At 37.7% G+C, this 461,373-nt stretch carries 442 protein-coding genes, 1 tRNA gene, 2 pseudogenes, 2 riboswitches and 1 other annotated feature (1 of these 448 cut by a window edge); of the genes and pseudogenes, 73 read left to right on the forward strand and 372 right to left on the reverse strand.

Annotated features, from left to right (window positions below; genetic code table 11):
• Positions 1-215: 215 nt before the first annotated feature.
• Entirely contained in the window at positions 216-410 is a 195-nt protein-coding gene (locus AC4BHP_RS07090) for a hypothetical protein (RefSeq protein ID WP_490551787.1), read from the reverse strand.
• A gap of 327 nt (positions 411-737) precedes the next feature.
• On the opposite strand from AC4BHP_RS07090, the gene AC4BHP_RS07095 reads away from it, so the two are divergent.
• Positions 738-1,040 (forward strand): hypothetical protein, encoded by a 303-nt coding sequence (locus tag AC4BHP_RS07095; RefSeq protein ID WP_066100171.1) that lies wholly within the window; start codon positions 738-740, stop codon positions 1,038-1,040.
• A 62-nt stretch (positions 1,041-1,102) separates the two neighbouring features.
• On the opposite strand, the gene AC4BHP_RS07100 is transcribed toward AC4BHP_RS07095, so the two are convergent.
• Positions 1,103-1,624, reverse strand: coding sequence for a type 1 glutamine amidotransferase domain-containing protein (locus tag AC4BHP_RS07100; RefSeq protein WP_139891198.1), 522 nt, complete (start codon positions 1,622-1,624; stop codon positions 1,103-1,105).
• Between the two features lie 213 nt (positions 1,625-1,837).
• Here AC4BHP_RS07100 and AC4BHP_RS07105 point away from each other — a divergent pair, with 213 nt between their 5' ends.
• Both AC4BHP_RS07105 and AC4BHP_RS07110 read left to right on the forward strand, forming a co-directional pair.
• Positions 1,838-2,428, forward strand: coding sequence for a hypothetical protein (locus AC4BHP_RS07105; RefSeq protein WP_490551788.1), 591 nt, complete (start codon positions 1,838-1,840; stop codon positions 2,426-2,428).
• Between the two features lie 225 nt (positions 2,429-2,653).
• The gene (locus AC4BHP_RS07110; RefSeq protein ID WP_066100178.1) at positions 2,654-3,010 is read left to right on the forward strand and encodes a helix-turn-helix domain-containing protein; all 357 of its coding nucleotides are present in this window, start codon (positions 2,654-2,656) and stop codon (positions 3,008-3,010) included.
• A 39-nt stretch (positions 3,011-3,049) separates the two neighbouring features.
• On the opposite strand, the gene AC4BHP_RS07115 is transcribed toward AC4BHP_RS07110, so the two are convergent.
• From AC4BHP_RS07115 to ppc, 9 genes are all read right to left on the reverse strand, one after another.
• Positions 3,050-3,460, reverse strand: coding sequence for a MaoC/PaaZ C-terminal domain-containing protein (locus AC4BHP_RS07115; RefSeq protein WP_066100179.1), 411 nt, complete (start codon positions 3,458-3,460; stop codon positions 3,050-3,052).
• Entirely contained in the window at positions 3,457-3,906 is a 450-nt protein-coding gene (locus tag AC4BHP_RS07120; protein WP_066100182.1) for a MaoC family dehydratase N-terminal domain-containing protein, read from the reverse strand. The genes AC4BHP_RS07115 and AC4BHP_RS07120 overlap by 4 nt, the downstream gene beginning before the upstream one ends.
• Positions 3,907-3,920: 14 nt before the next feature.
• On the reverse strand, positions 3,921-4,685 hold the full coding sequence (locus AC4BHP_RS07125) for a beta-ketoacyl-ACP reductase (RefSeq protein WP_066100185.1): 765 nt from the start codon (positions 4,683-4,685) through the stop codon (positions 3,921-3,923).
• Positions 4,686-4,767: 82 nt separating this feature from the next.
• Positions 4,768-5,946, reverse strand: coding sequence for an acyl-CoA dehydrogenase family protein (locus AC4BHP_RS07130; RefSeq protein WP_066100188.1), 1,179 nt, complete (start codon positions 5,944-5,946; stop codon positions 4,768-4,770).
• A gap of 109 nt (positions 5,947-6,055) precedes the next feature.
• The gene (locus AC4BHP_RS07135) at positions 6,056-6,946 is read right to left on the reverse strand and encodes a R2-like ligand-binding oxidase (protein ID WP_490551789.1); all 891 of its coding nucleotides are present in this window, start codon (positions 6,944-6,946) and stop codon (positions 6,056-6,058) included.
• 24 nt (positions 6,947-6,970) lie between these two features.
• Positions 6,971-8,509 carry a class I adenylate-forming enzyme family protein gene (locus AC4BHP_RS07140; RefSeq protein WP_490551790.1) on the reverse strand — a complete coding sequence of 513 codons (1,539 nt, stop codon included), beginning with the start codon at positions 8,507-8,509 and terminating at the stop codon, positions 6,971-6,973.
• A 739-nt stretch (positions 8,510-9,248) separates the two neighbouring features.
• Positions 9,249-9,470, reverse strand: coding sequence for a DUF2187 family protein (locus tag AC4BHP_RS07145; protein WP_066102241.1), 222 nt, complete (start codon positions 9,468-9,470; stop codon positions 9,249-9,251).
• A gap of 378 nt (positions 9,471-9,848) precedes the next feature.
• Positions 9,849-10,310 carry a competence protein ComK gene (locus AC4BHP_RS07150; protein ID WP_175354212.1) on the reverse strand — a complete coding sequence of 154 codons (462 nt, stop codon included), beginning with the start codon at positions 10,308-10,310 and terminating at the stop codon, positions 9,849-9,851.
• A 518-nt stretch (positions 10,311-10,828) separates the two neighbouring features.
• Positions 10,829-13,579: a phosphoenolpyruvate carboxylase gene (gene ppc, locus AC4BHP_RS07155; protein WP_139891202.1), complete on the reverse strand. Its 2,751-nt coding sequence runs from the start codon at positions 13,577-13,579 to the stop codon at positions 10,829-10,831.
• A 472-nt stretch (positions 13,580-14,051) separates the two neighbouring features.
• On the opposite strand from ppc, the gene AC4BHP_RS07160 reads away from it, so the two are divergent.
• Complete coding sequence (locus tag AC4BHP_RS07160; RefSeq protein ID WP_066100201.1) at positions 14,052-14,762, forward strand: DsbA family oxidoreductase; 711 nt, start codon at positions 14,052-14,054, stop codon at positions 14,760-14,762.
• A 130-nt stretch (positions 14,763-14,892) separates the two neighbouring features.
• Here AC4BHP_RS07160 and AC4BHP_RS07165 read toward each other — a convergent pair whose 3' ends face one another.
• The 5 genes and pseudogenes from AC4BHP_RS07165 to AC4BHP_RS07185 all read right to left on the reverse strand — a co-directional run bounded on the left by AC4BHP_RS07165 (position 14,893) and on the right by AC4BHP_RS07185 (position 18,315).
• On the reverse strand, positions 14,893-15,540 hold the full coding sequence (locus tag AC4BHP_RS07165; RefSeq protein ID WP_490551791.1) for an EAL domain-containing protein: 648 nt from the start codon (positions 15,538-15,540) through the stop codon (positions 14,893-14,895).
• A 125-nt stretch (positions 15,541-15,665) separates the two neighbouring features.
• Entirely contained in the window at positions 15,666-16,319 is a 654-nt protein-coding gene (locus tag AC4BHP_RS07170) for a response regulator (RefSeq protein ID WP_066100207.1), read from the reverse strand.
• 234 nt (positions 16,320-16,553) lie between these two features.
• The gene (locus tag AC4BHP_RS07175) at positions 16,554-16,937 is read right to left on the reverse strand and encodes a hypothetical protein (protein WP_139891203.1); all 384 of its coding nucleotides are present in this window, start codon (positions 16,935-16,937) and stop codon (positions 16,554-16,556) included.
• A gap of 304 nt (positions 16,938-17,241) precedes the next feature.
• Positions 17,242-17,559 carry a hypothetical protein gene (locus tag AC4BHP_RS07180; RefSeq protein WP_066100214.1) on the reverse strand — a complete coding sequence of 106 codons (318 nt, stop codon included), beginning with the start codon at positions 17,557-17,559 and terminating at the stop codon, positions 17,242-17,244.
• A 178-nt stretch (positions 17,560-17,737) separates the two neighbouring features.
• Positions 17,738-18,315, reverse strand: a pseudogene (locus AC4BHP_RS07185) (TspO-related membrane protein).
• 485 nt (positions 18,316-18,800) lie between these two features.
• Between AC4BHP_RS07185 and AC4BHP_RS07190 the strand changes: the two are divergent.
• Both AC4BHP_RS07190 and AC4BHP_RS07195 read left to right on the forward strand, forming a co-directional pair.
• Entirely contained in the window at positions 18,801-19,316 is a 516-nt protein-coding gene (locus AC4BHP_RS07190; RefSeq protein ID WP_180349931.1) for a LemA family protein, read from the forward strand.
• The gene (locus tag AC4BHP_RS07195) at positions 19,316-20,077 is read left to right on the forward strand and encodes a TPM domain-containing protein (RefSeq protein WP_490551792.1); all 762 of its coding nucleotides are present in this window, start codon (positions 19,316-19,318) and stop codon (positions 20,075-20,077) included. Before AC4BHP_RS07190 ends, AC4BHP_RS07195 begins: the two co-directional genes overlap by 1 nt.
• 163 nt (positions 20,078-20,240) lie before the next feature.
• On the opposite strand, the gene AC4BHP_RS07200 is transcribed toward AC4BHP_RS07195, so the two are convergent.
• The 3 genes from AC4BHP_RS07200 to AC4BHP_RS07210 are packed head-to-tail and all read right to left on the reverse strand — an operon-like array spanning position 20,241 to position 25,038.
• Positions 20,241-22,049, reverse strand: coding sequence for an ABC transporter substrate-binding protein (locus AC4BHP_RS07200; protein WP_375138403.1), 1,809 nt, complete (start codon positions 22,047-22,049; stop codon positions 20,241-20,243).
• A 47-nt stretch (positions 22,050-22,096) separates the two neighbouring features.
• Positions 22,097-23,572, reverse strand: a complete 1,476-nt coding sequence (locus tag AC4BHP_RS07205) for an ABC transporter permease (protein ID WP_139063783.1) — start codon at positions 23,570-23,572, stop codon at positions 22,097-22,099.
• Between the two features lie 14 nt (positions 23,573-23,586).
• Positions 23,587-25,038, reverse strand: a complete 1,452-nt coding sequence (locus AC4BHP_RS07210) for an ABC transporter permease (RefSeq protein WP_373925463.1) — start codon at positions 25,036-25,038, stop codon at positions 23,587-23,589.
• Positions 25,039-25,240: 202 nt separating this feature from the next.
• On the opposite strand from AC4BHP_RS07210, the gene AC4BHP_RS07215 reads away from it, so the two are divergent.
• The gene (locus AC4BHP_RS07215) at positions 25,241-26,965 is read left to right on the forward strand and encodes an ABC transporter ATP-binding protein (RefSeq protein WP_066100223.1); all 1,725 of its coding nucleotides are present in this window, start codon (positions 25,241-25,243) and stop codon (positions 26,963-26,965) included.
• A gap of 230 nt (positions 26,966-27,195) precedes the next feature.
• Here the strand turns inward: AC4BHP_RS07215 and AC4BHP_RS07220 are convergent, their stop codons facing one another.
• The 5 genes from AC4BHP_RS07220 to lepB (AC4BHP_RS07240) all read right to left on the reverse strand — a co-directional run bounded on the left by AC4BHP_RS07220 (position 27,196) and on the right by lepB (AC4BHP_RS07240) (position 32,552).
• The gene (locus AC4BHP_RS07220; RefSeq protein WP_066100226.1) at positions 27,196-28,185 is read right to left on the reverse strand and encodes a Gfo/Idh/MocA family protein; all 990 of its coding nucleotides are present in this window, start codon (positions 28,183-28,185) and stop codon (positions 27,196-27,198) included.
• Between the two features lie 73 nt (positions 28,186-28,258).
• Positions 28,259-29,470 carry a phospholipase D-like domain-containing protein gene (locus AC4BHP_RS07225; RefSeq protein WP_066102251.1) on the reverse strand — a complete coding sequence of 404 codons (1,212 nt, stop codon included), beginning with the start codon at positions 29,468-29,470 and terminating at the stop codon, positions 28,259-28,261.
• 139 nt (positions 29,471-29,609) lie between these two features.
• Positions 29,610-30,041, reverse strand: a complete 432-nt coding sequence (locus AC4BHP_RS07230) for a YlbF/YmcA family competence regulator (protein ID WP_066100229.1) — start codon at positions 30,039-30,041, stop codon at positions 29,610-29,612.
• Positions 30,042-30,043: 2 nt separating this feature from the next.
• The gene (miaB, locus tag AC4BHP_RS07235) at positions 30,044-31,582 is read right to left on the reverse strand and encodes a tRNA (N6-isopentenyl adenosine(37)-C2)-methylthiotransferase MiaB (RefSeq protein WP_066100232.1); all 1,539 of its coding nucleotides are present in this window, start codon (positions 31,580-31,582) and stop codon (positions 30,044-30,046) included.
• Positions 31,583-31,997: 415 nt separating this feature from the next.
• Entirely contained in the window at positions 31,998-32,552 is a 555-nt protein-coding gene (lepB, locus tag AC4BHP_RS07240; RefSeq protein ID WP_066100235.1) for a signal peptidase I, read from the reverse strand.
• A gap of 538 nt (positions 32,553-33,090) precedes the next feature.
• On the opposite strand from lepB (AC4BHP_RS07240), the gene AC4BHP_RS07245 reads away from it, so the two are divergent.
• Positions 33,091-33,651 carry a GNAT family N-acetyltransferase gene (locus tag AC4BHP_RS07245; protein ID WP_066100238.1) on the forward strand — a complete coding sequence of 187 codons (561 nt, stop codon included), beginning with the start codon at positions 33,091-33,093 and terminating at the stop codon, positions 33,649-33,651.
• Positions 33,652-33,792: 141 nt separating this feature from the next.
• On the opposite strand, the gene AC4BHP_RS07250 is transcribed toward AC4BHP_RS07245, so the two are convergent.
• The 129 genes from AC4BHP_RS07250 to AC4BHP_RS07890 all read right to left on the reverse strand — a co-directional run bounded on the left by AC4BHP_RS07250 (position 33,793) and on the right by AC4BHP_RS07890 (position 164,591).
• The gene (locus AC4BHP_RS07250; protein ID WP_066100241.1) at positions 33,793-34,971 is read right to left on the reverse strand and encodes a glycine C-acetyltransferase; all 1,179 of its coding nucleotides are present in this window, start codon (positions 34,969-34,971) and stop codon (positions 33,793-33,795) included.
• A gap of 112 nt (positions 34,972-35,083) precedes the next feature.
• The gene (tdh, locus tag AC4BHP_RS07255) at positions 35,084-36,124 is read right to left on the reverse strand and encodes an L-threonine 3-dehydrogenase (RefSeq protein ID WP_148629585.1); all 1,041 of its coding nucleotides are present in this window, start codon (positions 36,122-36,124) and stop codon (positions 35,084-35,086) included.
• A gap of 345 nt (positions 36,125-36,469) precedes the next feature.
• Positions 36,470-37,336, reverse strand: coding sequence for a 2-oxoacid:ferredoxin oxidoreductase subunit beta (locus AC4BHP_RS07260; protein ID WP_066100243.1), 867 nt, complete (start codon positions 37,334-37,336; stop codon positions 36,470-36,472).
• The gene (locus tag AC4BHP_RS07265) at positions 37,337-39,073 is read right to left on the reverse strand and encodes a 2-oxoacid:acceptor oxidoreductase subunit alpha (RefSeq protein ID WP_490551793.1); all 1,737 of its coding nucleotides are present in this window, start codon (positions 39,071-39,073) and stop codon (positions 37,337-37,339) included. It lies immediately after the preceding gene.
• Between the two features lie 171 nt (positions 39,074-39,244).
• Positions 39,245-40,165 carry a dipeptidase gene (locus AC4BHP_RS07270; protein ID WP_066100249.1) on the reverse strand — a complete coding sequence of 307 codons (921 nt, stop codon included), beginning with the start codon at positions 40,163-40,165 and terminating at the stop codon, positions 39,245-39,247.
• 119 nt (positions 40,166-40,284) lie between these two features.
• Positions 40,285-40,545: a stage V sporulation protein SpoVS gene (gene spoVS, locus AC4BHP_RS07275; RefSeq protein WP_066100252.1), complete on the reverse strand. Its 261-nt coding sequence runs from the start codon at positions 40,543-40,545 to the stop codon at positions 40,285-40,287.
• A 135-nt stretch (positions 40,546-40,680) separates the two neighbouring features.
• Positions 40,681-41,478 (reverse strand): TIGR00282 family metallophosphoesterase, encoded by a 798-nt coding sequence (locus tag AC4BHP_RS07280; protein ID WP_066100255.1) that lies wholly within the window; start codon positions 41,476-41,478, stop codon positions 40,681-40,683.
• Between the two features lie 111 nt (positions 41,479-41,589).
• Positions 41,590-43,149 (reverse strand): ribonuclease Y, encoded by a 1,560-nt coding sequence (rny, locus tag AC4BHP_RS07285; protein ID WP_066100258.1) that lies wholly within the window; start codon positions 43,147-43,149, stop codon positions 41,590-41,592.
• Between the two features lie 535 nt (positions 43,150-43,684).
• Positions 43,685-44,728: a recombinase RecA gene (gene recA / locus AC4BHP_RS07290; protein ID WP_066100261.1), complete on the reverse strand. Its 1,044-nt coding sequence runs from the start codon at positions 44,726-44,728 to the stop codon at positions 43,685-43,687.
• A 258-nt stretch (positions 44,729-44,986) separates the two neighbouring features.
• Complete coding sequence (locus tag AC4BHP_RS07295; RefSeq protein ID WP_490551794.1) at positions 44,987-46,234, reverse strand: competence/damage-inducible protein A; 1,248 nt, start codon at positions 46,232-46,234, stop codon at positions 44,987-44,989.
• 43 nt (positions 46,235-46,277) lie between these two features.
• Positions 46,278-46,856, reverse strand: coding sequence for a CDP-diacylglycerol--glycerol-3-phosphate 3-phosphatidyltransferase (pgsA, locus tag AC4BHP_RS07300; RefSeq protein ID WP_066100270.1), 579 nt, complete (start codon positions 46,854-46,856; stop codon positions 46,278-46,280).
• An 81-nt stretch (positions 46,857-46,937) separates the two neighbouring features.
• Positions 46,938-47,825: a helix-turn-helix domain-containing protein gene (locus AC4BHP_RS07305; protein ID WP_066100274.1), complete on the reverse strand. Its 888-nt coding sequence runs from the start codon at positions 47,823-47,825 to the stop codon at positions 46,938-46,940.
• An 18-nt stretch (positions 47,826-47,843) separates the two neighbouring features.
• Entirely contained in the window at positions 47,844-48,638 is a 795-nt protein-coding gene (locus AC4BHP_RS07310) for a DUF3388 domain-containing protein (RefSeq protein ID WP_066100277.1), read from the reverse strand.
• A gap of 114 nt (positions 48,639-48,752) precedes the next feature.
• Positions 48,753-49,478, reverse strand: a complete 726-nt coding sequence (gene ymfI, locus AC4BHP_RS07315) for an elongation factor P 5-aminopentanone reductase (RefSeq protein WP_066100280.1) — start codon at positions 49,476-49,478, stop codon at positions 48,753-48,755.
• A 244-nt stretch (positions 49,479-49,722) separates the two neighbouring features.
• Positions 49,723-51,009: an EF-P 5-aminopentanol modification-associated protein YfmH gene (yfmH, locus tag AC4BHP_RS07320; RefSeq protein WP_066100283.1), complete on the reverse strand. Its 1,287-nt coding sequence runs from the start codon at positions 51,007-51,009 to the stop codon at positions 49,723-49,725.
• Positions 51,009-52,286 (reverse strand): EF-P 5-aminopentanol modification-associated protein YfmF, encoded by a 1,278-nt coding sequence (gene yfmF / locus AC4BHP_RS07325; protein WP_066100285.1) that lies wholly within the window; start codon positions 52,284-52,286, stop codon positions 51,009-51,011. The genes yfmH and yfmF overlap by 1 nt, the downstream gene beginning before the upstream one ends.
• 262 nt (positions 52,287-52,548) lie before the next feature.
• The gene (locus tag AC4BHP_RS07330; protein WP_066100288.1) at positions 52,549-53,508 is read right to left on the reverse strand and encodes an ABC transporter permease; all 960 of its coding nucleotides are present in this window, start codon (positions 53,506-53,508) and stop codon (positions 52,549-52,551) included.
• The gene (locus AC4BHP_RS07335) at positions 53,509-54,561 is read right to left on the reverse strand and encodes an ABC transporter permease (protein WP_066100291.1); all 1,053 of its coding nucleotides are present in this window, start codon (positions 54,559-54,561) and stop codon (positions 53,509-53,511) included. It lies immediately after the preceding gene.
• Positions 54,561-56,087 (reverse strand): ABC transporter ATP-binding protein, encoded by a 1,527-nt coding sequence (locus AC4BHP_RS07340; RefSeq protein WP_066100293.1) that lies wholly within the window; start codon positions 56,085-56,087, stop codon positions 54,561-54,563. Before AC4BHP_RS07340 ends, AC4BHP_RS07335 begins: the two co-directional genes overlap by 1 nt.
• A gap of 180 nt (positions 56,088-56,267) precedes the next feature.
• A complete protein-coding gene (locus AC4BHP_RS07345) occupies positions 56,268-57,353 on the reverse strand; it encodes a BMP family lipoprotein (RefSeq protein WP_066100296.1) in 1,086 nt (361 codons plus the stop codon).
• A 53-nt stretch (positions 57,354-57,406) separates the two neighbouring features.
• Positions 57,407-58,132 (reverse strand): GntR family transcriptional regulator, encoded by a 726-nt coding sequence (locus AC4BHP_RS07350; protein WP_066100299.1) that lies wholly within the window; start codon positions 58,130-58,132, stop codon positions 57,407-57,409.
• Between the two features lie 477 nt (positions 58,133-58,609).
• Positions 58,610-59,695 carry a BMP family lipoprotein gene (locus tag AC4BHP_RS07355; RefSeq protein ID WP_066102259.1) on the reverse strand — a complete coding sequence of 362 codons (1,086 nt, stop codon included), beginning with the start codon at positions 59,693-59,695 and terminating at the stop codon, positions 58,610-58,612.
• 443 nt (positions 59,696-60,138) lie between these two features.
• A complete protein-coding gene (locus tag AC4BHP_RS07360) occupies positions 60,139-62,472 on the reverse strand; it encodes a DNA translocase FtsK (protein WP_490551795.1) in 2,334 nt (777 codons plus the stop codon).
• A 110-nt stretch (positions 62,473-62,582) separates the two neighbouring features.
• Entirely contained in the window at positions 62,583-62,792 is a 210-nt protein-coding gene (locus AC4BHP_RS07365) for a YlzJ-like family protein (RefSeq protein ID WP_490551796.1), read from the reverse strand.
• A 2-nt stretch (positions 62,793-62,794) separates the two neighbouring features.
• On the reverse strand, positions 62,795-63,532 hold the full coding sequence (locus tag AC4BHP_RS07370) for a ClpP family protease (RefSeq protein ID WP_490551797.1): 738 nt from the start codon (positions 63,530-63,532) through the stop codon (positions 62,795-62,797).
• A 723-nt stretch (positions 63,533-64,255) separates the two neighbouring features.
• Entirely contained in the window at positions 64,256-64,414 is a 159-nt protein-coding gene (locus tag AC4BHP_RS07375; RefSeq protein ID WP_490551798.1) for a hypothetical protein, read from the reverse strand.
• 23 nt (positions 64,415-64,437) lie between these two features.
• On the reverse strand, positions 64,438-64,890 hold the full coding sequence (locus AC4BHP_RS07380; protein WP_490551799.1) for a GNAT family N-acetyltransferase: 453 nt from the start codon (positions 64,888-64,890) through the stop codon (positions 64,438-64,440).
• 156 nt (positions 64,891-65,046) lie between these two features.
• Complete coding sequence (locus AC4BHP_RS07385; RefSeq protein WP_066100314.1) at positions 65,047-66,714, reverse strand: ribonuclease J; 1,668 nt, start codon at positions 66,712-66,714, stop codon at positions 65,047-65,049.
• Between the two features lie 335 nt (positions 66,715-67,049).
• Positions 67,050-67,925 carry a 4-hydroxy-tetrahydrodipicolinate synthase gene (gene dapA / locus AC4BHP_RS07390; RefSeq protein WP_066100317.1) on the reverse strand — a complete coding sequence of 292 codons (876 nt, stop codon included), beginning with the start codon at positions 67,923-67,925 and terminating at the stop codon, positions 67,050-67,052.
• A gap of 26 nt (positions 67,926-67,951) precedes the next feature.
• Positions 67,952-69,205 (reverse strand): aspartate kinase, encoded by a 1,254-nt coding sequence (gene dapG, locus AC4BHP_RS07395; protein WP_139891220.1) that lies wholly within the window; start codon positions 69,203-69,205, stop codon positions 67,952-67,954.
• A gap of 73 nt (positions 69,206-69,278) precedes the next feature.
• A complete protein-coding gene (gene asd, locus AC4BHP_RS07400; RefSeq protein ID WP_066100321.1) occupies positions 69,279-70,322 on the reverse strand; it encodes an aspartate-semialdehyde dehydrogenase in 1,044 nt (347 codons plus the stop codon).
• 181 nt (positions 70,323-70,503) lie between these two features.
• A complete protein-coding gene (locus AC4BHP_RS07405; protein ID WP_139891556.1) occupies positions 70,504-71,097 on the reverse strand; it encodes a dipicolinate synthase subunit B in 594 nt (197 codons plus the stop codon).
• A complete protein-coding gene (gene dpaA, locus AC4BHP_RS07410; protein WP_490551800.1) occupies positions 71,097-71,996 on the reverse strand; it encodes a dipicolinic acid synthetase subunit A in 900 nt (299 codons plus the stop codon). Before dpaA ends, AC4BHP_RS07405 begins: the two co-directional genes overlap by 1 nt.
• Positions 71,997-72,115: 119 nt before the next feature.
• Entirely contained in the window at positions 72,116-72,373 is a 258-nt protein-coding gene (locus AC4BHP_RS07415) for a YlmC/YmxH family sporulation protein (RefSeq protein ID WP_139891221.1), read from the reverse strand.
• A 148-nt stretch (positions 72,374-72,521) separates the two neighbouring features.
• On the reverse strand, positions 72,522-73,754 hold the full coding sequence (locus AC4BHP_RS07420; RefSeq protein ID WP_490551801.1) for a M16 family metallopeptidase: 1,233 nt from the start codon (positions 73,752-73,754) through the stop codon (positions 72,522-72,524).
• Positions 73,755-73,861: 107 nt separating this feature from the next.
• Complete coding sequence (locus tag AC4BHP_RS07425; protein ID WP_139891223.1) at positions 73,862-74,821, reverse strand: polysaccharide deacetylase family protein; 960 nt, start codon at positions 74,819-74,821, stop codon at positions 73,862-73,864.
• Positions 74,822-74,947: 126 nt separating this feature from the next.
• Positions 74,948-77,062 (reverse strand): polyribonucleotide nucleotidyltransferase, encoded by a 2,115-nt coding sequence (gene pnp, locus AC4BHP_RS07430; protein ID WP_066100333.1) that lies wholly within the window; start codon positions 77,060-77,062, stop codon positions 74,948-74,950.
• 207 nt (positions 77,063-77,269) lie between these two features.
• Positions 77,270-77,539: a 30S ribosomal protein S15 gene (gene rpsO / locus AC4BHP_RS07435; protein ID WP_066100335.1), complete on the reverse strand. Its 270-nt coding sequence runs from the start codon at positions 77,537-77,539 to the stop codon at positions 77,270-77,272.
• Between the two features lie 128 nt (positions 77,540-77,667).
• Complete coding sequence (gene ribF / locus AC4BHP_RS07440) at positions 77,668-78,612, reverse strand: bifunctional riboflavin kinase/FAD synthetase (protein ID WP_490551802.1); 945 nt, start codon at positions 78,610-78,612, stop codon at positions 77,668-77,670.
• A gap of 39 nt (positions 78,613-78,651) precedes the next feature.
• Positions 78,652-79,578 (reverse strand): tRNA pseudouridine(55) synthase TruB, encoded by a 927-nt coding sequence (gene truB, locus AC4BHP_RS07445; RefSeq protein ID WP_066102266.1) that lies wholly within the window; start codon positions 79,576-79,578, stop codon positions 78,652-78,654.
• A gap of 66 nt (positions 79,579-79,644) precedes the next feature.
• Positions 79,645-80,004, reverse strand: coding sequence for a 30S ribosome-binding factor RbfA (rbfA, locus tag AC4BHP_RS07450; RefSeq protein ID WP_066102267.1), 360 nt, complete (start codon positions 80,002-80,004; stop codon positions 79,645-79,647).
• A 14-nt stretch (positions 80,005-80,018) separates the two neighbouring features.
• Positions 80,019-80,297, reverse strand: coding sequence for a DUF503 domain-containing protein (locus tag AC4BHP_RS07455; protein ID WP_066100337.1), 279 nt, complete (start codon positions 80,295-80,297; stop codon positions 80,019-80,021).
• Positions 80,294-82,597 carry a translation initiation factor IF-2 gene (gene infB, locus AC4BHP_RS07460; protein WP_490551803.1) on the reverse strand — a complete coding sequence of 768 codons (2,304 nt, stop codon included), beginning with the start codon at positions 82,595-82,597 and terminating at the stop codon, positions 80,294-80,296. The genes AC4BHP_RS07455 and infB overlap by 4 nt, the downstream gene beginning before the upstream one ends.
• Before the next feature lie 19 nt (positions 82,598-82,616).
• Entirely contained in the window at positions 82,617-82,919 is a 303-nt protein-coding gene (locus AC4BHP_RS07465; RefSeq protein WP_139891224.1) for a YlxQ family RNA-binding protein, read from the reverse strand.
• A complete protein-coding gene (gene rnpM / locus AC4BHP_RS07470; RefSeq protein WP_066102270.1) occupies positions 82,916-83,203 on the reverse strand; it encodes an RNase P modulator RnpM in 288 nt (95 codons plus the stop codon). The genes AC4BHP_RS07465 and rnpM overlap by 4 nt, the downstream gene beginning before the upstream one ends.
• Before the next feature lie 19 nt (positions 83,204-83,222).
• Entirely contained in the window at positions 83,223-84,359 is a 1,137-nt protein-coding gene (gene nusA, locus AC4BHP_RS07475; RefSeq protein WP_490551804.1) for a transcription termination factor NusA, read from the reverse strand.
• A 32-nt stretch (positions 84,360-84,391) separates the two neighbouring features.
• The gene (rimP, locus tag AC4BHP_RS07480) at positions 84,392-84,865 is read right to left on the reverse strand and encodes a ribosome maturation factor RimP (RefSeq protein WP_066100348.1); all 474 of its coding nucleotides are present in this window, start codon (positions 84,863-84,865) and stop codon (positions 84,392-84,394) included.
• Positions 84,866-85,019: 154 nt separating this feature from the next.
• Positions 85,020-89,339 (reverse strand): PolC-type DNA polymerase III, encoded by a 4,320-nt coding sequence (locus tag AC4BHP_RS07485; protein ID WP_490552001.1) that lies wholly within the window; start codon positions 89,337-89,339, stop codon positions 85,020-85,022.
• 250 nt (positions 89,340-89,589) lie between these two features.
• Positions 89,590-91,290 carry a proline--tRNA ligase gene (locus AC4BHP_RS07490; RefSeq protein WP_490551805.1) on the reverse strand — a complete coding sequence of 567 codons (1,701 nt, stop codon included), beginning with the start codon at positions 91,288-91,290 and terminating at the stop codon, positions 89,590-89,592.
• Positions 91,291-91,373: 83 nt separating this feature from the next.
• Positions 91,374-92,633 carry an RIP metalloprotease RseP gene (gene rseP / locus AC4BHP_RS07495; RefSeq protein ID WP_066100352.1) on the reverse strand — a complete coding sequence of 420 codons (1,260 nt, stop codon included), beginning with the start codon at positions 92,631-92,633 and terminating at the stop codon, positions 91,374-91,376.
• Between the two features lie 17 nt (positions 92,634-92,650).
• Positions 92,651-93,793: a 1-deoxy-D-xylulose-5-phosphate reductoisomerase gene (gene dxr, locus AC4BHP_RS07500; protein ID WP_066100355.1), complete on the reverse strand. Its 1,143-nt coding sequence runs from the start codon at positions 93,791-93,793 to the stop codon at positions 92,651-92,653.
• Positions 93,794-93,829: 36 nt separating this feature from the next.
• Complete coding sequence (locus AC4BHP_RS07505) at positions 93,830-94,621, reverse strand: phosphatidate cytidylyltransferase (protein ID WP_066100358.1); 792 nt, start codon at positions 94,619-94,621, stop codon at positions 93,830-93,832.
• A 22-nt stretch (positions 94,622-94,643) separates the two neighbouring features.
• Entirely contained in the window at positions 94,644-95,417 is a 774-nt protein-coding gene (uppS, locus tag AC4BHP_RS07510) for an undecaprenyl pyrophosphate synthase (protein ID WP_490551806.1), read from the reverse strand.
• A 269-nt stretch (positions 95,418-95,686) separates the two neighbouring features.
• Complete coding sequence (gene frr / locus AC4BHP_RS07515) at positions 95,687-96,244, reverse strand: ribosome recycling factor (RefSeq protein WP_490551807.1); 558 nt, start codon at positions 96,242-96,244, stop codon at positions 95,687-95,689.
• Positions 96,244-96,969 (reverse strand): UMP kinase, encoded by a 726-nt coding sequence (gene pyrH, locus AC4BHP_RS07520; protein WP_066100364.1) that lies wholly within the window; start codon positions 96,967-96,969, stop codon positions 96,244-96,246. The genes frr and pyrH overlap by 1 nt, the downstream gene beginning before the upstream one ends.
• A 152-nt stretch (positions 96,970-97,121) precedes the next feature.
• Positions 97,122-98,006 (reverse strand): translation elongation factor Ts, encoded by an 885-nt coding sequence (tsf, locus tag AC4BHP_RS07525; RefSeq protein WP_490551808.1) that lies wholly within the window; start codon positions 98,004-98,006, stop codon positions 97,122-97,124.
• Positions 98,007-98,137: 131 nt separating this feature from the next.
• The gene (gene rpsB / locus AC4BHP_RS07530) at positions 98,138-98,902 is read right to left on the reverse strand and encodes a 30S ribosomal protein S2 (RefSeq protein ID WP_066100370.1); all 765 of its coding nucleotides are present in this window, start codon (positions 98,900-98,902) and stop codon (positions 98,138-98,140) included.
• Positions 98,903-99,057: 155 nt separating this feature from the next.
• Entirely contained in the window at positions 99,058-99,588 is a 531-nt protein-coding gene (locus AC4BHP_RS07535) for a hypothetical protein (protein ID WP_490551809.1), read from the reverse strand.
• A gap of 9 nt (positions 99,589-99,597) precedes the next feature.
• On the reverse strand, positions 99,598-99,840 hold the full coding sequence (locus AC4BHP_RS07540; RefSeq protein ID WP_490551810.1) for a hypothetical protein: 243 nt from the start codon (positions 99,838-99,840) through the stop codon (positions 99,598-99,600).
• 88 nt (positions 99,841-99,928) lie between these two features.
• Positions 99,929-100,165, reverse strand: a complete 237-nt coding sequence (locus AC4BHP_RS07545; RefSeq protein WP_490551811.1) for a hypothetical protein — start codon at positions 100,163-100,165, stop codon at positions 99,929-99,931.
• A complete protein-coding gene (locus AC4BHP_RS07550) occupies positions 100,129-101,262 on the reverse strand; it encodes a flagellar assembly protein A (RefSeq protein ID WP_490551812.1) in 1,134 nt (377 codons plus the stop codon). The genes AC4BHP_RS07545 and AC4BHP_RS07550 overlap by 37 nt, the downstream gene beginning before the upstream one ends.
• A gap of 24 nt (positions 101,263-101,286) precedes the next feature.
• Positions 101,287-102,060: a FliA/WhiG family RNA polymerase sigma factor gene (locus AC4BHP_RS07555; RefSeq protein ID WP_139891233.1), complete on the reverse strand. Its 774-nt coding sequence runs from the start codon at positions 102,058-102,060 to the stop codon at positions 101,287-101,289.
• Positions 102,061-102,168: 108 nt separating this feature from the next.
• On the reverse strand, positions 102,169-102,672 hold the full coding sequence (locus AC4BHP_RS07560; protein ID WP_490551813.1) for a chemotaxis protein CheD: 504 nt from the start codon (positions 102,670-102,672) through the stop codon (positions 102,169-102,171).
• Complete coding sequence (locus AC4BHP_RS07565) at positions 102,669-103,307, reverse strand: chemotaxis protein CheC (protein WP_066100392.1); 639 nt, start codon at positions 103,305-103,307, stop codon at positions 102,669-102,671. The genes AC4BHP_RS07560 and AC4BHP_RS07565 overlap by 4 nt, the downstream gene beginning before the upstream one ends.
• Positions 103,308-103,325: 18 nt before the next feature.
• Positions 103,326-103,787, reverse strand: coding sequence for a chemotaxis protein CheW (locus AC4BHP_RS07570; RefSeq protein ID WP_066100398.1), 462 nt, complete (start codon positions 103,785-103,787; stop codon positions 103,326-103,328).
• 29 nt (positions 103,788-103,816) lie between these two features.
• Positions 103,817-105,856 carry a chemotaxis protein CheW gene (locus tag AC4BHP_RS07575; RefSeq protein WP_490552003.1) on the reverse strand — a complete coding sequence of 680 codons (2,040 nt, stop codon included), beginning with the start codon at positions 105,854-105,856 and terminating at the stop codon, positions 103,817-103,819.
• A 12-nt stretch (positions 105,857-105,868) separates the two neighbouring features.
• Positions 105,869-106,963, reverse strand: a complete 1,095-nt coding sequence (locus AC4BHP_RS07580) for a protein-glutamate methylesterase/protein-glutamine glutaminase (RefSeq protein WP_066100401.1) — start codon at positions 106,961-106,963, stop codon at positions 105,869-105,871.
• A gap of 3 nt (positions 106,964-106,966) precedes the next feature.
• Positions 106,967-107,830, reverse strand: a complete 864-nt coding sequence (locus AC4BHP_RS07585) for a MinD/ParA family protein (protein ID WP_490551814.1) — start codon at positions 107,828-107,830, stop codon at positions 106,967-106,969.
• Positions 107,823-108,995, reverse strand: a complete 1,173-nt coding sequence (flhF, locus tag AC4BHP_RS07590) for a flagellar biosynthesis GTPase FlhF (protein ID WP_139891237.1) — start codon at positions 108,993-108,995, stop codon at positions 107,823-107,825. Before flhF ends, AC4BHP_RS07585 begins: the two co-directional genes overlap by 8 nt.
• Positions 108,992-111,028: a flagellar biosynthesis protein FlhA gene (gene flhA, locus AC4BHP_RS07595; RefSeq protein WP_066100412.1), complete on the reverse strand. Its 2,037-nt coding sequence runs from the start codon at positions 111,026-111,028 to the stop codon at positions 108,992-108,994. Before flhA ends, flhF begins: the two co-directional genes overlap by 4 nt.
• Positions 111,029-111,139: 111 nt before the next feature.
• Positions 111,140-112,222 (reverse strand): flagellar biosynthesis protein FlhB, encoded by a 1,083-nt coding sequence (gene flhB, locus AC4BHP_RS07600; protein ID WP_490551815.1) that lies wholly within the window; start codon positions 112,220-112,222, stop codon positions 111,140-111,142.
• Position 112,223: 1 nt separating this feature from the next.
• Positions 112,224-113,000, reverse strand: coding sequence for a flagellar biosynthetic protein FliR (gene fliR / locus AC4BHP_RS07605; RefSeq protein ID WP_139891239.1), 777 nt, complete (start codon positions 112,998-113,000; stop codon positions 112,224-112,226).
• A gap of 3 nt (positions 113,001-113,003) precedes the next feature.
• Positions 113,004-113,273 carry a flagellar biosynthesis protein FliQ gene (fliQ, locus tag AC4BHP_RS07610; RefSeq protein WP_066100423.1) on the reverse strand — a complete coding sequence of 90 codons (270 nt, stop codon included), beginning with the start codon at positions 113,271-113,273 and terminating at the stop codon, positions 113,004-113,006.
• Between the two features lie 15 nt (positions 113,274-113,288).
• Entirely contained in the window at positions 113,289-113,954 is a 666-nt protein-coding gene (gene fliP / locus AC4BHP_RS07615; protein ID WP_066100426.1) for a flagellar type III secretion system pore protein FliP, read from the reverse strand.
• Complete coding sequence (locus tag AC4BHP_RS07620) at positions 113,947-114,633, reverse strand: flagellar biosynthetic protein FliO (RefSeq protein WP_490552005.1); 687 nt, start codon at positions 114,631-114,633, stop codon at positions 113,947-113,949. The genes fliP and AC4BHP_RS07620 overlap by 8 nt, the downstream gene beginning before the upstream one ends.
• A gap of 24 nt (positions 114,634-114,657) precedes the next feature.
• Positions 114,658-115,020: a response regulator gene (locus tag AC4BHP_RS07625; RefSeq protein ID WP_139891240.1), complete on the reverse strand. Its 363-nt coding sequence runs from the start codon at positions 115,018-115,020 to the stop codon at positions 114,658-114,660.
• A 16-nt stretch (positions 115,021-115,036) separates the two neighbouring features.
• On the reverse strand, positions 115,037-116,263 hold the full coding sequence (gene fliY, locus AC4BHP_RS07630; protein ID WP_139891241.1) for a flagellar motor switch phosphatase FliY: 1,227 nt from the start codon (positions 116,261-116,263) through the stop codon (positions 115,037-115,039).
• On the reverse strand, positions 116,260-117,252 hold the full coding sequence (gene fliM, locus AC4BHP_RS07635; RefSeq protein WP_140461273.1) for a flagellar motor switch protein FliM: 993 nt from the start codon (positions 117,250-117,252) through the stop codon (positions 116,260-116,262). The genes fliY and fliM overlap by 4 nt, the downstream gene beginning before the upstream one ends.
• A gap of 45 nt (positions 117,253-117,297) precedes the next feature.
• Positions 117,298-117,714, reverse strand: a complete 417-nt coding sequence (gene fliL, locus AC4BHP_RS07640; protein WP_139891243.1) for a flagellar basal body-associated protein FliL — start codon at positions 117,712-117,714, stop codon at positions 117,298-117,300.
• A complete protein-coding gene (locus AC4BHP_RS07645; protein WP_139891244.1) occupies positions 117,704-117,925 on the reverse strand; it encodes a flagellar FlbD family protein in 222 nt (73 codons plus the stop codon). Before AC4BHP_RS07645 ends, fliL begins: the two co-directional genes overlap by 11 nt.
• Before the next feature lie 46 nt (positions 117,926-117,971).
• Positions 117,972-118,763, reverse strand: a complete 792-nt coding sequence (gene flgG, locus AC4BHP_RS07650; protein WP_140461272.1) for a flagellar basal body rod protein FlgG — start codon at positions 118,761-118,763, stop codon at positions 117,972-117,974.
• Between the two features lie 83 nt (positions 118,764-118,846).
• On the reverse strand, positions 118,847-119,236 hold the full coding sequence (locus AC4BHP_RS07655) for a TIGR02530 family flagellar biosynthesis protein (RefSeq protein ID WP_139891246.1): 390 nt from the start codon (positions 119,234-119,236) through the stop codon (positions 118,847-118,849).
• Positions 119,237-119,254: 18 nt separating this feature from the next.
• Positions 119,255-119,890, reverse strand: coding sequence for a flagellar hook assembly protein FlgD (gene flgD / locus AC4BHP_RS07660; RefSeq protein WP_490551816.1), 636 nt, complete (start codon positions 119,888-119,890; stop codon positions 119,255-119,257).
• A gap of 11 nt (positions 119,891-119,901) precedes the next feature.
• Positions 119,902-121,227, reverse strand: coding sequence for a flagellar hook-length control protein FliK (locus tag AC4BHP_RS07665; RefSeq protein WP_490551817.1), 1,326 nt, complete (start codon positions 121,225-121,227; stop codon positions 119,902-119,904).
• A gap of 34 nt (positions 121,228-121,261) precedes the next feature.
• Positions 121,262-121,879, reverse strand: a complete 618-nt coding sequence (locus AC4BHP_RS07670; protein ID WP_140461270.1) for a MotE family protein — start codon at positions 121,877-121,879, stop codon at positions 121,262-121,264.
• A 14-nt stretch (positions 121,880-121,893) separates the two neighbouring features.
• The gene (fliJ, locus tag AC4BHP_RS07675) at positions 121,894-122,334 is read right to left on the reverse strand and encodes a flagellar export protein FliJ (protein WP_490551818.1); all 441 of its coding nucleotides are present in this window, start codon (positions 122,332-122,334) and stop codon (positions 121,894-121,896) included.
• Positions 122,335-122,338: 4 nt separating this feature from the next.
• Complete coding sequence (fliI, locus tag AC4BHP_RS07680) at positions 122,339-123,649, reverse strand: flagellar protein export ATPase FliI (protein ID WP_490551819.1); 1,311 nt, start codon at positions 123,647-123,649, stop codon at positions 122,339-122,341.
• Positions 123,649-124,410, reverse strand: coding sequence for a flagellar assembly protein FliH (gene fliH / locus AC4BHP_RS07685; RefSeq protein ID WP_187393410.1), 762 nt, complete (start codon positions 124,408-124,410; stop codon positions 123,649-123,651). Before fliH ends, fliI begins: the two co-directional genes overlap by 1 nt.
• A complete protein-coding gene (fliG, locus tag AC4BHP_RS07690) occupies positions 124,403-125,422 on the reverse strand; it encodes a flagellar motor switch protein FliG (protein WP_066100433.1) in 1,020 nt (339 codons plus the stop codon). The genes fliH and fliG overlap by 8 nt, the downstream gene beginning before the upstream one ends.
• A gap of 13 nt (positions 125,423-125,435) precedes the next feature.
• A complete protein-coding gene (gene fliF, locus AC4BHP_RS07695) occupies positions 125,436-127,028 on the reverse strand; it encodes a flagellar basal-body MS-ring/collar protein FliF (RefSeq protein WP_490551820.1) in 1,593 nt (530 codons plus the stop codon).
• A 107-nt stretch (positions 127,029-127,135) separates the two neighbouring features.
• Positions 127,136-127,444, reverse strand: coding sequence for a flagellar hook-basal body complex protein FliE (gene fliE, locus AC4BHP_RS07700; RefSeq protein ID WP_066100437.1), 309 nt, complete (start codon positions 127,442-127,444; stop codon positions 127,136-127,138).
• Positions 127,445-127,463: 19 nt separating this feature from the next.
• On the reverse strand, positions 127,464-127,982 hold the full coding sequence (locus tag AC4BHP_RS07705; RefSeq protein WP_140461267.1) for a flagellar basal body rod protein FlgC: 519 nt from the start codon (positions 127,980-127,982) through the stop codon (positions 127,464-127,466).
• Positions 127,983-127,984: 2 nt separating this feature from the next.
• Complete coding sequence (flgB, locus tag AC4BHP_RS07710; protein ID WP_066100443.1) at positions 127,985-128,377, reverse strand: flagellar basal body rod protein FlgB; 393 nt, start codon at positions 128,375-128,377, stop codon at positions 127,985-127,987.
• 552 nt (positions 128,378-128,929) lie between these two features.
• Positions 128,930-129,706: a GTP-sensing pleiotropic transcriptional regulator CodY gene (codY, locus tag AC4BHP_RS07715; protein WP_066100446.1), complete on the reverse strand. Its 777-nt coding sequence runs from the start codon at positions 129,704-129,706 to the stop codon at positions 128,930-128,932.
• 132 nt (positions 129,707-129,838) lie between these two features.
• On the reverse strand, positions 129,839-131,254 hold the full coding sequence (gene hslU / locus AC4BHP_RS07720) for an ATP-dependent protease ATPase subunit HslU (protein WP_140461266.1): 1,416 nt from the start codon (positions 131,252-131,254) through the stop codon (positions 129,839-129,841).
• A 16-nt stretch (positions 131,255-131,270) separates the two neighbouring features.
• Entirely contained in the window at positions 131,271-131,813 is a 543-nt protein-coding gene (gene hslV, locus AC4BHP_RS07725; protein ID WP_140461265.1) for an ATP-dependent protease subunit HslV, read from the reverse strand.
• 38 nt (positions 131,814-131,851) lie between these two features.
• A complete protein-coding gene (gene xerC, locus AC4BHP_RS07730) occupies positions 131,852-132,751 on the reverse strand; it encodes a tyrosine recombinase XerC (protein ID WP_140461264.1) in 900 nt (299 codons plus the stop codon).
• A gap of 63 nt (positions 132,752-132,814) precedes the next feature.
• Complete coding sequence (gene trmFO / locus AC4BHP_RS07735; RefSeq protein WP_139891257.1) at positions 132,815-134,119, reverse strand: FADH(2)-oxidizing methylenetetrahydrofolate--tRNA-(uracil(54)-C(5))-methyltransferase TrmFO; 1,305 nt, start codon at positions 134,117-134,119, stop codon at positions 132,815-132,817.
• A gap of 165 nt (positions 134,120-134,284) precedes the next feature.
• Positions 134,285-136,360: a type I DNA topoisomerase gene (gene topA, locus AC4BHP_RS07740; protein ID WP_148629563.1), complete on the reverse strand. Its 2,076-nt coding sequence runs from the start codon at positions 136,358-136,360 to the stop codon at positions 134,285-134,287.
• A 269-nt stretch (positions 136,361-136,629) separates the two neighbouring features.
• Positions 136,630-137,499 carry a DNA-processing protein DprA gene (gene dprA / locus AC4BHP_RS07745; protein WP_148629562.1) on the reverse strand — a complete coding sequence of 290 codons (870 nt, stop codon included), beginning with the start codon at positions 137,497-137,499 and terminating at the stop codon, positions 136,630-136,632.
• A 76-nt stretch (positions 137,500-137,575) separates the two neighbouring features.
• Complete coding sequence (gene sucD / locus AC4BHP_RS07750) at positions 137,576-138,478, reverse strand: succinate--CoA ligase subunit alpha (protein ID WP_066100471.1); 903 nt, start codon at positions 138,476-138,478, stop codon at positions 137,576-137,578.
• An 18-nt stretch (positions 138,479-138,496) separates the two neighbouring features.
• Positions 138,497-139,657: an ADP-forming succinate--CoA ligase subunit beta gene (gene sucC / locus AC4BHP_RS07755; protein ID WP_148629561.1), complete on the reverse strand. Its 1,161-nt coding sequence runs from the start codon at positions 139,655-139,657 to the stop codon at positions 138,497-138,499.
• A 340-nt stretch (positions 139,658-139,997) separates the two neighbouring features.
• Positions 139,998-140,264 carry a 3-isopropylmalate dehydrogenase gene (locus AC4BHP_RS07760; RefSeq protein ID WP_148629560.1) on the reverse strand — a complete coding sequence of 89 codons (267 nt, stop codon included), beginning with the start codon at positions 140,262-140,264 and terminating at the stop codon, positions 139,998-140,000.
• A gap of 130 nt (positions 140,265-140,394) precedes the next feature.
• The gene (locus tag AC4BHP_RS07765; RefSeq protein WP_139891260.1) at positions 140,395-140,664 is read right to left on the reverse strand and encodes an EscU/YscU/HrcU family type III secretion system export apparatus switch protein; all 270 of its coding nucleotides are present in this window, start codon (positions 140,662-140,664) and stop codon (positions 140,395-140,397) included.
• Positions 140,661-142,139, reverse strand: a complete 1,479-nt coding sequence (locus AC4BHP_RS07770; protein ID WP_490551821.1) for a hypothetical protein — start codon at positions 142,137-142,139, stop codon at positions 140,661-140,663. The genes AC4BHP_RS07765 and AC4BHP_RS07770 overlap by 4 nt, the downstream gene beginning before the upstream one ends.
• Before the next feature lie 18 nt (positions 142,140-142,157).
• On the reverse strand, positions 142,158-142,928 hold the full coding sequence (gene rnhB, locus AC4BHP_RS07775; protein ID WP_066100499.1) for a ribonuclease HII: 771 nt from the start codon (positions 142,926-142,928) through the stop codon (positions 142,158-142,160).
• An 81-nt stretch (positions 142,929-143,009) separates the two neighbouring features.
• A complete protein-coding gene (gene ylqF / locus AC4BHP_RS07780; RefSeq protein WP_066100502.1) occupies positions 143,010-143,873 on the reverse strand; it encodes a ribosome biogenesis GTPase YlqF in 864 nt (287 codons plus the stop codon).
• A gap of 19 nt (positions 143,874-143,892) precedes the next feature.
• Entirely contained in the window at positions 143,893-144,450 is a 558-nt protein-coding gene (gene lepB, locus AC4BHP_RS07785; protein ID WP_066100505.1) for a signal peptidase I, read from the reverse strand.
• A 140-nt stretch (positions 144,451-144,590) separates the two neighbouring features.
• Positions 144,591-144,935, reverse strand: coding sequence for a 50S ribosomal protein L19 (rplS, locus tag AC4BHP_RS07790; protein WP_066100509.1), 345 nt, complete (start codon positions 144,933-144,935; stop codon positions 144,591-144,593).
• Positions 144,936-145,070: 135 nt separating this feature from the next.
• Complete coding sequence (gene trmD, locus AC4BHP_RS07795; protein WP_066100512.1) at positions 145,071-145,811, reverse strand: tRNA (guanosine(37)-N1)-methyltransferase TrmD; 741 nt, start codon at positions 145,809-145,811, stop codon at positions 145,071-145,073.
• Positions 145,811-146,329: a ribosome maturation factor RimM gene (gene rimM, locus AC4BHP_RS07800; protein ID WP_139891559.1), complete on the reverse strand. Its 519-nt coding sequence runs from the start codon at positions 146,327-146,329 to the stop codon at positions 145,811-145,813. The genes trmD and rimM overlap by 1 nt, the downstream gene beginning before the upstream one ends.
• Before the next feature lie 16 nt (positions 146,330-146,345).
• The gene (locus AC4BHP_RS07805; RefSeq protein ID WP_066102285.1) at positions 146,346-146,732 is read right to left on the reverse strand and encodes a YlqD family protein; all 387 of its coding nucleotides are present in this window, start codon (positions 146,730-146,732) and stop codon (positions 146,346-146,348) included.
• Between the two features lie 726 nt (positions 146,733-147,458).
• A complete protein-coding gene (locus AC4BHP_RS07810; RefSeq protein ID WP_066100515.1) occupies positions 147,459-147,689 on the reverse strand; it encodes a KH domain-containing protein in 231 nt (76 codons plus the stop codon).
• Between the two features lie 14 nt (positions 147,690-147,703).
• A complete protein-coding gene (gene rpsP / locus AC4BHP_RS07815) occupies positions 147,704-147,976 on the reverse strand; it encodes a 30S ribosomal protein S16 (RefSeq protein WP_066100518.1) in 273 nt (90 codons plus the stop codon).
• Positions 147,977-148,071: 95 nt separating this feature from the next.
• Positions 148,072-149,418 (reverse strand): signal recognition particle protein, encoded by a 1,347-nt coding sequence (gene ffh, locus AC4BHP_RS07820; protein WP_066100520.1) that lies wholly within the window; start codon positions 149,416-149,418, stop codon positions 148,072-148,074.
• Between the two features lie 11 nt (positions 149,419-149,429).
• On the reverse strand, positions 149,430-149,768 hold the full coding sequence (locus AC4BHP_RS07825; RefSeq protein ID WP_066100523.1) for a putative DNA-binding protein: 339 nt from the start codon (positions 149,766-149,768) through the stop codon (positions 149,430-149,432).
• Between the two features lie 353 nt (positions 149,769-150,121).
• Positions 150,122-151,111: a signal recognition particle-docking protein FtsY gene (ftsY, locus tag AC4BHP_RS07830; RefSeq protein ID WP_066100527.1), complete on the reverse strand. Its 990-nt coding sequence runs from the start codon at positions 151,109-151,111 to the stop codon at positions 150,122-150,124.
• A gap of 13 nt (positions 151,112-151,124) precedes the next feature.
• Positions 151,125-154,694, reverse strand: coding sequence for a chromosome segregation protein SMC (smc, locus tag AC4BHP_RS07835; RefSeq protein WP_148630228.1), 3,570 nt, complete (start codon positions 154,692-154,694; stop codon positions 151,125-151,127).
• Between the two features lie 42 nt (positions 154,695-154,736).
• Positions 154,737-155,462, reverse strand: a complete 726-nt coding sequence (gene rnc / locus AC4BHP_RS07840; protein WP_066100529.1) for a ribonuclease III — start codon at positions 155,460-155,462, stop codon at positions 154,737-154,739.
• A 169-nt stretch (positions 155,463-155,631) separates the two neighbouring features.
• A complete protein-coding gene (locus tag AC4BHP_RS07845; RefSeq protein WP_066100531.1) occupies positions 155,632-155,865 on the reverse strand; it encodes an acyl carrier protein in 234 nt (77 codons plus the stop codon).
• A gap of 73 nt (positions 155,866-155,938) precedes the next feature.
• A complete protein-coding gene (gene fabG, locus AC4BHP_RS07850; protein ID WP_066100536.1) occupies positions 155,939-156,685 on the reverse strand; it encodes a 3-oxoacyl-[acyl-carrier-protein] reductase in 747 nt (248 codons plus the stop codon).
• The gene (gene fabD, locus AC4BHP_RS07855; protein WP_490551822.1) at positions 156,678-157,637 is read right to left on the reverse strand and encodes an ACP S-malonyltransferase; all 960 of its coding nucleotides are present in this window, start codon (positions 157,635-157,637) and stop codon (positions 156,678-156,680) included. The genes fabG and fabD overlap by 8 nt, the downstream gene beginning before the upstream one ends.
• A gap of 49 nt (positions 157,638-157,686) precedes the next feature.
• Positions 157,687-158,664, reverse strand: a complete 978-nt coding sequence (plsX, locus tag AC4BHP_RS07860) for a phosphate acyltransferase PlsX (RefSeq protein WP_139891265.1) — start codon at positions 158,662-158,664, stop codon at positions 157,687-157,689.
• Positions 158,661-159,245 (reverse strand): transcription factor FapR, encoded by a 585-nt coding sequence (gene fapR, locus AC4BHP_RS07865; protein WP_066100552.1) that lies wholly within the window; start codon positions 159,243-159,245, stop codon positions 158,661-158,663. The genes plsX and fapR overlap by 4 nt, the downstream gene beginning before the upstream one ends.
• A 102-nt stretch (positions 159,246-159,347) precedes the next feature.
• On the reverse strand, positions 159,348-161,396 hold the full coding sequence (recG, locus tag AC4BHP_RS07870) for an ATP-dependent DNA helicase RecG (protein ID WP_139891266.1): 2,049 nt from the start codon (positions 161,394-161,396) through the stop codon (positions 159,348-159,350).
• A 1-nt stretch (position 161,397) separates the two neighbouring features.
• Positions 161,398-161,742 carry a hypothetical protein gene (locus tag AC4BHP_RS07875; protein WP_066100558.1) on the reverse strand — a complete coding sequence of 115 codons (345 nt, stop codon included), beginning with the start codon at positions 161,740-161,742 and terminating at the stop codon, positions 161,398-161,400.
• 32 nt (positions 161,743-161,774) lie between these two features.
• On the reverse strand, positions 161,775-162,437 hold the full coding sequence (gene sdaAB, locus AC4BHP_RS07880; RefSeq protein ID WP_066100561.1) for an L-serine ammonia-lyase, iron-sulfur-dependent subunit beta: 663 nt from the start codon (positions 162,435-162,437) through the stop codon (positions 161,775-161,777).
• 96 nt (positions 162,438-162,533) lie between these two features.
• Positions 162,534-164,210 carry a DAK2 domain-containing protein gene (locus AC4BHP_RS07885; RefSeq protein ID WP_066100564.1) on the reverse strand — a complete coding sequence of 559 codons (1,677 nt, stop codon included), beginning with the start codon at positions 164,208-164,210 and terminating at the stop codon, positions 162,534-162,536.
• An 18-nt stretch (positions 164,211-164,228) separates the two neighbouring features.
• Positions 164,229-164,591: an Asp23/Gls24 family envelope stress response protein gene (locus tag AC4BHP_RS07890; RefSeq protein WP_490551823.1), complete on the reverse strand. Its 363-nt coding sequence runs from the start codon at positions 164,589-164,591 to the stop codon at positions 164,229-164,231.
• Between the two features lie 244 nt (positions 164,592-164,835).
• Between AC4BHP_RS07890 and rpmB the strand changes: the two genes are divergently transcribed.
• Complete coding sequence (gene rpmB, locus AC4BHP_RS07895; RefSeq protein WP_066100570.1) at positions 164,836-165,024, forward strand: 50S ribosomal protein L28; 189 nt, start codon at positions 164,836-164,838, stop codon at positions 165,022-165,024.
• 212 nt (positions 165,025-165,236) lie between these two features.
• Here rpmB and spoVM read toward each other — a convergent pair whose 3' ends face one another.
• The 17 genes from spoVM to AC4BHP_RS07980 all read right to left on the reverse strand — a co-directional run bounded on the left by spoVM (position 165,237) and on the right by AC4BHP_RS07980 (position 183,131).
• Positions 165,237-165,317: a stage V sporulation protein SpoVM gene (spoVM, locus tag AC4BHP_RS07900; protein WP_049671465.1), complete on the reverse strand. Its 81-nt coding sequence runs from the start codon at positions 165,315-165,317 to the stop codon at positions 165,237-165,239.
• Positions 165,318-165,390: 73 nt separating this feature from the next.
• Complete coding sequence (locus AC4BHP_RS07905) at positions 165,391-166,035, reverse strand: thiamine diphosphokinase (RefSeq protein WP_139891268.1); 645 nt, start codon at positions 166,033-166,035, stop codon at positions 165,391-165,393.
• A 248-nt stretch (positions 166,036-166,283) separates the two neighbouring features.
• Complete coding sequence (gene rpe, locus AC4BHP_RS07910) at positions 166,284-166,931, reverse strand: ribulose-phosphate 3-epimerase (RefSeq protein WP_139891269.1); 648 nt, start codon at positions 166,929-166,931, stop codon at positions 166,284-166,286.
• Positions 166,932-166,933: 2 nt separating this feature from the next.
• The gene (gene rsgA, locus AC4BHP_RS07915; RefSeq protein ID WP_139891270.1) at positions 166,934-167,815 is read right to left on the reverse strand and encodes a ribosome small subunit-dependent GTPase A; all 882 of its coding nucleotides are present in this window, start codon (positions 167,813-167,815) and stop codon (positions 166,934-166,936) included.
• 18 nt (positions 167,816-167,833) lie between these two features.
• Positions 167,834-169,870: a Stk1 family PASTA domain-containing Ser/Thr kinase gene (gene pknB, locus AC4BHP_RS07920; protein WP_490551824.1), complete on the reverse strand. Its 2,037-nt coding sequence runs from the start codon at positions 169,868-169,870 to the stop codon at positions 167,834-167,836.
• A 5-nt stretch (positions 169,871-169,875) separates the two neighbouring features.
• Positions 169,876-170,628: a Stp1/IreP family PP2C-type Ser/Thr phosphatase gene (locus AC4BHP_RS07925; protein WP_490551825.1), complete on the reverse strand. Its 753-nt coding sequence runs from the start codon at positions 170,626-170,628 to the stop codon at positions 169,876-169,878.
• Between the two features lie 4 nt (positions 170,629-170,632).
• Complete coding sequence (gene rlmN / locus AC4BHP_RS07930; protein ID WP_490551826.1) at positions 170,633-171,718, reverse strand: dual-specificity RNA methyltransferase RlmN; 1,086 nt, start codon at positions 171,716-171,718, stop codon at positions 170,633-170,635.
• Between the two features lie 3 nt (positions 171,719-171,721).
• On the reverse strand, positions 171,722-173,068 hold the full coding sequence (gene rsmB / locus AC4BHP_RS07935) for a 16S rRNA (cytosine(967)-C(5))-methyltransferase RsmB (RefSeq protein WP_148629556.1): 1,347 nt from the start codon (positions 173,066-173,068) through the stop codon (positions 171,722-171,724).
• Between the two features lie 3 nt (positions 173,069-173,071).
• On the reverse strand, positions 173,072-174,013 hold the full coding sequence (fmt, locus tag AC4BHP_RS07940; protein ID WP_490551827.1) for a methionyl-tRNA formyltransferase: 942 nt from the start codon (positions 174,011-174,013) through the stop codon (positions 173,072-173,074).
• Positions 174,010-174,495 carry a peptide deformylase gene (gene def / locus AC4BHP_RS07945; protein ID WP_066100599.1) on the reverse strand — a complete coding sequence of 162 codons (486 nt, stop codon included), beginning with the start codon at positions 174,493-174,495 and terminating at the stop codon, positions 174,010-174,012. The genes fmt and def (AC4BHP_RS07945) overlap by 4 nt, the downstream gene beginning before the upstream one ends.
• Positions 174,496-174,517: 22 nt before the next feature.
• Complete coding sequence (priA, locus tag AC4BHP_RS07950; RefSeq protein WP_490551828.1) at positions 174,518-176,932, reverse strand: primosomal protein N'; 2,415 nt, start codon at positions 176,930-176,932, stop codon at positions 174,518-174,520.
• Positions 176,929-178,143 (reverse strand): bifunctional phosphopantothenoylcysteine decarboxylase/phosphopantothenate--cysteine ligase CoaBC, encoded by a 1,215-nt coding sequence (gene coaBC, locus AC4BHP_RS07955; protein WP_490551829.1) that lies wholly within the window; start codon positions 178,141-178,143, stop codon positions 176,929-176,931. Before coaBC ends, priA begins: the two co-directional genes overlap by 4 nt.
• Before the next feature lie 178 nt (positions 178,144-178,321).
• On the reverse strand, positions 178,322-178,540 hold the full coding sequence (rpoZ, locus tag AC4BHP_RS07960) for a DNA-directed RNA polymerase subunit omega (protein WP_066100606.1): 219 nt from the start codon (positions 178,538-178,540) through the stop codon (positions 178,322-178,324).
• Between the two features lies 1 nt (position 178,541).
• On the reverse strand, positions 178,542-179,159 hold the full coding sequence (gene gmk, locus AC4BHP_RS07965) for a guanylate kinase (RefSeq protein ID WP_066102291.1): 618 nt from the start codon (positions 179,157-179,159) through the stop codon (positions 178,542-178,544).
• A 9-nt stretch (positions 179,160-179,168) separates the two neighbouring features.
• Positions 179,169-179,432 (reverse strand): extracellular matrix/biofilm regulator RemA, encoded by a 264-nt coding sequence (remA, locus tag AC4BHP_RS07970; protein ID WP_066100607.1) that lies wholly within the window; start codon positions 179,430-179,432, stop codon positions 179,169-179,171.
• 59 nt (positions 179,433-179,491) lie between these two features.
• Positions 179,492-180,367 (reverse strand): YicC/YloC family endoribonuclease, encoded by an 876-nt coding sequence (locus AC4BHP_RS07975; RefSeq protein ID WP_066100608.1) that lies wholly within the window; start codon positions 180,365-180,367, stop codon positions 179,492-179,494.
• Between the two features lie 94 nt (positions 180,368-180,461).
• Positions 180,462-183,131 (reverse strand): calcium-translocating P-type ATPase, SERCA-type, encoded by a 2,670-nt coding sequence (locus tag AC4BHP_RS07980; protein WP_066100611.1) that lies wholly within the window; start codon positions 183,129-183,131, stop codon positions 180,462-180,464.
• A 136-nt stretch (positions 183,132-183,267) separates the two neighbouring features.
• Between AC4BHP_RS07980 and AC4BHP_RS07985 the strand changes: the two genes are divergently transcribed.
• A complete protein-coding gene (locus AC4BHP_RS07985; RefSeq protein WP_490551830.1) occupies positions 183,268-184,971 on the forward strand; it encodes an Rqc2 family fibronectin-binding protein in 1,704 nt (567 codons plus the stop codon).
• Between the two features lie 347 nt (positions 184,972-185,318).
• Here the strand turns inward: AC4BHP_RS07985 and AC4BHP_RS07990 are convergent, their stop codons facing one another.
• From AC4BHP_RS07990 to AC4BHP_RS08190, 41 genes are all read right to left on the reverse strand, one after another.
• A complete protein-coding gene (locus AC4BHP_RS07990) occupies positions 185,319-186,065 on the reverse strand; it encodes an SDR family NAD(P)-dependent oxidoreductase (protein WP_140461250.1) in 747 nt (248 codons plus the stop codon).
• Between the two features lie 138 nt (positions 186,066-186,203).
• Positions 186,204-187,040 carry an Fpg/Nei family DNA glycosylase gene (locus AC4BHP_RS07995; RefSeq protein WP_490551831.1) on the reverse strand — a complete coding sequence of 279 codons (837 nt, stop codon included), beginning with the start codon at positions 187,038-187,040 and terminating at the stop codon, positions 186,204-186,206.
• A gap of 259 nt (positions 187,041-187,299) precedes the next feature.
• Positions 187,300-187,929 carry an orotate phosphoribosyltransferase gene (gene pyrE / locus AC4BHP_RS08000; RefSeq protein ID WP_490551832.1) on the reverse strand — a complete coding sequence of 210 codons (630 nt, stop codon included), beginning with the start codon at positions 187,927-187,929 and terminating at the stop codon, positions 187,300-187,302.
• On the reverse strand, positions 187,926-188,639 hold the full coding sequence (pyrF, locus tag AC4BHP_RS08005) for an orotidine-5'-phosphate decarboxylase (RefSeq protein ID WP_490551833.1): 714 nt from the start codon (positions 188,637-188,639) through the stop codon (positions 187,926-187,928). Before pyrF ends, pyrE begins: the two co-directional genes overlap by 4 nt.
• On the reverse strand, positions 188,611-189,555 hold the full coding sequence (locus AC4BHP_RS08010) for a dihydroorotate dehydrogenase (protein WP_148629551.1): 945 nt from the start codon (positions 189,553-189,555) through the stop codon (positions 188,611-188,613). Before AC4BHP_RS08010 ends, pyrF begins: the two co-directional genes overlap by 29 nt.
• Positions 189,552-190,313, reverse strand: a complete 762-nt coding sequence (locus AC4BHP_RS08015; RefSeq protein WP_148629550.1) for a dihydroorotate dehydrogenase electron transfer subunit — start codon at positions 190,311-190,313, stop codon at positions 189,552-189,554. Before AC4BHP_RS08015 ends, AC4BHP_RS08010 begins: the two co-directional genes overlap by 4 nt.
• A complete protein-coding gene (carB, locus tag AC4BHP_RS08020) occupies positions 190,310-193,522 on the reverse strand; it encodes a carbamoyl-phosphate synthase large subunit (RefSeq protein WP_490551834.1) in 3,213 nt (1,070 codons plus the stop codon). The genes AC4BHP_RS08015 and carB overlap by 4 nt, the downstream gene beginning before the upstream one ends.
• On the reverse strand, positions 193,519-194,607 hold the full coding sequence (locus AC4BHP_RS08025) for a carbamoyl phosphate synthase small subunit (RefSeq protein ID WP_490551835.1): 1,089 nt from the start codon (positions 194,605-194,607) through the stop codon (positions 193,519-193,521). The genes carB and AC4BHP_RS08025 overlap by 4 nt, the downstream gene beginning before the upstream one ends.
• Positions 194,604-195,890 carry a dihydroorotase gene (gene pyrC, locus AC4BHP_RS08030; RefSeq protein ID WP_490551836.1) on the reverse strand — a complete coding sequence of 429 codons (1,287 nt, stop codon included), beginning with the start codon at positions 195,888-195,890 and terminating at the stop codon, positions 194,604-194,606. The genes AC4BHP_RS08025 and pyrC overlap by 4 nt, the downstream gene beginning before the upstream one ends.
• Positions 195,853-196,791: an aspartate carbamoyltransferase catalytic subunit gene (locus AC4BHP_RS08035; protein WP_066100647.1), complete on the reverse strand. Its 939-nt coding sequence runs from the start codon at positions 196,789-196,791 to the stop codon at positions 195,853-195,855. The genes pyrC and AC4BHP_RS08035 overlap by 38 nt, the downstream gene beginning before the upstream one ends.
• Positions 196,792-196,940: 149 nt before the next feature.
• Entirely contained in the window at positions 196,941-198,245 is a 1,305-nt protein-coding gene (gene uraA, locus AC4BHP_RS08040; RefSeq protein ID WP_490551837.1) for a uracil permease, read from the reverse strand.
• 112 nt (positions 198,246-198,357) lie between these two features.
• On the reverse strand, positions 198,358-198,897 hold the full coding sequence (pyrR, locus tag AC4BHP_RS08045; protein ID WP_140461240.1) for a bifunctional pyr operon transcriptional regulator/uracil phosphoribosyltransferase PyrR: 540 nt from the start codon (positions 198,895-198,897) through the stop codon (positions 198,358-198,360).
• A gap of 182 nt (positions 198,898-199,079) precedes the next feature.
• Positions 199,080-199,994, reverse strand: a complete 915-nt coding sequence (locus AC4BHP_RS08050) for an RluA family pseudouridine synthase (protein ID WP_490551838.1) — start codon at positions 199,992-199,994, stop codon at positions 199,080-199,082.
• Positions 199,987-200,460 carry a signal peptidase II gene (gene lspA, locus AC4BHP_RS08055; protein ID WP_490551839.1) on the reverse strand — a complete coding sequence of 158 codons (474 nt, stop codon included), beginning with the start codon at positions 200,458-200,460 and terminating at the stop codon, positions 199,987-199,989. Before lspA ends, AC4BHP_RS08050 begins: the two co-directional genes overlap by 8 nt.
• Positions 200,461-200,734: 274 nt before the next feature.
• On the reverse strand, positions 200,735-203,509 hold the full coding sequence (gene ileS, locus AC4BHP_RS08060; protein ID WP_490551840.1) for an isoleucine--tRNA ligase: 2,775 nt from the start codon (positions 203,507-203,509) through the stop codon (positions 200,735-200,737).
• 69 nt (positions 203,510-203,578) lie between these two features.
• Positions 203,579-203,813, reverse strand: a binding site (T-box leader).
• A gap of 59 nt (positions 203,814-203,872) precedes the next feature.
• Positions 203,873-204,385, reverse strand: a complete 513-nt coding sequence (locus tag AC4BHP_RS08065) for a DivIVA domain-containing protein (RefSeq protein ID WP_066100664.1) — start codon at positions 204,383-204,385, stop codon at positions 203,873-203,875.
• Positions 204,386-204,471: 86 nt separating this feature from the next.
• Complete coding sequence (locus AC4BHP_RS08070; RefSeq protein ID WP_490551841.1) at positions 204,472-205,245, reverse strand: YlmH family RNA-binding protein; 774 nt, start codon at positions 205,243-205,245, stop codon at positions 204,472-204,474.
• 59 nt (positions 205,246-205,304) lie between these two features.
• A complete protein-coding gene (locus AC4BHP_RS08075; RefSeq protein ID WP_066100670.1) occupies positions 205,305-205,565 on the reverse strand; it encodes a YggT family protein in 261 nt (86 codons plus the stop codon).
• Positions 205,566-205,572: 7 nt separating this feature from the next.
• On the reverse strand, positions 205,573-206,016 hold the full coding sequence (locus AC4BHP_RS08080) for a cell division protein SepF (RefSeq protein WP_066100673.1): 444 nt from the start codon (positions 206,014-206,016) through the stop codon (positions 205,573-205,575).
• A gap of 16 nt (positions 206,017-206,032) precedes the next feature.
• On the reverse strand, positions 206,033-206,707 hold the full coding sequence (locus AC4BHP_RS08085) for a YggS family pyridoxal phosphate-dependent enzyme (protein WP_066100674.1): 675 nt from the start codon (positions 206,705-206,707) through the stop codon (positions 206,033-206,035).
• A 4-nt stretch (positions 206,708-206,711) separates the two neighbouring features.
• The gene (gene pgeF / locus AC4BHP_RS08090) at positions 206,712-207,578 is read right to left on the reverse strand and encodes a peptidoglycan editing factor PgeF (RefSeq protein WP_490551842.1); all 867 of its coding nucleotides are present in this window, start codon (positions 207,576-207,578) and stop codon (positions 206,712-206,714) included.
• A gap of 12 nt (positions 207,579-207,590) precedes the next feature.
• Positions 207,591-207,842, reverse strand: a complete 252-nt coding sequence (locus tag AC4BHP_RS08095; RefSeq protein ID WP_066100677.1) for a YlmC/YmxH family sporulation protein — start codon at positions 207,840-207,842, stop codon at positions 207,591-207,593.
• A gap of 331 nt (positions 207,843-208,173) precedes the next feature.
• A complete protein-coding gene (gene sigG, locus AC4BHP_RS08100) occupies positions 208,174-208,950 on the reverse strand; it encodes an RNA polymerase sporulation sigma factor SigG (protein WP_066100680.1) in 777 nt (258 codons plus the stop codon).
• A gap of 152 nt (positions 208,951-209,102) precedes the next feature.
• Entirely contained in the window at positions 209,103-209,822 is a 720-nt protein-coding gene (sigE, locus tag AC4BHP_RS08105) for an RNA polymerase sporulation sigma factor SigE (RefSeq protein WP_066100683.1), read from the reverse strand.
• Between the two features lie 67 nt (positions 209,823-209,889).
• Positions 209,890-210,819 (reverse strand): sigma-E processing peptidase SpoIIGA, encoded by a 930-nt coding sequence (gene spoIIGA / locus AC4BHP_RS08110; RefSeq protein ID WP_490551843.1) that lies wholly within the window; start codon positions 210,817-210,819, stop codon positions 209,890-209,892.
• A 381-nt stretch (positions 210,820-211,200) separates the two neighbouring features.
• Positions 211,201-212,352: a cell division protein FtsZ gene (gene ftsZ, locus AC4BHP_RS08115; RefSeq protein ID WP_066100689.1), complete on the reverse strand. Its 1,152-nt coding sequence runs from the start codon at positions 212,350-212,352 to the stop codon at positions 211,201-211,203.
• 37 nt (positions 212,353-212,389) lie between these two features.
• Positions 212,390-213,679 (reverse strand): cell division protein FtsA, encoded by a 1,290-nt coding sequence (gene ftsA, locus AC4BHP_RS08120; protein ID WP_490551844.1) that lies wholly within the window; start codon positions 213,677-213,679, stop codon positions 212,390-212,392.
• Between the two features lie 445 nt (positions 213,680-214,124).
• A complete protein-coding gene (locus AC4BHP_RS08125) occupies positions 214,125-214,871 on the reverse strand; it encodes a cell division protein FtsQ/DivIB (protein WP_257468950.1) in 747 nt (248 codons plus the stop codon).
• 472 nt (positions 214,872-215,343) lie between these two features.
• The gene (gene murG, locus AC4BHP_RS08130; RefSeq protein ID WP_490551845.1) at positions 215,344-216,432 is read right to left on the reverse strand and encodes an undecaprenyldiphospho-muramoylpentapeptide beta-N-acetylglucosaminyltransferase; all 1,089 of its coding nucleotides are present in this window, start codon (positions 216,430-216,432) and stop codon (positions 215,344-215,346) included.
• A 183-nt stretch (positions 216,433-216,615) separates the two neighbouring features.
• Positions 216,616-217,716 (reverse strand): stage V sporulation protein E, encoded by a 1,101-nt coding sequence (gene spoVE / locus AC4BHP_RS08135; protein WP_490551846.1) that lies wholly within the window; start codon positions 217,714-217,716, stop codon positions 216,616-216,618.
• A 140-nt stretch (positions 217,717-217,856) separates the two neighbouring features.
• Entirely contained in the window at positions 217,857-219,209 is a 1,353-nt protein-coding gene (gene murD, locus AC4BHP_RS08140; RefSeq protein WP_490551847.1) for a UDP-N-acetylmuramoyl-L-alanine--D-glutamate ligase, read from the reverse strand.
• 1 nt (position 219,210) lies between these two features.
• Positions 219,211-220,185, reverse strand: coding sequence for a phospho-N-acetylmuramoyl-pentapeptide-transferase (gene mraY, locus AC4BHP_RS08145; RefSeq protein WP_140461236.1), 975 nt, complete (start codon positions 220,183-220,185; stop codon positions 219,211-219,213).
• Between the two features lie 4 nt (positions 220,186-220,189).
• Entirely contained in the window at positions 220,190-221,680 is a 1,491-nt protein-coding gene (locus AC4BHP_RS08150; protein ID WP_139891300.1) for a UDP-N-acetylmuramoyl-L-alanyl-D-glutamate--2,6-diaminopimelate ligase, read from the reverse strand.
• A gap of 216 nt (positions 221,681-221,896) precedes the next feature.
• On the reverse strand, positions 221,897-223,825 hold the full coding sequence (locus tag AC4BHP_RS08155; RefSeq protein ID WP_066100713.1) for a stage V sporulation protein D: 1,929 nt from the start codon (positions 223,823-223,825) through the stop codon (positions 221,897-221,899).
• A 124-nt stretch (positions 223,826-223,949) separates the two neighbouring features.
• Entirely contained in the window at positions 223,950-226,154 is a 2,205-nt protein-coding gene (locus AC4BHP_RS08160) for a penicillin-binding protein (protein WP_139891301.1), read from the reverse strand.
• The gene (gene ftsL / locus AC4BHP_RS08165) at positions 226,154-226,504 is read right to left on the reverse strand and encodes a cell division protein FtsL (protein WP_066100720.1); all 351 of its coding nucleotides are present in this window, start codon (positions 226,502-226,504) and stop codon (positions 226,154-226,156) included. Before ftsL ends, AC4BHP_RS08160 begins: the two co-directional genes overlap by 1 nt.
• Positions 226,505-226,542: 38 nt before the next feature.
• Positions 226,543-227,475: a 16S rRNA (cytosine(1402)-N(4))-methyltransferase RsmH gene (gene rsmH, locus AC4BHP_RS08170; protein WP_066102300.1), complete on the reverse strand. Its 933-nt coding sequence runs from the start codon at positions 227,473-227,475 to the stop codon at positions 226,543-226,545.
• Between the two features lie 31 nt (positions 227,476-227,506).
• On the reverse strand, positions 227,507-227,938 hold the full coding sequence (mraZ, locus tag AC4BHP_RS08175; protein ID WP_066102303.1) for a division/cell wall cluster transcriptional repressor MraZ: 432 nt from the start codon (positions 227,936-227,938) through the stop codon (positions 227,507-227,509).
• Between the two features lie 275 nt (positions 227,939-228,213).
• On the reverse strand, positions 228,214-229,839 hold the full coding sequence (gene bshC, locus AC4BHP_RS08180) for a bacillithiol biosynthesis cysteine-adding enzyme BshC (protein WP_490551848.1): 1,626 nt from the start codon (positions 229,837-229,839) through the stop codon (positions 228,214-228,216).
• Between the two features lie 80 nt (positions 229,840-229,919).
• Positions 229,920-230,309 (reverse strand): DUF3397 domain-containing protein, encoded by a 390-nt coding sequence (locus tag AC4BHP_RS08185; RefSeq protein ID WP_077247941.1) that lies wholly within the window; start codon positions 230,307-230,309, stop codon positions 229,920-229,922.
• Positions 230,310-231,209: a 2-dehydropantoate 2-reductase gene (locus AC4BHP_RS08190; protein ID WP_148629540.1), complete on the reverse strand. Its 900-nt coding sequence runs from the start codon at positions 231,207-231,209 to the stop codon at positions 230,310-230,312.
• Between the two features lie 400 nt (positions 231,210-231,609).
• On the opposite strand from AC4BHP_RS08190, the gene AC4BHP_RS08195 reads away from it, so the two are divergent.
• The gene (locus AC4BHP_RS08195) at positions 231,610-232,071 is read left to right on the forward strand and encodes an N-acetyltransferase (protein WP_139891303.1); all 462 of its coding nucleotides are present in this window, start codon (positions 231,610-231,612) and stop codon (positions 232,069-232,071) included.
• A 94-nt stretch (positions 232,072-232,165) separates the two neighbouring features.
• Here AC4BHP_RS08195 and AC4BHP_RS08200 read toward each other — a convergent pair whose 3' ends face one another.
• The 4 genes from AC4BHP_RS08200 to AC4BHP_RS08215 all read right to left on the reverse strand — a co-directional run bounded on the left by AC4BHP_RS08200 (position 232,166) and on the right by AC4BHP_RS08215 (position 234,396).
• Positions 232,166-232,720, reverse strand: coding sequence for an RsfA family transcriptional regulator (locus tag AC4BHP_RS08200; RefSeq protein ID WP_490551849.1), 555 nt, complete (start codon positions 232,718-232,720; stop codon positions 232,166-232,168).
• Between the two features lie 98 nt (positions 232,721-232,818).
• A complete protein-coding gene (locus tag AC4BHP_RS08205; RefSeq protein WP_140461233.1) occupies positions 232,819-233,577 on the reverse strand; it encodes an enoyl-CoA hydratase/isomerase family protein in 759 nt (252 codons plus the stop codon).
• Between the two features lie 59 nt (positions 233,578-233,636).
• Positions 233,637-233,810 (reverse strand): 50S ribosomal protein L32, encoded by a 174-nt coding sequence (gene rpmF / locus AC4BHP_RS08210; RefSeq protein WP_066100735.1) that lies wholly within the window; start codon positions 233,808-233,810, stop codon positions 233,637-233,639.
• A 52-nt stretch (positions 233,811-233,862) separates the two neighbouring features.
• Positions 233,863-234,396, reverse strand: coding sequence for a YceD family protein (locus AC4BHP_RS08215; protein WP_066100738.1), 534 nt, complete (start codon positions 234,394-234,396; stop codon positions 233,863-233,865).
• A gap of 242 nt (positions 234,397-234,638) precedes the next feature.
• Here AC4BHP_RS08215 and AC4BHP_RS08220 point away from each other — a divergent pair, with 242 nt between their 5' ends.
• Entirely contained in the window at positions 234,639-235,850 is a 1,212-nt protein-coding gene (locus tag AC4BHP_RS08220) for a nucleotidyltransferase (RefSeq protein WP_148629537.1), read from the forward strand.
• 60 nt (positions 235,851-235,910) lie between these two features.
• On the opposite strand, the gene AC4BHP_RS08225 is transcribed toward AC4BHP_RS08220, so the two are convergent.
• Together AC4BHP_RS08225 and AC4BHP_RS08230 are read right to left on the reverse strand one after the other, a co-directional pair.
• Complete coding sequence (locus tag AC4BHP_RS08225) at positions 235,911-236,930, reverse strand: SepM family pheromone-processing serine protease (protein WP_066100745.1); 1,020 nt, start codon at positions 236,928-236,930, stop codon at positions 235,911-235,913.
• Positions 236,920-237,711: a patatin-like phospholipase family protein gene (locus AC4BHP_RS08230; protein WP_148629536.1), complete on the reverse strand. Its 792-nt coding sequence runs from the start codon at positions 237,709-237,711 to the stop codon at positions 236,920-236,922. The genes AC4BHP_RS08225 and AC4BHP_RS08230 overlap by 11 nt, the downstream gene beginning before the upstream one ends.
• A gap of 200 nt (positions 237,712-237,911) precedes the next feature.
• Between AC4BHP_RS08230 and ylbJ the strand changes: the two genes are divergently transcribed.
• Positions 237,912-239,141 carry a sporulation integral membrane protein YlbJ gene (gene ylbJ / locus AC4BHP_RS08235; protein ID WP_066100751.1) on the forward strand — a complete coding sequence of 410 codons (1,230 nt, stop codon included), beginning with the start codon at positions 237,912-237,914 and terminating at the stop codon, positions 239,139-239,141.
• A 63-nt stretch (positions 239,142-239,204) separates the two neighbouring features.
• On the opposite strand, the gene coaD is transcribed toward ylbJ, so the two are convergent.
• Both coaD and rsmD read right to left on the reverse strand, forming a co-directional pair.
• Entirely contained in the window at positions 239,205-239,687 is a 483-nt protein-coding gene (gene coaD / locus AC4BHP_RS08240; protein ID WP_066100752.1) for a pantetheine-phosphate adenylyltransferase, read from the reverse strand.
• 26 nt (positions 239,688-239,713) lie between these two features.
• The gene (gene rsmD, locus AC4BHP_RS08245) at positions 239,714-240,265 is read right to left on the reverse strand and encodes a 16S rRNA (guanine(966)-N(2))-methyltransferase RsmD (RefSeq protein WP_490551850.1); all 552 of its coding nucleotides are present in this window, start codon (positions 240,263-240,265) and stop codon (positions 239,714-239,716) included.
• Between the two features lie 477 nt (positions 240,266-240,742).
• Between rsmD and AC4BHP_RS08250 the strand changes: the two genes are divergently transcribed.
• Positions 240,743-241,132 (forward strand): DUF7147 family protein, encoded by a 390-nt coding sequence (locus tag AC4BHP_RS08250; protein WP_066100755.1) that lies wholly within the window; start codon positions 240,743-240,745, stop codon positions 241,130-241,132.
• Positions 241,133-241,165: 33 nt separating this feature from the next.
• On the opposite strand, the gene AC4BHP_RS08255 is transcribed toward AC4BHP_RS08250, so the two are convergent.
• The 5 genes from AC4BHP_RS08255 to AC4BHP_RS08275 form a co-directional block, all read right to left on the reverse strand.
• Positions 241,166-241,438 (reverse strand): YlbG family protein, encoded by a 273-nt coding sequence (locus tag AC4BHP_RS08255; RefSeq protein ID WP_066100758.1) that lies wholly within the window; start codon positions 241,436-241,438, stop codon positions 241,166-241,168.
• A gap of 348 nt (positions 241,439-241,786) precedes the next feature.
• A complete protein-coding gene (locus tag AC4BHP_RS08260) occupies positions 241,787-242,224 on the reverse strand; it encodes a YlbF/YmcA family competence regulator (RefSeq protein WP_066100761.1) in 438 nt (145 codons plus the stop codon).
• Positions 242,225-242,419: 195 nt separating this feature from the next.
• On the reverse strand, positions 242,420-242,659 hold the full coding sequence (locus AC4BHP_RS08265; protein ID WP_490551851.1) for a YlbE-like family protein: 240 nt from the start codon (positions 242,657-242,659) through the stop codon (positions 242,420-242,422).
• An 18-nt stretch (positions 242,660-242,677) separates the two neighbouring features.
• The gene (gene ylbD / locus AC4BHP_RS08270; RefSeq protein ID WP_490551852.1) at positions 242,678-243,079 is read right to left on the reverse strand and encodes a spore coat protein YlbD; all 402 of its coding nucleotides are present in this window, start codon (positions 243,077-243,079) and stop codon (positions 242,678-242,680) included.
• A gap of 177 nt (positions 243,080-243,256) precedes the next feature.
• Positions 243,257-244,321 (reverse strand): CAP domain-containing protein, encoded by a 1,065-nt coding sequence (locus AC4BHP_RS08275; protein ID WP_139063788.1) that lies wholly within the window; start codon positions 244,319-244,321, stop codon positions 243,257-243,259.
• Positions 244,322-244,593: 272 nt separating this feature from the next.
• On the opposite strand from AC4BHP_RS08275, the gene AC4BHP_RS08280 reads away from it, so the two are divergent.
• Positions 244,594-244,959: a YugN family protein gene (locus AC4BHP_RS08280; RefSeq protein WP_066100769.1), complete on the forward strand. Its 366-nt coding sequence runs from the start codon at positions 244,594-244,596 to the stop codon at positions 244,957-244,959.
• A gap of 43 nt (positions 244,960-245,002) precedes the next feature.
• On the opposite strand, the gene AC4BHP_RS08285 is transcribed toward AC4BHP_RS08280, so the two are convergent.
• The 8 genes from AC4BHP_RS08285 to cyoE all read right to left on the reverse strand — a co-directional run bounded on the left by AC4BHP_RS08285 (position 245,003) and on the right by cyoE (position 252,246).
• A complete protein-coding gene (locus AC4BHP_RS08285) occupies positions 245,003-245,500 on the reverse strand; it encodes a hypothetical protein (protein ID WP_490551853.1) in 498 nt (165 codons plus the stop codon).
• Between the two features lie 160 nt (positions 245,501-245,660).
• Complete coding sequence (locus AC4BHP_RS08290; protein ID WP_066100775.1) at positions 245,661-246,128, reverse strand: DUF420 domain-containing protein; 468 nt, start codon at positions 246,126-246,128, stop codon at positions 245,661-245,663.
• 108 nt (positions 246,129-246,236) lie between these two features.
• A complete protein-coding gene (gene ctaG, locus AC4BHP_RS08295) occupies positions 246,237-247,118 on the reverse strand; it encodes a cytochrome c oxidase assembly factor CtaG (RefSeq protein ID WP_490551854.1) in 882 nt (293 codons plus the stop codon).
• A 122-nt stretch (positions 247,119-247,240) separates the two neighbouring features.
• On the reverse strand, positions 247,241-247,573 hold the full coding sequence (gene ctaF, locus AC4BHP_RS08300) for a cytochrome c oxidase subunit IVB (protein WP_066100781.1): 333 nt from the start codon (positions 247,571-247,573) through the stop codon (positions 247,241-247,243).
• Positions 247,574-247,579: 6 nt separating this feature from the next.
• A complete protein-coding gene (locus AC4BHP_RS08305; protein ID WP_066100784.1) occupies positions 247,580-248,212 on the reverse strand; it encodes a cytochrome (ubi)quinol oxidase subunit III in 633 nt (210 codons plus the stop codon).
• Positions 248,212-250,092, reverse strand: coding sequence for a cytochrome c oxidase subunit I (gene ctaD / locus AC4BHP_RS08310; protein WP_066100787.1), 1,881 nt, complete (start codon positions 250,090-250,092; stop codon positions 248,212-248,214). The genes AC4BHP_RS08305 and ctaD overlap by 1 nt, the downstream gene beginning before the upstream one ends.
• Positions 250,093-250,125: 33 nt before the next feature.
• Entirely contained in the window at positions 250,126-251,193 is a 1,068-nt protein-coding gene (coxB, locus tag AC4BHP_RS08315) for a cytochrome c oxidase subunit II (protein ID WP_490551855.1), read from the reverse strand.
• Between the two features lie 90 nt (positions 251,194-251,283).
• Positions 251,284-252,246, reverse strand: coding sequence for a heme o synthase (gene cyoE, locus AC4BHP_RS08320; protein ID WP_175354215.1), 963 nt, complete (start codon positions 252,244-252,246; stop codon positions 251,284-251,286).
• Positions 252,247-252,756: 510 nt separating this feature from the next.
• Between cyoE and AC4BHP_RS08325 the strand changes: the two genes are divergently transcribed.
• Positions 252,757-253,701, forward strand: a complete 945-nt coding sequence (locus AC4BHP_RS08325) for a COX15/CtaA family protein (RefSeq protein ID WP_066100791.1) — start codon at positions 252,757-252,759, stop codon at positions 253,699-253,701.
• Positions 253,702-253,816: 115 nt separating this feature from the next.
• Here the strand turns inward: AC4BHP_RS08325 and pyc are convergent, their stop codons facing one another.
• The 3 genes from pyc to AC4BHP_RS08340 all read right to left on the reverse strand — a co-directional run bounded on the left by pyc (position 253,817) and on the right by AC4BHP_RS08340 (position 258,951).
• Positions 253,817-257,254: a pyruvate carboxylase gene (gene pyc / locus AC4BHP_RS08330; RefSeq protein ID WP_490551856.1), complete on the reverse strand. Its 3,438-nt coding sequence runs from the start codon at positions 257,252-257,254 to the stop codon at positions 253,817-253,819.
• Positions 257,255-257,354: 100 nt separating this feature from the next.
• Positions 257,355-258,542, reverse strand: coding sequence for an FtsW/RodA/SpoVE family cell cycle protein (locus tag AC4BHP_RS08335; RefSeq protein ID WP_148629533.1), 1,188 nt, complete (start codon positions 258,540-258,542; stop codon positions 257,355-257,357).
• 112 nt (positions 258,543-258,654) lie between these two features.
• Positions 258,655-258,951, reverse strand: coding sequence for an Fpa/YlaN family protein (locus AC4BHP_RS08340; RefSeq protein ID WP_373925453.1), 297 nt, complete (start codon positions 258,949-258,951; stop codon positions 258,655-258,657).
• 175 nt (positions 258,952-259,126) lie between these two features.
• Between AC4BHP_RS08340 and AC4BHP_RS08345 the strand changes: the two genes are divergently transcribed.
• Positions 259,127-259,630 (forward strand): peptidyl-prolyl cis-trans isomerase, encoded by a 504-nt coding sequence (locus tag AC4BHP_RS08345; protein WP_148629532.1) that lies wholly within the window; start codon positions 259,127-259,129, stop codon positions 259,628-259,630.
• Between the two features lie 133 nt (positions 259,631-259,763).
• Here the strand turns inward: AC4BHP_RS08345 and AC4BHP_RS08350 are convergent, their stop codons facing one another.
• The gene (locus tag AC4BHP_RS08350) at positions 259,764-261,095 is read right to left on the reverse strand and encodes a PhoH family protein (RefSeq protein ID WP_175354235.1); all 1,332 of its coding nucleotides are present in this window, start codon (positions 261,093-261,095) and stop codon (positions 259,764-259,766) included.
• Between the two features lie 355 nt (positions 261,096-261,450).
• Between AC4BHP_RS08350 and AC4BHP_RS08355 the strand changes: the two genes are divergently transcribed.
• Positions 261,451-261,651 (forward strand): YlaI family protein, encoded by a 201-nt coding sequence (locus AC4BHP_RS08355; protein ID WP_066100812.1) that lies wholly within the window; start codon positions 261,451-261,453, stop codon positions 261,649-261,651.
• Between the two features lie 98 nt (positions 261,652-261,749).
• Here the strand turns inward: AC4BHP_RS08355 and AC4BHP_RS08360 are convergent, their stop codons facing one another.
• Genes AC4BHP_RS08360 through typA form a run of 3 tightly spaced genes read right to left on the reverse strand, consistent with a single transcriptional unit; the run spans position 261,750 to position 264,240 of the window.
• Entirely contained in the window at positions 261,750-262,037 is a 288-nt protein-coding gene (locus tag AC4BHP_RS08360; protein ID WP_066100815.1) for a hypothetical protein, read from the reverse strand.
• 11 nt (positions 262,038-262,048) lie between these two features.
• Complete coding sequence (locus tag AC4BHP_RS08365; RefSeq protein ID WP_066100818.1) at positions 262,049-262,369, reverse strand: YlaH-like family protein; 321 nt, start codon at positions 262,367-262,369, stop codon at positions 262,049-262,051.
• Positions 262,370-262,401: 32 nt separating this feature from the next.
• Entirely contained in the window at positions 262,402-264,240 is a 1,839-nt protein-coding gene (gene typA, locus AC4BHP_RS08370) for a translational GTPase TypA (RefSeq protein ID WP_066100821.1), read from the reverse strand.
• 119 nt (positions 264,241-264,359) lie between these two features.
• Here typA and AC4BHP_RS08375 point away from each other — a divergent pair, with 119 nt between their 5' ends.
• Positions 264,360-264,536, forward strand: a complete 177-nt coding sequence (locus AC4BHP_RS08375; RefSeq protein ID WP_175354216.1) for a DUF5325 family protein — start codon at positions 264,360-264,362, stop codon at positions 264,534-264,536.
• 91 nt (positions 264,537-264,627) lie between these two features.
• Here AC4BHP_RS08375 and AC4BHP_RS08380 read toward each other — a convergent pair whose 3' ends face one another.
• Entirely contained in the window at positions 264,628-265,419 is a 792-nt protein-coding gene (locus tag AC4BHP_RS08380; RefSeq protein ID WP_066100824.1) for an inositol monophosphatase family protein, read from the reverse strand.
• Between the two features lie 152 nt (positions 265,420-265,571).
• Positions 265,572-265,769 carry a YkzI domain-containing protein gene (locus AC4BHP_RS08385; RefSeq protein WP_066100827.1) on the reverse strand — a complete coding sequence of 66 codons (198 nt, stop codon included), beginning with the start codon at positions 265,767-265,769 and terminating at the stop codon, positions 265,572-265,574.
• Between the two features lie 180 nt (positions 265,770-265,949).
• Here AC4BHP_RS08385 and AC4BHP_RS08390 point away from each other — a divergent pair, with 180 nt between their 5' ends.
• The gene (locus AC4BHP_RS08390; RefSeq protein ID WP_139891312.1) at positions 265,950-266,567 is read left to right on the forward strand and encodes a DUF1054 domain-containing protein; all 618 of its coding nucleotides are present in this window, start codon (positions 265,950-265,952) and stop codon (positions 266,565-266,567) included.
• A 57-nt stretch (positions 266,568-266,624) separates the two neighbouring features.
• Here the strand turns inward: AC4BHP_RS08390 and AC4BHP_RS08395 are convergent, their stop codons facing one another.
• The 3 genes from AC4BHP_RS08395 to AC4BHP_RS08405 form a co-directional block, all read right to left on the reverse strand.
• Entirely contained in the window at positions 266,625-266,900 is a 276-nt protein-coding gene (locus tag AC4BHP_RS08395; RefSeq protein WP_066100834.1) for a UPF0223 family protein, read from the reverse strand.
• 12 nt (positions 266,901-266,912) lie between these two features.
• Positions 266,913-267,878, reverse strand: coding sequence for an NAD(P)H-dependent flavin oxidoreductase (locus AC4BHP_RS08400; protein ID WP_066100837.1), 966 nt, complete (start codon positions 267,876-267,878; stop codon positions 266,913-266,915).
• Between the two features lie 262 nt (positions 267,879-268,140).
• On the reverse strand, positions 268,141-268,254 hold the full coding sequence (locus tag AC4BHP_RS08405) for a GapA-binding peptide SR1P (RefSeq protein ID WP_077247942.1): 114 nt from the start codon (positions 268,252-268,254) through the stop codon (positions 268,141-268,143).
• 372 nt (positions 268,255-268,626) lie between these two features.
• Here AC4BHP_RS08405 and AC4BHP_RS08410 point away from each other — a divergent pair, with 372 nt between their 5' ends.
• A complete protein-coding gene (locus tag AC4BHP_RS08410) occupies positions 268,627-269,058 on the forward strand; it encodes a DUF1885 family protein (protein WP_066100840.1) in 432 nt (143 codons plus the stop codon).
• Between the two features lie 313 nt (positions 269,059-269,371).
• Here AC4BHP_RS08410 and AC4BHP_RS08415 read toward each other — a convergent pair whose 3' ends face one another.
• The 6 genes from AC4BHP_RS08415 to AC4BHP_RS08440 all read right to left on the reverse strand — a co-directional run bounded on the left by AC4BHP_RS08415 (position 269,372) and on the right by AC4BHP_RS08440 (position 276,420).
• The gene (locus tag AC4BHP_RS08415) at positions 269,372-270,199 is read right to left on the reverse strand and encodes a polysaccharide deacetylase family protein (protein ID WP_066100842.1); all 828 of its coding nucleotides are present in this window, start codon (positions 270,197-270,199) and stop codon (positions 269,372-269,374) included.
• Positions 270,200-270,299: 100 nt separating this feature from the next.
• Entirely contained in the window at positions 270,300-271,709 is a 1,410-nt protein-coding gene (lpdA, locus tag AC4BHP_RS08420; RefSeq protein WP_066100846.1) for a dihydrolipoyl dehydrogenase, read from the reverse strand.
• A 3-nt stretch (positions 271,710-271,712) separates the two neighbouring features.
• Complete coding sequence (locus AC4BHP_RS08425; protein WP_066100849.1) at positions 271,713-273,038, reverse strand: dihydrolipoamide acetyltransferase family protein; 1,326 nt, start codon at positions 273,036-273,038, stop codon at positions 271,713-271,715.
• Between the two features lie 85 nt (positions 273,039-273,123).
• Entirely contained in the window at positions 273,124-274,101 is a 978-nt protein-coding gene (locus AC4BHP_RS08430; RefSeq protein ID WP_066100851.1) for an alpha-ketoacid dehydrogenase subunit beta, read from the reverse strand.
• Positions 274,102-274,104: 3 nt separating this feature from the next.
• Positions 274,105-275,220, reverse strand: a complete 1,116-nt coding sequence (gene pdhA / locus AC4BHP_RS08435) for a pyruvate dehydrogenase (acetyl-transferring) E1 component subunit alpha (RefSeq protein WP_148629531.1) — start codon at positions 275,218-275,220, stop codon at positions 274,105-274,107.
• 534 nt (positions 275,221-275,754) lie between these two features.
• Entirely contained in the window at positions 275,755-276,420 is a 666-nt protein-coding gene (locus AC4BHP_RS08440) for a YkyA family protein (protein WP_066100857.1), read from the reverse strand.
• Positions 276,421-276,720: 300 nt separating this feature from the next.
• Here AC4BHP_RS08440 and def (AC4BHP_RS08445) point away from each other — a divergent pair, with 300 nt between their 5' ends.
• Entirely contained in the window at positions 276,721-277,275 is a 555-nt protein-coding gene (def, locus tag AC4BHP_RS08445) for a peptide deformylase (protein WP_066100859.1), read from the forward strand.
• A gap of 151 nt (positions 277,276-277,426) precedes the next feature.
• Here the strand turns inward: def (AC4BHP_RS08445) and AC4BHP_RS08450 are convergent, their stop codons facing one another.
• Entirely contained in the window at positions 277,427-278,197 is a 771-nt protein-coding gene (locus tag AC4BHP_RS08450; RefSeq protein WP_066100860.1) for a Cof-type HAD-IIB family hydrolase, read from the reverse strand.
• A 668-nt stretch (positions 278,198-278,865) separates the two neighbouring features.
• On the opposite strand from AC4BHP_RS08450, the gene AC4BHP_RS08455 reads away from it, so the two are divergent.
• Both AC4BHP_RS08455 and rnjA read left to right on the forward strand, forming a co-directional pair.
• Positions 278,866-279,078 (forward strand): DNA-dependent RNA polymerase subunit epsilon, encoded by a 213-nt coding sequence (locus AC4BHP_RS08455; protein WP_066100864.1) that lies wholly within the window; start codon positions 278,866-278,868, stop codon positions 279,076-279,078.
• Positions 279,079-279,081: 3 nt separating this feature from the next.
• Entirely contained in the window at positions 279,082-280,749 is a 1,668-nt protein-coding gene (gene rnjA, locus AC4BHP_RS08460) for a ribonuclease J1 (protein WP_066100868.1), read from the forward strand.
• A gap of 40 nt (positions 280,750-280,789) precedes the next feature.
• On the opposite strand, the gene AC4BHP_RS08465 is transcribed toward rnjA, so the two are convergent.
• Positions 280,790-281,779: a cytochrome d ubiquinol oxidase subunit II gene (locus tag AC4BHP_RS08465; protein WP_066100870.1), complete on the reverse strand. Its 990-nt coding sequence runs from the start codon at positions 281,777-281,779 to the stop codon at positions 280,790-280,792.
• 613 nt (positions 281,780-282,392) lie between these two features.
• Between AC4BHP_RS08465 and AC4BHP_RS08470 the strand changes: the two genes are divergently transcribed.
• Positions 282,393-283,211, forward strand: coding sequence for a mechanosensitive ion channel family protein (locus tag AC4BHP_RS08470; RefSeq protein ID WP_066100873.1), 819 nt, complete (start codon positions 282,393-282,395; stop codon positions 283,209-283,211).
• A 42-nt stretch (positions 283,212-283,253) separates the two neighbouring features.
• Here the strand turns inward: AC4BHP_RS08470 and AC4BHP_RS08475 are convergent, their stop codons facing one another.
• The 6 genes from AC4BHP_RS08475 to AC4BHP_RS08500 all read right to left on the reverse strand — a co-directional run bounded on the left by AC4BHP_RS08475 (position 283,254) and on the right by AC4BHP_RS08500 (position 288,874).
• On the reverse strand, positions 283,254-284,372 hold the full coding sequence (locus AC4BHP_RS08475; protein WP_066100876.1) for an N-acetyldiaminopimelate deacetylase: 1,119 nt from the start codon (positions 284,370-284,372) through the stop codon (positions 283,254-283,256).
• A gap of 72 nt (positions 284,373-284,444) precedes the next feature.
• Entirely contained in the window at positions 284,445-285,155 is a 711-nt protein-coding gene (gene dapD / locus AC4BHP_RS08480; RefSeq protein WP_066100880.1) for a 2,3,4,5-tetrahydropyridine-2,6-dicarboxylate N-acetyltransferase, read from the reverse strand.
• Between the two features lie 79 nt (positions 285,156-285,234).
• Entirely contained in the window at positions 285,235-286,107 is an 873-nt protein-coding gene (gene ccpC, locus AC4BHP_RS08485; RefSeq protein WP_066100883.1) for a transcriptional regulator CcpC, read from the reverse strand.
• Between the two features lie 107 nt (positions 286,108-286,214).
• Positions 286,215-287,720 (reverse strand): MDR family MFS transporter, encoded by a 1,506-nt coding sequence (locus AC4BHP_RS08490; RefSeq protein WP_490551857.1) that lies wholly within the window; start codon positions 287,718-287,720, stop codon positions 286,215-286,217.
• A gap of 259 nt (positions 287,721-287,979) precedes the next feature.
• Positions 287,980-288,426 (reverse strand): cyclic-di-AMP-binding protein CbpB, encoded by a 447-nt coding sequence (gene cbpB, locus AC4BHP_RS08495; RefSeq protein WP_066100889.1) that lies wholly within the window; start codon positions 288,424-288,426, stop codon positions 287,980-287,982.
• 208 nt (positions 288,427-288,634) lie between these two features.
• Positions 288,635-288,874, reverse strand: coding sequence for a YkuJ family protein (locus AC4BHP_RS08500; protein ID WP_066100892.1), 240 nt, complete (start codon positions 288,872-288,874; stop codon positions 288,635-288,637).
• 414 nt (positions 288,875-289,288) lie between these two features.
• Between AC4BHP_RS08500 and AC4BHP_RS08505 the strand changes: the two genes are divergently transcribed.
• Complete coding sequence (locus AC4BHP_RS08505; protein WP_066100896.1) at positions 289,289-289,528, forward strand: glutaredoxin family protein; 240 nt, start codon at positions 289,289-289,291, stop codon at positions 289,526-289,528.
• Positions 289,529-289,587: 59 nt separating this feature from the next.
• Here AC4BHP_RS08505 and AC4BHP_RS08510 read toward each other — a convergent pair whose 3' ends face one another.
• From AC4BHP_RS08510 to AC4BHP_RS08520, 3 genes are all read right to left on the reverse strand, one after another.
• Positions 289,588-290,226: a DUF3993 domain-containing protein gene (locus AC4BHP_RS08510; RefSeq protein ID WP_180349914.1), complete on the reverse strand. Its 639-nt coding sequence runs from the start codon at positions 290,224-290,226 to the stop codon at positions 289,588-289,590.
• A 228-nt stretch (positions 290,227-290,454) separates the two neighbouring features.
• Positions 290,455-291,219 (reverse strand): 2,4-dienoyl-CoA reductase, encoded by a 765-nt coding sequence (fadH, locus tag AC4BHP_RS08515; RefSeq protein ID WP_066100902.1) that lies wholly within the window; start codon positions 291,217-291,219, stop codon positions 290,455-290,457.
• A 195-nt stretch (positions 291,220-291,414) separates the two neighbouring features.
• The gene (locus tag AC4BHP_RS08520) at positions 291,415-291,624 is read right to left on the reverse strand and encodes a hypothetical protein (protein WP_066100906.1); all 210 of its coding nucleotides are present in this window, start codon (positions 291,622-291,624) and stop codon (positions 291,415-291,417) included.
• Between the two features lie 326 nt (positions 291,625-291,950).
• On the opposite strand from AC4BHP_RS08520, the gene AC4BHP_RS08525 reads away from it, so the two are divergent.
• Positions 291,951-292,739: a metallophosphoesterase gene (locus tag AC4BHP_RS08525; RefSeq protein WP_306821535.1), complete on the forward strand. Its 789-nt coding sequence runs from the start codon at positions 291,951-291,953 to the stop codon at positions 292,737-292,739.
• A gap of 64 nt (positions 292,740-292,803) precedes the next feature.
• On the opposite strand, the gene AC4BHP_RS08530 is transcribed toward AC4BHP_RS08525, so the two are convergent.
• The 3 genes from AC4BHP_RS08530 to AC4BHP_RS08540 all read right to left on the reverse strand — a co-directional run bounded on the left by AC4BHP_RS08530 (position 292,804) and on the right by AC4BHP_RS08540 (position 293,792).
• Positions 292,804-292,959 carry a hypothetical protein gene (locus AC4BHP_RS08530; protein WP_175354217.1) on the reverse strand — a complete coding sequence of 52 codons (156 nt, stop codon included), beginning with the start codon at positions 292,957-292,959 and terminating at the stop codon, positions 292,804-292,806.
• 93 nt (positions 292,960-293,052) lie between these two features.
• The gene (locus AC4BHP_RS08535; protein WP_077247944.1) at positions 293,053-293,415 is read right to left on the reverse strand and encodes a fluoride efflux transporter FluC; all 363 of its coding nucleotides are present in this window, start codon (positions 293,413-293,415) and stop codon (positions 293,053-293,055) included.
• The gene (locus tag AC4BHP_RS08540; protein ID WP_140461227.1) at positions 293,412-293,792 is read right to left on the reverse strand and encodes a fluoride efflux transporter FluC; all 381 of its coding nucleotides are present in this window, start codon (positions 293,790-293,792) and stop codon (positions 293,412-293,414) included. The genes AC4BHP_RS08535 and AC4BHP_RS08540 overlap by 4 nt, the downstream gene beginning before the upstream one ends.
• Positions 293,793-293,972: 180 nt before the next feature.
• Here AC4BHP_RS08540 and AC4BHP_RS08545 point away from each other — a divergent pair, with 180 nt between their 5' ends.
• Entirely contained in the window at positions 293,973-294,467 is a 495-nt protein-coding gene (locus AC4BHP_RS08545; protein ID WP_066100915.1) for a YkyB family protein, read from the forward strand.
• Between the two features lie 27 nt (positions 294,468-294,494).
• Here the strand turns inward: AC4BHP_RS08545 and AC4BHP_RS08550 are convergent, their stop codons facing one another.
• A complete protein-coding gene (locus AC4BHP_RS08550; RefSeq protein WP_066100918.1) occupies positions 294,495-295,400 on the reverse strand; it encodes a chemotaxis protein in 906 nt (301 codons plus the stop codon).
• Positions 295,401-295,629: 229 nt separating this feature from the next.
• On the opposite strand from AC4BHP_RS08550, the gene AC4BHP_RS08555 reads away from it, so the two are divergent.
• Positions 295,630-295,800, forward strand: coding sequence for a hypothetical protein (locus tag AC4BHP_RS08555; RefSeq protein WP_175354218.1), 171 nt, complete (start codon positions 295,630-295,632; stop codon positions 295,798-295,800).
• Positions 295,801-295,876: 76 nt separating this feature from the next.
• On the opposite strand, the gene corA is transcribed toward AC4BHP_RS08555, so the two are convergent.
• Positions 295,877-296,833 (reverse strand): magnesium/cobalt transporter CorA, encoded by a 957-nt coding sequence (corA, locus tag AC4BHP_RS08560; protein WP_077247945.1) that lies wholly within the window; start codon positions 296,831-296,833, stop codon positions 295,877-295,879.
• 167 nt (positions 296,834-297,000) lie between these two features.
• Here corA and AC4BHP_RS08565 point away from each other — a divergent pair, with 167 nt between their 5' ends.
• Positions 297,001-298,155, forward strand: coding sequence for an aminotransferase A (locus tag AC4BHP_RS08565; protein WP_066100921.1), 1,155 nt, complete (start codon positions 297,001-297,003; stop codon positions 298,153-298,155).
• A 64-nt stretch (positions 298,156-298,219) separates the two neighbouring features.
• Here the strand turns inward: AC4BHP_RS08565 and AC4BHP_RS08570 are convergent, their stop codons facing one another.
• The 4 genes from AC4BHP_RS08570 to AC4BHP_RS08585 form a co-directional block, all read right to left on the reverse strand.
• Entirely contained in the window at positions 298,220-299,101 is an 882-nt protein-coding gene (locus tag AC4BHP_RS08570) for an NAD(P)-dependent oxidoreductase (RefSeq protein WP_066100924.1), read from the reverse strand.
• A gap of 159 nt (positions 299,102-299,260) precedes the next feature.
• Positions 299,261-300,982, reverse strand: coding sequence for a phosphoenolpyruvate--protein phosphotransferase (gene ptsP / locus AC4BHP_RS08575; RefSeq protein ID WP_066100929.1), 1,722 nt, complete (start codon positions 300,980-300,982; stop codon positions 299,261-299,263).
• Positions 300,982-301,248: a phosphocarrier protein HPr gene (locus AC4BHP_RS08580; RefSeq protein ID WP_066100932.1), complete on the reverse strand. Its 267-nt coding sequence runs from the start codon at positions 301,246-301,248 to the stop codon at positions 300,982-300,984. The genes ptsP and AC4BHP_RS08580 overlap by 1 nt, the downstream gene beginning before the upstream one ends.
• Before the next feature lie 475 nt (positions 301,249-301,723).
• A complete protein-coding gene (locus AC4BHP_RS08585; protein ID WP_066100935.1) occupies positions 301,724-302,467 on the reverse strand; it encodes an SDR family oxidoreductase in 744 nt (247 codons plus the stop codon).
• 216 nt (positions 302,468-302,683) lie between these two features.
• Here AC4BHP_RS08585 and AC4BHP_RS08590 point away from each other — a divergent pair, with 216 nt between their 5' ends.
• Positions 302,684-303,187 carry a sigma-70 family RNA polymerase sigma factor gene (locus AC4BHP_RS08590; protein ID WP_066100938.1) on the forward strand — a complete coding sequence of 168 codons (504 nt, stop codon included), beginning with the start codon at positions 302,684-302,686 and terminating at the stop codon, positions 303,185-303,187.
• A 64-nt stretch (positions 303,188-303,251) separates the two neighbouring features.
• On the opposite strand, the gene ykzS is transcribed toward AC4BHP_RS08590, so the two are convergent.
• Positions 303,252-303,446, reverse strand: a complete 195-nt coding sequence (ykzS, locus tag AC4BHP_RS08595; protein ID WP_066100941.1) for a protein YkzS — start codon at positions 303,444-303,446, stop codon at positions 303,252-303,254.
• A 271-nt stretch (positions 303,447-303,717) separates the two neighbouring features.
• On the opposite strand from ykzS, the gene AC4BHP_RS08600 reads away from it, so the two are divergent.
• Both AC4BHP_RS08600 and map read left to right on the forward strand, forming a co-directional pair.
• Entirely contained in the window at positions 303,718-303,897 is a 180-nt protein-coding gene (locus tag AC4BHP_RS08600) for a YkvS family protein (RefSeq protein WP_066100944.1), read from the forward strand.
• A gap of 166 nt (positions 303,898-304,063) precedes the next feature.
• Positions 304,064-304,807, forward strand: a complete 744-nt coding sequence (map, locus tag AC4BHP_RS08605; RefSeq protein ID WP_066100948.1) for a type I methionyl aminopeptidase — start codon at positions 304,064-304,066, stop codon at positions 304,805-304,807.
• A 104-nt stretch (positions 304,808-304,911) separates the two neighbouring features.
• On the opposite strand, the gene AC4BHP_RS08610 is transcribed toward map, so the two are convergent.
• From AC4BHP_RS08610 to AC4BHP_RS08635, 6 genes are all read right to left on the reverse strand, one after another.
• On the reverse strand, positions 304,912-305,937 hold the full coding sequence (locus AC4BHP_RS08610; protein WP_066100949.1) for a YkvI family membrane protein: 1,026 nt from the start codon (positions 305,935-305,937) through the stop codon (positions 304,912-304,914).
• Between the two features lie 230 nt (positions 305,938-306,167).
• A complete protein-coding gene (locus tag AC4BHP_RS08615) occupies positions 306,168-306,605 on the reverse strand; it encodes a MarR family winged helix-turn-helix transcriptional regulator (RefSeq protein ID WP_066100952.1) in 438 nt (145 codons plus the stop codon).
• Between the two features lie 780 nt (positions 306,606-307,385).
• Positions 307,386-307,559 (reverse strand): aspartyl-phosphate phosphatase Spo0E family protein, encoded by a 174-nt coding sequence (locus AC4BHP_RS08620; RefSeq protein WP_077247946.1) that lies wholly within the window; start codon positions 307,557-307,559, stop codon positions 307,386-307,388.
• Between the two features lie 218 nt (positions 307,560-307,777).
• Positions 307,778-309,922, reverse strand: a complete 2,145-nt coding sequence (locus AC4BHP_RS08625) for a PAS domain S-box protein (RefSeq protein ID WP_225983712.1) — start codon at positions 309,920-309,922, stop codon at positions 307,778-307,780.
• Positions 309,923-310,101: 179 nt separating this feature from the next.
• Entirely contained in the window at positions 310,102-312,402 is a 2,301-nt protein-coding gene (locus AC4BHP_RS08630) for a thiamine pyrophosphate-dependent enzyme (RefSeq protein ID WP_490551858.1), read from the reverse strand.
• A complete protein-coding gene (locus AC4BHP_RS08635; protein WP_066100961.1) occupies positions 312,402-313,415 on the reverse strand; it encodes a 2-oxoacid:acceptor oxidoreductase family protein in 1,014 nt (337 codons plus the stop codon). Before AC4BHP_RS08635 ends, AC4BHP_RS08630 begins: the two co-directional genes overlap by 1 nt.
• A 317-nt stretch (positions 313,416-313,732) precedes the next feature.
• Here AC4BHP_RS08635 and AC4BHP_RS08640 point away from each other — a divergent pair, with 317 nt between their 5' ends.
• Positions 313,733-314,803 (forward strand): acyltransferase family protein, encoded by a 1,071-nt coding sequence (locus tag AC4BHP_RS08640; RefSeq protein WP_490551859.1) that lies wholly within the window; start codon positions 313,733-313,735, stop codon positions 314,801-314,803.
• 215 nt (positions 314,804-315,018) lie between these two features.
• Positions 315,019-316,773: a B12-binding domain-containing radical SAM protein gene (locus AC4BHP_RS08645; RefSeq protein WP_066100969.1), complete on the forward strand. Its 1,755-nt coding sequence runs from the start codon at positions 315,019-315,021 to the stop codon at positions 316,771-316,773.
• A gap of 36 nt (positions 316,774-316,809) precedes the next feature.
• On the opposite strand, the gene AC4BHP_RS08650 is transcribed toward AC4BHP_RS08645, so the two are convergent.
• Positions 316,810-316,965 (reverse strand): hypothetical protein, encoded by a 156-nt coding sequence (locus tag AC4BHP_RS08650; RefSeq protein ID WP_490551860.1) that lies wholly within the window; start codon positions 316,963-316,965, stop codon positions 316,810-316,812.
• Between the two features lie 186 nt (positions 316,966-317,151).
• On the opposite strand from AC4BHP_RS08650, the gene AC4BHP_RS08655 reads away from it, so the two are divergent.
• On the forward strand, positions 317,152-317,346 hold the full coding sequence (locus AC4BHP_RS08655; RefSeq protein WP_066100972.1) for an alpha/beta-type small acid-soluble spore protein: 195 nt from the start codon (positions 317,152-317,154) through the stop codon (positions 317,344-317,346).
• Positions 317,347-317,416: 70 nt separating this feature from the next.
• Here AC4BHP_RS08655 and AC4BHP_RS08660 read toward each other — a convergent pair whose 3' ends face one another.
• The 6 genes from AC4BHP_RS08660 to AC4BHP_RS08685 all read right to left on the reverse strand — a co-directional run bounded on the left by AC4BHP_RS08660 (position 317,417) and on the right by AC4BHP_RS08685 (position 325,063).
• Positions 317,417-318,667, reverse strand: coding sequence for an anti-sigma factor domain-containing protein (locus AC4BHP_RS08660; RefSeq protein WP_490551861.1), 1,251 nt, complete (start codon positions 318,665-318,667; stop codon positions 317,417-317,419).
• On the reverse strand, positions 318,664-319,419 hold the full coding sequence (sigI, locus tag AC4BHP_RS08665; RefSeq protein ID WP_490551862.1) for an RNA polymerase sigma factor SigI: 756 nt from the start codon (positions 319,417-319,419) through the stop codon (positions 318,664-318,666). The genes AC4BHP_RS08660 and sigI overlap by 4 nt, the downstream gene beginning before the upstream one ends.
• 248 nt (positions 319,420-319,667) lie before the next feature.
• Complete coding sequence (locus AC4BHP_RS08670) at positions 319,668-320,444, reverse strand: TerC family protein (protein ID WP_066100981.1); 777 nt, start codon at positions 320,442-320,444, stop codon at positions 319,668-319,670.
• 81 nt (positions 320,445-320,525) lie between these two features.
• Positions 320,526-320,621, reverse strand: a riboswitch (yybP-ykoY riboswitch).
• Positions 320,622-320,690: 69 nt separating this feature from the next.
• A complete protein-coding gene (locus AC4BHP_RS08675; protein ID WP_490551863.1) occupies positions 320,691-322,235 on the reverse strand; it encodes an aldehyde dehydrogenase family protein in 1,545 nt (514 codons plus the stop codon).
• 17 nt (positions 322,236-322,252) lie between these two features.
• Positions 322,253-323,350, reverse strand: coding sequence for an SDR family oxidoreductase (locus tag AC4BHP_RS08680; RefSeq protein WP_490551864.1), 1,098 nt, complete (start codon positions 323,348-323,350; stop codon positions 322,253-322,255).
• 129 nt (positions 323,351-323,479) lie between these two features.
• Complete coding sequence (locus AC4BHP_RS08685) at positions 323,480-325,063, reverse strand: peptide chain release factor 3 (protein WP_066100986.1); 1,584 nt, start codon at positions 325,061-325,063, stop codon at positions 323,480-323,482.
• A gap of 602 nt (positions 325,064-325,665) precedes the next feature.
• Between AC4BHP_RS08685 and AC4BHP_RS08690 the strand changes: the two genes are divergently transcribed.
• Entirely contained in the window at positions 325,666-326,502 is an 837-nt protein-coding gene (locus AC4BHP_RS08690) for a formate/nitrite transporter family protein (protein WP_066100989.1), read from the forward strand.
• Between the two features lie 60 nt (positions 326,503-326,562).
• Here AC4BHP_RS08690 and AC4BHP_RS08695 read toward each other — a convergent pair whose 3' ends face one another.
• A complete protein-coding gene (locus AC4BHP_RS08695; RefSeq protein WP_490551865.1) occupies positions 326,563-330,093 on the reverse strand; it encodes an AAA family ATPase in 3,531 nt (1,176 codons plus the stop codon).
• A gap of 3 nt (positions 330,094-330,096) precedes the next feature.
• Positions 330,097-331,362, reverse strand: coding sequence for a metallophosphoesterase family protein (locus AC4BHP_RS08700; RefSeq protein ID WP_490551866.1), 1,266 nt, complete (start codon positions 331,360-331,362; stop codon positions 330,097-330,099).
• A 260-nt stretch (positions 331,363-331,622) separates the two neighbouring features.
• Here AC4BHP_RS08700 and AC4BHP_RS08705 point away from each other — a divergent pair, with 260 nt between their 5' ends.
• The 4 genes from AC4BHP_RS08705 (at position 331,623) to AC4BHP_RS08720 (ending at position 335,093) form a co-directional block, all read left to right on the forward strand.
• Positions 331,623-332,264 (forward strand): Bax inhibitor-1/YccA family protein, encoded by a 642-nt coding sequence (locus AC4BHP_RS08705; RefSeq protein ID WP_066100995.1) that lies wholly within the window; start codon positions 331,623-331,625, stop codon positions 332,262-332,264.
• Positions 332,265-332,417: 153 nt separating this feature from the next.
• Positions 332,418-333,638 (forward strand): MFS transporter, encoded by a 1,221-nt coding sequence (locus AC4BHP_RS08710; RefSeq protein ID WP_066100997.1) that lies wholly within the window; start codon positions 332,418-332,420, stop codon positions 333,636-333,638.
• Positions 333,639-333,790: 152 nt separating this feature from the next.
• Entirely contained in the window at positions 333,791-333,865 is a 75-nt protein-coding gene (locus tag AC4BHP_RS08715) for a zinc ribbon domain-containing protein (RefSeq protein ID WP_490552010.1), read from the forward strand.
• 277 nt (positions 333,866-334,142) lie between these two features.
• On the forward strand, positions 334,143-335,093 hold the full coding sequence (locus AC4BHP_RS08720; RefSeq protein ID WP_490551867.1) for an NADP-dependent oxidoreductase: 951 nt from the start codon (positions 334,143-334,145) through the stop codon (positions 335,091-335,093).
• 178 nt (positions 335,094-335,271) lie between these two features.
• Here AC4BHP_RS08720 and AC4BHP_RS08725 read toward each other — a convergent pair whose 3' ends face one another.
• From AC4BHP_RS08725 to AC4BHP_RS08760, 8 genes are all read right to left on the reverse strand, one after another.
• Positions 335,272-336,810, reverse strand: a complete 1,539-nt coding sequence (locus tag AC4BHP_RS08725; RefSeq protein ID WP_139891326.1) for a solute symporter family protein — start codon at positions 336,808-336,810, stop codon at positions 335,272-335,274.
• Positions 336,811-337,146: a DUF485 domain-containing protein gene (locus AC4BHP_RS08730; protein ID WP_066101009.1), complete on the reverse strand. Its 336-nt coding sequence runs from the start codon at positions 337,144-337,146 to the stop codon at positions 336,811-336,813. It abuts the gene before it with no gap.
• 289 nt (positions 337,147-337,435) lie between these two features.
• Entirely contained in the window at positions 337,436-337,891 is a 456-nt protein-coding gene (locus AC4BHP_RS08735) for a hypothetical protein (RefSeq protein ID WP_066101010.1), read from the reverse strand.
• A gap of 177 nt (positions 337,892-338,068) precedes the next feature.
• A complete protein-coding gene (locus AC4BHP_RS08740; protein ID WP_490551868.1) occupies positions 338,069-339,445 on the reverse strand; it encodes a murein hydrolase activator EnvC family protein in 1,377 nt (458 codons plus the stop codon).
• A 426-nt stretch (positions 339,446-339,871) separates the two neighbouring features.
• Positions 339,872-340,699 (reverse strand): non-homologous end joining protein Ku, encoded by an 828-nt coding sequence (gene ku / locus AC4BHP_RS08745; RefSeq protein ID WP_066101014.1) that lies wholly within the window; start codon positions 340,697-340,699, stop codon positions 339,872-339,874.
• A 70-nt stretch (positions 340,700-340,769) separates the two neighbouring features.
• Positions 340,770-341,978 carry a non-homologous end-joining DNA ligase gene (gene ligD / locus AC4BHP_RS08750; RefSeq protein WP_139891329.1) on the reverse strand — a complete coding sequence of 403 codons (1,209 nt, stop codon included), beginning with the start codon at positions 341,976-341,978 and terminating at the stop codon, positions 340,770-340,772.
• Positions 341,975-342,916, reverse strand: coding sequence for an ATP-dependent DNA ligase (locus AC4BHP_RS08755; RefSeq protein WP_066101018.1), 942 nt, complete (start codon positions 342,914-342,916; stop codon positions 341,975-341,977). The genes ligD and AC4BHP_RS08755 overlap by 4 nt, the downstream gene beginning before the upstream one ends.
• A 391-nt stretch (positions 342,917-343,307) precedes the next feature.
• Positions 343,308-344,096: an SDR family oxidoreductase gene (locus AC4BHP_RS08760; protein WP_066101027.1), complete on the reverse strand. Its 789-nt coding sequence runs from the start codon at positions 344,094-344,096 to the stop codon at positions 343,308-343,310.
• Between the two features lie 224 nt (positions 344,097-344,320).
• Between AC4BHP_RS08760 and AC4BHP_RS08765 the strand changes: the two genes are divergently transcribed.
• The gene (locus tag AC4BHP_RS08765) at positions 344,321-345,361 is read left to right on the forward strand and encodes an AI-2E family transporter (protein ID WP_490551869.1); all 1,041 of its coding nucleotides are present in this window, start codon (positions 344,321-344,323) and stop codon (positions 345,359-345,361) included.
• Between the two features lie 109 nt (positions 345,362-345,470).
• Here the strand turns inward: AC4BHP_RS08765 and AC4BHP_RS08770 are convergent, their stop codons facing one another.
• The 5 genes from AC4BHP_RS08770 to AC4BHP_RS08790 form a co-directional block, all read right to left on the reverse strand.
• Positions 345,471-346,175, reverse strand: coding sequence for an ABC transporter ATP-binding protein (locus AC4BHP_RS08770; RefSeq protein ID WP_066101037.1), 705 nt, complete (start codon positions 346,173-346,175; stop codon positions 345,471-345,473).
• Positions 346,172-346,984: an ABC transporter permease gene (locus AC4BHP_RS08775; protein ID WP_066101040.1), complete on the reverse strand. Its 813-nt coding sequence runs from the start codon at positions 346,982-346,984 to the stop codon at positions 346,172-346,174. Before AC4BHP_RS08775 ends, AC4BHP_RS08770 begins: the two co-directional genes overlap by 4 nt.
• 69 nt (positions 346,985-347,053) lie before the next feature.
• Positions 347,054-347,551, reverse strand: coding sequence for a nitrous oxide reductase accessory protein NosL (locus tag AC4BHP_RS08780; RefSeq protein WP_490551870.1), 498 nt, complete (start codon positions 347,549-347,551; stop codon positions 347,054-347,056).
• On the reverse strand, positions 347,548-348,822 hold the full coding sequence (locus AC4BHP_RS08785) for a right-handed parallel beta-helix repeat-containing protein (protein ID WP_066101047.1): 1,275 nt from the start codon (positions 348,820-348,822) through the stop codon (positions 347,548-347,550). Before AC4BHP_RS08785 ends, AC4BHP_RS08780 begins: the two co-directional genes overlap by 4 nt.
• A gap of 522 nt (positions 348,823-349,344) precedes the next feature.
• Positions 349,345-350,550: a helix-turn-helix domain-containing protein gene (locus AC4BHP_RS08790; RefSeq protein WP_066101050.1), complete on the reverse strand. Its 1,206-nt coding sequence runs from the start codon at positions 350,548-350,550 to the stop codon at positions 349,345-349,347.
• A 152-nt stretch (positions 350,551-350,702) separates the two neighbouring features.
• On the opposite strand from AC4BHP_RS08790, the gene AC4BHP_RS08795 reads away from it, so the two are divergent.
• The gene (locus AC4BHP_RS08795; protein WP_066101053.1) at positions 350,703-351,971 is read left to right on the forward strand and encodes an MFS transporter; all 1,269 of its coding nucleotides are present in this window, start codon (positions 350,703-350,705) and stop codon (positions 351,969-351,971) included.
• Between the two features lie 378 nt (positions 351,972-352,349).
• On the opposite strand, the gene cdr is transcribed toward AC4BHP_RS08795, so the two are convergent.
• The 3 genes from cdr to gntK all read right to left on the reverse strand — a co-directional run bounded on the left by cdr (position 352,350) and on the right by gntK (position 357,610).
• Positions 352,350-353,999, reverse strand: a complete 1,650-nt coding sequence (cdr, locus tag AC4BHP_RS08800) for a CoA-disulfide reductase (RefSeq protein WP_490551871.1) — start codon at positions 353,997-353,999, stop codon at positions 352,350-352,352.
• Between the two features lie 192 nt (positions 354,000-354,191).
• Positions 354,192-355,631: an amino acid permease gene (locus tag AC4BHP_RS08805; RefSeq protein ID WP_140461218.1), complete on the reverse strand. Its 1,440-nt coding sequence runs from the start codon at positions 355,629-355,631 to the stop codon at positions 354,192-354,194.
• Between the two features lie 132 nt (positions 355,632-355,763).
• Positions 355,764-355,964, reverse strand: a riboswitch (Lysine riboswitch).
• Positions 355,965-356,071: 107 nt separating this feature from the next.
• Positions 356,072-357,610: a gluconokinase gene (gntK, locus tag AC4BHP_RS08810; RefSeq protein ID WP_490551872.1), complete on the reverse strand. Its 1,539-nt coding sequence runs from the start codon at positions 357,608-357,610 to the stop codon at positions 356,072-356,074.
• A gap of 160 nt (positions 357,611-357,770) precedes the next feature.
• Between gntK and AC4BHP_RS08815 the strand changes: the two genes are divergently transcribed.
• Entirely contained in the window at positions 357,771-358,319 is a 549-nt protein-coding gene (locus AC4BHP_RS08815; RefSeq protein WP_490551873.1) for a TlpA disulfide reductase family protein, read from the forward strand.
• 86 nt (positions 358,320-358,405) lie between these two features.
• Positions 358,406-358,627: a hypothetical protein gene (locus tag AC4BHP_RS08820; protein WP_175354220.1), complete on the forward strand. Its 222-nt coding sequence runs from the start codon at positions 358,406-358,408 to the stop codon at positions 358,625-358,627.
• 41 nt (positions 358,628-358,668) lie between these two features.
• Here AC4BHP_RS08820 and AC4BHP_RS08825 read toward each other — a convergent pair whose 3' ends face one another.
• From AC4BHP_RS08825 to AC4BHP_RS08875, 11 genes are all read right to left on the reverse strand, one after another.
• Positions 358,669-359,733 (reverse strand): lactonase family protein, encoded by a 1,065-nt coding sequence (locus tag AC4BHP_RS08825; RefSeq protein WP_181161982.1) that lies wholly within the window; start codon positions 359,731-359,733, stop codon positions 358,669-358,671.
• A gap of 137 nt (positions 359,734-359,870) precedes the next feature.
• A complete protein-coding gene (locus AC4BHP_RS08830) occupies positions 359,871-361,541 on the reverse strand; it encodes a glycerol-3-phosphate dehydrogenase/oxidase (protein ID WP_490551874.1) in 1,671 nt (556 codons plus the stop codon).
• Between the two features lie 171 nt (positions 361,542-361,712).
• Positions 361,713-363,203 carry a glycerol kinase GlpK gene (glpK, locus tag AC4BHP_RS08835; RefSeq protein WP_139891340.1) on the reverse strand — a complete coding sequence of 497 codons (1,491 nt, stop codon included), beginning with the start codon at positions 363,201-363,203 and terminating at the stop codon, positions 361,713-361,715.
• Positions 363,204-363,263: 60 nt separating this feature from the next.
• Positions 363,264-364,103 (reverse strand): MIP/aquaporin family protein, encoded by an 840-nt coding sequence (locus AC4BHP_RS08840; RefSeq protein WP_066101072.1) that lies wholly within the window; start codon positions 364,101-364,103, stop codon positions 363,264-363,266.
• Between the two features lie 185 nt (positions 364,104-364,288).
• Positions 364,289-364,840 carry a glycerol-3-phosphate responsive antiterminator gene (locus AC4BHP_RS08845; RefSeq protein ID WP_066102330.1) on the reverse strand — a complete coding sequence of 184 codons (552 nt, stop codon included), beginning with the start codon at positions 364,838-364,840 and terminating at the stop codon, positions 364,289-364,291.
• A gap of 108 nt (positions 364,841-364,948) precedes the next feature.
• Positions 364,949-367,777, reverse strand: coding sequence for a YhgE/Pip family protein (locus tag AC4BHP_RS08850; protein WP_490551875.1), 2,829 nt, complete (start codon positions 367,775-367,777; stop codon positions 364,949-364,951).
• Between the two features lie 283 nt (positions 367,778-368,060).
• Complete coding sequence (locus tag AC4BHP_RS08855; protein ID WP_490551876.1) at positions 368,061-368,675, reverse strand: flavin reductase family protein; 615 nt, start codon at positions 368,673-368,675, stop codon at positions 368,061-368,063.
• A gap of 15 nt (positions 368,676-368,690) precedes the next feature.
• Entirely contained in the window at positions 368,691-369,299 is a 609-nt protein-coding gene (locus AC4BHP_RS08860) for an alpha/beta hydrolase (protein WP_139891342.1), read from the reverse strand.
• 460 nt (positions 369,300-369,759) lie between these two features.
• Positions 369,760-370,677, reverse strand: a complete 918-nt coding sequence (locus tag AC4BHP_RS08865) for a C40 family peptidase (protein WP_306821537.1) — start codon at positions 370,675-370,677, stop codon at positions 369,760-369,762.
• A gap of 15 nt (positions 370,678-370,692) precedes the next feature.
• The gene (locus tag AC4BHP_RS08870; protein WP_490551877.1) at positions 370,693-371,775 is read right to left on the reverse strand and encodes a dipeptide epimerase; all 1,083 of its coding nucleotides are present in this window, start codon (positions 371,773-371,775) and stop codon (positions 370,693-370,695) included.
• Positions 371,765-372,703: a S66 peptidase family protein gene (locus tag AC4BHP_RS08875; protein ID WP_139891343.1), complete on the reverse strand. Its 939-nt coding sequence runs from the start codon at positions 372,701-372,703 to the stop codon at positions 371,765-371,767. The genes AC4BHP_RS08870 and AC4BHP_RS08875 overlap by 11 nt, the downstream gene beginning before the upstream one ends.
• Positions 372,704-373,303: 600 nt before the next feature.
• On the opposite strand from AC4BHP_RS08875, the gene AC4BHP_RS08880 reads away from it, so the two are divergent.
• From AC4BHP_RS08880 to AC4BHP_RS08895, 4 genes are read left to right on the forward strand one after another with little or no spacing between them, the layout of a single operon-like run.
• A complete protein-coding gene (locus AC4BHP_RS08880) occupies positions 373,304-374,434 on the forward strand; it encodes a helix-turn-helix domain-containing protein (protein WP_490551878.1) in 1,131 nt (376 codons plus the stop codon).
• Complete coding sequence (locus AC4BHP_RS08885) at positions 374,427-374,630, forward strand: PLDc N-terminal domain-containing protein (protein WP_148629518.1); 204 nt, start codon at positions 374,427-374,429, stop codon at positions 374,628-374,630. The genes AC4BHP_RS08880 and AC4BHP_RS08885 overlap by 8 nt, the downstream gene beginning before the upstream one ends.
• Positions 374,630-375,532 (forward strand): ABC transporter ATP-binding protein, encoded by a 903-nt coding sequence (locus AC4BHP_RS08890; RefSeq protein WP_148629517.1) that lies wholly within the window; start codon positions 374,630-374,632, stop codon positions 375,530-375,532. The genes AC4BHP_RS08885 and AC4BHP_RS08890 overlap by 1 nt, the downstream gene beginning before the upstream one ends.
• Positions 375,529-376,299: an ABC transporter permease gene (locus AC4BHP_RS08895; protein ID WP_490551879.1), complete on the forward strand. Its 771-nt coding sequence runs from the start codon at positions 375,529-375,531 to the stop codon at positions 376,297-376,299. The genes AC4BHP_RS08890 and AC4BHP_RS08895 overlap by 4 nt, the downstream gene beginning before the upstream one ends.
• An 88-nt stretch (positions 376,300-376,387) precedes the next feature.
• Here the strand turns inward: AC4BHP_RS08895 and AC4BHP_RS08900 are convergent, their stop codons facing one another.
• The 5 genes from AC4BHP_RS08900 to AC4BHP_RS08920 all read right to left on the reverse strand — a co-directional run bounded on the left by AC4BHP_RS08900 (position 376,388) and on the right by AC4BHP_RS08920 (position 382,315).
• Complete coding sequence (locus AC4BHP_RS08900) at positions 376,388-376,984, reverse strand: DedA family protein (RefSeq protein ID WP_490551880.1); 597 nt, start codon at positions 376,982-376,984, stop codon at positions 376,388-376,390.
• A gap of 44 nt (positions 376,985-377,028) precedes the next feature.
• Positions 377,029-378,027, reverse strand: coding sequence for a glycosyltransferase family 2 protein (locus AC4BHP_RS08905; protein WP_490551881.1), 999 nt, complete (start codon positions 378,025-378,027; stop codon positions 377,029-377,031).
• A gap of 14 nt (positions 378,028-378,041) precedes the next feature.
• Positions 378,042-379,730 carry a DUF6044 family protein gene (locus AC4BHP_RS08910; protein ID WP_490551882.1) on the reverse strand — a complete coding sequence of 563 codons (1,689 nt, stop codon included), beginning with the start codon at positions 379,728-379,730 and terminating at the stop codon, positions 378,042-378,044.
• Positions 379,731-380,052: 322 nt separating this feature from the next.
• Positions 380,053-380,835 (reverse strand): HAD family hydrolase, encoded by a 783-nt coding sequence (locus tag AC4BHP_RS08915; RefSeq protein ID WP_490551883.1) that lies wholly within the window; start codon positions 380,833-380,835, stop codon positions 380,053-380,055.
• A gap of 118 nt (positions 380,836-380,953) precedes the next feature.
• Complete coding sequence (locus AC4BHP_RS08920; protein WP_490551884.1) at positions 380,954-382,315, reverse strand: aspartate kinase; 1,362 nt, start codon at positions 382,313-382,315, stop codon at positions 380,954-380,956.
• Between the two features lie 345 nt (positions 382,316-382,660).
• Between AC4BHP_RS08920 and AC4BHP_RS08925 the strand changes: the two genes are divergently transcribed.
• Positions 382,661-382,837: a hypothetical protein gene (locus AC4BHP_RS08925; RefSeq protein WP_175354221.1), complete on the forward strand. Its 177-nt coding sequence runs from the start codon at positions 382,661-382,663 to the stop codon at positions 382,835-382,837.
• Positions 382,838-382,934: 97 nt separating this feature from the next.
• Here the strand turns inward: AC4BHP_RS08925 and pnuC are convergent, their stop codons facing one another.
• The 4 genes from pnuC to AC4BHP_RS08945 form a co-directional block, all read right to left on the reverse strand.
• Positions 382,935-383,621 carry a nicotinamide riboside transporter PnuC gene (gene pnuC / locus AC4BHP_RS08930; RefSeq protein ID WP_139891347.1) on the reverse strand — a complete coding sequence of 229 codons (687 nt, stop codon included), beginning with the start codon at positions 383,619-383,621 and terminating at the stop codon, positions 382,935-382,937.
• Positions 383,608-384,729, reverse strand: coding sequence for an AAA family ATPase (locus tag AC4BHP_RS08935; protein ID WP_139891348.1), 1,122 nt, complete (start codon positions 384,727-384,729; stop codon positions 383,608-383,610). The genes pnuC and AC4BHP_RS08935 overlap by 14 nt, the downstream gene beginning before the upstream one ends.
• A gap of 318 nt (positions 384,730-385,047) precedes the next feature.
• A complete protein-coding gene (locus tag AC4BHP_RS08940) occupies positions 385,048-385,578 on the reverse strand; it encodes a tetratricopeptide repeat protein (protein WP_490551885.1) in 531 nt (176 codons plus the stop codon).
• Between the two features lie 231 nt (positions 385,579-385,809).
• A complete protein-coding gene (locus tag AC4BHP_RS08945) occupies positions 385,810-386,346 on the reverse strand; it encodes an RNA 2'-phosphotransferase (RefSeq protein ID WP_490551886.1) in 537 nt (178 codons plus the stop codon).
• Between the two features lie 209 nt (positions 386,347-386,555).
• On the opposite strand from AC4BHP_RS08945, the gene AC4BHP_RS08950 reads away from it, so the two are divergent.
• The gene (locus AC4BHP_RS08950) at positions 386,556-387,284 is read left to right on the forward strand and encodes an NAD-dependent protein deacylase (protein ID WP_066101123.1); all 729 of its coding nucleotides are present in this window, start codon (positions 386,556-386,558) and stop codon (positions 387,282-387,284) included.
• A gap of 191 nt (positions 387,285-387,475) precedes the next feature.
• Positions 387,476-387,811, forward strand: a complete 336-nt coding sequence (locus AC4BHP_RS08955; protein WP_140461203.1) for a L,D-transpeptidase — start codon at positions 387,476-387,478, stop codon at positions 387,809-387,811.
• Positions 387,812-388,011: 200 nt separating this feature from the next.
• Here the strand turns inward: AC4BHP_RS08955 and AC4BHP_RS08960 are convergent, their stop codons facing one another.
• The 4 genes from AC4BHP_RS08960 to AC4BHP_RS08975 all read right to left on the reverse strand — a co-directional run bounded on the left by AC4BHP_RS08960 (position 388,012) and on the right by AC4BHP_RS08975 (position 390,975).
• Positions 388,012-388,575, reverse strand: coding sequence for an NAD(P)/FAD-dependent oxidoreductase (locus tag AC4BHP_RS08960; protein WP_148629509.1), 564 nt, complete (start codon positions 388,573-388,575; stop codon positions 388,012-388,014).
• 293 nt (positions 388,576-388,868) lie between these two features.
• Positions 388,869-389,222, reverse strand: coding sequence for a VOC family protein (locus AC4BHP_RS08965; protein ID WP_490551887.1), 354 nt, complete (start codon positions 389,220-389,222; stop codon positions 388,869-388,871).
• A complete protein-coding gene (locus AC4BHP_RS08970) occupies positions 389,219-390,253 on the reverse strand; it encodes an S-adenosylmethionine:tRNA ribosyltransferase-isomerase (protein ID WP_139891354.1) in 1,035 nt (344 codons plus the stop codon). The genes AC4BHP_RS08965 and AC4BHP_RS08970 overlap by 4 nt, the downstream gene beginning before the upstream one ends.
• Positions 390,253-390,975 carry an SDR family NAD(P)-dependent oxidoreductase gene (locus AC4BHP_RS08975; RefSeq protein WP_139891355.1) on the reverse strand — a complete coding sequence of 241 codons (723 nt, stop codon included), beginning with the start codon at positions 390,973-390,975 and terminating at the stop codon, positions 390,253-390,255. Before AC4BHP_RS08975 ends, AC4BHP_RS08970 begins: the two co-directional genes overlap by 1 nt.
• A gap of 154 nt (positions 390,976-391,129) precedes the next feature.
• Between AC4BHP_RS08975 and AC4BHP_RS08980 the strand changes: the two genes are divergently transcribed.
• Positions 391,130-392,248, forward strand: coding sequence for a GAF domain-containing sensor histidine kinase (locus AC4BHP_RS08980; protein ID WP_490551888.1), 1,119 nt, complete (start codon positions 391,130-391,132; stop codon positions 392,246-392,248).
• A 12-nt stretch (positions 392,249-392,260) separates the two neighbouring features.
• Positions 392,261-392,893: a response regulator gene (locus tag AC4BHP_RS08985; protein ID WP_490551889.1), complete on the forward strand. Its 633-nt coding sequence runs from the start codon at positions 392,261-392,263 to the stop codon at positions 392,891-392,893.
• A 142-nt stretch (positions 392,894-393,035) separates the two neighbouring features.
• Here the strand turns inward: AC4BHP_RS08985 and AC4BHP_RS08990 are convergent, their stop codons facing one another.
• Positions 393,036-394,229, reverse strand: a complete 1,194-nt coding sequence (locus AC4BHP_RS08990; RefSeq protein ID WP_066101151.1) for an MFS transporter — start codon at positions 394,227-394,229, stop codon at positions 393,036-393,038.
• A gap of 374 nt (positions 394,230-394,603) precedes the next feature.
• Here AC4BHP_RS08990 and AC4BHP_RS08995 point away from each other — a divergent pair, with 374 nt between their 5' ends.
• On the forward strand, positions 394,604-394,906 hold the full coding sequence (locus AC4BHP_RS08995; protein ID WP_066101154.1) for a DUF3139 domain-containing protein: 303 nt from the start codon (positions 394,604-394,606) through the stop codon (positions 394,904-394,906).
• Between the two features lie 204 nt (positions 394,907-395,110).
• Here the strand turns inward: AC4BHP_RS08995 and AC4BHP_RS09000 are convergent, their stop codons facing one another.
• The 5 genes from AC4BHP_RS09000 to AC4BHP_RS09020 form a co-directional block, all read right to left on the reverse strand.
• Positions 395,111-395,743 (reverse strand): response regulator transcription factor, encoded by a 633-nt coding sequence (locus AC4BHP_RS09000; protein WP_140461195.1) that lies wholly within the window; start codon positions 395,741-395,743, stop codon positions 395,111-395,113.
• Entirely contained in the window at positions 395,740-396,777 is a 1,038-nt protein-coding gene (locus tag AC4BHP_RS09005) for a sensor histidine kinase (RefSeq protein WP_490551890.1), read from the reverse strand. Before AC4BHP_RS09005 ends, AC4BHP_RS09000 begins: the two co-directional genes overlap by 4 nt.
• On the reverse strand, positions 396,774-397,505 hold the full coding sequence (liaF, locus tag AC4BHP_RS09010) for a cell wall-active antibiotics response protein LiaF (RefSeq protein ID WP_139891360.1): 732 nt from the start codon (positions 397,503-397,505) through the stop codon (positions 396,774-396,776). The genes AC4BHP_RS09005 and liaF overlap by 4 nt, the downstream gene beginning before the upstream one ends.
• Before the next feature lie 104 nt (positions 397,506-397,609).
• Positions 397,610-398,257: a PspA/IM30 family protein gene (locus AC4BHP_RS09015; RefSeq protein WP_490551891.1), complete on the reverse strand. Its 648-nt coding sequence runs from the start codon at positions 398,255-398,257 to the stop codon at positions 397,610-397,612.
• 16 nt (positions 398,258-398,273) lie between these two features.
• Entirely contained in the window at positions 398,274-398,621 is a 348-nt protein-coding gene (locus AC4BHP_RS09020; RefSeq protein ID WP_139891362.1) for a lmo0954 family membrane protein, read from the reverse strand.
• An 872-nt stretch (positions 398,622-399,493) separates the two neighbouring features.
• Between AC4BHP_RS09020 and AC4BHP_RS09025 the strand changes: the two genes are divergently transcribed.
• Positions 399,494-403,963, forward strand: a complete 4,470-nt coding sequence (locus AC4BHP_RS09025; protein WP_490551892.1) for an Ig-like domain-containing protein — start codon at positions 399,494-399,496, stop codon at positions 403,961-403,963.
• Positions 403,964-404,247: 284 nt separating this feature from the next.
• Here AC4BHP_RS09025 and AC4BHP_RS09030 read toward each other — a convergent pair whose 3' ends face one another.
• Complete coding sequence (locus tag AC4BHP_RS09030) at positions 404,248-405,282, reverse strand: DUF3626 domain-containing protein (protein WP_490552012.1); 1,035 nt, start codon at positions 405,280-405,282, stop codon at positions 404,248-404,250.
• A gap of 225 nt (positions 405,283-405,507) precedes the next feature.
• Here AC4BHP_RS09030 and AC4BHP_RS09035 point away from each other — a divergent pair, with 225 nt between their 5' ends.
• Both AC4BHP_RS09035 and AC4BHP_RS09040 read left to right on the forward strand, forming a co-directional pair.
• Positions 405,508-406,731 (forward strand): NupC/NupG family nucleoside CNT transporter, encoded by a 1,224-nt coding sequence (locus tag AC4BHP_RS09035; protein ID WP_139891366.1) that lies wholly within the window; start codon positions 405,508-405,510, stop codon positions 406,729-406,731.
• Between the two features lie 358 nt (positions 406,732-407,089).
• Positions 407,090-408,058, forward strand: a complete 969-nt coding sequence (locus tag AC4BHP_RS09040) for an SMP-30/gluconolactonase/LRE family protein (RefSeq protein WP_257468962.1) — start codon at positions 407,090-407,092, stop codon at positions 408,056-408,058.
• Positions 408,059-408,166: 108 nt separating this feature from the next.
• Here AC4BHP_RS09040 and AC4BHP_RS09045 read toward each other — a convergent pair whose 3' ends face one another.
• The 6 genes from AC4BHP_RS09045 to AC4BHP_RS09070 form a co-directional block, all read right to left on the reverse strand.
• Positions 408,167-409,477 (reverse strand): C40 family peptidase, encoded by a 1,311-nt coding sequence (locus AC4BHP_RS09045; protein WP_490551893.1) that lies wholly within the window; start codon positions 409,475-409,477, stop codon positions 408,167-408,169.
• Positions 409,478-409,860: 383 nt separating this feature from the next.
• A complete protein-coding gene (locus AC4BHP_RS09050) occupies positions 409,861-410,370 on the reverse strand; it encodes a response regulator transcription factor (RefSeq protein ID WP_490551894.1) in 510 nt (169 codons plus the stop codon).
• Positions 410,371-410,846: 476 nt separating this feature from the next.
• Positions 410,847-411,353: a DUF1643 domain-containing protein gene (locus tag AC4BHP_RS09055; protein ID WP_066101187.1), complete on the reverse strand. Its 507-nt coding sequence runs from the start codon at positions 411,351-411,353 to the stop codon at positions 410,847-410,849.
• A 98-nt stretch (positions 411,354-411,451) separates the two neighbouring features.
• The gene (locus AC4BHP_RS09060) at positions 411,452-412,726 is read right to left on the reverse strand and encodes a DUF4179 domain-containing protein (RefSeq protein WP_066101189.1); all 1,275 of its coding nucleotides are present in this window, start codon (positions 412,724-412,726) and stop codon (positions 411,452-411,454) included.
• A complete protein-coding gene (locus tag AC4BHP_RS09065; protein WP_490551895.1) occupies positions 412,719-413,237 on the reverse strand; it encodes a sigma-70 family RNA polymerase sigma factor in 519 nt (172 codons plus the stop codon). The genes AC4BHP_RS09060 and AC4BHP_RS09065 overlap by 8 nt, the downstream gene beginning before the upstream one ends.
• 517 nt (positions 413,238-413,754) lie before the next feature.
• Positions 413,755-414,657: an AEC family transporter gene (locus AC4BHP_RS09070; RefSeq protein ID WP_140461186.1), complete on the reverse strand. Its 903-nt coding sequence runs from the start codon at positions 414,655-414,657 to the stop codon at positions 413,755-413,757.
• Between the two features lie 169 nt (positions 414,658-414,826).
• Here AC4BHP_RS09070 and AC4BHP_RS09075 point away from each other — a divergent pair, with 169 nt between their 5' ends.
• A complete protein-coding gene (locus tag AC4BHP_RS09075) occupies positions 414,827-416,083 on the forward strand; it encodes an MDR family MFS transporter (protein ID WP_490551896.1) in 1,257 nt (418 codons plus the stop codon).
• A gap of 241 nt (positions 416,084-416,324) precedes the next feature.
• On the opposite strand, the gene AC4BHP_RS09080 is transcribed toward AC4BHP_RS09075, so the two are convergent.
• Together AC4BHP_RS09080 and AC4BHP_RS09085 are read right to left on the reverse strand one after the other, a co-directional pair.
• Positions 416,325-416,660 (reverse strand): hypothetical protein, encoded by a 336-nt coding sequence (locus AC4BHP_RS09080; RefSeq protein WP_066101207.1) that lies wholly within the window; start codon positions 416,658-416,660, stop codon positions 416,325-416,327.
• A 105-nt stretch (positions 416,661-416,765) separates the two neighbouring features.
• Positions 416,766-417,041, reverse strand: a complete 276-nt coding sequence (locus AC4BHP_RS09085; protein WP_066101210.1) for a DUF2187 family protein — start codon at positions 417,039-417,041, stop codon at positions 416,766-416,768.
• 190 nt (positions 417,042-417,231) lie between these two features.
• Between AC4BHP_RS09085 and AC4BHP_RS09090 the strand changes: the two genes are divergently transcribed.
• The gene (locus AC4BHP_RS09090; RefSeq protein WP_066101215.1) at positions 417,232-418,002 is read left to right on the forward strand and encodes a DUF4931 domain-containing protein; all 771 of its coding nucleotides are present in this window, start codon (positions 417,232-417,234) and stop codon (positions 418,000-418,002) included.
• Between the two features lie 369 nt (positions 418,003-418,371).
• On the opposite strand, the gene AC4BHP_RS09095 is transcribed toward AC4BHP_RS09090, so the two are convergent.
• From AC4BHP_RS09095 to AC4BHP_RS09105, 3 genes and pseudogenes are all read right to left on the reverse strand, one after another.
• A complete protein-coding gene (locus AC4BHP_RS09095) occupies positions 418,372-418,710 on the reverse strand; it encodes a helix-turn-helix domain-containing protein (RefSeq protein WP_066101217.1) in 339 nt (112 codons plus the stop codon).
• A 163-nt stretch (positions 418,711-418,873) separates the two neighbouring features.
• Positions 418,874-419,344, reverse strand: coding sequence for a lasso peptide biosynthesis B2 protein (locus AC4BHP_RS09100; RefSeq protein ID WP_066101218.1), 471 nt, complete (start codon positions 419,342-419,344; stop codon positions 418,874-418,876).
• A gap of 31 nt (positions 419,345-419,375) precedes the next feature.
• Positions 419,376-419,613, reverse strand: a pseudogene (locus AC4BHP_RS09105) (lasso peptide biosynthesis PqqD family chaperone).
• Between the two features lie 758 nt (positions 419,614-420,371).
• Here AC4BHP_RS09105 and AC4BHP_RS09110 point away from each other — a divergent pair.
• A tRNA-Val gene (locus AC4BHP_RS09110) sits at positions 420,372-420,444 on the forward strand.
• 310 nt (positions 420,445-420,754) lie between these two features.
• Here AC4BHP_RS09110 and AC4BHP_RS09115 read toward each other — a convergent pair.
• A complete protein-coding gene (locus AC4BHP_RS09115; protein WP_254654680.1) occupies positions 420,755-421,042 on the reverse strand; it encodes a hypothetical protein in 288 nt (95 codons plus the stop codon).
• Positions 421,043-421,338: 296 nt separating this feature from the next.
• Here AC4BHP_RS09115 and AC4BHP_RS09120 point away from each other — a divergent pair, with 296 nt between their 5' ends.
• On the forward strand, positions 421,339-421,944 hold the full coding sequence (locus tag AC4BHP_RS09120) for a hypothetical protein (RefSeq protein ID WP_066101221.1): 606 nt from the start codon (positions 421,339-421,341) through the stop codon (positions 421,942-421,944).
• Positions 421,945-422,048: 104 nt separating this feature from the next.
• Here AC4BHP_RS09120 and ulaA read toward each other — a convergent pair whose 3' ends face one another.
• The 4 genes from ulaA to AC4BHP_RS09140 all read right to left on the reverse strand — a co-directional run bounded on the left by ulaA (position 422,049) and on the right by AC4BHP_RS09140 (position 424,775).
• The gene (ulaA, locus tag AC4BHP_RS09125) at positions 422,049-423,305 is read right to left on the reverse strand and encodes a PTS ascorbate transporter subunit IIC (RefSeq protein ID WP_066101224.1); all 1,257 of its coding nucleotides are present in this window, start codon (positions 423,303-423,305) and stop codon (positions 422,049-422,051) included.
• A 1-nt stretch (position 423,306) separates the two neighbouring features.
• A complete protein-coding gene (locus AC4BHP_RS09130) occupies positions 423,307-423,579 on the reverse strand; it encodes a PTS sugar transporter subunit IIB (protein ID WP_066101225.1) in 273 nt (90 codons plus the stop codon).
• An 11-nt stretch (positions 423,580-423,590) separates the two neighbouring features.
• Positions 423,591-424,040: a PTS sugar transporter subunit IIA gene (locus tag AC4BHP_RS09135; RefSeq protein ID WP_181161978.1), complete on the reverse strand. Its 450-nt coding sequence runs from the start codon at positions 424,038-424,040 to the stop codon at positions 423,591-423,593.
• Positions 424,041-424,340: 300 nt separating this feature from the next.
• Positions 424,341-424,775 (reverse strand): nucleoside 2-deoxyribosyltransferase, encoded by a 435-nt coding sequence (locus AC4BHP_RS09140; protein WP_066101231.1) that lies wholly within the window; start codon positions 424,773-424,775, stop codon positions 424,341-424,343.
• 804 nt (positions 424,776-425,579) lie between these two features.
• On the opposite strand from AC4BHP_RS09140, the gene AC4BHP_RS09145 reads away from it, so the two are divergent.
• On the forward strand, positions 425,580-427,208 hold the full coding sequence (locus AC4BHP_RS09145) for an FAD-binding protein (protein ID WP_175354222.1): 1,629 nt from the start codon (positions 425,580-425,582) through the stop codon (positions 427,206-427,208).
• Positions 427,209-427,295: 87 nt separating this feature from the next.
• Positions 427,296-427,751, forward strand: a complete 456-nt coding sequence (locus AC4BHP_RS09150; protein WP_066101234.1) for an SRPBCC family protein — start codon at positions 427,296-427,298, stop codon at positions 427,749-427,751.
• 189 nt (positions 427,752-427,940) lie between these two features.
• Here the strand turns inward: AC4BHP_RS09150 and AC4BHP_RS09155 are convergent, their stop codons facing one another.
• Complete coding sequence (locus AC4BHP_RS09155; RefSeq protein WP_066101237.1) at positions 427,941-428,567, reverse strand: TetR/AcrR family transcriptional regulator; 627 nt, start codon at positions 428,565-428,567, stop codon at positions 427,941-427,943.
• Positions 428,568-428,779: 212 nt separating this feature from the next.
• Between AC4BHP_RS09155 and AC4BHP_RS09160 the strand changes: the two genes are divergently transcribed.
• A complete protein-coding gene (locus AC4BHP_RS09160) occupies positions 428,780-429,358 on the forward strand; it encodes a hypothetical protein (protein ID WP_139891394.1) in 579 nt (192 codons plus the stop codon).
• A gap of 379 nt (positions 429,359-429,737) precedes the next feature.
• Here the strand turns inward: AC4BHP_RS09160 and AC4BHP_RS09165 are convergent, their stop codons facing one another.
• The 5 genes from AC4BHP_RS09165 to AC4BHP_RS09185 are packed head-to-tail and all read right to left on the reverse strand — an operon-like array spanning position 429,738 to position 434,305.
• The gene (locus AC4BHP_RS09165; RefSeq protein ID WP_225983666.1) at positions 429,738-430,508 is read right to left on the reverse strand and encodes an ATP-binding cassette domain-containing protein; all 771 of its coding nucleotides are present in this window, start codon (positions 430,506-430,508) and stop codon (positions 429,738-429,740) included.
• A gap of 17 nt (positions 430,509-430,525) precedes the next feature.
• Positions 430,526-431,293 carry an ABC transporter permease subunit gene (locus tag AC4BHP_RS09170; protein ID WP_490551897.1) on the reverse strand — a complete coding sequence of 256 codons (768 nt, stop codon included), beginning with the start codon at positions 431,291-431,293 and terminating at the stop codon, positions 430,526-430,528.
• Between the two features lie 15 nt (positions 431,294-431,308).
• Entirely contained in the window at positions 431,309-432,283 is a 975-nt protein-coding gene (locus AC4BHP_RS09175) for an aliphatic sulfonate ABC transporter substrate-binding protein (RefSeq protein ID WP_148629481.1), read from the reverse strand.
• A gap of 22 nt (positions 432,284-432,305) precedes the next feature.
• Positions 432,306-433,115 (reverse strand): VOC family protein, encoded by an 810-nt coding sequence (locus AC4BHP_RS09180; protein ID WP_490551898.1) that lies wholly within the window; start codon positions 433,113-433,115, stop codon positions 432,306-432,308.
• Between the two features lie 11 nt (positions 433,116-433,126).
• Entirely contained in the window at positions 433,127-434,305 is a 1,179-nt protein-coding gene (locus AC4BHP_RS09185) for a M20 metallopeptidase family protein (RefSeq protein ID WP_066101254.1), read from the reverse strand.
• A 240-nt stretch (positions 434,306-434,545) separates the two neighbouring features.
• On the opposite strand from AC4BHP_RS09185, the gene AC4BHP_RS09190 reads away from it, so the two are divergent.
• Positions 434,546-435,805, forward strand: coding sequence for a hypothetical protein (locus AC4BHP_RS09190; protein WP_490551899.1), 1,260 nt, complete (start codon positions 434,546-434,548; stop codon positions 435,803-435,805).
• A 507-nt stretch (positions 435,806-436,312) separates the two neighbouring features.
• Here the strand turns inward: AC4BHP_RS09190 and AC4BHP_RS09195 are convergent.
• The 3 genes from AC4BHP_RS09195 to AC4BHP_RS09205 form a co-directional block, all read right to left on the reverse strand.
• Positions 436,313-437,962 carry a catalase gene (locus AC4BHP_RS09195; protein WP_490551900.1) on the reverse strand — a complete coding sequence of 550 codons (1,650 nt, stop codon included), beginning with the start codon at positions 437,960-437,962 and terminating at the stop codon, positions 436,313-436,315.
• A 558-nt stretch (positions 437,963-438,520) separates the two neighbouring features.
• Positions 438,521-439,060 (reverse strand): PadR family transcriptional regulator, encoded by a 540-nt coding sequence (locus AC4BHP_RS09200; RefSeq protein ID WP_066101271.1) that lies wholly within the window; start codon positions 439,058-439,060, stop codon positions 438,521-438,523.
• A 41-nt stretch (positions 439,061-439,101) separates the two neighbouring features.
• Positions 439,102-439,293 (reverse strand): hypothetical protein, encoded by a 192-nt coding sequence (locus tag AC4BHP_RS09205; RefSeq protein WP_066101273.1) that lies wholly within the window; start codon positions 439,291-439,293, stop codon positions 439,102-439,104.
• Positions 439,294-439,385: 92 nt separating this feature from the next.
• On the opposite strand from AC4BHP_RS09205, the gene AC4BHP_RS09210 reads away from it, so the two are divergent.
• On the forward strand, positions 439,386-440,927 hold the full coding sequence (locus tag AC4BHP_RS09210; protein ID WP_490551901.1) for a multicopper oxidase family protein: 1,542 nt from the start codon (positions 439,386-439,388) through the stop codon (positions 440,925-440,927).
• 93 nt (positions 440,928-441,020) lie between these two features.
• On the opposite strand, the gene sdaAA is transcribed toward AC4BHP_RS09210, so the two are convergent.
• The 6 genes from sdaAA to AC4BHP_RS09240 form a co-directional block, all read right to left on the reverse strand.
• Positions 441,021-441,926, reverse strand: a complete 906-nt coding sequence (gene sdaAA, locus AC4BHP_RS09215; RefSeq protein ID WP_066101277.1) for an L-serine ammonia-lyase, iron-sulfur-dependent, subunit alpha — start codon at positions 441,924-441,926, stop codon at positions 441,021-441,023.
• A 33-nt stretch (positions 441,927-441,959) separates the two neighbouring features.
• Positions 441,960-442,619, reverse strand: a complete 660-nt coding sequence (sdaAB, locus tag AC4BHP_RS09220; RefSeq protein WP_066101280.1) for an L-serine ammonia-lyase, iron-sulfur-dependent subunit beta — start codon at positions 442,617-442,619, stop codon at positions 441,960-441,962.
• A 143-nt stretch (positions 442,620-442,762) separates the two neighbouring features.
• Positions 442,763-443,434 (reverse strand): helix-turn-helix transcriptional regulator, encoded by a 672-nt coding sequence (locus AC4BHP_RS09225; RefSeq protein ID WP_066101283.1) that lies wholly within the window; start codon positions 443,432-443,434, stop codon positions 442,763-442,765.
• Between the two features lie 307 nt (positions 443,435-443,741).
• Positions 443,742-444,725, reverse strand: coding sequence for a ring-cleaving dioxygenase (locus AC4BHP_RS09230; protein ID WP_139891571.1), 984 nt, complete (start codon positions 444,723-444,725; stop codon positions 443,742-443,744).
• A gap of 135 nt (positions 444,726-444,860) precedes the next feature.
• Positions 444,861-445,388: a YceI family protein gene (locus AC4BHP_RS09235; protein WP_490551902.1), complete on the reverse strand. Its 528-nt coding sequence runs from the start codon at positions 445,386-445,388 to the stop codon at positions 444,861-444,863.
• Between the two features lie 268 nt (positions 445,389-445,656).
• Positions 445,657-445,890, reverse strand: a complete 234-nt coding sequence (locus AC4BHP_RS09240; protein ID WP_139891402.1) for a DUF3953 domain-containing protein — start codon at positions 445,888-445,890, stop codon at positions 445,657-445,659.
• A 1,151-nt stretch (positions 445,891-447,041) separates the two neighbouring features.
• On the opposite strand from AC4BHP_RS09240, the gene AC4BHP_RS09245 reads away from it, so the two are divergent.
• Positions 447,042-448,433, forward strand: coding sequence for a DHA2 family efflux MFS transporter permease subunit (locus tag AC4BHP_RS09245; RefSeq protein ID WP_490551903.1), 1,392 nt, complete (start codon positions 447,042-447,044; stop codon positions 448,431-448,433).
• Between the two features lie 101 nt (positions 448,434-448,534).
• On the opposite strand, the gene AC4BHP_RS09250 is transcribed toward AC4BHP_RS09245, so the two are convergent.
• On the reverse strand, positions 448,535-448,990 hold the full coding sequence (locus AC4BHP_RS09250) for a GNAT family N-acetyltransferase (protein ID WP_140461172.1): 456 nt from the start codon (positions 448,988-448,990) through the stop codon (positions 448,535-448,537).
• A gap of 191 nt (positions 448,991-449,181) precedes the next feature.
• The gene (locus AC4BHP_RS09255; RefSeq protein ID WP_257468965.1) at positions 449,182-449,571 is read right to left on the reverse strand and encodes a PepSY domain-containing protein; all 390 of its coding nucleotides are present in this window, start codon (positions 449,569-449,571) and stop codon (positions 449,182-449,184) included.
• A gap of 319 nt (positions 449,572-449,890) precedes the next feature.
• On the opposite strand from AC4BHP_RS09255, the gene AC4BHP_RS09260 reads away from it, so the two are divergent.
• The 3 genes from AC4BHP_RS09260 (at position 449,891) to AC4BHP_RS09270 (ending at position 452,595) form a co-directional block, all read left to right on the forward strand.
• Entirely contained in the window at positions 449,891-450,565 is a 675-nt protein-coding gene (locus tag AC4BHP_RS09260; RefSeq protein ID WP_066101294.1) for a response regulator transcription factor, read from the forward strand.
• On the forward strand, positions 450,562-451,923 hold the full coding sequence (locus AC4BHP_RS09265; RefSeq protein WP_066101297.1) for a HAMP domain-containing histidine kinase: 1,362 nt from the start codon (positions 450,562-450,564) through the stop codon (positions 451,921-451,923). The genes AC4BHP_RS09260 and AC4BHP_RS09265 overlap by 4 nt, the downstream gene beginning before the upstream one ends.
• 318 nt (positions 451,924-452,241) lie before the next feature.
• On the forward strand, positions 452,242-452,595 hold the full coding sequence (locus AC4BHP_RS09270) for a hypothetical protein (RefSeq protein WP_490551904.1): 354 nt from the start codon (positions 452,242-452,244) through the stop codon (positions 452,593-452,595).
• Positions 452,596-452,637: 42 nt separating this feature from the next.
• Here the strand turns inward: AC4BHP_RS09270 and AC4BHP_RS09275 are convergent, their stop codons facing one another.
• The 6 genes from AC4BHP_RS09275 to AC4BHP_RS09300 form a co-directional block, all read right to left on the reverse strand.
• A complete protein-coding gene (locus AC4BHP_RS09275; RefSeq protein ID WP_490551905.1) occupies positions 452,638-453,030 on the reverse strand; it encodes a hypothetical protein in 393 nt (130 codons plus the stop codon).
• A gap of 193 nt (positions 453,031-453,223) precedes the next feature.
• Positions 453,224-454,351 carry a carboxynorspermidine decarboxylase gene (gene nspC, locus AC4BHP_RS09280; protein ID WP_490551906.1) on the reverse strand — a complete coding sequence of 376 codons (1,128 nt, stop codon included), beginning with the start codon at positions 454,349-454,351 and terminating at the stop codon, positions 453,224-453,226.
• Position 454,352: 1 nt separating this feature from the next.
• Positions 454,353-455,552: a saccharopine dehydrogenase family protein gene (locus AC4BHP_RS09285; protein ID WP_490551907.1), complete on the reverse strand. Its 1,200-nt coding sequence runs from the start codon at positions 455,550-455,552 to the stop codon at positions 454,353-454,355.
• A 73-nt stretch (positions 455,553-455,625) separates the two neighbouring features.
• Entirely contained in the window at positions 455,626-456,486 is an 861-nt protein-coding gene (gene speE / locus AC4BHP_RS09290; RefSeq protein ID WP_139891409.1) for a polyamine aminopropyltransferase, read from the reverse strand.
• Positions 456,487-456,490: 4 nt separating this feature from the next.
• Entirely contained in the window at positions 456,491-457,963 is a 1,473-nt protein-coding gene (locus AC4BHP_RS09295) for an aminotransferase class I/II-fold pyridoxal phosphate-dependent enzyme (RefSeq protein WP_490551908.1), read from the reverse strand.
• Between the two features lie 762 nt (positions 457,964-458,725).
• The gene (locus AC4BHP_RS09300) at positions 458,726-459,202 is read right to left on the reverse strand and encodes a hypothetical protein (RefSeq protein WP_490551909.1); all 477 of its coding nucleotides are present in this window, start codon (positions 459,200-459,202) and stop codon (positions 458,726-458,728) included.
• Between the two features lie 323 nt (positions 459,203-459,525).
• Between AC4BHP_RS09300 and AC4BHP_RS09305 the strand changes: the two genes are divergently transcribed.
• Together AC4BHP_RS09305 and AC4BHP_RS09310 are read left to right on the forward strand one after the other, a co-directional pair.
• Positions 459,526-460,725: a dicarboxylate/amino acid:cation symporter gene (locus AC4BHP_RS09305; RefSeq protein WP_490551910.1), complete on the forward strand. Its 1,200-nt coding sequence runs from the start codon at positions 459,526-459,528 to the stop codon at positions 460,723-460,725.
• A gap of 443 nt (positions 460,726-461,168) precedes the next feature.
• A protein-coding gene (locus AC4BHP_RS09310) for an SH3 domain-containing protein (RefSeq protein WP_490551911.1) crosses the window boundary here: on the forward strand, positions 461,169-461,373 show its 5' end (the start). The gene runs 1,418 nt beyond the window's last position; the window shows 205 of its 1,623 coding nt (coding positions 1-205); the start codon lies at positions 461,169-461,171; the stop codon falls past the right edge of the window.

Raw genomic sequence — 461,373 nt, forward strand, 5'->3', positions numbered from 1 at the left:
ACAAAAATAAGCTATTACAATTACAAATGAAGAACTGATGAACTTAAAAACTTTCATAAAAACTCCTTTTATCCTTTTTACCTAAAATCTTCCCTTAGCATGTTACCATACTTTAAACCGCTAGATGAATAAAGAACATAAACAAAACAAGGATTGCTCAATAAACTGCTTCTGTTCAGCTTATTAGACAATCGCTTCATTTACCTTTGAACATTTTAAATAAAAGAATTTCTTAATTTTCTATGTTGGAAATTTTTAAACACGATTCCATGGGTAGGTGAGAACAAAAACACGATTCCAAAAATCAAGCCAGACACTGCAACCATACAACCGGCAATAGAGACATCTAAAACAACGGCTGTGTAATAACCGAAAACGGAGCTTAGAGCTACAACAAGAATAGCGCCCACACTCTCCCCCTTTAAAAACACTTATAAACCTTTAAAATATCAATATTTTTTATCACTAAAAAAATTTTTATAAGTGTATATATTCCATCCCATTCGCTCTCCAGGAACCCTTTTTATTTATAATAATTATAAATAAAAAATATTACAGTTTTGGTCATTTAAAAGAAACTTTCTCCATATTAAATTTTAGTTAACAATATCGAAAATCTAGCTATGGTGAAAATTCAGATAAAATTATATAATTAAATCTTATAGGACACCATACACACATGTTTCTTATAAAAAACTCATGTTAAGAGTAGAATAATAAATTAGGAGGGAACTTGTATGAAGGTCATTGTGTATAAAAAAGATATCGATCAATTCCTGGCTGATTTTAAATCTATCTCTTCTTATGATGAAGTTGGTAAGAAGTATTACTTTATCTTTGAAGACCATATTAGAGGTGGCCACTGGACCTTAATGTTTTATGATAAAGAAGGAAAATGGACAGCGCATGGTAAGGGAGAGTTTTATAGCGACATAGATGAATTACAGCTTTCAGGTGATCAATTAAAACTTTTCATTTACAAAAACAGAAAATATATTAATAATGTGATTCGACAATTAAGAGTAGCTATTCCATCTTAAGTCTTAGGATCCACAGACAATATAAAGAAGCCAGTGTTTAAATGTAAACACTGGCTTCTTTATTAGTTCTCTAGTACTTTGATAAATTCACGCATGTAATCCGGTAAATCAGGCGGGCGTCGACTTGAAACAATATGTCCGTCTACGATAACCGCTTCATCATACCAGGAAGCTCCTGCATTGACCATATCATCTCGTATTCCAGGTGTACTTGTCACCTTTACTCCCTTTAAAATATCAGCTGATATCAATACCCAGCCTGCATGGCAAATTTGTCCGATTGGTTTTTGCTGTTCATCCATTTTTTGGATAAACTCTAATACTTCTGGAAATCTGCGAAGTTTATCAGGAGCCCAGCCTCCAGGAACTAAAACTGCGTCATAATCATTTGGATTTACTTCTGCAAAGCTATACTCACTTTCTGCGGGTACGCCATACTTGCCAATATACTTGACTTTTGCCTGTTCACCCGCCAAATGAACTATTGCTCCTTCTTCACGCAGTCGATGAATTGGATACCACAATTCGAGGTCCTCAAATTCATGATGTACAAAACTTAGAATCTTCTTATCCTTTAATCTCATAATGTCACTCCCTATCAATCATTTCTTATGTACCTATTCCCTATTCTTATAAAACTATTCTTCGTAATCATATCAACCACTTATGCATTTATTAAATCAATTTTATCAACACACTTTAGCAACTCAAGATAAAACGGAATATTCGCATTTTAGACTACACATCTAGCCTATTTATTTATAAAATTATATTAAAATAACAAGAGGGAGATTCATATGAGAAAATTAAACACAAGAAAAATAGTACTATTATTTGTTTTAGCAGGTTTGTTTAGCCTCGGATTAATCATTCAATATTACTATCAGCATTCTAAAGCTTCCGCTGAGCTGGAACAATTAAATAAAGAAATTAATCTTGCTAAAGAAAACAATAAACATTTGGAAAGGGAAATCATAAATTTACACAAAGAAATCGAAAAATACGCCGAAGAGGAATCACCTATTACCGATGATGTTGATTCAAATATAAACTCCACAGAAGATAAAATAAACACTGCTGATACAACGAATACGGTTGAAGATGAAACAACCAAACTCTCGTCTGATGAAGAAAACGAAAAACAACAGGGCACTTCTGATCTCGAATCCGCTCAGGATCAGGCTATTAATCTCGTAAAGGATCATATTAATTATACCAATGAATCAAACGTTCATTTCGAAGTCCAAGGGAAGATATCAGGCACTGAGGATTTATCTATACATGTATATGAAGTAGTAGTTGATGAGGGAGAAAGCCAGCATACCGCAACCTGGGGATGGTATGGAGTTAACGTTACAACAGGAAAAGTTTACGAAATTAATGGTTGAGCCATACTGATTGGCAATACTTAAATATGGATTACGGCATTGTTTAGACAACAAGAAGGATAAAAGAGATCATAGGCACAATTTGGGTGATTTCTAATTATGCACGATAAAAAGACATATAAAATGTACTATAAAGAGACATTTTACACCTTATTACTCGCTCATTTGTAACTTTTGTCCTATAATATATATATACAATACGTTTCGTAAAAGGTGGGAGCAACCATGAAATCCTCTTTTGGAAGCAGGTTAAAAGAGTTGCGTAAAGAGAAGCGTTTGTCACAGGAAGAACTAGGAGCTATTATAGGGGTCGCACAATCAACCATGGGATCTTACGAACGGGAAACACGCGAACCAAGTATTGACGGAATATTGGAACTTGCCCATTATTTTGATGTATCTGTCGATTATTTACTGGGTAACTCTAATGAACGAAAAATACCTGAATTAACACAGTTACAAGGATCCTATGACTTGCATAAATTCATGCATGAGAATGAGATTGTGCTATATGGCAGAACCTTAACAGAGGATGAAAAACAGCGTCTGTTAGATATCTCATTAGGCCTCTTCTATCGTTAATCATTTACCGGATACAGGCAGCTTAAAAGCTGCCTGTATTTAACTAGTTTCGTATAAATAATACACTACGGTACCTTTCAGTACCTCCTGCTCTTTTTGATTAATAGCAGAAACGATAAAATGTAACTCATTTTCTAATTTTGTTTCAAGCTTTGCTTTTAATCTTATTGAATCGTTCAAAAAGACCATGTCACGAAAACGAATTGTAAAATCTTTTATAAATCCATCCTCATAATAAGGGGTAAACAGTTTTGACAGATTCCCCATTGTCCACATTCCATGTGCTATAATACCCGGAAGTCCTAATCTTTTTGCTTGCTCCTCATCCTTATGGATAGGATTATGATCCCCAGAAGCATTAGCGTACTCAACCAATGCTTCTTTAGAAACAGGTTCCAATTTTACTTCTTCCAATTCATCACCAGTCTGTATATCAAGCAAACATGTCATGCTTTCAACTCCTTTTGCACAACTTCATTTATAATAATGACAATGGTAGAAGTAAATATCGAGTTTCCTTCTTTATCTTCACCATTGTTTTCAATCCGCAAAATGCCCATTTTTCCGTTACTTCCAGTTCTCTCTTTATAATCTTTTACTTTTGCAAAACAATATACTTCTTCATCTATTAATAAAGGTCTCTCATAATGATAGATTTGCTCTCCATGGATTAGTCCTTTAGATGGCAGCTCCAGACCTTCTAACTCTCCATAATTGAATACTCTTGGATATGTTGGTGGAGCGATATTCTCACCGTATCTTGATTTCTTGCCATATTCCCGATCAACATATATAGGATGCTCATCTCCAATTGCTTTGGCAAATTGTTTAACACGTTCTCTGTCAACTCTATTTAACACTCGATTTGATCTCTTGCCTACTGCTTGAGCAAACATTCATCTCACCTCAATTAATTTTTAGGTCCACCTGCCACATATAAAACCTGTCCGTTTACAAACGAAGACTTTTCATCAGCAAAAAATAAAACAGCGTTAGCAATATCTTCAGGTTTACCACTGCGTCCAACAGGAATGATTGAAACATTTGCTTCAATTAACTGTTCAAATGGTATACCGACTCGAGCAGCTGTCTCCTTTGTCATATCTGTTTCAATAAATCCAGGTGCCACTGAATTAGCCGTAATACCAAACCCACCCAGTTCAATAGCCAAGGTTTTAGTAAACCCCTGCAAACCGGCCTTTGCTGCAGAATAATTCACTTGCCCTCTGTTCCCAAGCGCTGAGGTGGAGGAGATATTAATAATGCGCCCATACTTTTGCTGGACCATATATTTTTGCGCTGCTCTAGTCATATTAAAGGAGCCCTTCAAGTGAACATCCATTACCAATTGCCAATCTGTATCTGTCATTTTAAAAATCAGGTTATCTCGGATGACTCCTGCATTATTAACCAGAATATCAATAGCGCCATAGTGTTCATATACTTCCTTTACAGCTTTCTCCACTTCCTCTGATGAAGTAACATCTGCAACACGAGTCATACAATCAAATTCTTTCTGTTTAAATTGTTCCGCAGTCGCTTGCAGTGCTTCTTCATTTACATCAAAAAGCGCTACCTTAGCACCTTGTACGGCCAAATTTTCTGCAATTGCTTTACCTATCCCTCTACTTCCTCCGGTAATAATGGCCACTCTATTTTCAAATCTCCCAGTCATGCTACGTTCACATCCCTTTCAAATAAGATAAACGTTAATTATTTCTACAAAAACCACAAAATTCCTTTTATTAGGAGTTGATTCAGCTAAATTCTCCTATTTTAACATGACCTTTTATAAGGTTACGGGCGATGATCATTCGCTGGATTTCGTCAGTTCCATCATAAATTCTCCAAAGTCTTGCTTCACGGTACCAACGCTCAATCGGTAATTCTCTCGTATAACCCATACCACCATGAATTTGTAAAACCCGATCGACCACCCGATTTCCCATATTGGCCCCATACAATTTTGCAATCGACGCTACATGCCGGTTATCTTCCCCATGATCAAGAGTAAATGCAGCATTTAAGGTAAGCCACCTCGCTGCTTCAATCTCAACCGCAGAATCAGCTATCTGCCATTGAATGGCTTGTCGCTCGGCAATTGGTTTACCGAATGTGATACGCTCCTTTGCATAATCAATTGCCATTTGCAATAATCGCTCAGCCGCACCAACAGCGCGCGCTCCTACAATCCATCTTGCAAAGCCAATCCATTCAAGCCCTAAATTATATCCTTTATGCAATTCACCTAAGATATTTTCCTCAGGAACTCGAACATTATCAAACACTAATCCGGCTGGACCTCCTTCCCCCATCGTTTGGATAAACTCAGAACGCCATCCCATATCACGGTCTACGATAAAACAGGTTACTCCTTCACGACCTCTTGATTCGATGTGCTGTTGTTTATCGGTAATTGCCATGGCCATAACAAAGTCAGCATCATTTCCTCCCGTAATAAAGGTCTTCTCTCCATTAAGGACCCATTCTGAGCCATTCTTTACAGCTGTCATTTTTATATTTTGCGTATCCGAGCCTGCACCTGGTTCTGTCATGGCGAAACAGGATTTCTTGTCACCGTTTATTGTAGGGATCAAGTATTTTTTCTTTTGTTCATCATTTGCATAGTACAGAATATTGTCCGCTGAACCGCCAAAGGTGAAAGGGACAAACGTTTTGGCTACCTCAATAGCTACAATAGCCATCATCATCTGACCTAAGTCAGCGCCGCCATATTCTTCAGGTGTGTTAATGCCCCAAAATCCAGCTTCCTTCGCTTTTAATTGTAATTCCTTAAGCTTACCCGGAGAGAGGCTTGGTTTCCCTTCTCGTTCATTTCGTAACACTTCATTTTCTAATGGCATTAATTCCTTTTCCACAAATCTACGAATTGTTTTTTGAACCATTTTTTGTTCATCAGTTAAACGTAAATACATACTAATCCCCCTATCATTTAAATACTAACCAGTCGGTATGTTTTATTTACAGATGCTCTATAGAGCACCTGAATAGATTTACTAGATTTATAGAGTCGAGTGTTCTTACTTAAATCATGCCAACTTCGCTTTCAGAAGTTCTATAGATCTCTTCAATTTTCTTTCCTCTCGCCCTTGATAGAATATCCATTCTAATTTGAAGCTGCTTCATGGAAAAGTTAACAACCTCTTCAGGGCTTGTCCCAAATGCCTCTATATCCGCATCTGTTAATCCCTCTTCCACAATTGTTAGAGCCAGCGGCGTTAACTCCGCCATCCGTTTCATGACAACATCATCATATATATGAGGATGCTCACAAATCAAACGCTGAAGCAAGTAAGTACCATAGCCGATATGGCGAGATTCATCCCTCTTCAAATTGCCAATTCCCTCAAGCAATCCTGGCATTAAATTTGATTTTTCCAGCGATTGATAAAATGAAAAATATCCCGTTTCAGCAAGTACCCCTTCTACAAACATGTTATATACAGTGGAGGCATCCGCAATCGCCTCAGGTGATTGATCTGTAAGCAGGCGATCCATTGCATTTGGTAAAATGACTTGAAATATTTGCTTATACGTATCTGTTAATAAAGGATTTAACTCACCCTTTTCTCCAATTGCGTCCAAGACGGCTCTAAAAAATTCAGTATGCTTTGCTTCTTCAAACAGGAAGGTAGTCAGGAACATTTCCTCTTCAATCCGTCCCTCCTTGGCAATTGCCATCATAAGCGGTAATAAATCAAGTGTGACAGCTTCTTCTCCTGCCTGAAATTGTGAAAGAAGACGAAGAATGCTATGCCTTTGTCCCGGTGTTGCCTGCTTCCAATCCGTAGCATCCTTTGTAAAATCGATATCAGCTGGATTCCATGTCCCCACCCTTTTTGCTTTTTGATACAAACGATATGGAAATGAATCTACCAAGAGGCCTCTTGACGTAGCTGTAATGGTTTCTCTCATATTTATAAACTCCCTTCATTAAAATTATTTATAGTCCCGCTCTATTATTCTCTCGGATGCGGCAGTTCGGAGATGAGTCTTCAGAATTTTCCCTACACCATTCCGCGGTAGTGCATCAAAAAATAATATTTTTCTTGGCGTTTTATTTTTTGCAAGATGTTCCTGACAATATGCAATTAGTTCCTCTTCCTGGATATCTTTTTTTGATTCCCTGACAATGCATGCTACCAACTCTTCACCCATACTGGCATCTGGTATTCCAATGACAGCCACTTCAGATACCGCATGATGCTGACTTAATATCTCCTCTACATCACGTGGATAAATATTGAACCCTCCACGGATAACTAAATCTTTTTTTCGGTCGACAATATATAAATAACCATCTTCGTCGATACGTCCTAAATCTCCCGTATGCAACCAACCGTCTATTAATACGTTGTTTGTTTCGCTTTCATTGTGAAAATAACCGGGTGTCACATTTTCTCCCTTCACCACCACTTCTCCAATCTCACCGGTTGGCAGCTCCAAAGCCAATCCATCCAAAATTTTAATTTGTACCCCCGGTATAGGAAATCCAACAGATCCGGGTCTAACCGGCTGACCCTTTTTATGAGCTGTAACAATAGGTGAGGCCTCAGATAATCCATAACCTTCATAAACCTTTGCCCCAAACCTTTCTTCAAATGCTGCCAGCAAGGCAGTGGGTAATGGCGCAGAACCTGAACTTATAGATTCCAAGCTTTGAAGATCGTATTGATTATAATCAGGATACGAGACCAAGGCATGAATCATGGCAGGAACACTGGCAAACGATTTAATTCTGTGCTTTTCTATTGCTGCTAATGTTCTTGCAGGGTCAAACCTGGAGAAGATAACAATTGAACTTCCCACTATGTAACATGTATTTGATATGGTTAACCCATACACATGAGCTAGCGGAAGAATTCCGAGTGTCGTTCCTCTCTCTGTATTAGCATGTTTGGCAGAGTTAACCGCATTTGAATAGAGGTTTGAATGAGTCAGCATAACTCCCTTTGGGTTACCTGTAGTACCTGAGGTATAGAGAATAACAGCAGTATCTTTTGAATCGATATCTATAGAAAATCGCTTGTCCAAATTCTCATTGGAATCCATATATTCATATATATTAATCGCAGTACTGGAAGTATCATCATCTGTAATAATTACGGTTGGTTTTATGTTTAATAAATCAATCGCTTGTTGGATATGATCGAGTATGATTTTAGAGGTGATAATTAGTTTGGTTCCGCAATTTGCGGCAATATAGGCAATTTCTTTTGGATGGAGTGAAAACATAACAGGTACAATGATAGCACCGGCTCTTGTTATCCCTTGATACGCAATTAATACTTCAGGCATATTTGGCATAATGACAAGGATTCTGTCTCCTGGCTGAATCCCTCTATTTCTAAATCCATTGGCCAATCGATTGGCATATCTCCTTGTCTCTACATTTGTAAATTGCTTGTTTCCATAGAATAAAAAAGAGTACTCATCGAATTTTTCGATATTCGAATCAAGCAATTGTGATAGCTTCACTTTTTCTCCTCCAATTCGCGGAATTTTTCACAAAAAAAATAAATTCTCATGTCTCCAGCTTGAAGCTTCCTATAAGGACCTACCAATTAAAACTACCAATTATATCAAACTGAACACTGCTAATCTTGAAGTGTTATTCCTATTTAAAACGCTACGATACCTCAGAGGATTCATAAATTTACCAAAGGATTTTCAATGTAGCAGTTAACCATTCTCTTGCATATTAGAAACAAAGAAAGATTACGGTACTACTTTACCTTTTTATCTAAAGACTCCAGGACGTAAATAAAAGAATAAACAAAGCCTATTAAACACCCCCTTTGCATGTAAGCGTTTTCAAATAAAATTTTAAAAAACTGTCGATACAAACAAAGCTATCTTTTTTCAGATGATTAATTCCACTATGCTTCTTACAATATGTTCTTTACACGACCTTTAAATTCCTACCTATAATTTTAAATATTCAGAAAAATTATTATGATAATTTGTTGGGGGAATAAATTTTTTTTGTTGTGGGAATAACCAGCTTTTTATACAGATTGATAGACCAAGTCCCTGGTTACAAGAAGAATGAACAGATAAAGGCACTCAGCATAAAAATCTGAACTAAGAAAGTTAGATAAGCAGCTAACTTTTATGTACAGTTCATAAACCGAGTGCTTTTATCTATATATGAATATTTCAGATTATTAAATCTATTTCATTCAGTTTAAGTGCTAGTTTTATAGACAGATACAGGTTACATGGATGATGATCTAACTACTTTGTAATTATTATGGCGCACGACCGTTCTCGGTGTTTCATAACAAAAATGCTCTGCTACTTCTTCATCTATTTCAACAATACATGATAACTCCCTAACAATTGATACTTTTCCTAAAATAGAAAGACCACGTCGCTCAAATTCAACGATATCTCCCACTTTACCTTTATCCTCTATAGCAAGTTCATTTAGTAGCATATTATCCACTTCTTTTCCTCCTCATCAGACTAATATATAAATTTTTATGCATAATTTAGTAATTAATTCAACAAATCAGTGTAATTTGTGACCATTTACATAGAATTTAACACAAATAGTATTAAGAATCAATTGAGTTTTCAAAAAAAAGAGTCTATTTTCTCATTTTGTTTTCTAAAATAACTACTATTCTGATTATTTACTATTTATATCTTAAATAGATAGAAGTAGCAGTACGTCTGTCGCTTTGCACTTAAAACCTAACAAAAAAGAATCCAGTCTAGTGCTGAATTCTTTTAATCTAAACTTTTAGAATATCATTTTTCAAAATTACGAAACTTTCTATTAAACAGCCTTCATGATTTCAAAGAAAGATCATTAAGTGAGACTGAACTTTTCTATTTTATCTTTTAGCTTTAATGCGTTATTATATCGTTTCATTAGTATGGATGCTTTACAATTAATGTTTATAGTTGTTTGATTGGAAAGGTATACGTAACACTCACTACTATCAATCGGGTCGCATCCTCGATAGTGATCTAGTGCTATCCAAGCACATTCTACATCACGACAAGAATGAGTCGGAAACATATAAATACTATGTTGGCCGCTAATCTGCAGAGGCAAAATATAACTTCCTCCCAGATATGATTTTGAACTGTTTTTTGCCCCTTGATAATCAGCACCATAGCCAATGATACTGTCTTTTAAAATAGCAAGCGGAGATTTCTCCACCATATAAAAAGTATCCTGAAAATATAACTGAGTATACAAATAACCTTCCACAAAAACGGGTAATAAAACCTTTGTATCTATCCTAATATATGGTCTGTTTTCCACTATCATATACTCCACCCTTTTTGAATTATATTTGCTTTCTATTCAATAATGGGTATACTACTATTATGTTGGTGTACCCAGCAACAGACTATTGGGCCCGGTCCCCCAGACTGCAGGCCCAATTTCTGATATCCTCTTAATCTCCTTTCCTGGAAATAGATAGGATTTTTATCCTATCCTTAAATAATTATATGACAACCGACATTCTTCTCCAAATCTTTCCTATATCATTTTTTATAAGCGTCTTTACCTTAAAATCTATCGTTTATTTACATCCTTAGGTTTTTATATTATAATAATATATTTTGAAATTGGTATTATAGCAAAATCATAATAAATAAGCAGTTTTTACCGTATAATTTTCATGTTTCCCGTAGGAAAACCTTTAAATTCGGAGAAAATTTACCTGTAAAATTTAATTTTTAATTTTTCACAATAAATTCAAATAAATGCTTTTACGCATCTCAAGAAAATAAAAAGAAGGATGACTCTACTGTCATCCTCCCTACCTTAATCAATCATCCTGTATTACGAAGACCTGCGGCTATACCATTAATCGTATGTAATACCTGAACAACTAATTGGGTATCCACTTCCTTTAAACTTCTTAGTTCTTTAATTAAGTGAACTTGAATGAAATTCAATGGGTCCACATAAGGATTTCGAAGACGAACTGAATCCTTAATATTCGGTGTTTGATCAAGTAATTCTTCATCTCCAGTTATCTCAAGCAGAACTGATTTGGTTTTGTTGTACTCTTCCACTATATCCTCAAATATCCGATCTCCAATTAAAGGATCTTCAACCAAATCAGCATATTCTTTCGCTGTTTTAAGATCTGCTTTCATTAATGCCATTTGCAAATTATCAATTGTGGATCTAAAGAATGGCCAATCCTGATACATCTCTTTCAATGTCTCTATATTGCCTTTTTCTTTATATGCGTATGTTGCTAGACCAGTACCGGAAGCATACCAAGCAGGAAATAACTGTCTGCTTTGTGTCCAGGCAAACACCCAGGGAATAGCTCGTAAATTTTCAAACTTATCACTGTTTTTACGAGCCATCGGTCTGGAACCAATATTCAGTTCACCAATTTCTTTTAGAGGTGTAGCTTGGTTAAAGTAAGTTAAAAAACCTTCATCCTTAAATACAAGTGACTGATATTTTTCATAAGAGATATCAGAGATACTTTCCATGGCGCGTACCCAGCTATCATCCCTTAAATGGCCTTGTTCAGAAGATTTCGAAACATTAGCAGCCGTTTCCAGAAGCGTTGACGTTGCTTGCTCTAAGGAACGATATGCGATGTCTTCTATTAAATAACGAGACGATAATACCTCTCCTTGCTCTGTTATTTTCACCCCGTCTCCCAGTGTTTCGAGCGGCTGAGAGAGAAGACTTCTGCTCAAAGGCCCGCCACCACGGCCAAGAGAACCACCACGGCCGTGAAAGAATTTTGTTGAAATATCATATTCCTTTGCCAATTCATGCAGTTCTATCTGTGCTTTATAAAGCTTCCAATTGGCGGTCAGAGTCCCCCCATCCTTACTGCCATCCGAATACCCCAGCATAATTTCCTGCTGGTTTTTCAGCTTTCTTAGATGCTCACGATAAACTGGCAGGTCAAACAATGCTTTTAAAATAGCAGGTCCGTTTGACAAATCTTCTATTGTTTCTAGTAATGGAGCTACATTCAAATCACTTTCAACTGTACCATCTGCATGAAGCTTATATAATCCCGCTTCTTTGGCCAATAATAAAACTTCCAGCAAATCACTTGCCGAACGTGTCATACTGACGATATAGACCCTAATGGATGCTTTTCCAAATTCTTTATGGGCCTTTTTGATTAATTTAAATACCGTAATAATTTCCTGCGTTTCCTTGGTATATTCTTCATTGTCTAGCAATAGCGGCCTTGGATCCATCAACAATTTTTCCAGCAGCTTTTCTTTTTCAGGCTCAGTCAAATTTGCATAACTGTCTGTAATCTTAATTTTCCTTAGGATTTCATCAATGGCACCTGCATGCTCATCACTATGATTTCGAATATCCAATGTTCCAAGGTGGAAGCCAAACAACTGAACCTGTCTAATTAATTTATGTAAAAGCTTTAACTGATGCCCTTTTGGATGATGCGTATCTATACTTTCTTTAATCATCAGTAGATCCTCAAGCAGTTCTTCCGATGTTTGATACCCTCGTTCATCATTAGCCACCATGCGGACACGTTCAACCATAATAGCCAATTTACGACGGTACGCTTCATTTTTGACAGGCCATTTTTTATCGTCGTTTATATATTTTGATTCTCCCAATTCTATCGATCTCATTATCTCATCACCAACTCTAATTTGGACTGTTGAGTGAGATAAACGTTTCATTAATTCAATTAAAGCCTTTTCATATTTTTTGAGAACTAATGCTCTGTGTCTATTTAGAGTTTCCCATGTAACAGCTGGGGTTACATACGGATTTCCATCCCGATCCCCTCCAATCCATGAACCGAATCGAAGAAAATTTGGCACATTCCAGATTTCACCGCTGTAATGTTCAGTCAATTTGTCTTCTACTTCCTGATGTATTTCGGGTATGACATCAAAGAAAATCTTATCAAAATAATACAATCCATTTCTGACTTCATCAATGACTGTTGGTTTCCTGTCCCTTAATTCATCAGAATGCCATAAAGTAGTAATCTCATTATAGAGGTCTTCTTTAATTTCCTTATATTCATTTTCGGTTAACATAGGATTATTAAGCGTTTTAAGGAGAAGTAATAATCTCTTTTGGATTTCTAATATAGAGCGTTTAGCCGCCTCTGTAGGATGGGCAGTAATAATCAATTCCAGTGATATTCGTTCAAGAACATGCTGTATAATTTCACCACTAATATTTTTATCCTTCATAGATTGGATGGCTTTTTCAATTGAACCAGGCTGCTCATCGGAATTGTTCAGTTGATATTCACGCTTTCGTCGAATACGATGATTTTGTTCAGCTGCATTTATTAAGTGAAAATAAACGGAAAAAGCCTTAATAACTTGCATTCTTGTCTCTGGGCTAAGCATTTCTATTTCCTTTTTTAATGTATGATACGTCTCATCTTCCACGTGTAAACGAAGAGATTTACACATTGTACGAATCTTTTCAACGGTATTAAAAAGCTCTTGTCCACCCTGATAGATGAGAACCTCTCCTAGTATATTGCCTAGCAATTTTACTTCCTTGCGCAACGGCTGATTCGTATCCTGTTTTGTGACCACTCAAAAATCCCTCCCACTCTCTAACCAATAAATACTTCAAATATTTCGAGTATTTCTATTAATTATATATAACTATCTAAATAAATGACATTATTTAACTCAATTTCATTGTTTTATTGATAACCATGTATAAAGTGACATATCTCTTTCGCTTTTTAAAAAGGATTATTCCATTGTTGTAAAAGTCATTATAATCAAATAAAATAACTGTATTTATCAGGATTCCTTTGTAAATCCAATGCAGTATTCCTTTGTTCAAAAGCGGAAAATTTAATTAGTCCAGATACTCTGGTTGCAGCATTCATATATATATCAACATGTATAATATGTATCTAAGGCAAACTACATAGAGCAATTAAACTCCGAACTGTTACCCGATAAGACACACACCTGCAAGCATGTATATTGTCATGCCCTATTTGAAAATGTATACTTTGAACATACAACCAGATAGACCAGGGAGGCTTGAAAAATGAGAGTTGATATATGGTTCGATTATGCTTGTCCTTTCTGTTATATAGGGAAACGGCGATTAGAAGCCGCCATAGCTGAATTCATATACAAAGATCAGATAGAAGTACATTTTCACAGCTATCAACTGCAGCCTGATGCTCCAAAGAAATCAAATTCAAATATTCATGAGCTTATTGCTGCTAAATATGGCACTACAGTTGACCATGCCAGAAAAATGAATGAACATATATCTGAACAGGCCCGCGAAGAAGGGATTATATTTCGCTTTGATTCAATGATTCCTACAAATACAACAGATGCTCACCGTCTTACCCACTATGCTAAGGAGTATGGGAAAAGCGAGGAGATGACTGAACGAATACTTAAAGCTTATTTTTCTGAATCACTGCATATAGGAGACCGCGCAACCCTTCTGAAACTTACAAATGAAATAGGACTTCCCGGACATGAAGTACTAGATGTACTTAACACGGAGCAATATAAACAACAAGTAAATGAGGATATACAAATAGCCGAACAAATAGGAGTTAAGGGAGTCCCTTTATTCGTATTCAATAATAAATATGCCATCTCCGGAGCCCAAAGCACTGAAACACTTAAAGAAGTGCTTCAGGATGTATGGGAAGAAGAATATGATATGGCATTAATGACCGCTTCAAACAAACAACATGTAAATGAATTTTGCACAGATGATGGATGCTTCGATTAAAATTGAATAAAACGCGAGAAGGCAATAGATCCTAATAGCCTTGCTCGCGTTTTTTATTTTTGGACAGATACTTTCCCTCAACTAAAAAGCATCTTGTTCTATGCATAAGAACAAGGACCTAATTTACTAGTTAATTAGCGATTCTCCTAAGCTTTGTTTTTAGTTCATGTGCAGGCACAGGTTCTGAATATAAATAACCTTGGACTTCGTCACAGCGGATACTTTTTAGAAATGCCATCTGCTTATCCGTCTCCACACCTTCAGCGATTACTTTCAAATTTAGAGAATGTGACATCGAAATAATAGCAGAAATGATTTTACTATTACTTTCGAAATCATCAACAAAGCTTTTATCAATCTTTAAAGTGTCAACAGCCAATTGATTTAAATAACTAAATGAACTATATCCGGTTCCAAAATCGTCAATACTGACTTGTATCCCCATTTGACGGAGCTGTTGTAATAAATGATTATTTTCCTGTTTATCATGCATCATGATAGTTTCGATCACTTCAATACCAATTTCTTTCCCGGTTAACCCATATTCTTTTAATGCTTCTGCAAAAAATTCAACAAAGTCCTCCTGTGAAAAATGAATAACAGATATATTTATTGAAATAAGTTGAATATATATCCCTTCCCTTTTCCATACCTTAATTTGCTGGAATACTTGGCGGATAATTAACCTTTCAAGCGGTACAATAAGTTTGGCCTCTTCAGCTATCTTGATGAATACAGCCGACGACATGAATCCATAGGTATAATAATGACTAAACAAAGATAGCTCACCTCTTTTCATTTCTAGCAGCCTAATCAATAATTTAGTGAGTATTAAAAAGAATCCCACTCTATTTATCGACCATTCTTGGGTGAAGTTCAATCGACTATTTCATTCCTATTTATTTAATTCACTAAAGAATATATATAAGCCATCAATTCTGAACGGTTATTTACTTTAAACTTTCTGTATAGCTGACTTACATAATTCTTAACTGTACCATTAGATAAGAATAAATAGTGGGCTATTTGTTCATTTGTATGCCCTTCTGACAATAGTTTAATAATGTCATGTTCCCGATCGTTCAGGTTAATTCCCTGTTTCTCCAGTTTAATTGGTATTGGCGATGATGGTTCATTTTGTAAATACATAATTAAATTCTTTTGAATAATAGAGGGCAGTACGATATGCCCATTCACGCATTGCCTAATTGAATAAAGAAGATGCTTCGTTTCCACATTTTTTAAAATATACCCGGTTGTTCCCTTTTTGATACTATCGATGATTTCATCTTCATTTGTATCCGCTGCAAGCATGATTACTTGACTGGAAGGATAGGCATTTTTAATGATTGCTAAGGCTTCATTCCCTCCATTTGGAGGAAGATTGCTATCAAGGAGTATTACATCTGGTTTTTGCTCAGACATCATTTTTATAAGACTATCAGTATCTCCAGCACAACCTGTCATTTCAAAGTCATGTTCATCCTTCAAAATCATAAATAATCCATCACGAATAATGGCCTGACTCTCTCCTATAAGAATATTTATTTTACTCATACATTCCACATCACTTCTTACCCTTCGTTACTAGATTATTGAAAAGTTTTATACACTTTACCTATTTGTAATTTTTGGTAAAACAAGTCTATAGTCCTAGTATAATAACAAGTTTTGTCGAAGTATATACTTTTTTCCTAAGTATTCCTAGTATTGTAAAATAAACTAAGAGCCTCATTCCCTAAAAAGGAAATGAGGCTCTTATAAAGATCAGAAAAATAATATGATTAGTTATTAATAGATGGATTTACGCTGTGGTATGTATCTATGAAGTATATGGATTCCTCCAAAGTTTCTTTTTTTAGATGATCTCATATACTCAGCATATAAAGTTTGGGCACGTTCTGAATAATATTCCCGATAATCTTCATGCAATTCCGCATTAATATAATTCATAATTTTTATGTACTGTCTCTTTATCCTTTTTGCATCTTTAGATAATTGAATCATCTTCTCAAATTCCATCAGATAACCTTGAACCAAAAGTACATTCCCGGCTACATTTAATAAAACATCAAGTTTTTGATCCGGATTATCCATATAGGGTACCTGTGTACTTATCCTGCTTCTATTTTTATGTAAACTCTTTTCGTGTGAATGAATCAACAAATCTTTCATCCTCCCTGCTTTAGAGTTTTTCCAATTCCATAATACCAAATATTCTGACTAATTTATATTTTTAGTATAAGTCGTTACCTACGGATATGAAAAGATGCCCAAAGTCATTTTAATATTTAAGGAAGATAAGCCCTTTTACTTATTTATCTAACTAATAATCATGAAATTTTTATCCTTCTAGAAGAAAATCTGTGGGCAGCTGTATTATTACATTGCTATAAATTTAATTCATTATTGCACGTGCTATAATATATTTTTGTTATTTATTATCCAGTCGGTGCTTATCATATCTATTTATATCCAATTATTCAGCTGATTTATCCAATTGTTTCTTAATTTGCTTAAGCATCTCTTTAAATACCTTTACATCGTTTTTCGGAATATCCTCTTCCCCATAACGAGATCTTTCATATATTTCGCTTAATTGACGATTCAGCTCATCATTATTTAAATGAATCCGGTTCAGCCAATCACGGAATAATTCTCCAAACTTTCTTTTATGTATACCCTTCATATCCCTTTCAAATTTATAAACTAGCATTCTGATCGGTATATTTGAAGGAGGATTATGCTGAGCTCTATTGTCTTTATTTCGTTTTATTTGTCCCAGCCTCTTTAACATTAACTATTTATCTACCTTACGTTGTGATTATATGTTTGTTTTTGTTTGTTTACCGGGATACATGATGCAATAAAGATGATAACAGCCAACCCATATGCCATATGTAGGCAATGCCCTCTGAAGTCTCCTGATTACGAATTCCAATCGCATTGTATGCCCAAACAAAGACAAAGGGATATCAATAATTCGATTCCTTAAATTTAAAGATAATCGCCAGTCCTGTACCAACCACAAGCATAATAGCTGTCCATATCTCACCGGATAAACCAAAGCCGTCCCACCCATATTCTTTCAATACATAAGCTACATTAACAATTGTCGCAACACTAATCCATCCAAGATTGATTGAAAATGGTGCGATATCTAATAAGCCAGGATTGCTATTTTTCATTCGCCTATACAAGATGATCAAACTGATTAAATAGGTAAACATAACAACAAGACTAGCTATGAAATATTCATAATGCCAGGTCAGGATCCACGTACAGTTCAATAGCCCGCTTAACATAAATATAATGCTAGTATTTGTATAAACAGGCAATCCTCGACGCTCCCTTGGATACTGTCGAATAATCCATATACCTATTAAAATATTAAAGACCAGATAGAAAATGCGTAACCTGCACGTGTGATTAATACATCAATTCGATTTGATATTTCTCCTGTCGTCTGACCGTTGATTGGCAGCAAGTTAGCCAAAGCATTAATAACCACAATTAAGATAAAGACAAGAGTATTTAACTCCCGTCTAATCATAAACAACCCCTTCCAAGAATAAGATAGTCAATATATTCCTCAATTCACAACCCTTTAACCATTTAATACAATAGCCAGGTTATCACCTAGAACTTGGAGAATAGTTCAACAAAACTCTTCCTATACTGTTTAGATAATAAATGGCCGACAGTACTCTGTCGCATTTTATTCAATTGGCTTCAACTTGCTTGCAAATTATTATCTGATTTAGACTGACCTCTCTTTAACATTTCTCTTTACTATACTAACCTGACAATTTGGCAAGAATATTAATTAAAACATTCTTTTTATTAGGTAAACCCAATTATAATTAGGAAATGAAGCCTTTCAACTAAGATTGCTTTTTTATATTTAGGGGTATGATGATTAATGAAACTTTTTCACCCATCAAACGTTATATAGTGTAAGAAAGGAGTGCAAAAATATTGAAAAGAGGATCAATCATATTACTTGCTGGGGTTGTGGTTATTGGCATTATAATCGCTATGTTTGCTTCGAGTTATAATGGCTTTGTGAACGCAGAAGAGAATGTCGATAAAGCTTATTCCCAGATCGACAACCAATTACAAAGAAGGATGGACTTAATTCCTAATTTAGTTAATACCGTTAAAGGGTATGCCGAGCATGAAGAAGCCGTTATAAATGATGTCTCAACTGCTCGTGCAAATCTTGCCGGTGCTAATACACCGCAGGAACAAGCAACGGCCAATGATGAACTTACAGGTGCATTAAATCGACTATTAGTTGTTGTTGAAAACTATCCTGATCTGAAGGCCAATCAAAGTTTCCAGCAATTAATGGATGAACTGGCCGGTACTGAAAATCGGATTGCTGTAGCAAGACAGGATTATAATACGGAAGTATCCACTTATAATAAAAAAGTGAAGCAATTTCCCGGTGCCTTGATTGCCGGATTATTTAATTTTGATAGCAAGGAATATTTTAAAGCTGCTGATGGCGCAGAGCAGGCACCGACAGTAGATTTTAATGGAACTGAATGATGTTTAAAAGAATTCTCCACTCAATGGCGACTTTCTTATTCTTATTGGTCAGCTTGATTGGAAGTCCAGTGTCCGCAGCTGTTCCCAAACCACAAGGGGATATTTACGTTCAGGATTTCGCCAATCTATTAGATGACAGTGAGGAACAACAGTTGATTCAGTTAGGTCGTACATTGGAAGATCAAACAAAAGCCCAAATTGCTGTGTTAACCGTAAATACTTTAGATAATCAAACACCTGAAGAATACGCACTGGATGCCTTCCGTACATATGAGCTAGGTGATAAGGAACTTAATAATGGTGTCCTTTTATTAATAGCGAATAAGGATAGAAAAGCCCGTATTGAAGTTGGATACGGTCTTGAAGGGGCATTGCCTGATGGAAAGGTTGGCAGAATATTGGACACGTATACTATTCCATATATGCAATCTAACCAACCTAACGAGGCTGTCATCAATACGTATAAGGAATTATTTAATGTCGTCTCTCAGGAATATCAACTAAATGAATCAACCGATTCGAAAGCTTATGTCTCCGAAGTAAATAATGAAGGCGGTATGGCGACCTGGAAAAAACTATTAATAGGAGCTGCACTTGTTACATTTATCATTATTGATATGACTTTCTTTGGTGGTACATTTACTTATATGCTTCTTCACATTCTGTCTGCATTTTCAAGGAACGGCGGAGGTCGTGGAGGTGGAAATCGCGGCGGCGGTGGCGGTTCATCTGGCGGCGGCGGGGCTTCGAGAGGCTGGTAAATTATAAATACCTATAACTAATCAATACCATAATTGAACCCGGCGATAGAAAATCAGTTTGTTTTCCTTTCCCAGTTTCGTATTTTGTATATACAGAATATATTCTTAATCAGTCATACTGAACAAAAAAGAATCCTTTTCGGGATTCTTTTTTTGTTTCTATTTACTTTTCAGAGCGATAGGCTTCTAAAGCTTTTTTGACTTTTTCAGCATCAGGGGATAATTCGTTACCTGTATCAACAAGCGGGCTGACGGTTGAAATAGCCTTTGCTTTATCGCCTTTATAGAATTGAATGAACTCATCCTGATTAATGGAATAAAGAACTGCCTTTCTTAAGTTCTCACTTTGTGCAACATCACGATTTTTCGTGTTAAATAACAAGTAAGAAACGGCATTACTCTGGATGCTTTGTAGTTTCATCTTGCTGTCTTCCTTAAGAATATCAAACTTTGTTTCTGGTACACCGGATAGCATGTCGATTTCACTGCTTCGTAGTGCACTAAATGCGCTATCAGGGTCTTTGATAAATCGTACGGAAACTCTATTAATATATGGTTCGTATTCTCCCCCTTCCATATAAGCAGGGTTCTTTTGGAATACAGCTTCATAGTCATTTTTGTACAGCATTATATAAGGTCCGCTTGTATATAACGTGTTATTATATTGGCTGCCCTCGGTTACCGTACTTTGATCTCCATAAGGGATATCTTTCTTGACATCGAAAGAAGCTACATCATAAGTATTGATGCTTTCAACTTGTTTTTTCGAAACAATTCCTGCAGATTGGTGGGCCAGATAATTCAACACCTGTGGGAATGGCTCAGTTGTTGTCATTTTTACGACTTGATACTTCCCATTTTTTTGATCGGCATCCTCTTTTGCTTTGACTAGTCCCGTTATTTCACTTTCCAGATCTTTATTAAGAGCGTCCTTTACGGTGCCTTTCTCATTGGAAAGCTTCACTGATTCAAGGCTCGCCACGTCCTCAACGATTTCTACTTTCTTGATATGCTCATGCAAGCTGTATGTTCTGTGGTCCGGTACGGAATCTTTGTCTTTCGCACGATTCAAGGAAAATATGACATCTTCTGCTCCGACTCTTTCACCTGAGTCAACTGCCTTTTTATTTTCTACTTTAGCAAACCGAATGTCATTTCTGAGTACAAAATAATATTCCGTATTTCCTTCAGCAATGGCATGATTCAACGATAAGGATGCATCCGAGGTGATTTTATCATCGTCAGTCAAATTCACCAAACGTATATACATATTCGTATTCAATTGGTTGATGGAACCATCATTCCCTTTGATTGGATCAAGAGAAGTTAGCGTAGACATCGACTGTGTCAATTTCAAAGGTTCCTTATCACGCTTTGTAGTATCGGCAAAATCAATTGAATCCCACGCCAAGGCCCGCGACTTCGACAAACGTACGGATTTTTCCTTTAATATATCTGTATTAACCGCTTGATTTTTGTTGGATATATACAAAGGAGCAATATAAGCCTTTTCAAATACAAGGTGGTCTTCTAACTCTTTGTAGGTTCCTTTATATTCTTCTGGAGTTTGAGTAGATGCTTTATTAATCAATTTATCCAATTTAGGATCTGATATAATGCTATAATCCCCTCCTGTTATAAACAACGATCGCACCGCATAATCCGGATTACCCGTAACTGTGGTCCAACTCGACATAGACACATCGAAATTGCCTGCATCTTCCTGTGCTTTAAAGCTTCCGAAATCCGGTTGAAGATTCAATTTGACTTCAAATCCATTTTTCGTAAGTTGATCACGAAGAATATTTACATCTGACTCGTTGGCACTCGTACTCAATATTTCAATCTCAATAGCTTCCTTTTTTTCACCATCATTAACTTTATTACTTACATCATCTTTTGTTTGGACTGTGCATGCGCTAAGAACCAATAAGAATACAAGCAATAACGGCATAAATCCTTTTATCTTCAAAATAACTCCCCCAAATGATTCATATTTGATAAAGCTTCTTTTCATAATCAGGATGATCGATCAAGCTTAGGATCAAGCGCATCCCTCAGACCATCCCCAAGAAAATTGAATGACAACACAAGCAAAACGATTGCTACTCCAGGAAAAATAGCAAGATAAGGATTAGATTCCAAGTAGGCGCTTCCAATTCGCAAAATATTTCCCCATTCTGGTATATGTGGTTCAACCCCAAGTCCAAGATAACTTAAGCTGCTTGTCGATATGACAGCTGCACCTATTGTTAAAGTGGATTTCACGATCATAGGAGCCATGGAGTTAGGGATGATATGTTTGAAAATGATGGCACGATCCTTTACTCCAAGAGCCCTCGAAGCCTCTACAAATTCATAATTAGAAACCTGGAGCACATTAGCGCGCATCGTCCTGGCATATGTAGGAATAGCCCCTACGCTTAAGGCGATAATCAAATTAACAGTATTAGCTCCAAAGGCAGCAATGATTGTAATCGCCAGCAAAATACCTGGGATAGCATATAAAATATCTAAAAGCCGCATGATGATATTATCAGTATGTCTGCCATAATAGCCTGAGATGGCACCTAGGAATCCTCCGATCAATACAGGAATAAGGGTAGCCAGGAAACCAACAATGAGTGATATTCTAGCACCGAATACAAGCCTGGAAAAAACGTCCCTGCCGAAATTATCCGTACCGAATGGATAAACGAGACTCGGAGATTGCAAGATTGCTCCGTAATTATTTTCGATTGCAAGACTCATTTCAAAAGTAAACATACTGCACACTGAAATCATGAACAGAAAGATGATAAAAAACAAACTCAGCATCGCTGCAAAATGCTTTGATAACCTTTCCCATATTGATTCCCACTCTGTCTTAACACCATACTGCAGATTTCTAGCCCTTAGTAGGATCGTTATTCCAAACACTAGAGAAAACAGATTTCCGGTAAGGGTGCTCAACAGAAAGAAAATAGCGACAACGATGGATGCCTTCTTATGCAGTCTCCCTTTCAGGAGCAACAAAACACCTAACAGATGGAACAATGTTATCGCAATCAAGGTAGCCATTCCTGTCATAAAACTGTTTGACACATACGGTTTAAACAAATTAAGGGCAGAAACACCTATTACAAAGCAATCAACCAATAGCATATAAATTCCAAGAGAGTAATAGAGATTTTTCTTCTTTTTAATCAAGATCAACGCAGCTGCTGTCAAAAAGACATTCCCGCTGAATAGACTTGCCAGTTGAATAATCCCCAACCTCCTGGTAATAATCGAAATATCTCCTTTTTCCAGTAAGTCTATTTTCATTCTCCTCAGCAAAATGCCCTGTATGGCAGTAAAGCAGGTATAAATCCCAAACATCCATAAGAAAAATCCTCTACTTTCCATACTTTTGAAATCATAGACATTTAGCAGAAAAATGATTGTAAGTATCAAAGAAATACCTAAAGCGAACTTCGCCTGTCTATATTCCTGTGAAGCTTTTAAACTATTCATTTCATACACCTGCTTTAGTATTGTTTCATCTTATGCCGAATCCGCGGATCAAAGAATGCATACAAGATATCGATGAACATATTAACAATAGAAATGATAATGGCTGTATAGATGACAGCGCCCATTACTGCCGGCACATCCGGTATAAATTGTTTATCGACAATATAACTGCCCAGACCGCTGATATTAAACACTTTTTCTGTGACTGCTGCCCCTCCGAGCATTCCTCCAAATTGTAGTCCTATCACCGTAATAATTGGGATAAGAGCATTTGGTACTGCATGTCTCATGACAACTCTTTTTCCACTTAAACCTTTTGCCCTTGCCGTCAACATATAATCTTCATGTATGACTTCAAGTGTCGATGACCTGGTCATTCTGGCAACTGCAGCTGTCAGTCCTGTTCCAAGTACCACGACAGGCATGATTAGCGAAAGCCAATTGTTAGCACGATACGTTGCAGGTAGCCATTCTAAATGAACCGAGAAGCCCAATATGAAGATCAGCCCTTGCCAGAAACTCGGAATTGATAGTCCAAGCAAGGCAATTAACATAAAAGAATGATCAAAGATTGTATTCCTTCTGATAGCCGAAATGATTCCGGTTGGTAATGCGACCAGTACTGCGAGCAATAAAGAAAAGACGGCGATCGTCAATGTAATTGGAAACTTACGCATAATGGAAGATATCACGTCTTCATTTCCAGCAAAAGAACTACCTAGATCAAAAGTGAAGATTCCGATTATGGTGTCTCGTAATTGAATAAAGTAGGGCTGATCCAATCCATGCAAAGTATTGAATGCGGCAATCTGCTCCTTCGTTGCCGTTTCTCCCAATATGTTAGCAGCAGGATTGAACGGTGAAATATACAAAATCGTAAAGACAAGTATACTTACACCCAAAACAACGAAAATAGTCATGATTAAACGTTCCATCACGTATTTTACATAAGGGTAACTAAAGATAAACATCAATATGTACATAAAAAAACCAGCAATGAAGGAAATGAAGAAGAACCACCTTTCGCGGAGCAATACAGAAAATACATCCTCGAATTGCATCTTCCCTTTCCACGGTTCACTATCATCGCGAGTCGAAGAGACCATTAACTCTGATATATAGACATTTAATCGATGCTCGGCAAGTTGGGTTGCTTTTTGCTCAATCTCCTTATCGTCTACTTTCTTGTCAAAGAAATCCCGCTTTTTTCTAAGCTGATCCTGATAGTCCTTCTTAAAAGCAGTGAAATGGCCAGAATCGATAAGGGATTGCTTTAGCTCTGCTTCTGCAGCTGTATAACTACCTTTGTTTCTTTTGAAAAGATAATAAAACATAACAATTAAAAAGAGCGGAGCCCCCAAAATCAGGAGGAAACTTTTATATGCAGAGTTAGCCATCATTTTCCTAAAAATTTGATCTATCCTCTGTACAAAAGAATGGTTCCCCTTCCACTCCTGCTCATTAATCAATAATATCCCCTCCTTTTTTCCTTCAGCGTTTAGCCGAATACATATAATCATTCGTATAAACAAAAGATTTAAGAATAATTGCACTTTTCCGAGTGGTATAGTATATTTTATTTTAGCAATTGGTAAAAGTCAACAGTACGAGGAAATATATCCATTAGTCTTTTTTGGACCAATATGATGATTTGGCAGGTGTCTTTTGATGAATTCATTATTGCAAGTGCAACACTTATCGGTATCTTTTGAACAAGAAGAACAGGAATTTCAAGCTGTACAAAATATCAGCTTTTCACTTAATAAAGGAGAAACCTTAGGAATTGTCGGTGAATCAGGCAGTGGTAAAAGCGTCACTGCACGTTCAATCATGCAGCTGTTACCAGTGAGCGCCAGACGAAAGAACGGAACGGTTCTCTTTAACGGAAAAGATATTGGGAAATACTCAGAAAAAGAAATGGAGGTCATTCGTGGACGCGATATCGGAATGATATTCCAAGATCCAATGACATCTTTGAATCCGACCATGAAAATCGGAGATCAGATTGCAGAAGGATTAATAAAACACGAAAATCTATCCGATAAACAAGCCAAAAACCAAGCGCTCGATATGTTGGAATTGGTCGGTATTAAGGACAGCGAAATTCGCTATGAACAGTATCCTCATGAATTTTCTGGGGGAATGAGACAGCGGGTAATGATTGCAATAGCATTGGCATGCCGACCGTCTTTGCTAATAGCAGATGAACCTACAACTGCTCTTGACGTCACCATTCAGGCGCAAATCCTTAATCTAATGAAGAAGATGCAAGAAAAGTTCGGAACTTCAATCATTTTAATCACGCATGACTTTGGTGTAGTAGCTGGAATGTGCGACCGAGTAGCCGTCATGCAAAACGGGGAAATTGTAGAGACTGGTTCGACAGAGAAAATCTTTACCTCACCCACTCACCCTTATACAAAGAAGTTACTTCATGCACTTCCGAAACTAAATGAAAAGAAGAAATTGAAACCGGTACCTAATATAATCAGAAATACTGAAGATGTCCCGTTGCTGGAAGTGCGCAATCTTAAGCAATACTTCGATATTGGCAAAGGCAATACAATAAAAGCAGTAGATGATATTTCTTTCAGTATTAAAGCTGGGGAAACATTAGGAATCGTCGGCGAATCAGGAAGCGGTAAATCCACTACCGGACGCTCAATCCTTCAATTACATACCCCTACCGGAGGGGATATTCTTTTTAAAGGTATGGCGCTAAACGACTTTTCTCCTAATGAAATGCTCATCATGCGGCGTCATATGCAAATGATCTTTCAAGATCCTTATGCTTCTCTCAATCCAAGGATGCGGGTATTGGATATCATAGGTGAAGCACTGGATGTCCATCATCTCGCCACCAATAAATCAAATCGAAAGAAACGGGTTGAGACTTTGCTTGATATGGTTGGTTTGGATCCTGCATTCGCGATGAGATATCCGCATGAATTCTCTGGAGGGCAAAGACAACGAATCGGTATCGCCAGGGCTTTAGCAGTCGACCCTGCCTTCATCGTGTGTGACGAGCCATTATCAGCCCTCGATGTCTCCATCCAAGCACAGATCGTTGAATTGATGGAAGATTTGCAACAACGGCTCGGTCTCACCTACCTGTTCATCGCTCATGATCTTTCCATGGTTAAACACATTAGCGATAGGGTAGCCGTCATGTATAAAGGAAAAATAGTAGAGTTGGCCGAAAGTGAAGAATTATATTCTAACCCTCAGCATGATTACACAAAATCGTTATTGGCCTCGATCCCTATCCCGGATCCAAAGATTGAAACACAAAAAAGAAAAAATGATGGATCAATTAAAACAGAGAAAAAAGAGTATAATGTTGAAAACACAAAACTAGTGGAAGTGTCTGCCGGACACTGGGTTGCCATTTAGCCTTAATCATTGGTTTGAAAACTTAAAGAGGCATCCAAGATCCTGAATGCCTCTTTCCACTTCTTTGTTTTTTACATAACCAGCTCTTCCACAACTGGATACACAAACTGGAAATTTTGCTCGTCTGGCAGTATATAGTAAGTATAATCAATGTTGATCTGTCTAAACTCTTCTTTCATATACTCACAGAAAAAACTTATGTTTCGGACTTAACAGACCTCAATTAAAAGTTACAACTTAACAATACTTTGATCTTTGATTGATTTATAACAAGCTTCAATTATTTTCATATTTTGCACGGTATCCAATGGCGTATATGCTGGGGTTTGATCGTTAAGTATACATTCTGCAAAATGATCCACTTGCATCATATATTGATCACACATAATCACTTCTTTTCGGGTCTCCCCTCCGCTTTTAACCAATAATTCCCCTTGATGTCCAACAAGATCTGGACGATAAGCATTTCTGCATATAATCTCTCCTAGAGTGCCAACCACGCGGTATTCATTTCGATTAGTCATTTCAAAACTGCAATCAAACATCGCTCGCACACCATTATCCATCGTCATATGCGCTGTGGTAGTTAAGTCTACATCATAAGGATTATTCAGATCTGCAAAGCCCATTATTTCTATTGGTTCAGCTCCTAAAATATGCCTGATAGCATGGATATTATAACAGCCAACGTCATATAGGGCCCCTCCCCCTTTTTCCGAAGATAAACGAATATTATCCTCATCATCACTTAATAAAAACGAATGACTGGCATACATATACTTTACCTCGCCTATTTCTCCCGTTTTAATAATATCTTTTACACGTTTATGTTGGGCATGAAATTGGTACATGAACGCTTCCATCATTTTCACACCATAACGCTCACACGCATTCATCATTTCAATTGTTTCTGCCTCTGTCAAAGCAGCTGGCTTCTCAACCAACACATGTTTACCAGCTTTTGCTGCTTCCATTGTCCATTTTGCATGCAAATGATTTGGTAATGGAATATAAACAGCTTGTATTTCAGGATCCGCTAATAATTCTTCGTATGAATCATATGTCCTCGGAATCTCCAAGCTTGCAGCCACATCTTTAGCCTTTTGACTTTGGCTGGCAATCGCTGTTGCCTCTCCATGGACAGAACGTTTAATGGCGGGAATCACTTGAGTTTGCCCAATATCTGCCGTACTTAAAATACCCCATTTTATTTTTGGCATTCTTATTTCTCCTTTCCAAAGTCCTAAAAAAAACGGATCATTACAATGATCCGTTTCTTAGAAGTTACTTCTATTATAGATAATAATGTACACATTTGGCAATTTTCATCAGTATTTTATCTTTCATTTTAAGGTTATCAAAATAATCTAATTTAATTTCCTTTGAATCCCCGAGATCTACATCTAATTGTTTTTGAACCGTTTGACTAAATGGTGATGATTTCATAAATAAAGTCATTTCATCATTCAACCTAAATGAACGTGAATCGATGTTGACTGTTCCAGTCATTAATCTTTCATAATCTACTAGGACAACCTTCCCATGGAAAATTCCTTTATCATATTGGTATACCTTCATTCCGTTTTCGAGTGCTTCTCTGACAAAAGGATACGCAGCCTGGGTTAACATTAATCCATCTGAATGTTTGGGCCACATGATGATAACCTCCACATCACGTTTTCTTGCCCGTTTTAAAGCATCCATAAAATCACGATTATCTGGAATAAAATAGGGGGTCGCAATGATAATTTGTTTTTTTGCCGCATCGAATTCTTGAATAAAATCCTCAACCAAGCCAAATCCACTTGAATATACCTTCAAATAATGATTGGTTTCTCCTTTTTCCAAGTCAACCTTATGTATAGGTGGAGAGTTACCTGTATTTACCTTCCAATCCTCGCAAAATTGTTGTTCAAAGTCCTGAACACCCTCACCTGTCATACGGATCTGATAATCATGCCATGTATTCTTTGTATATTTTTGTGCTACATTAAGTCCGCCTGTGTATCCGATTTTCCCATCTATCACAGCTATTCGACGATGATTTCTATGCTGGATGGAGTACCAAATATGAGGAAAATGAGGATCATTGCTATAGGTTATATGCACCCCTGCTTTTCTCAGTTCATCAAACCAATCATTCTTACCCTTTAAAGAGCCTGCTCGGTCTACCGAATAATAAACTTCGACTCCTTGATTCGCCTTTTTCTTCAATAAATCGAAAAATTTTTCGCTTGCTTCACCGCTACCAATTGAAAAATAATGAATATACACATATTCCTTAGCCTCTAAAATATCTTTTGAAAACTGAGGATAAAAAGTTTTCCAATCCGTGTACAATCCAAAATTACTGTTACGAATTGGATAGGTATGAGGTTGGCTACCTGCTTCCGCCGCTTCTCTTCCCGCTTTAATATCATAATTCACCCATACTAAAAGCAAGCCTATAAAGGTACTAAACAGTAAAAGACCGTTAATGAAATATATAATTATTTTTTTCAGCATCCTGACTGTCCTTTGAATGGAAGACAAATTACATCTTCCTTTTTGCTTAGTATGTGTAAATGAATCCATATTATTAAATAAGTAAAAAAGCCACACATCACACCTTTTTAATAAAGGAGTAATGTATGGCTTTCTAAAATTAGCAGCTATGGCTGTGAGAATTATTTTTTACTTTTGAGCCAGTTTCCCCACGTAACAAATCACCATTAGTTGCTTTAATGATTTCATCTGTCACTGTATTTGAGATGACATTAGCTACCATCTGCAGAAGATCATTAACTTCCATCTGCGATTGTTTGAATTCCTGGACAATCGGAATTTCATCCAATTCACGTTCTACCTTCGCTAATTTTTCCTCTGTCTTTTTAAAGGCTTCTGTCTTTCCATAATGTTGGAAGTTGACCGATTGCTTTTGTAACCCCTTGATTACTGACATTAACTCAGCTACATTTTTATTTTCATTGATTTGTGCTTCCGCTCGTTTAAAGAAATCAACTTCATTAGTCGTTGAGATCATTTTAGCCAAGTCTTTTGCTTTGTCAATAATTTGTTCTTTCGTGTAGTTCCCCATTTTTAAACTCCCACCTCTACCTCATTTGTTTCTTCCACATACTCACCATCAAGTGACCATGTTTTAGCATTTGTAATTTTTACTTTTACAATTTTACCGATAACAGATTTTGGAGCTCTAAAGTTAACTAATTTATTTTTAGTTGTGTATCCTGCCAGTACATCCGGATTGTTTTTGCTTTCCCCTTCAACTAAAACATCGAGAATCTGGCCTTTATATAATTGATTTTTTTTGTTGGCTGTTTCGTTTACCAGTGCATTCAAGCGTTGAAGACGCTCTTTTTTGACTTCCATCGGAACATTATCCTTCATTTTTGCGGCTGGTGTACCTTCACGCGGAGAATAAATAAATGTATAAGCCAAGTCATATCCAACTTCTTTATAAAGAGACATCGTTTCTTCAAACTGTTCGTCCGTTTCATTCGGATAGCCAACTATAATATCAGTTGTCAGTGTGACGTTAGGGATTGCTTCCTTGATTTTACGAACCAATTCCAAGTATTGTTCACGAGTGTATTTACGAGCCATGATTTTTAAGACATCATTATTACCGGATTGAACAGGCAAATGGATATGATCCATCATGTTTCCGCCCTTAGCCAGAACTTCAATCAAATGATCATCAAAATCACGAGGGTGACTTGTCGTGAAGCGCACACGCGGGATATCGATTTTACGAATTTCTTCCATTAAATCGCCTAGACGATAGTCGATATCTTCAAAGTCCTTACCGTATGCATTTACATTTTGCCCAAGCAATGTGATTTCCTGATATCCTTGAGCAGCCAGCTGACGAACCTCCTGAATGATATCTTCAGGTCTGCGGCTCCGTTCCTTTCCACGTGTAAATGGAACAATACAGTACGTACAGAACTTATCACAGCCATACATAATATTAACCCAAGCCTTGATGTTTCCTTTTCTTACTTTTGGAAGGTTCTCAATAATATCCCCTTCCTTGGACCAAACCTCAATAACCATTTCTTTGGACATATATGCTTCCATCAGTATTTCCGGTAAACGATGGATATTATGTGTTCCAAATATCATATCTACAAAGGCATGCTTTTGTAAAATTTTATTCACAACAGATTCTTCCTGTGACATACATCCACATACACCAAGCAATAAATCAGGCTTATTTTTTCTCAATGCTTTTAAATGGCCAAGTTCACCGAACACTTTATTTTCAGCATTTTCTCGAATGGCACATGTATTCAATAAAATTACATTGGCATCCTCCACGCTGTCAGTTGGTTCATATCCAAGAGCTAAAAAGATACCGGACATAACTTCAGTATCATGCTCATTCATTTGGCAACCGTACGTACGGATATAAAACTTGCGTCCTTCACCCATACCACGGAATTGTTCATTAATATTAAAATCCTTATGATAATTAATCGCTTCTTTTCCGCGTTTCTTAGCATCTTTTAAGGATGGTGGCATGTAAACCGTTTCAAAATACTTGCTATAATCTTTCTCTTGCTTTTTGTCATTTTTAACAGCGGTCGTCGTATCCAATCGTTGCTGCTCGTTCATATAAATCCCCTTCCATGTATCCACACTTATTGATTAAATCTATATATATTATTAAATAGACCAAACCACTCATAAACACAATTATAAAAGCACTAAACTCAAAAATAACAATTACAAACTGTATTGCAATCATTTTTAAAACTATCGTTGTCACATTCATTTAGTATAATGGTTTTGGGCAAATTTCTCAATATGAAGTGTAAAATAGCCTTTTTTGGGATAAACATGCAGATAAAAATACCTGTACAGGCATATATACAATTTTTTTGGTTCTTCCTATTACTTAAGAGCATTTGTCTTTCTAAACAATCCCTAAATCAATCACATATGTCTCCAAAAAAAATGTTTGTCTGCGTTATACCAATGTATTCTTTGATATAAGGCAGACAAACATCCTCCAATAACACTATTCATGTTACTTCGCAAAACCAATATCACTTATTGGCCAAATGCGCAGTTTCACTTCACCAATAATTCGATCCATCGGCACAAAACCAAATATCCTGCTATCTTTACTGTACAAGCGATTATCTCCAAGAACAAACATTTGTCCCTTTGGAACTTTTTGTTTACCTGTCAAATTCTTCAATGTAAAATCTTCAGTCAGACGTTCCCTCTCTTGTAAATCCTTCTTAAATTCCACCAGATAAGGTTCATCAACCGCTTTTCCATTGATATATAGAACATCATTCTTCATCTCAACAGTATCTCCTGGAAGACCAATTACACGTTTTACATAACTATCAGATGAATCTGTTGCATGAAATACGACCTCATCAAAACGGTTAATCGTTGTCATTTTACTTAAGATAACCCGATTTCCATCCTCGAGACTGGGAAGCATAGATTCTCCCCTCACTGTAGTTGGCGTAAAAACAAACTGACGCATTAAAGTCACAATAACAATTGCCAATACGACAGATTTAAACACTGACATAGCTTCTTTTCCTATATTTATCTTATCATTCATAAACCGTACTCCTTTAACCTAATTCATGTACACCCGCTCTGTTCTCTTCTTCATTCATTCCCTTACAAAGAAAAATACAAACGTGTTGGATGTATAAGACGTACAATGTCAATGAGCTAACAAGCCTTTATGTTCTATCATTCTTAATGAATTTTCTGTACCACTTAAAGACTGTTGGAGAATAGCAAAAAAACAGATAGCGCAATAGGACAATTACATAGAATAAAGCCACCTGAATAGGATTACCTAGTGAATCAATGACAAGTTTCCCCCCACTGCTTTTTATTCATTTTGTTCATTGAAACTACTTTCAGAGATATCGACCCTAAAGGTTACTCATCCTAAGTAATTAAACAAGCGAGAATCCTTTTAAATACTATTTGTAATTTTCAAATATTTGGTTTTGGGATATAGTTATACTATTAATAAAAAGGAGTTGTGGATATGACCGCGCATATGGCAGTCGATGTTTTGTTAACCAACAAATAATCTGAGGGAGTGTATCTCCGACTGCACCCCTTATTAAAGGGAGAAAAACATGAAACAATTTTTTGATAACTATTTATCAGGTAAAACAGTTTTATTGAAACAAATGGAACCACATCATTTTGAGCGCTTTGCTGAAATTGAAAATGAAAATAGTACACTATTACTTGCAAATGATGATATTCCATTTCCATTAACAGCTGAAGATCACACAAATTTTTTCAAAACGATTAGTGGGAAAAAAGAAGAGTTTATGTTTGGTATTTTTGAGAAAGAATCAAATGAACTTATTGGATCATGTGGTGTATTCGCAATTAACTGGAAGAATAGCACGTGTTTTGTTGGGATATCCATTGGCAACGAGTGGCACAATAAAGGCTTTGGCACAGATGCTATGAATACATTAATTTCTTTTGTTTTTAATTACATCCATATCCATAAAATCAAACTTCAGGTGTTCAGTTTTAATACCAATGCTATCCGCTCTTACGAAAAATGCTATTTTAGTAAGGAGGGTACATTACGAAATGAAATCTTCAGATTTGGGTCATTCCATGATGTACATGTATATGGTTTACTGAGAGAAGAATGGAACAAGCGACAGACTAACTAACTAAAAAAAGCATTAATTCACGTTCTTCATGAATTAATGCTTTTCTGTATTACTATTAACTTGTTAATTAGAGATATCTGAAGTTCCCTCTAAGTAGCCTATTATTTTAAATAACTATTTTCGAAAGACCAATCATACAGTTTATTTAATAATCCCCAGCTCTTTACCAGCCTTTTCAAATGCATTTAATGCTTTAGCCAGCTCCTCTTTGGAATGTTCTGCTGTTACAATGGTCCTGACACGTGCATGACCCTTTGCAACAGTTGGGAATGCAATCCCCTGAGCAAATACACCATATTCCATTAATTTATTAGACAGCTTATTTGTCAAAGCCTCATCCCCAACGATAATGGGAGTGATCGGTGTTTCGCTTTTTCCGGTATTAAAGCCCATAAATTCTAGTCCTTCTTTGAAAAACTTTGTATTCTCCCACAAACGCTCAATTAATTCCGGTTCTTCCAATAATACATCAATTGCTTCTATATTAGCCATTGTCACTGCAGGCGGGTGTGATGTACTAAATAAGAAAGGTCTGCCTTTATGAATTAAATAATCAACCAATGTACGGCTGCTTGCCACATATCCTCCAAGAACCCCTATAGCCTTGCTTAACGTACCTACCTGAATATGAACACGTCCATCCAAACCGAAGTGATTGACTGTTCCACGCCCATTTTGGCCAAGTACTCCTGAGGCATGCGCATCATCGACCATAATAAGTGCATCATATTTTTCTGCTAACTCCACAATCTCGGGTAGCGGTGCGATATTGCCATCCATGGAAAAGACACCATCTGTTACAACTAAGCGTTTACGATAGGATTGAGTCTCTTTCAGGACATCCTCCAAGCTGTTCATATCGACATGCTTATAAACACGGCGTGTAGCTTTTGTTAGTCTTATTCCATCGATTATGGAAGCATGGTTTAATTCATCCGATATAACCACATCTTCCTGTGTAAGAATCGCGGATAGAACTCCTTGATTCGTTGTAAATCCAGATTGAAATACTAAAGCCGCTTCCGTATGTTTAAATTTCGCCAACTTCTCTTCTAACTCTATATGCATATCCATGGTACCGGCAATTGTACGTACCGAACCTGTTCCCACTCCATATTCTTCAATGGCATCAAGCGCTGCATCCTTTAAACGAGGATGTGAAGTCAATCCAAGATAGTTGTTAGATGATAATTGAATCAAATTTTCCCCATTAATCTTAACTTTTGTACCTTGTTCTGATTCCAGAGGAATTAATGGATGGAACAAACCTGTTCCTTTCATTTCGTCTAATTCTGTTTGCAAGTATTCAAACCCCTTCAAATCGCTTCCTCCTCATCCAATTGTTTACCTTATATTCCTTCTATTCCCTATATTTTTGCATTATATCAATAGTATTGAATAAATTTATTACTCTTCCTCATTCAGCACCCTTTTACGGCAGTAATATCACTTTTCCACACTCACCTTTGATCATAAGGTCAAAGCCTTTTTCATACTCTTCTAAAGGGAAGTGATGGGTGATTAATGGTTTAACATCAACCTGCCCTGATTCCAGCAATCGGGAAACCTGCTGCCACGTTTTAAACATTTGTCTCCCTGTAATTCCTTGAACGGTTATCCCCTTAAAAACGATATCATCAGTAATATTGAGAGGCACAGGCTTAGAGGGTAAGCTTAAAATAGAAAACCTGCCTCCATTCGTAATCATTTTAAATCCTTGATCGATGGCTATAGGATGACCACTCATTTCACAAACAATATCAACCCCATTGCCACCCGTTAAATCATAAACTGCCTGAACAGGATCTGTCTTCGATGAATTAATCATCACAGTAGCGCCCAATTTACCCGCTAGCTCTAAACGGTAATCATTAAGATCTAACGCAATGACCTGTGAAGCCCCAGCTGCTTTTGCCACTCCCACTGCCATAATACCAATTGGACCGCAACCGATAATAGCGACCGTTTTCCCGACTACTTCACCTGACAATACGGTGTGGACCGCATTCCCCATAGGCTCCTGTATAGAAGCTACATCTATAGGCATATCTACAGGATTTTTCCAAAGATTAGATGCCGGTAAAGCTACATATTCAGCAAAACACCCCTGTGTATCAACCCCAATTATCTTTGTGTTTTTACATATATGATATTGTCCCGTCATACATTGAGGGCAGATTCCACAAACTAAATGTGTCTCAGCGGAAACATAATCACCTATCTGGAAATCCTGTACTTTATTTCCCACTTCAACAATCTCTCCTGAGAATTCATGCCCAAATGCATAAGGAGGATTAACCCTATGTTGAGACCATTCATCCCAAGTATAAATATGGACATCCGTCCCGCATATGGACGTCGCCTTTACTTTAATCAACACTTCATCCTCTTTGATAGAAGGAATATCAATCAATTGGAGTTCTGCTCCATAACCTCTTTTATGTTTTACAACCGCTTTCATTTTTCCATCCACCGTATACACACTCCTGTCTAAAAAAACCTGGTTTATACCAAAATTTTAAATTTTTAACTTAATTATGTAAATAGGCTATTCCTCGTATGGCGGACAGTTGATTATAAGAAGAATATTTTTTTAAAAAAGTATACTAAAGTGAATATTTTTTCCGGACTAAGACAACCTACATTGTCATCTAAGAATGAATCCCCATGTATAAGTCGTTATCAAAGGTATCTGCTAATCATAATAAAAACCCCTGATATATCAAGGGGTTCATTCTTCAAGAGATTTCTCCATGAATACTTACCTCACATTACATAAAAATAATACCGACCGATTACTCGGCCGGTGTTTATTCAATTACATAAATTCTGCTGTCAATTTATCAAAATGTTCCTGAGTCAATTTCAAATCAGCAGAAGATAAAGGTTTTTCAGCATACCCCTGAATTAATTCCTGATAGGAAGGCTGAGCAGTATTTTGATAAATTAAGCCGGTAACTAAGCCTTTATGCTCCATTAACGTCTGCATCGCTGCTTCTTTATTGGATGGATCGTAACCTTCAATTGTTGAAAGCTTTGTTAAATTACCCTTGAACCAATCATACGTATTCACTTTATTATAGGTCACGCATGGACTGAAAACATTAATTAAAGAAAAACCTTTATGACGAATACCTGCTTCAATCAATGCTGTCAAATCTTTTAAGTCGCTGGAAAAGCTTTGCGCCACAAAAGTCGCACCAACTGACAAGGCCATTTCCATTGGAGATATCGCCTGTTCAATCGAACCTCCAGGCGTAGATTTCGTCTTAAAGCCGGCTGCAGAGCGCGGTGATGTCTGACCCTTCGTTAAACCGTATATTTGATTGTCCATAACAATATAGGTGATATCAATATTTCTCCTAATCGCATGTACTGTATGACCCATGCCAATTGCAAATCCATCACCATCTCCACCTGAGGCAAGGACGGTTAAATCACGATTCGCCATTTTGACACCCTGTGCGATTGGTAAAGAACGGCCATGTATACTGTGAAACCCATAGGATTGGATATAACCGGAAATACGGCCTGAACAGCCTATTCCGGAAATCACAGCAAGTTGATCCGGTTCCAGACCTACATTAGCTGCTGCCCTCTGGATAGCGGCCTGAACAGAGAAGTCACCACAGCCGGGACACCAGTTTGGTTTTACATTATTTCTAAAGTCTTTAAATGTAGCCATTTAAACCAACTCCCTGCATTTTGTATACACTTCGTACGGCAAAAATGGATTGCCGTCATATTTTAAAAGCTTCGTAATCTTCTCGGCATGGCCAATATTCATTTTCAGAATGTTGGCAAGTTGTCCTGTTGCATTATTCTCGATAACAACTACCTTTTTCGCATCCTGAACATAGGGCAGTAACTCATGGGCAGGGAATGGATGAAGAAGCCTTACATGTACATGGTTGACTTTAATCCCGTCATCAGCCAGGTTTTTCATCGTCTCTTCAATGACACCTCTAGTAGAAATAAATCCGACCAATAGCAAGTCTGGATTCTCATGGACAGCATTTATATGGATTGGATCTTTAAATCTTACAGACTCGATTTTGCGCATTCGTTTATCCATTTGAGCTACACGATTGGAAGCAACCTCTGAGGGTTTTCCCGTCTCATCATGTTCAACGCCTGTAACATGATGGATTCCATTTTTCATTCCTGGAAGAGGTCTTGGTGATATCCCGTCTTCCGTTACAGCATATCTCTTAAAATAACTTTTATCAGTAGGCTCAGGTAACTCCTCAGAAATTAATTTACCTCTCCTAATCTCAACCCTGCTAAAATCTAAAGGCTCAACGGTTTGTTTACCCAATGATAATTGTAAATCGGAAAGGATAATCACCGGAACCTGATATTCTTCAGCTAAATTAAAAGCTTCTACTGTATCGTAGAATGCTTCCTCCACTGTACTTGGTGCAAGAACGATTTTTGGAATTTCACCATGAGTTCCATAAATCATTGCCATCAAATCGGATTGTTCCTGTTTTGTAGGCATACCTGTCGAAGGGCCTCCACGTTGTGTGTCGACAATTACAAGCGGAGTTTCTGTAATACCCGACAATCCAATTGCCTCCATCATTAGCGATAAACCTGGACCAGCTGAAGCTGTTAAACTGCGTACACCTGCATAATTTGCGCCAATTGCCATCGTACAAGCAGCAATCTCATCTTCTGTCTGTATGACGCCTCCTCCAAACTTTGGCAGTTGCTTAATTAAATACTCCATTATCTCAGAGGCAGGCGTAATCGGATAGGCAGCCATAAAGCGAGTTCCACCAGCCAGAGCACCCATGGCAATCGCATCATTACCAATCATGAATAAACGTTTTTTTCCATCAGCTTCTACTAGCTGCAACACTCCAGCCTTGTTACCCATTTGTTCCATTAAAAAGTCATAGCCAGCTTGAATCGCTTCTAAATTCTTTTCAACGACAGCGGCTCCTTTTCTTCCAAATATTTCCTCAACCACTTCTGAAAATACCTGAATATTTAAACCAAGCACAGCACTAGAAGCGCCGATAGCTACCATGTTCTTCATCAAAGATGTCCCAAGCTGAGAGGCTATTTCTGTAAATGGGACGGAATAGAGTACTGCTTCGGTATCTAAAGGAGCTTTGGGATCAAACTTGGTGTCGGCCAAAATAATACCGTCTTTATGTAATTCTTTATAATTCACATCAATGGTTTCTTGGTCAAATGCCACTAACACATCCAAATCGTCGGCTATTGATCGAACCTGTGTTGTGCTTACTCGAATTTTATTATTTGTATGGCCCCCTTTAATACGGGAAGAAAAATGGCGATACCCATACAAGTAATATCCCAGACGATTTAATGCAATAGAAAAAATTTCTCCAGTACTTTCTATGCCTTCACCTTGCTGCCCTCCAACTTTCCATGAAAGTTGTTTATTCATTTCCTTTACACCCCTTCGATTCCCTTATATGAAATATTGGTTTTTCATGTCAGCTATAAAACTATTAACAATAATTTTATTATTTACTAGAATATACCATTATGTCTACAATATTAAGCTTAAGTTTCTAAAAAAACCATAAATAAAGAAATAGCGTATTCAATTCAACCCCTATTGGCCATATCTTGATGCAAAATTATCAAATAAGAAGTGACGGACATCCTCTTCCTTATAATACTTCAGCAGCTCGTTAACCAGATTACTATATTGTTCCACTCTGCTGAGAGAATGTACGCTTGTTGTCGTCCCATCAAAGTCAGATCCAAATCCTACATGACGGGCACCTCCAAGTGAACAAACATGTTCCAGATGCCTCAATACATCAGTCAAGTTTGCCTGATTGGTACCTGTTAAAAATTCAGGGACAAATGTAAGTCCCATAACCGATTTTTTTTGAATTAATGCTTTAATTTGTTCATCACTCAAATTTCTTGGATGATCAACTAGCGATCGGCAATTTGAGTGAGAAGCAATTGGTCTGCTATGTATTTCCATGCAATCCCAAAATGCTCTCTCCGATAAATGAGATACATCACACCAGTTGTTCGTAACATTCAACAATTCAACTACCTTTTTCCCAAAGGCGGTTAGACCGGCAGCGCGTTTTTCCAATGCACCATCAGCGACCAGATTAGCCCAGTTCCATGTCAACCCTACCACTGTAACACCAAGCCTCAGTAATAGCTTCAACTTCAACATGTCGTCGCCAATACAGTCACAACCCTCCAACATGAGAATCGCACCTGTCTCTCCCTCTTTAAGCCTGCCAATATCCTTATACTTTCGAATGAATTTTAACTTCCCTGTGCCAATTATTTGGTCATAAAAAATATCCACCATGGCAAGAGCTGCATCAAAGCGGATAGAAGGATGTACATTTTCCGGTATATAAATAGCGAAAACTTGTACTTGTATATTAGCTGCTTTCAAACCAAGATTTGTTACCTCTAGCTCCCTGCTATGATAAAAGTCCAATTTTGGATTAAGAAACAGCTTCATTAACACATCACAATGTGCATCAAATATTCTCATTTAAGCTAATCCCCCATGTTATGTTAGCTTCGGTTAACAAAAAGGAGCATCCTCCCGGTCGGAGAATACGCCTACCGATCCCTTATCAGAGTCAGCTCCAGTTTTACTGCAGTTTCATTTCACCGTGGTTCTATAATTAGTTTTATGGCGGTACGTTCCTCACCATCAATTAAGATATCTGTAAAAGCAGGAATGCATATAAGATCCATCCCGCTGGGTGCGACGAATCCTCTTGCAATCGCTACGGCTTTTACTGCTTGATTTAATGCACCTGCACCTATTGCTTGGATTTCTGCTGCTCCTCTTTCTCTAAGTACTCCAGCCAGCGCTCCAGCCACAGAGTTGGGATTAGATTTTGCTGAAACCTTTAATATTTCCATTTCTGGTCCTCCTCATCTTATTCCAAGACATGTCCCCTAGTGAGTATGTTTTTTCTGTTAACTATATTCATAATGAACAAAAGATATACCATACAAAAAAGCCAACCCCTATAGGTTGGCTCCTCGCAATCGTTTTTAATAAAAGAATGGATGATCTTCATTAATTAAAATTCTCTCAGTTTTTTTCGCTTTGCCCGTTTTAGGATCTAAATCAATAATTAAACCACTAAGTACAGCTCTTCCCTCTTTTGGTACTTCAAATCTCACAGGCAGGCTTGTTAAGAATTTCTTGATGACAGCATCGCGTTCCATTCCTAGAATACCATCATAAGGCCCTGTCATTCCTACGTCAGACATGTAAGCAGTTCCTTTAGGCAGAATTCGGTTATCAGCTGTTTGGACATGTGTATGGGTCCCAACTACCGCTGACACTCGTCCATCCAGATACCATCCCATTGCCTGTTTTTCACTGGTTGCTTCAGCATGCATGTCAACAAATATAAATGGCGTTCGCTTACTGGCCTCTTCTACCAATTTATCTGCACATAAAAATGGATCATCAAGCGCAGGCATAAAGGTTCTGCCCTGCAGGTTAATAACAGCCAATTCAAACTGATTCATCTTAACAAAGGAAAGTCCCGTGCCCGGTGTTCCCTCCGGAAAATTCCCAGGGCGCACCAGATATTTTGCTTCTCCTATAAATTCAAAAATATCACGATTGTCCCAGGAATGATTACCAAGTGTAATGATATTAGCTCCGTACTCAAGTAATTCTTTATAAATTTTTTGGGTAATCCCTCTTCCAGCTGCAGCATTTTCTCCATTAATGATGACAAACTGCGGTCTATATTTTTCCTTTAACTTCCCTAAATATTCTTTCACCATTGCTCTTCCAGGTGATCCAACAATATCCCCTATAAATAATAACCTCATTTTCGCTTTCCTTTCTTTGAAACTAGGCCAAGATTATCTTTGGTATAGTTTAACTTTTTTGTTTAAAAAAGTTTCGATCTCCAAAAAAATAAAGCGGTGAGGAACACCGCTTTATTTTGCATATTCAACTGCTCTGGTCTCACGAATAACCGTCACTTTAATATGTCCCGGATAGTCCAGTTCATCTTCAATACGTTTTCTAATATCTCTGGCTAATCGGTGTGCCTCTAAATCATCAATACTTTCAGGCTTAACAATAATACGAACTTCTCGTCCTGCCTGGATTGCAAATGATTTTTCAACACCTTCATAGGATTCAGAAATATCCTCAAGTTTTTCAAGGCGACGAATATAGTTTTCAAGCGTTTCACTTCTAGCTCCAGGTCTAGCTGCAGATAATGCATCAGCAGCTGCTACCAGAATGGCAATTATAGATTTTGGTTCGGCGTCTCCATGGTGAGAAGCAATACTATTAATGACAACAGGATGTTCCTTGTACTTCGTAGCAAGTTCCACTCCTATTTCCACATGGCTTCCTTCTACTTCATGGTCAATCGCTTTACCGATATCATGCAATAGTCCAGCGCGCTTTGCCAATGTAATATCTTGACCAAGTTCTGCTGCCATCAAGCCGGATAAATAAGCTACTTCCATCGAATGTTTAAGCACATTCTGACCATAGCTTGTACGGTATCTTAAGCGGCCAAGAATTTTTATTAAATCTGGGTGTAAGCCATGAACCCCAACTTCAAATGTTGTTTGCTCACCGATTTCACGGATATGCTCATCGACTTCCCTTCTTGCTTTATCAACCATTTCTTCAATACGAGCCGGATGGATACGCCCATCCTGAACAAGCTTTTCAAGGGCAAGTCTTGCAGTTTCACGTCTAATTGGATCAAATCCAGATAAAATGACAGCTTCAGGTGTATCATCAATAATTAAATCGATTCCCGTCAACGTTTCAAGTGTTCGAATATTACGTCCTTCTCGACCGATAATTCGACCTTTCATTTCATCATTTGGAAGATTAACAACAGAAACGGTCGTTTCGGCCACATGATCTGCTGCACAACGTTGAATCGCAAGTGACAAGATTTCACGTGCCTTTTTGTCTGCTTCTTCCTTCGCTCGGTTATCGCTCTCTTTCATCATGATTGCAATATCATGTGATAGCTCTTTCTCAACACGATCAAGGATAATGGCTTTTGCTTCTTCTCTAGTCAGGCTAGAAATACGTTCAAGTTCAGAACTTTGAGCTTGAATTATCTCGTCCACTTTGCTTTCCATCTGTTCAATATGCTGTTGTCTTTGGTTCAGAGAATCTTCTTTCTTCTCCAATAAAGCCTCACGTTTATCTTGAGAGTCTGCTTTACGGTCCAGATTCTCTTCTTTTTGTAGAATTCGATTTTCCTGTCTCTGTAATTCAGTTCGTCGATCACGAACTTCCTTTTCAGCATCAGTCCGAAGCTTATGAATCTCATCCTTTGCTTCAAGAAGGGATTCCTTTTTCAAGGCGTCCGCTTCACGCTTTGCGTCCTCAATAATTTTTTCAGCTGCGTTCGTTGCGCCGGATATTTTAGATTCAGCTATAGATCTTCTTAACAAATAGCCAACAACTGCACCAACAATTAGGCCAAGCAAAATGGAGATGATAGCGATTGGATCCATCATTACACCTCCTCTTGCTATTAACTTTTTTAATCTCTTTTACTACATTGTTTTCAATTCTGGCATGTACATCATCTAAAAATATACAGCACAATCGCTTTTAGGCATGTCATAAAAAAAGATATTAATACATTTCTATTGTAAAGTTATGAAAATTTGTTGTCAAGAGCAAGTCCTGACGCTCTTTTAATCGTTTTTAGAAAATACAGACAGATATACAATTTTCGTGACCCTATCCACCTAGGTCATAGTTTCTAATAATACTCTCCACTTTAAGACAGCCGCTTCCCATTAAGTTGAGTAAAAGTACAAAAGCCGAAGAAATTATTTGTTTTTCGCATCTTTTCTAATAAAGTTATAGATTTTTCTCAAACAACACTTACTGATTGATCATACTCTGCCAGTCACAATACTACCTAAATATTATTTCTTTCATGATTCTCTTCAGAAACAGCTAAATTTATAATAAAACACACCCTGAGGCCCACCTATAGAAAGAGCAAACCCATAATCAGGTTTGCCCATTACAAACTACTTATTCAGGTAAATCAAATTTATCCATTTCCTCTGCTGCTTCAACCACTTTCGCTTCACCGTTTAATCCATAGGCTGAGCGGATTTTAATGGAAATTTCATCCCGAACATCTGGATTTTCTTTTAAGAAGAGCTTCGCATTCTCTCTTCCCTGTCCTAAGCGATCTCCATTATATGAGTACCAAGACCCACTCTTTTCAATAATATCCAATTCAGAACCAATGTCGATGATTTCTCCTTCTTTGGAAATACCCTCACCATACATAATATCAAGTTCTGCCACTTTGAAAGGTGGAGCCACTTTATTTTTAACAACCTTTACTTTAGTCCTGTTCCCTACAATATCATTTCCCTGTTTCAGTTGTTCTGCACGTCTTACTTCAAGGCGAACCGTAGAATAGAACTTAAGAGCACGACCACCTGGAGTTGTTTCTGGGTTACCAAACATAACACCAATCTTCTCACGGATTTGGTTGATAAAGATTGCTATGGTGTTAGATTTATTAATGGATCCAGAAAGTTTACGAAGAGCCTGAGACATTAAACGGGCTTGTAGACCCATATGAGAATCTCCCATTTCACCTTCAATCTCAGCTTTTGGTACTAAAGCAGCCACTGAGTCAACAACGATAATATCAATTGCACCACTTCGTACAAGCGCCTCAGCAATTTCCAATGCCTGTTCACCTGTATCTGGTTGGGAAAGTAATAATTCATCTATATTTACGCCAAGCTTTTGTGCATATGCCGGATCTAAAGCATGTTCTGCATCAATAAATGCTGCTTGTCCACCCTGTGCCTGTACTTCAGCAATTGCATGTAAAGCTACTGTCGTTTTACCGGAACTCTCCGGTCCATAAATCTCAATTATTCTACCTCTTGGATATCCACCCACACCGAGGGCTGAATCAAGAGCAAGCGAACCACTTGGAATGGTAGAAACCTTTCTGTCTGCTCTTTCCCCCAGCTTCATTACTGAACCTTTACCAAATTGCTTTTCAATTTGTTTTAGCGCCATATCGAGCGCAGCTTGACGTTCACTCACAGTTTATTTCCTCCCCATATCTATATAAAAACATTACATGTATAATTTAGAACTTATTTATACTATACCTCATCTGTCCCCATTTAACAAGTAAAAAAGCGAACATTTATTCGTATTGTTTTAATGGTAATTTTGCTAATAAATTTAAAGAAACTCTCTAGCAAACAGAATGCTTTTAGCAGTAATTAAAGTAAAACTAAAATTATCTCAATTTTATAAACAATAGAAATCCCCAACCATATAAGTTGGGGTTTTCTATTATGCATATAACTCTCTCAACTTTCGGATAAGAAAATGACAGCCATACTTCATGCTTCTTACCCGATTAACCTCACGCATACCGCCTAAGTCCAATCTCTTTGCGTACGTTTTCTGACCGGAAATGGCTATACCGATATAAACAGTCCCTACCGGATGACCTTCCAATTCATCTGGTCCAGCTACTCCAGTAAAACTAATCCCAATATCAGATTGGAGCATGGCTTTAATATTATCAGCCATTTCCATAGCACATTGCTCACTGACAACTCCATATTGGTCGATGGTTGATTGTTCGACCTTCAAAAGCTTTTCCTTTGCTTCATTGGTATAAACAACAATACCGCCCTTAAGGATTAAACCGGCTCCCTGTATATCCGTCATTTTTTCCTGAAACATTCCGCCGGTTATGCTTTCTGCTGCCGATATTGTAAGCTCATTTTCTTTTAAAAGATTGATAAGTTCAGTCATAATAGTCGCATCATCATATCCGTAAAAATATTCTCCCACACGCGAAAGAATTTTTTCTTCTGTCTCTTTTAATAGTTTGTCAGCTTCTTCAATAGATTCATGTTTAGCTGTAATACGAAGAGTTACCTCTCCATCTGAGGCAAGAGGCGCTATTGTCGGATTACTTTGCTGATCCAGTAAATCTTCTATTTCTGTTTCAAGCTGTGATTCCCCAATACCAAAGAAACGGAGGACTCGGGAATCTATACGCTCCACCCTGTCCATTAATCTCAAAAGATAAGGAACTGCAAAATTTTGATGCATTGGCTGCATTTCACTTGGAGGACCTGGTAATAAAATGTGAAGAATATCCCCATGAGACACAACCATTCCGGGAGCCATTCCATTTTGATTAGGGAATACTTCCGATCCTCCAATAACCAATGCTTGCTTCCGGTTGTTTTCTGTCATCACCCGTTTTATTTTCTTGAAATATTCTTCAATATTTTCCATAGCTTTTTGGTCTGTTATTAATGTTTTACCTATATGGGCAGCTACAACTTCTTTTGTTATATCATCCTTTGTTGGTCCCAACCCACCAGTGTATATTATGAGATTTGCTCGGGATTCTGCAATTTCAATAGCCTTTTTTAATCGTACAGGATTATCCCCAACTACTGTATGGTAATATACGTTAATACCTATCTCTGCCAGGCTTTTTGATATAAACTGAGCATTGGTATTTGCAATCTGTCCAAGTAATAACTCAGAGCCTACCGCTATTAATTCTGCATTCATTCTGTCACCCGCCATTTAACAAGTTATATTTAGAATGATACCCTTATTTAGAATTTAAAAACGCATGTTTATTCTTAGCAAAGTAATCCCAGCCAGACCATAGAGTAAAGAATAAGGCTACGTAAAGAGCTATATCAGCAAACGGGAAATTAATCCACGCAAATGGTAGATTATGCAATAGTAATGCAGCTATAGCTATGATTTGAGTCCATGTTTTAATTTTACCCAATTGATTCGCTGCAACCACTTCACCTTCACCGGCTAGAACCAGGCGAAGACCTGTTACCGCAAATTCACGGCTGATAATTAAAATAACAATCCAAGCAGGGGCCAACTCGTATCCTACAAGGATAATTAATGCTGCAGATACAAGAAGTTTATCTGCCAACGGATCAAGAAACTTTCCAAGGGTTGTGACCAGATTATGTTTTCTAGCATAATATCCATCAATCCAATCAGTAGTGGAAGCAATGATAAAAATGATAGCTCCAACAAAATGAGAGATAGGCAACTCCACATCGTTAATCACCCACGTTCCCCAATCAATGGATGGAAGCATGATAATCATAAACACAGGGATCATGCAAATTCTGGAAATCGTTATCTTGTTCGGTAAATTCACTTGATGTTCCTCACTTTACTTTTAAATTTTATTTATAAAAGGATAGACGAGAGAAGGCCATCCATTGATGACCTTCCAATCTTACTCCTTCGTGTAATCAATCGTTATGTTTTGAACAATCAGTTCACTTTCATACTCCAGTTTTTCATCATTAACAAAAATTTCAGTGTCTGGAGTTTTCCCTATATTCATGACTATTTGATTATCATCTGAAAGATCAAAATCCTGGCTTTCTCCATTTTGAATCACCCCATTGAAGAGATTTTCTCCCTTGGAGTTTTTAACAGATACCCATGTCTCGCCGGTAGATTTTACTGATACCTTAAATTCATCTGTATTACTTAATTCATATGTTGTATTTTTTCCATTCGCGGAGGTCACTTTCAGCTCAGCAGAACCTGCTTCTTCCGGCTCTTTAGATTCTTCCTCAGCATTCTCTGGATTACTTTCTTCTTCTGTTTCCGCTTCTTCTTTCTCATTGGTGTTTTCTTCTTGGTTTGTGGATTCACCCTGCTCAAGTCTTACAGGGTCACCGTTTTGATTAACTGTCCCTGTGTCATCATTATTACCAATGGCTTTTGCTACAAAGTAATAAATAATAGCCACTACTGCAACAAGGAACACAGCTATCAAAATTTTAGGAAGTACTTCCATCCACTTTGAATGCTGTACTGGCAATGTTTTTTTCGATTGCACTCTAGATAATTTTTGAGGAATCTCCTCCTGCTGAACTGCCGCAGGAATATCCGTTTGATGCTCCGCAAAAAGCTGTTCAGGATCTAATCCAACTGCTTCAGCATATTGTTTAATAAACGCTCTGACATAGAATTTGCCCGGCATCATTTCATAATTGCCTTCTTCTATACCAACAAGATAACGCTTTTGTATTTTGGTTATCTGTTGAAGGTCATCCAGGGTTAATCCTTTAGACTCTCTGGCTTCCTTTAATACTTTACCTAATTCCGTCATATAAACACCTTCTAATCACTAAAAATCAAACGATCCAAATTCGGATCCTCCAAATAAAGAGGACTGTTGGTCTACTGCTTCATATGTGATCTCTTCGTTCGGGTCATTACGTAGTTCAATAATATAATCAAAATCGTTCATTGTATACTCTGAATTTTGTACAAACACATCAGGATGTTCAACAACTTTAATTGAATCAAGTCTCATGATCTCACGCACAAGCTGCCAATGCCTTTCATTGGCTCTGCGAGTTGAAACAATCCCATCCAGAATAAATAAGTTATCTTCATTGTATTCATCTTCAATTAATTGATTTCGAACGGTTTGTTTTAATAAGGTGGAAGATACAAATAACCACCGCTTATTCGCACAAACACTTGCAGCAACAATCGATTCAGTTTTACCAACCCGGGGCATACCCCTGATTCCAATTAGTTTATGGCCTTCCTGTTTAAAAAGCTCGGCCATAAAATCAACTAGAAGCCCAAGATCTTCTCTTACAAATCGGAATGTTTTTCGATCATCTGCATCTCTTTGTATATAACGACCATGTCTGACTGCTAACCGATCTCTTAATTTCGGCTCTCTAAGTTTAGTTACTTTTATCGTATCCATTGTTTGCAGAATTGATTCCAGGCGTTCAATTTGACGATTATCCTTCGCCAAGAGAAGCATACCTCTTCTCCCCTCATCCACACCATTGATGGTTACGATATTTATGGAGAGCATTCCTAGCAAAGAAGAAATATCCCCTAACAAACCGGGACGGTTAATTTTAATTTCATATTCAAAATACCATTCCTTCTTGTCCATACCGTTCCCCCTAAGAGAAATATTTGACAAATTCCTTCAATATTTTCCCTATATCCTATCATATCTGATTTACTGACGAGTGGAAAGCAAAATACATAGTGTAGCATTAAATACTTATGTATTCCATCCGCCATTCACACTGATAATCTGCCCTGTTATATAACTGGAGTCTTCTGAGAGGACAAAGGAAACAACTCCAGAGATATCCTTCGGATGCCCCAGCCGCCCCATTGGGATTTCTTCTTCCAATTCTCTAAGCTCTTCAGAATCGAATCGATTGAGCATAGGTGTGGAAATTGCACCGGGTGATATAGCATTTACACGGATTCCAGAAGGTGCAAGCTCCTTCGCAAGTGCCTTGATAAAAGAATTCTGTCCACCTTTTACCATTGAATAAAGAACTTCACAGGAAGCACCCACTTCTCCCCAAATAGAAGTAATGGCAATGATACTGCCATCTTTTTTTTGTATTAACTTAGGAACTAGTCCTTTAGTCAATAAAAAGGGAGATGTAATATGTAATGAAACCATCTGTTTGGCTCGGTCATCGGTTATATCTGTTATTAAACCAAAATGACTGTCACCGCTATTTAGTATTATCGTATCAATTTGATTAATTTCGTCAATTATAACTTGATGTCCGCCATCTTTACTTAGATCAGCCTGAATTACTTTCACCTGTATTTGAAATGGTTTTAACTGATCTAAAAGCGAATTAATTCCGCTAAGATTACGGTTATAATGGAGATATAGATTCCAGCCCTCTGCAGCCAAACGTAATGCAATTGCTTGACCAATTCCTCCACTAGCACCCGTAATGAGTGCATATTTTCCATTCATAATAAAAACCCCTTGCCGTAAATAACACTTACAATACTTTTCATTATAAAGCTTGAAGATGAAAAGTAAAACCACCAATTGAAAATAGTCAATTGTTTCTAATATAAGCTTCTTTAATCCTACCAAATAGTTATCGTAAACCAGTGAATCAGTTAAGCTGGTTAATTGTCCGTTTACCTTGTATTATATAAACAAATTTAAATACAAAAAGAGCCAAAACCATTACGGCTTGGCTCTTACCCATTCAGGATGGAAGTATTTGAAATACTGACATTCTATCCTCATCTATAAATTCCTGTACTGCTTTATTCACTTCATCATAGGTCAAAGCTTCCAAAACAGTCACAACATCAAATAGCTTCATGTCATTAAAAGCATATCGTGTAAATTGATTGGCTATCGATTCAGGTGAATTCAATGACCTGAGGAAGGCACCAATTTTCTTCTTACGAATTGAATTTAATTTTTCCTCTGTTACAATTTTTCCTTCGCGGGCCGCAAAAAGAATATTTTTCAATTCTTCCTCTAAATGATCCGGCTTATCTGTATCACTGCCGACCATTCCAAATCCAAATCCATATTCCTGTGTATAATCATAAAAGAATGAATGGTCAATTAACCCTTCAGAATATAGTTTTTCATAATACTCGGAGCTTTTTCCAAAAGTCATATCCAGAAAGAGGTTGATAGATAGCTCTTGTTTTAATAAATCAATCCCCTGGAGAGTTGGATTATTTGCCTTCAATCCAACCACACACTTAGGCGTCTGGACATGCATATTGGTTGAGCGTTTTTTAGTAGCGACATTAGCCGGCTCTGCATCAAATTTCCGTTCGATTTCCCCACGTTTATCGAAGTTTTTCTTAGCCTGGTTGTCACGAACTTGCTGCATGATTGTTTCCGGATCCAATGGCCCTGTAATAAACAGAAGCATGTTGCTTGGATGATAAAATGCATTGTAGCACTTATAGAGCAGTTCTTTTGTTATTCCTGAAATCGACTCAATGGTACCAGCTATATCAATTTTCACAGGATGATTATGATATAGATTTTCAATAATACCGAAATATAATCTCCAATCTGCATTATCATCATACATGGTAATTTCCTGGCCAATAATCCCTTTTTCTTTTTCCACACTCTTATCCGAGAAATATGGTTCCTGGACAAAATCAACTAATGTTTCTAAATTTTTCTCTACATCCGTTGTACTGGAAAAAAGGTACGCTGTTCGAGTAAAGGATGTAAAAGCATTGGCCGCTGCACCTTGTTTACTGAACTGCTGGAATACATCACCATCTTCTTTTTCGAACAATTTATGCTCTAGGAAGTGCGCAATTCCATCCGGGACCCTGGAATATTCATCTGCACCGGGCTCTTTAAAATGATTATCGATTGATCCATATTTAGTTGTAAAAGTGGCATAGGTCTTATTAAATCCTTTTTTCGGAAGGATGTACACAGACAAACCATTATCCATTTTTTCGAAATATAATTCTTCCTGAAGCTGGTCAAATAGTATTTTCTCCATTACTCAGTCACCTCATCTCCACTTAAAAAATAGATCGTATCCATTTGAATTTTTTCTCCACAAGCCACAATTTCATCCTTTGTTACTCTATCAATCGAAGACAACCAATCATCCAATGGTTTATCAACAGCGGCAACCACATTATGATATAGAACTTCTGTTAGACCACGGGAGGTGTCGATCGTTTCGAGCAATTGATTTTTAATGATTGCTTTTGTTTGTTCCATTTCTTGATCCGAAAATTCGCCCTTTTTCATAGCTTCCATTTGTTCTTTTATGATCGTTACTGCCTGATTATAATTTTTATTATCAATGCCGGACATAACCATTAAAAGACCTTTATGACTTTCAAGTCGTGATGCGGCATAATACGCCAAACTTGCTTTTTCACGAACGTTTATGAAAAGTTTAGAGTGTGAAAACCCTCCAAATATCCCATTAAACATTTGCAAAGCAAAATAATCTCGATCGCCATAAGTGATATTTGTTCGGTAGCCAATATTCAGCTTACCCTGTTTGATATCCTGCGTTTCTTTCAGTTCTTTCACTTCAAGGATATCATGTTTATTATGCATAACCCGTTCAGGTTTTCTCTCCGCGAACTGAAAGTATTCACTAGACATTTGCGTTACCCTGGCTTCATCCAAATCCCCAATTACATAGAGGTCCAATTCATCTTCGGCAAACGCTTTTTTATAATAATTGTATAGGGATTCAGGAGTGATTTCATCGACTTCGCTTATAATCCCGTTTGCTTCCAGCCGATAATTTTCTTCCATACACATTTCCTGAGTTAAGCGTAATGAAGAATAACGCATTTTATCATCATATACAGCCTGCAGCCTTTGTTTCAGAGCACGCTTTTCCTTTGCAACTGTATCCGCATCAAAAGCATCTCCCTTTACATTAGGATTAATCAAAACATCATGTAAAAGCTTAAACGCTTGTTCCAACAGCGGTTCAGGCTTGGATAAAAATCGTTCATTTACCATTTCCATTTGAAAACTCATAATATGATATTCGCCTTTTTTACTGACATCTGTAAAAAGACTGGCTCCATATAATTGATCTAGATGGGAGCGGAAAGCTGTAGATGTTGGATATGCAGCTGTATTACTTTGCAGGACATTTGGCAACAAAGCTCTATATGTAACGGTTTCTTCCTTTAAAGGTGCTTTCATCTTCCAAACAAGCGTCGTTGTTTTAAATTTCTTAGTTGGTACAAAATGAATCGTAATGCCAGCTTGTTTTAGTTTAATCTCATCAATAACTGCCATATTTTTGACCTCCCTTTACTCAATGTTATGCAGGTTCTTAACCATATTGTTCGTCTCAAGGATTTTTTTTAAACCTTTAGTTTGAATATACAGGTTAAATGGAATGTAAATCAAGGAACTGACCCTGACCTTCTTTCATTCTTTCTTCTAAATTCGATCTAATTAAAATCGACACGCTTTAGGTTAGAAAAAAAAAGACAAGGACTGCTCTTGCAATAAGAACAGCACTTGTCTTTGATTAAATCATGAATGAGTTTACCTTTTAACGTTTTCCTTTGATATATGGCGTACCGGATGCTTTTGGAGCATCTGCACGTCCAATAAATCCTGTTAAAGCCAGAATCGTTAATACATATGGCAAAATTAACATATATACATTCGGAATGTCACTAAAGAATGGCAGCATTGAGCTTACAATACTTAAACATTGCGCAAATCCAAAGAATAACGCTGCGCCCATTGCACCAATTGGATGCCATTTACCGAATATCATAGCTGCAAGCGCCATAAAACCTTGTCCGGATATTGTCGCATGAGTAAAGTCTAAAGCAATAGTCGAAGCATAAATAGCTCCACCCAACGCTCCCAGAATTCCACTTAAAATAACACCAATATAACGCATTTTATTAACGTTTATCCCCATTGTGTCAGCGGCCATTGGATGTTCACCAACTGAACGAAGGCGTAAACCAAACGGTGTTTTATAAATGGCATACCAGCAAATCACAGCAATCACAATCGCCAGAATCGAGGTTAAATATACATCTGAGAATAAAATTTTACCCAATACAGGTATATCACTTAAACCAGGTATATCAAAACTGTAAAATGGTTCAGCAATTTTATCAGTTTGGCCTTTTCCGTAAACTAATTTCACAAGGAACATACAAGCTCCAAGCGCCAACATATTAATAGCTACCCCACTGACTGTTTGGTCAGCCCTGAATGTTATAGATGCAACTGCATGCAATAGGGAGAAAATCCCACCAACTACCATAGCTACAACTAATGAAATCCAAGGAGTCCATTCATGAAATGTATCTGCAAATGTCAAGTTGAATACAATGCTTGTAAAAGCACCAACTACCATTAAACCTTCTAATCCAATATTTACTACACCAGAACGCTCAGAAAATACACCACCGAGGGCTGTCAGAATAAGTGGAGAGGCGTAAACAAGTGTAGAAGGAACAAGTATCGCTAGTATCTCTAAAAAACTCACTTATTCCACCCCCTTTTTCTTGCTAAACTTTCTCAGCATGAGACGAATAACATAACTGGATGCAACAAAGAATATGATTAAAGCTATAACTACATCAATGATTTCAGTTGGTATTCCAGTTTCCATTGGCATATTTAATGAACCATATTTCAATCCACCGAATAATAAAGCTGCAAGCACAACTCCAATCGCTGTATTAGCACCTAGTAATGCAACTGCGATTCCGTCAAAACCTACTCCTGTATGCGCCCCTTTTACACCAATATACTCGAATGTTCCAAGTCCTTCCATAGCACCAGCAAGTCCTGCAAAAGCACCAGAGATCAGCATGGCATAAACTATATTGCGATCTACACTGATACCTGCATATTTAGATGCATGCTGGTTAAAACCGACAGCTTTTAATTCGTAGCCTCTTGTTGTTTTCTCTAATAAAAACCACATTATGATTGCTCCAAGAATAGCTATCGCAAATCCCCAGTGTAATCTAGAGTTAATCGTCATTTCAGCTAAAAAGTCAGAACGTAAAGATGCTGATGGAGCAATCTTTTCAGTTTTGTCCATGTTATCTGTTAAAACGTAAGTGATAATATAGTTAACTACATGAAGAGAAATGTAGTTCATCATAATGGTTGTTATAACTTCATGCACTCTAAATTTAGCTTTTAAGAGACCTGGAATGAATGCCCATAAAGCACCAGCTAAAGCAGCAACAATGACCGCAAGCGGCAAATGGATGATTTTAGGAAGGTCAGTAAATAACGTTCCAATCCAAACAGCACCTAACCATCCCATTAAAAACTGGCCCTCAACACCAATATTAAAAAGTCCAGTCCTAAATGCAAAGGCAACGGCTAAACCTGCAAGTATATAAGGGCTCACTTGACGGATTGTCTCACCTATTGCATAGGAATCATAGAATATACCATCCCATAAAGCTCCATAACCAGCTATCGGATCATAACCGCTGACCCACATTACGATAGCACCTGCGATTAAACCGAGCAAGACAGCTATAACAGGGATTAATAAGTTCGATAATCTTTTATACATTAGCTTTTCCCCGCTTCCTTAACCTTACTTCCTGCCATTAATAATCCGAGTTCCTGTTCAGTCGTTTTCTTAGGATCAACAATAGCCACAATGGAACCTTCATATATAACAGCAATACGGTCACTAACATTTAAAATTTCATCCAGCTCAAAGGAAACAAGCAATACTGCTTTCCCCTGATCTCGTTGCTCAATTAAACGTTTGTGAATGAACTCAATAGCTCCTACATCAAGGCCACGTGTTGGCTGAGCAGCAATTAACAAATCAGGATTTCGATCTATTTCACGAGCAATGATCGCCTTTTGCTGGTTTCCTCCAGACAAAGCTCTTGCCGGAGTATACTCACTTGGAGTACGAACATCAAACTCTTTAATTAAAGTACGAGCTTTATTAAAGATATTTTTATAATTTAAGATTCCCCATTTTGAAAGTGGTTTTTGATAATATGTTTGGAGAACCATATTCTCGCCAATTGAATAGTCTAGTACAAGACCATATTTATGTCGATCCTGAGGAATATGCCCAATTCCTGTTTCTGTAATTTTCCTTGGACTCTTCTTCTGGATTTCAGTCCCATTTATAGAAATGGTACCGGATTCTGGTTTTCTCAGGCCAGTGATTGCTTCAATCAGCTCAGATTGTCCATTTCCATCGACACCTGCAATCCCCACAATTTCTCCTGCACGAACGGATAGGTTAAGGCTTCGAATTGCTTCAACACCACGGGAGTCTTTAACTACAAGATCTTGTATATTCAATACCTCTCCACTTGGATTTGCATCCTGCTTCACAGTTGTAAAAACCACTTCTCGCCCTACCATCAGACTCGCTAATTCATTAGGATTCGTTTCACTGACATTTACAGTACCAATTCCTTTTCCTTTACGAATAACCGTACAACGGTCACAGACTTCCATAATCTCTTTAAGTTTGTGAGTAATCAGTATGATGGATTTACCTTCAGTGATCAAATTTTGCATGATCTGTATTAACTCTTTGATTTCCTGTGGTGTCAATACGGCTGTAGGTTCATCAAAAATAAGAATGTCAGCTCCACGATATAGAGTTTTAAGGATTTCAACCCTTTGCTGCATACCTACAGAGATATCAGAAATCTTGGCATCCGGATCAATTTTCAATCCATATCTTTCTGATAACTGCCTAACTTCCTGGGCAGCCTCTTTTAAATCAATTTTTCCACCTTTGGTGGGCTCCTTACCAAGAATAATGTTTTCTGTTACTGTGAACGTATCAACAAGCATGAAATGCTGATGCACCATTCCTATGCCCAAGTCATTTGCAATATTTGGGCTTGTAATTTTTACTTCCTTACCATTTACACGGATTTCCCCTTGTTCTGGCTGGTAAAGACCGAACAAGACATTCATTAACGTGGATTTTCCTGCACCATTTTCTCCCAACAACGCATGAATCTCACCTTTTTTTAATTGCAAGGTGATATCATCATTTGCGACGATGCCCGGGAACTCTTTACGGATGTGCAACATCTCAATAACATAGTCCACAGTTTTTTCACTCCTTTTTCCAGAGAAGATTCATAAGTAAGATGACAAAAGAAAAGTTGCCAATCTAGTTTTAGCAACCTTTCCTTTACCATATTGCTTAAAGGTCTGATGTCAGACTGACATCAGCCAAGGTAATCGCAAGGGATAAGGATCACATCCTCATCCCTTACTAGGAAGTGCTTATTTTAAGAATGTATCTAAATCTTCACGAGTAGATGGTACTTTAATTTCTCCACTCTTAATCTTTTCTTTATATTCTGCAACTTTAGTTTTAATTTCATCTGACAAGTTTTCTTGTGAAGGTGCGATATCAACTGCATCATTTTCTAAACCAAATTCAACATTTTCTCCGCCAGGGAATTTGCCTTCCTTAGCAAGATTGGATACTTCCACAACTGCCAAATCAACACGTTTAATCATAGATGTTAATGTGATATTTTTGTCTGTACCAGGTACATCACCTAATGCTGCTTGGTCAGAGTCAACCCCAATAACCCAGATTTCTTTGCTTGGATCATTTTTAGTGATGTTAACTGCTTCTGTAAATACGCCTTTACCTGTTCCGCCGGCTGCATGGTAGATAATATCAATACCGGATTTATACATTGCTTGTGCTGTAGCTTTACCAATATCAGCTTTATTAAAATCACCTGCATATTTTACCTGAACATCTGCCTCAGGTTTAACTGATTTAACACCTGCTATAAATCCGCTCTCAAATTTTTTAATAAGTTCACTTTCAACTCCACCAATAAATCCAATTTTATTGGATTTAGTTTGCATCGCGGCTACTACACCTACCAGGAAGGATCCTTCATGCTCTTTGAATGTGATACTTGCCACGTTATCAACATCTACAACAGAATCAATTAATGCGAATTGGCTCTTAGGATTTTGCTCGGCAACTTCTGTAATGGAGTCAGACAATAAGAAACCTACCCCATAAATAAGGTCAAATTTTTGTCGTACCAGCTGATTTAAGTTAGTAGTGTAATCAGCATCAGATTTGGACTGGAGGTAATCATAACCGTTTTTACCTTTTTCAAGATTGTTATCTTTACCAAACTGTTGTATACCTACCCAAGCGGATTGGTTAAAGGATTTGTCATCAACCCCGCCTGTATCTGTTACCATGGCAACTGTGAAATTGTCCTTACCTTCTGTTTCACTGCTGTTACCTTTCTCTTCTTTGTTTCCACAAGCACCTAAAATTGTGCCCGCAGCCAGAACTAGTGACAATGCCATTCCAAATTTGCGTTTTTTCAAGGTCTTAACCCCCTATATTTTTTTGGCAGTAGTTCTCTTATTTTGCGCATAAATTATGTTCTTTTACGCAAAATATGAAAGCGAAATGTATCCGCTTTAAAGAAGTTGGCCGAGTATAGATATGGTTTGTCCTTACTATCATAGTGAGTTTGTTTTAGTAAAAGCAGAGCAGTGTCCAATTTGCAATTTAAAATAGGTGAAATCTTTTCGTGATAGCCATGTGGTTCGATATCAGCCACAGCGTATGTAATTTGTATACCGGCAGTTCTTTCTAAGACATGAAGTAATGATTCCTCTTGATAAAGAGATGGTTCCGGTAACACACGAACAGGTATCTTGTCCAAGCAATAAACGACAGGTTCCCCATTAGCAGTTCTGACTCGCTCGATTACTAAAAACTGATCCTCAATTTGACAGTCGAACCTTCGCATATCTTCTTCTGTTGCACCCTCTATGAATGAGTTTAAAAAAATTGTTCCTGGTTTCATGTTCGCTTCGCAAATCATATCTGTCACACTCTTTAATTGTTCAATTCCCGAAGAGAATAAAGGAGTGGAATTCACAAAAGTACCTACCCCATGCCTGCGTATAATCACATTATCCTCTTCCAAAATTCTGAGTGCTTCTCTTAATGTCGCTCTACTCACACCGAGTATTTTGGCCCATTCAGACTCAGATGGCAATTTTTCATGCTCCTTATAGATACCGGTTCTTATGTCCTGTCTAATCTTGTCGATTACTTGCAGATATAATTGTCGGTTGTCGTGTCTGATAGACATACTCTTTTCCCCCAGGAAATTTCCCACTCTCATTCTATTGATGTTATCTACTAACCACTCATAATTTATCATGTATTTCCAAAGAAAGAAATAGCTATTCACAAAAATATCATATTTTGGAAGCGTTACCTTATCCGTTTTTTTCCACGGAAATGTCGAAAAAACCCTGGTATATCTGACTTTTTTTCACGTAAGTCTTTTTTCCTACAAAAAAAGTTTATATATTATAAATATTCTGTTAAAACATAAACTGAAAAAAAATTCAATAAATATCTATTTTCCATCTAATCGCTAGGCTACCCTTTTGTACCATGTGACTGACTTTTAATATTTTTCTAAAATACCTTTCATATTCTTCTAGCCTAATTACGAAAGACTGGCATCGTGGTCCATCCTCAAAACTATTTCCCTTTGCTAAGTCCTAATAGGTCCTTTAGAGATTAAAGGGATAAGGACCGAGGCCCTTATCCCTTTATCTTATTTTAAAAATGCATCAAGTTCTTTTTGAGTAGATGGTACTTTTATATCACCATTCTTAATTTTACCTTTATATTCATCAACTTTTTTAAGTATATCGTCAGATAAGTTATCTTTAGTCGGTGCAATATCAACACCGTTATTTTCAAGACCAAACTCTACGTTCTTTCCTCCTGGGAAGGATCCTTCCATCGCTTGTTTTGAAACTTCTTGTACAGCTAAGTCAACACGCTTAACCATGGAGGTGAGCGTTACGTTCATGTCTGTACCGCTGATTTCACCTTCATCAGCTTGGTCTTTATCTACACCAATTACCCATATATCTTTTTCAGGATTGCTTTTCTTAATGTTTTTTGCCTCAGTGAAGACTCCTTTACCACCATTTCCTGCTGCGTGATAAATGACATCAATACCTGATTTATACATAGCTGATGCTGTTGCTTTACCAAGAGATGCATCACTGAAACTTCCTGTATATTTCACTTGTACTTCAGCATTAGGATTTACTGTTTTAACACCAGCAATAAAGCCCTTTTCAAATTTTTGAATTAGCGGGTTCTCTATTCCACCTACAAAGCCAACTTTATTGGATTTTGTTTGCATACCGGCAATAACACCTACAATAAATGAACCTTCATGCTCCTTGAATGTGATACTTGCAACGTTATCAGCTTCAACCACTGAGTCGATAATTGCAAATTTCCCATCCGGATTTTGATCAGCCGCTTCTTTAATTGCATCCTCCATTGTGAATCCGACACCATATATTAAATTATACTTTTGGCGTACAAGTTGGTTTAAGTTTGTGGTGTAATCAGCATCTGATTCAGATTGCAGGTAGGTATAGCCGTTTTTACCTTCTTTTAATCCATTCTCTTTACCAAAAGCTTGAATACCTTCCCATGCAGATTGATTGAAGGATTTGTCATCAATACCACCTGTGTCACTAACCATTGCGACAGTGAAATTATTTTTCTCATTGGCCGTGCCGCCTTCATTGCTCTCCTCTTTGCTTCCGCAAGCACCAAGAATGGTACTAGCAGCTAGCACAAGAGACAAAGCCAGTCCAAATTTACTCTTTTTCAACATAACAACCTCCAAAATAATTAGTCGGTGCTCCATATAGTATGAGCTTTTCCCTATCCTTTTACACATAACATCGTTTTAGATGAATCTGTTAAATGATTATAGAAAATCCATACTTAAATGGTGCATTGTGTACTTGGGTACAATTTTTCGCTTTTGTATTATACAAATATGTACAATAAATAAGTGCATGTACTTCTTATCCGGAAAAATTATTTCCTGATAATTATATATATATATGTTTGCTAATTCGATTTTAATTTAACATGAATTTAAGTAAAAATAAATAAATTATCCTAATATAAAATTATTGATAACTTTTTGAAAAAATACTCACTTATAAAATTTCTTTACAGTTCAAATTTCAGTTATTTAACATACTAAAAAACCCAAAAGTTAGTTTTTTAATCTAACTTTTGGGTTTGGTACCTATTCTACTCTTTTTATGAATTACTCGCCTGATCATAGTCCTTAGCAACAAGTACCGTTCTTGGTTTGCTTCCTTCATACGGACCAACGACACCTCGAGCTTCCATCTCATCAATCAAACGCGCAGCCCTTGTATACCCGATTCTGAACCGTCTTTGCAGCATCGAAACGGAGGCAGTTTGCATATCAGCAATTAATTTTACGGCTTCATCATATAAATCATCCGTTGATTCAGTTACTGTATCCTGAACTTCATCTGGAATCATATTCTCTTGATATTGGGCTCTTTGCTGAGAGATCACGAAGTCTACTACATCTTCGACTTCCTGATCTGATAAAAAGGCACCTTGTACCCGTACAGGTTTTGATGCACCTACAGGTAAGAATAACATATCTCCTCGACCGAGAAGTTTTTCTGCCCCTCCCATATCCAATATGGTTCTCGAATCAATTTGGGAGGAAACACTAAAGGCAATCCTTGATGGTATGTTAGCTTTTATAACTCCTGTTATAACGTCTACAGAAGGACGCTGTGTTGCTATAATCAAATGTATACCTGCAGCCCTCGCCATTTGCGCAAGCCTTGTTATCGCATCCTCCACCTCGCTGGACGCTACCATCATAAGGTCTGCCAACTCATCCACAATGACAATTATATATGGCAATAAAGGATTTTTTTCGCCTTCTTCTAAATTTTGTCTCGTCACTAAGTCATTGTACCCCTCAATATTTCGGGTTCCTGAATGGGAAAACAGCTCATAACGTCTTTCCATTTCCATAACAACTTTCTTTAATGCCTGAGCTGCTTTTTTAGGATCCGTTACAACTGGAGCCAATAGATGAGGAATTCCATTATAAACATTTAGCTCCACCATTTTTGGATCAATCATCATCATTTTAACTTCATGAGGTTTTGCTCTCATGAGTACACTAGTAATGATTCCGTTAATACAGACACTTTTCCCGCTTCCAGTTGCTCCGGCTACGAGTAAGTGAGGCATTTTATTCAGTTCAGCAGAAACTGCTTCACCTGATATGTCTCTACCCAAAGCAATTAATAGTTTAGAACCGCTTTTTTCAGAAGGCTGTACCTCGAGAACCTCTCTTAATGAAACGACTGCCACATCTGAATTAGGCACTTCTATCCCAATAGCTGATTTACCTGGGATTGGTGCTTCAATACGTATATCCTTAGCAGCGAGCGCCAATGCCAGATCGTCTGATAATGACACAATCTTACTAACCTTTACACCTACATCAGGATGTACTTCATATTTCGTAACTGCAGGTCCTAAATGAACTTGAGTGACCCTAGCTTTCACTCCAAAGCTTTTAAAAGTACTCTCTAATTTCTCAGCATTTGTATGTATTAATTCATATTCTCCACTTTGATCTGCTTTTTTTGGTGACTTCAATAGCGATAATTTTGGCAGTTTATAGTCCACATTTTCAACTTCTGTAAAATTCATATGTGGCACAGGTTCAGCAGGGGCTTCTGTGCTATCATTTGGTTTACTTATCTGATCATCATTTTTCTTATCATCAATTTCCTCATCCAAATAGGCACGATCAGCAAAATTCGAAATAATTCTTTCTTCAAGTGTATCTTCTTTTTCTGGATTACTTCCCTCATCTTCTAGTACTGAGGAAGCTTGTACCGTTTCACTTTTACTTTTAGCTTTCTGGTTTTTGTTTTTATTCTTTGAGGTCTTAGGCTCTCGCAGTTCTGCCATAAACGACTTCCACTGGCTGACGATAAATCTTCCAATCGCACCAAGTACTTTGCCAATTGAATCACTTAAACCTTTACCGGTTATAAGAATTAAACCTGCAACAATCAATAAAAATGAAATAAATTTACTGCCGGCATCTGCAAATAAAAAATGGAAGACAGCATAAAGAATTGCACCTATCATCCCACCGCCAAGATCAATGGTACTCGCTGTTCCCTGTAATTCCATCCAAAAGATTTCCCAGGTATTTAAAATGACACTTGGCTGGGTAAATCCATTATTAGAGGACAAATTCTCAAATAAAATAATATGTGAAGAGAGTAAGATTGCTAAAATAATGAAGTATATACCGACCAGCTGGCGTTTAAAAAAGAATGGAATCTCTCTTTTCCACATTAGGAACACACCAAAGGCCATTAAGCCAAGTAGAAGTAAAATGTACCACTCACCCATAAAAAACCTAGAAAGAAACACGAATGAAGTACCTACTGCCCCAAGCTTTGCCATCGCAATCGCAGAAAACCCAAAAATAGAAAGTCCCGATATTTCATATTTTAAAGTTGACTTTATTTGGTCACCTTTTTTGGAGCGAGATTTCCTTTTTTTCTTACTCATTCGACCACCCGTATTTCATATAGAATTAAAAACGAAAGAAAGCAGCCAACTTGGCTGCCTTTACCCCGTTCACCTTTTATTATAGCATAAATAATACACACTGACTGCTATTACAGGTTGTTAATTACCGCTCCTGGCGCAAGTGTCTCTGATAAGAAATCATTCGGATCTGTACTGATAATCCGGTTAACCTTTACTGATCCATTAGGTAATCTTTCACCAATAAACGGAATACCATCCTTCTTAAACATTTCATGGCTGGCTTGATATAATTCTTCATACATCAAAGTATCTAAAGGCAAAATTGTATAAAAAGTCATACTTAATCTCCTTTCGAAGGATCACTCTTTTCTCTTATCATCTCGTTAAGCTTAGAAATCGCTGCACCGATTCCGCCAACCTCATCAATTAAACCTGTATTCACAGCATCTTCACCCACTACATTTGTTCCAATATCTCTCGCAAGGTTACCTCTCGCAAACATCAAATCCTTAAATGTGTCTTCATTAATTTCTGAGTGCTTGACCACAAAATTCACAACCCGATCCTGCATTTTATCAAGATATTCAAATGATTGGGGTACTCCGATTACAAGTCCGGTAAGACGAATAGGGTGAATTGTCATAGTAGCTGTTTCTGCTATGAAAGAATAGTCACAGCTAGTTGCAATAGGAACGCCAATACTATGACCTCCTCCCAAAACGATAGATACAGTCGGTTTTGATAGAGAAGCAATCATTTCTGACATAGCAAGCCCTGCTTCGACATCACCCCCAACGGTATTTAAGATAACCAATAACCCTTTAATATCAGGATTTTGTTCAATTGCCACCAGCTGTGGAATAACATGTTCATATTTTGTTGTTTTATTTTGTGGAGGTAATTGTACATGACCCTCTATTTGCCCTATAATCGTTAAACAATGGATGGTTGAATCTTTTGGCAACTGCGGCACATTGGTTTGTCCCAAAGCCTGTATCTTATCTACAAGTGCACTGGCAGCTCCCTTATTATCATCCGCTGGCTTTTCCTCATGAGGTACCTCTAACTTTTTATCCACTCTTAATCCCCCTCTACAAAAACGCTCTCCCCTTTAGTATGTACAGCGGAATCATTTCCATTCAATTTGAGGGGCACTTAGTACATACAAAAAAAAGAATCCTATTTTTAGGATTCTTTAGGAGAATCAATCGTTTAACACCTTAGGAGACTCAACCATGCATCAGCTGATTAAAACTTAACTGCCCGGTACTTCTGGTACAAACTTTTCAGCTGAAGTGTGTTAGTTCCGCATTATAAAGGTTTCTTTACACCTTTTACGTTTACCTTTAAAAACACACTGCATATTCAATTATTGGTTACTCATACCCGATTTTCTATTTCAATCAATCCTGATTATGTGGAACTAAACAACCATTCCACTCTTATCCAATTGTGACCATCACCTTGCCTTTTTTGGTTTTTCATTTGGTAAGAATCCTATTATTATTAACTCCACCCTTTTAAAAAATATCCGATGAAAGGCTTTTGGTTAAAGATATCTGGACTTTTTTATACTGAAACTTCTTACTATCCAGTATAAATCTGTCTTTCGATCCTTCCCCATTTGAGTTAATTTCCTAAGAATTCACCATTAGAATTAAACCACATTATCACATTTGTTTAAGATTCACATAATCCTTTTTAGAAATAGTTTCGATAGTTTCGATCATATATCGTTCACTCTTATTACTTAAGCTTCCTTTTACGGAACGAACACTATATGATTGAGTCACCTGAAGTGTTAAACTCTATTGTTTCCTCCTTTCTTATTTATATAATACCCATTTTTAAAAGAATAAACCGCTTTCATTAAAATTTTTTTATTTTTTTTAATTGGTGAAGTTACTTCCATATCATCAGTCTTAAATGTGAGCAGAAACAAAACAAGGCGGCTTTCCATAGCAAGCCGCCTGTAACCTAAAACTAAACAAGATGCTTTTCGTAATGAACTCTATCTTTCCCATTACTTGTATCTTGTTCACTAGCTGTATGCCCATTTCTCTCCCAAAATAATTTGATCCTGCTGTCATCACTTCTCACATTCAGTGTGATTTTTTTAAATCCACGCTTGATAAATAGATCCTCTAATTCATAGTAGGCTGTAGTACCATAACCAAATCCCTGGTAATCTGCATGAATGATCATCAGATTAATCGTAACGAGCTGCTCCTCTTTATACTCCCTAAAAGCAGTTAGTCCAATATACGTATCATCGGCTTTAATCAAATAATCACCTTGGTTTAGAGACAATGATTCTAATATTTCCTCCCTATTTTGCGATATACCATACTCCTTATCAAAATAGGAAGAATTAGAATCCATCATTTCTTTTGCTATATATAAATTCTCTTCTGTTACGCGTTCAAATGTAATCACTATGTATCACTCTTCCATTCTTCTTTTAATTCAATAAACTAGCTTATCTTTAAAGGTTCCCTCAAGGGGTTACAAATTCATCAATCTGCTTTTTCAACAGGAACTTACCCGAATAAGAAAAATGGCTATCCGCTGGATAGCCATTTACGTCCTTTATTACACTTCCATAATAATTGGTAAAATCATTGGGCGTCGTTTTGTTTTATCGAACAGATAATGATTTAGACTATCTCGGACTTCCTGTTTCATTCCGGCCCAGTCAAAATGATCTTTAGAAGTATTTTTGATTACAATCTCACGCACAATATTTGTTGATTGTTCCATTAATGATTCTGATTCTCGAACATACACAAATCCACGTGAAATGATTTCAGGACCTGCTACTATACTCTTATCCGCACGGCTTAAAGTCACAACTACAATTAGAATTCCGTCCTGAGATAGCAAACGGCGGTCACGCAAGACAATATTTCCTACATCCCCAACGCCACTTCCATCAATCAAAACATTCCCAGCAGTCACTTTTCCAGCGCTTTCAATCGCGTCATTTGTTATTTCAATAACCTCACCATTTTCTGGTATATGGATTTGATTTTGGTTAAAGCCAATTGATTTTGCAATGCGCATATGAGCAATTAGCATTTTATAGTCACCTTGGATGGGAATAAAATACTTCGGTTTCATGAGGTTAAGCATCATTTTTAGCTCTTCCTGGCTGCCATGGCCCGATACATGGATTTGATTTTTACCAGCTACTACCTTTGCACCTGCTCTAAATAATAAATCGATAGTCCTGGACATAAGCAATTCTCCGCCATGGACAGCATTAGCCGCCAATAATACAGTATCACCTTGCTTAATATTAACTTGTTTATGACCATGCTTAGCCATTTTTTGCAGTGCTTCAAATGGCTCTCCCTGCAATCCAGTCGCAAGGATAATTATTTCACGATCTTCATATTGGTCGATCTCAGTTATCGGAATCAACACATCCTCATGGACATCCAAATAATTAAATTCCAAGGCAATTTCCAATACTTTTTCCATAGATTTACCGACAACCGCTACTTTTTTATGATTATCAAACGCAGCATTGAACACTTGCTGTAGACCGTTAAGATTAGATGCATAGCATGCTACAATAATTCTGCCTTTTGCATTGTAAAATTCATCAGACATATTTCTTGCAACAAGGGATTCAGAAGGTGTAAATCCAATCCGTTCTGCTCCTGAGCTATCTGATAATAGACAGAGAACTCCTGACTCACCGATTGCTGCCATTTTGCCAATTTCCGCTTTGTAAAGTCCCTGGGCAGCCTGATCAAATTTAAAATCACCCGTATAAACGATTGCACCATCTTTTGTTTCAATACAGATTCCAACAGAATCAGGAATGCTGTGATTTGTTTTGAAAAATGTGATTCTTGCAGAAGAAAAACGCAGGGATGTATTTGAATCTATTACTTCAAAGTCAACATTTAAATTTTCGTTAATTTCTGCGATTTTGGATTTTGTTAATTCTATGCTCAATCTTGTACCATAAACCGGTGCATCCAATTCCTCAATAATATAAGGGAGTGCACCAATATGATCCTCATGACCATGGGATAGAAAAATCCCCTGAATTCTTTCTTTATTTTCGATAAGGTAAGAGATATCTGGAATTACTACATCTATTCCAAGCATTTCGGTTTCCGGAAACATTAACCCGGCATCCAGCACAAATATATCTTCGTCTACTTCGACGAGATACATATTTTTTCCAATCTCTCCTGCTCCGCCTAATGCAATTACTTTGATCTTCTGTCTAATTTGTTTAACCAATTTATTGTTCCTCCTGTTATCAACTACTCGTCCATTTTCCAGTTGAATCCATTATAACCGATAGTGTATCGGCATGCCACTGACATCATCTTTTTAGATTTATCTATGAATTCCGACTATCGTTCTTTTTTGAAAATATGCTTTTCTTTAGGTTCATAATATATATACACTGCTGTTTGTTTGCTATAGGCATAACAAAAAAAGCAGACATCTTCAATGCTAACTAAACATGTATAAAAAAGAATATGTATAAAATTGTACTAAATAGATAGATAAGCCAATCGCATTGGATTGGCTTATCCTCAGGCAGACTCTAAAAACAGACAAACTAAGCATTATTTTAATGTATTTAATAGATTTATCAATGTGTTCCGTTCAACTTCATTCATTGGTACAAGAGGCAAACGAACAGACCCAACGCTCATACCCTTGATTTGCAAGGCTGTCTTTAAAGGAGCTGGGCTTGGTGTCAAAAATAACCCCTCAATGACTGGCAGTAATTTCTGGTGCATTTGGGCTGCCTCAGCCATTTCACCAGCGTAGAAATGTTCAATCATTTTTTGGATGTCACGTCCGATTATATGGGAGGCCACCGAGACCACACCTGCTCCTCCAATTGAAAGTACAGGTAAAGTTAAACCATCATCTCCACTGTATAAATCGAAATCATCCGGTGTGTTGGCAATAATTTTTGTCATTGCATTTAAATTACCGCTGGCCTCTTTTACAGCAACAATATTCGGAATCTCTGACAGGCGAATAACGGTTTCCGGATGAATATTCGTCACCGTTCTGCCTGGCACATTATAAATCATGCACGGCAGAGTAGTAGCATCCGCCACAGATTTGAAATGTTGATATAGCCCCTCTTGGTTTGGTTTATTATAATAAGGCGCTACAAGCATAATCGCATCTACACCGGCCGCTTCCGCCTTCTTTGTTAAATGGATGGACGCATACGTATTATTTGAGCCAGTTCCTGCTATCACAGGGATGCGTTTGTTTACAATTTTCACGACATATTCAAATAATGCCACTTTTTCTTCTGTTGACAAGGTTGGGGATTCACCAGTAGTTCCTGAAACCACCAGTGAATCTGTGCCTGTTTCAATTAAGTAATCTATGAGTTTTGCAGTCTTACCAAAATCAATATTTCCTTTATTATCAAAAGGTGTAACCATCGCGGTGGACACGCGTCCAAAAAGACCCATATTTCCACTTCCAATCTTATATTTTATTATTCCGCAAGTTCTTCCCATTCAAACAGATCATCGTCCATTAAATGGAGATTAAAGGCATTATGAAGAGCATTTACAGCTTCTACTAAATCTTCTTCTTTAACTAATACCCATATCGTTGTGTGGCTATCTGCGGATTGCAGAATCTGTATGCCTCGTTCTGATAATGGAGTAACAATTTTCGCTGTTACTCCCGGCACTCCCGTTATCCCGGCTCCAACGACAGACACTTTGGCACAGTTTGATTGGATACCAGGCTCATATCCTAATTCACGTAATACCGAAATTGCCTTATTAGCATCGTTGTTGGAGACAGTATACACAGCACCATTTGGATAAATATTAATAAAATCAACGCTTATGCCTGAATTCGCCATCGCTGTAAAGACTTCCGCCTGCAGATCATACTGATCTTCCTTAGCCTTTACTTTTATCTGAGTGATATTGCTTACATGGGCAATACCAGTAACAAGACGTTCCTGTATATCACTGCCTCGACGGTGTTTCGGATGACCTGTAACCAGCGTACCCTCACCTTCAGCATAGGTTGAACGGATTCGCATCGGCACCTTTGCCTGCATCGCAATTTCAACAGCACGTGGATGAATGACCTTAGCCCCCTGGTAGGCCATGTTACATACCTCTGTATAGGTTACTACTGACAGCGGTCTGGCTTGTTCCGCAATACGGGGATCAGCTGTCATAATTCCCTCTACATCCGTAAAAATGTCAACATACTCTGCCTTCAGTGCAGCTCCAAGGGCTGCAGCAGATGTATCACTGCCGCCGCGCCCTATCGTTGTAATATCGCCATTTTCAGCAATACCCTGAAAACCAGTTACAACGATAACGTCTGATTTTCCTAGCTCATCAATCAGTCTATCGGTCTTCATTTCCATTATTTTTGCATTTGTATAGTCATTATTTGTTCTGAAACCGGCCTGTCCGCCAGTTAAGGCAGTCGCTCGAATTCCTTTTTCTAAGAGCATATTGGTAAATACAACCGCTGAGATTATCTCTCCGCAAGATAATAGCAAGTCCTGCTCACGTTCCCCCAAGTACATTCCTTTTTCATTAACAAGTGAAAGTAAGGAATCCGTTGCATATGGATCACCTTTTCTTCCCATTGCAGATACAACAACCACTATTTTGTACCCTTTGCCTATACCTCTTTTTATATGTTGAAACGCATACTCTCTGCTCTCTGCATCTTTTACAGAGGTACCGCCAAACTTTTGAATGATGATCTTCACTTTTTACACCCCAAAATGAGCCTTCCTACTTTAGAGAAAATAAGAAGGCCAAGATATCCTATCATTTCAATAATTACACTAGCCCTAATCGAATAAGGCTCTCTGCAATTTGAACAGAATTCCAGGCGGCCCCTTTTAATAGGTTATCGGAAACAACCCACATATGGAACCCGGCATCTTCGTCCAAATCTTTCCTTACTCTCCCAACAAAAACTTCATTCTTCCCAACACAATCTGCCGGCATTGGATAGACTTGATTGGCGGGATCATCCTGAAGGACAATTCCAGGAGCATTTAGTAATATTTCTTTTACTTGCTCAGCACTGACACCGTTATTTTCAATTTCTATATACACGGATTCTGAATGACCAACTGCGATTGGAAGGCGAACGCATGTTGCTGCTACCTGCAGTGACGGCAAATGCATAATTTTCTTCGTTTCATTTACCATTTTCATTTCTTCAAATGTATACCCATTCTCACCGAAAACATCAATCTGAGGAATAGCATTAAAAGCTATCTGATAATGTTTTTCCGCACCTTTAACAGGTAATATAGATGGATTAACAGTCTTACCGGCTAAAATATCGCTTGCTTGCGTATTTAATTCCTCAACAGCTGCTGCACCCGCTCCAGAAACAGCCTGATAAGTGGAAACAATAATTTTTTTAAGTCCATAGGCTTTCCTGATTGGTTCAAGTGCTGCTACCATTTGGATTGTCGAACAATTAGGGTTAGCTATGATTCCCTGATGCTTACGAAGATCATCCTCATTCACCTCAGGAACTACAAGCGGAACATTTTCGTCCATACGGAAGGCACTTGTATTATCCACAACGATAGCACCCCTTTTAACAGCCTCAGGAGCTAATGCTTTAGATATACTTCCGCCAGCACTAAACAGGGCAATGTCTACCCCTTCAAAGCTCTCTGGCTTTGCTTCCTGTACTGTTATGGTCTCTCCATTAAATTCGATTTGTTTACCTGCTGAACGAGAAGAGGATAACAGACTTATCTTCCCAATAGGGAAATTCCTTTTTTGAAGAGTGTCAATCATTTGCTGTCCAACTGCACCAGTAGCCCCGACTACAGCTACGTGTAATTTTTTTTCATTCATGTTTGTTACCCCTTCCTATAAAATTAGGTATTTATTTTCATGTAAACTACTAGAAATAATAAGATATGCTGTCATAGCTATTTATATATTTTTTATAAAAGGAGCAACCTTCTTTTCAGAACAATGAATATATTCTTCTATAAAATATATCATAAGATATCTTTTTTTTAAATCATGCACTTTAATCTCTGTATTTTTCGATGATAATAGGCTGGATTTGTTTTGCCTCAAGAGCATATTCCACCGTTTCCACGAGACTTTCCATTCGGGCAACCATAGAATTTGGTTTTTTTTCAGGATCATCCTGGCCAAATGGAATGAAGTATATGTCCTTAGTGCTTAAGAGTCTCATTAAATTCACACCATTTAAACCTAGGGCATCATTTGTCGATATACCGAGAACAACTGGGCGATGATTCCGAAGTGTAGCTTTTGCAGCCATTAAAACGGGTGAATCATTTTGTGCATTTGCAAATTTACTCATCGAAACACCTGTCAGGGGTGCAATCACCATACAATCCAACGGATATTTGGGACCTAAAGGCTCCGCATCGACGATGGTATCAATCGCTTTTCTGTTTGTCAGTTTTTCTATTCTTGCTATCCAATCCTCTCCCTTGCCAAATCTTGTGTCGGTATTTTTAACAGTATAACTGACAACAGGGACAACCTCGGCTCCTGCATGTACCAGCTTTTCAATTTGTGGATATACTTCATCATACGTACAGTGCGATCCTGTCAATCCAAACCCTATTCTCATCCCCTTAACATCCATCATGGTGTCTCCCTTCCATTTCCTAAATCATCCAACAATAACTGTCCCAGCACATTTGCAATAATCTGACCGGCTGTCTTTGGGGCCACTATACCGGGTAACCCTGGTGCTAATATGGCTTTAACTCCACGTTTTTCTGCATATCTAAAATCTGTTCCGCCCGGTTTCGAAGCCAAATCAATAATCAACGTTCGGGACGGCATCCTTGAAATAATTCCTGCGGTAATGATTTTGTGAGGAATCGTATTAATACAAATATCCACATTTTCAACCACAGATTCCAACGCAGATAAATGGAAGGGAGTTAACCCCATTTCCTCTATTCTGGCTATATGTTCTGATTTACGGGCACCAACTTGAACTTTGGCCCCCAGTCCATGGAAAGCACGTGCCACACTCATTCCCACTCTTCCTAATCCAAGAACAATCACATTTGATCCGTGTATCGTAAAATCTGTATGCTGAATGGCCATCATAATGGTACCTTCTACTGTGGGAATAGAATTATAAATAGCTACATCATCTCGTTCAAATAATTGAACTAGTTTACGGTTTGCCTGTTTCGTTATATTTATTAAATAATCATTGCTTATACCGGAATAGATTGTACAATGTTTCGGTGTCTCCTTTAAAAAAGCTTCTGTCAGGATGACTTGCATATTTGAAAAAATGGTATCCAGCTTACCTTCCATATTTGTGCCAGCAACAGGCAAAATAATCGCATCCAGCTCTTTTACCGGCAAATCTTCCAGTTTTTCCTTTACTGCTCCCGTGTATGCATGTGCTAACTGTTCAAAACCTGTTAAATATACCTTTGCGTCCAACTCGGTTAATTTTCGAATCACTTCAAGCTGCCTGGCATCTCCACCAAGAACGGCAATATTCATTCCTGTGAGCATGGAAGATTTTCACCTTCTTTATTTTTTAAAGATCAATTCATACAACCCATAGTATGAAATACAGGAACCAGACGTGATAAAAACGAGGTAAACAAAAAAAAAACGCCCTTCGGCGTTTTTTAAGTTTCCTTTATTGAATTTCCATCAGGAATATCAATGATGACCATATCCGTACCAATCTTTTTTATTTGACTCCATGGCACACGGACCTCATCACCATTCTTTCTAAAACCAAACCATTTTCCAGATGGGATTAAAAGGGCGGTTATTTGTCCGGTTAACTCATCGATCTCAAGGTCAGTTTGACCAAGGACGCCCAATCGTTCTGCTTTTTTTACATCCACAATTTCTTTGCCACTTAATTCGCTCAGCTTCATTTTAGGACACTCCTATCACATTCTGCTTAATCTCACTATATGAATGAGTGACATCCTTTTAGAAGAAAAAGTTGTTCCAAACACGCAAAAAAACAAGCCGGCGCAAAATCCAATGGATGTTCACGCCAGCTTGCCAGAGATTTATTTTTTAATCTAAGTTCCACTCATCTTGCGGACCCAATAAAGCTGCTGCATAGGAGTCTGTAAAAATATCTTCTATACACTGATTTACGCTGTTAAGCGAAACAGCATCGATTAATTCAACTATGTCATCAAGAGTTCGATGTCTACCCAATAACAGCTCATTTTTACCGTTACGGCTCATTCGGCTGTTTGTGCTTTCTAAGCTTAGCATCAAACTTCCTTTCAGCTGCTCTTTACAGTTATCAAGCTCTTTGGCAGTAATGCCGTCATTACGCAATTCAGTAAGAGTTTCCTGTATTGTATCATAAAGCTGATGAACTTGATTTGCCCCTGTTCCACCATAAATAACCACCATACCATTATCCTGATAGGAGGTATGATAGGAATAGACACTGTAAGCAAGCCCTTTTTCTTCTCGCACATTTTGGAATAAACGGCTGCTCATAGATCCTCCAAGTACATTGTTCAGAGTGATTAAGCTATAAATATTTTCATTGCCTATATCATAACCGTTATACCCAAGACATAAATGGGCTTGTTCGGTATCTTTTTTTCTGACAATCTTATTGGTATGGAAAGTTGGTTTTTCCAATTCAGGACGTGCTGTACCGCCTTCATAGCTTCCAAATAAACCTTCAACCTGCTTGATAAAACTCTCATCCACATTTCCTGCAATCGAGATTACCACTTTATCAGGTGTATAGTGATTATAGACATATTGTTTCAATGTCTCTGAATTAATGGTATCAAGAATTTTATCTGTACCTAAAATAGGGTAACCAAGCGGGTGTTTTTCGTAAACAGCCTGGCTTAAAATATCATGAACAATATCATCAGGTGTGTCTTCATACATCTTAATCTCTTCGCAAACTACATTTTTTTCTTTTTTCAATTCCTCTTCAGCAAATGTAGAATTAAAGAACATATCACCAAGAACATCCAGCGCATAAGGTGCATGATCGTCCAATACTTTGGCATAGTAGCACGTATATTCTTTTGAGGTGAAAGCATTTACCTGACCGCCAATCCGATCAAATGATTCGGCTATTTCTTTGGCAGATCTTGTTGTTGTTCCTTTAAAAAACATATGCTCCAAGAAATGCGAAATTCCATTATTTAAGGAATCTTCATTTCGGGAACCGGTTTTAATCCAAACACCAATCGCCACTGAACGAACAGTAGGGATTGTTTCCAATACGATACGGACCCCATTTTGACAAGTATATTTTTTTATCAACAAATGTTCCTCCTATTCATGATGCCCCTCTTTATTACCATACCCAATATGTATACATTTTTATAGCATAGAGAAACTTTCCCGCCAAAATAAAGGCAGGAAAGTCTTCAGGGACTTATACGTTCTTCTTTGAATGCCTCACTGACAGGTACAATTTTATATTCCTTCTCAATGTTCTTGATTAATATATCCATTGATTTTGATGTTGATTCTGTTGGGTGCATAAGAATAAGCGCACCTTTATGTATGTGGTCAAGGACCCTTTTTGTTAAGACTTCCGGTGTGGGTTTTTTCCAATCTACTGTATCAACTGTCCATAATATGGTTTCCATTCCAAGACTTGCTGCAACCTTAACTGTACGATCATTAAAACTTCCGCTCGGAGGTCCAAATAGCTTAGGAGTATATCCTGTTACCTCCTGGATGACCCGGTTTGTTTCGCTGATTTCTTTCTCGGCAGCCGCAGCTGATAATTGTTGCATATTTGGATGAGTATATGAATGATTCCCTAATTCATGACCGGCTGCTGCTATCCGCTTGGCTAGATCCGGATTATTCTTTACCCAGCGTCCTTCCAATACAAATGTAGCATGAATCTTATGTCTCTTTAAAGTGTCCAGCATTCCTTCAATATACTCATTACCCCAGGCTACATTAATAATAAAGGATACAACGGGTTTATTTGGATTCGCACGGTATATTGGCGATGGTGACAAGTCTTGTAAATGAACATTAGGGCTGTTTTCTTTGAAAATGAGTTGAGCTTCCTGAAATTTACCCTTAGTTTTCATCTTTTTATAAGATTTCTCAATGTTGACCTGAATGCCATTGTATCCGGGTGTTTTCTTCCACACCTTATCTATAACAGCGTCTACAGGCTCTTGATTATATGTTTTAGCTGCTTGTTCAATTTGTTGGTACAGTTCATCATTTGTATTTGTAACATAAGCGACAGTTCCATTTGGAATACCTTTTACATATTGGTCCATAAATGAGCTTTGCACCAACACCCATGATATAACGCAAATGGTACAAAATGCAAGAAATTGCAACAATTTTTTATCCATCTCTTCTCCTCCTCACACAAAATGTATGAGCAGGTAGGACAGGTTAGAACCGCAAGAATCCATAATTAGATATGAACATGATTAAAAGACTAGGAAACCAATGTCTCCTAGCCGACCAAGTCATGTTTATTTCTGTTCTGCTTTTTCTTTTTGTTCTTTTAGAACTGCTTTACGAGAAAGGTTGACTCTTCCTTGTCTGTCTATTTCAGTTACCTTAACAAGGATCTCATCACCAATTTTTACTACATCCTCGACTTTTCCTACACGTTCTTCTGCCAGTTCAGAAATGTGGACAAGACCATCTTTACCTTTGAAGATTTCAACGAAGCATCCAAATTTCTCAATACGTTTAACCGTACCAAGATAAATTTGGCCAACTTCAACTTCGCGTACCAAATCTTCAATAATCGTTTTAGCCTTTTCATTCATTTCCTGATCAGTGGATGCGATGTAGATTGTACCATCCTGCTCGATATCAATTTTTACACCGGTTTCTTCAATAATTTTATTGATTTGTTTTCCGCTTGGTCCAATAACGTCTCTGATTTTGTCAGGTTTAATAGCCATCGTTAAAATCTTAGGCGCATATTGAGAAAGATTTTTTCTTGGCTGCTCTAATGTGCTTGTAAGGTGATTCAGAATATGATTCCGGCCCTTTTGAGCTTGCATTAATGCTTCCTCTAAGATTTCACGAGTCAGACCTGCAATTTTTATGTCCATTTGAAGTGCAGTTACACCTTTTGCTGTACCTGCTACTTTAAAGTCCATATCTCCCAAGTGGTCTTCCATTCCTTGAATATCGGAAAGAACTGTATAATGTTCTCCCTTTTTAATAAGACCCATTGCAATTCCTGCTACCGGCGCTTTAATTGGAACACCCGCATCCATTAATGCCAATGTGCTTGCACAAATACTTGCCTGAGACGTAGAGCCATTAGATTCAAGTACTTCTGACACAAGACGAATAGTATATGGAAAATCATTTTCATTTGGAATAACCGGCTCAAGCGCTCTCTCACCTAATGCACCATGTCCGATTTCACGTCTGCCTGGTCCTCTGATAGGTCCAGTTTCACCAACGCTGAAATGCGGGAAATTATAATGATGCATGAAACGTTTAGACTCTTCAAGGCCAAGCCCGTCCAATATCTGAACATCTCCTAATGCACCCAGTGTAGCAATAGAAAGGGCTTGAGTTTGTCCACGAGTAAATAATCCGGAACCATGAGTACGAGGCAATAAGCCAACTTCAGAGGATAATGGACGAATTTCTTCAGGACTTCTTCCATCAGGGCGGATTTTCTCTTCCGTAATTAAACGGCGAACTTCATCCTTCACCAATTTACTCAAGATTTCATTTACTTGCTTAAGCTTTTCTTCATCAGCTTCTTTTTCTTCAAAGACAGCAACAACTTTTTCTCTTACTGCTTTGATTGCATCTTCACGAGCATGTTTTTCTTGAACTTGCACAGCAGTGTTCATTTCTTCTAAACACATACCTTTAACTTCCTCGATTAATTCTGCATCTAGCTCATAAAGAGTTATTTCACGTTTTTCTTTACCAACTGCAGCCACAATCTCATTTTGGAATGCAATCAGTTTCTTGATTTCATCATGTCCAAACATGATAGCTTCCAGCATGGTTTCTTCCGGCACTTCCTGTGCTCCTGCTTCAACCATGTTAATAGCATCCATTGTTCCTGCAACAGTTAAATGAATATCACTGTTTTCAAGTTGTTCGATCGTTGGGTTAATGACAAACTTACCATCAACGCGACCTACAATAACACCGGCAATTGGTCCTTCAAACGGGATATCAGAAACACAAAGTGCCAATGAGGATCCGAACATAGCTGCCATTTCAGTTGGGCAGTTTTGATCTACACTAAGAACCATACTGACTACTTGTACATCATTACGGAACCCATCTGCGAACAGCGGGCGAATTGGACGGTCGATTAGACGACTTGTAAGTACCGCTTTTTCACTTGGTCTACCCTCACGTTTAATGAACCCTCCAGGGATTTTACCTACTGCGTATAATTTTTCTTCATAGCTTACAGTTAATGGGAAGAAATCTAAATTCTTCGGTTCCTTTGAAGCTACAGCTGTACTTAATACGGCTGAATCGCCATAGCGAATCAAAGCAGCACCATTAGCTTGCTTTGCTAATTGGCCGATTTCAACCGTTAATGGACGTCCTGCCCAATCTAAAGAAAATGTGCGTTTTGTTTGCTCCATTTCTTCATTGCTCCTCTCTACTTACAATAATCTTACAAAATTTATCCTGTTTCTCATCATTTTGACAAGATCTGTTGGATTTCAATCAAATTAATATTAGTATACTCCATAGTTGTCGAGTTAAAAAGCGACATTACCCTTTAACTTTCCTCTTTCTCCTCTATGTATAACAAAAAAGCGGGAAAAATCCCGCTTTTTCTGAGTAGTTTATCGACGTAAACCAAGCTTGTTGATTAATTCGCGATAACGAGTAACGTCTTTATTACGCAGGTAAGTAAGTAAGTTACGACGTTTACCTACCATTTTCAAAAGACCGCGACGTGAGTGGTGATCTTTCTTGTGAGTGCGTAAGTGTTCGTTAAGTGTGTTGATTTGTTCAGTAAGGACAGCGATCTGAACTTCTGGAGAACCAGTGTCGCTCTCATGAGTTTTGTACTCATTAATGATCTCATTTTTACGCTCTTGCGTTAATGCCATCCTAATTCACCTCCTAAAATTTTCAAAATCCCCTATTCCTGAGCGAACGTTGGTGATGCGCTTAGCCAAGGAAAGGTTCTTTTCATACGATATTAAGAATACTACTTCTCGGTTAAAAAAGCAAGTACTTAATTCACTCCAAAATATTCTATTGCGAATTGTTTATCTTTTTCAAGCTGAGTAACCAATTGTTCCACAGAGCTGAATTTCTGTTCACTCCGTATGCGTTTATGCCACTCTACCACAACTCTCTCTTGATAGATATCAGCCTCAAAATCTAATAGATGTACTTCTATAGTGGGAATCTCTTCTTTTTCCATATGAAAAGTAGGTTTATAGCCTACATTACATATACCATTATACCAATTACCTCGTACTTTCATACGTACGCAATAAACTCCGGTACCAGGAAGATAATAATCGGGGTCCACTTCTATATTGGCAGTAGGAAACCCTAATAACCTCCCGCGTTTCTCTCCATCTACAATACATCCTTTAACAGTGAAATACCTGCTTAATAATTGATTAATTGTTTCAGTATGGCCGTTAATTAATTCCTCTCGAATACGAGTGGAACTGATTTTTTCCTCTCCAATATCTTGCTTTGACACGGTTGTTACATCAAACATACCCTTTGCATGGTGCGGAAGAGTTTCCATAGTTCCTCTTCCGTATTGTCCATATGAATAATCAAAGCCGGCAACCACATGCTGAATATGCAATGAAATCAAATAATCATCCACAAATTTTTGTGGTGAAAGACTTGAAAAATCAGGTGTGAATTGGACAATAAAAAGATAATCCAACCCTATGTTCTTCATTAATTCAATTTTATCCTGCAATGGTGTTAAAAGCCTCACGTGCTTTATATGTTTATTCAAAATGACAGATGGGTGAGGATCAAATGTCATCACCGCTGTTGCCAGCCCTTTTTCTTCACCAATTTGTTTTACCGTTTCAATAACCTTTTGATGGCCAATATGAACGCCATCAAAATAACCAAGAGCTACTGCTATTGGCGGAAAGTCCCCCCGCTTATAGTCATGGGGATGTGTAATATTGATTATTTTCATCTCTATTCCCCTCTAATTTCAATCTCCATCCATATCATACTATATAAATGGAATAACTTTAACCGGTTTACACAATCCTTTTTTCTCTGGATGATGCTGATAAATTGCCATTAGTTCTTCTTGTTCATTAAAAATAGCAAAAGGACTCTCCGTATTTTCAGCAGATAGGTTGTCAGAGGTCAGTACAGCACCATTACGGACTTTTTCTGCAATTTCACTGGAAACCTTAATAATCGGCAGATTGGGAACACCTTCTTCTATAGGCTTCAGTACGTCGCTTACAGTGCCCTTCTCCGCATGTAAAGCCAGCTGTTCAAGTGTAATTGCCTCCTCAAGGGTGAAAGCCGCTGAGCGTGACCTGATGAGCTTAGACATATGGGCTGGATAACCTAATTGGTCACCTATCATGCAGGAGAGCGTTCTGATATACGTTCCTTTCCCACATGAGACACGAAAAGAAAACGAAATGGATTCACCTTCAAATAGTTCTCTATCGTCCAAAAGTTCAATTTCATAAATATTCACCTTACGCGAGGGGATGTCTACCTTTTCTCCCTTTAATGCGTACTCATACAAGCGCTTTCCATTTACTTTAACAGCTGAGTAGATTGGAGGTGTTTGAACAATCGTTCCTGTGAGCGAGTTCAAAATCTCGATAATCTTAGTACGTTTTATCGGCTTCTCAATTACCTTCTTATCTACCATGTCGCCCGAAGCATCTTCTGTGGTTGTGGACCAGCCAATAGTCACTTCACCTATGTATTCTTTACCAGCATCCGTTATGTACTCCGCAACTCTGGTTGCTTTTCCAAGACATATAGGCAGTACACCTGTGACATCCGGATCCAACGTTCCTGTATGTCCGACTTTTTTCATCCTCAGTATTTTTCTGACTTTCATAATACAGTCATGAGAAGTAAATCCTGCCGGTTTATTGAGAATCAGGATTCCATTTAACTCTTCCATCACTATCACCCTGTTCTCCTAATTTTTTATATAAAAAGGGGATAGACATAACGTCTATCCTAGTCCTTATTCATTGGGTTCTTTATTTTCCTGATGAATTTGATGCAATAGATTTTCAATTCTGTTTCCATAGTCAATCGACTCATCAAATTCAAAAATAATTTCCGGAGTTTTTCGTAATCGAATACGCTGGCCCAGCTCAGAACGAATAAATCCAGTAGCTTTAGCAAGACCTTTAAGTGTATCTTCTCTTTTTTCGGCATCACCGAGAACCGATATATAGACTTTGGCTTGCTGAAGGTCTCCAGAAACTTCAACATCTGTGACAGTCACAAATCCAACTCGTGGATCTTTGATTTTTCTGCCAAGTATATCACTGAGTTCTTTTTTCATTTGCTCTCCCACACGGGTAGCTCTAAGGCTCATATTTTTCACCTCTTTTAAAGCCATTCTATATTTGTCGCAATACTCTCCAATTCAGGAAAAGAATCGAGGTAGGATAATGCTTTTTGCAATTCCCTTTCAGAACTGGTTCTGGACGACGAGACAACCACGATTGCGATAACCGTGCGTTGCCACATGTCCTGATAGTCAACCTCTGCGACAGAAACATTAAATTTTTGTTTTAATCGCGTCATAACGCGCTGCAGAACCGCTCTTTTTTCCTTTAAGGATTGAGCATTAGGAATCAAACATTCACATTCTGCCGCAGCAATCATGCTCTTTTAATTTCTTCCATTACATATGCTTCGATAACATCGCCTTCTTTAATATCATTAAAGTTTTTGATCGTTATTCCGCATTCGTAGCCTTGAGCTACTTCTTTCACGTCATCTTTGAAGCGTTTAAGTGTATCCAGTTCACCTTCAAAGATTACGATGCCTTCACGGATTAGACGGATTCCACTGTTACGTGTAATCTTACCATCTGTTACATAGCTTCCTGCAATTGTTCCTACTTTGGAAATTTTGATGGTTTGACGAACTTCAGCCTGACCGATTACTTTCTCCTCATACTCAGGATCAAGCATCCCTTTCATCGCTGCTTCGATTTCTTCGATTGCTTTATAGATAATTCTGTGCAGACGTACATCTACTTTTTCAGCTTCAGCAGCACGCTTAGCATTAACATCCGGACGCACGTTGAAACCAATTACAATTGCATTAGAGGCAGTCGCTAAAATAATATCGGATTCAGTAATTGCACCAACACCCGCATGAATAATTTTAACTTTTACGCCTTCAACCTCAATTTTTTGCAAGGAAGCAGCGACCGCTTCAACAGAACCTTGAACATCACCTTTTACAATGATATTAATTTCTTTTACTTCCCCTTGTTTTAATTGATCAAACAAGTTTTCAAGTGTTACACGGGAGCTTTCATTACGTGAAGCTAAGATATGTCTTTGAGCACGAGCTTCCCCAACCTGGCGTGCTGTTTTTTCATCTTCAAATACAACGAAGCGATCGCCTGCCTGAGGCACCTCGTTTAATCCGGTAATTTCAATCGGAGTGGATGGACCCGCTTCTTTAACACGGCGGCCTAAATCATTTACCATCGCACGTACTTTACCAAAAGTATCTCCAACAACAATTGGATCTCCTATACGCAGTGTTCCATTTTGAACAAGTAAAGTAGCGACAGATCCACGTCCTTTATCCAATTCCGCTTCAATAACCGTACCAATGGCTTTACGTTTAGGATTTGCCTTATATTCATTTACTTCACTTACAAGTAAAATCATTTCAAGCAATGTCTCGATACCTTCACCTTTTTTCGCAGACATTGGTACAAAAATAGTATCCCCGCCCCACTCTTCTGGTACCAGGCCATTTTCAACCAATTCCTGTTTTACGCGATCAGGATTAGCTCCTTCTTTATCCATCTTGTTAACTGCCACAATAATTGGAACCTCTGCTGCTTTAGCATGGTTAATCGCTTCAACTGTTTGTGGCATTACTCCATCGTCAGCAGCTACAACGATAATTGTAATATCCGTTACTTGAGCACCACGCGCACGCATTGTAGTGAAGGCAGCATGTCCCGGTGTATCAAGGAACGTGATTCTCTTGCCATCTACCTCAACTTGATAAGCACCGATATGCTGCGTAATTCCGCCTGCTTCGCCTTCAGTAACTTTTGTATTTCTGATTGCATCCAGCAATGTTGTTTTACCATGGTCAACGTGACCCATAATCGTAACTACTGCCGGTCTTTCCACTGTATTTTCATCTGGATTTTCATCATCCGCAATGACAGCTTCAAGATCTGTTACATCAATTTTAATGATTTCTTCTACTTCTACGCCATAATCAGCACAAATAAGTTCAATTGCATCTTTATCTAATTCTGCATTAATCGTTGCCATGACTCCAAGCATAAATAGTTTTTTGATAATTTCACTTGGTTCACGATAAATCTTTTTACTTAACTCCTGCACAGACAGAGATTCGGTGAATGTGATTTTCTCCGGTAATTCTCTTTCTTTTCTAGGTGTTGGTTGATAAGTTGACTTACTTTGATGACGTTGGTTATTTTTTTTATTTCGATTATTTCTGAAGTTACCTCTTTTTTGATTATCTTGCACGCTTTTTTTCCCTTCATTACCCTTAGATGCCGGTTTATTCTTTGTATTTTGATTAGTTCCCTGGTTATTCCTCGTTGCTGTAACACCAGGATTAGGTCTTGCGGAACTTTGAGATTGCCTTAAAGCTTGCTGGCCACCTCTTTGCTGGTTACTATTTGTTTGCTGTTTTTGTTGTTGCCCGTTTATATTTCCTCGGTTTTGGTTCTGGTTCTGATTTTGACTAGTTCTAGTTTGGTTAGTATTTTGAGGTTTCTCGGTATTTGTCTTTTCCGATTTAGGATTAAACAGTTTTTCTAATTTTTCTACTGCCTGATCCTCTAGAGCCGTCATATGATTATTGACGTCAATCCCCATATCTTTAAGTTTATTAATTACCACTTTACTAGAAACATTGTTCTTCTTCGCATATTCATATACACGTACTTTACCCATTCCTTCACCCCCGAATTAGTTAATCGAGCAAGGAGATTAATTTCTTTGCAAATCCATCATCAAGTACAGCGACTACCACTCTTGAATCCTTGCCTATTGCTTGACCAAGCACGGTTCGGTTTTCAACTCGGCATATCGGTACTTTGTAAAAATGACATTTGTCGGTGATTTTCTTTTCCGTGTTTAAAGAAGCATCTTTTGATAATAAAACTATTTTCGCTCGACGAGAGCGTATTTCTTTTATAACCAATTCTTCCCCGGAAATAACTTTTCTCGCTCGATATGCGAGTCCCAAAAGGGACATCCATTGTTTTTGCATCATGGTCGTGATTTGTTCTCCTTAGCAGCCAGCTTTAAAAGTTCTTCGTATATAGAAGAATCTACATCTGCCTCCAGATGATTAGATAGGCTATTCTTCTTTTTGGCAGCGTTAATGGCTTCCTCAGATAGGCTCAAATAGGCCCCGCGGCCTGATTTCTTGCCGGTCGGATCTATCGAAACCTCTCCTTCCTTGGAGCGAACAATCCGGATCATTTCTTTTTTTGGTTTCATTTCACCGGTGCCGATACATTTTCTCAGCGGTACTTTCTTTCGGTTGTTCACCATTTTCACCTCACCAATAGGATCATTCTTCTGTTTCATCATCGAGTCCGAATGTAAAGCCTTTAAATTCGAGCTCGTCATCATCACTTTCTTCAGTCAGGCGATTAACAGGATAGATTCCCGCTTCACGCGCATCTGTTTCACTCTTAATATCTATCTTCCACCCAGTAAGCTTTGCAGCAAGGCGAGCATTTTGCCCACGTTTACCAATTGCCAGGGAAAGCTGATAGTCAGGTACAATAACTGTTGTTGCTTTCTCTTCTTCATTCACAATGACTTCAAGAACTTTTGAAGGACTTAAAGCATTGGCTACGAAAACAACAGGGTCATCTGACCATTTTACGATATCAATTTTTTCGCCTTTTAGTTCGTTTACAATCGCTTGAACACGTTGGCCTTTAGGACCTACACAAGCACCTACCGGATCCACCTCATGATTATCAGTGTGAACTGATATTTTTGAGCGGTCTCCTGCTTCACGGGCAACAGATTTAATTTCAACTGTTCCGTCAAAAATCTCAGGTACCTCAAGTTCAAATAATCTCTTTAAAAGGCCCGGATGTGTACGTGAAACGAAAATTTGCGGCCCTTTTGAAGTTTTTTCTACTTTTGTTAGAAATACTTTATAACGTTCATGCGGTTGATAGGATTCATTCGGCATCTGCTCGTTGGCTGGAAGCAATGCTTCTGTTTTACCGAGAGCTACATATATATATTTAGAATCACGGCGTTGGACAATTCCAGTCATAATATCTTCTTCACGGTCAATAAATTCATTGTATACAATGCCTCTTTCAGCTTCACGGACACGTTGAGTTACAACTTGCTTAGCTGTTTGAGCTGCGATACGACCAAAGTTTTTTGGTGTAACTTCAAGCTCCAGAACATCTTCTACTTCATAGTTTGGATTGATGCTTTTTGCTTCTTCCAAAGAGATCTCAAGGCGGGAATCAAAAACTTCATCAACAATTTCTTTACGAGCAAATACACGCATGGATCCATTCACCAAATTAAAATCCACACGGACATTTTGAGCCTGGTTAAAATTTCTCTTATAGGCTGATACAAGAGCGGCTTCAATCGCCTCAACGAGCACATCCCTTGAAATTCCTTTTTCCTTTTCTAAAATGGTCAGTGCATCGAGTAATTCATTACTCATTTTACTAATCCCCTCCTTACAATCTTAAACCCTTATGAAAAACTAATCGCTAATCTTGCCTTGGCAATCTTATCATAAGGAATAGTTATTTCCTTTTTACGTGTTTTAATTTTAATTTCGATTATAACGGTGTCACCATCAAAATCTTTTAAGATACCTTCAAACTCTTTTTCATTATCAATCGGTTCATATGTTTTAATATGTACATTTTTACCGACTGCCTTCATAAAATCGCTATCTTTTTTTAATGGGCGTTCAGCACCTGGAGAAGAAACCTCCAGGAAATAGTTATTGGAAATTGGATCTTTTTCATCGAGCTTCTCGCTCAACCTTTCAGAAACAATACCGCATTCTTCAATGTCCACACCGTTTTCCTTATCGATATACACTCTAAGGAACCAGTTTCTGCCCTCTTTTACATACTCTACTTCAACGAGCTCGAGGTTTAATTCTTCGAGGATCGGGGCAGCCATTTCCTCGACAATCTCAGTGACTTTCTTGCTCATGCTTTCACTCCTTTACGTCTATGTAAACGACTGAATATCATCCTAATACAAACGAAAGAGTGGGTTTCCCCACTCTTTAGCACATACGTATCAGCAGTAATTCTTACTTGAATATAACATAAAGAGTTGGTTTTTGCAAATTAGCGATTCTGTATCAGAATAAAGAAAGTTGGTTTTGATCAGGCATATCTCCCAAGCAACCATGATTATCCAAGTATTCTAATATAGTTTTGGAAACTTTGCCTCTTTGCTGCAAATCTTCTTTAGATAAAAATTCGCCGTTTTCTCTAGCTTTCACAATATTGAAAGCCGCATTCGTTCCAAGTCCTGGGATTGCATTGAACGGTGGAATTAAAGTATTTCCGTCAATAATAAATTCATTTGCACTGGATCGATATAAATCAACTTTTTGGAAGCTATATCCGCGCTCACACATTTCAAGTGCTATTTCAAGAACAGTCATCAAGTTTTTCTCTTTAGTAGAGGCTTCGAGACCTTTTTGATTGATTTCATCAATGCGGGAACGAATCATTTCTGATCCTTTCACCATCGCATCAAGGTCAAAATCATCTGCACGAACCGTGAAATAAGCTGCGTAGTACAGGAGTGCATGGTGCACTTTAAAATAGGCAATACGGACAGCCATTAATACATATGCTGCCGCATGGGCTTTCGGGAACATATATTTAATCTTTTTACATGAGCCAATATACCATCCTGGTACATTGTTCTTCAGCATTTCTTCTTCCATTTCCTCGGAGAGCCCTTTCCCCTTACGGACAGACTCCATAATTTTGAAGGCAAGTGATGGATCAAGACCCTGATAAATTAAATACACCATAATATCATCACGACAGCCAATTACCTGGCTTAGATTACAAATATTATCCTGAATCAATTCCTGTGCATTGCCGAGCCACACATCCGTACCGTGTGAGAGCCCGGATATTTGAACAAGCTCTGCAAAAGTGGTTGGCTTAGTATCCTCAAGCATTTGCCTTACAAAACGAGTACCAAATTCCGGTACACCGAGTGTACCTGTTTTGCAATTGATTTGTTCTGCAGTAACACCAAGTACTTCCGGTGTACTGAAAATCTTCATGACTTCAGGATCGTCTGTAGGAATCGTTTTTGGATCTATTCCGCTTAAATCCTGTAGCATCCGGATTACAGTTGGATCATCATGACCCAGAATATCAAGCTTCAAAATATTATCATGGATGGAATGGAAGTCGAAGTGAGTCGTTTTCCATTCAGAGTCACTCGCATCAGCCGGGAACTGGATAGGAGAGAAATCATAAATATCCATATAATCTGGAACTACAATAATTCCGCCCGGATGCTGCCCGGTTGTACGCTTAACCCCTGTACATCCACTTACTAAACGATCTGTTTCTGCTGAACGGAAATGCAGATTATTTTCCTGTGCATATCCTCTAACATATCCATATGCCGTTTTTTCAGCTACCGTACCAATCGTTCCTGCTCGATATACATAATCTTCACCAAACAGAACTTTTGTGTAATTATGAGCCTGCGGCTGATATTCACCTGAGAAGTTTAAGTCAATATCTGGAACTTTGTCTCCCTTGAAGCCAAGGAATGTTTCAAACGGAATATCATGTCCATCTTTCACATAGCTTACAGCGCAGTCCGGACAATCCTTATCTGGAAGGTCAAAACCTGACCCGACCGATCCATCATTAAAGAATTCAGACTTCTTACACTTCGGACATACATAGTGAGGAGGCAATGGATTTACTTCCGTTATTTCAGTCATCGTTGCCACAAAGGATGAACCTACGGAACCACGGGACCCAACCAAGTATCCATCATCAAGTGATTTCTTAACCAGCTTATGCGAAATTAAGTAAATAACCGCAAATCCATGACCAATGATACTCTTCAATTCTTTTTCAAGACGAGCTTCCACAATCTCCGGCAAATTTTCACCGTAAATCATCCGTGCTCTTGTATAGCTCATTTCCCGAATATCCTCTTCGGCACCCTCGATTTTCGGTGTATATAAATCATCTTTAATCGGTTTGATTACATCAATTAAATCGGCAATTTTATTGGTGTTTGTTACAACAATTTCTTTTGCTTTTTCTTGCCCAAGGAACGAGAAGCAATTCATCATCTCATCCGTTGTACGGAAATGTACATCAGGCAAGCTGTGACGATTTAGAGGGTTTGCTCCCCCTTGTGAATTGATTAATATTTTTCGATAGATTTTATCATTTGGATTCAGGTAATGAACATTGCCTGTCGCCACAACTGGTTTGTTTAATTTCTCTCCCAGCTTTACAATATTGGCGATTATAGATTCAAGAGCCTTATCGCTTTGAACCAATTCCATTTCGATAAGAGGAGCGTAAACTTCTTTTGGATGCACCTCAAGATAATCATAGAATTCAGCGACACCCTCTGCCTCTTCAAATGATTTTTGCATCATATTTTCAAATACTTCGCCGCGATCACAGCCGGATCCAACCAAAATCCCTTCTCGATATTGCATAAGGACGGATCTTGGAATCCTTGGGACACGGTAAAAATAATCAATATGAGCAATGGAAACAAGCTTAAATAAATTCTTTAAGCCTTCCTGTGTTTGCGCGAGTAATGTGCAATGATACGGACGCGCTCTCTGGAATGCTTTCCCTTTTCCCATATTGTCATTTAATTGATTATGATTCGTAATGCCTTTTTCATTAGCATCCTTTAACATTTTCATTAACAAATGACCGGTCGTTTCAGCATCATAAATCGCACGGTGATGCTGAACAAGCTCTACATCAAATTTTTTCGCCAAATTGTTCAGGCGGTGATTTTTCATATCCGGATAGAGGAAACGAGCCAGCTCCAGTGTATCTATGACCGGGTTGGTAGCTTTACCAAAACCGAGCTTTTTATAACCCATATTCAAGAAGCCCATATCAAAGCTCGCGTTATGCGCAACAAAAATTGCATCCTCAGACCAATCCCTGAACTTCGTCAAAACTTCATCGACTTCAGGGGCATTCTCTACAAGGTCATCCGTAATCCCTGTTAAATTAATGGTTGTAGAAGATAATTTATGATGTGGATTGGCAAAAGACTCAAAGCGATCTATAATCTCACCATTTCTCATCTTAACTGCCGCAAGCTCGATAATGGTGTCATATATGGCAGAAAGTCCTGTTGTTTCCACGTCAAATACAACATAAGTGCTTTCTTCCAAATTTAAATCTGCCGTATTGTAAGCAATCGGCACACCATCATCCACTAAATTTACTTCTACGCCATATAAGATTTTAATATTATTTTTCTTTCCGGCAGCGTAAGCCTCAGGGAATGACTGTGCGACCGCATGGTCTGTTATAGCAATCGCTTTATGTCCCCACTTAGCTGCCTGGGACACTAGTGTAGAGACCGGTGTAACAGCGTCCATTTGGCTCATTGGTGTATGCAAATGTAATTCAACACGCTTTTCATCTTCAGGGGCTGTATCCTTACGATTTTTACCTGCTATTTCATTAATATCATTTGCAATCATTACTAAGTCACGGACGAATGTATCATTTTGTACACTTCCCTGTACACGTACCCACATACCTTTTTTCACACGTGCCAATTGGCTTGCATCTTCTCTGTCGCGTGAGAACATTTTAACAAGAATGCTATTTGTATAATCCGTAATTTTAAAGGTTAATAAGGTGCGTCCGCTCTTTAACTCTCTTGTTTCAGCATCAAAGACATATCCTTCAACGGCAATACGACGTTCTTCTTCAACAATCTCATCAAGTGTCTTAAAGTCAGCATCCGGCTTGATTTTGTACCCGATAACCAATGGACCTTCAGGTACTCCGCCATCATCCTTTGCCTCTGCGGCCTTCTTCATATCCTGAACAGCCTGCAGAGCTTTTTCTTCATCTTCTATTTGCTTTTGCTTTTTGAATGTCTCCATTGCCTCACTGTATGCATCTTTATCTACAATGGCATCGAGCTGCAATGGCGGAAAACCAAAACGCTGATAAACTTCTGAAATTAAGCCGGTATATTTCCGTTTAAGCTGGCCAGCCTCTGCATCGTTACGAGCAGTTACAATCAGCTTATTCCCTTCAACCTTTGGAACTTGTCCATGCAATAATTCCAGAATTGCCGGAGAAATTCCATCGATTTCGCTAATACAGTTTTTCCAATAATCCGTAATCAATTCATTCGTAATGAGTGGATTCCTAACCTCAACCGAATACCCGACAGTGGCTATTGGAGAAAAGACCTGCATTAATTGTGTCGTAAATCTGGTCCAAATACTGCAAGGAATTATATGTTCAAATCTGAAAAAGAAATGCCATTTGCGGGCAACTTTTTCAATGATTACTTTATCAATTTCCGCATTGGAAAAATGCACAACAACCGCATCTTCCGTCAGCTGAAGTTGCTGGAGCAACGTTCTGAATTTATCTTGTTTAATACGAGAATTTTCTTCCATTTCTATCTCTCCCAAACGTCATTCTCCTTTTCCGTCTTGTAATTATAACACAACTCTTTTTTATTCAAATCCCTTCTTGCAAAGATTAATGCTTTTATCAATTCAGAAAACACCTTTAGCCATACTTATTAAAGACCGGTATTGGGAGTAAAAAGCATAATCCAAACCTTAAAACAACTTATCAAAAAAAATTTAGCACGTAAAAAACAAGCTCTCCCCATTGCAAAAGGGAGAGCTTGTACTTAATATTTTACAGGATTTCTTTTAATCGATCAGCAAGATCAGTAACAGGCACTTCAAAACTTTCCCCTGTTCGTCTCACTTTAACTTCTACGATTCCTTCGGCAGCTTTTTTACCAACCGTTACTCGAACAGGTAGACCAATTAAATCAGAATCAGCAAATTTAACACCTGCACGTTCATTACGGTCATCCATTAATACATCATATCCAGCTTGCATAAGCTCGTCATATAATTTCTCACCTAGATTCCGCTGATTTTCATCCTTCATATTAACCGGAATAAGATGCACTTGATATGGAGCAATATTAGCAGGCCACATCAAGCCTTTTTCATCATTAAATTGCTCAGCAATCGCCGCAACGGTTCTGGATACTCCAATTCCATAGCACCCCATAATCATCGGCTGACTGCGACCATTTTCATCCAAGTACGTACCGTTCATTGCTTCACTGTATCGTGTTCCTAACTTAAATACATGACCCACTTCTATTCCTTTAGCAAACTGAATGGTGCCTTTTCCATCTGGCGAAGCATCACCAGCCTGTATAAAACGAAGATCTTCATATTTCACATTAGAAAAATCACGGTCAGGATTTACATTAATGTAATGTACCCCTTCTTCATTGGCTCCACACACCGCATTTTCCAAAACTTCAACAGCGAAATCAGCAATAATTGTCACGCGGTTTTCGTCCACTCCAATTGGTCCAATAGAACCAACGCTGCAATTCAGTATATCCTTTGTCTCCTCCGGACTTGCAGGTTCAACGATTGTAGCATTAAAGATATTTTTTAGTTTAATATCATTTAATTCATGATCTCCTCTGATCAATACAAGCACGAACTGATCGTCCACTTTCCAAAGAAGTGATTTAATACACTTATCATTAGTTGTATTTAAATATCTTGATACTTCTTCGATTGTTTTTTGATCAGGTGTTGATACTTTAGTCAGTTCTTTAAGCTCTTCACCAGTTTTTACAGCCGTGTTAACAACAGGCGCCATTTCAATATTAGCTGCAAAGTCAGATGTATCCGAATAAGCGATTGTGTCCTCACCTATTTCAGAAAGCACCATAAATTCATGTGTATCTTTTCCGCCCATAGCTCCTGAATCTGCTATAACCGCTCTGAAATCAAGCCCGCAACGGCTGAAAATATTGGAATAGGCTGTAAAGATACGATCATACACTTCATCCAGGCTTTCCTGGCTGGAATGGAATGAATACGCATCCTTCATAATAAATTCACGGCCGCGAAGCAAACCGAAACGGGGACGCTTCTCATCGCGGAATTTTGTTTGAATTTGATAAAGAGTTAGAGGTAAACGCTTGTATGATTTCACCTCATCACGAAGTAAGCTTGTAATGACTTCTTCATGGGTTGGTCCCATTGCAAATTCACGATTATGGCGGTCATTCATTCTCATTAACTCAGGACCATAAGAATACCATCTGCCGGATTCCTGCCATAGCTCTGCCTGCTGCAGTGTCGGCATTAGTAATTCTACCGCCCCTGCGCGCTCCATTTCTTCTCGAATAATTTTTTCAACATTTTGAATTACTTTTAAACCAAGTGGAAGATAACTATATATTCCACTTGCATTTTGGCGCATAAATCCGGCACGAAGCAATAATTGATGACTTTTTACTTCAGCGTCTGATGGCACCTCTCTTAATGTTGGAATCATCGTCATACTTTGTCTCATATCTATTCACCTTTCTATCCAAATCACTTTACTTAATGTATAGCAGGAGCTTAACACGTGTTTAACCCCTGCTACTGACTATTTTAAAAGAAAAATCGCTGTATATCATTCCAGGTGACGACGATCATTAATAGCATCAATAAGGCAAATCCAATAAAATGGAACATACCTTCCTTTTGCTTATCAACCGGTTTCCCTCTAATTGCTTCAATTGCAAAGAATAACAGCCTTCCTCCATCCAACGCGGGCAACGGCAAGAGATTCATAATCCCAAGGTTAATACTTAAGACCCCTGCCCATTTTATCAAGTAAAAAATACCTGATTTTGCTACCTCTTCTGTGGAAACATATATACCCACAGGACCCGATAATGCATCTATGGAGAATCCTCCTGTGATTAAATCACCAAGTACAATGAAAATTTGTTTAGTCCATAAATACGTTTCCGTAAATCCATAACCAATCGCTTTGATAAAGGATTTCTCCGTCGGAGCATAGACCCCTATGATTCCCCGTTTGCCGGCTGAATCATCCACCAATTTAGGTGTGACATTTATCTCCTTATTTTGGCCATCACGTTCAACCTCAAAAGTCAGTTGATTATTGGCATTCTTTTGAATAGTTGATTGAATATCACTCCATGAATCAACTTTTTCGCCATTAATGGAGTGTACGATATCTCCTGCCTTAAGGCCAGAGCTAATAGCAGGTCCATCTTCTGTCAGTTTGCCAAGCTTCGGCTCATCCACCACAACACCTTGGGCAATCCCAATAATCATGAATAACAGAGCCGCTAAAACAAAATTCATCATCGGTCCCGCAAAGATTGCCATCGCTCTTTGTGGTAATGTTTTAGAATTAAACTGGCGGTCATATGGTGCAATTTGAAGCTCAAGGCCATCTTCTACCATTACCGCTTTTGGATGAACCTTAAAGGTTTGGATAGTTTCATCATTTCCATCTTCATATCCACGGATGATTAACTGATGATCCAAATCCGCTTGTTCCACTTCAATAATTCTTGCTTCAGGATATTTATCCTTGTTAGTGACAATGATTTTGTTAATTTCCTGATTTTCGTTAAATAGTACCCCAATTCGGTAGCCTGGTTTCAACTCAACTGTTTCTGCGTCTTCACCAGCCATCCGTACAAAGCCTCCTAGCGGAAGTAAACGAATGGTATAGACCGTTTCATTCTTTTTTATGGTGAAGATTTTCGGACCCATACCGATGGCAAACTCTCGACAGAGTATACCAGCTCTTTTTGCAAAGATTAAGTGGCCTAATTCATGAAAAAACACTAATCCTCCAAAAATAAGTATAAACGCTAATATTGTTTCCACTTAATCGACCATCCCTTTTAATATAGTGACTCGATATACCTTCTTGTCTCCTGATCGACTTCCTGTATAGTCTCGAGTTCAGGATTTTTGATTAGCTGATGACGCTCCATAGCTTTTTCCACCAGTGCCTCAATTTCCAAGAATGGAATCTTGCCCTGTAAGAACAATTCGACAGCCACCTCATTGGCAGCATTTAAAACAGTCGGCATTGATCCGCCAATTCTTCCGGCATTATAAGCGTATTGTAAACATGGATAGCGGTCAAAGTCCATCTTTTTAAAATGTAAAGTTGCCGCTTCTGCTAAATTAAGTCTCTTTGAAGAGATAAGCGGTAACCGATCCGGATAAGAAAGAGCATATTGGATAGGAACACGCATATCTGGGGTCCCTAGCTGTGCCATCACACTTGAATCGTGGAATTCCACCATGGAATGGATGATGCTTTCCTGGTGCAATAGGACATCAATCTGGTCATATGGCAAATTAAACAGCCAATGGGCTTCAATCACTTCAAGTCCCTTATTCATCATTGTGGCAGAATCTATTGTTATTTTTGCGCCCATGGACCAATTAGGATGATTGAGTGCATCCTTTACTGTAACATTCTTTAACTCATCTCTTGTTCGGTCTCTGAAGCTTCCGCCAGATGCTGTGATAATCAAGCGTTCAATATTTTTAGCCTTTTCACCCTGTAATGCCTGGAATATAGCAGAATGCTCACTGTCAACCGGTAGTATAGGCGTTTGAAACCTCTTGGCAGCCTCCATAACTAAATGTCCGGCTGTCACCAATGTTTCCTTATTAGCAAGGGCAATTTGTTTACCAGCTTCCATTGCCTGCATGGTAGGAATTAAACCAATGCTTCCCATCACGGCATTCACTACAATATCTCCATTTACATAAGTAGCTGCCTCTATTAAGCCGTCATGTCCGTATACAATTTTCTTACCCGGATATTCCGTCTTCAGTCTTTCTGCATCTTCTTTTAGCTGTACACAAATCAGCTCGGGCTGGAATTCCTGAATGATTTTCCGAATTCCGTCCACATTTCTTCCGCCTGAAACAGCTGTTAATTTAAATTCCTCTGGATGATTGCGTACAATATCTATCGTTTGCATACCGATAGACCCTGTAGCCCCTAATAAAATGATCCTTTTCAAATTAAAGCTCCTCCCCCAGCAATTGTATAGTTACGTTTAAAAAATGAAGAAATGCAATATGGGAAGAATAAAAATCAAACTATCAAATCTGTCCAAAATTCCTCCATGTCCCGGTAAGATATTACCGGAATCCTTAACACCATAATGCCTTTTATATGCAGATTGTACAAGATCACCCAACTGCCCAAAAATCGAAATTAATAATGCCATTATAATCAGCTTACTTATATTGTAGTCCAAATTAGAGAAAAAATAGAACAGAATTGCAACAACTAATGCACTTCCAACTCCACCAAGGAATCCTTCTACAGTTTTATTTGGACTGATTTCCGGCCATAGCTTACGTTTTCCTATAGATCGCCCTACAAAATAGGCACCTGAATCAGTAACCCATATCGTAATTAATACAAAAAGTATTGTTAAGAGGCCGTTTTCAACATCTCTTGTCCCAAAAAAGTAATAAAAAGCTACACCTATGTATAGAGAAGACAACAATAGAAAAGCCGCATCATCAAACGTAAAAGCATTTTTAGAAATTACCGTAATCACTAATAACAAAAATGCAATGATAATAACTATATCCATTTTATCGTATTGAATCATATCAAAGAAACTACTGTAACGATCAGGTATCAATAAAACCCATACTAATAAAAACGATAGTAACGATGATATCGTCATTAGCGGCATTTTCTTCATCTTAAGTAGTTCATATAATCCAATTGTCGCCATCGCATAGATTAAAATAAGAAACGGAATATTTCCATAAATTAATATCGGTAAAAATAATGCAATCGCGACTATCGCAGTAATGATTCTTTGTTTCATCCTAAAACCCCTGCCTTCCTCATTATACGCCGCCGTATCTTCTCGATCTGCCTTGGAATTCTTCAATCGCATTGAGCAATTCATGGTCATTGAAGTCCGGCCACAATACATCTGTAAAATAAAACTCCGTATAGGCTAATTGCCATAACATAAAGTTGCTTAGTCGAATTTCGCCGCTCGTTCTGATTAATAAGTCCGGATCCATCAGCTGATTGGTCATCAAATACTCAGAGAATCGTTCTTCTGTCAAATCGCTTTCTTCCAAACGACCATCTTTCATATCAGCTGCAGCTTTTTTTACACCTTCGAGGATTTCTGCACGGCTTCCATAATTAAGAGCGAAATTTAAAATTAGACCATCATTATCTTTAGTTTGATCTAATGCTGTAGTGACTGCATTGACAGTATGCAAAGGCAGCCTCTTTTGATCACCCATAATTTGCACCTTAACATTTTCCTCCATTAATTCCGGCAAAAACGTTCCTAGAAATTCTTCGGGTAATTTTAACAAATAATCTACTTCATCTTTTGGACGTTTCCAATTCTCAGTAGAAAAGGCATAAACCGTTAACACCTTAACTCCCAATTCATTAGCTAATTTAGTCGTTTTACGCACGACCTTCATACCCTCATGATGTCCCGCTACTCTTGGCAGTGCTCTTTTTCTTGCCCACCGGCCATTCCCATCCATAATAATGGCAATATGGTCTGGTATTTTATTTTGTTTTACCTTTTCTATTCTTTCTGGTATAGAATACTGTTTCCCTTTTTTCTTAACTATCTTCCATCCAAACATTATTTTTCCTCCAAAAGGAATTAATCTTCCCTGCTTATGTATATTTGATCATTTAGCCTTAGTACAAATTCCATAACCTATCATACCACATTTAATTGTCACAAACATTTCTGTTTGTATGTTTGTTTCCTGGCAGCTTTATGGATTTCTAACAGTTAACCTTTTTAGACACACTGTATGATTCTGTTATTAAATAATTTCGTCACCTAATACGTACTAGGTGTAACAAAAAAACCCCTTTAGATAAAAGGGGCTTTATGATATAAAAATCAAACTTCCATGATTTCCTTTTCTTTATCTTTAGCAAGAGCATCGATTTTCGCGATATGATCATCCGTCATTTTTTGAACGTCATCAGAATATCCACGAAGTGCATCTTCTGTAATTTCCCCGTTTTTCTCTAGCTTTTTAAGGTCATCATTACCATCACGGCGTACATTACGAATCGCAACTTTCGCTTCTTCAGCTTCCTTCTTCACTTGTTTAACAAGGTCACGACGACGTTCTTCGGTTAGTGCAGGAACACTTAAACGAATAATATTACCATCGTTCACTGGGTTAAGTCCAAGATCAGATTTCAGAATTGCCTTTTCAATATCACCAAGAATAGTTTTGTCATAAGGTGTAATAACCAGCATACGAGCTTCCGGAACGTTGATTGACCCAAGCTGATTTACAGGTGTAAGTGCTCCATAATAATTTACAGTCAATCTGTCTAAAAGGGATGCACTAGCACGACCTGCACGGATAGAGGCTAATTCTCTGGAGAATGCCTGAATTCCTTTATTCATCTTTTCCTTCGTATTGTCTATAACTTGTTTTGCCATTATTCTTTCCCCCTAACAATAGTACCTATAGTTTCACCCATAACGGCACGTTTAATATTTCCTTCTTCCATTATTGAGAAGACAATTAGTGGAATGTCATTATCCATACATAAAGATGATGCTGTGGAGTCCATTACAGATAAACCATCCTTAATTAAATCAAGATAAGAAAGTTTATCATATTTAACGGCAGTGCTATCTAATACAGGGTCTGCACTATATACACCATCAACATTATTTTTACCCATAAGAATGACATCTGCTTCTATTTCGGCAGCCCGTAAAGCTGCTGTCGTATCTGTAGAGAAATACGGATTTCCAGTACCTGCAGCAAAGATAACCACTCGTGTTTTCTCTAAATGACGGATTGCTCTGCGACGGATATACGGCTCAGCCACTTGTCTCATTTCAATAGATGTTTGGACACGAGTCTCAATCCCTTGTTGTTCCAAACTATCCTGAAGCGCAAGTGAATTCATGACTGTTGCAAGCATTCCCATATAATCGGCAGTTGCACGGTCCATTCCAAGTTCACTGCCTGTTTTGCCGCGCCAAATATTTCCGCCGCCAACCACTACTGCGACTTCTACACCAAGCTCCGCAACTTCTTTCACTTGTTTAGCAACTGAAAAAATTATGGTTGGGTCAATCCCAAATCCTTGAGCACCGGCAAGTGCCTCTCCACTTAACTTTAATACAACTCTTTTATACTTTACGCTGCTCATAGTAACCTCCACCGTCATTAGTTATCGATCTATCGCAAGCTTTAATAGTCAATATCCTCATCTAATACTCTGTTTATTTTAAGGAAATGTATTCTTGAAAAATAGGGAACACAACGTGTCCCCTATTTTTATGCTATACACATGTAATTAGATTAGTCTTTTTTAATTTGGCTCATTACTTCTTCAGCGAAGTTATCTTGTTTCTTCTCGATACCTTCTCCTACTTCGTAACGTACGAACTCAACGATTGTAGCGCCATTAGCTTGTACAAATTGACCAACTTTTTGGTCTGGATTTTTAACGAATGTTTGATCCAGTACACAAATTTCTTCAAAATATTTACCTAGACGGCCTTCAACCATTTTCGCAACGATTTTTTCAGGTTTTCCTTCGTTTAATGCTTGTTGTGTTAGAACTTGACGCTCATGTTCAACTTCTTCAGCAGTAACTTGGTCACGTGATACATATTTAGGGTTTAAAGCAGCGATGTGCATAGAAACATCTTTCGCAACCGCTTCTTCAGTTGTACCTTCAACGATAGTTAATACGCTGATACGTCCGCCTTGGTGGATGTAAGCTCCGAAAGCTCCGTTTTCAGGTTTTGTTTTGATTTCAAAACGACGAAGAGTGATGCGCTCACCAATTTTTGCAATAGCAGCATTGATGTGGTCAGCTACAGTTGCACCGTTAGTCATTGTTTGAGTTAAAGCTTCCTCAACATTTGCAGGTGCGTTTGTTAAAAGATGTGCAGCCAATTCTTTTACAAGAGTTTGGAATGCTTCATTTTTAGCAACGAAATCTGTTTCAGCATTTACTTCAAGGATAACTGCTTTATCGCCTTCAACAACGATAGAAGTTAAACCTTCAGCAGCAATACGATCGCCTTTTTTAGCCGCTTTCGCAATACCTTTTTCACGAAGGTAATCGATTGCTTTATCCATGTCACCGCTTGTTTCTTGTAGTGCTTTTTTGCAGTCCATCATACCTGCACCAGTTTTTTCACGTAATTCTTTAACCATTTGAGCAGTAATAGCCATTTGGTCTTCCTCCTTTATATCATCCGATAAAATCAGTATGTAGCAGTGTGCGAATCCGTATACACCACTCTATTTTATTTCAAAAAAAGGTGATAAAAGGCACTGTCCTCTTATCACCTTTAAAAAATCAATTAAGCATTTTCAACTGTAGTTGCTTCTTCTGCTTCAACAGTTTCTTCAACTACTGTTTCTTCTGCAACTGGAGCTGTTTCTTCACCTTGTTTACCTTCAAGGATAGCATCAGCCATTTTACCAGTTAGCAATTTAACAGCACGGATTGCATCATCGTTTGCTGGGATTACATAATCGATTTCATCCGGATCACAGTTTGTATCAACGATACCTACGATTGGAATATTCAATTTATGAGCTTCCGCAACAGCGATACGCTCTTTACGTGGGTCAATGATGAACAATGCATCAGGGATTTGTTTCATATCCTTGATACCGCCTAAGAATTTTTCAAGACGTTCTTGTTCTTTTTTCAATTGAATAACTTCTTTTTTAGGAAGAACTTCAAATGTTCCGTTTTCTTCCATTTTTTCGATTTCTTTAAGACGTGCAATACGTTTTTGAATTGTTACGAAGTTTGTTAATGTACCACCTAACCAACGTTGGTTAACATAGTACATACCAGCACGGCCAGCTTCTTCTTTTACAGAATCTTGAGCTTGCTTTTTAGTACCAACGAAAAGCATAGTACCGCCATCAGCAGCCAAGTCTCTTACGAAGTTGTAAGCTTCTTCTACTTTTTTAACCGTTTTTTGAAGGTCAATAATGTAGATACCATTACGCTCCGTGAAAATATATTTTTTCATTTTTGGGTTCCAACGACGAGTTTGGTGCCCGAAGTGTACACCTGCTTCAAGCAGTTGTTTCATTGAAATTACAGACATGTTTGTTCCTCCTATGTTTTGTTTTTCCTCCGCTCAAATCATTTTCAGGCTGAAACTGTAGGTTTACAGCACGATCAGTCCAAATCCTCAAGCGTGTGTATTAACACCATGTCATAATATAGCATAATCTTAGCATACAATCAAGTCTTTTCACTTTACTTTTGATTTAATTTAAATAAAAGGTCAATTTCTGTTTTGCCACGGCCCATTTTTTTTGCAATTTCCTCAATTGTTTTCCCTTGATTCTTCATATTCTGGGCCTCAGCCAATATAGGGACTTGTTCTAAATCTTGGTCGATAACATCTGATTCCGTTTTTTCTTCCTTAAGATGATTCATAACGGATTGCCGGCTCGTATTTTCGTAGGCATTCCGTGCACTCTGCTGTCTATATCCATTTGGTAACCCTGTCATAGTGTGATCTATTTTCTCTTCTTGATCAGATAGCTTTCGAGGTCCTTCAGTGCGTGATATCTTACCAGTATCACCCACAAACAACTGTTTAACTTTTTCGTTTTCTTCCTTCATTTCAATTATAAATGTATGTATTATTTCCTCTACCTCTTTTGTATATTCTTTATAATCCTTCTGAAATTGAATTAGACGATTCTGCCTCAAATAAAGGATAACAATTGCTAAAACAGCCACCATATTGACCATGATGCTTACGATAAGTATAAATGTCATCTTGTCCCTCTATCCCGAAAAATCTATTTTCTTCCCCTTATAGGGATGGATTTCTGCTTGCGAAAAGGCAGAATGATTCTTAATAGATTCATCATTCCGCCGCCGTTTTTCCTGCTGCCTGCCCTTGGAATGATTATTCCAATCTACCGAGCTATTCTTTTCCTGCCTAAGCACGTTTTCATTTTTCGCTCTAGTACTCTTTTTCTCCTGTTCGGAAGCATGCTCAATCAGTTGTTGACTACGATTCTGCAACAGCTCCTAGATTTTACCTGCATCCTGCGTTCTGGGTATTGCAACTTGCAATTCAATCGCTTTTAAACTCATGATTCATTGCCCCCTTTTAGAGCGGATAAACAGATATCTCGTTTCCCTTATCAGTAAATCTCACTGACTGGTAATTTTGATTCAGAGGCATGCTATACTTACCCATTTTTATATAAAGATTAGGGTAGCATGCACCGTTAATAATTAATTCCTCATCGATTTGCAGCTCATAATCTAACATTAATCTCTCTTGCTTAAGTTTTTTCATTTCATCCACTAAAAAATCTTTTGTTTTCCTTTGTTTTTCCAGCAAAAGAGCATCCTTTTTGTCATTCGATAACCTTGTTTTTCTTCAAGCTTCACAGCTATATACGAGAGTTTCGAGAGTGTTTTTTGCATTTTTTGATAACGAGAATCCAAATCCTGCTTAATCATTTCAATTGCATCATTATTTCCGATATGTATTTCAGTACGTGTATAGTGTAAATTCCCTGCATCCATCAGTTCCACTCTCTTGCCAGCCCTTAAAACTCCGCCTATTAGATGTCCTTTTTTACAGGTAACAGATTTCATGGAAGTTACAAAACTATGGAGAATGGCATGTTGAATAATGATATTACCGCTTGATATTACATTTGCATAGTTTATGTATAAGGCGTATAGATCTCCGCCTGTTCGAATACTGCAATTCTTTTCCCCAGTAATTCCGCCCTTGACAAAAACCGAGCCGCCAACATTAATGTCTGATCCCTCAATCATACCGAAAACTTTTAAATCGCCACCGCACGAAATCGTATAACCGACGGGTATATTGCCCTCAATATACACATTTCCAACAAAATCAATATTGCCTACCTCCAGGCTCAAATCTCCTTTTACATAAAAAACAGGATTAACCTGTATAGTATGACCTACTATACTGATTTGTCCGTTAATCGTTGAATAGAGGCTTGATTCATGTTCAATGACATTGGGTCCCAATTTATAGACGGCTCTTTTGCCTGGTTTCGGTTTGATTTCATTTCCGAAAATATCCATTCCAAATAGACCATAAGTTGGTTGAGATGCAGCCGCAATTTTATCTCCTGTAGAGATGGATGGGATATCCATTACATTTCGGAAGTTAAACGGTTGCTCCCCTGTGTCTATTCCCTTTGTATATTCGAGTTTTAATTCTCCATCCTGTCCGTTTTCCGGTAATTTCCCTTCAGCAATCAATAAAGGAAAAACAACCTGCTCCGTATTCAGTAAATGTACTTTTGTTTCCTTTTTTATGCCAAAGATAATCGGCAAAGAAACAAGCCATTCATCTATTTGTCTATCAGAAACCGATTGTGCCTGATTCCCTATAGGTATAATCCAGGCCTTCATTTTATCTTGGGAAACCTCTAGTTTATATGGAAAATCCATTATTCCACTCCCAAACCAATAGCTTTAGCGGTAGATTGTTTTTGCTAATAACTCTTTTAATTTAAATAGTGCACGTGAATGTATTTGTGAAATTCTCGAAGTCGATAGCTTCAAAATGTAGCCGATCTCTGTAAGAGTCAGCTCCTGCCGATAAAATAAGTCCAACACTAATTGTTCTTTTTCACTTAGCCTATGAATGAGGTCTCCCATCTCTTTGAGCAATTCTTTTTTAACAAGGGCTTCTTCAGGAGATAGCATGCGCTCGTCTTTCACTGTATACGATTGCGCTTCCTGTTCCGAGTGAGTATCATGCGGCTGTTCATCCATTGATAAAATATTGGAAAAGAAATTCTCATTCGTGATTTTGACAACCTCATCCTCTGTAATCCCTAATTCTTCAGCAATTTCAACAGGTGTGATATTACGCATATTCTTCTGCTCTAACGCTTCTATAGTCGAATCTATTAATTTTGCTTTTTCTCTCGTACTTCTTGGCAACCAATCTTCTTTACGCAATCCATCTATAATGGCTCCCCTAATTCGAAAGGAAGCATAGGTCTCAAATTTTAAATCACGGGATGGGTCGAATTTTTCTAAAGCATCAAATAGACCCATATTCGCTAAACTTCTTATATCATCTCTATTCACATTTTTAGGCAGGTTCACTGAAATTCGTTGTACATGATAACTGACCAATGGCAAGTATTTTTTTGCCAATATGTCTCCAGCCTGCGCGTCCCGGCCTTCAAGCCATTTATGCCAATACGTCTGTTCTTCACCGGTATTCACTTGAGACATTTTGACCCTCCCCTTAGTTGGTTTATTATGGTAATTAAATTGTAACAAAAAACAACAGATATACATCCGACAAATTTCCCTTAATTTCGCTCTTTACCGAATGAAAACTTAAATAGAGCAGGAACCCTGATTAACCGTACGAATGTGCAATATACTTGTAATCGGATTAAATTCAATTGTTCTTCCACTGTTTCCGCCAACATCTTCAGCAATTATCTGGATATGATTTTCCATAAGCTGAATTTTCACAGCATCTACATTTCGCGGTCCGATTCTCATCAGATCACTTCCTGAACTGAATTGAAACATTTGCGCTCCACCTGCAAGTTTTGCCTTGAGCAATTGACTTTTTATTCCCTTATTCTTGAATTGTTTAATAAGCTCTGGTATTGCAGTATCTGCATATTTTGCTTTATTCAATGTTTTACCTCTGGCAAGTGAGGAATCCGGCAGCATAACATGAACCATTCCTGCTATCTGTTGAGATGGGCAGTAAAGGACAACACCAACACAAGATCCAAGACCGGCTGTTCTAATAATGGAACCCTTATAAGCAAAATTCATATCTGCAATTCCAACGCGGATAATTTCCTGTTCGTGACGAGGATTCATTCCATATTCACTCCCAATGTGGAAAAGAGTGTATCAAATGATTCAGGATCAGGCAGTAAGAAAAAGTGCCCATTTACATCTTTTTCTTCTTTATTATCAGACGCGGTAAAATCCGTATCAATGATAATCGCATAATCGCCAACTTGGGAAAATTCCAGTAATCCATACCCGAGCAAGGCTCCCACCATATCAATCCCCAGCACAGGAACAGAAGGATATATTTTCATACCAGTAAAATCAGACAAGGAAGATAAATACGAGCCAGATAGAATATTGCCCATTTCTGTCAGGGCAGATAAAGAAATTTCATCATCCAATGAATGATCAAAGGAAATTTGATTGGAACCGGTCATTTGGTTAATAAATCTGGTTGCCTGCGATAAAGAAAGGATAAAATACATATTGCCGGTGATGTCACCTTCTATTCTCATGTAAACACTGGCTACAACATTATCCGCTCCTCCTGCAAGCTCCATTGTTTCGTCAAATGTTGCAATTTTCACGGAAGGGACACTCATCATAACCGGTTTGTTCACTAATAGAGATAAAGCAGTCGCAGCATTACCTGCACCGATATTACCAATTTCCTTTAAGGTATCCAGTTGGAGATGTGTTATGGAATCCAGATATGACATGTCCTGCCCGCCTTCTTCCTATATAGATTGTGTTGTTCCAAGTACTTGTAAAATTCGTTCGAGTTTGATTAATATCAACAAACGTTTATCAACCTTAACAACGCCATTTATAAAATCAATCTCCTGCATACCGATAACTTTAGGCTGCGGTTCAATTAAATCAGCCGGAAACTCTAAAACATCCCTGGCTGAATCAACAATCAATCCCACTTCAAATTCATTAAAGGAAATAATGATAATCCTTGAAGACTCATCATATTCTTTTTGCTCTAGGCCAAACCGCATTCGAAGGTCAATAATCGGTGTAATCGTCCCTTTAAGATTAATCACTCCCATCACAAAGGGTTCTACACCCGGAACTCTTGTAATAGTTGATACTTTTTCGATAGACATCACATACTCGACAGGTATTGCATATTCTTTATTCACTAACTCAAAGACTATAACTTTCTGCATCTGTCTATTATCATTGTCAGCCATATAAACTCCTCCTTATCTTACAGCCCTGCTTACTTAACAAGAGAATTGCAATCTATAATCAATGCAACTTGACCATCCCCGAGAATCGTAGCTCCTGAAACAGCGAAGACAGAATTTAAGTAATTACCCAATGATTTTAAAACGATTTCCTGCTGACCAATGAATGAATTGACAACTAACCCGGCCATCTTGTCTCCATTACGCACAATTACTAATGACAAAAAGTCTTCCTCCTCCCGACAACCAGGGATAGAAAGAATTGAATGCAGATACACGAGCGGGATAATCTTACCTCTAAAGTCAATGACATCTTGATTATGTGATCTTAATACTTCTTCTCTTTGGACGATATACGTTTCAATTATGGAAGATAAGGGAATTGCGTACTTTTCATCCTGAACTGCAACTAGCATGACTGATATGATTGATAAGGTAAGTGGCAATTTCACAGAAAAAATAGATCCATATCCTAGGCGTGAATTAATAGACACACTTCCACCAAGAGATTCGATGGTATTTTTCACAACATCTAAGCCAACCCCCCGGCCTGATATATCAGAAATCTCCTTAACTGTGGAAAAACCCGAAGCGAAAAGAAGTTCGTTTTTTTGACGTTCTGTCATGATTTCAGCTTGTTCTTCTGTAATAATTCCTTTATCCACTGCTTTTGTTACAACCACATCTGTATTAATACCAGCGCCATCATCTTCTATTTCTATAAAAACGTGGTTGCCACTATGATAAGCCTTCAGGATGACTGTACCCTCTTCAGGCTTGCCCTTGTCCCGTCTAGCTTCCGGTGTTTCAATACCATGATCCAAAGCGTTTCGTAAAAGATGCAGCAGAGGATCACCAATTTCGTCAATAACAGTCCGGTCTAACTCCGTTTCCGCACCAATAATTTCAAGACGGATGTGTTTATTCAGATTACGCGCAAGCTGCCTGACCATACGCGGAAACCGATTAAAAACTGTTTCTACTGGTACCATCCTCATATTTAGGATTATTGTTTGCATATCACCAGAAATTCTTGTCATATGTTCAACTGTTTCAAACAGCTCTGCATCTTTTAAATCCTTCGAAATTTGTTCGAGTCTTCCGCGATCAATCACTAACTCTTCAAATAGATTCATTAATATGTCAAGGCGCTCAATATTGACCCGTATCGTCTTACTATGAGCCACTGCAGTATTAACAGAGGAAGCTTTTTCATCTTCCTTACCCTTTACCTGCTTTGTTGAATGCACCTGCAGCTGATTCGCATTTTCCAGATCCTTTGTGGCTTTATATTCCTGATTCTTAGATGTCTTATTCGGCACCAGCGAAACTCGTACAGACTCAAGCTCTGATACTTTTAAGATTCTCTGTTCGATATCTTTTGCAGATTGTTTTGATAGGATCGTTGCCGTAAACTCCTGCCCAAAATCTTCTTCCTCAAGAACATCGACGGGAGGAACCGACTTAATTACTTCTCCCAGTTCAGCAAAAATTTCATAAACCATAAAAACACGGACTGCTTTTAAGATACAATCATCATTTAAAATTACCTTAACAGAGTAAGCTTTAAAGCCTTGGTCGATTGATTGTTCCATGACCGCCCATTCGTATTCGTCATAAATATCCGCACGGGATTCCATTTCTACCGGAGCACCAGGATGTTCTCTATCTGCAGAACCTATCATAACGATTTGACCTGCTACTATGTTTTCTAAATTTTCTATTGTTAAAGAGACATCTCTTTTTCCGTTTCCACCATCTGCAACCGATAAAACCATTGCTTCCAAATCATCAACAGCTAAAAATACAATGTCTAAAATGTCGGTATTAACTTTTATTCGCTGATTTCGGATCTCATCCAACACATTTTCCATTTGATGAGTTAATCGTGCTAAATCATCAAAACCCATTGTCGCAGACATTCCTTTTAATGTATGGGCTGACCTAAAAATTTCATGCACAATCATGACATCATCAGGATTTTTTTCGAGCTCCAATAATAGTTCATTACAAGTTTGTAAGTGTTCCTTGCTTTCTTCTATAAAAACCTCTAAATATTGATCTAAATCCAAGCTCATTTACCTTCACCTCTCACCCTTACAAATTTCATTCAATACTCCAGCTATATGACCTAGAGGAATTATTTCATCCACCAATCCCGTAGCGATTGCCGCTTTTGGCATACCATAGACCACACAAGTTTCTTCAGATTCAGCAATAATTCTGGACTTTTTAAACTTTCTTAAATTCATAATTCCCTTCGTACCATCTGATCCCATACCTGTCATAATAACGGCTACACATTCGTATACAGGGGGCAGTTCGGAAACTGAATCAAACAAGACATCCACCGATGGACGGTGGCCATTAACGGAATTAGTTTTATCCAATTTGGCAATCAGCACACCAGCTTGAACTGAAGCTTTTAAATGAAATCCACCAGGTGCAATATAGGCTGTTCCATTACATAAAATTTCTCCCTCTTCAGCTTCCTTCACAGTTATTTCTGACAACTCATTTAGTCTCTCAGCCAAGTGTTTTGTAAACCCTTCCGGCATATGCTGTACAATGAGAATAGGTACCGTATTCTTTTTAAGTAATGGCAATACGGTATACAGTGCTCGCGGTCCTCCCGTCGAGGTTCCGATACAAATAATTTTTTGGAAGGGAACATCCGTATTTTTTTCATTGACATTTTCAGTCAGATTCAGTTCCTGTGAAATTTCAGCGATTGGCGGCACATTCATCAGGCGATTATTTTGATCAAACACGCTCATATTTACTTTGGCAGCCTCTTTCACTTTCTGAATCATTAGACTCTTAATTCTGTGTAAATCCTGTGAAAATGAACCAGAGGGCTTTTCGATAAAATTGACTGCACCAAGCTTCATGCTCTCCATAATCATATCTACACCCGATCTGTTAGTACCGGAAAGCATAACCACAGGCATTGGATTTTTTTCCATGATTACCTGCAATGTCGTTATACCGTCCATTACAGGCATTTCTATATCCAGTGTAATGACATCAGGTTTCAGCTTTTCCATTTTCAAAAGCCCATCTGCTCCATTTCTAGCAATGCCCACCACTTCAATTTGTTCATCTTCTTGTAAAAATTCAGTTATCAACTTTCTCATAAAAGGTGAATCTTCAATGATTAGAACTTTAATAGCAGCCAAATCTTAAGCCTGCCTTTCGAAAAGAAAATTCTTCATCTTTTTCATAAACGAAGCAGGTGAATTGCCCTCTTTATCCACGCTTCCCATATACTGAGCAATGATTTTGTTTAGTGCTTCACTAGATGGAGCCCGAGAATTCAAGAGGATAAATGGAATTTGTCTTATGACTGCTTTTTGTACCGTTTTATCATCTGGCAAAATCCCAAGTGCCACGATTTCTTTATGTAAAAACTGTTGCGCAGCTCTCGTTAAACGTAAAATGACCTCATTGCCTTCTTTCCGGCTTGAAGCCCGGTTACAGAGAAGATAGAACGGTGCATCCGTTCTGCTAACAAGATATTTCATCATGGAATAAGCATCCGTTATTGCCGTTGGCTCTGGTGTTGTAATATAAATCAATTCATTCGCAGAAACGATAAATTGCAAGGATTGTTCTGATATTCCCGCACCCATATCCAAAATAATAAAATCATATTCTTCCAGAATGCTTTGAAATTGATGGCTAAAGTGAGCAAATTGTTTTTGATCCATTTTAAAAAAATTTGTTAAACCTGTACTCCCAGGAATATAATGGATTCCTTCAGGCCCAGCAGAAATAGCCATCCTTAGAGGGATCCCCTCATTAAAATGATTTGCTATTGTATATCTGCCCGTTTGGCCTATTAAGATATTGATATTTCCCATTCCTACATTAATATCTATAATCAATACTTTTTTATTTTGCTTAGCGAGTCCAATTGAAAAATTTAATGAAAAATTGGATTTACCGACTCCGCCTTTTCCACTTACAACTGCAATTACTTTGGCAGATGACTCTTCTTTTTTATATTGTATCTTTTGTCGAAGCAGTTCCGCTTGGTCATACATATAAATGACCTCCACATACCATTTTGACAATTTTGTCCGGGGTGGCAGCAATAATATCATCGGGAACATCTTGTCCATTTGTCATATAAATAACTGGAACATGATGTTTAAGAATAAAATTCACCACGGAACCATGATAGGCAGTTTCATCTAATTTGGTAAAAATAGCTCCGTGAATGGGTATTATGGAAAACTGGTTATAGATCGCTGTCATATCAATCTCTTTGGAAGTAGCGGAAAGGACAAGATATGTCAGCATATCGATATTAAAATCAATCAGCCCTTTAAGTTCCTCAACAAATTCCTGATTTCGAAAATTTCTGCCTGCTGTATCTATAAATACATGATCGTAATGGGCAAAACGCTCAGCAGCTTGTTTAAAATCATCACTGTTATACGCCACTTCGACTGGTACTCTCAATATCTCTGCATATGTTTTCAATTGTTCAATAGCTGCGATTCGATAGGTGTCCGTAGTGATGAACGCAATTTTTTTATTATGCTTAATCACATATTCAGCTGCAATTTTTGCAATTGTAGTGGTTTTCCCAACACCAGTCGGACCTACAATATTTATATATTTTCTCTTAAATAATTGCTCACCATTAACGGCAAAATTCTTTAATTGTTCAAGTAAGTAGATATGGACCAGCTCTGATAGGTCCGCCTTAGTTATTTCAGCAGACCTTTGATTATTCCTCCATTTTCCCAATAGATACTCCAACAGTTTGTCGATTATATGCTTATCCAACTCCATTACAACAAGCTGATGGTGTAATTCTCTTAATGGATCTGGAAAGTGATTGTATTTGGATTCTAGTGATAACATTTGTTTCATATCGTGCAATTTTTTAAGTATTTCATTAGATGGGTTATCGATATCTTTTTTTGTTGAATTGGAAAATTGAACAGGTTGTTCAATTGATTCCTTTTTTATGGATGGAATCGTATCTTTATTTACCTTCGTGAATGTTGTTTTTTTACTTTCCACTGAATCGGTATCCAATGCGGCAATCACTTCAAATGATTTCTTTTTAAATAGACCAAGAATACCATTGCTATTGACTACTTTTGAATTTAATATGACGGCATCATTTCCAAATTCCGCCCGTATTTTACTCATCACTTCTTGCATGGATATCCCTGTAAACTTCTTCACATTCATTCAGCATTCACCACCCCTACACTTTGTACCTCTATATTTGCTTCCAATTCGTTATATGATAGCACCGGAAGCTGCGGGAAATATCTCTCTGTCAGCTGGCGCACATACATCCTTACAGCTGGTGAACATAACAATACAGGTGCCTGATCAAGTAAGGCATGCTCCTCCAGCTTTCCTGCTACTGATTCAAGGATTTTCTGTGAGTTAGTCGGATCTAGCGATAGATAATTACCTTGTTCTGTCTGTTGAACACTGTCGGCAACGATTTTTTCAACTCTTCCAGAAAGAGTTAACACTTTTAAATTATCACCCGTTACATATTGGTTTGTGATTTGACGGGCAAGTGCCTGTCTAACATATTCCGCTAAAATGTCAGTATCATTTGTCATCCTTCCAAAATCAGCTAAGGTTTCAAAAATAACTGGTAGGTTCCTAATTGAGACCTTTTCTCTCAATAATTTAGCCAGAACTTTTTGTATATCACCTACAGATAAAGGATTAGGCGTAACTTCTTCTATTAAAATTGGTGCAGACTCTCTGAGATGCTCAATTAATTGTTTTGTTTCCTGACGCCCAATCAAATCAGCTGCATTTGTTTTAATGACTTCAGTAATATGTGTGGAAACAACTGATGGTGGATCCACAACGGTATAGCCTAGCATTTCAGCATATTCCTTGGTCTCTTCCGTAATCCACTTGGCCGGCAGCCCAAAGGAAGGTTCTATCGTATCAATTCCTTCAATAGAATCATCATCCATTCCTGGAGCCATCGCTAAATAGTGATCTAACAAAAGCTCACCCCTGGCCATTTCAGCACCTTTAATTTTCAGCCTATATTCATTAGGCTTAAGCTGAATATTATCTCTGATTCTTACAACGGGTATAACAAGACCCAATTCAATAGCAAGCTGCCTGCGAATCATAACCACCCTGTCCAAAAGGTCTCCGCCCTGATTGGCATCCGCTAATGGAATTAACCCATAACCGAATTCAAACTCAATCGGATCAATACTGAGAAGACTAATGACGCTTTCCGGACTTTTCATTTCTTCCGCTTCTGCGGTATCATCTGGTTCCAGTTCAGAAACAGTGCTTTCTTTTTGTTGAATAGATGTAGCTTTATAAGCCCCCAAAGCCAATAGACCAGAAATAAATAATGTTAGAAAATTATTAATCGGTGTAAAAAGCCCTAATAACAGAATAGTTCCGGCAGCAATATACAGCATTTGTGGATAAGCAAAAAGCTGAGATGTAATATCTGAAGCAAGATTGCCATCTGATGCTGCTCTCGTCACGATAATACCTGTCGCAGTTGAAATCAGTAAGGCTGGCACCTGACTGACAATCCCGTCCCCTACAGATAAAAGTGAAAATTTCACAGCCGCCTCACCAAATGATAAATCCATTTGCATAACACCGATAATCATTCCGAATATCAGGTTGATTAAGACAATAATAATACTGGCTATGGCGTCACCTTTAACAAACTTGCTGGCACCATCCATCGAACCAAAAAAATCAGCTTCTCTCGACACCTTATCACGTCTGGTTCTCGCCTCTTGTTCAGAAATCATTCCGGCATTTAAATCGGCATCAATACTCATTTGTTTACCTGGCATTGCATCAAGCGTAAATCGGGCTGCCACCTCTGCTACACGTTCAGCCCCTTTTGTAATGACAATGAATTGAATAATGATTAAGATTAGGAAAACGACCAATCCAACGATCACTTGACCGCCAACTACAAAGTCACCGAATACATGAACGACTCCACCGGCATCCCCGTGTGTCAGGATTGCTCTAGTCGTAGAAATATTAAGGCCGAGTCTAAATAACGTGAGGAGCAACAGTAAGGAAGGGAAAATAGAAAATTGCAAAGGTTCCTGTGTATTCATTGAAGTCAATAATACTAATAAGGCAAGAGAAATATTGACCATGATTAAAAAACTTATCAACCATGTTGGTAAAGGGATAATTAACATGGCTACAATCATTATGACGGCTATTAAAACTGATAAATCTCTTGCTCGCATGCTACTTCTCTCCTAACGGGTAATTAATAGAACGTGAATCTATCAATATCTTAGATTAATTATGCTAACTATAATCAAACGGCAAAAATGATATCAGGCTAATCATATTTCCTACGACTTGCCTTTCAGTTTATAGACGTACGCAAGAATCTCAGCCACTCCTTTGTAAAACTCTTCAGGGATTGCCTGACCGATATCTGCCTGATTGTACAATGCTCTTGCTAATGGTCTGTTTTCCATCATCGGAATATCATTTTCTTTAGCGACAAGCTTTATTTTCTGGGCAACAAAATCCAGCCCTTTTCCTACTACATATGGTGCATCCAGCTGATTTTCGTCATATTTTAAAGCAATCGCATAGTGGGTCGGATTCGTAATTACTACATCAGCTTTTGGTATCTCCTGCATCATTCTCGACATGGCCATTTCTCTTTGTTTTTGCTTGATTCGAGACTTTATTATCGGATCTCCTTCGATTGTTTTATACTCTTGTTTAATTTCCTGTTTGGACATTCGAATGCTCTTTTCAAAATCGAAACGTTGATAAAGATAGTCCAACAGGGCTAAAAACAATAAAGCTCCCGAAGCAAACAAACCGGTTTTGACTGTAATATCTGCAAGTGTAATTAAGGATGCCCCCATCGTTTTAGTTGAAAGCATCATAATTTCATCCAACCGCGACCAAATAGAATAAAAGGTTATAACTCCAATGACCGTAATCTTTAATATAGATTTGAGCATTTCGACGAGCGCTCTCATTGAAAAAATCTGTTTAAACCCTTTTATTGGGTCAATTTTTTCAAGCTTAAATTGTATAGTTTCGGTTGAAAACATGGCTCCTACCTGCGCAAAATTAGCGATAATTCCGGCTATAAAAGCCGCTAACATAATAGGTCCCAAGATAATAGCCATTTGTTTAAGAAGTTCAATAAACATTAAATATAAATCCGCTTCTGAATATGAGAAGGTAGCAGATAGATTGATTGGATACTTAAAAATAACTAGTAATCTATCTTTTAAAAAACCACCTGCTATATATAAAATGAGAAATACCCCTAACAAAACAACTGCTGTATTGATATCCTGACTTTTGGCAACCTGCCCTTTTTTCCTTGCATCCTGTCTTTTTTTAGGAGTAGCCTTCTCTGTTTTCTCCCCTGAAAAAAATTGCAAATCCAGTTTTAGTAGGCTCATTCTAACTTCCTCCAAGCAGATGCATAAGCGAACGCATTCCTTCCAATGTTGTATTCAAAAGCCCTTTTACCAGAAGTAAGATGGTTCCCATCGTAATAGTTAACAAAATTAAACTGACAAATATTTTGATTGGAAAACCAATAACAAATATATTCATTTGCGGCACCGTTCTTGCTACAATACCTAGTGCTATATCTACCAAAAACAAACTTCCAACAATTGGGATAGACATTTGAAAAGCAATGATAAATGACTGTGTAAAGAATTGAATCATCAATGTGAGGATTTGCTCATTTCCAAACGGAAGAAAATCTGTTGACAAAGGGATGAATTCATAGCTGTAAAAAATTCCGTCCAATAACAAATGATGTCCGTCAATCGCCAGCAAAAAAAGGAGTGCAAATGTATAAAGATATTGACCCATTAAGGGACTTTGAACCCCTGTCTGCGGATCAATGACATTAGCCATTGAAAAGCCCATCTGAAAATCAATGAATCCTCCGGCTGTTTGAACAGCTGAGAACATCATATACGCAAAAAAGCCAATCATTAATCCGACTAAGGCTTCTTTTAACACCAATAAAAGATATAAACCGTCAATTTCAAAGACTGGAGAAGATACCGTATAATACATAATCCAGGCGAGCAGAGCACTGATTCCTAAGCGATGCTGTGCAGGAATCGTTCTATATGAAAAGATAGGCATTGTCATAAAAAAGGATGCAAGACGTACAAAAATCAATAAGTATACACTAAATTTGGGAACAATCTCTTCCATAGCCTATCCTACAAACTTCGTTAGATTATTAAAAATGTCAGCCGTGTAAGAGAGCATTTTACTCAGCATCCATGGCCCAAAAAATACAATGCCCAACAAAACAGCGACGATTTTCGGAATAAAAGCTAACGTTTGCTCCTGGATTTGTGTGGTCGCCTGAAAAATACTGACAATTAAACCAATCCCAAGAGCTAGGATCAGTAAGGGAGCACTTATGATTAATACAGTATAAATCCCCTTTTCAGCCAACGAAATTACTGCTTCTGATGTCATCTTTCTCTCACCTGCCTAAAAACTTTGTAATAAAGATTTAACAACTAAATACCATCCATCGACCATCACAAACAGTAAGATTTTAAAGGGTAATGAGATCATGACCGGCGGTAGCATCATCATACCCATGGACATTAGAACACTCGCCACAATCATGTCTATCACCAGAAATGGGATAAAAATCATGAAGCCAATTTGAAAGGCTGTTTTCATTTCACTGATCGCGAATGCAGGTACCAGCGTAGTTAAAGAAATATCTTCAATTGATTCAGGTGTATCCGCCTTAGAATATTCCAGGAATAGCTGTAAATCCTTTTGCCTTGTATGTTTACTCATAAACTCCTTAAAGGGCCCTGCTGCCTTTTCATATGCTTCTTCCAGCTTTATTTCATCCTTAAAAAGCGGTTGAAGCGCCTCATCATTCACTTCAGATAAAACCGGTGCCATTACAAAAAATGTAATGAAGAGCGATAATCCGATCAACACTTGTGTAGGGGGCATTTGCTGTGTCGATAAAGCTGTCCTTACAAAGCCCAGAACAATAACAATTCTTGTAAAACAGGTCATTAAAATTAAAATGCTTGGTGCAAGAGAAAGAACCGTTAATAACAGGAGCAGCTTAACTGATGTAGAAACGGTATCGGCATCCCCACTGCTAAAGAGAGTCATTAAGTCATTCATCTCGGTGTGTTCCTTTCTTGCTTATTTCTTTTGTAATCTGTTTGCGGTCTTCCTTTAGTTGTTTCAACTGTTCATTAAATTGACTTTTGAACGACTTCTCCGTTTGCCTGGAAGTTTTTATTTTCCATTTATCAATGAGCTTGCCTGCAAGGTCCATTGAGGCAATCTGAGTTTCTAATTTCTGATTATGTTCTTCAATTAGCTTGCTGTATTCTTCCTTATCATCAATCACATTGAGTAATTGAACCGAGTCTCCAACACCTACAATGTAGATTTTCTCCCCAACCCTTACCATCTGGACAGAGCGATTTCCACCTAACGGAGTCCCTCCCAGGTTTTCAATAGTTTGGCCGTGCTGATATCCACGATTCTTTTTATTAATGACGCGCAGAAGAATGTACATTAATCCAGCAACAAATAGTAGGGCGAATACCATTCTAAAGATATCTCCAATTGTAATTCCAATGTCATTTGTCTCATTTTCAGCTGAATCAGAGATACTGTTATTATTGGTCTGGTCGATATCCCCTGTCTCTGTCTTACGATCTTTAGTATTGTAATAACTGTCCACACTTTGGCTGCCATTGTCTGGCGCTGCATTTACTGCAATTTCTTTGAATGGTGCAGTAATGGCAAAACACAAAATGAAGAAAAGAATAACCTTTATATAGCTTGGCATCCGTTGCACGTTTACTTCCCCTCTTTACGATAAAGCTTTGCTGATTGCCTCCAAAACTCGGTCAGCTGCAAAAGGTTTTACAATAAAATCCTTTGCACCTGCCTGAATAGCATCAATAACCATTGCCTGCTGACCCATTGCCGAACACATAATAACCTTGGCATTTGGATTGATTTTGCGTATTTCTTTTAATGCTGTAATTCCGTCCATATCTGGCATCGTAATATCCATTGTGACCAAATCAGGATTTGTTTCTTTATATAGCTCAATAGCCTGATGACCATCCGCTCCTTCTCCCACAACATCATATCCATTCTTAACCAGGATATCTTTAATCATCATTCTCATAAATGCAGCATCATCGACTACTAAAATTTTGTGTGACATTCTTTCTTCCCCCAGCTTACTTTAATTTTTTCAGACGGTCAGTTCGGCTAATAATATCTGTAACCCGAACACCAAAATTTTCATCAATTACAACGACTTCTCCTTTGGCAATCAAACGCTTATTCACCAAAATATCGACCGGTTCACCGGCTAATTTATCCAATTCAATAATAGATCCTGATGATAGCTCAAGAATTTCTTTGACGGACCGATTCGTTCTTCCCAGTTCTACGGTTACCTGCAAAGGAATATCCAATAACATATTGAGGTTATTAACCTCTTTTTCATCTAACCGCTGCGTGTGCTCAAATTCAGAAAACGTGGCAGGCTGTACCTGAACCGGCTGGCTATAGGGAGCAGAATTCGTTCCTAGATATTGATTGCTTTGCATATTTATCTCTGTTTTACCTCCCAACAGTGCGTCGTTGATGTGCTCCGCTTGATACGATTGATCAGATGCCGTTTTAGCTACTCTCTCATTACTGGTTCTCACAGTTGGTTCCACTCCACTCATGGAATAGGCAGCTGGTTGATTCTGTTTAATTGTCTCTCCCATCTCAGGAGAAGTTTTCTTCATCAATTCATCTACTAAACTTCTGGCAAAATGCGCAGGCAATAATTGCATGATATAGGAATCTATTAAGTTCCCTATCGTTAATCTAAAAGACACTTTCACAAGCAAATCAGCTTTTGGAAAAACATCATGTCCAGAGCCTTCCATTAAATCTATAAGCTCTATGGATGGAGGCGAGATATCTACACGCTTATTAAAAACAGTCGACATGGAGGTTGCAGCAGAACCCATCATTTGATTCATCGCTTCCTGTACAGCGCTTAGATGAATCTCAGATAAATCCTCAGCTGGAGAATGCCCATCTCCACCCAGCATGAGGTCAGCAATAATAGCAGCATCTGTCTGCTTTATGACCAACAAATTAGAACCAATAAAACCATCTGTATATTCCACCTGAATGGCTACATATGGCTGTGGAAATTCTTCCACTAATTTTTCACTGGCAACTATAGAAACGCAAGGTGTCGTAATATCCACTTTGTGATTTAATAGTATAGATAAAGCAGTTGCTGAGCTTCCAAATGATATATTGCCAATTTCACCAAGAGCATCCTGTTCCATTGATGAAAAATAATCACCTATCGCTGGTGAAGCAGGAAACACTTCCTGATTAGAACTATCTAATAATGCATCAATTTCTTCCTGAGTAAGTCTTTCATTGTTCATCATTCTAAGCTTCCCCCTTTCAAGTTCTCCAATATTTGAATGCCTATCTTCTTATTTACCTTTCCTGCCTGTCCAAGGAATTTAGGAACATCTCCTATGGACAACACAATTGGGCTGTCTATTGGCTGACCTAATTCAATAACATCCCCCACAGTTAGATTTAAGAAGTCTTGGATTAAAATATCAGCAGTTCCCAATTGAGCAATCAGGGGTAACTCTGCTGTTCGAACTTGTTGTTCTATCGCTTGTACTTCATTTGGTTCTCTTTTCTTTTTGCTTGTATGCATCCAATAATGTACAGATAAATTAGGAATAATAGGCTCTAATACTACATGCGGTATACATATATTTATCATCCCGCTAACTTCACCGATTGTAATATTTAATGAAATTACAACCACCGTATCATTTGGGGAAACCATCTGTAAGAATTGTGGATTAACCTCAAACTCTGATAGCTCCGGGTTTATATCGGCTATGTTAGCCCACGCTTCCTTTAGATTCTCAAATGCACGTTCAAATAGATTGGACATAATTTTGGTTTCTATCTCTGTGAGGCTCTCAACTTTATTAAGACTTGAACCTCTGCCGCCTAATACACGATCGAGCATGGTATAAGCGATAATCGGATTAACTTCCATCAAGATTCGTCCATCTAAAGGAGGAACCTCAAAAACATTCATAATCGTCATTTTAGGAATTGAACGTATAAATTCTTCATACGGAAGCTGATCAGCTGTCGCAACATTGATATTGACATACGTGCGTAACTGCGCTGAAAAATAAGTGGTCAGTAAACGAGCAAAATTCTCATGTATTCTTGTTAAATTTCGAATTTGGTCTTTCGAAAACCGTAAAGCTCTTTTAAAATCATAAACTCTTACTTTTCTTTCATTCTCTTCCTTTTTCAATTCATCTGCATCCATTTCACCTGTTGAGAGGGCAGATAATAATGCATCAATTTCATTCTGTGATAAAACCTCGCCAGACAATCGAATCACCTCCGTAGTTTCAGATACTTTTATGTCCGTCGCTTTTTATTGGAGAATAGACGAGGTAGTATAAACTTGAATAACCTTACCTTCCTGCATCAACTCATTCACTTGTTCCTTAAGTTTATTTTCAAATTCCAGTTTGCCCTTTTTATCATTCAGTTGTTCAGCTTTCATCTCAGATAATTCTTTAATGACAATGTCATTTACTTGGAAAATTCTTTTTTCTAATTCCTCTTTTGCCTTTTTACCGTCTGTTTCCATCATATACGTTACTCGAATTAACGTATTATCCGTTAAGTTAGTCGTAATTTCCGGTATTTCAACAGAATATTTAATAACCTCATCAATACTCGGTTCTTTATCTGCAGAGTCGCCTGTGTAATTCATTAACACAACAACCGCGATGATCCCCAGCAAAGAAATAGCTGACAAAAATAAAAGTATTAATTTATTCTTCATCGGTATCCTCCCGGTTCTGCTGATGTCCTAAAACGTTTATGCTGCGATAAAAATGATTAATCATCTGTATAAGTTCTCTTTCCTCAGTTGCGACGATTAACTTTTTTCCATTGGTAAGTGTTATAGTCGTATCTGGATTTGCTTCTACAGACTCTATGAATAATGCATTTAAAAAGTATTTTTTTCCGTTCAATTTGGTTACCTGTATCATAATTGGGAGGGCTAAAGGATTTCTTTAGCCCCTGCCTCCTTTACCATTACCTTTTCAAATTAACTAATTCCTGAAGGATTTCATCAGATGTTGTGATAATGCGGGTATTAGCCTGAAAACCACGCTGTGCCACAATCATATCTGTAAATTCTTCAGATAAATCCACATTTGACATTTCAAGTCGACCTGATGTCAGTTTCCCTCTACCTTCGGTGTCTGCTGTTCCTATGTCGAGTACCCCAGAATTTGCAGATGCTTGAAATGTATTATTACCCGCCTTCGTTAATCCGGCCGGGTTAGTGAATTTAGCTACTCCAATTGTTGCTATAGTGTCACTAGCTCCATTTGCATCGACACCCGTTATTTCGCCGCCCTGTCCAATACTGAAGCTGACTATATTTTGCGGGATAGTGATCTCCTGTTCGTCTATATCTAGAACCTTAAATCCTTCACTTGTCACAAGTGCCCCATCCTGATCTAAATAAAAATTCCCTGCACGTGTATATAATTGTTGATTTCCATTTTTAACTACGAAATATCCATCACCTTCAATAGAAAAATCCAGTGTTCGATTCGTCGTTTGGGCACTTCCCTGTGTATCAATATTATCAATCGAAGCCAGTGAGCTTCCGAGGCCTACCTGAATAGCATTCGTACCGCCCTTATCAGCAGTGGCTCCGCTGGCACCCGAAACAGTTTGGCTCATAGTATCTTTAAATGTAACCCTGCCTTTTTTAAAGCCATATGTGTTCACATTTGCGATGTTATTACCGATTACATCCAATTTTGTTTGGAAGTTTTTTAATCCGCTAATGCCAGAATACATGGAACGTAACATATTATTATTTTTCCCCTTTCAGCTTGGCTGTATCAGTCGATCAACAGCCTGGCTTCCTCTCATGAGGTCCAGCCATCCAGTTTTTATTTTAAAATGATTGCCCCATTAATATTTGTGAAAATTTGGGCTCCCGCTTCGTCTCTATCCATTGCAGTAATGACCGTATTATTTTTTGCATTTACAATGAGGGCTGCATGATCCATCAACACCAATGAATCATTTAAACCCTTGCGCCTTGCTTCAGCCAATTTTACTTCCAGCTGGCCCCATTGATGTTCATCTATCTGTAAATTTCGTTGTTGGATGCGCTGTTGGGCATGCTTGCTGATTGTAATACCTTTATTTGCAGCGTCCAGTTCAGGCCTAAGAAAGCTTTCAAAAGAATCATTTCCACTTTTCATTTGGTTTTTTTGCGCACCTTTAAGTGGATTGGCAATTGGCACTTGTGGCCTGAATATAATTTTTTGATCCATTGACTTCGCCTCTTATCTTTATCCTACTTTAATCAACTGATTGAGAAGCAGAGAGGTTTTCGCTTCATCATTCACCTCTAGTTTAACTTTTCCGTCTCTTTGAAAGACCGAAGATACTTCTGCCGTGTGTTCTTCCCCTTTATCATCCAGCCAAGTCACTTGTTTCCCTATTAGACGACTCGCTTCGGCAAGATTATTGCCCTCTGATAGCTGATTTATGGAAGAAATATTTGCAGGCTCTAATATAGTCCCGTCTTCTAGAATAAATTTCACACTCTCATCAACAAATTGGATGGATTTCACAACACCCTTTCCTTCCACAACCTCCGTGTCCCCACCTTCGTTATCTGGGTTGGCCAGTTTATGATAGGTCACTTCCTGCCCCACAAACTGCGAATAGGTGATTAATAGATTTTGATTTTGTGAGTTCACAAAGCTCTCTAACGTCGTATTCATATTCGTCATTTGCTCAAGACTTGAGAAGGTTGCCATTTGCGCTATAAAGTCCGTATCGTCCATTGGACTGGTTGGATCCTGATTTTGTAGCTGTGTCAGCAATAATTTCAGAAAATCATCCTTATCCAGGTTATTTTTTACTTCCCTCGTTTGATTCTGTAAGGAACTATATAAAAGACTTGTATCAATCGTTGTCAAAATGACTCCTCCTATATTTCCTGATTAATGATTGATTCTTCCAGAACACTTGAAAATCCTGAAAATAATTCTTCATCATGATCCCTAACATTTTGATCTTCTTGATGTTCATGCTGATTTCTTCTCTCTTCCGAAGGAGATTCTTCCTGGAAGTGCGTATCCTGTGATTGTTCTAGGTCTATTTCGTCGAAATCAATTCCCTGTGCAGCCAATGAAACTCTTAGTCCTTGAATCTGAGATTCTAATAGCTCTTTTCCTTTTTGTGTATTGGCAATAATTTTGGCTACCAGCTGGCCGTCTTTTTGTATTAATTCAATTTGCAAGGTACCCAGGTTCTCCGGTGTCAATCGAACAAATAATCTTTGAACACCATTTTGGTTAGTAAAATTCGATTTAGATAAGAGAGATTCAAATGATTTAATGAATTCATCTGCACCTACTGCTTGTCCACCTTTTTCAAGGGTCAAGACAGGACTCTGCTGCTGTGTTTGTAACTGAAGGTCTCCAATCATCACTGTTTGGTTTAACGGAATATCTGCACTTTTAGCAGACATAGGATTGAATCCGACAATGGAACCACCATTTTTGAAGTTTAATGAATAGGTTTTAGATTGCAGATTGTATGTGTTCATGCCTATATCTCTTAATGAAGCAGGATTGTTTTTTACATCAGACAGAATTGGTTTTTTTGTTTCATCCAAGGCTGTCAATTTGTATTTCCAGTTCATTAAAAGAGCATCTAATTGACCAACATTTTCTGCTCCTTTTTGATTGAACGTATGCTTATGGCTCATCACAACCAATTTTCCGAAATTCAACAGAGTAAGAAATGCATTTCTTTGATCATTTGTTAAACCTTCAAATGGTTTTGCTAACCCATTAGTTAATATGCCATTAAGTGTTTCAATATCATCTTCAACAGGAGGCAATTGAGTAAAATCGATCTCCTTAAATGTATCGTATGAATCCAATAAATTCCTTAATGCCTCTTTAATTGCTTCAGAAGGATTTTCACCCAGAAGCTGTTGAATAAACTCTGATTCTGGAAGAGCTTCCTGGTTATTGGTTAGCAGCATATTTAACAGCTCAAATGCTCCTTCCAACTCTTCAAGTCCCTCTTTTTCCAGGAAACTCAAAGTATCATCTACTTCAACTCCATCATGCAGTATTTCATATACTGGATCCTCTGTTTTCTCTGCTTTGTCCAAGCTCTTTTCATCTTGGAGCATTTTATGAAAAGATTTATCCTGAGATTTTTTATTTATTTGTACTTGGTCATTAGGTAAAGCAGTTGTTTTTACAAATTGGTTGTTAGGCAATACACCCATCTGATTCATTTATTCACCTCCTTTCAATCTTTCTGCTTTCCCCTTAAGAATCCTCAGCACCATTACTTTTCTCGGCCGAGATTTTTTCCATTAATACGGCAGCTTTTTTAGCTTCCATCTTTTCCATAATGTCAGCCAAGGCTTCTGTAGTAATAGAGGATAGGATTTTCACCGCTTCTTTCTCATTCATTTCTGCTACTATTAAGGCCGCCTGTTTGGGAGCCATTTTCTCATAGGTATCAATGATATCTTTTGAGGATCTTGAGTTTTGTTCTTTTTTTTGATCTAATTCTGAAATCGTCTGTTCCAGTTGCTCTACGGATAACTGACTGCGCTTGAGTTCAATCTCCTTGTTATCCAGCAATTTTTCAAGACTTTCCGTTTCTTTCTCTTTATCCTTAAGCTCTGACTTAAGACTAGCAATTTCTTTCACATAATCCGCTTGATTTGTTTGATTTGTCTGTTTTTCTGCCTTTTCCTCACTCTCACCTAAAAAGGGAATATTTTCAGCAAGTTTTCCAGCTTGTTCCCCTATACTTTTACCTGAGAAAGTTACGGTGATTACCAGAATTCCAGCTATGAATATCAGAACAATCAATATAGTAAGGAACAAATTCAGTTTACTAAATCCTTTGTTTTCCTTTTCTTCCATACGATCCAACTACTACGCCTCCATCATGAACGGCTCATGTATTGTTGAATAGATATTTCATCCATTTGCCGATTTTCTTCGTATTTCATTGTATTAAAATATCTTTGAAAATCTTTCTCTTTGATTTTCTCGTATTTTTTAACCTCTACATTGCTTTCTATCAGAAGCTGGTGATAAAAGTGCATTTTAGATCGTGTATCCATCACACGCTTTTGATAATGGACAATCATCTTTTCATGATTATCCAAAAAATGCTGATTATATCTGACCTGCTGTACGGACAATCCCTGTTTTAATTGTTCAGATTGTGAATCCAATAACTCTTCTTTCTTTTTCAGCACTTGATAGAGATTTTCGGCTTCTGATTCAAACTCTTTTACAGCTTCTGTATATTTTGACTCTGAATCATTCTTTTCTTTTTCTTTTATCGTTAATATTTTTTCGAATTTATACTGATAGTGCATTGAATCATCCACCCATCTCTACTAATAAGTGCAGTTGTTCGATACTTTGCTGTTTCGTCACTTTTTCATTTACATCCTGTTTTAAATACTCAATGATTGCAGGATATTTAGTAATAGCTTCATCAATGATTGGGTTGGAGCCTTTTTTATAGGCACCAATATTAATTAAATCTTCTGCTTCCAGATAAGCACCTAAGGATTGTCGTACCTTTTCAGCTGCTTTAGCATGAGTCGGTTCTATAATATGAGCCATTATTCTGCTGATACTTTTTAAAATATTGATTCCTGGAAACTGTCCCTTATTAGCAAGGTCTCTGTCTAAAACAAAATGTCCATCTAATATCCCACGTACTGTATCAGCAATAGGTTCATTCATATCATCACCATCTACCAATACCGTATAAAAGGCTGTAATCGTTCCCTTACTGTTCGTTCCAGTTCTCTCTAGCAATCTTGGCAGAATACTGAAGACAGATGGAGTATACCCTTTAGTTGTCGGCGGTTCCCCAACAGCCAGACCCAATTCTCTCTGTGCCATAGCAATCCTTGTAACCGAGTCCATCATCAGCATGACATTCATCCCCCGATCGCGAAAAAACTCAGCTATGGCTGTTGCCGTATAAGCAGCCTTTATTCTCATTAAGGGCGGCTGATCTGATGTGGCCACAACTACTATAGATCTTTTTAATCCAAGAGGACCTAAATCTCTTTCGATAAATTCTCGGACTTCTCTCCCACGTTCACCAACAAGAGCTATCACATTTAAATCAGCTGTCGTATTCCTGGCAATCATTCCTAATAATGTGCTCTTTCCTACTCCGCTTCCCGCGAAAATTCCAACCCTCTGACCTTTTCCAACCGTTAGTAAACTATCAATCATGCGGACACCTGTTTCAATTCCCTCATTAATGGGCGGACGTGACATTGGATTTGGAGGATCCTGCTCCGTTGCTGTAGAGGATAAACCGTATGGAAGTGACCCTCCATCAAGTGGGTTTCCGATAGCATCAAGTGCCTTGCCTATTAAACCTGTTCCTACTTTGATCTCGAGCGGTTTACGAGTCGCCTCGACAATAGAGCCGGGTGCTATCTCACTTACAGCACTATAGGGCATTAAAATGACAATCTCATCCCGGAATCCTACTACTTCAGCCTTTACCTTGTTCTTTTTGCCGGTATGGATCAAGCATACATCTCCAACTGAGCTGGCCGGCCCCTGAGACTCAATCATAAGACCTACCACTCTTTTAATTCGCCCATATCTCTTAAACGTATCGAGAGTATCAATTTGATCTATTAATTGAGAGACTTTCATTAGAGGTCCTCCTCAAGGGATTCCTGAAGCTTAATTCTGATTTGTTCCAGCTGTTCATCCACACTTGCTACCAAACGTCCATTGGATGATTCAATTACACATCCATTTCCTTCTAACTCATCATTCGGATAGATATAAAACTCTGTTTCTCTTGGAAATAAGGACATTAATTCTTTTTTATGTGTTAAGACAAAAGAGTAATGAAGCGGAGGAATATGTAGTTCAATATTTTTATATTCTCGAGCTTCCTTAATTGCTTTTTTCACAATAAATAAATAATCTTCCTCATTTTCGTCTAAGTGCTGATTCATAATTTTTTCAGCTACCTTTATTCCGAGGTTGAGGATGGTAAACTCAGACTTTTCCACAACAGATTGGTATTCTTTTTTAGCTTGGTTCATTGTCTCTTGTGCAAGGTTCAGCATGTGCTGATATTCTCTTTTTGAGTCCGAAGCACCCTGTTTCTTACCAATGAGATACCCTTCCTGTCTGGCCTCTTCAATGAGAATTTGTTTTTCCTTATCCCATTGCTTTACTTCTTCCTGTATCTTTAGATAAACTTGATCAGCCTGTTTCTGAGCTTCTAAAACAATTGCCTCAGCTTTTTGATTTGCTTCCATCAAGAGCCGATTTAGATCAGAAGCTACTGACTCTTCTTGAAAAAGGGACTCATTCTGTTCATTCATTATTTTTTTAATCCGGATTATTTTCTTCTCTTGCGCATGTGTTTCTGTATAATGGGACTTTATAATTCTAGACAATAATGTCATCTCCCCCACCACGGGCTAGGACGATTTCACCGGCATCCTCAAGGCGTCGAATAATCGCAACAATTCTTGACTGCGCTTCTTCTACATCCCGTAAACGAACCGGTCCCATAAATTCCATCTCTTCTGTAAATGTATCGACCATCCGTTTGGACATGTTTTTATAAACAATTTCCTTAACCTCTTCACTGGCGACTTTAAGAGACAGCATTAAATCTTCGTTTTCTACATCTTTTATCACCCTTTGGATGGCTCTATTATCCAAGGTGACAATGTCTTCGAATACAAACATTCGTTTCTTAATTTCTTCAGCCAATTCAGGATCCTGTATTTCTAAAGCATCCAAAATGGTTCTTTCTGTTGAACGATCAACACCATTTAACACTTCTACAACGGCTTCAATTCCACCGGTTTGCGTATAGTCTTGCGTAACAGTGGCAGATAGCTTTCGTTCTAGAATTTGTTCTACCTCATTGATGATTTCAGGCGAGGTGCTGTCCATTAAGGCAATCCGTTTCGCTACATCTGCCTGCATATCCTGAGGAAGCTCTGATAAAATCTGTCCTGCCTGTCCCGCTTCCAAATAAGATAGTATTAAGGCAATCGTTTGAGGATGCTCATTCTGTATAAAATTCAGAATTTGGCCCGGATCTGCTTTTCTGACAAAATCAAAGGGCTTCACCTGCAGAGATGATGTTAAGCGATTGATAATGGCCTGTGCCTGGTCACTGCCCAATGCTTTTTCTAATACAGTTTTGGCATAACCAATTCCACCCTGAGAAATGTAATCCTGTGCCAGCGCAATCGTATGGAATTCATCTACGATATCTTCCTTCTCTTTTGGGCCTACCTTTCGTACGCCTGAAATTTCTAAGGTCAGCTTTTCAATTTCCTCTTCCGATAAATGCTTATAAACATTTGCAGATACATCCGGCCCCATTGAAATGAGCAGGACTGCAGCCTTTTGTTTTCCCGTTAGACCACTTTTTTTATCTCTGATAGACATGTCTTCTTACCCCCTAGTCTTCCGTAATCCATGATCTTAAGAGTTTCGCAAATTCATCAGGCTTTTCTTTCGCCAATTTTTCTAGTTGCTTTCTTTTAACAGTGGCTTCTGATTCTGCTTCGTCTTCAATATCGGCTACCAAAACAGGAGGGATCGGTTCTTCATATTGTTCTATCTCAATTTCTTTATTTTTTCTGGATTTGATAATAAAAATCAAAAGCAGAATAATCGCTAAACATAATACACCGCCAATTACATAAATCCACCACGGAGTACTATTTTCCTGCTGTTCGTCAAATGTAACTTTCCCATTAAATGGCTGGATGGAAATCGCAATTTTTTCCTCTAATTGATCATCTGTTAGAGGATTTTCATTTTCTGATTTATCGATACTTGTTCGCACAATCGTCCCCAAAATATCTCTTATATCAGTTATTCTTTCTTCTGGGAGAGAGTTGGTGTCATTAGCATCAGGTGGTTCAACCATAACCTGAATCCCCAAATCTCTTACTTTGTATGGAGATTCACTAATCTCTTTACGTATTCGGTTAACCTCTGTGTTTACTGTTTCCTCAGTCTTCTCATAATCACCATTTCCATTTGATCCTTCAAGATACTGCGATCCCAGTGAGTCTGAAGGATCTTCAGTAACAGGTGTACCGCCTTCTGCTCCTGTTTCGCCTGTATAGGTCTCTGATAGTTTTTGGGCACTGATCGTCAGGCCTTCCATATTCTCTTCATCCACGGGTTCCACAAGATTTTCTTCTCTATTTTCTTGGGTAAAATCCACATCAGCTGTTACAGAAACAACAACTTTATCGTTACCCATGATCGTTCCAAGCATACTTTGAACTCTGCGTTGTATATCCTTCTCAATCTCTTTCTTTATTTCATTTTGGGATGCAAAACTATCCGTACTATTGCTGCCACTATTATTTAAATCAAAGTACTCAAAGTATTGATTCATAATGACGATATTATCTGTAGGAAGATTTGGGACGCTTTTTGATACTAAATGATATAAGGCTTGTATTTGCTTCTCTTCAAATTCCTGTCCAGGCTTTGTATTTAATACTATGGAAGCCGAGGCCTCCTCTTTTGTATCACTAACGAATACCCCCTTATCAGGGAGGGTGAGAATAACCTCAGCACCTTGAACTCCTTCTATCCCTTTAATAAGGCCTGCTATTTCATTCTGCATAGCATCCTGTTTAATGACATTAAATTCATTATCAGTCATACCAAAGCTTGCATTTTCACTGAAATATGAATAATCTATGCTTCCTGAATTCGGAATACCCTCTGCAGCAAGCTCAACTAGCAACGTATCTGCCATTTCACTTGGAACTAGTATCGTACTGCCATTATCAGCGATTTCCGACGTGATTCCTCTGCCATCCAGATTCTCTTTTATAGATCCAGTTTCTGTTGGTGAAAGATCACTATATAGAGGAACGAGCGTTGTTCTTGAAGTAAGAAAAACAACCGCAGCAGCAATTAGTATTACTGCAGCCATCATACTGATATAGAGTGTTTTCTGTTTACTTGAACGGCTCTTCCAAAAATCTTTTATTTGATTTCCAATTTTTATGAACGTTTCCTTCATCGTGATCCCCCGAACTTAGCTTTTGCATCAATATTAACGTCCACAGAGACTTCCCTGTCATATGTAGGGAATATTAATTTCGTTGGGACAATGCATATATTATTTTTCTACATGCTCATTCTCATTATTTCCTGATAAGCTTCGACTGCTTTATTGCGGACTTCCATAGCCGCCTGCAGCGTTATACTCGCTTTTTGGGATGTAATCATTACATTATGCAAATCAACATTTTCACCAAGTGCTAATTTTTGTGTCATCGTAGCTGATTCTTGCTGAGTCGTATTAATTTCTTCAATAGATTTCTTTAGGACGGACGCAAAAGATTTTTGAGATTCGTATGGTGTAGTATTGGGTGAGTTAGGTAGTTTTTGAGTAAAAATTGAAGAAACAGAGTTGTTTAATTGAATTGGTTCCATCCCTTATAGCCCCCTAATTTTATTTTCCTATTTCAAGTGCTTTCATCATCATCCCTTTGGATGCATTGAATACTGTAATATTCGCTTCATATGACCTTGTTGCACTGATTAAATCAACTGTCTCACGCAATGGATCAACATTGGGCATTTTAACGTACCCCGTGTCTGGATCAGCATCTGCATGGGCTGAATCATAGACCAGTTTATAATCGGGCTCCTCGATATAACCAGCTTCATTGGCTGCCTGATTGCCAGGGTCGTAAACCATATTGACATCTTCCTTAATCGCAGCAACTCTAACACCATTACCAACAGAAGAATTATTTGTTTTATTCATAGCTGTATTCAAAAAATTAGAAAACCCATTATCCTTTGTTTGCAATTCAATTGATTTCCTTTGATAAGGTTGCCATTCACCATCAACATACTTGCCTCTTGTTGTTTCAGCGTTGGCCATATTGGATGAAATCACATCCATACGCAGTCGCTGTGCTGTTAACGCACTGGATGTAATGTTCATGCCAGTGAACAAACCCATACCTACTTACCTCCCTGTATAACACTTTTTAATGTTTGAAAATTGCCATTCAGCCGTTCAATCAATGCATTGTAATAGATTTGGTTAGTAGCCAAATCGCTCATTTCACTATCCATATCCACACTGTTTCCTGTACTATTGTAATTCCGACTGTTACTGGTTACTTGAATGGCACTGCTTCCTGTTTTCTTAAATTCAAAGTGCCTGCTATCGGTTTTAAAGGATTGATTATTTATTTGTGCTGCTTGATCTAATTCAGATTTAAAACTCACATTTTTTGCTTTATAGTTAGGAGTGTCGACATTTGCAATATTTTGGGAGATAGCTTTTGATTTTAATGACGAGTAATTCAACCCTTGTTCAAGCAAGCTGACTGTGTTGGAAAAAAGCTTCATTTTATCACCCTTTCATACTTAGAGAGTTTTCCCTACTCTATTAGTTAATTCATTTTCTACGACAAATCCTTCTATATATTGAACATATATCCAATATACTACTATATTCACTATTATTTTACAGAGTAATATTACATATTTCTTTATTTTAAGTATAAATAAGACAAAATAGTCACATTTATAAATTATTTGTCATAATTTATATTAAAGAAAATTAACATAAAATGATAAGTACAATAGTCCTATTTTGACCAAGAGTTTTTGAATTTACCTGGCTATTTTCACATTTTGTTCAAATTTCAACTAACAAAAAAACGAACCCATTTTTAGGAGTTCGTTTTTTTTCATTACTAATAGAAGTAAATAAAGTAAGTTTGAAAACCCTTCATTGATTTCCCATTATTAAGTAATAAGAGTGCAATAACAATTACTATCAACATCTTACGTTAAATGATATTGTATTGATGTTAATTACAAGTCCAACCGACTTCTTTTATCCAGTAACAAAAAAACCGAAGTCACTTTTTGACTTCGGTCTTTCTATTTGCTGTATTAGCGTTTTAATCCTTCAAGCTCGTTTAAGAATTTAGCATTCAATACTTTGATATAAGTACCTTTCATACCTAAAGAGCGAGATTCGATAACACCGGCACTTTCTAACTTTCTTAATGCGTTAACAATAACAGAACGCGTAATTCCTACTCGGTCAGCTATTTTGGAAGCAACTAATAAACCTTCATTACCTTTTAATTCTTCAAAGATATGCTCAATAGCTTCTAATTCACTGTAAGATAATGAACTGATAGCCATTTGAACAACAGCCTTGCTTCTAGCTTCCTCTTCAATTTCTTCTGCCTTTTCACGCAAAATTTCCATTCCAACAACAGTAGCACCGTATTCACCTAGAATCAAATCATCGTCAGCGAATTTTTGTTCTACACGGGATAGAATTAATGTACCAAGGCGCTCACCGCCGCCTACGATAGGAATAATTGTAGTCCAGCCTGATTTAAATAACTCTTTGTTTTCTACAGGGAAAGCTGTATATTCGCTTTCAACATCAAGATTGGAAGATGTTTCTTTAATATTGAAAAGATTATTTGTATATTCTTCAGGAAATTGACGATCTTCGAGCATTTTTTTCATACGCTCATTTTCAATTTGTTGGTTTATTTGAAAACCAAGTAATTTTCCTCTGCGGCTAACTACGAAGATATTCGCCTGAATTACTTCGCTTAAGCTTTCAGCCATTTCTTTAAAGTTAACTTGCTTTCCGCCAGTTTGTTGCAGCATCGAGTTTATTTTTCTTGTTTTATTCAGTAAATCCATTGTTTACTTCCTCCTATAATGTCTTCTTTTATGGATATTTATCAAGTTTATTGAGTGAACAGGATAATGGAAAAGAGTAAAATGTAACTAATTAGTTGTACCCTTGAGCAATAATCTGAAACATCAAACTACTTATAATATAAACTCACTTAAGTCTTTATTTTTAGATATTGCGCCCAGTTTTTCATCCACATACTTAGGGGTAATCATAATATGCCCCATAGAAATTTCAGGAGCTTCAAATGATAGGTCCTCTAAAAGCTTTTCCATAATAGTATGTAATCTTCTTGCTCCAATGTTATCCGTGTTTTGGTTCACTTCAAAGGCAACCTCGGCTATCCTACGAATAGCTTCGTCTGAAAATTCAATTTCTATACCTTCTGTTTCTAATAATGCTATATATTGTTTAATCAAAGCATTGTCAGGTTCTATTAACACTTTATAAAAATCATCCACAGATAATTTTTTAAGTTCTACTCTGATTGGAAAACGACCTTGCAGTTCAGGAATAAGGTCAGAAGGCTTTGCAATATGGAAAGCACCTGCAGCAATAAATAACACGTGATCCGTTTTAACAGTACCGTATTTCGTTACGACTGTCGAACCTTCAACAACAGGAAGAATATCTCTTTGGACTCCCTCTCTCGATACGTCTGCTGAAGAGGCACCGCCGCTCTTACTCGCTATTTTATCGATTTCATCAATAAAGATGATACCAGTCTGTTCAGCTCGTTCAATAGCTACCTGTGTTACCTCATCCATATCAATCAATTTTTGCGCTTCTTCATTTGCCAATACCTTACGTGCATCTTTAATAGCTAGTTTTCGTTTTTTCTGCTTTTTAGGCATTAGATTACTGAATGCATCCTGCATATTCATACCCATTTGTTCCATACCGGATCCCTGAAGCATATCGAACATTGATGGAGGCTGTTCTTCTACCTCTACAGTAATTACTTCTTCTTCTAACTCACCTTTTAATAAACGCTCTTTGATTAATCTGCGTTTTTCATATATATTTCTTTCATCTTCCTGATTATCTTGATCAGATGGATTGGAAGTATCACCTGAACCGCCGAATATCATCTCAAAAGGATTTTTAAAGGAAGACGACTTTTTGCCTGAAGGTACTAACAATTCTACAATTCGATTGTTAGCATTTTCTAATGCTTTATCCTTCACTTCCAGCATTCTTTCTTCTTTTACAAGTCTAACAGAAGTTTCAGCTAAATCACGCACCATGCTTTCTACATCACGTCCGACATAGCCAACTTCTGTGAATTTTGTTGCTTCCACTTTAATAAAAGGGGCTTTAACAATTTTAGCAATTCGACGAGCTATCTCAGTTTTCCCAACACCAGTCGGTCCAATCATAAGGATATTTTTCGGTACAACCTCATCACGCATGTTTTCTTTTAAGAGACCGCGTCGATACCTATTTCTTAATGCAATAGCGACTGCTCTTTTAGCATCCGCTTGCCCAATTATGTATTGATCCAATTTCTCAACTATTTGTCTCGGCGTTAGATTTTTGTTGTCCTGTTTCATTATGACCCTCCTTTGTTCATAGCTCTTCCAAAATAATATTAGAATTCGTATATACACAAATTTCAGATGCAATTGTTAACGAAGCATGAGCAATTTCTCGGGCTGTCATATTTTCACCGGAAAAACGTTTCAAGGAACGTCCAGCGGCCAGCGCATAATTCCCACCGGAACCAATCGCCAATATACCATCATCAGGCTCAATCACTTCTCCGGTACCTGAAATCAGCAGCATATGATTCGTATCCATTACGATTAACATAGCTTCAAGCTTACGTAAAACTTTATCGCTTCTCCAGGATTTAGCAAGTTCAACCGCTGCACGCTGTAAGTTTCCATTATATTCATGTAACTTACTCTCGAACATTTCAAATAAAGAAAAAGCGTCCGCAACTGAGCCTGCAAAACCGGCTAACACTTTTCCATTAAATAATTTTCTCACTTTTTTTGCAGTGTGTTTCATTACAACGGCATTTCCCATTGTTACCTGACCGTCACCAGCCATAGCACATTCCCCATTATGTTGCACTGCAAAAATGGTAGTAGCATGAAATTGTTCCATAATACAACTCTCCCTTACTAAAATTAAGGCAAATATCTTTAAGCTCTCGGATGGCTGTTTCTATAAACCTCTCTTAGTCTTTCCTTACTGACATGCGTATAAACCTGCGTCGCCTGTATGGAGGAATGACCGAGAAGTTCCTGTACAGAGCGTATATCCGCACCGCTATTTAATAGGTGTGTTGCAAAACTATGCCGCAGCATATGTGGATATAGATGTTTATTAACGGAAGCTTTATCTATAATATTCGTTAAAATATACCGAACACCCCTTGGAGTTAAAGGGTTACCTCTTTGGTTAACAAACAGAAACGCGTGCTGTTGTGAAGATTTTTGTATTAATTCATTTCTGGGTCCTTCAATATATTCCTGCAATGCTTTTTTAGCATGTTCGCCAAAAGGAATATAACGATCCTTCTTCCCCTTCCCATGAGCAAGAACAGTCATAAGAGAAAAATCCAAATCGCCCAGTTCCACACTGCAACATTCACTTACCCTCATACCTGTTGCATACAAAAGTTCTAAAATAGCCAAGTCCCGCTTTCCTATAGTAGAAGTATGATCGATAGCTGAAAATATCGCTTCCATCTCTTCTTCATACATAAACCTAGGCAGCCTCTGTTCCTTTTTTGGCAATGAAAGCATTGCAAATGGATTTTCATCCACCATATTTTCCCTCATGAGAAACTTATAAAACGATCGTAAGCAAGATATTTTTCTGCTGATACTTCTTTTAGACAAATTACGTTCAGTGAGATTCGTAACATATAATCGAGCATCGGGATATGTGACTGTTTTCAAACTGGAAATAACTTGTTCACTCATGAACAAGAAAAATTCCTCTATATCCTGTTTGTAATATGCAATAGTATATTTTGAATAGTTTTTTTCGATTTGTAAATACTTTATATAAAATTCTAAAGAAGTTCCATTATTCAAAAAAGTCACTCCTTATCAAGGGCTACTAAATACTAACATATAATAGTAACCCTTGCAATTATTTTACAAACTATTCAAAAAGTTCCGAATTGTTTGTAAAGCACGTTCAGCGTGAGCTTCAGCTCGTTCTTGTTTGGATTTAATTTTCCTTCCTAAATCCGGGAATAAGCCAAAATTAGCATTCATAGGTTGGAAGTTTTTGGAATTAGTTGAGGTGATATAGTGAGCCATGCTTCCCATTGCTGTTTCCTGAGGGAAGGTTAATGGTTCCTGTCCTGAAGCCATCCGAGCTGCATTAATACCTGCAATTAAGCCTGACGCTGCCGATTCTACATATCCCTCTACACCTGTCATTTGACCTGCGAAGAATAAATTAGGCTTTTCTTTTAGCTGATATGTAGCTTCCAGCACTTTAGGCGAATTGATAAAGGTATTTCTGTGCATAACACCATATCTTACAATTTCAGCATTTTCCAGACCTGGAATTAATCTAATCACTTCTTTTTGCGGGCCCCATTTTAAATGAGTTTGGAAGCCAACAATATTATACAATGTTCCAGCTGCATCATCCTGACGAAGCTGCACAACTGCATACGGTCGTTTTCCCGTTTTAGGATCTTCTAGGCCAACCGGCTTCATCGGGCCAAACAGCATGGTTTTCTTTCCTCGCTTTGCCATCACTTCAATAGGCATGCATCCTTCAAAGAAAATTTCCTTTTCAAACTCTTTTAACGGAACAGTTTCTGCTTCAATTAGCGCGTCATAAAAAGTATTAAATTCCTCTTCAGTCATTGGGCAATTTAAATAAGCTGCTTCCCCTTTATCATAGCGTGATTTCAAATAAACTTTGTCTAAATCAATACTGTCTTTTTCAATAATCGGTGCAGCCGCATCATAAAAATAAAAATAGTCCTCTCCTGTTAATTGGCTGATTTCACGTGATAATAATTCACTGGTAAGAGGCCCCGTCGCAATAATCGTTATCTCATCTTTTGGTATTTCCGTTAATTCCTCATTATGAATCGTTACATTTGGATGATTTCTTAATGTTTCTGTTACTCTGCCTGCAAACTCATGGCGGTCAACAGCCAGTGCTCCTCCAGCCGGTACAGAACAGTGATCTGCAGAATCAATAATAAGTGAGTTTAATTGACGCATTTCCTCTTTCAATACTCCAACCGCATTGGTTAAAGTATTTGCTCGCAAAGAATTGCTGCAAACCAATTCAGCGAACTTATCTGTATGATGTGCCGGAGTTTGTTTCACAGGTCTCATCTCATATAAATCAACCTGTATGCCTCTCTCGGCCAATTGCCAGGCCGCTTCGCTGCCAGCTAATCCGGCACCTACTACTATTACTCTTTGCATTATGTATACCCTCCAGCTATATTTATTACGTAAATCGTTATATCATGTAACTCATTTAAAAACAATATGTTTTATAAGTCATACGTATCTGTTATTAAAAAGTTTCAGGATATTTCACGTATTTTATTGAGATTTAAGAAGGAAGAGCCTCAGCTCTTCCTTCCTTTAACTTTGTGGTTCTTCCTTATAATTGCAATCAAGACATGTAACTTGAATGCCTTTTTTAAGTTTTTTCTCAACTAACGGTCCTTGACATTTTGGACAAGGTCGCTGTATTGGCTTATCCCAAGAAATGAATTCACAGGCCGGGTAACGATCACAGCCATAAAAGATGCGGCGTTTTTTGCTTTTTCGTTCAACGATATTGCCTTCATGACATTTAGGACATTTCACACCGATTTCTTTGACAATCGGCTTGGTATTCCGGCAATCCGGGAAATTACTGCATGCTGCAAATTTTCCATAACGCCCCATCTTGTACACCATCGCCGATCCACATTCCTCACATGATTCGCCTGTTGGTTCATCCTTTATTTCGATTTCTTTCATCTCTTCTTCAGCCTTGGCTAAATCCTTTTCGAACTCTTTGTAGAAATGATCGATAATATTAACCCATTCAACTTCACCATCTTCTACATTATCCAGTTCGTTTTCCATTTTAGCTGTGAATTCGACGTCCAGGATGTCAGGAAAGAATTCACTCATAACTTCAATAATAATTTCTCCAAGCTCTGTCGGAACAAAGCGCTTATTATCTAGAGCTACATAGCCTCTCTTTTGGATAGTATCAAGTGTTGGCGCATAGGTTGATGGTCTGCCAATGCCTAATTCCTCAAGGGTTTTAACCAGCCTTGCTTCTGTATAACGAGGCGGCGGCTGAGTAAAATGTTGATTTGACTCAATGTCTTTTGAAAATACAACATCCCCTTCTTTTAGATCTGGCAGTAAATTTTCCTTTTCTTCATTATTATCATCATTGCCTTCAATATATACTTTCATAAAACCGGCAAATTTTACTTTTGACCCATTTGCTCTAAATACGACATCACCGTTTTTTAAATCTACGGCCATCGTGTCCATAATGGCAGGCGCCATCTGGCTGGCAACAAATCGTTCCCATATTAATTTATATAAGCGGTATTGGTCACGAGAGAGATATTGCTTTATCATAGAAGGTTCCCTGATTACCCCGGTCGGCCTTACCGCCTCATGGGCATCCTGTGCTCCAGATGTTTGCTTATCCTTCCTTTGGGTCTTTGGTAAGTACTCTTCCCCAAACTGAGATGTAATCCATCCGCTTGCTTCTTTTTGAGCAGTTTCTGAAATCCTGGTAGAGTCCGTTCTCATATACGTAATCAGACCGACAGTTCCTTCTTTGCCAATCTCAATACCTTCATACAGTTGCTGTGCAATCATCATGGTTTTCTTTGCTCTGAAATTAAGTTTACGAGCCGCTTCCTGTTGCAGGGATGATGTTGTAAACGGAGGAGCTGGATTACGTTTTCGCTCCTTCTTCGTTACCGATTGTACTAAGAATTCGTTTCCATTTAATTTTGAAAGTATATTATTTACATCGTCTTTGGATTGCAACGGAACTTTCTTGCCATTCAAAGATTGAAAGTTAGCTTCAAAATCCTTCTTGCCTTTCAGAAACGATCCATTAATGGACCAATACTCTTCCGGCTCAAATGCTGCTATTTCTTTCTCACGATCGATAATTAGACGGACAGCAACCGATTGAACACGTCCGGCACTTAGGCCTTTTTTTATTTTTTTCCATAGAATTGGGCTTATGCTGTATCCCACAATACGGTCTAATACTCTTCTCGCTTGCTGTGCATCTACCAGATTCATTTTAATAGGTCTTGGATGTTTAAATGATTCTTTAATTGCGTCTTTTGTTATTTCATTAAATACGACACGGCAATCAGAGCTTACATCCACACCGAGACTATGAGCTAAATGCCACGCGATTGCTTCCCCTTCTCTGTCGGGGTCAGCTGCGAGATAGACTTTCTTAGCTTTTTTTGCGGCTGTCTTTAAATCTTTAAGTACATCACCTTTACCGCGAATGGTGATATATTTCAATTGATAATTGTGTTCAAAATCTACACCCATCTGGCTCTTCGGTAAATCACGTACATGGCCCATGGATGCTTTCACTTTATATTTTTTTCCTAAATATTTTTCAATGGTTTTCGCTTTAGCAGGCGATTCCACTATAACTAAATAATCCGCCATTTCTTTCCTCCTTAAGAGGGTATCATTCTCTATATTCATGCATGTATGATTATGAAGGTTTAGATTTACTTCTGTCAATGATATGTTCTAATGATTTTTTTACTATTAACAACAATCAATATAATCTGAATAATTACCCTGACCAAAAAACCTTGTCTGAAGCACAATGTATAACAGAAATTATAATTTTGCAACTTAAATAGTTTTAAAATAGCCTAACTAACAAAATGGTAATCTTTATCCATGGATGTCCCGAAGCTCTGTTGATGTCACCACTCATAGATAATGTCATTAGCATGATTGATTAATTTGGCACCCTCTTTAATCAGCTCATGCGGGCCTGCAGACAGTTCAGAAAACACACTGCCCGGTACCGCATAGATATCTTTACCCTGTTCTAACCCATGCTGGATTGTGATAAATGTCCCACTTCTTTGTTTTCCCTCTACCACTAGTATAGCCCGTGATAAACCACTAATAATTCTGTTTCTCATAGGAAAATGCCAGGGTTCCGGTTTCATGATGGGTGGATATTCAGACAATACTACACCATTTTTCATAATTAATTCAGCAAGTTTTGTATTTTCCTTTGGATAAATATTAAAAAGCCCACCACCAATAACAGCTATAACCTTTCCACCGCTTTGGAGAGCTTTATGTTGTGCATGTGAATCGATCCCTCTTGCTAATCCACTAGCAATACAAACATCTGCATTAACTAAATCAGGAATTAGATAGTTAACCGTCTTTTTTCCGTATTCAGTAGGGGCACGGCTACCTATTATGGCTAATATCCTTGAATTATGCAAGAGTTCAGGATTTCCTTTGCAATATAAAATCCATGGTTGTTGATAAATAACAGAAAGTTGTCCGGGATATAGGTCATCGAGGAATGTTATACAGCGGATGTGGTTTTTCTCATATATAGAAGGCATTTTTTGAAGATCTTCATTGTGGAGGTCTTTCATGAAGAAGGAGATTTTTGACGGGGATAAATCCAATGTTTCCACCCAATAACGGTAGGGCTGATCATACATCTTCTGAAGGTTCGGATCATCTTTCAATATGCGAAATTTAGCTTTCCAACTCATACCCCGACAATGATCCAGGTGCACAAGCCTATTCTTCCATTCATCCATAACAGCTTCACCTCTTAATATTTTTAATATAAAAGACGCTCCCCTAAAAAAGGATAAGGGGAGGCCTGTCTTATTATTAATGCGTTTTACATTTATCGTATAGCCCTTTTTCTTTTAATACACTTAGCATCGTTTCACCCATTACAGCCGGAGTTTCAGCCACTTTAATACCGCATTCATTCAACACCCGAATTTTCTCATCGGCTGTTCCTTTTCCGCCGGATATAATGGCGCCTGCATGGCCCATTCGTTTCCCTGGAGGAGCAGTACGGCCTCCGATAAATCCGGTAACCGGTTTTGTCATATTTTCTTTCACCCATTGGGCTGCTTCTTCTTCCGCTGTACCACCTATTTCACCGATCATAATCACCGCATACGTTTCAGGATCTTCATTAAAAGCTTTTAAAACGTCGATGAAATCAGTTCCATTGACAGGGTCGCCACCAATACCAACTGCTGATGACTGTCCAAAGCCCGCCTGAGTTAATTGATGCACCGCTTCATAGGTTAATGTACCCGAGCGAGAAACAACGCCAATATGCCCTTTTCTGTGGATATAACCAGGCATGATCCCTACCTTACATTCTTCAGGAGTAATAACGCCCGGACAGTTCGGCCCGATTAGACGTGTTTTCTTCCCTTCCATATAACGTTTTACTTTTACCATGTCCAATACAGGGATATGCTCTGTAATACAGATGACAAGATCAAGCTCTGCGTCAACTGCTTCAAGAATGGAATCTGCAGCAAAAGGAGCTGGTACATAGATAACTGATACATTGGCACCTGTTGCTTCTTTTGCTTCAATTACGGTATTGAAGACAGGAACACCCTCAGCCTCAGCGCCGCCTTTACCAGGTGTTACACCGCCAACAATATTCGTGCCGTATTCTAACATTTGCTTCGTATGAAAACGGGCTGTAGATCCTGTAATACCTTGTACAATCACTTTTGAATCTTTATTAACAAATACGCTCATTTCATATATCCTCCAGTCTTAGCCTATTAACGAAACGATTTTTTGTGCACCATCAGCCATTGATTCTGCAGCTGTGACATTAATACCGGATTCCTCTAATATCTTTTTACCAAGGTCTACATTCGTACCTTCTAGGCGTACGACCAGCGGTACCTGTAAGCTAACCTGTTTAGCTGCTTCAACAACGCCCTCAGCAATAACATCACATTTCATTATGCCGCCAAATATATTTACAAAAATCCCCTTAACATGGCTGTCTGAAAGGATAATCTTAAATGCTTCCGTAACTTTTTCAGCCGTTGCACTGCCCCCAACATCGAGGAAGTTGGCTGGAGTGCCACCATAGTGATTAATAATATCCATTGTTGACATCGCAAGTCCTGCGCCATTAACCATGCAGCCGATATTGCCATCAAGAGATATATAGCTTAGGTCGTATTTGGAAGCTTCGATTTCTTTTGGATCTTCTTCCTCAAGATCTCGATAAGCGACAATATCCTTGTGGCGATAAAGCGCATTTTCGTCAAAATTCAACTTAGCATCCAAAGCCATCACTTCTCCGTCGCCTGTAACGACTAAAGGATTGATTTCAGCAATAGAACAGTCTTTTTCAATAAATGCCGTATAAAGACTAGTCATAAATTTAGCTGCTTTGTTGATTAATTCTTTTGGTATATTAATATTAAAAGCTATTCTTCTAGCTTGGAATGGTGTTAATCCGATTACAGGATCAATAACTTCCTTGAAGATTTTTTCCGGTGTCTTTTCTGCAACTTCTTCTATTTCTGTTCCGCCCTCTTCAGAAGCCATTAATACAACTCTTGAAGTTGCTCTATCAAGAACAAGCCCAACATAATATTCTTTCTTGATGTCACAGCCTTCTTCAATAAGTAAGCGTTTTACTTCTTTACCATCCGGACCCGTTTGATGCGTTACCAATACTTTGCCGAGTATTTCACCAGCATATGTACGAACCTCATCCAGCGATTTGGCAACCTTGACACCGCCAGCTTTCCCTCTTCCACCCGCATGGATTTGAGCTTTCACAACAGTAACCGCAGTTCCAAGTTCACTTGCTGCGTTAACTGCTTCCTCAACAGAAAAAGCGACTTTTCCATTTGGAACATTTACCCCGTATTGTCTGAGGATCTCTTTACCTTGATACTCATGGATATTCATTTCTTATCCTCCCATCAAAACTTTCAGACTATAAAAAATATATTGCGTTTTCATTGTATTAAAACTAGTATTCAAAGTCCAATAATTTAAAGCGATTTCACCAAATATCGGTAATTTTTTTACACTTATTACATAAAATGATAAAGAAAGCATACTAAAAGAAAGGCTGAAATCATCATTTTCAGCCTTCAAAAAAGATATATATTTTGGCATTCCGTAGAAAACTTCTTCGGATAAGTTACTATAGTAATAGAAGATAATTCTATCCACTACTCCCTCAAAATCTCACAACTTTTCTTTTTAGCTTTTCGCTTCATCCCAACTTCAGGAGCTATATCCATTAGGTTTGTTTTCGATACAATTTAACAAGCGAAACGATGATGGCAATCAAAAAGACGGCGATACTATTCCACAGCAAAATAGCTGCTATGTTAAATCCGTAAAAGAACGCAAATCCATCTTCTATCAGCCAGACGGCTAACATTCCAGCGACTAAACCAAACACACCGGCCAATAATAAAGTGACTAATGCAGCTAGATACAAATTGCGCTTTTTATTAAAAACAAAGAACGCAATTAAATTCGCTGCCAGAATGAAAATAATCATTAGAAACAGAAAAAAAATCGATCACGCCCACTCCTTATTTACCCATATTTTTCAAACTAAAAGACCTGTCCACAATACACAGGTATTCTATGGCGAAATTCTCTATCTCTTAGGAAACCCTTTCTATAAATTATTTACTAGTTTTATGGTCAACCTTATATATAAAGGCAAAAACCTCTGCAACTGCCTGATAAAGTTCCTCAGGAATCGATTGATTAATCTCAAGCTGTGATAGTAATTCTGTAAGACTAGGATCCTTTCGGACAGGAATCTCATGTTTTACAGCTTCCTTTAAGATATGATCAGCTACAATACCTTTTCCCTTAGCTATTAATTTTGGGGAGACATCCTGATTTTCCTCATATTTTAAAACAGAGGCAGATTTTCTGCTTTTTTTCATATTTTATAATCAACCCCGGTATACCCAAAAGAGGGATAATATGATTTACTTATTTCAGAATTTACAGACTTCTCCTGCGAAAAATCAGCAATTTTTACAGTTGATAGAATATACCCCTTCTCCTCTAAATTTTCCTTCAGTATGGTCACCAGGGAACTGGCAGCAATATTTGCCTCCTTTTTCTCCCCAGTCCATATCTTTAAACTAATGATCCGGTTTTGGATATTCATATCAATAACGGTTTCTTTTAAGTGGGCTAGCTCTAAATAAAATACAATTCGGCAATATGCTGGATCAATTGTCCCATCTTCTCGTTTTCGACCAGTCCATTGCAATGTCAAATCACCTTTAACCGAAGTTAAGGGAACTGGAATCTGCATAAATACATTCTGCAGTGGTCCGGTTTCCTGGGATAATAATTGAAACGCGGCTAACCTTGTCAGAATGGCTTCAGCCTGGTTTTTTAGTTGGATGGGTGTTTTTTCGGCCGTCAATTGTATCAATGTATCCTTTACTATACTTGTCTCAGGCTGTTTTGATTGATCCTTAATTCCTAGTGATTGCATGATGGAGTTCATCGCCTTATATAAGGTGTTATTCTTATCAAGATGACTAAACAGATCACTTTTCAAAATTTTTTCCTGAACCTTTTGCCATTCTTCTGCTGTTAGTTCAGGGGGACGTGTGCTATTTCCACTAAATACCCTTTCTATCCATTCCTGTAATCTATTATGACTAGAATTCGATAAAATTACCTCTCCTTCCTTAAGGATCAGCCCAGCCTTTTGAAAAATTTCCATATTCTCGTCCATAAGAGACATAGCTATCCCTTGAAAGGCTTCCCTCTTACCTGTCTGAAGAAATTCCTCTAATCTATTTATTATATGAGCATATTTACCTAGATTGTCGGAAGTCTTAAGATATTTTGTCAGGGAATCAAGCATACTAGTTAATGATTCTCCAGTTTTCAGTGATAAAAGAGCATCCAACACAGTTTTATGTATCGGAAGCTGGTTCATGTACGCTAATTTAATGGTTGGCATTCCTATCGATGGATCGCCTGTTGAATTCAGCCAGTTTAAAGCCCTGGTAAAGCTATCTTTCGTCACAGCCAGCTGGTTGGCAATCACCATTTCAGCCAGATTTTCCCCCGCCCTTGATGCCTTTATCTGGAATGCACTTAATAGTTGAGCGGGCAAATCGGGCTTTGATATTCCACTGCCAAAAGGCAATACCTTTAATTGCATCAAACCATTTTCTGTTTGCCTGACCTGAAATAATTGGCGCACATGCGCTTCCACTGATACATCCAATTTCGCTATCATTTTTGTTCCATTTACGAGAACTTCCGCCATATTATGAGGATAAAATTTCGTGATTTTTCCAGCAAATATTTGGCCATCTCTGAAGCCTGTTGATACCTTGCTATAAGCCAGTTTATTGATCCATGAATCTATATTTATGACAGGCTGCAAAAAATCACACCTCTCTTATCAGTAATTATTCTTTAAAGGAGCAAATGTCATCCTGTGCCAATCAACCGGACCATACTTTTCGATAGCTTCTAAATGACTGCTCGTTCCATACCCCATATGCTTATCAAATCCATATTGTGGATAGATTTCTGCATATTCCTTCATAAGTCTGTCTCTCGTTTCTTTGGCAATGACTGAAGCAGCTGCAATAGAGATAGACTTGGCATCCCCTTTAATCAGCGACATCTGTGGTATAGGCAAGTCTAACTTCATAGCATCTATCAATGCATATTCCGGGAATACTTTTAACTGATTCACTGCTGAAAGCATCGCCTTTTTGGCAGCTTCATAAATATTTATTTTGTCGATTTCCTCACTGTGTATAATGCCAACCCCAACCGCAAGCGCATTTTCCAGTATGTACTCGTAGTATTGCTCTCTTTTTGCAGCAGAGAGTTTCTTTGAGTCAGTAAGGCCGGCTAAATAAAAGTTTTCAGGCAAAATCACAGCCCCTGCTACTACAGGACCAGCAAGCGGCCCTCTGCCTGCTTCGTCTATGCCCACTATATATTGATATCCTTCATCCCTTAGTTGGTTCTCAAAAACCGATATGGAGTCGAAATGGCGTCTTTCCTCTACTTTCCTGGCAATTGCTCTTTCAAAGCCTGAGAGGGCAACCTGGACGCCTTTACGCTGATCCTTGCGGCATTCCTGAACAAACGGATCCTCGATGGTTTCTAGCTCTTTAAGCTTATTTTTTATTTCTGAAATGGTAAGTGAATTCGTCATTTCTGCTATCCTTCCTAATTAATATCGGTTTTGGCACACAAATGTAAAGACCCCCAAACAAGGGGGCCTTCTAGTTTTTTATTATATATCAGATTCCAATTCAAATGGAGATTCAAACGTTAATCTTCCAAATTTTTGTGTACGGATATCTCTTATAATCAATTCAGCAGTTTTATCATAATCCACTATGCCACCGCCAGCTAAACATCCTCGCAATTTCCCTACTTGGTCAAAGGCTTCCACAATTTCTTCTGGAATTTCCTCAAGCTTATACCCATCGAGCAAACGCGCTGGATATTCCCTCTCCAAAAATTTCAATCCATAGATTGCAATATCATGAAGATTTAAAATGGTATCCTTAATAGCTCCTGTTACAGCTAGTTTACAGCCGACTTCCTGATCCTCAAACTTCGGCCATAGGATACCAGGAGTGTCCAATAGTTCAAGCTCCTTACCAACTTTAATCCATTGCTGCGCTTTTGTCACACCTGGCATATTACCGGTTTTGGCAATATTTTTTCCAGCAAGCCTATTTATTAATGTAGACTTCCCAACATTGGGAATTCCGACAATCATGGCACGGATTGCACGTGGTTTTATTCCTCTAGATTTCATCTTTTCTATTTTTTCTTTAAGAACTTCTTGAGCTCCCGCCATAATACTTTTCAAGCCTGTCCCTTGATGTGCATTTACGGCTACGGCTTTAATTCCCTTAGCTTCGAAATAGGCTAACCATTGATTTGTTTTACTTTGATCTGCCATATCTGCCTTATTTAAAATCACCAGCCGCGGTTTATGCTGAATAATTTCATCAATCATAGGATTTCTAGATGATTGGGGAAGCCGAGCATCTACTAGCTCAAATATTATGTCTACCAGCTTTAATTTTTCTGTTACTTCACGCCGAGCTTTAGCCATATGCCCGGGAAACCATTGTATCGTCATACTTTCACCTTTTCAGTCATTAGTCAACAATTCTAAATTCTTTTAACGGCCAGTACACTAGACTGGTTTTGCCCAAAATCTCACTTTGCTTGATCGTTCCAATATGGCGGCTATCTTTCGAGTATCTTCGATTATCCCCCATCACAAACACTTCACCCTCGGGAACCGTTTCCTGGCCAATAATTTCTTCCAGTGTAAATGGTTCTGTCAAAGGTCCTTCAATCATTTGTTCCTTGGCTTCATCCAGGTAAGGCTCTTCATATGCCTTGCCATTAATATATAAAGTATCATCTTTATATTCTATTTTATCTCCAGGTAAGCCAATTACTCTTTTAATGTAATCTTTTTCTTCTGTAGCGTGAAATACCACTATATCAAATCGCTCAGGTTCACCGATTTTATAGGACATTTTATTGACTACCATTCTATTTTCATTATGAAGGGTTGGCATCATCGATAAACCATCAACCAATATAGGTGCAAATAGGAAATATCGGATGATTGCTGCCAATACTATTGCAATAACTAAAGCTTTAACCCACTCGAGGATTTCACTTTTCCCTTTAGACTTAGCCATATTCGTACACCGCCTATATCTTCTCTATATATGTATAAATATATACTTTTCACATAAAAAAGCAATAATTTGATGTTTAATGTGAAAAAGGAGCTTGTGTCAGCACAAGCTCCTTGTATCCACTCACGTTAAACACGTAATTATCGGATTTCTTTAATACGTGCTGCTTTACCGCGTAGGTTACGCAAGTAATAAAGCTTAGCACGACGTACTTTACCGCGACGGATAACTTCCAATTTAGCGATACGTGGTGTGTGCAATGGGAATGCACGTTCAACACCTACACCATAGGAAATTTTGCGGACTGTGAAAGTTTCACTGATTCCGCCTCCACGACGCTTGATTACTACGCCTTCGTATACCTGAATACGTTCACGAGTTCCCTCAACAACCTTAACGTGTACTCTTACAGTATCACCGGAACGGAAAGTAGGAAGATCAGTTCTTAATTGATCCTTCGTGATTTCTTCGATTAATTTATGCATCGTATTCAACTCCTTCCACCCAATGCTCTTGCCACCCCTTCTCGAGATAATGACAGCGGAACATTGTTATAAAAGCAAGGCTTTACAGCCTAACTCACAAAATGTATCTTATCATATAAAACACCTAAAGCGCAACTATCTATCTTCATTTTTTATTTCTTCGAGCCATTTTTTTTCTTCTTTGGTCAGATCATAATGATTCAATAAATCCGGACGCCTTTGCCAGGTTCTGCGCAAAGATTCTTTCTTTCTCCATTCCTCAATATATTTATGGTTTCCCGAAATGAGAACATCCGGGACCTTCATCCCGCGAAAATCAGCCGGACGCGTATAATGAGGGTGTTCCAAAAGACCTGAACTAAATGAATCCAGTACAGGTGAATCCTCATTCCCCAGCACCCCTGGCAATAGCCGCACTACACTATCGATGATCACCATTGCTCCAAGCTCTCCACCCGTTAATACGAAATCACCAATTGATATTTCGTCTGTTACCGCATGTTCGCGTATCCTTTCGTCATACCCTTCGTAATGCCCGCACACGAAAATAAGCTGATCTTCCTTTGCCAGTTCCTCTGCTTTAGCTTGGTTATAGCGTTCCCCCTGTGGACATAAAAGGATGACCCGAGGCTTTTTCTTCTGCTCTTTTGGAGTGATTTGCTCCAAGCAATCAAAAATCGGCTGAGGTTTCAGTACCATTCCTGCCCCACCGCCATATGGGTAATCATCAACAGATTGATGCTTGTTATCTGAATACTCCCGGAAATTATGGGTATGGTATTCAACTGCCTGTTTTTCAGCAGCCTTCTTAAGGATGGAGGATCCAAACACTCCGCTGAACATTTCAGGAAATAAGGTTAGGATATCGATTCTCATTAATCAAGCAGTCCTTCCATCGGATCAATCGAGATCATTTTTGCATCTACATCAATTTCTTTAACAACATCATCAATATAAGGAATCAATACTTCTTTACCGTTTTTCCCGCTGATGACCCATACATCATTTGCTCCAGGTGAAAGGATTTCTTTTACCACACCCAATTCGGCACCATCTGCAGTACGTACTGTGCATCCGATGATTTCATGGTAATAATATTCCCCTTCATCAAGGCTGCCCATTTGTTCCTCTGATATCTTTAATACGCCTTCTTTATAAGACTCCACTGATTCTATCGTGCCATGCCCTTCAAACGTCAATAAATAAAAGTTTTTGTGTTGTCTTGAAGATTGAACAGTGACTTCAACAGGCTCATTTGAGCTCTTTTTAAAGATATATAAAGTGCTCCCATTTTTATATCGTTCTTCCGGGAAATCAGTGCTTGAAATAACCCTGACCTCGCCTTTTATTCCGTGGGTATTAACAATTTTGCCAACTTTAAACCATTTTTGCATTTCTTTCTGTTCACCTCTATTTAAATTCATCAATGATTCCATCTTTAATAATGATGGTTTTAGTTTGTACAACTTCTTCCCAATTTTGCCCGACTTCAACATCAATTATTGCCTGAACTTCTCGTTCCTTTAATTCACTCCCATAGGGGAGAATATCAAGCTGTTGAATTTGAAAGTCCAGCAGCTTCACTTTTTCCTTACGCATATCGATTTCTTTCTCAAAATGCGTTTTTAAGCTTGCGGGTTGAAATTTCTTTGTTTTTTCCAGCTTCTTTAATTCAAAGCGCAATTGATCACATTCTTTATTCAAAACGCTTTTTTTATATTCAAACTGCTCCAACAGCTGTATTTTACTCTTCTCAGTTAATACCTGTTTCACTATAACATTTTGAAGTATTTTCATTATGGCACCTCTTTCATACATACCAATCCACCAATTGTATTACGGTACTGAAGAAATCCTGAAACTTATCAACTCATCATCATTATAGCTACTTTCAAATCACGGTACTATGTATGGATTATAAACTTCACTCTAAAACCAACCCAAAACCCTCATAATTCATAACTTAATACTATCCCGAACCACAATAAATGACAACCAAAAGCTGAAGGGCCCATATTCAAGGAACGAAGACTAAATTCGCCACGTCCTGTGGCAACGTCTTCATGACCTACATCCTGTAGGCCCGCGAGGAGCATAAGACAGGGGTTCGGAGGGAGGCGCTCTCCCCTCCCGAAGAGACCATGCTTATGTCCTGAGCTTCTAGCCGTCGAAGCTAGATGACAACCAAAAGCTGAAAGAGCTCGCCCAGGAGTGAGGAGCATAAGACAGAGGCTCGGAAGGGGGGGGTAAGGTACAAAGACTAAGAACGCCACATCGTGTCGCAACGTCTTTGTGTCCAACATCCTGTTGCCCTCCTGTAGAGGCTATGCTTATGTCCCGAGCTCCTAGCTCATGAAGCTGGATGACAACCAAAAGCTGAAGGGCCTAATTCAAGGAACGAAGACTAAAAACGCCACATCCTGTGGCAACATCTTCGTTACCTCATCTCCTTGCCCTCTTGCTCAGCCCTTAGTGAGTATGCATGAATATATAAGAAAAAGGAGGGATTGCTCCCTCCTTTTTTCAATCGCGTATTTCCAGATAGACTTTTTTGTCATTCTTGGATGCAGCAGTATACACTACTGTTCGAATAGCTTTAGCTACACGCCCCTGTTTGCCGATTACCTTCCCCATGTCTTTCTTATTGACCGACAGGGTAAAAACAATCTTATTGGCTTGTTCATCCATTGCTACGGTCACGTCATCCGGATGATCGACAAGAGGCTTTACGATTGTTTCAATCAATTCTATCATAACGGACCTTTATATTACTTGCTTTGCTTCGCGTTGTGGAATTTTTCCATGATGCCTTCTTTTGACAACAAGTTACGAACTGTGTCAGATGGTTTAGCACCATTTTGAAGCCATTGTAAAGTAAGTTCCTCGTCAATTTTCACTTCAGCTGGGTTTGCAACTGGGTTGTAAGTTCCAACTGTCTCAATGAAACGACCGTCACGAGGAGAACGAGAATCTGCTACTACAATACGATAGAAAGGAGTCTTTTTAGCTCCCATACGTTTTAAACGAATTTTTACTGCCATTTTATACTTGCACCTCCGAATAGTATCACACAAGATAGTATATTACCAAATCAATATACCCTTGTAAAGTGTTTTTTCTTAACACCCATATTTTTTTACATAAAAGGTAGCTTAAAGCCGCCTTTTTTCTTACCTTTTTGCTGCATGCCAGTCATTTGCTTCATCAACTTCTTCATGTCTTCAAATTGCTTTAGAAGTCGGTTTACTTCCTGAATCGGTCTTCCGCTTCCTTTAGCAATCCGTTTACGTCTGCTGGCATTAATAATTTCAGGCTGATCCTTCTCTTTCTTCGTCATTGATTGAATGATTGCCTCAACATGAGCAATTTGCTTATCATCAATGGAAAGATTGTTCATCCCTTTAATTTTGTTTGCACCTGGAAGCATTTTTAAAATGTCATCCAGCGGTCCCATTTTTTTGACCTGTGCTAGCTGTTCGAGGAAATCATCAAATGTGAAAGAGTTTGTACGCATCTTCTTCTCGAGTTCGCGTGCTTTCTCCTCATCAACATCAGTTTGGGCCTTCTCAATCAGCGTGAGAACATCGCCCATCCCTAGAATCCTTGAAGCCATTCGTTCCGGGTGGAATGGCTCTAATGCATCCATCTTTTCACCCATACCGACAAACTTAATCGGTTTTTCAGCTACTGAACGAATGGATAATGCTGCACCACCGCGTGTATCTCCATCCAATTTGGTTAAAATAACACCGGTGATTTCGAGTTGGTCGTTAAAGCTTTTAGCTACATTGACTGCATCCTGTCCTGTCATGGCATCTACAACTAAGAAAATCTCATCTGGTTTTACAGCTTCTTTAATTTCAGCCAATTCGCCCATCAGATTTTCATCAATATGCAAACGCCCTGCTGTATCGACTAAAACATAATCGCAATGCTCTTCTTTAGCTTTGGCAACCCCTTGCTTGGCAATTTCTACAGGACTTACTTGATCTCCCAAAGAAAAGACAGGCATAGAGAGCTGACCGCCTAAAGTTTCAAGCTGCTTAATTGCTGCGGGACGATAAATATCGGCTGCAACTAGCATTGGTTTACGATTATATTTCTTGCGAAGCAGATTAGCCAGTTTACCTGTGGTTGTTGTTTTACCGGCACCCTGTAAACCAACCATAAGGATAACAGTTGGAGGACGATTTGAAACAGCAATCTTGCTTTGTTCGCCACCCATTAATTCCGTCAATTCTTCCTTAACGACCTTGATTACCTGTTGACCAGGTGTCAAGCTCTTTAAAACTTCTTGACCAATAGCCCTTTCATTGACACGTTTGATAAAATCCTTAACTACTTTAAAGTTAACGTCTGCTTCAAGAAGTGCGAGCTTTACTTCTCTCATCATTTCTTTTACATCAGCTTCCGTCACTTTACCCTTGCCTCGGATTCTTTGCAAAGTGCCCTGCAGTCGGTCGGCTAAACCTTCAAATGCCATTATGCCGCCTCCTAATCTAACTTTTCAAGAGATGCTATAATCTCAATCAGTTGTTCTTTAACATCATTTTCATTCATCTGTTCTGTTAAACTTCCTAACTTATTGAGCAAAAGGCTGCGTTCCTGTGATTTATAAAACAGTAAAAGCTTAGCCTCGTATTCTTCAAGCATCGCTTCTGTTCGCTTAATATTATCATAAACGGCCTGGCGGCTCACCTCATATTCATCGGCAATTTCACCCAGGGAATAATCGTCCAGATAATAAAGAGACATATAACTTTTTTGCTTTGGTGTCAGCAATGATTGATAGAAGTCATATAGGTAATTCATCCGCATTGTTTTCTCGAGCATTACTGACCCTCCAACTCTGTTAAGTGAAATACCTTTACAATATACAAGTTTAATCGGAAAATCAAAGAATGTCAAGAACCCTTTCCTGAAGAGGCAAGGCTTGTATTACCAATGCTTTACTGTCATATTTCAGTTTTAAAAACACATGCAAAAGAGCGCAGTTTTTATTTAAAAAGATAGATTCATCTAAGGTGACGCCAATGGTAAATCTCTTCTATCCTTGCTCCTTTCGAACCAACTGCCTTTTCCCGAATGATTATCCCTGTCTAAAAATCCTCTAAAATTACGACATAGACTCCGTAAAAGAGAAAAGAGCCCGTATAAACACAGGCTCTTCCCTTCAAAATAATGGTTTACTCTTCTGCTTCATCTACTAACTCGGCAAATAATCCATATACAAATTGTTCTGCATCGAATTCCTGTAAATCATCCATTTGCTCACCCAGGCCAGCGAATTTAACTGGAATGCCGAGCTCATTGCGAATGGCAATGACAATTCCGCCTTTCGCTGTTCCATCTAGCTTTGTTAATACAATCCCGGAAACATCTGTGGCTTCCTTAAATGTTTTGGTTTGAATTAACGCATTCTGTCCAGTGGTGGCATCGAGAACCAACAACACTTCATGCGGCGCACCCGGTACTTCCCGTTCAATAACCTTCTTAACCTTTTCAAGCTCTTTCATAAGGTTAACCTTGTTTTGAAGTCTTCCTGCTGTGTCACATAGAAGGATATCCGCTTTACGTGATTTAGCAGCCTGCACAGCATCAAACATAACAGCAGCTGGATCTGAACCTGCTCCCTGCTTAATGACCTCTACACCAACCCGATTGCCCCATACTTCTAATTGTTCAATCGCACCGGCACGGAAAGTATCTCCCGCTGCCAAAAGGACCTTCTTACCCTCACTCTTATATTTATGAGCAAGTTTTCCAATCGTTGTCGTTTTACCCACACCATTCACACCTACAAACAGAATAACTGTCAGTTGATCTTCCTGAATGTTTACAGCATTGGATTTCTCCTCACCAGCCTGATAAATTTCAACAAGCTTCTCAGATATAACGCTTCGTACATCTTTTGTATCTTTTATATTGCGGCGTTTCACTTCAAATTTCAGCTTATCAATCAATTCCATTACGGTTTCAACACCGATATCCGCCTGAATCATGACATCTTCAAGCTCTTCAAAAAAGTCTTCATCCACTTCTCTGTAGCGGGCAACTAAATCATTGACCTTTTCGGAAAATGAATTTCTTGTTTTAGTCAATCCCTGTTTAAACTTTTCAGATGTACTAGTTGTTTGTTCACTAAATTTTTCTTTTAGCTTCTTAAAAAAACTCATGTATTTACCACCTTTAAGTTGATTCAATTAATTCCTTTGATTCCTCTAACCGGACAGAAACAAGCTTCGAAACTCCTGATTCCTGCATGGTAACACCATACAGGACGTCCGCTTCTTCCATTGTTCCCTTGCGGTGCGTGATTACGATAAATTGCGTTTCTTTACTGAATTGCTTTAAGTATTGGCTGAAACGGTACACGTTTGCTTCATCAAGCGCCGCTTCCACTTCATCCAATATACAAAACGGAACCGGTCTTACGCGTAAAATAGCGAACAAGAGAGCGATGGCTGTTAGTGCACGTTCCCCACCTGATAATAAACTGAGATTTTGCAGCTTTTTACCAGGAGGCTGTGCAATGATATCCACACCGGTATTTAGTATGTCCTCTGGATCTGTCAACTTGAGCTCTGCTCGACCCCCGCCAAACAGGGAAGGGAACACCAAATTAAATTCTTTTTTAATTGCATTAAAGGTAATCTCGAAACGGCGCTTCATTTCTTCATCCATTTCATCAATCACATCAAACAATGTATCTTTTGCTTCCTGCAAATCATCTCTTTGAGCTGTTAAAAATTCATATCGCTCCGAAACGCGATCATATTCTTCAATCGCACCAATATTCACTGTACCAAGCTCTTCGATAGAAAGCTTAATTAATTTCACTTTCCGTTTTGCTTCTTCAGGTTCAATCGTAAGTGGATATTGTTCTTTAGCTGCTTCAAAGGTGAGTGTATATTCCTCGCGAAGCGTATCCAAACGGGTATCCATTTCCACATCTAAACGATTGAGTTTGATTTCTTCGTCTTTTAATGTTTCTGATAACCCTCTATGCTGGCGTTTCCACTCTTTTAGTTCCATTTCATTTTCTTCAACAAGCTCTAATAGTTCCTGTCGCTTTGCTCGTGAAGCTTCAATTTCACGAACCGCTTGTTCTTTTTGTTCTAGCTTCTCTGCTGCAGTTTGTTCCAGATTTGTTTCACCCGTGGAGCTTGATGACATTTCACCATTTAACAGGGAAAGATCTTCTTCATTATCACGAATGTTTTGTTTTACCTCATTTAATTCTGATGTCAACCGTTCTACTTCATTTTGCTGATGCTGAAGCTGTTCGGTTTTTGATGCTAATTGAATCTTTAATTCATTCAATTCCTCTACAAGGGAGTCCTTGCTAGATTGATCCATCTGCTTTTGCTCGGTATACCTGCTAATATCAGCATCCATTTGTTTAATGGATTGTTCATAGGAGGAGAGACTGTTTACCAATTCCTTTATACGACTTTCTTTCATATGGCGTTCTTCATCAAGTGACGATTTTTCCATATCATAAATCGTTAATCGTTCATTGACATTGCGTTCTTCAAGCTGCAGCTCTCTTATTTGCCCTTTAATAGATTCTTCATTCAAACGAAGCGTTTCACCAGCTTCACGAAGACGGGTGACTTGTTTCTCAGAATCAGCCAAATCGGCTTTTATTTTCTTTACATGAGCTTCCAGCTTGGCTGTCTGCTCGTCCATTTGGGCGATTTTTTCAACAAGCTCCTCTTTTTCTCCCTTACGTGAAAGAATAGATGAACCCGACTGTCTGTTCGCTCCACCTGTCATTGCTCCACCTGGACTGACAATATCCCCTTCCAGGGTAACAATTCTATATCGATATCCTGTAAGCTTTGCGATTTCATTAGCTCCGACCAAATCCTGAACAATAAAAACATTTCCCAAAAGACTCGTCATGACTTCTTTATACTTCTCATCATACTGAACAAGATTAGAAGCAAGCCCAATAAAAGCCTGATGAGACCCAGCAGTCTGTATAACCTGAGAAGGGACAGACTTACCTTTTATTGTGGATAAAGGCAAGAACGTAGCTCTTCCAAGTCGATTGCGTTTTAAGAAAGCAATCGCTGTACGTGCATGATGTTCTTCTTCCACCACAATATTTTGCAGGGCTCCACCCAGAGCAGTCTCAATGGCAACCGCATAATCCTTCGGCACATTAAGTAACTCAGCAATAGCGCCTTCAATTCCATGTAAGTTTTTATTCTTTTCTTTAAGAATTTCTTTTACACCCTGGAAAAATCCGGAGTAATCCTCTTCCATTTCTTCAAGCATTTCTTTTCTTGATTTTGCTTTTTGCAAATATTGATATGCCTGATAAAGAGTTTTTTCCTGTTTTTCATATTGGGTTTTTAAATTTTCATGCGAATGCTGTAATTCACGATAACGATAAATTTGATTCTCTAGATCCTGCTGAACGGCATGGAGTCGGATTTCCGTTTCTTTCAAGCGAGCCGTCACCTGTTCCCTAGAAGACAATAATTTGCCATTATCAAGATCTAATTTTGCATGCTTACTTTGCTGTTGGCTTAATTGCTGTTCTAAATAGGTCAGCTCATGTTTCGCCGCAGCCTGTTGGTTTAACTGTTCAATATACTCACTTTTCAGAGCATCAATTTTAGCTTCCAGGTCTCCCGCAAAGTTACTAAGCAAATTTTGTTTTTCCTGTAATTTTTGTTTAAAGTTTTTCGTTTCTGCCTGAAGAAGATGCAATGTACCCACTTTTTCATCTCGGATACGTGAGACCTGAATCAATTTATCTCGCCAGTTTTGCAGACTTTTTTCAAGATGCTGCTTGTTTTGGCTTGCATTCTTCATTCTTTCAATTAAAACTTGTTTACGGCCTTCTACCTTTTCAAGTTCTTCACTGACAGATAACAAAGTAGACTGTAAAGACTGAATACGATTATCTAGCTCAGTCAACTGCAAGCGAGTCGCTTCTACTGCGGATTCCTTTTTCTGAATTAATAAACTGAATTCAGAATCCTTTACTTGATGCTCTTCAAGCTGCTTTGATAATGAAGTCCATTTTTCGTGAAGGACTTCAATTTCATATACAAGCAAGGCAGCTTCAAATTCCTCAAGTTCCTCTTTTTGCTGAAGATAATCGCGGGCAATGGATGCCTGTATCTTGAGTGGCTCCACCTGTCCCTCCAGTTCATGTAAAATATCATGAACACGGTTCAGGTTAGCCCTTGTTTCCTCAAGCTTAACCTCCGCTTTCTTCTTCCTTGTTTTATATTTTAATACACCAGCTGCTTCTTCAAATATAGTGCGGCGTTCCTCCGCTTTACTGCTTAAAATCTCTTCTACTTTCCCTTGGCTTATAATTGAAAAAGCTTCCTTCCCAAGTCCTGAATCCATGAATAAATCAACGATGTCTTTCAAACGACATGGTTTTTTATTAATGAAAAAGTCACTGTCACCAGAACGGGTCACCCTTCTTGTGACACTAACTTCATGGAAATCAATCGGAAGGAACTGACTTTCATTATTTAATGTAAGGGTAACCTCTGCAAAGTTAAGAGCCTTTCTGGAGTCACTTCCAGCAAAAATAATATCCTCCATTTTGGAGCCCCTCAACGATTTTGCAGATTGTTCACCCAACACCCAACGGATTGAATCTGTGATATTGCTTTTTCCGCTTCCATTCGGACCTACTACAGCAGTTACGCCCGAAACAAATTCAACGGAAATGCGTTCAGCAAAAGATTTGAAACCTACTATATCCAATCGTTTCAAAAACAATTGTTTATCTTCTGACATGGTACCCAACTGCCTTTTAATCATTTATTTACTGCTTTTCTGCAAGTGCATCAATGCTTGCTGCGCAGCATGTTGTTCTGCTTCTTTTTTCGATTTGCCCTTACCTGCTCCAAATTCCTTCCCATTCAAGGATACTCTGGCGATAAATTCTCTGTTGTGTGCAGGACCTTTTTCATTAAGAATTTTGTATTCCAATGTACCAATTCCGTCTTTCTGAACCAATTCCTGTAACTGGCTCTTAAAATCCATCACATGAGAAAAAGCACCGTTATCTATTTTTGGATAGACTGATTTTTTGAGGAACTCAATTACGACATCTAACCCCTGGTCTAAATATAATGCCCCGATAAAAGCCTCAAAGACATCTGCCAGAAGAGCCGGACGTTCCCTTCCTCCAGTCATTTCTTCCCCTTTTCCAAGTAATATTAAAGGACCAAAGGAATATTCAGTGGCAAACTTAACAAGTGAAGGCTCACAAACGATAGCAGCTCTAAGCTTTGTTAATTCTCCTTCACTCATCGTATTGAATTTTTTGTATAAAAATTGTGATACAGTCAATTCCAATACCGCATCCCCCAAAAATTCCAATCGTTCGTTATCTTCATATGGCTTGCGACGATGCTCATTCACATAGGATGAATGTGTAAATGCTTGTTTTAATAAATTGATGTTTTCAAATGAAACACCAAGCCGATCCTGAAATGCGATAAAATCTGCATCATTGTTTATCTTTCTTTTACTCTTCTGCATATTGACCCCCTGCTAAATCTGACTAAAAAGTTTCTCACATTTTAGTATATATAAATCCAAAGAATTGGAAAAGGTACAAATTGATAACGAAATTCTTTGATATATACAGGCTTTTATTATAATAGCATGAAAAGCCCCGTATTTATACGGAGCTTTTCATAAGAACTAATTAGTTTTGGCTTTTTATGTAGTTCACAGCATCGCCAACTGTTGAAATTTTTTCAGCATCATCATCTGAAATTTCCATACCGAATTCATCTTCAAGTTCCATAACCAATTCCACAACATCAAGGGAATCAGCACCAAGATCATCTTTAAAAGAAGCTTCAAGTGTTACTTCGGATTCATCTACACCAAGGCGATCTACGATTATTTTAGATACTTTCTCTAATACGTCTGACACAACTTCACCTCCCTTCAAGATTGCATCTAGTATATTGTACAAGGGTTAATCGACATATTCAATCTTTGAGTTATTACATAACCATTCCGCCATCGACATGAATCGTTTGGCCAGTAATATATCCGGAATCTTCCGCAGCCAGGAAAACAGCTGTTTTAGCCACGTCTTCCGGCTTACCAAATCGGCCCAATGGTATTTGCTTCAACATTTGCTCTCCAACATTCTCCGTTAATGCATTGGTCATATCTGTTTCAATAAATCCAGGGGCAATCGCATTTACAGTAATCCCACGTGTTGCCAATTCTTTAGCCGATGTTTTGGTTAACCCTATGACTCCTGATTTAGCAGCTACATAATTGGCCTGACCGGCATTTCCGCTCACACCCACCACAGACGAAATATTAATAATCCGTCCCTGCCTTTGCTTCATCATTTGCCTGGATACAGCTTTTGTACAAAGGAAAACACCTTTTAAGTTTGTATTGATGACAGAATCCCAATCATCTTCCTTCATACGGATCAACAAATTGTCACGTGTGATTCCTGCATTATTTATCAAAATATCAATCTTGCCAAATTTTTCAGTTACAATTTTCACCATATCAGTAACAGACTCAGCATTTGTCACATCCCCCTGGATGGATATTGCTTCTCTGCCAATCTCCGTTATTTCTTTAACAACATTTTCAGCTTTTTCGCTGTTCCCGGCATAATTAACAGCAACTGAAGCCCCTTCTTTTGCCAGAGCAATAGCAATGGCACGACCGATTCCTCTAGATGCGCCCGTCACAAGCGCAATTTTCCCATCCAATTTACCCATTTGCTTTAACCTCCGCATCAAGTGAACTGACCACATTTTTACATGATTCAATATCTTTGACTGAGTATACTTTAACACCGCGGTTGATTTTCTTAACTAGGCCTGAAAGAACAGTTCCAGGACCAAATTCGATAAAGGTTGTCACACCTTCATGAATCATATACTCAACAGATTGCTGCCATTTCACTGGAGAATACAGCTGTTTGACCAGACTGTCTTTTATTTCATTACCTGTTCCAGCTAGGGTTCCCGTATAGTTCGATATGATTGGATAATCAGGAGTCCTAATTTCTATTGTATTGAGTGTATCCGCAAGCTTACTCGCTGCGGGTTTCATCAACGAAGAGTGAAAAGGACCGCTGACTTCCAGGGGAAGCACTCTCTTTGCTCCTTTTTCCTTTGCAAGCTCTCCTGCCAATCTTACCCCATCCATTGTTCCAGAGATAATAATTTGGCCTGGGGAATTTAAGTTTGCTAATTGTACAGGTTCACCTTGATTCGTTATCATTTTCGTTACTTCTTCTAGACTTGACTCATCCATACCAAGAATAGCACTCATCGTGCCTATCCCAGATGGAACAGCCTGCTCCATATATAAGCCTCGATTTCGTACGAGTTTTACCGCATCCTCGTATTGAATGGACCCAGCTGCAGCATAAGCCGTATATTCACCCAGGCTGTGGCCTGCCATATAATCAGGTTTTAAATCAGACATTTCACGAAATACGCTAAGAAGCGCTAAACTTGTAATTAACAGACTCGGCTGAGCATTGTATGTACGTGTCAATTTCTCTTGCGGTCCTTCGAAAATAAGCTTACTGAACTCTTCAACCAAGCATTCATCTGCTTTTAAAAAGAGATTTTTCACATTTTGATAATTGTCGTAAGCATCTTTTCCCATACCTACAGTTTGTGAGCCCTGACCCGGAAAAATAAAAGCAAATTTAGTCATCATATCCCCCTTACTATTCGTCCCCTTACATTCGTTCCCTTTTCTTCGTTTATTTTATTGCCTCATGAATCGTTTCTGCAACATGATGTTCTACCATGATTTTCGCCTGACGAATGGCATTATAGAATGCATTTGCATCTGAGGAACCATGTGCTTTTATGACAGGAGCTTTTAATCCAAATAGACCTGCACCACCGTATTCAGAGTAATCCAGCTTATTTTTCAGTTCTTTAAACCCTGGCTTTAAAACAGCTGCGGCCAGTTTGCTCTTTAGATCGACCATCATCGCTTCTTTTAACATTTTAAATAAAGCAGAAGCCGTACCTTCAGTTGTTTTTAAAACCATGTTTCCGGTAAACCCGTCGGTTACGACAACATCAGCTACTCCATTTAACAAATCCCGAGCTTCCACATTACCGATAAAATTAAAGTCAGCATCCTTCAATAAAGCAAATGCTTGCTTGGTAAGCTCATTTCCTTTTTTATCCTCGGTACCAATATTCAATAAACCAACTCGCGGTTTTTCAATATTGCGGACCTTCTCAGCATAAACAGACCCCATCAAGCCATATTGGTAAAGATGCTCCGGCTTCGCATCAGCATTGGCTCCCACATCCAACAGAACAAATCCTTTTCCATCAATTGTCGGTAATGTTGGGCTAAGTGCAGGTCGATCAATTCCATCAATTCTTCCAACCACAAAGAGACCTGCGGCCATTAGAGCTCCCGTATTTCCTGCTGAGATGCACGCATCGGCCTGTCCATCTTTTACATACTGAGCAGCAAGTACCATAGAGGCATTTTTCTTTCTTCGCACGGCTCTTACCGGTTCATCATCACCAGTTATAACCTCATTCGTATGGATAATGGTTATCCGTTCATCTGAAGTTAAATGCTTTTTAATTTCAGCTTCATCGCCAATAAGCATAATTTCTAGTTCCGGGAAAGATTTAATCGCTTTTTCTGCGCCTTTCACAGACTCTTTTGGTCCGTGGTCTCCACCCATAGCATCTAATGCAATTTTCATTCTTGTTCATCCTTTTTCTCTGTAGTCGTTCGGTACATGGAAAACTCCCCTTTAAATACAAGCTCCTTACCTACATAGCTATGCACAGTAATCAGGGATCTTCCTTTATCGTTATCCACTTCAATAACCTTGGCTTTGGCAATCACACGATCGCCTTCATACACAGATTTTGTGAAGTGGATGGCAGCTTTTGCTGTTAACGCCAGTTCCTCATTAGTTACCGCAACGGCCAATGAATTGGCTTGTGCGAATAAATGATGCCCTCTGGCTATTTTATTTCTCTTAAATACATGTTCAGGTTTTATATCCAACAAGGAAATAGCACTGTTATCTAAATCAAGATCAATAATATCCCCGATTATTTCATCAACAGGTAAAGATTTAATCTCGTCTGTCATTCTTTTCTCGGCGACAGACTTTATTCTTTCTCTCAATTCCGGGATGGATAGTTCGAGGCGATCCAGACGAATCGTTTGGATACTAACCTTTAATTGTTCAGCCAATTCCTCATCGGTAATAAAAGGATTATCCTGTATCATATCCTTTAATATAGCTTGTCTATCCTTCTTGTTTCTTTTCAAAAACCTTCACCTTCCGAAGTATTATGACTAGGTACTAATAGTAGTATATAATTTAAAAAACCAGATTGCAAGAATTTTTCGGGTTATCATGCAATCTGTTAATCAATCTAATTTCTCTCCCTCTAGAACCCCAGAGCCAGCCAGATAATCTCTTAGATATTTATACTTTTCGTCAGTCCAGAATTCATTTCCGGAAATTAATTCTTCAGCATCCTTCCTGGCCGTTTCAAGCGCGCGGTAGTCATGCACCATGTCTGCTATCTTAAATTCAGGTACCCCACTCTGCTTTCTGCCAAAAAAGTCCCCTGGTCCTCTTAACTCTAAATCCTTCTCACTCAATGCGAAACCATCAGTTGTATCGCACATTGCATTCAACCGTTCAATTCCCACCTCTGTTTTTGGGTCTGCTATTAAGATACAATAGGATTGTTCTGCACCCCGTCCTACACGGCCTCTTAATTGATGAAGCTGCGACAAACCAAATCTTTCGGCATCATAAATCACCATCACAGTCGCATTAGGCACATTCACCCCCACTTCCACGACGGTCGTTGATACGAGGACTTGAATATCATTATTTCCGAAACCGCGCATGATTTCATCCTTTTCATCTGAATGGAGCTTACCATGCATAAGCCCAACAGAATATTTCGGGCTAAAATACTGTGTCATAGCCGTATGAACATCCAATACATTTTGCAAATCCAGCTTTTCTGATTCCTCAATCAGTGGACAAATCACATATGCCTGCCGTCCATTGTCCAATTCCTTGCTCATAAATGCCAGAATTCTGTCTAACATATTATGCTTGGCCCAATACGTTTCTATCTTTTTCCTTCCAGATGGCATTTGATCAATGATTGATACATCCATTTCACCAAACACCGTTATCGCAAGAGTTCTGGGAATAGGCGTAGCGGTCATGAATAATACATCGGGACTCTCCCCTTTTTCCCTCAATATACGACGTTGCTCCACACCAAACCGATGTTGTTCATCTGTAATGACAAGGCCGAGGTTTTTGAAATTAACATCCTTTTGTATTAAAGCATGTGTTCCTATTAATATATCGATTTCACCTTGTTCAAGCATCTCCATCATTTCTCTCCGGCGTTTTCCCTTCACACTCGATGTTAGCAGAGCTACATTTACACCAAAGGGCTGCAGAAGTTCAAACAGGGAATTGGCATGCTGCTCTGCCAAAATTTCAGTCGGTACCATTAAGGCGCCTTGATACCCGGCAGTCACTACAGCATAAAGAAGGATTGCTGCCACTACCGTTTTTCCAGAACCAACATCCCCCTGGAGCAGTCGATTCATACGATAAGGAGACCGTAAATCCTGCGCAATTTCATTTACGACCTTTTTTTGAGCATCTGTCAGCTCAAATGGTAAAGAAGCGATAAACTTCTTCAATTTCGTATTATCGTACATATGAGACTGTCCATTTGAATTTTCCCTTTTAACTTTCCTAAGGGCCTGCATTTTAATTTGAAACAATAAAAATTCCTCGTAGACAAATCTCCTGTGTGCATGCTTTACTTCAGCGGCGTTCTGAGGAAAATGCAAGTAACGTAAAGCAAGACCTCTTTCCGGTAATTTATATTGGGTAAGATAATGTTCAGGTAAAATTTCTACAAGATCTTCTCTATGAGCAAGATACGCATTTTTAATCCATTTGCGCAGTGATTTGACAGAGATATCACCTTTTGTATGATAAACTGGTTCAAATTCCTGTTCCCTCGCCTCTGAACCCAGTTTATATTCAGATGCCGTCAGGGTTAAACGGTTTTTATCCCATTTCCCTGTTACCGTTATCGTTTCATTCAGTTTTAATTTGTTTTTCATATAGGGTTGATTGAAGAATGTAACAGTAATAATGTGGCGTCCCGTTAAAAGTTTAACATTTAAGCGGGATTTTTTTCGTCCGAAATAGGTTAAATTTGGGGCTGATTGAATAACACCCTCAATCGTTAGACGTTCATCATGGGCTGCTTCCACGATATCTTTAATTCGAAAATCTTCATAGCGATACGGAAAATATTCAAGCAAATCCGCAACTGTATAAATGCCAAGATTATTAAGCTGCAGAGCGGATTCAGGTCCTATCCCCTTTACTGTATCTACTGATAAATCATTTAGTCTACTCATTTTATATCCTTTGAAATCCTAAGTATTTTTCATTTATTTCTTTGCCCGTTGGTGTAGCAGCTAATCCACCTTGAGCTGTTTCATGCAATGATATCGGCAACATTTGTATGATGTTAACCATTGCTTTAATTCTTTCATCACAGAGGATGCTAAACCGTATATGAGAACGAATGTCATCCCATCCTCTTTCGATAGCTTGTTCCAAAACGGCTAGAATTTGATTCATCTGCCTAATAAGCGTTTCCTTTGATATGACGATGCACTTCATTCCCTGCTGAATCATGTCAAATATCTTCTCACCTTTATTTTCAGCAAGTTTAACTAATTCGGCAACATTGCGAAACATACAGTAACCTCCTAATAAAGGGTAGTCTGCTTTTAATCTGAAACTTTTGTAACTTGTGTCACATGATTCAGCAATGAAATTTCCTCTACTATATCATCACCGATATTTTGATCGACCTCAATTGTCATTAGAGCCATTTTTCCTACATCTTTTCGCGATACTTCCATATGACCAATATTAATTTCATGCTTGGCTAGGACATTAGAAACACTTGCTATAGCTCCGAAACGATCGTCGTGTACAACTAAAATGGCCGGGTGATGGCCTGATAAACGTAATTCAAACCCATTCAGTTCAAGTATTTCTATTTTTCCACCGCCTATCGAAATGCCGACTAATTCCATTTCTCCGGTATCATCGCCCATTCTAATTCTGGCTGTATTTGGATGATCAGTTACAGCATCTTCTTCTACAAATGTGATTTCTATGTTCTGCTCTTTTGCTATGTCAAGAGATTGAATAAGACGTGTATCCGAAGTATCGAAATCTAATAACCCAGCCACAATGGCGACATCGGTTCCATGTCCCTTGTACGTTTTGGCAAATGAACCATAAAATGAAATAATCGCCCATTTAGGCTTTCTATTAAACAGGCTTCTCGCCACCCGCCCTATTCGTGCAGCCCCAGCCGTATGAGAACTGGAAGGACCAACCATTATTGGGCCGATTATATCAAATCCACTTTTATATTTCATTTCTTATCCTCTCCCAGTAAAATCAAAAAAAATCTTTACATACTGAAATAGAAGGGGTATCCCCCTTCTATTAATGTGATGATTTATATATGCTTTTTATTCAGCAGCAAAAATATAGGAGTACAACGGCTGTTTTCCGTTATGCACTTCAACTTCTACTTCTGGGTAGCTATCCGCACAGTATTGAACTAGACGGTCCACTTCATCCTGTGAGCTCTCTTCACCATAAAGAATCGTTAAGATTTCAGCATCATCCAGAATGTTTTCAAGCACCTGTTTAGCCGCTTCCACTCTATCCTTGTTTTTCACTTTTATCTTACCATCAATTAGGCCCATATAGTCGTTTTTCTCGATTTCAAGACCTTCAATGTTTGTGTCACGTACCGCAAACGTAACTTGTCCTGTTATAACACTCTCCAGCGCGTCTTTCATTATACCTTCATTCTCGCTTGCTGAAGCAGCAGGATTAAAGGACAACAAGGCAGTTAACCCTTGAGGTATCGTCTTACTTGGAATCACTGTAACAGCCTTTTCCATTACATCGGAAGCCTGTTCAGCTGCCATAATAATATTTTTATTATTTGGAAGGATGTATACATGATCTGCATTAACAGATTCAATTGCTTTTACGATATCTTCAGTTGAAGGGTTCATAGTTTGTCCGCCTTCAATCACCACATCTGCACCGATACTTCTGAACAAATCAGCAATTCCTTCGCCCATAGCAATCGCTACTACACCAAAATCTTTCTTCTCTGTTTTTACAGGTGCAGTTTCTCGTAAGTCATTCGCAGTTTCATTTAAAATCGTTGAATGCTGTTCACGCATATTCTCGATTTTGATTTTAATCAAGCTGCCGTATTGTTGAGCGTAATTTAAACAGTTCCCAGGATTTTCTGCATGAACATGGACTTTTACGATATCATCATCTGCAATGACAAGCAGGGAATCACCGTACTGGCTCAAGTCATTTCTGAACTGCTCTTCATTGAAAGGATTCTCAGCAATCTTTTCAGGTTCAAAACGGACCATGAACTCTGTGCAATATCCAAATTCGATATCTTCTGTTTTCATATGTCCCTGAACATTGATATGATGCTCTGCTTTTACAAGCTCATCCATCTTAGGCATGGATTCAGGTGTTTCAGCAAGCTTTTCACCTTTTAATTCAGCCAGAAATCCTTCATAAACGAAAACTAATCCCTGACCACCACTATCTACTACGCCTACTTCTTTAAGCACTGGCAATAAATCTGGAGTACGTTTTAATGAAGCTTTAGCTTCTTTCAAAATAGCTTCCATAATTGCAATGATATTTGTTTCCGTTTCAGAAGCTGCAAGGCCTGCTTTTGATGCTTCTCTAGCAACCGTCAGGATCGTTCCTTCAACAGGTTTCATAACCGCTTTGTAGGCAGTTTCTACACCAGCTTCAAATGCCAAAGCAAATTCTTTACCATCAATGGTCGCTTTTGGCTCAATATTTTTTGCAAATCCCCTGAATAATTGGGATAAAATAACGCCTGAGTTTCCACGCGCTCCCATCAACAATCCTTTAGCTAAAGAAGAACCAACCTTACCAATATGGTCCTGTACATTATTTTTCACTTCTTTAGCACCTGATGTCATGGAAAGATTCATATTTGTTCCTGTATCACCATCAGGCACAGGAAATACGTTTAATGAATCAACTAATTTAGCGTTGGCAGACAGCCTGTTCGCACCCTGTATGACCATTTCGGCGAATCTTTTGCCGTCAATAGATGTTATAGCCACTCAAATTTCCTCCTTAAATTACGGATTCGTAACACGAACCCCTTGAACAAAGATATTAACGGATTCTACCGAAAGTCCAACAGTTTGGCTTAATGTATATTTAACCTTAGATTGAACATTATGAGCTATTTCGGAAATTTTTGTTCCGTAGCTTACAATGATATACATATCAATATGTAGTTCATCTTCAACCTGTCTGACTACGACTCCTTTGGTAAAGTTCTCTTTACGCAGTATCTCACTGATTCCGTCTTTAATCTGATGTTTTGAAGCCATACCGACGATCCCGTAACAATCTACGGCTGCTCCACCAGCAATGATTGCTAATACATCATTAGAAATATCTATTTGTCCGTATTTTGTACTCATTTCAATGGACATGTTTGTTCCCCCTTTATAGTAACCATAGCTAGAATCCATTTTACTATAATCACTTTTGAATGGAAAGCCTTTATCCTTTTCCAATTAATCAAAGATAAAATAGTATGTCAAGGTTTTTTTCTTGAAAGACCCTTTCAATTGTATTGCATTATAGCGATAGGTATGTTAAATTATTAAAGTATCTTTTGAAGAGACCGACTAAAAAAGAAATGATTAATATAGGCAGTAAGGAGGGAATTGGGCTATGTCACGCAAATGTGTTATTACCGGCAGAAAAACAACTTCCGGAAACCATCGTTCTCATGCCATGAACGCTAACAAACGTACATGGAAAGCTAACGTTCAAAAAGTTCGTATTCTTGTTAACGGAAAACCGAAAAGAGTATACGTTTCTACAAGAGCGTTAAAATCTGGTAAAGTTGAACGCGTATAATAAACGAAAACAAGCATCCTTTTAAAGGATGCTTGTTTATTTTTCCCATCATAACCCCTGTTTAGTCTTGTGTTCTTGAATATTTTTATGAAAATAAAACCACCGAAGGAAAATTTTTATAATTTCCAGGACTTAGCCTAAGACAAGAAATTTTATAAAGAATTAAATTAAACATAAGAAAAACACCCTTTTACAGGGTGCCATATATTTAATTATCCTTTCTTAAAAGCTCCCAACATCGCCTTGACGATTCCTCCCAAAAAGCGGGGCAATTTAATTGTATAAAATTTCATTGTGTCCCTCCTTAGCTCTGCCCGGTTCTCATTATACATTTTCATTTATATAGTAAAAATTCCAACACATAAATTAATCTCTGCTTCTTACCACCAATAATATGCCTTTCAAAAACGAAAAAGTACCAGTTTTAAAATTTAATTCATTGCTAACCGATAATGTCCGGCCACGGTAAAGAGTGACATTTGATAATGGATATTTAAAGTTTACAAGGGTGATTCCCTCTATTTCTTCTGTTATTGGTATAAACGATATGTATTTAAACTCAGTCTCATCCAATACATAGGAACCAGGTTTAAAAAGTCTGATCTCATTGTTACGATCCACTATTCTTGTAGGAATTCCTTCTTTCATATGCTTCTCATCTGCAAGCATCATGATATTGGCCAATGTATGGTCCATTCTGCCGCCCGTTGCCCCATAAATCGTGATTCTGTCCGGCACTTGCTTATAAGCCCATTCAAGAGCTAATTCCAGGTCGGTAGCATCTTTTTCAGGAGGATACTCATAAAAGTGTTCACTGTGCTCTCGTACACGGTTGAGCTCATCCTTAGAGATTGAATCGAAATCACCAAACACACTATGTAGATGAATACCCGCCTCTAAAATTTGTAGCGAGCCCCGATCAACACCAACCCAAATCATCTCTTTGCTATTTAACTTCCTTAAATCCGGAATATATATATCAGGACCGCCTGCGACGATATTTATTTCCATAAAGTCAGCTCCTTTACTTATTTTCACAAAAAAAGGGTTATCCTCTTTTAGCGAATGGACAACCCTTTACTTTTTTATTATATGATTCTTTACTAATTCAGATACCAGATCGGTTTCCCCCTGGTATACAAATCCTGCTCACTTCTTTTATACTTACAATGATCTGGCTAATAGACTTAGAATCATTTATAGACCACATAAACTGCTCTTCTAACTGAATTTATAACAGGGAAAAAACTCACACAAAATTATTCCCCACGAATGGCAGCGATTGCTTTCTTTCTATCATCCTTATTATATATAGCCGAACCTGCCACAAGAACTGTTGCACCTTTTTCAATGCACAACTTGGCAGTTTCCTCATTTACACCGCCATCAATCTCAATTTCGATAGACAAGCCTTTTTCTTTGATCATTTTATCCACCTGCTCGATTTTATCAAGGACACTTGGAATAAAGGCTTGTCCACCAAAGCCAGGATTGACCGACATTAAGAGGACCATATCAAGATCATCCAAAATATATTCCAAAACGGCAGGTGACGTCCCTGGATTTAATACTACCCCTGCCTTAACCCCATAGGATTTAATTAATTGGATCGTACGATGCAAGTGTGTACAGGCTTCCGCATGAACTGTTATATAGTCAGCACCGGCCTTTGCAAATGCTTCAATATATTGGTCAGGATTTTCAATCATGAGATGAACATCAAGCGTTAATTTAGTGATGGGGCGTACAGAATCAACAATAAGTGGACCAATCGTTATATTAGGAACAAAATGACCATCCATAACATCGATATGAATCCAATCTGCTCCCCCTCTTTCTACATCCCGTATTTCCTCTCCCAATTTCGAAAAATCAGCTGATAATATGGATGGAGCAATTTTAACCATCGTTAATACCTCGGCTTTCTATCTTTGATTTCCTCCAGAAACTGCAAATAATGCTCGTATCTATATTTCTGGATTTCCCCAATTTCAACACCATGCTTTACAGCACATTTTGGCTCTTTTACATGCAAGCAGCCTCTAAATTTGCATTCTGAGCTTCTTTCCCTGATTTCAGGGAAACAGCCTGGCAGCTCCTCTGCTTCAATTTCAGTAAATTCAAGCGAACTAAAACCAGGTGTGTCAGCTAATAACCCATCACCAAGGTCAATAAGCTCCACATGTCTTGTTGTATGCTTCCCCCTGCCCAAATGGGAGGAAATGATATTAGTTTTCAAATTAAGAGAAGGATCAAGCACATTCAACAAAGAAGACTTGCCTACTCCGGATTGTCCTGCAAATACTGAGATTTTCCCCCTCAAGAAAGGCATTAACTCTGATACTCCTGCTTCTTCCAAGGAAGACGTTAATATAACATCATAGCCAATTGCCCTGTACTGATCGGCATATTCATGAATCCTTTTTTCATCTTCAGGTTCCAGTAAATCCATTTTACTGATACAAATAATTGGAGCAATATTCTTCGATTCAACCAAAACTAAAAATCGATCCAATAAACTCGTACTGAAATCCGGTTCTGCAGCGGAAAATACGAGAATCGCTTGATCCACATTTGAAATAGGAGGACGTACCAATTCATTTTGGCGTTCTTTAATTTCCATTATATATCCATCTGTTGGATTTTCCGCTTGATAAATAACTGTATCTCCAACAAGCGGAGTTACCTTTTGTTTTCTGAAAACACCTCGGCCTCTGCATTGAATGATTTGACCTTCATCCGCTACATAATAAAAGCCGCTCAGTGCTTTAATAATTTTTCCTTCAGGCATATATTCCCTCCTTCAAAGTTAACTATCCGAATAACTAATAACGCCCTCATCATAAACACTGTTATCCTTTATAATCTTATACCCTGCTTTTCCATCATGCGGGATAGTAAATTGCAACGTTTTTTTGACAGTTGAAGTCATTTCAAACGTTTCAACAGGTTCTGTCATATTGTTATTTAAGTCCTCAATTAGGATGGTCACGGTTTGTGGCACACCGGCTAATTCTTCATCATACGTTATGGTAACCTCTTTACTCATAACCTTAGGAGGAATTTCTTCTTCTCCTTTTGAAACTGTTACTTTGACTTCCGACCCAATCTCAACAGCAGTGCCGGCAGCCGGTTCCTGGGAAATGACTTGTCCCTCTTTAATTTTCGAACTGTACTCCTCTTTTGCGATTGTAATCTTTAACCCGGTATCAGCCTCATAATCATCCAGTGCTCTCTGGTTGTAATCCGTTAAATCTTTCAGGGTGATTTTGGCTGGGCCGCTGCTTAGCGTTAATTTCAAAATGGTTTCCGATGGGATGACCTCATCCCCTTGCCTAGGATCCTGTTCAAGTACAGTCCCTACTTCTGAATCATCATTTACCCGCTCTATCTCAATATCTTTGAATCCGAAACCCTCAATGAGTGATTTAATATCTTCATAATTCCGATCCTCATAATCAAGAACTTCTACCTGCTCTTTGCCACTGCTGAAAAATACATTAATAACTGAACCTTCCTTAACGGTATCACCTGCTTCAGGATCAGTGTTTATAACATTTCCCGCGGCGATTTCTTCATCAGGCTTTTCAACCGTCTCACCGATTTCAAAACCTTGCTCAATTAGAGTCGACAGAGCGTTTTCCAATTGTTCATCCCTTACATCAGGTACTTTAACATCCTTTGCTGCGAGCATTCCCGGCAAAAACAAGATAGCCAGAACAGCAATCAAAATTAGACTGGCTAAAATAACCCCAATTATTTTAGGCCATTTTTTCTTTTTCTTAGGCTGTTGCTTTTGCTTTTTTGTTTTATCTTTCTTTTGCTTTTGTTTTTGCTTTTTGTTTTTTAACAATCCCTTTTTACCGCTTGATTGTTCCGCTGGTTCCATCATCACGGTATCTTCGTCCAGAGTCAGGATTTTCGTCTCATCATGATTTCCAAACATTTCATCGTTTGTAATAATCGGAATCGCTTTTGTCGCGTCATCATCACTTGGGATGATAAATTTGCTTTCATTTAATCTGTCTGGATTCAAGGCCGTTTCTATGTCTTGTTCCATTTCCTCCACACTCGAATATCGGTGAAATGAATCCTTTGCGGTTGCCTTTAGGATAATATTTTCCACACTTTGAGGTATAGCTGGATTCCATCGTCTTGGAGACGGTGTCTCTGATTGCAGATGCTTCAGGGCAATCGAAACAGCAGACTCACCGGAAAAAGGCAATCGGCCTGTAAGTAATTCAAACATCACTATCCCCAAAGAATAGATATCGGACTTTTTATTCGCCATACCGCCTCTTGCTTGTTCAGGAGACAAATAATGAACCGACCCAAGAACAGAGTTCGTTTGAGTTATGGACGTTGCACTAAGAGCCATTGCAATCCCAAAGTCAGTGATTTTCACATTGCCGTCATGATCAATTAATACATTATGCGGCTTAATGTCTCTATGTACAATATGGTTCTGATGGGCATGTGTGACCGCTGATGTAATTTGTTTCATAATATCCAAGGCTTTCTCAACCGGAATTGGCGAATAGGCTTGGATATATTGCTTTAAGGTCATACCATCGACAAATTCCATCACAATATAATATATATCGCCTTCTTCTCCAACATCATAAATACTAACAATGTTTGGGTGAGTCAGGCTTGTGGCTGATTGTGCCTCCCTATGAAAGCGCCTGATAAATTCCTCATCGTTGGAAAAGTCCATACGAAGAATTTTTAATGCTACATCACGATCAAGAATCATATCTCTTGCCAGATAAACATTAGCCATACCGCCTCCGCCAATCATACGGAGGATTTTATATCTATCGCTAATTCGTTTGCCGGTCAACATATAACTCACCCTCTTTCACTTTCAAAGCTGTGCAGAAGGATTACTAGAGTTATATTATCTTCTCCTCCGTTTTCATTAGCTTTTTGAATAAATGTATCTGCAATATGGTCTAAAGAATCATTGCCTGTAATAATGGTTTCTATTTCAGTTTCAGATAGTTTATCAGAGAGGCCGTCTGAGCATAATAACAGACGGTCCCCTTCCTCAAAACTGATTGTTTTAATATCTACATCCACACTATTTTCTGTTCCAATAGCGCGAAGGATGACATTTTTTCTAGGATGATGTGCGGCGTCTTCTTTAGATATTTGACCGGAACGGACAAGCTCATTAACCAGGGAATGGTCTTCAGTTACTTGTTTAAACCCACTATCATTCAGCAGATAACATCTCGAATCTCCAACATTCACAATGGTGGCTGATTTGTCTGTACAAACTACGCCAACTATTGTTGTCCCCATTCCTTCACATTCCTCGTGTGCCATGGAGTGCTCAAAAATTTCATGGTTAACCCTTTTAACCTGCTCCTCCAAAAACAATTCGATTGAACTTGGTGAATCAGACTGCAACTCGGTTTCCCATGCTTCTTTTAGTTTGGAAACAGCCATTTCACTTGCTACATCACCAGCTTTGTGACCACCCATTCCATCGGCAATGACAGCAAAAACCATTTGAGAATTTTCCTTGTAAAATATACCGCCCTGATCCTCATTATGGATTCTCACCTTGCCCCGGTCTGTCCTAAAAACTGCCTTCATCCCATCACCTCGTCTCTTCTTTCCTCTCTTTTGCTCTTAGTTGTCCGCAAGCCGCATCAATATCATGCCCTTGCTCTCTTCTCGTAGTAACATTAATGCCTTGATCCTTCAATGTTTTTTCAAACAGATCGATTTGCTCTCTAGGTGTCCGGACATAATCCCGTTCTGGAACATAGTTGACCGGTATTAAATTCACATGGCATTTTATATCCTTGATAAGTGCCGCAAGTTCAAGCGCATGCTCTACTTGGTCATTTTCACCACCAAAGAGACCATATTCAAATGTAATCCTTCTGCCCGTTTTTTCAACATAATACTTAACAGCTTCCATTAACTGCGGAAGCTTGTAGGCTCTGTTAATAGGCATAAGCTTACTGCGAAGCTCAGTGTTTGGCGCATGCAGGGAAATCGCAAAATTAATTTGTAATTTCTCATCTGCAAATTTATATATTTTAGGAATGATTCCGCTAGTTGAAACCGTTATATGACGCGCTCCGATATTTAACCCTTTATCATGGTTAATGATTCGTAAGAATCCCATCATATTATCATAGTTATCGAATGGTTCCCCGATACCCATGATGACTACGGAACTAACACGCTCATTAGTTTCATCAAGGGCCTGCTGCACTTTTACAACCTGTGCAACAATTTCACCTGCTTCAAGATTTCGCTTTAACCCGCCCAGAGTGGATGCACAGAATGTACAGCCTATTCTGCAGCCAACCTGTGTGGTTACACAGACTGAGTTTCCATAATCATGGCGCATTAATACGGTCTCGATTGAATAACCATCCTTCAATTCAAATAAGAATTTAATCGTGCCGTCTTTTGATGTTTGCTTGATTAGTGTATTTAAAGTGGTTAATGTAAATGATTCTTCCAATTTTGTACGTAAATTTTTGGAAAGGTTCGTCATATCTTCATAAGTAGAAACCCTTTTTTCATATAACCATTCAAAAATTTGTGTTGCCCGGAATGCTTTTTCTCCGTTTTCTTCAAGCCATTCTTTCAGTTGATCTAATTGTAAGGAATATATAGATGGGAGTTGCTCCTGTTTCTTTACTTCCTTAGCTGTTGTTTGTTCCATTCCTTATGCCTTCTTTCGAATAGAAGCAATAAAAAATCCGTCGCTTCCAAAATATTGAGGTAGTACTTGCAAACTATTATCCATTATATAAGGTCTTACCGGTTCCGGCATTCTTTCCTTTAGGGTAAGATCCTTTTCAAACTCAGGGTGCGCCTGTATAAACGCATCAATCACATCATTATTTTCATCATTGCCAACAGTACAAGTACTATAAACTATTGTACCGCCTTTTTTTACCAATTGGGATACTTGATGTAAAATATCAAATTGAATTTTCGCAAGCGCGCTCAAATCGTTCTCGCTTTTTGTATACTTGGCATCCGGTTTACGTTTTAACACTCCTAGTCCTGAACAAGGAGCATCCACTAGGACTTTATCAAACATCTCTGTTTCAAAAAATTCTTGAGTTTTTCTGGCATCCATTTGTTTGGTTACAATATTCGATAAACCAAGACGTTTTGCCTGCATATCAATTAATTTAGTTTTATGTGCATGAAGGTCAAGTGCGTAAATTTGCCCGGTATCGTTCATCTTTTCTGCCATATGCATGGTTTTCCCGCCTGGAGCCGCACAGCTATCAAGAATCGTATCATTTTCTTTCGGCGCTAAAGCATAAGCCACAAGCATGGAGCTCTCATCCTGAATACTAAAAAGCCCTTCTTTAAAGCTTGCTGACAAAGCCATATTACCTTTGAGGCAGCGAATTCCTTCTTCTATTAAAAGACTTGGTTCAACCATGTATCCTTCACTCTTCAGCTTTTCCATCAATTCTTCCCTGCTGATTTTCGTCAGGTTTACTCTGCCGGTTTGAACAGGAGCGTGCAAGTTCTCCTCACACATTTCCTTGGTTTTAGCCACTCCAAATTCCTCTGCCCACTTTCTTACAAGCCATAATGGATGGCTTGTTGAGACTGAGATCTTTTCCAGGGGATCTTTTATGTCATCCAATGATGGAACTCCTTCACGCTGGATAGACCTCAGTACACCATTAACCAGTGAGGCAATTCCGCGATGGCCGCGTTTTTTTGCAATTTCCACTGCTTCATGGATAGCAGCCCGATCAGGAACCCGATCAAGATAAAACATTTGAAAAACAGTCATTTCAATGAGCAATAACACCCAGGATTGAAGCTTTTTTGGGTTTTTAATAAACGGTTTAACATAGTATTCCAATGTCATTTTCCGTTGTATCGTTCCATACGTCAGCTCGGTCAACAACCCTACATCCTGTGGGGAGAGTTCATTTTCTTTTATGGCATGGTTTAATGATAGATTACTGTATGCCTGGCTTTTTTCGACAGACACCAGAATATCAAGCGCAACTTCTCTTACATTCTTTTTTTGTGGCATTCTTTATTCTCCCAATTTCATTCCTGTTGATATGATTGCAGTACCTCGGAGCATCTGTTCAGCAGTCATTCTCTTTTTACCAGCTAGTTGTAAATCAGTAATTTTGATTGCTGTATCATTTCCTGTCTTCACAACGAAACCATCTTTTTCGATATCAAGCACTTCACCGGCACTACCTTGCTTGGCGGTCTTCACTTTTTCTCCCCACCAAACCTTTAAAACTGTTCCATTTAACAAAGTATAGGCTACAGGCCATGGATGTAAACCGCGGATATGGTTATAAACCTCTTCTCCGCCTTGTGTCCAATCGATTAATTCCTGTTCTCTTTTAATATTGAAAGCGAAGGTAGCATCTTCCTCATTTTGTTTAATTGGAGTGATTTCTCCATTCAATAATTTTGGAATGGTCTCAGAAACCAGTTGTGCACCAGCTTTACTCAATTTATCATGTAAACTGCCTGTATGGTCGGTTTCCTCAATTGGAACTTCTACTTTTGACAGCATGTCACCTGCATCCAGCTTTTCTACCATGTACATAATGGTTACACCTGTTTTTTCTTTCCCTTGCATGATTGCATAGTGAATAGGTGCACCACCACGTAATTCAGGCAGTAAGGAGGCATGAACGTTTATACAACCATACTTTGGAGCCTCTAATAAACGATTCGGCAGGATTTGTCCAAATGCCGCGGTAACAATTAAGTCTGGATTTAAAGCAAGTACCTTGTCAACTTCTGAATCCACACGAATTTTTTCTGGCTGGAGAACTGGAATACCATGTTTCTCGGCTGTCACCTTTACAGGAGGTGGTGTCAAAATGCGTTTCCGTCCAACCGGACGGTCAGGCTGGGTTACGACACCAACGATTTCATATCCATCATTTATTAAACGTTCTAATACACCGACAGAAAAATCAGGTGTTCCCATAAATATTATTCTAGTCATTCTACTTCATACCCTTCTAACTCTTCTTCACTTATATAACGCACAACTTTTGAAGTAAATAAGATTCCTTCCAAATGATCCATTTCATGTTGAATAGCTCTGGCCAAGTAATCCTCAGCTTCTAAAATATACGTTCGTCCCTGACGATCCTGTGCTTGTATCTTAACATATGCAGGTCGTTCAACCTCTCCATACAGATTGGGAAAACTTAAACAGCCCTCCACATCACGATCCTTACCCTTCGTGGAAAGAATTGTCGGATTAATTAATTCAAATGTTCCAGACTCATCATCTACATCAACAATCGCTACTCTAATATTTTTGCCGATTTGCGGCGCAGCCAATCCCACGCCATCCGCGTCTATCATTGTGTCGTACATATCATCAAGTAACTTCGCTAATTTACGATCAAAAACTTCAACCTTTTTACAGGGAGTTTCAAGAATTTTATCCGGATGTTTTACTATAGGTAATACTGCCACTTATTCTTTTCCGCCTTTCTATTTACATCATAATGAACGGATTGACATCAATCGATAATTGTAACCCTGATTGGGTGGCATTACGTCCATATGTTTCATTCAATTTTTTTAAAATTGTACTTAGATTAGGTTCCCGCTTGTATTTTATCAGACATTGGTACCTATATCTATTGTTGATTCGAGACATTGGGGAAGCAGATGGTCCAAATACAACCGTTTCCGGCCCTACCTGCCGCTTAATAAATGCTGCTATTTTCTCGGCTGCTTCCACCGTTTTCATCACATCTTCATGAGAAATTGTTAAAAGCGCGATATAATAATAGGGAGGATAGTCATTTTGTTTCCGTAAGAACATCTCTCTCATAAAGAAAACGTCATAATCCTGCTCTGATGCCAGTTGAATGCTGTAATGTTCAGGAGTATAGGTTTGAATTACCACTTCGCCTGGCAATTCATGTCTTCCGGCACGCCCACTGACCTGCGTTAGTAGCTGAAAGGTACGTTCTGATGAGCGGAAGTCAGGTAAGTGCAGCATTGTATCTGCAGTAAGAACCCCTACCAAAGTCACTCTTGGAAAGTCGAGGCCTTTGGCAATCATCTGCGTACCAAGAAGAATATCTGCTTGTCCATCTTCGAATTTTTTCAGCAACGCTTCATGTGCTCCTTTGCGTCTGGTTGTATCCACATCCATTCGAATGACTCTGGCATGCGGCAGCAATTTCCCCAGCTCTTCCTCAACCTTTTGAGTTCCTGTACCAAAAAAACGGATATGGTCACTGCCGCAGTCAGGACAAACCTCTGGAACCCGTTCTTCAAGACCGCAATAATGGCATTTCATAAGCGCTTGAACACGATGATATGTCATTGATATATCACAATTTGGACATGTAACTACTAGTCCGCAGTTTCGGCACATCACAAAGGATGAATGTCCTCTTTTATTTAACAAGAGAACAGTCTGTTCCCCTTTGTCTACACGATCCTTCAGCTTTTCAAATAATAGGCCGGAGAACATCGAGCGGTTTCCCCCTCTCATTTCATCCCTCATATCAACGACTGAAACAGCTGGTAAAGCCTGATCGTTTACTCTGCTATTTAATGTTAACAACGTATATACACCTTTTTTCGCTCTTGCAAAACTCTCCAGAGACGGTGTAGCACTGCCGAGGACAACCGGACAATTGTGATAGGCCGCCCGTTTAAGTGCTACATCGCGTGCATGATAACGAGGTGTTTCTTCCTGTTTATAACTACCCTCATGCTCCTCATCAATAATAATCAGACCTAAATTAGTAAACGGTGCAAATACAGCGGAACGGGCACCAACTACAACCTTAACTTCTCCGCGTTGTATTTTGCGCCATTCATCATATTTTTCACCATGAGACAGGCCGCTATGTAATACGGCTACCAAATCTCCAAATCGTCGCTTAAATCTAGTCACCATCATGGGTGTTAAAGAAATTTCGGGCACCAAAACAATGGCTTCCTTCCCTTTATCTACGATTTGCTTGATGGATTGTAAATAGATTTCCGTTTTGCCGCTTCCCGTTACACCATACAATAGGAAATTTTCATTTCGATTTTCCTTTATAGCTAACTTAATCGGATTAATAGCTGCCTGTTGGTTATCTGTTAACTTCAGGCATTGATCCTTTGTAAATTGGCCTTCCGCATATGGATTACGATATTCCTCTTTCTCAGTAATCTGAACGATTCCTTTTGAAACAAGAGGTTTGATGGCAGAGGAACTGTTAATATTCGTTTCTTCCAGCACTTTTGCCAGCAATTGCTCCCCCGGATGTTCTACCAGATAGGATACTAGTTTTTTCTGATTGCTGGCATTCGCATTTAAGTGGTCTAATTGTTCAAGCAACTCGTTCCTTGTTAGCAACGACTCTATATATTTTTGCTTTTTTATTTTTGTTTTATCAGATACCTGAACGGTAATTTCAAGATTTCCATTGTCAATTTCAGTCTTTATACAGGACAAAAGCTGCTCATTTTGAATCTTAATCCAGCTGACGGCTTCCGCTTTACTGAACAAATACTGAATTTGTTTTGGGAGATCATTTGTCTGCTTACCTGGAGCAAGCCGGATTTGTTTTTCATACTTTGCTTTCAATGCTGCTGGAAGCATTGCCTGGAATGCTGATATTTTAAAACACATCGTCTCATCCGCGAGCCAATGTCCTACATCCAACAATTCGTTATTTAGCGCTGGTTCAATATCCAATAAACTGCTGATTGATTTTAAGCCCTTTACTTCTGTATGCTCCTTTAGTCTTACGACGAAGCCAAGCAATTTCCTTGGGCCAAAAGGAACTGTCACTCGCATTCCCTCACGAATAATGCCGGCCCATTTTTCCGGGATTTTATAATCGAATGGACGGTCCGTTTGCTGGGCCGGTACATCTACGATTACTTCTGCTATCATAAAGAGTGATCCTCATTTATTTGAAGTGATTCTATTTCTTTAAATATTTCTTTGGCAACTTCAGCTTTACTTAGTAAAGGAAGTTCTCTGAAACTGCCATCCTTTTTATATAAGGTAACAATATTGGTATCCGTTCCGAACCCGGCACCTTCATGGGTCACATTATTAGCGACAATCATATCAGCATTTTTCTTAACCAGCTTTTTCTTTGCATACTCATCCAAATCATTCGTTTCAGCTGCAAAACCTATCAAGATTTGGTTTGTTTTTCTCTTACCAACCTCTCGGAGAATATCCTTTGTACGAGTCAGTTCAAGCGTACTGTCGCCTGCTTGTTTCTTCACCTTTTGATTCTCATAAACAGCTGGTTTATAATCAGCTACAGCAGCTGTACCAATAATAATATGCTGCTCATCCATTACATCCATTACCGCTTCATACATTTCGGAAGCACTTTCTACTTTAATTACTTTGACACCTGCAGGAGCGTCCAATGACACCGGGCCTGACACCAATGTAACCTCAGCTCCCATGCTTCTTGCCACCTCCGCTAAAGCATATCCCATTTTACCGCTCGAAAAATTGGATATATAACGTACCGGGTCGATTCGTTCACGAGTTGGACCAGCTGTAATCAGGACTTTTCTGCCACTTAATGATTTCTTTTCTTCAGCAAAAAAATCTTCTAAATTAGCAACAATTGTTTCGGGTTCTTCCAGCCTTCCCTTACCAACATACCCACAGGCTAAATAGCCTTCTGAAGGCTCCATAAATAAATAGCCATCTTCCCGTAGCTGCGCCATATTTCGCTGTACAGCTTTATGGTGATACATATGGACATTCATAGCCGGGGCAATCATAACAGGCGCCGTTGCTGCCAGCAAGGTAGTTGAAATCATATCATCGGCAATTCCATTTGCCAATTTCCCTATAATATTGGCTGTAGCAGGTGCAACCAGAATGACATCCGCCCAGTCAGCGAGCTCAATATGTGCGATTTTACCAGGGATTTTCTCGTCGAATGTATCTATATAAACATCGTTTTTGGATAAAGCCTGAAAAGTTAACGGCATCACGAATTTAGTTGCTGATTCACTCATTATTACCTTTACTTGCGCACCGGCCTGAACAAGTTTACTTGTTAAGGCGGCCGATTTGTATACAGCAATACCTCCTGTTACACAAACAAGTATCTTCTTATTATCAAGCATCTAATCACTCCATAACTGGTATTCTTGAGAATTCCTTTATATACATCTTTTATATCATATATTATCTATTAAATTTGCACTAATATGTTTTACTATAATTCGAAAACATATCATCAGCCAGCAAAAAAAAACAACCTTATTATCAATCGTAAGGTTGTTTTTTCGAAAGCATTGCCTATTAAAAGTCTTGACGACCTTCAGTTACCACTCGATACGTTAAGTCACCAGAATGGATTTCCTCAAGCGCTTTTCCAACATATTTATGAGATACCGGCTTTGCAATTTTTGTGCTTTCTCCAGATTCCTGCATATAACGTGCACGTTTAGCTGCAACGGATACCAAAGAATATTTAGAATCAATTTTTGTCAATAGTGAGTCAATAGATGGGTATAACATATTATTTATCATCCTCCAATAATTTTTTGTATCTTTTTTCTACTCGTTCACGGCGTAGATGTTCAGCCACCACGATTGCATTGATGCGCTCGCACGCATGCTCTACACGATCATTTTCAACTACATAATCGTAAAGATTCATCATTTCGATTTCTTCCCGAGCCGCTTTCATTCGGTTACGGATTAACTCATCTGTTTCCGTGCCTCTTGTTACGATTCGATTTTCAAGCTCCTTAAGGCTTGGCGGAGCAAGGAAAATAAATAAACCGTCAGGAAACTTCTCACGAACCTGACGCGCTCCTTGTACTTCTATTTCAAGAAATACATCCTTGCCTTCATTTAACGTTTGGCGAACGTATTCAATTGGTGTGCCATAATAATTTCCCACATATTCAGCATGCTCCAAAAGTTCATCATTGGCAATCATATCTTCAAATTGTTCCTTTGATTTAAAGAAATAATCCACCCCATCAACTTCTCCCTCACGAGGTTTTCTGGAAGTTGCTGAAATTGAATATTGAAAATCAACATCCGGCTGAGAAAAAATCGCCTTTCTGACTGTACCTTTCCCCACTCCAGATGGACCTGATAAAACTATTAATAACCCTTTTTCCTCCAAAACAATCACCTATCCTTCCAACACGCTCTCATCACGGTCATGTAACCTCGCAGCCACGGTCTCCGGCTGTACCGCTGAAAGAACCACATGGTCACTATCGGTTATAATCACTGCGCGTGTTCTTCTTCCATATGTAGCATCTATAAGCGAACCCTTGTCCCTGGCATCCTGAATAATCCTTTTAATAGGTGCAGATTCAGGACTTACAATGGTAACAATGCGATTAGCAGAAACTATATTCCCAAATCCAATATTAATCAACTTTATGGACATTGAAGCAGCCTCCATCCCTCTTACCTAGTGTATGCTTGTATGTACTGTCATAAACTGTATTATTCTACATTTTGAACCTGTTCCTTCATTTTCTCAAGAATTGTTTTCATCTCGACAACTTTTCTTGCAATTATTGCATCGTTTGCTTTAGAGCCGATTGTATTTGTTTCCCGATTCATCTCCTGGATGAGAAAATCAAGCTTTCTTCCAATCGGACCGCTTGCCTCCAATGATTCTAGAAATTGTGCAATATGGCTTTTCAACCTTGAAACTTCTTCATGTATGTCTGCTTTATCTGTAAATAAAGCTACTTCTGTTAACAGCCTGTTTGGATCAAAGATATCTCCAACTGCTTCTTCAAGCTTTTGTTTGAGCCGGCTGCTATATTGCTTAACAACTTCCGGTGCACGCTCCCTGACATCCTCAACCTCTGCATCAAATTTTTTAATATGCTCAGTTAAATCGCTCTTTAGGAACTCACCTTCTGTTTCCCGCATATTTGACAAGCGAGAAGCAGCTTTTTCTACCGTACCAAGCAGCATTTTCTCAAGATCGGCATTAACTTCTTCCTTCTCATCAATAGAGATAATATGTTCGAGATGAAGCAAATCAGTCATCTCCGGTTCTGCAAACGCACTGTACTTATTATTGAATTCAGTAGATATATTCATGAATTGGTCAATTAAATCCCAATTAGGTGTCATCGTTCTTTTAACGGTTCCTTCACCCTGAAGGCTGATAAATACTTCTATTCTACCTCTATGCAGCTTTTGCTGAATAATCTTTTTAATCCTGTCTTCATACATGAGCAGTTGACGAGGTGATCGGATACTGCATTCAAAAAAACGATGATTCACACTTTTCATCTCAATGGTTATGGATAAAGAATCGTTTTCTGTCTTCGCTCTTCCATACCCTGTCATGCTTAAAATCATCCGGCCCCAGCTCCAATCAGTAACATTATACACGCTAATATAAAATAAAAAGGTAATAGAGCTCACTCTACTACCTTAAAAATTATATCACAATTTATTTAGATTTACTTACATAAAATGTACCCGCCAATAAAAAAGTTGGAATAGACGCCATTCCGACAATTAATAGCCAATCACGAGGGGCAATCGGCACCGTATGGAAAACGGTTTGTAAAGGTGGATAGTACAAGGCAATCAGCATAAGAATTAAAGAAGAAACGACTGCCCATACAAGATACATATTGCCAAATGGGTTTCTTGAAAAGATTGATTTTTCACTTCTGCAGTCAAATACATGGATTAATTGTGCAAGAACCAAAGTTACAAAGGCTACGGTCTGAGCATATTGTAAATTATCAGGGTTTGATTTATATACAGTTATAAACGCGAGCAATGTGGCGATACCAATCAAGAATCCTCTTGATATGATTTTCCACCCCAATCCCCTAGCGAATACGCCTTCTTTTGGATGACGCGGACCCCGCTTCATCACATTTTCTTCAGGTTGATCGAGTCCCAGTGCCATAGCCGGCAATCCATCGGTAACCAGGTTTACCCATAAAATCTGGATTGGCAATAAAGGCAAGGGCAATCCTATGACCATCGCAAATAGCATAACTAAAATCTCTCCTACATTTGATGCTAATAAATAGCGTACGAATTTACGAATATTTTCATAAATATTTCTGCCTTCTCTTATGGCCGATTTTATGGTTGCAAAATTATCGTCCAATAAAATTAAAGAAGATGTTTCTTTGGCCACATCTGTACCGGATATACCCATCGCTATTCCAATATCTGCAGCCTTTATAGCAGGTGCATCATTCACTCCGTCTCCTGTCATAGCCACTATATGTCCTACTCGTTGAAAGGCACTGACTATTTTTAATTTATGCTCTGGTGAAACACGGGCAAAAACAGTCGTCTCATCAACGATATTTTCCAAATCATCCACAGACATCGCATCTAAATCTTTACCGGTCAGCACACGGTCTCCTTCGCGGAATATCTCCAATTGTTTACCGATAGCCTTTGCTGTTATTAAGTGATCGCCGGTTATCATCACCGTTTTAATACCGGCATCGCGACATTCCAGCACCGCTTTCCTTACTTCTGGACGCGGTGGATCCATCATTCCTTCAAGGCCAAGGAATATCAATTCATTTTCAGCATCCGTTTGGTCAAGAATTGCTTGATTGGCTGGTACACTTTTGTAGGCAACCGCAATTGTCCTTAATGCTTGTTCAGCCATATGTTCAGTTGTATTCCCTATGGACTCACGAAGTTGCTCGTCCATATGCTGCACTCTTCCATTGGACATAACCGTTGTACATTTCCCAAGTAAAACATCAGGTGCCCCTTTAGTTATGACAAATTGCCTTCCGTTATGATCCTTTACCAATACACTCATTAATTTACGTTCTGATTCAAAAGGAAACTCCTTTAAAATCTTATACTTTTCGAATAAAAGCTGGCGGTCAATTCCCTTCTTCATAGCGGCAACAAGCATAGCTCCTTCAGTCGGATCCCCATCTATATAATACTTTTTCTTTTTAAGCTTAAGCTCAGAGTTGTTACAGAGGATACCATAGGTTAGCAATTGCTTCAGCTCTGTATCATCCTGATGACCGCTCACACATTCAAACTTACCGGTTGGATCAAACCCTTTCCCAGACACTGACCACTGCTGCCCTGAAACCCAAACCTTAGTCACCATCATCTTATTCTCAGTCATCGTCCCTGTTTTATCAGAACAAATGACTGATGCACAGCCCAATGTTTCTACAGCAGGCAGTTTCCTTACGATTGCTTTCTGTCGAATCATTCGCTGGACTCCCAGGGATAAGGCTACCGTAACAATAGCCGGTAAACCTTCCGGAATAGCAGCTACGGCTAAAGATACTCCCGCAAGAACCATGGTGTATAAGTTATTTCCTTGTAAAACACCAATTCCTACAACCAATAAAGTCAGCAGTAATGCAACAACAATGAGTATCTTTCCCAGTTGTTCCAGGCGAAGCTGCAAAGGCGTCTGTTGCGTATTGGCATTTTGTAGCAGATCTGCGATTTGGCCCATTGCCGTTTTCATTCCTGTCGCAACAACTATACCCTCACCTGACCCACGTGTTACCATCGTTCCCATAAATGCCATATTAACCTGATCGCCGATTCCGTCTTGCCCATCTCTTTTTGGTTCTTCCGTTTTAGCAACAGGGAGCGATTCACCTGTCAATGCAGATTCTTCTATTTCAAGATTATACTGCTGGAAAATCCTCATATCTGCACCAATACGGTCGCCACTTGAAAACTTTACTATATCTCCCGGAACACATTCTTTAGCCGGAATTTTCGACCATAACCCATCACGTAATACAATCATTTGAGGTGCAGCCATTTCCTTTAAAGCCGACAGCGATTTTTCTGCTTTCCTTTCCTGAAAGAACCCTAATAAACCATTAATCAATACGATCATGATAATGGCAATTGCATCAATATACTCTCCCAGCAAACCTGAAACGAGAGTAGCCGCAAGCAGGATAAGGACCATAAAATCTTTAAACTGCTGAAAAAACAGAATTAAAGCAGATTGCTTTTCTCCTTCTGCTAATTCATTTTCTCCGTATTGGTTTAACCTTTTTTTTGCTTCCTGATGACTTAACCCTTTTTTTGTATGTACTCCAAAAGCGGATTGTAGCTTTTCTTTGTCCATTTCTGCAAGTTTCATGTGACGGATACAACCTCCTTAACAATCCGAATAACTTTCTTTGGTACATGTTTATTCAGAGTTGTCCTAAAAAATGCTATACTTGTTTGAATGGAGATTTATAATTCGAATACTTACTAAAGAAGGTGTCACATATATGTCCTTTGACGGTTTTTTTACAAGAGCAATGACCGAAGAATTATCAGAGACGTTAACTGGTGGACGAATAACAAAAATTCATCAGCCCTATAAAAATGAATTACTGCTAGTCATTCGCGCAGGCAGAACCAATCATAAGCTTCTGTTGTCTGCACATCCCAGCTATGCTCGTGTACAACTAACAGAAGAAAACACGGATAACCCTTCAGAAGCACCCATGTTTTGCATGCTGCTTCGTAAACATTTGGAAGGCTATTTTATAGAGAAAATCGAACAGCCTGAATTGGAAAGAATCATTAAATTTGAGATTAGAGGGCGCAATGAAATCGGCGACATAACTCAAAAATTATTAATCATAGAGATAATGGGCAAACACAGCAATATTATTCTTGTTGATAAAGAAAGAAATATGATCATAGACTGTATCAAGCATGTACCGCCTGCTTTAAACAGCTACAGGACATTATTGCCAGGTCATTCCTACGTTTTGCCGCCAGCTCAGAATAAAATCAATCCGCTATCAGATATAGATAAAGGCTTGATACATATTGATTATTTTGCTGGCAAAATTGATAAACAATTGGTCACACAGTTTGCTGGTATCTCTCCTCTTCTTGCGAAAGAAATAACATACAGGGCTGGACTCGTAAACAGGGAGACCGTTCCAGAGAGCTTCAATATAATAATGGAGCAATTAAAATCACATAATTATCAGCCAACATTGGTTACAGGTGATAAGGAAGCTTTTTACCTCATCCCCCTTCAGCATTTGAAAGGTGATAAGAAGGAATTCCCTTCGCTAAGCTTATTGTTAGATCGCTTTTATTATCAAAAAGCGGATCGGGATCGCGTCAAGCAGCAAGCGCATGACCTGGAGAGAATTCTCTCAAATGAAAAAGAAAAAAATGAAAAGAAACTAATAAAATTAGAAGAGACTCTGCAGGATTCAGAGAAGGCAGAAATATTCAAGAAATACGGGGAACTGATAACCGGTCATATTTACGCTTTGAACAAAGGAATGAAGAGTGCTGAAGTAATTGATTATTATGATGAAAATCAACCTACTCTTTTGATTGAGCTCGATGTCCGAAAAACCCCTTCTGAAAATGCTCAATGGTATTTTTCTAAATACCAAAAGGCAAAGAACGCCAAATCCTTTGTAATCAATCAAATCGAAAAAACAAATGAGGAAATTCAATATCTCGATAATTTAATCCACCAAATGAACACTGCCTCACCAAGAGATTTGCAGGAAATCCGTGAAGAGCTTGAAGAAGGCGGATATGTGAAAAAAAGATATACCAAAAAGCAAGGTAAGAAAAAAGATTTAAAACCTGTCCTTGATTCCTATTTGTCCAGTGATGGCATTGAAATTTTGGTAGGTAAAAACAATAAGCAGAATGAATATTTAACCAATCGCCTAGCGGCTAAAAATCAGCTTTGGTTCCATACAAAGGATATTCCGGGATCCCATGTTGTCATCCGCGATGCAAACCCTACCGAACAAACGATAAAAGAAGCCGCCATTCTGGCTGCCTATTTCAGTAAAGCCAGGCAGTCGAGCCAAGTTCCGGTAGACTCTACACTAATCAGGCATGTCAAAAAACCAGCTGGAGCAAAACCGGGCTTTGTAACCTATGATAATCAAACAACCTACTATGTTACCCCGGATGAAGAAGTGGTTTTATCCTTAAAAGCATAGATAAACGCAGCGGTTTTAATTTTCCGCTGCGTTTTTATTATATTATTATTCTTTTGTTATTACTCTAAATAGGAAATAAGATACTTCATCATTGCTGAGTGTCCAGGGCGTTCGTATCCCAACAAAAAAATCAGTTCCCGCTCGCTGCATATTACGAACAGTATCAAAGTATATCCACAGTTATATTAACCTGTTTTGTTATCTTCTTAAATTTCCTCCTTATACACACTTGCTAAAGTGGGGGGAGAAAAAGACTGCCAATAAAAAATATCAGGGATCTTCCCTGATATTTTTTTGAGCCTCTGAAGACGGCCAGTCGGTTGATTTTCACCTATCGCCCGATTGAGCTATCTAGCTAATAGTCCCCCATCCACGACATACTCCGCTCCCGTTATATAGGAGGCGTCGTCCGAGGCTAAAAACAAGACTGGTTTAGAGATTTCTTGTGGGTCTGATAATCGTCCTATCGGAGCTGTAGCATACATATCCAGTTGTTCTTGTGTATAGGTTTCTTTTAGCAGCGGGGTTAATACACCTCCTGGACATATCACATTGATTCGAATATTCTTGTCGGCGTATTCTACGGCTGCTGCTTTCGTCAACCCGTTCACTGCATGTTTGGCTGCCGTATACGCCACATTGGGGGTTCCATTGACATGTCTTAATCCTGCGGTAGATGATATATTCACAATGGAGCCTCCCCCCGCCTCGATCATATGCGGAATTAACGCTTTCATCCCATAGAAGGTTCCATGTTGGTCTATACTTATGATTTTGAGGTAGTCTTCATCTGCCAAATCGGTCAGCGAAGACACAGGACCAGCATATCCAGCATTATTCACCAAAACCGTCACAGGTCCAAAGGCTTCAACCGCTTGGTTTATGACATGTTTCCAATCGTCTGGATTGGTTACATCGTGTTTCACAAATAGTGTGTTCTCCCCGAGCTCTTTCGATAACGTCCTTCCCTCCGCTTCGAGTACATCCGTAATCACCACTTTAGCTCCTTCTTTGACAAACTCTCTAACGTGTTCAGAACCCATTCCTCGTGATGCACCCGTGATAATTGCCACTTTTCCATCCAGTCTCCCCATGCTCTTTTCCTCCTTTTTATTCACATTCACACTCATATTTTTACCCAATTTTTGGTATTTGCAAGCGTCTTTTAGTGGGATTGTCTAACTAAAACTGATGTTTCCTGGATGAACAAAATCAAAAAAAGACAGAATATTTCATTCCGCCTTTGACAACCTCTGACACGCAGGACAAAAGTACGAGGTGGTGCTTCCTGTTTTGATCGATTGAATGGTCTCCCCGCATCTAGGGCAAGGTTCCCCTTTTTTATACGCTATCTGAAAATCACTCGTCGAGTACCCACCGTTGTGTCCATAAAAATCCTTTTCAAGAGAAAAACTCCCCTTGGATAAAGAATGGTGCAATTGTTCCTGCATGCTGTCATAGAGGTTTTTGACCTCTTCTTCCGATAGGTTGGATACTTTCTTCTGAGGATGAATTCCGCTTTCAAACAAGATATCGTGAATATACATATTGCCGATTCCGCCAACGTTTTTTTGATTCAACAAGAAGGATTTAATTCCCGCTTTTTTTCCGTTAACCAACCGTCTGATATAGTCATAGGTAAATTCCTCATCGAATGGAGTGAAGGCAATATCTTTGATTGATTTTTCTTCTTTGATTTCTTGTTCATTGGCGATATACACTTTTCCAAACCACCAAAATCGGATGGAAAACCCTGTCCCATCTTGAAATTGGATAAGGAATTGATATTTTTCCTGAACGGGATTGGATGAAATGTGTTCAAAGTAAAGCAAATCTCCTCCCATCCCGAGCGAAATTAACATATTTTCTCCATTCGATAAGGAAACGATGATCCATTTTCCTTTATTTTGAACCGTTTTAACCGTTGATCCTATTACTCGTGATGAAAATACAAACGCCGAAACATTGCAGCACTTTTCCTGCTTTATTTCCACCCGTTCAATTTGTTTACCCGTGAGAGAGTCATTCATCTGGGTGCTTAATTGATAGATTTCGGGTAACTCTGCCATTCTCCATTCCTCCTTTTATGCCAGTTTACCTTATCCGGAGACTATTACGAGAGCCGAATGAACAAAAAGACTGAATGAAACCACTCAGTCTTTTTCCTTATGATATTTCTTGTTGGCCGCTCGCGGTATACTCTCCCTCTAATTCTAGCATTCGCTCAATCAGATCACCTATAATCAACATAACGTTTAACAGACATAAACAAAAAGGGGAAACTCAAACAAATTCAAATCATTTCTCGCTGACTCTTTATGTATGTATTTAGTTGACCCAACTCTCATCATAAGGATTTTGCTTCCATTTACGGAGCTTATTCAGCTCCTCCTTTGTCACGTATTGGTGTTCTTCCGCAACTTCAATAAGAGTAGAATAATCGCTTAAGGAATAGTATGGAATCTCAATATCAGCAAATGCACTAGTTGCTTTATCCATTTCATATGTAAAGATTGATACAACCCCTAGTACATCACAGCCGGCTTCACGCAATGCCTTGGCACATGTGATTGAGCTTCCTCCCGTTGAGATCAAATCCTCCACGATGACCACTTTATCGCTTTTTTCCACTTTCCCCTCAATTTGATTTCCTTTTCCATGCCCTTTTGCACTGGAACGAACATAAATCATCGGCAAATCTAGCTGTTCACTTACCCAGGCAGCATGCGGAATGCCTGCTGTAGCTGTTCCTGCAATAATCTCAGCTTCAGGAAATTTTTCTTTTATTAATTGAGCTAGGCCTCTCGCTACATCCCTCCGTACTTCCGGGTAAGACATCGTTAATCGATTATCACAATAAATCGGGGATTTGATACCTGATGACCAAGTAAATGGATTGCTTGGCTGTAAGGCTACAGCTTGAATAGATAATAAATGCTCTGCTATTTTTCTTTTCATATCGGTCTCTCCCATTCTTCAACTATCTTATAATAGGCCTCTATTGGATTCTCTGCCGTTGTAATACTTCTTCCCACAACGATAAAATCACTGCCCTGCCTACTAGCCATAAACGGTGTAGCCACCCTTTGTTGGTCTCCTGCTGCATCACTGGCCAGACGAATTCCCGGAGTAACTGTTACGAAATTTCGACCAACCTGATTTTTAATTTGCTGTACTTCATGTACGGAGCAAACTACTCCATCAAGACCTGATTCTTTTGCTAATTGACTATAATGAATGACACTTTCAGCCAGGGTTGTCTGAATGAATTGCTCTCTTTGCATCTGCTCTTCACTTGTGCTTGTCAATTGCGTAACCGCTATACATAGCGGTCTTTTTTCTCCAGTAGAGGTACCCTTTTCAAGACCATCAAGCGCATATTCCATCATCTTTCTTCCGCCTGCTGCATGAACATTAACCATATCGACTCCCAGTCTTGCCACTGTCTCCATTGCTTTTCCAACCGTATTAGGAATATCGTACAATTTCAAGTCCAAAAAAATGTCATGTCCCAATCCTTTAATTGTAGTGATGATAGAAGGACCTTCTCCGTAATAAAGCTCCATACCTACTTTAACAGCCAATTTTTCCTCATTAAATTTATGTAAAAATCGCAAGGTTAGCTCTCTATTAGGAAAATCAAGCGCGATGACCGGTGTATTCCGCATTCCTATTCCAGCTCCTTCCAATACATTCTGATATATGATCAAACCCGAGTGATAAAATTAGGTCTGGGAGAGCGTCAATAATCTCAGGCATTACAAACGGATTAATAAAATTGGCTGTTCCAACCGCAACCGCACTCGCACCTGCATAAAGGAATTCAATAACATCCTCTGCTGTTTCAATGCCGCCCATGCCAATGATAGGAATCGAAACCTGCGAGCTAACATCATGAATCATTCGAATCGCAACCGGTTTAATGGCTGGCCCTGATAAACCGCCTGTCCGATTAGCCAAAATCGGCTGGGATGTTTTGAGATCAATACGCATTCCTATTAGTGTATTAATCATCGTCAGTCCATCAGCACCACCATCTTCAACTGCCTTCGCAATGGATACTATATCGCTGACATTCGGAGACAATTTAACATAAACTGGCACTGAAGATACTTCTTTTACCGCTTTAGTTAATTCTTTAGCCACAGACGGATCGGTACCAAATTGAATACCTCCGCATTTTACATTCGGACAGGAAATATTCAGTTCAAGAGCATGCACATTTGGAGCTGTACTGATCCGTTTCGCCGTCTCCACGTAATCCTCCATCATGGTTCCTGCCACATTAGCAATAATCGGTACATCGTACGTATCAAGCCATGGAAGCTCCTCATTCATCACATGCTCCAAGCCAGGGTTTTGAAGTCCAATGGCATTTAGCATCCCTGCATTTGTTTCCGCAACCCTTGGAGTCGGATTTCCAATACGCGGTTCAAGTGTCGTTGATTTAATGATGACGGCACCCAGCTTATCGAGATCATAGAACTGGCTGTATTCCCTCCCAAAGCCGAAACAACCAGATGCCGGCATAATCGGATTTTTTAAGGCTAATCCAGGCAGATTGATGCTTAATGGATTATTCATATGACGACCTCCTCTGAACGAAATACCGGGCCATCGATACATATCTTCCGGTATCCATTTCCCGGGGTACGGCACACACAGGCAAAGCAGGCACCTATTCCGCAGCCCATTCTCTCTTCAAGCGAAATAAACACCTTTTTCCCTTTATATTTATCCTTAACGGCCTTTAGCATTGGTGTTGGCCCACATGTATAGACCACATCAATGTCCATTGGAACTGAAGCATTTGTTACATAGCCTTTTATTCCGTAAGTCCCGTCTTCAGTTGTGATAATGGTCTCCCCAAGCTCAGCAAATTCGTTTTCATAAAAAATATCTACTGCGGTACGGAGGCCCAAAATATGAATCACAGATACACCTTTAGCCGTTAAATCTCTTGATAGCTGCAATAAAGGTGGTATTCCAATTCCTCCGCCTATCAAAAGCGCTTTTCCTCCCGGGTTCACATCCTCAACCGTAAACCCGTTGCCAAGCGGACCAAGCACATCGACTTTTTCCCCTGTTTTTTTTTCAGAAAGAATCCTGGTTCCTTTCCCTTCCGCTCTGTAAACGATTGTAAAACGAGATTGCTCAGGGTCAATTTTACATATACTGATTGGCCTGCGCAGCAAAGGATCTATTCCGTTCGATACTTTGATATGTACAAATTGCCCAGGCATTGCCATGGAGGAGACAAGTGTCCCCTCCATAGTCATTTCAAATATATTCGGCGCAATCATTCGATGGCTGACGACTGTCATCATCTCTTTTTGAATCATAAGCTGATTGCCTCCTTGGCTGTTTGCATATGGTTCATTTTAGTTGTCGAAAACGTTAGCGATTCCAGTACTGTTAAAATGGCATTGGCCGTATCCAAGGAAGTCATGCAAGGAATCCCATTTTCAACCGACTCACGACGAATTCTAAAGCCATCACGTTCAGGCTGTTTTCCCTTGGTTAACGTATTAATAACCAGCTGTGCTTTGCCATTATGAATCATATCCAATAAGTTCGGCTCTTCACTGCCAATTTTTCCAACAATTCGACATGGAATATTCGCTTGATCTAACGCTTGAGCCGTTCCCTCTGTAGCAATGATTTGATAGCCGATTTCATTGAAACGCTCCGCAAGTAAAACGGCCTCTTCTTTGTCTTTATCCGCAACAGTCAAGAGGACAGTTCCATATTGCTTAATTTGAATTCCTGAAGCAATCAACCCTTTATACAAAGCCTTTTGCAATGTATCGTCTTTTCCCAGTACTTCACCCGTTGACTTCATTTCTGGTCCGAGCGTAATTTCAACCTGGCGAAGCTTTGCAAATGAAAATACTGGTACTTTTACGAACACACCCGCCTTTTCAGGGACAAGGCCATTTTCAAGACCATAATCCTTAAGCTTTTGTCCCAAAATGACCTTAGTGGCCAAATTCGCCATTGGAACATTAGTGATTTTGCTTAAGAACGGTACCGTCCTGCTTGAACGGGGATTAACTTCAATTACAAACACTTCATTATTAGAGACTACATATTGGATATTAAACAGACCAATTATATTCAAACCCTTTGCTAGTTTAATCGTATAATCTATAATTTTTTCTTTCGTATTTTCTGACAGATTCTGTGGAGGGTAGACTGCTATAGAATCACCAGAATGGACTCCAGCACGTTCAATATGCTCCATGATACCCGGAATAACAACTGTTTCACCATCAGAAATTGCATCTACTTCAATTTCTTTCCCTGTTAAATAACGATCGATTAATACAGGATGCTTCGGATTTATCTTCACGGCATTTTTCATATAATGAAGCAAATCCTCCTGATCATCCACGATCTCCATTGCCCTTCCACCAAGAACATAGGACGGTCTTACCAAAATAGGGTATCCAATCTCATCAGCCACTTCGACTGCTTCCTCCACTGACAAGGCTGTTTTCCCTTTAGGCTGCGGGATATTCAGTTCTGTTAAGGCTTGCTCAAACATATCGCGATTTTCAGATCGATCCACATCCTCTAAAGACGTACCCAGTATCTTAACTCCTCTTTCTACAAGGGCTGAGGCAAGATTAATGGCTGTCTGACCGCCAAATTGTACAATAACCCCTTCTGGTTTTTCTAAATCAATGACATTCATCACATCTTCAATCGTTAAGGGCTCAAAATATAGTTTGTCTGAAATGCTAAAATCTGTTGAGACCGTTTCCGGATTGCTGTTTATAATAATCGCTTCATAGCCGGCTTCTTTAATCGCCCAGACAGAATGAACAGTTGCGTAATCAAACTCAACTCCCTGCCCGATTCGAATGGGTCCGGAACCAAGTACAACGACACTCCTCTTTGGCGTTACGATTGATTCATTCTCATCCTCATAAGTGGAGTAAAAATATGGTGTTTCAGATTCAAACTCCGCAGCACAGGTATCGACCATTTTAAATACCGGTTTGATTTGATTGTCCATGCGCCACTGATACACTTCCAATTCAGAGCTTTTCCAAAGCTTTGCTAAGATATAATCAGAGAAACCAAGTTTTTTGGCTATTAATGTATATCTCGGATGGAAGGGGGCTTCTAACAGTTTAGCTTCCATCTCAACAATCTTTGTAAATTTATGCAGAAAGAATAAATCAATCCGAGACCATTCATGGATTAACTGAATCGTTAATCCGCGCTTTAACCCTTCAGCAATATAAAATAGTCGTTCGTCTGCTGCTATTTTAATTTGTTTTTCTATCTCTTCATCTGTGATCATCTCAGCCTTAGGCAGTTCAAAGTGCAAGATTCCAACCTCTAGGGAGCGAATTGCTTTTAATAGAGATTCCTCGAACGTTCTGCCGATTGCCATAACCTCACCAGTTGCTTTCATTTGCGTTCCGAGGGTTCTGTTCCCTTCCTCAAATTTATCAAAAGGCCAGCGTGGTATTTTGGTTACGACATAATCAAGTGCCGGTTCAAAGCTCGCATAAGTTTTTCCGGTTACGGGATTGATCATCTCATCGAGTGTCAAACCAACTGCAATTTTAGCTGCAAGCTTTGCGATAGGATAACCGGTTGCTTTAGAAGCAAGGGCAGACGAACGGCTCACCCTTGGGTTAACCTCGATAATGTAGTAATTGAAGCTATCTGGATCAAGAGCAAGCTGAACATTGCAGCCTCCTTCTATTTTTAAAGAACGTATAATTTTCAACGACGCATTGCGCAATAATTGGTATTCCCGGTCACTCAATGTTTGGCTCGGTGCCACTACAATCGAATCTCCCGTATGTATTCCGACAGGATCGATATTTTCCATGTTACAAACTACGATTGCATTATCATTCGAATCTCTCATGACCTCATATTCAATTTCCTTGAACCCTGCAATGCTTTTTTCCAGCAAGCATTGGGTGACAGGACTGCTCTTGAGACCACCGGCTACAATCTCGCGTAATTCCTCTTCGTTTGAACAGATTCCGCCGCCTGTCCCTCCAAGTGTATAAGCCGGTCGTACAATTACAGGGTATCCTACAGTCTGAACAAAAGCCTCGGCTTCTTCCAGATTATGAATGATCGCACTGTCAGGAACCGGTTCACTCAATTCGTTCATTAAGCTTCGGAATAGATCACGGTCCTCAGCCTGCTCAATTGCCGATAGCTTTGTTCCCAGAATTTCAACACCGCATTCCTCGAGCACTCCAGATTTGGACAGTTCTACAGCCAGATTTAATCCAGTCTGCCCTCCAAGAGTCGGCAATAGAGCATCAGGGCGTTCTTTACGGATAATTTTACTGACAAACTCTAACGTTAATGGCTCAATATAAACCGCATCTGCAATTTCCGTGTCTGTCATAATTGTAGCCGGGTTGGAATTAACCAAGACAACACGATACCCTTCTTCTTTTAATGCCAGACAAGCTTGTGTACCCGCATAATCAAATTCTGCTGCCTGGCCGATTACAATCGGTCCGGATCCAATAACCAGGATGGATTTAATATCTGTACGTTTACTCATTTTACTGCCTCCTTCAGTTTGGATCTCTCAATCATGCTAATGAATTGATCAAATAAATAATTTGCGTCCTCCGGGCCAGGCGATGATTCCGGGTGATATTGGACGGTGAAAGCATCGTAGTATTTATGTCTTAATCCCTCAATCGTTCCGTCATTTAATGCAATATGCGAAACTTCCAAGTCTGTTTGTTCAATAGAGTCATATTTCACTGTGTATCCATGGTTTTGCGAGGTCAGTGCAATTTTGCCTGTTTTTAAATCTTTAACTGGGTGATTGGAACCGCGATGCCCAAATTTCATTTTTTCAGTTTCTGCATTACATGCTAGAGCAAACAACTGGTGCCCAAGACAAATGCCGAACATTGGCACTTTTCCGATAATTCTTCTTATCATTTCAATCGCTTCCGGTACATTTTCAGGGTCTCCCGGTCCATTTGTCAGCATGATACCATCTGGACGCAGCGTCATAATTTCTTCAAAGGTAGTATTATAAGGCACAACGATTACATCACAGCCTCGATTGTTTAATTCTCTTAATATTCCATGCTTCATTCCAAAATCTACTACAACTACCCGATAACCGCGTCCTGGACTCGGATATGCTTTTTTTGTAGATACCTTTTGAACCTGATTACGAGGCAGCACAGTTGCTTTCACTTGATGGAGCATCGTTTCAGCATCTTTAGTTATTGAACAAATCACACCTTTTACTGTACCTCTTTCACGAATCATTCTTGTCAACTTCCGAGTATCAATCCCTGCAATGCCAGGGATATTCCTTATTTTCATATATTCATCAAGAGAAAAATCACTTCTCCAATTCGAAGGAAAATCAGCCACTTCTTTTACAATTAGGCCACTTAGGCTCGGAGCGATTGACTCAAAATCATCCCTATTGATTCCATAGTTACCAATTAAAGGATAAGTCATCGTAATAATTTGACCGCAATAAGAAGGGTCAGATAAAATCTCCTGATAACCGGTCATCCCCGTATTAAATACAACCTCACCAATTTTATCGCTTTCTCCTCCAAATGCTTCGCCAATAAAAATTGTTCCATCTTCTAAAATCAATTGTCTCTTCATTCAGTTAGACTTCCTTTCTGCCAAACTACTTTTCCTTCCACAATCGTCATGACCGGCCATCCTTGACAGCTCAGGCCAGCAAATGGCGTGTTTTTTCCTTTGGAAAGGAAGGTATCAGGATTAATCACTTGTTCTTCTTCTAAATCAAGCAAGACGAGATCCGCAGGCATCCCTATTTCTATTTTTCCGTAGTTAAGTTCAAATGCTTGCGCTGGTTTAATCGTCAAGAAATCAATTAATTGTTTCAGGGTCATCGCTCCCTTTTTTACCAAATATGTATACAACAGCGGAAAGGCTGTTTCTAATCCAACTATGCCAAACGGCGCAAGTCTGATATTTTGTGATTTTTCCTCTACTGAATGGGGAGCATGATCCGTAGCGATAAAATCAATCGTCCCGTCTAACAGGCCTTCTAGCAATGCTTTTTTGTCATCCTCACCTCTTAAAGGCGGATTCATTTTAAAATTAGGATCCAGCTCCTTAATGTCCATTTCGGACAGTAACAAATGATGGGGGGTTACCTCTGCTGTTACATGTATGCCTGCTTTCTTGGCATCACGAACCGTTCTTACAGACTCCTTCGTGCTTATGTGGCAAACATGATAATGGCACCCTGTTGTCTCGGCCAGTAATACATCCCTGGCAATATGGACCGCTTCACATACTGAAGGGATGCCGGGTAATTCATGTTCTCTCGAATAGATTCCTTCATGTACACATCCACTTTGAATTAACGAATTATCCTCACAATGAGCGACAATGGTCATATCCAGTTTTGCAGCTTTTTTCATAGCTTCAAGCATCATACCAGCTGACTGGATGCCGACTCCGTCATCTGTAAAGGCAAATGCTCCGGATTTTTTCAGAGATTCAAAATCAGTTAATTCCTTTCCGAGCTCCCTGACTGTAATTGATGCATAGGGCAATACCCTTGTGCTCGCCGTTTCTCTTATTCTATTATTTAACGAACGTAAATGTTCGGCTGTATCCGGAACGGGTCGTGTATTCGGCATAGCAGCTACAGTGGTAAATCCGCCTTTTGCTGCAGCCTGTGTACCTGTTTCAATCGTTTCTTTATGTTCTCCTCCCGGCTCTCTTAGGTGAACATGCAAATCGATAAAACCAGGTGCCAATAAAAATCCTTTAGCATGAATGATGTTTGCCTGCTGATTTTGCAATTCATCCTGGATATCGGAAATCACTCCGTTTTGAATTAAAATATCCTTTGTGACCTGTGTTCCATCCTCAAGATAAAATTGCGCACTTTTTATAATTGTATTCATGATTTGCCGCTCCTCCCCTTTGCTCGATACTATTTTTTAAAGCAGCCATTCTCACATATACTCCATTGGTCATTTGTTTAAATATTCGCGAACGTGCGCATTCAACTAAAGAATCATCAATTTCCACACCTCTGTTCACTGGCGCAGGATGCATAATTATACAATTACTCCTCAGCCGTCTCTCCCTTTCAATCGTCAAGCCATATCTGTTCAAATATTCTATTTTGCTCATTGGCATTTCCACTGAATGACGTTCATGCTGGATCCGGAGCAACATAACTACATCTGCGTTTTCGATAGCGTCATCAATTGGTTCATAGGCCACATTACTTCCCGGAGGATTCGCCCAAGTTTGTGGGCCTGAGAAAACAACCTTTGCGCCTAATCGGGTCAGTGTTTCCGCATTTGATCGCGCTACGCGGCTATGCCTGATATCTCCTATGATTGCCACTTTTAAACCTCGAAACGTTTGAAATTCCTGTTTAATGGTCATCAAGTCCAATAAACATTGTGTAGGATGATGCCCGCATCCATCACCAGCATTCATTATGGATAAATATACACCACTTTGTATTAAATTTGCAAAAAAATTATCTTCTGAATGACGAATTACTACGGTTTCCACTCCAATTGCTTCTAAAGTCTTCACTGTATCGGATAGGCTTTCGCCTTTTAATACACTTGATGTTTGCACTTCAAAAGGGATTACATCCAGCCCAAGCTTCCGCTGTGCCATTTCAAAGCTGATTTTAGTACGCGTGCTCGCTTCAAAAAATAAATTTGCTACAAAGTGTCTTTTTGCTGGCATCCACGTTTCCCCATTAGCAAATGCCTCAGCATCTAAAAGCAAGCCTGTAATTTCCTCAATCGACAAATCTGTCATCGTAAGTAAATGTTTCACAATCAACCAGCCTCCCATATTCTAAAAAAAACCCTAATTCGTTTTTTACGAATCAGGGTTTTAGTTTATTTAGTCGATTCATCCCAATATCGCATACTGGAATTGTCGTACTTAACCTAATCCCTGTATTTTACTTGTTGGATCTACTATCAACCCTGACTTTCGCTGGTTTCCTTACCGGGAAGTACAAGATTTAAGATGACACCTACAATGGCGGCTAATGCCATTCCTGAAATGGAGGCATGATCGGTGATTTTGAGCATTGCACCACCTACACCAATGATTAAAATGACAGAGGATATGACTAAGTTTCTATTTTTAGATAAATCGATTTTGCTGTCGATCAACATCCGTAAACCACTTGATGCTATGATACCGAACAGAAGAATGGATACCCCACCCATCACAGCTGATGGAATGGATTGAATAAGGGCTGAAATTTTTCCAATAAATCCGAACAGGATTGCAAAGACTGCCGCTCCGCCTATAACATACACACTGAATACCCGTGTAAGAGCCATAACACCTATATTTTCTCCATAGGTTGTATTCGGAGGACCACCAAGACAAGAGGCAATCATAATGGATACTCCATCTCCTAACAATGAGCGATGCAATCCTGGTTTCTCAACAAAATTACGTCCTGCGATTTTACTAATAACCAATTGATCACCTATATGTTCTGATATAGGGACGATGGCAATCGGAATCATAACCAGAATAATCTCCCAGCTTAACGTTGGCGTATAATCAACAAATGGCATCGTGAAGTTTGGAAGCTGGAACCAGGCTGCTTCTTTTACCGGAGTGAAATCTACAATTCCAAAGAAGAGGGCTGTAATATAACCACCAATAATACCGATTAATACTGGAATCAGTGAAAAAAAGTTTTTTAAGACTACACTGCATATGATCGTGATGGCAAGTGTAATTAAGGCAACCGTAATATGTTTTGTGCTGTAAACAAGCACTTCTGCATTCGGATTTTCATACATGGCCATATTGACTGCTGTTGAGGCAAGACCAAGACCAATTACCATAATGACAGGACCAACTACTACAGGCGGTAAAAAATTTAGGATTGTTTTAGTGCCTAGTTTTTTAACTAATAAAGCAACGAGTGCATAAACAAGTCCAATCAAAAAGCCGCCTACTAAAGCAGAGCCAACACCACTGCTTTCATTTAGTAAAGTAATCGGATAGATAAAGGCAAAGGATGAACCGAGATAGGCTGGTATTTGCCCTTTGGTGATCAGGATGTAAACCAGTGTACCAATACCGCTTGTCAATAGGGCAATTCCCGGATCAAGGCCTGTTAGAATCGGCACAAGAATGGTTGAACCAAACATCGCAAATAAATGCTGCAGGCTTAATATAAACCATTGCTTCGGAGTTGGTTTTTCATTGACATCGTACCTTATATGAGGATTGTTTGCTATTTCTGTAGAAGTCATAATTATTGCCTCCCTGATGAAAGAATTGGTTTCGAAGGGAGATGATTATTTGCATAAGCAAATATCACTTGCTCCCCTTTTCAGCCTCACAGGACTGAATTAAAAGGTTTATTTATTCAAAAATGGAGACTTGTTCACCGTCATCCATTTCTTTTAATTTGACGACAATCTTTTCATTTTTTGCAGTAGGTATATTCTTGCCTACATAATCAGCTCGGATTGGAAGCTCTCTGTGCCCTCTGTCGATCAGGACAGCTAATTGGATTTGAGCCGGTCTGCCGATATCTATAAGGGCATCCAGAGCCGCTCTCACTGTTCTTCCGGTATATAAAACATCATCAACCAGAATGACTTTTTTATCTTTCAAGCTAAATGGTATATCTGATCCATTTACCTGTGGATCCCCACTTTTTGTCTTTGTGCTTAAATCATCCCGGTACAAGGTAATATCCAGTTCACCAACAGGAATTTCCGCTCCTTCAATTTCATGAATTCTTTGTCCCAGACGTTTGGCTAGAAATATACCACGGGTACGAATACCGATCAACACACAATCACTAATACCCTTATTTTTCTCGATAATTTCATGAGAAATCCTTGTTAACGCTCTTGAGATTGCTTTTTCATCAAGCAATGTTGCTTTCTCTAACATATCATCGACCCTTTCCTAAAAATGAAAAAATCCTTTTGCCGCGTGGGCAAAAGGATATAATAAACCATAGAAAAAAGACATACTTCTTCCATTAGTTTTCACGTACCTTTTCAGCCTCACGGGACTGTATTTAAAGGACCCTATTCAGTTGTATCTATATTACTTTAGGATTGTTATCCTTGTCAACAGTCAATTCTTAAAGTTTCCAAATAATCGACAAAATATGCTGGCAATGGCGCTTCAAATTCCAAATATTCCTCTGTTCTTGGATGGATAAATCCCAGAACTGCTGCATGTAAAGCCTGTCCATTTAAATCAGGAGTTTTTCTTGGTCCATACTTAGGATCACCGGCAAGAGGATAACCAATATATTTCATATGGACACGAATTTGATGAGTACGTCCTGTTTCAAGCTGACATTCAATAAATGTAAAGTCCTTAAATCTTTCCAGTACATGAAAATGTGTAACTGCATGCCTAGAATTTTCGTCCGTTACTGTCATGCTTTGACGATCTCGTTTATCACGGCCTATCGGCGCATCTACCGTTCCTGCATCATGCGGAATGATACCGTGGACAAGTGCCTTATACTTCCGGGTAACTGTTTTTTCAGTTAATTGCTTTACAAGTCTCTCATGCGCATAATCATTTTTAGCGACCATGAGCAATCCTGAAGTATCCTTGTCGATACGGTGGACGATCCCTGGACGCATCACACCATTGATTCCTGATAAATCCTTGCAATGGTACATTAAAGCATTTACAAGTGTACCTGATCCATGTCCTGCTGCCGGATGTACAACCATGCCTTTAGGTTTATTCACAACAATAACATCCGCATCCTCATAATAAATATCAAGAGGAATGTTCTCAGCTACAACATCAAGTTCCTCTGGCTCTGATGGTGTGATTTCAATAGAGTCACCAAGCTGACATTTATAATTTGCCTTTACCTGCTTGTCATTAACCAGAATATTTCCTTCTTTAATCCACTGCTGGACTTGAGAACGTGACCATTCTTCATTTAAAACGGAAAGGACCTTATCAAGCCTTTCACCTTTATGTTCTTCTGTTACTATCAGTCTTTGACTATCCATTCTTTAGCTCCTTAGCTCTTTTTTCCTCCAAAAACATAGCAATCACCAATAATCCAACTCCTATACAAAGAGCAGAATCTGCCACATTAAAGACAGGAAAACTGTATGAGAATATATACGTATGCACAAAATCAACCACTTCATTGCGGAAAATCCGATCAATAAAATTACCAATCGCTCCTCCAAGAATAAGTCCAAGGGATATCCCCGTCAACTTATCGGTACTGAATTTTCTTATGTAAAAGACAATTCCAATAATAACCACGGTTGTTACGATATAAAAAAACCACATTTGTCCCTGAAGAATTCCCCAGGCTGCCCCTCGGTTTCTGTGAGAGGTAATGTATAGAAAGTTATCAATGATTGGTATACTTTCCCCTAAGGTCATATACTTAACGACCAACCATTTCGTAAATTGGTCAATCATGATAATGAGCAACGCAATCAAATAATACATATATAACATAAGCTTGCCCCCTGCCTGCTTAAAATGTACATACTGCCTAACAAATTGTAGCATATCTATCTAACAAATGTTTTAAAACTTTAACAAAAATACAGGCCCTTTCGAATAGATGAAAGGGCCTATAGAAGGAATAGCATCCCAGTATTTTGGAGCAGGTCGGTCTATCACCTCTACTGCCCACACATAAAAGCTCTTCAAATGAGAGTGTACCTCACTTTTCACTGATTGCATAAGCACTCAGGAAATCGGCTCTCTATCATTTTAAAATACTCGATTATCCGAGTTCTGGATATTCGTTAACTACCACTGTGGAGCAGCGTTCACATAAAGTTGGGTGTTTTTCAATTGTACCAACCTCTTCACTGATATTCCAGCAACGTTCACAAGTTTCTCCATCTGCTTTTGTGACTAAAATTGCCGCATGCTCTAACTTAATAGCTTCTTCCGGTGCATCGTAAATGTATCCGGCAACTTCCACTGAAGAAACGATAAATAATTGTTCAAGGCTTTCTTCAATGCTTTCAAGCAAATCTTTTGTTTCTTCACTTACATACAATGCTACTTTCGCATTTAATGATTTACCAATTACTTTTGAATTTCTTGCTTCTTCAAGCGCTTTAAGGACATCATCACGTAAATTCATGAACAAATCCCATTTCGCTTTAACAGCTGTACTATTTGGATAATTTTCAACCGACGGCATATCTGTTAATTGTACGCTCTCTGCATCAGCATCATCGATAAAAGTCCAAACTTCATCAGCTGTATGCGGCAGAATAGGAGCAATCAATTTAACTAGCTTCATAACGCATTCATGCAGTACAGTTTGAATTGCACGGCGGCCATCACTGTTTTCCGCATCGCAGTATAGAATATCCTTTGCATAATCCAGATAGAAGGAACTTAAATCCTGTGTACAGAAATTATTGATACCATTATAGATATCAGCAAATTCATAATTGTCATAGGATTGTTTTACCTGATCAACCAAATCATTTAACTTAATGAGCATATATTGGTCCACTTCACGAAGATTTTCGTAAGAAACAGCATCATGCTCTGCGTTAAATCCGCTCAGGTTTCCAAGCAGGAATCTGAATGTGTTACGAATTTTACGATATACTTCGGATACTTGTTTCAGAATATTATCAGAAACACGTACATCAGCCTGGTAATCGACACTCGCAACCCAAAGACGCAGAATATCTGCACCCATTTGATTAATAACTTTTAATGGGTCAATTGTGTTTCCTAGGGATTTACTCATTTTACGGCCTTCTCCATCAAGTGTAAATCCGTGGCTTAATACTTCCTTGTAAGGAGCTTTACCAGTAACAGCAACTGACGTGATCAAAGAGGAATTAAACCATCCACGATATTGGTCTGAACCCTCGAGGTAAAGGTCAGCTGGTCTTCTCAAATCTTCTCTTGCTTCAAGAACTGATTGATGGGAGGAGCCAGAGTCAAACCATACGTCCATAATATCTGTTTCTTTCGTAAATAAGCCATTAGGGCTGCCTTCATGTGTAAAGCCTTCTGGGAGAAGATCTTTTGCGTCTTTCTCAAACCAAACAGTGGAACCGTATTGTCGGAATAAATCGGATACATGCTTAATCGTTTCATCCGTAATGATTGCTTCACCATTTTCTGCATAAAACACCGGAATCGGTACGCCCCATGCACGCTGACGGGAAATACACCAGTCTCCACGATCACGCATCATGTTAAATAATCTCGTTTCACCCCATGCAGGTACCCATTTAGTTTCTTTGATCTGCTGCAATAGGTCTTCACGGATATCATCAACTGAAGCAAACCATTGGTCAGTTGCACGGAAAATTGTTGGCTTTTTCGTTCTCCAATCATGCGGATAAGAGTGTGTAATGAAATCAAGTTTTAACAGAGCACCGACTTCCTCGAGTTTATCCGTGATTTCTTTGTTTGCTTTATCATAGAATAATCCTTCAAATCCAGGAGCATCAGAAGTCATATGGCCTTTTCCATCCACTGGGCAGAGTACTCCAAGATTATATTTCTGACCTACGATAAAGTCATCTTCACCATGTCCTGGCGCAGTATGAACACAACCTGTACCTGCATCAGTGGTTACATGCTCTCCTAAAATAACAAGTGAGTCACGGTCATACAATGGATGTTTAGTGACTACATATTCCAGTTCAGCACCTTTAACAGTCTTCTCAACTTCAGCATTCTCCCATCCAAGTGTTTCTTTAACGGAAGGCAATAATGTTTCAGCCACAATATATTTTGTACTATCCACATTCACAAGTACATAATCAAGGCGTGGGTGAACAGCAATTCCAAGGTTAGCTGGAATGGTCCAAGGTGTCGTTGTCCAAATAATGAACTTCGCTCCCTCTTCCACTACTCCTTTGCCGTCCTTCACATCAAATGCAACAAAGATAGATGCTGATTTCTTGTCGTGGTATTCGATTTCCGCTTCAGCTAGTGCAGATTCACTGGAAGGAGACCAATAAACCGGTTTTAATCCTTTATAGATATAGCCTTTTTTCGCCATATCACCGAAAACTTTGATTTGCTCAGCTTCATATTCAGGTTTCAGTGTGATGTATGGATTTTCCCAGTCTCCTCTTACACCTAAACGTTTAAATTGAGTGCGCTGCTGATCAATTTGTGTATAAGCATATTCCTCACAAAGTTTACGGAATTCAGCGATTGTCATTTCCTTACGATTTACTTTTTTGTTTTTAGTTAGAGCTGTTTCAATTGGTAAACCATGAGTATCCCAACCTGGTACATATGGCGCATTATAACCATTCATTGATTTAAAGCGAACAATAAAATCCTTTAAGATTTTATTCATTGCATGCCCGATATGAATGTTTCCATTCGCATAAGGAGGTCCGTCATGCAGCACAAATTTAGGAAGGTCCTTCGTGCGCTCCTGTACTAATTTGTAAATATTTTTTTCTTCCCAACCTGCTTGAACTTCCGGTTCTCTTTTTGGTAAATTCCCACGCATTGGAAATTCTGTTTTAGGCATCAATAATGTGTCTTTAAATTCCATTCCATTCACTCCTTAAACTTCGGTTAAACTATTTTCATAAATAAATACAAAAAAGCCTTTTCATCCCGGTAAAGGGACGAAAAGGCTATATTTCCGCGGTACCACCCTTTTAGAATATTGCCTGACAATATTCCTCTTGGTATTCGTAACGTGAATGACTCGCCGCTATTTACTGCCAGCCAAGCTGGGTTCAAAAGCAGACTCAGGGATGATCTTCCATCCAGATTCTTTTACCGGACTCCCACCTTCCCCGGCTCGCTACAAAAAGTATAATCTGATGTACTGTTCCCGTCTTCGTTTTATCATTTTTTGAATAGATTTGTTAAAATATTATATTCAATAACTTACGATAAAGTCAAGACCTTACATTTCTTCTTCATTCAGGTCGATATCAAATTCAGTGGCATCCACGTCATATTTAAGAAGTTTATCCCAATCTTCACTGTTTAATAAATCAAGCTGGGCTTCAACAAGCATTTTAAAACGCATTCTGAATACTTTAGATTGCTTTTTAAGGTCTTCAATTTCAATAGCAATTTTTCTTGCTTTAGATAATGCCTCATTGACAATTCGGTCAGCATTTTTTTCTGCTTCCTTCATAATCAATTTAGCCTCTTTTTGAGAATTTCGTTTGACATCTTCTCCGGCTTCCTGAGCAATGACGATTGATTTATTCAACGTTTCCTCAATGTTGGAGAAATGCTCAAGGCGTTGTTCCAACTCTTCCACTTTAGCTTCAAGATCTTTCTTATCTCGAAGGACCAACTCGTAATCTTTAATTATTTGGTCAAGAAACTCATTTACTTCATCTTCATCGTAACCGCGGAATCCTCTGCCGAATTCCTTGTTATGTATGTCTAGCGGTGATAATGGCATAGACTGCACCTCCGAATACTGATTCTTCTCTTAATTATTATACTATGCTTTCGACAGTAATGGTGATATTCCTTCTAAATTCCTGATTATTTTTGTATACCACACTTTATTTTCCATTTATCTTTCTTTGTTTTTCCTTCAATGGAAAATATCTTCATTCTCCCTATCCCACGAGTGGATAACACATCACTTTCTCTGATTTCATATGATGGATTATCGACTTGTTTCCAGTTTACCTTAACACGCCCCTGGTGTACGAGTGTTTGGCTCTTTTGCCTCGAAATATTGGCGATAGCCGACAATATCGTATCAATTCTCATGGAGGAAACTGTCACTTGGCATTCCTTCCATTGTTCCGTAACAGTCATGGCCTGATCAGCAGGTATTTCCTGAAACTTTACACCCGCATTGCCCATTTTAGATATATTCATCTCCAGATAGGATGCTACATCTTTTGCAACAACGAATTGTACTCGCTCGCCTTCAATCCATATATCACCAAATTTTTCTCTCTTTAAGCCAACAGACATTAACGTGCCAAGAATCTGCCTGTGTTTCAGTGTCGTAAATTTTGCAGAATAAAACAATTCATAAATGGTCAGTTCGTAATCCTCGATTTGCGGTTCATAATAGTCCGGATAGAGGAGCGCTCTTTGCCGCTCGGCCGCTTCGCTTCCTCCAAAAAAGGAAACAAGTACATCTCCATTTGTACCAATTAGCATCCTTACAATCTCTGATTCTCTGGGGTCAAGAAAATCTGTCAGTTTAGGGGCATATTGCTCCTGCACTTGATCAATCCATCCAAGCACCTGATCGATAAATTCTCTTTCTTCCTGACGAAAATGCTGATAAATATCCATTTACATCCTCCAGCTAAAATATAAAAGCTCCCTGTTTTGAAAGGGAGCTAACATTCTTCTTAAAAAATGCCTGCCAACGCGGAGATTCCTACTCGTGCCATATTTAACACAAGAATCGCTATAATTGGAGAAATATCAATCATGCCGAGCGAAGGTACAATTCTCCTGAATGGTTCCAAAAACGGCTCACATATGCGTGCTAAAAACATTCCAATTCCTGTATCCCTTGCATTTGGAAACCACGACATTAATATGTAAATAATTAAGGCCCAGGAATATATATCTACTGCTTTATAAAGTATATAAAAAACTATATCCATTATTTACTTACCACCTTATATCCTCCAGTTCATCTTCTTGAGCATATCCAGAGATGGAACCTGAAACATCAACATTATCAGGGGTACATAAGAATATATTTGACCCGATACGCTGAATATCCCCACCGATTGCATAGACTGTCCCACTTAAAAAGTCAACAATTCTTCTAGCCTGGTCTGGTGAAATCCTTTGTAAATTCACAACAACCCCACGGCGATTTTTTAAATGGTCGGCAATCTCCTGAGCATCTGCATACGCTCTTGGCTCCAGCAATACTAACTTAGAAGATTTCTGTATGCTTTGAAGACTCACTATATTTTGTTGTTTTTGCTGCTGATCATGTTTATTCACTTTTGCCGGAACTTTTTCTTCTTCAACATATTGTTCCTCATACTCATATTCTTCATCCTCGAGTGCAAAGAACGTTTTCATTTTTGATACGATAGACATCATTTACACCTCTCTTTTATTCATTCCCTACCAAGGCAGTTCCGATTCTAACCATGGTTGCACCCTCTTCAATGGCGATTTCATAGTCATTAGACATACCCATTGAGAGTTCTGTGCATGGGGCATTGGGCAACTTCATATTTTGTATCACTACTTGCAATTCTTTGAGTTTACGGAAACAAGTACGTATTTCTTCTTCATCATCTGTGAAAGGAGCCATCGTCATAAGTCCCATTACCCTAATTTTTTCAAATTCAGCAAGCTGTTGTACAAACTCAATTGCAACCTGAGGCTGTATTCCATGTTTAGTATCTTCTCCGCTTACATTTATCTGAACAAAACAGTCAATCGGGCGAGTGGCTCTCTTTTCTATTTCTTCAGCCAATGATAAGCGATCAAGAGAATGTAGAACGTCCACACGGTTTATGATCGTTTTTACCTTTCTCGTTTGAAGCGAACCGATAAAATGCCAAACTGGTCGTTCTTTTATACCCTCTTGCTTGGCTATTAATCCTTCCGGGCGGTTTTCACCAAAGTTTTTAATTCCAGCTTTATAGGCTTCTAGAGCACGTTTTGTTGAAACATATTTTGTAACAGCAATTATTTGTATATCTTGTGGATTACGACCTGCACGTTTTGCAGCACTCTCAATTTTTTCATGAATGATCTGCAGGTTTTCCGTCACTTCCAATATCCTACTCCTCCTTCCAGCCGATTAACCCCAACATTCGACCAGTTTTCCCCTCATCACGTCGGTGAGAAAAAAAGTAAGAATCATCACAACTTGTACAAAAACCAGTTGTCATAATATTCTCTGGTAAAATACCGGCTTTCTGAAGAATTAAAGCATTCGCCAGCTTTAAATCAAGCTGATATTGATTCTCCGTAATTTGATTATAAGCGGTTTTTGTCTGTTCTTCTAGTATAACCTCTAAATAGTTAATTACTTTTTTGTCGACAGTATAACAGTTTTGGCAAATAGATGGCCCTATTGCAGCATATATCTCTTCAGGCTGTAAGCCTTCAGCCTGTCTCCAGATATCAATCATAGATGAACCTATGCCGGCAACCGTCCCCTTCCAGCCCGCATGTACAATCCCAATCAAATGATGGTTTGGCGCCATAAAATATACGGGTACACAATCCGCAAAGCAAAGCGTCAGTAATATTCCGCTTTCTTTTGTATATAAACCATCCGTTGCTTTTAATGCTGTTTTATAATCTAAAGCTCCAAGCCCGGCATGACTTTTTTCAATTTTCAAAATAGAAGCTTCATGCGTCTGCTCAGCTCCAACCCATCTTTCAACAGGAAAATGGAGCTGGTCAGCCAGAATACGCCTGTTTTCTATTACTTTTCCATCCAAATCAAAGACGTGAAAAGCTGTATTCATCGAATGAAACGGAAAATCGCTGATGCCTCCGTTCTTCGTAGTAAATCCCGCCAATAAATTTGGATGCCGATCCTTCCAATCTTTTATCGACAATAATGATTCGGAAAAACGAACAAATGGTTCCAAGCTAATACCCCTCGATTTTTCTTTCATTTTATCATAATCCCGCATAATTTTCTTCTTCTATTCATTAAAACTTCCATATCCCTTGTATTCCACAAGAATCACATCTTCTCCAATCATTTTAATTTTATACCACGGAATGACAGTGTCTTCCTCTTTATTTAAAAACGAAAGCATTTTACTGTTTGCTACCGTTATACTTTCTATTTTCCCAGTACTTAGATTAATTTCAATATCTTCAACATTGCCCAATCGTTTTCCATCGAATGTATTTACGATATCTTTGACTTGTAACTCAGAAATTTTAATCATACTCTATCTCCTCCACTCGGGATCTGTAGTTACAGGCATTATATGAATGGAAAGAACAATAAAGAACTTCTCTCTCTGGCACGCCCTCCTATCCATCAAATCTTGAACGTTATAAAAAAAGGATTTAGTTTCTTTCATATCTGGCTATCTACAAAACCATAAAATCTTTAATAACAGATGCAGGTGATGCAAGAATTTTGAGTTCCTTTTTTTACATAAGGATTGGAGGCCCAGCTATAATAAATAGGCTTAAATATAAATAAAAACTATCCTGCAAACGAGGATAGCTTAAGGGCAATACATATTTAATTATAAGTTCATTGATCAGCAGCTAGATATTTTTATTCATTTGGCGAATAGCCGCTTTTTCCAAGCGGGATACCTGTGCCTGTGAAATTCCGATTTCCTCAGCAACTTCCATTTGCGTTTTCCCTTGGAAGAAACGTTTCTTAAGGATCATTTTCTCACGCTCATTTAACCTGCGCATGCCATCTTTTAATGCAATCTCATTAATCCATGTGCTATCTTTACTCTTCTCATCACTGAGCTGATCCATTACAAAGATTGGATCGCCTCCATCATTGTAAATAGGTTCAAATAATGACACCGGGTCCTGGATTGCATCTAGTGCAAATACTACCTCTTCATACGTAACATCAAGAGCTTTTGCAATTTCTTCAGATGTCGGTTCTCTCGATGTTTCACTCATCAGTCTCTCTCTGACCTGTAAAGCCTTGTATGCAATATCTCTCAACGATCTGGAAACCCTAATCGGGTTATTATCCCGTAAATAACGGCGAATTTCCCCAATGATCATTGGTACAGCATACGTAGAAAATTTTACATTCTGACTTAAGTCAAAGTTGTCAATCGATTTCATTAAACCAATGCATCCAACCTGGAAGAGGTCATCAACATACTCACCCCTGTTATTAAAGCGCTGAATGACACTTAGGACAAGTCTAAGATTACCGTTAACCAACTTCTCCCGTGCTGATGATGATTCTCCAGATTGCATCTGTTTAAACAACTCTCGCATTTCATCATTTTTTAAAACAGGTAATTTTGATGTATCCACACCACATATTTCTACTTTGTTTCGTGTCAATCCATTCCCTCCTAGCAGGAGCTGCTGTACAAAGTAAAGTATCTCCGCGGGAGGGAATTATATGCACATAAAAATTATTTCCGTATAGTGACTAAATGAAAACTCCCTGATTCATAAAGCTTTTATACGACTAAATATTTTTTACACCTTCCTTAAACCATTTTATTAAATTCTTTTCTAAGCCTTTTTATAATTCGCTTCTCAAGACGGGAGATATAGGATTGCGATATCCCCAGTAAATCAGCAACATCCTTTTGTGTTTTTTCCTCTCCGCCAACTAGGCCAAATCTTAATTCCATAATCTGCTTTTCCCGATCATTCAATTGTTCCAGTGCTTTAGCCAAAAGTTTTTTATCAATACTTGTCTCTAAGTTTTTTGTGATGATATCATCATCTGTGCCTAATACATCTGATAAAAGCAATTCATTCCCATCCCAATCAATATTCAGCGGTTCATCGAATGAGACTTCGGAACGTGTTTTACTGTTCCGTCGTAAATACATTAAAATTTCGTTTTCTATACATCTTGATGCATATGTCGCCAGCTTTATTTTCTTTTCGGGATTAAAGGTATTTACAGCTTTAATAAGGCCGATTGTGCCAATACTGATTAAATCTTCAATGTTAATACCTGTATTCTCGAATTTACGTGCTATGTATACAACTAAACGAAGATTTCGTTCAATTAGCATAGATCTTGCTGTTTCATCTCCAGCAGGCAGTTTATGAATTAATATTTCTTCCTCTTCCTTACTGAGTGGCGGTGGAAGAGCCTCACTGCCGCCAATATAATACACTTCATCTGACTTGAGCTTTAATTTAACTAAAACTTTTGTCCAATAATAGGATAGTCTAAAGCGGAAATTTCTCAATTGTTTAACCCCTTTCCTAATCCTCAACGTCTATTTTCTTCCTGAAATGAGTATAGTGATTATTACATTAAGAGGCAGATGCTGAATCACCGGCCGGTACCATTTTTGGATGAACAATGGAATCGAAAAGCCCTTCTCCTGATAATTGCTGCATGGTAAAAGAAATTAAACATTTTTGAACCTCACGACATTCATTGGCTACTTTAATGGATAGGACATCTGGTTTAAATGCAATTAACAATTGACTGTCATTCCCAACAACCTTACACGGAATAATTCTCATTTTTTCTTGCCACTCATCAGGGAAATCAGCAAAATCGCCATGCAAATTCTGGATCCCTTTGTCAATTAACTTGGATACAGGCGCAGGTATCATTGTTTCCCTTCCATAGAGTGAAATAATTGCTACAGGAGAACCGGATAATGGATCGAGTAATTGGTTTCCTGTGTCAACAAGCCCTTCTGATTCAAATGACACGCCATTAATTTCAACAATCATTGTAACCCTCTGCTCTTTATTCCACTTGGCAAGATCAAGGATGTTAATATGCTTTTTTGAAAAATGCCATGCCAATGGAAATCCAATCATAACAAAAATCCAACTGACCGGGTCACCGAAGCTGCCTGCTCCACTTGTGAATCCGTTGAAATATTCAGTCACTTCAAAACTAAAAAAATAGTGACTGCCTAAGAGGATCCCACCAATTGTAAAGGTTACAGCATATAAAGTTACTACTCTTTTAAAAAATGCTCGGATACTTCTAAAACCAAATGCGGTTAAAACCATCAAAATAGAAACCATGCTTTTCAGCCAAATTTGATCAGCTAAATAGGAATAGGGAGTGATATATAGCCAAACAACCATAGATCCCACTAAACCTCCAGCTAACATTCTAATCCATTTAATTTGGTTTTTTAGTAAAACCGCAGTCCACACTAATATACTTGTATCAAAGACCCAATTGAGAAACCAAATGGCATCAATATAAATAGTCATATTGTTTCCCCATACTTTTTTTAATAGAACATATGAGAAATTATAACCTGACATAATCCAAAAGGTTGTCACTTCATGTAAAGAGTGCAACCGTTTTTTATTTATATTTTCATCAGTATTTGTCGATGGTTTACTGCAAAAATTCCCCAGTCATATTTAATTTGAACTATTAGAACTATCGGGGTGGAAAAAGGAATTGAGATAATCAATCAGATTCTGAATTAAAATGTTTGAAATAGAAACTATCTGACTAAATCCATAGAACGAGCTATAAACCCTGCAGCGGGAATCTACAAATCAGCTCATTAAAAATATATACAAAAACAAAAAAAGATGATGAGTAATTTACTATTACATCATCATCTTCCTCTATGAAATATATTATCTACGACGATTACGATTTCTTAAGAATGTCGGAATATCAAGTGTATCATCAGTATTGCTGCTCACTTGATTATTTCTGCTAGGTTCTGAAGTATAAGATTCCTCACGCTTAGGTACTTCGCGCTTGATCGGATTCGTTTGAGGAGCAGGGCGTGATTGGCCAAAGTTCGGTCTTGCCGCCGGACGTTGTTGTTCAATTTCATTGAAGCCAGTCGCAATCACAGTTACTACAATTTCATCTTTCAGATTCTCATTAATTACAGAACCAAAAATCATATTTACTTCCTGATCGGAGGCTGATGCTACAATATCAGCGGCTTCCTGAACTTCGAATAAGCTTAAGTTCGTTCCTCCAGTGATGTTCATTAACACACCTTGAGCACCATCAATTGATGTTTCAAGCAATGGACTGGAGATAGCTTTTTTAGCCGCTTCAGCAGCACGGCTTTCACCTGATGCAACCCCGATTCCCATTAAAGCGGATCCTTTATTGGACATAATTGTTTTCACATCTGCAAAGTCAAGGTTAATTAATCCTGGTACTGCGATTAAATCAGAAATACCTTGTACACCTTGTCTTAAAACATTATCTGCTTCACGGAAAGCTTCAAGCATTGGTGTACTTTTATCAACGATTTCTAATAATCGATCATTTGGAATAACAATTAACGTATCAACAGATTCTTTCATAGCAGCAATTCCACCCTGAGCCTGCGTGGAACGCTTACGGCCTTCGAATGTAAATGGCCTTGTCACTACACCAACAGTCAGGGCACCCAACTCACGGGCAATCTGAGCTACAACTGGAGCAGCTCCTGTTCCGGTGCCACCGCCCATACCGGCCGTAACAAATACCATATCTGCTCCTTGAAGGGCTTGTTCAATTTGTTCTTTACTTTCTTCAGCAGCTTTTTTTCCAACATCCGGATTGGCGCCTGCACCAAGTCCACGTGTCAATTTACCGCCTATTTGCATTTTTATTTCAGCTTTTGATAGATTCAAAGCTTGGGCATCTGTGTTAACCGCAATAAATTCTACCCCTTGTAAGCCATGTTCAATCATTCGGTTAACGGCGTTATTTCCGCCGCCCCCTACTCCGATTACTTTTATCGTTGCTAACGAATCAATATTTGTATCAAATTCTAGCATGGAAAGTCCTCCTATTATTTTCGGTAAAGTGTTTCCCTTATTCGAAAAAAACTCCGAAGAATTTTTTCATTTTTGTACTCACTTTATCTTCCGGATTTTTTGGTGCTTTTTCTTTTGGAGCTGGTTTTTGAGCCGGACGCTTTTCTGTTGTTTCTCTGGTAGCAGCAACAGTATGCGCTCCTAACTTCAAGCCTTGCGATCTGGCTTTGTTACAAGCATATGTGATAAGACCAACAGAAGTTGTGTACTGAGGTTCTCTGACACCTATGTAATTTGGTTCCGCTCCACGAACGCGATTTTGCAGAATATTTTGTGCTAAATCCAGTATACCAGGGGTTTTTACTACTCCACCAGTGAGAACATATCCCCCAAGCAAATCAGTTACACCCATATTCACTATAGCATCTTCTACCATTTCAAAGATTTCTGTTAATCTATCTTCCATAATATCAGATACAATAAATTGATTGCAGGACTGTTGTTTTTCGCTGCCAATCACCGGTACTGTGAATGTTTCTTCTTCCGCATCATCATCAATAAATGCATGGCCATGTCTAACTTTAATTTGTTCGGAAACATCAGTTGGTGTTTTTAACACAATGCTGATATCTTTTGTAATAATATTTCCGCCAAGCGGGATAACTGTAGCTCCTTTTAACTCCCCATCTTCAAATACAGCGACTTGTGTAGAACCGCCGCCTATATCAACTAGGGCTATTCCAAGATTACGCTCATCCTTGGATAAAACAAGTGAGCCGGCCGCCATAGGCTGCAGTGCAATATCAGTTATTTCTAATCCTGCACGTTCTACAGCCCGAAGGGTATTATGTAAAATGGTTCTGAGTCCGGTAATTAATACGCCCCTCATTTCAAGGCGAACTCCAGTCATACCTTTTGGGTCGCTGATTTCATCTATTTCATCCACTTTGTAATGAACAGGAATAACATCAATAATTTCTCGATCAGAAGGAATTGTGACTAATTCCGCCTGTTCTCTAACACGAGTTTTATCCTCTTCTGTAATCTCTCGATTGTCATTGGATACAGCGACTACCCCATGGCATGGCTGAAGCATAATATGATTGGCGCTGATTCCGACAATCACTTTACGAATCTCCATCCCTACCATTCTTTCAGCTTGTTCAACTGCTTTTCGAATGGATTTGACAGTTTCATCTATATCAACAATCTGACCTTTTTTCAAGCCTTCAGATGCTGCATTACCCACACCGATTATGTTCAAGGAGTCATTTTCCATTTCTCCTATTATCACTTTCACAGTGGATGTACCGATGTCAAGGCTAACATAAATTTCATTGTTGTGCACCCTTTGGCACCTCCTTTAATAGCTATCTATATTATGTTTGAGCTTTTTGAAACCCTACAAAACAACTATTCGCCAAAACCCTTTATTATCCTGTTATTTCCTGTAAAATATCAGAATGTATAAAGAATGTCTGTTTTTTAAAGATAAGAAATATTTCAGAAAAACAATTTGTTATTTCATATTACCTTATTAACTACAAGTCTACACCAATATGAACGCCTAGAAAAGTCAAATTTGTAGCATATATCATATAAAAAAAGAATTTTCTCACATCTGACCAATTCATTCTGTTTTATTTCAGAAAATTAAGCTACTAAAATAATACGGTATGTCCTAAAAATTCATTTTCTATATCAGTTGACTTAAAAATTACATTCAATGATTCTTTTAATGTTCCTAAATACAATTCTTGGAATTAGATTCATTTTTCACTCTTTGAATCTGACTAATAAGAATGAAAATATGAACCAACTTCGAGATCGATAACCCCTTTGCTGCCTTCCTCCAATTGACTCACAATTGCAGCATAATGCACCAGCTTCTCAGCAAGAGTTTCCCCACTCGCAGTTACTTCAAAACCGTCATTCATGTAAAGAGTTACTTTCGTTTTATCAGTCTTAGATGGATTATGGTGAATCTCAGATATTGAGTTCATCACATCCTCGGACATTTCTTCAAGCTGTCCAATAACGATTGACAATGGTTTCCCCTCTTTAAATGAAACAAGTAAAGGCCCTGAATCAGGAATATGGCTTAACTTCTTGTCCAATATCTTACCATTCGATAATATTGGATAATATTCCTTTCCCTTTTGTACATAGGCGGTGTATTTATATTCACTGACTTCTAATGTTATATGGTTCGGAAATCCTTTTTTTAATTTGACATCCTCAATCTCAGGATGTTTTTTGATCATTGTTTCAATTTTGTCACCTTTAATCTCCCAAATATTATCCTCTACTTCCAAACCGCTTTGCTCAATGATTTCTTTATCTGTCAAATACGCATTGCCTTCGACCTGTATAGATTGGATTCGACTTAATGGAGATTGCAAATAGATAATACTGAATATAAGTAAAAAGAAAATCGTCAACAGCCCGATTAGGCGCCTATTTGCTTTCTTTTTTCTCATCTGTTTCAATTTAGGAATTCGATCTTCAAGAGATACCAAATTCTTATCCAATACAAACACCTCATTTAACCAACAACTAAGAATCTGCATACCCTCGTCGTTTTACATATACATAATAAAATATTCTCACCATGATATATAGGTATTATTGCAAAATTATATCGATGGGTGAAGATTTTATTTTTAAATTTCAAAGAACTCATTTACCAAAAATTGATAGATAACGCATCAATTATGAGAAAATTATAACATATAATCTCTTATTTTTTTCTGCTTTTTTAAAGGAATGAATCAAGAAATCCACTTCCGATTCCAACGGTTAAAAAACAGGACGATTGGATTATCATGAATCGGAAGGGACGAGGTATTCATTTTTCATAGCAGGCCATCAGAAGGTAAAACCAACATATCTAATGAGTCCTTTAATCACAATAGAAAAGAACATAAGTATAAGTCATTAACCGTAAGTCCTGCTTGATATCTTTAGAATCAAGATTTTTATTCCTCTTTGATTTCATTTAGTCCTATTTATTTACTGCAGATCCTGCATCATTTTTAATAAACGCTCAGCCGAATCAGGTATACCCATTTGCTTCGCTGACTTCTTCATAGATTCAATCCTGTCTGTATCGAGCATTATTTCATCAATCGCTTTTATTAAGGTGCTACCATTCAATTCACTTTCTTTTATCATGGTTGCTGCCCCTTTTTGCACTAAAGCCTGTGCATTCTTTTCCTGATGATTATTCGTTACATAAGGACTTGGAATCAGGATACTGGCTATTCCCAATGCTGTTAATTCAGCCAAAGTGGTCGCTCCTGCTCGCGATACAACCAAATCAACTGAAGGCAGTATTTCCGGCATATTGTGTATAAATGGTTTTACAATTACATTATCTGGAGTTCCAACTAAATCAAGCTCTTCTTTTACAGATTGATAATGAACGTTACCAGTTATATATATTACTTGGTATGGTTTATCCTTTAATACTTCAATATTTTTTAAAACAGCTTCATTAATTGCTTTTGCTCCACGGCTTCCTCCAAATATGAGCACAGAAGGAATGCCTTTCTTAATGCCTAACTGCTGAATTGCATTTGAGCCAATATGTGAAACAACCTCTGAACCCCTCGGATTTCCAGTAAAGACCACTTTTTCCTTCGGGAAATATTGCCTAGCCTCTTCAAAGCTTATAGCCACTTTATTAACATATCGACTTAAAAATTTATTTGTTAAACCTGGCACGCTATTTTGTTCATGTATAATCGTTGGAATCTTCATTTTGGACGCTGCATAAACAACCGGTCCACATACATATCCACCGGTCCCAATGACGACATCCGGCTTAAACTCTTTTAATAGTTTTTTGCTGTTTGAAACACCTTTTAAGAAGCGCCATATTGTTTTAACATTTTCCAAGCTTAAAGATCGTTTAAATCCTGTAATCTCAATAGCTTTAAAATCAAGACCTTCTCGACTAACGAGGTCTTTTTCTAATCCTTTTTCGGTACCTATATATAAAAAAGATGCCTCCGGATTTAACTTCTTAATTTCTCTTGCCATGGCCAGTGCAGGATATATATGTCCTCCCGTACCTCCACCACTTAATACTATTTTCATGATTGATTCACCTTTCACTTAACATACATTGTTTCTAACTATATGATTTACCCATATTCTACTACACTCTAAACCAGGTTTACATAGGTTCTTCATTATATATATTACTTAAAAATACCATTATACTTAAATAATGATAATCTGTAAAAAAAAAGAAGCCAAATGGATCAGCTTCATTTCACTCTAATAATTAGAATACCTACTTATATTGAGCAATACACCAACCGCCATTAACATCAAGGTCAACGAAGAACCTCCATAGCTTAAAAACGGCAATGTAATCCCAGTAACTGGCATAAGTCCTGTCACAACACCAATATTGATCATCACCTGTATGGCAATCATAATGATGATTCCAACTGCTAAAAAGGCTCCAAATAAATCAGGTGCTCCAAGCGCGATTCTGATACCTCTCCATAACAGGAGAGAGAATAAGAGTATTACTAGTGAACCACCTATAAAACCCAGTTCTTCGGAGAGAATCGCAAAGATGAAATCTGTTTGCGGTTCAGGCAAATAAAAGAACTTTTGTCTGCTTTGGCCCAGTCCCAGCCCAAACAAACCGCCAGGTCCAATAGCATAGAGTGACTGAATGATTTGAAATCCGCTCCCGAGAGGGTCCTGCCAAGGGTCAAGAAATGATGTGATTCTCTTCATCCGGTAAGGTGCAGATATAACAAGTACAACAAAGCCTGCCACCCCAAGCATTCCAAGACCGACGAAGTGACTTATCCTGGCACCTGCAATAAAAATCATCGCTATACATGTTCCTACCATTACAGTTCCTGTTCCAAGATCAGGCTGCATCATAATTAACCCAAATGCTAAAAAGACAAGACCTAACGAGGGTGCTAAACCTTTCTTAAAAGAAGTTATGTACTTTTGTCTTTCAGATAAGAATTTAGCGAGGAAGACGATCATTGCCAGCTTCATAAATTCAGAAGGCTGAATGGAAAAAGCTCCTACTCCAATCCAACTCCTCGAACCATTTCTTAATGTTCCTATTCCCGGGATGAGCACCACCAACAATAAAATAAAACAAATGATGATTAAAGGTTTTGCCCATCTTCTCCAATTCCAATAATCAATATTCATAATAACCAGCATAGCTACAATTCCTACACCTGCAAATAATAATTGTCTCTTTGCAAAGAAAAAGGTGTCATCAAATTTATAGGTAGCCCATATTGCACTGGCGCTGTAGACCATGATTAGCCCTATTGAAAGCAAGGAAAACATTGCGATGATTAAAATAAAGTCAGGAGTGGTTTTTTTTGCAGGCACTTCCATGCACCTCTTTGTTTTAAATTAGGGAAGTATTTCTGGGCCTGATAAATGCTAACAAAAAGAGACGACTTCAAAATCGTCTCTATTGCATTTGGGCAGCGCCTTTCATGAGAAATACTGACTCTTGAACAAGCTCCCTATTTTAACTTATGCACGGCATCCATAAACATGTCTCCCCGGGCTTCAAAAGTTTTATATTGATCCCAACTCGCACATGCCGGTGAAAGTAAAATAGTATCGCCACTTTCTGAAAGTTTATATGCTTCATCGGCAGCTATAGCTACATTATCGACATGTTTGATTATAGATATCCCTGCTTTCTGTGCAGTTTTCGTTAATTTTTCAGCTGTTTCTCCAAAAACAATCATTGCCTTAACATGAGTGAGAAGCGGAATTAATTCATCAAATTCATTTCCTCGATCCAAGCCTCCGGCTAACAGGATTAATGGACTTTTAAACGAGGATATAGCGGCTGACGCAGCCAAAATATTTGTTGCTTTGGAATCGTTATAAAATTTTCGTCCATTTATTTCTGCAACAAATTGAGTACGATGCTTAACACCGCTGAATGTTTTTAGTACATCTTGAATCGCTTCATTAGCTACACCATATAATTTAACGGCAGCTACAGCGGATAAAATATTTTCCAGATTATGCTTACCAGGCAATACTACCTCATCTATAGCGATAATCTTTTCATTCTTGAACCAAATAAATCCGTCTTTCGTGTAAGTACCCGTTTCATCCACTGCTTCAGTACTAAATGGAACTGAAATAGCGCCTGAGCCCTCTGCAGCCTTTTTAGTAGGCTCCTGGTTGGCATTATACACGATGAAGTCAGTTTCTTTTTGGTTTTTGGTTATTTGCGCTTTAGCGAATGCATATTCTTCTTTCGTCCCATGATAATCCAAATGGGCATCAAATAGATTTAAATAGACTGAAATATAAGGTCTGAACGTTTGAATTCCCATCAACTGAAACGAGGACAATTCAATTACTATAACATTCTCCGCCGTTGCTTCCTGAGCCACGCCGCTTGCTACCGTTCCTATATTCCCAGCAATAAGCGGCTTTTTCCCTCCGCGTTCAAGCATCTCATAGATCAATGTAGTCGTAGTTGTTTTTCCATTCGTACCTGTTATTCCAATAAAAGGAGCCTCAGATATTCGATAAGCAAGCTCTACTTCAGTAATAATTTCTATATTCTTTTTCAGTGCTTCCTGTATCATCGGATTCGTATACGGGATTCCAGGGTTCTTTACGATTAATTCAAATCCTTCATCCAATAATTCAATCGGGTGGCTTCCGCAAACGACCTTAATACCTTCTTCCAGTAAACCTTGAGCTTCTGGGTTTTCATTCAAAGGCTTAAAATCATTTACAGTTACAAAAGCACCAAGTTTATGCAAAAGTGAAGCCGCACTTACCCCGCTCTTTGCCAGCCCGAGGACAAGCACTTTTTTTCTTAAATAATCATTTATTTGCTTCATATTATAACCACACCTCTAAGTAGATTCCTAAAATAGCGAAAAGTAAGCCAACCGTCCAAAACGTTACAACTACACGCCACTCTGACCATCCGCTTAATTCATAATGATGGTGTAATGGACTCATTTTAAATACACGCTTACCTGTCGTTTTAAAAGAAGCTACCTGAATAATAACGGATAAAGTCTCAATAACAAAAACACCGCCAATAATAACAAGAAGTAATTCTAATTTTAGCAATATCGCCACTGTCGCAATAGCTCCACCTAAGGCAAGTGATCCCGTATCACCCATAAACACCTTCGCAGGATGAGCGTTAAAAACTAGGAATCCCAACACAGCCCCGACAACAGCTACACAGAATAAAGCAATATCATATTCTTTTAAATTCCAGGCTAATACAGCAAATGCTCCAAACGCGATAGCAGAAGCCCCAGATACCAACCCATCAAGACCATCAGTTAAATTGACAGCATTCGAAAACCCGACTAACCAGAAAATAATAATAAAGATGTAAAACCATCCAAAATCAATGCTGTAATCAGTCAATGGAATACTAATTTCAGTAGACATATTGCTCTGTCTCATAATGAAATAAAAGATACAAGATATAACTATTTGCCCAAGCAATTTTTGTCTAGATGTTAATCCAAGATTTCTCTTCATGACGATTTTAATAAAATCATCCAGGAAACCAAGTAAACCAAAACCGATGGTTACAAATAGCAGTAAATAGGTTTCAGTACCCGGATCTCTAAATTTACCAGTCATTACAAGGGTTGTAACAAGGATTGACAGTAAGAATACAACCCCTCCCATCGTAGGTGTACCTGTTTTTTTCTGATGGGATTTCGGTCCTTCTTCTCTAATACTCTGACCAAATTTCAAACGTCTTAGGAACGGTATAAAAATAGGGGAGAGAAGAACCGTAATTAAGAATGATACGAGTATAGTAAAAAATAAAACTTGCTCCAGCATGGTTCTACTCCCTTTCGTCTCTTCGGTTCAAATTTAATTTCTGTTCAATTGCTTCTAATGCGACTTCTTTATCGTCAAAATGAAGAACTTCCTTACCAATGATTTGATAATTTTCATGACCTTTTCCTGCAATCAGGACTACATCACCAGGTTCAGCACTAAACACGGCATCATAAATTGCTTCCTTACGATCAGCAATAACTTTGTAATCATAGCCGGCGACACCATTTTCCATATCAGAAAGAATGGATAAAGCATCTTCACTCCTCGGATTATCAGAGGTGAATATGGCATTTGAACTATATTCACATGCTACCCGAGCCATAATTGGACGTTTTGTACGATCACGATCACCACCGCAGCCAACGATCGTATATACTTTTTTAGAAGCAAACTCATTGATTGTCTTCAGAACATTTTCCAAGCTATCAGGTGTATGTGCATAATCTACTATAACTGTAAATTCCTGTCCTCCGAAGACCGGCTCAAAACGCCCCGTCACTCCTTTAATATTCTGTAAAGACGATAAGATCTGTTTGATATGAAGACCTGAAACAAGTCCAACAGCAATGGCAGCAAGACAATTGTATACGTTGAATTTTCCAATCATCGGGATTGTTATTGGACAGCTATGGTCTGGCGTTGTCAAAGTAAATTTTGTTCCTTCTGAAGTAATAATAATATCAGTTGCCCTAACATCTGCTTTTTGAATAATTCCATATGTTACCACACTAGCAGAAGTTGATTTTTCAAACATGATGGATGCTGAATCATCAGCGTTTAAAATGGCATACTTCGGCTTATTATCCTGATAAGTATTTCCTAAACGTGAGAATAATAAGCTTTTTGCATAACGGTAATTATCCATTGTTCCATGATAATCAAGATGGTCCTGTGTTAAGTTTGAAAAAACAGCAATATCGTAATCACAGCCAAATACACGCCCCATATCGAGTGCATGCGAAGATACTTCCATAACTGCAGTATGTACACGATTGTTCACCATATCTGCAAATGTTTTTTGTAAGGTTAGGCTATCAGGTGTTGTATTTTTTGTTTCGAACTTTTCAGATCCAATCTTCGTATACATGGTTCCGATTAAACCTGTTGTATAGTTTGCATCCTGAAATATTCTTTCTACCAGATGACTAATTGTTGTTTTTCCATTTGTTCCGGTAATTCCGATTAGATTAAGCTTTTGTGTAGGGTGGCCATAAAAGAAATCAGCCAGTAAAGCCATTAACTTTTGTGTGCTTTTAACAATTACGACAGGTACAGAGAGTGATAGAGGCTTCTCTGCAACAATAGCGACTGCTCCATTTCTAACCGCCTCTTCTGCAAGATCATGGCCGTCGACAGTATATCCCTTAATACAGATAAACAAGCTGCCTTCCTTTACCTTGCGGTGGTCATTCTCAATGGATGAAATAAGAGGGTTGCCATCTCCCTGTTTCTGTTTAAACGGTATTCTAGAGATTAATTCATCGAGTTTCATAAAACTGTTCCTTTCTTTTTAAAGCAATCTTCACTATTGTATCGTAATTTAAGCCGTTTAGAAATAATAAAGTATATAATCTTCTAGTCAGGTAAAAGAATAACCGCTTACACTTTTTTCAGATTACGAAGAGGCAGCTGAAAAGAACTTTTATCAGCTGCCAATTTGTTATTCTATGCAGAAATATCCTGAAAGCAGCACCACTTTTATAACCTATTATTCCTCTGTATCATCCTCTTCCAGATATATTCGGATGGAAGAACCCTCTTTCAATTTGACACCTGCTTGCGGTGATTGCTGCACAATCCGATTTCCGCTCCCAGACTTTTCTACTTTGAAGGTAGAATATTGCTCACCCAAATCCTTTAGTGTCATTCCAATCAAATCAGGAACTTCTTCCATTCTCGGATCTAAATAGTTTTTTTCTTTCTCTACTTGATTTTTACGCTGCTCAATACCAAGTGCCGGCAAACTATCCTTCATGATCCTTCCAACAATAGGAGCTGCTACGACCCCTCCAAATTGAACCGTTCCTTTTGGATTATCAATCGCTAAATAGACAACCAATTGCGGATCATCAGCTGGTGCAAACCCGATAAATGAGACAATGAAATTATTTTCTAGGTATCTGCCGTTTTGAGCCTTCTGAGCTGTACCGGTTTTCCCGCCAACTCGATAACCATCAACAAATGCACCTTTCCCTGAACCTTGTGCCACTACTGTTTCAAGAGCTTCACGAATTTCCTTTGAAGTTTCCTTTGAGATAACATTCCTTTTCGCCTTTGGAGTTTTCTTAATGATGGTATCACCTGTGACAGGATTTACAATTTCTTTTGCGATATAGGGGGTATAAAGTGTTCCGCCGTTAATCGCCGCCGACACAGCCATCACCTGTTGGATTGGTGTAACTGAGACTCCTTGGCCAAAAGCAGTTGTTGCCTGTTCAACCGGGCCAACTCGATTTATATTAAATAAAATCCCTTTCCCCTCTCCCTGTAAATCAATACCCGTTTTTTCTCCAAATCCAAAGTCATGAATATAATTAAATAATTTTTCTTTTCCGAGTCTTTGACCAAGCTCAACGAACCCAGGGTTACAGGAGTTCTGTACTACCTCAAGGAATGTTTCAGATCCATGTCCCCCCCGTTTCCAGCATCTTAAACTAGCTCCGCCTACCTTTGTATAGCCTGGATCATAAAAATGATCATTTTTCAAATCCACTTTTCCTTCTTCAAGCGCTGCGGCCAACGTAATAATCTTAAATGTAGAACCTGGCTCATAGGTACTCCATACAGGTAAGTTCCGATTATAAACCTCAGGTGCCACATTTCTAAAATTCGACGGATCAAATGTAGGCCTGCTCGACATTGCTAGTATTTCTCCTGTATTAGGATTAACGGCAATAGCAACAATACCATCGGGGTTATATGTTTCTTCGGCAATTTCCAGTTCTCTATCAATAATCGTTTGAATTCTGCTGTCAACTGTTAGCTTTAAATCATACCCATTTGCTGGAGCTTTATAGTCATCAGCCATATTCTCCATCCGTTTTCCTTTTGCATCAGCATAAAACTTAACATACCCTTTTTGTCCCTTCAGCTCATCATCATAGGCCAATTCAAGGCCCATCAATCCTTGATTATCGATACCCGCAAATCCAAGAACATGTGCCAGTGTAGATCCTTTAGGATAATAACGAATTGAGTCCTCAGCAATATAGACTCCTTTTAAATCTAAGTTTCTAATTTCCTTTGCTTTATTGTGGCTGATTTTTCGGCCTTCAGGTATCTTTACGATAGACGTATTTGAGGTTATGAGTTTAAAAGCTTTATCCGTCCTCATATTCAGTACTGAGGCTATTTGTTTAGCTGTATCCGCTGGATTCACCACCTGGCGAGGGACAATATAAACAGTAGGGGCGGATTTATTAGTAGCATAAACCACTCCATTACGGTCCTTGATCTCTCCCCGTTTTGGCTCAAATGGAACATTTCTGCTCCACGAATCTTTAGCTAAGCCCGTCAAAAAATCTCCTAAATAAAACTGAACATATCCTAGTCTGATGATGATTACCAGAAATACGAACAATCCGATCAACAATGCTGCGATTAATCGTTTTCTGACAGTAATATTTGATGCTCTCATGCCCATCCCTCCAATGCACGACTCTTTTTCACTGTATGCTTGTACCCTTTGGTTTATGTATGCACATTATGAAAAGAAAAAAAGAGCCTGATAGCTTTAAAAGCTATCAGGCTCTGAAATAAATCTAATCGGATTCTACATCCTCTTCCTTGGTTTTTGAACTATTCTCTTTTGATTTTTCATATATGGTTTTAGGATTCTCAAATTGAACAACTAGGAAAGTATCATCCTTCAATTTTGTTCCTGCTTTTGGTTTTTGAGTAACAGCATACCCGGAGCCTGAAGTATTTAACTCCACCTCCATTAAGGAAGCCGCCTTCATAACATCCCTAATTGACCATCCTGAAAAATTAGGTACTGTTAAGTCGCCATCGGTCAGAAGAAGAACCTTCTCTCCTTGAATAATCTGAGATCCTGCACTCGGCGATTGTTTAGAAACACTCATCCCTTTCCCTATAACAATAGGTGTCAGGCCAAGCTCTTCAACCTTCGCCTTAGCAGTCTCAACATTCGTTTCTTTTAATTCAGGAACTTCACTAGTGGATTTTTTCTTTGTATTATCTGATTTAATATTTAGGTACTTTAATGTATTTTCCATTACTGAGTTAAATACTTGGGAAACTGGGGCTGAACCAGACTCACTAGCGCTGATTTTCGGCTGTTGAATAGCCACATATACTACAACCTCAGGATTATCCTTCGGTGCCATTCCTAAGAAAGAAAATAAATAATTTTCATGACCAGTAGCGTAACCCGCGCCAGTTTGACTGCGAATCTGAGCCGTTCCCGTTTTACCTATAACATCATAGCCATCCAATTTATATGGCTTACCGGTTCCATGTTTAGAGGTTACGACCGTTTCCAATATATCACGCACCTCAGCTGCCGTTTCCTTGGAAATCGGTTTGCCTGCTACAGTAGGTTTCGTTTCCTTCAATACTTTTTTCGTGTTGGAGTCCACAATTTTTTCAACTACATAGGGCTTCATCATTTTTCCGTCATTTGCGACGGCAGTTGCTGCCTGAATCATTTGGATCGGTGTAACAGTTGAACCCTGCCCAAAGGCAGTCGTGATTTGTTCAGATTTATATTTATAAACAAATTTACCGGTCGTTTCACTCGGGAGATCAATACCTGTTTTTTTACCAAAACCAAAGCTTTCAAAGTATGTTAAAAGTTTTTCAGTTCCGATTTTTTCATCAGCCAATTTAGCAAAAGCAACATTTGAAGAACGTTGAACCCCTTCTAGATAGCTAATCGTCCCCCACCCTGCTCCACCATTATGGTCTCTTATCGGTCTAGAACCTTTAATCTTAAACATGCCTGATTTATATTTTTCATTAGGATTAAATACTCCTTCTTCAACAGCAGCAGCCAACGTAAAAATCTTCATGGTAGAACCTGGCTCAAAAGATTCTTCAACCGCTAGATTCTGCCAGGTATCTGCAAGTCCATCCCTTGTGTTTAAATCAAAAGTAGGGCGCTGTGACATAGCCAATATTTTCCCTGTCTTTGGATCTGCTACGACACCAATCATTTTAGTTGGGTTATATTTCTTATTGACTTCCGACATTGCGTCTTCTAAAAAGATTTGAATTTTTTTATCGAGCGTCAGCTGAACAGAAGCTCCATTCGAAGGTTCGTTCACTACCGTCTCTTTATTAGGAAGAATATTTCGCCATAGGTCACCCTCAAACTTGATAGATCCATCCTCTTCCTGTAAATACTTATCCAATTCTTTTTCTAGCCCTAACGCTCCAGTTGTTTTCCCTGTTTCTTCATTATTCTCAACAAACCCTATTACATGTGAGGAGAAGATTCCATTCGGATAAAATCTCTTCGTATCCTTTACAAACGTAATACCTGGTAAATTTAATCCTTCGATATCATTTTTTTGTTGATGGGTTAAATCACGTCCAGCAGCACCAAATTCAGTTTGATAAAGTCCCTTTTTGTTCAAACGACTTAATATTTCGCTTTCATCCATATCAATGTGCTCAGCCAATACTCTTGCTGTTTCTTCCTTATCTACAACATGTTTTGGCTTTTTCGGATTTTCAGTTACAGATGAATTAAGGAGGGCAATTAGCTTATAGGTTGACGTATCCCTTGCCAGCACCTCACCATTTTTGTCAACAATCGTTCCTCTTTGTGCCGACAAGGTACGGGTGACTTCATACTTATCCTGCGCTTTAGCAGCAAGCTCCTGTCCACCGGCAACACCAGTATACTGAATATACAAAAAGCGAAAAAATACTACACAAAAAAGCAGCCCAAATATTACAAATAAGAGTGCTGCTCCCCTATTGCGGCTTTTTCGATTACTCATTAATCTTGCACTACCTTAACATTTTTATCTTTTAGTGTTAATCCCAATTCTTTTGCTTTTTGCCAGATTCGGTCATATGTACTTAACTCCGCCACTTGATCTGCATAATCTTTATTAAGCTTTTCCTGATTCTCTATCTTGCTTTCAAGAGCAATAATTTCATTATTCGTTGAGTATATATTCGCTTGTGCGGAAATGATTTTTACAGCAAAGAAAGCGATAAACAATGAGAACGTTAAATATAGAATCTTCTCACCAATCGTAATGCCGCCTTTTACTTTAACCTTCTTTGTTGTTGTTCCTACATGACGTTGCTGTTCTTGCTGAAGTTTTCTTGCTAAACTACTCAAGTTTATCCCCTCCCATTAAATAATTTTTCATAATCTATTCATTTCTTTTCTGCTATTCTTAATTTAGCTGAACGCGCTCTTTTATTCGCTTCCACTTCTTCTTCACTCGGTAAAATCGGTTTTCTGGTTATCAACTTTAAATCCGGCTCGAATTCTTTTGGAATAATCGGCAATCCATGTGGCATTGGCGGTAATTCCGAATGTTCTTTAAAGAAGCTTTTGCAAATCCGATCTTCCAACGAATGGAACGTAATCACTGAAATTCTGCCGCCTTTATTGAGCATAGGAAGCACTTTTTCTAAAGATACTTCAAAAACTCTCAGTTCATCATTCACGGCTATTCGTATGGCTTGAAAGATTCGCTTAGCGGGATGTCCGCCTTTTCGCCTTGCTGGAGCAGGGATAGCTTCCTTAATAATATCTACCAAATCAAAGGTTGTACGAATTGGCCCAATCTCTCTGGCTTGTTCGATTTTGCGGGCAATTTGTTTCGAAAACTTTTCCTCACCGTACCTAAAGAAAATTCGGACCAACTCTTCGTATGTCCAGCTATTCACTACATCATAAGCTGTTAAAGGAGATGATAGATCCATTCGCATATCAAGTAATGCGTCATGGTTATAGCTGAATCCTCTTTCCGGGGTATCAAATTGAGGAGATGAAACACCCAGATCGTATAGAATACCGTCTATCTTTGTAATACCTAATTCAGTGAGTTTTTCATCAAAATAAACAAAATTACTATTAATTAATGTTACCTTGTCCATATAAGGCTCTAGCTTCTTCTCTGCATGCTTTAATGCAGTCTCATCCTGGTCAAACGATATTAATCTTCCTTGTCCGGATAAAGACTTCGCAATTAATTCACTGTGTCCTGCGCCCCCAAGGGTACAATCAACATAGATACCGTCAGGTTTTATATTCAGTCCATCCACAGCTTCTTTTAATAGTACAGTCGTATGATTAAACATTTCTTCACCTTCCTGAAAGGAAGTATGCGCATTAAATATCAAAACCAATCATATTTTCAGCAATCTCTGAGAAAGATTCTTCTGATTCCGAGAAATATTCTTCCCATATTGATTTACTCCATATTTCTATCCGGTTAGATACTCCTAAAACTACGCATTCTTTTTCCAATTTTCCATAGTTTAAAAGTGGTCCCGGGATGTTCACACGTCCCTGTTTATCCAGTTCACATTCAGTCGCACCTGAAAAAAAGAAACGGGTAAATGCTCTTGCATCCTTCTTCGTAAGTGGAAGGCCTTTTAGTTTTTCTTCAAGTTGAGACCATTCATCCAGTGGATATCCAAACAGGCATTGATCAAGGCCGCGTGTAATTACAAACATATCGCCTAAACTTTCCCGAAATTTAGAAGGTATGATTATGCGTCCTTTTGAATCAATTGAATGATGGTATTCACCCATGAACATGTCCTTCACCCCACTTCTCCACCTTAGAGTACCACATCGCCCCACTTTTCTCCACAATTTATATAAAAAAACTTTAATATTTGAATAAAATTTCAGACTATGATTCATTGATTTCAGCCAAGCCTAGAAAAACAAAAAAAACTGCCTTTCTAAGACAGTTTTTTCTAGATATTATTATCTGTTTTTTTATGTTCTATTTGGACAAAAGCTTCCATAATTCACTCTTTATTTATTGTCAAACGAAGCAAATCTCCACTTAAGTTCTTACAGCATCTTTATATGGTTACGACATAATGCGACCCATCAAAATCGAGCGATTCCGCCAAGAGGCAATCGACCCATAATGTCCCATATTGATTGAAAAAGTAAAACGGATTGAGAATTCTTTCCTGCAGGCCGCCTGCCGGATGGAGACTATTTTCGACACGATTGTATTTTGCAATCGTTTCTTCATTTTTTCTCTCTAAATGGCTCTCCACCTTTTTCTGCATAAAAAGGAGCTGTTCTTTAATCAAGTGGCGATTTTTTTCGAAAAGAGGTTCCAATCCTTTATCGAATTCAACCGCTTTTTGTTGCCACGTAAGATGAGCAGATTCCAGATTTTTAATTATACTGCTATATGTATCCGGAGCCTGTTTACGCAATTCTTCCAGATAGAACTCCCTATCCTCTGAACAACCTTTTCTCAAAACTTTTTCCAAGGGAAGATTAAGTTCCTCTAATAATCTTTCAATATTTCCTTCCAATAACGTAAAGGAAAGTCGAGGCCATATCGGTGGCATCTTTTCTCCAGTCATGGCAAACGCAGGTTTAATTTCACTCCAATAGGCAATCTCGCCGGGTCCAGCTATAAATCCTAAGACAGGAAACAGTTTTTCCTGTAAAAGTGGACGAGATACAACATTTGTACTGAAATACTCTGGATGTTTAGATAGTAAACGATCCAGCTCTATTTGTGATAATTTAATTCCGCTTCCCTTCCCAATTAAGTCACTTGAACCTTCTTCACGTTCCAACAGCAGCCGGTTAAGAGTTGAAGGCTCGTAGTAAAATAAGTTCGTACATTGTTCATCAAGATCAATAATCGGATTATATCCGTTTTTTTTCAAAAGATTTTGCTGTTCAATTACGGCTTTGCTAATTCCTGCTTCATAAGCAATTTGCTGATAGACAGGCCCAGCCAGCTTCCTAAAGCCTGGGTCACCTGAATCCACCATTAAGAGACCATGCATTTTAAAGAGATCATTTATAAGAATAGCGAAAAAATCGGTGATAGTTTCGGATTGATCAATTGCTTTTTCCGCCCAATCCAGCAATTCGTTCGTACGCTCTGTCTCTCCCCATAAGGAAAATACATCCTGCAGCCAATCTTTCGCTATATCCGGATTCATATTAATATCAGATATCATTTTTTTCGATAAAGGTTTTTCCGGGTACACGATTTTTTTAGTTTCATGCCCCTCTTCAGCGTAAACATGATTAATCTCTTGGTAATCATGATCCTCACCAGCAATCCAGAAGATTGGGACTACCCTTTTATTTAATCTTTCACTTTGTTCCTTTGCCAATTTTATAATCGAGATAACTTTATGAATAGAATACAGCGGTCCAGTCAATAATCCTGCTTGCTGGCCCCCAACGATTACTAAAGCATCCTCACGCAAGGCATCGATATTTTCCTTTACTTGCTCTGATATTCCATATTTACTCATGAAGGATTCAATATAGGTTGCCATTTCATCTCGTGGATAAGTTCGACCATCAAGCCAATCCGCCCGATCTTGAATATGCTTCTCATTCTTCCAATCATACTCTGCAAAAGATTTATTTATACTTCCCTTGATATAGTCAGATGCAAAACTATTCATAGCTGGAAGATTCATTTTTATGTATTCCATCATCAATGGTTGTCTCCTTTTGAACAAATTCATATAACAGTATATCATTCCCTTTGAAAGCTTTAAAAGGTATTGCTACTCGCCTATGTAAATACTTTTACTATTCTCTCAAGAATCCCAATTGCGGCCAATAAAAAATAGGCGGCAGAGAATAACAGGAATGAAGCTCTCCAAAAACCAGTGAAAACTCTTTTCAAGTCAACCTCTTCCCTTACTTTGTAATGCATAAACAACACAGCGGAAGCGATTATAATCAAGACAATTAAAATAATCCATAAGTATGAATGTTCAAAAAGAGCGATGATTGCATAATGAACTGCCATAATCAAAAAAACCGTCGTAGCGTCGGCAGAAAGCCTGACTGCCTTTTTGTTATTTTTAAGCATCTGTCGGGAAATTGTATATACGGTCAAATAAACAATAATTGGCATGATTACGCAAATAGCGATAAGGCCTGCTAATAAGCTGTCCACTCACATCTCCTCACTTTCTTCCATACCACGCACCATATTAAACAGCATTTTACATTGAGGTGCTGGGATATCATTCTTATCTGCTTCGCGAATACAATATCCAAGGATTGCCTCTATTTCAGTTTTTTTACCCAACTGAAGATCCCTTAACATAGAAGAGGTATTCTTAGCTGTTCGACCACATATTGTAATAACTCTCTCTAAATAAATCTGATGCTCAGTTTCCGGAATTAATAACGAATGACAAACCTCCTGACAGATGGATTTCAACAGCTTAATGTAATATGTATTTTTTATTAATTCACCGTTGCGAACCCCTAATATACTGGTCAACGGGTTTATAACAGAATTAATAATCAATTTTTCAGTATGAATTGATTTGATATCAGGGAGCAATTGCACCGGAAAACCATCCGTATCCAAATATTCCATACCCGGCAGCTTCCTTCCTCTATATAAGCCCATTTTTATCATTCCAATTCCTGTATGGTGAACCGTATGATTATTTTCCCGAATGGCACCATGCTCCACAATCCCAGTATAGATTGTGGAAACCAGCAATTCAGGTAAATGAGCGAAATGGCTCATACCGTTTTGTAAAAAGACAACTGCAGATGCATTCTCTTCTAGTAGAGACCATAGTTCTATGAGAGCGGTCTGCTTTACGCTTAGAATGATGATTTCTTGTCTTTGAATTAAATGTTCCGAATCATCAATACATACCGCATTAATATTTTTATAATTAACCTCACCCTGCATGTCAATTAGGGTAATTCCTTTTTCATTAATTTCGTCCGCTTGTAATGATGTGTGCGTGAATAGCGTAATTTGATGGTTATCACTCAGCTTGGAGGCTGCCAATAATCCAATTGCCCCTCCTCCTATTATCCCAATCCTCATGTTTTCCTCCAAGTGATCTTTTGCAATAATTGTAACATTTGCTATGTATGATGAAAAGAAACTCCATCCTGTTTTAGTCAATCGTCATTTAGCTGAATTATCGATGGCTTCCTCTCTATTTCCTTGTAGTTTGGAGGAATAGCATAATCGCTTATCAACCACTTCATTCTTGTGGCTGGATTAATCATGAACTCCGCTCTATTTCTTTGTCGATTGGCCGGATTACCTACTTATTCGGCTGAATTTCACACTTATTCACACTTATTCGGCCGATCACTCACTCAACCAGTGTTTCAGTAGCCGTCCTGACGACTAAAAATTAATTATGATTTTTCTATATATTTAGCTATAATGGAAATATAAGTATAAACTTTTCACATACATTTAAGGGGGCTATGAAGTGAGTGTAAAGGTTGAAAAATTACGCGTTAACTACCGCACGCTTGAAGAATTCAAGAAATTTAAGGAATATGGTTTGCAGGAATTATCCATGCTAGAAGATCTGCAAGCAAATCTTATTGAAGATAATAGCGAATCACCTTTTTACGGCATCTATTTTGGGGATAAATTAGTGGCCAGGATGAGTCTTTATAAAATCGATGCCAGGTTTGATAAATATTTTGACCCTCCACAGGATTACTACGAAATATGGAAGCTTGAAGTTTTACCGGATTATCAAAAAAAGGGATACGGCTCCATGCTCGTCCAATTCTCCAAAGACCTTGGCCTGCCGATCAAAACAAACCCAAGAGTCCATTCGCGTACTTTTTGGGAAAAACAGGGCTTCGAACCTGTAGAGTATGATATGGAAAGAGATTTAGGAGAGAACCCACTGATTTGGCAGCCTAATAATGATAAATAGATTGACTTTAAGCTTTCCAGCGAGAAAGCTTTTTCTTTTCATCAAACATTAATAGAAGCACACCTTTTACAAAGGCATGCTCCTGTAGCAATCATCATTTTTCCTCCGATAATTGACGTGCCCGATTCAGTAAATCAAGCAATCCACGGTAATCCTTCTCCATCTGCTTAAATCGTATTTCTACTGTATCTCTCTCTTGAACTAAATAATCTGCATGCTTTTTTAACTCTGAGTACTCCAGCAGTAAGTCTTCAGGCGAGCGGAATGATCGTTCTTCCAACCTACTCTTTAAGCTGGTTAAATAGGCAATAACTGTATCTAGAGAAAGATTGAGCTCAGCATTCCCGACTATTCCGACCGAGATTTCTTGTTCCCCACGCTGCGGCTGCTCCACCTCCAATTCCGCAGTCCCTATCGATTTTTTAAGATCTTTACGTACCTTTTTAGCCAGCTCTATCCCTTCCGAATATTGCTTACGGACATAAGAATTCCATCTAAAGCCACACGCAGCAGGAGTTCTCGACAACCCTTTTCCAACCTCTTCAAATGCTTTTAATTGCGTGCTTCCCTCACGGATATGGCGTAATACGACCTCCGCCAAATAGACATCCTCATCCTGCGACCATCCATCCTGCCTCGAACCTGTCATCCACTATTCCCCCCAATAAGCATTCATAATATTTATTCATATGCGTCTGGTAGGAAAGATAGAATAAACAAGATTCTATTAACATGATAATCGGCTTCTTATTGAGACTTTTTCTGAAATCGTTCCACAGTCTCCATATGGAATGGTGATACCCATAACTCTGAACATCGTTTAATCTCTTCTTGCATCCGTTTATACAAATCAGATGCTTTCTTTTTGCGGATAGTCATACTTTTATACGCCATCAACGCATTAATATCATTTTTAATAATAGGCTCAATAATCCCTACTATGGTTTTCTCATCTATATTTGACACAACGCCATTTGCAAATCCATACAAGCTTGCCTCTTCTTCAGAAAATTTTCTCCCCGACATCAGCCATTCCAGTCCCTTGGATTCTGCCACCCTCTCAAGTAAAAGAGCTCCACCGCCCCAACCGGTGGTAATTCCCTGCTGAATTTGAATAAAGCCCATAAAAGATCCTTTTTTTACATATCGAAAATCACATGCTGTAGCCAGTTCCAATCCACCGCCGACAGCCGGTCCATTTAAAAAAGCAAAAACAGGCTTCGGCAAAGTAGCTATTTTATATAAAATTTCTCCCATACGCGATAACATTTGGTAAGCATCTTTTTGATTATCAAGAAGATGAAAGACTTTTAAATCACCACCCGAACAAAAAACATTACCAGTTCCTGTGATCACCATGGCCTTACAATTTCCATCCGTTTTCACTTGTTCGATGGACTCTTCCAATAAATCCATAACCTCAAAATTTATGGCGTTCCTAACATGCGGCCGGTTTAGCGTAACAAGCAAATATCCTTCTTTTTTCTCCACAATCACTTCTTTCACCGTGAATCCCCCTTAAAAACAAAAAAGAACACAGGTTTCCCTGTGTTCTCTCGAGTTGATTATTTATTTACAACTTCTTTTCCTTTGTATGTTCCACATGCTTTACAGATACGGTGAGATAATTTCATTTCACCGCAGTTTGGGCATTCAACCATACCAGGGACTTGAAGTTTGAAATGCGTACGACGCAATCTCTTTCTAGTTTTCGAAGTTCTTCTGAAAGGTACAGCCATGTTTTACACCTCCTTAAAAAACGATGGTTCTATGGAAGACTTATGTAGTCTTTCATTTTTCACTGTTATCATCATTGTTGTCAAAAAAATGGGCCAACTTTGCCAGTCTTGGGTCAACTTTTTTAACTTGTTGGTCCTCTAAGATTAATTCCCAGTCATCTCCAGCTAGCGGAGCAGCACCTACAGGATGATCCGTATCACAGAATACCTGCAATGGAATCTCCGTGAGAATTATTTCTTTGATTACCGGCGTAAGATCCACTACATCACCCTCAGCCACATGATATTCTCCATCCTCAGTCTCCATACCTTCATATTGATTAAAAAGGTATGTCTCTGTTGTTTGAACATCGATTGGGAATGGGACATCAACTAAGGTTCTTGAACATGGTAATGTCAATGTACCAGATATTTTCAAATGAAAAGTAACTCGATTGGAACTCAAGTCAGCTTTCCCAAATACACGAATTGGTGAAATATCACGAATTTGCGGATCTGCCTTTTTCAGTTCAGAAAGATCTGCTGTCTCATCTACATTAAAACCATTGTCGCGAAATTTTTGCAGTTGTGGAATTGTCCATTTCATATTATATCACCTCAAGGCAACAAAGGTAATTATAGCTTTGGTAAATTCATTTGTCAATGTTTTTTCTTTACAGCCATATGTGATACCCTTATGCAAATTTTAAGCGCTTATCTATTTATTTTACCCGAAATGTTTCATTTTGAAAACAGAATTAATCAAGTGCAAGTTTAGGGAATGCTTGCTTCCTGATTCCTCCATCATATACTATAAAAAAAACAACCATTTATCAGGAGGTGTACAATATGAATGCCCTGGGACTTGTAGTAGAATATAATCCTTTTCATAATGGACATTTATATCATTTACAACAAGCCAAAGCTATTACAAATGCTGATGTGACCATAGGCGTGATGAGCGGAAATTTCCTTCAGCGGGGGGAACCAGCCCTGGTGGATAAATGGACAAGGACTTCCATGGCCTTAAAGGCTGGTATTGATCTAATCATCGAACTTCCATTTGTTCATGCTGTTCAAAAGGCTGAATATTTCTCCGAAGCATCTATCCTATTATTAGAGGAAGTTGGCTGTCAGTCTGTTTGTTTTGGCAGCGAGCAAGGAGAAATAGAACCTTTTATACATACATACTCAATTATTCAGGAAAATTCTAAGGAAATCGATCAATGGATACAGCACTATAGCAAGGAGGGATACAGCTACCCCAAGGCTGCCTCTCTGGCCTTTTCGGAACTACAAGCGCGTCATCCTTCTATGCTTTCTTTAGACCAGCCTAATAATATCCTTGGATATCACTATGTATCCGCGATTTTAAAACATAAATTATCCATCGAGCCAGTAACCATTAAACGAACAGGTTCCGGATATCACGATCCAACTCTCATGCCAGGTACAATAGCAAGTGCAACTGGTATACGGAAAGAATTAATGGAAAGCGGTAAACTGGATGCTATCTCTTCCTTTGTTCCGGATACAACATTTGCCCATCTAAAAGCATATCTAACAGAGCAGCGCACTTTGCATAATTGGGAGTTGTATTGGCCATTTTTAAAAGTTAAATTAATCACGACGCCCGCAGAATCTCTTGCCCAAATTTACGAAATGAAAGAGGGCTTAGAGAATCGATTAATTGAAGCCGCTGAACGCGCCAGTAATTTCATGGATTTTATGTCATTAATTAAAACAAAGCGTTATACCTGGACTCGGCTACAAAGAATACTAACCTATACGCTGTTAAATTTCACAAGAGATGAAATGCCAAAAGACCTGACTCCGCCATATATTCGCGTATTGGGATTTACAGCTGCCGGGCAGCAATATTTAAAAAGCATAAAAAAAGAAAAGGGAAATCATATCGTATCACGTTTAGCAGCCTGTAAAAATCCTTTAATAAATATTGATAAGAGGGCTGCCATTGTTCATGCTGCCGCTCTTCCCTCAGCTATTTCTATGAAAGCTCAAAAACGTGAATATATGTCACCCATTGTATTAACTGATTAAAAAACGAAGCCATTGATTCACCGTACGAATCAATGGCTTCTGCTTTAAATCAAGCAGCTCTTATTTCATGCTTTTTAAATAATCCAGTGCATCATCAACTGTGTCCACAGGAACAATAATCATATCTGTTCCAATCTCTTCTGCTGTTTTTACAGCAATTTTATAATCCGATTCCTCAGCACCTTGTTGATTGGGTGCAAAAAACACTTCCGCATCTGCACGATCAGCTGCTACAATTTTCTGATCAACACCACCGATAGGACCGACTGTTCCATCATCAGAAATGGTACCTGTTCCTGCTATTTTCTTCCCTTTCGTGTAATCCTCTTCCGTTAATTGATTAAAGATCTCCAATGTAAACATTAACCCAGCAGAAGGCCCCCCAATGCTATCTGCGTTTATCTCGATATCTCGGTCTGTTTCAACACTTCGATCTTCAACCAAGGTAATGCCAACGCCAACTCGTCCAGTTTCCTCTAGCATCTCCAATTGAAGTGTCTTAACAATATTTTTATTATCACGCTTTATTTCTAATTTCACTTGGTCCCCAGCTTTTTTCGAGGAGATATAGTCTATGAAAAATTCACTTGACTCAATTTCACTTCCATCGACTTTAATAATTCGATCTCCAGGTTTCAATACTCCATCTGCAGGTTTACCCTTGGCAATCTGCAGCACATATATGCCTTCTACTTTTACTTTGGCTTCATAGCCTGCTTTTTTATACCCGTTCAGGATAGCGGATGTTTGGGAATCATCCATCAATTTCAATTGTCTAACCGTATATTCTTCATCGGTTTCATCCTGACTTCTAATTTGTTCCAGTTCATAAATCCTATGATAATCTGCTATTTTAGCCCATGCATATGTATAAATATTCGCTCTGCCCATTCGGATCGTTGTCAGCATAAAAGAGCCATCTGCTTCACTTCCATTTTCAACCTCTACAAATTGCTCCAATGTCTCCGCCGACCCAGGGGTGGAAACATAATAAGGCAATTTATAAAATGCAGCCAGAAATGCCAGCAATAGAACTGCAACCCCAATTTTGCCTATATTAAGTTTACGCTTATGCTTCATCTTTTTTCTCCTTCCAATGCTGTATGGCCTCTTTAATCTCCGGCAGTTTTTTTCTTGCTTCTTGCTCCCCAATCATAATAATTTCAAGAATGTTTGTAAATGCCAATGAACTAAATGATTCTACAGCAGGCTGAATCATTACGTCAGCGTTAATCCCTTTCATTTTGACAATTTCCATTTGCAGTATATCTAAACTTTTAAAAATAACATCGTATATAGATTCAATATCCGTATCTCCTCTTGTTGCAGAGACATCGCTTGCAATCACAATATCCGCTCCCATTTCTTTCACAACCGAGACAGGGACCCGATCCATTAATCCTCCATCTACAAGTAATTTCCCATTGATCCGTTTAGGCACAAAAATGCCGGGTATCGATATACTAGCTCTTACCGCTTCATAAACCGGACCTTCCGTAAAAATAACTCTCTCTCCTTTTTCTATATCCGTTGCCACTATAGCCAATGGAATTGAAAGATCCTCTATATTTTGATTTTTTGTAAATAATCGAATGTATTCCTCAATCTTTTTCCCGGCTACAAAACCTAATCTCGGTACAGTCAGATCCATAAAGTATTTTCTTTTAAATTGCAACGAAACTTTTTGCAGCAGTTCTAAATCTGATCCACTTGCATAAAAACTGCCTATTAAAGCTCCCATACTGCTCCCGGCTATATAGTCGATATTTATACCTTCACTATTTAGCACTTTTAATAAACCAATATGTGCAAATCCCCTTGCACCACCAGAGCCAAGCGCTAATCCAATTTTAGGTTCCATTTCTTTTGACTCTCCTTTATCCGTACTGATTTAAGGCATGTTCCCTTAATAGGAGTCTTAGTTCTAAATTATTTTACTTTGAGTATATTTTGTTATTGGGGACAACCCAGCTATATACAAAACTTCTTTTGATTTTACTAAATATATTTTAGCACCAGATTATTTACCACGCTTAAATTTAATAAGGGAAGGGATATAAATTGGATAAATCAATCTTAAAATCAATGCTTTTTGCGTTAATTGCAGTTATTATGGCAGCTGCATTGATCTTGATGCCACAGGAAGCCTTCGAAGCCTCTGTTCGAGGGTTGAATATATGGCTTGAAATTGTCTTTCCTTCCTTATTGCCTTTTTTAATTATTGCAGAAATGTTGATTGCATTTGGTGTCGTAAAACTACTGGGTGTCTTTTTAGAGCCACTAATGCGTCCATTGTTTAAGGTACCAGGAGTAGGAGGATTTGTATGGGCAATGGGACTTGCATCCGGTAATCCTTCTGGAGCAAAACTAACAGCTAGGCTGAGAGATGAAGGTCAGCTATCCAGAATAGAAGCTGAACGGTTAGTGTCGTTTACCAGCTCATCGAATCCATTATTTATTTTCGGTGCTGTATCTATCGGTTTTTTTAATAATGCTAAACTTGGAATACTTTTAGGATTAACTCATTATGCAGCGAATATTTTCGTCGGTTTAGTAATGAGGTTTTACGGGAGAAATGAAGAGAAAAAAAATCTTAACCGCAGTAAAAAAGATACAAGTATTTTCCCAATCATGACAGCTTTAAAAAGTATGCACCGTACCCGTCTAAATGACCAGCGGCCATTTGGAAAAATATTAGGAGACGCAGTTAATTCCTCCATACAAACCCTTTTGATGATTGGAGGATTTATCATTATTTTTTCCGTGATCAACAAGCTATTGTTTCACTTACATATTACCAGCTTCTTTGCATCCATTTTCAGCAGCCTGTTCCACACGCTTCATCTGCCATCTACTTTAAGCATCCCTTTTATTTCGGGGTTATTTGAAATCACGTTGGGATCGCAATTAACAAGCCAAGCTGGCGGTGCAACACTATTGACACAAGCAATCATAGTCAGTGCTTTACTCGCATTTGGAGGATTCAGTATACAAGCTCAAGTTGCCAGCATCTTAGCCGAAACGGATATACGCTTTAAACCATTCTTTCTTGCACGCCTCATCCATACATTTTTTGCTGCGATACTTACATTGATTTTGTGGAAACCCGTATATCTGCGGTTATCCACTTCTGAAAATACATCAATCACCGAATTTGTTTTTTCAATGGAAACGCAGGGATTATCCAGCACTATCTTCAGTTTCTTCCTTAATTACGGTGCATTGATTACTATTCTTTCTTTGGCTGGCTACACCCTTTTATTATACATACAGTATAGGAAATCCATATAAAAAGCCAATCCCTAATTTAAGTAGGATTGGCTTCTTTTTAACAGCAATATAAATGAGTACATTTTATTCAGACATCTTTATTCTCAGCCGTTTTTGTACACATTCAGGAACAAGCTCTGAAACATCTCCACCGTACTTCGCTACTTCTTTTACGATCGATGAGCTCAAAAAAGAATATTGATTATTTGTCATGATAAAGAATGTTTCAATTTGATCGTTTAATAAGCGATTCATAGAGGTGATTTGCATCTCATACTCGAAGTCAGAAACGGCTCTCAACCCTCGGATGACTGCATTTGCATTTCTTGCCTTAGCATAATCCACGAGCAACCCCTGAAAGCTATCCACTTTCACATTTGGTATATGGGCAGTTGCTTCTTCAATGATTTGCACTCTCTCCTCCACAGTAAATAGAGATTTTTTAGCAGAATTATGAAGGACACCGACATATATTTCGTCAAATATGTTTGCTCCTCTTTGAATAATATCAAGATGTCCATATGTTATAGGATCAAAACTTCCAGGACATACAGCTATTTTCTTCACTATTCTCCCCCCATTTCTATAAATATTTAACGCTCAAAAAAGGACACAGCCGTAATGCCATACTTTTCAACACGGAACTTAGTAAAATTACCAATCTTTTCAGGCAACGTTAATTCTTCTCCATGTTCGCATATTATCATACCGTCTTCTGCCAATAATTCAGCACTTTCGATTTCTTCAATAAGAACAGGTATCATATTAGCTATTTTATAGGGAGGATCCATAAGAATGAGGTCAAATTGAGCTTTTCTCTTTCCAAGAGCTTTTAATGATCTTAAAGCATCACTCCTATGTACCTCGGATTGACTTTCGAATTTACATGAACTGATATTCGTTTTAATAATTTGAATAGCTTTTGAGTCCTTATCAACAAAAACTCCTTTTTCCATTCCTCTGCTCAAGGCTTCAAGCCCAAGGGATCCGCTTCCTGAAAATAAATCCAGAACCGCTCCACCTTCAAAATATGGTCCTACAATATTAAATAAAGATTCTTTTACTTTGTCCGTTGTTGGCCGGGTTGTCATGCCTGGAACAGCCTTTAATGGCCTTCCTTTACAAGTACCTGAAATGACTCGCATAATCTGTCACCAAATTTCATATGTATTCAACTTTCTAAAATATCCTACCACAAAATCTTGATTTCACAAATAGAAATCAAATTTCTGCGATCAGTGAATAGTTCAGGTTGATTTGGTCATACTACTAACAACAACATCTTCAGAGGTGTTGTTGCCAACCGCGGAGAAGACTTACGTTTCCCCATAAGTTCTTCCTCCGGTTTCTCCTCTCCCTTTGCCTTCTGCGTTTGTAAAAGCGCGTAGAAGGAAGCCCTGGCGCCTATGTGTGCCAGGGCTTTTCTTTTAGGTGAATTAACTACAGATCAACCGACACCCATTTTTTCCACAGTGAACAAGGTGGACAGTTTCAAAAATAACTAATTTGATTAATAGAACAGTTGATTCGAACACTTTATTGGGATACATTTATATTCCTGATGAACTAGACCGGATTATGATACACTTATCAATATCCGATTTACAGGAGGAAAAACAAGAATGAATCAACGTTTTATAGAACTAGGCCCCGGATATTCTGACCTTTATGAGCTATTGGAATTAGCAAAGGCTAATCAATATCGAATCAATTATTTTTTATGCTTACAGTCAGAGGGACCTAGCGGCAAAGTCATGTCGTTTGTATTGGTTATGAAAAAATCAAGCTATGGCGACTTCATCCCACTTTATATTTGCAGAGAAGGAATACCTGTTTTAGTTAATAAGCCAAGCAAGCGTTATGAACTTTTTGACCAAGCAGCCAAGGAGCAAGGTAAAGAAATTATATCGTTGGAAGTTAGGCATTCATCTACTTTTGCTGACCCTGACCTTTATTATCAGTATTTAATAGGTATCCTGCGCATGAACCGTTTTTTACCCCCATGGCAATAAAGAAAAACCGGACCCATTAGGATCCGGTTTTCTTTAAATGCCTATTCTATATTCTTCCTTTTCTTTTTCATGCTTTTTACTCTCAAATTCAGTTTTAATAAAAGGTTTTTGAGAAAATTCAACTTTTTTGACAAAAGCATAGGAAGATAATTTTTCTGAAACTGCTTCTATTTCGTCCATATTTACATATAATACGGCATATTTTAATTTGCGGGAAACATAATGCAGATTGCCTGTTTTACGCAGAGTTTTCACTTGTTTTAGACTATGCAGCCAAACAATCAGGCTTTGCCTTTCTACAAACATATACATACCCCTTTAGGATGCAATTTATATTTAGTGTACCATATTACTAAAAGATGTATCAATATTTAGAAATGCTATGCAGAATTAGTGAATAAATCTAGAGATTGCAACTAACTCGATTATCTCCTTGGATAGGTCTGCACTATCAGAGTTTATATCAAAAATGATAGGAGTACTTTAAATGAAACTGCATAATAGAAAAGATATCGATCCCACTTTCCTATGGAGAATCGGATAGGTTTATCATACAACCTCAACGTTTGTATTAGTTGCTACAAAATCTAATTTCGGCCATATACCAAAAGGCAACCCCATTTGTTCTGGGATTGCCTTTTTTTCTCGTTCCTATCAGGAACATCCACAGCTTCCTCCGCTGCCACAGCCTCCGCTACAGGATGATTCAAAAAACGGATTTCCTGTCGGGACTTTTATATGAGGGGATACTGAATGACCAATCAGCATACTAATTTCATCAAGTAATTGCTGTAAGTTTGTTTCAGCCTGTTTATATTCAATAACAGATGGATGAAGGTCCATTTCTCTTTTAGCCTCACGAATTGCTTTAGAGACAGTACGATAATCCGGATGGTATCTTCCGAAACGCTGTACTTCTTCGTAAGCGTCCTTTAAAGAATTAAACGCTTGAATTTTTTTCTGGGCCGTTTTATCCTTATACATCTGAGTTAAACTTAAAAAGTATTGCTTAGCTATATCTGAGTTCATTATATCTTTAGCCAATTGTTCAGCATGGTCAATGATTTCAACCGTTTCAATAGTAGCAAGCATGAAAATACTCACCTCCAACTTTATCATACCATGTAATATCCAAGGATGCTATAACTTAGAAATATTATCCACCTATAAAAGATATGATATATGGCTTGTCCCCTATTACTTTGGTAAGTAGAAGAAGTAATTCGCTGCCAAACACCCCTTACTTCATCTACTCTTACAGAACGTCCTCATTTTTTTTAGGAACCGTTATTCACCAGTATTCATTGACTGAAACATCGAAACCATCATAGAAGCCATTTGAACGCTGTTTGAAAGCTGATGAACACGATCCGGAATCGTTTTTTTAAAAAAGTACTTAGATTCAGTATCAAATTTCGAAAAATCCTGTGGATTTCTGCTCAAACGTCTGTACCAGATTGGTTGTTGCCTCAAAAAACTCAGTAAATCTTCATCTGCCTCAATTAATTCATAGATATCTTGTCTCAAGCTCTCACTCCTACCTAGCTAATCTTGCCGAAATTTGAAAGGATGATTATTCTGGACGGGAGGTGGTGCACTTTCTGATTGTCCGGAAGATTGAAATTGAGAGATGACTCCCTGAACCACTCCTAAAACCTGACTAAAATTCCCAATTTGTTTTTGAATTTGATCAGGGTCCATTTTTTTAAGTTGATTTAAAAGCTGCGAAATAAACTCGCCCTTATCTGTTTTTTCAGTCTCATCCTTTTCCTTTTTTTCCTCTTTATATTCATTCCACACTTCATCCTGATCACCCAGCAAAGACCAATCTTCATAAATTTCCTGCCATGTTTTCTTACCCATTCTTACATCTTTTACGATTTTCGGATTACTCTTAAGAAAAAGCTTAAAATCCTGGACAGAAGGATGCAATTTGGAATCATCCATTTAATTTCACCTCACCACATGACATACGCCTAGGGTAGTATATGTTTCGATATATAGAAAAGTGATGCATATTTCCAAAGAATTCCGCACATAGACTTCCTTTATACAAATAATATTTACACACAAAAAAGAGCACTGAGGAGAAATACTTTCCTTCAGTGCTCTTTTTTGTATCATTTAATCAGATAACGCAACAAAGTTTTGAGTATAGTATCTTTTATATACTCCCACACCAAGGCGAGTAAAATCTTCATTTAACATTATATCTCTGTGCCCTTTACTATTTAACCATCCTTCAACAGCCGCAATTGCATCTGTATACTGAGCAGCTATGTTTTCGCCAGCTGAGTAGTAAGAAACACCGCCTTCCTTCAAACGATCACCAACATCTTTATCATCGGGTGATACATGATCGAAATACTCATTCACCATCATGTCTTCGCTATGTTTAAATGCCACAGCTGAAATTTTTTCATCAAATTCAAGGGTACCTAAGTCAAAACGTGTTCGTATGATATTTGTCAAATCAAGAATTTGCTGCTGACTTCCTTCTTCAACCAGCTTCCATTCTTCATCCGTTAACTCTTCAGGTTCATCCAATTCTCCACGGTATGTCAGCTCATATGGCTTATGCATAATCAATGTCTTTGCATCCATAAACCTCACACCTGATACCTGACCGAGAATTTTATCCAAATAAACCTGAGCATACATATCGCCAAACTTTATTAGAGGGCGATAATGAAGATCTTCTTCCGACAACTCGAAACGATATTCAGTGCCTTTCCAATTCAGTTCTATATAACTATTCATATTCAATTCCTTATACAAGGACTCCACTGTTTGATCAATAAAGAATGGATATAAATTAATATCTTCTGCTGAACTGTATAGGGTTACAATTTTTTTATCTTTTTCGTTTACGCCAAATTGTATATACTTACTTAATGTATCATTATAGATCCACCAGTTATATCCATAAGCTGAAGGATCAATACGGTCTGGCTCCCCATATTCATCCAGTAACTGATTACTGGTTTTACCAATCCATTTAGATACACCCTGTTCAGGTCTGGATTCGTTATCTGTTAATTCTTTAATCTTATCCGAAGTTTCCATTGTATTTTCATTAACGGAATTTTGATCAATGATAGCTGTATTTTCTTTGACATCATCTTTAACCGTTACATAGATGCCGAAGATGGTGATTAAAATTAAACTAAAGAAAACCCTAAAGACCAATTTCAGAGGTGGTCCCTCCTGTCATTCTTACTTTATATTTTTTTATTATACCATTAGAATTCAAACAAACCTATCACTTAAATGTAAACAATGAAAAATAAGTATAATATAAACATATTGGATAGCAAAATGAACGAATTTACCTTTCTGCCTCTATAAAAGAACAATTTATTGCAGATAAGGTAAAATAATACTAAAATTAAATTGAGAATTTCCAAAACTTGTTTCATACCGAACAAAGCATTTTCTAAAAGGGGATAGGAGGAAATAAGATGAGATTTGAAAATACAGGACTTGAAAAATACCAAGTTAACCTTAACAGGCTAGATGAGGTTATGAGTGAAAACGGTTTAGTCAGAGCCGAACAATGGGATTACGAACGCGTATCCTACGATAAGAAATATGAATTAAGGGATGGCACTTTTTATTTACGTGTCTTTGGCTATGCGGTTGAAGGTGACGTAGGTGCACATCGGGCAACTATCCAACTCATGACACCAGTCCTAGGTAAACACTATTATCCACATGGTGTTGAATATGGTGAAACAGAGCATTTTCCTACATCTCTTCAAAAACAATGCGAGACAGTTCTTGCGGCAGTTAAAGCTGAACTGGATATATTTGTAGAAGTGGAATAAAGGATTATTAAATAAGCCTGCAGATTGTATGATCTCCGCAGGCTTATTTTATTTTTTTTCTCATTAAACAATAATCCCCCTCCACTCCCACTGCTTTAAATCCATACTTTTTTAAGGTTTCCTTATAATAAAAACGTTTATCTGCTATTTCTGTTTGGATCATTTGGGCAATCCCTATTTTATGAATATAATAGAAAAAACCCTCCATAACTTCAGAAACAAACTCTTTTTCTGTCTGAGCATCTGTAAAGCTTAAGGAAAAGGTTAATTTTTCACCTTCTCCCTCCAACTCCAATTCTCCAATGAATTTTTGGCTTTGCAAATCAATAATAAAACAGATCCACCAACCTACATCCCCACCTTCAAATTCATATAATTCTATTAAAAGAGGGAGTATACATTTTACGCGATCAGATGGGAAAGATTCAGGAACAATTACCGGCGATACCATTTTGAAATCATACGGGTACAAAATAAGGGACTTAGCCAATGAGATGGAACAAGGAAAGATAAGAATGCGATTAGTCCTAATTTGTTTCATTACCGCACCTCCGATTAATTGCCTCTAAATAAAGCCTATGATAAACATCAGCCAGTCCTGACAAAATCCATTCCTAAGCCGCCATGTAAAAGAAAGAAACGAAAAAAGGTCATCTCTAATTCTATGAGACGACCCGTTTTACCTATGCAACTTTTATTTTTTATGAACCAATAATCGCTTTAAATACACTTGTTGTTTTACCACCTTCGTATATTACATAAAGCAATAAATATACAGTGACACCAGCAACCGCGTTCACCATCCAAATGACGCTTGTAGGCGGAGCGATTTTTCGATGTTTCTCAATCTTCCCTTTAAAACCATAATACAGACTGATAATCCCCATTACGGCTCCTATTGTAGCCAATGTAATATGTGAGATTAAAAAGATTGTATAGTAAATTTTTATTGATTCAGGTCCTCCAAATGCCGTGTTCCCTATAAATAACGTTCTGCTTGCATAAATAATGAAGAACACAACTGCAAAAACAGCTGCCCAAAACATTAATTTTTCGTGGACCTTTATATTCCCTTTTTTTACTTGCCATACTCCAAAGCCTACAAGGATTGCGCTGATTACGATACAAGCCGTGCTGATCGTAGGCAGGACTGGTAATGAACTGCTCATAATGGTGGAACCTCACTTTACTTATTCTGTTAACTCTATAATTGTAAAATACTAAATTTGAAAACTCAAATTATTTTACAGTATTCACTAAAGTTTCACTATTATTAATTAGTTCCCTAAATGCGGATTTGCCTCTATAAAACGTTTTGTTTCTGCATCCGCATGTTTGGTATCTTCTTTAAACCAAGTGAAGAAAGTTGTAGCCAGGATAATTCCATATACTATTTCTTGAATTATTTTCATAATTACACCGCCTGTTTGCTGATCTTCAACAGCCGGCATATTTATAAACATTTGAGGACTGCTTAAGTCCAAAGTGGATAAGGTACCGGCAGGAACACACAATTTCATCGCCTCCATCCATACAGCTGGATCTGCATAGGTTGCATACATGGGATCTTTAGAAAAGATGATAAGCGCACAGGCCGGTGTAATTAATATACCATTGGCAAAGATATAGCCAATTTTCTTTAATCCTGATAATCGCTGGCTTTCTTCGATTTTATTAACTAGATGCCACCACATGAACAGCGAGGAAATAAACAATACCACTGTGAAAAGCCCATGAAGCAACATATTGACTTTGACGATATCAAAAATTGACGGAACATGGTAAAAAGAAAACAGTCCATTAAAGAAAATCAATGTTATTAATGGTTGTGTAATCATTAAAAACCATTTTTTAAATACGAACTTTTTTAGTAACCAATCCGGCAATCCCAATAGAAAAAATGGTGGAATAACTAAAAATAAAAAAGCCATTTGAACCATATGAACCGTAAAAGAAAGATGTCCCAATAAATCTATTGGCGACCCCTTTATCATGTATAAAAGAATCATAGCTATCGAGAAGTATACAGCTTCTTTCTTTTTAAATTGGTCACCTGCTTTAAAATAGGTGATATAAAAATAGAAGGCTATGATCAATAGTGTCACGAGGAACAGGTAAGGACTCCATAGGGCCCTAAATCCAAATATATCTAATTCCATTTATCTCACCTCATAATTAGTTTTCCTGCCCAGAAATTCACAAGAAAATATCAAATAACCCAGAAATCATATAGTTTTAGTTTCTAAAAAAAATCGGCTTAACAAGTTAAGCCGATTCCATCTTAAATCCACACAATTAATACAAATGCAAGGATAGTAGTCACACCGATCAGTAACCCGGTATACATAAATCCTGCCATCGTTCCATGACCTTCTTTATTCATATGCATGAAATAATAGAGCTGAAAAATGACTTGGATTACCGCAAGCAACAAGATGAATGGTAAAACGAACCACTTGGAAAATCCATCATAACCTACTGCAAAGAACGCAATTAAGGTTAGAAAGATCATCATAATAAATGTAATAACCTGCATCTTCATATCTTCCGCATTTTTCTTACGTCTATATTTAAGAGCTTCTTTACTAAGATGTGTTTTAGGTTGATTTTCCATTTATCATCACCCCACCATTCCCATTAAGTAAACGACTGTAAAAATGAATACCCATACAACGTCGATAAAATGCCAGTATAGGCTCGCAACATAAAATTTCGGAGCATTATACAGATTTAAGCCACGTTTCGAATTACGGAGCATTAACGTAATAATCCACAATAGTCCAAAGGTTACATGGGCACCATGGAAGCCGACTAATGTGTAGAAGGCGGATCCAAATGCAGAACCTGTAAATGTGTGATGATATTCATGCACATAATGATTAAATTCATAGATTTCTAAGCCCAGGAAAGCAGCCCCTAATAAAACAGTGATTAACAGCCAAAACTGCATTTGTTTAAAATCGTAGTTTCTCATATGATACATCGCATAAACACTTGTTAATGAGCTGGTTAACAGCAGCATAGTAGCAATAAACGCCAGCGGCATATCAAATAAATCTTTGGCTAGAGTCATTTCCTTATTAGGCGGTACACTATCTTTCAGAGCTAAGTATGTTGCAAATAATGAAGCAAAAAGCACTGTCTCTGCAGCGAGGAAAAGCCAAAAACCTAAAAATTTATGCTTTCCGTCATCTGTATGTTTCTCAGGGTGAGATGGCCATGTTTCTGGTGTGAATTTTTGCCCTGCATTCATTACACCTCAACCCCCTTATCACTTTTAGCATTAGAAGATACCAAATCTTCTTTATGGATATGATACCCATGATCATCTTTAACGGAACGGATGAGCATAGCTATAAAGGTAATCAACAAACCAATCACCATTACCGGGACTGTCCATTCTTTATCCGTTGCATTATAAAGTGCTCCAAATGCAGCAACAAACAATCCAAAAGAAATAATAACAGGAAGAATTGAATTGTTAGGCATATGGATATCACCAAGAGGTTCAGCCGGTGTCATCGCATTTCTACCTTCCATTTTTTCAAGCCACCATGCATCATATCCTCTTACTAATGGTAATCTTTCAAAGTTGTATTCAGGAGCCGGTGAAGAAATTGCCCACTCAAGTGTACGTCCATCTTGCCATGGGTCATTACCGACTTTAACATTTTTAACTGAAGTAACTACGATATTAACCAATAATATAATGACTGCTACAGCCATCATGAATGCACCGACAGTAGATATTAAGTTGCCATTATCCCATCCCTGTCCGTCCAAATAAGTGAAAACACGTCTAGGCATTCCCATTAATCCAAGGAAATGTTGAACAAAGAATGTTAAATGGAATCCGATTAGGAATAACCAGAATGTGATTTTACCCATGAATTCATTCAATACTGTACCGAATATTTTTGGCCAGTAAAAATGTGTACCTGCCAACAAGGCCAGAACTACTCCACCGACGATAACATAGTGGAAATGGGCAACAACGAAATAGCTATCATGATACTGATAGTCAGCCGGAGCTGCAGCATTCATAATTCCCGTTACTCCACCCATTACAAAAGATGGAATAAATGCAACGGCGTATAACATAGGGGTCGTAAACGTAATCTGACCACCCCACATCGTGAAAATCCAGTTGAAGATCTTTATACCAGTCGGAACAGCTATCGCCATTGTTGCTACTGCGAATATCGCATTTGCGACTGGCCCAAGACCAACCGTAAACATATGGTGAGCCCATACCATGAATCCTAGGAAACCGATTAAAATGGTTGCAAAGACCATAGATGAGTATCCAAATAATCTCTTTCTCGAGAATGTTGGAATAATTTCAGAGAATATTCCGAATGCCGGAAGAACCAAAATATATACTTCCGGATGTCCAAAGATCCAGAATAAATGTTCCCAAATAATTGTATTTCCACCCAAAGCCGTTACAAAGAAACTGGAACCAAACATACGGTCAAACATCATTAGTGTCAAACCAACTGTAAGCGGCGGGAAAGCAAATAGAATTAAGGCAGATGCCACAAATGTTGTCCACGTGAAAAGCGGCATACGCATAAACGTCATTCCAGGTGCTCTCATATTAATAATTGTGGCCAGGAAGTTAATTCCCCCTATTAACGAGCCCATACCTGATATCTGAAGTCCAAGTATGTAAAAATCTATACCGTGACCTTCAGAAGCCAATGATAGAGTTGCATAAGATGTCCATCCGGCATCAGGCGCTCCGCCCATAAACCAGGATAAGTTTAAAAAGACTCCTCCAAAGAAAAACAACCAAAAACCTAATGAATTTAAAAATGGAAATGCTACGTCTCTTGCCCCGATTTGCAGCGGCATAATCGCATTCATAAATCCAAGCAATAAAGGCATGGCGGCAAGGAAAATCATGGTTGTTCCATGCATGGTAATAATTTGGTTAAACATTCCACCACTGATAAAATCATTTTCTGGCTTTACAAGCTGAATTCTTATAAACATTGCCTCAAGCCCACCCAGCAAGAAGAAAAATCCACCTGCAAAGATATAGAGCTTGGCAATTTTCTTATGGTCAACAGTCGTTAAATAATCCCAAATGACACTAAGAAACCCCTTTTTTTGAGCAATAGTACTCACGTTTTAACCTCCCCTTTGAAAACTAGCAAACTCTTATTTTTGCGATAAGGTTTCCAGGTACTTAGTAAGCGCATCGATTTGTGAATCAGAAAGCTCTCCGTAAGTGTCAGTCATTTTGTTTCCTTCTTTAACTGACTCCGGATTCTTAAGCCACTTCTTCACATTTTCTTCATTATTTTCCAAATAACCCGCTACTACTTCACGATCAGCAAAATTTGATAGATTAGGTGCTAATCGAGCCTGCTCCGGTCGCTGATCATTGGAATCGATCGCATGACATCCGATACAGCTTTTATTGAAAATTTCCTGGCCTTCACTTGCTGTTGCATCAGTAAGTTTTACTTCCGTGTGCTTTGTTTCTTTCATGCTGGCTACCCATTGGTCAAATTCATCCCTTGGCAAAGCTTTCACTTTGAAATCCATTAATGCATGGGAAGCCCCACATAATTCAGCACATTTTCCATAAAAAATCCTGCCGGCTTCTTCACTTTTTCCATCATCAAACTCAAGCCAGAAGCTATTTTCTCCCTCTGTGTTCGTATCAAGCTTACCCCCAGCTGAAGGAATCCAGAAGGAATGCTTTACATCTGACGCTGTTAAATTAAAGTAAACCTTTTCATCAGTTGGAACAACAAGTTCTTGCCCTGTCATGATACCTTCGCCAGGATATTCAAACTCCCACCAGTAATAATTAGCCCTTACATTTACAGTTAAGGCTGTAGGATTCCCATCCTTATCCTTTTCATCCTTGGCAGATACATCTGCAAAATCAAATGTATAATAAATCGTTGGAACTGCAAGGATGATTAATAAAACAATCGGGATAACCGTCCAAAGTATTTCTAATTTGTGGTTACCCTCAATTTGCTTAGGGATTGTATTATCTCCCTTTTTACGACGAAATTTTAAAATTGCAAGTACAAAAAGAATAACAACAACAATGATTACCAATACCATAATGGCAGTACTGAGTATCATTAAATCATACTGTTTCTTCGCTACCTCACCTGCTGGATCCAATGCTGATAGATACGGCTTTCCACAACCCGAAAGTATTAGCATCAAAACAGCAATTAAGGATGCAATGCGCCATTTTTTCATAGCAAATAATTACCCCTCTTTCGTAAAAAATTTCTTCTTTCCAAAGGAACATCTTATATATTGAATTTCTTTAAGAAAGAACCCCCAATGTTAAAAACGATTAATTAAAGAAACAATGACCATTGCCACAAAAGAAATAGTCATATAGTTTAATGAATAAATGAACATCTTATTGGCCCACTTTAAATCTTCTTCTTTGGAAAACTCCTTTTTTAATGAGAATCCCTTTAAAGTTAATATAAGCCAACCTATATTTAAAATTGTTGCCAAAACTACAAAAGAAACCCCGATTGGTTTCAGTATAAATGGAATTGGAAACAATAAAGCTACCCATATAAGCATATGAATCTTAGTTTCTTTAAATCCTTTTACTACAGGCAGCATAGGAATTCCAGCCGCTCTGTATTCCTCCGTCCGCTTCATAGCCAATGCGTAGAAATGTGGAGGCTGCCACACAAACATTAATAGAAATAATCCCCAGGCAATCGGATGTAATCCTGGGTCAACGGCGGCCCACCCAATTAGTGGCGGTATAGCACCAGAAAAACTGCCGATAACAGTATTTGAGACAAACCGTCTTTTTGACCACATTGTATACAGCAATACATAGGCCAATACCCCAAGTAACCCCATAAAAGCTGCCATTGGAGTAGCCATTAATAGAATCAATAATCCAGTTACCACCAGTGCCAGGCCCATATACAACACTTTTATAGGGTTCACCTTCCCAGTAACTGTCGGACGCTTCTTTGTACGAGACATAAACACGTCGATATCCCGGTCTATGTAATTGTTTAAGCTGCCAGCGCCAGCTATGATCAGTGCTGACCCTATAACACCATATAGAACGAGATCAAGATTCCCAAGGAAACTCTGGTCAGTAAAATAAAGACCGAGCCAGATACCTGCAAAAACAGTGATTAAATTTGAATTGACGATGCCTACCTTTACTAATACCAAAAAGTCCTTAAATGCTGTACTGTTCATATCCTTCTCCACGTCTAGTCCCTTCTGGTTTTCATACGAGGTCTGCGATGCCGGTTTAGGTTTCATGCTGTTACCTCCTATCTGAATAGTAGATTTCCAAACTTTTAGTTTCAAGCGATATATTCACAAATTATAACAGTGATATTTATATAGAAAAATTTGCCTAATATATATTTAAACACAGATTACACTTCTATTGTGAAAATAATTTGTCCATTTTTTGTCATAAGTGTGACCTAATCATTATATAGTGGTAATTTTATCCTGTAAATATATTTTTGTAACATTGAAAGTATGAAAACCTTATTTAACCAATTAAATCCCCTCTCTATTTCTAACAAACTCTTCTTTAAGTTTCAACTATAAACAATTACATGAATTTTCAATTATCACTAAATAAATAATTTCTTTGACTATTTAGAAACTTTTCTTTGTAATTATTGTAAAAATTATTTATGATATGTTAGTAATGATTATCAAACTTTGTAATATTTACCTCATTATACGGTTCCAGTTATTAGGAAACAAATGTTTAAGCTTACTATTTTATAAAAACAAAGCAGGTGTTAGATTTACATGCAAAAATCTTTGAAATGGTTTGCCGTTATGACATCCTTTGTCATGCTTGTAATCTTAATCGGCGGTGCGCTCGTCACAAAAACAGATTCTGGTTTAGGATGTGGACGCTCCTGGCCGCTTTGCAACGGAGAATTGATTCCCACGGATATCACGCCCGCACTACTAATTGAATTCGCACACCGTCTTTTTACCGGCCTTGGATCCTTCATGGTAGTTGGATTAGCGATCTGGTCATGGAAAGCCATTGGACATATTAGAGAAACCAAATTTCTTGCTCTCCTATCTATTGCATTTCTAATCATTCAAGCATTGCTGGGAGCTGCCGCCGTCGTTTGGAGTCATTCTGATTTCGTGCTGGCTTTGCATTTTGGGATATCACTCATCTCTTTTGCCGCCGTTCTACTTTTAACTCTACTGATTTTTGAAGTTGATAAAAAGTTCGATGCGGAAAAGCTGATAATCCCGAGGAAAATGTCCATTCACATTATCGCTCTATTTATTTATTCCTATATTGTAATCTATACCGGTGCGCTGGTACGTCACGCAGAAGCAAGTCTCGTCTGTCCTGAGTGGCCCCTTTGTTTTAATGATGGTACTATAGTCCCTCATAATATGTATCAGTTTATTCAAATGGGGCATCGCGCTGCTGCAGGCCTCATCTTTATCTGGATTTTATATATTTTCGTCTATACTTGGCGCAATTATCGCCATATAAAAGTTTTATACTGGGGATGGACGCTCTCCCTTATTCTTGTCAGTTTACAGGTTATAGCAGGTGCTTTTATCATTTATACCCGTTTAAACCTGTATGTAGCCCTCTTACACGCCATATTGATTTCTTGTTTATTTGGAGTTTTTTCCTATTTTATCCTTCTTGTAACGAGATCACGGAAAAGCAAAGCTGCAGAAGCCTCGAATCCGTCTGTTAGGAAAACAAGCTGATTAGAATGTATAAAATCATCCTTTTGCATCATATTATACAAACTAGGGAAAAAATCCAATACATAAAAAGGAACGTGAGTTAAAAACCCACGCTCCTTTTTATTGTGTTTTAGTTTTATTTATCAAGCACAATCAACAAATCGCCCGTCTGTATGGCTTCTCCATCATTAACATAAATCTCTTTGATGACTCCGTCAAATGGTGCCTGAACTGTTGTTTCCATCTTCATTGCCTCCGTTATGATTAAATGGTCTCCTTTTTTGACTTTTTGTCCATGAGACACTAATACCTTCATCACGGTTCCAGGCATTGTTGCACCAATATGGTTTGGATTGGAAACGTCCTGCTTTGGTTTCGAATGAATAAGTGTTTTAACACTTTCGTCCTTAACTACCACTTCTCGAGCCTGTCCATTGAGTTCAAAATAAACCATTCTTGTGCCATCTATACGTGGCTCACTAATTGAAATTAGTTTAATAATTAAGGTTTTTCCCTTTTCGATTTCCACTTCTATTTCCTCTCCAATGGAAAGTCCATAGTGGAACGTTGGTGTATCTAACTCTGTTATATTGCCATACTCACTATTCGAGTTCACATAATCAAGGAAGACTTTTGGATATAGTGCATAAGCGAGTGCATCAAACATCGTAACTGGACGTTTGATTTTCTCAAACAACTCTTCCTTTATCTTCACAAAATCCACGTCCTCAAGCAACTCACCTGGGCGAACTGTAATAGGAGATCTATTTTTCAGAATTACCTTTTGAAGTTCTTCAGGGAAACCGCCATATGGCTGTCCTAAATATCCGCTGAACAATTCAATAACTGAATCAGGGAAATCGATCAAATGGCCTTTCTCCAACACACTACTTTCTGTCAAATCATTTTGTACCATAAACAAAGCCATATCGCCTACTACCTTGGACGATGGTGTTACTTTGATAATATCACCAAACATCATACTTACTCGATGATACATTTCTTTTACTTCATCCCAGCGTTCACCTAAACCAACTGCTTTCGCTTGCTGCTGAAGGTTGGAGTATTGACCGCCTGGCATTTCATGTACATAGATTTCTGTATGGGGGGACTTCATTCCACTTTCAAAATCAGCATAGTAACTTCTGACCCCTTCCCAATACTCTGATAACTTTTCGACTGGCTTAATATCGAATTGCGGCTGCCTCTCATGACCCTCCAATGCATAATAAAGAGAATTTAAGCTTGGCTGTGAGGTAAGTCCAGCCATTGATCCAAGTGCCGTATCAACGATATCCACACCGGCATCAATCGCTCGTGCGTACTGATAGATACCATTCCCGCTCGTATCATGTGTATGAAGGTGGATCGGTATGTCAACTGCATCTTTTAACTCTGAAATCAGGCGGTAGGCTGCTTCCGGCTTCAATAAGCCTGCCATATCTTTAATAGCTAATAGATGTGCTCCCTGTGCCTCTAGCTCTTTAGCAAGATTTCTATAGTATTGCACATCATATTTTTGCCTGCTTAGGTCGAGTATATCACCTGTATAGCAAATCGCTGCCTCGGCAATTTTTCCTGATTGGCGAACATAGTCAATTGTCTTCTCCATTCCCTTAACCCAGTTAAGGCTATCAAAAATTCGGAATACGTCTATTCCCGCATAGGCAGATTTTTCAACAAATTCCCGGATAACATTATCAGGATAATTCTTATAGCCAACTGCATTAGATGAGCGCAGGAGCATCTGGAATAATACATTAGGGATTTCCTGTCTAAGTAATAATAATCTTTCCCATGGATCTTCCTTTAAGAACCGGTAGGCTACATCAAATGTTGCCCCGCCCCACATTTCAAGTGAAAACAGATTCGGCATAAGCTTTGAGGTTGGTGCAGCAATCTCTTGTAAATCCTTCGTTCTCACTCTGGTAGCTAAAAGTGATTGGTGTGCATCCCTGAATGTAGTATCTGTGATTAACACATTTTTTTGTTCTTTAACCCATTGAGCCAGCCCCTCTGGTCCCAGTTTATCTAATAATTGCTTGGTACCTGTCTGAGATGCTAAGTAATCGTGAGTTTGGGGAACTTTTGGTTTTTCGAAAACCGGTTTCTCCTTAACACCTATGCCCGGAAAACCATTGACAGTCACATTAGCGATATAATTCAGCATTTTGGTTCCACGATCTTGTCGGTTAGAGAAAACAAAAAGCTCAGGTGTTGTATCGATGAATGATGTATCGTATTCTCCTGCAATAAATTTTTTATGCTTTACCACATTTTCAAGGAAAGGAATATTTGTTTTAATTCCTCTGACACGGAATTCTCTTAAATTACGCAGCATTTTTATAGCTGCCTGATCGAATCTGGTAGCATGAGTGGATACTTTAACAAGCAAGGAATCATAATATGGTGTAATAACCGATCCATGAAAAGCATTTCCAGCATCCAGACGAACACCAAAACCGCCGCTAGAACGATAAGCTGCAATTCGGCCTGTATCCGGCATAAAATTATTTAAGGGATCTTCCGTCGTCACCCTTGCCTGAATGGCATACCCATTGATATGTATATTGTCTTGTTTAGGTATGTTTAATGAAGTACCGTGTAAACTGTGTCCCTCAGCAATCTTGATTTGAGATTGAACAATATCAATGCCCGTAATCATCTCAGTGATTGTATGCTCAACCTGGACACGAGGGTTTACCTCGATAAAGAAAAATTCATCTCCAGAAACAAGGAATTCTACCGTACCCGCATTTACATATTCTACATTCTTCATTAATTGAACTGCAGCGTCACATATCCTTTCTCGTAAGGAATCGGTAAGTGACACACATGGAGCTACCTCGACTACTTTTTGGTGACGGCGTTGCACAGAGCAGTCCCTTTCATACAAATGGACAATATTTCCGCTTTGATCACCCAGTATTTGAACTTCAATATGCTTGGGATTCTCAATAAATTTTTCTACGTAAACTTCATCATTGCCAAAAGCAGCTTTTGCCTCTGATTTTGCCCGGTTATAGGCTTCTTCTACTTCCTCTGGGTTACGAACAATGCGCATACCCCTTCCGCCGCCGCCGAGAGAAGCTTTTATCATAATCGGGTAACCATTGATTTCTCCAAACTTCGTAACTTCTTCCAAACCAGAAACTGGTCCTTCACTTCCTGGAATAATAGGAATACCTGCCATTTTCGCTTGCTCTTTTGCCTTTACTTTATCTCCAAACATATCGAGATGATTTGTTTTAGGACCAATAAAAATAAGTCCCTCTTCTTCACATCGTTTTGCAAATTCGATATTTTCAGAGAGGAAACCATATCCAGGATGTATAGCATCTACATCACTCATCTTAGCAATCTGAATAATTCCTTCAATATCAAGATAGGCATCAATTGGCTTTTTACCGGCACCAACTAAATAGGCTTCGTCTGCTTTATATCGATGATAGGATTTGTAATCCTCTTTTGAATAAATAGCAACAGTTTTAATATCCAATTCATTGCAAGCTCGAAAAATACGGATAGCAATTTCTCCACGGTTGGCAGCCAATACTTTTTTAATTTTTCTCATCCTGAGCACCTCACAGCTTCCCAAAAATTATGACAATATAGTAATTTTTTAGTAAAATAATGAGTAAGAAGATTATTCTTACTCATTATTTTAAGCCAGCTTATCCCTGGAGTGTCTCCCCTTTTTCAACTGGTTCTTTTTTGTAGGCTGCATCATATCTCGTCATCATAGAGACATTGACCAGTAATCCGACAGATATCAAAAGAATAATTAAGGAAGAACCACCATAGCTGATAAATGGTAAAGTAACCCCAGTAATCGGTATTAGCCCAGCTACTCCACCTAAGTTAACCATAGCTTGAATTCCAATCATACTGGAAATACCTACTGCTAGCATACTCCCAAATGGATCATTCGATTTTATCGCGGTATGAATCCCTTTTAATACAATCGTAGCCAAGCATATAATAACAAATCCTACCCCAATAAGTCCTAACTCTTCAGAAATCACAGACATTATAAAGTCAGTGTGCGGTTCAGGCAGATAACCATATTTCTGCGTGCTTTGTCCAAATCCCACTCCGGTAATGCCGCCATTGCCAATTGCCACATAAGAATTGACCAACTGATATCCTTCATACTTCTCACTGGAAAACGGGTCTAAAAATCCAACGAAACGTTCAAGCCTTTTTGGAGTAAAGATCTTGTCTTTAAAAAGAAAAATGATTGGTGTCGCAACAAGGATAGCTCCGAACAAAATCGATAGCAGTTTACCTAAACTCTTAAAATTCATACCAGAGCATAAGATAATAGTACAAGAACTCATAAAAAGAATGAATGCCGTCCCGATATCCGGCTGCAAAACGATCAATAAACAGATAACTAATAAGAATAATAGTGGTGGTACTACACCCTTATTAAAGACATTGATATATTTTTGTTTATTCGAATAGACTGCGGATAAGTATATAATCATACCTAACTTAATAAACTCTGATGGCTGCAAACTCCCTAGCGCTCCAAGCTTAAACCAGCTCTCCGCATTTCCGGCGGTGTGGCCAATAAAATTTAAAGCAACGAGAGAGATAATCGAGCCTAGTACGATGATCACCAAAAACTTTTTATTTTTAAAAACCGGATAAGGTATAGCAGCTACAACGAAAAACAGGATAAACCCGATGATTAAATGCCTAAATTGTTTTATGTAGAAAAAATCGCTTGGAAGTCCAAATCTTGACACAGCCGTAACCATACTGGCGCTATAGACCATTACAAGACCAAAGATACTTATAGCGATAATGATAGCGATGAGAGTAAAATCATACGATTTTAAAATACGTTTTATCATATAGGTCTCCTTGAATAAATTTCATTTTAAAAAATATGCTTGTTTAAAAATTATATAAAGAAAAACAAAAAAACTCAAACAACATCGGCATCGTTTGAGTTTCGACTGCTACTTATTTTCTTAAGGAAGCATCATGAAGAGCAGAAAGTTCTTGTTCAAGGAATCCCAATAGCTCTTTACCGTCTTTCTCTTCTATTAATCCTAATCGAACGGCAAAGTCAATTTCTCTGGAGAGACCAAACATTTGGGTATCTAAAACTTCTTCATATAACGGACACTGAGGCATAGTCAAATTGTCCATTTGCACCTTTATTAGTTTAAATATTTTATCAGCGTCAGCCTTTAACAATGCGTAGGCCTTTTCTTGATGATTGACAAGGATATCAGATGTCAATGTGCAACCCCCCATTATGGCCCAATGAACCAATCTATTATAAAATTCTACCCTTAAAATCGTAAAATTGCAAGAAAAGGTAATGTCAAGGAGTTTAGTTTTTTCTAAAAAAAGATAACCTTCGTGCAGCGAATTACTGTACATACTCATTCAGCAGCTATAAGATTAAAATTGGAAAGGAGAGTCAATTATGAAAGATATTCTACAAATAAAAGGGAATGTAAAATTCCCGATATATCTCGACCCTGGCACTTGGATATTTGATGACAGGAAATTCGATCTTGATGCTTGGCATCCAGAAAACAATCAGAAAGAAAATCCTGAACAGGAGACCTATTTAAAACAGGTATCATCACAATGGGATAAAGAGATCATTGAAGGGGCATCCCCACCGCCAAGTAAACCTGTAATAAAAACGAAGAAACAGCAGCTTACTGAAAACAGTTTCGGGATTGTATTAAAGCCTTTTTTCTTGAACACTGAACCTGAAAGTACTTCTGCAGCTGTTATTGTACATACAGAAAATGCTAATTTCACATTCTCTTTTGAGGAAGCGCTTCAACTTGTTGCTGGCTTTTCTATTAAAGGGCGACCAATCAAAGCGGATGAGGGTGGACCCATTCATATTTACCACGGTGATGGCTCCAACAGGCAAGCACCCATTAAAAACGTAACAGGTTTTACAATTCAATAAAGAGTTCAGGAGCCGTATAGACGCTATATGGCCCCTGATAGCTACAAGCTACTAATACACAAACACTCTAAATGATTTGGAGCAGGAAGTACACTGACCCATTCCTGTTAGGATAATTAGATAGAAGAATCACTCATAATAAATCTGCCGCTAATTGAGCTAATCCGGAACGTTCCCCCTTCACTAAATTCACATGGCCTGCAATGGCTTCATTCTTAAACTTTTCCAAAACATATGTCAGCCCATTGTTCCATTCATCCAAATAAGGATGATCAATTTGAGCAGGATCCCCCAGTAAAATAATCTTACTGCGCTCACCTACACGTGTCAGTATGGTTTTCACTTCATGTTTGGTAAGGTTCTGAGCTTCATCCATGATAATAAAGCTATCCGGTAAGCTGCGTCCTCTTATATATGTTAAGGCCTCCACCTCAATAGAATTTATACCAGCTAAAATAGAGTCCAATTCACCTGGCTTTTTTGTGTTAAATAAAAATTCAAGATTATCATAGATTGGCTGCATCCATGGACGCAGTTTTTCTTCTTTTTCACCAGGCAGGAAACCCAAATCTTTCCCCATTGGTACAATTGGCCTTGCTACAAGTAATTTATTATACTCCCCCAAATCCTCTGTTTGAAGCAAACCTGATGCGAGTGCTAAAAGTGTTTTCCCTGTACCTGCTTTTCCAGTTAATGTGACTAACTGGATATCACTTCTTAATAATAATTCGATTGCCATATGCTGCTGCACATTTCGCGGCTTTATACCCCAAACATGCTCCTGATTATATCGAAGCTTTTTTATTCTTTTTTCATGTCCGCTAATAATTCCTAAAGCAGAAAGCGAAGTTATTTCTGTGCATTTCATAATGACAAATTGATTTAAATGAATCCCCTCTGCTACATCAGCAGGAGCTGCTATCTCTCCCTTGGAATAGAATTCATTTATATCAGCTCGCGAAACAAATATCTCGATAAAGCCGGCGTACATCTGATCCTCATGTATAACTCGATCACTCAAAAAATCCTCTGCTAAAAGTCCCAGTACATCCGCTTTTACCCGCATTAGAATATCTTTACTTACTAATATTACGCTCCGCCCATTTTCTTTTGCCTGTTCTTCCAGCGATAAATTTTTGGCAATTGCCAATATACGATTATCATTTGTTTTTTCTGCAAAGTATTCTGCGACATTGTGGGGTGAGCGATGATTCATCTCTATTTTTAACACCCCACCATTCGACAATGGGATTTTATGATGAAGCTTACCTTTTGTACGCAGCTGATCAATAAGTCTTGAAACATAGCGGGCGTTTTTCCCTACTTCGTCCAAGTTTCGTTTTTTTGAATCCAGTTCCTCCAATACTACTGCCGGGATGATGACCTCGTTATCCTGGAATGAAAAAATAGACATTGGATCCTGCAATAATACATTCGTATCTAGAACATAAATTTTGCTCAAAATATATCCTCCTGTGTCATAATTTCATTACCTATCCAGAGCTTTACAACACGCTGATGACTTATTGAAATACAACATTTAATAAGCAAGAGTTGCATTTTTCACGTTTAATCAAAATAAGCCGGATGGAATTTTGTTTTTAATAGCTGGACAAATCTGATGCTCAAATATATGTATTTACATACAAAAATAGAAGAAAATAACCCATTTCCTTTAAATTGTTTTATTCTTAAAGTTTGATAAAAATTTTAATCATTCATCTTATCCGTTTCAAATAACCAGACCATTCCATAACCATGTATGGAGAATCCTTATATGGTATAATGACTTTACATGCAATAGATTGGGGTGTCCTGTAATGCGAGTTAAATGTGTAATCTGTGATAAAATCGAATCAATTGATGATGAAACGTTAATGGCTAAACGACTTAGAAATCGTCCAATTCATACATATATGTGTCAGGAATGCAATAAACGTATCGAAGAACGAACAATTGCACGAAAAAGCACTGGAAATTTCAGATTATATCGGGCGGCTAAAGAAGAGGACACGTGGTAAACTACATATACCTGAAAGAAATCGGGCTGTTTTACCTGTAATCTTCAAATAAAAACAAAAAAACAGAGAAGAATGAGATACTCATCTTCTCTGTTTTTTTATGATGGATAATTACGGTAATGATCCGGATTCTGGAGTATTTGATTGAGCATAACCTCAATCATATCCTCCGGAAACCTGAATTCATTTACAGACTCTTCATTTTTATAGGTGACGATATACCAACCGCCACTTTTTTTATAGTGATAGTCTGATATACCAAACTTCTCCTGCAAGGTATTTTCGAACCAGAGGACTGTTTCATTTGCTGCGGTATCTTCAGGTCGATAATCAATGACAACTTTTATCGTTAACCAATTATAGATCGCATCCTGAACAGAGTTCATTCGCTCACTCCTTATTCCGCATTTACCTCGTTTTTCATTTCCTTACGGAGTCTATATTTATAAATTCCCAGAAAAGCAGCAGCCACTACCAGTACTTCTGCTACAGGCAAGAATAGTGCCAAAAAGGTCAAAAAGCTGCATCCAAAGGCCATAATGGCATAGACTACTATGCTTTTTCCAAGACTTAATTTTCTAGCAAACCCCAGTTTATACACTATTCCGCAAAGTACTACAATCGTCAAATATAGAGCCCACACCCCTATTTGTGAATATTGTGGGTCTCCTATTCGATACAAGTCTGCAAAGAACGGCAGGTTATTTGTAATATCCACTTTAAAACGCTCCCTCTCCCCAAAGGTAAAAGTTATTCAGCGAATTTCTTTTTCTTAGCTGCTTTTTCACGTTCGTTTTTATCCAAAATCTTTTTACGTAAACGAATTGATTCTGGTGTTACTTCGCAGTATTCATCATCATTTAAATATTCCAATGCTTCTTCAAGTGACATGATTCTAGGTTTTTTCATAGTAACTGTATTATCTTTTGTAGCGGAACGAACGTTTGTTTGTTGTTTAGCACGAACAATATTGACAGTTAAGTCATTTTCACGATTATGTTCCCCAACAATCATACCTTCATAAATTTCAGTACCTGGCTCTACAAAGATAACGCCGCGGTCTTCAATTTGAATGATACCGTATTGAGTAGCTTTACCTGTCTCAATGGATACAAGAACACCTTGTCTTCTTCCTCCAACCTGACCTGCCTGCATAGGTTGATAAGAATCGAATGTATGGTTCAAAATACCATAACCACGAGTTAATGTTAAGAATTCAGTTGTATACCCGATTAATCCACGGGAAGGAACGTTAAACACTAGACGTACTTGTCCGCTTCCGTTATTGACCATATCCAGCATTTCGCCTTTTCTTTCCCCTAATGATTCCATGATTGCACCTGTGTATTCCTCAGGAATATCAACTTGTACGCGTTCCACAGGCTCACATTTAACACCATCAATAACACGGATGATTACTTCAGGCTTAGACACTTGAAGTTCATATCCTTCACGGCGCATATTTTCGATAAGAATGGATAAGTGTAACTCTCCGCGTCCGGAAACAATCCAGGCATCCGGAGAATCAGTAGGATCCACACGTAAACTTACATCTGTTTGGAGCTGGCTCATTAAACGCTCCTCGATTTTACGTGATGTTACCCATTTACCTTCTCTGCCGGCGAATGGACTGTTGTTTACTACAAATGTCATTTGTAATGTAGGCTCGTCTATACGCAGAACTGGAAGCGGCTCCTGAACATCTACTGGGCAAACTGTTTCCCCAACGTTAATGTCTTCCATACCGCTGACAGCAATCAAATCACCCGGTAAGGCTTCTTCTACTTCCACACGTTTCAATCCTTGGAAGCCGAATATTTTAGTTACACGGAAATTTTTCGCAGTTCCATCAAGTTTCATTAAGGATACTTGTTGTCCAACTTTCATTGTGCCACGGAAAACACGGCCAATTCCTATTCTTCCTAAATAATCACTATAATCCAGCAAAGCAACCTGGAATTGCAGCGGTTCTTCACGATTGTCAACAGGTGATGGAATATTTTCTACGATTGATTCAAATAAACACTCCATATTTTCTTCTTGATCAGCCACATCAGGGCTTAAAGAAGCGGTACCGTTAATTGCTGATGCATAAACAACTGGGAATTCCAATTGTTCTTCAGTAGCACCCAATTCAATAAACAAATCAATAACTTCATCAATTACTTCCTCAGGGCGAGCAAAGTCACGGTCAATTTTGTTAACAACAACGATTGGCGTAAGTTTTTGTTCTAATGCTTTTTTTAGTACAAAACGGGTTTGCGGCATACAACCCTCATACGCATCAACGATTAAGAGAACACCGTCTACCATTTTCATGATACGTTCTACTTCTCCGCCGAAGTCTGCGTGTCCCGGTGTATCCAATATGTTAATACGTGTATCTTTATAGTTAACGGCAGTATTTTTCGCTAAAATTGTAATACCGCGCTCTCTTTCAAGATCATTGGAATCCATTGCTCTTTCAGCAACTTGTTCATTAGAACGGAATGTACCTGCTTGTTTTAACAATTGGTCGACCAAAGTTGTTTTACCATGGTCAACGTGAGCGATAATCGCTATATTTTTGACGTCATTTCTGTATTGCAAACTATTTCAACTCCCAGATTTTATGCTTATCGAAACCAACCTTGTCATTATAACATACTGAAACTAGAAAGCTGCTATCGTATTGTGTACAATGAATATGAAGATTGGGGTGATTACATATGAATATTAACTTTATATTTATGCTGCTAGCAGTTCTCGCTGTGACAAGCTTATGCGGAATTGCTATATCCATCGCTGAAGGAAGTGTAGTGGCCATTGTCCTATGCCTGTTAGCTTTTATCGGCATTATGGGAAGCGGCTTTACACTAAAAAAGCGTTGGAGAGAAAAACTTTAGACTATTCTTTTAACTAAATAATTTTACCGCAATATCATATTTTAAGCAATAAAAAAGCATCAGTACTGATGCTTTTTCTCTTTTATAGCCATCAGGATGATAAATACTGCTCAAGAATCACTCCATGTAAAGCTGGCGATGACACTAGGAATGAGCTCTTCTTTAGATAATGAATCGGGTTACCTTGCAGATCAGTCACTTTTCCACCCAATTCTTCAATAATCACGGCTCCCCCCGCAAAATCCCATGGCGCCAATCTCATCGATATATAAGCGTTCATTCTCCCAGTAGCAACATAGGCAATTTCAAGGGCAGCAGATCCATAGGACCTGGTCCCTCTTATATCTTTGACAAGTCTGCCCGTCAGATTCTTATCAATTTTTTTATTGTCCGTCAGCCAAATTGGATTTAAACCTATAATAGATTCGGGAAGTGGAACTTCCTTTATCTTAGGAATCTCGCTATCATTGAGAAAAGCTCCTTTTCCCTTTATACAGTGATACAGTTCATCATGGACAACATCATATATTAGCCCAATCTTTCCAATACCATTTTCTATTATACCTATTGATATCGCAAAATTTCTTTGCTGGTGCACAAAATTCATTGTTCCGTCTATAGGATCGATAATCCAAACTACTCCATCCAGTGACTGCAAATCATGGCCAGAACCTTCTTCACCGAGAATATGATGAGTAGGAAATTGTTCAGATATTTTTTCTTTAAAGAATTGCTCTATTTCCATATCCATATTAGTGACTAAATCATTTACATTTGATTTTGTGTTAATATCTAAAATTGATTCAAATGAGTTAATAATCTTTACCCCTGCTTCTTTAATCCATTGAACCGCCATCTCGTGAATGTTGGACCATTCCGCCATTTTTCCCACCTCAATTAAAATCTTTTCTATAGTATGTATATTAATTCCAGTTTAATTCGAATGACATTAAATAACAAGAAAAGACGAACATCATGAACGAGAACATGCAGTTCGTCTTAATCAATCAAAAAATCATATAATAATATCCACTATTAAAGTGCTTTTAAGCGCAGAAGTTCTTTTCTTATTCTTTCAAGTTTTTGTTTTGAACAATTTTTTTGTTTTTCATCATCCTGCTGAATAGCTTCATATAAGGTAGCCAATTCATAATCCAGTTCCATCCGGAGAACTACTTTTCTATGTTTCTCGACTTCTTGAGCTTTCAGTTTGTGATTAACTACCTGTTTCATAAAAATCCTCTCCTTGCATTTATTTTAAGAAAATTCAGAAATTTAATTGTACTTTGTACTATAGTATGTTCTTTCTGGATTATTGCAACCAAAATAGACAAGCGCCTAGTTACATATGCATAATATTATTTGGCCTCTCTATTCTTATGCTAAAATAAGAGAGAATAGGAGGTAATATATATGGTTATAAAAGGTTTCACAAATGAAGACTTTAATGTATTTACAATAGATGGTCTCGACCAACGAATGGATGCAATCAAAACCTTAATACGTCCCAAATTTGAAACATTAAGTCAGATTTTCACAGAGGAATTATCTGTTTTAACACAAGATCCAATGTATCCCCATATTGCAAAGCATGCTCGTCGTACGATTAACCCGCCGAATGATACATGGGTATCTTTTTCATCCAATCCACGCGGTTACAAAATGCAGCCACATTTTCAAATCGGTCTGTGGGAAACCCATTTATTTATTTGGTATGCAATTATTTATGAAGCCAAAGACAAAGCGCAAAAGGGACAACGTTTGGCTAGCCAAACTGAATCGATAAAAAATCTTATCCCATCTGATTACGTGTGGTCTATTGATCACATGAAGCCGGAAGTTATTCCTCACAGTACATTATCAACCGATGGCTTAAACGATATGTTTAATCGTTTACAAACAGTCAAAAAAGCTGAATTATTATGCGGCTATCAAATTCCACGCGAGGAAGCTGTTCAGCTTTCCGGTGATCAATTAGTTGAAATTATTCATGATGTATTTGTACATTTAATACCCCTGTACAATGTCTAATAAACTCGAAAAAGACATTAACCCCCATTAGCACTATGCCAAGGGGGTTAATGTCTTTTATCGGCTTAATTTTATAAATCCTTCATTAGCACTGTTTTTTGCTCGCTTAATTGCTTGATAGGCAGAGTAGCCACTCACTTCTTCAAACTCATTGCACAATTTCTTTTCCTCAGATTTAGAAGGAACAATTCGCTTAAACTCATTGTAAAGGTTCATTAACTGTTCCCTTTCTATCCCGTTCTCATAAGCTTTCTCGATTCCTTGAAAAAAAGATATAACCTTTACGATCTCATCAGTAGACCATTCATAATCAATTGGATATTGATAATCCATATGTACCACCTCTTATGTTGTAATTGCTTTCCAGCGTTCTCTTATAGCTGCTGCTTCCGCTAGCATTCTACTGAACAATTGCTCTACTGTTGGCTCATCCTTAATTATACCAACAACTTGACCAGCCCAACCAAAACCAGCTTCTGAATCTCCATTATATATAAATGCTTTGTTTCTTACACCACTAATATAATCTTTTAAATCCTCATATGTACAATTATTATCCTCCATTCCAAGGATAATATCCGTAAGCGGATTATGAATGGCACGTCCTGGAGCACCTAAGCTCTTTTTAATCACTACCGTATCCTTTTCAGAGCTATCTATGATTGCTTGCTTATAAGCGGCATGAGCATGTATACATTCTTTCGTAGTAATGAATCGTGTACCCATTTCTATACCTTCAGCACCCAGGGCCAGCGCTGCCATTAAACCTCTTCCATCTCCAATACCTCCAGCAGCAATAACAGGAATGGAGACATGATCAACTGTCTGAGGCACCAGGACCATTGTACTCAACTCATCTCTTCCTATATGGCCTCCACCTTCATAGCCAACCACCATAACTGCGTCTGCTCCAAGTTCTTCAGCTTTCATAGCATGCCTTACCCCTGCAGTCAATACGAGTGTTTTTACTCCAGTACCCTTAAACATCTCTAAAAATTCTTTCGGGTTTCCCCCTGTAACAGAAACAACTTCTACTCCTTTGGAGAGTACCACTTGTACAAATTCTTCATAAGGTTTACCGTGGTTACCAATAGCAAAATTAACTCCGAATGGGGAAGAAGTCATAGAACGTACCTTATCAATTTCACTAGCTAAATCCTCAGGACTGCTCAATGACATAGCTGTAATTTGACCAAGTCCACCAGCGTTTGAAACGGCGGCAGCCAATTCAGCATAGGCTAGATAAGCCAGCCCCCCTTGAATTATTGGCAGCTCTATGCCAAGCAACTCTGTTACACGCGTTTTCCACATAAAACACCCTCCTTTGTCGTTAGGATTGCTTTTACACAATGGCAATATATGATTCGCTTCTTAATTGAAAAGTGAAACCAATCATTTGTGTATCATTAATTTATCATATAAAGAATAAGTAAAGAATACACCGTGTTCTTGCGAGTAAATAAAAAAGACAACCCCTGGAAAATTGAAGGTTGTCATCGCTAATGTTAACTTTTTATAGTTTTCAAGATTAAATGATTATAGTTTTTGAAATGAACCGGTTTTGGTCTAGTGACTATTCTTGTTCACAACTGTGGCAATCAGTGCATGTTGCATACAATACTGTTACTTTTTCATCTTCAAAATGATCGATTGTATTGTTGCATCCTGTACATACGATTGTACCCATTCATTTCATCTCCTTTTCTAAATGTAAACGCCTTCCAAGAAAGCGTTTTAATTCCATAAATCAATAATAGTATAACTCATTGAATATTTCAAGCCCAAATTGTATAACACATTAAAATATTTTTCGTTAAATTGTGTATAATATATTATTAATATGACAATTAGACACTCTTATCCTGCAAATGTATCAGTAAGTGTAATATCAATATTTAAACAGTTAAATTGGCTATTATTCTAATGATTTTATCCATGAATTCCTTCATTAATGAAATTAAATACACTTAACCAAGAAAAGCGTTTTCATTATCACCCTTGTTATCCATTTTCAGGTAATGATAAACTAATTAAAATAAATTAATTCAGGGAGGTTCCTATGACTTTATCAACGTTTATAAAAATGAAGGGATCCATAAAAGATGACATAACTATTGAGGACATTAAACAATTGATCAATCAGTATAGACAATCAATCTCGCATACTTCCGAACAATTAGCATGGGATTATAGTAAAACTGCATTTCCTTATGTTTTGAAAGTAACAGACGAAGGGAAACATAATTGGTTTTATTTATACTCAGAGGAAAAGGACTATCACATGATAGCCATTGGAGTGGATTATGAATATATACAAACCCCTGATGAAAATAAACAAAGAGTCCCTTATATCCAAATCAGTCTATCTCAACACTCTACAATTGGTGATAAATCGAAGGCTAATGAGTTTGCTAAATTTTTATCAAAGAAATTAAAAGGGGAACTTCATTTATTTAACGGGAGAATCATCCATTTTAATCTAAAAAAGTAGAGCCATACTTTATACTTTAAATTGGTTTATTTAGAGGGCTTATAACCTATATGTACCTAATAGTGATGATCAAGCTACTGGTTGAATAGCTATCTAGAAAGTCGTCAAATCATGAATCATCTACCGAGCAAGGACAGATCTAGTTTTGCCAACACATATTAACTCAATCCGGAGGTTTCCCCTTAAGCAGGCGCTAACCATACCAAAGGATTTCTGTACAAACATATTACCCACCCATCCACTCTTCAACTAGTTACTTAAAAATAGTATTGAAAAAGGCAGCCTAATTACTGAGGCTGCCAGAACTCTTCCATTAAAAAGATTTTATTTCACGAGGATTTATCACCCTATAACCCTTTGCACGTAATCCTTCAACTAATTCTGGCATTGCATCATTAGTCCATTTACGGTCATGCATAAGCAGGTTTGCTCCCGGATACAATTCTTTGCTAGTAAGCATAACTTTCACTAAAGCGTCCTTATCTTGGTACTGTTTTTCCCAATCGTATCCTATTGTCCAATTCATTAACTGCATTTTTTCTTCTTTGGCTATTTGTTTTGAGAACTCTGTGTTTTGCCCATATGGAGCTCTAAAAAATCTGGGCCTTTCACCGGTTATAGTTTCCACCATATCATTCACTTTAATAATTTCTTCTTTTTGCGCCTCTTCATCCAATTCTGGCAGGACGGCATGGCTATATGTATGGTTACCGATTTCAAATCCCATATCATAGATTTGTTTCAATATCTTTTTTTGCGCATCCGATTCCAAAAAATGTCCGTTAACGAAAAATATAGCAGAGGCATTCATTTCTTTTAATTTTTTTGCCATTGCTAAACTATATCGATCCGGTGCATCATCGATGGTTAATAGAGCTACTTTCTTTTCACCATCTTCTATAGGCTCAATTTTCCAATTTGTTAGATTGACCTGATAGTTTTGTGAAATCTCCTCTATCGGCTTCGCTGCTGTTTCTTTAGGTACCTCTTTGTTAATTTCAGCTTTATTAGGCTTTGTTCCCTGATTTGATTGTGTCTGTTCTACACTTTTATTAGGTGTATCTTCTTTCGCCTTCTCTTCTTCTCCGCAACCAGATAGCAACAGAACCATAGATGTAAGCAAAGCTATAGCATATCTCATGAAATTCCACCTTTCGACAACCTTATCCTATATTTTACCACTTTACCGACAAAATAAAACACCCCTGTCCAAAAAGGATAGGGGTGTAAAAAATAATTAATTATTTAATAATGTGGATTGGGCTTCCCATCGCAACTTCTGCTGCTTCCATTGTGATTTCTCCCAATGTAGGGTGAGCATGAATAGTCATAGCGATGTCTTCAGCAGTCATTCCTGCTTCAATTGCAAGGCCTAGCTCTGCAATCATATCAGAAGCACCAGGTCCAGCAATTTGAGAACCGATTACTAATCCGTCTTCTTTACGTGTAATTAACTTCATAAATCCTTCTGCAGAATTTAATGCTAAAGCACGTCCGTTTGCTGCAAATGGGAATTTAGCAGCAACGATATCTAAACCTTCTTCTTTTGCTTGTTGTTCAGTATAACCAACTGTTGCAAGTTCCGGTTCGGAGAATACAACTGCAGGAATACCTAGATAATCAATCTCAGCTGCATGTCCTGAAATAACTTCAGCAGCGATTTTACCTTCATAAGAAGCCTTATGAGCTAATTGAGGGCCAGAGATGATATCACCAATCGCAAAAATATTACTTACAGATGTACGGCATTGCTTATCTGTTTTAATGAAGCCTCTTTCATCTAGTTCAATACCAACTTGTTCTAAACCAATTTCATCAGTATTAGGTTTTCTTCCAACTGTTACCAATAGATATTCAGCTTCAACTTTTTTCTCTTCGCCTTTTTCTTCGTAAGTAACAATTACACCATTTTCAGTTTCTTCCACGCCTTTAGCTTTAACTTTAGTGAAGATATCTACATCTTTCTTCTTCAAGTTACGTTTAACGATAGAAGACATTGGTTTTTCGAAAGCAGCCAAGATTTCGTCCATACCTTCTAGAATGGTTACTTTAGTACCAAAGTTAGCATATACAGAACCAAGCTCAACTCCAATTACTCCACCGCCGATAATAGCCATGCTTGCAGGGATATGATCAAGGTTTAAAGCACCAGTGGAATGAATGACACGATCAGAATATTTAAATGTCGGTAATTCAATCGGTCTAGAACCTGTTGCGATAATAGCGTTTTTAAATGTATATGTTTGAGCGCTATTTTCAGTCATAACACGGATGTTATTAGCGTCTACAAAGTAAGCTTCACCTTTAACGATGTCTACTTTGTTACCTTTAAGTAATCCGCCAACACCACTTGTTAATTTTTCTACTACAGTACCTTTCCAGGCTTGAACTTTAGAGAAGTCCACTTTTACGTTTTCAGCAGTGATACCAAGATCTTCAGAATGTTTGGCATCATGATAACGGTGACCTGCAGTAATTAAGGCTTTGGATGGAATACATCCAACGTTCAAACATACGCCACCAAGGTCTCCTTTTTCAACGATTGTTACTTTTTGTCCAAGTTGCGCAGCACGGATTGCAGCCACGTAACCTCCTGGACCAGAACCGATTACTATAGTATCTGTTTCAATTGGAAAATCTCCAACTACCATGTCTTATCCCTCCATCAATAATAATTCTGGGTCATTTAATAAACGTTTAATGTGATTTAATGCATTTTGACCAGTAGCTCCATCAATCATACGGTGGTCAAAGCTTAAAGATAATGATAATACAGGAGCAGCTACAATTTCACCATCACGAACGATTGGTTTTTCTGCAATACGTCCGATTCCAAGAATCGCAACTTCTGGGTGGTTAATAACTGGTGTGAACCATTGTCCACCGGCAGAACCGATATTTGAAATTGTGCAAGAAGCACCCTTCATTTCATTAGGAGCTAATTTACCATCACGAGCTTTTCCGGCAAGTGTGTTGATTTCATTAGAGATAGCAAACATAGATTTACGATCTGCATCTTTAACTACAGGTACAAGAAGTCCTTTTTCAGTATCAGCTGCAATACCGATATTGTAATAGTGTTTATGGATAATTTCTTGTGTAGCATCATCAAGAGATGTATTTAATGCTGGGTACTCTCTTAATGCACTTGTTAAAGCTTTAACAACGTAAGGAAGGAATGTTAGCTTAATTCCTTTTTCAGCTGCAACTTCTTTGAATTTCTTTCTGTGAGCAACCAATTTAGTCACATCTACTTCGTCCATCAATGTAACGTGTGGAGCTGTATGTTTAGAGTTAACCATCGCTTTAGAAATAGCTTTACGAATTCCACTCATTTTTTCACGAGTTTCAGGATATTCTCCTGCAGGAATAGCCGCTGCAGCTGGTTTAGAATCTTCTTTGGCAGCAGGAGCTTCTTGTACAGGCGCACTTTCTTGTCCACCATTCATAAATGCTTGGATATCTTCTTTTAATACACGGCCATTTTTGCCTGTGCCTTTAACCTTGTGAATATCCACACCGTTTTCTCTAGCAAATTTTCTAACAGATGGCATTGCGATTACACGGTCACTTGCAGTTTCTTCTGCTTGTGGCTGTGAACCTGCACCAGTTGGAGTATCAGAGTTTGCTGGAGCTGCTGCTTCTTTCTTAAGGTCTTGTCCGCTTTCTAAAGTAGATTGAACTTGAGCTTCAGTTTTTTCTTCACCGTGCTCATCACCTTTAAATTGTACATCTTCATAACCTGGTGCATCAAAAGTTACAAGTACATCACCAACTACTGCTACAGTACCTTCTTCAACTAATACTTCTTGAACAGTACCTTCTACTGGAGATGGAATTTCAACAACAGATTTGTCATTTTGCACTTCACACAGTACGTCATCTTCCTGTACTTTATCACCTGGTTTAATAAACCATTTTACTATTTCACCTTCATGTATACCTTCGCCGATATCCGGGAGTTTAAATTTAAAAGCCATGGCTTTTCTTCCTCCTCTTTCTTTTCAGTTTTTAAAGTTATGGTTGTGTTAGTCAGGAAATGCCACGAAAGCATCTCCTGTTATGTTAAAATTCTAAAACTTTTTTTGCAGTTTCAAGTACATCTTTATGATTTGGCAACCATATAGGCTCAGCTTGAGAGAATGCAAATACTGTATCAGGAGCAGTTACACGCAATACTGGTGCTTCCAGGCTTAGAATGGCACGGTCGTTGATTTCAGCAACAACTTGAGCAGCAATACCTGCTTGTTTTTGTGCTTCTTGTACAACAATTGCGCGTCCAGTTTTCTCAACAGATGCAATAATTGTATCAATATCAAGCGGGCTAATTGTTCTTAAATCGATTACTTCTGCAGATACACCTTCTTTTTCAAGTTGCTCTGCAGCTTTAAGTGATTCCTGAACCATTGCGCCATAAGTAATAATAGAAAGATCAGTACCTTCACGTTTCACATCAGCTTTACCTAATGGAATTGTATATTCCCCTTCAGGTACTTCTTGACGGAAAGAACGGTATAATTTCATGTGTTCTAAGAAGATTACCGGATCGTTATCACGGATAGCAGAGATTAACAAACCTTTTGCATCATAAGGTGTAGATGGAATAACCACTTTTACACCTGGTGTTTGAGCCATTAAACCTTCAAGGCTATCTGCATGCATCTCAGGTGTATGTACACCACCACCAAATGGTGAACGGATTGTAATTGGTGAAGTATAAGTACCACCGGAGCGATATCTCATACGAGCCATTTGACCAGCAATAGAGTCCATAACTTCGAATACGAAGCCGAAGAATTGGATTTCAGGAACAGGACGGAATCCTTGCAATCCAAGTCCAATTGCCAATCCACCAATACCAGATTCAGCTAAAGGGGTATCAAAGATGCGGTCTTCTCCAAACTCCTTTTGTAATCCTTCAGTAGCACGGAAGACACCACCGTTTACTCCTACGTCCTCACCAAAAACGAGAACTTTAGGATCATTACGCATTTCAGTACGTAATGCATCAGTGATGGCTTGAATCATCGTCATTTGGGCCATGGCTTATTTCGACTCCTTTTCTTTGTAAATTTCATATTGTTCTTCTAGGTTGTATGGAAGCTCTTCATACATATTCATAATTAAATCAGTTACTTTTTGTTTTGGAGTATTATCCGCTTCTTTAATAGCAACTTTGATATCTTCTTTTGCTTGTTCAATTACTTCATTTTCTTTCTCTTCGCTCCATAGTCCTTTTCCTTCTAGGAATTTACGGAAACGAACAAGTGGATCTTTTTTCTCCCACTCGTTATCAAGGTCAGCTGTACGGTAACGTGTTGGATCATCACCAGCCATTGTATGTGGACCATAACGATAAGTTAAAGTTTCAATTAAAGTAGGACCTTCTCCATTAATTGCTCTTTCGCGTGCCTCTTTAACTGCAGTGTAAACAGCTAATGGATCCATACCGTCTACCTGAATACCTGGGATACCGGCAGCCATTGCTTTTTGAGCGATTGTTTTAGCAGCTGATTGTTTTTCAACCGGTGTAGAAATCGCAAAACGGTTATTTTGAACGATAAAGATTGCAGGAGCTTTAAATGCACCAGCAAAGTTGATTCCCTCGTAGAAATCACCTTGGGAAGCACCGCCGTCACCTGTATATGTGATTGCAACAGATTTCGCTCCATTTTTCTTCATACCAAGAGCTACACCTGCACATTGGATATATTGTGCACCAATGATGATTTGCGGAGAAATCACATTAACGTCTGCAGGAATTTGATTTCCAGCAAAATGGCCACGAGAGAACAAGAAGGCTTGAGTCAATGGAAGACCATGCCAAATCATTTGTGGTACATCTCGGTAACCAGGTAAAATGAAATCTTCTTTTTCCAAAGCAAATTGAGATGCCAATTGTGAAGCTTCTTGTCCAGCTGTTGGAGCATAAAAACCAAGACGACCTTGTCTATTCAAAGAGATAGAGCGTTGATCAAGAATACGAGTGTAAACCATTCTTCTCATTAATTCTTGAAGCTGTTCATCGCTTAAATCAGGCATAGCTGATTTATTTACGACTTCTCCCTCTTCATTTAAAATTTGCAACGTCTTGAACTGGTCGCTAACGCTTTCCAACTGCTTCTCTGCCTCAATAAGGACTTTCTGTTGTTTAGAAGCCATAGGATTCACATCTTCCTTTCTATAAATGGTTAAATATCCATCTTTAAATTATCATAATGCCAGTTTTCCACACCTAAACCATTAGATAACTGTATTAGTTTCCTCTTGATAAAAAGTAGTACAACTGTATCAATGGTTAAAGTTTACACGATTTAAATAATTGCCGTCAACTTATATGATTCGAGTATGTAAACATTTTCACAAACTTTCTTTAACGACAAACTGTTATACATTAATATTTTTTTATACTAATACAGAATGTGGAAAAAGCGCTTACAAAGATGAACTTTCTGTATTTATAATCCCCTAAACTAAAGTAATATGGGCAAAATAACTAACCTTATTAAACATGCAATACTAAATGTATAAAACCTAATAACCATTTTTAAATTATAATAAAAATAATCATACTCGATACTGGTCAAAAATCAATTAGGTTTTACTACTTAACAAAACATACCAAAACTTATCGAATTGATTATCGACAACCTGGAATTTCTATAAAAAAAAGCCATCACTCCTGATGGCTTTTTCTTATTCTGTATCAACATCTAGTTTTGCCCTTTTATAGAAAGCAATCTTTTGTTCATTATATTCATTCGTTAAGTCATTAAATTTTTTGTTTGAGTTCATCAGTGAATTATACGTTTCATTGATTTTCTCAATTTGTTCTTGTAAATCTTCTTTGGTCACATCCTCTTTTTTAAAGAGTGTGTATAACTCATTCTCCTGTGTAAGACTCTTTGTATAATGTTTATACAGTTCATCATACTCATCATATCTTTTCGTCATTGTATCCTTTAATTCATTCGCTTCTGCTTTTAAGGATGAGTCTTCAAGATCGTTTATATGACCATTTAAATCCTTAAATTGTTCCTTAGCTTTATCGATAGCTTCTTTTTCCTTCTTCATTAACGCTTGTCTTTCTTCTATTCCTTTAATAGCATCATTTGATAATGATTGTATTTCTTCTATTTCCTTCATACCCAATTGTATAATCTTTCCATACAGTTCATTATCTTCTTCCTCCAGCTTTTGAAGCGGCTCTTGTTGTTTTTGGAAGTCTTCCTCCAATGCAGCCACTTCCTCCAGAGTATCATAAATTTTCTCTTCTGGACTGCTATTGTTTAGACATCCTGTTAATGCAAGGATTACTACTAACATACCTGTAAGTGTAATAATTTTTTTGTATTTTTCCATGATTAGCACTCCTATCTATCCCTACTTTACTATAACGAAATGGAAATATTTTGACAACAAATAACATATATAATAGGAGTAATACCCCCGAAATTACTTAGTAATCTAAATATAAGGTAATATATTGTAGTATGATTGCTATTGATTAATTCCTAAACTTAAAATACGCTACTACGTAAAGATAAGTAAGGCGTACAGACCCCTTATATGTTTGTTAAGATTACAGAAGTCATAATTAACTTTTTATGCAAGGTTTGATAGACTATAGAGTATAAATGGACAGTTTTATGAGGTGAAATAATGATTACAATGCAAGATATTATCAGAGAAGGGCATCCCACTCTACGAAAAAGAGCGGGGGAAGTACAAATTCCGCCTTCCAAAGAAGACCAAGAAATTCTCAAAAGCTTAATGGAATATGTACAAAACAGCCAGGATCCAGTAAAAGCAGAAAAATACGGTCTACGTCCTGGGGTTGGGCTGGCAGCTCCTCAAATTAATATTTCAAAACGAATGATTGCCATTCACGCTACAGACGATAAAAATAAGCTCCATAGCTATTCTCTCTTTAATCCAAAAATTATTAGCCATTCTGTTCAGAAGGCTTATTTAAGTACCGGAGAAGGCTGTTTATCAGTAGATCGTGCCATACCAGGCTATGTTCCCCGTTACAATAAAGTAAAAGTACAAGCTTATACGCTTGAGGGGGAAGAGATTACTTTAAGATTAAGCGGCATGATGGCCATTATTATTCAGCATGAAATTGATCATTTAAATGGAGTCATGTTCTATGATCATATAAATCCTAAAGATCCATTTGCCCATTTAGACAATGCGGTAGCCATTGAAAAATAAAAACCGGTGATTAATCACCGGCTGTGACTGTAGACATTTTCCCTATTTAGATTGGTCTACAGTCTTTTTTTGTTCACTTATTTATAGAAACTATGTGGCTAAACCGCTCTGCCCTATTTTATGACTAGTCAGTTGCTGATTACTAACAAATTTATATAAGCTTTAATTCCTTTAATCCGTAATAAATCCCATCTGAATCTACGCTTTTTGTAATAAAGTCCGCTTCTTTCTTTAACAGCGGTACACCATTTCCCATGACCACACCCGTACCTGCTGCCTTAATCATTTCAAGATCATTTAATCCATCACCAAATGCATAAATTTCATCCATAGAGAATCCCTTGCGCTCAATCACATACTCAATTCCTTTAGCTTTTGACCCTCCATTTGGTACTACATCCATTGCATATGGATGCCAGCGTATGAATTGCAGATCCGAATAGTTTCCTTCATAAAGAGACGTATGATGTTCCTCACAAAATAAAAGAGCTTGGTAAATTTCATGATTTTTATAAAAGTCTCCCTTTTCCTCGGGATGTGGAAAATGAAGAGATCCCATACTCTCTTCTATAAAGGGATCATGTGTAACGTTGGCTTTCATTGTTTTCTCATTCATATAGATCATGGAGTGACCATTCGCCTTTGCTTCTCTCGTTAATTTTTCTAATTGTGATTGAGATAGAGGGTTTTTATAAATCATCTCATGCTCAAAAACAACATATTGACCATTAAAGCTGACAAAAGAGTCGATTTCCAGTTCATGAATAAGATGGCTGAACATAAAAGGTGCCCTACCTGTCGCTATTGCAACGTATGTCCCATTTTTTCTAAGTAAATGGATTGCTTCCTTAGTGGATTCCGGTAATTTCTTTTCAGAATTTAGAAGTGTCCCATCAATGTCAAAAAATACAATTTTACCCATAAACATTTCCTCCCAGATGCGCAATACTATATATAACGTATTATTGTCTACAATCATACTATCATAATAAATAGTAAACCTCTGCATGAGGAATCTCATACAACAGGAAAACAGCTATGATTAGTTAACTTGACTCTTCAGGAAAAATAGTAACGGTTAAAGATATTAGTTATACTTAGATTATGAATCAGACGCGATTGTAAATAAATTACAATATAAGCTTTTGAATCCAAGCATATACTATTTATGAGTGGGACGATAAATTTATTTTTACGTTTAGGTACTTATATCCCGCAAGCATATTTACCAAACGCTTAATTACCATTAAAATAATAGATAAAGGAGATGGTCAGCCATGTTAAAAAAGCTCAGAAAAAAGCTTCTCAAACAATGGAAAGACCTGATGGGCAGGAAATCAATTGCATAATTTTTTGAAAAGCCCTTCAAATATCCTTGCGGAGGGCTTATTCTATACGGTAAAGTAGATAACAGTCCTTAAAGAAAATTGTTTAAACATGCAAATGTTAGGAAATTTTCTTATAATAGAGATGATGAACTGTTTAGACCGACAGTCTAAGATGAATATCAATAGATAAGGTGGCCTGGTTGTTGCTCCTTGCCACCTCTTTATTTATAAATTTTACAAGAGTAAGTTAGGAGAGATTTACATGATTTTTAAAGTTTTTTTTCAGGAGAACGCAGCTGAGACACCCGTTCGCGAAAATACTAAATCTATTTACGTTGAAGGGGAATCGGAAAGAGATGTCCGCCAAAAGTTAAAAAGCCTTCCATACAATATTGAATTTGTTCAAGTTCTTAAAGATGAATATTTGGAATTTGAAAAACAGAATCCAGATTTCCATATTACGGAGACCAAATAATATATGAAATTTGTCAAGAACGACCAAACAGCTGTTTTCGCCCTCGGAGGGCTAGGCGAAATCGGCAAAAACACATATGGCGTTCAATTCCAGGATGAAATTATTCTAATTGACGCCGGAATAAAGTTTCCGGAAGATGAATTACTTGGCATTGATTATGTCATACCGGATTATTCCTATATCGTAAAAAACGCGGACAAGATTAAAGGTTTGTTTATTACTCATGGTCATGAGGATCATATTGGCGGGATACCTTATTTACTAAAGCAAGTGAATATTCCACTTTATGGAGGCAAATTGGCACTTGGATTAGTAAAGAAGAAATTAGAAGAACACGGTTTACTAAGACAAGCCATTATCCATGAAATTAAAGAGGACGATGTGATCAAGTTCCGGAAAACATCTGTTACTTTCTATCGTACCACTCACAGTATCCCGGATGCATACGGCATTGTGGTTAAAACACCACAGGGCAATATTGTGCATACCGGTGATTTCAAGTTCGATTTTACTCCGGTTGGAGAACCTGCCAATTTAACTAAAATGGCTGAAATTGGTAAAGAAGGTGTTCTATGCCTTCTCTCAGACAGTACAAATAGTGAAATCCCTAATTTCACTATGTCTGAGCGTAAAGTTGGCGAAAGTATACATGATATATTCCGAAAAGTAGAAGGACGCATTATTTTCGCAACCTTTGCTTCGAATATTCATCGCCTGCAGCAAGTTACAGAAGCAGCTGTACAAAACAACAGGAAAGTAGCCGTTTTTGGTCGCAGTATGGAAAATGCCATCGAAATTGGACTTCAACTTGGTTATATTACCGCACCAAAAGAAACATTTATTGATACTCAGCAATTAAATAGATTACCGGCAAACGAAGTAACGATTCTTTGTACTGGTTCACAGGGTGAACCGATGGCTGCCTTATCTAGAATTGCAAACGGTACTCACAGACAAATCCAGATTAATCCTGGTGATACAGTTGTATTCTCATCATCACCAATACCAGGTAATACGGTTAGTGTATCACGCACCATTAATATGTTATTCCGTGCTGGAGCCGATGTCATTCATGGTCCTTTAAGTAATATTCATACATCTGGCCATGGTGGACAGGAAGAACAAAAATTAATGCTCAGATTGATGAAGCCTAAGTTCTTTATGCCAATCCATGGAGAATACCGCATGCAGCGAACACATGTACAAACAGCTGTGGATTGCGGTGTCTTGGAGGAAAATTGCTTTATCATGGACAACGGTGAAGTGCTGGCACTTACTCAGGATAGTGCTACCGTTGCTGGCAAGGTACCTTCCGGCAATGTCTATATTGATGGAAGCGGAATCGGGGACATTGGAAATATCGTCCTTCGCGACCGTCGTATTCTTTCAGAAGAAGGTCTTGTGATAGTTGTTGTCAGCATCAATATGAAAGAGTTCAAAATTGCTGCTGGGCCGGATATCATTTCTCGCGGGTTCGTCTATATGCGTGAATCAGGAGATCTGATTAACGATGCTCAAAACCTAATCACTCAGCATTTAAATAAAATCATGGCACGTAAGACTACACAATGGTCTGAAATTAAAAATCAAGTTACAGACACACTCGGACCTTTCTTATACGAAAGAACCAAAAGACGTCCGATGATTCTGCCTATTATCATGGAAGTATAAAAAGCACAAACGCGAGTACCTTAACAGGTACTCGCGTTTTTCATTTTGTTCGGAATAACATTTTATTGATCAATAGAGTAAATGGAGTCAGAAGCAATAATCCGATTACCAATAAGCATCCTAATGTTAACCATAAGTGGCTCCCATTAAACGAGTCCAATGTAATGAACGGATCAAGTATAAAAGGCAAATGTGAAATACCATATCCGTAGAAAGCAAACAAAAACTGAAGTAATACAAATATAAATGCTAAACCATGTCTTTTATTTCGAATGATTAAGTATAGGGCAGCCATAAAGCTAATTAAAGAAAGCGCAAATAACCACCAAATCTCCAGAGCATTTTGAAAATGACGCAAATTATGTCCCCTTAATGAAATAGTCGCTAAAGCAACTGCAATGATCGTAGGAACACTCCAAAAAAGAGCATAGCCTCGCACAGTCATACTTGCCTCCTTATCATTAGACTTTTCCTTATAATAGAGCAAGAATACGGCGCTTATAAACAATACACTTACAATTGTCAGAAACACGACACTCCAGGAATAAGGACTGAGGAACAATTTTTTTACCAGGAGAAACACTCGTTCTCCTTCTTTTTTTATAAAACCTCCCTCAGATATCGTAAGCCCAATGGATAAAGAGGCAGGAATAAGGATCCCAGTCGAAACATAAACGAACAAAAATGACCAGCTTGTTTTGTTCCCTTTTTTATACAAAAAATGTGCCATAAATCTGATGACTACCAGTAATAAAACGACCAGCCCTGGTAGAACCAATGCTCTGCCAAAATAATTAAATGTATCCGGAAAAAATCCAATTAATCCTGCCACAAAAAATATAAAGAAAATAATCGTAATATGCCAGAGTCGTGGATCATAATGACCTGTCGATTTAGGAATTCCCACCTGCTTACCTTTAAAACGACCATAATATGTAAAAAAACCAACCCCAAACTCAATGGAAGCAATTATGACATATACATAAAGGAAGGACCATAATACCGTTATTGTCAGCAGTTCAAAATTCAAGGTTACGACGCCTCCTTTTTAGTTTTATAAAGTGATTATTACCTATCCATACTATTTACCGGAAAGAGAGAACCGCTCTTCATTCTTCACATGTTTCTTGAATGTCCCACAGAACTATTAATCACCGATTGATTTCCAATCAACGAACCCTCTTTTCGCCTAAAATTCCAATATATATCCAAAATAAATATCACATATGCAAATAATACATAATCCGGTTAAATGTTTACAGTATTTTCAACCAAACTTTTTGGGAAAATAGTAAAAGTGGCTATGAACACACCAGTAACATAACTCAAGGGTCAATATTTAAAATTTGTAGAAATTGATAAAAGCAAGCTTTATTATCTATAACTTTATCATTGTATCAGTTTATGTTGAATAATGATTATGTCTTTTCAAACATTTTACCTTTCACTTGGCAAATCATTCAACTTCCTTTATGGTATATCTATATTATTCTATTATGATAGTAAAAGGCTGCATACATTTTCCTTCAAGATGAAGGTTATAGTATACCAAAAAAATTGTATCTATCATAATTGAATACTTCCGTTTATATCAATAAAGAAGTTGTTAGGAAAGGATTGGTTTAATGGAGAATTCGTTCATAATGGGTTTTAAATTTTCAGATCTCAAGTGGGAAACCTGGCTTTTCGATATTGGAATTTGGGTTCTAAAAATCTTTTTATTTTATTTAATCTATAAAGTAATACGCACGTTTACTTTTAAAATCATTGAAAAGATTTTCTCGCGCATGCAGGCCAAAGAGAATCTTTCTGAGAACCGTACGAAAACATTGGAATCCTTAACGAAAAACGCTTTTGGGTACGTCTTTATATTTATCTTAATAGTCACCATCCTGGAAATGTTAGGAATCAACGTTAGTGCGATTCTAGCCGGTGCCGGAATCGTTGGTTTAGCGGTCGGCTTTGGGGCCCAGGGATTAGTGAGTGATGTAGTAACCGGCTTCTTTATCCTGCTCGAAAAACAGATTGATGTTGGGGATGAAGTGACAATAGGAGTTATTAAAGGCGTTGTAGAAGTAGTCGGACTTAAAACAATCCAAATAAGAGGTTATGACGGAAGCCTCCACTATATTCCCAATCGACAAATTGCCATACTAAGCAATCATTCACGTGGAGCTATGAGAGCTATGGTGGAAATTAAACTTAAAGCAGAAGATAATTTGGAGGAAATCACAAAATCAATTAAAGAAATATGCCATACAATGGCCGAAAAAGATGAAGATATCCTAATGGGACCCGAGATTCTTGGCATCCAGGATATGGGTACAGCTGATTATACAATTCAAATTGTAGCCCGAACAACAAATGGACAGCAATACCATGTTGAACGTCAGCTACGCTCTAGGATTAAAATAGCCATCGATCAAATAAGGCTTCAATACGCTGCTGAAGGAACAGAATAATATAGAGAACCCGGCTGCTATCTCTTTAGCCGGGTTCTCTTTTTATATTGATTTCATTCGAATATAATCTGTTATAACTGATACAGCAAAGGGTAGTGCCTTTTCATCAGGATTTAATTTAGCATGGTGCAATCCATACGATGACTGAACACCAAGCCAGAACATAAAGCCTGGAATCTCCTTAATCATGTATCCAAAGTCCTCACCCGTCATTGCTTCCTTGCAATTGACGAATGTCGTATCCTGCCGCTGATACAGAAATTTCATAAACTCTTCTGTTAGATTAGATTCGTTATATACTTGATAGTAGGAAGAACCAAAATCAACATTAATCTTACAATCAAGAGCCACTTCCATTCCTTTTGCCATTTCCAGTATTCGATTCCGGATCAATAGCATAGAATCCTCAGATAGCGTCCGAATCGTCCCTTCTATCCGCGCATTTTCAGCAATACTATTTTGGACAGTCCCTCCTGTTATTTTCCCAATTGTAACAACAGCCGAATCAAGTGGATTAATATTTCTTGCTACAATAGTCTGAAGCTGAGTAACAAATTGACAGGATGCAATCACCATATCATTCGTCAGATGCGGATAAGCAGCATGTCCACCAACCCCTTTAAAATCTATAAAGATCTCCGAGGTATTAGCAAAGAGTAAACCTGTTTTGGTAGCGATTGTTCCTACCGGATATTCCGGAGCTATATGCAATCCAAAAATCAAATCAGGTCTCCACTTAGAAAACTGCTCAGCAGCAATCATCTCCTCTGCTCCTCCAGGGCCCTCTTCTGCGGGCTGGAACATAAATAATACATGGTCATTGATTGGATTTTCCACTAAATCTGTTAATACACCAAGGGCGATGGTCATATGAAAATCATGGCCGCATGCATGCATATAATCTGCATGCTCGGATTTAAAGGGAAGCTCCGTTTCTTCTCGAATCGGCAAACCATCAATGTCAGCACGGTAGCCTATGGTTTTCTCAGGAGATAGCCCTTTTACTCGAACAAAAATTCCTGTTCTCCATTTTTCCCATTCTATACGATCCTGAGGAAGATTTCTTATGTAATCTATCAAATATTGTTGCGTCTTAAATTCCTTATAACCAGGTTCAGGGATCCTATGCAAATCTCTTCTTATAGAAATTAACTTTTCCAAATTGCAGCTCACCTCATCTCCAATTTAAAAACAGGCGCGGAAATCATCATCTCCACGCCCCTTCCATTTTTATTATAGCTGACGAAGCTCATCCTTAATTTCAATTTTGGATTTAGTCTTTTCATCAATTGTTTTAATTACTTTAGCCGGAACTCCAGCAACTACTGTATGAGCAGGAACATCTTCTACTACAATTGCTCCAGCCGCTACTACAGCTCCCTCTCCTACTCTGACGCCTTCTAAAATAACCGCATTAGCACCAACAAGTACATTATCTTCGATTACAACAGGATTGGCAGATGGAGGCTCTATTACGCCAGCCAACACTGCTCCTGCTCCAATATGGCAATTTTCACCGACAGTTGCACGTCCGCCAAGCACGGCATTCATATCAATCATAGTCTTATCTCCGATGCTTGCACCAATATTAATGGACGCTCCCATCATAATCACCGCATTATTTCCAATATGAACCTGATCACGGATAATCGCCCCCGGCTCAATACGTGCATTAATCCCTTTTAAATCCAGCATTGGAATTGCGGAATTTCGACAATCATTTTCAATAACATAATCTTCTATTTTCGCCTTGTTTTCCTCTAATGTTGGTTGAATATCAGACCATTCTCCAAAAATCACCCCTGTGTTACCGGTAATAAATGTTTTAACCTCAGGATTAAATACCAGCTCACTGATTTCTCCCTTTATGTATACTTTAACCGGCGTTTTTTTCACACTGTTTCCGATAAAGGATATAATTTCATTTGCATCCATCATTTTCATAGTATATTTCTCTCCCCTAAATAATTTTCTATTACTTTATCAAACAAGAGTAGGAAAAACAAGAATAGAGATTTCATTTCTATTCAATTAACATTTCCTCAATCAAACTTACAAAAGCCTTAACCTGTCTTAATTCTAAGGAAGCATCGTAGCTTACAAGCCATGTCTTTCTTTCAACAGACTGCCCCTCCAAATCATACAAGGGATGTTTAAAATACGAGGCTTCACCTTCTCTTAAAGAAATACCGGGCAATATGGCATACCCAATTCCATTCATCACCATTTGTTTACAGGTTTCAATTTGATCCACAAGAATGGTACGTGTCGGTGGAATTCCATAATGGCGGATCCACCAATTTTGAATCTCTCGATAATAGTTCGAATCACTTTTAAACAAGATAAATGGGCGTTCTGTAGTTAACGCATCTGATAATTGGTTAAGCTCGGTATCCACAAGGTATAAGTGATCACTGAACAATAGCTTTTTATAACCATGCCAGTCAGGAACCCCTCTCAATATACCAATATGAGACTCTCCATTATAGATATTTTCGATCATTTCACTGCTCCAGCCTGTCACAAGTGAGATCTTAACATTGGGATATTTGTTAACATATTTCTTTAAAATCATCGGGAGCCAATATTGGCCGACTATAGAAGCACTCGCAATTTTTAATGTACCTTGTACATTATGATTGAGAGCATCTACTTTTTCTCGTGTTTTTTCTTTTAATTTCAGGGATTCCCTGGCATATTGAACGACAATTTCTCCCGCCTCCGTCAACGTCATTCCTTTTGCTGATCTAATAAAAAGCGGTGTTCCCCATTCTCTTTCTATTGATTGAAGACGTTGTGAAAGTGCCGGCTGAGAGACAAACATTCTTTCGGCAGTCTTACGTAAATTCAGTTCAACAGCAAGAGTATCCAATAATTCAAAATCAGTTATAACCATTTGTTCTCCTCACAAACCAATCTCTTCTTAATCAGACATTCATTTTATTTTACCTTTATATTCTGCTGAACTGCAAATATTACAATATAGCAGATTTAATGAGGCTGTTACGATTTCTCTTTTGGCATTTTCAATATCAAGAACAAGCTCAGTATAGCCAGTAGTAAGACAATGAAATACACAATACCCAATGAATGTGTTAATCCACTTTGGATCTGTTCCAATCTTTCCGGCTCTATAGAAGATCGAATCTCAGTGTTAAGCAATTCGTTTACCGAATTTAAATCTATATTTTCATTTTGTGAATAATAAGCGTTTAAACGATTATTCAATATACCTCCCAATAATGCGGCACCGATTGTGTTTCCCAGATTTCTCATGAACATGTTTGCAGCTGTTGCAGCACCTCTTTGTTCCCAATCCACAGTAGATTGGATGGACACGATAAAAGCAGTGCTTGTAAGCCCCATTCCCACACCAAGCAAGAAGGATCCAGAAGCGGCCAAAAACACATATCCATGGGAGGGCAAAAATGTAAAAGCCAGTGCACCCAGTATGATAAAGATTCCACCTGTTATACAAGTAGTACGATACCCTATCTTCAAGATCATATTGCCTGATATAAAGGATGCTATCGGCCACCCTATAGACATGGCAGTAAGAGTAAATCCTGCTATCATTGGGGATTCCTCCATTACTCCCTGTACAAATGTTGGTAAATAGCTTGATACTCCAATTAAAACAATACCGGTTGTAAGAGAGGTTAAATTAGCAAACAATATTGATTGATTCTTCCAGATAGAAAAAGTCATAACGGGCTCTACAGTTCTGTTTTCATGCTTCACAAAGCAAAACACCAAAATTAGCAGGAGTATAATTAACAACGAACTTTTTAAAGAAAGCCAGGAAAATGAAATCCCTCCTTGCACAAATAAAAACATTAAAAGCGACAAAGAAACAGCAAGCATTGCTGAACCCATATAATCTACCTTTTGTTTTTTAACCGTCTTTTGCTCATGGAAGAAAAATAGCAAACCTCCTAAAGAGAGAAATCCTAACGGAATATTAATCCAAAAGATCCAGCTCCATGATATGTACTCGATTAATAATCCGCCAATAGCAGGTCCCAAAATAGCCGATATTCCCCAAACACTTGATAAATAACCCTGAACTTTTGCTCGTTCTTCTTTCGTATATATATCCCCTACAATTGTCATTGCAACGGGCGTAATGGCTCCAGCTCCAAAACCCTGTATTAAACGAAAAAAAATTAAGCTTTGCATGGACCATGCATATCCAGAGCCGAGGGAACCAAGCAGAAACACTGTAATCCCAAATAACAATACTGGTTTTCTGCCAAATAAATCAGATAGCTTCCCATAGATCAATACCGTTACCGTATTCATTAGCAAATAGGCTGAGAAGACCCAACTATACAGGGAGAAGCCTCCCAGATCACCAACGATCTCAGGCATTGCAGTTGAAACGATAGTACCCTCGATGGCACCCATGAATAAAGCCAATAGGATTGAAATTAATACTAAAGGGCGTTTTGTCTTCTTCTTTGCCCTTTTGAAAGACTTTTTTTCTATGCTTGAATCGATTGAATTCATTTTTCCACGCCCCTCCCTATCATTTTAACGAAGTTCCTATCCTGGATAAAGTTAATTTGGAATATTATATCTATTAAAAGTTTTGTTGAGTTATTAGCATGTCTTAGAGTGTTTTATTGATAACATTGTTTAAAGTCACTTTTAAATTTAAGTTATACAACTTTATAAACCATGTAAAAAACGCCTGGATCTTTATCCAGGCGTTTTAAAAAATGTTTATTTTTTAATCCACTCATCATTATCGATTGAGATACTGATATTAATTATATTTAATGATTTTTATTAAACGATTTGTATGCTTCATAACCTGCCTTCTGGTCAATATACCTTCGAAAGCTCCCTCAGTACCTACCACACATACAAATGGATGATCAATGAGAAGTTCCATTGCTTTTTCAATTGAATCACTTTCTTTAAGACATGGAAGATTGGGATCCATCACTTCTGCAACCTTCATCTCTTCCAGTTTTTCAAATTCAATTCGCTCCAAGCCCAATATTGCATCCATTATCTTTGGTGTACTAATTAATCCATGCAGCTTATAATCATGTCCCAGAACTGGTATAGCAGTATATCCGCTTCTAGTAAGAACCAATAATGCATGTTCGAGATTATTTTCCTGCTGTACATGAGCAACACGTTCAGACGAAATCATTAAATCCTTTACAGTCAGTTCGAATCCATCTAATTTTTGCATATCTAACATGGTTAAGAACCCCTTATATAGTTAGTTCCTGGTTATCCACTTTTGGTTTTATTCGGAAGACTTAACTGTTCGATTTGTCAGTAATTATCTTCCCTTCCCCACTTTAAAAATTTAAGTTAGAGATTTTCAGAAGCATAACCTACATGATTAGGAACAAATACCTTCATCATGATAATGGAACATAACCAAATCATCTCAAATTTCCAAATTAGCTATAAATTAACTCAAAAATTTCAATGGCAATCATATCAATATTATCAAATTGATACTTCATAGTTTTTCCTTTATCCTGAAAAATCTCTAATTCGAATGTTTCAGTTTTATCGAAATAAGATACTTGACATTTAACTTGACCTTCAACTTCAAACACACGTTGTGCTGTATCTGATACTTTCCCTTGCTCCTGTAAGTTTTTCAAACGTGATAAAATTCCTTGTAATCGTGACATATCTAATATATGCTCCTTTCATGACTTACCAACAAATAAAATATATTGTCGCTTATGGACTGGCCATTAGTAACAGAATAGAGGAATAGGCATCATTTGTATACCCAAATTCATTATAACGTATTTGATGGTTACACCTTTTATTTCATCTCTTTTTTTAGAGACTTCATCATTTTATCATAAAAACGTTCCAAGAAAAATTCCAGCGCCATATTTTTCACTTTAAAGCAGACTCAATCAAAATAAATTGACAAGATCTCTCTGGTGTTGGCAATTCTTTTTCTCTTTCTAGTTCTTTAATTTGATAAAAGATAGCCCTGCCTGATATCCTACTTAAAATTTGTACTATAGTAAACAAAAAAGTTTCATGTATACTGGTAGATACAAATTAAACAAAAGAAAGGATAGAAAAAAGTGGAACCAGTTCTTTTTTTTACGCAACCAGGCTGTCCGCCATGTGCTTACGCCAAAAATTATTTTGATGAGCACAATATTCCCTATACCTTAAAAGATATTCAGAAGGATGCAAAAGCAAAAAAAATACTTATGACCAAATATGATTCATATTCTACCCCAACGTTTGTCATTGGTGATCAAGTAATCATTGGATTTAACCAGGAACGAATTATGGAATTGTTAAATATTAGAGATTAATACAAAAAAGCTAATCCTCATTCAAGCAGGATTAGCTTTTCCATTCATGCCATCAGTATCTAGAAAGCAATCATCCCAAACCAATGAGACATATGATTAATGAACCCGTAGCTAATATAATCTGTCAATCTGTTTATGAAAGTCGGATTGGATGGCTCCTTATCCACACTCGAATTTTGGGCTATTTCTTGACTGTCATCAAGTGTTTTCGGATCGAAAGCAATTTGGTAATCATTAATTACCCATTTATTATGGTCATACATCAGCCCGATTGCCTCGTAATGCCCTTCATAGCTGACTGGTCCATCTGTATTGCCTGGAAACCATTCATACACATACCATTGATCATTAGCAGAACTATATCCTAGTTTAGTATGTTCACTATATGTAAAAAAAGGAATATAATAAAGGGCTATATCCGTACCATAGGTTTGATAGCCACTACCATCCACACTTTTTTGTACATTCATGTTTATAAAATCCTCAGTGTATTCCTCTGAGAAGGAATTTTTTAATAAATCTCGAATATTGTCCATTGATCTTGGTTTTTCTGAAAGAGATACCTGCAATTGAAATGCGCTATCTAAAAGATTAAATGCATCTTGTTTATCCAGTGTACTTTTAGCATCTACTTTGACAAGAGGAGAAACCGCTAATACAAGCATGGTAATAAACAACGAAGTTAAAACCTTTTTCATTATGATCCTCCTTTTTAAGTACATATCTCAAGGCCTTTATTAGCTTATTCCCCTTTTTACCAGAATAAACACTTTTTACTGAAAAATAATACAAGGATAGTGAAAACTAAAATATCATCTTAAACAGCTAGTCAAATGAACGCACAAAAAACAGTTCAATTAAATCAGCATATTGAACTGCTCTTTAAAGATTTCAATTCTTATTAAAACCATTCATCCATCCTATGCCTAAAACGGAAATTGATTGAGATGAGCACCGCCATCCATTGTAATACAATCACCATTAATATAGTATGCCCGATCAGACAGTAAATACAGGGCTAAATCTGCAATTTCCTCCGGTGTTCCTAATCTTCCAAGCGGAACACTTTCAAGCGTTCTTTGAGCTGCTTCTTCCGATTGAAATAACTTATCTGCTCCCCCAGTTCTTTCAATCGGCCCGGGAGCTATCGCATTTACGCGGATTCCATATTTTTTACCCCATTCCACAGCCAAAGTTCTAGTCATTGTCAGCACACCAGCCTTTGCTGAGGCAGAGTGAATGACATATGGACCTGCATCCCACGCATAGGTAGCGACCATATTGATGATTGATCCTTTAATGCCATTTTCTATCCAATACTTGCCGATGAGGCTGCTGCAGTAAAAAGTACCATTCAAAACAATATCAATGACAGATTTCCAGCCATTCGGTGATAGATCCTCTGCCGGACAAATAAAATTACCTGCTGCGTTATTAATCAAATAATCGATTGTACCAAATCTGTTAACCGTCTCTTCAATGGTTCTTTTAACATCCTCCACATTTCGAACATCCATCTGAACAGCCAGTATATTCTCCTGATTTTCTGCAAATTCTTTAATGGTGTTATCCAGTTTTTCTTTATTCCTTCCGGTAATGACTACTTTAGCCCCCTCATTTGCAAAACGTTGAGCCATAGCCTTTCCCATTCCACTAGAACCACCAGTTACAATCACTACTTTTCCCTTCATATGAGCCCTCCAAATAAAATGAATGATTATTCACTTTTATTATATCACAAAATTCTGTCAATAATATCCAGAAATGCTGAATTAGCAAAATAGATGAAAAATATAGATATAACGGGATTTTTAAATTTTAGCCAATCAAATTAAATGATAAAAGGGCCGCCTAATGGCCGCCCTTAAAAATTTTATATGTTTTACTTATGATTGATTGATTAGTTCATTAAGTTTAGAAAGAGTACTAATCAATGTTTCCTTTTTATTCGTACCTTTGCCATTTACTTTTAAATCATTAAGCATAACAAATACTCTGCCGGGATCTCCTTTTTTATGGAATCCATACATATATACTTTTATCATTCCTATTTTTGCAGGAAGATAGATCATTTCATATGATTTGGCTTTATTCATCTGTAACACCCTCGTCCTCAGAATGAAACATCCCATTCAGTTAACTAAATATATAAATCATTATTTCTATAAATCTAAATACCTATTGTATTTTAATTTTACCTTATTTTAGGTAGTTAATCTATAGACCAAATAGCACATAAATTTTGTAATCAAAAAGTAATACTCATACATCTTAACAATTTTCTTAATGAATGATAGGATTAGACTGACTATTATGAGATAGGAACTTTATAATGAAGAAAATAACCAGAAGATTCTTTTTAAAAAAATCATTTGCCTATATAGCTACTATTCTTTGCTCTCTTATAGGAGGGCGATTTTATATGAAAGATATTGAACCCTCCTGGGTTGATATAACACGTTTTTCCTATTCCCACCCACTTATTCCAGACTCCTTTCAAAATATTAGAATTGTCCAATTCAGTGATACTCATTTGGGTTTCCAATATAATTTGTCAGATTTAGAAAAAACAGTTGAAACCATTCATTCACTTAATCCCGATATTATTTGTTTTACAGGTGACCTGATGGATAATCCGAATGAATATAGAATAACTCCTAAGCTCAATCAATTATTAAGTCAGCTGGAGGCACCTCTTGGTAAATATTGCGTTTTTGGCAATCATGACCATGGCGGTTATGGTACGGAAATTTACAAAGAGACTATGGTTAGTAATGGATTTACCCTGTTAGTAAATGAATCAAACTTTATAACCCTGCAGAATGGCCGTCAAATCGTAATAAGCGGGGTAGATGATGCAATGCTCGGCAAGCCCAACCTGGATGTAAGTATACCGGTACAATCCAGTGATTTATTTACCATTCTTCTATCTCACGCTCCTGATTATGCTGATTATGCCGCCAGTTACCCAGTTCATTTACAATTAAGCGGACATAGTCATGGAGGACAAATTCAGTTTCCTCTTTTGGGTGCGATTGTGACTCCTCCTTTTGCAGAAAAATACAGGGAAGGATCCTATAAAGTTGGCCCTTTATCCTTGTATGTAAATCGTGGTTTAGGTACAACCCGAATTCCATACCGGTTATTTTCACGTCCTGAAATCACGGTCATTGATTTGCAGAAAGGCCAAGAAGGCTTAAAAAAACGATAAAGGCAAACGAGCAGACCCTACATTCTGCCCGTTTGCCTATTTTCTGGCTGTTTTATGCCATGTGTTATTTCTTCTTTTTCAGATACTTCTCTTCAGCTTCAATAGCAGGAATTGGTCTTGAAAAATAAAAACCCTGTGCTTTTTCACATTGTATATCTAACAGAAAATCTACCTGTTTATTACCTGTATAGCTTTTAATGTTACTCTTTAAAGTTGTCATAGTCAGGGCACCTAATAGTTCATTTTTTGAAATAAATTACATTTCTTTCGATTATTTTATAATACATTGTCGAATTTTCATAGAGACGAGCGGTTAATGTCCTATATTTTTCATAAGATGATAGCACAACATACAACAAACTGACGTTCCTGCCAAAGAAAAACTTACATAAAGCAATAACTTGCGGTGTTCCCGGCTCAGCATTAAATCCAAGGCTTCAATTGCAAAAGTTGAGAATGTAGTAAAAGCCCCCAAGCTTCCTATCACAGTAAACATATGCATACCGCTTCCCCGCTCTATTCCTATCCCGGCCGATATACCAATTAAACACGAACCAATTAAATTAATAACAAGAGTAGCTAGAGGAAATGAATGATTATATTTTTTTAACCAGCCAGTCATTACATATCTTAAACATGCTCCGAGAAAACCACCTAATACAATTAATATAATCAACGCGCTTCCCTCTTTATCCAACTAGACATAATAAACCCTAACCATGCCATTAAGAGACCTGCAATCATACTCAGAAAAAAATAAATAAGACTATATAGGGGATAAGTTGCTGCTAGATTGGTTATTTCCAATGCAAAGCTACTCATCGTTGTAAATCCTCCACATAAACCAGTTCCAAAAAATAATTTTAATCTTTCATTTCCCTCATTTTTAAATAGCGAATAGGTGAGATAGGCTAAAACAAAGCTTCCAAAACCATTTATGAATAAGGTGTTAAACGGAATAGGACTGCCAGATGACGGGATCAATAAACTTATCCCGTATCGAGCTAACGCACCCATTGCCCCTCCGCAACCAGTAAGTAGCAGCTTTTGCAAGGTATCACACTCACTTTCATAATTCTTTTACCTTCAATTTCTCAATAGTCTGTTTTGAAAATTAATTCGTTCAAATAAGATATGAAACGTTTTTCCTTTTATCCCATAGCAGAACACGTTATAATCAGTTATATGCTTTTACTTATTATCATGAAATATTCTTAGAAGAAAGGAACATTTATGAATCAAAATAATGGGAATCTTCCTAATCCCGCCTGTTTTACTGCCGATGACCTGGGAGAAGCGATTTATTCTGTGAATAGACATGCAAAAACTGCATCAGACCCTAAATTTCTATACAATCTAAAGAAAAAAACGATTATTAAAATGCTTGAAGAAGGAAAGGCAAAGAAAATAGGCCTTCAATATTCAGACCATCCTCATTTAAGCTTCCAACAATCAGATGTACTGATACAATGCGGAAAGTATACATTCCATATTCCGCCCTCAAAGGACGACTTTCAAACATTAACACATCTTGGTCATTTATCAAAAGAGGTAAGAAACCCCTCTTCACGTCTTTCTTTATCTAAAGCAAAAAAACTATTGATGTCTTATACAGGATGCAAGGAAAATTCAGATAATGATCGCGCTAAAGACTATAAAAAGAAATACCAAAAACCGACTTTTACGCGTCTTGGTGAATCCTATCCATATCAAAATTGGAAAAAGTAAAGCTGCTGAACAAAGGGTTCAGCAGCTTTACTTTTGTAAAAGTTTGTCTAACTGTTTGACCAGTTCAACTATTTCAGGTTTACTAATTTGTGCATCTGCTCCTACCAACTCTCCCTTATGCCTTAAATCGTCCGTAATTAATGATGAAAAAATGATAACAGGCAAATCCGACAAGGTAGGATTTTCTTTAATTCGTTTGGTTAGATGGTGACCATCCATTTGTGGCATTTCTATATCTGTAATTACCAAATGTACATCATTCAGTAAGGTTCCTGCTAGTGCCTTTCCCTCTATAAAGGTTAGCGCTTCCTTGCCATTTTCAAAGAAATCGAGTTGTTCATAACCGGCTTCTTTTAATGTCTGCATCAACAGCTTCCGCAACAGCGGTGAATCCTCAGCAATTAATAAATGCTTATTAGATCGTTCTCTAACTCCTAATTTTTGAATCTGATTAATGGTTATTCCTGATTCCGGATTGATTTCCAAAATAATTTTTTCATAATCAAGCAGTAAAAGCATTTCATTATTCATTTTAATGACACCAGTAATCTGACTATCCAATCCCTGGTACATATCAGATGGTTTTTCTATTTGGTTCCATGAAATCCTATGGATTTGGGTAACGGTATGTACATGAAAAATGACCTTCATTTTATTAAACTCAGTCACTATAAATTTATCTTTTTCAGGAGCTTGGGATGCTGGGAGATTCAGTGCACTGGCAATATCTACTACAGGGAGTATCTCTCCACGAAGTTCAATGATTCCTTCAACATGATGATGTGTTTGTGGAACACCGGTAATCCGTACTGGGTTAATAATTTCTTTAACTTTGATAACATTAATTCCAAATTTATGCTCGCCAATACCAAATTCCACGATTTCCAACTCATTTGTTCCGCTCTCTAGCAGGATTCCTTTTTGTTCATTCATTTTTAACAGCGCCTTTCCATATCTCTTACGATTAATTGCAGTAAGATAAAGCCTTCTTTCTAGTATCGGCTTAAATTAATGTTTTTTTATAAATATTTAAATTTAAATCGATAATCGTGTTTATTTTGTGAAACTTTGCTCAATGATATAGACGCTTTAACAAATGAGGACTATTATACAGATAAAAGCATAACTTAAATCAATATGCTGGAAAGAAGGGGTCCGACTTATGAAAGGTACTGCCATTTTATATGAAGATAACCATGTTATTACTTGTTTAGAGAATATTCAATTTAGCGAAGTTGAAAAATACACACATAACCAAACTGATGAATCTTACGCAACTCCTCAGCTTACTATGTGGCATCCAGAAGAAATCGATTGGGATTACGGATATTAATATAAATAAAGGACCCAGTCCTGTAAACATGACCTAAGCGGCTTTAGTTCTAAATACAATAGAGCTAAGCCGCTATTTATTTTTCATTTCTGTACAGCCTTCGGAATAACCAACCTTTCAGCATAAAGAGAATCATCATTATAACTGTGATGATGATCATAAAAAGAAGAACATACCAAAAACCATTGCGAAAACTTAAACCAGGCATTTCAGAAAAATTCATACCATATAAACCTGCAATAAATGTTAATGGCATGAAAATAGTCGTAATAATCGTCAAGGTCATCATTGTTTCATTCATTTTATTTGAACTGACCGCCATATAACTATCTCTCAGATCTGTTGAGAACTCTTTGTAGCCATCAACCAATTCTTTTAATTTCAATAAATGATCATACACATCATTAAGGTAATGATGATGTTCAGAAAGAGCACTGATTCTCTCAGAATGAATAATCCTGTACATCAAATCATTCATGGGCAAGATAATTCTTCTTAGTCGCGAAATCATCGTTCGAATTTCGTATAACTGACTCATTGGATCATTATTAAGAGAATGCTGCAGGTGATCTTCCAAGACATTTAATTGCTCCTCTATTTGATAGGCCTTTGGAAGATAAGCATCTACTACTGCATCAATAATTTTATGCAGGACATGGATAGAAGTATCCAATTGATCTGTTACTCCCCATACTTTATCTATTTCCTCTATATGATCTTCATGAACGGTTACGATTGCTTTTTCATTTACGTAAATATCAATCTCATTTCTTTCGAAGTTTTCATTTAAGGAATGAATGATAAAAAACATATAGGATTGATAAAAATCCACTTTAGGTCTCTGGTTGATTCGATCAAGACAGTCCTCTATAGTGAGAGGGTGAAAATTAAAATACGTACGGAGTATATTAGCCTCATATTCTTGCGGTGCGAGGATATCAACCCATACCAGGCTATAATCACGCTTCTGTAAGTCCTCCAAAGTCATTTCCTTTATACCATCAGTTTGATCCTTAACAAGTATTCGGTACACTATCTTCCCCCACCTAAGCAAAACGAATTACCCATAGTATTCCAAACCAAGTATGCATCATTCACCCAATCTTGCATACAACCATTTAGAGTAGGATAGTGTACACTTTCCTAAAGCAACCTTATAATAATAAAGATAAGAACTGTAATTAGGAGGTATGACCTGGAATGGAACACTTAATTAATCCTCATGTAAAAGAGATAGAAATATCCGGTATTCGGCAGTTTTATAATATGGTATCTGATATTGATGATGTCCTGTCCTTTACAATAGGATTACCTGACTTCCCAACACCCTTACATATAAAAGATAAAGCAATAAACGCCATTCAAAAAGATTGTACCACCTACACCCACAATGCCGGTTTACTCGATCTCCGGCAAGAAGTATCAAAATTTATGTATAGCCATTATTCACTTAAATATAATCCGGATGATGAAATTTTGATTACTGTAGGAGCAAGTCAGGCGATTGATATTGCCTTCAGGACTATTTTAACACCTGGAGATGAAGTCATTCTGCCTGGCCCTGTTTATCCCGGTTATGAACCATTAATTCACTTAGCAGGGGGAAAAGCAGTCCATGTTGATACAAGAAGCACCTCCTTTAAATTGACTCCACAATTAATCACAGAAAGTCTAACCGAAAAAACAAAATGTATTGTTCTTCCCTATCCGTCCAACCCAACAGGGGTATCATTAACGAGAGAGGAACTGGAGGAAATTGCTGACCTTGTTAGAGGAAAAAATATTTTTATCCTGGCTGATGAAATCTATAGTGAATTAACTTTGGACAGAACTCATACATCGATTGGTTCCATTATAAGAGAGCAAACCATTACTATAAATGGTCTATCAAAGTCACATTCCATGACCGGTTGGAGAATCGGCTTTCTGATGGCACCAAAAGCAATCATTAAACATATGATAAAGGTTCATCAATATAACGTATCCTGTGCCTCCTCTGTCTCACAGATGGCTGCACTCGAGGCTATGAGGAACGGTGAACATGATCCAGCTGCTATGAGAGAGGAATATAAAAACCGTCGTGATTATGTTTTTAATAGACTTGCGGCGATGAATCTCCAGACTGTATTACCGGATGGCGCATTTTACTTTTTCATTAAAATACCAGATGCCTTTAAAAATTCACTCGATTTTGCCCTCAAGCTGGTTCAATTTGAAAAAGTAGCTGTTATACCTGGATCTGCTTTTTCAAAATATGGAGAAGGATATTTCCGATTATCATATGCTGTTTCCATGGAGCAGCTTAAAGAAGGATTAAACAGACTTGAACATTTCCTAATTCAGCAGATAAAATAACAAGAGGCATTTCGTTAAAGGCATGATACCTTTTCGAAATGCTTCTTTTTTTAATGAGACTAAGTTACTGATTGGATGCCTCAGTATAATATTTATACAAGGCTTGTGTTCCACGGTTCTCTTCTCCCATATCCGCCAATTTTTCATACATAGCTTTGGCTAAAGTTAGCCCTGGAAAGTCAAGACCTAACCGTTCGGATTCTTCTAATGCAATTTTTAGGTCTTTTAAGAAATGTTTGATATAAAATCCCGGTTCAAAATCACCTTTTAATATCCTAGGCGCTAAATTGGTTAAGGAAAAACTTCCAGCAGCACCAGTTGAAATGCTTTTCAAAACTGTTTCAGGATCCAGGCCAGATTTTTCGGCATAAACAATCGCTTCACATACACCAATCATATTCGTAGCAATGGCTATCTGATTGCATAGTTTAGTATGTTGGCCCGAGCCAGCATCGCCCTGATGGATAATATTTGTCCCCATTGCTTTAAATACAGGCATCATGCTCTCAAAATCAGATTGATCACCGCCAACCATAATGGCAAGATTAGCATTTTGTGCACCAATATCTCCTCCGGAGACAGGTGCATCAAGGACATGCAATCCTAATTCCTTACCAGCAGCATATAACTTTTGTGCTAAAGACGGAGCTGAAGTGGTCATATCAATTAAATAAGTACCCGGCTTGGCATATTTTAATAAGCCTTCCGCCCCTAGATATATCTCTTCAACGTCAGAAGGATAGCCAACCATCGTAATAATAACATCGGCTTCCTCAGCGATTGCACGAGGGGACTCCTTCCAATCTGCACCTTCCGAAAGCAAAGGCTCACATTTGGACTTTGTTCTGGAATAAACACTGACAGGGTATCCCGCCTTCATTATATTCAATGCCATACTTTTACCCATTACACCAATACCAATAAAACCAATATGTAAATTCATCATAACGCTCCCTCCTATACCTCTATAATAGCAAAAAAAATCAACTGGAAAACCAGTTGATTAAGAAAGGGGGGTCACTAAAAGCATGTTGCTGTTTTGTGTCCACCTTTAATGTACCCCTCCGTTCAAATAAATAAACCTGTATATCTATTTTTATTGAAACTATTTTTGAGCTGTAGCTTTTTTAACCATTTCAACAATCTCTGCTGATGTTTGCATTTGTATAGCTTTTTCAGCCAAGTCTTGCATTTCGGTTCTAGTAAGTGTTTTAATTTGGGAACGTGCACGCAGAACAGATGTTGCGCTCATTGAAAACTCATCCAACCCTAATCCAACAAGCAACGGAATCGCCAGTTCATCCCCAGCCATTTCTCCACACATTCCAGCCCATTTGCCTTCTTTATGTGCAGCTTCAATCACCATTTTTACTAAACGTAAAATAGCTGGATTATATGGTTGGTACAAGTAAGATACACGTTCGTTCATTCTATCTGCAGCCATTGTATATTGAATCAAGTCATTCGTACCAATGCTGAAGAAATCTACTTCCTTAGCAAATTGATCTGCGATTACCGCAGTTGAAGGGATTTCCACCATGATTCCCAATTGAATAGAATCTGATACTTCAATACCTTCTTCAATTAATTTCGCCTTTTCTTCTTCAAGAACCTTTTTGGCGGATCTGAATTCATCTAAAGTGGCAATCATCGGGAACATAATTCTTAAATTCCCATACACACTTGCCCGTAAAAGTGCTCTAAGCTGCGTTCTGAAAATCGGTAGTTCCTCAAGGCATAATCGAATAGCACGGAATCCAAGGAATGGATTCATTTCTTTCGGTAGATCTAGATAAGGAAGCTCCTTATCTCCACCAATATCCAATGTGCGTACCACAACCGGCTTACCTTCCATACCTTCAAGTACAGCTTTATAGGATTCAAACTGTTCTTCTTCTCCAGGAAGATTATCTCTTCCCATATACAAGAACTCTGTTCTATATAAGCCTACAGCCTCAGCACCATTTGCTTTAACACCTTCAAGATCTTTAGGAGTGCCGATGTTCGCTGCTAATTCTATGTGATGGCCATCTGCTGTTACCGTTTTTTCGTTAACAAGCTTAGCCCATTCAAGTTTCTGCTGTGCATAAGCATCAGCAGCTTTTTTGTATTCTTCAATCAATTCAGGTGTCGGATTAATATGTACTTCACCTTTAAGCCCATCAAGTATAATCATATCGCCGTTTTGAATAGTTTCAGTTGCCTGTTTAGTCCCAACAACTGCTGGAATTTCAAGCGAGCGTGCCATAATTGCGGAGTGAGAAGTACGCCCTCCAATATCAGTTGTAAAGCCTTTAACAAATTCTCTGTTTAATTGAGCTGTATCTGAAGGAGTTAAATCCTCGGACACAACAATCACTTCTTCAGCAATCATACTTGGATTTGGTATTTGTACCCCAAGAAGATGACTGATAACCCGTTTTGTTACATCACGAATATCAGCTGCTCTTTCTTTCATATATTCATTATCCATTTGTTCAAACATAGTGATGAACATATCAGCAATTTCGCGCATAGCAAATTCAGAGTTGATTTTTTCAGACTTAACTTTCTCCTGTACAGCACCAAGCAATTCAGGGTCATTCAAAACAAGTATGTGAGCATCAAAAATGGCTGCTTTATCTTCACCTTGTTCTGTTTTGACTTTTTCACGAATTGTTTCCAATTCGGTCTGAGCCTTATTAACCGCCTCTTGAAGACGAGTTAATTCGGTATCCACTTCATTAATCGTGCTTTTTGTTACAGTTAAGTCAGGCTCCATTAAACGATAAGCTTTTGCTATGACAATTCCATTAGATGCCGCTATCCCGTTTAACATCGTTGTCATTACTTAGCCAATCCTTCTTTTGTTAATGTTTCCTCAATGGCATTTAATGCATCTTGTTCGTCATTTCCTTCAGCGATAATTGTAATATCTGAACCACTGCCGATTCCTAAAGACATAACGCCCATAATTGATTTAAGATTAACTTTCTTTTCTTTATATTCGAGGTTGATATCAGAGTTGAATTTACCTGCTGCTTGTACAAGCAATGTTGCTGGACGAGCATGAATTCCTGTTTCTGCAGTTACATGAAAAGTTTTTTGTACCATAAGTAATCGAGCTCCTTTATTAATAATTATTTTGTTTTAGCTATACGAATTCTAGCTGCTTACATCTTATGATTTTACCCAGTTTCAACCGGTCCTATGTATAAAAGGATGAACAGTCGAAATTATGTAGCTTTTCTCACAATATAGAGTAAAACCCTATAAGAGAAATGTACCTGAAAAATTAAAATTGTTCAACTGCTTTTATAAATTAAGAACCATAAATATATCTCACCTGTAAGATTGATTGAAACATAGTCTTTCAATAAATATAAGATTCATTTCTAATATATACCAGAATCCTATATACAATGAATTTATTCAGTAAAGTGTTTGCACACAGATAAGCAATTCTACAACTAAATTTCACATAGCTTGGAGAAATATCTATATATTGTATTTCCTATCGATTTTACAACAAAGGTATTTCTAATGACAAATTTGAAGAACCTTTCTATTCTGTTTTTTATTCATATTTTCAATCTTCATAAATCATTTTCCTTGTCATTCCACCATCAATAACCAGATTCTCTCCATTAATAAAATCGTTCTCTGGATCACTTAGGAATAAACATGCTTTTGCTATATCTATTGGCTTACCTACCCTACCCGAAAAATGCTGGGCGTGATCTATCTCACGTAAACCAGTGTAATCAGTCGTTTGAATCCAGCCAGGGCTAATACTGTTAACTCGAATACCTTTTTTGGCTAATGATGCGCCAAGAGCGTGCGTTAGAGCTAGGATTCCACCTTTGGATGCAGCATAAGCTTCAGAATTCGGTTCAGATTGTATGGCTCGGGTTGATGCTATATTAATGATAGAACCACCCGTTCCAGTCATCAGCTTAGCTCCTTCTCTTGCCAAAATAAATACACTTCGTAAATTGGTATTGATAATGCGATTCCAATTCTCTGTTGTCATTTCAAATAATGGAGTAAATTCACTTATGCCTGCATTATTTACTATAATATTTAACCTACCCCATTCACCTCTAATTATTTCCATTATATGAAGGCAATCATCCTCTTTGCTGAGATCGGCCTCAGCAAATAAAGCAACTTTTCCCATTGCCAATAGTTCAGCTTCAATTTTCTTTCCAGCTTCCACATCTATATCGGTTAAAACAACTTTCGCGCCTTTATTTGCATATTGTATTGCGATTTCTTTACCAATCCCATTTGCAGCACCTGTTACTAACACAACTTGATCCTGAAAATTCATTGTATCCAATCCTCTCTTTTAAATTAAATGGTTAGATTTTGTTATAGGAATCCATATTTTTTAAAATAATGATTATTTTAATAGAATTTATCCTCATTTTTCGCTAAAAACTCAACAAATTTTCAAATTTGCTTTTTTTACAGAAAGAATCTTTAAGCGTACTTTAAAGGTACCCGGGAATATAGAGGTCGCTCCTCATAGGGCAGGATTACGAGTATGGAAGACTTCGAATCATTAGTTAACCAATATAATCCATTAATACATCATATTATGAGAAAGCTTAATATTATTTGTGAAAAGGATGAATTTTACCAAATAGGATTAATTGCACTTTGGGAGGCCAGCCAAAATTTCAACCCTGAAAAAGGACAGTTCCTTTCCTATGCCTATAAGTCCATACAAGGTAAAATGCTTATACAGCTTTGCAAGTCCACTAAAATAAATGGGAGAGAATTAAAAAAATCACCTGAGTATTGGGATTTATTAAAGGTTGAAGAAGATGTTTCCTTCCTTGAATGGTACTTCCCTAAACCTTTTCTAACTTCCTTAACAAACAACCAATATATTTGGTTGGCTGAATACATTCAATTTGGTAAAACCATCACAGATATCGCATACGAATACCATACAACGTATGCAACGGTGAAATCTTGGAAACGGATGGCGCTAAAAAAACTAAAGCATTACCTTGAAATACATCCAGATGTGTTTATCAAATAAGGACAATACTGATTAAAATGTTAACAAACCCAATTACTTTATAATTGGGTTTGTTGATTTCTATTCAGCTTCTAGGCTCCTCTAAATAATGATAGGTCACACCCCCGCCTATATGAGCAGTTCCCCGAAAATGTTTAAAATCTTCCCTTTCTACAAGCACAGATCGAAACGCCATGAAATCCTGCTTTGCAACTTCAAGTTTATCTATTTCTCCATTTTTTAATTGATCAAATATGGATTGGATCTCTTCTTTATTCATTCGTAAAACCTCCTATATATACAAAACATGATACTCTCAAACCCCTACATTAAACAAGTATTCCATAGGAGCGAAAATATAAAGACTATTTATTCTTTTAACATTCCAATTAATCACAATTTATACTATAATTACAATATTATTCTGCATAAGCTAAATAGTAGGGATAATTTCTTTATAAGCGGACTTACGAATCCCGAAATTGCAAGGATATTAGTTTACTAATCAAGATCTGTTGATAACTTTAATAAACTGAAAAGGTGTGAACATGATGAAAAAGGCTGATGTAGGCAATATAATTGAATTCCGCGATGGATTGCGTGGGATTGTAGAAAAAGTAAATGAAAACTCAGTGATTGTTGATTTAACTTTAATGGAGAACTTTCATGATCTTGAATTAGAAGAAAAGACAGTCGTTAACCATAAAAATTATAAAATCATATATGAATAATTCGAGAACGGGGCTACTTGCCTCGTTCTCTTCTTGTCCCATTAATTTGCCTTACTTTAAATTTGTAAAAAACTTAGATATAATAGTGAGAATCGATTCCATCTGGAACCTTTCCACTAAACTTTTTATACTAATGAAGAGCATTACAGAAAGCAGGTTTAGTATCATGATTGTAAAAAACGAAAAAGATTTAGAAGGATTAAAAGCAGTAGGTGCAGTTGTTTCACGTGTCAGGGAAGCAATGAAATTAGCTACCGTTCCCGGTATTACAACACTGGAGCTTGATTTAATCGCAAAGAAAATATTTGAGGAAACCGGAGCTGTTTCTGCACCTAAAAATGAGTATGATTTTCCCGGGTTTACATGTATCAGTGTAAACGAAGAAGTTGCTCATGGAATACCAGGAAAACGTATAATTAACGAAGGCGATATGGTAAATATCGACGTCTCTGCAGTATTAAATGGATATTATGGGGATACAGGAATTTCGTTCCCGGTTGGCACTACAACTAGTGAAAAAGAAAAATTATGCCAATGCGCAGTTGATGCTTTTTATCAGGGAATCAGCAAAGCTAAAGCAGGCTCCAAGAAAAACCAAATTGGTAAAGCTGTCTTCAATACAGCAAAACAAAATGGATTCACTGTCATCAAAAATTTAACCGGCCATGGAATAGGTAGAAGTCTGCATGAAAAACCAGATCATATTTTAAACTATTTTGACCCATGGGATTCAGAGCTTCTTCATGAAGGTACAGTATTGGCCGTTGAACCGTTTATTTCTACAAAAGCAACCATGGTTACAGAAGCCGGTGATGGATGGACATTTATCACGAGTGACAAAAGCTTGGTTGCACAATGTGAACATACTATCATAGTGACAAAGAATGAGCCGATTATATTAACATTATAATGTGCCTACGGCATTGACCTTATAAAGAGAGGGGACTATCCCTTCTCTTTCTTTTTGTCATTTTTATAAATCTTTCTAGAAACAGCATAAATCGTAGCTGACACTTACTTTTTGACAGTTATTAACAGCAAAAAGATTAAACTAATATATCCAAAAATCGGATACAATATAGAGATCAAAGGACCATATTCAATTTGGCCAATTATTAAACTTATGGCAAAAATCCCAACATATAGCGACCAGGAAGGCAGTTCCGTTGCTTTTTTTAGTTGCCTTTCGAGTCCAAAGGCATTTCCAATTAAGGTTGAAAAAATTTCTCCAAAAATAATGAATAAATAGAGCCCATATAAAAAAGGTGCTATTTGTTTCATTACATAGGCAGTAGGAATGTTAATCTGTTCAATTCCTGGTATGGAGGATAAGGAAATATGGCAGCTTACCAAAACAACGGATAAAATAAATCCTCCTAAATTTGCACCTTTTCGAATAATATCTTCATCCTTTATTTCGGCAGCCAATGGAACCAAAACAGCCTGTGTCAAAGCAAGGTTAAATGCCGTATAGGAGAAGGGCGATAAGACCATCTTCCAGCTTACTTCATCAGGAATGGTTAGCAGATTTTGAACAGGATTCATATGGAATAATGAAGCAAACATCAGGATTAAATTAAACATAATCATTGCAGGTACCACAAAGGTGTTAATAGATAATAAACCTTTAGTCCCCCAGCTCATGACAACAATTGATAGAAATGTAGTAAAAAGCATGCCCCCTATTTTAGAAAATCCCAATTGCTCTTCAAATAGACCGCCAACTCCTGACATCATAACACCTGTAACCCCAAACAACATGCCCATAGAGATGATATTAACAAAAAAGGATATACGTTTACCAAATAACCAATCATTAAATTCCATATAATTTTTAATATTTCTATGTAATGCTACAATCATTATTTTTCTGCCAATCCGAATAAAAATAAATCCCGAAAGAAGAATCCCTAATAGGCCATAAAGTCCATATTGGGTAAAAAATTCATATATTTCCTTTCCAGTTGCAAAACCCGCTCCAATAACCGTTCCAACATAAACAGCTGCAACTTGAAAAATATTTACATATTGACGATTCACCCTTGTCCCTCCCCGCTTACTACTCACTGTATGCGGGCTGATTGTCTTTATGACAAATTATTATTCTGGTGAATACCGGTTGCTTCTTACCACCTTGTTTCATTAATGAACGAGTGACATCTTATTTCCTCCTCAGCTTTTAGACAAAAAAAATAACTGCCGGTTAACGACAGCCAGTCCATCTTATTCTTCTATTTCATTTTATTCATTAATATATAGGTATTAATGGATTATTTAGTTAACGGTACGGATTTACCAATTCTTTTCAGAAGCTCAATCACCGTTTCCTTCTCTTCGACTGTTAACCCATCCATTAAATGCTCAATTCGTTCCTGATGCTCCGGGAATATCCCTTCCAGGAACTTCTTTCCCTTTTCCGTAATTTGCGCATATGTTACTCTTCGATCATTGGGACATGCAATCCTTTTTAATAATTGCTTTTTTTCCAGCTTATCTACTACATACGTGATACTTCCACTGGCAAGCAGGATTTTATCCCCTATATGCTGCAATGGTTGATCACCTTTATGGTAGAGTAGCTCAAGGACAGCAAATTCGGTTGGATTTACACCTGAGGCTTGGATATATTTGTTGGTATAGTCACTGATAGCTCGAAAAGCCCTCGACAGAACTATAAATACTTTTAAAGATTGATTTTGTTCTTCCATATTTAATCACCCACAATTAACGGATAAAATTCACTATTATCATCCGCGTAATTATACTTCTTTCCTATTAAAAAGTAAAACTTTATAATCATCCTGATAGTAGTAATAACCTAGTATTTAACCTTTATTTATTTTTCACTTTACAATTCTTTTGCAGAACATCCTAATATTTTGAGCACTAATCCTTTATTGATGATGTATAACCTTATGCAAACGAGGAGATTATTTTTCCTAAGGTACAAAATGAATCTTCTAATGTCTTCTAATAGGTATTGCTCTATATAAATAGACATCATATAAGGAATATCCTCTGGATGCAAACAATCATTTCATCTATTCGTAGGATGAGATTCAGTCATCCAAATCGTGCTGTATTGATGGATTTTTTAAGTATGAGCTTTTCAATTCCCAGAAAAAGTACTGCGCACTTAACCTAAAAAAATAGGATTTATAACGAATATGGAGAAGGTCTCGCCTGAGGATAGGTGACGGAAGTGTATGGTATACCTATTCCTTCCACTGTGATCATTTAGAAAAGGGGTTATTCATGCATTCATAAATATGGCCTAAAATCGCGTATACTAAAGGAGTATATAAATCGACCTGGGCTAAAATGTACTTGCCGACCAGGTAGAGATATCTTTTTCAGAACTGATTATACCTATCCTAGTATTAAATTGTTACTTTGCTTTTATCCACAAACCATATGTAAATAGTAAATGGTAAATACGTTTTATGTCATAAAATCCTAGTTTTCACCTTTACGCATTCCTTGTTTATTTAATAATTAGTTATTGAGTATTTCATCCTAATATGTTCAAGAATTAACTGGTCAAGCTGCCGACTCAGATTTAATGTACCTTCATCCAGAAGGCCATTGTTCTTGGCATGGCTAATCATTTGTTCTCTTTTATTTCTTATGGCAGTTTCCAGCCAATCTTTTTGATTCTGCAAGAAAAGCTCCTCCTTCTTATTCACTAAAAAAATAACATTAAGTGGTATTATGTCAGAATTTTAAAATAATGTAAATACAATCGCAAAAAAAGACAAAAAATAATAATTATTTCATCTTCTTATTAAAGAATCTGTCTAACACTTCCAGCAAACAAAAATAAGAAACCCTTATAAATCAGAAGAGTTTCCATTTTACCATCCTATTCTAATTTTTTCTCTCAAGTGAACTCATGATTAATAGGCAGATAGATTTGAAACAGGGTTCCTTTCTCTTCTTCACTGGCAACTTCAATCCAACCGGCGTGCTCTTCAATGATTTTGTAGGTAACCATCAAACCTAGACCCGTCCCCTTTTCTTTTGTTGTATAGAATGGTTCTCCCAATTTATCAAGAACAGTCTCAGGGATTCCGGTTCCATAATCCTGTATCGATATTAATACATGGCTATCAAAAAATAATTCTGTTGTGATATCAATAAACCCTCCTGTAGGCATAGCCTCTATAGCGTTTTTGATTAAATTTATAAAAACTTGTTTAAGTTGGTTACTCTCACAATGGATGGGTGGTATTTTAGAAAAATGTGTGTGGAATTGAATATTATGCATAGATGCCTGCGCACTTAGCAGATCCAACGTATTTTCGATTGTGTTATTTACCTGTTTAATTTGATAGGAAACTGCCTGTGGTTTTGCAAGAATTAAAAAATCTGTAATGATTGTCTCGATTCTTTGTAATTCTGAAGAAATAACCTGGAAATAGGTTGAAAATTCGCCATTCAAGCTGCCTTCCAGTAATTGAATAAAACCTTTCAAAGCTGTCATAGGATTCCTGATTTCATGAGCAATACCAGCTGCCAGCTCACCCACAACATTCAACGTATCTGATTTTTTTAATTGTTCCTCCATTCGAATCTTATCTGTTACATCTCTAAAAATGGTTAGATTCTTACCCGGTATAACATCCAGTCTGGAGGAAAAATCCAGCTGTTTATTTTGCCCATCCCTGCAAGTAAGCTCACACACAAAATGATGATGCTTATTTTTATTGATCAAGGAAATATGCCTTTGTAAATGTTTCATCTGATGTTCAGTCAGTTCGAATATTTCATGGAAGTTTTTGTTTTGGATATGATCAATAGAAGCCCCTATAATTGCAGCACCAGGTTCATTAATATCATATATTTCCCCGTCTGCTCCCCAAATCATAATTCCATCAAAGGTACCGTCAAAAATTTTCTTGAATTTATTTTCCGAGATAAGAAGTTCCTGCTCCATCACCCACTTTTCACTAATATCTTTACAAATTAAAAGAGTATAAGGACTACTGCTAATCTGACTTTTTGTTAATTCTATAATCTTCTTTTTCCCACTCGATGAACTGAAAATAAGCTCATAACTCTCTTGTTCTTCCAAGATAAAAAGCGTATTTATCTTTTCGCCCGTAATTTTCTCTATATTCGTATTAATTAATTCCACCTGCGTTTTCTCAAACAATATGCAGGCTTGCTCATTAGCCTGTACGATGATTCCTTTAGAGTCCAGCATGATTATTCCATCCACGGATTGACAAAAGACATTTTGAATTCCTTCTATTAAATAGTGATTTTGCTCTGATTCTTCAAAACAATCGTAAATAATTGTATAGTACAAACCACTGTAAAAATTAAATTGTGTAGTATATTGATATGTAATCTCTTTTGAATCAAGACAAAGCTGAAATAAATTAAAACGGGAATTTCCGGATGATAGATGCTTGATAACAGTATCAAATTTATCTTTATCGGCGGCAGTAATAAATTGATAAATACTTTTGCCTAGAATTTTCGATCTCTCAATTTTGACCAACCCACAAAAGGCTTTATTACCATCCACGATGATTCCTTCTTTAGTATGGATAACAATATAGCACTTTAAATCATTAATAATATCTACATATAAATTATCCTTTTTTACATGATCCCTTGTACTCTCTGTTTTTAATGGGATTAACACATAGATAATTTTTTTTGAATATGAATCCAAAAGTCCATTAAGTTCAAGCTCAACTGAGCAGGTGTCATCAGAATTCCTTACTGAATATATATAATTTGAAAAACCATGCTGTTTCACGTTTCTGAGTTGATCATCAACCACCTCTTTTGAAACAGAGATATAAAAGTCCCGAAGATTTCCTGGTTTACCCTCTCGCCCTAACTGATGGTATAACTTGATTGCCTGTTCATTCTGAGATATGATTTCCATTTCCAAATCAGTAACAATAATTGCTTTTGTAAATGAGTTTAAAAAATGCTCCCATGTCTCGTAATCAGTTTTCAAGGCCGTATTTTTTTCTATAATCTTTACTTCCTTATCATTCAAATCCATATCAGCCAAGGGGATCCTCCTAATACCTGTGACATAATAAGATACTTATTCTACAAAATTATGGAAAAACCTTTTTAAACAATCAGAATCAGACTAAATACCTCCTTATGGTATAGATTAAAATATAAAAAAACCTGAAGAGATATCTTATAGAATCTCTTCAGGCTTTTAAAATACTATTAAAGGGATGGATTTTCATGCTTAGCCAGCAATCGGTTCCATCTTCTATCCACTTCTTGTTCAAATTCCTCAAGCATACCTGCATTTTCTTCCTGCAGCAGATGCTTTGTTTTCCCCATATATGTTAACCATTCAGATAGTTGAATACGTTTTTTCCTCGTTTCCGGATTATAAGTAATGGTAGTTTCACCATTCTCAACTTCGTATAGAGGGAAGAAACATGAGTTTACTGCCGCTTCCATAATCTTAGTACCATAACGTTCCTCTGCCTTCCAATTCAAAGGACAGGTGATTAATATTTTGCCATAAACGGTACCTACATTCTGCGCATACCATTGTGCCTTCACCGCTTTCTTAATTAAATCCTGCGGGAAAGCTTCCGATCCTGTAAATACATATGGTATTCCAGTGGCAGCCATGATTTGAGCTGTATCCTTATGATGAAAAGCTTTTCCTTTTTGTGCTCTTCCTACACCTGTTGTACTTGTCATATGACCAAGCGGAGTAGAGTAGGACATTTGCGAGCCTGTATTCATATATCCCTCATTATCATACTCAAGCATAATGAGTTTGTGATTGCGCAGTGCAGTTCCAATAGCTGAACCCATCCCTATATCCATGCCACCATCACCGGTGATCATAACGAAGGTCGCATCATCACTGATAGAGATTTCACCACGGCGTTTTTTCTCCAAAAATGCTTCAAGTGTACCTGATAAAGTTGCCGGCCCGTTTTGGAATAAGTTGTGAATCATCGTTTGTTTGTGAGAGCTATATGGATATGCCGTTGTTACCACATAGGCACAGCCTGTTTGGAACAGAACAACAACATCCCCCTCGATTCCTTTAAAGAACAGCTCCAATGCTGGAAAAATTCCGCATCCTGGACATGCTCCATGACCGGAAGCCAAACGTTTTGGTTTGCTCATTAATGAGCGTAAAGGAGGTATACGTACCTTTAATTTTCCACTCTCTTCATCAGGAGTTACCTGAATAAGCCCTGTCTTATATAAATCTTCGTTATTCGGCTTTAAAAGTGGCTGTGGTTGGGCTTCAGGCAATCCCGGATTGACACCGTAATAATCAAATACTTTTTCAATTTGGCCATTATTTAATGTTTGCAATGCCATATCAAAAAATGCCCTTGCATCCTCCGGATAAAAATCCTTTCCTCCTAAACCAAACACACGGCTTAACACAGCAGTATGATTATCCTGATCTTCCTGTAAGGCAGATTTCACTTCATGTGTAAGGTTGGGACCATTGGCACCATAGGAATCTGCTCTCTCGCCAACCAACAGTACTTTAACATTCTTCAGAGCCTTTCTGATTTCTTCTGCCGGGAACGGACGAATTATGTTAGGACTGATCACGCCAGCTTTAATTCCTTGTTTTCTTAAATCATCGACCGTATCTTTAGCTGTCTCGGCAGCTGAATTTAACAGGAATAAGGCAACTTCCGCGTCCTCCATCTTATATAGATCCAATACTCCATATTGGCGACCTGACAGTTCAGCATATTCACAAGCTACCTGAGTAAAAACCTCTCCGGCTTTATACATCGCTTCAGACTGCTGATAGTGATTATTGATCAAATCATCCCCATTCATATGGGCACCAATCGTTACCGGGTTGTGAATATCTACGTGCGGAAAATGAGTTGGCATTTCACCAATAAATTTTTGCACAATCTCTCTATCTTTAAAGTAGTTTACTTTTCTCTTTTGATGGGATGTAAAGAATCCATCATAAGCGACTATAACAGGTAAACGTACATCGGAATGCTCCGAGATTTTCAACGCCATTATATTCATATCGTAAACAGCTTGAGGTGTTCTGGCTGTCAAAATGATCCAACCTGTATTTAAGGCAAAATATAAATCAGAATGGTCGCCCCGAATGTCGAGCGGACCACTGATTGATCTAGTAACAAGATTCATAACCATTGGAAATCTTGTACCTGATTGAACAGGTAGTTGCTCTAGCATATACATAAGTCCATTTGCGCTTGTGGCATTAAAAACCCTGGCTCCTGTCACGGCAGCACCATAACAAATACCTGCCGAACCATGTTCTCCATCAGCCGCAATTAATTGAATATCATGTTCTCCTCTGGATTTCATAATATCTAAATACTGAGCTATTTCAGTTGATGGGGTAATTGGAAAATACCCCATTAAGTGATAATTGATTTGTGCTGCAGCCATTGCGGCCATTTCATTACCTGATTCAAAGGTAGTCACTTGTTCAGCCATTGTATCCTTTACCAATTCAGTTAGTTCTACTTCTGATATCGCCATTATTTCATCCCTCCTGCTACATAAGGATTACGTTGTTTCACTGTATTTTCCTCAGCAAAACCTAAGATTTCCCGCATTTCCCGAAGGGCGCTAGTCGGACACGCTTCAATACATTTCAAGCAGCCTTTACAGTATTGATAATCAATCCCTGTTAAAAACATTTGCTTGCGTCCACGCTTATCTTCTCCCTCTTCCCAGACAAAACAAAAATCCGGACAAGCTGTATCACAGGCAGCACAATGTATACATTTTTCAGCATCCCATTCAGGTAAAAAACCCTGTCTGGAACCGGACAAGTCTTTAAGTATACTGTTACCCTGAGCAATGATCGTGCCGCCAATAACTTGGGTTTCGTATCCCAATAAAGGTAATGCTCTTTTAAAACTTTTGCCCTCTGCATCTTGAGGTACCTCAAAATGTTTAAACGTCACTTCATGATAGCCACGTTCAAACGTACGGATATTTGGCTCAACTAAATGTGGATATTTCTTTTCGAATGTTTTTCTAATTACGTCTTTCATGGACTCGGGATTGAGGAAATCACATATACGGAACAAAGCTCCAAGCATAGCTGTGTTCACTTTTGTTTTTTCTTCTACTGCAATACCAAGTGCATCGACGATTGCAAGCGTTCCATACTGAAGATTTAAGTCATTTTTTATTTCATCGAACTGACGAGTTGAATTAACAAGAACGATACCATCCGGACGTAAACCACTCACCACATCAACCATTTTATAAAGTGCTTCATGAAAAACACCAATAACATGAGGCTCTTCAATTGGACTATGATCACGTATTTCAGTTTCGGCATCGCAGAAACGAACAAAGCTCTTTACAGGAGATCCCTTTTTTTCCGAACCATAGGAGGAAAAATTGGATCCATTTAAACCATGCCCCAGAACACCTGATTCAGCCAGCATTTTTCCGGCTAGATTTGCCCCTAGTCCTCCGATTGACTCTAGGCGAATTTCATAAAAACCTTGCTCATTCTTTTTCGGAAGAATTGTCATTATTTTCCCTCCCTATTTCATAACGAAAAAGTTTGTTTAGTTTATCTTTAAATATTATTTAAATACTGATGTATACAGTTTTAATTGGAATTATTTATATATTGAAACCAATAGCTATTCTGCATTTAAACTATATATAACAGATATCTATATTCTTATAGTACAGATACATAGATTATAGTACGGAAATACACGATTATCACATTGTTAATAATGGTTCAAATGGATGGTTTTACTAATTCATCTCTCAATTGTTTGATTACCATTATAAAGGGGAATAATAGAAAGAATTTTTCCGGGAATAATAGGAGGCAGCTATGAGACAGAGGGAAAGTTATTTTGACAACGCAAAAGTCATATTAATGTTTTTTGTTGTCTTTGGTCATATTTTACGAACATATATTGATCAAAATGAAACGATTTATGCTTTATACACTACAATCTATACCTTCCATATGCCTGCTTTTATACTGTTATCAGGCTTTTTTGCAAAAGGCTTTAACAAAAAAGGCTATATAAAAAAGCTAAGTACTAAACTGATTCTTCCCTATTTACTTTTTCAGGTTATCTATACGATTTATTATTATTACCTATTTGATAAATCAACACTTAAGTTCGAAGCATTGGAACCCAATTGGTCCTTATGGTTTCTGTTAAGTCTATTCTTTTGGAATTTAATGCTTTTCGTCTTTACAAAATTCAAACCTTTAGTAGGGGTTGGATTAGCAATAGCGCTTGCTTTACTTGTGGGATATATTGATACAATCTCTACTTATCTGAGTTTATCCCGAACATTTGTCTTCTTTCCATTTTTCCTGATTGGTTATCACAGTCAGAAGGAACATTTTCAAAAAATAACAACAGTGAAAAGTAAATTTTACGCTTTGGCATCCTTTGGTGTAATTTTTATATGGTTTTCATTTTTCCCGGAAATAGACTCCCAGTGGCTGCTCGGTTCAAAGCCTTATTCGGAAATTGAGACAGTATCGTTCCTTTCTATGTTTAAGCGCCTTGGATTTTTCATCGTTAATTCTCTTATGATCGTCAGCTTTATGGCCCTTGTACCTAGAGGTAGCTATTTCTTTACTAGATGGGGCACTCAAACCCTTTATGTATATTTATTGCATGGCTTTTTTGTCCGGACCTTTAGATTTACAAGTTTAAATGAATATTTCACTACTGCAGAACACTATATACTATTAGCAGCAATTTCATTGATTATTACAATCATCCTGTCGAGTACATTAGTCAAGTCAATTACACAGCCAATGATTGAGTTTAACACCCGTCATACTAAAATGATGTTCTATAAATTAAAAGGCTTATTACATTTTTATAAACAAAAATATGATTTATCTAAATCCATGAATCGCAGTCCTTCGGAATAATGAAAATTCCGAAGGACTTTTTTGTACCGCTATATTTCCCAAAACCTTTTACCCATACACTCCATTATTCCCTTGGTCATCTCTCATTTTTAACTACTGAAAATTAAACCGTACCATCTTAGAACCCATGTAAAATATCGCCAATACTGTAAACCCATACTCAAATATGATAATATGAATTGTTAGCAAACGGTGAAAGGAAGTATGACAAATACATGAGAATTATTGGAACTACTTTAAATGCCAAATATATTCATACCAATTTAGCCCTTCGTTATTTAAAAGCGTATGCAGCACCCGAGTACAATGTAGAAATTATTGAATACACCATTAAAGATCCGGTTATGAACATCGTTACAGATTTGTATAACCAAAAGCCAGATGTAATCGGCTTTAGCTGTTATATATGGAATATGGAAGAAATTAAAAAAGTTATTACCATACTCAAAAAAATCAATCCGGACATCTATATTGTTCTTGGAGGTCCAGAGGTAACATACGATCCATTTTTCTGGCTCAAAGATATCCCAGGCGCTGATTTCATCGTAATAGGTGAAGGAGAAGCCACATTTAAAAATCTTATAGCTGAAATAGATGGCAATAAAGACTTTCACACTGTTCAGGGAATTGCGTATCTTGAAGGTGAAAAACCTATCCTGACACCTGCCGCTCCAAAGGTAGATTTAAAGTCTATTCCATCACCATTTAGATTTGAAGAAGATATCCCTAACTTGTCGAAGAGAATCACGTATATTGAAACAAGCCGCGGTTGTCCTTTTAACTGTCAATTCTGTCTCTCATCCATCGAAACCGGCGTACGTTTCTTTAATAGAGAAGATATTAAAGAAGATATCCGTTTCTTGATGAAAAATGGAGCAAAAACAATTAAATTTATGGACCGTACTTTTAATATCAGTCGTAGCTATGCTCTCGACATATTTGAATTTTTAATTAAAGAGCATGAACCAGGTTGCGTTTTTCAATTTGAGATTACAGCAGATATTATGAAGCCTGAAGTAATTGAATACTTAAACAAAGAAGCTCCTCCCGGCCTATTTCGCTTCGAGATAGGAGTCCAATCAACCAATGATTATACTAATGAACTAGTCAAAAGAAAACAGAACTTCGATAAATTAAAGCGTACAGTCACCATGATTAAGGATGGCGGGAAAGTGGATCAGCATCTTGATCTTATTGCAGGACTTCCCGAAGAAAATTATAGCTCCTTCCGAAAAACATTTGATGATGTGTTTGAAATGCGGCCAGAGGAACTTCAATTGGGCTTCTTAAAAATGCTTCGCGGCACAGGCTTGAGAACTCAGGCTAAACAATGGGATTATCAATATATGGATCAAGCCCCATACGAAATTGTCAGCAATAATGTAATGCCGTTTTCCGATATTATTAAAATTAAGCAGGTTGAGGATGTACTGGAAAAGTATTGGAATGATCACCGAATGGATCTTGGAATGGAGTATATAGTAGGCACTGTTTATAGCTCCCCTTTTGATTTCTTCCAAGAATTCGGAAGTTATTGGGAAGAAAAAAAATGGTCACGCATTGGACATCAGCCTGAGGATCTATTTAAGCGCCTCGTCGAATTTATCGGTGTAACGAATCCCGATAGCCTTAAAACACTGATTGCCTTACTAAAAGTGGATTATTTATCACAACTTACCTTTAAACCACGTAAACCATGGTGGGAATATTCCATGACAAAAAATGAGAAATCTCCAATCTATCAGGCCGTTTTGGCTAATCCTCATCTGGTTGGTGAGAAATTTAAGGCACTGAATTTAAACGAAAAAGAACTGTACAAGCATGTTCTGATTGATGAACTATCTATTGATATGAATCATTATTTAGAAACTGGCGAAATAATAACGGCTCCGACCTTGTTGATTGCATACTTCCACCCAAAGCATGGTGGGTCCAAGCTATTTTATGTCCCTTCAGCAGTATTTTCATAAGAAATAGAGCTCGACTAACGTCGAGTCTCTATTTTTTTATTCTCCCTGTTTACCACGCTTAGAATTACGGTTAGCGCACTTCATTGGGTTCTCACCATGTGTAAATTCCGCAGAAAACTCAGTTTCCTGTAGATTTTTTTTAGGGGTTTTACTCAGTTTATTAACCGCATTCATTTCTGCCTTACGTTTCATTTTACACACTCCTTTATGCGGTTAGTATTTGTTCGGGAATCTATTTCATGCAATATTTCATACTTTTTCAAAAGGGAAACCATGCCTATTCCTCCATACTTTAAACTGCATTAGATCATGTTTTTCATCCATATTAATGGTGTGGAGGAATCAAAAATCCACAGTATATGTAGTGAGGTGAATGAAATGTCCAGCAGTAATAAATTATTGGTACCAGGTGTACAGCAAATGCTTGATCAATATAAATATGAAATAGCCGCTGAATTCGGCGTTACGTTAGGGTCAGATACGGTCTCACGAGCGAACGGATCAGTAGGAGGAGAAATAACCAAACAGCTCGTTAAACATGCACAAGCGCAAATGAGTGGAAAAACTAAATAACCTTATATGGCAAAGAAAATGTCCGGTAAAATACCGGACATTTTCTAATTAGTTATGTAAATGACTGAATTTATTGATACATTCCTTTTCTTTTCTGATTCTGATTACGTTCATCTTGCTTCCCTCTTTGATGCTGCGGTTTCCGTACATCTCGCTTGTCCATCTGCTCTTGCTTCCTCGCATCTCGCTTGTCCACCTGATCTTGTTTCCGACTTTTATAAGGTTGCTTATTTGGTTTATTTCGCTTATCTACTTGTTGTTTGTTTCGGTCAGTATCTCTTTTATTTTGATTGGTTTTCCTTTCTTTCTGGATGATATCCTTTCTTACCTCTTTGTTTATAGGCTGGTCTTTAGAGGGTGGCCTCTGCTTTGAATTGTTATCCTTATGTTGTTGTTTTACAGCCTTCTCTTCTGTAGTATGTATAGCTTTAGCATCTTTTGTAACGGTGCCCGCCTTTTTAGGCACTTCAACAGATTCTTGCTTATTTTCCTGAATGACTGCAGACTTATTCGGAATTTGGGTTCGGTCACTACTGTTACTGGTTTGCTGTTTTATTTCAACTTTTTCCACACTTGAGCTTTTATGATTGCTTTTTTCTTCTGTTACTTTAATTTTATCATTTTTCTTTACTCCAGTTGAAGGCTGATTCTTGGTTTTCTTATTGGTTTGCTCTAGGTATGTACCCGTAGAAATCCCTTTATCAGTTGCTTCCTGTCTATCTTTAACAGAGGCCTTTTTCATTTCAATGTTCACGGAATTATCAATTTGCGGGATATCCTGAGTATCAGTTAATTTTTTCTGTAAGGAATATTCAAAATTTCGATTATCCTTTTCAATCATTACGGTGGAGAACAAGATATTGGAATTGGTTTTAAGATGCCCGGCACTGCGATTTAAAGTAACCATTTCACTGATAACATCGTCCATATCTCTGCCCTTCCATTCCTTAAGTCTTGCTATAATTTCTTTCCCTTCTTCGTTAATTCCCTTTACTTCAACCACTTTTAGTTCGTCTGTTATACCAAGTTCGATACTTGATTTAACATCCATACTGACATAAGCTGATACCTTTGAATTAGTTAAAAGCGCAGGAAAGAAACAAACTATTAAAAAAACAGCTGCTGCTAATGCTGGAACCAGTATTTTTAATTTCCATCCATTCTTCTTGCTGAATATTGGTTTTGAGTTTGTAACATCAATCCTGACTTCTTCACCGATTTGATAGTCTTTGCGTTCTTTATTCAATTTAATGAAATCGCCTTCAGGGGTCAATACAGTAATTTCCGTTGATGATATTTGCATAATGATTCCACACTTCAATTTGAAAGAACCCCCTTCAAGTAATCCTTTAAGAACAAATAATCTCCCGTTAAAATCAAAACCATAGCTATTATATAAATGCGGTTGCGTTCAATTGTCTTTCTTGAAACCTCAACTTTTTCTTCCATCATTTTGATAGGCAGTTTTTTCTTGTCTATGACATATTGAAGCATCAAAGGCTCATCTGCTATTGTTTTAGCGATTTTTATGGCATTATTCCTTGCATCCACATGCTTTGGTGTATGTTTGACTAATTGGTCAAAGGTTATATGAAAGATTTTTAATAATTCAGTATATCGAATAATCTCATCCTTTAAATTTTCGGAGTTTAATTGTCTCTGATGGTTTTCAATTGATTTTTCTATATCTAATGGACTTTGTATGTATTCATCTTCTGAAACATGTTGGATTTCAAAAGACAGTTCATTCATTTTTTTTGATTGTGACCTTATATAATCTATAACTCTTCTTCGGATTACCGTATCTGCAAATGGCAATAAGCCATTTCCTTTATCAGGTGAAAACTTATCTATTGCATCGTTAAAAGCAATTAGACCAATACTAAATTCATCATCTGTTTCTCGGATATAACGCCGGCATACAGATGAAACAGATTTTTTAATAAAGGGTTTGTATTTTTCAAGCAAATTATTTCTTAATTCCAGATCCCCTTCTTGTATTAAGAGTACGGTTTCTGTTAAATCCTGCTTTTTTCTCAGAATCGGAAAAAGCATACCAAGCATTATGTTCACCTCATCCCTGCACAAATTATACCATATGTTGCAATGTATGGTCTTTGTGGGATGTTTTCACTCTTCATTTGTTATAAATAATGCTTGGTCGGTTTATTTATTATGCTATATCATACGTACACAAATTTCCGTATATAGGGGTTATAACCAAATTTTATCCAAGTGGTTGCAAAAATAAAAAAACCGGAACGCACATAATCATGCATCCCGGGTCTTCACTTAATCTATTAATTTATATCTTTGTAATTTTACATTTCCTGGTCAATTTGATTTTTAGCTTTCAAATCTTTACCTGATACGAGGTATCCAATAACCACAATCGATACTAAGACACCCCAGAATATGATTTTCCAAGTTGTAGACTCTGGGAAATGATGGTCAAGAATTCCAACACCTGGATGTGCTAATGTCATGACAGCCAGCTTAACCCCCACCCAGCCGACAATTAGAAAAGCAGCTGTTTCCAGAGATGGTCGCTTGTTCAATAGTACAACAAATTGTGTTGCAGCAAACCTCATAATAACTAATCCAATAAATCCTCCAAGGAACATAACAATAAATTGCCCACCATTGATACCGCCGATATTAAACGACCCTACCGCCGGTAGAGTTACAGCTAAAGCAACAGCTGCAAGCATGGAATCTACTGCAAATGCCAAGTCTGCTACCTCGACCTTTAGAACAGTCATCCAGAAACCGGATTTCTTTTTTTCCTTGACCGCTTCATCTTCAGATTTCAAGAAATAGTGTTTCACTAAATAATTAATCATAATGTAGAGCAAATATACAGCTCCAATTGCTTGTATTTGCCATAAATCTACAAGTAATGAAATCAGGAACAGGGAACCGATCCTAAAGACGAACGCACCAATTAGTCCATAAAACAAAGCTTTTTTCTGTTGTTCCTTCGGAAGATGTTTAACCATTACAGCCATTACGACTGCGTTATCGGCTGCAAGAATTCCTTCAAGTCCAATTAACACCAATAATACCCAGGCGTACTCTAAAATTATTGCCCAATCCATAAGTAAACCTCCTTTTATTTTCCAAACCAACAAAAAAGACCCATGCCAAAAAAGTAATTCTTTTTTGACAAAGGTCTTGCTAGACATTGTAAAAATGCCAACAAAGCCGATGGTAAAAACCACGTACTGACGACTTTGTTTTAGGTTTCCCTAACGCTACTCCCCTTTGAAAGGTTTGTATGAAGTTTGTATACCTATTATATTGGCTTCTGGATACAAGCGCAAGTATTAACTCATAGATAGTATTTATTTTGATAGTTTTATTAATTTCAGATATTCCTTGATTACCTTCATCATCGATTTCCTTTTGCCAAAGTAGGCTGTTAACAGTGCATGGAAATGTTCATATTTCCCTTCATAAGGATACCACTGAATCTCCGATTTTTTGAGGCCCATATCTTCCATTACTGCTTTTTCATGACAAAATATACGAAGACCCTGATCCCCATGATACCTGCCTATTCCGCTTTCTTTAACTCCGCCAAATGGAAGATTATTATTGGCAACTGTTATTAAAACATCATTAATTAACACAGCACCTGACAAAAGCTTCTTAGCTGTCAGCCGTCCTTTTTCCTTATTTGTTGTCCAAACACTTGCATTTAATCCGTATTTGGAATGATTAGCGGCTCGTATAGCTTCATCTTCTGTTTCAACAGTCAGTATAGGCAGAACCGGACCAAATGTTTCCTCCTGCATCACAAGCATATCCTCTGAAACATTTGTTAAAACAATCGGCTTAATAAACATGGAATTTTCATTCCATTCAGAAGGCGGATCACCAGTCAGGAGAGTGGCGCCTTTTAATAGGGCATCTTCAATATGCTCTCTTACAATAGATATTTGCTGTATTGAGGTCATAGAACCGATATCTGATTCTTTTCCATTTCCTTGCTTTAATTGATTAACAATTGGAAGTAACTCCTGTAAGAATGGCTCAAGCGCCTCTCTTTGGATAATCAATCTCTCTACACTCATACAAACTTGACCGCTATTTGTAAATGCTCCCCAAACAGCCCCCTTTGCTGCACGCTTATAATCAGCATCACTAAACACAATCATTGGATCCTTTCCACCGAGCTCAAGAGTGGTTGGGATAAGATCTCGTGCTGCTATTTCCTGAATAATACGTCCCGTACCTACAGACCCTGTAAAAAAGATATAATCAGGCTTTTGCTTCGTAAGACTGGCACCAAGTTCCTTACCGCCATGGGCTACTTGAAAAACATGATCAGGAAATCCAGCTTCTTTAAACAATGTTTCAATTAACTTACCCACTGCCGGAGTAACTTCTGATGGTTTCAAAATAACCGTATTACCGCCTGCAAGCGCGGATACAACAGGAACCATAGCCAAAAGGAATGGATAATTCCATGGTGAGATAACAAGCACAGAGCCTCTTGGCATATAATGAATACTCGATTTATGACCCATTAACAAAAAAGGTGTACGAACCTTTTGTGCCTTAAATGTTTTTTTCGCATGTTTTTCAATATGACTAATAGCATCGAGGGCAGGCATGATATCAGCCACTAATGCATCTGTTTTGACTTTCCCTGTATCCTTTGAAATGAGCTCAGCAATTTCATCAAGTCTATTCACAATCGTATGCCGCAACTGCTTTAGATAGCGTAAACGTTCGTCTATATCTAATTGTGACCACGAAAGAAAAGCCCCTTTGGATTTATTCATTATTTCACCAGCTTGACTAGCCGGCATCTCCTCATACTGCATAATCAGTTCTCCCGTTGCAGGAGCATATACATTTACCATTTCTTTCAAGGCTTCCAACTTTGTTCCTCCTCTAATTATGTAATCTCTATATGAAACGCCCGATTGTTCTTATTGGCTCTATAATATTCAACCATTGGCACTACACCTTCCTTAAAATCAGGACATACAATGCCTCCTTCAGCTAAATCAGCCTGTGCCTGTACACAATCAAATTCTCCTTTCCAGGTGAAATAATCAAGTGATTCAACTTCCACACCCAGAAACTTTCTTATTGGCTTGATTGATAAAGCCATTTTCGTCAGCCCGAACGGCAAATACCCAATTGGTCGTTTTCCATTATACCCTTTCAAAAACAACTTATAAATATCTGTAACCGTATATGGATTAGGATCCGTTAAATGATATGTTTTTCCAGCACCTTTAGGGCTTAAAGTTAAATAAGCTGTTGCTTTTATTATATAGTCAACAGGAACCAAATTGATCACACAGGTTGACTTAGTTATATTAGGGATAATTGGAAGGTATCTGATTCTGTCGAGGAAATTTAATATAAAATATGGGCCGTCAAATTTAATGGTTTCTCCAGTTAGGGTATTTCCTTTTACGATACCCGGCCGAATGACTGTAACAGGAACATGATCCATAATCTTTCGAACAAGGACTTCTGCTTCATATTTGGTTTCTTCATAATAATTTTTAAATTTATCTGGTTTAATTAATTCATGCTCATACAGCTTTCCTTCACGTCTTCCAGCTACATAAGCTGTACTAAAATAGGTATACCTCAATAGGTTAGGAAGGGTCAATACATAATCATTTACATTGTGTGTTCCATCGACATTCACCAAATAGGCTATATTTTTTGGAACAGCTAAATCATAAATCGCAGCTAAGTGAAAAAAATGGGTAATTTCTCCCTTTTTGAAACCGCTTTCTTTTTTACTGATGTTTAAACCGGGTTTGGTGATGTCTCCTTCAATAAGGATAAACTGATTTTCATCTAAATTGAACTCGTTTATAATTTTTAATCTTTCACTGACAGCCTTATGCCACACAGACGGCAGTACAATAGCAATCACTTTATTAAATAACTGATCCTGTTTTTTTAGCTCTCTTATTAGTTGATTTGAAATAAAACCTGGAAACCCGGTAAAAAAATAGACATGTTTCATTGTTTCACTCTCCTAATCTTCTTTCCACTATTGTAAGAATATTTAGAAAAATATGTCAACGGTTAATTGTTATATAACAGAAAAAAGCAGGATTTAACCCTATATAGGCTAAATCCTGCTTAAATTTAGTTAACGTTCGTGCTGATCCATTGGATTATATAGTTCTATAGAAGGATTTTTTTCCTGGAACCAACGCAGTGCAAAGTCATTTTCGAATAAGAAAGCATATTGATCATAGCGATCGCGTACCAAAAGACTTCTTGAACTTGAAAGCTTTTCATCGATTTTTTCATTCGTTGTCCAACGGGCAATCTTGTCACCCATTCTTTCCATGATAACTTCTGTATTATACTCATTTTTCATACGGTGCTCAAATACCTCAAACTGTAACTGTCCGACTGCTCCAAGAATATAGGATTCAATCCCAACTGTTTTAAATAATTGAATGGCACCTTCCTGTACAAGCTGATTAATTCCCTTGTGAAAATGCTTTTGTTTTAATACATTTTTAGCGCTGACACGTACAAACATTTCAGGTGTAAATTGTGGCAGACGTTCGAAAGAAAATGCTTCTTTTCCTGAAGTTAGCGTATCACCAATCTGATAGGTTCCTGTATCATATAATCCGATAATATCTCCTGCTACTGCTTCAGCAATATTGTTTCTTTCCTCTGCAAGAAATTGTGTTGAATTATTAAGTTTCATAGGCTTGCCTGTTCGGCTTAATTGAACAGTCATCCCACGTTCAAACTTACCTGAGCAAATGCGCAAAAAGGCAATTCGGTCACGGTGCATCGGATTCATATTTGCTTGGATTTTAAATATAAATCCTGAAAAAGTATCCTGAACGGGTTCAACCGGCCCCACGGATGATGGTCTTGGCTGAGGCTTTGGCGCAAACTCTAAATACGTATCCAAAAATGTCTGAACGCCAAAATTAGTAAGGGCACTTCCAAAGAATACAGGAATTAATTCACCATTTCTGACTTTTTCACGCGAAAATTCATTTCCTGCTTCATTTAACAATAACACTTCTTCCAATGTTTGCTCATATAAAGGAGACTCAACAATAGAGTGATTTTCATCTTCTACTTCGCCTTCTTCATTCAATTTTAAGTATCTCTCTTCATCTTCAGCCTTAAACATTTCAATTCGGTTATAATAACGGTCATAAATACCGAAGAAGTCTTTACCCATCCCGATTGGCCAGTTCATTGGATAGGATTCTATTCCAAGCACTTCCTCCAACTCAGCCAATAGCTCAAGCGGCAATTTACCTTGGCGATCCATTTTATTAATAAATGTGAAAATAGGAATTCCTCTCATGCGACAAACCTTAAATAATTTCAATGTTTGTGCTTCAATCCCTTTGGCAGCATCAATAATCATAACTGCGCTATCAACAGCCATTAATGTACGGTACGTATCTTCACTGAAATCTTGGTGTCCAGGTGTGTCGAGGATATTAACACGGGTCCCATTATAGTCAAACTGCATAACACTAGAGGTTACGGAAATTCCACGCTGCTTCTCAATTTCCATCCAGTCGCTTGTCGCATATTTACCGGTTTTACGTCCTTTTACAGTTCCAGCGTCACGGATTGCGCCACCAAATAAGAGCAACTTTTCTGTTAACGTCGTTTTACCTGCGTCAGGGTGAGAAATAATTGCAAAGGTTCTTCTTGATTCTATCTGTTCTTTTAAATTTGTCATGTAAGCCATCCTTTTATATATAGTAAAACTTCATAAATCTATTCATCTTGGATCTACATCTCCAATGATACTTTGATGTTGTAAAAAGAAAATAACCACTTTAACAATTCTTATTAAAATCAAAATCCATCTTATCAAATATACCATGTAAAAAAATAATATGTGAATAGGCGAATCATAAGTTTTAATCAAACAGTCATATTTTCTCATATGTAGTGAATTACAGTCAATTAGTGTCCGTTTAAGTATTTCGCAATTCTTTGGGGCAAGGTAAGATAACATAAAAAAAACGAGCATTATTGCCCGTCCTTTAAGCTACTTTTTTCTTATTGGTTAATTTTTTTGTAATATAGCTGATCACGAAAGGTGCAGCTGCTGCAATAACTCTTTTTAAGATTTTACTTTTCAAGATAATCACCATCCTTATACTTACCTTACCCGTATTCGGTGGAAGATAATCACAAGATTTACGCAAGTTTACCTTATTTGAATAAAAGAGGCTATCAGAAAAGTGAATAATTTCACAAGCTTATTGATTAATTATAGAAGTCATAGTAGTTTATTTAGTAGACGTTTTTTCAGCATAGGAGGAATTTAACATCATGGAAGAACAAGGATTACAGTATTTAGTTGCCCTTGCAAAGAAAAAGAAAAGGCTGTTAGACCATTTTCCTCTTCATTATTTCTTAAGAGCGATGATGGCAGGAATATTTGTAGGGTTTGTAATCATTACCTGCTTTAGAACAGGAGAATATTTCAGGGTAGCCGACTCACCTTTTGCATACCTATTCCCGGCACTTTTCTTTGGTATCGCATTAATACTCATTATTTACGGTGGGGCAGAGCTATTTACCGGTAATACCGCTTATTTCACTGTCGCTTATATGCGTAATGAGGTAACTCTCAGAGATTTAGGCCGAAACTGGGGCGCTTGTTATCTTGGCAATGCTGTTGGGGCAATCTTCTTTGCCATTTTATTTTACCTTACAGGCATATTCAGCCACATTCCAAACGAGCATTTAATGCACGAAATTGTTTCTTATAAAATGCATGGATCTGTTTCAGCTTTATTCTTTAAAGGAATCCTTTGTAACTGGCTTGTTTGTTTAGCTTGTTACTTGCCTAGCCAAGTAAAAGGTGACGGAGCTAAAATGGCAATGATGATTGCAGTTGTATTTTTATTCTTCTCATCAGGCTTTGAACATAGCATTGCAAACTTATCATTATTCTCAATTGCATTAGTATCACCACATCCTGATACCATTACAATCGGAAATGCCATCTACAATTTGATTCCTGTTACTTTGGGTAATATTGTCGGTGGAGCAATATTTGTAGGAATGTTATATCAGTTCTTAAGTAAATCAAGCACAAAGCTTCAATTACAGGACAACATGAATAAAATCTCTGAAATCACTGAGAAAGAAAATACAAAATAATAAAGTGAACCAAGAAAAAGAAGACCAATTCATAAAGTTTGAATTGGTCTTCTTTTAATTTCAGCTCATGACGGCCTCTTTATGAATGTGAATCAATTGATACTCCTCATGCGACAATGTTTCCTCCAACAAATCCAATAAATGATAATGATGAGTGAAAAAGATAACTTGAGTTTTTTTCGATAATTCTTTTAAGATAGATAACGTAATTTTTGAACGTTCATTATCAAAGTGAACAAGAATATCATCGACAATAAATGGAATAGGTTCATTTTCCTCACAATATTTTTCTATGCTTGCAACTCTTAAGGATAAATACAATTGATCTTTTGTTCCATCACTCATCGCGTCTATTCCAATTTTCTCGTTATTTCTTAAACCCAGTAGTACTTCTTCATCCTTTTCATTATAATCAACAGTCAATCCTTCAAAGGAGTTCAGTGTTAATTTTGCAAACAGTTTTGATGCTTTTGTTAAAATCGGATTTTGATTTTCGGAACGGAAATATTCTATTCCCTTCTGTAATACAAATGTAGCTAATTTTTTTTGGACATATTGATCGGTCAATTCTGCGAGCTCAGCCAGGATACTTTCTCTTTCTTCTGCGGCCTGAACAGCTGCATATGAATTTCCCTTAATCTTTTCTTCATATTCTTTTCTGCATACACCAAAGATTTGGTTCTGTTCCGTTCTTTTCTCTTCCAAATCTGCAAGCTCTGCCTTTAATTCTGCCATTTCACTTTCCATAAAATCTAAATCAAGCTTGTCTATTTCATCCTTCATTTCTTGAATCGATAAGCCATTGCCAATCTCAAGTAACACCTTCTCCAGATTGATCAGTTCTGCAGACAGCTTTTGCTTTTGTCGATATTTATCTTCAATAATTTGCATTTCCTCGATGGTCTTTACACTTGCTGTCTGTAACAATTCATCAAGACGATTAAGCGCCATCTCTTTCTTATCCTTCGCTAACCGATATTCTTTTTTCCGTTTATCCAATTGTCCTTGCCATTCGAGTTGATTTTGCTTACACTTTTTCTGCTCCTGCAACTGATTCGTTAAATCATAGATAAAGGATTGGATATTTATTGGTTCAGGTAACTGTAACGTGTTAGCTACAATTCTGATATGATCTACATAATCCTGTACAAATAACATGCCAGCTTTTGCTTTGCTATTGATATCTGCCCATTCATCATACGTAGTAGTCAATTCATTGTACTTATCAAGCCTTTCCATTGTGTAATCAATCGGAGCCTGACTTTCAACTTGCAAGGGTTTAGTAGCATCCTCCCATGCTTCTCTCCAATTGACTAATTCACTTTGCTTGCTCGCCAGCTCCTGCTCGATTTGTTTAAGATCAGCAGCCTTGCTCTTCCACTCTTTTTCCAATGAATTCTTCTCATTGAAACGCTCTGTTGCTAAATGGACTACTCTATTTGCTTCTCTTATTAAGTCTGTGAGTGTCCATTCTGACACTTGAGTATCTAGATCATCGATTACTTCTGACAGGGCAAGGTATAAACGGCTTTTGATAGCCAATCGTTTTTCTGTCAGCTCATCCCAAAGTTTCTGTTTCTTTTTATATTCGCCTTGATTCTGCTTAATAACCGTGTATTTTCTTACCCATTCTTTCATTTCAGTTGGCGATAATGGCTCAATACCGAACGGCTGCCATAGCTCATTCCACTGTTGAAAAAACAGATTCATCTCATCTTTAAGGAACTGCAGCTGTGTCTCTGCAGCTGCAATTTTGGTTTCAGATCTCTTTATATCCTGCAACGACTTATTCTTCATGCCCACCTTTGCAGATTCTTTCCACATAGTATCTGAAAGTTCATCCGTTGTTTTTAAATCATGCTCAAATTTTTCTTCTACCTCTTGCTGACTGCAGTATTCCTTAATTGCTTCACGATCAATGTCTTCACCTTTAAGTTTATTCTTAATTAAGCTCCAACCATGGTCGCGAATCTGACGGGTTCTCTCTAAATCATCTTCTGTAGGAATAACAGACAAGGCTTCTAATTCAGCAATCGATTTCTCCGCTTCCAAAATAATCGTTTTTTCAACCTTAATACTGCGCTCTAAATTTGTTTTATCTTCATTAAATCTTTCAAGTTGCCCGATGTACTGATTAATAGTTTCTTCTAAAATGGAAATGTAAAAGGAATCAAACTCCTCTACCGAACCATCCCATAGTGGTAAATAGTTTAGCTCTTCCATTGATTTGTCTTTAAGATCCTTCATTTCCTCTGATAAAACATCTATGGTTTTTTCAATATTTCCTTCTATCTGGGCATGGTCAAGCACAAGTTTAAGCTTGGCAATATTCTTTACTTCTCCAAAACCTTCCCATTCCGCACGCTTTAAAGCAACAGTTTCCTTTAGACTTTCATGTCGTTTATTTATTTCTTTTATCGTTTCATGTAAAATCCCATATTGCTTATAAAGCATACGGATTTTTTCTTTGCGAGAAATGGCAATTCTAAAATCCTCAATATTGACACTATCTACCCTACTATAGCCCAGCTTAAGGAGAATATCGTTCATCCGATTGAGTGCCTGCTCAGCCTTTGCCTCATTTACATGTAAGTCTTTATTCTCTTTCTCGTATGCACCAACTTGGCTGAAAAGAGATTGAATCCTAGACTCACATGTTAAAAGTTTTTCATCGATATCCAGTTTGGCTAACTTCTCTTCAAGCGCCATTATTTCTGTATTGGATATTTTGGCATTTTCATCAGCATGTTTTAATTCATTTAATACATTTTCTCTTTGTAAATTAAAATCGTTGGGTAAATCCGGAATTTCAGTGAAGCTCTTTTGTTGCTCTATTAATCTGTCTCTTTCAATAAGAATAGGAGCAGCTTGGTTTAACTTCGATAATTTTTTTAGAGTTGCGTCTACCTGGAGGTAATGCTCTCTTAATTCATCCAGCTGTTTCTTACCATGAAGATAATCATCCTCCAGCTGCATCCATTGTCTGGCGAGCATTTGCGAATCATTAAGTCGGCGAGTTAACTCTTTTTCTTTCTTTAATAATTCGTTTATTTTTGGTTTTGAACCACCTGATTTATATAATTCTTTACTTGCCGAATCAAATTCCTGCATAATTTTCTTTACTGTATTTATCCCTGAAGCTGCAGCAAATAAGCTCTCTCCGACGCTTCCATTTGACTCAAGCAAAGCTTCTCCGCCTTCTCGCAAAGTTTCATGATTGAGTGCAAACATATTTCGGAATGTTTCCTCTGACAGCACATTTATATACGGTAATAAAACATTATCTGGTAATGCTTCTCCCGCCTCATTAAGAATGGTCTTTGACTTTCCTTTCCTTCGTATGAAGGACAGAGTATTACCCGATGAATTGGATAGGCTGGCCTTTATACGTAAATTGGAATTGGGATGTAAAAATGAATCCTTAGAATTATGCGGAATGCCATACAAGAGTTGAGTAATAGAACGCAGCATAGTACTCTTTCCAGCTTCATTATTTCCATACACTACGTGTAAAGATTGATTTGGCTGAAAGTTAACCGGGTAATCAGTAAAATGACCAAACGCAGTCAGATTTAACTCTTCAAAACGCATGCCTTATTTACCTCCTTCCATTTGTAACTCAAGGCTCACCAGTTGTTTAACTTCCTCCAGTTTTTCTTCCAGCATGGCAACTGAATCAGGAATAACCATATTCTCTCCTCTTTTTAAATCGGTCGGTAATACGTTAGTAATCGCAGAAAACTCTTTTCTTACATCTTCGAGCAATTCATCCATATCACTTTTCTCAAGCCAGTTAAAAATGGAGGTCACTGGGTTATTTTCATCAGAGAAATGATTGGACTCTAACGGTGGAGCCGTTTTATTCTTTATTTTCTCTATCCATATTTGCCCATGTCCAACGGCAAAAGCTGCAGATCTAATGTCATTTAATACTTTTTCTTTATTTTTCATAAGCTCCTGATATAAAGAAGTATTGCCACTGACGACTACTCTGGCTGCGAGCATTCTACCATCTGCAGTATCTAGGTAATTTTCAAGCTGCTCTTCGATTTTCTGGAGAAATTGATCGTAATCACCAAGGGGGGTCGCATCTATCTCAATGATCTCCCAGCGTAATACATCCAGTGATATATGATTTAATTCCTGTATCTGACCATCGCTAACTTTAACCAAGGAACATCCTTTTGGACCTGTCTCTTTGCTGTGCCGGCTTTGAATATTGCCTGGAAAGAGAATGACTGGGTTTTTCTCACATAAAAACTCCCGTTTATGAATATGCCCAAGAGCCCAATAGTCATATTCTTTCCCCTTCATGTCCTCTATGGAACAGGGGGCATAATTCTCATGTCCTTCCCGGCCTACTGCCGATGTATGCAAAATCCCAATATTGAAATATCCATCTTCCTTTTGCGGATAGCTTTTAGCAAGATTATCTGTTACAGCACGTGTTGAAAATCCTTGACCATGTAGGGCCACTCCAAGTTCATCTATAAACATACTTTTGCATTTTTTATCATCAAAAATATAAACATTATCAGGAAGTTTTATTTCTTTAGTAATGATACTTGCTGCATCATGATTCCCTTTAATCATATAAACAGGGATTTGATGCATTTTTAGCCTTGCCATTTCGTTTGCAAAAAAGAGACCTGTATTGTAATCCTTCCAATCCCCATCATATAAATCACCTGCAATAATGATGAAATGCACTTTTTCTTTAATAGCAAAATCAATCATATTTTTAAATGCATCTCTGGTAGCACTGCGCAACTTTTCGACTGGTGCTCCTTCATATCTTGATAAACCTTTTAATGGACTATCTAAATGGATATCAGCAGCATGGATAAATGTAAAGTTCACAAAGTCTCCCCCTTTCCTCATCCTCATAATCATAGAATAGCATAAAATGGTATACACTTGAGCCCTGAACCTAACACTCCCAAATATTCACAGCTATATACAACACCTACCAAAAAAGAACAAATGTTCTTATTTTTATTATATAAAATCCATTTGTATTTGTCTCTACTATTTCTATGTAAAAATCAGGATATTCCTTGAAACCTTTGATATAGTTAATCGTAGATACATATATGATAAATAAAAGGAGAGGTAAATAAATGAATTCATATACGGAAACCAATAAATATCACATTCCAGCCGTTATCAGAACTTTCGCTTTATCATTAGCTATTTCTTTAATTGGCTTTATTGTAGGTAATTTTGTTCCTCCATCCTTGTTCTTGCCACTGATGATTATAGAATTCGGTATGCTTATTGCGGCGTTTTTTGTGAGAAGAAGGAAAATTCTCTCATATAGTTTCTTATATGCGTTTACTTTTATATCAGGCATCACCTTATATCCTGTAATCGCAAACTATTTAGTAACAATAGGACCGCAGCCCATTATCATGAGCTTGGCTGCTACAGTAGTTGTATTTGGCGGACTCTCTCTCTACGCCGCGACAACAAAGCGGGATTTAACATTTTTAAGCGGATTTCTGTTAGCCGCATTGCTCGCCATCCTGGTTATTGGGATTTTCAATATTTTTTCACCTTTATCTTCTACTGCCATGCTTGTCTATTCATTTATAGGTATACTCGTATTCAGCGGATACGTATTATATGATGTGAACCGTATGAAACAGTACGGAGTACCTGAAGATGAAATCCCATTGGCTGCACTCAATTTATATCTTGATTTTGTTAACCTGTTCCTTTTTATCCTTAGATTTATTGGTATTTTATCTTCGGATGATTAGGCAAAAAAGAACTGTGAATAACCTTCACAGTTCTTTTATATATATATTCCAATCCATTTATGATAAGCATTTAAAAACACTTAATGTACATAATTTCTCATCCTGTGTGGCAAAGTAATTGCATAGAACTGCTTAGAGAGATGAGGGAATTAAATGAGTTCACAAACGGATACCGATAAAATTAGTTTTTGGTGTTTGGCCAGTATAGCAGCAGTGCCACTAATAATGACATTAGGTAATTCAATGCTTATCCCTGTTCTACCTATTTTAGAAAAGAGAGTTGGAATCTCCTCTTTCCAATCCAGTTTGATTATTACAAGCTATTCAATCGCCTCCATCCTTTTAATACCGATTGCAGGATATTTATCCGACCGTTTTGGGAGGAAAATGATCTTACTGCCTAGTTTAGTTTTAGCTTTTATCGGCGGGCTAGTATCAGGCTTTGCCTCTTGGAAAATGGAAAATCCATTTATGGTCATTATAATAGGACGGATCATTCAAGGAATAGGATCATCTGGTGCTTTTCCAATCATATTACCCTTAGTTGGCGATCTTTTTAAAGACGATGATAAAGCAAGCTCTGTTCTGGGAATTGTGGAAACATCCAATACCTTTGGAAAAGTTTTAAGTCCCGTACTTGGAGCTGCATTAGCCATTTCTCTATGGTTTCTTCCTTTCTTTGCTATCTCTTTTTTAAGTTTAGTCACATTTTTTATGATTCTTTTTTGTATAAAGTTGCCAAAGAAAACAGAAGAACCTCCTACACTAAAAGAATTTTTAAAGGATACCAAAAAAATATTTAAGAAGGATGGGTCATGGTTATACAGTGTATTCCTGACAGGGGCATTCGTCATGTTAATATTGTTTGCCATCCAGTTTTATTTATCTTCCATACTTGAATCCAAGTATGATATTCATCAAATTAAAAAGGGACTTGTGCTTGCTGTTCCCCTATTTTTCTTGTGTGTTGCTTCATTTATCACCGGAAAAAAAATAAAAGATAATATTAAATTAATGAAAATCCTAATTCTGGCTTCTATCATTGTTAGCGCGATTGCCATCACCTTTACAACTTATTTCGATAATATCTATATATTAATCGGAGTATTATCGATTTTTGGTGCCGGCCTTGGGACGATTTTACCGTCACTGGATGCAATTATTACTGAAAACATCGATAAAAAACAAAGAGGAACAATCACATCTTTTTACAGCTCGGCACGATTTTTTGGTGTAGCAGCAGGTCCTCCACTCATGTCTTATTTTATGAAGCATAATCAATCTTATCTTTTTTATAGCTTTGGTGCTATTTCATTGATTTTATTCTTTATTGTTCTCAAATTTATAAAGAGTGATGAAAAAGCAGCTACCTAAAAAACATGTCCCACGCCTATATAGGCAACTGGGACATGTTTTTTAATGTTATAATTATATCGGAAATTATCTTCATAAAAGGAGTGATTTGCTTTGTCACAATCAGGATGTTTAAATGTGGAAGCCTTGATGCCAGCCAAAAAGAAGTTTCTATGACAGGAACCGGTCTGTCAAAAATGTTTGATATTCAAAATAATCAATTTCTCGTAGTATTCGGAGTTTTATAATAAAAAGTCCTTTGCTGGCAGCAATGTTTTAGACATTTTCTTTAGAGGATGATCATCCCTCCCTTCTCCTCCGTCTTACTTATGGCAGTAATCCATACCTTCCTCAAAATTAGATAACTCAATCCTCCATTTATAAGATAAAAACTCAATTAATCCTCTTAGGATAAATTTCCTGTTTTTTATTCATTACACGTTAAAAACGGTTACCTTCTTTTGTACAGGGAATGAACATAATAAGGATTTCCAAAGCCTTAATTACCAGTCAAGGAGGAATTATATGCAAAATACCAAGATGAAAGCAATAGTAATAGAAGAGTATGGCGGACAGAATGCTTTAAAAGAAAAAGTAGTTGAAAAGCCGCCTCTATTAGATAATCAGGTCTTAATCGAAGTAAAAGCTGCATCCGTCAATCCAATTGATTGGAAATTAAGAGAAGGCCATCTTGCTGATCAATATGCATTCGAATTCCCTATTATATTAGGCTTGGACGTTGCAGGAATTGTTAAAGAGGTTGGTAAACACGTCGTTGATTTTACAAATGGAGACAGGGTATTTGCACGTCCCGATACAACTCGTTATGGAGCCTATGCTGAATACACAGCTGTTGATGAATTACTAATTGCGAAAATCCCTGATAATTTATCTTTTAAGGAGGCTGCATCCGTCCCATTGGCTGGAATGACGGCATATCAGTGTTTATTTGATGCATTGGAAATTATGGAAGGACAGAAAATTCTTATTCATGGTGGTGCAGGAGGTGTTGGTTCGTACGCAATCCAATTAGCTAAACTTAAAGGAGCCTATGTAGCCACCACAGCCAGCAAAAAAAACCATGGATTTTTAAGGGAATTAGGAGCCGATCTATGCATTGACTACCATACCGAAAATATAGAAGATAAATTGACAGAATACGATGCTGTTTTAGATACAATTGGGACATACGTTCAAACTGCCAGCATGAAAATCCTACGTCGAGGCGGCAGATTGGTATCCATTGTAGATCCGCCAAACGAAGAATTAGCCAATCGCTACGGCATTACAGAAGAATTTGTATGGTTAAATCCAAATGGTAACCAGCTAAAAGAATTGGCTAAGCTTCTTGATGAGGGAAGATTGAAACCAGTAGTTGGTGAAACCTTCCCTTTAAATGAAAAAGGTGTTAAAAATGCACACGAATTAAGTGAATCCTCTCATGCGAGAGGAAAAATAATCTTAGTAGTTGATTAATATTTAGTTATTTCTTGGGAAATGATAAATAAAGCAGGCAGAGGAGTCACGTGTACGTACCTTTGCCTGTCTTTTTCATTGGCTCAATTGCATGTAAAAAGAGGCCGCTGTAAGTCATTAAATAACCTACGAACAGCCCCTTCCCTAATTTATGCTTGACCTAAAAGAGGTCATACCACTATTTTATAGTATCTAAACCCGTATTAGATTTAACCAAAATTTCATCGAACTTCGCTTCATCTTCCTTCTTACGAGATAATAATGTCCCTACAAATCCAGCCAGAAACCCTAGCGGAATGGATACCAGACCAGGTGTTGACAAAGGAAATAAAGGGTCACCAACCAGTATCGCCGCTCCAGCTTCCGGATTAAACACGTTAGGGCTGACTAAAACAAGTCCAACTGAAGTGATTAAACCTACTACCATTGCACTGATAGCACCAGTAGTGTTAAATTTCTTCCAGTAGATTGTATAAATAATTACAGGTAAATTTGCACTGGCAGCCACGGCAAAGGCTAATGATACAAGAAAGGCGACATTTAAATTTTGTGCTACTAAAGCCAAAAGAATCGATAAGACGGAAACACCAACAGATGCATATCTTGCCATCTTAACCTGCTCTTTTTCAGTTGCCTTTCCTTTTCTCAATATCTCATTATAAAAATCATGGGCAAACGCAGATGCCCCAGTTAATACAAGACCAGCAACAACGGCCAATATTGTCGCAAATGCAACTGCCGAGATAAAAGCAAACAATATATCCCCACCAATAGCCTTGGCTAGTAATGGTGCTGCCATATTCCCTGCTGCATTCGCGTTTACTATATCAGCATTACCCACAAAAGCTGCTGCTCCAAATCCAAGGAAAATGGTCATGACATAAAAAATCCCAATGATCCAGGTAGCATATACAACTGAGCTTCGCGCTGTTTTAGCATCCTTTACCGTAAAGAATCGTACAAGGATATGTGGCAAACCAGCGGTTCCAAGAACAAGTCCCATTGTTAGCGATAATGTATCTAGGCCATCAGTGTATTTTACCCCCGGATTCAGGAACGCCTCCTTTAATGGAGTAGCTGTACTCATCTGTTCAAACATACTTGCAATATTAAAATTAAATTTGGCAAAAACGATGAATGAAATGATAAAGGTCCCTGCCATCAGTAATACAGCTTTGACAATTTGAACCCAGCTAGTAGCATGCATGCCACCAAAAATAACGTATATGGTCATGAGAGCTCCAACAATTAAAACGGAGGTGGCATATTCTAAGCCCAGCAATAATTTAATCAGTGCTCCTGCCCCTACCAACTGAGCAATCATATAAAATATAGAAATAGACATCGTATTAAAAGCAGCTACACCACGTATTTTTTTTGCATCAAACCTTGCTGCCAGCATGTCTGCCAATGTATATTTGCCCAGATTTCTAAGTGGCTCAGCCACCAAATAAAGTACAACCAAGTAAGCGACCAAAAAACCTATACTATAAAAGAAGCCATCAAAACCTGTTAAAGCGACTGCACCGGCTATTCCCAAAAACGAAGCTGCAGACATATAATCACCCGCTATTGCTAAGCCATTTTGCCAACCGGTCAGACCACCTCCTGCTGTGTAAAACTCACTCGCATTGTTTGTTCTTTTAGAAGCCCAATAAGTAATGAGCAAAGTAACAAATACAATAGCGAGAAACATAAAAAAAGCCGTATAATTCATCTACTGTTTACCCCCTATTTTCAACACCTTATCACTTAAGCGGTCAAATCTGGTTGCTCTTTTAGAATAGATCATACATAACGTCCACGTCATAATAAACTGTGCAAATGCAAATACCCACGCCCAAGTGATATGTCCATAGAAAGAATTATTCAGCACCGATGAATAGGATGTCATTATGGGAAGTGCAAAATAAAAGATTAGGAAAAACAAGGTTAAGGGTATTATAAATTTTTTCTTTTCATTTAAAAGTTGTTGAAACTCTGGACTTTTTACAATAGCCGAATAATCCCTTTTCCCCTTTTGTTCCTCCTTGGATAACATTTTTTCTTCCATCTTAATCCCCTTTCTAATATTTAATTGAAACGCTTACAAAATATTCTAAATATTCTAAACACTATTAGTATACTTCATTCAGAGCCTTTGGTAAATCAATATTTAGGCTTATTTTTATACAAGTTAAAATGAGGTTTGAATATGGGAGACCGTTTATTGAAAAAGGATTTACATACAGCAATTCCAGTCAACTAAACACTACAAAAAAGAGTTATTTAAGTAAGGATGTTGCTAATAGCATATAAAAAAAGAGATAGCTTTTTGCTATCTCAGTGGTTGAAAGAAGTATTTACCTTTTATCCAGATGATTCTTTAGAATTTTATAAATGAGAATACCAGCTAAAATCCCCACCAATGAAAAAATAATCCCTTTAAGGATGTCTTGTGGTTCATTTAAGTCTTGTTTAAATTCATATTCTTCTCTTCTATCTGCTTTCACATATTGACCATCGGATTCTTGTACGGCTAACGCTTCCTCTGTACTAACCTCTTTAATAGTAAAGTATTTAGTACCTTTCGGATAAGCATTAGAAAAATTACCCGATTGCGGTTCCATATCCGAATACTTTGTTACTTGTCCAATTTCATCCCCAATTTCGGTCACAGATTCTTCACTTACCTCATAGACATACCCGCCCCAAACCACAAACGGATATAACCATTTAGTTGCCATTGCTTTTGCTGGTAAAAATGAAGTAAGTAAAACAAATAAGACTGTAATCAAAAGCAGATATTGTTTTTTCAACTACATTCCCCCTTTTTCGGGATTATCACTCATTATTCAAGTTTCATTGGTAGTATTGTCGAACTAGCCTACCACAATCTTTAGTAAAATATAATTATTTTTATAATACCACAAAATGGATATTCGTTTTTTATTTAAGAGCACAAAAAAAGAGACCTAAAATGGCCTCCTTTAAAATCAATTTATATAATCCGTAGGATTTATAGCATTGGCTTTACTTTGTGTCCAAGGTCCTTTATGAAGCTCAAAGTGTAAATGCTGACCCGTTGAACGTCCAGTATTCCCCATCAAACCGATTTGTTGACCCTTGCTGACAGTTTGTCCAGTACTTACTCTCATACTATTGTCTCTCATATGCGCATACACAGTTGTGTATTGTTGTCCATTAATATAGTGAGTGATAAATACTACATTACCATAACTGGAAGATTTGTAAGCTCTAGATACAACACCGCTTGCAGCTGCCACGATTGGAACAGTACCAGATGTTGCAATATCAACTCCGCCATGTGATTTTCCCCATCTTGGACCATATCCAGAAGTATAATACCCTGCAGATGGTTTCATGAACATGCCAGATGAGCTGCTTGAAGCTGGTGCACTGTATGTTGGTTCACTGACTTTTGGTGCACTAGATTTTTTAACAGATGAACTTCCTGTAGATGCACTAGAAGAGGATTCACTCTTTTTAGCTTCCTCTGCTCTTTGTGCTGCAAGTTCAGCCTGACGTTTTTTTTCTGCAGCCGCCTCAGCCGCTTTTTGTCTGGCAACTATAGCCTGACGTTCTTTTTCCTGCGCAATCGCTTTGCTTAAAGCTGTTTCTTGGCCAGCTAAGATAGAAGATTCTTCTTCCATACTTAATTTATGCTCTTCCAAGTGTTTCTCTTCAAGTTTAAGCTTTTTCATTAGTTTATTTTTTTCTTGCTTCTGATTTTCTTGTTTTGCCTTCAAATCTGTTAATTCTTTTTTCATAGATTCTAAACTTTGAAGCTTAGTTTCTACTTCTTGCTTTTTCTTCTCTAAATCCTTTTTATCTTTTTCTTGTTCAGCGATTAGATCATTATCAGCTTCCATTATTGTAGATACGGCATTCACCCGTTCAACAAAGTCGCCAAAGCTGCTCGCTCCCACTACAACTTCCAGATAATTCATCTTACCGCCTGTAACCTGATAGGATCTAGCACGTTCTTTTAATAATTCTGTTCTTGCTTCAATCTTCTCTTCAAGTACTACGATATCTTTTCTTAATTGTTCAATATCCTTTTTTGTGTTATCAATTTTTGTATTTATCTTGTCAATTTTTGAATTCGTTTCAGTAATCTCTGATTCCAGCTTTTTAAGTTGTGCTGTTAAATCAGTTTGCTGATCTACTACATGACCGATAGATTCGTTTGTTTGATTAATATCTTGATTTACTTTCTCTTTTTCGCCTCTAATTTGATTCTCTTTTTTCTCTAATTCTGATAAGGATGCAGCCGTAGCATATCCTCCTGATAATAATGACCCTGCACCAACTGCTAAAGCAATGTTAAACGCAATAAATGACTTCTTCAAGCAATGATCCCCTTTCAATGTCTCACATGTTAGTTTGTATCTTGCTTCTCTCTATATAAGTGACTATTAAAATAAGCGACTATTAAAAATTCATATATATAATTGCCAATCAAACCAATGATTGGTACTGCCTTATTATATCAATCTGACAATTTTTTTCTACCATTCAAACATTACATTTATATTTCGCGGAATTTCGATCTTGTAATATATTTAATAAAGTCCATTTTTCTAGTAATTTCGACATACTTTTTGCTAATAAAACTACAATTCGCTATTAAAAATGAATCTTTTCACCCATAGAAATAAACCTGGTCTTTCAAAAGGAAAACAAAAGTTTATATTTTCTGAATTATTGGATAATAATAAAAAGCCTGTTTCTTTACAGAAACGGCTTCTAAAACAAGCTTATCTATTCAAAATAAATCAGGAAGTCTCTTTTTTCCTGCGTGGGGCTCTTTTTCTGGCTGGCTTTGTTGCTGGTTTTGTTTGGTCAATAGATGCCTGGAGTGCTGCCATAAGATCAACAACATTTGATGCTGTTTTCTTTCCAGCTGTAGGTGTGACCGTATCGGATTGTTTTTTCTGCTCAATCAATTCAAGTAAAGCTGTCCGGTATTCATCATGATATTTAGATGGATCAAATGTGGTAGTCAACTGATCGATTAATAAAATAGCTGTATCCAATTCCTTCTGTACAATTTCTTCAACAGCGGGGATATTGGGTACATCTGCAGCTTTTCTTACCTCATCAGGAAAATGAATGGTCTCCATTAGTAAAGTATTTTCTAAGATTCTGACCACAGCGAGCGACTCCTTTGCACGGATCGTAATTTTCGCCAGCCCAACTTTTCCTGATTCCTCCAACGCCTTCCTCAACAGGGAATAAGCTTTTGTACCGCCCTCATTTGGTGACATATAATAACTCTTATCAAAATAAATAGGATCGATTTCATCTATTTTGACAAAATCGATAATTTCAACTGCCTTGTCCTCTTGCTCTTTCTTCAATTTTTCCAGTTCTTCATCATCGAGCACAACATATTTTCCTTTCACGTACTCATAGGCTTTAACAATATCCTCTTGGCTCACCTCTTCTCCGCAAACTGAACATACTTTCGAATATTTGATAGGCGCATGGCATTTATTATGTAAGGTGCGCAGGGATATATCTTTATTCTCCGTTGCCGCATGAAGCTTTATTGGTATACTGACAAGACCAAAACTAATGGTTCCCTTCCAAATTGTATGCATAAATACACCTTCCTTTTTTTGTATATTATATCCAAACTAATTAATTTTAAAATGACTATTCAAGGTGATGTTATGGTTTATGTTCTTTTTTAATGAAGTCTATGATTTTTTTCATTTGGTTCGATTGATCAACTGTAAAGTAATTTTCAAACGGGTTCATTCCCTTTACTAATCTATCCTTAACAGTTTTCATTGAGTAATGCTCTGTCTGCAACCCGCTCTTTACTTCATCCCAAAACAATGGCGCTGCAACAGAGGGGAAGGCTGTTTCCCTCGGTGAATACGGACAGATAATCGTCTTGTCTTTGTCATGTTGAATATAGTCTATATAGAGACGATTTGCTCTATTTTTTTTCATCCGTTCTATTGTAAAATTGTCCGGAAAACGATTAATTAGATAGAGAGCAATGAATTCGGTAAATATACGTGTTTCCGCATAACTGATTGTAGCTCCCTTCAATGGAAGATGAATTTGAATCCCCTTTCTGCCTGATAACTTCACGAAAGCCGTTAACTGAAATTGATCGAGTATTTGTTTCATTTCCAGTGCAGCTTTTACAGCCAAGCGTAAATCGCCTAGTTCAGGTGGATCAAGATCAAACACGATTTCTGCCGGATTTTGTTTTTTAATATCATTAAAGGGAATATGAAATTCAATGGCTGCCTGATTCCCGAGCCATAAAAGAGTTTCGATATTATTACATACGGTATAGTTAATATCATGGTTCATATCCGTTTTTACAAAATCAGGTGCATAGTCAGGTGTTGCTTTTTGATAGAATCCCTGAGAATCGACACCTTCTGGATATCTTTTAACTGTTAAGTGCCTGTCCTTTAAAAAGGGCAGCATAAAGTCTGCGACAGTAAGAAGGTATTCCAAATACATTTCTTTGGTCACTGATTGCTCTGTCCAGATGATTTTCCCTGGATTCGTAATGGCTACCTGTTCATATTGGGACAGTACTAATTTCGTCCATGTACAGGCTGTCCAATTCTCAGTCACCGCCAGGCTTATATAGACCGGAGAATTTAATTTATAATTTGTTACTGCCTTGTATGCCACTTGAATGCAAATACCAGGAGGGACCTTATAAATTTGGTTTTGCTGTGCTTTCCCAGTTTGATGTAAAATACCTAAAATTGCCTCGCGCTCTTCATCAGTAAATGCTTCTTTTACTTCAGCAACCTCAATGATTTTTTCTTCATGAAGAACTGCCACTGTACAGACTTTATTTTCACTATCATATTTAGTTAAAAAACATAGACCTGTATATCTCATATCTCAAGCTCCAATAAACATTCCTTTGGATTACGGTCGACAAATGATTCTAATAAAGGCTGCCTTAATGTCATAGATTCTGTCCATTCCAGATAAGAGACCTTCACTGTATAAATGGGTTGTATCCAGTGATACTGCTTTGTATTTCCCACTTTTGAGGTGAAAGGATTTTCAGTTTGTAAGGCTTTTTCCATAAATTCTTTAATCACCTTCCACTCATCCAGCTTATAGCGTCCTTTTCCTGCACGACCAATATACTTGAGTCCTCCCGAGGAGTCATACAATCCCAGTACTAAGGATTGCAGTTCACTCCCCTTTGTCACATATCCCCCAACTATAGCAATGAGGTCTTTATAAAATTTCACCTTCTGCCACCGACCGTCTTTCCCATTCAAGCTATAGGGTTTACGCAAATCCTTTGCAACGATACCCTCTAATCCCTGCTCCTTGATGGCCTCGTATAATGCCTCTCCATTCGAAAAGCTTTCTACAACCTGTACATTCTCTGTTGGCGTAATTATAGATGACAATAATCTTTGACGTTCTGCAAGTTCGTCATCAATAACCCATTTTCCATCCAGGTAAAGAATATCAAAAATCATATAGATGACAGGTCGTTCCTTTATGGAAAGATGAATCAATTCTGATCGGTTCATCCGGTCCCGCTTCATTACCTCATGAAAAGATGGCTTTCCATCTTGCATAGCGATAATTTCGCCATCCAAAATTACAGAGGATGCAGAACAATAGCTGCCTAAATCCGTAAACTCCGGATATTGCTTTGTTCTATTATTTAAATTACGATTAACCAGCTCTACTTCATCATCTATTTTGTAAACTAACATCCGCACACCATCCCATTTAACCTGGAAGATCCATTCCTCCCCTATTGGTATAACTTCAGCGGAAATCGGCTCAAAGGGTTTTATAGGGTCCATATTTTCACCTTCCATCTAATAGTGCAACAGCATTCGACATTTCATATTTATAGTATGGGAATAAAAACAAAGAATATGTCAGCGAGTGAATGAATTCCGCCGGAATCGTTGTCATTATTTTATGAGGCAGTAGTATCATTAGAGGATTATAAAACCTCCAACGAACTAAGTAACTTGGCTTCAAAAATTTTGGAGGCATCTGAAGAGACAAAACATATGATCCATTACGGTGTTTAAAAGAAATCCTTGCTAAAGATACAAAAAAGATAGCCATTGCCTTGGCTACCTTTTGGGTGCTATCTATTAAATGATGATTACTATAATTACAGAATCTTTTATCAAATAACCGTATCTTATTTACTGGATGTAAATTAATCTACAATAAACTCACTTACAGTAATGATTCAGTTCCATCGACATATATTTCGGTACCGGAAACATGACTTGATTCGTCAGATGCAAGGAAGTATACCAAATTCGCTACCTGTTCAGCTGACCCCGGACCATCTGCCAATGGCTGCATTCCTTCAGGATATTCGATTGGTATTTCGATTTCCTTTAAACTTTCAGACTTAGTTGTGCTGTTATCGATATTTGTTTCAATTGCACCAGGACAAATAGCATTAACCCGAATTTTATATCTGGCCAACTCTAAGGCTGCCATCTTCATAAATCCAATTTGTCCGGCTTTTGAAGTACTATAGGCTGCCATACCAAAACCAGCGAACCGTCTATTTCCATTGATTGAGCTTGTGATTATCATGCTGCCACCTTGCTCTTTCATATAAGGAATGCAGTATTTAACAAACAAGAATGTGCTTCTAAGGTTCGTTTCAATTACTTCATTCCAATCCGAAATTTCAAATTCTTCAATAGAAGATAAGGTCCCGTTTATACCAGCGTTACTGAAAAGAATATCAAGCCTTTCCCACTTATTCATGACCTGTGAAATTCCTTCACGAATTTGGGCTTCATCACGGATATCAACCTGATAAACACAGGCTTCTCCTCCTGCATTTGTGATTTCTTCCTTTACTTTCTCTGCATTATCAAGATCTATGTCCATAATACAGACACGAATGCCATTGTCCGCAAACTTCTTAGCTGTGGCTGCGCCAATCCCAGAACCTCCACCAGTAACGATTGCAACTTTACCCTTTGATTTTTCAGATAACGCCATACGTTTCATCTCCCATGCACATTTCTATTTATCTACTTATTTATCCATTAAGCACAATATTGAAACGTATGCCCGAACAGTTTATACATATATTCATAGAACATTCCCTATATTCCACCAATTTTTTAAAAATTATTTTCAAACCCTCTTATAAACCGTACTACTAACAGATATAATTAACATATCAAGCATACGGTGCTGCCGAAAGGAGAAACAACAGGTTTATGTTTTCACTCAACCAATTTATAAAAAGCAGAGGGTTCGTCCGTTTTCTCACCATCTTATTTTTGATAGGGATTTTCTATGCCCTTAGAGGTATGATGAATTTAGTTCTATTCACTTTTATTTTTATTTTCTTAATGGGCGGTTTGGAGAGAATCATTTCATCGTCCCTATCAAAATTCAGCCCAATACGAGTTAAACCACAAATAATAATTTTCCTGCTCTACACAGTCATAATTTCCTCTTTGGTTATGATCGTATATAAATACATACCTATCATTACAATGCAAATAACCGACCTTGTAAAAGTAATTATTGATTTTTATAAACACCCGCCTGATAACACAGCAATCGATGTTGTGATCAGTGCAATGCAGAAATTTGTATCACCTTCTGAAATTGAGGAAAATGCAGTGGCACTGTACAGTTATGCTGCGAATATCGGTAAATTAAGCCTGCAGTTATTTTTAGCTCTGCTGCTAAGTTTATTCTTTCTTTTGGAAAAGGAAAAAATCAAAAGATTTACCGGTTCATTCAAGAAAAGCAAACTGGGCGTTTTATTCACTGAATTAGAGTATTTAGGTAATATCTTTGTAAATTCATTTGGTAAAGTTATTGAAGTTCAATTTTTAATTGCATTTGTTAATGCTATATTATCGACTATTATTCTATATTTCTTAGGATTTCCACAGCTATTAGGGCTCGCATTTATGATTTTCCTATTGGGACTTATTCCTGTTGCGGGTGTTATTATTTCCTTAATTCCTCTTTGTACAATTGCCTATAATATTGGCGGAGGAATGCATGTACTGTATGTAGTTATTCTAATAGCAGCCATACATGCTTTGGAAAGTTATGTACTAAATCCTAAATTCATGTCGGCCAAAACTCATTTACCTACGTTTTTCACATTCCTGGTATTGGTGTTCGGTGAACATTTCCTTGGAATATGGGGCTTGATTTTAGGTATTCCTATTTTTATCTTCTTATTAAATATGCTTGATGTTCCAGATGCTGAAGTGACTGAACCTAAGAATATATAATGGATCGTAAAATAGGCATGAGTTTCGGAATCTTTCGAACTCATGCCTATTGTTATTCTTAAATATAATCAACCGTACATCTTACAGAGCACGGCTGCAGTCCACCCTTTTATATTCGTTGTCTGTACAAGGTTGATAGCTCTTTCGTAAAACCATCAATATCAGAAAAATCATTTTCAAGTGATTGAGCCAGCTGCCCCTTTTCAATGAATAACACCCGGTCGGCAAGTTCTGCGGCAACATCCATCATATGAGTAGAGAAAATCGTAATCGTGCCTGCTTCTTTAAGCTTTTTAATCATTTCTATAAATTCATTAATCCAGTAAGGATCGAGCCCATTGGTCGGCTCGTCCATAATTAAAAGTCTTGGTTCAGCTAAAATCGATTGGCCGAATAACAACCTTTGTCTCATTCCTTTAGAAAGATTTTTTACGAGCTCTTTCCGCTTGTCGGTTAATCCCAAACGATCAATCACCTCTCTCACTCGTTCATTGGAAATCTCTCGGATAGCTGCATAAAAAGACATAAACTCTCCCACATTCATGTCGCCCTGAGCATAAAATTCATCAGGCATATAACCGATCAATGATACATATTCTTTATTTTGTGCAGTCATATTGACCCCATCCAACAGAACGGTTCCGGCTGAGGGGGAAGAGATACTGGCCAAAATATTCAGGATAGTACTTTTTCCAGCACCATTCCCTCCGCATAAAGAAACACATTGCCCTTCCTTCACTGCCAACGAAAATGGCTGCAACGCTGTATTGGTTTTATAGTGTTTTGAGATATCAGTCACTTCTAACCCTGTCATTGTGCTCTTCTCCTTTTTAAATACCAAATTGCAATAAAGCCTAACGCAGCAATAAATACAAACGCATATAAGAATAGTACACCCCATACAATTCCTTCATTAAATAGCGGAACCAATCCATCATAGGCTTGGCCGAAGATAGAACCGCCGTCCAATCTAATCACCAAGAAAAAGCGTAAGAATTCTGCTGGATTTATGATCATCGCAATTTTCATAAGCACTCCTATCATTGAATAAGGTAAAGCACCTAAAATAGCAATTAACGCAGTCGGCCATATCATAATAAGAAGAAACCAGACTGCAACAGATAGAGTAAGTGCCTGCCATTTCGTGCTTACAAATGATCCTATAAAAAGGCCAAGTGTCAGGAAAAACAAGATTAACAGCATACTAAATAGAAAAAGCACAAGCATCCAAGTTAACGAAATATCAATCCCAGTCAGCAACCCAATTACCATACTCAACCAATACGCCAGTGAAAAACACACTGCCTGGGCAGTAAACTGGCCTCCAAGTTTACCAAAGAAGTAGGAGACGATATCTAATGGATACGTACATAATAATCTCCATTGGCCATTTTCCATTTCATTAGCTATTGAAAAAGAGCCAAAAATCAACATAAATAATGGCAATATATATAACATAATATTAACGACTGTTCCCGTAATATTTGTATATCCTGAGATTGCTCCATTTGTCCGCTCCAATGCCAATAAAAGAGAAATGACAACAATCCATAGAATGGCGATTGAATAATACGAACGGCCCCGTGATGTCATTCTCCATTCAGAGCTCCATATGTTCCACATTCTTCTTACCTCCCGTGACGACATCTAAATAAAAGGCAACCATGCCGGCTGCCTTGTTTTTTTCACCTGTTAACTATGGCTATGACTGTCCGTTTCCTTATGATTCATCTCTTTATGCTGTTTCCAATCATGTTTTTGTAAATCTTCATAGGATAATAAACTTCCCCCTGATTCTTCAGCAAATTCTTCAGCACTTGATTGGTCTTCAAAAGAAATTACATTGTATGACATTGGCGTCTTGATTTCTTCTCCATATACGAAATAGGATTTTTCAACTTCTATCCATTCTTTAGAATGATAATCACGTACAAAGGTCTTCTCAATTTCCTTATTCTCGTTTTCATCTGTCCAATTAAACATGCAACCGATATCATCAAAAACAAATGTTTTACCATCAGTTAAGATAATTTCTGTTGCATGCTGATTATCCGCAACCGACATATTACAGTTTGCGCATGTGTCAGTCTTCGAATTAATTTCCACTGGCTCAGTCGATTTATTACCGCAAGCAGACATAAGCATAACTGCAATTCCGATTAACGCAATTTTCCATAATGATTGTTTCATCGTTGTTTCCTCCCTTTTATGAATAGAAATAAACTGCCTATATACAATAATCCGCTGACTATCCATACTGGCAGATCAGCTTGATTGTTTTGATTGTTTGATTGGATAGGGTCCATTAAGGGACCTGAGTCCGTTAATAGCTCTTCATCGGTACTTTTCAGCATTTTTTGCAGAATTGTCATGCCCGGTGCCTGAAAAAAGAGTTGATACTCAGGAACTTCCTCTGTCAAAGCCAGAAAATAAGGATCGGCTCGGTAGATTAAATTACTTATACCATCTCCGTCTGAATCTATTTTCGCTGATGCGTCCCAGTAGTTCCCATCCAATTGATTCCCTTCACTTTCAATAGCCTGAGCGTCATTTACATTACCCAGAAAATCATTTTGATAGATTCGATTATTCTCTGATTCTTTAAACTGAATACCTACAAAATTTGATTGCAGCCTGTTATCCTTAACGGTATTCACATTGGCCTTTTCAATAAATATGCCAATCCGGTTATTGTGAATCTCATTTGTTTCAACCGTAACATTCCTAGAGTCATATAGTAACAAACCCTGAGAATTCACATTTTCATTATTTTCGGTGAATGTATTCTTACGTACCATTGCATCTTCAGCACCCATAATCATGGCGCCGGTAAAGTTATTGAATGATTCATTTTCTTCAATCAAACAGGAATTGGAATACATTAAATGCACCCCATAATGGGCATCCCAAATTTTATTATTTTTAAATGTATTATGGTGGCTGTATTCTACATAAAATCCATCCTGAACATTCCGTATTGAATTTTTACCGAACGTGTTGTAATTTGACTCCCACAGATTAATAGCATGGCCTTCAGATGTCCCTGTAAATGAACTTTCTAGCACACTTACATGATTCGCCTTATCCAGTTTAATACCAGTCCCAGCTGACTTGATTGTGAGATTGTTAAGTTTATGATAATTTCCAGCCAGCACAATTGCAGATTCCTCAATTGGTAGGCGTGTTGCCTCTATTTCAATATTTGATATTTGTACACCCTCACCAGAAATGTTTATAAAGGATCCCTCTCCTGTATAACTCAGCACTGTATTTTCTGTTCCTTTAATGGTCATTGGCTTATTAATGGAAACCGGATCTTCATAGGTACCGCTTTTAACAATCAATGTTCCTCCAATGGGCGTTTGGTCAATTTGCTGCTGCAGAGTTGATTCTGCGAAACTACTCGGTTCATATATAATCCATAACGCTACAAACACTAAAAAGATGCGTAACCTTTTCATCATTAACCCACCTTTTTCTATCAATCGTTTGCTCCACTTTAAGCAGTTGATGGTATGATCATATTCATTATAATTTATATAATTATTTTACTTGAAAAATAATTATATTTTCCAGCATAAAGGTATCAAGCCCATCATCATATTGTATTAGGAGCTATTTTATGGAGAATTTTATATGTTTCAGCATAGAAGTTTAATAGGTTAAATTTACAGGCAACTATTATTGCAGAAGATTATTCTTGTGCAGGGGAAGTAACCAGGGAGATATTAGAGGGATAGGAAGAGTTCTTGCGAAGCAATGACCGAATAGGGTAAGTAAACTACCCGAAAATCTTAATAGACATTTGAATGCCAGATATGAATGGATTGGAACATAAAATAAAAGCCCACTACCATCTGTCAACATTATTATCACCACTGTGTCCTAACGACATTGTATATTTAGGTGAAGCGTTTACAAACGTTAACCTAAATCTTTGAAACAAATGGATAAAGGAACTGAATGAACAGCCACACATAATTTCAATGTACAGTTCCATTATCATTTAGCAATGTTTCTTTAACCTCAACAGCCCTTTTATAATAAATAGATTTCGGCATATTCTTTATTAAATCACATGTTTTGTTAATTTGCTCCAGGGCTTCATCCTTGTGGCCCTGTTGATTTAAACAAAGAGCAATATAGATTCCTGCAGACTGTACCATTCCTACATCGATTGGATGCACCAACGCACCGGATAGATGACATTTAAGCAGATTTTCCAAAGCTCGATCAATTTCTCCCAGACCATATAGTGCTTTCCCATATTCCAGATAATAAAGTTCGTCTATCTTTTCCGGATTTATCGCAAATTCTTCTAGGTAGTGAATAGCTTTTTTGTAGTCTTTTGTTATTTCATTATGATAAACCGCATATAAAAGTGGAAACATCATCAATGCAATCTTATTTTCCGAAAAAATCGCATATTGACGAGATTTACTGATTAATCTAAGAAACTCCTTATCATCCTTCATCACAAGCGGATAATTGGAAGCAATCCTGTATATATCATCCATACGATAATAGACATTCGTCTCTTTGGACAATGCGATGGCTTCCTGCATTCTTGTATGGGATTCTTTATATTCTTCCAACGCTAATAAGACGATTCCTTCATCCAATAAAAGCTTTAATTGAAATACCGTATTTTCTTCAAGTCCATTACCAGAGTAGAATTTTCTAATTTCATTCAAAATGGATAAAGATTCATCCCAATTTCCATGAGACAAACGATACTGATGATAAATCCATAATGTTTCAGCACTGTCTAAGAATAAAGAATTCATCTTAAAATAGGAGGCTGCCAATTCGATATATTTCTTCATGTTTGGTTTATCTAAATAAAGGCCTGCTTCCGCATAAAGGCTGTATAACTTCGCCTCCATTACTCCCTGAGGCATATTTTCAGAAACCACATGGGATAATTTATCGTAAATAGCTGAATAATTCTCTTGTTTTTTATCATTCTTTATCTCATTTAATAAAGGTAGATAATCCTCTTTCTCATTCAGAAGATCACTAGGTTCACAACCAAGCTGTTGAGCAAGATATTCAAGTGTGCTCATCGATGGGGTTGCTTTACTGTTTTCAATTTGGCTCAGCATTCCTTTTGTCAATCGATTTCCAGCCAACTCGGATTGGGTCATCCCTAAAGCTTTCCGTAACGTTTTAATTTTATTGCCCAGCATGGTTATCCCCTCCTTATGGAAAGTATACGGTAAATAATTCTGATCCACAAATTAAAGTTTAATTATTTTAAACTTTTTGTTGACTTCCAAAAATTAGTATTTATATAATAAGTTTAATGACATTAAACTTTTAAACTAAAGGAGAAAAGCCCATGAGTGTACGTTATACCGAAGCAGAACAAGAGAGATTAAGCGCAAGGAATATTTTATTGTTTTTTATTGGAAAATTTATTTCATTATTTGGTGCAAGCATCTATTCATTCGCCATCGGATTATACATTTTAAAAATTACCGGTTCGGGTACAAGTTTTGCACTTGCTCTTGTGTTTGCCTCTGTTCCCAGAATTATTTTTGGACCAATTGCCGGAACCCTTGCAGATCGCTTTAACCGCAAAACAATCATTATATTGACGGAAATTCTTAGCGGAATACTCATGTTTTTTATGATTGCCTATTCTCACTTTTCGGGGCTCTCACTTGCATTGTTATATACATCAGAAGTACTGCTAGGGATTTTTTCTACTTTCTTTTCTGTGACTGCATCTTCAACCATTCCCTCAATGGCTGGGGATAAATCTATACAAAAGGCTGGCTCTTTAAATCAATCCGCATCATCGCTTGCCGGTATACTCGGTCCAATCATAGCTGGTATTTTATACGGGTTCTTAGCAATTGAGGAAATCATTCTGCTAACTGGAATCACCTTTATACTTGCCGGTATAATTGAATTATTTATTATTTTCAACCTGTACACTGAGAAAGCGGCACAACAGGAAAAGACGCAATTCATGAAGAGTTTGGCTGAAGGCTTCTCCTATTTAAAAGAAAACGATTTTTTATTCTCCCTGCTCAAAGTATCACTTTGGATTAACTTCTTCTTTGCGGGTATAAATGTTGCAATCCCCTACATCCTGAACACATCACTGAATTTTTCTTCTCAATCATACGGAATTGCTGCTTCGATGGTATCTGTTGGAGCACTTATCACATCATTGATCATTTCACAACGTCCTGAAATGAAAGATAAATTAAAGAAAATTAGATTGGGCTTAATTGGTTTAGCAATACTTGTCATTATGATTGGCTTGCCTCCTATGCTCCAAATGACTTCTGTGATTGCCAATGTCAGTTACTACATCATCGTCCTTGGAATGATAGGTTCCATCGTCATGGTTGTAAATATTCCTATTCATGTATTAATACAGCGTACAACCCCGAGCCACTATCTTGGTCGTATTTTCGGATTAGTTGAAACGATTGCATCTGCAATCTCACCGCTTGGGATGATTCTTTTCGGTGTCTTGCTTGACTACATACCAGCTTTTTATATACCTCTCATCACTGGATTTTCACTGCTCTTAATTAGCTTTCTTGCCATGTCAAAAGTAAAAGAACCAAAGGAATCTGAATTGGCAAGTTAATGATAAAGAAGTATCGCCCGGCTTGGGTTATATCCAGCCGGGCATTTTTATACTCCCCTAATTGTTTTTACTCGATTATAGGCGTATCTTGCAGATTCCTCTATAATGAATTGATTCTGATTGAATTTCTAGCTGGTTACTGTCTGTATCGACTTCGATTCGAGCCGAATCGGGCTAGATTCCGGCCGATTCACTGCTTTAATACAGCCGATTCCTCTTCGAATCCAGCCAATCTGAGCTTGAATCCGGCCGATCGCCCCTTGAATCCAGCCAAGCTCTAAATCAAGCATGACACAAACCGTCTCAGCAATTCAAAAAAGCCCCTTTATGCGATAATCTAAACTATCGCATAAAGGGAGCTCCAACTCTCATTTACTATTATTTTTCTTTAGGAAATGCCTTAGAATACAAATTATATCCGCCATCAAGGTTCTTAACTTTAATGCCGTTTCCTTCAAGTATTCTGGTAGCTAAGTAACCCCTCATACCTACCTGGCATGTAAGATATAAATCTTTATCAGTCGGTATCTCTGATAATCGCTCTCTCAGTTCATCAACAGGAATATTGACCGAGCCGGCAATTGCTCCTTTAGCAACCTCAGCAGGTGAGCGGACATCAATTAAATAACCTCCGTTTTCCACAATCTCATCAATTTCATGCCATTGCACTGTGCTGACCATTCCCTCAATAATATTGGTTGCTGCGTAACCAGCCATATTTACAGGATCTTTAGCTGAGGAATATGGAGGAGCATAGGCAATCTCGATATCCGGAAGATCCAATACAGTTAAGCCACCTTTGATAGCTGTCGCGATAACATCAATACGTTTATCTACCCCATCCTTTCCAACTGCCTGCGCTCCGTATATTTTCCCCGTTTCCTTATCGAAGATCAGTTTCAAATGCAATTGGGAAGCACCTGGATAATAGCCAGCATGGCTGCTTGGTGCAACATGAACAACCTCATATGGTATACCTAAACGCTTCAGCATCTTTTCATTGCTTCCTGTTGAAGCAACGGTCAATTCAAACACCTTGGCTATGGAAGTGCCCAATGTACCGTTATAAACACTTTCTTTCCCGTGAATATGATCCGCTACTAAACGCCCTTGACGATTGGCAGGCCAAGCGAGCGGCACATAAGTATCCGTTCCGTTAATATAATCCTTTACTTCAATGACATCACCGACCGCATAAATAGATGGGTCTGATGTTTGCAGATGCTCATTGACTTTTATCGCATTCCGAACCCCAAGCTCGAGGCCGGCATCTTTCGCAATGGTACTTTCAGGTTGAACACCAATCGCTAAAAGTATCATATCCGTTTCTACTTCTTTGCCGCTTTTCAAGCGAATGATACGACCATTCTTCTCAAAAGATGATACACCATCCTCAAGTATTAAATGAACTCCATTGTCCCGCATATGTGTGTGGACCATTTGAGCCATCTCCAAATCAATTGGCGCCATCACCTGATTTCCCATCTCAATAACTGTTACATCTATGCCGCGCTCCCGTAAATTTTCAGCCATTTCAATCCCAATAAACCCGCCGCCAATGATAACAGCCTTCTCAGGTTTATCCTGATCTACCTTTTCTTTGATACGGTCCGTATCAGGAACATTCCGAAGCGTATAAACAGATTTAGCCTCATCGATTCCCGGAATGGCTGGCCTAACCGGTTTTGAACCCGGAGATAGGATTAGCACATCGTAGGATTCCTCATATTCCTCGCCTGTCATTGCTTTTCTGGCTATGACAGTCTTCTGCTCCCGATTGATTTTGATAATTTCTGTCCAATTACGTATATCTAAATTATAGCGTTGCCCCATTCCTTCAACTGTTTGAACAAGCAGTTTATTACGGTTTTGGATAACTTCTCCTATATAATATGGAAGACCACAATTCGCAAATGAAATATATTCACCTTTTTCAAACATGATGATTTCATCTTTTTCGCTTAGACGGCGCAGTCTTGCCGCAGCAGATGCTCCGCCTGCCACACCGCCAACAATTAAAATCTTCATTTTAATAGACCTCCATTAGTTCATCGATTAGTCTAATCGTAATATACCCTATTGGGTATGTCAATTTATCAAACTCACATGATTACACTCTATCATTGCTCCCGATAACAGTTTTCATAACACCGTTTTACTTTTAAATAATACCAAAAAAAGCAAACCCACTTTTAACAATGGGTTTGCTTCTTATTACAGTTAAAAAGATTTTTTCAAATAATAGTTCTCGTGTTGTTTAACTTCCTCCATATTTTTAGGCAGTAAACGATAGAATAGGATTCCGCTTGCCAGAAGGATAACACCGAAAATAAATGTTTTTAAATCAGCCGTTCCTTTGATGATCACCCAAATGGAATATGCCGTCGCCAATATGGCTATGGTACCATCAATAATTCGTGAACGCATTTCATCAGATTTATATGTCTCGCCAGTCCAAACTAATTTCAGTTGGAATGAGGAGGAAATTAAATATGGCACTAAATAAGAAAGTGTCGCGATATAAATAATAAAGTCAAATGCATGAGCAATTGAATTTGAAATAGTTGAGAAAATAAATAATTGACCTAAACCATTTGAAACAATCATAGAGAAATTAGGAATCCCACGCTTATTGACCTGTAAAAACTTAGGGATAAATAAACCTTGTTTTGCTGCCTGATACGGGATTTCAGCGCTTAACAAGATCCAGCCAATTGTTGAACCAAATAAACTGATCAATCCAATGACCGCCAATGCTTTCCCACCAACAGGTCCCAGCACCGTTTCAATTGCATCGATTAATGGTTTTTCTGAATGGATAAGTGCATCCTGTGTTAATAATCCCATAACAAGTGTACTGATTCCCATATAGATAGCCAGGGCAATCAATAGCCCTAAAATGGTCGCTCTCTTTACATCTGCCTTTCTCTTCGCCCTTGATGCGAATACAACAGCAGATTCAACCCCTACAAAAGCCCATAAGGTTGAGACGGCAGCAAAATTTACCTGGCTGAGTAATCCCCGACTCTCACCATCAATTATACGAGTTTCCGCAAACGGTACAATATTAGATTGTTCAAAGGCAAATAGCCCAATTACAATGAATAATCCAAATCCAAGTACTTTTGCCGCAGTCGCCACAAAGTTTAATTTACCAGCATTCTCTATGCCTCGCATAATAAAGAAATGAACGCCCCAGAGCATGATTGTGCAGACAAGGAATGTTAAAGCATTGCCAACTTTTAGACTAAAATTCCCTATACTGAACAATTCAGCCGTACTAGTCAAACTTGGGAAGAAGGTAGATAAATACCCTGCAAACGTAGTGATGATGGCAATATTACCTGCAAAATTACCAATCCAGTATCCCCATGTAGACATAAACCCGGATAATCTTGAGGCTAAAGAATTTTCCTTGAACAATTCCTTAGCATAAATCTGAGGGCCACCTGTTAAATGTGGCTTACGAACAGCCAGATTCCCAAAAACCAGCGCAATAGTTAGTACACCCAATCCTGTTAATCCCCATGCCATAATTACTCCGGCAGGACTAGCTACTTCTGCCAGCGTACGCGGCAACATAAAAATACCAGACCCAACCATATTGCCGACTACAAATGCCGTTAAAATCCAAAAACCCAGTTGCTTCTTATTGTGCACGATAATTCCCCTTCCAAAGCTGTCATGTTACTCTCTATTTTTGAATTATCCATTTCTGTGTAAATAAACTAAATAAAAAACACACCTTATTGTTAAGGTGTGCAACATTTTATGATTAGCCACACCAGACAATAAATGGATAGTTCTCCATGGTCTATATACATATCGCGATGTATATAGACCATGACAGTCCTGCACCTATTCGGATACAGTCCCAGCTGCTCTCTTCGGAAAAAAAGAGCGCTTCGGCAGATTTTCCTTTCAACTAAAGTCAGCAAGCTTTCCGGCTCTCTTTTTAGTTTACTAATAAAATCTGCGACCTCTACCTCATCTTTTAGTCCGATGAGGATTTGTATTAAATTAAATTATTCCTGTATAAAGGATACAGTGAAAACGCGAATGCTGTCAATATTATTCGACAATGTTATTTTCAAATCAACTTATTTATGATTAATCCATTTGTTTTGGAAAGCTGCTATACTGCTATATTCAGTCTCCAATTTTCTGTATATATTGATGTAAATTGGCAGTAATTCCTCGTATCTTTCTACATTTGCTTTAACCGGCGTATGGACATGTGTAGTTCCCACATAATTTGATACAACGGATAGGTCTTCAATTTCACCGAGTGCATATCTGCCGAGTACAACTGCTCCTAAACAAGAGCTTTCAAAGCTTTCTGGCACATCTACTTCCTGATTAAAAATATCCGCAAGCATTTGCCTCCATAACTCTGAGCGCGCAAATCCCCCCGTTGCCCTGATTTTACTTGGCACACCTATCAATTCCTGCAAAGCTAATAAGACTGTATAGAGATTAAAAATGACTCCTTCAAGCACCGCTCTGACCATATGTTCCTTTTTATGATGAAGTCCCAAGCCAAAGAACGATCCTCTGGCATCAGGGTTCCAAATGGGCGCTCTCTCTCCAGCTAAATATGGGTGGAATAGTAGTCCATCTGCCCCCGGCGCTACTTTTGATGCTATCTTGGTGAGTACTTCATATGAGTCAATTCCGAGGCGTTTAGCTGTTTCTACTTCCGCTGAAGCCAGCTCATCTCTTAGCCATCTAAAAGTCATACCTCCATTATTAACTGGTCCGCCAATCACCCAATGCTTATCCGTCAATGCATAACAAAAAATTCGGCCCTTTTCATCCGTAATCGGCCTATCTGTTACCGTACGAATGGCTCCGCTCGTTCCAATCGTGACTGCTACAATCCCTGGATCAATCGCATTGACACCCAGATTGGAGAGAACGCCATCACTGGCTCCTATTACAAATGGAGTATCCGGCAACAGCCCCATATCCGCAGCATAGACGGAGTCCATGCCAGATAAATAATATGTAGTTGGTACTGGTTTAGACAAATGGGTCTCTGTAATACCCGCGATTGCCAATGCCTCAGAATCCCATTCTAAATTTTTAAGATGAAACATTCCTGTTGCTGAAGCAACCGAATAATCAATCACATATTGCCCAAATAATTTATAAAAAACATATTCTTTAATGGAAATGAATTTATATGTCCTACCCGCTAATTCGGGATAATCATTCATCAACCAGGTGATTTTTGTAAGAGGAGACATTGGATGGATTGGCGTTCCAGTTCTCCGATAAATTTCTTGTCCATTCCTCTCATTTTTAATATAGTCGGACCACTTCTTTGAACGGCTGTCAGCCCATGTAATGCATTGAGTTAATGGATTTCCATTTTCCTCAACCGCAATTACGCTGTGCATAGCCGAGCTAAAGGATACTAACGACAGTTCATCAGGATTTATTTGGCTTTGGACCATTACTCCTCTTATTGCATTAAGTACAGCATGAAAGATCTCATCAGGATTCTGCTCTGCTGTAAGTGGAGTCGGGCTATATAATGGGTACTCTACATGATAGGTGCTGAGCACAGATGCGTCTCCCGAAAATAATACAGCCTTTGTACTCGTGGTTCCTATATCAACTCCTATATAAAACATCTATCTTCCCTCACTTCCCTAAAAGCTCAATACTAGATTCTTACCTTTATTCATATTTTTATAAACAACTTAACACAATTTGATGCCCATTGATTAATTTTTTCACGACTGGCAAATACTTTCTACTAAATAAAAACGACATCAGGAGGCCTCATCCAAATTGAAGAATAAAACAATTGCCATTCTTGCTCCATTCTTTTTATTCATATTTCTATTTATTTACACGCAGACACAAAAAGAGTCTATTACAGAGGAAACTAGACCTGTTTTGACTCAAACAGGAATTAAAGAAGGTCAATCTGCACCTGATTTCGAATTAAAAACTCAGGACGGAAAAAGCATAAAATTATCTGATTATCGCGGTCAAAAAGTTTTATTAAACTTTTGGGCAAGCTGGTGCCCTCCCTGCAAATTAGAGATACCAGATCTCAATGAATTTTATAGTGAACATAAAATGGGGAAGATCACTGTATTAAGCGTGAATATGACCTATTCAGAAAAAAACAAGCAAGCCGTTCAAACCTTCCAAGATATGTATAATATCAGGTATCCTGTATTACTGGACCAAACAGGAACTATTGCAGGATTATATAAAATTATAACAATCCCAACCAGTTATTTCATTGACTCCAACGGTATCATACAAAAGCGAATAATCGGACCCTTGCAAAAAGAAACGATAAAAAATCTGATGGACTCAATAGATTAGCGTCCAAAACATCTCCGGAAAAATATAACAAAAAAAAGACGAAATTATACTTAATTTTATACCTAAACCATAGTAAAATAAAATCTATGAAAAAGATCAATTACGAATCAAGGGGTGTTGTTTCACGAATGAAAGCATACAATATTTTAATTACATTGATGCTTATGTTGATCAGCGTGTTGTCTATTAAAAATTTATATACTGGCCATTGGGACTTGCAATACTCCCTATTAAACGGTGGAATGGCTATTATTGTTTTAGGTATCTTTACGGCTTATACACAATCTTTAAAAGAACAATCTAATTAAATAAAAGCTGGTTTGGAAAAATCCAAACCAGCTTTTTTGTATCATTCTTGATTTCTTACTATCGCTTGAACACAAACGGGTTTCGAAAGAGAAATCGTATTCCCTGTATAGGTTGGAATACCCTCTTTATTAATTTCAAATAAAACTAATGAATCACTTTGCTCATTTGCTGCAATAAGTACTTTTTCTTCGTCTATTAACTCGAAATTTCTCGGTCCCTTTCCTTCCGTATGTGTAAATGCGATAATTTCCGGTATACCTGATTCTGCCACTTTGTACGTTGCAATACTGTCATGCCCTCTATTTGAGGCATATAAGAATTGGCCATCCTCTGAAATATGCAAATCGGCTGCTGTATTTTCCTCTTTGTAATCATCCGGCAATGTAGTAACCACCCCTAGAAGAGAATCCGGTATATGTTGGTCATTTAATTCAAATACTGCGATTGTATTGCTTAATTCCTGGATGACATACATGATTGGCAATGTAGGGTGAAAGGCAAAATGTCTTGGACCCGATCCAGGAATAGTAGACATTTTAGCCAAATTGGCAAAATCCTTATCATCGTATACATAAATTTTATCAGTACCTAAATCTGCTGCAACTACAACGGAGGAATTCGGTACCGGTACGATTGAGTGAGCATGCGGTGCATCCTGTCTGTCTGCCCAAACCCCTGATCCAACATGTTCATTTGTTGTCGTATGTTCTCCAAGTGTTCCGTCCTCTTGTAGTTCTATCCTAGTTACCGTGCCACCATAATTACTAATGTATAAACAAGATTCATTTTCACTAAGACTGACATAGCAAGGTGCCATCCCATTCGTAGATTTGCGATTTAACTCTCTAATCTGTTCGGATTGCCGATTAATTGCATAAGAGACAACCATCCCATACTCAACTTCACTTACCGCGTATAAATGGGTCTGAGCTTTATTTATAACAAGAAAGGAAGGATTTTCAATACCCGTATATTTCTCAACTAAGTCAAGTTTTTTTTCTTTCACGTTCAATTTGAATAGATGAATACCCGTACTTGTTTCTTCTGCATAAGATCCGGTATAAATCATCCATTCATTTTTCTTATTTCCTTGAATTTCATTCATCTTGACTGCCCCCATCCCGTGTTAAATAAACTAATAGTTTCTGTTTCATTTCTATTCCCCTTTTTAAAGATATTGAATCTTAAAAAAAACCCACAACCTATATTTCAAGGAAGTGGGGTCATTTATCCGTATTTATATTAATTCGTAACCAGCTCGGATTGTGGATACGCAGCATCATGCAATTCAGTTTCAAGCTCTTTAGTATACATTTCTGTTTGCTGTTCAGTCCAATGCAGTACTTTTTTCATATACGAAATCACTTGATCTTTGTATTCATGAACATGCTTAATATCAAATAGGACCATGCCAGTTCTGCGATTAAAGAAATCAAGCGGCGTATAAGCCAATTCATATTCAATTGCATAGCCCAATTTAGTCAATACTGGTAATGGCAGCCCTATTTCGCTCGCTTTTTCTTTGTTTTTTCGGGCTATTTCAAACAGAAGCGGAGCATTGGATCCATATGTTGAAATAATCTCTCTTGCTTCTGTATCTGACAACCCGGTTCCGATTGCTTTTTCTTTAGTTTTGCTTATATATGAACTAAATTTCGTTGAGCCTCCAACACGGCCGCCGGATATCGGCATTTTTTCAGTATAGCAGCTACCGAAATGTTTATATCCTTCATCTCTGAATTGTTTAGCTACTAAATCCAAAACGGTTTCAGCCATTTTACGATATCCTGTCAATTTTCCGCCTGCAATCGTAATTAACCCAGAATCAGATACCCATGTTTCATCTTTCCTGGATATCTCAGAAGCACCTTTCCCCTCCTGGCTGATTAATGGGCGCACTCCAGCCCAACTGGATTCCACATCCTCTTTAGTAACGTTTACTGAAGGGAACATATAGTTAATAGCATCCAATATATAATCTCTGTCTTGATCAGTCATTTTTGGATTGATTGGATCTTGACCATAGAATGTATCTGTTGTCCCAACATAGGCTTTCCCTTCACGCGGAATCGCGAATACCATTCTTCCATCAGGGGTATCAAAATAAACCGCTTGTTTCAAAGGGAAACGGGATTGGTCAATCACTATGTGTGCACCTTTAGTAAGCTGAAGCACTTTACCTTTTTTAGAATTGTCTTTTTCACGTATAAAGTCTACCCATGGACCCGTTGCATTTATAATCTTCCTAGCTTTAATTTGGAATGAATCCTCATCCAATATATCCTTAACATTTACGCCTACTATTTTTCCATTTTCATAGATTAAATCCTCGACCTTGGCATAATTCAGTAAGCTTGCTCCTTGTTCAAACGCTTCTTTCATGACTTCCATCGTCAGGCGGGCATCATCGGTTCTGTATTCAACATAGTAGCCCCCACCCTTTAAGCCATCTTTTCTAACCAATGGAGCTTTTTCAATTGTTTCATCTACTGTAAGCATAGTGCGGCGTTCTTCCTTTTTCACTCCAGCAAGAAAATCATACATCTGTAAGCCAATGGAAGTAGTAAATTTACCAAATGTACCGCCTTCATGGAAGGGTAATAACATCCATTCAGGTGTTGTAACATGAGGACCATTTTCGTAAACAATAGCCCTTTCTTTCCCAACCTCTGCAACTACTCCTACTTGCAATTGCTTTAGATAGCGCAATCCACCGTGAACCAGCTTGGTTGAACGGCTTGATGTACCGGCTGCAAAATCCTGCATTTCAACTAGACCCACCTTCATCCCTCTTGTAGCTGCATCTAAAGCAATCCCTGCTCCGGTAATTCCTCCACCAATGACAAGCACATCGAAATGTGTGTTTTGTAATTTATTTTTATATTCATGTCTATTTAAACTATTTAAACCCATCCTCTTGTTCCTCCTCTGTTGATAAGTGCTATTGAGATAATAAAAAGAGACCACAAAATACATTACCCTTATTTAAAGGAATGTACTCGCGGTCTCTTAAAATCTCTAACCTTATATTAACTTATTTTCATTATATCATTTTTTGAGAAAAACTCATACAAAATTGAATTATCATTTAAAGGTTCTGGTACTTGCAACCGCTCTTTCCCAACCATCAACCAATTCATTACGTTTCTCTTGTTCCATAGTCGGTTCATATGATTTATCAATGATCCATTGCGCAGCAATTTCATCCTGGCTTTCCCAGAATCCAACAGCCAGCCCAGCTAAATAAGCAGCTCCAAGGGCAGTCGTTTCATTAATTTTTGGTATTTCAACCGGCACGTTTAAGATATCACTCTGGAATTCCATTAAGAATGAATTCTTAACGGCCCCGCCATCGGCACGCAATGTTTTCAATTCAATTCCGGATTCCTCTTCCATTGCATCAATAACAGCTTTTGTTTGGTAAGCTAAAGATTCAACTGTTGCTCTGATAAAGTGATCCTTTGTAGTCCCTCTTGTCAGACCGAAGACCGCTCCTCTTGCATCACTATCCCAATATGGAGTACCAAGACCTACGAAGGCTGGAACGACATATACTCCATCTGTAGAGTCAACTGCTCGGCAATATGTCTCGCTATCAGCAGCATCCTTAAGCATCCTTAATCCATCTCGGAGCCATTGAACAGCAGAACCCGCTACAAAGATACTACCTTCCAATGCATATTCAACTTTACCATTTAATCCCCAAGCTAAAGTTGTCAATAATCCTTTTTCCGATTTAACCGGTTTTTCACCTGTATTCATGAGCATAAAGCAGCCTGTTCCATATGTGTTTTTTGCCATTCCTTTTTCAAAGCATGCCTGACCAAACAATGCTGCCTGTTGGTCACCAGCAATACCGGCAATTGGTATACTCTTACCAAAGAAGTGATAATCAATGGTTTGTGCATATACTTCAGACGACGGACGCACTTCTGGAAGCATGGATTTCGGAACATCTAATATCTCCAGCAATTCATCATCCCATTGCAGGTCATAAATATTGTACATCATTGTTCTTGAAGCATTGGAATAATCAGTTACGTGAGCTTTACCGCCGGATAGCTTCCAGATTAGCCATGTATCAATTGTCCCGAATAACAATTTCCCTTCATTGGCTAAATCACGTGCACCTTCTACATTATCGAGGATCCACTTAACTTTTGTCCCAGAAAAATAGGCATCTATTAATAAACCAGTTTTGGAATGAAAAAGATCATTGTGGCCAGCATTTTTCAATTCCTCGCATATATCTCTTGTCTGGCGGGATTGCCAAACTATCGCATTATAAATAGGTTGACCTGTTTCTTTATTCCAAACCACCGCTGTTTCACGCTGATTTGTAATTCCGATTCCTTCTATATCTGTTGCCTCAATACCTGATTCTGAAAGACAGCCCGCAATAACAGCAAGCACTGAACCCCAAATTTCATTTGCATTATGCTCCACCCAGCCCGGCTTTGGAAAGTACTGTGTAAATTCCTTTTGAGCACTATGTACAATTTCCCCTTTTTTATTGAATAAAATAGCTCTGGAACTAGTGGTCCCCTGATCAATTGATAAAATATATTTCTCCATTTTTTTCATCTCCCATCTACTAATTTTTATATTATAATCGATTTCTCTAAAGTTAGTAACTTATAACCTTGCTTTTGCTGGATCATTAGCTTGTCGTAGTGCTTGTTCTGAATCTTTATTAGTCATAAAATAAGCGATTACCAAGATAACTACAGTGCCAGCTAATACTGCCCAGAAAGCGCCTGTCAACGTATTATTGAAGACCGCTTTATGGAACAAAGCCCCCAAGGATCCGCCGAGAATAGGACCTACAACCGGAATCCAAGCATATCCCCAATTAGATGGGCCTTTCCCCGCTATCGGAAGAATCGCATGTGCAATACGCGGACCTAAGTCACGTGCCGGATTGATGGCGTAACCAGTTGTTCCCCCAAGAGCCATACCGATTCCTACGATTAAAAGACCGACTGCGAATGGATTTAGGCCTTCCGTAAAATCATTTGCTCCAATAAATTGCAGACCAAGCAATAAAATAAATGTTCCTATAATTTCACTAAGTAAATTTGAAAATGTATGAGGAATAGCCGGACCAGTTGCGAAAACCCCTAATTTTGTCCCTGGATCTTCAGTCGCCTTCCAATGTGGTAAGTATTGTAAATAAATAAGAGTTGCCCCAATCATTGCTCCAATCATTTGCGCCAAAATATATCCAGGTACATCTGCCCAAGCAAAATCTCCGCTAAACGCAAGACCAAATGTAACAGCAGGATTTAAATGAGCACCGCTAATGCCGCCGACTGCAAATACGCCTAATGTAACACCAAGCCCCCAAGCTATAGTGATAACAATCCACCCAGCATCCTTTGCATAAGATTTAGTTAAGTTGGCTCCAGCACACACTCCTGCTCCAAAAACAATCAAGATCATCGTGCCTACTAATTCACCCCAAAATGGTGTCATTCCTTCCATCTCCCTATCATATAATTTCAAAAAAAAATGAAGAAACAAGCACTAAAGTATTCCTACTTATTAAGGAATACTGCCACCTGTGTCTCCATGTCTTTCCACATACTTATTAACTTAAACACAGTGTAAAACTTTTTGTAAACGCTGTCAAATAAAAAGAAATAAATAGGGAATTCGACTCATTCCCCTGCAAAATACTGCCAAAGTTCTCGTTTAGACGAGGTTATCGAGACAGCACCAGCTTCAAGTGCTTCTTTCGCTTCCTCAACTGTTCGGATTAAACCACCCGCAAAGATCGGCAGCTGAATTTCCCCTGCAACTTCTTTAATCATATTAGGAAGTGCGCCCGGTAGTACTTCAATATAATCAGGCTGTGATTTTTTGACCATCTTATAGCTGCGTTCGAGCGCATGGCTATCAATCATAAAGATTCGCTGCACAGCTATTGCCTGATGTTTTTTTGCTTCTTGGATAACCGCTGATTTTGTGGATATGACACCAAATGGTTTAAACTCCTGACATAAATATTGAGTACCATATTCATCATTTTTTAATCCATTGATTAAATCCACGTGAAAAAACAGTTGTTTATCTGCCATTTTGGCCATTTGAGTAATATGTTTGATTTGCCCAAGATGAGTCTCTAAAATAACACCTGTTTTAAATCCTGATTGTAAAAACTTTTCAAAGTCCTTCATAGTTGAAGCTGCCGGTAATATTTTCTGATTCAATCTAATCTCTCCCATTCGGACCCCTTATTCATAAGTAAAAATCCCTTTCAATATAGAATACAATTAATCTATGCATTCTTCTACTAAAAGGGATTTATATAATTATATTTACCTTACTATTTCTGCATCTCCTGCTGATTCATTTTTTTTGAAAAAGGATGATCCAACGGACAGTCCAGCAAACAGGAGCAGGAACACAACTAGTATCGTTGCATTCGCAAACATCATACCGATGTCATCCAATGATACTAATGCTCGGAAGCCTGCAATCGAATAAGTCATCGGCAAGATATTGCTTAGAGTACGTAAATATTCAGGCAGCATATCAATTGGCAATGCAGATCCGGTAGTAGATAGCTGCATAATCAGAAGTGCCACGCCTATAAACAAACCAATGTTGCCGGCAAGCATAGTCAGGAAGAACACAATGGACATAAATGAGATACTCGCCAATACAGCAAACAAGATAAGCAACAGGCTATTCGCAAATCCTGAATTAACAAAGAATATGGTAAAGCCAGAAAGAAGGATGGCCTGACCAGCTACCAATAAAGCAAGCAAACCAAATCTTTTTGAATACCATGCGAAGCCTGAACTAGCTTCATCCATTGGTTTTCTAACCCCAACGACTAACATCATTAATAAAACACCGACAAATAATGCTAACGATAATACATATGGTGCATTTGCGTAACGATAATATGGATAACTATTAATTTTCGAATCTATCAGCTCAACCGGAGAGGAGAACATGCTAATCGTTTCATCGGTAGCATTTATACCTGCCGTTTTTTCAGCTCCGTCACCTAAACCGCTGGATAATTCAAGCGTACCGTCTTTAATTTGACCGACACCTTTATCAATTTCAGTAACTCCATCCTTCATTGTACCCCAGCCAGTATTAACCGTTGCATTACCATCAGCTACTTGCTTAGAACCGTCAAATAGCTGCTTAGATCCATCAACAGCTGTTTTCCAGCCTGCATTCACTGTGGCATTACCACCAGCCACTTCAGCAGCACCATTCTTCAACGTGTTTAAAGATGTTGACAACGTACCCCATGCACTATTAACAGTTGCTGTTCCGTCTGCCACTTGCTTAGAACCATCATAAAGCTGTTTAGAACCGGTGACTGCAGTTTTCCAGCCTTCGTTAACGGATTGGTTACCGGCTGCGACTGTGGTAAGGCCAGCGTTTAATGCATTAGCACCATCAACAGCTGTATTCCAACCATCACTAACGGATTGATTTCCAGCGGCGACTGTTGTTAAGCCACCCTTAATGTCACCAACTCCATTAGTAATTAATCCCCAATTTGTATTCACTGAAGAAGTACCATTCTCTATATCTTTTGCTCCTGCTGCTAAACGATCTGCGCCATCAACAATCTTATTTTGACCTGGGATAATTTCTTCTTTGAAAACAGTTGTTAACCTTTCTACTCCAGGCTTCAATTGTCCTGAAATCCCCTTAGATAGAGTATCTGCTCCTTCTCGTAGACCTTCTTTTTGTGTAATCCCCTGACTCAGTGCTTTTATCCCACCTGTTAATTCTTGGGCACCCGCTAATAACGCTTTAAAACCTTCGTCATCTTTTATTCCTGGATAGATTATTGCTATCTTATCACCTAATTCTTTTATTCCATCTGCCACTTCTTGTGAACCATCTGCAAGATTATTCGTGTGCCCTACGACTGTATCAATACCACCTACTAACGATTTGCTACCTTCTTCTAATCTAGGCATACTTCCATTTAGTTGACTTACACCTTTTTGAGCTTCTTCCAATCCGTTCAGCATATTAGAAGTTCCAGTTTTTAAATCATCAGCACCAGCAGCTAATTCTTTACCCCCAACTGCAAGGTCATTAATTTTTCCTTTATTACCATCCAGCTGAGAATATAAAGCTGCTGAGCCATCTTTTAAATCATTTGCACCCTTTGCAAGTCTTTCAATATCCTCAGATTTACCACTCATTGTATTATATAATATCCCAGATCCATCTTTGAGATCTTTCGTTCCTTTAGCCAATGCTGCGATATCTTCTGATTTCCCACTCAATGTTCCAGATAAAGTCCCCAACCCATCCTCAACCTGCTTCGACCCACTTGCAAGTGTATTGATATCACCGATCTTACCACTTACGGTTGAATGCATAAGGCTCGACCCATCACTGACCTGAGCTGCTCCATTTGCCAACCTCGCGATATCAGCTGATTTTCCAGCCATTGTTCCATTTAATTGACCGAGCCCCTGTTCCACTTGCTTTGAACCGTCTGCCAGTTTTTGAATATCGCCTGTTTTTGTTGTTAGTGAATCTAGTAGGGTTCCAGTACCCTCCTTCAGTTTAACAGAGCCTTCATGGAGCTTTGTTGAACCATCCGCACCGGATTTAAATCCTTCTGCTACATCACCAAGCTGGGCAAAAACTGTACTGGTATAGGTAGCGGTGATTGTATCAGCAAGCTGCTCTTTAATTGTTCCTATAGCTGTTTTCGTTGCTGTTGCAGCTATAAAATGCAGCCCTTCATTCTGCGTATACTTTAGTTCCGGTTTTTCCGGATTTTCATCCATTACGGTTGCTACCTTTTGGGAAAAGTCTTCAGGAATCTCAATTACCATATAATATTCATTATCATTAAGTCCGCGATATGCTTGTTCCTTACTGACAAATCTCCATCCCAGGTCATTCCCGTCTTTCAGTTTCGCTACCAAATCTCTACCAACATTAACTTCCTTACCGTCTGTTACAGTACCTGAATCATTATTCACAACTGCGACCGGCAAGTTTGAAAGATTATCATATGGTCCCCAACTTGGCGTTAGCATAATCAATCCATAAACTAACGGTACCAGTAATACAGCAATTAATGAGATCCAAAAACCTCTCCTGCGACCGAGTTCTGACATCCGATTCCCATTACCTAAAGCGTTCATTCATTACCCCCACTTGTCTGATTTATCTATATTAAGGTGGTTATGAAAGCGCAACCACTCGTATACTGGTTATATATTCTGAATATTTAGTGAAAGTCCTTCTAGTAATTTAACAAATTTGTAATTTAATTAGATATTTTGTACCTTTTTTTAATTTTTAATAAGAAAATCTTATGACTTAATTAAAGAAAAACTTATCTTTTATAGTCTTTTAGACCTTTTCTATTACCAAAAGAACCCATAAAAAAACCTCCCTACTTGAAGTGGGAAGTTCTGTACGCTATTATTTTGGTCTTTCCAGAATAAATTGTTCACCAATCTTCATAAAATTTTGGCCAGCAAGCCGGGAAACAGGCTTGAGTAATTCTGTACTGATTGTACCATCCTTGTAGATGGCTTCATCTATATGATAAAAAACAATATTACCGATTAGTAGATCACAACCTGCATCTTCTGCGGTATGGCCTCCAAGCGGTATTACTTTATGTACGGTACATTCCATCCGAATCTTCGCAGGGCTAAGCCCTGGGACTCGTACATGAACACTATCTACTGTTTGAAAGGGAGATCCTTCTAGTTCACTTTGGTCCGGAGGCAATTCAGCTGCTGTCCAATTCGCTCCCTTCACGTTTTCTTCATCTGTAATATGGAGGACAAATTCTCCCGAATCGATTGCATTTCTTGCTGTATCCTTTCTTTCGCCATTCCGTCGCTGGATTGATACAGCAATCAGCGGGGGATTTGAACTAACGATCGTAAAATAACTAAAAGGTGCAATATTCATAATTCCTTCGTTAGAAATGGTTGAGATAATGGCAATCGGTCTAGGAACGACTGCCCCTGTTAAAAAGGTATAATTCTCTCGCTCACTCATTTCAGTTGGATTTAGCGATATCATCTAATCATCTCCAATTTATTTAAATTGCTGAGAAAACCATAATCCTGCAGCCTCTACCTCTGATTGTGTCAGCTGGTGTCCATTTTGTTCCCAATAAACCTCTACTTTGGCTCCGGCAGCCTTCAGTATTTCACTCAGTTCTTTTGTTTCTTCCGGTGAACAAATTGGATCGTTTTTGCCGGCACCTATAAAGATTGGCAGACGTTCCATTTCTGGCAGCTTTATTCCTCTTAAAGGAACCATAGGATGATGCAAAATAGCTCCTTTTAATACATGTTGGTAGTGAAAAAGCATACTGGCAGCTATATTAGCTCCATTTGAATAACCGATTGCCAACACATTGTTTCGGTCAAACCCATACTTGACTGAGGCTTCGTTTAAATAATCGTTTAGTTCCTTTGTACGAAACTTTAAATCTTCAACATCAAAAATACCTTCAGCCAATCTTTTAAAGAACCTTGGCATTCCATTTTCCGAAACGTTGCCTCGTACACTTAAAATGGAGGACTCAGGTGAAATTAATTTAGCAATCGGCACTAAATCATGCTCTGTTCCACCTGTACCATGCAGCATAAAAAGTGTTGGAAGTTTCATATTTGTTCCCTTTATAAAATAGTCTCTCATGCATATTCCCCCAATTGATCGCTTGAAACGTTCCAATTTATCCCTCGAATTCTTGAGATTCTTACCTCACAGGATTTCAATTCTATTAAGATCACTTTAAATTTATCTTGAAACTAGTATATTATACAACTTTATTTATTACAAAATTGAGTAGCAAGAGTATTACCTCTATTAAAATAATCGATTAGCATAAAGGGTCATTATAGGGAATGACCCTTAACATTATTCAGATAACCACTCAATACAAAAAGGTCCCGATCAGTATGGAAAAGCTCTGATCAGGACTAATCATTGATACCGATAATATGGTTCCACATTGTTTCTTCTAACCTTTCTTTCCATCATGGTTTTGTCTTTTTTGGTACGAATCATTTAAACTATCTTATTAAGCAGTTAAACTATATGTTTGGAGTCTTTCGATAAAATAGGGACAATATTAAATACATACATGCTTTGAATTCTACTTTTCCAAACATCTCATTGCCATGCATAACTCTTTTTCATATATAGTGCCTTCAATCGGGATAATTTCAATTGATTTACCCGTATGCGGTGAATGAAGAAGTTTACCTTGTCCATAATAAATCCCGACATGATGAATTGCTCCTTTTCCATTATCATATGCAAAGAAAAGCAAGTCCCCCCTTTGTACCCCATTCAGCGCAATCGGCGTACCATATTGCGCCTGCTCACTTGCATCACGTGGAATACTATAGCCATTTGCCTTATAAATTGTATAGGTAAATCCTGAGCAATCATACCCATAACTGCTCAGTCCACCCCACAAATAGGGTAAGCCGACGAATTGCTCTCCAGAAGTGACAATGTCTATATCACTCCCTGGCTTCCCTCTCTCTTTACAGTTAAATAAAGCTATATCATCTCTGTGTAAATTTCCAATACCTAAGGGGGTGTCTACAAGTATCCGTCCATCTTTTTCACCAAGGTATGATAACTTCGTTTGATAGCTTAGCACTAGGGTATCTTGTGTTTTTTCCAGTGTAAGCAAAGCCTTCCGACTTGTAATCAAGGCAAAAGTGTCATTGGATGCAGGTTCATAATTCTCCAGCTGGCATAGAGGTACCCAGCCTGGATATCCTCTGGAATCTTTCTTTGAAGACTGCTCGATGGCAATGATATGGGCCCATCCATGTTTATATTCGAGCAGCAGGACCTGTTCACCAAATAATAATTGGGTCTGGATTCTATTGGATTCGCATAAATCAAGCCGCTCAGCCTCATTCATAAATAGAAGCCAATCCTCCAATCGGACCGGATGGCTAATGGCTGGACGATCAAGCTCTCTATAAGACTGATTTGTAGTCCAAACGGTCGCTACAGTTACATTAACGGTCATGATTTTGTGAGTAAATCCCACTTTTTGATCCTCCTCTCACTTGAGCTGAATATGCCTTATACCTAAGCCTTCTATTTCGGGTAAAGTAAATTTACTACCCTTATATTGTATGCCGCCTTCAATCAGGGAGCGGGATAACATGAGAGGGGCATCAAAATCATAGCGGGTAATATTACGTTTACTTGCAGCAAAGTGAGCAGCAGCTGTTAAACCTAAATGTGTTTCAATCATACTGCCCATCATGCATTCCATCCCTGCCGCCTCAGCTAATTGGTTAATGTACTGGGCGTAAAAAATCCCTCCAGTTTTCATCAATTTAATATTAATCATGTCTGCACTCCGTGTACGAATGACCTCTAAGGCTTGCCTTGGGGTAAATACACTTTCATCTGCCATAATAAATGTATTTACCTGATTAGTTACTTGTCTGAGCCCTTCCAAATCATCTGCCTTGACCGGTTGTTCCACCAATTCAATTTGTAAACCCATTTCCTCCATACGGCGGATTGCCTGAATCGCTTCCTTCGCAGTCCATCCTTGGTTAGCATCCAGACGTATCGTAATCTCATTCCCCACACACTTTCTAATTTCTTTCACTCTCGCAATATCCTCATTTATATTACCGAGACCTACTTTAACCTTTAAGGTTGTAAAACCGCTCTTTACATATTCCAATGCCTCCTCCCCCATTATGTGAGGGATATCCACACTTACCGTAAAGTCTGTTTCAAGCCGAGAGCTTCTGCCACCTAAATACTGATAAAGGGGCAGCTTACTATTTTGGGCCAGACAATCATAAATAGCCATATCAATTGCCGCTCTTCCGCTTGAATTTCTTGTCATAATAGCGGATAGGTCATGAAAAATCTCTTCGAAACACAAAATATCTTTTCCTATTAAACTGGGTTTAAAAAAGTCGTGAATAGCTGTTTCTATTGATTGTAATGTATCACCAGTAATAACAGCAGTTGCGGTTGCTTCTCCCCATCCAACCAAACCATTGTCACATTGAATTTTGACATAAACAGAGTCAGCTGTATTTACAATCCTTAATGCTGTTTTAAATGGTTTAATTAAAGGAACTTGTATACGATAGGTTTCGATATTACTAATTTTCATCTGCAATTCCGCTTTCAATGGTAAGTGTCTTCTCTGCAGTGCTGATTTTGGCTTTCACGCCAAGTGGTATTCCAATATGTGGATTGCAATGACCAATTTTAAATCCACCCATAGCTGGCTTATTAATCAGTTTTGTATAGTGAGTCAATACCTCATCAAGGGTGAGTGTCCGTCTGCTTTTTGGCTCGCAATCGGCAAAATCACCGATGACAAGACCGGCAATATCACTTAACTTTCCAGCCAACCATAAATGATTTAAGAAAATATCAATATTCCTAGGCTCTTCATAAATATCTTCTATTAAAAGGAGCTTTCCTTTCGTATCTATTTCGAAAGGAGTCCCCAAGGTCGTTGTGATCAAGCTTAGATTTCCTCCTACTAATTCACCCTCCGCTTCTCCCTCAATAAATGGGTGTAAAGGGGAGATATCCTCTTTATAATTCACTTCTTCTGATTGAAAAAGCTGTTTAAATGATTCCTTAGAGCGAGGATGTATATCATCATTTCCTAAATCAGATGCAAGCATAGGACCGTGAAAGGTAACCAAGCCAGTCTTTTGTCGAATTGCCGTATGTATAAATGTAATATCTGAATATCCCCAGAAAATCTTTGGGTTATTCCTAATGACTTCATAATTAATGGCATCCGCAATTCGCGCCGTCCCATATCCCCCACAAGCACAGATAATGGCTTTTACGTCTTCGTCCTTAAACATCGCTTCAAGATCTTCCACCCGTTCTGCGTCTTCGCCTGCAAGATAGCCATATTCCTTATAGATATGACTGCCCATTTTTACGGTAAGACCTAAATCCTGTTCCAGAAAAGACAGTGCTTTTTGAAGGGCCTCCTTCTTTGGAGGACTGGCAGGAGCAATGACGCCCACTGTATCTCCCTTTTTGATCCGTTTTGGTTTAAGTTGTTCTAACATCTTCTCACTCCCTGATTATGTAATAAAGGATTCTCTATTGAACATCCATAAATTAGCTGAGAACTATAGGTTCATTTCTTTATAGGAATCTTTAATATTAATAACTTCTTTGCGATTCCTACTTAATAAAGAGCCAACTAAAATAAATGTATGTAAAATAAATCAGTCCTATTCAGTTCTATAACTAAAAACATATCCACATGCCCTTACCTATTTTCTAAATTATCAATCAATTAATGCTATAAGAAATCTTAGAAAACCCATTTCTTCAAAAGAATACAAAAAGTACTTTTACTATCCCTTATTCATAATAACAATAACCCCCTTAATTTACATAAGTAAACAACGATTTAGAGGAACGATTTTTTAATATCAACAGGCAAAAAAATATCATAGGTAAGCCACTTGGAGATTGGATTTATGATTGGAGTTGCCGTGAACTGACATTCATTGGATCACTATAACAAGATCCTGAGGCTTATTTATTATTGACTGTTTAACGTAAAGTTTCTCGTTAGTTGATTTTGTATCGAAAAATATCGTATTGCTCCATTTAGCTTTACAGCATCTATGGTTACAATAGTTATAGGAGGTAGTTGTATGTACTCATTAAATTTTTCACATAACCTTGCTAAACTGCGCCGTAAAAAGAAACTCACCCAAAAGGAATTAGCGGATTTTATCGGTGTTACGAAGGCATCCGTATCTAAATGGGAAAATAAACAGAGCTTGCCGGACATCTTACTATTACCCCAGCTCGCATCTTTTCTAGATGTAAGTATAGATGAATTGCTGGGCTATGAAGCACAGTTGAGTCGGGAACAAATCCAAAAGCTATATGTGGAGCTTGCTTCTGACTATACAAGACTGCCCTTTAATGAAGTGATGAATAAATCACGAGAACTGGTTCGCCGCTATTATTCCTGTTATTCCTTTTTACTCCAGATCTGCATCCTTTGGCTGAACCATTTTCCTCTTGCAAAGGACCATGATGAGCAACAAAGAATTTTGCACGAAGCTGTAACACTTTGTGAGCATATAGAGGAAAATTGTAAAGTAATAGATATTTGTAATGATGCTATCACTGTGAAAGCTGTATTCAACCTCCAACTCGGTAAAGCTGAAGAAGTCATTGAAGCATTGGAGATGATAGCAGATCCAACTCGCATCTATCACCAAAGTGATTCAATTTTGGCACAGGCCTATCTGACCGTCGGGGATTTAGACAAAGCCAAAAGCTATACACAAATCAATATGTATCTACATGTGATATCGCTGATTACAACTGCGGTCCAATACCTAGCCATTCATATGGATGACCCTGCAGTATGTGAAAAAACGATTAAAAAAACAGAGGGATTGATTCGGCTATATGATTTAAACAACCTGCATCCCAATAGCGCAGCACAATTTTTCTATCAGGCAGCACTTGTCTATATCACACATGGAGAAAAAGAAAAGGCGCTGGGAATGCTAAATCAATATGTTCAGGTAGTTCGAGTGCTTTTTACCCATGAGCACGCGTTGCTCCACGGCGATGCTTATTTTGACAGGCTGGATGAATGGATTAGCAAACTTGACCTAGGAGCATCACCGCCACGAAATATGCGCCTTGTGGCAAAAAGTGTACTGGAGTCTTTTAAACATCCATTATTGACAGCACTTCAAGACGATCTAGAATTTAAGAGAATACAAAGAGAACTTACGGAAGGAGTGAAATATTATGAATGAAGTCAAAGAATTCTTACCCTTTATTATTCCTTTGGTTATTGCAGAATTTACATTGCTGGGTTTTACCATACATCATATTTTGACTCATAAGAACTATAAGCGCGGCAGTCGTACCATGTGGCTAGTTATAGTGATAATCGGCATGCAATTTATAGGACCTATTCTGTATTTTCTGCTTGGAAAAGAGGATGCATAATGAATATGTTAACTTTATCTCATGTAAAAAAGCGATTTGGAGATAAAACAGTATTAGAGGATGTCACTTTTTCTGTAGCGGAGCATACTGTTTTTGGTTTTGTGGGTCAGAATGGCGCTGGGAAAACTACGACTATGAAAATCATTCTTGGCTTACTGGAGGCAAACAGCGGGGAGATTACTGTTGGCGGAGAAAAGGTTCGCTACGGCGATACTCCCACAAATCGGCTTATTGGATATTTACCTGATGTACCTGAGTTTTATTCTTTTATGACTCCTAAGGAATATTTGCATTTTTGCGGTGAGCTCACAGGGATGTCATCTTCGAGTATCAAGGCTCGTACCAAGGAGCTTCTGGAGCTTGTGGGACTCTCCAATGAGAAACGGCGAATCAAAGGTTTTTCACGCGGCATGAAGCAACGGCTCGGAATTGCACAAGCGCTTTTCAACCGACCTAGACTGTTGATTTGCGATGAACCGACCTCCTCTCTCGATCCTGTTGGAAGAAGGGAAATTCTAGATATTCTTACCGCAGCAAAGGAACATACAACTATTCTCTTTTCCACGCATATTCTTTCCGATGTTGAGCGTATATGTGATGAGGTCGCATTCCTTCACGAAGGACAAATCGTATTGCAGGAATCAATGGAGAAGTTAAAAAGAGAACATGCAAGCATCGGGTATGAAATTGAGTTGGAGTATCCAGAAGATACGGCAAAACTGCTTTTAGCTTTTCCAAGCATCAAAAAAAGCAATGAAAATCATCTATTGCTGGAGCGAGCTGATCAGGTACAGACAGAAGCTGTCTTACGTTTTATCTTGGAGCATCATATTCCTTTCCGCCGTTTCGAAAAGCAGGAGCTATCGCTGGAATCTCTGTTTATGGAGGTCGTCAGTAAATGAAATCTTTTCTAGCTTTTTTCAAAAAAGAGTGGATGGAATGGAGTCGAACAGGACGAGTGCTCATTCTACTGCTAGTATTTGTACTTTTCGGGATTATGAATCCAGCTATAGCAAAGATAACTCCATGGATGATGGAGATGATGGCAGACTCTTTGGAGGGAACAGGCCTTGTCGTTACAGAGGTTACTGTAGATGCCTTGACCTCCTGGACACAATTTTATAAAAATATTCCAATAGCACTGATTATTTTTATACTGATGTGCAGTGGATCCTTTACTTCAGAATATCAAAAAGGAACACTCATCCCTGTTCTGACAAAGGGTCTCTCGCGCTGGAAATTCGTTATCGCAAAGAGCATGATGATATTTATATCGTGGACAGCTTGCTATTGGATTTGCTTTGGTATTACTTATGCTTATAATGCTTTTTATTGGGATAATAGCATCGCCGTGTACACTAGCTTTGCAGCAATGTGTTACTGGCTTTTCGGGCTTTGGGTGTTATCATTTATGGTGCTGTTTTCTACACTATCCTCTAGTAATACCACTGTTTTACTCGGAACTGGGGGTACTGTACTGGCGGTTTATCTCATCGGACTTTTCCCAAAGCTAGAATCTCTCACACCGATGAAGCTAACCGAAGCCATGAGTCTCCTGACAGGGCTCAAAGCACCGGGAGAGTATGTCACGCCGATTGCAATATCTGTCGGCATGGTCGGAATATGCCTAGCTGTTGCGGTTACGATTTTCAAAACAAAAAAGATATAAGATATGTTAAAACAGAAGCCGCTGTCAGTTCATCCTAACAGCGGCTTCTGTTTCTCTACATTATAATGAACAATATGTAAAATATTTTTTAAGAGCTAACTTTACTTCTCGCAGGAGAAAACCAATTTTTCCATGCAAGTACTACGATGAAAATTAAGAAAAAAATGACCGCAATGAAGCTTAAATACTTGAGACCAATCATATTTCCGAAATAAAATCCAATCGTCATATAAAGGGTTGTCCATAGTAAGCTTGCTAAAAATGCGAGTGAGAAAAATTTTGCATATGGTAATTCACGTGTTCCTGACATATAGGGAGTTAGCTGTCTAAGTCCCGGTAAAAAATATCCTATAACAACCATTTTATTTTCAAATTGATCAAACCTAGTATGCATACTCTGCCAGCGTTTCGGTGTGATTTTCACTAGATTTCCATACTTCTGGATGATGGATGTCCCAAGCTTCCTTCCAATCATATAGGTAAAAAACATACCCATATTAGCACCCAATAGTGCAGCGCAGATGGCCCATAGAAAATTAAGGTTTTGTTCAGCAATGACAGCACCGATAAAAATAACAAATGTTTCTTCAGGTGCAGGAATTCCTACAATCCCGCAAAATAAAACTAAGATAATCACCCAGTATCCATACAGCTGTATATAATATGTAATAGCATCAAGCGTCATGTAGTTTCCTTCCTGTTTTCAAACCAATGATACATATATTCCTGTTAGCGAGATTTATATTGATTTTTCTGGTTCGCCTGGTCTTTTTGATCTTCAGTATAGTTGTCCACATCAATGGCATAAATCGGCCTTTGTTTAACCTCTTTAAAAATCTTGCCAATGTATTCACCCACTATTCCAATACCAATCAACTGCAAGCCACCAATGATCCACAGAGAAATCATGATGGAAGTCCAGCCAGATTGTGTATTCCCCAGTGTTTTTTGAATTAGAGCATAGCTGCCTGCGACCACACTGATAAATAGCGTCAAAAAGCCAATGTAGGTAACACAGCGTATCGGCGCAACACTAAAGGAGGTAATCCCATCAAGCGCAAAAGAAATCATTTTCTTTAACGGATATTTAGACTCTCCCGCTTCTCTTTCCTTCCGATCATAAAAGACTTCAGCGGAGGAAAAGCCAATCATTGGAATCATACCTCTTAAGAATAAATTCCGTTCCTTATATTTTAAGAGTTCTCCCAATGCACGCTTGCTCATTAATCTAAAATCTGCATGATTAGGAATTAACTTGATTCCCAATTTACCCATCATACGATAAAAGCTAAGCGCTGTGGTCCGTTTGAATATAGTATCCTTCTTTCGCTGATCTCGAACTCCATAGACAATATCATATCCCTGATTGTATTTTTCAACCATCTCTTTTATGACCTGAATGTCATCCTGTAAATCAGCATCGATGGAGATAACACAATCGGAATGCTTTTGGGCCGTTGCCAGACCAGCGAGCAATGCATTTTGATGACCCACATTGCCCGCTAATTTCAGACCCTTGACTAACCTATTCTGTACACTCTCCATTTGTATTAAATCCCAAGTATCATCAACACTGCCATCATCCACAAATAAAATAGCACTTCTTTCTGAGATTACACCGGAGTCCAATAACTCTTTTAGAATGGATGAAAGCTCTTCAGATGTTTTAGACAATACCTCCTGTTCATTGTAACAAGGCACAACGATTGTTAATACAGGCAGATTCATTATGAGTAACTCCTTTACATGACATGATATAGATAGATCTTCCACGCTGAATCTTCATGATCAAAAACATCCATCAATTCAAGGTTATTCTCATCTGCATTCACAATAGGTACAGCTGAGATTATATATTGACCACCCATTTCTTTCAGTACCTTCGTATTCAACTCTAAATTTTTTATTGTTTTGGATGAATTTTTTTCGTAATCATATTTCTTACCAAGCTCATCCACGAAAATATAACAACGCCCGCCCCATTTATCAAAATATTTTTTAAGCTGAGCGTTCTTATCCAGCTCCTTCTCAATAATTTCTCGAAACTGATGCTTGTACGCCAATGGATAGTAATTGTTATACGTATCCAAAGTATAAAAGCCATTATATTGAGCAATAGCAGGATGTAATCCTATACTTACCACTCTGTACGTATCCTGAGGTTTTCCAATATAATCTTTAATCTCAGTAAATTGGTCAACAGCATAAAACTCCTTAAAAGTCGGTGCATCCAGCCTTCCATAATACACTTCCGGATTGTACATAAATAAGACAAGCAGCTGAGCGACAATGACTCCTTTTGAAAACTGCCTCCATCCCCCTCCATTTTTCCAAAGAATACGGCAGGACAGGGCAAACAATAAGTACAAAACTAACGGTCTCAGGAAATGAAAACGGGCAAAATTAAAATTATTTAAAAGTGAAATTTGTTCTTTCAAGGATGCCCATCCCTCATAAAACCAAAACGCATACCATGCAGATAAAATAAAATTCAAGATAAACAGCTGAACATAGCGTTTCTCACTTTTCCAAAGCTTATTCCGATAAATAAACCATAAAGCTATAAATGACACAGGCAAAATAATATATTGGTGAAGCGTTAATACATGATTATGTCCAATTATGTAATTTTTAAATATGAGACGGACAGATCGCGCAAATCCTAATGCAGAGCTGAAATATTCATCCCGGCTGTTAGGCTCTTCAGGAAATACCAAAGAATAAACCAAGCGATATTCGATCAACAGGTAAATAAAAGTCATTAAAGCAATACTGCCAAAGAATTTCCAATTAGGGTCTTTTTTCTTGATCCAATCATAAAGCCAAAGCAATCCCATAGCCACCAGGAAGAAAAAGAACCCCAGTACAAAGCTCGAATAAAAAGGCAAAAGGATTAGAATAAGCCAATCCGTCCATTTACTATCTCTGCCTCTAATATTTAAAAAGGCATACAAGGCTAATGGATGCCCCAATGTGGCAAGCATTCCGGATGGCCAAAAAGGAGTCAAAGCAAAGGCCAATGCAACGAATACACGTATAAAGCCATGTTCCTCTTTTCTAACAAAATGCTTTTTAAGTAAGAGATACATTCCAATAAACGCAAAGATTCTAGTAATCGCCTGACTGATTGAATATGCCGTCATGGATGGTAATAAATAATGGAGCCATTCAATTCCGCTGAATTCAGTTCCAATTGAATTCCTCGGCAAACCATTAATGATTTGTGGAATAGTCTCATTTATCGGTCCAAACAGCATTTGATTATCCTTCAGAACCTTGTACCAAGCGATATTGGAATCTAAGTTATCATGCACCCGTATATGAGAATCTTCACCAAGTATAAACATCGGAGCCAAATAAATGATCAACAACACCAGCGCAGCTATCAATAACTTAGTTTCCTCAGTCCATTTATTTCTTAATTCCCCCACTGCTATACACCGACTTTTCAAGATATATTTAAATCAACCCACCAATAATTGTAAAATTATAATGTACTCATGGTAGCTATTTATATACCCCATGTCAAGGAGCTATTGGGTCAATATGGATATTACAAATCTTCACCCTCAACCTTTTTTAATGTAAACTAGGTAATTTTCAAATATAGGCTTATTGTTGTATGTAAAGGCAAATCATCATTACGAAAACAGTCAAAAATAAAAAACCAATTCAACCTGGGGTACTTAACCCCTTAAGGATGAATTGGTCTCCGCGACACTTCTTGAAATTTCTTTCACAAGATATTCATAATTATATTTCCTTCAGCAATGGTAGTAAATCCGCCAGTTTCTTAATCTCATAGGTAGGCTTCACTTGATCCGTTACTTTATGATGGCGGTTTACCCAAACAGATTTTATTCCTGCACGATTGGCACCGAGAATATCCGTCATCAGATTATCTCCAACCATCAGGACTTCTTTTTTTTCAACCTCTAATAATCCTACAGCATGTTCAAAGAGTTCGGGAGCCGGCTTACCTTGTCCAAAATCCCCTGAAATGACAATATGATCGAAATAGGGAGCTATTTCAGGTGTTATTTCCAGCTTTGTTGTTTGCAATTGCGGGGAGCCATTTGTCAGTAAAAGAAGTTTAACACAACCCTTTAATTGATCCAGCACTTCAAAGGTATCCTCATAAATAAAGGGATGTTTTCTTCTTTCTTCAGGAAACTTTTCTGCTAATTCGTGTCCTAAATCTGCATCCTCTATTCCCAATGCTTTCAACCCATTCGTCCACGCATCCTTGCGATAGAGCGGCATGATTTGAGCCATCTTTTGAAATTGCTCATGGTTATCCTGAAAATCCCCCCATAATCCCTCAAATGGATTTATCCCAATCATTTGTGTGAAAGCGAATGTTTCATAGGAGCTGTACAGTTTTGTGGCTTCCTTTCTAACTGATTCTTCTAGCTGCACTGGGTCAATCTGATATTTATTCATAGCCAGCCTGCAGGTTACCCTGAAAGCTTCCTGAACACTTTTTTGATCCCATAACAATGTATCATCGAGGTCAAACATGATTGCCTTTACCATATCGGTTCCTCCGTCCCTGCATCAACCACTCCGGTTTGAATCCTATTAATATAGAAAAGTTTTGTTTTTCGTTAATGACATCATTGAACATTTCTATTATTCGATTTACCACTTTTCCTTACACGCTTACACTGGTAAAAAATTCATTGTAAAGAGCAGCCACTGCTCGGTTTTCCTGAAGTTCTTTCACACCAAACATCATACTGACTTCAGAAGACCCTTGATTGATCATTTCGATATTAATGCCGGCATTTGCCAAAGCCTTGGATGCCCTCGCAACTGTACCAACATTCGAACGCATTCCCTCTCCCACAATCATAATCAAGGATAAATTGTGTTCAATTTTCACCTCGTCAGCCTCTAATTCCTCTATAATCCGGTTCCTAATAATCTCTTCAAGCTCAGAGTCCATTTGATTCTGTCTTAAAATGACAGTCAAATCATCAATTCCCGAAGGAACATGTTCATAGGACAACTTTAAATCTTCAAGGATTTGAAGAAGTTTACGTCCAAAACCTATTTCTCTGTTCATTAAATATTTGCTGACATAAATGCTGCAAAAATCATTGTCACTTGCAATACCGACAACCGGACCATTCGTTAACTCTTTTTTATTCACGATCATGGTACCAGGTGATAACGGATTATTCGTATTTTTAATATTTACTGGAATCCCTGCTTTAAAGGCGGGAATTAATGCTTCATCATGCAAAACACTAAAGCCTGCATAGGAAAGTTCACGCATTTCTCGATACGTCAATACACTGATTTCCTTTGGTTTATTAATAATCGTTGGATTAACAGAAAATACGGCATCAACATCTGTATAATTTTCGTATAAATCAGCTTTAACTGCATTAGCCAGAATCGAACCGGTAATATCCGAGCCGCTCCGAGGGAACGTCATCACCTTTCCATCCGTTGTATAACCAAAGAATCCTGGAAATATGACAATTCCTTTTTTATTTCTTAAATGATATAGATTGGCATACGATTCTGCTAAAACCTGAGCATTCCCCGGCTCATCACTGACTATTAGTCCTGCCTCACGAGGATTCATGTATTCAGCCTCTACACCTCTGGCTTGGAAAAAAGCAGCTACCAATTTGGCATTATTGTCTTCTCCACTGGCTTTAACGGCATCCATAAACTGACCCTTATCGCTCAGGTCTCCATTAAGAATTTCCATTAAATCAGCTCTAATTCTTTCGACGACAGAGCCTGAAACGGATAAATCCTCTGCTATTAATCGGTATCGATCAATAACCATATCAAATAAATATTGATCACAAGCCCCATTTAACCAGCTTTCTCCACAGGCAATGAGCAAATCTGTCACTTTAGTATCGGATGAAAATCGTTTACCTGGTGCCGATACTACCACAATTTTACGCTGTGGATCTGATACGACAATCTCAAAAACTTTACTCAACTGCTCACCGGATGCAAGAGAAGTTCCCCCAAATTTCACTACTTTCATTCTGCATATCTCCTATGTTTTAATTTTTCAGATAATATTAACTATTATCACTTCTCAGCGCTAAAGTTTCAAGAGAAAATATGAAAAATTTCAAATAATATCCATCGGGACTTCTATTCTTCGGAAGTAAGTCTCATTCACCAAAGAATTAGAATGGCAGGATGACTCATGAAGGCGTAAATATTCTAGTTATCGATTAATTTTTGATACCACGGAAATGAATAAATGGTACATTTTAAACTTGTCATTTTTAGACACTAGTCGAAAGTATATTTTAAAAAAACAAAAGATCATGAGGAAAAATACGGTAAAATAATTATAAAATATAGTTTGGAGGGTTTACTTATGATGGCAGCATCCTTATTTGGATTAATTTCTATATTGGTATACTTAGGTATTATCGTTTTTATTATTTATGTAGCACTTACTATCTTAAAGTTAATGAAACAAAAAAATGAATATCTAAAGGATATTCGTGACGAAATCAAGAAAAGTAATAGCATCAATCAGTTAAATCCATAATCTTAAAACAGTGTTTGATTCTTTATAACTTGTACCAATAACTATAGAAGGGCCGTCACTATGACTGACCCTTCTTTAAATTCTTGATTAGGAACTATTATTTTACTTCTTCTTTATTTAATTTACTCCAATTGTACCAACCGTAAATCGCATTGATTGTCCACGAAACATACATGGCAACCATAGACCACTGTCCAAGCATAATGAACATAACCAAGCAAACAAGGTCAATTACAATCCATACGAGCCATTGTTCTCTATATCGTAATACCATGAGGATTTGAGCTACTATTGCCATTACATTAGTAAATGCATCATAGTAAGGCAGAGTATTACCGAGATAATTTTTACCGATATAACCCAGTGCGATAGTACATATAACAATTAACACAGCTGTAATGATCATCTGCACTGACTTAAGACTTTTTGCTTTTACTTGCATTGTTTCCTCGGTCATATTCTTCTTCCAAATAAATACACCGAGAATACAAGTTACGAAGTAGAAAATATTTTCGAAGAACTCAAGATACAGCCCCAACCCCCATACGATATACATATAGGTTACAATCTGTATAAAGTTGAAGATATAAGACGACAGTTTGCCTTTCGCTGTCAAAACAACACAGATTACACCTGATACTCCGCAAATCATACCGATAGGAGAATCAGGAACAAAGCAATATACAATGATTTGAAGCAGTACCATACTTATCATAAATATTTTTTCAAAGAGATTATAACCGTTCCAAAATTCGTTTTTTAGATAATTTTTAATTCTTTCCATTTTCAATGATTCTTTTCACATCACTTACAATAGTTTTGAAGTTGTTCCAATAGCCGCCATTTAGAACCGTTACCTTGTCCCAATTTCCCGAACTTTTAATATTGTTGCAAAGTATGTTGAATAACTCATTGCGTTCCTCCATTCCAGAATGAGCCATAAATCGCTCGTGGTCATCCACAAACTCGCCGCAAGGACATAGTAAATAAATTTTATCCCACCGACATTTTTTTGTGATTTCATCGGCCACTATAGCAACTTTTTCAAATTCTTCCTCTGTTAAGTCACATTGGCTGTCTCTGGAATACCCCTCTGCGTACATTCTTGTTACCATCGAGTCGGAGTCCGCAAAAAAGATTCCTTGATTGGAGGGTGAGTTAATTAATTTTTTATTGAGATTATACTGCCCTTCAAGAAAAGCCATATAGTCCGTTCCGTTTAATTCCCATTCGGCTATATTACTTTCTTGCATGTAGCCTCTTGCGAACTCATAACTGTACGGCGCATTGAAATATTTGCCCAGGTCGGCGGTTAATACTGATTTTCCTTCCGAAGCAGTACCGCATATAAGAATGTTTGTACTAAAAACTCTCCGGAATGGATACGTTATTTTATCCCAATGCTTTATGGGGTTTTCCCTTATCATCGTTGCTGATATTGGAGTTAATGCAAGTCGGTCAACCAAGATTGAGGTTTCATTAAACTTTCCGATTAAGTCCTCATGGTAATTCCTATCCCCGACATACCAAATTCTGTCGGTATCTGTAGGTATTTCTACCGCCTTGCGATAAATAGTTTCAAACTCTTTAAGCCAACCGTTCCAACCATTAGGATAATTTTCAATACCAATTTCATTTTCATTGATTGCATATACAGCAACCAAATCATCATCCGAAAAAAACTCTCTCACGTAACGATATCGCATTTTATGAGGCATAAGTGGTTCACCTTTGTCCCCGTCATATCCACATACAATGACAATGCAACCGCCGTCGTTTTCTTTTTTTGCTTGCATAATTAAATCCAAATGCCCTCGATGAAGCGGAGCGAATGATCCAAATACAATACCAACTTTTTTCCCTTTAAGGGGTTTTTGGTAGGAGTTTAACACTTTTCTTCTCCCTTCTTTTTATCCTTTAAATATAAAAATTAAAAGAAACTACGCCCTCGACTGAACCTCTATTTCTCTCATAGTACTACATGTAAATTAGATAGCTCTTTATTTTATTATACTAAAATAACATTATGAAAGAGGTAAGATTTACTGAAAGCGTACAATTATATCAGAGAAAAAGAAACACCAAAAAAGGAAGATACACATTTTGAGTGAATCCTCCTTTTTTCATTGCTTTCATATAGAATGTTTCTTCTAAGTAAAAAGGTTATATACAGTTAGCTTATTCAACCTACAGGATGAGGTAATTACGATTTAAGGATTTTCTAAATCTAAAGTTTCATCAAGGTGCTGGGCATAATAAGAAATACCACGCTTAAAGTAATGGAGTATTTCATCATTTGTAGTTTCCATTAAATTCATTAAGACAATTTCCATAGCCCTTTTATATTCCCCTGTATTATATAAAGCCATAGAATAAAAGACTTGTAGGGCTCGATGTTCAGGAAATTCAGTCACACCACGGTGAAGGATGTCAATAGCTTCTTTATAATGCCCCAAAATGCGGTAACTGCTTCCTAAACCAAGGAAACATCTTTGTAAATCAGAACCGGATAGACCTAGTTCAATTGCTTTAACATAGTAAGGAATTGCTTTGTTACATAACCCAGAATTATCATAGGCAATCCCAATCTGATAATTTATTTCTGCATTTTCCGGATCATTTTCTGATAGATTTAACAGAAGATTAAGTGCATGATTTAAAATAACCGGATCCTGTTTCTCACGACCATCTTCACGCAGCGCAATAGCATTATCCAGAAGTTCACGTGGATTTTTATTCATTTATTCCCACCTCATTGTTTCTTGTAATTTACAATCAGTCGCATTCCTTGTTCCCTACATTCGACAATATCGAATAAAACCCCTTTTTAGAAAAGTACAATTAAATCCAGATTTCTAAAGGAGTTGTTAATGTTATGAGTCACGCAGAACGACGGGGCAAGAAATATTTTGATGAGATTTTGTTAAGAGTTCTAGCTAACATGTTTACTAAATTACATCCCTCTTTTATTTTTACGGTTGCGCCTCCAAAAACTTAACGGGTACTGTTTTTGTTAACCAAACATGATTTTTCGAACGGTAAAACACATATCCTTGTTTCATCATTTCACCACTTCGTACACGATACACAACCGGTTTCCCATGCCGTTTTCCTACATTGATTGCTGTTTCTTCATCAGATGATAGATGAACATATAAACGACTCTTTGGAATTAGTCCAATACGTTCAATGGATTCTGTATACTTTTCTCCCGTACCATGCCATAAAAACTCTGGTGGTTCCACGATTTCCAGCTCTACATCAACCGAAATGGAATGTCCTTGATTGGCTCGAATAAGTGACTTGTCCTCATTAAAAGCGTATCTCTGTTTACCATCGGTTCGCACAATTTCCTCTAGGATGTTCATATCAAAAGGATATTTTTTAGAAATACCCTTAATCAATTCCTCGACATTCGCCCATCCATGCTCATCCAGAGTAATTCCGATGGATTCTGGTTTATGACGAAGAATCAAACTCATAAACCTGCTCGCTTTAATCAAACTCATTTTTTGGAATCCTCCTTTATAACATAAAAATGAAAAGAGAATAGAAGCTCCATGTTCGAAGCTGATTCTCGATTATTCGAATAGTTTCTTCTATTTTCTCATATAATACATCGATTTTCGCGAAACCAATGATTTAGAATAGCTAATCGGCTCGTGATATAATGATGAATAATTATGTACAGAGGACCCTAAAACAGGAGGCAGGTATTTTGTCCAAACTAGTAACTTTATTAAAAGAATCTAACTACACCGTTATCTTCACTGGTGCAGGTTTTTCGACTGAAAGCGGGTTACCTGATTTCCGCTCAACTAATAACGGATTGTGGAAGAAGCAAGATCCAGGCACTATTGCCAGTACAGATGCACTTAATCAAAATGTCAAAGAGTTTTTTGAATTTTATCGCCAGCGTGTGGTAGGAGTGAAGGAACACGGCCCACATAAAGGCCATTCTATTCTCGCTAAATGGGAACGTGAAGGTATTATTCAAAGTATTATTACGCAAAATGTAGATGGTTTCCACCAGGAAGCCGGCAGCAGTCGGGTAGCAGAGTTGCACGGAACCTTACAAAAGGTACATTGCCAAACATGCGGTAAGGAATATGGCAGTGAAATGTATTTAAATGAATCCTATCAATGTGAGTGTGGCGGCAAGCTTCGTCCATCCGTCATTTTATTTGGTGAAATGTTGCCTGAAAAACCATTCATGATGGCTGAGGCTGAAAGTGAAAAAGCAGACCTGTTTATTGTTCTCGGATCATCGTTATCAGTGACACCTGCTAATCAGTTCCCTTTAATTGCTAAGCAAAATGGTGCGAAACTGGTTATTATTAATTTAGAGCCTACTAATTTTGATTTTTATGCAGACCTCGTGATTAATGACCGTAAAGCCGGCGAGCTTTTAGCTGAAATAGATGCCGAGTTAATTGAAAATTATTAATAGATTCAGGCCAATCTTTGAGAAGGAGATTGGCTTTTTTATATGCAGTTATCTTCCATCTCAGTACCTGAAAGCTGTACAAATTGCAACTAAACAAAAGGCTCTGTTCGTATATATTGCTGATAATGTCTATTAATTAACAAATCCCTATGTTACTTCATACAATATATTAAAAAATGGAGTTGTTATTTGTGGCGAGATGGATTGACATATCAACATCGAAACATCAATTAAAACTTTTTGATGGAAATAGGCTGATAAAAGCTTACCCAATTGCAGTTGGGAAAATATTATCACCAACACCTACTGGGACATACAAGATAATCAATAAACAACGTAATCCTGGAAGACAATTCGGAGTTCTTTGGATGGGTTTGTCAAAGCCTCATTACGGTATACATGGAACAAATACCCCAGCTTCAATCGGTAAGAATGTCTCACATGGTTGTATTAGGATGTTTAATCATGATGTTCTAGAATTATCATCTAGAGTACCAATTGGTACTAGGGTTGTTATTCATAAATGACTGTGTTAATCTAGCTCCTCTTACTGCATAATTTTGGTCAAATACGACATAAAAGCATCGCTTCTCTTATTCAACTAATCTTCGCCTTAGTTGAATAAGAACGGGAATTCAAAAACGAACATTATCTACAAACAGAGTCAAACAAAAAAACGACCCACTCATGAGCCGTAACGATATCATTCAACTATTATTCATTTAATTTAAGATTTTAGAATATCATGGTCAACATAACGTTCCCCATTCAGAGAACTGATTACATTTATCGCGACTCTTGCTCCGTCCCCTGCTGTTATAATTGTATGCATGCTCACACCAGCAACTGTGCCGGCTGCCCAGACATGATCAAGATAGGTTTTACCGGAATCATCGACATCAATTACTTTTTTAATACGTGGTTCAGTACCGTCCTTTGTTTTGATGCCTGAAGCTTCAGCGAGGTCAACTAACATACCGGAAGCCAAGATCACTTCACTTGCCATATAGTTGGATTCTTCTGTTTGAATCATCACTCCATCATTTTCCACTTCGATTTTTTCAGCGGTTGCAACCTTGAATTCAGCGCCAAATTTCTCCGCCTGTTTTTTACCGACTGCAATAAGGTCAGGTCCGCTGATTTCTTCTACACCATAATGATTTTCAATCCAGGCACGTTTAGTGACACTTTTATCATTATCCAAAACCAACGTTTTTTTACCTGCTTTGGCAGTGAATAATGCAGCACTTGCACCGCTTGGTCCTGCTCCAATAACTATAACATCATACATATCCTCAAACCTCCCCCAACCAATTATAAAATCCCTCTTATTATAACGGGAATAATTACCAAATTCTATTGAAGTGATTTTTCCATCGATACCTGACCAATCGTTTCAGTGAAACCAAGTTCTTTTATAATAGTCACCATTTCTTAGCCAATGGTAGGTTAATAAAGAATCTGCTGGATACCTCAACTGACTGGAAAACATGTTTTAAAAGAACATACCTATATTCCAATCAGCGTTATGTTTAATCTACATCTGTACTTTATTTATACGTAAGTTGTTCGCTTGCAGAAAGCCTAAATCCTCTTTAATAACTCAATTCTTTCACCATTATTCCCCTCAATAAAAACAATTGTCCAGCCATTTCCCATCCTTATTGGCCCCTCTAAAATAGATACATCCTTTTCATTTAAAATTTGTAAACAATCCGTTTCAAAACATATATGTGCCTCGTATAATCCTTTTTCATCAATCATTCCATTTTCAATCAATTCAATCCTTAATCGGTCATTCACTAAGAATACGATCTTTTCTCCATCCAATTCCATGTATTGTTCAGTGCGAAATCCTAGATATTTTTCAAAAAAGAACCTTGTAAGCTCCAGGCTTCTCACCTCAAAACCGACGTGATGGATATTCAACTTTTTCATATAATTAAGTTCACATCTCCAAACTCATGCCATAAATACTCCTTTAGTACGGCTTCCTCATACGTTTTAAAAAGGAACTCCGAATCAATAAAAGCAGTGAGCATATCCAAATGGCTCGCCTCAGGTTCATGAAAACCGGTTAGGATACCATCAACTGCTTTCATTTCGTAATCAGGTCCTATATACAAATGGGTGCTACCCTTGAGCTTTTCAGTTAGTCTAGCCGTCTCCAAAGCACGAACGACCGTGGTTCCGACAGCAATCACTCTTCTCCTCTCTTTTTTCGCATGCCGAATCATATCCATTGTCTCACTGGGGATTTCATAGAGTTCAGGATTGGTTTCCGGTTTTACTGGCCAGTAGTCATCTAGTAAATAGCTCAAGCCTGTGTGAAGCTGAATAAACTGAAGCTTAACTCCCTTTCTTTGAAGATTGAAAAGCATTTCCCAGGTAAAGGCTCGGCCAGCAGATGGCATTTCAACGGAGCCAGGGACTGAAGCATAGACCGTTTGATAGAAGTTTAAATCAAGTGCCTGTTTCGCATATTCATACCGAATGGGTTCTCCTTTCTGATATAAATAATGTAAAATACGATCCTCTGATTGAGAAAAACAAACACTCCACAAAGGGGTAGCTTCTACCCTGCCACTTATCTCTCCTTTCAATTGTCCTTCAGAAAAAATGAGCACATCTCCAACTTCTATATCTTCATGCAGGGCCAGCACTTCCCAGGCGTTATTCTCAATCTTTTTTGCAAACCTTATTTCTACAGCTTCGGCTTTAACGATCCCTTTTCTAGTAATTGTTGCCCTTGCTGAGGCAGGAATTGTCCTGCTATTATTTAAAACCAGAATATCACCTTTCTTCAGATACCGATCTAGATGGGAAAATTGAGTGTGTTCCATTGTTCCAATCCCTTTATCTGTCACCATTAGCTTGACTTGGTCCCTTCTCATACCTCTGAACTCGGGAGGTTCGGACGCATTTAATTCTTGAGGCAGAAAAAATTTTTTCCTGAGAGGCAATGCCATTATAATCCCTCCTGTTCAAGCTCGAACTTCTGTGCTTCAAACCGTTTACCGTTAATATGCCGTGAATGATTCGAGGCTAAATAAACAAAGGCACCCAGTACCTCCTCCGGTTTAGCCAGCTCCTCATTATGATTAGGGTCTGCCAATGCATACATGTCCGTATCCATACTGCCGGGGTCAATCATATTGATTCGTATATTCGTTTCCGAGAGCTCATCTGCCCATGTTTCGGTCAGTCCTTCCAGTGCAAACTTCGAAATTCCATAGGCTCCCCATCCCGCATATCCTTTTTGCCCTGCTTCTGATGTCACATTGATAATAGAGCCTTCATTACGCTGAAGCATTCCAGGCAGAACACGTTTTGTGACCATAAATGGACTTAGGCTGTTTGCCTTTATAACATTCATGAAATCAACCTCTGAATAATCCAGTAAGAGTGGCATCGGGCTAGGCCCCAATACAGCAGCATTATTAATTAAAACATCAATTTGACCAAATCTGCTTTCTGTCATGGAAATAAAGGCTTCCACATCACGCTGATTTGTAACATCCGCTTTTACTGCCAGAACTGTACTACCCAATTCCTCAGTCATTCTTTTCACTTCCTGTAACCGCTCTTCTCCCCGCGCACAAATTGCGAGATTGTATCCTTGTTTTGCAAAAGCAAGGGCTAATGCTTTCCCTAATCCTTTAGATGCTCCGGTTATAACAACTGTTTTCATGATTTATACCTCCTATAGAAACTTATACTTATAGCGTATTGCATAAAAACAGCCATGCCCTCGGAGGATGGATGGAGTTTCAGCTACATCTTTAGTAGTACTCCACCATAAAAAATGTATAATAATAACAAAACATTTATTAAGGAGACTAAAGGTGGTCCGTAAAATTTTTCTCTCAGAGATTCATATATTGAAAGAAATCGCTGAAACATTAAACGAAGGCACTGATTTAACAGAAGTTTTGGCTCAGGTATTAAAGAAGCTTTTAAAAATAACCTCTTTGGAAACCGGCTGGATCTTCCTTATTGACGAACGGGGCAATTACAAATTAGCCGCTTCTGAGGGACTGCCGCCCGCTTTAAAAATTTCAGACTATGAACCCATGTGTACAGGTGACTGTTGGTGTGTGAATAAATTTTTAAAAGATAATCTACATAAAGCTTCGAACATTATGGAATGCAAGCGGTTGGAAAATGCAAGATTGAATCAATGGGGCGATACGTATGGCCTTGTTTACCATGCTACTGTTCCCTTATCAGCTGAGGATGAAAAATTCGGCGTATTAAACGTAGCCGTAACGAATAAAGAAAGATTCGAAGCAGAAGAGTTGGGTCTCTTAGAATCCATTGCCTATCAAATCGGCAATGCCCTGAGACGAATCCATTTAACAAAACGGGAGCAGGAACTGAAAGTTGCAGAGGAACGAAATCGCTTGGCACGGGACCTGCATGATTCTGTAAATCAATTACTTTACTCTATTAATGTGACATCAAAGGCCGGAATCAATCTATCAAAAGAGGATTCAATCAAACAGATTTTTGCTGATATTGGGAGGATGTCACAGTATGCACAGGCTGAAATGAAGGCATTGATCTGGCAATTACGGCCAGATGGACTAAAGAACGGACTCGTTTGTGCCCTCAAATCATATGCTGAAATACTCGGTTTACAAGTTATTGTTCAGGTGAAAGGGACAGGATCTCTCCCTTCAAAAATCGAAGGAAATTTATGGAGGATTGGGCAGGAAGCCTTCAATAATGCCATTAAATATTCCGGTCAAAAAGAAGTCTTACTTTCTCTTGAATACAAACAAAATCATATTATCATGTCGGTTGAAGATGGCGGAGTAGGATTCGATATTTCATCAGTAAAGGGATTGCCGAGTCTTGGGCTTAAGAGTATAGAAGAACGCGTAACAGCCCTGCAAGGGAAATTAAGCATAATTAGCAAAAAGAACTCCGGCACCAGTTTAACGGTTGAATTGCCATACTAAAGGAGAATTTTAATGACGATAAAAATTGTTTTAGTGGATGATCACCATGTCGTTAGGAAAGGACTGGCATTATTATTAAATAGCCATCCTGATATGAGCGTAATTGGAGAAGGAACAAACGGTAAGGAAGCAATTGAACTGGCCAAAAAACTGACTCCAGAGATTATGATAATGGACTTACTAATGCCTGTAATGGACGGAATCGATGCAACAAAACACATTGTGGAAACCATACCGAATGTGAAAGTTTTAATCCTCACCAGCATGTCAGATCAAGACCATACCATTCCTGCCTTGGATGCGGGAGCCAGTGGCTATCTATTAAAGGAAAGCGACCCAGAGGAACTAATCCTAGCTATTAAAAAGGCAGTAAACGGAGAAATCTATATTCATTCCAAAATTACCGCAGAATTAATGACAGTTCTGCAAACGAATAAATCCAAGCAGAATTCGTTAGAATCATTGACTCAAAGAGAAAAGGAAGTTCTCAAGGAAATCACCAACGGCAAAAGCAATAAAGAGATTGCTTCAGCACTTTACATAACCGAAAAAACGGTAAAAACTCATGTATCCAATATCCTGTCTAAGCTAGAGCTGCAGGACCGTACTCAGGCTGCTCTTTTTGCGATACGAAATGGTTTTTAATTGATTTGGATTCGCTGTTATTTTATTGGGGATTTATGTACTCTTCCATTCAATTCATCCGGTAAAAAAAAGAGAATAGAAAATCTATATAAAAAACCAGGTGAGTCATGACTCACCTGGTTTTTTATACGTAATTAAGCAATTAGCGAACTGCTTTCTCACGGGTTATAAGTACGTAAATAACCATCGACATGAATACGGACACAGCCGCTGTCATATAAATACTGCTGTAGCCAAATGAATGTCCAATCTGTCCGAAAATCATAGCTCCTATCCCTATACCTAAGTCAAAGAACGAGTAAAATGTAGCATTAGCCATTCCTTTACGATTTTGGGGTGCCTGATCAATTGCCCATGCCTGTAAGGCTGGCTGAACGCTTCCAAATCCAAATCCATAAAGGAAAGCCGCAAATAACATCATGCTGGTGCTAGGCAGCCAGGATAGTAATAGCATCGCAATAAACACCAACAATGTTCCCGGTATAAATACAGCCTTGTGCCCTTTACGGTCATATAATTGTCCGGCAAACGTTCTTGTCAACATAACAGATAATGCATAGATAACAAAATACCACTGGATTCCATCGATTCCCTTTTGTGCTGTATATAAAGGAAGAAAAGTAGCTATTCCCCCAAAAGTAAATGTGATGAAAAATGCCAGTATGGATGGTTTTAACGAGCTTTTTTCATATAGATCCAGTATCTTCTTACCAGTTGGCTGCACAGTCACTTTCTCAGCTTTCTTGAACTTAATCTGCGTTGCTACCAGAAGAGCAATAACTCCTAGAATAGCACAAATTAAGAAAAACTGATTAAATGGTATCATAACAACCAAAGCAAGACCAAGAGATGGCCCAATAGCCATCGCAATATTTCCGGACAGCCCAAAGTAACCCATTCCTTCACCCCGTCTTGATGCCGGAACCAAGTCTGAAGCAACCGTACCAGTAGCTGTAGTTAATGCTCCCCAACCCAATCCTTGAATAATCCGCATCATGAACAGCAAAGCAATACTTGCCATAAAACCAAATGACCCGAGGGTAAGGATAACAACAATTAAACCTCCGAAATAGACAATTCGTCTTCCCTTCGTTTCCAATGCCTTGCCGGCAAAGGGCCTAATCAGCAAAGCTGAAAATGTAAATATCCCCACAACTGCTCCTATTAGCTGGTCACTTCCACCGAGATGTTTAACGTACAACGAAATTGTCGGCAAGGTCATTTGAAAACCTAAAAAGATCAGGAAGTTTGTAATACAAATGAAGACAAAATCTCTTGTCCATATTTTTTCCTTCTTTATTTTTTGTTTAACTCCTTGTTGTGCTTGATCAATCATTTTATACCTTCTTTCTGCTTCTTTACATTATTTATATTACCCGAATACGAAACTATCTTTCTATGGAAATTTAAAAAATACACAAAAAATCCCTTCTTTTGTAGGCAAGGGAGTAATATATTGTTATTCCCATTTGATAGTATCCTACACCTTTCTGTATTAAAGACTACTTGCTTAAAATGTATTTATAAATTAACTTCCTATAATGTTGAAAGGTTCCACATCTGAATCTACCAGCATACTATCAAACAATTTTTATAATATCATTTTTATTTGAAATGACAGATACTTATGATAGCTCATGCTTGTAAAAGTCCAGTGTGTAGTCTTTATTCTATTAAATTTATTAATAAATTTTTATTAGGAGGTTGTAAATGAGAAAAATAGGAGCGACTGTATTAATTTTGTTAACTTTTATCGGAATTGGATTAGGCTATATTCAATATAAAAAGTCAACTGTTGAACAACGTGTAATTGAGTATCTGACAACTGAAGAGAACATTTCAAAGAATGACATTATTTCCAGTGAACCATTTATTGCAAATTTACGAGGAGATAAGAATTGGATGGTTAGTATTCGACTAAAAGATGATAATAAAACCTACTATTATTACAAAAATAAAAATGAAGTAATTTTAGAATCGTATGTAGAAAACGGAGTAGAACACGTTCAATAAAAGGTAGTAAGGGGAAAATCCTTCATAAATAGGATTTTCTAAATTAATTGGATATAATTAACACTTAAGTTTAACATATCCATAAATAAAAGAGCTCAAATCCATTTGAATTAGAACAGTCGGAGTTGAGCTTCACTTTATTATTAAAATTATAATGATAATTATCTTAACAAAAGTGATTACCATACTCATTCAATCGGTAATCTATTTTGTTAATTTATGATGGAAAGCATAAATTACTGCTTGGGTACGATCCTGAACTTGAAGTTTACCTAAAATATTGCTCACATGTGTTTTAACCGTTTTAAGTGCAATAAATAATTGATCTGCTATCTCTTGGTTCGTCTTTCCTTCCGCCATTAATAATAAAATTTCCATTTCTCGTGATGTTAAATCTTCGTGCAAATCTCTTTTATTTGCGTTCCTAAATTTAGACATGAGTTTATCTGTCACTTCCGGTACCAGAACGGATTGCCCTTTATAGGTTTCGCGTATCGAATCTGCTATTTCACTTGCTTTCGAGGTTTTTAACATATAGCTGATTGCACCTGCTTCAAGAGCCGGGTACACTTTTTCATCATCAACAAAACTCGTCACAATGATTATTTTTGCCTCCGGCCACTCCGCTAGAATCTGCTTGGTTGCCTCAATCCCATCCATTTCAGGCATTACCAAATCCATCAATATTACATCAGGCTTTAGGCTCAATGCCATTTCGACACCCTTAAGTCCATTTTCCGCTTCCCCTACCACTTCAATGTCGGATAAAGAAGATAAATAAGCAGAAACACCTATACGAACCATTTCATGGTCATCTACAAACAATACTCTTATCATACTTTCTCACCTACATTCACTAATGGTACTCTTACTTCGATTCGCGTGCCTTGCTTTGGTACCGAAACCACCTTTAGAATGCCGCCAATTTCTATCGCCCGCTCTTTCATATTTTGTAACCCGTAAGAGCCAGCCTTCGCTTCATCTGCGGTAAATCCAACACCATCATCAATCACTCTCATAATTAAAGAACGTTCATGCTGAATAATATACACTTCCAATAATTGTGCTTTAGCGTGCCGTAATGTATTCGAAACGGATTCCTGGAGGATTCTAAATAAATGATCCTCAATTCCTTTCTCCAATTCCAAATCTTCCACCTTCCATTTTACTGTAAAAGGGATTTTTTGTTTGAGTTCACTTAAAAGATTATCTACGCCTTCCTTCAAGCTTTTATCCTTTAAATGCACAGGACGGAGATGCAAAAGTAAGGCTCGCATTTCTAATTGGGACTGTTGAATCATACTTTCAACCATCCTAAGCTGTTTTTTCTCAGTTGTCTCTTCATTCCCACCTGATTCATTGATGGCTGACATAAGCATGGAAGCAGCAAAAAGCTGTTGACTGACAGAATCATGGAGTTCTCGGGCCAATCTATTTCTCTCCTCCTTAACCATCTCCTGAACTCGTTTTTCCTGTTCCACAGAATTTTCAGTAGCCAGTGCCTGAGAACGTTTCGCCTGATCAAGAAGGACTGTCTGGATTTGTTTTACTTTCTTGACAGATTCAGATAACTCCCTTGTCTTAATCTCTTTTTCCGAAAGATTTTCCCCAAGGTTTACACTCCGCAAAGTATCATTCAACTGATTTATTTCAGATTTATAGAATAACCCGCTTGCAATTCCGAACAAAACACCAAACAACAAGGAAATACTTAGAGCAAATACCAGAAAGGGCACATTAAAAATCTTCTTCTCATATAGAGGAGTCCAATCAGAGGAGAAAAAGATTACATAATAACATAAGAATATAGTTAAAAATAGCAGCAGAGAGATTGATATACAGATCAGTAATTGGCGTTTTAGTATACTCATATCCACTTCACCACCAAATTGCCAGCACCAATCGAAGTAACGACCTTTATTTTATAGCTAGCCTCGTTATATCCTTCTGACCTATACATAATTTGCTGATTTCTAAGCTCTTTTTCCTTTTCTTCAAATAAACGTACTGTTCCAAATAAACAAGTATGGGAAATTTGCACACCCACATCGTATGGTACAAATATTTCAATGTCCCCAATACCATTGCGAATCGAAATGACTGATATTTCCTTTGGCAAGACTGTATTGCTCAAATTGATATGAGTATCTCCGTATACGCTTATCACATTCAGATCATTCCATTCGTATACGTACTCAGGAGTTTGCTGACTTCCAAAAATTCTATTGGTAATCACAGGCTTAGATATTTCACCATTCTGTTTTTCCTGCTGTTCCAACGATTCTTTAGGTTTGATTTGAATAGGTTCACGTCTCTTTTGAAGATGCTGAGAAATAAAATAGAGAAAAAGAATAAAGAAAATGAGTCTGACAATGAATAGATGAATTAAGCCTATAAGACCTGATATTATACCCATCCAAAATATCATTTTCCCAAATAGCTTAGAATAACGGGAATAGCCATAATAAATACAAATTCCCGAAAATAATACGCTAAAAAGAATTTGATGAAAGCGAAAAAAGATAATTTCAATTAAAGCAATGATTAAAATAGCAATTACTATTTTTTCTGCCCAATGGCCTTCTTTATATCTCTGCATATTCCTACCCCCTATCCGTCATTCATCTTAGATGAAACTTGCTGATTACTAATCTAAAACAGACGCAGCAAAATACTGCGTCCTACATACTAGAATACCATTTTTTAATTCACTGTTTCCTTCCTTTTTAAATCTTTTTCAATTTCTGCAATGCGGGTATCAATCGTTGCTTCATAATAATTGGATTTCACTCTATTTTCTATTTGCATCATATAATCATCAATTTCTAAGGATTGTTGCCCCTCACCCTCTACTGCTTCTTTACCGGACTCCATTAACTTATCCATTTTATGATGAACCTTTGCAATATTTTCCCGTCCCATCAGCTCAAGTCTCTTTATATGCATATCTTTCAGCTTTTGCTTCATTAAAGCAAACTTCTCTTCAAGCTGTTTTAAATCAAGGCCAATTTGCACAAGCAGATGTTCAATTTTGGCTGAACGATCCTCATAAACCGCCTGTTCCTTAATGGCAAATTCGAATAATTCACTCACATCGCCTGCTTCCTTTGCAATATGAGCCTGGTGTTTACGTTTATCAGCCATTTCCATAGCAACAGCTAATTCACGCTTCATTTCCTCTTTCAATCGATATTGACGTTGTATTAATTGTTGAACCTGTTCTACCTCTCTTTCGGATTGTCTCAAATATTGATTCAATTTTGAAATTGGATTCCTCTCCTCCTGCTTATCGATTAAATCATGAATATCTGCTTCCACCGAATTTTTCATACGAGTAAATAAATTTGCCATGTTCCCTGCACACTCCTCATTTAAAATTTTTATTTAATTGTTCCCATTCTTTTTCAAAGTTTGTAAATGGATCATCATGACTCACATAGTCCTTTTCCTGCTTATGTTCCTTATATAGATAATAAAGAACATACATAGCAACCAAGCCGATTAGCGCAGGTATATTACTAACTGAAGCTAATAATGTAATGACCGCAATTGCTCCCCAAACCACTTTCGATAAATTGGTATCTGCCTTCATAAAGCCTTTCACGGCAAAATACAAAATAGCTAATGTAATGGCCAATGTAATAATGGGACCAATATGACCGATCACGATTAGACCAGCCACCATAACAATCAAAATCAATCCGAGATTTTTCATTGATATTCCCTCCTTATGTCTTTAGTTTAGCTTGGAAGAATATTCTTTATAACGACCCTGAGCTTGATTTCCAACTAGGTCTTGAGGCGTAGCTAAACTAAGACTATTAAAAGCTCTACAGTACTGCTTCCAATAAATAGCGCAAAAAACATTGAGAGAATCGAGTATTGCACTGGGAGAAGAAAATCCTATACAGCTAGTGCTGAGACGACTGTACAGGCCCGATAAGCATAAGAAGAGGCGCGCCAGGGGCGATTTCTCCTACCGTAGTGGCTATCCTTATGACCTCGAGGGACTAGGAGTCGAAGCCGAATCACACCATATATTAAGTAAAGTAATAATGGAAAATCTAACAGACTATCTAAATAACCATCTGCCCCGGGGAGCATACGTAAGTTTAATAGTTGATTCCCCAGCTGATAAGCTTTATGAGAAATTCGATTTTGAATATAACGCTCCCCAATCTGTCGGGATGTATCGAAATTAATATAGTTTTAAAGAATACATACTCAGAGCCAAAGAACGCTGAGTTTTTGGTTGTCATTCAAGTTTTCTAATAATGTCAATATCTCTTCTTTTTTGCTACTTACCAGTTAAAATGGCCTTGTATACTTAAAAAACACACTTTTCTACTCATCTTCCTTCTGTGTGTTTCTACCCACTCTTCTCTGTTTTTCGAGCATAAACCCCATAATTAGCTAAGTCGTATTTACTATTTTTTGAAAAATCAAAAAATTAAAAAGACTATTTATAATCGTGGTGGTAAATTAATAGTGTGGTAGATAGTAAATTATTTACCTAAACTTTCATTTTCAATTAAGGGGTGATTTTGTAGATTTCAGATATTGACAAATAAAAAGGAGGTTGGAGCTTTGCATTTCAAAAATACTAAGAATGTCGTTTTTGTTTTACTATCACTGGTATTACTATTATCTAACTTATTAATCGGTATAGGTACAGCGAGCGCTAATACATATGAAAACTCTAAACTAAAGCCCTTTAGCAACACAGTAAAAAAGAAACTGGATGTAAGTAAATATGACCCAGATGAAAAGGTGCGCGTTATTGTAGAACTCGAAGGTACTCCTGCAATTGATTACGCCACTAAACAAGGTGTTATGTTTAAAGAACTCTCCAAATCAAAACAATCGGAATTACAAGCAAACGTTAAAGACCAACAATCCGATTTCCTATCATCTATTAATAAAAAACATGTAAAATTCGACGTTGAAAACTCCTTTACAGTAGTCGCAAATGGGGTCAGTGGTGAAGTAAAGGCTTCAGACATATCAAAAATTGAAAGTATCTCCACTGTTTCATCTGTATATATCGCTAATGAATATAAGCGACCGGAAGTAAAACCTGAAATGGTATCCAGTGGTGATATCGTTGAAGCAGAAGAAACATGGGTCAAAGGATACAATGGTACAGGTACAGTTGTTGGTATTATTGATACTGGAATTGATCCCAGCCATAAAGATATGGTTCTAACTGATGAAAGCAAAGCAAAGTTAACAAAATCGGATGTAGATGCAAGCATTTCTAAAAATAAATTACCAGGAAAATACCATACAGCGAAGGTTCCATACGGATACAACTATTATGATAAGAATCAAGAAATTCTTGATCTTGGCTCTGATGCATCCATGCATGGTATGCATGTTGGTGGAACGGTTGGAGCAAATGGATCCAAAGATGCTGGAGGCATTAAAGGAATTGCTCCTGAAACACAATTATTAGCTTTAAAAGTATTTGGTAATGATTCAGAAATGCCTTCTACATGGGGCGATATTTACGTTAAAGCAATTGATGATGCCATTTTGCTTGGTGCAGATGTGTTGAATATGAGTCTTGGATCAACTGCAGGATTCCAATCTCCTGAAGATCCTGAGCAAAAGGCGATTGAAAGAGCTGTTAATAACGGTGTATTAATGGCCATTTCAGCGGGTAACTCTGCTCAGATCTCTGATGGATACGCAGATCCTTTTGCAACGAACCCTGATATCGGGCTTGTAGGATCACCAAGTGTTTCCAAAGATTCCATCTCAGTTGCTTCTCTTGAAAACACACATGTATTTGTAGATAAATTTGAATTTACGATTGGTGGAACGACATACTCAGCTGGATATAAAACACAATCCTCTCCTCTACCATTAGATGTTTTCGGTACAACTGAAAAAGATGTTGTTTATGTTGGTAATGGTCATCCAGATCAATATCAAGGAAAGGATGTAGCTGGTAAAATAGTTTTTGCTGTCAGAACAGCTGCTACTCCAAACTACGGTGAAATCCAAAAGCAAGCCGAAGCTGCCGGAGCCATCGGTGTTATTATCAGGGGAACTCCTGCACATGGAGATTTTGTCAGCATGGCTCTAAACAGCCCTACTATCCCACTGGTTTCACTGCGAGTAAGCGATGGTACTATGTTTGAAGAAAAAATTAAAGCAGCTGGTGATGTAGGTAAAGTTAAATTCACCGGGGAAATGATACAACTAGAAAACGGTACAGCCGGACAGTTGTCTACCTTCACTTCATGGGGAGTAACACCAAACTTAGATTTTAAACCTGAAATCACAGCACCAGGTGGAAAAATCTATTCAACATTAAATGATGATAAGTATGGAGTTATGAGCGGTACATCCATGGCTGCACCGCATGTAGCAGGCGGATCTGCCCTTGTGTTGGAATATGTAGAGAAAAATTTTCCAAATCTTGAAGGCAAGGATAAAGTCCAACGTGCGAAAACTTTATTAATGAATACATCTGAAACTATTAAAGATCCTCTCGGTACAACCTATTATTCACCACGTCGTCAGGGTGCCGGGGTTATGAAATTAAACTCAGCAATTACTTCCACAGTTTACGTGGTAAATAAAGGAACGGATGATGGAAAAGTTACATTAAAAGAAATTTCCAACGATAAGTTCTCTTTTACACTGACTGCTACTAACTTCAGTGAGAAAGATGCAACATACACAGTTGATACAACTGTACTATCCGATGCTCTGTACGAAGCAGGTGGATATACGTTCAATGATCTGACACCACAGGAAATCAAAAAAGCAATTGTTACATCCGATAGTGAAATTACTGTTGCAGCTGGTAAATCTAAAGATTTTACAATCACAATTGATTTAAAAAATGCAAAAGCTGATTTAGAAAAAGCGATGAAAAACGGATACTTTGTTGAAGGCTTCGTATTCTTAAAAGCTAAGAATCTCGAAGACTCTCTACCTACTTTATCCATACCATTTGTTGGATTTAAAGGTGACTGGAATAAACCAAACATTATCGATCCAATGAATAATTCCGTCGATTCATTCTATGGATATACAGGTCTTGCCGATTCTAATACCGGTGAATTTTTAGGAGTTAGTCCATTCGATAAGAATCAAATTGTTGATCCATCTAAAATAGCTTTTTCACCAAATGCTGACGGTCATTATGATGCAGTGGCCCCTGCCCTATCATTTTTACGAAACAGCAAAACGGTGGAATACAGTATTACCGATACAGATGGTAAAACATTGCGTAAAATAACTACTGATAAGTACCAAAGAAAGAACTATGCAGCAGACTCTATCGTAACATTCGAGCCATACTTCACTGAATGGGATGGTAAAGTAAATAACAAATCTGTTGAAGAAGGACTGTACTATTACCAAGTCAAGGCAATAATCGATTACGAGGGCAAGGAACCTCAAGTATTTAAAATGCCAATCCTAGTAGATAATACAGAACCAACTGTGTCTGATCTTAAATATGATGATGCAACAAAGACAGTTACATTTAAAGCTGAAGATACAAATTCAGGCGCAGGACTTCAATATATCGAGCTTTCCGTTAACGGTAAAGCACTGAAAGATTATGTAGCACCAAACAGCACCAACACATACAGTGTCAAATTATCCGACCTGAAGTATAGCGATGATACACCAGTAGAAGTGAAAAACGGTGACAATATCAACGTAGTTGCCCATGACTATGCTGGGAACCGCGGTGCTAAATCATTATTGGATAAGACAATTCCTTATATCAGTGTCATAGAACCTGCACCACTTGGAATCTACAATGAACTTGAAGTATTTGTCTTCGGATATATAACTGACGATTCTGAGATAGATTATGTATGGGCTGAATATGAAGGGAAACGCCAGAACCTTATAATTGAGTTGGATGAAGAAACTAAGGAGCCTTATTTCTTTGATATTTTTGAGTTCTCCAAAGAAGGTAAACATGATATTCGATTCTATGGAGCAGATGTAGCCGGTAACAAGATTGATTTCAACAGAGAAATCTTTATTGATACTAAAAAGCCAACAATTGAAGTTGACTACAAGGCATTCTCCACAGGTGATAGCCAAAAAGTTAAGGTCAAAGTTGGTGATAACTACAATGCTCTTCGACTAGTCGTTAATGGAAATGAAGAAATAAACACATTTAATGATTTGGGTGACTTACCTGTTTACGCACCTTACTCTGTAACTCAGGAAATTGAACTTCCATTAGCGGAAGGCGTGAACGAGTATGAATTCGTGCTTGAGGATATAGCAGGGTACCAAGTTAAGAAGAAAATTGAAATTAATAAGGTGCCAATTCCTGTTAAGCCATCCGTAAATGCTGTAACGGATGCCAGCACAAAAATTACGGGAACTGCACCAACCGATTCAAAAGTAACCATTACAGATAAAAAGAACTTAACACTAACAACTACAGCGAATGATGGTAAATTCTCGATAGATTTAAAAACGAAGCTGAAAGCCGGTACTAAATTATACGCTACTGTTACAGATCCGAAAACTGGATTAGTGAGCGAAGTAACAACGATCACAGTAACGGATAAAACAGCTCCTTCCGCTCCTTCTGTCAATGCTGTTTCAGACAAGTCTACAACTGTAACAGGTAAAACGGAAGCTGGTGCAAAAGTAACAGTTAAGGCTGGTTCTAAAACTCTCGGTACAGCTACTGCTAATAGCAAAGGAAACTATACAGTCAAAATCAAAAAACAAAAAGCTGGCACTTCCCTTTCTGTAACTGCGAAAGATAAAGCTGGCAATACGAGCAAAGCAAAAACAGTAAAGGTAGTAGATAAAACTGCTCCATCTACTCCTTCTGTTAATCCAGTAAAATCAAGTTCTACAAAAGTGACAGGAAAAACAGAAGCCGGGGCTAAAGTAACGGTCAAAGCCGGTTCTAAAACTCTTAGCACTGCTACGGCCAACAGCAAAGGGAACTATACCGTTAAAATCAAAAAGCAAAAAGCCGGTACGACTCTTTCTGTAACTGCCAAAGATAAAGCTGGCAATACGAGCAAAGCAAAAACGGTTAAAGTGAAAAAATAAGTAAAGCAAAAAGGTGCCCTGGCTTGTCGCCCAGGGCACCTTTTATTTTTACCTAATAATCTGTCTTTTAAAGCTTCGATTCATTCTGATAGAAGATGAAACTACTGTTATACCAAGAGGGATTTGTTCATGTTAGATATGTTCTTATATAATTGGCAGGTTAGAGATGAGTGGTTTAATTGGTGTAACAGTACCCAAAGAAGAACTGACAAAAAAACGCATGGGTGGAATGGGTAGTATTCCACATAATTTATATCATGTCATCGATTGCGAACAAATTTGGATTAATATCTCACCAATACATGCCAAAGGAGCTTTAACTCCTGTAGCACCTCTTTGACAGTTCCATAATCAGACCAATTCTCAGGATAACAGCACAGGTCTTTTGCTGCTGAACCAATTACGCTTGCATCAATATAATCACAATTAGTTATTCGTTTTGCCAGATGAGGCATTTTCGCTCCTCTGAAATCTGAAGGGACGTCCTTGCTATTAAGTTTAAAGCCCTTTCTCCAATATAGGCTGATTGAATACTGTCCGCAAAGCTGCTCTAGCATATTTCCGATTTCAGTAGCTTGAAAAGAATCATCAGCCACAAGTGCATCAACATCCTTTTCAAGCGATACTTCCCCGTGTACTTGTGCTTCAATGTAATAATCCAGATTGCGATTAGGTTTTCGTTTCACAAGGTCTGATTGTATATTATATAGGTTGGCCAAATAACTTATTAGCTTAGGTGGTCGTAATTCTGATTCGCCAAGTACAATTTCTCTGGAAAATGACTCTTCTAAAAGCGCTGCCAAAATTAAATCGAATTCTTGATATATCCCTTTTTCCTTTAATTCGAGGTGTGAGTCCATATATGCGTAGGTAGAACGATAGGAGACTTTCGGAGAAAGCAGAAAACAACAGGAACCAAAACGTGGTGCAGGTCCATCAGAATGTAACATAACATTCAATGCCCCATATTTAGGATGTTCTTTATGGCTTGTGCCTTTAAACTGATAAGCTCCTCCAAACATTCTTGTCTCCCAAAGATCACGCTCACCCCCTTGATAGGCAGAGACACTTCCATTTGAAATGAATGTTTCAAATTGACTCTTGTATACACCCTCATTGAATAAAGATTCAGCCACGCTTATCCGGTTGTGAGTGAGCCGATCCGGATGAAAATGCAAGCCAATTCTTGCGTTATTCTTCATATTATTAACCGCTTGCTCAAATACTTCTGTTGATATATTTGACATCGTCAGTACATGATTAAGAGTTCGTTTTGCATCTTTTTGTAGTTTTTTTGAGTATGCTTCAATATACTGAATCGCCTATCGTTGAAATGCTGTTAACATCTATTCCCCTACTAACCAAAACATAATTAGGAGTGCATTTTGACAAATATTTTGGCTATTTTAACTCCATACTATAAAAACAATGGATAAAATATACTTCACTTGCAAATTATGCATCCAATTGATATATTAAGTTTTTGTGTAAAAGTAACTTTTTTACTATTCTCAGACAGAAAAATACTAACCAGAGGTGACATAATGAATTACTTATGGGGAATGCTCGGGATTATCTGTATTTTAGGAATCGCCTTCCTTCTATCAACCAACAAACGAAATATTAATATTCGAACTGTAGTTGTAGCATTGGCTATTCAAATTTCTTTTGCTTTTATTGTTTTAAAATGGCCACTTGGACGTGCAGCATTTCAGAAAATAACCGATGTTGTGAATAACATAATCGGTTACGCAAATGAAGGAATAAACTTCCTGGTTGGCGGTCTTTATACACCACAATCAGGCATTACAACCGTTTTCTTATTTAATGTTTTAGGAATCATCATTTTCTTCTCTGCTTTAATCTCTGTTTTGTATTATTTGGGGATTATGCAATTTGTCATTAAATATGTAGGTGGCGCTCTTGCAAGACTATTAGGCACAAAAAAAGCCGAGACATTTAATGCAACAGCTAATATATTTGTTGGGTGTACAGAAGCACCTTTGGTTATAAGGCCGTTTATAGATAGATTGACCAATTCCGAATTATTTTCTGTTATGGTCTGTGGGTTGGCTTCAGTATCAGGTAGCGTACTTGTAGGATATTCTTTATTAGGTGTTCCCTTAGAATATTTGCTAGCAGCAAGTATTATGTCTGCACCGGCAGGACTATTACTTTCTAAGATCATGATACCTGAGATGGAACACAGTCAGGAAGATGCGACAGGTTTTGAAATGGAAAAGGATGAAGAGGCAGCCAATGTAATAGATGCAGCTGCTAACGGAGCATCAACTGGGCTTCAATTAGCACTGAATGTTGGAGCCATGCTGCTTGCCTTTATCGCTTTAATTGCTCTGCTGAACGGTCTGTTAAGTTTCGTTGGTGGATGGTTTGGATTTGATCAGTTATCAATTGAATTACTATTAAGCTACATATTTGCTCCATTAGCTTTTGTCATTGGTGTACCTTGGAATGAAGCCTTGACAGCTGGGAACTTCATTGGTCAAAAGCTTGTTATAAATGAATTTGTGGCATATAGTAATTTTGCTCCAATGATTGACTCCTTATCAAATAAAGCCGTTGTCATTATTAGCTTTGCACTCTGTGGATTTGCAAATCTTTCTTCTCTTGGTATCTTACTTGGAGGACTTGGAAAGTTATCTCCAAAGAGGAGACCTGATATCGCACGATTAGGCATTAAAGCGATCATAGCAGGTGCACTGGCATCCTGTTTAAGTGCTGCAATTGCAGGAATGATTATTGGGTAGGAAATAATCGGATTTTTAAAGCTTAGGATATTAAATACTATGGCCTCAAGTGATTTTAAGACTTGAGGCTTTAATTTTTATGAAGCACTAGCAAACATCATATACCTGTTCTCAAATCTCTTTTTAATTCTATATCCCCGATATTTTCCATATCGCAAGTGAAATACATTATTTTAACAAATTCCCCACATCCAGTATAGATGAAATAGTTACGGAGAATGACAAATATACCAATGATTTTTCATATTGTTTTACCACATTCTTCCATGTATATTTCTAGTTAATAGTTAAAATCTTTGTTGATACAGCATGTTATACAACCATGATTAATAACCAATAAAAAGGAGGCATTCTAGATTTGAAAAAAAGATGGTTCTCTCTATCTGTACTATGTGGAATTATGTTACTAACTGGAACCTATGTAGGTGCAAAAGGATGGTATGAAACAAAGCCTGTACCAAAAGGAGAAAGACATCAACTTTCTGAAATTATTCCCCCAAAAGCAAAATGGGAAAAAATCGCAAAAGGCGATGAAGGGTTTATTGAAGGAATAAATTTCGACCGCAAAGGAAATATCTGGCTGGTCAGTCCAACAACCGGTGAACTTCTCACTATAAAAAAAAATAAAATAGAAGTAGTAAAACAATTTCCCAGTCCTGTTGGTGCAAAGTTCCATAAGGACGGAAGGTTATTTATAACAGATTTAACCGGGGTTATACATGCCTATAATCCTAATACGAATGAAAGTACAGTCGCAGTAGATTCTTTTAATGGGGAACCTTTAAAAGGGCTGAATGATTTAGTATTTGATGAAGATGGGGGCCTGTATTTCACTGAACCAATGGGTTCTAGTGCAACTCACCCCGTCGGTCGCGTTTTTTATCTTCCTCCAAATAGCAATGAAGCGCAACTGTTTGCCGAAAACATAGCTTATCCGAACGGGATCGCTATCTCCGCAAATCGCCAACGTGTTTATATCTCTGAGTTTAATAAAAACAGAGTACTCTCTGTCCCTTCCAAAAATGCCCTTTCTTCACCTGAAACTGCTTTTATCTTTGGGCAATTTGAGGGCGGAATCGGTCCTGATGGCTTAGCAGTCGATACTGAGGGAAATTTATATATAGCTCATTTTCAAGCCGGTGAAATTGTAGTCCAGGACTCAGATGGATTTAAATACGGGGTTATTCGTCTGCCTGTCGGTGCTGGAACATTTATAACTAATCTAGCCTTTCATGACGGGTACTTGTATATTACTGAATCCTCAAAAAATGAAGTGTGGCGAATTCCTGTAAAAAAAGAGGGATCACAACCATATGGATTACAATAGAAAGTAAGTAGCCCATAGCTGAGCTTTTTAACACACAATTTCAAACCTAGTTCAAATACAAAAAGGAACGCCTTAGATGGGCGTTCCTTAAAAATTTTCTATTGATTATTAATGAACGCGCACAACACGTCCGTTAAATTTTTGTTTCCAGTATCCTGTTTTAAGGCTGGCAATTGCTACACCAGTAGAGCTTTGGGAACCGATGAATTTTCCACCGCCAACATAAATGCCGACGTGACCGTCTTTTTTATACGTATCGAAGAAAACCATATCTCCCGGTTGCATTTGGCTTGTTGGAATCTGTCTTCCAGCATGTTTCAGAGCATCTGTGCTCGCTGGTACAGAATATCCACCTTGTTTAAATGCCCAGCTAACAAAACCGGAGCAATCAAAGCGTCCTGCTGCAATATCAGCTTGAGTTCTTCCACCGCCGAATACATAAACAGAGTTCCCAATATATTTATTGCCTGCAGTAATAACGGTTTGAATATTTTTATTTTGGGTAGAACTATTAGTAGAACTTGGCTTCTTATTAGAAGAGTTTGAATTAGCTGGTTTAGAGCTAGTTTGTTCGTTCTTCGAAGTGCTTACAGCTTCTTCTTTAGAGCTGGAATTCACTTTATTTGTTGTTTCATTCTTAGTTGAAGAGTTTGTTTCTTCTTTTTGAGTATCAGCAATCTTCTCAACTTTCTCTTTTACATTGGAAGTTTCTTTTACAACAACTGGCTCTACCACAATATCGATATTTCTTGCTTTAGCATCTGCTAATTGACGTTGACTTTCTTCTTCCTTAACTTTAAGCTCTTTCTTCAAAGAGTTTGTTTGATCTTGTTGTTGCTTAATATCCTGCTGCATACCAACAAGCTCAGTTTTCATATCCTTTAAACCAGTAAGCTTTTCTTCTACTGTTGCTTGTTTATCCTCAAGTTTAGTCTGATCCTCTTGAATTTCATCGATCAATTGACGGTCCGCTTTAACAATTGTTGAAACGGCTCCGATTCGTTCAATAAAATCTCCAAAACTAGTAGATCCAAAAATGACTTCTAAATAGCTGACGTTACCATTTGTTTGTTGGTATGTAACAGCACGCTTCTTTAAAATTTCTTGGCGTTTTTCATTTTTTTCTTCCAGTTCGGTAATTTCATTATCTAAAGTCTCTACTTGTTTTTCCGTTTTGACGATATCATCTTCTGTTTTATTAATCATGTTCTGATTATCTTTAACAGCCTGGTTGATTTGATCAATACGAGTATTCAGAGTAGAAATTTCAGCTTGTACCTCATTTAAAGCAGCTTGAGCTTTATCAACCTCAGCTTGCCTGGCCGGGTCTTTTGCAGCACTTGCTGATGGAATGCCTATGTAACTGCTGAACCCAAGCAATAAAGCCGTACTTAGCGCAATAATTCTTTTATTCATCATTAAGATATTACCTGCTTCCTAGTTTTTTTAATTTATCGGGTCTTTCATACCATTTCTATTTATCTATTTATCTAACATGGATAAGTATATCATGCTAATTTAACAAATAAGTTATAGTAATATTACAATTATGTTTCAAAAACATGTTACAAGTTTTTATTTTGTAATAATAGGGTATAAATAACTTCGATTCTATAAAAAAACTTACAAAAAGTAATTTATTTAGTAAAATAAATGTAAATTACTTTTAACAGAAGAAGAAAATTAAGCTAAAATCCACTTAAAAATCCCGTGATTATTGGCGAATCAAATCTAACTTATTATTTTAATAAAACATCTAAACTATCTAAGTATTTTCTATTAATCCTCTTATTTCCAGATTTCTAATCTATAATTCCCATTCTAATAGCCTTTACAGCTACTTCTGTTCGATTTTTGGCATCCAGCCTTCTCATAATGATTGAAATATAGTCTCTGACTGTATACTCACTTAAATAAAGCTGAACAGCTGCCTCTGTTGTAGACGCTCCTGCAGCCAATAACTTAATAATATCAACCTCACAAGGAGAAAATGATAGTTTACGATTTAAATCATTCTGTGTTACAGAATTTTCAGGGTTCGTAAACCTAAGCAACAGCTCTCCTGCACTTTGCCCAAATTTCATTAATGCGGGATACAAGCTCCTATCTCGCTCAAATTTCCGCCCTGGCCCTTTATCTAGTAAAATGCCGCCAATCATCTTACCTTCTTCCGGAACATAAATAGGGACAATTAACATGGATACGAGATTAAATTGCTTAATAAATTTTTCAGGAAAACCGTATGTGGCATCCTCTATAAAAATAGGCTGAAAATTACGCAGCTCATTTCCTGCTGGTTTTAATTTATTCAAATAATGTGTCAGTGCAGGAATGTTTATGATTTGTTCCTGATTATCTATATGGTGGGCGTATACTCCTATTGCTCAGGTGTAGGTGGTCAGATGGAAGATAGCAGTGAAGAGGAATTAAAGGATATTATTAAGAGTTTACAAGAGGGGACTAAGAAGAAACAAACAAGTCAGAGGAGCAAGATAAAGAAGAAACCAATAAAGAGGAAGAATCGGACAAACCTTCGGGCGATCAGCCTGCAGCTGAACCTGAAACACCGGAAGCTGAGACACCGGCTATCGAACCTGCCCCAGATCCTATGTACCAACTGAACCAGAAGAGGAAGAAGACAGTGAAAATCCGGATGATGGTGTAGAAGAACCTGATCCTCCTGTGGACGATGGCACAGACGAAACTGAAATACCAACTCCGCCACCTGCTTCATAAACTACTTATCTATCTAAAAAGGAGCTGTCGAAATGAATCGACAGCTCCTTTGTCATGACGGTTTAAACGAACTTACATTTGGAAAGAGATAGGGTTGAACGGTCGTATCACTTCTTACAAACAACGGATGCAGGGGATGCCCCTCTCTTGTTGTACCCAGGCAGTTAGGATCATATCCCTTAAACCAGTCCGATAATAACTGATAATCTTTGTGATGGATGGTACAGTTTTCTCCCCAGCCAACGATAATTTCAGAACCGCTGTGTAAGGCATTTTCTAAATAGAAGCGGTTTTCAGGACCTGTAGCCTCCTCCAAGGACAGATTCCTGAGATCTCTCCATTCCCTGCTCCGATAGGCAAATACATTCACCAATTCCACAGAACCGCAATCTAATTTCTTAGCAAACGAAACACAACGCATGGTCGTCCGGTCATCCACTCTGTCATCAGCCTCGCTTGGGTGTAAAAGAACAAAGACAGCTTTTCTTAAATTGTAATCATCCCATTCCCTCTTTAGGGAATATCGATAATTTCCTTTTATAATGGCACTCCTTTTCAATCGATTTCCCCCTTTCCGTTCCTATTATTATGTATAAGCTCCTCAGGTGACTTTTATGATAAAACCGGCCAACAATCATTGAGAACAATTTTGTTCCATTATTTTATTTGGAGCTTGACTTGCTTTTTGTGGGTAAGTGGGTAGGTGTCTAATTCAATATTAAGAGGACCCTTAATGATTTCTTCTGGTTTATAGTAGAAGCTTATAGCGTCTAAACCGTCTATTTCCCAGTACTCCGCTTCCCCTGTTGAAATTTCTTTACCTGTTCCATCATTTATCATTCCACCGCCAGAAACAGTATCTTTACTCTTGGGGATTTTCATGAAAATATACACCTTATTTTCTTCTATCTTAGAAGATTTCACTAATCCATCCGATGGATATTTCAATAGCCTGCCTGTTTTTTCATCAACTTCAATGATTAACTCATCCTTATCTAGAGCATGAATACCATCGAATAGTAGGTACAGCTTCTCGGGTTTCCGAAAATAATTACTTTCTATATAGATTTCACTTTCTTCCTCATTAAAATGACTGCCAGTAGATCCCCATATCTCACCTTTATCATCCATTAGCCTAACATGATTCAAATGAAATATTTTTTTTGTATTATTCGGATCATATTTTACGTCAACCCTGACACTTAGTGGATCAATTTCTACTTTTCCAAACGTAATCCGCTGATTGTCTATGGTCACTGTTTCATCAATGGCCATCTGTTTATGCTGACCTTTATACAAGGAATGATCTATTTTCAAAGGGAACTTAAATGGACCTATTAAGCTAGTGTCATTTTTCAGATGGACTTTTAGTTCTATTTCTTCTCTATCTTCAAGCTGATGCACTAGATTAAAATCTAAGGAGCCGAACCCATTTTCATGAGCTGAATAGGATATGGATTGCTCGACACCGTCTCCGTCAATCAATAGATCGGGAAATTCTATTTGTATATCATCCCCTGCTCCCTCTATATGATAAAAAACAACCATCCTATGCCTATCAACAATTAAGGATTCAATCGTTACCTTATACCCATCCTTCTCTTGCGTCTGTCCAACTGACTGTAAAAAATCATTCTCCACAGCAGACATATAGCCTTTATCGTTTCGGATTAGATTGATAATTTTTTCTGCGCCCGGTATAGAAGAAAGGGCATTTGCAAAGGACGGTGACACTCGTACCAGGCTAATGCAAAACAGGAGTACAATAGCAGCCGCTGCTAATCCTGTATATTTTATAAGTCTTTTTCTCTTCTTGTGTTTGGCTTTACTAAAGCCTGACTGAATGGCTGCGGAAACTTTTTCGTTTGGTACAGGCACATATTCCATTTGTTTTTTTAAATCCAATAATTCTTGTCTCTCTTTTTCATACATGGCGGGTACCTCCCGATTCCTTCATTAGTTCCTTGAGCTTCCGAAGGCCTTTGTAAAGTCTTGTTTTAACCGTACTTTGTGGGCATTCACATATATCCGCAATCTCACTTATGGATAGGTCCCGTAAATACTTTAATACGATGATTTCACGTGATGGTTCATCCAGGAACATGAGCGCCTCTTCTATTTCAAGCTGACCATAATCATCCGTATGGACCATTTCCGGTCCAATGAAATGATGGTGTATTTTTTTGGCCTTCAATTCATTTGAACAAACGTTTAATAAAATTCTTACAAGCCATGTAGAGAAATAGGATGGCTCTCGCAGCTTTTTAATTGAACGGTATGCTCGAAAAGTCGTTTCCTGGATAGCTTCCAGAGCTTCTCCTTCATTTTTTAAATAGACAATGGACATTCGATACAGCTGTTCCTTATGAAGATCTAATAAAGTTAAAAATGCTGTATCATCCCCTTTTATAGCCCTTTGTACTAAAGAAGCATCTTCATGCATGCGGCTCCCCCCTGTTTTCTCTCTACTTATTAGACTGTTTATCCTAGAAAAAAGTTTCAATATATTATAAAAAATACCATAATTTTATAGTTTTAAGATTTATAGCATAAATAAAAGACCTCAAAATCAAGAGGTCAATAATTAAGAATCTAATTAGAGGACATAAAGTATAGAAGTGTTATCAATGGAAATATCATAAATAGTATATTTAATATCTGAGTGAACCATAGAAACAAAGTCTTTTTTTGGGCGGTTTTATTGATATATAGAAAAGAAGCTGCACCTATAACACAGGGGATCAAGCCTAATAATGGATATCTTTGAGGAGTTGAGTTGATCGATTGGATAAGGGCCATTATACATACCACCAAGCTTACCCCCATTAAAAGCGCTGGAATCCATACTTTGTTTCTTTTCATTCCCAATACCATCCTTTCTGCGGAATAACTAATATTTCATATAAATTGATTCGTTTAATCCCATTTTATGTACTTCACTTTCTAATAAATCCTTCTCACTATAAAACAAAATAAAAAATGATTGGTAAAGTGATTAAGCTAAGTACTGTACTTATAAATGTACAAACCGAAACAAATTCCGGCTTTGTATTAAACTGAATGGCATACATCGTCGTATTTGCAGCAGCAGGCATTCCGGCCATGATAATCATTAATTGTTTAAGCAAGGTATCGATTGGCAAAAGGGCTGAAATTCCCCACGCTACAAGGGGCGCCACTGCCAATTTAATGATTAGTGCATACGTAACCTTTTTATATTCAATATTCTTAAGACTGATTTTGGCTAATTGCATACCTAAAACAAGCATGATTGTCGGAATAGCCGCGCTTCCAACTAAATCAATGGTAGTCATTAAGGAATGGCTGATGGTAATACCCGTGTACTGAAATAACAGTCCAAAAATCGCTCCATATGCAACAGGCATACGTAATACAATTGCAAGTGTATCTCTAATCCCTCCGCCTATATCACTTCCTCGCGCCGCTACATATACCCCAATTGTAGCCATCACGATACTTTGGGTGACCATTAAGATGATGGCGTAATCAAATCCGGCAGCGCCAAACAATAATAACGCAACAGGTGTTCCATAATTACCATTGTTCATAAAAACCGAACCAAGAATGAGCCCACAGGTTTCCTTTATGTTGTATTTATTTATAAAAGCGATAAAACATACAAAGATCATAAGTGCTAAACAAAGCCCAAACGCGTAAATAACAATATAAAGATAATCTAAGGTCAGTTCATTAGTATAAAACGTTTGAAACACCAGTAATGGTGTCATTAAATAAAGGGACATCGTTGAGATCGTTTTTGGATCAAATCCTATCTTCTTCTCGCCTATATATCCTAAAGCAAATATAACAAATACCGGAATCAATACATTAAAAAACTCCATCTGCTTACCTTCTCTCTGGTTGAAACTATCATCTTTCACACACCATTATACCAATTCCTTCCTTTAAAACTTCAAAATATTTTAAATTTTTTAAACAATATTCTCTTTTACCTATTTATCTATTAAAATAGAAATTATTGGAACTTAATTAAAGGAATCAGGAGGCATTATGCAGTCTTTTAAAAATTTGTTTAGTCCATATCGAGGCTTACCCAAAGAAATTTATATTATATTTTTTGCTCGAATTATTAATAGTCTGGGAGGGTTTGTACATCCGCTGCTTGTTTTAATCCTCACTCAGAAGATTGGCATGGATAGTGCCCAAGCAGGACTATATGTAACTTTAGTCAGTGTTATTTCTGCACCAAGTATGATTTTAGGCGGAAAGCTGGCTGATACCTTGGGAAGAAAATTTATTATTGTTGTTTCGCAAGGTCTAGGAGGCATAACCGTTATATCCATAGGTTTAATAGAGCCTTCGATGACCATGGCCTATTTGCTCATGCTATCATCACTCTTCTTTGCTTTGTGCTCACCTGCCTACGATGCACTATTGGCGGATTTAACTACCCCCGAGAATCGGAAAGGTGCTTATTCATTAACCTATATGGGTTTTAATTTAGGTTTTGCGGTTGGTCCAATCATGGCCGGTCTACTATATAAAAATCATTTAGATCTTGTTTTCATCATTGATGGGATCGCTACGCTCTTAGCTACAACATTAATTTTTATTTTTATAAAAGAGACAAAAACCAAACATATTTCGGTAACAGAGAAAACGGAAAGAAAGCTTGAGGAGCATGTAGAAGGATCTGTTTTTAAAGTACTGAGGGCAAGACCAATATTAATTATGTTCGCTTTTATTCTATTATGTATTGAATTTGAATACGCACAATGGGCATTTACCATACCTCTGCACTTAGAAGAGTTATTTAATGATTCTGGCGCAGCTTATTACGGAACACTTGCCGCATTTAACGGTATATTGGTTATCTCGTTTACGCCGATTATTACGAAACTGACAAATAAGATAAGACCTATAAAAGTGATAGCTACCGGAGCCTTATGCTATGCTTTTGCCTTTGGTATGCTCGCCTTCACCACGATTCTTCCCTTCTTCTATGTATCTATTTTCATCATGACCATTGGAGAAATCATGATTGCGATCAATGCTTCAACCTTTATCGCTAATCAAACACCAGCTTCGCACAGAGGCAGAGTAAGCAGCATTCTCCCACTGGTAATTGGCGCTGGATATGCAACAAGCCCAATGATTATGGGAAGCTTTATTGCAGCATACTCGATTACATCTGCCTGGATGGTAATTGGATCCCTCGGATTCATTTCAGCAGGACTCATGTGGCTGCTTCAGAAGAAAGATTTAACCAATCAGCCTGACACCGACCATGTGAAGGTTGGTGCTTAATCTAATCTAATAACAGAGAGGGGGCAATCACATTCTCTTTTCATGATGTGATTGCCCCCTTAAATGAATAATAGTTTCTCCCCCATTACCGGATTCTCTTCCTGAACTGACGTTTAATTTTACAGACCATCAAACTCCTTTCAAAAGAAAACCAACAGGCCCTGAGATAAAAATTAGATTATAAATGATTAAAGGACCAATCGCGGTCCTTTGATTCAAGATGTCATAATATGTATAAAGATCATAGTTGAGATTGAGATTTAGCCATTGATATATCCTCTTTTGAAACGATTTCCCATCCATTGGCTGTAAGCTTATTTATATAATCATCGAATCTAATTTCCTCTAATTCAATTGCCATCGGACTAAGAGATACATAGCATTCATTCTTCTCATAATTAACCGTCACCTTCACAACCTCATATCCGTTGTGAAATCCCTGATCAAATCCAGGATCTTCAATAATGTCTCCTATTACCGGACGGAAAGATGACTCAACTGTTTTCATCATCATTTCGCTTCTACTATTTTCTTTATCCTTGGTAGATGTTAAAAAGACGTATAATTTAATTTTCATTTCTTCTCTCCTTCCAAATTTGGTTTAAAAAACTTTAAAGGCATATTCAATGGTGATTTCATTGCACGATTGGTACTTTTACATCACTCCCTACGAATTGTAAATTTAATGATAAACTTGTGTACTGAATGGATCGATTTGTTGCTCACTTACTCTTGCGCGAACTTTTGAGGTCTCAATAATTTTATAATTACCATGTCTGACAACTGTTCTCGTTGTGTTGAGTTTCAATTCGTCTGCATATTCTTTAGAAATTTCCACAATACACGAAGCTTCCCTCAGTATTATAATTTCTCCAAAGATAAATAAATTTCCTCTTTTAAAATAAATCACATCACCTATTTCTCCCTGTACATATTGATCCCTATACTCGAAATCCATTTCACTACTCACCGTCCATGTTTTTATAATCAATCAATTAAAGATATATGTCATTGTTACTATCGACATTTTATTATGTATTTTTACACTTTTTTTATTTCTATAATATGGCTAAAAATATACAATCGTACATATCTTTAATTTATAATAAACATATCGAGTTTTAACAGTTAACAAGGTAGGTGCAAGTATGGATCAGCAACAATTATATTTTTCAAGTACAATTGGCAGTCAAAAGCCTGAAACTATCCGTAATAAAACAGCAGCCTGCCCCTTTTGCCAAAGAGATGAGCTTACCGATATTCTTGAGACAAAGGGAGATATTATTTGGTTGATGAATAAATATCCCACTCTTCTGGATACCTATCAAACGGTCATTATTGAAACCAATCAATGTCACGAAGATATAAGGGGATATGAACAGAAGCATATGCGTGAATTAATTCGCTTCAGTATTGCTAAATGGCTTGAAGTGGAGAAGACTGGTGAGTATGAGTCCGTTATCTTATTTAAGAATCATGGTCCCTTTTCAGGCGGCAGCATTCAGCATGCCCATATGCAAGTGATTGGAATGAAACATGTAGATTACCATAAGAATATGGCAATGATTGATTTTGAAGGCACAGAGGTATACAAGAAATCCGGTATTGAGTTAAATGTATCAAAGTATCCAGTTATCGGTTTTACTGAATTCAATTTAATATTGAACACATTAGATGAGATTGATGATTTTGCTGATAAACTTCAAATCCTGGTCCGTTATATTTTGGATGGTTTCCATAAGGGATGCACCAGCTATAACCTTTTCTTTTACCATTTTCATGACTTGATTATTTGCAAGGCCATCCCACGCTTTGTTGTATCTCCCTTGTTTGTCGGCTATAAAATTCCACAGGTACTTATGGAAGATCGGCTTGATATCATTAGGAAAGATTTATCCAGATTACTCACCCAGACTTAGGCTATCGCAAGGCTCCCTCCCGTCATAACCGGGAGGCTTTTTGAATTCCATCATTCATTACTGATATAGCAACCAAAATACGACCTGGAAATTTGGCTTTTTCAATCCTAAACCTCCCACAGAATGAGTTAGATGACGACAAACGTAAAAGCACTCTTCCAGAGCCAACTCCCGTATTTATAATGCATGTAATCCAATTTCCACAGCAAATAAGGTCGAGTCTCAAGCCTATGGCCATCAACAGCGACCGGCCACTGATTATCACCGATTTTTAACTGATCTATACTATGCATTCCATCCTGCGTATAACCATAAATTCTGATCCATCATTGGCTAGGATGATTTCGATATTTTGGTAGGGTTGGGCAATTATTTTACTTTGCTTTTCCACATAATATACTCAATTAATGCCCGATACTCATCCATTTGTTCTTTATCAATTACGGTTGTCTTTAATTCCTCGATTAGGTTGATTAATTCCTGATTCATATTTTGATTGGTTTCAACACCTTCTTGTACGCGCAATAAAGTTTTTAAATCTGCATTTAAAACAAACGCTAGCCTTTTCAATACTTCAATTGAAGGATTTTGATTCACTCCCCTTTCAATATTGCTTAAATAGGATTTAGATATTCCGGCATTTGCAGCTAGCTGGGTCAGTGTCATTCCTTTACGTTTACGTATTTCCTGTATATTTCTTCCTATCATTTTCTCTACCTCTTTAGCTCAGATTATTTACTTCATTAAGACCATCTGCAAACAGTTAATTACTTTTTCCATATCCTCTTCTGCCATGTTAGTACCTTGCTCAAGGCGAACATTAGGTTCAGCTCTTTGGAAAAACCGGTCACGTGCAAAGGTTGTCTATCCATCATTTTTTCTCCTTCTGATCCCCCATTCTTTTAGCAAAGGTTCCCACCACTGTGTATCCTTCCTTCCCATTGGCTCCAGTTACAAAATATAATCCACTCCGCAGCCAGGCATGAGCCTTCATCTTTCCTTCCTTATCTCTTGCTGTTGCCATATAAAGAGTACTTTCAATGCCACGCCGCTCGAGCATTCTCATTCCTGCAATCGCCATAACAAGACATTTACTTTCCCAAAACGTATATCTACTCATCGTCTCCAAACTTTTGGACACTAACTCCAGGATTTCAGTATGGGCTGGCACATAAGTTAATGAGGTCTCTTCCATCTTTCTGCCCAATTTAGGCGCAATTTTAGAAAAGGGCAGACTCTTTTGTATCCGGGCCACTCCCAAGGAACAATAAGCTTCTGCATACATCATGAAGGTTTTACTATCTATGGACAGCAAGGTTCGAGCTTTCTGAATGAGGTTCATAAACATAACTCCTTAGGAAGTAATGGTTTAGTCAATTAATTCTTCTTTTTTCAACATATCCAGGAAATGAACGAACCTGACTTTCACATTCTTCAGGGCTTCCGTCATACTCTTCTGTTAATCGATCCACAAGCTCATCGATACTTAGGTTCATTCATTAGTTCCCAGGTTAAGCCTCCGACTTCACCGAGATTATAATATTTAACATTATGGACGCTTAACATCACTTTCTCCCCATCCATATCACTGACTACATTCCTTTTGGACATAATAAAAGTTGATATATTAAGATTTCTATCCTTCAAGCTAAATTAACTCTGGTAACTTCACTTTTGATTGCAAATCCAAACGCCTGGTACACCATCTGCTTCAATACCTGAATCAACTTCATCACTCCAATTTTAAAAAAAGCCCTATACGATAAATTTGTATAAGGGCTTTTTCCTTCTCTACACAATCAACTTCCTCTGTGACCACCGTTAACTTGCCCACCATCAAAAGTTATTTTCACATGAAGAACCTCAACTCAAGATTCGTTTTTGACATACTTTTTTCTCCTTCACCCCTGATGTATCGTTCTTTATTTAGAACACATGGAGCAAAGCAGGCCCTTTTCATCCTATTATTGTATTGAGTTTATCTATCTTTTATAGATATAATTCATAGATCAATAGTCACTAGTTCTCTATAAAGAACTGATGTATACTAAAAATATCATTTTTAGTAAATTATGTCAAACAAATTTACTAAAGATTTTATAATTTTTAGTATGCGCAAAAAGATCAACTGAATGATAAATTTGCTTTCAAAATCGCCAATTATTAGACAGATCTTGGTGATGATTATTACAGACTTTACTCTGAAGAATGTCAGACAGATTCATGAGGACTAAAAAGGCTATGTTCCTTCTCTAATTTAAAGGATCGCTTTGTGTATTTATATAGAAGAAAGATCCTACAACAAAAATTCATCTTGACTTTAACTGACTTACCCTTTATATTAATTATTGTAAATTAATTAGTATTCTGATTCCGTAGCTCAGCTGGGAGAGCACCACCTTGACAGGGTGGGGGTCGCTGGTTCGAACCCAGTCGGGATCATACTTTTTAAGAAGGCTTAAACCTAGATGTATCAAGGGTTTGAGCCTTTTTTCTGTTTTTTAGTTGAAGTCTCATCCTCTTGTAAATAGCCAAGTACCTTTGTTAGGCTCTGCTAAAGGAGAGAGTATTTTTCCATTGCCATCAATCTTCTTCTATTTCATAAGTTAAACCTTTAATTGCATTGATTTTGGCTATTTCATTTTTATCAGATGTCATTATATAGCACTCTGATTCATGAGAGTTAGTTGCCAGCCAGTCCTCTCCTTCTTTAATAAATGATAAATCTCCAGGTAAGTTAGGGAAAACCCAACTAAATAGAGAATTGGATAGTTCCAAAACTGTTGTTTTTAGCATGTTCATCTGTGGAAAAATAGTATACTTTTGCAGTTTGATTATCTTTTAAAATGTTACTTGCCCATTCAGATTGCTCTTTCATAAGCTTAAATGATGGATCAAACTTTCGTAGAATGGGGGCAAACTTAGTTAAGTCTCCCATATCCTTTCTAAGAACTAAATGAAACTCATCACATATATCAAAGGCCAATTCAATAAGCTCACGGTATGTATTTCCAGACGGATTCTTTGTAATTTTGAACATAGATATTACCCCTCACTATTTTTTGAAAAGAAGAATATACCTAACCCCTTCTTCCATTTATTTAAACACATATTTACATTAAATTTCACTACTTCTCTATGATACTTAACTAGTTGTTATACACTGGTGATTCTCTCAAAGAATCAGTTTATTAGTAATATTTTGTCTCTATACAAAACGATTAAGCAGAAGGTAAAGTAAATATATAACCTTTCTTTTTTGATACATACTTATAAAACAAATTTACAATATAGCTGCTATCCTATCCAAAACCTACATGAAAGAAGGAATGCAAGATGGAGAAGCTTGAAGTGATAGTGGAAATGAAAGAGGGAAACCTGATTCGTCTCTATGCCAATAAAGTATATGATACTTTAGGAGAGACCTATCACGGGGATATCTTCACGACAAAAAGTGAATTGTTAAAGCATTACCCAGATTGCGAAGTGATGAATGGATATGGGTTAGCAGACCCGCAAACCAGCCTTTTAATCTCCGGAATAAATGATTGGTTTGATACGATTGAAGAAGCGGTGACAACACTCCAAGCATTACATCACAAACAAGAGCTGGACGCTTTATACGAGGCAACAGCAAGCTATTATAACCTGCTCAAATCAAACACTAATTTAGCAAGGATAATAGAAGAACTGGACAATCGTGATACAACATCATTCCCCGAAAAAGTAATTTCATTATATATGATTACAGGGTTCGCAAATGATTGGTTCCCAGATGAAATCGCAGAAGATAAACGGCAAGAGGTCAAGAATGTACTAGATCAAGCTTATATGAAATGCTCAAACATTGTAATGGCACATCAACAAGCAAAGAAAGCTCAAATGATGATCACGGCAACAGAATACCTGGGTCTACGCAGAAAATTTTATTCAAAACATTAAAGAAAGCAACTACAAATTATGATGTAGTTGCTTTTTTTGCGTTAAAACTCATTTAAAACTAAAATATTTATCACTTCTTCTGTTGTTCGATGCTTTTCTAGCATCTACATAAATAGTTTCATTAAATATCCTAAGAAAATACCCACGATCGCGAAATCGGTATCGCCAAATGTTGTACCTTCAAAACCTAAGTCTCCTAAGACCGGTAGTAATAATGCTGGCAAGAAGCTGATCAGAATACCGTTAACAAATGCACCTAACATAGCTCCTCTTCTGCCGCCGGTAGCGTTTCCGAATACACCAGCTGTTGCTCCGCAAAAGAAGTGTGGTACTAGACCAGGAACAATTACTTTCAAGCCAAATAACGGAAGTAAAAACATACTTATAATACCTCCGAGAAAGCTAAAAATAAAACCAATAATGACTGCATTTGGGGCGAAAGGGAACACCACTGGTACATCCAATGCCGGTTTAGCATGAGGAACAACTTTGTCCGCTACCCCTTTGAAGGCAGGAATGATTTCTGCTAATAATAATCGAACACCCGCTAAAACGATATAAACACCTGCAGCGAACGTGATTGCTTGGATAAGGCAAAATACAATAAAGTTTTGACCGCCGCTCAACTCATTTTCAATGTAAGCTGGACCAGCAGCAATCGAAACGATAAAGAACATAACTAACATAGTTAAGGAGATTGCTACGGATGTATCTCTAAGGAATCCTAAACTTCTTGGCACTCGAATATCTTCTGTTGACTTAGCTCTATTCCCTGCTCCTTTACCTACTAATCCAGCAACCCAATATCCGAATGAACCAAAGTGACCGATCGCAATGTCATCATTACCTGTAATCCTTCTAACAAAGGGCTGTAGCAGGGCTGGACTTAAAACCATTAATAATCCTAGAATAATAGACCCAATTATAATTAAAGCTGCTCCATCTAGTCCGCCTGTCGATAATACGACTGCTAACAAACAAGCCATAAACATAATATGGTGTCCTGTTAAGAATATATATTTAAATGGAGTGAAGCGAGCTAAGAGGATATTAATAATCATACCTAACAACATGATTAAAGCTGTTTCAGTACCAAAAGCATTTTGAGCCATCGCAACGATCGCTTCGTTGTTCGGGATAACACCATCTATATCGAAGCCCTTCTCTAACATTTTTCCAAAGAAATAGAGTGAACCCGTAATGACAGTTGCACCAGCACCAATAATCAGGAAGCCCATAATTGTCTTTAATGTTCCAGATACAACCTCAGTAGCTGCTCTTTTCTGCAGCAATAAACCAATCAGAGCGAATAAACCAACCAAAATCGCCGGAGTACTTAATATGTCTACTATCAAATCCATGTTATATATCCTCCAGATGTTTTTCTAAAACAGTTTTGATTTCTTCGACATTGAATAAATTAATGAGCGGAATGACTTTCCTTCCATCTCCCTCTAACTGCTCCATGATTTCAGGTGAACCAATATAGTAATCTACTGTCTCCGCTTTGGCGGATGTTAAATCGGTATGCCCTACTTCTGCCTCCCGATTCATTTCACGCAAAGCTTTCTTTACATTCATTTCTGCAATAAAACTACTTCCTAAACCGTTCCCACATACAACTAATATTTTCATCTTGCTGCCTCCTATTGTATAAATGAAAATAATTGCTCTAAAAAATCATCTTTGGATTTGGAATGGATTAGTTGTTTCACATTCAATTCTTCACCTAAGACAGCTGCCAATTCAGATAGTGCTTCTAGATGTGATTGATTATCCACCGCTGCCAGTACAATAATCAGCTGAACCTTATGGTGGTCCTTATCCGAAAACCATACAGGTTCTTTCATAACTAGAAAGCTTAATCCCATCTGTTTTACACCAAATTCCGGTCTTGCATGAGGCAAAGCAATGTTTGGGCCAAGTACATAATAAGGACCTAGTTCCTTCGTATTACTGATTATTTTATCTACATAAGTCTGTTCAATAGAATCATTTTCTATCAAGGGAGCAGCCGCTAATTGAATAGCTTCTTCCCATGTATTCAATTGATCCTTGAACTGGATTAGCTGTGTATTTAAAATCTGATCTAACAAGACCCACCCTCTCTCTAAACTTTCCTTCATTTATAATTCATTCATATAAATCTACTTGTAGATTTATTCCCTCTATCTTTTTGAAATTTATTTTTAGGACATCATGTTAATACTCCATATAATCATCTACTACCTGAAAATTAACGATAATGCAGACATAAGTTTCATCTTTTTCTTTCAAATGTCTTGGAAAAATAGAGAATGATATTTTTGCTTCATAAATAAAAAAAGCCAGTCTTAGACCGGCTTTTAATTTAATGATATTCATATTATTAATAGTTTACTACTTAGCAAAAATGCTTATTCTACTTCTCCTTCAAAACGAATCAATGGGCAAGTAGTCCAATCATAGTTCTGCACTTCTTCCCACGTTTTAAAATAAGCTTGCAATGATTCTGTGATCATTAAGTTGCAATATTCTTCTTTCTCGTGGAAGACAAAGATGGGTTTACCAATTGAATAAGCTAACCCAATCTCAAACATTGTCCCAGAATCTGTTTCATCATATATCGCGAAAATGAGATCTGCATCTTTTACATGGTCTACATCATTCTTAAAAACTACATCTCGCCAAGGCTGTGTATTATACACATATTCCTTAAATTGATGCTCTCTTGGACTAAATACGTCAAAGCCCATATTTCGCAGAACTTCTTCTGCTTTGGAAAGTCGCTGTGCCTGATTATCGTTAAACCAACCACTTGCTAAATAAATCTTCTTGCCTTTTAAATTCATGTTGTCCTCCGCAAAACTTATTTTTTAACAGAGGAATTATAGTTGAATATGAATCAAATGACAAGCATTGATCAACTACTAATTCATATATATATATTGGAAAAATCACTCTACTATTCATAGATTGTCCTGAAAAAACTTCTAATCGGCACTGGCTTGGTCGAAGATATGATCAGCTAATTGAGTAATAATTACCGTTGTTCAATGAGTTTTTATTTATTAATAGTAAATAAAACTCGCTATAATATAGTAAATATAAAATAAAAAACTAATTGTAATTAAGAATATAGAACAAATATTTATAAAAGTTGAATGTCCTCTCCTTTTAACTGAACGAGAGATAAGATAGAAAAGAACTTGAATCATCAGCTGTGCACAAAATGTTATAGAGATATAAGTTTTTAATAATCCTTCTCCTGGCAATCCAACATCACTCTATCCGGTTGAAACAGTAAAATTTAAGAGTCCTACCACCATTAAGCATATCAAAATATGTAATAATGTGATAAAAAAGCTACCCCTCTCCTTCAATTTAAAACTCCCCTATTCACCATTTAAACAACTTAGTTCATGTTTATACCACTTACCCTTGTAATATTCTCTCTACCACATAGTCCAAAAGACATATTCCGATGGTTCTATTGTTCTTATCCCACTATTGATAAGGTTGGAGTTTTGCATTCTAGAAACATAATAAATTATTTTTTTCACAAATTAGACAAATAACTTGAAATAATTAGAATTATCGGTGATAATCAATTTATTGATAGTGTCACTATCAAAAATGGCAAAGGGGATGATTTTTTGTCTAGTAAAATACCTACTAATTGGGACAAAGAAGTAGATGTAATCGTTTTAGGGACTGGTGGCGCCGCTTTGACAGCTGCTGTGGCCGCTTCTGAAAGCGGTTCCAAGGTTCTTGTGTTAGAAAAGACCCATCAAATCGGTGGAACAACTGCTTTTTCAGGTGGAGTTCCTTGGATTCCACTTAATCATTATATGAAAGAAAAAGGGTATGAAGATAATCGTGAAGATGCTATTAATTTCATAAAACGCTTAGCACTTGGCCGAGCAGAAGATTCTATGATTGAAACTTTTGTAGATAAAGGACATGAAATCATTAAGTTTTTAGATGATCATACTCCTGTCAAATTTGTTTCTCCAAAATCTTATCCAGAATATTATGCACGTATGGATGAGGCATTAAAACATGGGACACGTTCATTAGACCCTGCTCCATTTGATTTAAATGAAATTGGAGAATGGGGTTCATTAGTCCGTCAAAACCCAATTTTCCCTCCTCTGACATTAGAAGAAGGCGGAGCCGTTGGAGGAATTGACTTCCAGTTAGTGGCTGAGCGTATGCAAAATAATATTGTTACTATGGGTCGCTCATTAGTCGCTTCTTTATTTAAAGCATGCTTGGATCGCGGCGTCGAAACCTTAATCGAAACAGCTGGTAAAGAGCTAATTATGGACGAGGATGGACAAGTAGTCGGAATTGTCGCTGAAACAAAAGATGGAGAAATTTTACGTTTCGCTGCACGCAAAGGAGTAATTCTAGCATCAGGCGGATTTGAATGGAATAAACAATTAGTCAAAGCCTTCTTAAAAGCTGAGTTCACTCATCCAGTTACCCCTCCTGGTAATGAAGGAGACGCACTCTTAATGGCTATGAAGGCTGGCGCTGCACTTGAAAATATGAGTGAAGCATGGTGGTATCCAGCAATGGTGGATCCAACATTTGAATATGAAGATAATGTAATGGCGCAGCTAGGTGGTGGCCGTAATGGTCCAAACTCTATCATCGTGAATAAATACGGACGCCGATTCGTCCATGAAGGAACAACCTATAACGATATGCCAAGAGCCTTCTTTAATTATGATCCAGTAAAAGTAGAGTTTCCAAACAAAGGACCAAACTGGATGATTTTTGACCAACAGCTAAAAGATAGCGAACTCATTATTACTATGGCACCTGGTGATCCTGCACCTGAATGGGTAGATCAAGCTGATACTATTCGCGAGCTAGCTGAAAAAATTGGTGTTGATCCAGACGGTTTGGAAATGGAGATTCAAAAATGGAACGAATATTGTGAGCAAGGTGAAGACCCTGATTTCCACCGCGGTACGATACAGTTTGAAGCCTTAACAAATGGCGGCGGAAGTCCTGAGAAAAACCTAGGCAAAATTGAAAAAGGTCCATTTTACGCATTACCTATCTATTTAGGTGCACTCGGTACGAATGGCGGACCAAAAATCAATGAAAATGGACAAGTTGTTAACTTTAATGGTGAACCAATTAAAGGTTTATACGCTGCCGGAAATGCTTCAGGAAATCCACTTGGCCCAATTTATCCAAGTGCCGGCGGAACAATCGGGCCTGCTATGGTATTTGGCTTCTTAGCTGGACAGCACGCAGCCAATTCATAATAAAAAAACAAAGACTTTCTTAGATAATGACTCATTTGCGTCAATAACCATATAAAACAACCATACAGAAACGGGAAGGTGCAGATCATGCCACAAGGAACACATACAGTTGAAGTACCATTAGATATTCAAACAATTTGGGAATTTGTTCATGACATGAACAAATGGGCTCCACTTGTTCCAGGATATATCGACCATGAAATTTTAAGTGAACGCCAATCTACTTGGGCATTCAAGGGTGACTTAGGGTTTATGAAAAAGACAGTTAAGCTCCAAATCGATATTAAAGAATGGAATGAACCATCCGAAGTAATTTTTGATCTAAAAGGTTTGTCTGATAACTTTAATGGCGGAGGCTATTTCCGTGCCGAAGTCATTGACGAAAAGACAACTAAAATGTCAGGACATCTTGATATCACTGCTGGCGGTATGATGGGTGCAATGGTCAATCAAATACTAACCAAATTTGTTCCACAGACAGCACAGGAACTAACAGATGCAATTGTAGATAAATTACTTGAAATTAATACAGTAAAAAAATAATAGAAGCGATCTACCCATATATAAAGTTCTATTTAGGATTGTTTATCATAAAAAGATAGAAAAAAAGACGTGTAAATTACGCGTCTTTTTTTCTTCTTTCATAGTTTGAAACCATGATGACAATATTTATTGTGCAGTATTTTATAAGAAAAACTAATAAATCATACATCTCAAATAACGGAACCCTTATTACTTCCCTTTTTGTAAGTATGATAGAATTATATCCTTTACTATAATTAAATTTTCCTTTTTAGGAGCAGAGATAAAAACATCCTCTGGTATTAAAGAATATAATGAATATTTCTTTACAGCAGTTCCGAACATATTCATGATCGTACTTATAATCACTTCATTGGTTTGTGAAAGCTGTATGCTTCCATCCTTCTTACCTTCATTAATAATTTTTAAAATGATGCCGCTAATTTTCCCGTAGGCCTTATGTATTTCTTCTAGCAATCCAACTTCAATTTGGATAAATGCAATATAAACTTCGAAAGCTTCCAAAAGTTTTGATGATATGCTATTTTCTTCGTTTATATACATAATATAAGCAGTTAGCACGTCATCCATTTTTTCTATACCCGTTTTGTTAGATTCTATAATTTTCTCAAAAATTGGTACCTGTTGTTCTATGACTTCTTTTATAACTTCAATAATTAAATGCTCTTTTTTCGGAAAATAACGAAATAGAGTTGCCACACCTACACCAGATTCATCTGCAATTTTCTGCATGGTTGTTTTTTCAAAACCATGCTCTGCAAATAATTCTTTAGCAGCTTTAACCATCCTCTTGCGTCTCTCCAATTTTTTATCCATTTCATCACCCACCAAACAATATTATACTACTTTTATTAAAAGAAGGCCGTTAGTAGGTTATATACACTCCATAACACTATGCCATAAAGTGTAATAACAACTAGCTTGAAATGTTTAATTAAATGTTGAAACAAGCAGTTCAGAAATAGTCGAAAGTGATGAGCAAAACATCCCCTAACTGAATAACGTATTTTCAGAAGGAGGAATATAGCTTGAAAAAACTGATTCTTTTTGCTGGTCTTGTTGGTCTGTTGGTTGCTTGTGGTGAAGAAGAGGTAGTTAAGCCGAAGGGAGAACCTAAAGAAGAAGTTCCTGCAGCAGTGGAACCTAAAGAGGAAGCTCCCTCAGTAGAAGAGCCTAAAGAAGAGGCACCTGCAATTGAGGAACCTAAAGAAGAAGCTCCCCCAGCCGTGGAGCCTAAAGAGGAAGCCCCTCCCCCAGTACAAAAGGGGTCCATTGACCCTCAAGTCGCTCTGTCAATCCTTCAAGACGCATACCAAGGAATTGCCAAGGTGGAGTACAACGCAGAATTAAAAGCCTTCCTGATTCTGCCGACCGATCCGAACTTTATTGTGGAAATGGAAATGATTTTAACCGGTAAAATGTCGAAGGACGACTGGAACTATCTGGCTGACTCAATAGCTAAACTTAGTGGTGAACTGGGACCAGAATACCTTGTGTTCCTGCTCAACCCTGCAAATCCAGATAATTATATTCTAATGGCAGAGAACGGAGTCATCAAATACGATGCACTTAATGAGGATGTAAAGAGTCAGGATAAAGCCCTTTAACTCTTTAGGACATAGCAACAGATTACTGCATAGTAATTGGTATACAGTGCTTGAAGATATACCGAATATACACACCAGTTAAGAACCTGTTTTTCTGATATTCCACGTTTTATACTGAATTACCGTGAGTAACCGCAACATATAACTTCTGGTTTAAGTTACTTCACAGATCTTACATGATGATACAAGATAGTAGAAGAAGACCTCTCCAAAAAAATGACCCCCAAAAGTTAGAATCCAACTTTAACTTTTGGGGAGATCCATCAAATAGCAATATAATTTCATTTTTATAAATTCTTTATTGTTCTACATTTTAGTTGTTTGATTATACCGTTTATCTCTTCAAGTTTATTCCCCAAAATAATGACGTGCTTTATTTCTACTCCCCCTGCATAATTCGCTGCAGGACCTTATCCTCCAATAACGTTAACTTATTGTCTGTAAATTGTCGCGGTCTAGGTGCATCGACTTTTACATTCATTGATACATAACCATCCTGTATAAGGATTATCCGGTCTGCCAGACGAATTGCTTCTCTTACGTCATGAGTGACGAGTAAAGCATTAAATCCAGTTCGTTGCCAGAGGGTTTCGATTAAATTTTGCATTTCCATCCTTGTAAATGCATCAAGAGCGCTTAATGGTTCATCCAGCATGAGCAAAGATGGTTCATGAATGAGCGCACGCGCTAAAGCGACACGTTGTTTTTGTCCTCCTGATAATGTAGACGGCCATTGATCCTTGAACGATAATAAGCCAACTGCGTCCAACACTTCCTCTGCTTTTGCTTGCCAATTCCCATCAAGACCGAGCCCTACATTATCAACAACGTTTTTCCATGGCAACAATCTTGAATCCTGGTACATCATCGTCACATTGGCAGTTGATTGATTGGATGCTACTCCATTAAATAGCAGTTCTCCGCTTGTTAAAGTCTCTAGTCCTGCGACAAGTCTTAAAAGCGTACTTTTCCCACTTCCACTTTTCCCAATGATGGCTACAAACTCTCCTTTTTCAATGGTTAGCTGTATATTTTTTAATACCTCTTTGTCACCGAATTGCTTGCTAACATCATTGATTTCAATCTGAATCGCCTGATCATTAACTATTTCTTTCTGACTCTCCCACTTTACAGCTGCCAGCTTACTCACTCTTACCACCTCCTCCTTCATTTGTTGTAGCTTACGTTCCACTTCAGCGCTTTTTTCTCACCTAATTGGGCAATGATATCTGCCAGTTTACCCAGTAACGCATAGATTACAATACTTAATATAATGATATCCGTTTGCATAAATTCCCTTGCATTCGTTGCTAAATAGCCAATTCCTACTTGTGTTGGAATTGTTTCAGCAACGATTAAGGTTAACCACATTACACCGAGAGCATATCGTAAACCAACGAAGATGGAAGGAAGTGCACCAGGCAGAAGAATTTCCTTAAATAATCTCCATCCCTTTAATTTATACATTTTCCCCATTTCAACTAGTCCTGGATCCACATTACGAATGCCGTGGAATGTATTAACATAGACAGGGAACAACACACCTAATACAACCAGAAATATTTTTGCACCTTCGTCAATTCCCAACCAAACAATGACGAGCGGCAATAATGCTAAGTGCGGTATATTGCGTAGCATTTGAATGCTCGTATCTGTTAAACGATAGGAGCGATCTGAAAGGCCATTAAATATACCAAGTGCAAAACCGATTAGTCCGCCAATCACCATCCCAACAACAGCGCGCCCTAAGCTTGCCCCAACATGAGTGACCAATTCACCGCTCGCGAGTAACTCCCAACCACTAATTAATACACTGATAGGGGCAGGAAAAAGGGAAGCATTAACAATTTCTAATCTGGCGACGACTTCCCAGACAATCAGGATGATAACTGGAATAATCCAGGGCTCAATATTCCTAACTATTTTATGATTCATTGTCTTCATTCCTTTTTAGTTGATTGGCATATCTTTAGAAACATCGAGTTCTTTCGGTATCAAACCAATTTCAAAATATTTATCAGCTTGTTTTTGCTGTGTATCCACAATCTCCTGAGTTAATTTCGTTGCTCCGAATGTTCGACGATCCAACTGCTTTTTCACGATCTTTTCGTCAATCCCCAATGCCTTGGACATAATCTTGACTACTTCATCTTTATTTTCATTTGCCCATTGGTCTGATTTATCCGTAGTTTCTAAAATAAGATCAACTAAATCTGAATGCTCTTTCGCAAAGTCTGGCGTTGCATAGTAGAACGTACGATTGGGATATTGATAATCCACGTTTTCTGTAAATGTGATCGTATCTAATTCAACTTCAGCAGCAGCAAAGAATGGGTCATAGGATGCCAAAGCATCCACTTTTTTCGTTTCAAAAATGGATCTTCCCTGCGCAGCATCCTCCGGATATACCCACTCCACATCATCAACCGACAGACCGGCCTTTTCAATTGCCAGTACCGCTAAATAATGATGATTACCACCTTTTAAAACCCCTATCTTTTTTCCTTTTAACTGTTCAATCGAAGTAATCCCTGATTCCTTTAAAACCATCAATCCAACACCTTCAGGATTTGGTGTATCTGCCCCTACATATACAAGTGGTTTACCGGAGGCTTGAGCAAAGATTCCGGATCCGTCAGCAGCGTGTCCATAGTCAATGGCACCGGCATATAATCCTTCTAACAATGTTCCGCCATGTGTAAACATTTCCCATTTCACTTTGTACCCTTTTTCTTTCAAGGTATCTTCCAGATAGCCAGATTCTTTTAAAATATGTAGTGTATTCCCTTTTTGATAGCCAATCGTAATCTCTTTATCTCCATTTTTTGAAGCGTTACTTGAACTTTCTTTTCCGCATCCAGTGATGAATAATACACCAACCAGTAATAGAATTCCGATTAAGTAGTTTGATGTACGCTTTTTCATAGGTCCCCACCCTTATCTTCATTTATTTTGAAAATCTATAGATTGCTTTTGAAATTTGGACCTCTTCATCCTGTCCGGCACCGCTAAATTGGACTAAAAATGGCTTTTCTCCTCTTTTATTTAAAATGTCGGATACACGGCCTTCTCCATTCGGGCTAAATAAAACAATATCTCCACCCATTACATGCAGCCTTTTTCCAGTAGCATTCAATGAAGAATCGATAAAGATTTCTCCTTCCTGCAAATCTAAATATTCAGCCCATTTTTTCGCTGTTTCATCATGCTTTTGAACAGCAAATCCTACGTATGATAAATGAATGTCACCTTTTTCATGCTTTGCGATGACAGATCGATCTTTTAAATCCTGTTTGCGTTCTTCGTCTTTTTGATCCCATTCAATAAAGAATGGTAAATCTAGTTTTGCTCCCTGTTTCCCTGCGTATAATAGCTTCCAGCTGACCACACTTCCATCGGGTCTTTTTCGACTCATCGGGTGCGGCCCATATACATCCAATCCATGTTGACGAAACCTCTCCGCAACACTTTCTAAATCATTGGAACGCAGCGCGATCCTTGATAATCCTTCTACGAATTGATCGTTCTTCAATGTTTCCCTTAAGCTATATTTCATACCAGAGGAGGACACTACTGCCTCTTTGTCATAAACACCGATCAATTCTATGTAACTTAAATCAAAATAACTAAGAGAATTATATGTACCTAAACTCTCATGCTTACCGCCTTCAACAGCGTGTAAGCCAACATCGCGAAACTGCTCTATTGCCTCTACTGGGCTATTAACAAAGTGAACAAGATGGTCAAATTGAAACATAAATCTTCCCCCTAGTCTGTTACTAAATAATGATTAGCTAATTGTAGAAAAATACGGCTTAACTGCAGCAATGCCTTTTCATCAAAATCAAATCGCGGATGATGGTGAGGGAACTGTGTTTCTGCCTGTTCATTATGTGCTCCAACATGGAAGTATGCCCCTGGTCTCTCTTCCAGATAATAAGCAAAATCCTCAGCTCCAAGGACGATGTCTTTTTCAACAAAGGCATCCAAAGAAATCGTTTCTTTTACTAATTTTTCAATTAATAAGGCTTCCTCTTTATGATTGACCAGGACTGGATATCCGTGGATATACTCTAATGAATACTCAATTCTATCAGCAACCTTCATCCCATCCAGAATGGCACGAATTTCGAACTCGATTTGTTGACGAACATTCGAGTTCATAGCGCGAACAGTTCCTTCCAAAACGGCCGAATCTGCAATAATATTAAAGGCATTTCCAGCATGGAAGCTTCCAACCGTTACAACAGCCGGTTCAACTGGATCAACACGGCGGCTGACTATCTCCTGCAGATTAGTAACCAACCTGCTCCCAATTGCTACAGTATCAATGGTTTGATGCGGTCTTGCACCATGCCCTCCTACCCCCTGCAAGGTGATTTTAAATGCGTCAACAGATGCCATGACAGGACCCGGTCTTGTTGCTATCTTCCCCACAGGCAAATCAGTCGCAAGATGCCCACTAAAGATAAAATCCACACCATCCAAAGCACCCTCTTCTATCATAAATTTTGCACCGCCTGGTGGCTTCTCCTCCGCATGTTGAAATAATAAAACTACTTTCCCCTTTAATTGATTGCGATGATTGTTTAATACTTTCGCTACCGCAAGTAAAGCCGATGTATGTCCATCGTGACCGCAAGCGTGCATGACTCCGTCAACACTTGATTTATACTCAACGTTCTTTTCATCATGGATTGGTAAAGCATCAAAATCAGCTCGGAAAGCAATGGTTTTTCCCGGATGATTGCCCTCAATAACACCGATCACTCCATTTCCTCCAACCTGCTCCTTCACGTTGATCCCAAAGCTTCGCAGCTTATCTGCAATGAATTTAGCAGTGTTGGACTCTTGAAATGACAATTCCGGATTTTGATGTAAATATCTCCTCCAGGAAACCATTTCCTCAAAATCTTTACTTAATTGGTCATAAAATCGTTCTGTCATTTGAACACCTCAAATACTGCTTAAATTTTTTAAATCCGAGCTATCAAATTAATGATTAAGAATAATCTTACAATTTATCCAAACATTACGTCAATAGTCAATTCCAACTAATTAGCTATGTTTTGTATGAATTATTGTTATTACTAATAATCGAAGAATTAATAATTTATAACCTAAAGCTCACTCTTCTGTATAATTAAGGTAATATGCGTTCTGATTATAAAGGGGTAGGTGCAAAATATGAATATAAAAATAAACGAATTAATTGATTCTACCAGAGCTAAATTTGGTTTGGATAATTATTATTTGAAACGACATTCATTATCTCGCAAGTTAAATATCTTAAATGAGACGGTATATTTTCTTGAAATGGAGTGGTTTCCTAATCATGTGGAGGAAGAAGAACTTAACCCTGAGGGCACAGCAGTTATTGAATTAGATATTAATAGCCTAAGATATGAGAGAGTAATTTTTGTAGGTGACATTTCTTATGCAAACGGCTTTAGATTTACTGAAGTTAATAGAGACACCGTTGTAAACTGGATTGAACAAGAAACTGGTTTGTCATATGGGAAGCACTTTAAATTGCATAAAGAAGAAAATGGGGAATTTAACTTTGAAGCATGCTTTGAAGATATATATTTTTCTCCCTCGGGTCATATTAAAGTGATTGTAGATCATAATGGTAACCTCACCCTCTACTCTAAACATGGTCTATTTCCACCCAATGAAATGATAAAGAAAGAAGTATACACACTATCTCTTGAATCAATAGAACACCTTGCATGGAAACAATTAAAGTTACTCAATTTCCCATCCTTTGAATCGGAACAACTCATCCCCGTTTATGGCGTGGAGGAAATTTATGTTACAAATGAACAGAAATCTGTAATCCCATTAGATTTCAACAAAGATATGAGACCCTTAGAAATAAATAAACCTATATATTGGGATGAACCCAACCTCAAACCATTTGAAAGACAGGAACTTAAATTGAGTTGGGATGTAACAATCGAGCAAGCAATATCCAATGAGCAGAGCCCGGATTCATTCCCAATTAGTAAAGCTGAGGAAGAAAAATGTATAGTAGGGGTCACTGAATTTTTGCGCCAGGTATACTCAAATGAAACAGGAAATTGGACACTGAAAACTCTACACCGTGATCAAGGATACATCCACGCAATATTACGATTAAATCAAGAAGACACTAAATGTGTTTTTCATAGAAAGCTTATGATTATTTTTGATGCGAAGAGTTTGCAAGCTATTAATTACATGGATAATCAGCCTTTTATTGATCAATTTGGTCATTTTTCTTGCTCAGAAGAAGTTTTGGTCAATAAAAACGAAGCTTATCAAAAAATTAAAGATCATTTTGAGCTGACACCTCGTTATGTCTTTGATTCTCAGCAAAATAAATATATATTATGCGCACTATTAGATTGTCATTATGGAGTACGCGCCTCGAGCGGGGATATTATCTCGTTAAATGATTTGTAAGCACAGTAACCAAATAGATAAATCATTGATATAAAAAATCCGCCCATCGTTTAAATTGGCGGATTTTACTTTTGCTTATGGGGTGGAATCTTTGTAGATTTTTTTTGAATTTTTGTTGTAATTCCCAATTTATTTCCTTTAGTTCACTCTCTACTTTTATATTTGTATAGATAAAAAAATCAGCGGATAGTTAATCTCAAACATATTTCTGAATAGACACCTATATTAATTGCATTGTAGTAATGCAGGTATTGTCGTCCTTAAAGGTAGAAATCGTCGTTTCAGATGTTTTTTCTCCATAGTTAATTCTTACCTGAAGATATGAACGAAATCATGTATGAAGATTCTGAAAACCAAAGTTCCTAATTATCATATTGGGAAGGCGATTTAATAAAGGGAATCCTCTCTTTCTATCATTTATCTCTAACTACTTCTATTGCTTCAATAACAAATCGTCATTAAAAAACTGCCAGTCAAATTGACTGGCAGTTTCTTTTAGTCCATCTATTAATATGGATCAGCCTCATGGCTTTTCTTCACAGCATCTTTTGTTGCTTCCATTGCTGCTGCCGTACCTTGACCGAATCTGGATTTACCTGCTTCACGGCCTGGTACTGCAGATTCTTCCTTCATTTCTGCTAATTCTTTCATTTTCATTTCGATGCCTTCTCTTACACGGCGTCCATATTCTTCATCTGCTTGAGTGAAGTATTCCACCATGGCATCTTGAATACGTTTATCACAAATTGCAAGAGCATTGGATAGGTTGTTAATTAACTCATCACGTTCCCAATCCTCAAAGCTGCGATATGTTTCACCTGCTTGACCAAAGTTGTTAGGACGGTCAATTGGTTCACTCATGACTGCAGCATTGTATGTTGGACGGTGTTGCGGACGTTCTTCTTTACTTGCTTCCTGGAATCCGCCAACCATAGATGGCTCATAGTTAATATGCGGATTATCTCCGGATTCTTTTGGATCGCGAACATCCATTTGGCCGCGATGCTGATTAGTGCGAACTGGCACTTTTGGTGCATTCACTGGCAATTTAAGATAGTTCGGTCCTACACGATAACGTTGTGTATCAGAGTAGGAGAATGTACGTCCTTGCAGCATTTTATCGTCTGAGAAATCCATACCATCAACAAGAACTCCAGTACCGAAGGCAGCTTGTTCAATTTCAGCATGATAATCGACCGGATTACGATCTAATACCATTTTACCAACTGGCAACCATGGGAATTTGTCCTCTGGCCATAGTTTAGTATCATCAAGAGGATCAAAATCAAGTTCAGGATGATAATCATCCTCCATAATTTGTACATATAACTCCCATTCAGGGTATTCTCCACGTTCAATCGCTTCATATAAATCCTGTGTTGCATGGGCAGTTGTTTTAGCCTGGATAGAATCTGCATCTTCTTGTGTCAAGTTACGAATTCCTTGTTTTGGCTCCCAGTGATATTTAACCAACACTGCTTCGCCTTTATCATTTACCCATTTATACGTATTTACACCAGATCCCTGCATGTGGCGGTATGTTGCTGGAATACCCCATGGAGAGAATAGGAATGTAATCATATGTGTTGCTTCAGGTGTGCGGGAAACAAAATCAAACATCCTTCTAGGATCTGCCACGTTTGAAGCTGGATCCACTTTAAATGCATGAATCATATCAGGGAATTTCATTGCATCACGGATAAAGAAAATTTTAAGGTTGTTCCCAACCAAATCCCAGTTACCGTCTTCTGTATACATTTTAACAGCAAATCCACGTGGATCACGTGCTGTTTCAGATGAATCTTTTGCACCTGCCACTGTAGAGAAACGAACCATTAATGGGGTACGTTTTCCAGCACCGGAAAATACTTTTGCACGAGTATATTTTTCTACTGGCTCATCGCCAACTTTTCCATATGTTTCGAAATATCCAAATGCTCCTGCACCACGAGCATGAACGACACGCTCAGGTACTTCCTCACGGTCAAAGTGGGAAATCTTTTCAATAAAGTGATAGTTCTCAAGTGTTGCAGGTCCACGATTTCCGACTGTGCGGATATTTTGGTTATCCGTTACTGGATGGCCCTGACGAGTTGTCAAAGTCTCGCGTTTCATTTCTTCTTTCTTTGAACCATTATGTTCTTTGTTCTCTGCCATACTGAAAACCTCCTCTTTTAATAGCTCTCCTTATAACCCCTGTATGATGAAAATACAGTATTAAGGAGTACCATCTTTGGAATTAATTTCAATCTATAATAATTATAAACAACTTCTATTATTACTATAAATTACAGGTTAAAAAGATTGCAAATGATATGGTATTTCTAAGTTTTAAACCTCTTTTTTCAAAAAAAATACATGAAATTTATCCTATATTTCTACCTGAATTTTTAAAAACAGCAGTTATCTAATGTTGTATGGTGAATGATAATTCTGTGAAGTAGATAAAAGAACCATAAATATATGTACCTTTATAAATGAGAAAATCTTTGTGTCCAATTCTAGTAGAAATAAAATATAGGAGTTTATTGGTGAGAAGCTGACCAATCTATATTTCATTTTTATAGAACACCTCTCCTTCTAGATAGGTATCGCCAACACTTTATTAGGCAGCATATAAAAGGCACCACAATTGTTAGTAGACTCTAACATTTGTGGTGCCTTAAAATCTCCAAATCTTTTGTAATTTTTCAAAAAAATATAGTTCCTGTTAATTTATATTTTCCTCTGTTTGATCTGTTTGATTAACTCTTCCAACCAGTAAATAGTATGATCTACTCTAGCAGTCACATACTCCCCTATAAACTCTACAAGGTTCTTGTTTTCCTCGTCTACTTCAACCTTTTTTTCAAAATCTTTAATATGCATCCATTGAGCACGGATATGCTCTGATTTCTTGTTAAGAATAGTTAGAACCCGATCACGATCGACATACCTGATATTAGCAATACCTACTACCATATCACTGATATCCTCGGCATTTTCCAACAGTTTGTATATTTTCTTAGGAAGCTCTTCACGTCCCTTATCCGTAATCGCAAAAACTTGTTTATCTGGACGATGTTCCTCTTTTATAACTTCAACTTGTTCAACCAATCCCTGTTTAGCCAACGATTCAAAGTGATAGTACAGTTTGCTTTCTGTTAATCCACCTAATTGATCCAATGGAATTGGCTCTGAAAGCTGCTTTTTTAATTTATAAGGATAATTATTATCCTCCATTAGTTTGCTTAATATAAAGATTTGGATAGCCATTTCTAAGCTCCTTCAGCATAATTATCTTTATTTTAGCAAAATTAAGCAGGCATTTCAGCAGTCTTCTCATTTTCGGTTTCATTTATTGCTTCATCATTCTCAACTGGAACTGATTTGTGGAAGGTACTCAAATAAATAGATTCAGGGAACTTCAGCCAGTCTGTTGTTCCCTTTTTTATTGCTAAAAATTTTAATGCATTTTCTTTAAACAATCGCCGCTCCGCTATTCTCACTAATTTATCTCTCTTTACTAGTCCAAATGACCACTTCAAACCATCCTGTTCATCATAGTCTAATGTATATTGTGAAAAAGGAGACCGACAACATGAGTCCAAAACTGGAAAAGTTCGTGGATCCACTCCAAATTATGAAAACCCTGAATCCCAAGGAGAATGGTCGAGGCGGAACATATTATGAAGTAAGAATGCAGGAGTTTCAACAAAAGCTACACCGAGATTTACCGCCAACTCGCTTATGGGGTTATAACAGCCAATATCCCGGGCCTACTATAGAAGCCAAGCAGGGGGAGGTTGTAAAGGTTAAATGGAAGAATAATCTTCCTGACAAGCATTTTCTCCCTGTCGATAAAACATTCCATCATCTAGAACATATGCCGGAGGTTCGAACAGTTACACATTTACATGGCAGCGAAACCCGTCCCGATAGTGATGGATACCCGGATGCCTGGTTTACAAATAATTTCAAGGAAGTTGGCGAAGCTTTCACAAGAAAAGTATATGAATATCCAAACAATCAGCGTGGAGCTACCCTCTGGTATCATGATCACGCCATGGGCATTACCAGACTGAATGTATATGCCGGTCTTGCCGGAATGTATATTATTCGGGATGAACAGGAAAAATCGCTGAAACTGCCAAGCGGTTCTTTTGAAATTCCCCTATTGATACAGGACCGGACATTCAACGATGACGGCTCTTTATTCTATCCAAGCCAGCCGGATAATCCTACGGATGATTTACCAAACCCTTCCATTAGACCATTCTTTATTGGAGATACTATTCTTGTAAATGGGAAGGTATGGCCGTTTTTAGAAGTGGAGCCACGCAAATATCGTTTCCGTATTTTGAATGGTTCGAATACACGCGGTTACCAAATGGAACTTGATTCCGGACAACCTTTTTATCAAATTGGATCTGATGGCGGTTTATTGCCAAAAACAGTAAGGATGGACAGCATTCTAATTGAACCTGCAGAAAGAATGGATGTCATCGTCGATTTTAGCCAATATGAAGGCAAAACCATCACGCTAAAAAATAATCTTGGGCCTAATGCAGACCCAGCTGATCAAACAGGTGATATCCTTCAATTCAGGGTAAATCAGCCACTTTCCAGCCAGGACAATAGCCATATTCCCAACAGATTATCCTATGTACCCTCTTTAAAACACAACAATATATCGGCCATTCGCAACCTCAAATTAGTAAGTACAACCGACCAATACAGCCGTACTCTGCTTTTACTCGATAATAAAATGTGGATGGATCCAGTGACAGAAAAACCACGATTAGATACGACTGAGATTTGGAGCTTAATGAATCTTACAAACGTTACTCATCCAATTCATATCCATTTAATCCAATTCCAAATACTCGATCGCCGGCCATTTGATTTGGATCGTTATAACGAGGATCGAACCATTATCTTTACTGGACCTGCACAGCCTCCAAAGCCAAATGAATACGGTTGGAAAGACACAGTTGCTGTCCCTCCTGGAGAGATTACCCGCTTGATCATGCGCTTCTCTCCATATAGCGGCTCGTATGTTTGGCATTGTCACGTTCTGGAACATGAAGATTATGACATGATGAGGCCTTACATGATTATAGATCCACATAAAGAAGATTAATGGATTCCTTCCCATTTAATTTCAGGACCACACTCACAACCATTTAAAAAGCGCCTGCCTGCATCTTAACTTGATGCGGACAGACGCTTCTTATTATTTTGCCAACAAGTAATCTACTAATTTAGCTTTTGGTTTTCCGAAGATTTCTTCTTCCAATCTGCGGCCTGTTGGAGTGGCTGCAAGTCCGCCTTCTGCTGTTTCCCGTAATGCAGATGGCATGGACTTTCCGATTTCATACATCGCACTGATTACTTCATCACATGGGATACGGCTTGTTACACCTGCCAACGCCATGTCAGCTGCTGTTATTGCATTTGAAGCTCCCATCGCATTTCGTTTAACACACGGAACTTCCACAAGCCCGGCGACTGGGTCACATACAAGCCCAAGCATATTTTTCATAGTAATTGCAAAAGCTTCTGCGGATTGCTGCGGTGTTCCACCAGCCATCTCCACTATGGCAGCTGCCGCCATGGCACTAGCTGATCCAACTTCTGCCTGGCAACCCCCAGCTGCACCAGAGATGGATGCATTATTTGCTACTACAAAACCGAACGCTGCTGTCGTAAATAAGAATTCAATCATTTCCATTCTAGTCGGATTCAACTGTTCTTTAACGGCAAATAATGTACCAGGAACAACGCCGGCTGAACCTGCTGTTGGTGTGGCACAAATAACTCCCATTGCTGCATTTACTTCATTGGTTGCCACTGCTTTGCTGACAGCATCTAATAAAAGTTTACCAGATAGAGATTTACCTGAATTAATATAGTTTTGTAATAACACCGCATCTCCTCCGGTTAATCCCGAATGAGATTTAACACCATTAAGACCTCTCTCTACCGCCCGTTCCATAACTGCGAGGTTCTCATCCATTTGAGCAATAATATCTTCTCTTGATCGCTCGGACACTTCCATTTCCTGCCTAATCATAATTTCGGAAATTTTAACATTATTGGATTGTGCCAGCTCTACAAGCTCGGCCACATTTCGAAACATATTCTTTCCTCCTCTTGCTGTCAGTATTTAATTTTACATACGGATTACATGGTTTACGTTTGGCAATGAACTAAGCTCTTCTATGATTTCTTCTCCGAGCTTTTGATCCATTTCAATTACCATAATTGCGATGTCTCCCCGTTCTTTACGCGAAACCTCCATATGGCTGATATTAATCTCATTTTTAGCTAATACACTTGTAACGGATGATATCAGCCCAAATTGATCCCTGTGAATAACCAATATAGCTGGCTGCCCACCTGACAGCTTTAATTTAAACGAATTTATTTCAGTTATCTCAATCGTTCCACCACCAATGGAAATGCCGACTAATTCTAACTTTTTATCTCCATCATCAAACAAATTTATTTTAACCGTATTAGGATGTTCAACTACAGCCTCTTCAACCAGAAATTGAACTTCCATTCCTGCCTGTTCAGCGAATTTATATGCATCTGGAATACGCTCATCAAAGGTATCAAAATCCAGTAAACCAGCAATTAAGGCTAAGTCTGTTCCATGACCTTTATAGGTTTTTGCAAAAGAACCGTATAACGAAATGATTGCTCGCTTTGGTTGTTTGCTAAATATAGTTCTGGCTGCTCTTCCTATTTTGGCAGCTCCTGCTGTATGTGAACTGGATGGGCCAATCATAACCGGACCAATTATATCAAATGCTGATCGATACTTCATTATGTTTTTCTCCTTTTTTCAATCTGCTTTTTAGATAGCTTACTTTTCTTCAGATACTTCCAGCCAAAGCCCCATCGCTTTCATTCTATTAGAAGCTTAGCTAAATAGTGCAAAAATCCTTAATCGACAAGTAATAGATTCCTTTATTTCACCTGATATTCTAATTGGTAATCTATTTGTGTTCGTATTTTTTGCAAATAATTATAGATTGTAAACTTCGATACTCCTAAAACGGATGCTAAATAGTCTGTTGAACCTTTAATTAGGAAAGCACCTTTTTCCTGTAATAATCTTACACATTCTATTTTCTCTTCTAGACTCAACATGGATGGCGGTTTCTTAAAACCGGATAAAACTTGATCAACCATATCTTGAATGACTTCCTGTACGGTCGAATAAAAGTTTTCAGACTTCTCTTCTGTTTCAGTAAAAGAAATGAAATCCTGAATTTCTGCCTCGTATTGAATCATCATTGAAATATCATAATTAATGCAAATAGCCCCAATAACATGATTTTCCACATCCCGTAGAAAAATGGTCGATGATTTCATTGTGATTCCATTTATCAATCTGGTTTTATAGTTTGGAATATCCTCTATGTCAGATACAGGTTTAGTCAATTCGTTTAATACTAAATCCGTACATGGACTACCTATTTCTCTTCCTGTAACATTGCCGGCTAAATAGACAAGAGATTTTTTTAAATCTGCAAAATCATGTACCGCCACTTCACAGCGCGGCCCAAACATTTTAACGATCATATCTGCTGTGCGTATCGCCATATTAAAAATCGGTGCATTCGGATCTATCGCCATACTCTCACTCCCTAAACGCAAACGGTTTCAAATCATTCTAAAATAAATAAAATTTAATCAAAAATGGCTTTATTTGTTAACTCAGATATCATAACATGAATTTGGTATAATTTAAATAAAATTGTAATAGTTACAAAAATATTGTAACAATTTTCAAATAATCTATCTTTCTTATATAGAAAACTAGATTCACTATTAAAGATAAAAGGGCTAATCGAAATTTACGATTAGCCCTGAAATAGTATCTTAGTTTTCAATCTCATCTTAGTTGCTTATAATGAATTGCCGATTATGTTGTTCTTACTCTTTACAAGTATTCTTTTTCAAACGTTAAGGTACTGCGAACCGTATCAATGGATCGAACTATACTTTCAATTTGTTCTCGTTTTTCTTCTAAAAATGGCGGCAAGGATAATTTTTCTCCAAGAGTTTCGTATGGTTCATCCTCCATAAATCCAGGACCGTCCGTTGCAAATTCAAATAAAATATGCGGTGCCAATCTTGCATAGAGTGAACCAAAATAATAACGTTCTACATAACCTGAATTGGGTATATTAAATGCCTGCAAACGTTTTTGCCAATCCTTCAGCTCTGAGCGGTCATTCACGCGAAATGCCACATGGTGAACTGTACCAAAGCCTTGCTGTGCCTGTGGAAGAGTTGTATTGTGTTCTACAATAACCTGTGCTCCATTGCCTCCTTCGCCCATTTCAAACAAATGATAAGATTCATGGCTGTCTAACACTCTAAACAACAAAACCTCTTCCATAAGTTTTTTTAAATAATCGAAATTAGAGGTACGAATAAATATTGGACCCAATCCTGTAATAGCATATTCCAATGGGACAGGCCCCTTTTGCCAAGGCGTTCCGGAAGCTACTCCCTCATTACTCTGATCAGAAATTAGTTGATATGACTGATCATCAAAATCAGTAAAGGACACTGTTTTTTTGCCGAACCATTCTTGAATTCCTGTATGTTTAACTTCGTATTTATCAAACCGTTTAATCCAATAGTCTAGAGCTGCGTCACTTGGAACTCGGAAAGATGTTTTCGAAATTTCATTGTTCCCGTGAATTCCCTTTGAAATACTAGGGAAATCAAAGAAAGTCATATCTGTACCCGGGGAGCCGACATCATCTGAAAAAAATAAATGATACGTTTTAATATCATCCTGGTTGACGGTTTTCTTCACTAAGCGTATACCAAGAACCCCTGTAAAGAATTCATAAATTTTTTCTGCACTGCTCGTAATCGCAGTCACATGGTGCAATCCTTTTAATTCATTCAATATCATATCTATACCCCCGTTAACTATTTATCTCGAATTCGAGATATTGGATAAAAAAAGAGCGGAATCACTCATAAATTACCCTCTTTAGAAGACATTATCCTTCTTTATTTCCCCTTAGAAGAACGATTAAACTTATGCTGCCGGGTTAATCTCTAATTCTATTTCTATTTTAATATCTTTACCAATTAAAACGCCGCCCGTTTCAAGTGCTGCATTATAAGTAAGACTAAAATCTTCTCGGTTAATCTTCGCGTCCCCTTCAAAACCGTATACTTCAACTCCCCAAGGATTTTTGCCTTTTCCGCCAAATTCGACATCGAATGTAACTGACTTTGTTACATCCTTAATAGTCAGATCACCAGTTACTTTATAGTCATCCCCAGATCTTGTAATGCTTGTAGATTTAAATTCGATTGTAGGATATGCTTCCACATCAAAAAATTCAGCAGATTTCAAGTGTGTATCACGATCTTCTGAAAAAGTGTTAATACTTGCTGGATCAAATTGAAATGCAATTTGAGCTGTTGTCAAATCTGTTAAATCCGCGGCTTCAATATCTGCTGTATACGTATCAAATTTTCCTTTTACCTTTGATACCATCATATGTTTCACTGCAAAGCCAATTGTTGAATGAGACTGGTCAACTATCCATTTTGCCATTGTTATTCCTCCAATACTTTTATTTCGAATTCGAGACTTTATGTAAAATGCAATATACCTCGAATTCAAAATTCTTTAATTAAGGATAAATTCAACACGAGTACATTTTCTTGTCAATTTATTCAGGATTTTTTACCAATGTGGATATGGATCAGTTTATGCCAGATCTCTAAACAATATGATTACTCACAATGTAATCTGAAATGTAAGATGTGATCACATATTGATCATAAATCTGAAAGCGCCAAAAAGATCCTACTGCAGATTGTTAATTCAGTATAAAACCTTCAATTGCTACATACATGGCAAACAAAAATCCACCTAGACTCACCCAACTAATCAGTTTTCGTCCTTTTTGATATTCTTCTAATCCAATGATTAACATCATTAACCCTAAGAAAAAAATCATAAATGGTTGGTACGCAAAGCTTCTAGTAATAAATCCGTATAATACAAATATTAAAACTACCGTTGAAAAAACATAGCGTAAAATTTTCAGCATGATTCCATACTCCTTATATCCTAGTAACAACCTATTACTATAGCTTTTCGACTCCTAATGCCGTTAATCCTTTTTTATTCTATACAGTTCTTAAAGATGTAAAACTTTATTTAATCAGAAAGCAGAACCTTTTCATTTTCAAATATTTCACATCTTAAATAATTATGTATCACAGGATGATTTTATTTACTATTTTCTTGGTGGCCAGTAGTGAAATAGGTATTCAGAGGATAATAAATCGGGAACTGCCTATCAATGAATATTTATCAATAGTTGAATTTAGATAGAATAAACTACCCCGCTGTATGAAACCATCACTAATAACCAGTTAATCTAACCACCGCTTATATTATTTTGAAATAATAAAATTCGGTATATGAATTACTAAAAAAATACAATCCACTTCCCAATTTAGTGCATGTTTACCCTGCTATAAATGTAAGGGGATACATTTTTAATAGATTTATATACTGATTCATCCTTGATATAGCAAGGTTTCATTTTTACCCCCATGCATAAAACTCCTAATACATAAAAAGATCAATTATAAAAATATTGTCACCAAAAAAAACAAATTACTTACACAAGAAGAAATATTTTGTTATAGTGAAAAACAGACTGACTGGTTAGTATGGTGGAGGTGTACTAACAGGAGGGATACAAAATTGCTGATTATTTACGAATGCAATGGACTATCCCGCCAAAAGGATATACAGGTGTTGGATCCTACGAAACAAGCATAAAAATAGCAAAGTTTCGTTCTCTCACCATTTGAAAGAAGTATGATTCTACTTGCGAATACTGGATTTATCTCAAATTATCAATAATTAATGCCCAAGTGGAATGATTAAAAACGAATCAATGACTAAAAAAACATAGAGACAATGACTTGCTTTACAGTTAGCAAATATAGGTGAGTGAAAATTCGCCCTAATGTAGTTTTAGTATGTATGTTTACAAGAGTCTGATTTTAATTGAGAAAATTTTATAATCAAAGGTTTTATCGAATCTTTTTTCAGAAGATTCTGTATTATTCTATTTCTTTAGTGATTAGACTTCCAATGAAGATGGATTTTTGCTCTACAAATGCGTTTCTCCCTGAGAGCAATCTCGAATTTACAAATAATTTATTTTTAGAGGAGTTATAACAAGTGAATAAACAAATACAAATCAAAACGGGACCGATAATGGCTGCCCTCTTGGTAGCAGGATTTGTCGGGCTTTTTAGTGAAACAGCTTTAAATATAGCATTAGGACAATTAAGCCAAATTTTTAGTGTGGATGCAACAACCATTCAGTGGTTGGCAACAGGCTACTTTTTAACACTTGGTATTTTAGTACCAGTTACAGGTATTTTAATGCAAAAATTCACGACACGCCAAATGTTCATGGCAGCTTTATTTTTCTCTCTTATAGGGACAGTTTTAGCTGCTTTAGCACCCACATTTAGCGTACTTTTAACAGCACGTATTATTCAAGCAGCTGGGTTGGCTATCATTTTACCTTTAACACAAAGTGTTATTTTCACGATTTTCCCGCCAAATAAACGTGGAGCTGCAATGGGAACAATGGGATTAGTTATTTTAGCTGGACCAGCTTTTGGACCAACCTTAGCAGGCATGATTTTAGACACCTTATCTTGGCATTGGATTTTCTGGTTCACCATTCCATTCTTATTAATTTCACTAATCATTGGCTATATCTATATACCGAATGTTAATGAAATCCGTAATGTCTCAATTGATATTTTATCTGTAGTATTATCTACAATTGGTTTTGGTGGTGTTGTATACGGTGTAAGTGTCGGTGGAGAGCTTGGCTGGACAAATGCAACCGTATTAGGAACAATTATTATCGGCTTAATAGCATTACTATTCTTCTGTATCCGTCAAAATAAGATGGAACACCCAATGTTAAACTTAAAAGCATTTAGATACCCAATGTTCGTTTTAGGTCTTGCTATGAATATTATTACCTTCCTCAACATGCTTTCCATGCTTGTTGTTTTACCAATGTATATGCAAATCGCCCTTATCGTTTCAGCATTTGTAACAGGATTAATGATGCTTCCGGGGAGTTTAATCAACTGTGTACTTGCGCCGATAATTGGTAAATTATTTGACAAATATGGACCACGTGCCGTGATTACTCCAGGTACAATTCTTGTTGTCATTGGATATGGACTTTATGCATCATACGGAACAGATACCGCTCTTTGGATTATGGTATTGACACATATCGTGATGATGTTAGGTGTTGGTATGGTCTTAGCATCCGTACAAACAAATACACTGAATGCATTACCTAGACAATATTATCCAGATGGTATTGCAATTACACAAACGTCTCAGCAAGTAGCCGGAGCTATAGGTATTGCGGTAATGGTATCTCTATTCTCTATGAAACAAGCTGATTACTTATCCGGTGCAGCCAATGATTTAACTGCAGCTGCAGCTACTGGTTCCGCATTTGTATTTAAGATCAGTTTAATTTTAGCTATCATAAATGTCGTTCTTTCATTCTTCTTGAAAAAAACACAGTAAACTGGGAAGATTGAGAGAAAACGAAACCAAATAGAGTGAAATAAATAAAGCTAACACCCTAAATCCTCTGCGATTCTAGTTGGTGTTAGCTTTGTTTTTATTTATCTATGCCCCTCTTTACGGGCTTGTATATATCCATAATAGACGCACGTTCCATTTTGGGACAAGTCTTTGACTTCAAATCCGCACTTTTCATAGAAACTGAAATTATCAGCGGACGTATGCGCGAACCAATCTCCATGAGGAAGCTTTTGTACACATAGTTCAACTAATTTTTTACCGATCCCCTTTCCTCGATATTCGGTTAAAACGACTAAATCCATTATAGTAGCGGCCATTATTTTGTCTGAAATAACCCGAACCATTCCAATCATTCGGCTAGAATCCCATACAGTATAAGCCCAGGTGGAGTTTTCAAATATTAATGAAAACTTTTCTTTCTGCCAATCTGGTGTGTTTCTCGCCCATCCTGCATCTGTAAAAAGAGTTTCTACACTTTCAGCTGGAACTCCTTCTGTCCCTTCCCGGATGACTAAGCCGTTAAAATATTGGTACATATCGTCTCCTCCTTGTATCCAGATATCTTTTATATCATAATACCAGAATTTAACTTATCCATATCCATAAAAAAGAGACTCCCAAAAAGAGATAAATCTTTTGGCGGAGTCTCCTGATTATTAAATCCATTTAATTCAATTAGACATGTTCTTCCTCTTATGTTGGTTGTACTTAAGAAATTTTCATGAATTTAATTTTTACCATCAAATTCGGAACGGGAAATATGATCATCGTCAAAATCATCATCTATTTCTATAGTGCCTGTTCTACCTTTTACAGTGATTGTTTTCAAAAGATTTTCTGAAGTTTTAATTTCAACATCGTATTCGTATTCAGAACGGGAAATACGGTCATCTTCCAAATTGAATTCTTTTTGAACACTGATAACTTCTCCATCAATTTGCTTCAAAGCTATTTCTTTAATTTGTGCTTCTGTATAGTTGTCATTCTTATTTGCATAGTAATAACCCATTCCAACATAACCGCCTACAATGGCGATACCAAGAACAATTATGGCAATAAAGCCACCGATTATTTTCTTTTTATTTTCTACTACCATGTTTTTGTATTTTGTTAACATAGCTATCTCTCCTTTTTATCGTTTATATACAATTTCCTTTTCTAGTTAATCTTCAAACTGGTCTAATTGGTCAATAAAATTGATTAGAATTTTTAATTTACGAAGAACATAAGACCATTTGACCAGAACAGGAACCAATTATCATTCCATTAATTTTGACGCCTCTCCTCCTGTCTTTTATTCTTTTCCTTGATCTTGACTTCATCATAATGGGTAAACATTAAAGGAACATTAATGAATAAAAATGATTTTCTCATCTTTTTTTAATAAACGTGAATTATAGTAAAATATATTAAATAAGAAGAAAAGGAGACTAAACATGCGGATTCTCATAGTCGAAGATGAACAAGATTTACAAAACGTTCTTGCAAACCGTTTAAAAGTGGAAAATTACAGTGTGGACGCATGTGGAAATGGGTCTGATGCACTCGATTATATTTCCATGGCTTCTTATGATTTGATCGTGTTAGATATAATGATTCCAGAAGTAAATGGACTGGAAGTTTTGCAGCATATAAGAGAAGAAGGTAATCGTACTCCGGTTTTATTGTTAACCGCAAAAGATACGATTGAAGATCGGGTCAAAGGACTGGATTTAGGCGCAGATGATTATTTAATCAAACCATTTGCCTTCGATGAACTACTGGCCAGGATACGGGTGTTAATGCGCCGGCAATCAGGTAACACATCCAACGTTTATGAAATGGGAGATTTAGTAGTGGACTGTAATACCCATAAGGTAACGCGACAGGGTAAAAATATTGACCTTTCCAGCAAGGAGTTTGCAATTTTGGAATATATGATTCGCAATAAAGATATTGTATTGTCTCGAGATAATATTGAACAACATGTTTGGAATTATGATTATGAAGGCGGCTCAAATATCATTGATGTTTATATTCGTTATCTAAGAAAAAAAATAGATAATGATTTTGAGATCAAGCTTATCCATACTATTAGAGGGTCTGGCTACGTATTGAGGATAGAGTCATGAAAAAATTATCTATTAAAATGAAGATCACTCTCTGGTATACGGGCCTAATTGTGATTATTATGGCTATGGTATTAAGTATTATTTTGGCCTCTTCCGATAAAATTCTTCTGTTAAATATCCAGGACCAACTCGAGGAATCAGTAAAAGAAGGTTTTAGAGATATAGATTATGAAAACGGACATTTAGAGGTAGATAATGATTTTGAGTATTATGATGATGGGGTCACTCTTTTAATTTACGATAAAAATGGTGCTTTACTGGAAGGCAATGTTCCATCTGGATTTAACGGGGACATACCAATGAATAAGGATGGACTTCAAACCATTGAACAGAATGGACAGGAATGGCTATTATATGATCATCCATATAAAAAATTTAATGATGAGATATGGATTCGAGGCGTTTATCAATTAAATCAATTATCGTCAGCCATGAACACCATTTTACTTGTGACGCTAATTGCTTTTCCATTCCTTATTATTGTAGCAGCTACCGGCGGATATTCTATTACAAAAAGAGCGTTTCGTCCCGTACAAAAAATGATTGATACAGTCAGTGAAATTAACGACGGACAAGATTTATCAAAACGTATTGACCTTAAGGGATCAAATGATGAAATTCATGCTTTGGCACAGACCTTTGACCGAATGTTCGATAGATTACAATCTTCATTTGAGAATGAAAAACAATTTACTTCTGATGCCTCTCATGAATTAAGGACACCTACTTCTGTCATCATCTCTCAATCTGAATACGCCTTATCTCAAATTGATGATTCAAAAGAAGTAAAGGAATCCCTTGAGGTCATTCTAAAACAATCCCAAAAAATGTCCTCTCTCATTTCGCAATTACTTTTACTGGCCAGAGTTGATCAGCAGAATATGGACCATTTTCTATTTGAAAGGCTTAATATTAGTGAGTTAACAGAAATGGTAGCAGAAGAATTAACCTATATGGCTTATAAAGCTGATATTGAGATAATTACAGACCTAGAGGATAATCTTTTTATAAAAGCAGATCAAACGTTAATCATGAGATTACTTATGAACCTGATTACGAATGCGGTTGCCTATGGAAGGCCTGGCGGATATGTAAAGATTAAATTATATCAGCAGGGTAATCATGTGATAGGTGAGATTTCGGATAATGGAATTGGCATTAGTGCAGAACATATAAATAAAATATGGGATCGTTTTTATCGCGTCGATCCTTCTCGTACCTCAACTGCTAACGGCAATACAGGTCTTGGCTTGTCGATCGTAAAATGGATTGTCAGTCTGCACGGCGGCACCATTGATGTATCAAGTGAATTAGATAAAGGAAGTACCTTTAAGTTTCGTTTACCTATAGGCTATTAAAGAGCTTAATTAGAGGATATTATTCTAGGCACCTACACCAGTATGATAGGTGCCTTTTAAGGTTTAACAAACAAAACGAATGGCTCGGCAATGCGAGTAATTATTCAACAGGCATCAATTCGTCATCTGTCACCCATTTGTGAATTAACCCTCTTATTTTTTCTCGTGCCTTAATTGATTTTTTGTTTAAAACGTTAACTAACTATAAAGGGTGACACATCCCCTATATCATTCACAATTTTTTCATTTTTAAAGGTGATTATTACGGGAATTTAAATAATGAAGCACCTTAGACTAATACGGAGGAGTTGAGCTAGCATGAATACCATACAACATTACTTCCTGATCTTTCGACTTATTCTTTTTTCCCCGTTTTATTGGATTGCTGCAGGAATTACACGTATCCTTTCATGGATCTGTCAATTCATTGCCTATTTCCCCATGATATATATTGTATTAATATGGCTCATTACTATTATTGGCGCTATTTATGAACGTTCATTTTCTATTGAAATGTTAATGGAAGGTATTTTAATATCAGCAATCGTCTACTTCATTCTTAGTATATTTAGCGGCTTAATTAATATAGTGCTGAATGCATTCTTTACCGTTTTCTTATCTATTAGTAACATTTTAGCGAAGTTAAGCGGTCGTACAATAGAGACTATATAACTTATTCAACCTTGCTCAAACTCCTGACTGGGTTTGAGCTTTTCATTCTTTTAGATTGCCTTTACTCAACATGCTCCTTTGCTCATTCCGTTTAACCAATTCAGCCATTACAAAAGCTCCTATTCCAAGGATGGTAAACAAAATCGCTAACGTAAAATAAGCTGTAGCCAAGCCGGTATTGACTGTTAAATCCGACACTTCCATAATATTATATGAATTTACCCCTTTCTCCTCATCATATATTCCCTCATATTCCTCACCCATCATATACTCTTCAGTATATGGACTTTCATACACATACAGTTTATACAACCCTGCACCTAAGGAAATAGCGGTAATCAATAGTGCAATAATCCCAACAATCTTTAATATAAATGGAAAATTCATTTTACTATTACTTCGTTCCTCAATCATGATAACCTCATTTTTTTCCATTTTGTCTCACCCCTTACTAGTTTTCCGTTTTTATTCATTCAAAGTAATTCTACAAAAGTATTAAAAACACCTTTAACAATCAGAGATATCCGTCTTTAATCAAATCGTAGAAAACTTAATATACGAGTTTCTTCTATATATAATACCTTTCTATAGAAGAAAGCCAGATTCACATTGGAATCTAGCTTTTTCATTAAGATAGTCTATTTTTAAAATCCATATAATTAAATTTATGCAAAATGCGGCATTCACCATTCTTATCCTGTACAGCAATTGTCGGCAAGGCCATTCCGTTAAATGTATTGTTTTTAACCATCGAATAAATCGCCATATCCCCAAAAACCAATCGGTCATTACTTTTTAACGGCTGATTGAATGAATAATCTCCAATAATATCCCCTGTTAAGCAGGTTGGACCGCCTAATCTGTACGTATGGGCCTTTTCACCGGGTTCACCACTACCAAGAAGCGGAGGGCGATATGGCATTTCCAACACATCCGGCATATGACAGGAAGCCGAAGTATCGAGGATAGCAATTTCCACATCATTCTTTAATGTATCAAGAACCGTTGTCACAAGAAATCCGGCATTAAGAGCAATTGCTTCACCCGGCTCAAGATAAACCTCCAAATCATATGTCTTCTGAATACGGGTAATACAGTCCTCCAGCAGGCCTATATTATACCCATCTCTTGTAATATGGTGGCCACCGCCAAAATTAATCCATTTCATTTGCGGCAGCCATTTTCCAAATTTCTCTTCGACAGCATTGAGGGTTTGTGCCAAGGCATCCGAATCCTGTTCACAAAGCGTATGGAAATGTAATCCCGATACACCTTCCAGCAAATCTGGACGAAATTCATCAGCCGTTATACCAAATCTGGATCCTCTAGTGCATGGATCATAGATTTCATGGCCCTCTTGAGTCGAACATTCTGGATTAATACGGAGGCCTATGCTTTTACCTGCCTGGAGTACTTTATCCCCAAATCTCTCAAGCTGTGAAAAAGAATTGAAGATAATATGATCACAAATAGAGATAATTTCATCTATCTCATCTTCGCGGTAGGCTGGGGAAAACACATGATTTTCCTTTCCCATCTCCTCATAGCCAAGCTTAGCTTCATACAATCCGCTCGCAGCAGTCCCACTCAAATACTGACCGATTAACGGATACATTGCATGCATAGAAAATGCTTTTTGTGCCAGGATAATTTTACATCCGGTTCGACCCATTACACCCTTTAAAATTTTTAGGTTTTTCTCGAGTAGACCTTCATCTACCACATAAGATGGTGTTGGTAATTGATCAAAGCGCATCTTAGTCTACTAACTCCGGATCAAAGCTTTCTTTCCAAGGAAGTCCCCATTTATTCAATGCTTCCATGAACGGATCTGGATCAAATTCCTCAATATTGTAAACACCAGGACTGTTCCAATTTCCGTTCATAACCATCATCGCACCAATCATTGCAGGAACCCCTGTTGTATAAGCAACCGCCTGTGATCCCACTTCTTTGTAACACGCTTCATGATCACAAACATTGTATACATAATAAGTTTTATCTTTTCCATCTTTTTTACCGCGGAAAATACAGCCAATATTCGTTTTTCCTTTTGTACGCGGACCAAGTGAAGAAGGGTCTGGAAGTACTGCTTTTAAAAATTGAAGAGGTATGATTTCTTTCCCTTCAAATTCGATTGGCTCAATAGATGTCATCCCAACATTTTCTAGACATTTTAAATGAGTGAGATAACTTTGCCCAAATGTCATAAAGAAACGAATCCGCTTAATGCCAGGAATATTCAAAGCAAGTGATTCAATTTCTTCATGATGTAATAGATACATATCTTTGTCACCGATCTCAGGGAAATTGTACGTACGTTTAATTTCCATTGGCTCTGTTTCTACCCATTGGCCATTTTCCCAATAGGAGCCATTTGCTGTTACTTCACGGATATTTATTTCAGGATTAAAGTTTGTTGCAAAAGGATAACCATGGTCACCTGCATTACAGTCTAAAATATCAATGTATTCAATTTCATCAAAATGATGTTTTAAGGCATGGGCTGAGAATACTCCTGTAACGCCAGGATCAAATCCGCTTCCTAATAATGCAGTAATACCCACTTCTTCAAAGCGCTCACGGTAATCCCATTGCCATTTATATTCAAACTTCGCTGTATCTTCAGGCTCATAATTAGCTGTATCCATATAATGAGTTTTAGTTGCAAGACAGGCATCCATAATCGTTAAATCCTGATATGGTAAGGCAAGGTTCATTACTATATCCGGATTCACTTCTTCTATTAAAACAATTAGCTCATCCACATTGTTTGCATCCACCTGAGCCGTTGTAATTTTTGTCTTACCGCCGTCAAGCTTAGCTTTTAAATCATCACATTTGGACTTAGTACGACTTGCAATACAAATCTCTTCAAATACCTCACTGTTTTGTACACATTTGTTTATTGCCACAGAGGCTACTCCGCCACAACCAATAATCAGTGCTTTTCCCATTTTTCATATCTCCAATCCATTATTTATTTATCTAACAAACTTCTTTCTGCTTGTTTTAAACACTAGAAGATTTTCATGGAATATCTTCCACGTCCCTCAGCAGCTCCTCCACATACGTTGGCAAAGCAAAGGAACCACGGTGTAAATTAGGATTGTAATAGCGTGTTTTAATACCTAACTGTTTCCAAGCCTCTTGATTTAAATCTGCAAGAGGTTGATATTTTTTGGATGCAAATCCAAACAACCAGTGGCCGGACGGGTAGGATGGAATATGTGCCTGATATACCCTGCTAATTGGGAAACAGTCGATAATCCGTTGGTGCGCCCTCTGCATCGCTGCCCTGTCTTCTGCATAAAACGGACTCTCATGCTGATTTACCATAATTCCATCTTCATGTAAGGCCTTGTAGCAATTACCGTAAAATTCTTTCGTAAACAAGCCTTCACCCGGTCCGAATGGGTCGGTTGAATCCACGATGATTAAATCATATTGATTTTCACAGGATCGAACAAATTTCAGCCCATCCTCATAATGAATATGAACCCGTTCGTCATCAAGCTTAGAAGCTGTTAAAGGCAAATAATTTTTACAGGCTTCAACTACCTTTTCGTCAATTTCCACCATGTCAATATGTTCAATCTGTTGATAACGGGTTAGCTCACGTACAACACCGCCATCCCCTGCACCAATAACCAAAACCTTCCGTGGATTTGGATGAACAGCCATAGGTACATGGGTAATCATCTCATGATAAATAAACTCATCTTTTTCAGTCATCATCATATAGCCATCCAGGGTCAAAAATCTCCCAAATTCGTTCGAATCAAAGATATCAATCCTCTGAAATTCACTCTGTTCACTGTATAAATGCTTGTCCACCTTGATGGAAAGCTTTACTTCTGCCGTGCTACGTTCATGAAACCACAACTCCATGCTGTCACACTCCCTTTAGTACATTCAGACGTTCAATAGCAAGGTCTACCGGTCCTGTCATGGAACAGCCTTTTGCTTTTGCATAGTCAATATACTCAATGATTTCTTTCGTAATTCTTTCACCTGGTGCGAGGATTGGAATTCCAGGAGGATAGCACATCACAAACTCACTGCACACCCGACCCTCTGTATCTCGCAGACTCAATGATTCTTTATCTGCATAGAATGCCTCCTGCGGTGTAATCACAACCTCCGGGTCAATATATTCTTGTGTAATCAGACCTGATTTATCAGTCGAATAACGGCGACGTATTTCTGATAGGGCACTGATCAGACGTTCGACATCTCTTTTCCGATCACCAACAGATACATAGGCCAAAATATTGCCTATATCTCCAAATTCAATTTGGATATCATACTCATCTCGCAATAAGTCATATACCTCAATTCCCGCTAGTCCAATATCTAATGTATGTACCGAGAGCTTAGTTACATCAAAATCAAATATGCTGTCTCCATTCACCAATTCTCTTGAAAAGGCATAATAGTTACCAATTTGATTGATTTCGTTCCGAACATATTCTGCAAGATTAATAACATCATCGAAAATCCGTTCTCCATTTAACGCTAGATTTCTTCGTGAAAGATCCAAGCTTGAAAGCAGCAAATATGATCCGCTTGTTGTTTGTGTTAGATTAACAATTTGCCTTGCATAACCAACATTCACAGAGGGTCCCATTAACATAAATGAGCTTTGCGTCAAACTTCCCCCGGATTTATGCATGCTGACTGAAGCCATATCTGCACCAGCAGCCATGGCAGTCACGGGAAGGTTTTTTCCAAAGTATAAATGTGCTCCATGTGCTTCATCTGCAAGAACAAGCATGTTATGCTGATGAGCAAGCCTCACAATCCCTCGTAAATCCGAGCAGATTCCATAATAGGTTGGATTATTGACCAAAATGGCTTTAGCCTCTGGGTTTTCTTTAATCGCTTTTTCCACCTGTTTGAGAGACATACCAAGCGCAATTCCTAGATTTTTATCCATTTCCGGATTTACATATACCGGCACGGCACCACATAGAACAAGTGCGTTAATGACACTGCGATGAACATTTCGGGGAAGAATAATCTTATCTCCCGCTTTACAAGCTGTTAGGACCATCCCCTGTACGGCAGATGTCGTTCCATTCACCATAAAAAATGCATGTGCAGCACCAAATGCCTCAGCTGCTAATTCTTCTGCTTCTTTAATGACGGATACCGGGTGACAGAGATTATCAAGCGGCTTCATCGAGTTAACATCCACGCTAACCGCTTGCTCCCCCAAAAAAGCTGTCAATTCGGGATTACCTCTCCCGCGTTTATGGCCGGGTACATCAAAAGGAACAATTCGCTTTTTCTTGAACTCTTCCAAAGCTTCATAAATAGGTGCCCGCCCCTGCGAAAGACAAAATAATCTTGCTCGTTCATTCATCACAAAACTTCCTCTCGCTGAAAATTCTCCCACTTCCCTTTCCATCTGGCTTAAATCATAAGAATTTATGGGGTGATTTTTATTAATTGATAAAGTTAAAAGACAACAAAAAAGCAAGTGTACGCGCATTTCATTGCACAACACTTGCTTGTAGATATTATTATCCTATTAAAAAGCATATATAAATACAGACATATTGCCACACATAAAATCCAATGAATTTTATGTCTGAAAAGCTTTTTAATATTCAACATACCTAAAAAGGAGATCAGAGTCTATATAGCAAATAAATACTTTTACCACTCTTATTGACCGTTTCACAAGTTTTGCACGATTTATGTCGTACTGGTTATAAAGTAACCAACTTATAAAATTTGAGCTTCTAACTCAATCAATAGGGCAACTAATGTTGCCTGTCGGCATTTGACCCGGCTGTCCGTATGGCCTTAACTTCCCGTGGGCAAGTGGTCAATTTTTATCTGCTTGGAAAGACTCTAACTATTTGAATATTTGCTTTCCAAAATAACAACGTCCTAATATTATCAGTTTATGGAAAAATTAGCAATAGATACATTTACTTTTTATACCTTTAAAACCTAAATAAACCATTCTATCTATGTATAATTATTTATTTTTATCTAAAATATTCAGGATTTTCCATGGGTCATTGGAATGATTTTATACCAAAAACGACCATTTATCATTTAATAAGAGGAGATGGAGAGGGATGGAAGATCATGATTAGATCAAACTATTGAGGATCTAGATGATGAAGTAAACTAAATGGATGAGAAAAAAAGTAACAGCCCCTATTAAAAACGGTTTTCCCAATATATCAAATTCTTTATTACCGAGTGTCCAGTATAATTCTTGTCTAACCCAGTAATTATTAGTGGTTGGTTCAGTATATTCCTTTGGACCCACTCCTAACATTAAGAAAAAACACAAAACAAAGATACTGAATATAAAACTAAATTCGTTAATCTCTACTTCAAAATAACCAGACAGATAATAAACTAAGATATACTCAATTAAAATAGTAATGATAGCTAAAACTGCGCCATAAGCCATTCTCTTTATAAGAGAAATTTTCATATCTTTAGAGGTAATCGCATTTCCTTTTAGGTTTTCAGCATACTCGGCTTGCTTTGTAAAAAGGACCGCAAAACAAAAAATCCCGACAATAATGAAGATATTAACCATAATCTTGCTTAACTGAAACTCCAGAATTCCTAGCATATTTCTTCTCCTTTCATACACACAATCACTCATTATTTAAAGTCAGTAAACAGAAGAATAAATAGAGAATGATTTTTATATCTCCAATCAATTGTATCATCATAGAAATATATTGAATTTAAGAAAAACATTTTCTCTGCTCCCCTATAGCTTTTTCATTTATATTATTTTACCAATATGGATATCCCAAATTTAAGAGATTTAACTCCAATCACCAATCAAAAAACATTATTTTATTCTTTTTAAGCATAAAGGTTACTTTTTAATTCATTTTTCTGTATAATCCACATATAGAGTACAACTGTATTTATAAGGAGGACACCATGAAACGATTCGGTATATTACCCAAGATTATATTAGCTATTTTTCTCGGTATTGGTATAGGAATGATTGCTCCAGCCTGGATGCTTCGTATTTTCACTACTTTCAACGGGCTTTTTAGCAGCTTTTTAGAATTTATTATTCCCTTTATTATCATTGGTTTTATTGCTTCAGGAATTGGAATGATGGGGAAAGGTGCCGGCAAAATGCTCGGTATCACAACTGGATTAGCCTATGCTTCTACAATAATAGCTGGCTTGATTGCTTTTTTCGTGGCCAAAGCATTGTATCCTGTTATATTAAAAAACCAGACTGCTCAAAGCTTTGCAAATCCTGAGGAAGCTTTACTCTCTCCATATTTTACAATTGAGATGCCTGCTGTAATGAGTGTTATGACGGCTTTGCTTGTAGCCTTCACAATTGGTGTAGGGATGGCGTCTATCAAAGGAGAAGCACTTCTTAATGTAATGGAAGAATTCAAAGAGATTGTCGTGAAGGTAATTAATACGATTATTATCCCTCTTTTACCATTTCATATCTTTGGTATATTCGCAAACATGACTCAGGGCGGTCAAATTGCGTCTATCTTAAGTGTATTTGCTAAAGTATTTGTGATGATCATTGCTTTACATTTGTTTATGTTAGTCATACAGTATACAGTTGCGGGTGCAGCTTCTAAGAAAAATCCATTTAAAATGCTTAAGACTATGTTACCAGCGTATTTTACAGCTTTAGGCACTCAGTCTTCCGCATCAACGATTCCTGTTACTGTGGATCGGACTAAAAAAATGGGTGTGAAAGATAAAGTAGCAAACTTCACTGTTCCACTATTAGCAACTATCCATTTATCTGGAAGTACAATTACCCTCGTCAGCTGTGCGATGGCAGTTATGCTGTTACAGGGTACGGATGCTAGCATTACACAAATGCTACCATTTATTTTAATGCTTGGTGTCACAATGATCGCCGCACCAGGAGTTCCAGGAGGAGCTGTTATGGCTGCACTTGGTTTATTAGAATCCATGCTCGGTTTCTCTGATAACATGCTTTCCCTCATGATCGCATTATACCTAGCTCAGGATAGCTTCGGAACAGCATGCAATGTAACAGGCGATGGCGCTATCTCAGCACTTACGGAGCGATTTGTTCCTAAAACCAGCAAAGAAATAATTCAAAATAAACAAATAGAAAATTTAATTTAAATACAAAAATAAGATAGATATACAAAAATGGTGTCCGTATAGAGATTTCAGTCAAAAAACAATAAATCAAAAAGGGAGACATGTTGTTAACTCAACATATCTCCCTTTTTTGATTAAATATAACCAGTTCAACAAGGACCTATGTGTCAGTCCATATCTTGTTATTTTCACAGAAAAATATCTGCAAACCTCATACTTTTTTCACTTTAGTTCAATGATTTTAATAAACAACTCACCTTATCTAAAAAAAACACAAATACATCCTCATTTATAATTTACTTCTGTCCTTATTAAGAATCCTTTATTTATTCCTTATTAATTATATAAAAATAATAAAATAGCTAATTTTTTGTTTATTTCTATAAATAAGTATATTAATATTTTTATATTATTATAACTATCACAACAAATTATTTATCACAAATATTAGGAGAAAGTCTTGCATGAGAAACTCATTGACACAAAAAATCGTATTAATTTTTATTACATTTGGTTTGGTTTTATTTGGAACAACTGATTTATACACAAAAGTAGACGCAGCAACCGTTTCTTCTTCCACACTCTATCAAACGACAGCTAATGTCAATTTAAGAGCCGGTTCGTCCAATAAGCATAAAGTAATCCTAACCATTCCGAAAGGGAAAAATG

The sequence above is a fragment of the Pradoshia sp. Z4_20 genome (genome assembly GCF_058216035.1).

Excerpts from the sequence above, each read along its gene's own strand:
- AC4BHP_RS07095 (WP_066100171.1), top strand. The coding sequence starts at position 738 with ATGAAGGTCATTGTGTATAAAAAAGATATCGATCAATTCCTGGCTGAT.
- AC4BHP_RS07100 (WP_139891198.1), bottom strand. The coding sequence starts at position 1,624 with ATGAGATTAAAGGATAAGAAGATTCTAAGTTTTGTACATCATGAATTT.
- AC4BHP_RS07105 (WP_490551788.1), top strand. The coding sequence starts at position 1,838 with ATGAGAAAATTAAACACAAGAAAAATAGTACTATTATTTGTTTTAGCA.
- AC4BHP_RS07110 (WP_066100178.1), top strand. The coding sequence starts at position 2,654 with ATGAAATCCTCTTTTGGAAGCAGGTTAAAAGAGTTGCGTAAAGAGAAG.
- AC4BHP_RS07115 (WP_066100179.1), bottom strand. The coding sequence starts at position 3,460 with ATGACATGTTTGCTTGATATACAGACTGGTGATGAATTGGAAGAAGTA.
- AC4BHP_RS07120 (WP_066100182.1), bottom strand. The coding sequence starts at position 3,906 with ATGTTTGCTCAAGCAGTAGGCAAGAGATCAAATCGAGTGTTAAATAGA.
- AC4BHP_RS07125 (WP_066100185.1), bottom strand. The coding sequence starts at position 4,685 with ATGACTGGGAGATTTGAAAATAGAGTGGCCATTATTACCGGAGGAAGT.
- AC4BHP_RS07130 (WP_066100188.1), bottom strand. The coding sequence starts at position 5,946 with ATGTATTTACGTTTAACTGATGAACAAAAAATGGTTCAAAAAACAATT.
- AC4BHP_RS07135 (WP_490551789.1), bottom strand. The coding sequence starts at position 6,946 with ATGAGAGAAACCATTACAGCTACGTCAAGAGGCCTCTTGGTAGATTCA.
- AC4BHP_RS07145 (WP_066102241.1), bottom strand. The coding sequence starts at position 9,470 with ATGCTACTAAATGAACTTGCTATAGAGGATAAAGGTAAAGTGGGAGAT.
- AC4BHP_RS07160 (WP_066100201.1), top strand. The coding sequence starts at position 14,052 with ATGAGAGTTGATATATGGTTCGATTATGCTTGTCCTTTCTGTTATATA.
- AC4BHP_RS07170 (WP_066100207.1), bottom strand. The coding sequence starts at position 16,319 with ATGAGTAAAATAAATATTCTTATAGGAGAGAGTCAGGCCATTATTCGT.
- AC4BHP_RS07175 (WP_139891203.1), bottom strand. The coding sequence starts at position 16,937 with ATGAAAGATTTGTTGATTCATTCACACGAAAAGAGTTTACATAAAAAT.
- AC4BHP_RS07180 (WP_066100214.1), bottom strand. The coding sequence starts at position 17,559 with ATGTTAAAGAGGCTGGGACAAATAAAACGAAATAAAGACAATAGAGCT.
- AC4BHP_RS07190 (WP_180349931.1), top strand. The coding sequence starts at position 18,801 with ATGTTTGCTTCGAGTTATAATGGCTTTGTGAACGCAGAAGAGAATGTC.
- AC4BHP_RS07195 (WP_490551792.1), top strand. The coding sequence starts at position 19,316 with ATGTTTAAAAGAATTCTCCACTCAATGGCGACTTTCTTATTCTTATTG.
- AC4BHP_RS07205 (WP_139063783.1), bottom strand. The coding sequence starts at position 23,572 with ATGAATAGTTTAAAAGCTTCACAGGAATATAGACAGGCGAAGTTCGCT.
- AC4BHP_RS07215 (WP_066100223.1), top strand. The coding sequence starts at position 25,241 with ATGAATTCATTATTGCAAGTGCAACACTTATCGGTATCTTTTGAACAA.
- AC4BHP_RS07220 (WP_066100226.1), bottom strand. The coding sequence starts at position 28,185 with ATGCCAAAAATAAAATGGGGTATTTTAAGTACGGCAGATATTGGGCAA.
- AC4BHP_RS07225 (WP_066102251.1), bottom strand. The coding sequence starts at position 29,470 with ATGCTGAAAAAAATAATTATATATTTCATTAACGGTCTTTTACTGTTT.
- AC4BHP_RS07230 (WP_066100229.1), bottom strand. The coding sequence starts at position 30,041 with ATGGGGAACTACACGAAAGAACAAATTATTGACAAAGCAAAAGACTTG.
- miaB (WP_066100232.1), bottom strand. The coding sequence starts at position 31,582 with ATGAACGAGCAGCAACGATTGGATACGACGACCGCTGTTAAAAATGAC.
- lepB (WP_066100235.1), bottom strand. The coding sequence starts at position 32,552 with ATGAATGATAAGATAAATATAGGAAAAGAAGCTATGTCAGTGTTTAAA.
- AC4BHP_RS07245 (WP_066100238.1), top strand. The coding sequence starts at position 33,091 with ATGAAACAATTTTTTGATAACTATTTATCAGGTAAAACAGTTTTATTG.
- AC4BHP_RS07260 (WP_066100243.1), bottom strand. The coding sequence starts at position 37,336 with ATGGCTACATTTAAAGACTTTAGAAATAATGTAAAACCAAACTGGTGT.
- AC4BHP_RS07265 (WP_490551793.1), bottom strand. The coding sequence starts at position 39,073 with ATGAATAAACAACTTTCATGGAAAGTTGGAGGGCAGCAAGGTGAAGGC.
- AC4BHP_RS07270 (WP_066100249.1), bottom strand. The coding sequence starts at position 40,165 with ATGAGAATATTTGATGCACATTGTGATGTGTTAATGAAGCTGTTTCTT.
- spoVS (WP_066100252.1), bottom strand. The coding sequence starts at position 40,545 with ATGGAAATATTAAAGGTTTCAGCAAAATCTAATCCCAACTCTGTGGCT.
- AC4BHP_RS07280 (WP_066100255.1), bottom strand. The coding sequence starts at position 41,478 with ATGAGGTTATTATTTATAGGGGATATTGTTGGATCACCTGGAAGAGCA.
- rny (WP_066100258.1), bottom strand. The coding sequence starts at position 43,149 with ATGGATCCAATCGCTATCATCTCCATTTTGCTTGGCCTAATTGTTGGT.
- AC4BHP_RS07295 (WP_490551794.1), bottom strand. The coding sequence starts at position 46,234 with ATGAATGCAGAATTAATAGCGGTAGGCTCTGAGTTATTACTTGGACAG.
- AC4BHP_RS07305 (WP_066100274.1), bottom strand. The coding sequence starts at position 47,825 with ATGACGGAATTAGGTAAAGTATTAAAGGAAGCCAGAGAGTCTAAAGGA.
- AC4BHP_RS07310 (WP_066100277.1), bottom strand. The coding sequence starts at position 48,638 with ATGGACAAGAAGGAATGGTATTTTGAATATGAAATTAAAATTAACCGT.
- ymfI (WP_066100280.1), bottom strand. The coding sequence starts at position 49,478 with ATGAATGGAAAATATGCACTCATTACGGGTGCTAGTGGAGGAATTGGT.
- yfmH (WP_066100283.1), bottom strand. The coding sequence starts at position 51,009 with ATGGAGAAAATACTATTTGACCAGCTTCAGGAAGAATTATATTTCGAA.
- yfmF (WP_066100285.1), bottom strand. The coding sequence starts at position 52,286 with ATGGCAGTTATTGATGAGATTAAACTAAAACAAGCTGGCATTACGATT.
- AC4BHP_RS07335 (WP_066100291.1), bottom strand. The coding sequence starts at position 54,561 with ATGTATAAAAGATTATCGAACTTATTAATCCCTGTTATAGCTGTCTTG.
- AC4BHP_RS07350 (WP_066100299.1), bottom strand. The coding sequence starts at position 58,132 with ATGTCTATCAGACACGACAACCGACAATTATATCTGCAAGTAATCGAC.
- AC4BHP_RS07360 (WP_490551795.1), bottom strand. The coding sequence starts at position 62,472 with ATGAGTAAGAAAAAAAGGAAATCTCGCTCCAAAAAAGGTGACCAAATA.
- AC4BHP_RS07365 (WP_490551796.1), bottom strand. The coding sequence starts at position 62,792 with ATGACTTTTTATACAATTTTGCCTTTAGATACTTTGATGTATGAAGAA.
- AC4BHP_RS07375 (WP_490551798.1), bottom strand. The coding sequence starts at position 64,414 with ATGGAAAGCCGCCTTGTTTTGTTTCTGCTCACATTTAAGACTGATGAT.
- dapA (WP_066100317.1), bottom strand. The coding sequence starts at position 67,925 with ATGGGTCTTTTTGGACGCGTGTCCACCGCGATGGTTACACCTTTTGAT.
- asd (WP_066100321.1), bottom strand. The coding sequence starts at position 70,322 with ATGAATGAAAAAAAATTACACGTAGCTGTAGTCGGGGCTACTGGTGCA.
- AC4BHP_RS07405 (WP_139891556.1), bottom strand. The coding sequence starts at position 71,097 with ATGGATGTTAAGGGGATGAGAATAGGGTTTGGATTGACAGGATCGCAC.
- dpaA (WP_490551800.1), bottom strand. The coding sequence starts at position 71,996 with ATGCTCACAGGAATGAATATTGCCGTTCTTGGTGGAGATGCCAGGCAG.
- AC4BHP_RS07415 (WP_139891221.1), bottom strand. The coding sequence starts at position 72,373 with ATGAAGCTGAGCGAATTAAGTGGCAAAGAAATTGTGGATGTAAAAAAA.
- AC4BHP_RS07425 (WP_139891223.1), bottom strand. The coding sequence starts at position 74,821 with ATGGATAAAAAATTGTTGCAATTTCTTGCATTTTGTACCATTTGCGTT.
- pnp (WP_066100333.1), bottom strand. The coding sequence starts at position 77,062 with ATGGAGCAAACAAAACGCACATTTTCTTTAGATTGGGCAGGACGTCCA.
- rpsO (WP_066100335.1), bottom strand. The coding sequence starts at position 77,539 with ATGGCATTAACGCAAGAGCGTAAAAATGAGATCATTAATGAGTACAAA.
- ribF (WP_490551802.1), bottom strand. The coding sequence starts at position 78,612 with ATGAAAATAATCAATATTACACATCCCCATGACTATAAGCGGGGGGAC.
- truB (WP_066102266.1), bottom strand. The coding sequence starts at position 79,578 with ATGGAAGAGTTAAATGGAATCCTGATTCTCAATAAACCGGCAGGATTT.
- rbfA (WP_066102267.1), bottom strand. The coding sequence starts at position 80,004 with ATGAGCCTTAGAGCTACCCGTGTGGGAGAGCAAATGAAAAAAGAACTC.
- AC4BHP_RS07455 (WP_066100337.1), bottom strand. The coding sequence starts at position 80,297 with ATGATTGCTGCGGCAGAATGTGAATGTTTGATTCCTAATGCTCAATCC.
- infB (WP_490551803.1), bottom strand. The coding sequence starts at position 82,597 with ATGGGTAAAGTACGTGTATATGAATATGCGAAGAAGAACAATGTTTCT.
- AC4BHP_RS07465 (WP_139891224.1), bottom strand. The coding sequence starts at position 82,919 with ATGATGCAAAAACAATGGATGTCCCTTTTGGGACTCGCATATCGAGCG.
- rnpM (WP_066102270.1), bottom strand. The coding sequence starts at position 83,203 with ATGGTGAACAACCGAAAGAAAGTACCGCTGAGAAAATGTATCGGCACC.
- nusA (WP_490551804.1), bottom strand. The coding sequence starts at position 84,359 with ATGAGTAATGAATTACTCGATGCACTGACCATTTTAGAAAAGGAAAAA.
- rimP (WP_066100348.1), bottom strand. The coding sequence starts at position 84,865 with ATGAGCAAGAAAGTCACTGAGATTGTCGAGGAAATGGCTGCCCCGATC.
- AC4BHP_RS07485 (WP_490552001.1), bottom strand. The coding sequence starts at position 89,339 with ATGGAAGAAAATTCTCGTATTAAACAAGATAAATTCAGAACGTTGCTC.
- AC4BHP_RS07490 (WP_490551805.1), bottom strand. The coding sequence starts at position 91,290 with ATGAGACAAAGTATGACGATGATTCCAACATTAAGAGAGGTGCCATCA.
- AC4BHP_RS07505 (WP_066100358.1), bottom strand. The coding sequence starts at position 94,621 with ATGAAACAAAGAATCATTACTGCGATAGTCGCGATTGCATTATTTTTA.
- uppS (WP_490551806.1), bottom strand. The coding sequence starts at position 95,417 with ATGTTTGGATGGAAGATAGTTAAGAAAAAAGGGAAACAGTATTCTATA.
- frr (WP_490551807.1), bottom strand. The coding sequence starts at position 96,244 with ATGGCAAAACAAGTTATAGACAATACGAAGGAAAAGATGAATAAAGGA.
- pyrH (WP_066100364.1), bottom strand. The coding sequence starts at position 96,969 with ATGAGCAGCGTAAAGTATAAAAGAGTTGTATTAAAGTTAAGTGGAGAG.
- tsf (WP_490551808.1), bottom strand. The coding sequence starts at position 98,006 with ATGGCTATTACTGCTCAAATGGTTAAAGAATTACGTGAAAAAACTGGT.
- rpsB (WP_066100370.1), bottom strand. The coding sequence starts at position 98,902 with ATGTCTGTAATTTCAATGAAACAACTGCTTGAAGCAGGTGTACACTTC.
- AC4BHP_RS07535 (WP_490551809.1), bottom strand. The coding sequence starts at position 99,588 with ATGACATTTATACTTATCGTAAGCATCATGGTCAATATGGTGGCTGTT.
- AC4BHP_RS07550 (WP_490551812.1), bottom strand. The coding sequence starts at position 101,262 with ATGGATTTTCCATATAAACTAGAGGTTTCCCAAGATAAAATGAAGGCC.
- AC4BHP_RS07555 (WP_139891233.1), bottom strand. The coding sequence starts at position 102,060 with ATGTCTCAAGTGAATACCGGTGAAGAACAGACGTATTGGCATAAATGG.
- AC4BHP_RS07560 (WP_490551813.1), bottom strand. The coding sequence starts at position 102,672 with ATGAATCCTCGTCACGAACAGGAAATTATCCGCGTTGGAATTGCAGAT.
- AC4BHP_RS07565 (WP_066100392.1), bottom strand. The coding sequence starts at position 103,307 with ATGTCATATCTGGATTCCATAACACATCTCCAACTGGATACCTTAAAG.
- AC4BHP_RS07570 (WP_066100398.1), bottom strand. The coding sequence starts at position 103,787 with ATGGCTGACAATGATAATAGACAGATGCAGAAAGTTATAGTCTTTGAG.
- AC4BHP_RS07585 (WP_490551814.1), bottom strand. The coding sequence starts at position 107,830 with ATGTATGACCAAGCGGAACTGCTTCGACAAAAGATACAATATAAAAAA.
- flhF (WP_139891237.1), bottom strand. The coding sequence starts at position 108,995 with ATGAATGTGAAGAAGTTTACAGGGATATCCATGCAAGAAGTGATGAGT.
- flhA (WP_066100412.1), bottom strand. The coding sequence starts at position 111,028 with ATGCGAGCAAGAGATTTATCAGTTTTAATAGCCGTCATAATGATTGTA.
- flhB (WP_490551815.1), bottom strand. The coding sequence starts at position 112,222 with ATGAGCCTACTAAAACTGGATTTGCAATTTTTTTCAGGGGAGAAAACA.
- fliR (WP_139891239.1), bottom strand. The coding sequence starts at position 113,000 with ATGGAAGAGATTGTTCCCAAATTTAGTGTATACTTATTGATTTTTGTA.
- fliQ (WP_066100423.1), bottom strand. The coding sequence starts at position 113,273 with ATGACATCAGAAGCAGTAATTTCGTTGGCTGAAAAGGGGATTTATACT.
- fliP (WP_066100426.1), bottom strand. The coding sequence starts at position 113,954 with ATGAATGACTTAATGACTCTCTTTAGCAGTGGGGATGCCGATACCGTT.
- AC4BHP_RS07620 (WP_490552005.1), bottom strand. The coding sequence starts at position 114,633 with ATGCCAAGCTATATAAAGGTTATTCTTTTCTTCATTTTGTGTTTTGCC.
- AC4BHP_RS07625 (WP_139891240.1), bottom strand. The coding sequence starts at position 115,020 with ATGTCACACAAAATTTTAGTAGTCGATGATGCTGCATTTATGAGAATG.
- fliY (WP_139891241.1), bottom strand. The coding sequence starts at position 116,263 with ATGATGAACAATGAAAGACTTACTCAGGAAGAAATTGATGCATTATTA.
- fliL (WP_139891243.1), bottom strand. The coding sequence starts at position 117,714 with ATGAAGAATAAATTAATACTTTTATTTTTGTCAGCTATTTCTTTGCTG.
- AC4BHP_RS07645 (WP_139891244.1), bottom strand. The coding sequence starts at position 117,925 with ATGATACAGGTAACCAAATTGAACGGAAAAAAATACTTTTTAAATGCA.
- flgG (WP_140461272.1), bottom strand. The coding sequence starts at position 118,763 with ATGTTACGTTCCATGTATTCTGGCATTAGCGGATTAAAAAACTTCCAA.
- AC4BHP_RS07655 (WP_139891246.1), bottom strand. The coding sequence starts at position 119,236 with ATGGATCAAAAAATTATATTCAGGCCACAAGTGCCAATTGCCAATCCA.
- AC4BHP_RS07665 (WP_490551817.1), bottom strand. The coding sequence starts at position 121,227 with ATGAATCAGATGGGTGTATTGCCTAACAACCAATTTGTAAAAACAACT.
- fliJ (WP_490551818.1), bottom strand. The coding sequence starts at position 122,334 with ATGCACTATCAGTATAAATTCGAAAAAATATTAACGATAAAAGAAAAA.
- fliI (WP_490551819.1), bottom strand. The coding sequence starts at position 123,649 with ATGAAAGTCTCTCAATTAATAGATCAAATTGATACTCTCGATACGTTT.
- fliG (WP_066100433.1), bottom strand. The coding sequence starts at position 125,422 with ATGTCTATCAGAGATAAAAAAAGTGGTCTAACGGGAAAACAAAAGGCT.
- fliF (WP_490551820.1), bottom strand. The coding sequence starts at position 127,028 with ATGAAGGAAACGTTCATAAAAATTGGAAATCAAATAAAAGATTTTTGG.
- fliE (WP_066100437.1), bottom strand. The coding sequence starts at position 127,444 with ATGGAACCAATTCAATTAAACAACTCTGTTTCTTCAATTTTTACTCAA.
- AC4BHP_RS07705 (WP_140461267.1), bottom strand. The coding sequence starts at position 127,982 with ATGGGTTTGTTCACTGGCATGAACATTACATCCAGTGCGTTAACAGCA.
- flgB (WP_066100443.1), bottom strand. The coding sequence starts at position 128,377 with ATGAAGCTTTTTTCCAACACAGTCAGCTTGCTTGAACAAGGGTTGAAT.
- codY (WP_066100446.1), bottom strand. The coding sequence starts at position 129,706 with ATGGATTTACTGAATAAAACAAGAAAAATAAACTCGATGCTGCAACAA.
- hslU (WP_140461266.1), bottom strand. The coding sequence starts at position 131,254 with ATGAAACAGGACAACAAAAATCTAACGCCGAGACAAATAGTTGAGAAA.
- hslV (WP_140461265.1), bottom strand. The coding sequence starts at position 131,813 with ATGGAACAATTTCATGCTACTACCATTTTTGCAGTGCAACATAATGGG.
- trmFO (WP_139891257.1), bottom strand. The coding sequence starts at position 134,119 with ATGCAAAGAGTAATAGTAGTAGGTGCCGGATTAGCTGGCAGCGAAGCG.
- topA (WP_148629563.1), bottom strand. The coding sequence starts at position 136,360 with ATGGCGGATTATTTAGTTATAGTGGAATCGCCTGCTAAAGCGAAAACC.
- dprA (WP_148629562.1), bottom strand. The coding sequence starts at position 137,499 with ATGGATGAATGGAAGAATAGGCTTGTGCACCTGGATCATTGTCGGGGT.
- sucD (WP_066100471.1), bottom strand. The coding sequence starts at position 138,478 with ATGAGCGTATTTGTTAATAAAGATTCAAAAGTGATTGTACAAGGTATT.
- sucC (WP_148629561.1), bottom strand. The coding sequence starts at position 139,657 with ATGAATATCCATGAGTATCAAGGTAAAGAGATCCTCAGACAATACGGG.
- AC4BHP_RS07760 (WP_148629560.1), bottom strand. The coding sequence starts at position 140,264 with ATGATTATTTTCATTCTGGCAGCGAATTTAATTGCGTTCTTTGTTTTT.
- AC4BHP_RS07765 (WP_139891260.1), bottom strand. The coding sequence starts at position 140,664 with ATGAAAAAAAGCAGAAAATCTGCCTCTGTTTTAAAATATGAGGAAAAT.
- rnhB (WP_066100499.1), bottom strand. The coding sequence starts at position 142,928 with ATGACGAATTCACTTACCATTTCAGAAATAAAAAATAAGCTTAAAGAG.
- ylqF (WP_066100502.1), bottom strand. The coding sequence starts at position 143,873 with ATGACGATACAATGGTTTCCCGGGCATATGGCTAAAGCTCGGCGTGAA.
- lepB (WP_066100505.1), bottom strand. The coding sequence starts at position 144,450 with ATGGCTAAGTCTAAAGGGAAAAGTGAAATCCTCGAGTGGGTTAAAGCT.
- rplS (WP_066100509.1), bottom strand. The coding sequence starts at position 144,935 with ATGCATAAATTAATCGAAGAAATCACGAAGGATCAATTAAGAACTGAT.
- trmD (WP_066100512.1), bottom strand. The coding sequence starts at position 145,811 with ATGAGAATCGATATCCTAACCTTATTTCCTGAAATGTTCAGCGGAGTG.
- rimM (WP_139891559.1), bottom strand. The coding sequence starts at position 146,329 with ATGCAAAAATGGTTTAAAGTTGGCAAAATTGTTAATACCCACGGAATA.
- AC4BHP_RS07805 (WP_066102285.1), bottom strand. The coding sequence starts at position 146,732 with ATGAAAATACTTCAAAATGTTATAGTGAAACAGGTATTAACTGAGAAG.
- AC4BHP_RS07810 (WP_066100515.1), bottom strand. The coding sequence starts at position 147,689 with ATGATAGAATTGATTGAAACAATCGTAAAGCCTCTTGTCGATCATCCG.
- rpsP (WP_066100518.1), bottom strand. The coding sequence starts at position 147,976 with ATGGCAGTAAAAATTCGTTTAAAACGTATGGGAGCTAAAAAGACTCCT.
- ffh (WP_066100520.1), bottom strand. The coding sequence starts at position 149,418 with ATGGCATTTGAAGGTTTAGCCGACCGACTGCAGGGCACTTTGCAAAGA.
- AC4BHP_RS07825 (WP_066100523.1), bottom strand. The coding sequence starts at position 149,768 with ATGCTCGAGAAAACAATGCGGATGAATTACCTATATGACTTCTATCAA.
- ftsY (WP_066100527.1), bottom strand. The coding sequence starts at position 151,111 with ATGAGTTTTTTTAAGAAGCTAAAAGAAAAATTTAGTGAACAAACAACT.
- rnc (WP_066100529.1), bottom strand. The coding sequence starts at position 155,462 with ATGCAGAAGAGTAAAAGAAAGATAAACAATGATGCAGATTTTATCGCA.
- fabG (WP_066100536.1), bottom strand. The coding sequence starts at position 156,685 with ATGGGTAAATTGGATGGGAAAATTGCGCTTGTGACGGGCGCATCTAGA.
- fabD (WP_490551822.1), bottom strand. The coding sequence starts at position 157,637 with ATGACTAAATTTGCTTTTATTTTTCCGGGTCAGGGCTCACAAACTGTA.
- plsX (WP_139891265.1), bottom strand. The coding sequence starts at position 158,664 with ATGAAAATTGCATTAGATGCTATGGGTGGAGACCACGGACCAAAAGAG.
- recG (WP_139891266.1), bottom strand. The coding sequence starts at position 161,396 with ATGAGTAGACTAAATGATTTATCAGTAGATACAGTAAAGGGGATAGGA.
- AC4BHP_RS07875 (WP_066100558.1), bottom strand. The coding sequence starts at position 161,742 with ATGTTTCGCAATGTTGCCGAATTAGTTAAACTTGCTGAAAATAAAGGT.
- sdaAB (WP_066100561.1), bottom strand. The coding sequence starts at position 162,437 with ATGAAATATAAAAGTGGATTTGATATAATCGGCCCAATAATGGTTGGT.
- AC4BHP_RS07890 (WP_490551823.1), bottom strand. The coding sequence starts at position 164,591 with ATGTCCATTGAAATGAGTACAAAATACGGACAAATAGATATTTCTAAT.
- rpmB (WP_066100570.1), top strand. The coding sequence starts at position 164,836 with ATGTCACGCAAATGTGTTATTACCGGCAGAAAAACAACTTCCGGAAAC.
- spoVM (WP_049671465.1), bottom strand. The coding sequence starts at position 165,317 with ATGAAATTTTATACAATTAAATTGCCCCGCTTTTTGGGAGGAATCGTC.
- AC4BHP_RS07905 (WP_139891268.1), bottom strand. The coding sequence starts at position 166,035 with ATGGAAATAAATATCGTCGCAGGCGGTCCTGATATATATATTCCGGAT.
- rpe (WP_139891269.1), bottom strand. The coding sequence starts at position 166,931 with ATGGTTAAAATTGCTCCATCCATATTATCAGCTGATTTTTCGAAATTG.
- rsgA (WP_139891270.1), bottom strand. The coding sequence starts at position 167,815 with ATGCCTGAAGGAAAAATTATTAAAGCACTGAGCGGCTTTTATTATGTA.
- pknB (WP_490551824.1), bottom strand. The coding sequence starts at position 169,870 with ATGTTGACCGGCAAACGAATTAGCGATAGATATAAAATCCTCCGTATG.
- AC4BHP_RS07925 (WP_490551825.1), bottom strand. The coding sequence starts at position 170,628 with ATGAAGGCAGTTTTTAGGACAGACCGGGGCAAGGTGAGAATCCATAAT.
- rlmN (WP_490551826.1), bottom strand. The coding sequence starts at position 171,718 with ATGGAACAAACAACAGCTAAGGAAGTAAAGAAACAGGAGCAACTCCCA.
- rsmB (WP_148629556.1), bottom strand. The coding sequence starts at position 173,068 with ATGCCACAAAAAAAGAATGTAAGAGAAGTTGCGCTTGATATTCTGGTG.
- fmt (WP_490551827.1), bottom strand. The coding sequence starts at position 174,013 with ATGACTAGAATAATATTTATGGGAACACCTGATTTTTCTGTCGGTGTA.
- priA (WP_490551828.1), bottom strand. The coding sequence starts at position 176,932 with ATGATAGCAGAAGTAATCGTAGATGTACCGGCCCAGCAAACGGACCGT.
- coaBC (WP_490551829.1), bottom strand. The coding sequence starts at position 178,143 with ATGCTTGATAATAAGAAGATACTTGTTTGTGTAACAGGAGGTATTGCT.
- rpoZ (WP_066100606.1), bottom strand. The coding sequence starts at position 178,540 with ATGTTATACCCATCTATTGACTCACTATTGACAAAAATTGATTCTAAA.
- remA (WP_066100607.1), bottom strand. The coding sequence starts at position 179,432 with ATGTCCATAAAGTTGATTAATATTGGATTTGGGAATATAGTTTCTGCT.
- AC4BHP_RS07975 (WP_066100608.1), bottom strand. The coding sequence starts at position 180,367 with ATGATTTTAAGCATGACAGGGTATGGAAGAGCGAAGACAGAAAACGAT.
- AC4BHP_RS07980 (WP_066100611.1), bottom strand. The coding sequence starts at position 183,131 with ATGAAACTTGCAGAAATGGACAAAGAAAAGCTACAATCCGCTTTTGGA.
- AC4BHP_RS07985 (WP_490551830.1), top strand. The coding sequence starts at position 183,268 with ATGTCCTTTGACGGTTTTTTTACAAGAGCAATGACCGAAGAATTATCA.
- AC4BHP_RS07990 (WP_140461250.1), bottom strand. The coding sequence starts at position 186,065 with ATGGGGAGACTGGATGGAAAAGTGGCAATTATCACGGGTGCATCACGA.
- AC4BHP_RS07995 (WP_490551831.1), bottom strand. The coding sequence starts at position 187,040 with ATGGCAGAGTTACCCGAAATCTATCAATTAAGCACCCAGATGAATGAC.
- pyrE (WP_490551832.1), bottom strand. The coding sequence starts at position 187,929 with ATGAAAAGAAAAATAGCAGAGCATTTATTATCTATTCAAGCTGTAGCC.
- pyrF (WP_490551833.1), bottom strand. The coding sequence starts at position 188,639 with ATGCGGAATACACCGGTCATCGCGCTTGATTTTCCTAATAGAGAGCTA.
- AC4BHP_RS08010 (WP_148629551.1), bottom strand. The coding sequence starts at position 189,555 with ATGAATAATCCATTAAGCATCAATCTGCCTGGATTAGCCTTAAAAAAT.
- AC4BHP_RS08015 (WP_148629550.1), bottom strand. The coding sequence starts at position 190,313 with ATGATTCAAAAAGAGATGATGACAGTCGTCAGCCATCGAATGATTGCG.
- carB (WP_490551834.1), bottom strand. The coding sequence starts at position 193,522 with ATGAGTAAACGTACAGATATTAAATCCATCCTGGTTATTGGATCCGGA.
- AC4BHP_RS08025 (WP_490551835.1), bottom strand. The coding sequence starts at position 194,607 with ATGAAGAGACAATTGATTTTAGAAGATGGAACAATTTTTATTGGCGAA.
- pyrC (WP_490551836.1), bottom strand. The coding sequence starts at position 195,890 with ATGAATACAATTATAAAAAGTGCGCAATTTTATCTTGAGGATGGAACA.
- uraA (WP_490551837.1), bottom strand. The coding sequence starts at position 198,245 with ATGACTTCTACAGAAATAGCAAACAATCCTCATATAAGGTACGATGTC.
- pyrR (WP_140461240.1), bottom strand. The coding sequence starts at position 198,897 with ATGTTAGAGAAAGCAACATTGCTTGATGAAAAAGCAATCTCAAGAGCG.
- AC4BHP_RS08050 (WP_490551838.1), bottom strand. The coding sequence starts at position 199,994 with ATGGATAGTCAAAGACTGATAGTAACAGAAGAACATAAAGGTGAAAGG.
- lspA (WP_490551839.1), bottom strand. The coding sequence starts at position 200,460 with ATGTTATATATGTATTATTTGATTGCGTTGCTCATTATCATGATTGAC.
- ileS (WP_490551840.1), bottom strand. The coding sequence starts at position 203,509 with ATGGAATTTAAAGACACATTATTGATGCCTAAAACAGAATTTCCAATG.
- AC4BHP_RS08065 (WP_066100664.1), bottom strand. The coding sequence starts at position 204,385 with ATGCCATTATCACCGCTAGACATACATAACAAGGAATTCGGCAGAGGA.
- AC4BHP_RS08070 (WP_490551841.1), bottom strand. The coding sequence starts at position 205,245 with ATGGATATTTATCAGCATTTTCGTCAGGAAGAAAGAGAATTTATCGAT.
- AC4BHP_RS08075 (WP_066100670.1), bottom strand. The coding sequence starts at position 205,565 with ATGGATATAGTTTTTTATATACTTTATAAAGCAGTAGATATATATTCC.
- AC4BHP_RS08080 (WP_066100673.1), bottom strand. The coding sequence starts at position 206,016 with ATGTCTATCGTATCAAAAATGAAAACGTTCTTTGCACTCGAGGATGAA.
- pgeF (WP_490551842.1), bottom strand. The coding sequence starts at position 207,578 with ATGCGGGATTATGATAAAATGAAAGAAAAATCGAGGGGTATTAGCTTG.
- AC4BHP_RS08095 (WP_066100677.1), bottom strand. The coding sequence starts at position 207,842 with ATGATTAAAATTTCTGAGTTACAAGTCAAAGATATCGTAAATACATTC.
- spoIIGA (WP_490551843.1), bottom strand. The coding sequence starts at position 210,819 with ATGACTATTTATATTGATGCCATTTGGTTTCTCAATTGGGTCTTTGAT.
- ftsZ (WP_066100689.1), bottom strand. The coding sequence starts at position 212,352 with ATGCTAGAATTTGATACAAATATTGATTCGTTAGCAACGATAAAAGTA.
- murG (WP_490551845.1), bottom strand. The coding sequence starts at position 216,432 with ATGAAAATAGTATTAAGTGGTGGAGGTACGGGAGGACATATATATCCT.
- murD (WP_490551847.1), bottom strand. The coding sequence starts at position 219,209 with ATGAAGCAAATAAATGATTATTTAAGAAAAAAAGTGCTTGTCCTCGGG.
- mraY (WP_140461236.1), bottom strand. The coding sequence starts at position 220,185 with ATGCTGGAGCAAGTTTTATTTTTTACTATACTCGTATCATTCTTAATT.
- AC4BHP_RS08150 (WP_139891300.1), bottom strand. The coding sequence starts at position 221,680 with ATGAAACTCGATGAATTAATCTCTAGAATACCGTTTAAACAGAAACAG.
- AC4BHP_RS08155 (WP_066100713.1), bottom strand. The coding sequence starts at position 223,825 with ATGAGAGCATCAAATATTACTGTCAGAAAACGATTAATCGCAGCATTG.
- AC4BHP_RS08160 (WP_139891301.1), bottom strand. The coding sequence starts at position 226,154 with ATGAGTAATCGAAAAAGCCGCAATAGGGGAGCAGCACTCTTATTTGTA.
- rsmH (WP_066102300.1), bottom strand. The coding sequence starts at position 227,475 with ATGTTTAATCATACGACTGTACTATTAAAAGAAGCTGTGGATGGACTG.
- mraZ (WP_066102303.1), bottom strand. The coding sequence starts at position 227,938 with ATGTTCATGGGTGAATACCATCATTCAATTGATTCAAAAGGACGCATA.
- bshC (WP_490551848.1), bottom strand. The coding sequence starts at position 229,839 with ATGATGGAATACATAAAAATGAATCTTCCAGCTATGAATAGTTTTGCA.
- AC4BHP_RS08190 (WP_148629540.1), bottom strand. The coding sequence starts at position 231,209 with ATGAGGATTGGGATAATAGGAGGAGGGGCAATTGGATTATTGGCAGCC.
- AC4BHP_RS08200 (WP_490551849.1), bottom strand. The coding sequence starts at position 232,720 with ATGACAGGTTCGAGGCAGGATGGATGGTCGCAGGATGAGGATGTCTAT.
- rpmF (WP_066100735.1), bottom strand. The coding sequence starts at position 233,810 with ATGGCTGTACCTTTCAGAAGAACTTCGAAAACTAGAAAGAGATTGCGT.
- AC4BHP_RS08215 (WP_066100738.1), bottom strand. The coding sequence starts at position 234,396 with ATGAAATGGACAATTCCACAACTGCAAAAATTTCGCGACAATGGTTTT.
- AC4BHP_RS08220 (WP_148629537.1), top strand. The coding sequence starts at position 234,639 with ATGAATGCCCTGGGACTTGTAGTAGAATATAATCCTTTTCATAATGGA.
- AC4BHP_RS08225 (WP_066100745.1), bottom strand. The coding sequence starts at position 236,930 with ATGAAGCATAAGCGTAAACTTAATATAGGCAAAATTGGGGTTGCAGTT.
- AC4BHP_RS08230 (WP_148629536.1), bottom strand. The coding sequence starts at position 237,711 with ATGGAACCTAAAATTGGATTAGCGCTTGGCTCTGGTGGTGCAAGGGGA.
- rsmD (WP_490551850.1), bottom strand. The coding sequence starts at position 240,265 with ATGCGAGTCATTTCAGGTACTTGTAAAGGAAGGCCATTAAAGGCTGTT.
- AC4BHP_RS08250 (WP_066100755.1), top strand. The coding sequence starts at position 240,743 with ATGAATCAACGTTTTATAGAACTAGGCCCCGGATATTCTGACCTTTAT.
- AC4BHP_RS08255 (WP_066100758.1), bottom strand. The coding sequence starts at position 241,438 with ATGTTTGTAGAAAGGCAAAGCCTGATTGTTTGGCTGCATAGTCTAAAA.
- AC4BHP_RS08260 (WP_066100761.1), bottom strand. The coding sequence starts at position 242,224 with ATGCTTGCTACTATTGAAACGGTTGAAATCATTGACCATGCTGAACAA.
- ylbD (WP_490551852.1), bottom strand. The coding sequence starts at position 243,079 with ATGGATGATTCCAAATTGCATCCTTCTGTCCAGGATTTTAAGCTTTTT.
- AC4BHP_RS08280 (WP_066100769.1), top strand. The coding sequence starts at position 244,594 with ATGAGATTTGAAAATACAGGACTTGAAAAATACCAAGTTAACCTTAAC.
- AC4BHP_RS08285 (WP_490551853.1), bottom strand. The coding sequence starts at position 245,500 with ATGAAACAAATTAGGACTAATCGCATTCTTATCTTTCCTTGTTCCATC.
- AC4BHP_RS08290 (WP_066100775.1), bottom strand. The coding sequence starts at position 246,128 with ATGAGCAGTTCATTACCAGTCCTGCCTACGATCAGCACGGCTTGTATC.
- ctaG (WP_490551854.1), bottom strand. The coding sequence starts at position 247,118 with ATGGAATTAGATATATTTGGATTTAGGGCCCTATGGAGTCCTTACCTG.
- ctaF (WP_066100781.1), bottom strand. The coding sequence starts at position 247,573 with ATGGAAAATCAACCTAAAACACATCTTAGTAAAGAAGCTCTTAAATAT.
- AC4BHP_RS08305 (WP_066100784.1), bottom strand. The coding sequence starts at position 248,212 with ATGAATGCAGGGCAAAAATTCACACCAGAAACATGGCCATCTCACCCT.
- coxB (WP_490551855.1), bottom strand. The coding sequence starts at position 251,193 with ATGAAAAAATGGCGCATTGCATCCTTAATTGCTGTTTTGATGCTAATA.
- cyoE (WP_175354215.1), bottom strand. The coding sequence starts at position 252,246 with ATGAAACCTAAACCGGCATCGCAGACCTCGTATGAAAACCAGAAGGGA.
- AC4BHP_RS08325 (WP_066100791.1), top strand. The coding sequence starts at position 252,757 with ATGCAAAAATCTTTGAAATGGTTTGCCGTTATGACATCCTTTGTCATG.
- pyc (WP_490551856.1), bottom strand. The coding sequence starts at position 257,254 with ATGAGAAAAATTAAAAAAGTATTGGCTGCCAACCGTGGAGAAATTGCT.
- AC4BHP_RS08335 (WP_148629533.1), bottom strand. The coding sequence starts at position 258,542 with ATGATAAAACGTATTTTAAAATCGTATGATTTTACTCTCATCGCTATC.
- AC4BHP_RS08340 (WP_373925453.1), bottom strand. The coding sequence starts at position 258,951 with ATGGGGGGTTGCACATTGACATCTGATATCCTTGTCAATCATCAAGAA.
- AC4BHP_RS08345 (WP_148629532.1), top strand. The coding sequence starts at position 259,127 with ATGAAAGATATTCTACAAATAAAAGGGAATGTAAAATTCCCGATATAT.
- AC4BHP_RS08355 (WP_066100812.1), top strand. The coding sequence starts at position 261,451 with ATGCGAGTTAAATGTGTAATCTGTGATAAAATCGAATCAATTGATGAT.
- AC4BHP_RS08360 (WP_066100815.1), bottom strand. The coding sequence starts at position 262,037 with ATGAACTCTGTTCAGGATGCGATCTATAATTGGTTAACGATAAAAGTT.
- AC4BHP_RS08375 (WP_175354216.1), top strand. The coding sequence starts at position 264,360 with ATGAATATTAACTTTATATTTATGCTGCTAGCAGTTCTCGCTGTGACA.
- AC4BHP_RS08380 (WP_066100824.1), bottom strand. The coding sequence starts at position 265,419 with ATGGCGGAATGGTCCAACATTCACGAGATGGCGGTTCAATGGATTAAA.
- AC4BHP_RS08385 (WP_066100827.1), bottom strand. The coding sequence starts at position 265,769 with ATGAAACAGGTAGTTAATCACAAACTGAAAGCTCAAGAAGTCGAGAAA.
- AC4BHP_RS08390 (WP_139891312.1), top strand. The coding sequence starts at position 265,950 with ATGGTTATAAAAGGTTTCACAAATGAAGACTTTAATGTATTTACAATA.
- AC4BHP_RS08395 (WP_066100834.1), bottom strand. The coding sequence starts at position 266,900 with ATGGATTATCAATATCCAATTGATTATGAATGGTCTACTGATGAGATC.
- AC4BHP_RS08400 (WP_066100837.1), bottom strand. The coding sequence starts at position 267,878 with ATGTGGAAAACGCGTGTAACAGAGTTGCTTGGCATAGAGCTGCCAATA.
- AC4BHP_RS08405 (WP_077247942.1), bottom strand. The coding sequence starts at position 268,254 with ATGGGTACAATCGTATGTACAGGATGCAACAATACAATCGATCATTTT.
- AC4BHP_RS08410 (WP_066100840.1), top strand. The coding sequence starts at position 268,627 with ATGACTTTATCAACGTTTATAAAAATGAAGGGATCCATAAAAGATGAC.
- AC4BHP_RS08415 (WP_066100842.1), bottom strand. The coding sequence starts at position 270,199 with ATGAGATATGCTATAGCTTTGCTTACATCTATGGTTCTGTTGCTATCT.
- lpdA (WP_066100846.1), bottom strand. The coding sequence starts at position 271,709 with ATGGTAGTTGGAGATTTTCCAATTGAAACAGATACTATAGTAATCGGT.
- AC4BHP_RS08425 (WP_066100849.1), bottom strand. The coding sequence starts at position 273,038 with ATGGCTTTTAAATTTAAACTCCCGGATATCGGCGAAGGTATACATGAA.
- AC4BHP_RS08430 (WP_066100851.1), bottom strand. The coding sequence starts at position 274,101 with ATGGCCCAAATGACGATGATTCAAGCCATCACTGATGCATTACGTACT.
- pdhA (WP_148629531.1), bottom strand. The coding sequence starts at position 275,220 with ATGGCTTCTAAACAACAGAAAGTCCTTATTGAGGCAGAGAAGCAGTTG.
- AC4BHP_RS08440 (WP_066100857.1), bottom strand. The coding sequence starts at position 276,420 with ATGGAAAAATACAAAAAAATTATTACACTTACAGGTATGTTAGTAGTA.
- def (WP_066100859.1), top strand. The coding sequence starts at position 276,721 with ATGATTACAATGCAAGATATTATCAGAGAAGGGCATCCCACTCTACGA.
- AC4BHP_RS08450 (WP_066100860.1), bottom strand. The coding sequence starts at position 278,197 with ATGGGTAAAATTGTATTTTTTGACATTGATGGGACACTTCTAAATTCT.
- AC4BHP_RS08455 (WP_066100864.1), top strand. The coding sequence starts at position 278,866 with ATGATTTTTAAAGTTTTTTTTCAGGAGAACGCAGCTGAGACACCCGTT.
- rnjA (WP_066100868.1), top strand. The coding sequence starts at position 279,082 with ATGAAATTTGTCAAGAACGACCAAACAGCTGTTTTCGCCCTCGGAGGG.
- AC4BHP_RS08470 (WP_066100873.1), top strand. The coding sequence starts at position 282,393 with ATGGGTTTTAAATTTTCAGATCTCAAGTGGGAAACCTGGCTTTTCGAT.
- dapD (WP_066100880.1), bottom strand. The coding sequence starts at position 285,155 with ATGAAAATGATGGATGCAAATGAAATTATATCCTTTATCGGAAACAGT.
- ccpC (WP_066100883.1), bottom strand. The coding sequence starts at position 286,107 with ATGGTTATAACTGATTTTGAATTATTGGATACTCTTGCTGTTGAACTG.
- AC4BHP_RS08490 (WP_490551857.1), bottom strand. The coding sequence starts at position 287,720 with ATGAATTCAATCGATTCAAGCATAGAAAAAAAGTCTTTCAAAAGGGCA.
- cbpB (WP_066100889.1), bottom strand. The coding sequence starts at position 288,426 with ATGTTAGATATGCAAAAATTAGATGGATTCGAACTGACTGTAAAGGAT.
- AC4BHP_RS08500 (WP_066100892.1), bottom strand. The coding sequence starts at position 288,874 with ATGTCACGATTACAAGGAATTTTATCACGTTTGAAAAACTTACAGGAG.
- AC4BHP_RS08510 (WP_180349914.1), bottom strand. The coding sequence starts at position 290,226 with ATGAAAAAGGTTTTAACTTCGTTGTTTATTACCATGCTTGTATTAGCG.
- fadH (WP_066100902.1), bottom strand. The coding sequence starts at position 291,219 with ATGAAGGGAAAAGTAGTGATTGTAACTGGTGGTTCTAGTGGAATGGGA.
- AC4BHP_RS08520 (WP_066100906.1), bottom strand. The coding sequence starts at position 291,624 with ATGAATAAAGCCAAATCATATGAAATGATCTATCTTCCTGCAAAAATA.
- AC4BHP_RS08525 (WP_306821535.1), top strand. The coding sequence starts at position 291,951 with ATGAAAGATATTGAACCCTCCTGGGTTGATATAACACGTTTTTCCTAT.
- AC4BHP_RS08530 (WP_175354217.1), bottom strand. The coding sequence starts at position 292,959 with ATGACAACTTTAAAGAGTAACATTAAAAGCTATACAGGTAATAAACAG.
- AC4BHP_RS08545 (WP_066100915.1), top strand. The coding sequence starts at position 293,973 with ATGAATCAAAATAATGGGAATCTTCCTAATCCCGCCTGTTTTACTGCC.
- AC4BHP_RS08550 (WP_066100918.1), bottom strand. The coding sequence starts at position 295,400 with ATGAATGAACAAAAAGGAATCCTGCTAGAGAGCGGAACAAATGAGTTG.
- AC4BHP_RS08555 (WP_175354218.1), top strand. The coding sequence starts at position 295,630 with ATGAAAGGTACTGCCATTTTATATGAAGATAACCATGTTATTACTTGT.
- AC4BHP_RS08565 (WP_066100921.1), top strand. The coding sequence starts at position 297,001 with ATGGAACACTTAATTAATCCTCATGTAAAAGAGATAGAAATATCCGGT.
- AC4BHP_RS08570 (WP_066100924.1), bottom strand. The coding sequence starts at position 299,101 with ATGATGAATTTACATATTGGTTTTATTGGTATTGGTGTAATGGGTAAA.
- ptsP (WP_066100929.1), bottom strand. The coding sequence starts at position 300,982 with ATGACAACGATGTTAAACGGGATAGCGGCATCTAATGGAATTGTCATA.
- AC4BHP_RS08580 (WP_066100932.1), bottom strand. The coding sequence starts at position 301,248 with ATGGTACAAAAAACTTTTCATGTAACTGCAGAAACAGGAATTCATGCT.
- AC4BHP_RS08585 (WP_066100935.1), bottom strand. The coding sequence starts at position 302,467 with ATGAATTTTCAGGATCAAGTTGTGTTAGTAACAGGTGCTGCAAATGGG.
- AC4BHP_RS08590 (WP_066100938.1), top strand. The coding sequence starts at position 302,684 with ATGGAAGACTTCGAATCATTAGTTAACCAATATAATCCATTAATACAT.
- ykzS (WP_066100941.1), bottom strand. The coding sequence starts at position 303,446 with ATGAATAAAGAAGAGATCCAATCCATATTTGATCAATTAAAAAATGGA.
- AC4BHP_RS08600 (WP_066100944.1), top strand. The coding sequence starts at position 303,718 with ATGAAAAAGGCTGATGTAGGCAATATAATTGAATTCCGCGATGGATTG.
- map (WP_066100948.1), top strand. The coding sequence starts at position 304,064 with ATGATTGTAAAAAACGAAAAAGATTTAGAAGGATTAAAAGCAGTAGGT.
- AC4BHP_RS08615 (WP_066100952.1), bottom strand. The coding sequence starts at position 306,605 with ATGGAAGAACAAAATCAATCTTTAAAAGTATTTATAGTTCTGTCGAGG.
- AC4BHP_RS08625 (WP_225983712.1), bottom strand. The coding sequence starts at position 309,922 with ATGGATTTGAATGATAAGGAAGTAAAGATTATAGAAAAAAATACGGCC.
- AC4BHP_RS08630 (WP_490551858.1), bottom strand. The coding sequence starts at position 312,402 with ATGGCGATATCAGAAGTAGAACTAACTGAATTGGTAAAGGATACAATG.
- AC4BHP_RS08635 (WP_066100961.1), bottom strand. The coding sequence starts at position 313,415 with ATGACAATTCTTCCGAAAAAGAATGAGCAAGGTTTTTATGAAATTCGC.
- AC4BHP_RS08640 (WP_490551859.1), top strand. The coding sequence starts at position 313,733 with ATGAGACAGAGGGAAAGTTATTTTGACAACGCAAAAGTCATATTAATG.
- AC4BHP_RS08645 (WP_066100969.1), top strand. The coding sequence starts at position 315,019 with ATGAGAATTATTGGAACTACTTTAAATGCCAAATATATTCATACCAAT.
- AC4BHP_RS08650 (WP_490551860.1), bottom strand. The coding sequence starts at position 316,965 with ATGAAACGTAAGGCAGAAATGAATGCGGTTAATAAACTGAGTAAAACC.
- AC4BHP_RS08655 (WP_066100972.1), top strand. The coding sequence starts at position 317,152 with ATGTCCAGCAGTAATAAATTATTGGTACCAGGTGTACAGCAAATGCTT.
- AC4BHP_RS08670 (WP_066100981.1), bottom strand. The coding sequence starts at position 320,444 with ATGGATTGGGCAATAATTTTAGAGTACGCCTGGGTATTATTGGTGTTA.
- AC4BHP_RS08680 (WP_490551864.1), bottom strand. The coding sequence starts at position 323,350 with ATGAAACATGTCTATTTTTTTACCGGGTTTCCAGGTTTTATTTCAAAT.
- AC4BHP_RS08685 (WP_066100986.1), bottom strand. The coding sequence starts at position 325,063 with ATGACAAATTTAAAAGAACAGATAGAATCAAGAAGAACCTTTGCAATT.
- AC4BHP_RS08690 (WP_066100989.1), top strand. The coding sequence starts at position 325,666 with ATGGAAGAACAAGGATTACAGTATTTAGTTGCCCTTGCAAAGAAAAAG.
- AC4BHP_RS08695 (WP_490551865.1), bottom strand. The coding sequence starts at position 330,093 with ATGCGTTTTGAAGAGTTAAATCTGACTGCGTTTGGTCATTTTACTGAT.
- AC4BHP_RS08705 (WP_066100995.1), top strand. The coding sequence starts at position 331,623 with ATGAATTCATATACGGAAACCAATAAATATCACATTCCAGCCGTTATC.
- AC4BHP_RS08710 (WP_066100997.1), top strand. The coding sequence starts at position 332,418 with ATGAGTTCACAAACGGATACCGATAAAATTAGTTTTTGGTGTTTGGCC.
- AC4BHP_RS08720 (WP_490551867.1), top strand. The coding sequence starts at position 334,143 with ATGCAAAATACCAAGATGAAAGCAATAGTAATAGAAGAGTATGGCGGA.
- AC4BHP_RS08725 (WP_139891326.1), bottom strand. The coding sequence starts at position 336,810 with ATGAATTATACGGCTTTTTTTATGTTTCTCGCTATTGTATTTGTTACT.
- AC4BHP_RS08730 (WP_066101009.1), bottom strand. The coding sequence starts at position 337,146 with ATGGAAGAAAAAATGTTATCCAAGGAGGAACAAAAGGGGAAAAGGGAT.
- ku (WP_066101014.1), bottom strand. The coding sequence starts at position 340,699 with ATGCATACAATTTGGAAGGGAACCATTAGTTTTGGTCTTGTCAGTATA.
- ligD (WP_139891329.1), bottom strand. The coding sequence starts at position 341,978 with ATGAGATATACAGGTCTATGTTTTTTAACTAAATATGATAGTGAAAAT.
- AC4BHP_RS08755 (WP_066101018.1), bottom strand. The coding sequence starts at position 342,916 with ATGGACCCTATAAAACCCTTTGAGCCGATTTCCGCTGAAGTTATACCA.
- AC4BHP_RS08760 (WP_066101027.1), bottom strand. The coding sequence starts at position 344,096 with ATGGCGTTATCTGAAAAATCAAAGGGTAAAGTTGCAATCGTTACTGGT.
- AC4BHP_RS08765 (WP_490551869.1), top strand. The coding sequence starts at position 344,321 with ATGTTTTCACTCAACCAATTTATAAAAAGCAGAGGGTTCGTCCGTTTT.
- AC4BHP_RS08770 (WP_066101037.1), bottom strand. The coding sequence starts at position 346,175 with ATGACAGGGTTAGAAGTGACTGATATCTCAAAACACTATAAAACCAAT.
- AC4BHP_RS08775 (WP_066101040.1), bottom strand. The coding sequence starts at position 346,984 with ATGTGGAACATATGGAGCTCTGAATGGAGAATGACATCACGGGGCCGT.
- AC4BHP_RS08780 (WP_490551870.1), bottom strand. The coding sequence starts at position 347,551 with ATGAAACAATCATTATGGAAAATTGCGTTAATCGGAATTGCAGTTATG.
- AC4BHP_RS08785 (WP_066101047.1), bottom strand. The coding sequence starts at position 348,822 with ATGAAAAGGTTACGCATCTTTTTAGTGTTTGTAGCGTTATGGATTATA.
- AC4BHP_RS08790 (WP_066101050.1), bottom strand. The coding sequence starts at position 350,550 with ATGCTGGGCAATAAAATTAAAACGTTACGGAAAGCTTTAGGGATGACC.
- AC4BHP_RS08795 (WP_066101053.1), top strand. The coding sequence starts at position 350,703 with ATGAGTGTACGTTATACCGAAGCAGAACAAGAGAGATTAAGCGCAAGG.
- cdr (WP_490551871.1), bottom strand. The coding sequence starts at position 353,999 with ATGAAGATTTTAATTGTTGGCGGTGTGGCAGGCGGAGCATCTGCTGCG.
- gntK (WP_490551872.1), bottom strand. The coding sequence starts at position 357,610 with ATGTTTTATATAGGAGTTGATATAGGAACCACGAGTACAAAGGCTGTA.
- AC4BHP_RS08820 (WP_175354220.1), top strand. The coding sequence starts at position 358,406 with ATGAAAAAGATCAATTACGAATCAAGGGGTGTTGTTTCACGAATGAAA.
- AC4BHP_RS08825 (WP_181161982.1), bottom strand. The coding sequence starts at position 359,733 with ATGAATGAAATTCAAGGAAATAAGAAAAATGAATGGATGATTTATACC.
- AC4BHP_RS08830 (WP_490551874.1), bottom strand. The coding sequence starts at position 361,541 with ATGGGTTTAAATAGTTTAAATAGACATGAATATAAAAATAAATTACAA.
- glpK (WP_139891340.1), bottom strand. The coding sequence starts at position 363,203 with ATGGAGAAATATATTTTATCAATTGATCAGGGGACCACTAGTTCCAGA.
- AC4BHP_RS08840 (WP_066101072.1), bottom strand. The coding sequence starts at position 364,103 with ATGACACCATTTTGGGGTGAATTAGTAGGCACGATGATCTTGATTGTT.
- AC4BHP_RS08850 (WP_490551875.1), bottom strand. The coding sequence starts at position 367,777 with ATGAACGCTTTAGGTAATGGGAATCGGATGTCAGAACTCGGTCGCAGG.
- AC4BHP_RS08855 (WP_490551876.1), bottom strand. The coding sequence starts at position 368,675 with ATGATATCGCTAAATCCAACTGAAATGAGTGAGCGAGAGAATTATACC.
- AC4BHP_RS08860 (WP_139891342.1), bottom strand. The coding sequence starts at position 369,299 with ATGAGAGACTATTTTATAAAGGGAACAAATATGAAACTTCCAACACTT.
- AC4BHP_RS08870 (WP_490551877.1), bottom strand. The coding sequence starts at position 371,775 with ATGAAAATTAGTAATATCGAAACCTATCGTATACAAGTTCCTTTAATT.
- AC4BHP_RS08875 (WP_139891343.1), bottom strand. The coding sequence starts at position 372,703 with ATGTTAGAACAACTTAAACCAAAACGGATCAAAAAGGGAGATACAGTG.
- AC4BHP_RS08880 (WP_490551878.1), top strand. The coding sequence starts at position 373,304 with ATGTACTCATTAAATTTTTCACATAACCTTGCTAAACTGCGCCGTAAA.
- AC4BHP_RS08885 (WP_148629518.1), top strand. The coding sequence starts at position 374,427 with ATGAATGAAGTCAAAGAATTCTTACCCTTTATTATTCCTTTGGTTATT.
- AC4BHP_RS08890 (WP_148629517.1), top strand. The coding sequence starts at position 374,630 with ATGAATATGTTAACTTTATCTCATGTAAAAAAGCGATTTGGAGATAAA.
- AC4BHP_RS08895 (WP_490551879.1), top strand. The coding sequence starts at position 375,529 with ATGAAATCTTTTCTAGCTTTTTTCAAAAAAGAGTGGATGGAATGGAGT.
- AC4BHP_RS08900 (WP_490551880.1), bottom strand. The coding sequence starts at position 376,984 with ATGACGCTTGATGCTATTACATATTATATACAGCTGTATGGATACTGG.
- AC4BHP_RS08905 (WP_490551881.1), bottom strand. The coding sequence starts at position 378,027 with ATGAATCTGCCTGTATTAACAATCGTTGTGCCTTGTTACAATGAACAG.
- AC4BHP_RS08915 (WP_490551883.1), bottom strand. The coding sequence starts at position 380,835 with ATGGTAAAGGCAATCATGTTTGACCTCGATGATACATTGTTATGGGAT.
- AC4BHP_RS08920 (WP_490551884.1), bottom strand. The coding sequence starts at position 382,315 with ATGAAAGTAGTGAAATTTGGGGGAACTTCTCTTGCATCCGGTGAGCAG.
- AC4BHP_RS08925 (WP_175354221.1), top strand. The coding sequence starts at position 382,661 with ATGATGGCAGCATCCTTATTTGGATTAATTTCTATATTGGTATACTTA.
- pnuC (WP_139891347.1), bottom strand. The coding sequence starts at position 383,621 with ATGGAAAGAATTAAAAATTATCTAAAAAACGAATTTTGGAACGGTTAT.
- AC4BHP_RS08940 (WP_490551885.1), bottom strand. The coding sequence starts at position 385,578 with ATGAATAAAAATCCACGTGAACTTCTGGATAATGCTATTGCGCTGCGT.
- AC4BHP_RS08945 (WP_490551886.1), bottom strand. The coding sequence starts at position 386,346 with ATGAGTTTGATTAAAGCGAGCAGGTTTATGAGTTTGATTCTTCGTCAT.
- AC4BHP_RS08960 (WP_148629509.1), bottom strand. The coding sequence starts at position 388,575 with ATGTATGATGTTATAGTTATTGGAGCAGGACCAAGCGGTGCAAGTGCT.
- AC4BHP_RS08965 (WP_490551887.1), bottom strand. The coding sequence starts at position 389,222 with ATGAAAAAGTTGAATATCCATCACGTCGGTTTTGAGGTGAGAAGCCTG.
- AC4BHP_RS08970 (WP_139891354.1), bottom strand. The coding sequence starts at position 390,253 with ATGGCATTGCCTCTCAGGAAAAAATTTTTTCTGCCTCAAGAATTAAAT.
- AC4BHP_RS08975 (WP_139891355.1), bottom strand. The coding sequence starts at position 390,975 with ATGAAAACAGTTGTTATAACCGGAGCATCTAAAGGATTAGGGAAAGCA.
- AC4BHP_RS08985 (WP_490551889.1), top strand. The coding sequence starts at position 392,261 with ATGACGATAAAAATTGTTTTAGTGGATGATCACCATGTCGTTAGGAAA.
- AC4BHP_RS08990 (WP_066101151.1), bottom strand. The coding sequence starts at position 394,229 with ATGATTGATCAAGCACAACAAGGAGTTAAACAAAAAATAAAGAAGGAA.
- AC4BHP_RS08995 (WP_066101154.1), top strand. The coding sequence starts at position 394,604 with ATGAGAAAAATAGGAGCGACTGTATTAATTTTGTTAACTTTTATCGGA.
- AC4BHP_RS09000 (WP_140461195.1), bottom strand. The coding sequence starts at position 395,743 with ATGATAAGAGTATTGTTTGTAGATGACCATGAAATGGTTCGTATAGGT.
- AC4BHP_RS09005 (WP_490551890.1), bottom strand. The coding sequence starts at position 396,777 with ATGAGTATACTAAAACGCCAATTACTGATCTGTATATCAATCTCTCTG.
- liaF (WP_139891360.1), bottom strand. The coding sequence starts at position 397,505 with ATGCAGAGATATAAAGAAGGCCATTGGGCAGAAAAAATAGTAATTGCT.
- AC4BHP_RS09015 (WP_490551891.1), bottom strand. The coding sequence starts at position 398,257 with ATGGCAAATTTATTTACTCGTATGAAAAATTCGGTGGAAGCAGATATT.
- AC4BHP_RS09020 (WP_139891362.1), bottom strand. The coding sequence starts at position 398,621 with ATGAAAAATCTCGGATTGATTTTGATTGTTATGGTGGCTGGTCTAATC.
- AC4BHP_RS09035 (WP_139891366.1), top strand. The coding sequence starts at position 405,508 with ATGAATTACTTATGGGGAATGCTCGGGATTATCTGTATTTTAGGAATC.
- AC4BHP_RS09045 (WP_490551893.1), bottom strand. The coding sequence starts at position 409,477 with ATGATGAATAAAAGAATTATTGCGCTAAGTACGGCTTTATTGCTTGGG.
- AC4BHP_RS09060 (WP_066101189.1), bottom strand. The coding sequence starts at position 412,726 with ATGTATGAAAAAGAGAGACAAGAATTATTGGATTTAAAAAAACAAATG.
- AC4BHP_RS09065 (WP_490551895.1), bottom strand. The coding sequence starts at position 413,237 with ATGCATGAAGATGCTTCTTTAGTACAAAGGGCTATAAAAGGGGATGAT.
- AC4BHP_RS09070 (WP_140461186.1), bottom strand. The coding sequence starts at position 414,657 with ATGGAGTTTTTTAATGTATTGATTCCGGTATTTGTTATATTTGCTTTA.
- AC4BHP_RS09075 (WP_490551896.1), top strand. The coding sequence starts at position 414,827 with ATGCAGTCTTTTAAAAATTTGTTTAGTCCATATCGAGGCTTACCCAAA.
- AC4BHP_RS09080 (WP_066101207.1), bottom strand. The coding sequence starts at position 416,660 with ATGAAAATTAAATTATACGTCTTTTTAACATCTACCAAGGATAAAGAA.
- AC4BHP_RS09085 (WP_066101210.1), bottom strand. The coding sequence starts at position 417,041 with ATGGATTTCGAGTATAGGGATCAATATGTACAGGGAGAAATAGGTGAT.
- AC4BHP_RS09090 (WP_066101215.1), top strand. The coding sequence starts at position 417,232 with ATGGATCAGCAACAATTATATTTTTCAAGTACAATTGGCAGTCAAAAG.
- AC4BHP_RS09095 (WP_066101217.1), bottom strand. The coding sequence starts at position 418,710 with ATGATAGGAAGAAATATACAGGAAATACGTAAACGTAAAGGAATGACA.
- AC4BHP_RS09100 (WP_066101218.1), bottom strand. The coding sequence starts at position 419,344 with ATGAACCTCATTCAGAAAGCTCGAACCTTGCTGTCCATAGATAGTAAA.
- AC4BHP_RS09115 (WP_254654680.1), bottom strand. The coding sequence starts at position 421,042 with ATGTTCAAAATTACAAAGAATCCGTCTGGAAATACATACCGTGAGCTT.
- AC4BHP_RS09120 (WP_066101221.1), top strand. The coding sequence starts at position 421,339 with ATGGAGAAGCTTGAAGTGATAGTGGAAATGAAAGAGGGAAACCTGATT.
- ulaA (WP_066101224.1), bottom strand. The coding sequence starts at position 423,305 with ATGGATTTGATAGTAGACATATTAAGTACTCCGGCGATTTTGGTTGGT.
- AC4BHP_RS09130 (WP_066101225.1), bottom strand. The coding sequence starts at position 423,579 with ATGAAAATATTAGTTGTATGTGGGAACGGTTTAGGAAGTAGTTTTATT.
- AC4BHP_RS09140 (WP_066101231.1), bottom strand. The coding sequence starts at position 424,775 with ATGAATTTAAAAGGCAAGAAGATTTATTTAGCAAGTGGTTGGTTTAAC.
- AC4BHP_RS09150 (WP_066101234.1), top strand. The coding sequence starts at position 427,296 with ATGCCACAAGGAACACATACAGTTGAAGTACCATTAGATATTCAAACA.
- AC4BHP_RS09155 (WP_066101237.1), bottom strand. The coding sequence starts at position 428,567 with ATGGATAAAAAATTGGAGAGACGCAAGAGGATGGTTAAAGCTGCTAAA.
- AC4BHP_RS09170 (WP_490551897.1), bottom strand. The coding sequence starts at position 431,293 with ATGAATCATAAAATAGTTAGGAATATTGAGCCCTGGATTATTCCAGTT.
- AC4BHP_RS09175 (WP_148629481.1), bottom strand. The coding sequence starts at position 432,283 with ATGAAAAAGCGTACATCAAACTACTTAATCGGAATTCTATTACTGGTT.
- AC4BHP_RS09180 (WP_490551898.1), bottom strand. The coding sequence starts at position 433,115 with ATGTTTCAATTTGACCATCTTGTTCACTTTGTTAATAGCCCAGTAGAG.
- AC4BHP_RS09185 (WP_066101254.1), bottom strand. The coding sequence starts at position 434,305 with ATGACAGAACGATTTTATGACCAATTAAGTAAAGATTTTGAGGAAATG.
- AC4BHP_RS09190 (WP_490551899.1), top strand. The coding sequence starts at position 434,546 with ATGAATATAAAAATAAACGAATTAATTGATTCTACCAGAGCTAAATTT.
- AC4BHP_RS09195 (WP_490551900.1), bottom strand. The coding sequence starts at position 437,962 with ATGGCAGAGAACAAAGAACATAATGGTTCAAAGAAAGAAGAAATGAAA.
- AC4BHP_RS09200 (WP_066101271.1), bottom strand. The coding sequence starts at position 439,060 with ATGGCTATCCAAATCTTTATATTAAGCAAACTAATGGAGGATAATAAT.
- AC4BHP_RS09210 (WP_490551901.1), top strand. The coding sequence starts at position 439,386 with ATGAGTCCAAAACTGGAAAAGTTCGTGGATCCACTCCAAATTATGAAA.
- sdaAA (WP_066101277.1), bottom strand. The coding sequence starts at position 441,926 with ATGTTTCGAAATGTGGCCGAGCTTGTAGAGCTGGCACAATCCAATAAT.
- sdaAB (WP_066101280.1), bottom strand. The coding sequence starts at position 442,619 with ATGAAGTATCGATCAGCATTTGATATAATTGGTCCGGTTATGATTGGC.
- AC4BHP_RS09225 (WP_066101283.1), bottom strand. The coding sequence starts at position 443,434 with ATGGCGATAGATCCGAATGCACCGATTTTTAATATGGCGATACGCACA.
- AC4BHP_RS09235 (WP_490551902.1), bottom strand. The coding sequence starts at position 445,388 with ATGGCAAAATGGATAGTTGACCAGTCTCATTCAACAATTGGCTTTGCA.
- AC4BHP_RS09240 (WP_139891402.1), bottom strand. The coding sequence starts at position 445,890 with ATGCTGAAAATTTTACGCTATGTTTTTTCAACGGTAGTTTTAATATTT.
- AC4BHP_RS09250 (WP_140461172.1), bottom strand. The coding sequence starts at position 448,990 with ATGTACCAATATTTTAACGGCTTAGTCATCCGGGAAGGGACAGAAGGA.
- AC4BHP_RS09255 (WP_257468965.1), bottom strand. The coding sequence starts at position 449,571 with ATGTTAACAAAATACAAAAACATGGTAGTAGAAAATAAAAAGAAAATA.
- AC4BHP_RS09260 (WP_066101294.1), top strand. The coding sequence starts at position 449,891 with ATGCGGATTCTCATAGTCGAAGATGAACAAGATTTACAAAACGTTCTT.
- AC4BHP_RS09265 (WP_066101297.1), top strand. The coding sequence starts at position 450,562 with ATGAAAAAATTATCTATTAAAATGAAGATCACTCTCTGGTATACGGGC.
- AC4BHP_RS09270 (WP_490551904.1), top strand. The coding sequence starts at position 452,242 with ATGAATACCATACAACATTACTTCCTGATCTTTCGACTTATTCTTTTT.
- AC4BHP_RS09275 (WP_490551905.1), bottom strand. The coding sequence starts at position 453,030 with ATGGAAAAAAATGAGGTTATCATGATTGAGGAACGAAGTAATAGTAAA.
- nspC (WP_490551906.1), bottom strand. The coding sequence starts at position 454,351 with ATGCGCTTTGATCAATTACCAACACCATCTTATGTGGTAGATGAAGGT.
- AC4BHP_RS09285 (WP_490551907.1), bottom strand. The coding sequence starts at position 455,552 with ATGGGAAAAGCACTGATTATTGGTTGTGGCGGAGTAGCCTCTGTGGCA.
- speE (WP_139891409.1), bottom strand. The coding sequence starts at position 456,486 with ATGGAGTTGTGGTTTCATGAACGTAGCACGGCAGAAGTAAAGCTTTCC.
- AC4BHP_RS09295 (WP_490551908.1), bottom strand. The coding sequence starts at position 457,963 with ATGAATGAACGAGCAAGATTATTTTGTCTTTCGCAGGGGCGGGCACCT.
- AC4BHP_RS09300 (WP_490551909.1), bottom strand. The coding sequence starts at position 459,202 with ATGCTAGGAATTCTGGAGTTTCAGTTAAGCAAGATTATGGTTAATATC.
- AC4BHP_RS09305 (WP_490551910.1), top strand. The coding sequence starts at position 459,526 with ATGAAACGATTCGGTATATTACCCAAGATTATATTAGCTATTTTTCTC.